Source organism: Candidatus Zixiibacteriota bacterium, from assembly GCA_017999435.1.
GTDB lineage: Bacteria > Zixibacteria > MSB-5A5 > GN15 > FEB-12 > JAGNLV01.
This window is the reverse complement of sequence record JAGNLV010000002.1, coordinates 1-461373: the sequence shown is the minus strand read 5'-3', so window position 1 is coordinate 461373 and position 461373 is coordinate 1. Positions and strand designations below refer to the sequence as shown.

The 461373-nt window shown below is 64.9% G+C and carries 370 protein-coding genes and 1 other RNA gene (1 of these 371 only partly in view); 194 read left to right on the top strand and 177 right to left on the bottom strand.

What is annotated here, in order from left to right; all coding sequences use genetic code 11:
• From KA261_07370 to KA261_07360, 3 genes are all read left to right on the top strand, one after another.
• On the top strand, positions 1 to 117 hold the 3' portion of the coding sequence (locus KA261_07370) for a hypothetical protein (GenBank protein MBP7697618.1). It extends 900 nt beyond the left edge of the window; 117 of the gene's 1017 nt are visible here — the last part of the coding sequence; the start codon falls outside the window, past its left edge; its stop codon occupies positions 115 to 117.
• Positions 118 to 265: 148 nt separating this feature from the next.
• The gene (locus tag KA261_07365) at positions 266 to 1732 is read left to right on the top strand and encodes a 4-hydroxyphenylacetate 3-hydroxylase (GenBank protein ID MBP7697617.1); all 1467 of its coding nucleotides are present in this window, start codon (positions 266 to 268) and stop codon (positions 1730 to 1732) included.
• A gap of 163 nt (positions 1733 to 1895) precedes the next feature.
• On the top strand, positions 1896 to 3419 hold the full coding sequence (locus tag KA261_07360) for a carboxypeptidase M32 (protein MBP7697616.1): 1524 nt from the start codon (positions 1896 to 1898) through the stop codon (positions 3417 to 3419).
• A gap of 73 nt (positions 3420 to 3492) precedes the next feature.
• Here KA261_07360 and KA261_07355 read toward each other — a convergent pair whose 3' ends face one another.
• Together KA261_07355 and KA261_07350 are read right to left on the bottom strand one after the other, a co-directional pair.
• On the bottom strand, positions 3493 to 4344 hold the full coding sequence (locus KA261_07355) for a DUF1768 domain-containing protein (protein MBP7697615.1): 852 nt from the start codon (positions 4342 to 4344) through the stop codon (positions 3493 to 3495).
• 636 nt (positions 4345 to 4980) lie between these two features.
• Positions 4981 to 5841 carry an FAD-dependent thymidylate synthase gene (locus KA261_07350; GenBank protein MBP7697614.1) on the bottom strand — a complete coding sequence of 287 codons (861 nt, stop codon included), beginning with the start codon at positions 5839 to 5841 and terminating at the stop codon, positions 4981 to 4983.
• Between the two features lie 165 nt (positions 5842 to 6006).
• On the opposite strand from KA261_07350, the gene KA261_07345 reads away from it, so the two are divergent.
• The 3 genes from KA261_07345 to KA261_07335 all read left to right on the top strand — a co-directional run bounded on the left by KA261_07345 (position 6007) and on the right by KA261_07335 (position 9445).
• Positions 6007 to 6882, top strand: a complete 876-nt coding sequence (locus KA261_07345) for a hypothetical protein (protein MBP7697613.1) — start codon at positions 6007 to 6009, stop codon at positions 6880 to 6882.
• The gene (locus tag KA261_07340) at positions 6879 to 7805 is read left to right on the top strand and encodes a DNA-protecting protein DprA (GenBank protein MBP7697612.1); all 927 of its coding nucleotides are present in this window, start codon (positions 6879 to 6881) and stop codon (positions 7803 to 7805) included. Before KA261_07345 ends, KA261_07340 begins: the two co-directional genes overlap by 4 nt.
• Before the next feature lie 128 nt (positions 7806 to 7933).
• Positions 7934 to 9445 carry a carboxypeptidase M32 gene (locus tag KA261_07335; protein MBP7697611.1) on the top strand — a complete coding sequence of 504 codons (1512 nt, stop codon included), beginning with the start codon at positions 7934 to 7936 and terminating at the stop codon, positions 9443 to 9445.
• A 73-nt stretch (positions 9446 to 9518) separates the two neighbouring features.
• Here the strand turns inward: KA261_07335 and KA261_07330 are convergent, their stop codons facing one another.
• The gene (locus KA261_07330) at positions 9519 to 9734 is read right to left on the bottom strand and encodes a hypothetical protein (GenBank protein ID MBP7697610.1); all 216 of its coding nucleotides are present in this window, start codon (positions 9732 to 9734) and stop codon (positions 9519 to 9521) included.
• A 147-nt stretch (positions 9735 to 9881) separates the two neighbouring features.
• On the opposite strand from KA261_07330, the gene trkA reads away from it, so the two are divergent.
• From trkA to KA261_07305, 5 genes are all read left to right on the top strand, one after another.
• Positions 9882 to 11237 carry a Trk system potassium transporter TrkA gene (gene trkA, locus KA261_07325; protein ID MBP7697609.1) on the top strand — a complete coding sequence of 452 codons (1356 nt, stop codon included), beginning with the start codon at positions 9882 to 9884 and terminating at the stop codon, positions 11235 to 11237.
• A gap of 22 nt (positions 11238 to 11259) precedes the next feature.
• On the top strand, positions 11260 to 12861 hold the full coding sequence (locus KA261_07320; GenBank protein MBP7697608.1) for a TrkH family potassium uptake protein: 1602 nt from the start codon (positions 11260 to 11262) through the stop codon (positions 12859 to 12861).
• Between the two features lie 108 nt (positions 12862 to 12969).
• A complete protein-coding gene (locus tag KA261_07315) occupies positions 12970 to 14163 on the top strand; it encodes a metallophosphoesterase (protein ID MBP7697607.1) in 1194 nt (397 codons plus the stop codon).
• A 255-nt stretch (positions 14164 to 14418) separates the two neighbouring features.
• The gene (locus tag KA261_07310) at positions 14419 to 15033 is read left to right on the top strand and encodes a hypothetical protein (protein MBP7697606.1); all 615 of its coding nucleotides are present in this window, start codon (positions 14419 to 14421) and stop codon (positions 15031 to 15033) included.
• A 179-nt stretch (positions 15034 to 15212) separates the two neighbouring features.
• The gene (locus KA261_07305) at positions 15213 to 17321 is read left to right on the top strand and encodes a S9 family peptidase (GenBank protein ID MBP7697605.1); all 2109 of its coding nucleotides are present in this window, start codon (positions 15213 to 15215) and stop codon (positions 17319 to 17321) included.
• A 166-nt stretch (positions 17322 to 17487) separates the two neighbouring features.
• Here KA261_07305 and msrB read toward each other — a convergent pair whose 3' ends face one another.
• A complete protein-coding gene (gene msrB, locus KA261_07300) occupies positions 17488 to 17934 on the bottom strand; it encodes a peptide-methionine (R)-S-oxide reductase MsrB (protein MBP7697604.1) in 447 nt (148 codons plus the stop codon).
• 313 nt (positions 17935 to 18247) lie between these two features.
• Here msrB and KA261_07295 point away from each other — a divergent pair, with 313 nt between their 5' ends.
• Positions 18248 to 18736 (top strand): DinB family protein, encoded by a 489-nt coding sequence (locus tag KA261_07295; protein MBP7697603.1) that lies wholly within the window; start codon positions 18248 to 18250, stop codon positions 18734 to 18736.
• Between the two features lie 312 nt (positions 18737 to 19048).
• Positions 19049 to 20224, top strand: coding sequence for a hypothetical protein (locus KA261_07290; GenBank protein MBP7697602.1), 1176 nt, complete (start codon positions 19049 to 19051; stop codon positions 20222 to 20224).
• Positions 20225 to 20346: 122 nt separating this feature from the next.
• Here the strand turns inward: KA261_07290 and KA261_07285 are convergent, their stop codons facing one another.
• From KA261_07285 to alr, 4 genes are all read right to left on the bottom strand, one after another.
• On the bottom strand, positions 20347 to 21522 hold the full coding sequence (locus KA261_07285; protein MBP7697601.1) for a hypothetical protein: 1176 nt from the start codon (positions 21520 to 21522) through the stop codon (positions 20347 to 20349).
• A 37-nt stretch (positions 21523 to 21559) separates the two neighbouring features.
• Entirely contained in the window at positions 21560 to 22954 is a 1395-nt protein-coding gene (locus KA261_07280) for a hypothetical protein (GenBank protein ID MBP7697600.1), read from the bottom strand.
• A gap of 188 nt (positions 22955 to 23142) precedes the next feature.
• Complete coding sequence (locus tag KA261_07275) at positions 23143 to 23817, bottom strand: redox-sensing transcriptional repressor Rex (GenBank protein MBP7697599.1); 675 nt, start codon at positions 23815 to 23817, stop codon at positions 23143 to 23145.
• Positions 23818 to 24022: 205 nt separating this feature from the next.
• Entirely contained in the window at positions 24023 to 25177 is a 1155-nt protein-coding gene (gene alr, locus KA261_07270) for an alanine racemase (protein ID MBP7697598.1), read from the bottom strand.
• Between the two features lie 158 nt (positions 25178 to 25335).
• On the opposite strand from alr, the gene KA261_07265 reads away from it, so the two are divergent.
• Positions 25336 to 26100: a type III pantothenate kinase gene (locus KA261_07265; protein MBP7697597.1), complete on the top strand. Its 765-nt coding sequence runs from the start codon at positions 25336 to 25338 to the stop codon at positions 26098 to 26100.
• Here KA261_07265 and KA261_07260 read toward each other — a convergent pair.
• From KA261_07260 to KA261_07250, 3 genes are all read right to left on the bottom strand, one after another.
• Positions 26081 to 26338, bottom strand: coding sequence for a hypothetical protein (locus tag KA261_07260; GenBank protein MBP7697596.1), 258 nt, complete (start codon positions 26336 to 26338; stop codon positions 26081 to 26083). The two genes, KA261_07265 and KA261_07260, sit on opposite strands and share 20 nt — an antisense overlap.
• Before the next feature lie 10 nt (positions 26339 to 26348).
• Positions 26349 to 27125 (bottom strand): HNH endonuclease, encoded by a 777-nt coding sequence (locus KA261_07255; protein MBP7697595.1) that lies wholly within the window; start codon positions 27123 to 27125, stop codon positions 26349 to 26351.
• A 71-nt stretch (positions 27126 to 27196) separates the two neighbouring features.
• On the bottom strand, positions 27197 to 27541 hold the full coding sequence (locus KA261_07250) for a DUF3795 domain-containing protein (GenBank protein MBP7697594.1): 345 nt from the start codon (positions 27539 to 27541) through the stop codon (positions 27197 to 27199).
• 726 nt (positions 27542 to 28267) lie between these two features.
• On the opposite strand from KA261_07250, the gene KA261_07245 reads away from it, so the two are divergent.
• Both KA261_07245 and KA261_07240 read left to right on the top strand, forming a co-directional pair.
• Entirely contained in the window at positions 28268 to 28819 is a 552-nt protein-coding gene (locus KA261_07245) for an RNA polymerase sigma factor (GenBank protein MBP7697593.1), read from the top strand.
• A complete protein-coding gene (locus KA261_07240; protein ID MBP7697592.1) occupies positions 28794 to 29510 on the top strand; it encodes a hypothetical protein in 717 nt (238 codons plus the stop codon). The genes KA261_07245 and KA261_07240 overlap by 26 nt, the downstream gene beginning before the upstream one ends.
• 399 nt (positions 29511 to 29909) lie before the next feature.
• Here the strand turns inward: KA261_07240 and KA261_07235 are convergent, their stop codons facing one another.
• Positions 29910 to 31340 carry an aminotransferase class V-fold PLP-dependent enzyme gene (locus KA261_07235; protein MBP7697591.1) on the bottom strand — a complete coding sequence of 477 codons (1431 nt, stop codon included), beginning with the start codon at positions 31338 to 31340 and terminating at the stop codon, positions 29910 to 29912.
• 87 nt (positions 31341 to 31427) lie between these two features.
• Positions 31428 to 32642, bottom strand: coding sequence for a glycosyltransferase family 4 protein (locus tag KA261_07230; protein ID MBP7697590.1), 1215 nt, complete (start codon positions 32640 to 32642; stop codon positions 31428 to 31430).
• Between the two features lie 267 nt (positions 32643 to 32909).
• On the opposite strand from KA261_07230, the gene KA261_07225 reads away from it, so the two are divergent.
• A complete protein-coding gene (locus KA261_07225; GenBank protein MBP7697589.1) occupies positions 32910 to 33434 on the top strand; it encodes a hypothetical protein in 525 nt (174 codons plus the stop codon).
• Between the two features lie 97 nt (positions 33435 to 33531).
• On the opposite strand, the gene KA261_07220 is transcribed toward KA261_07225, so the two are convergent.
• The 7 genes from KA261_07220 to KA261_07190 form a co-directional block, all read right to left on the bottom strand.
• Positions 33532 to 34086 carry a 2'-5' RNA ligase family protein gene (locus tag KA261_07220; protein MBP7697588.1) on the bottom strand — a complete coding sequence of 185 codons (555 nt, stop codon included), beginning with the start codon at positions 34084 to 34086 and terminating at the stop codon, positions 33532 to 33534.
• Positions 34087 to 34091: 5 nt separating this feature from the next.
• The gene (locus KA261_07215; GenBank protein MBP7697587.1) at positions 34092 to 35552 is read right to left on the bottom strand and encodes an OmpA family protein; all 1461 of its coding nucleotides are present in this window, start codon (positions 35550 to 35552) and stop codon (positions 34092 to 34094) included.
• Positions 35552 to 36835, bottom strand: a complete 1284-nt coding sequence (locus KA261_07210) for a SpoIID/LytB domain-containing protein (GenBank protein MBP7697586.1) — start codon at positions 36833 to 36835, stop codon at positions 35552 to 35554. The genes KA261_07215 and KA261_07210 overlap by 1 nt, the downstream gene beginning before the upstream one ends.
• 3 nt (positions 36836 to 36838) lie before the next feature.
• Positions 36839 to 38020 (bottom strand): anhydro-N-acetylmuramic acid kinase, encoded by a 1182-nt coding sequence (locus tag KA261_07205; GenBank protein MBP7697585.1) that lies wholly within the window; start codon positions 38018 to 38020, stop codon positions 36839 to 36841.
• A gap of 13 nt (positions 38021 to 38033) precedes the next feature.
• Positions 38034 to 39032, bottom strand: coding sequence for a hypothetical protein (locus KA261_07200; protein ID MBP7697584.1), 999 nt, complete (start codon positions 39030 to 39032; stop codon positions 38034 to 38036).
• A gap of 46 nt (positions 39033 to 39078) precedes the next feature.
• Entirely contained in the window at positions 39079 to 40638 is a 1560-nt protein-coding gene (locus KA261_07195; protein MBP7697583.1) for a GGDEF domain-containing protein, read from the bottom strand.
• A 65-nt stretch (positions 40639 to 40703) separates the two neighbouring features.
• Complete coding sequence (locus KA261_07190) at positions 40704 to 42455, bottom strand: carbon starvation protein A (GenBank protein ID MBP7697582.1); 1752 nt, start codon at positions 42453 to 42455, stop codon at positions 40704 to 40706.
• A 213-nt stretch (positions 42456 to 42668) separates the two neighbouring features.
• On the opposite strand from KA261_07190, the gene KA261_07185 reads away from it, so the two are divergent.
• A complete protein-coding gene (locus tag KA261_07185) occupies positions 42669 to 43997 on the top strand; it encodes a hypothetical protein (GenBank protein ID MBP7697581.1) in 1329 nt (442 codons plus the stop codon).
• A gap of 32 nt (positions 43998 to 44029) precedes the next feature.
• Here the strand turns inward: KA261_07185 and ggt are convergent, their stop codons facing one another.
• From ggt to KA261_07140, 9 genes are all read right to left on the bottom strand, one after another.
• Positions 44030 to 45733, bottom strand: a complete 1704-nt coding sequence (gene ggt / locus KA261_07180) for a gamma-glutamyltransferase (GenBank protein MBP7697580.1) — start codon at positions 45731 to 45733, stop codon at positions 44030 to 44032.
• 13 nt (positions 45734 to 45746) lie between these two features.
• The gene (locus KA261_07175; GenBank protein ID MBP7697579.1) at positions 45747 to 47936 is read right to left on the bottom strand and encodes a beta-galactosidase; all 2190 of its coding nucleotides are present in this window, start codon (positions 47934 to 47936) and stop codon (positions 45747 to 45749) included.
• A gap of 227 nt (positions 47937 to 48163) precedes the next feature.
• On the bottom strand, positions 48164 to 49003 hold the full coding sequence (locus KA261_07170) for a T9SS type A sorting domain-containing protein (protein MBP7697578.1): 840 nt from the start codon (positions 49001 to 49003) through the stop codon (positions 48164 to 48166).
• A gap of 289 nt (positions 49004 to 49292) precedes the next feature.
• The gene (locus tag KA261_07165; protein ID MBP7697577.1) at positions 49293 to 51665 is read right to left on the bottom strand and encodes a S8 family serine peptidase; all 2373 of its coding nucleotides are present in this window, start codon (positions 51663 to 51665) and stop codon (positions 49293 to 49295) included.
• Positions 51666 to 52020: 355 nt separating this feature from the next.
• Positions 52021 to 55323 (bottom strand): hypothetical protein, encoded by a 3303-nt coding sequence (locus KA261_07160; protein MBP7697576.1) that lies wholly within the window; start codon positions 55321 to 55323, stop codon positions 52021 to 52023.
• Positions 55324 to 55887: 564 nt separating this feature from the next.
• On the bottom strand, positions 55888 to 65295 hold the full coding sequence (locus KA261_07155) for a tandem-95 repeat protein (GenBank protein MBP7697575.1): 9408 nt from the start codon (positions 65293 to 65295) through the stop codon (positions 55888 to 55890).
• A 21-nt stretch (positions 65296 to 65316) separates the two neighbouring features.
• Entirely contained in the window at positions 65317 to 67932 is a 2616-nt protein-coding gene (locus KA261_07150) for a T9SS type A sorting domain-containing protein (protein ID MBP7697574.1), read from the bottom strand.
• 801 nt (positions 67933 to 68733) lie between these two features.
• Complete coding sequence (locus KA261_07145; GenBank protein MBP7697573.1) at positions 68734 to 71244, bottom strand: T9SS type A sorting domain-containing protein; 2511 nt, start codon at positions 71242 to 71244, stop codon at positions 68734 to 68736.
• Between the two features lie 501 nt (positions 71245 to 71745).
• Entirely contained in the window at positions 71746 to 72837 is a 1092-nt protein-coding gene (locus KA261_07140; GenBank protein ID MBP7697572.1) for a hypothetical protein, read from the bottom strand.
• Positions 72838 to 73735: 898 nt separating this feature from the next.
• Between KA261_07140 and KA261_07135 the strand changes: the two genes are divergently transcribed.
• Both KA261_07135 and KA261_07130 read left to right on the top strand, forming a co-directional pair.
• Positions 73736 to 74692: an alpha/beta hydrolase gene (locus tag KA261_07135; GenBank protein ID MBP7697571.1), complete on the top strand. Its 957-nt coding sequence runs from the start codon at positions 73736 to 73738 to the stop codon at positions 74690 to 74692.
• 149 nt (positions 74693 to 74841) lie between these two features.
• Positions 74842 to 76047, top strand: a complete 1206-nt coding sequence (locus tag KA261_07130) for an FprA family A-type flavoprotein (GenBank protein MBP7697570.1) — start codon at positions 74842 to 74844, stop codon at positions 76045 to 76047.
• A 74-nt stretch (positions 76048 to 76121) separates the two neighbouring features.
• On the opposite strand, the gene KA261_07125 is transcribed toward KA261_07130, so the two are convergent.
• Entirely contained in the window at positions 76122 to 77057 is a 936-nt protein-coding gene (locus KA261_07125; GenBank protein ID MBP7697569.1) for a hypothetical protein, read from the bottom strand.
• A 165-nt stretch (positions 77058 to 77222) separates the two neighbouring features.
• On the opposite strand from KA261_07125, the gene KA261_07120 reads away from it, so the two are divergent.
• The 4 genes from KA261_07120 to KA261_07105 all read left to right on the top strand — a co-directional run bounded on the left by KA261_07120 (position 77223) and on the right by KA261_07105 (position 80369).
• Positions 77223 to 77831, top strand: coding sequence for a DNA ligase (locus KA261_07120; protein ID MBP7697568.1), 609 nt, complete (start codon positions 77223 to 77225; stop codon positions 77829 to 77831).
• A gap of 155 nt (positions 77832 to 77986) precedes the next feature.
• Positions 77987 to 79099, top strand: a complete 1113-nt coding sequence (gene hflX / locus KA261_07115; GenBank protein ID MBP7697567.1) for a GTPase HflX — start codon at positions 77987 to 77989, stop codon at positions 79097 to 79099.
• Positions 79100 to 79151: 52 nt separating this feature from the next.
• Positions 79152 to 79505 carry a response regulator gene (locus KA261_07110; protein ID MBP7697566.1) on the top strand — a complete coding sequence of 118 codons (354 nt, stop codon included), beginning with the start codon at positions 79152 to 79154 and terminating at the stop codon, positions 79503 to 79505.
• A gap of 174 nt (positions 79506 to 79679) precedes the next feature.
• A complete protein-coding gene (locus tag KA261_07105) occupies positions 79680 to 80369 on the top strand; it encodes a Crp/Fnr family transcriptional regulator (protein ID MBP7697565.1) in 690 nt (229 codons plus the stop codon).
• Positions 80370 to 80390: 21 nt separating this feature from the next.
• On the opposite strand, the gene KA261_07100 is transcribed toward KA261_07105, so the two are convergent.
• From KA261_07100 to KA261_07090, 3 genes are read right to left on the bottom strand one after another with little or no spacing between them, the layout of a single operon-like run.
• Positions 80391 to 81332, bottom strand: coding sequence for a YihY/virulence factor BrkB family protein (locus tag KA261_07100; GenBank protein MBP7697564.1), 942 nt, complete (start codon positions 81330 to 81332; stop codon positions 80391 to 80393).
• Positions 81333 to 81391: 59 nt separating this feature from the next.
• On the bottom strand, positions 81392 to 82570 hold the full coding sequence (locus KA261_07095; GenBank protein ID MBP7697563.1) for a hypothetical protein: 1179 nt from the start codon (positions 82568 to 82570) through the stop codon (positions 81392 to 81394).
• The gene (locus KA261_07090) at positions 82567 to 83943 is read right to left on the bottom strand and encodes a metallophosphoesterase (protein ID MBP7697562.1); all 1377 of its coding nucleotides are present in this window, start codon (positions 83941 to 83943) and stop codon (positions 82567 to 82569) included. The genes KA261_07095 and KA261_07090 overlap by 4 nt, the downstream gene beginning before the upstream one ends.
• Before the next feature lie 269 nt (positions 83944 to 84212).
• Here KA261_07090 and KA261_07085 point away from each other — a divergent pair, with 269 nt between their 5' ends.
• Positions 84213 to 84986, top strand: a complete 774-nt coding sequence (locus KA261_07085) for a class I SAM-dependent methyltransferase (protein MBP7697561.1) — start codon at positions 84213 to 84215, stop codon at positions 84984 to 84986.
• A 19-nt stretch (positions 84987 to 85005) separates the two neighbouring features.
• Here KA261_07085 and KA261_07080 read toward each other — a convergent pair whose 3' ends face one another.
• Complete coding sequence (locus KA261_07080) at positions 85006 to 85287, bottom strand: hypothetical protein (protein MBP7697560.1); 282 nt, start codon at positions 85285 to 85287, stop codon at positions 85006 to 85008.
• Between the two features lie 148 nt (positions 85288 to 85435).
• Between KA261_07080 and KA261_07075 the strand changes: the two genes are divergently transcribed.
• The 5 genes from KA261_07075 (at position 85436) to KA261_07055 (ending at position 89913) form a co-directional block, all read left to right on the top strand.
• Entirely contained in the window at positions 85436 to 85975 is a 540-nt protein-coding gene (locus KA261_07075; protein ID MBP7697559.1) for a tetratricopeptide repeat protein, read from the top strand.
• 54 nt (positions 85976 to 86029) lie between these two features.
• Positions 86030 to 86707 carry a DUF116 domain-containing protein gene (locus KA261_07070; GenBank protein MBP7697558.1) on the top strand — a complete coding sequence of 226 codons (678 nt, stop codon included), beginning with the start codon at positions 86030 to 86032 and terminating at the stop codon, positions 86705 to 86707.
• Between the two features lie 84 nt (positions 86708 to 86791).
• On the top strand, positions 86792 to 87226 hold the full coding sequence (locus KA261_07065) for a GNAT family N-acetyltransferase (GenBank protein MBP7697557.1): 435 nt from the start codon (positions 86792 to 86794) through the stop codon (positions 87224 to 87226).
• A gap of 108 nt (positions 87227 to 87334) precedes the next feature.
• Positions 87335 to 88876: a cytochrome ubiquinol oxidase subunit I gene (locus KA261_07060; protein MBP7697556.1), complete on the top strand. Its 1542-nt coding sequence runs from the start codon at positions 87335 to 87337 to the stop codon at positions 88874 to 88876.
• Positions 88873 to 89913 (top strand): hypothetical protein, encoded by a 1041-nt coding sequence (locus tag KA261_07055; GenBank protein ID MBP7697555.1) that lies wholly within the window; start codon positions 88873 to 88875, stop codon positions 89911 to 89913. Before KA261_07060 ends, KA261_07055 begins: the two co-directional genes overlap by 4 nt.
• A gap of 138 nt (positions 89914 to 90051) precedes the next feature.
• Here the strand turns inward: KA261_07055 and KA261_07050 are convergent, their stop codons facing one another.
• The 4 genes from KA261_07050 to KA261_07035 all read right to left on the bottom strand — a co-directional run bounded on the left by KA261_07050 (position 90052) and on the right by KA261_07035 (position 94511).
• Positions 90052 to 90408 (bottom strand): HXXEE domain-containing protein, encoded by a 357-nt coding sequence (locus KA261_07050; protein ID MBP7697554.1) that lies wholly within the window; start codon positions 90406 to 90408, stop codon positions 90052 to 90054.
• Positions 90409 to 90542: 134 nt separating this feature from the next.
• A complete protein-coding gene (locus KA261_07045) occupies positions 90543 to 91385 on the bottom strand; it encodes a DUF58 domain-containing protein (GenBank protein MBP7697553.1) in 843 nt (280 codons plus the stop codon).
• A gap of 173 nt (positions 91386 to 91558) precedes the next feature.
• Entirely contained in the window at positions 91559 to 94231 is a 2673-nt protein-coding gene (locus KA261_07040; protein ID MBP7697552.1) for a hypothetical protein, read from the bottom strand.
• An 82-nt stretch (positions 94232 to 94313) separates the two neighbouring features.
• On the bottom strand, positions 94314 to 94511 hold the full coding sequence (locus KA261_07035; protein MBP7697551.1) for a (2Fe-2S)-binding protein: 198 nt from the start codon (positions 94509 to 94511) through the stop codon (positions 94314 to 94316).
• A 168-nt stretch (positions 94512 to 94679) separates the two neighbouring features.
• Here KA261_07035 and KA261_07030 point away from each other — a divergent pair, with 168 nt between their 5' ends.
• Positions 94680 to 95195, top strand: coding sequence for a hypothetical protein (locus KA261_07030; protein MBP7697550.1), 516 nt, complete (start codon positions 94680 to 94682; stop codon positions 95193 to 95195).
• 231 nt (positions 95196 to 95426) lie between these two features.
• Here the strand turns inward: KA261_07030 and KA261_07025 are convergent, their stop codons facing one another.
• A complete protein-coding gene (locus KA261_07025; protein ID MBP7697549.1) occupies positions 95427 to 97670 on the bottom strand; it encodes a hypothetical protein in 2244 nt (747 codons plus the stop codon).
• A 69-nt stretch (positions 97671 to 97739) separates the two neighbouring features.
• On the bottom strand, positions 97740 to 98294 hold the full coding sequence (locus KA261_07020; protein ID MBP7697548.1) for an AAA family ATPase: 555 nt from the start codon (positions 98292 to 98294) through the stop codon (positions 97740 to 97742).
• 144 nt (positions 98295 to 98438) lie between these two features.
• On the opposite strand from KA261_07020, the gene KA261_07015 reads away from it, so the two are divergent.
• Both KA261_07015 and KA261_07010 read left to right on the top strand, forming a co-directional pair.
• Positions 98439 to 99614, top strand: coding sequence for an aminopeptidase P family protein (locus tag KA261_07015; GenBank protein ID MBP7697547.1), 1176 nt, complete (start codon positions 98439 to 98441; stop codon positions 99612 to 99614).
• 38 nt (positions 99615 to 99652) lie between these two features.
• The gene (locus KA261_07010; GenBank protein ID MBP7697546.1) at positions 99653 to 100210 is read left to right on the top strand and encodes an NUDIX hydrolase; all 558 of its coding nucleotides are present in this window, start codon (positions 99653 to 99655) and stop codon (positions 100208 to 100210) included.
• Between the two features lie 12 nt (positions 100211 to 100222).
• Here KA261_07010 and KA261_07005 read toward each other — a convergent pair whose 3' ends face one another.
• Positions 100223 to 100786, bottom strand: a complete 564-nt coding sequence (locus KA261_07005; GenBank protein MBP7697545.1) for an ECF transporter S component — start codon at positions 100784 to 100786, stop codon at positions 100223 to 100225.
• A 7-nt stretch (positions 100787 to 100793) separates the two neighbouring features.
• Positions 100794 to 101399: a methyltransferase domain-containing protein gene (locus KA261_07000; protein ID MBP7697544.1), complete on the bottom strand. Its 606-nt coding sequence runs from the start codon at positions 101397 to 101399 to the stop codon at positions 100794 to 100796.
• A gap of 194 nt (positions 101400 to 101593) precedes the next feature.
• Here KA261_07000 and uvrA point away from each other — a divergent pair, with 194 nt between their 5' ends.
• Both uvrA and mutM read left to right on the top strand, forming a co-directional pair.
• Complete coding sequence (gene uvrA / locus KA261_06995; GenBank protein ID MBP7697543.1) at positions 101594 to 104494, top strand: excinuclease ABC subunit UvrA; 2901 nt, start codon at positions 101594 to 101596, stop codon at positions 104492 to 104494.
• Between the two features lie 35 nt (positions 104495 to 104529).
• The gene (gene mutM, locus KA261_06990) at positions 104530 to 105423 is read left to right on the top strand and encodes a DNA-formamidopyrimidine glycosylase (GenBank protein MBP7697542.1); all 894 of its coding nucleotides are present in this window, start codon (positions 104530 to 104532) and stop codon (positions 105421 to 105423) included.
• Between the two features lie 38 nt (positions 105424 to 105461).
• Here the strand turns inward: mutM and KA261_06985 are convergent, their stop codons facing one another.
• The 6 genes from KA261_06985 to KA261_06960 form a co-directional block, all read right to left on the bottom strand.
• On the bottom strand, positions 105462 to 109511 hold the full coding sequence (locus KA261_06985) for a choice-of-anchor J domain-containing protein (protein ID MBP7697541.1): 4050 nt from the start codon (positions 109509 to 109511) through the stop codon (positions 105462 to 105464).
• Positions 109512 to 110113: 602 nt separating this feature from the next.
• A complete protein-coding gene (locus tag KA261_06980; protein MBP7697540.1) occupies positions 110114 to 110902 on the bottom strand; it encodes a GNAT family N-acetyltransferase in 789 nt (262 codons plus the stop codon).
• A 27-nt stretch (positions 110903 to 110929) separates the two neighbouring features.
• Positions 110930 to 111133 (bottom strand): transcriptional coactivator p15/PC4 family protein, encoded by a 204-nt coding sequence (locus KA261_06975; GenBank protein MBP7697539.1) that lies wholly within the window; start codon positions 111131 to 111133, stop codon positions 110930 to 110932.
• 49 nt (positions 111134 to 111182) lie between these two features.
• The gene (locus KA261_06970; GenBank protein MBP7697538.1) at positions 111183 to 111680 is read right to left on the bottom strand and encodes an adenosine-specific kinase; all 498 of its coding nucleotides are present in this window, start codon (positions 111678 to 111680) and stop codon (positions 111183 to 111185) included.
• Entirely contained in the window at positions 111670 to 112482 is an 813-nt protein-coding gene (locus tag KA261_06965; protein MBP7697537.1) for a hypothetical protein, read from the bottom strand. Before KA261_06965 ends, KA261_06970 begins: the two co-directional genes overlap by 11 nt.
• Positions 112479 to 114461, bottom strand: a complete 1983-nt coding sequence (locus tag KA261_06960) for a peptidylprolyl isomerase (protein MBP7697536.1) — start codon at positions 114459 to 114461, stop codon at positions 112479 to 112481. The genes KA261_06965 and KA261_06960 overlap by 4 nt, the downstream gene beginning before the upstream one ends.
• Positions 114462 to 114624: 163 nt before the next feature.
• On the opposite strand from KA261_06960, the gene KA261_06955 reads away from it, so the two are divergent.
• Positions 114625 to 114990: an iron-sulfur cluster assembly scaffold protein gene (locus tag KA261_06955; GenBank protein MBP7697535.1), complete on the top strand. Its 366-nt coding sequence runs from the start codon at positions 114625 to 114627 to the stop codon at positions 114988 to 114990.
• Positions 114991 to 115010: 20 nt separating this feature from the next.
• On the opposite strand, the gene ilvC is transcribed toward KA261_06955, so the two are convergent.
• Positions 115011 to 115958, bottom strand: coding sequence for a ketol-acid reductoisomerase (ilvC, locus tag KA261_06950; GenBank protein MBP7697534.1), 948 nt, complete (start codon positions 115956 to 115958; stop codon positions 115011 to 115013).
• A gap of 63 nt (positions 115959 to 116021) precedes the next feature.
• Between ilvC and nadC the strand changes: the two genes are divergently transcribed.
• The 3 genes from nadC to KA261_06935 all read left to right on the top strand — a co-directional run bounded on the left by nadC (position 116022) and on the right by KA261_06935 (position 118714).
• Positions 116022 to 116924 (top strand): carboxylating nicotinate-nucleotide diphosphorylase, encoded by a 903-nt coding sequence (nadC, locus tag KA261_06945; protein ID MBP7697533.1) that lies wholly within the window; start codon positions 116022 to 116024, stop codon positions 116922 to 116924.
• Positions 116925 to 116988: 64 nt separating this feature from the next.
• Entirely contained in the window at positions 116989 to 117903 is a 915-nt protein-coding gene (locus KA261_06940) for a biotin--[acetyl-CoA-carboxylase] ligase (GenBank protein ID MBP7697532.1), read from the top strand.
• Between the two features lie 277 nt (positions 117904 to 118180).
• Positions 118181 to 118714, top strand: a complete 534-nt coding sequence (locus tag KA261_06935; protein MBP7697531.1) for a diheme cytochrome c-553 — start codon at positions 118181 to 118183, stop codon at positions 118712 to 118714.
• A gap of 138 nt (positions 118715 to 118852) precedes the next feature.
• On the opposite strand, the gene KA261_06930 is transcribed toward KA261_06935, so the two are convergent.
• Positions 118853 to 119107: a hypothetical protein gene (locus KA261_06930; GenBank protein MBP7697530.1), complete on the bottom strand. Its 255-nt coding sequence runs from the start codon at positions 119105 to 119107 to the stop codon at positions 118853 to 118855.
• 304 nt (positions 119108 to 119411) lie between these two features.
• Between KA261_06930 and KA261_06925 the strand changes: the two genes are divergently transcribed.
• On the top strand, positions 119412 to 120233 hold the full coding sequence (locus KA261_06925) for a hypothetical protein (protein ID MBP7697529.1): 822 nt from the start codon (positions 119412 to 119414) through the stop codon (positions 120231 to 120233).
• 86 nt (positions 120234 to 120319) lie between these two features.
• On the opposite strand, the gene KA261_06920 is transcribed toward KA261_06925, so the two are convergent.
• The 4 genes from KA261_06920 to KA261_06905 all read right to left on the bottom strand — a co-directional run bounded on the left by KA261_06920 (position 120320) and on the right by KA261_06905 (position 125599).
• Positions 120320 to 121450: a SpoIIE family protein phosphatase gene (locus tag KA261_06920; GenBank protein MBP7697528.1), complete on the bottom strand. Its 1131-nt coding sequence runs from the start codon at positions 121448 to 121450 to the stop codon at positions 120320 to 120322.
• Positions 121447 to 123138, bottom strand: a complete 1692-nt coding sequence (locus KA261_06915; protein MBP7697527.1) for a hypothetical protein — start codon at positions 123136 to 123138, stop codon at positions 121447 to 121449. The genes KA261_06920 and KA261_06915 overlap by 4 nt, the downstream gene beginning before the upstream one ends.
• 275 nt (positions 123139 to 123413) lie before the next feature.
• On the bottom strand, positions 123414 to 123839 hold the full coding sequence (locus tag KA261_06910) for a DUF1761 domain-containing protein (protein MBP7697526.1): 426 nt from the start codon (positions 123837 to 123839) through the stop codon (positions 123414 to 123416).
• Positions 123840 to 123937: 98 nt separating this feature from the next.
• Positions 123938 to 125599, bottom strand: a complete 1662-nt coding sequence (locus KA261_06905) for a transporter (protein ID MBP7697525.1) — start codon at positions 125597 to 125599, stop codon at positions 123938 to 123940.
• A 233-nt stretch (positions 125600 to 125832) separates the two neighbouring features.
• Here KA261_06905 and rpmH point away from each other — a divergent pair, with 233 nt between their 5' ends.
• From rpmH to KA261_06835, 14 genes are all read left to right on the top strand, one after another.
• Positions 125833 to 125985 (top strand): 50S ribosomal protein L34, encoded by a 153-nt coding sequence (rpmH, locus tag KA261_06900; GenBank protein MBP7697524.1) that lies wholly within the window; start codon positions 125833 to 125835, stop codon positions 125983 to 125985.
• Positions 125969 to 126334, top strand: coding sequence for a ribonuclease P protein component (locus KA261_06895; GenBank protein ID MBP7697523.1), 366 nt, complete (start codon positions 125969 to 125971; stop codon positions 126332 to 126334). The genes rpmH and KA261_06895 overlap by 17 nt, the downstream gene beginning before the upstream one ends.
• A complete protein-coding gene (gene yidD / locus KA261_06890; GenBank protein MBP7697522.1) occupies positions 126285 to 126581 on the top strand; it encodes a membrane protein insertion efficiency factor YidD in 297 nt (98 codons plus the stop codon). The genes KA261_06895 and yidD overlap by 50 nt, the downstream gene beginning before the upstream one ends.
• Before the next feature lie 41 nt (positions 126582 to 126622).
• Entirely contained in the window at positions 126623 to 128335 is a 1713-nt protein-coding gene (gene yidC / locus KA261_06885; GenBank protein ID MBP7697521.1) for a membrane protein insertase YidC, read from the top strand.
• A 60-nt stretch (positions 128336 to 128395) separates the two neighbouring features.
• Positions 128396 to 129742 carry a tRNA uridine-5-carboxymethylaminomethyl(34) synthesis GTPase MnmE gene (gene mnmE / locus KA261_06880; protein MBP7697520.1) on the top strand — a complete coding sequence of 449 codons (1347 nt, stop codon included), beginning with the start codon at positions 128396 to 128398 and terminating at the stop codon, positions 129740 to 129742.
• Positions 129743 to 129835: 93 nt separating this feature from the next.
• Positions 129836 to 131710: a tRNA uridine-5-carboxymethylaminomethyl(34) synthesis enzyme MnmG gene (gene mnmG / locus KA261_06875; protein ID MBP7697519.1), complete on the top strand. Its 1875-nt coding sequence runs from the start codon at positions 129836 to 129838 to the stop codon at positions 131708 to 131710.
• Positions 131707 to 132357, top strand: coding sequence for a class I SAM-dependent methyltransferase (locus KA261_06870; GenBank protein MBP7697518.1), 651 nt, complete (start codon positions 131707 to 131709; stop codon positions 132355 to 132357). Before mnmG ends, KA261_06870 begins: the two co-directional genes overlap by 4 nt.
• 87 nt (positions 132358 to 132444) lie before the next feature.
• The gene (locus KA261_06865) at positions 132445 to 133203 is read left to right on the top strand and encodes a ParA family protein (protein ID MBP7697517.1); all 759 of its coding nucleotides are present in this window, start codon (positions 132445 to 132447) and stop codon (positions 133201 to 133203) included.
• A gap of 74 nt (positions 133204 to 133277) precedes the next feature.
• Positions 133278 to 134051, top strand: a complete 774-nt coding sequence (locus KA261_06860; GenBank protein MBP7697516.1) for a ParB/RepB/Spo0J family partition protein — start codon at positions 133278 to 133280, stop codon at positions 134049 to 134051.
• 2 nt (positions 134052 to 134053) lie between these two features.
• Positions 134054 to 134839 carry a M23 family metallopeptidase gene (locus KA261_06855; GenBank protein MBP7697515.1) on the top strand — a complete coding sequence of 262 codons (786 nt, stop codon included), beginning with the start codon at positions 134054 to 134056 and terminating at the stop codon, positions 134837 to 134839.
• Positions 134840 to 134852: 13 nt separating this feature from the next.
• The gene (locus KA261_06850) at positions 134853 to 135260 is read left to right on the top strand and encodes a polymer-forming cytoskeletal protein (protein MBP7697514.1); all 408 of its coding nucleotides are present in this window, start codon (positions 134853 to 134855) and stop codon (positions 135258 to 135260) included.
• 387 nt (positions 135261 to 135647) lie between these two features.
• Complete coding sequence (locus KA261_06845) at positions 135648 to 136652, top strand: MoxR family ATPase (GenBank protein ID MBP7697513.1); 1005 nt, start codon at positions 135648 to 135650, stop codon at positions 136650 to 136652.
• A gap of 720 nt (positions 136653 to 137372) precedes the next feature.
• The gene (locus KA261_06840) at positions 137373 to 138149 is read left to right on the top strand and encodes a hypothetical protein (GenBank protein ID MBP7697512.1); all 777 of its coding nucleotides are present in this window, start codon (positions 137373 to 137375) and stop codon (positions 138147 to 138149) included.
• A 15-nt stretch (positions 138150 to 138164) separates the two neighbouring features.
• On the top strand, positions 138165 to 139136 hold the full coding sequence (locus KA261_06835; protein MBP7697511.1) for an isoaspartyl peptidase/L-asparaginase: 972 nt from the start codon (positions 138165 to 138167) through the stop codon (positions 139134 to 139136).
• A 70-nt stretch (positions 139137 to 139206) separates the two neighbouring features.
• On the opposite strand, the gene KA261_06830 is transcribed toward KA261_06835, so the two are convergent.
• The 3 genes from KA261_06830 to KA261_06820 form a co-directional block, all read right to left on the bottom strand.
• On the bottom strand, positions 139207 to 140115 hold the full coding sequence (locus KA261_06830; protein ID MBP7697510.1) for an alpha/beta fold hydrolase: 909 nt from the start codon (positions 140113 to 140115) through the stop codon (positions 139207 to 139209).
• A gap of 151 nt (positions 140116 to 140266) precedes the next feature.
• Positions 140267 to 141232: an HD-GYP domain-containing protein gene (locus KA261_06825; protein ID MBP7697509.1), complete on the bottom strand. Its 966-nt coding sequence runs from the start codon at positions 141230 to 141232 to the stop codon at positions 140267 to 140269.
• 147 nt (positions 141233 to 141379) lie between these two features.
• Positions 141380 to 142999, bottom strand: coding sequence for a hypothetical protein (locus KA261_06820; protein MBP7697508.1), 1620 nt, complete (start codon positions 142997 to 142999; stop codon positions 141380 to 141382).
• A gap of 419 nt (positions 143000 to 143418) precedes the next feature.
• On the opposite strand from KA261_06820, the gene KA261_06815 reads away from it, so the two are divergent.
• Both KA261_06815 and KA261_06810 read left to right on the top strand, forming a co-directional pair.
• Positions 143419 to 143778, top strand: a complete 360-nt coding sequence (locus KA261_06815; GenBank protein MBP7697507.1) for an RNA-binding protein — start codon at positions 143419 to 143421, stop codon at positions 143776 to 143778.
• A 99-nt stretch (positions 143779 to 143877) separates the two neighbouring features.
• Complete coding sequence (locus tag KA261_06810) at positions 143878 to 144282, top strand: hypothetical protein (protein MBP7697506.1); 405 nt, start codon at positions 143878 to 143880, stop codon at positions 144280 to 144282.
• A 180-nt stretch (positions 144283 to 144462) separates the two neighbouring features.
• Here KA261_06810 and KA261_06805 read toward each other — a convergent pair whose 3' ends face one another.
• Positions 144463 to 146382, bottom strand: coding sequence for a carboxypeptidase regulatory-like domain-containing protein (locus KA261_06805; protein ID MBP7697505.1), 1920 nt, complete (start codon positions 146380 to 146382; stop codon positions 144463 to 144465).
• Between the two features lie 243 nt (positions 146383 to 146625).
• On the opposite strand from KA261_06805, the gene KA261_06800 reads away from it, so the two are divergent.
• The 7 genes from KA261_06800 (at position 146626) to KA261_06770 (ending at position 156165) form a co-directional block, all read left to right on the top strand.
• Positions 146626 to 149823: an isoleucine--tRNA ligase gene (locus KA261_06800; protein ID MBP7697504.1), complete on the top strand. Its 3198-nt coding sequence runs from the start codon at positions 146626 to 146628 to the stop codon at positions 149821 to 149823.
• On the top strand, positions 149820 to 150200 hold the full coding sequence (locus KA261_06795; GenBank protein ID MBP7697503.1) for a TraR/DksA family transcriptional regulator: 381 nt from the start codon (positions 149820 to 149822) through the stop codon (positions 150198 to 150200). Before KA261_06800 ends, KA261_06795 begins: the two co-directional genes overlap by 4 nt.
• A complete protein-coding gene (gene lspA / locus KA261_06790) occupies positions 150184 to 150723 on the top strand; it encodes a signal peptidase II (protein MBP7697502.1) in 540 nt (179 codons plus the stop codon). Before KA261_06795 ends, lspA begins: the two co-directional genes overlap by 17 nt.
• 477 nt (positions 150724 to 151200) lie before the next feature.
• On the top strand, positions 151201 to 152571 hold the full coding sequence (gene dnaA, locus KA261_06785; protein MBP7697501.1) for a chromosomal replication initiator protein DnaA: 1371 nt from the start codon (positions 151201 to 151203) through the stop codon (positions 152569 to 152571).
• A 286-nt stretch (positions 152572 to 152857) separates the two neighbouring features.
• Positions 152858 to 153970 (top strand): DNA polymerase III subunit beta, encoded by a 1113-nt coding sequence (dnaN, locus tag KA261_06780; protein MBP7697500.1) that lies wholly within the window; start codon positions 152858 to 152860, stop codon positions 153968 to 153970.
• Positions 153971 to 154030: 60 nt separating this feature from the next.
• A complete protein-coding gene (locus tag KA261_06775; GenBank protein ID MBP7697499.1) occupies positions 154031 to 155119 on the top strand; it encodes a DNA replication/repair protein RecF in 1089 nt (362 codons plus the stop codon).
• On the top strand, positions 155119 to 156165 hold the full coding sequence (locus KA261_06770) for an ABC transporter ATP-binding protein (protein ID MBP7697498.1): 1047 nt from the start codon (positions 155119 to 155121) through the stop codon (positions 156163 to 156165). Before KA261_06775 ends, KA261_06770 begins: the two co-directional genes overlap by 1 nt.
• A 249-nt stretch (positions 156166 to 156414) precedes the next feature.
• Here KA261_06770 and pepF (KA261_06765) read toward each other — a convergent pair whose 3' ends face one another.
• The 10 genes from pepF (KA261_06765) to KA261_06720 form a co-directional block, all read right to left on the bottom strand.
• On the bottom strand, positions 156415 to 158241 hold the full coding sequence (gene pepF / locus KA261_06765; protein MBP7697497.1) for an oligoendopeptidase F: 1827 nt from the start codon (positions 158239 to 158241) through the stop codon (positions 156415 to 156417).
• Between the two features lie 158 nt (positions 158242 to 158399).
• On the bottom strand, positions 158400 to 160076 hold the full coding sequence (locus KA261_06760; protein ID MBP7697496.1) for a serine hydrolase: 1677 nt from the start codon (positions 160074 to 160076) through the stop codon (positions 158400 to 158402).
• Between the two features lie 114 nt (positions 160077 to 160190).
• A complete protein-coding gene (locus KA261_06755; GenBank protein ID MBP7697495.1) occupies positions 160191 to 161024 on the bottom strand; it encodes a purine-nucleoside phosphorylase in 834 nt (277 codons plus the stop codon).
• A gap of 216 nt (positions 161025 to 161240) precedes the next feature.
• Positions 161241 to 162518, bottom strand: a complete 1278-nt coding sequence (locus tag KA261_06750; GenBank protein MBP7697494.1) for a DivIVA domain-containing protein — start codon at positions 162516 to 162518, stop codon at positions 161241 to 161243.
• A 220-nt stretch (positions 162519 to 162738) separates the two neighbouring features.
• Positions 162739 to 163476, bottom strand: a complete 738-nt coding sequence (locus tag KA261_06745) for a YggS family pyridoxal phosphate-dependent enzyme (protein ID MBP7697493.1) — start codon at positions 163474 to 163476, stop codon at positions 162739 to 162741.
• Entirely contained in the window at positions 163473 to 164372 is a 900-nt protein-coding gene (locus KA261_06740; protein MBP7697492.1) for a hypothetical protein, read from the bottom strand. Before KA261_06740 ends, KA261_06745 begins: the two co-directional genes overlap by 4 nt.
• Positions 164373 to 164505: 133 nt before the next feature.
• A complete protein-coding gene (locus KA261_06735; GenBank protein MBP7697491.1) occupies positions 164506 to 165096 on the bottom strand; it encodes a TlpA family protein disulfide reductase in 591 nt (196 codons plus the stop codon).
• A gap of 106 nt (positions 165097 to 165202) precedes the next feature.
• The gene (locus KA261_06730) at positions 165203 to 165721 is read right to left on the bottom strand and encodes a thioredoxin fold domain-containing protein (protein ID MBP7697490.1); all 519 of its coding nucleotides are present in this window, start codon (positions 165719 to 165721) and stop codon (positions 165203 to 165205) included.
• A 25-nt stretch (positions 165722 to 165746) separates the two neighbouring features.
• Positions 165747 to 169190: a DNA polymerase III subunit alpha gene (locus tag KA261_06725; protein MBP7697489.1), complete on the bottom strand. Its 3444-nt coding sequence runs from the start codon at positions 169188 to 169190 to the stop codon at positions 165747 to 165749.
• 287 nt (positions 169191 to 169477) lie between these two features.
• Positions 169478 to 170101, bottom strand: a complete 624-nt coding sequence (locus KA261_06720; protein ID MBP7697488.1) for a PEP-CTERM sorting domain-containing protein — start codon at positions 170099 to 170101, stop codon at positions 169478 to 169480.
• A gap of 590 nt (positions 170102 to 170691) precedes the next feature.
• Here KA261_06720 and recA point away from each other — a divergent pair.
• The 9 genes from recA to KA261_06675 all read left to right on the top strand — a co-directional run bounded on the left by recA (position 170692) and on the right by KA261_06675 (position 189314).
• Entirely contained in the window at positions 170692 to 171768 is a 1077-nt protein-coding gene (recA, locus tag KA261_06715; GenBank protein MBP7697487.1) for a recombinase RecA, read from the top strand.
• 27 nt (positions 171769 to 171795) lie between these two features.
• The gene (locus tag KA261_06710) at positions 171796 to 172572 is read left to right on the top strand and encodes an HNH endonuclease (GenBank protein ID MBP7697486.1); all 777 of its coding nucleotides are present in this window, start codon (positions 171796 to 171798) and stop codon (positions 172570 to 172572) included.
• Entirely contained in the window at positions 172569 to 172841 is a 273-nt protein-coding gene (locus KA261_06705) for a hypothetical protein (GenBank protein ID MBP7697485.1), read from the top strand. Before KA261_06710 ends, KA261_06705 begins: the two co-directional genes overlap by 4 nt.
• A gap of 588 nt (positions 172842 to 173429) precedes the next feature.
• A complete protein-coding gene (locus tag KA261_06700) occupies positions 173430 to 173765 on the top strand; it encodes an STAS domain-containing protein (protein MBP7697484.1) in 336 nt (111 codons plus the stop codon).
• A gap of 137 nt (positions 173766 to 173902) precedes the next feature.
• Positions 173903 to 176179, top strand: a complete 2277-nt coding sequence (locus KA261_06695) for a carbohydrate binding family 9 domain-containing protein (protein MBP7697483.1) — start codon at positions 173903 to 173905, stop codon at positions 176177 to 176179.
• Between the two features lie 57 nt (positions 176180 to 176236).
• Complete coding sequence (locus KA261_06690) at positions 176237 to 177046, top strand: PhzF family phenazine biosynthesis protein (GenBank protein MBP7697482.1); 810 nt, start codon at positions 176237 to 176239, stop codon at positions 177044 to 177046.
• A 128-nt stretch (positions 177047 to 177174) separates the two neighbouring features.
• Positions 177175 to 178227 carry a class I fructose-bisphosphate aldolase gene (locus KA261_06685; GenBank protein ID MBP7697481.1) on the top strand — a complete coding sequence of 351 codons (1053 nt, stop codon included), beginning with the start codon at positions 177175 to 177177 and terminating at the stop codon, positions 178225 to 178227.
• Positions 178228 to 178347: 120 nt separating this feature from the next.
• Positions 178348 to 179676: a M48 family metallopeptidase gene (locus KA261_06680; GenBank protein MBP7697480.1), complete on the top strand. Its 1329-nt coding sequence runs from the start codon at positions 178348 to 178350 to the stop codon at positions 179674 to 179676.
• Between the two features lie 872 nt (positions 179677 to 180548).
• Positions 180549 to 189314, top strand: a complete 8766-nt coding sequence (locus tag KA261_06675) for a T9SS type A sorting domain-containing protein (GenBank protein ID MBP7697479.1) — start codon at positions 180549 to 180551, stop codon at positions 189312 to 189314.
• Positions 189315 to 189430: 116 nt separating this feature from the next.
• On the opposite strand, the gene KA261_06670 is transcribed toward KA261_06675, so the two are convergent.
• Positions 189431 to 189946 (bottom strand): DinB family protein, encoded by a 516-nt coding sequence (locus KA261_06670; GenBank protein MBP7697478.1) that lies wholly within the window; start codon positions 189944 to 189946, stop codon positions 189431 to 189433.
• 13 nt (positions 189947 to 189959) lie between these two features.
• Positions 189960 to 190244: a Smr/MutS family protein gene (locus KA261_06665; GenBank protein ID MBP7697477.1), complete on the bottom strand. Its 285-nt coding sequence runs from the start codon at positions 190242 to 190244 to the stop codon at positions 189960 to 189962.
• A 129-nt stretch (positions 190245 to 190373) separates the two neighbouring features.
• Between KA261_06665 and KA261_06660 the strand changes: the two genes are divergently transcribed.
• The 5 genes from KA261_06660 to KA261_06640 all read left to right on the top strand — a co-directional run bounded on the left by KA261_06660 (position 190374) and on the right by KA261_06640 (position 200454).
• The gene (locus tag KA261_06660; GenBank protein MBP7697476.1) at positions 190374 to 191846 is read left to right on the top strand and encodes an MFS transporter; all 1473 of its coding nucleotides are present in this window, start codon (positions 190374 to 190376) and stop codon (positions 191844 to 191846) included.
• A gap of 152 nt (positions 191847 to 191998) precedes the next feature.
• Positions 191999 to 194929, top strand: a complete 2931-nt coding sequence (locus KA261_06655) for a M28 family peptidase (GenBank protein ID MBP7697475.1) — start codon at positions 191999 to 192001, stop codon at positions 194927 to 194929.
• A 163-nt stretch (positions 194930 to 195092) separates the two neighbouring features.
• Positions 195093 to 196907, top strand: coding sequence for a M3 family oligoendopeptidase (locus KA261_06650; GenBank protein MBP7697474.1), 1815 nt, complete (start codon positions 195093 to 195095; stop codon positions 196905 to 196907).
• A gap of 142 nt (positions 196908 to 197049) precedes the next feature.
• Entirely contained in the window at positions 197050 to 197553 is a 504-nt protein-coding gene (locus KA261_06645; GenBank protein ID MBP7697473.1) for an inorganic diphosphatase, read from the top strand.
• 300 nt (positions 197554 to 197853) lie between these two features.
• Complete coding sequence (locus KA261_06640) at positions 197854 to 200454, top strand: S8 family serine peptidase (GenBank protein MBP7697472.1); 2601 nt, start codon at positions 197854 to 197856, stop codon at positions 200452 to 200454.
• A gap of 90 nt (positions 200455 to 200544) precedes the next feature.
• Here the strand turns inward: KA261_06640 and KA261_06635 are convergent, their stop codons facing one another.
• From KA261_06635 to KA261_06620, 4 genes are all read right to left on the bottom strand, one after another.
• The gene (locus KA261_06635) at positions 200545 to 202023 is read right to left on the bottom strand and encodes an RtcB family protein (GenBank protein ID MBP7697471.1); all 1479 of its coding nucleotides are present in this window, start codon (positions 202021 to 202023) and stop codon (positions 200545 to 200547) included.
• A gap of 53 nt (positions 202024 to 202076) precedes the next feature.
• Positions 202077 to 202499 (bottom strand): archease, encoded by a 423-nt coding sequence (locus KA261_06630; GenBank protein ID MBP7697470.1) that lies wholly within the window; start codon positions 202497 to 202499, stop codon positions 202077 to 202079.
• Positions 202500 to 202549: 50 nt separating this feature from the next.
• Positions 202550 to 203392 (bottom strand): histone deacetylase, encoded by an 843-nt coding sequence (locus tag KA261_06625; GenBank protein ID MBP7697469.1) that lies wholly within the window; start codon positions 203390 to 203392, stop codon positions 202550 to 202552.
• Between the two features lie 63 nt (positions 203393 to 203455).
• The gene (locus tag KA261_06620; protein MBP7697468.1) at positions 203456 to 204415 is read right to left on the bottom strand and encodes an aldo/keto reductase family protein; all 960 of its coding nucleotides are present in this window, start codon (positions 204413 to 204415) and stop codon (positions 203456 to 203458) included.
• Between the two features lie 139 nt (positions 204416 to 204554).
• Between KA261_06620 and ubiE the strand changes: the two genes are divergently transcribed.
• Genes ubiE through KA261_06580 form a run of 8 tightly spaced genes read left to right on the top strand, consistent with a single transcriptional unit; the run spans position 204555 to position 213650 of the window.
• Positions 204555 to 205295 carry a bifunctional demethylmenaquinone methyltransferase/2-methoxy-6-polyprenyl-1,4-benzoquinol methylase UbiE gene (gene ubiE / locus KA261_06615; protein ID MBP7697467.1) on the top strand — a complete coding sequence of 247 codons (741 nt, stop codon included), beginning with the start codon at positions 204555 to 204557 and terminating at the stop codon, positions 205293 to 205295.
• Between the two features lie 28 nt (positions 205296 to 205323).
• Positions 205324 to 206709, top strand: coding sequence for an isochorismate synthase (locus KA261_06610; protein MBP7697466.1), 1386 nt, complete (start codon positions 205324 to 205326; stop codon positions 206707 to 206709).
• Positions 206706 to 208466: a 2-succinyl-5-enolpyruvyl-6-hydroxy-3-cyclohexene-1-carboxylic-acid synthase gene (locus KA261_06605; GenBank protein ID MBP7697465.1), complete on the top strand. Its 1761-nt coding sequence runs from the start codon at positions 206706 to 206708 to the stop codon at positions 208464 to 208466. Before KA261_06610 ends, KA261_06605 begins: the two co-directional genes overlap by 4 nt.
• 4 nt (positions 208467 to 208470) lie before the next feature.
• On the top strand, positions 208471 to 209268 hold the full coding sequence (menH, locus tag KA261_06600; protein MBP7697464.1) for a 2-succinyl-6-hydroxy-2,4-cyclohexadiene-1-carboxylate synthase: 798 nt from the start codon (positions 208471 to 208473) through the stop codon (positions 209266 to 209268).
• Positions 209269 to 209278: 10 nt separating this feature from the next.
• Entirely contained in the window at positions 209279 to 210100 is an 822-nt protein-coding gene (menB, locus tag KA261_06595) for a 1,4-dihydroxy-2-naphthoyl-CoA synthase (protein ID MBP7697463.1), read from the top strand.
• The gene (locus KA261_06590) at positions 210045 to 211001 is read left to right on the top strand and encodes a 1,4-dihydroxy-2-naphthoate polyprenyltransferase (protein MBP7697462.1); all 957 of its coding nucleotides are present in this window, start codon (positions 210045 to 210047) and stop codon (positions 210999 to 211001) included. The genes menB and KA261_06590 overlap by 56 nt, the downstream gene beginning before the upstream one ends.
• A complete protein-coding gene (gene menC, locus KA261_06585) occupies positions 210998 to 212113 on the top strand; it encodes an o-succinylbenzoate synthase (protein MBP7697461.1) in 1116 nt (371 codons plus the stop codon). The genes KA261_06590 and menC overlap by 4 nt, the downstream gene beginning before the upstream one ends.
• Positions 212106 to 213650, top strand: coding sequence for an AMP-binding protein (locus KA261_06580; protein ID MBP7697460.1), 1545 nt, complete (start codon positions 212106 to 212108; stop codon positions 213648 to 213650). The genes menC and KA261_06580 overlap by 8 nt, the downstream gene beginning before the upstream one ends.
• 99 nt (positions 213651 to 213749) lie before the next feature.
• Here KA261_06580 and KA261_06575 read toward each other — a convergent pair whose 3' ends face one another.
• Complete coding sequence (locus KA261_06575) at positions 213750 to 214151, bottom strand: acyl-CoA thioesterase (protein MBP7697459.1); 402 nt, start codon at positions 214149 to 214151, stop codon at positions 213750 to 213752.
• A gap of 118 nt (positions 214152 to 214269) precedes the next feature.
• Between KA261_06575 and pepF (KA261_06570) the strand changes: the two genes are divergently transcribed.
• The 9 genes from pepF (KA261_06570) (at position 214270) to KA261_06530 (ending at position 223757) form a co-directional block, all read left to right on the top strand.
• Positions 214270 to 216159 (top strand): oligoendopeptidase F, encoded by a 1890-nt coding sequence (gene pepF / locus KA261_06570; GenBank protein MBP7697458.1) that lies wholly within the window; start codon positions 214270 to 214272, stop codon positions 216157 to 216159.
• Positions 216160 to 216226: 67 nt separating this feature from the next.
• Positions 216227 to 216571, top strand: a complete 345-nt coding sequence (locus KA261_06565) for a carboxymuconolactone decarboxylase family protein (GenBank protein MBP7697457.1) — start codon at positions 216227 to 216229, stop codon at positions 216569 to 216571.
• Positions 216568 to 217470 carry a hypothetical protein gene (locus tag KA261_06560; protein ID MBP7697456.1) on the top strand — a complete coding sequence of 301 codons (903 nt, stop codon included), beginning with the start codon at positions 216568 to 216570 and terminating at the stop codon, positions 217468 to 217470. Before KA261_06565 ends, KA261_06560 begins: the two co-directional genes overlap by 4 nt.
• Positions 217471 to 217555: 85 nt before the next feature.
• Positions 217556 to 218281 (top strand): endonuclease V, encoded by a 726-nt coding sequence (locus KA261_06555; GenBank protein ID MBP7697455.1) that lies wholly within the window; start codon positions 217556 to 217558, stop codon positions 218279 to 218281.
• A gap of 2 nt (positions 218282 to 218283) precedes the next feature.
• Positions 218284 to 219486 carry an amidohydrolase gene (locus KA261_06550; protein ID MBP7697454.1) on the top strand — a complete coding sequence of 401 codons (1203 nt, stop codon included), beginning with the start codon at positions 218284 to 218286 and terminating at the stop codon, positions 219484 to 219486.
• The gene (locus tag KA261_06545; protein ID MBP7697453.1) at positions 219483 to 220952 is read left to right on the top strand and encodes a hypothetical protein; all 1470 of its coding nucleotides are present in this window, start codon (positions 219483 to 219485) and stop codon (positions 220950 to 220952) included. The genes KA261_06550 and KA261_06545 overlap by 4 nt, the downstream gene beginning before the upstream one ends.
• Positions 220953 to 221053: 101 nt before the next feature.
• Entirely contained in the window at positions 221054 to 221980 is a 927-nt protein-coding gene (locus KA261_06540) for a hypothetical protein (GenBank protein MBP7697452.1), read from the top strand.
• Between the two features lie 6 nt (positions 221981 to 221986).
• Positions 221987 to 222988, top strand: a complete 1002-nt coding sequence (gene tsaD, locus KA261_06535) for a tRNA (adenosine(37)-N6)-threonylcarbamoyltransferase complex transferase subunit TsaD (protein ID MBP7697451.1) — start codon at positions 221987 to 221989, stop codon at positions 222986 to 222988.
• Positions 222989 to 223016: 28 nt separating this feature from the next.
• A complete protein-coding gene (locus tag KA261_06530; GenBank protein ID MBP7697450.1) occupies positions 223017 to 223757 on the top strand; it encodes a methyltransferase domain-containing protein in 741 nt (246 codons plus the stop codon).
• Here the strand turns inward: KA261_06530 and KA261_06525 are convergent.
• The 6 genes from KA261_06525 to KA261_06500 all read right to left on the bottom strand — a co-directional run bounded on the left by KA261_06525 (position 223721) and on the right by KA261_06500 (position 228382).
• Positions 223721 to 224257: a DUF1648 domain-containing protein gene (locus KA261_06525; GenBank protein ID MBP7697449.1), complete on the bottom strand. Its 537-nt coding sequence runs from the start codon at positions 224255 to 224257 to the stop codon at positions 223721 to 223723. The two genes, KA261_06530 and KA261_06525, sit on opposite strands and share 37 nt — an antisense overlap.
• Before the next feature lie 28 nt (positions 224258 to 224285).
• On the bottom strand, positions 224286 to 226346 hold the full coding sequence (locus KA261_06520; protein ID MBP7697448.1) for a tetratricopeptide repeat protein: 2061 nt from the start codon (positions 226344 to 226346) through the stop codon (positions 224286 to 224288).
• A gap of 76 nt (positions 226347 to 226422) precedes the next feature.
• Positions 226423 to 226608: a hypothetical protein gene (locus KA261_06515; GenBank protein MBP7697447.1), complete on the bottom strand. Its 186-nt coding sequence runs from the start codon at positions 226606 to 226608 to the stop codon at positions 226423 to 226425.
• The gene (locus KA261_06510) at positions 226583 to 226831 is read right to left on the bottom strand and encodes a hypothetical protein (protein ID MBP7697446.1); all 249 of its coding nucleotides are present in this window, start codon (positions 226829 to 226831) and stop codon (positions 226583 to 226585) included. Before KA261_06510 ends, KA261_06515 begins: the two co-directional genes overlap by 26 nt.
• Positions 226818 to 227519: a hypothetical protein gene (locus KA261_06505; protein ID MBP7697445.1), complete on the bottom strand. Its 702-nt coding sequence runs from the start codon at positions 227517 to 227519 to the stop codon at positions 226818 to 226820. The genes KA261_06510 and KA261_06505 overlap by 14 nt, the downstream gene beginning before the upstream one ends.
• Positions 227516 to 228382, bottom strand: a complete 867-nt coding sequence (locus KA261_06500) for a DUF4388 domain-containing protein (protein ID MBP7697444.1) — start codon at positions 228380 to 228382, stop codon at positions 227516 to 227518. The genes KA261_06505 and KA261_06500 overlap by 4 nt, the downstream gene beginning before the upstream one ends.
• Positions 228383 to 228728: 346 nt before the next feature.
• Here KA261_06500 and KA261_06495 point away from each other — a divergent pair, with 346 nt between their 5' ends.
• From KA261_06495 to KA261_06470, 6 genes are all read left to right on the top strand, one after another.
• The gene (locus KA261_06495; protein ID MBP7697443.1) at positions 228729 to 229379 is read left to right on the top strand and encodes a regulatory protein RecX; all 651 of its coding nucleotides are present in this window, start codon (positions 228729 to 228731) and stop codon (positions 229377 to 229379) included.
• Positions 229351 to 232005 carry an alanine--tRNA ligase gene (gene alaS, locus KA261_06490; protein ID MBP7697442.1) on the top strand — a complete coding sequence of 885 codons (2655 nt, stop codon included), beginning with the start codon at positions 229351 to 229353 and terminating at the stop codon, positions 232003 to 232005. Before KA261_06495 ends, alaS begins: the two co-directional genes overlap by 29 nt.
• 38 nt (positions 232006 to 232043) lie before the next feature.
• On the top strand, positions 232044 to 232811 hold the full coding sequence (locus KA261_06485) for a geranylgeranylglyceryl/heptaprenylglyceryl phosphate synthase (GenBank protein MBP7697441.1): 768 nt from the start codon (positions 232044 to 232046) through the stop codon (positions 232809 to 232811).
• 23 nt (positions 232812 to 232834) lie between these two features.
• The gene (locus tag KA261_06480) at positions 232835 to 233398 is read left to right on the top strand and encodes an SIS domain-containing protein (GenBank protein MBP7697440.1); all 564 of its coding nucleotides are present in this window, start codon (positions 232835 to 232837) and stop codon (positions 233396 to 233398) included.
• Positions 233395 to 234663, top strand: a complete 1269-nt coding sequence (locus KA261_06475; GenBank protein MBP7697439.1) for an O-antigen ligase family protein — start codon at positions 233395 to 233397, stop codon at positions 234661 to 234663. Before KA261_06480 ends, KA261_06475 begins: the two co-directional genes overlap by 4 nt.
• A 71-nt stretch (positions 234664 to 234734) precedes the next feature.
• Complete coding sequence (locus KA261_06470; protein MBP7697438.1) at positions 234735 to 234998, top strand: hypothetical protein; 264 nt, start codon at positions 234735 to 234737, stop codon at positions 234996 to 234998.
• Between the two features lie 96 nt (positions 234999 to 235094).
• Here the strand turns inward: KA261_06470 and KA261_06465 are convergent, their stop codons facing one another.
• The 7 genes from KA261_06465 to KA261_06435 form a co-directional block, all read right to left on the bottom strand.
• Positions 235095 to 237596: an NTP transferase domain-containing protein gene (locus tag KA261_06465; GenBank protein ID MBP7697437.1), complete on the bottom strand. Its 2502-nt coding sequence runs from the start codon at positions 237594 to 237596 to the stop codon at positions 235095 to 235097.
• A gap of 19 nt (positions 237597 to 237615) precedes the next feature.
• The gene (locus KA261_06460; GenBank protein ID MBP7697436.1) at positions 237616 to 238287 is read right to left on the bottom strand and encodes an MtnX-like HAD-IB family phosphatase; all 672 of its coding nucleotides are present in this window, start codon (positions 238285 to 238287) and stop codon (positions 237616 to 237618) included.
• Between the two features lie 2 nt (positions 238288 to 238289).
• Positions 238290 to 238583: a hypothetical protein gene (locus KA261_06455; GenBank protein MBP7697435.1), complete on the bottom strand. Its 294-nt coding sequence runs from the start codon at positions 238581 to 238583 to the stop codon at positions 238290 to 238292.
• Complete coding sequence (locus KA261_06450; protein MBP7697434.1) at positions 238580 to 239350, bottom strand: sulfite exporter TauE/SafE family protein; 771 nt, start codon at positions 239348 to 239350, stop codon at positions 238580 to 238582. Before KA261_06450 ends, KA261_06455 begins: the two co-directional genes overlap by 4 nt.
• Before the next feature lies 1 nt (position 239351).
• Complete coding sequence (locus KA261_06445) at positions 239352 to 240926, bottom strand: S41 family peptidase (GenBank protein ID MBP7697433.1); 1575 nt, start codon at positions 240924 to 240926, stop codon at positions 239352 to 239354.
• Positions 240904 to 241551: a dTMP kinase gene (gene tmk, locus KA261_06440; GenBank protein MBP7697432.1), complete on the bottom strand. Its 648-nt coding sequence runs from the start codon at positions 241549 to 241551 to the stop codon at positions 240904 to 240906. The genes KA261_06445 and tmk overlap by 23 nt, the downstream gene beginning before the upstream one ends.
• An 82-nt stretch (positions 241552 to 241633) precedes the next feature.
• Entirely contained in the window at positions 241634 to 242857 is a 1224-nt protein-coding gene (locus KA261_06435) for an inositol-3-phosphate synthase (protein ID MBP7697431.1), read from the bottom strand.
• A gap of 169 nt (positions 242858 to 243026) precedes the next feature.
• On the opposite strand from KA261_06435, the gene KA261_06430 reads away from it, so the two are divergent.
• Entirely contained in the window at positions 243027 to 243704 is a 678-nt protein-coding gene (locus KA261_06430; GenBank protein MBP7697430.1) for a TetR/AcrR family transcriptional regulator, read from the top strand.
• Here the strand turns inward: KA261_06430 and KA261_06425 are convergent.
• Genes KA261_06425 through KA261_06415 form a run of 3 tightly spaced genes read right to left on the bottom strand, consistent with a single transcriptional unit; the run spans position 243701 to position 245728 of the window.
• Positions 243701 to 244045 (bottom strand): tRNA-binding protein, encoded by a 345-nt coding sequence (locus KA261_06425; GenBank protein ID MBP7697429.1) that lies wholly within the window; start codon positions 244043 to 244045, stop codon positions 243701 to 243703. The two genes, KA261_06430 and KA261_06425, sit on opposite strands and share 4 nt — an antisense overlap.
• 60 nt (positions 244046 to 244105) lie before the next feature.
• Positions 244106 to 245041 carry a ribokinase gene (locus KA261_06420; protein MBP7697428.1) on the bottom strand — a complete coding sequence of 312 codons (936 nt, stop codon included), beginning with the start codon at positions 245039 to 245041 and terminating at the stop codon, positions 244106 to 244108.
• A 36-nt stretch (positions 245042 to 245077) separates the two neighbouring features.
• Positions 245078 to 245728: a CDP-alcohol phosphatidyltransferase family protein gene (locus KA261_06415; GenBank protein ID MBP7697427.1), complete on the bottom strand. Its 651-nt coding sequence runs from the start codon at positions 245726 to 245728 to the stop codon at positions 245078 to 245080.
• A 246-nt stretch (positions 245729 to 245974) separates the two neighbouring features.
• On the opposite strand from KA261_06415, the gene KA261_06410 reads away from it, so the two are divergent.
• Complete coding sequence (locus KA261_06410; GenBank protein ID MBP7697426.1) at positions 245975 to 248593, top strand: hypothetical protein; 2619 nt, start codon at positions 245975 to 245977, stop codon at positions 248591 to 248593.
• A 37-nt stretch (positions 248594 to 248630) separates the two neighbouring features.
• Here KA261_06410 and KA261_06405 read toward each other — a convergent pair whose 3' ends face one another.
• A complete protein-coding gene (locus KA261_06405) occupies positions 248631 to 251006 on the bottom strand; it encodes a right-handed parallel beta-helix repeat-containing protein (protein MBP7697425.1) in 2376 nt (791 codons plus the stop codon).
• Positions 251007 to 251138: 132 nt separating this feature from the next.
• On the opposite strand from KA261_06405, the gene obgE reads away from it, so the two are divergent.
• The 13 genes from obgE (at position 251139) to KA261_06340 (ending at position 265621) form a co-directional block, all read left to right on the top strand.
• Complete coding sequence (obgE, locus tag KA261_06400) at positions 251139 to 252125, top strand: GTPase ObgE (GenBank protein MBP7697424.1); 987 nt, start codon at positions 251139 to 251141, stop codon at positions 252123 to 252125.
• The gene (gene dprA / locus KA261_06395) at positions 252103 to 253218 is read left to right on the top strand and encodes a DNA-processing protein DprA (protein ID MBP7697423.1); all 1116 of its coding nucleotides are present in this window, start codon (positions 252103 to 252105) and stop codon (positions 253216 to 253218) included. The genes obgE and dprA overlap by 23 nt, the downstream gene beginning before the upstream one ends.
• A complete protein-coding gene (locus tag KA261_06390; GenBank protein MBP7697422.1) occupies positions 253215 to 253487 on the top strand; it encodes an HPr family phosphocarrier protein in 273 nt (90 codons plus the stop codon). The genes dprA and KA261_06390 overlap by 4 nt, the downstream gene beginning before the upstream one ends.
• A gap of 61 nt (positions 253488 to 253548) precedes the next feature.
• A complete protein-coding gene (gene ptsP, locus KA261_06385) occupies positions 253549 to 255324 on the top strand; it encodes a phosphoenolpyruvate--protein phosphotransferase (GenBank protein ID MBP7697421.1) in 1776 nt (591 codons plus the stop codon).
• A gap of 2 nt (positions 255325 to 255326) precedes the next feature.
• Positions 255327 to 256403: a bifunctional phosphoglucose/phosphomannose isomerase gene (locus KA261_06380; GenBank protein MBP7697420.1), complete on the top strand. Its 1077-nt coding sequence runs from the start codon at positions 255327 to 255329 to the stop codon at positions 256401 to 256403.
• Between the two features lie 190 nt (positions 256404 to 256593).
• On the top strand, positions 256594 to 256794 hold the full coding sequence (locus tag KA261_06375; GenBank protein ID MBP7697419.1) for a DUF1858 domain-containing protein: 201 nt from the start codon (positions 256594 to 256596) through the stop codon (positions 256792 to 256794).
• Between the two features lie 322 nt (positions 256795 to 257116).
• Complete coding sequence (locus KA261_06370; GenBank protein ID MBP7697418.1) at positions 257117 to 257491, top strand: hypothetical protein; 375 nt, start codon at positions 257117 to 257119, stop codon at positions 257489 to 257491.
• A 12-nt stretch (positions 257492 to 257503) separates the two neighbouring features.
• A complete protein-coding gene (locus tag KA261_06365; protein ID MBP7697417.1) occupies positions 257504 to 259747 on the top strand; it encodes a sigma 54-interacting transcriptional regulator in 2244 nt (747 codons plus the stop codon).
• Between the two features lie 608 nt (positions 259748 to 260355).
• Positions 260356 to 260523 (top strand): hypothetical protein, encoded by a 168-nt coding sequence (locus KA261_06360; GenBank protein MBP7697416.1) that lies wholly within the window; start codon positions 260356 to 260358, stop codon positions 260521 to 260523.
• 127 nt (positions 260524 to 260650) lie between these two features.
• A complete protein-coding gene (locus tag KA261_06355) occupies positions 260651 to 261379 on the top strand; it encodes an SDR family oxidoreductase (GenBank protein MBP7697415.1) in 729 nt (242 codons plus the stop codon).
• 283 nt (positions 261380 to 261662) lie between these two features.
• Entirely contained in the window at positions 261663 to 262601 is a 939-nt protein-coding gene (locus KA261_06350; protein ID MBP7697414.1) for a hypothetical protein, read from the top strand.
• Positions 262602 to 262628: 27 nt separating this feature from the next.
• The gene (locus tag KA261_06345) at positions 262629 to 263054 is read left to right on the top strand and encodes a hypothetical protein (GenBank protein MBP7697413.1); all 426 of its coding nucleotides are present in this window, start codon (positions 262629 to 262631) and stop codon (positions 263052 to 263054) included.
• Complete coding sequence (locus KA261_06340) at positions 263030 to 265621, top strand: hypothetical protein (protein MBP7697412.1); 2592 nt, start codon at positions 263030 to 263032, stop codon at positions 265619 to 265621. Before KA261_06345 ends, KA261_06340 begins: the two co-directional genes overlap by 25 nt.
• Here KA261_06340 and KA261_06335 read toward each other — a convergent pair.
• Positions 265579 to 266502 (bottom strand): hypothetical protein, encoded by a 924-nt coding sequence (locus tag KA261_06335; protein MBP7697411.1) that lies wholly within the window; start codon positions 266500 to 266502, stop codon positions 265579 to 265581. The genes KA261_06340 and KA261_06335 overlap by 43 nt on opposite strands.
• A 364-nt stretch (positions 266503 to 266866) precedes the next feature.
• Between KA261_06335 and ettA the strand changes: the two genes are divergently transcribed.
• The 10 genes from ettA to KA261_06285 all read left to right on the top strand — a co-directional run bounded on the left by ettA (position 266867) and on the right by KA261_06285 (position 275060).
• Positions 266867 to 268546, top strand: a complete 1680-nt coding sequence (ettA, locus tag KA261_06330) for an energy-dependent translational throttle protein EttA (GenBank protein ID MBP7697410.1) — start codon at positions 266867 to 266869, stop codon at positions 268544 to 268546.
• Positions 268547 to 268636: 90 nt separating this feature from the next.
• Entirely contained in the window at positions 268637 to 269446 is an 810-nt protein-coding gene (locus KA261_06325; GenBank protein ID MBP7697409.1) for a PASTA domain-containing protein, read from the top strand.
• 58 nt (positions 269447 to 269504) lie between these two features.
• A complete protein-coding gene (locus tag KA261_06320) occupies positions 269505 to 270365 on the top strand; it encodes a S9 family peptidase (GenBank protein MBP7697408.1) in 861 nt (286 codons plus the stop codon).
• A 317-nt stretch (positions 270366 to 270682) separates the two neighbouring features.
• The gene (gene ffh / locus KA261_06315; GenBank protein ID MBP7697407.1) at positions 270683 to 272008 is read left to right on the top strand and encodes a signal recognition particle protein; all 1326 of its coding nucleotides are present in this window, start codon (positions 270683 to 270685) and stop codon (positions 272006 to 272008) included.
• Between the two features lie 24 nt (positions 272009 to 272032).
• Complete coding sequence (gene rpsP / locus KA261_06310) at positions 272033 to 272443, top strand: 30S ribosomal protein S16 (protein ID MBP7697406.1); 411 nt, start codon at positions 272033 to 272035, stop codon at positions 272441 to 272443.
• Between the two features lie 93 nt (positions 272444 to 272536).
• Positions 272537 to 272767, top strand: a complete 231-nt coding sequence (locus tag KA261_06305; GenBank protein MBP7697405.1) for a KH domain-containing protein — start codon at positions 272537 to 272539, stop codon at positions 272765 to 272767.
• Positions 272768 to 272779: 12 nt separating this feature from the next.
• On the top strand, positions 272780 to 273322 hold the full coding sequence (rimM, locus tag KA261_06300; GenBank protein ID MBP7697404.1) for a 16S rRNA processing protein RimM: 543 nt from the start codon (positions 272780 to 272782) through the stop codon (positions 273320 to 273322).
• The gene (trmD, locus tag KA261_06295; protein MBP7697403.1) at positions 273312 to 274115 is read left to right on the top strand and encodes a tRNA (guanosine(37)-N1)-methyltransferase TrmD; all 804 of its coding nucleotides are present in this window, start codon (positions 273312 to 273314) and stop codon (positions 274113 to 274115) included. The genes rimM and trmD overlap by 11 nt, the downstream gene beginning before the upstream one ends.
• A 33-nt stretch (positions 274116 to 274148) precedes the next feature.
• On the top strand, positions 274149 to 274607 hold the full coding sequence (gene rplS / locus KA261_06290; GenBank protein MBP7697402.1) for a 50S ribosomal protein L19: 459 nt from the start codon (positions 274149 to 274151) through the stop codon (positions 274605 to 274607).
• Positions 274608 to 274679: 72 nt separating this feature from the next.
• The gene (locus KA261_06285; protein ID MBP7697401.1) at positions 274680 to 275060 is read left to right on the top strand and encodes a hypothetical protein; all 381 of its coding nucleotides are present in this window, start codon (positions 274680 to 274682) and stop codon (positions 275058 to 275060) included.
• A 54-nt stretch (positions 275061 to 275114) separates the two neighbouring features.
• Here the strand turns inward: KA261_06285 and KA261_06280 are convergent, their stop codons facing one another.
• A complete protein-coding gene (locus tag KA261_06280) occupies positions 275115 to 275693 on the bottom strand; it encodes an RsmD family RNA methyltransferase (protein MBP7697400.1) in 579 nt (192 codons plus the stop codon).
• 144 nt (positions 275694 to 275837) lie between these two features.
• On the opposite strand from KA261_06280, the gene KA261_06275 reads away from it, so the two are divergent.
• Positions 275838 to 276488: a ribonuclease HII gene (locus KA261_06275; protein ID MBP7697399.1), complete on the top strand. Its 651-nt coding sequence runs from the start codon at positions 275838 to 275840 to the stop codon at positions 276486 to 276488.
• Positions 276475 to 276858, top strand: a complete 384-nt coding sequence (locus KA261_06270; GenBank protein MBP7697398.1) for a YraN family protein — start codon at positions 276475 to 276477, stop codon at positions 276856 to 276858. Before KA261_06275 ends, KA261_06270 begins: the two co-directional genes overlap by 14 nt.
• Before the next feature lie 10 nt (positions 276859 to 276868).
• Here KA261_06270 and KA261_06265 read toward each other — a convergent pair whose 3' ends face one another.
• Positions 276869 to 277261, bottom strand: a complete 393-nt coding sequence (locus KA261_06265) for a hypothetical protein (GenBank protein ID MBP7697397.1) — start codon at positions 277259 to 277261, stop codon at positions 276869 to 276871.
• Between the two features lie 80 nt (positions 277262 to 277341).
• Between KA261_06265 and ispG the strand changes: the two genes are divergently transcribed.
• The gene (gene ispG, locus KA261_06260; GenBank protein ID MBP7697396.1) at positions 277342 to 278433 is read left to right on the top strand and encodes a flavodoxin-dependent (E)-4-hydroxy-3-methylbut-2-enyl-diphosphate synthase; all 1092 of its coding nucleotides are present in this window, start codon (positions 277342 to 277344) and stop codon (positions 278431 to 278433) included.
• 26 nt (positions 278434 to 278459) lie between these two features.
• Here ispG and KA261_06255 read toward each other — a convergent pair whose 3' ends face one another.
• Positions 278460 to 279593: a hypothetical protein gene (locus tag KA261_06255; protein MBP7697395.1), complete on the bottom strand. Its 1134-nt coding sequence runs from the start codon at positions 279591 to 279593 to the stop codon at positions 278460 to 278462.
• A gap of 288 nt (positions 279594 to 279881) precedes the next feature.
• Here KA261_06255 and KA261_06250 point away from each other — a divergent pair, with 288 nt between their 5' ends.
• A complete protein-coding gene (locus tag KA261_06250) occupies positions 279882 to 280901 on the top strand; it encodes an omptin family outer membrane protease (GenBank protein ID MBP7697394.1) in 1020 nt (339 codons plus the stop codon).
• Here the strand turns inward: KA261_06250 and KA261_06245 are convergent.
• A complete protein-coding gene (locus KA261_06245; GenBank protein ID MBP7697393.1) occupies positions 280898 to 282562 on the bottom strand; it encodes a DUF814 domain-containing protein in 1665 nt (554 codons plus the stop codon). The genes KA261_06250 and KA261_06245 overlap by 4 nt on opposite strands.
• Positions 282563 to 282628: 66 nt before the next feature.
• Positions 282629 to 283048 carry an NUDIX hydrolase gene (locus tag KA261_06240; GenBank protein ID MBP7697392.1) on the bottom strand — a complete coding sequence of 140 codons (420 nt, stop codon included), beginning with the start codon at positions 283046 to 283048 and terminating at the stop codon, positions 282629 to 282631.
• A gap of 325 nt (positions 283049 to 283373) precedes the next feature.
• On the opposite strand from KA261_06240, the gene KA261_06235 reads away from it, so the two are divergent.
• Entirely contained in the window at positions 283374 to 283586 is a 213-nt protein-coding gene (locus tag KA261_06235) for a TOBE domain-containing protein (protein MBP7697391.1), read from the top strand.
• A gap of 78 nt (positions 283587 to 283664) precedes the next feature.
• On the opposite strand, the gene fumC is transcribed toward KA261_06235, so the two are convergent.
• The 21 genes from fumC to KA261_06130 form a co-directional block, all read right to left on the bottom strand.
• On the bottom strand, positions 283665 to 285056 hold the full coding sequence (gene fumC / locus KA261_06230) for a class II fumarate hydratase (GenBank protein MBP7697390.1): 1392 nt from the start codon (positions 285054 to 285056) through the stop codon (positions 283665 to 283667).
• A gap of 184 nt (positions 285057 to 285240) precedes the next feature.
• Positions 285241 to 285552 carry an RNA-binding protein gene (locus KA261_06225; protein MBP7697389.1) on the bottom strand — a complete coding sequence of 104 codons (312 nt, stop codon included), beginning with the start codon at positions 285550 to 285552 and terminating at the stop codon, positions 285241 to 285243.
• A gap of 184 nt (positions 285553 to 285736) precedes the next feature.
• The gene (gene lysS / locus KA261_06220; protein MBP7697388.1) at positions 285737 to 287263 is read right to left on the bottom strand and encodes a lysine--tRNA ligase; all 1527 of its coding nucleotides are present in this window, start codon (positions 287261 to 287263) and stop codon (positions 285737 to 285739) included.
• 141 nt (positions 287264 to 287404) lie between these two features.
• Positions 287405 to 287848 carry a pantetheine-phosphate adenylyltransferase gene (gene coaD / locus KA261_06215; GenBank protein ID MBP7697387.1) on the bottom strand — a complete coding sequence of 148 codons (444 nt, stop codon included), beginning with the start codon at positions 287846 to 287848 and terminating at the stop codon, positions 287405 to 287407.
• Between the two features lie 141 nt (positions 287849 to 287989).
• The gene (locus tag KA261_06210) at positions 287990 to 288856 is read right to left on the bottom strand and encodes a hypothetical protein (protein ID MBP7697386.1); all 867 of its coding nucleotides are present in this window, start codon (positions 288854 to 288856) and stop codon (positions 287990 to 287992) included.
• On the bottom strand, positions 288853 to 289269 hold the full coding sequence (locus KA261_06205) for a helix-hairpin-helix domain-containing protein (GenBank protein MBP7697385.1): 417 nt from the start codon (positions 289267 to 289269) through the stop codon (positions 288853 to 288855). The genes KA261_06210 and KA261_06205 overlap by 4 nt, the downstream gene beginning before the upstream one ends.
• Positions 289270 to 289426: 157 nt before the next feature.
• On the bottom strand, positions 289427 to 290020 hold the full coding sequence (gene lptC / locus KA261_06200) for an LPS export ABC transporter periplasmic protein LptC (protein MBP7697384.1): 594 nt from the start codon (positions 290018 to 290020) through the stop codon (positions 289427 to 289429).
• Positions 290021 to 290103: 83 nt separating this feature from the next.
• Positions 290104 to 291021 carry a hypothetical protein gene (locus KA261_06195; protein ID MBP7697383.1) on the bottom strand — a complete coding sequence of 306 codons (918 nt, stop codon included), beginning with the start codon at positions 291019 to 291021 and terminating at the stop codon, positions 290104 to 290106.
• Positions 291022 to 291024: 3 nt separating this feature from the next.
• A complete protein-coding gene (locus KA261_06190; protein MBP7697382.1) occupies positions 291025 to 291993 on the bottom strand; it encodes a KpsF/GutQ family sugar-phosphate isomerase in 969 nt (322 codons plus the stop codon).
• Positions 291990 to 292526, bottom strand: a complete 537-nt coding sequence (locus KA261_06185) for an HAD hydrolase family protein (protein MBP7697381.1) — start codon at positions 292524 to 292526, stop codon at positions 291990 to 291992. Before KA261_06185 ends, KA261_06190 begins: the two co-directional genes overlap by 4 nt.
• A 3-nt stretch (positions 292527 to 292529) precedes the next feature.
• A complete protein-coding gene (gene kdsA / locus KA261_06180; GenBank protein ID MBP7697380.1) occupies positions 292530 to 293324 on the bottom strand; it encodes a 3-deoxy-8-phosphooctulonate synthase in 795 nt (264 codons plus the stop codon).
• A gap of 31 nt (positions 293325 to 293355) precedes the next feature.
• Positions 293356 to 293859, bottom strand: coding sequence for a ferritin family protein (locus KA261_06175; protein MBP7697379.1), 504 nt, complete (start codon positions 293857 to 293859; stop codon positions 293356 to 293358).
• 277 nt (positions 293860 to 294136) lie between these two features.
• The gene (locus KA261_06170) at positions 294137 to 294322 is read right to left on the bottom strand and encodes a zinc ribbon domain-containing protein (protein ID MBP7697378.1); all 186 of its coding nucleotides are present in this window, start codon (positions 294320 to 294322) and stop codon (positions 294137 to 294139) included.
• 231 nt (positions 294323 to 294553) lie between these two features.
• Entirely contained in the window at positions 294554 to 294967 is a 414-nt protein-coding gene (locus KA261_06165) for a DUF302 domain-containing protein (GenBank protein ID MBP7697377.1), read from the bottom strand.
• A 67-nt stretch (positions 294968 to 295034) separates the two neighbouring features.
• A complete protein-coding gene (locus tag KA261_06160) occupies positions 295035 to 295496 on the bottom strand; it encodes an OsmC family protein (protein MBP7697376.1) in 462 nt (153 codons plus the stop codon).
• Between the two features lie 180 nt (positions 295497 to 295676).
• Positions 295677 to 297728 (bottom strand): thioredoxin domain-containing protein, encoded by a 2052-nt coding sequence (locus tag KA261_06155; protein MBP7697375.1) that lies wholly within the window; start codon positions 297726 to 297728, stop codon positions 295677 to 295679.
• 119 nt (positions 297729 to 297847) lie between these two features.
• Entirely contained in the window at positions 297848 to 299908 is a 2061-nt protein-coding gene (locus tag KA261_06150) for a hypothetical protein (GenBank protein ID MBP7697374.1), read from the bottom strand.
• Positions 299909 to 299965: 57 nt separating this feature from the next.
• The gene (locus tag KA261_06145) at positions 299966 to 301426 is read right to left on the bottom strand and encodes a hypothetical protein (GenBank protein ID MBP7697373.1); all 1461 of its coding nucleotides are present in this window, start codon (positions 301424 to 301426) and stop codon (positions 299966 to 299968) included.
• A 2-nt stretch (positions 301427 to 301428) separates the two neighbouring features.
• The gene (locus KA261_06140) at positions 301429 to 302838 is read right to left on the bottom strand and encodes a sugar transferase (GenBank protein MBP7697372.1); all 1410 of its coding nucleotides are present in this window, start codon (positions 302836 to 302838) and stop codon (positions 301429 to 301431) included.
• Between the two features lie 188 nt (positions 302839 to 303026).
• Positions 303027 to 304058, bottom strand: coding sequence for an aminotransferase class I/II-fold pyridoxal phosphate-dependent enzyme (locus KA261_06135; protein ID MBP7697371.1), 1032 nt, complete (start codon positions 304056 to 304058; stop codon positions 303027 to 303029).
• A gap of 430 nt (positions 304059 to 304488) precedes the next feature.
• On the bottom strand, positions 304489 to 306834 hold the full coding sequence (locus KA261_06130) for an SLBB domain-containing protein (protein MBP7697370.1): 2346 nt from the start codon (positions 306832 to 306834) through the stop codon (positions 304489 to 304491).
• A 610-nt stretch (positions 306835 to 307444) separates the two neighbouring features.
• Between KA261_06130 and KA261_06125 the strand changes: the two genes are divergently transcribed.
• The 4 genes from KA261_06125 (at position 307445) to KA261_06110 (ending at position 315610) form a co-directional block, all read left to right on the top strand.
• Positions 307445 to 308956, top strand: a complete 1512-nt coding sequence (locus KA261_06125; GenBank protein ID MBP7697369.1) for an outer membrane protein transport protein — start codon at positions 307445 to 307447, stop codon at positions 308954 to 308956.
• Positions 308957 to 308976: 20 nt separating this feature from the next.
• Entirely contained in the window at positions 308977 to 310302 is a 1326-nt protein-coding gene (locus KA261_06120; protein ID MBP7697368.1) for a hypothetical protein, read from the top strand.
• Between the two features lie 73 nt (positions 310303 to 310375).
• The gene (locus tag KA261_06115; protein MBP7697367.1) at positions 310376 to 311098 is read left to right on the top strand and encodes a PIG-L family deacetylase; all 723 of its coding nucleotides are present in this window, start codon (positions 310376 to 310378) and stop codon (positions 311096 to 311098) included.
• A 135-nt stretch (positions 311099 to 311233) separates the two neighbouring features.
• The gene (locus KA261_06110) at positions 311234 to 315610 is read left to right on the top strand and encodes a hypothetical protein (GenBank protein MBP7697366.1); all 4377 of its coding nucleotides are present in this window, start codon (positions 311234 to 311236) and stop codon (positions 315608 to 315610) included.
• 87 nt (positions 315611 to 315697) lie between these two features.
• On the opposite strand, the gene KA261_06105 is transcribed toward KA261_06110, so the two are convergent.
• The 3 genes from KA261_06105 to KA261_06095 form a co-directional block, all read right to left on the bottom strand.
• Complete coding sequence (locus KA261_06105) at positions 315698 to 317215, bottom strand: redoxin domain-containing protein (GenBank protein ID MBP7697365.1); 1518 nt, start codon at positions 317213 to 317215, stop codon at positions 315698 to 315700.
• Between the two features lie 106 nt (positions 317216 to 317321).
• Positions 317322 to 318500: a PLP-dependent transferase gene (locus tag KA261_06100; protein MBP7697364.1), complete on the bottom strand. Its 1179-nt coding sequence runs from the start codon at positions 318498 to 318500 to the stop codon at positions 317322 to 317324.
• Between the two features lie 8 nt (positions 318501 to 318508).
• Positions 318509 to 319540, bottom strand: a complete 1032-nt coding sequence (locus tag KA261_06095) for a pyridoxal-phosphate dependent enzyme (GenBank protein ID MBP7697363.1) — start codon at positions 319538 to 319540, stop codon at positions 318509 to 318511.
• A gap of 617 nt (positions 319541 to 320157) precedes the next feature.
• Between KA261_06095 and KA261_06090 the strand changes: the two genes are divergently transcribed.
• The 5 genes from KA261_06090 (at position 320158) to KA261_06070 (ending at position 323888) form a co-directional block, all read left to right on the top strand.
• Positions 320158 to 320382, top strand: coding sequence for a hypothetical protein (locus KA261_06090; protein ID MBP7697362.1), 225 nt, complete (start codon positions 320158 to 320160; stop codon positions 320380 to 320382).
• 405 nt (positions 320383 to 320787) lie between these two features.
• On the top strand, positions 320788 to 321387 hold the full coding sequence (locus KA261_06085) for a hypothetical protein (protein ID MBP7697361.1): 600 nt from the start codon (positions 320788 to 320790) through the stop codon (positions 321385 to 321387).
• A gap of 104 nt (positions 321388 to 321491) precedes the next feature.
• Positions 321492 to 322562, top strand: coding sequence for a L,D-transpeptidase (locus KA261_06080; GenBank protein MBP7697360.1), 1071 nt, complete (start codon positions 321492 to 321494; stop codon positions 322560 to 322562).
• Entirely contained in the window at positions 322559 to 323194 is a 636-nt protein-coding gene (locus KA261_06075) for a L,D-transpeptidase (protein ID MBP7697359.1), read from the top strand. Before KA261_06080 ends, KA261_06075 begins: the two co-directional genes overlap by 4 nt.
• The gene (locus KA261_06070) at positions 323184 to 323888 is read left to right on the top strand and encodes a hypothetical protein (GenBank protein ID MBP7697358.1); all 705 of its coding nucleotides are present in this window, start codon (positions 323184 to 323186) and stop codon (positions 323886 to 323888) included. The genes KA261_06075 and KA261_06070 overlap by 11 nt, the downstream gene beginning before the upstream one ends.
• A gap of 105 nt (positions 323889 to 323993) precedes the next feature.
• Here the strand turns inward: KA261_06070 and KA261_06065 are convergent, their stop codons facing one another.
• Positions 323994 to 325316 carry a hypothetical protein gene (locus KA261_06065; protein MBP7697357.1) on the bottom strand — a complete coding sequence of 441 codons (1323 nt, stop codon included), beginning with the start codon at positions 325314 to 325316 and terminating at the stop codon, positions 323994 to 323996.
• 229 nt (positions 325317 to 325545) lie between these two features.
• On the opposite strand from KA261_06065, the gene KA261_06060 reads away from it, so the two are divergent.
• From KA261_06060 to KA261_06015, 10 genes are all read left to right on the top strand, one after another.
• A complete protein-coding gene (locus KA261_06060) occupies positions 325546 to 326838 on the top strand; it encodes a mechanosensitive ion channel family protein (GenBank protein MBP7697356.1) in 1293 nt (430 codons plus the stop codon).
• Between the two features lie 51 nt (positions 326839 to 326889).
• A complete protein-coding gene (locus KA261_06055) occupies positions 326890 to 328002 on the top strand; it encodes a DNA alkylation repair protein (protein ID MBP7697355.1) in 1113 nt (370 codons plus the stop codon).
• A gap of 282 nt (positions 328003 to 328284) precedes the next feature.
• Positions 328285 to 328869, top strand: a complete 585-nt coding sequence (locus KA261_06050) for a sigma-70 family RNA polymerase sigma factor (GenBank protein MBP7697354.1) — start codon at positions 328285 to 328287, stop codon at positions 328867 to 328869.
• On the top strand, positions 328862 to 329110 hold the full coding sequence (locus tag KA261_06045) for a zf-HC2 domain-containing protein (GenBank protein ID MBP7697353.1): 249 nt from the start codon (positions 328862 to 328864) through the stop codon (positions 329108 to 329110). The genes KA261_06050 and KA261_06045 overlap by 8 nt, the downstream gene beginning before the upstream one ends.
• Positions 329111 to 329270: 160 nt before the next feature.
• Entirely contained in the window at positions 329271 to 329513 is a 243-nt protein-coding gene (locus tag KA261_06040) for a DUF2892 domain-containing protein (protein ID MBP7697352.1), read from the top strand.
• Positions 329514 to 329612: 99 nt separating this feature from the next.
• Complete coding sequence (locus KA261_06035) at positions 329613 to 330410, top strand: hypothetical protein (protein ID MBP7697351.1); 798 nt, start codon at positions 329613 to 329615, stop codon at positions 330408 to 330410.
• 93 nt (positions 330411 to 330503) lie between these two features.
• Positions 330504 to 331430, top strand: coding sequence for an N-acetylmuramic acid 6-phosphate etherase (gene murQ / locus KA261_06030; GenBank protein ID MBP7697350.1), 927 nt, complete (start codon positions 330504 to 330506; stop codon positions 331428 to 331430).
• A gap of 17 nt (positions 331431 to 331447) precedes the next feature.
• Positions 331448 to 331984 carry a heme-binding domain-containing protein gene (locus KA261_06025; protein ID MBP7697349.1) on the top strand — a complete coding sequence of 179 codons (537 nt, stop codon included), beginning with the start codon at positions 331448 to 331450 and terminating at the stop codon, positions 331982 to 331984.
• Positions 331985 to 332204: 220 nt separating this feature from the next.
• The gene (locus tag KA261_06020; protein ID MBP7697348.1) at positions 332205 to 333437 is read left to right on the top strand and encodes a hypothetical protein; all 1233 of its coding nucleotides are present in this window, start codon (positions 332205 to 332207) and stop codon (positions 333435 to 333437) included.
• A 486-nt stretch (positions 333438 to 333923) separates the two neighbouring features.
• On the top strand, positions 333924 to 334904 hold the full coding sequence (locus KA261_06015) for an ROK family protein (GenBank protein MBP7697347.1): 981 nt from the start codon (positions 333924 to 333926) through the stop codon (positions 334902 to 334904).
• 18 nt (positions 334905 to 334922) lie between these two features.
• Here the strand turns inward: KA261_06015 and KA261_06010 are convergent, their stop codons facing one another.
• The 3 genes from KA261_06010 to KA261_06000 all read right to left on the bottom strand — a co-directional run bounded on the left by KA261_06010 (position 334923) and on the right by KA261_06000 (position 339894).
• The gene (locus KA261_06010) at positions 334923 to 337991 is read right to left on the bottom strand and encodes an efflux RND transporter permease subunit (GenBank protein ID MBP7697346.1); all 3069 of its coding nucleotides are present in this window, start codon (positions 337989 to 337991) and stop codon (positions 334923 to 334925) included.
• An 8-nt stretch (positions 337992 to 337999) separates the two neighbouring features.
• A complete protein-coding gene (locus KA261_06005) occupies positions 338000 to 339511 on the bottom strand; it encodes an efflux RND transporter periplasmic adaptor subunit (GenBank protein MBP7697345.1) in 1512 nt (503 codons plus the stop codon).
• Positions 339512 to 339642: 131 nt separating this feature from the next.
• Entirely contained in the window at positions 339643 to 339894 is a 252-nt protein-coding gene (locus tag KA261_06000) for a hypothetical protein (GenBank protein ID MBP7697344.1), read from the bottom strand.
• Positions 339895 to 340175: 281 nt separating this feature from the next.
• On the opposite strand from KA261_06000, the gene KA261_05995 reads away from it, so the two are divergent.
• The gene (locus tag KA261_05995; GenBank protein MBP7697343.1) at positions 340176 to 340919 is read left to right on the top strand and encodes a class I SAM-dependent methyltransferase; all 744 of its coding nucleotides are present in this window, start codon (positions 340176 to 340178) and stop codon (positions 340917 to 340919) included.
• Between the two features lie 27 nt (positions 340920 to 340946).
• Here the strand turns inward: KA261_05995 and KA261_05990 are convergent, their stop codons facing one another.
• Positions 340947 to 343568, bottom strand: a complete 2622-nt coding sequence (locus tag KA261_05990) for a carboxypeptidase regulatory-like domain-containing protein (GenBank protein ID MBP7697342.1) — start codon at positions 343566 to 343568, stop codon at positions 340947 to 340949.
• A gap of 217 nt (positions 343569 to 343785) precedes the next feature.
• On the opposite strand from KA261_05990, the gene KA261_05985 reads away from it, so the two are divergent.
• The gene (locus KA261_05985) at positions 343786 to 344256 is read left to right on the top strand and encodes a pyridoxamine 5'-phosphate oxidase family protein (GenBank protein ID MBP7697341.1); all 471 of its coding nucleotides are present in this window, start codon (positions 343786 to 343788) and stop codon (positions 344254 to 344256) included.
• Positions 344257 to 344337: 81 nt separating this feature from the next.
• Here the strand turns inward: KA261_05985 and KA261_05980 are convergent, their stop codons facing one another.
• From KA261_05980 to KA261_05935, 10 genes are all read right to left on the bottom strand, one after another.
• A complete protein-coding gene (locus KA261_05980; GenBank protein MBP7697340.1) occupies positions 344338 to 346290 on the bottom strand; it encodes an OPT/YSL family transporter in 1953 nt (650 codons plus the stop codon).
• A 236-nt stretch (positions 346291 to 346526) separates the two neighbouring features.
• The gene (locus KA261_05975) at positions 346527 to 348041 is read right to left on the bottom strand and encodes a beta-N-acetylhexosaminidase (protein MBP7697339.1); all 1515 of its coding nucleotides are present in this window, start codon (positions 348039 to 348041) and stop codon (positions 346527 to 346529) included.
• Positions 348038 to 349090 carry a hypothetical protein gene (locus KA261_05970; GenBank protein ID MBP7697338.1) on the bottom strand — a complete coding sequence of 351 codons (1053 nt, stop codon included), beginning with the start codon at positions 349088 to 349090 and terminating at the stop codon, positions 348038 to 348040. The genes KA261_05975 and KA261_05970 overlap by 4 nt, the downstream gene beginning before the upstream one ends.
• A complete protein-coding gene (locus KA261_05965) occupies positions 349074 to 352163 on the bottom strand; it encodes an alpha-mannosidase (GenBank protein ID MBP7697337.1) in 3090 nt (1029 codons plus the stop codon). The genes KA261_05970 and KA261_05965 overlap by 17 nt, the downstream gene beginning before the upstream one ends.
• Before the next feature lie 19 nt (positions 352164 to 352182).
• Positions 352183 to 354126: a sodium:solute symporter gene (locus KA261_05960; GenBank protein MBP7697336.1), complete on the bottom strand. Its 1944-nt coding sequence runs from the start codon at positions 354124 to 354126 to the stop codon at positions 352183 to 352185.
• 15 nt (positions 354127 to 354141) lie between these two features.
• Positions 354142 to 355314, bottom strand: coding sequence for a carbohydrate-binding family 9-like protein (locus KA261_05955; protein MBP7697335.1), 1173 nt, complete (start codon positions 355312 to 355314; stop codon positions 354142 to 354144).
• Positions 355304 to 356266 carry a glycoside hydrolase family 130 protein gene (locus KA261_05950; protein MBP7697334.1) on the bottom strand — a complete coding sequence of 321 codons (963 nt, stop codon included), beginning with the start codon at positions 356264 to 356266 and terminating at the stop codon, positions 355304 to 355306. The genes KA261_05955 and KA261_05950 overlap by 11 nt, the downstream gene beginning before the upstream one ends.
• Positions 356267 to 356639: 373 nt before the next feature.
• Positions 356640 to 357908 carry a hypothetical protein gene (locus KA261_05945; protein ID MBP7697333.1) on the bottom strand — a complete coding sequence of 423 codons (1269 nt, stop codon included), beginning with the start codon at positions 357906 to 357908 and terminating at the stop codon, positions 356640 to 356642.
• A gap of 11 nt (positions 357909 to 357919) precedes the next feature.
• Complete coding sequence (locus KA261_05940) at positions 357920 to 358990, bottom strand: cytochrome-c peroxidase (GenBank protein MBP7697332.1); 1071 nt, start codon at positions 358988 to 358990, stop codon at positions 357920 to 357922.
• 248 nt (positions 358991 to 359238) lie between these two features.
• Positions 359239 to 359916, bottom strand: a complete 678-nt coding sequence (locus KA261_05935) for a PorT family protein (GenBank protein MBP7697331.1) — start codon at positions 359914 to 359916, stop codon at positions 359239 to 359241.
• A gap of 613 nt (positions 359917 to 360529) precedes the next feature.
• Between KA261_05935 and KA261_05930 the strand changes: the two genes are divergently transcribed.
• The 5 genes from KA261_05930 to KA261_05910 all read left to right on the top strand — a co-directional run bounded on the left by KA261_05930 (position 360530) and on the right by KA261_05910 (position 365920).
• On the top strand, positions 360530 to 361339 hold the full coding sequence (locus tag KA261_05930) for a hypothetical protein (GenBank protein ID MBP7697330.1): 810 nt from the start codon (positions 360530 to 360532) through the stop codon (positions 361337 to 361339).
• Positions 361340 to 361372: 33 nt separating this feature from the next.
• Positions 361373 to 362542 carry an NAD(P) transhydrogenase subunit alpha gene (locus tag KA261_05925; GenBank protein MBP7697329.1) on the top strand — a complete coding sequence of 390 codons (1170 nt, stop codon included), beginning with the start codon at positions 361373 to 361375 and terminating at the stop codon, positions 362540 to 362542.
• Between the two features lie 23 nt (positions 362543 to 362565).
• Entirely contained in the window at positions 362566 to 362874 is a 309-nt protein-coding gene (locus KA261_05920; protein ID MBP7697328.1) for an NAD(P) transhydrogenase subunit alpha, read from the top strand.
• A gap of 152 nt (positions 362875 to 363026) precedes the next feature.
• Positions 363027 to 364463 carry an NAD(P)(+) transhydrogenase (Re/Si-specific) subunit beta gene (locus KA261_05915; GenBank protein MBP7697327.1) on the top strand — a complete coding sequence of 479 codons (1437 nt, stop codon included), beginning with the start codon at positions 363027 to 363029 and terminating at the stop codon, positions 364461 to 364463.
• Positions 364460 to 365920, top strand: a complete 1461-nt coding sequence (locus KA261_05910; protein MBP7697326.1) for an aminotransferase class I/II-fold pyridoxal phosphate-dependent enzyme — start codon at positions 364460 to 364462, stop codon at positions 365918 to 365920. The genes KA261_05915 and KA261_05910 overlap by 4 nt, the downstream gene beginning before the upstream one ends.
• A 60-nt stretch (positions 365921 to 365980) precedes the next feature.
• Here KA261_05910 and KA261_05905 read toward each other — a convergent pair whose 3' ends face one another.
• The 3 genes from KA261_05905 to KA261_05895 form a co-directional block, all read right to left on the bottom strand.
• On the bottom strand, positions 365981 to 366655 hold the full coding sequence (locus tag KA261_05905) for a response regulator transcription factor (GenBank protein MBP7697325.1): 675 nt from the start codon (positions 366653 to 366655) through the stop codon (positions 365981 to 365983).
• A gap of 13 nt (positions 366656 to 366668) precedes the next feature.
• Positions 366669 to 367793 (bottom strand): sensor histidine kinase, encoded by a 1125-nt coding sequence (locus KA261_05900; GenBank protein MBP7697324.1) that lies wholly within the window; start codon positions 367791 to 367793, stop codon positions 366669 to 366671.
• Between the two features lie 138 nt (positions 367794 to 367931).
• Positions 367932 to 368696 carry a N(G),N(G)-dimethylarginine dimethylaminohydrolase gene (locus tag KA261_05895; protein MBP7697323.1) on the bottom strand — a complete coding sequence of 255 codons (765 nt, stop codon included), beginning with the start codon at positions 368694 to 368696 and terminating at the stop codon, positions 367932 to 367934.
• Positions 368697 to 369151: 455 nt separating this feature from the next.
• On the opposite strand from KA261_05895, the gene KA261_05890 reads away from it, so the two are divergent.
• Positions 369152 to 369847: an outer membrane beta-barrel protein gene (locus tag KA261_05890; protein ID MBP7697322.1), complete on the top strand. Its 696-nt coding sequence runs from the start codon at positions 369152 to 369154 to the stop codon at positions 369845 to 369847.
• A 148-nt stretch (positions 369848 to 369995) separates the two neighbouring features.
• Here the strand turns inward: KA261_05890 and KA261_05885 are convergent, their stop codons facing one another.
• Positions 369996 to 373079, bottom strand: a complete 3084-nt coding sequence (locus tag KA261_05885) for a hypothetical protein (protein ID MBP7697321.1) — start codon at positions 373077 to 373079, stop codon at positions 369996 to 369998.
• A 1009-nt stretch (positions 373080 to 374088) separates the two neighbouring features.
• Here KA261_05885 and KA261_05880 point away from each other — a divergent pair.
• A complete protein-coding gene (locus tag KA261_05880; protein MBP7697320.1) occupies positions 374089 to 374919 on the top strand; it encodes an arylamine N-acetyltransferase in 831 nt (276 codons plus the stop codon).
• Positions 374920 to 375300: 381 nt separating this feature from the next.
• On the opposite strand, the gene KA261_05875 is transcribed toward KA261_05880, so the two are convergent.
• The 5 genes from KA261_05875 to KA261_05855 form a co-directional block, all read right to left on the bottom strand.
• Entirely contained in the window at positions 375301 to 377076 is a 1776-nt protein-coding gene (locus KA261_05875; protein MBP7697319.1) for a CocE/NonD family hydrolase, read from the bottom strand.
• A gap of 129 nt (positions 377077 to 377205) precedes the next feature.
• Positions 377206 to 378774 (bottom strand): hypothetical protein, encoded by a 1569-nt coding sequence (locus tag KA261_05870; protein MBP7697318.1) that lies wholly within the window; start codon positions 378772 to 378774, stop codon positions 377206 to 377208.
• Between the two features lie 441 nt (positions 378775 to 379215).
• Complete coding sequence (locus KA261_05865; GenBank protein ID MBP7697317.1) at positions 379216 to 380613, bottom strand: rubredoxin; 1398 nt, start codon at positions 380611 to 380613, stop codon at positions 379216 to 379218.
• Positions 380614 to 380624: 11 nt separating this feature from the next.
• On the bottom strand, positions 380625 to 381152 hold the full coding sequence (locus KA261_05860; protein ID MBP7697316.1) for a rubrerythrin family protein: 528 nt from the start codon (positions 381150 to 381152) through the stop codon (positions 380625 to 380627).
• A gap of 132 nt (positions 381153 to 381284) precedes the next feature.
• Positions 381285 to 384665, bottom strand: coding sequence for a T9SS type A sorting domain-containing protein (locus KA261_05855; GenBank protein ID MBP7697315.1), 3381 nt, complete (start codon positions 384663 to 384665; stop codon positions 381285 to 381287).
• Positions 384666 to 385996: 1331 nt separating this feature from the next.
• On the opposite strand from KA261_05855, the gene KA261_05850 reads away from it, so the two are divergent.
• Positions 385997 to 388012, top strand: coding sequence for a S9 family peptidase (locus KA261_05850; protein MBP7697314.1), 2016 nt, complete (start codon positions 385997 to 385999; stop codon positions 388010 to 388012).
• Positions 388013 to 388127: 115 nt separating this feature from the next.
• Here the strand turns inward: KA261_05850 and KA261_05845 are convergent, their stop codons facing one another.
• The 12 genes from KA261_05845 to KA261_05790 all read right to left on the bottom strand — a co-directional run bounded on the left by KA261_05845 (position 388128) and on the right by KA261_05790 (position 406143).
• Entirely contained in the window at positions 388128 to 388559 is a 432-nt protein-coding gene (locus KA261_05845; GenBank protein ID MBP7697313.1) for a hypothetical protein, read from the bottom strand.
• A gap of 44 nt (positions 388560 to 388603) precedes the next feature.
• Positions 388604 to 391216 (bottom strand): serine/threonine protein kinase, encoded by a 2613-nt coding sequence (locus tag KA261_05840; protein ID MBP7697312.1) that lies wholly within the window; start codon positions 391214 to 391216, stop codon positions 388604 to 388606.
• Between the two features lie 138 nt (positions 391217 to 391354).
• Entirely contained in the window at positions 391355 to 391732 is a 378-nt protein-coding gene (locus tag KA261_05835) for a hypothetical protein (protein MBP7697311.1), read from the bottom strand.
• 645 nt (positions 391733 to 392377) lie between these two features.
• The gene (locus tag KA261_05830; GenBank protein MBP7697310.1) at positions 392378 to 393325 is read right to left on the bottom strand and encodes a SpoIIE family protein phosphatase; all 948 of its coding nucleotides are present in this window, start codon (positions 393323 to 393325) and stop codon (positions 392378 to 392380) included.
• 901 nt (positions 393326 to 394226) lie between these two features.
• A complete protein-coding gene (locus KA261_05825) occupies positions 394227 to 396233 on the bottom strand; it encodes a hypothetical protein (protein MBP7697309.1) in 2007 nt (668 codons plus the stop codon).
• A gap of 352 nt (positions 396234 to 396585) precedes the next feature.
• Positions 396586 to 398460: a hypothetical protein gene (locus KA261_05820; GenBank protein ID MBP7697308.1), complete on the bottom strand. Its 1875-nt coding sequence runs from the start codon at positions 398458 to 398460 to the stop codon at positions 396586 to 396588.
• 14 nt (positions 398461 to 398474) lie between these two features.
• On the bottom strand, positions 398475 to 399080 hold the full coding sequence (locus tag KA261_05815; protein MBP7697307.1) for a serine/threonine protein kinase: 606 nt from the start codon (positions 399078 to 399080) through the stop codon (positions 398475 to 398477).
• Positions 399081 to 399513: 433 nt separating this feature from the next.
• Positions 399514 to 399879: a transfer-messenger RNA gene (ssrA, locus tag KA261_05810) on the bottom strand.
• Positions 399880 to 400278: 399 nt separating this feature from the next.
• Complete coding sequence (locus tag KA261_05805; GenBank protein ID MBP7697306.1) at positions 400279 to 403368, bottom strand: efflux RND transporter permease subunit; 3090 nt, start codon at positions 403366 to 403368, stop codon at positions 400279 to 400281.
• Positions 403365 to 404447, bottom strand: coding sequence for an efflux RND transporter periplasmic adaptor subunit (locus KA261_05800; GenBank protein MBP7697305.1), 1083 nt, complete (start codon positions 404445 to 404447; stop codon positions 403365 to 403367). Before KA261_05800 ends, KA261_05805 begins: the two co-directional genes overlap by 4 nt.
• A gap of 97 nt (positions 404448 to 404544) precedes the next feature.
• Positions 404545 to 404952, bottom strand: coding sequence for a hypothetical protein (locus KA261_05795; protein ID MBP7697304.1), 408 nt, complete (start codon positions 404950 to 404952; stop codon positions 404545 to 404547).
• A 114-nt stretch (positions 404953 to 405066) separates the two neighbouring features.
• Complete coding sequence (locus KA261_05790; GenBank protein ID MBP7697303.1) at positions 405067 to 406143, bottom strand: SDR family oxidoreductase; 1077 nt, start codon at positions 406141 to 406143, stop codon at positions 405067 to 405069.
• A gap of 107 nt (positions 406144 to 406250) precedes the next feature.
• Here KA261_05790 and KA261_05785 point away from each other — a divergent pair, with 107 nt between their 5' ends.
• The 4 genes from KA261_05785 to KA261_05770 are packed head-to-tail and all read left to right on the top strand — an operon-like array spanning position 406251 to position 409537.
• Positions 406251 to 406496, top strand: a complete 246-nt coding sequence (locus KA261_05785; GenBank protein MBP7697302.1) for a hypothetical protein — start codon at positions 406251 to 406253, stop codon at positions 406494 to 406496.
• A 1-nt stretch (position 406497) separates the two neighbouring features.
• Entirely contained in the window at positions 406498 to 408231 is a 1734-nt protein-coding gene (locus KA261_05780; protein MBP7697301.1) for a hypothetical protein, read from the top strand.
• Between the two features lie 45 nt (positions 408232 to 408276).
• Positions 408277 to 408438, top strand: a complete 162-nt coding sequence (locus KA261_05775; GenBank protein MBP7697300.1) for a hypothetical protein — start codon at positions 408277 to 408279, stop codon at positions 408436 to 408438.
• A gap of 58 nt (positions 408439 to 408496) precedes the next feature.
• Complete coding sequence (locus KA261_05770; GenBank protein ID MBP7697299.1) at positions 408497 to 409537, top strand: SGNH/GDSL hydrolase family protein; 1041 nt, start codon at positions 408497 to 408499, stop codon at positions 409535 to 409537.
• Here the strand turns inward: KA261_05770 and KA261_05765 are convergent, their stop codons facing one another.
• The 5 genes from KA261_05765 to KA261_05745 all read right to left on the bottom strand — a co-directional run bounded on the left by KA261_05765 (position 409538) and on the right by KA261_05745 (position 414512).
• Complete coding sequence (locus KA261_05765; protein MBP7697298.1) at positions 409538 to 410707, bottom strand: aminotransferase class V-fold PLP-dependent enzyme; 1170 nt, start codon at positions 410705 to 410707, stop codon at positions 409538 to 409540.
• Positions 410708 to 410714: 7 nt separating this feature from the next.
• Positions 410715 to 411134: a hypothetical protein gene (locus tag KA261_05760; GenBank protein MBP7697297.1), complete on the bottom strand. Its 420-nt coding sequence runs from the start codon at positions 411132 to 411134 to the stop codon at positions 410715 to 410717.
• On the bottom strand, positions 411131 to 412126 hold the full coding sequence (locus KA261_05755) for an NAD-dependent epimerase/dehydratase family protein (GenBank protein ID MBP7697296.1): 996 nt from the start codon (positions 412124 to 412126) through the stop codon (positions 411131 to 411133). The genes KA261_05760 and KA261_05755 overlap by 4 nt, the downstream gene beginning before the upstream one ends.
• Before the next feature lie 356 nt (positions 412127 to 412482).
• Positions 412483 to 413547 carry a hypothetical protein gene (locus KA261_05750; protein MBP7697295.1) on the bottom strand — a complete coding sequence of 355 codons (1065 nt, stop codon included), beginning with the start codon at positions 413545 to 413547 and terminating at the stop codon, positions 412483 to 412485.
• A complete protein-coding gene (locus KA261_05745; protein MBP7697294.1) occupies positions 413544 to 414512 on the bottom strand; it encodes a hypothetical protein in 969 nt (322 codons plus the stop codon). Before KA261_05745 ends, KA261_05750 begins: the two co-directional genes overlap by 4 nt.
• A 355-nt stretch (positions 414513 to 414867) precedes the next feature.
• On the opposite strand from KA261_05745, the gene KA261_05740 reads away from it, so the two are divergent.
• From KA261_05740 to KA261_05690, 11 genes are all read left to right on the top strand, one after another.
• The gene (locus KA261_05740) at positions 414868 to 416241 is read left to right on the top strand and encodes an MmgE/PrpD family protein (GenBank protein MBP7697293.1); all 1374 of its coding nucleotides are present in this window, start codon (positions 414868 to 414870) and stop codon (positions 416239 to 416241) included.
• Between the two features lie 61 nt (positions 416242 to 416302).
• Positions 416303 to 417127, top strand: a complete 825-nt coding sequence (locus KA261_05735; GenBank protein MBP7697292.1) for a glycerophosphodiester phosphodiesterase — start codon at positions 416303 to 416305, stop codon at positions 417125 to 417127.
• A complete protein-coding gene (locus KA261_05730; GenBank protein MBP7697291.1) occupies positions 417127 to 417486 on the top strand; it encodes a hypothetical protein in 360 nt (119 codons plus the stop codon). The genes KA261_05735 and KA261_05730 overlap by 1 nt, the downstream gene beginning before the upstream one ends.
• 255 nt (positions 417487 to 417741) lie before the next feature.
• The gene (locus KA261_05725) at positions 417742 to 418281 is read left to right on the top strand and encodes a TetR/AcrR family transcriptional regulator (GenBank protein MBP7697290.1); all 540 of its coding nucleotides are present in this window, start codon (positions 417742 to 417744) and stop codon (positions 418279 to 418281) included.
• Entirely contained in the window at positions 418278 to 419579 is a 1302-nt protein-coding gene (locus KA261_05720; protein ID MBP7697289.1) for a TolC family protein, read from the top strand. Before KA261_05725 ends, KA261_05720 begins: the two co-directional genes overlap by 4 nt.
• A 1-nt stretch (position 419580) precedes the next feature.
• Positions 419581 to 420462, top strand: a complete 882-nt coding sequence (locus KA261_05715; GenBank protein MBP7697288.1) for an efflux RND transporter periplasmic adaptor subunit — start codon at positions 419581 to 419583, stop codon at positions 420460 to 420462.
• Positions 420462 to 421376 (top strand): ABC transporter ATP-binding protein, encoded by a 915-nt coding sequence (locus KA261_05710; protein MBP7697287.1) that lies wholly within the window; start codon positions 420462 to 420464, stop codon positions 421374 to 421376. The genes KA261_05715 and KA261_05710 overlap by 1 nt, the downstream gene beginning before the upstream one ends.
• On the top strand, positions 421373 to 422116 hold the full coding sequence (locus tag KA261_05705; GenBank protein MBP7697286.1) for an ABC transporter ATP-binding protein: 744 nt from the start codon (positions 421373 to 421375) through the stop codon (positions 422114 to 422116). Before KA261_05710 ends, KA261_05705 begins: the two co-directional genes overlap by 4 nt.
• A complete protein-coding gene (locus KA261_05700) occupies positions 422109 to 423215 on the top strand; it encodes an ABC transporter permease (protein MBP7697285.1) in 1107 nt (368 codons plus the stop codon). Before KA261_05705 ends, KA261_05700 begins: the two co-directional genes overlap by 8 nt.
• Positions 423216 to 423217: 2 nt before the next feature.
• Positions 423218 to 424318, top strand: a complete 1101-nt coding sequence (locus KA261_05695; GenBank protein MBP7697284.1) for an ABC transporter permease — start codon at positions 423218 to 423220, stop codon at positions 424316 to 424318.
• Positions 424319 to 424439: 121 nt separating this feature from the next.
• Complete coding sequence (locus tag KA261_05690) at positions 424440 to 424652, top strand: zinc ribbon domain-containing protein (protein ID MBP7697283.1); 213 nt, start codon at positions 424440 to 424442, stop codon at positions 424650 to 424652.
• Here KA261_05690 and hemG read toward each other — a convergent pair.
• Genes hemG through hemA form a run of 7 tightly spaced genes read right to left on the bottom strand, consistent with a single transcriptional unit; the run spans position 424649 to position 432911 of the window.
• On the bottom strand, positions 424649 to 426040 hold the full coding sequence (gene hemG / locus KA261_05685) for a protoporphyrinogen oxidase (protein ID MBP7697282.1): 1392 nt from the start codon (positions 426038 to 426040) through the stop codon (positions 424649 to 424651). The two genes, KA261_05690 and hemG, sit on opposite strands and share 4 nt — an antisense overlap.
• Positions 426021 to 426980, bottom strand: coding sequence for a ferrochelatase (hemH, locus tag KA261_05680; GenBank protein MBP7697281.1), 960 nt, complete (start codon positions 426978 to 426980; stop codon positions 426021 to 426023). The genes hemG and hemH overlap by 20 nt, the downstream gene beginning before the upstream one ends.
• Entirely contained in the window at positions 426981 to 428381 is a 1401-nt protein-coding gene (hemN, locus tag KA261_05675; protein MBP7697280.1) for an oxygen-independent coproporphyrinogen III oxidase, read from the bottom strand.
• 5 nt (positions 428382 to 428386) lie between these two features.
• Complete coding sequence (hemE, locus tag KA261_05670) at positions 428387 to 429409, bottom strand: uroporphyrinogen decarboxylase (GenBank protein MBP7697279.1); 1023 nt, start codon at positions 429407 to 429409, stop codon at positions 428387 to 428389.
• The gene (locus KA261_05665) at positions 429400 to 430692 is read right to left on the bottom strand and encodes a glutamate-1-semialdehyde 2,1-aminomutase (protein ID MBP7697278.1); all 1293 of its coding nucleotides are present in this window, start codon (positions 430690 to 430692) and stop codon (positions 429400 to 429402) included. The genes hemE and KA261_05665 overlap by 10 nt, the downstream gene beginning before the upstream one ends.
• 33 nt (positions 430693 to 430725) lie before the next feature.
• Positions 430726 to 431643 (bottom strand): hydroxymethylbilane synthase, encoded by a 918-nt coding sequence (gene hemC / locus KA261_05660; GenBank protein ID MBP7697277.1) that lies wholly within the window; start codon positions 431641 to 431643, stop codon positions 430726 to 430728.
• The gene (hemA, locus tag KA261_05655; GenBank protein ID MBP7697276.1) at positions 431640 to 432911 is read right to left on the bottom strand and encodes a glutamyl-tRNA reductase; all 1272 of its coding nucleotides are present in this window, start codon (positions 432909 to 432911) and stop codon (positions 431640 to 431642) included. The genes hemC and hemA overlap by 4 nt, the downstream gene beginning before the upstream one ends.
• Before the next feature lie 246 nt (positions 432912 to 433157).
• Between hemA and KA261_05650 the strand changes: the two genes are divergently transcribed.
• From KA261_05650 to KA261_05615, 8 genes are all read left to right on the top strand, one after another.
• A complete protein-coding gene (locus KA261_05650; protein ID MBP7697275.1) occupies positions 433158 to 433478 on the top strand; it encodes a winged helix-turn-helix transcriptional regulator in 321 nt (106 codons plus the stop codon).
• 77 nt (positions 433479 to 433555) lie between these two features.
• Positions 433556 to 434854: a permease gene (locus KA261_05645; GenBank protein ID MBP7697274.1), complete on the top strand. Its 1299-nt coding sequence runs from the start codon at positions 433556 to 433558 to the stop codon at positions 434852 to 434854.
• 18 nt (positions 434855 to 434872) lie between these two features.
• The gene (locus tag KA261_05640) at positions 434873 to 435106 is read left to right on the top strand and encodes a TM0996/MTH895 family glutaredoxin-like protein (GenBank protein ID MBP7697273.1); all 234 of its coding nucleotides are present in this window, start codon (positions 434873 to 434875) and stop codon (positions 435104 to 435106) included.
• A 30-nt stretch (positions 435107 to 435136) separates the two neighbouring features.
• Positions 435137 to 435622: a hypothetical protein gene (locus KA261_05635; protein MBP7697272.1), complete on the top strand. Its 486-nt coding sequence runs from the start codon at positions 435137 to 435139 to the stop codon at positions 435620 to 435622.
• Positions 435622 to 436311, top strand: coding sequence for a sulfite exporter TauE/SafE family protein (locus tag KA261_05630; GenBank protein MBP7697271.1), 690 nt, complete (start codon positions 435622 to 435624; stop codon positions 436309 to 436311). Before KA261_05635 ends, KA261_05630 begins: the two co-directional genes overlap by 1 nt.
• A 175-nt stretch (positions 436312 to 436486) precedes the next feature.
• On the top strand, positions 436487 to 437089 hold the full coding sequence (locus KA261_05625) for a penicillin-binding protein activator LpoB (GenBank protein MBP7697270.1): 603 nt from the start codon (positions 436487 to 436489) through the stop codon (positions 437087 to 437089).
• On the top strand, positions 437086 to 438498 hold the full coding sequence (locus KA261_05620) for a hypothetical protein (protein MBP7697269.1): 1413 nt from the start codon (positions 437086 to 437088) through the stop codon (positions 438496 to 438498). The genes KA261_05625 and KA261_05620 overlap by 4 nt, the downstream gene beginning before the upstream one ends.
• A gap of 159 nt (positions 438499 to 438657) precedes the next feature.
• Positions 438658 to 439863: a hypothetical protein gene (locus tag KA261_05615; protein ID MBP7697268.1), complete on the top strand. Its 1206-nt coding sequence runs from the start codon at positions 438658 to 438660 to the stop codon at positions 439861 to 439863.
• 150 nt (positions 439864 to 440013) lie between these two features.
• On the opposite strand, the gene KA261_05610 is transcribed toward KA261_05615, so the two are convergent.
• The gene (locus KA261_05610) at positions 440014 to 440364 is read right to left on the bottom strand and encodes an Hsp20/alpha crystallin family protein (protein ID MBP7697267.1); all 351 of its coding nucleotides are present in this window, start codon (positions 440362 to 440364) and stop codon (positions 440014 to 440016) included.
• Between the two features lie 398 nt (positions 440365 to 440762).
• Between KA261_05610 and KA261_05605 the strand changes: the two genes are divergently transcribed.
• The 3 genes from KA261_05605 to amrB all read left to right on the top strand — a co-directional run bounded on the left by KA261_05605 (position 440763) and on the right by amrB (position 443699).
• On the top strand, positions 440763 to 441203 hold the full coding sequence (locus KA261_05605) for an NfeD family protein (protein MBP7697266.1): 441 nt from the start codon (positions 440763 to 440765) through the stop codon (positions 441201 to 441203).
• 5 nt (positions 441204 to 441208) lie between these two features.
• Complete coding sequence (locus KA261_05600; GenBank protein MBP7697265.1) at positions 441209 to 442183, top strand: SPFH/Band 7/PHB domain protein; 975 nt, start codon at positions 441209 to 441211, stop codon at positions 442181 to 442183.
• Positions 442184 to 442253: 70 nt separating this feature from the next.
• Complete coding sequence (gene amrB / locus KA261_05595) at positions 442254 to 443699, top strand: AmmeMemoRadiSam system protein B (protein ID MBP7697264.1); 1446 nt, start codon at positions 442254 to 442256, stop codon at positions 443697 to 443699.
• Positions 443700 to 443703: 4 nt separating this feature from the next.
• On the opposite strand, the gene KA261_05590 is transcribed toward amrB, so the two are convergent.
• The 4 genes from KA261_05590 to KA261_05575 all read right to left on the bottom strand — a co-directional run bounded on the left by KA261_05590 (position 443704) and on the right by KA261_05575 (position 448387).
• Positions 443704 to 444915 (bottom strand): anion transporter, encoded by a 1212-nt coding sequence (locus KA261_05590; protein MBP7697263.1) that lies wholly within the window; start codon positions 444913 to 444915, stop codon positions 443704 to 443706.
• 77 nt (positions 444916 to 444992) lie between these two features.
• Entirely contained in the window at positions 444993 to 445754 is a 762-nt protein-coding gene (locus KA261_05585; protein ID MBP7697262.1) for a hypothetical protein, read from the bottom strand.
• A 52-nt stretch (positions 445755 to 445806) separates the two neighbouring features.
• Positions 445807 to 447780, bottom strand: coding sequence for a homoaconitase (lysF, locus tag KA261_05580; protein ID MBP7697261.1), 1974 nt, complete (start codon positions 447778 to 447780; stop codon positions 445807 to 445809).
• A 73-nt stretch (positions 447781 to 447853) separates the two neighbouring features.
• Positions 447854 to 448387 (bottom strand): hypothetical protein, encoded by a 534-nt coding sequence (locus KA261_05575; GenBank protein MBP7697260.1) that lies wholly within the window; start codon positions 448385 to 448387, stop codon positions 447854 to 447856.
• A gap of 48 nt (positions 448388 to 448435) precedes the next feature.
• On the opposite strand from KA261_05575, the gene KA261_05570 reads away from it, so the two are divergent.
• From KA261_05570 to KA261_05540, 7 genes are all read left to right on the top strand, one after another.
• The gene (locus tag KA261_05570; GenBank protein MBP7697259.1) at positions 448436 to 448876 is read left to right on the top strand and encodes a hypothetical protein; all 441 of its coding nucleotides are present in this window, start codon (positions 448436 to 448438) and stop codon (positions 448874 to 448876) included.
• Positions 448864 to 449805 (top strand): DmsE family decaheme c-type cytochrome, encoded by a 942-nt coding sequence (locus tag KA261_05565; GenBank protein ID MBP7697258.1) that lies wholly within the window; start codon positions 448864 to 448866, stop codon positions 449803 to 449805. Before KA261_05570 ends, KA261_05565 begins: the two co-directional genes overlap by 13 nt.
• A 10-nt stretch (positions 449806 to 449815) precedes the next feature.
• Positions 449816 to 450316 (top strand): hypothetical protein, encoded by a 501-nt coding sequence (locus tag KA261_05560; GenBank protein ID MBP7697257.1) that lies wholly within the window; start codon positions 449816 to 449818, stop codon positions 450314 to 450316.
• Positions 450317 to 450486: 170 nt separating this feature from the next.
• A complete protein-coding gene (locus KA261_05555) occupies positions 450487 to 450939 on the top strand; it encodes a hypothetical protein (protein ID MBP7697256.1) in 453 nt (150 codons plus the stop codon).
• A 235-nt stretch (positions 450940 to 451174) separates the two neighbouring features.
• Complete coding sequence (locus KA261_05550; GenBank protein MBP7697255.1) at positions 451175 to 452662, top strand: NapC/NirT family cytochrome c; 1488 nt, start codon at positions 451175 to 451177, stop codon at positions 452660 to 452662.
• A 25-nt stretch (positions 452663 to 452687) separates the two neighbouring features.
• The gene (locus KA261_05545; GenBank protein ID MBP7697254.1) at positions 452688 to 455597 is read left to right on the top strand and encodes a cytochrome c3 family protein; all 2910 of its coding nucleotides are present in this window, start codon (positions 452688 to 452690) and stop codon (positions 455595 to 455597) included.
• Positions 455598 to 455682: 85 nt separating this feature from the next.
• Positions 455683 to 457674: a hypothetical protein gene (locus KA261_05540; GenBank protein ID MBP7697253.1), complete on the top strand. Its 1992-nt coding sequence runs from the start codon at positions 455683 to 455685 to the stop codon at positions 457672 to 457674.
• Positions 457675 to 457771: 97 nt separating this feature from the next.
• On the opposite strand, the gene KA261_05535 is transcribed toward KA261_05540, so the two are convergent.
• Entirely contained in the window at positions 457772 to 458872 is a 1101-nt protein-coding gene (locus KA261_05535; GenBank protein MBP7697252.1) for a PDZ domain-containing protein, read from the bottom strand.
• Between the two features lie 73 nt (positions 458873 to 458945).
• Positions 458946 to 459833, bottom strand: coding sequence for a hypothetical protein (locus tag KA261_05530; protein ID MBP7697251.1), 888 nt, complete (start codon positions 459831 to 459833; stop codon positions 458946 to 458948).
• Between the two features lie 126 nt (positions 459834 to 459959).
• Here KA261_05530 and KA261_05525 point away from each other — a divergent pair, with 126 nt between their 5' ends.
• The gene (locus tag KA261_05525; protein ID MBP7697250.1) at positions 459960 to 460316 is read left to right on the top strand and encodes a DUF4430 domain-containing protein; all 357 of its coding nucleotides are present in this window, start codon (positions 459960 to 459962) and stop codon (positions 460314 to 460316) included.
• A gap of 159 nt (positions 460317 to 460475) precedes the next feature.
• Positions 460476 to 460982, top strand: coding sequence for a DinB family protein (locus tag KA261_05520; protein MBP7697249.1), 507 nt, complete (start codon positions 460476 to 460478; stop codon positions 460980 to 460982).
• Positions 460983 to 461373 lie beyond the last annotated feature (391 nt).

The window sequence follows — 461373 nt, the reverse complement described above, 5'->3', positions numbered from 1 at the left end:
TCCACCCTCGATTCCGTTCAGGTCATGCTCGGCTTCTACGACAACCAGAATGACCTCGCCCTCGGCGGGAGCCACCGCTCCTTCAGCCAGCGCTTCTGGTTGGTCCTCCCCCATTAGCGCGGCCATTCGGAGTTTTGGACAAGGCCGGTTTTCGCTTTCGGAAACCGGCCTTCCTGTTGCTCCGCGCGCTTTCTTCTTGTGCTCTTTTTCACAATCTCCTATATTCGGATCAGCATTGATAACTTTAGCCTATTCTGGAGGAGCCATGGCCCTGAAGACCTACGAGCAGTACCTCGCATCCCTCCGCCGGATGCGCCCGAACATATACAAGTTTGACGAACTGATCAGCGACGTCACGGCCCACCCGGCCACCAAGCGGACAGTCGAGGGCCACGGCTGGACTTTCAAAGCCGCGGCCGACCCGGAACTCGCCCCGTTGGTCACCGCGACCTCGCATCTGACCGGCGAGCCCATCAGCCGCTATCTCTCGATCATCCAGACACCCGAGGACATGTGGGCAAATTCGGCCATGAAGCGCCTCATGTTCCAGCTCACCGGCACCTGCACGGGCGGCCGGTGCGCCGGCTGGTGCGCGCTCAACACTATGTTCATCACCACCTGGGAGATGGACCGCGACCTCGGCACGAATTACCACGCGCGCCTCCTCGCCTGGCTCAAAGACGCCCAGGCCCGCGACATCACCATTTCCGGCGCCCTGACCGATGCGAAGGGGGACCGCACCCTCAAACCGCACGAGCAGGATGACCCCGACGTGTTCCTGCGCGTCGTCGAGAAACGCCCCGACGGCATCGTCGTCCGCGGCGCCAAAGTCATGATCTGCGGCGTCGCCGCCGCCAACGAAATCTTCATCCTCCCCGGCTCCGCTTACAAGGAAGAAGATGCCGACTACTGCCTCTCGTTCGTCATCCCGCGCGACATCGCGGGCCTCACCATCGTGGAGACCCGCCATCCCTCCGACGGCCGCGATCTCGAAGAGGGCTGGGACAACCCGATCACCGAGGGCGGCATCACCCAGGCGTTCCTGCTGTTCGAGGATGTTTTCGTTCCCAGTGAGCGCGTCTTTATGCTCGGCGAACACCCGTACACGGGGAAGACGGTCGCCAACTTCATCATGCCTTACCGCTCGGCGATCGGCGGTTGCGTCGCCGGACAGGGGGACATCAAAATCGGATCGGCGATCCTCACCGCCCGCACCAACGGCCTCTCGGCCAAGGTGTTCAGCGACAAACTCGTCCAGATGCACATCAACAACGAGACCACCTACGGTCTCGGCATCGCCGCCGCCGCCCTGGGAAAGAAACACCCCTCCGGCGCCTGGCTGTGCGACCCGCTTCTGTCCAACGTCAACAAGGTCCACGTGGCGACCCTGCCCTATGAAACCTCCGTGCTCGCCCAGGATATCGCCGGCGGCATCGCGGAAACCGGCTGCATGCCGAGCTGGAAAGACTTCCAGTCGAAGAAGTACGGGCACCTGATCAAGAAGTACATGAAAGCGAAACACTCGGCCGAGGCCCGGGCCCGGGCGGCGCGCCTGGTCGAATGGTGCACCATCGGCGGCGGCGTCCCCGGCTGCATGCACGGCGGCGGTTCCCCCGACGGGGCCAAGCTCGTCATCCGCGCCTCGGCCGACCTCGAAAAGAAAGTCGAAATCGCCCGCCGCCTCGCCGGCATCGCCGAGGAAGTCCCCGACCCGGGCGCTAAAAAGAAGTAAGCCGAGAGCTCTCGGCCCCCCTGTGATCGCTCCGCAACGCGGGAGCCTCCCGGCTCCCGCCCTCCGGTCCCGTGCGCTCCACCGGACCGTCATTTCCATTGCCCCCGGCCCACGCCGCGCCTATCATTGAACACACGCGTTACCGTTGCAGAAGGAGTCTCCCATGACCGCCCGCGAAGCCTACACCCGGCTCAAAGCCCGCATGAAAGAGATCGCCGTCATTGAATCCACCGGCGGCGTGCTCTACTGGGATCGCAAATCGTACATGCCCCCGAAAGGGATTGCCCATCGCTCGGAACAGCTCGCCCAACTGACGCGGCTCAGCCATGACTGGTTCACCGCCCCGGAGGTCGGGGACTGGCTCGCCGCGGTGGAGCAGTCGGACCTCGTGCGCGATCCGGCATCGGAAGCGGCGGTCAATGTTCGCGAGTGGCGGCGTCTCCGCGATCGGGAGGAGAAACTGCCCGCCGCCTTTGTCGAGCAGTTCGCCCGGACGACGGCGCTGGCCGGCCAGGTGTGGGCGGAGGCGCGGAAAAAGTCGAATTTCGCGCTGTTCGAGCCGCACCTGGGCGGGATTGTCGAACTCGTCCGCCGCAAGGCGGACTACTACGGGTACACCGCCGAGAAATACGACGCGCTGCTGGAGGGCTACGAGCCGGGGGCGAGGACGGCCGAGGTCGAACGGGCGTTCGCCGGTCTTCGCACCGACCTCGTCGAACTGGTGGAGAAAATCGCCGACGCACCCCGGCGGCCGGACATCGGCGTGCTCAAACGCCCCTGGGATGTGGACAAGCAGCGCACTTTCTCCCGCATGCTCGCCGCTCAGATCGGCTACGATTTCGGAGCCGGGCGGATCGACGAAACCGTCCACCCCTGCTGCAACGACCTCGGCCCCCTCGACGTGCGGATCCTCACCCGGTTCTATGCCGAAGACCTCGCCGAAGGGCTCACCGGCACCATCCACGAGGCCGGACACGCTTTCTACACGCAGAGCCAGAGAGGTTCGGAACACTGGGGGACGCCGATGGGCATGACTCCCTCGCTGGCTATCCACGAGTCGCAGTCCCGAACCTGGGAGAACATCGTCGGCCGCTCGCGCCACTTCTGGACGTATTTCTTCCCCCAGCTCAGAGCGCTGTTCCCCGAAGAAACCCGGGATATCACGCTGGACGACTTCTACGCCGCGATGAACTACGTCGCCCCGTCGTACATCCGCGTCGAGGCCGACGAAGCCACCTACAACCTCCACATCATGCTGCGGTTCGAGCTGGAACGCGCGATCGTCGAGGGGGATCTGGCGGTCAAAGACATCCCCGGCGAGTGGAACAGCCGCTTCCGCCAGTACCTCGGCCTCGCTGTCGACACGGACGCCCACGGCTGCCTGCAGGATGTCCACTGGTCGGACGGCTCGTTCGGATATTTCCCGACCTACGCCCTCGGCAATCTCTACGCCGCGCAGTTCTGGTCGCGGGCGAAGGCCGATCTGCCCGGCCTCATGGAGGACTTCGCGGCCGGGCAATTCGACCGGCTCATGACCTGGCTCAGCGAGAACATCCACCGGCAGGGATTCAAGGTGTACCCGAACGAGCTGTGCCGCCGCCTCACCGGGTCGGATCTGTCCCACCGCCCGCTGCTGGATTACCTGTACGCCAAGTACGAGGAGATCTACGGGATCCGGCGGAACTGAGCGCCCCGGGCGCAATCCAAGTGCCGGCGCCGGGAGAGATCAGGGCCGCCGGCGGCCCCGACCTTTCCTCCGCTCAGAAGTCGTCTCCGTCGCAGTCGTCCTCCTCTTCGGCTTCCAGGCGGCGAGCGCGCGACTCGAGAACGTCGGCGGCAACGTCACGCCCCAGGGCGCGGTAGACGGTTGCGAGGAGGCGCAGGTCATCCTCATCCGCCTCGCCGCGGCGATTGACGAACCGCAGGTGTTCAAGCGCTTCGCCGAAGCGGTGCTGGTCCACCAGGGCGTAGGCGAGAGCGATCCGCGCCCGAGGATCCTGCGGGTCAAGATGAATCGCCCGGTAGGCGGTCGCCGACGCGCGCTCGGGCATCCGGTTCGCAAGATAAACGATCGTGAGCCTGAGGAAACCGCTCATATCGTCCGGGTTTCGACGCACCCATTCCTCACAGCCCTCGATGACCGCATTGTGGGGCTCCGGAACGCTCCGATCGACGCGCCCGCGGACGCGCATAAGGATCCGGCCGAACATGTTGTGCCCGGCTCCGCTGGCGCCAACCCCGTAGTACGAATCATCCGCATTTCCGTAGACCAGGGGATGGTCGCCCGTGCTGCGAAGAAGCGCCTCGAGGTCGAGGTGCTGCGAGAACTTCGCCCGGAGAACCCGTTCGAGGTAATCGTCGCGCACCACATCCCATTTCACCCGCTCGACAGCGCCCTCCGTCTGCACCAGTTTCACAGCCTCAGCGTATGACGCCGTCTGCCGCAGACGGAGAGGGTTCACGCCGGGGTACTTCATACCGAGCAGGTAGTGGCGGTCGGTCGGCCACGATACATCATCGATGCGGATGACGTAGGGGGCACCAAGGCAAAACGCGCCGTAGCGGCGGTGGTCCTCGGTGAACACGATCGTGTCTTCGCGCTTGCGATCCATCTGGTTCTCAACCTCCATGGTCCACGAACATCATACCGTGACTTGGGCACACGCGACCCTCTGCGGGCGAGAACAACCCGAACACACGGGTCGACCTCGGCCACTAGCGAGCCATGTCATTGTGCCGACGGTAACCTGTCGGGGCGGGGCTGAGAACTGCAGGCCTTCACGGGCATCCCCGTGCAGGCGCGAAGCGGATTCGAGCGGAAAAAAACCTCAGCCCGACCGTCAGGCCACCTTACCTAGCGGAATTCGCCAGGCTGGTCTATCAGTTGCGTGGAGACTCATGTGGCAACCTCTGGTCCCGGACCATGGGCCCGGTGAGTAAGAGTTTACGGTCATTCCCCCGGCACACGGCCGAGGGCAGGCTTTCCCCGCACAGAAAAGTAATGCTACGTGGTGAGCATAGTACGCTTCTCTGGTGGCGGAGTTTCCTATTTTATACGCGCGGCCGCGCGTGTCAAGCGAAATTTCCAGAAAAGTTGCGGTGCGGGATGGGTCGCCGGGAGCGGTCCTGCCGGTCGATTCTCCGCCGACGGACTGAAGGAGGTTCCGAAAGTGCTCGGCCCGGGACGCTCCCGGCGGCCCGACTGCAGGCGCATGATCCGAGGGTCCGCGGAGTGTGCGAAGGTGCGGTCACTCCCCCCGCACCTTCTCCAGTTTCTCCAGGAACTCCCGCGCCTCCCGTTTCGACAATCCCCCGGATGCCAACTCATCTTCGGACGGGCAGAAATCAGTCAGACGCGGGCGCAGGATCGCCAGCTCCGGCCCCGTGAAATGCACCGCCTGGAGCTGGTAATCCAGGAACGCCTCGTACGCCAGCGGGCAGACCGCCTGGACCATCTCCGCCATCACCGCCGCATACGCCCGGATTTCCTGCTGGGCATGCCGGTCGAGCCGCAGCCCGAGGAAATGAAACAGGTTGTGCAGGTCGATCTTCCAGTACCACTCGGTATACAGCGACAGCGGCAATCCGACCCGGGCCAGCTCCCGGGCCAGCCCCGCCTCGACCAACGCCGCATACTCGGCGTACGAATCCGCCTGGATCTTCCGGAGAAACTCGACAAAGCGCCGTTTCAGCTCCGGCGGCACTTCCTCCTCCGCCCGCCCCTGCTTGTTCACCGCCGACTGAAACCGGATCTCCTCTTCGGGCGGAATGTAGAACTCCTCTTTCATGACCGAGTACCGCCCCGAGTACTCGTTGACATTGGCGGTGCGGTGGCGGATCCACTGCCGGGCCACGAAAATCGGCAGTTTCACATGGAATTTGAACTCGACCATCTCGAACGGCGTCGTGTGGCGGTGCCGCAGGAGATAGCGGATCAGCCCCCGGTCCTCCGAGACTTTCTTGGTCCCCTTGCCGTAGGACACCCGCGCCGCCTGCACGATAGATTCATCCCCGCCCATGTAATCGATCAGCCGCACGAAGCCGTGGTCGAGCACCCGGAATTCCCTGTCGAGCAGGTCATCGGCGGCTTTGTTCTCGGTATGCGCCATGTGATTCTCCGGAGTTTGCCCCCGAATATAGCGCGGCCGCCGGGGCGGGGCAAACGGTTTGCACGAGGGCCCGGCAAAATGTGATTGCCCCCCGCCTCCCCGCCCGCTATCGTCAGCCCGGACGCACGACCAAGGCCCGACCACGAACTTGTCCCGGGGAGGAACATGATCGCACTTCGGCGCCCGCCTGAAGGCCGCACGAGGCTGGCCTGGCACGAACTCGAGCAGATACAGACCAACGAGTGGGTCCTCAAGCTCCGCCCCCCGTACTACGGCGCCGTGTTCGCCGACCGCGAGCCGGACCTGGCCGCCAAATCCCCCGCCGGATTCCATATCGCCCGGACGGGCGCGGTCGCCTGGGCGGTGTTTCGCGGGCTCACCCCGCGCGACCTCGCCCGCATCAACGACTTCGCCGGCGCCTACCGCCGGTTCGTCCTCCTTGGCGACAACCCGAACCTCAAGGGGCAGTTCTCCGATGAGCTCGACGGCTGCCTGGCCCTTGACTACAATTTCGCCGAAAGCCGCAGCCGCAGCTATACCGAGATCGGCGAACTCGTCTACCACGCCAAGTACCGCCGGTCGGTGGCCGCGGCCGAGGAACTCGGGCGGCGGCTGGCCGAGGCGGCCGGCCGCGTACCGACCATGAGGTGCGTCTCCCGCCCCTGCCTCTCGTACGTGCCGCCGGGACCGCACAAGCGGTTCGATCTCCCCCGGATTCTCGCCCGGCTGTTGGTCGATTACGGCTGGTGCACCATGCCTCTGCGTGAATTCGAGCCGCTCGTCCACCCCGAGCTGAGCCTGGCCAAGCCCGATTTCAAACGTCTGACCATCGACGAGAAAATCCGCGCCTGGACCCGGCTCCTTGCCCGCGGAGTGCGCCTCTCGGGCAATGTCGCCGGCGCCGCCGTCTATGTGATCGATGACCTCTACCAGTCGGGCGCGACCCTATGGTCATATGCCCGGTACCTCAAGGCGGCCGGGGCTGCCGCCGTCTTCGGGCTGGTCTGCGAGAAATCGCGAGGCGACCGGGATAACCGATGAACCGCGAAACCGCCCTCCTGCGCTTGCTCGCCGCCCCCGGCCTCGGGGCGCGCTCGGTCGCTCGCCTCCTGCTCCGGCTCGCGGCGGAACAGCTCCCGCTTGAGGATTTCGTCGCCCTCCCCGCCGACCACCTCGTGCGGGAGTATGCGCTTGCGCCGGCGTCGGCCGACGCCCTCGCGAGCGCCGGGGAGGAGGCGCGGGAACTGGCCGAGCATCTCCCGGCCCACCGGATCCGGATGGTGACGATCGTGGACGACGGCTACCCGGAGCTTTTGGCCCGCCGCCTCGGCCGCACCGCGCCGCCCGTGCTTTTCACCCGGGGCGACCTCGGCCTGCTGCGGGTGCCGATGGTCGCCTGTGCGGGCGCCCGCGAGTGCTCCGCGCCCGGCCTGGCCTTTGCCCGCGCGCTTGCCGCCGCGCTCGTCCGCCACGGCGCCAATATCGTCAGCGGCTACGCCCCGGGCATCGACACCGCCGCTCACGGCGGCGCCCTCGCCGCCGGTGGCGTCACCACCGCCGTCCTGGCCTCGGGAATTCTCCATTTCACCCCGCGGCCCGGCCTGGCGTCCCTCGGCGACGAGACCAACACCCTGGTCGTGTCGGAGTTTTTCCCGACCATGCCGTGGCGGAGCCACAGCGCAATGCAGCGCAACAGGACAATTTGCGCGATGGCCCATGCTATGGTGATTGTGGAATCGGGAGTTTCAGGGGGGACTTTCGCCGCCGGCCGGGCCGCGCTCGAAGTCGGCTGCCCCCTCTGCGTCGTCGACTGGCAAGATCCGCCGCCGAGCGCCGAAGGCAACCGCCTCCTCATCCGGCGCGGAGGAGTGCCGGTCGCCGACTTATCGGGCGCCCTGAGAGAGCTGACCCGCCGCCTTCACTCGGAAGGTCCCGGCCCGGTCACTCCCGAGTTGTTCGGCTAGCCGTCCGTGGGCGCGCTTTTCTCGCCGCCCCGGTTGCCTTGCCGGCCGATTCTCCGTATCTTGGGCCTTCAAATTGCGATGGAACCATGCCGCGCCGGCTGCGCCGGCTGCCCATGAAGGAGGATCTTATGTCCGCCCAGGCCGTTTACGACGAACTCACCAGAAAACTCAGGGAAATGGCGCTCTTGAGTTCTGCCGGAAGTGTCCTGCACTGGGACCAGCAGACCTACATGCCGCCCGAGGCCGCGCAGTTCCGCGCCGACCAGCTCGGTACGATCTCCGGGCTCGTCCACCGCATGTTCACCGACCCGAAAATCGGCGACATGATCGGGACGGTCGAGAACTCCGATCTCGCCAAGGGGGATACGCCCGAAGCCGCCAACATTCGCGAACTGCGCCATGACTACGACAAAATGACCAAGCTCCCCAACAGCCTGGTCGAGGAACTCACCCGCACCACCGCCATGGCCCAGCAGGTCTGGGCCGAGGCCCGGCGCAAATCCGATTTCGCCATGTTCCTCCCCCACCTCGAAAAGGTGCTCGCGCTCACCCGCCGGAAAGCGGACGCCTACGGCTGGAAGGACGAGCCCTACAACGCCCTCATTGATGATTACGAGCCGGGGGCGAACGTCCGTGAGGTCGGCGAGGTGTTCGAAAGCCTCCGCAAAGAACTCGTGGTCCTGAACGAGAAGATCCGCAATGCCCCGCGGAAGCCGGACCACACCATCGTGGAACGCGAGTACGAGGTCGAGCGGCAGAAAGTGTTCGGGGAGTCGGTGGCCACGGCCATGGGCTTCAACTTCCGCGCCGGGCGCCTCGATATCACCACGCATCCCTTCTGCACCGGTATCGGCTACGGCGACACCCGCATCCTCACCCGCTACAATCCCAACCGGCTCAACGATGCCCTTTTCGGGATCATGCACGAGGCCGGCCACGGCCTGTACGAGGCGGGACTCCTCAAGAGCGAGTACTACGGCACGCCGATGGCCGAGTCGGTGTCGCTCGGCATCCACGAATCCCAGTCGCGCATGTGGGAAAACCAGGTCGGCCGCTCCAAATCTTTCTGGAAGTACTTCTTCCCGCAGGCTCAGCGGCTGTTCCGGAAATCCCTCGGCGACGTCACCCTCGACCGGTTTTACGGGGCGATCAACTATGTGACCCCGTCGTACATCCGGGTCGAGGCCGACGAGGCGACCTACAACCTTCACATCCTGCTGCGCTTCGAAATCGAACGGGCCCTGCTCACCGGCGACATGAAACCGGCCGATGCCGCCTCTGAGTGGAACGCCCGCTTCGAGAAGTACTTCGGTCTGAAGGTCGATAAAGACGCTCACGGCGTCCTCCAGGATGTCCACTGGTCGGCCGGCCTGGTCGGCTACTTCCCGACCTACACGCTCGGGAACCTCTACTCGGCCATGTTCTTCGCCCAGGCCCGCAAGGAGATGCCCGACCTCGACCTCCAGTTCGAACGCGGCGAATTGCTCCCGCTCCGGGAGTGGCTGCGGGAGAAAATCCACCGCCACGGCCGCCGCTACCGGGCCAACGAGCTGTGCCGGAAGATCACGGGGAAATCCCTTGACTACAAGCCGCTCGTGGTGTATATGACAGAAAAGTATTCGGAAATTTACGGTTTCTAACCCAGCCAAAGAGACCGAACGAAAAGCCGGCAACCTCCGTGTCGCCGGCTTTCTTTTGCCCGCTCGCCTCGATTCAGTCGAATATCCCTTTGTACGCCAGGTAGGGAAAAACGATGTACAGGAGCGTGTCCCGGATCAGGTAGAAGAAGATGAAGGCGACGATCATCCGCCAGCCCAGCGCACGGACCTCCTTCCACGACCGGGGAAACCGCAGCAGGTTCCAGCGCGCTTTGCCGACCGCGGGCTTCGCCGGGCCCGCCGATTCCACCGCTCGTCCGTCGTCACTCATACGAGCGTATAACAGACCGCTCCCGGCCGGGTTCCGCGGCCTCGGCCGCCTGCGCATAAACTATTTGATTCCCCGCCCCTTCGCATGCATGTTGCGGGTGGCCCGGCGGGGTCGGCGGACCCCCCGAACACAAACAATGGAATCGTCATGCGAATTGTAATCATCGGCGGCGGGGTCGTCGGATTCAGCCTGGCCGAACACCTGCTCCGCGACGGCCACACTCTGTCGTTGGTCGAACTCGACCCGCACCTGTGCCGGATGATCGAGGAGAAACTCGACCTCCAGGTGGTCAGCGGATCGGGCGCCTCCCCCGTGACGCTCCGGGAGGCGGGGATTGAGGGTGCCGACATGATGCTCGCCGTGACCCCGAGCAACGAGGTCAACATCGTCGCCTGCTCCATCGCCGCTCTGCACGAGGTTCCCAGCCGGATCGCCCGCCTCCGCGGCCAGGAATTCTCGGCCCGCGGCGGCCTGGTCGATCTCACACGGATGGGGATCACCGCCCTCATCCAGCCCGAGCAGGCGGTGGCCGACCATATCCTGCAGTTCATGGAGACCCCCCACGCCGTCGAATCGGCCAATTTCGAGGGCGGCCGGATCCTCCTCCGCGGCTACGCCGTTAAAGACACCATGCCCCTGGCCGGAAAAACCCTCCGCGAAATCCGCGCCCACATCGACCCCGCGGTCGTCCTCTTCGCCGCTATCGTCCGGGCCGGGAAGGGGATGATCCCCGATGGCAACACCCGCATCGAACCCGGGGACATCGTCTACGCTCTCTTCCCCCGCGAATCGCTCGGCGTCTTCCTCGACCTCGTGGCGATCGAGCGCAAGGAGAGCCGCAAAGTGATCGTCACCGGCGACGCTTTCTTCACCCTCGAGCTGGCCGAGGCGCTCGAGCGGACACCGCACAAGGTGACCCTCGTCGACCCGTCGCGCGAGCATGCTGAGAAGGCCGCCGCGATGTTCAACCGCACCGAGGTGATCCATGGCGACTGCACCGAAACCGACCTCCTGCGCGAACTGAACGTCGCCGCCGCCTCCTTCTTCATCGCCGCATCCGACGAAGCCGACTATAACGTCTTCTCGTCGCTGCTGGCCAAGGCCGAGGGGGCCCGCGAGGTCATCGCCGTGTCCACCGAGTCGCGCCACGACCGGCTCTTCAATTCCATCGGGATCGACCACGTGGTCAACCCCCGCCTCATCACCGCCCGCGAGATCCTCGAGATCATATCCCGCGGCCACATCGGCGCCGTCGTGAAACTCTCCGACGTCGACATCGAGGCCGTCCGCTTTACCGTTGAAGAGCCCAGCGAAATTGCCGGCCAGCAGGTCAAGCGTATCGCCCGCCGCCTCAAGAAAGGCTCCATCATCGGCGTCATCATCCGGGGCAGTTCCATGATCCTTCCCGGCGGCGACACCGTCATCGAGGCGGGCGACCATGTCATCATGATCTCCAGCCACAAAAACCTGAAAATGCTCGACCGGCTCTTCTCGGGCCGGTGACCCTCATGCCGGAGCCGTCGCCATGAATGTCGCCGCCGTCCTCTACGCACTGGGCAAGCTGATGCAGGTGATGGGCGGCTTCCTGCTGGCCCCTCTGGCCATCGCGCTGTGGGACGGCCGCGTACAGGGGCTGCCCCGGCTGTTCGCGGCCGCCGATGCCTCCGGCCTCCTGGTCGCGGCCGTCTTCGGCCTCGCCGTCGGCACCCTCCTGGCCGCGCTCTTCCGGAGGGGCCGCGGGCGCCAGGGCCTCCGCGAGGGATACGCCATCGTCACCATCGGCTGGCTCACCCTCACCTTTGTCGCCGCCCTCCCCCTCTTCCTCTATTTCTGGCGCGTGGGCATGCCCGACGGCTCGGTGAGCGGGCTGCGGGCGTTCACCGACGCCTATTTCGAGATCATGTCCGGCTTCTCCACCACCGGCGCCACCATCCTCAGCAACATCGAGGCCGTCCCCCGCTCCCTCCTCTTCCTCCGCTCGCTCACGCACTGGCTGGGCGGCATGGGGATCATCACCCTGGCGATCGTCATCTTCCCCGCCATGGGGGTCAGCGCGTACAGCATGTACCGCGGGGAGGTCCCCGGCCCCTCGCACGACAAGCTCCGCCCCCGTCTCGCCCAGACCGCCCAGGTGCTCTGGGGAGTCTACGTGCTGCTCACCGCCCTGCAGACGGTGCTGCTGATCTTCGGGGGGATGACCTGGTTCGACGCCGTCAACCACTCCTTCGCCACCATGGCCACGGGCGGCTTCTCCACCCGCAACGCCTCGGTCGCCGCCTACAATTCCCCATACATCGAATGGGTCATCATCGTGTTCATGTACCTCGCCGGCGTCAACTTTCTCCTGCACTTCAAGGCCCTCCGGGGCGACCTCCGGTCGCTGACGCACAACAGCGAGTTCATCTTCTATTCCGCCGTCATCGCCCTCGCAGCCCTGGCGGCCACCATTGTGCTCTACCTTCAGGGACTGGAGCCGATGGCGGAGGCGGCGCGCAGCTTCCGCGCCCATCCGCCGACCGAGACCGCTTTCCTCGAGCGCTATCTCACGGAGCAGTCCAGACTCGAGGGCCTCGCCGACTGCTTCCGCGCCGCCCTGTTCCAGGTCGTCTCGGTCACCACCACCACCGGGTTCTCGACCGCCGATTTCGACATGTGGCCGGATTTCGTGCGCTTCCTCCTCATGGTGCTCATGTTTTTCGGGAGCATGGCCGGTTCCACCGGCGGCGGCATCAAGATGATCCGCGTCATGGTCGTCGCCAAGGCGGCCGCCAACGTCGTGCGCAAACTCACCCAGCCGCGCCTGGTCGCCCCCGTCAAAGTGGGCGGCCAGCCGCTGGACAACGACAAGATCATCAGCATCGCCGCCCTGTTCGTCTTCTTCACCGGGCTCTTCGTCCTGACCAGCATGCTCCTGATGCTCTTCATCCCCGACATGATCACCGCGGCCTCCGCCTCGATCGCCACCCTCGGCAACGTCGGCCCCGGCCTGGCCGGCGTCGGCGCGGTCGAAAACTACGGCTGGATTCCCGCCCCGGCCAAGTGGCTCCTGGTGCTCTCGATGCTGCTGGGACGGCTCGAAATCTTCACCGTCCTCATCGTCCTGCGCCCGGCTATCTGGCGCAAATGAGCGGAGGGAACCTCCGGCCGCGCGCATCGTTATGATCGAGGCAAGCTGTGCTGTCGGTGATCCCGGCGCGGCGCCCGCCGCCGGGAACCGGGCAACTCAAAGGATACTATGCGTTCGTTCTTTCCGCTCATCTTCGCCACCGCCGTGATCCTCGTCTTCGGCTCCGTCGAGATCCTCCTCCTGCGCCTCTTCAACCCTTCCTGGTGGCGCGTGCGGTGGATCCGGCGGACCGGGCTTCTGCTGCCGCTTGTCGGCACACTCTGCGCCGGGCTGTGGGGGCTGGGCGAGTACTACGCCGCCTCCTGGCTGGCCGCGCCGGGCGCCGCCGCCACCGCCCTCGCTTTCGTCCTGCTGGTCGCCCTCATGCTCTCGCTCCCCGTCTCCGGGATCGTCCACTTCCTCCGCTGGACGTTCGACAAGCTGCGCTCGCGCCGGGCAACCGCCCCCGACCTCCCCGATCACAACCGCCGCCTGGTTTTCAAAGCGGTCGCCGCCGCCATCCCCGCGGCGACCCTGGGGGCCGGCCTCGGCGGCGTGGCCCGCGCCTTCACCGGCGTCGCCGTGGCGCCCCGCGAATTCCCCCTCCCCGGCCTTCCCGCGCCGCTCGACGGCCTGCGCATCTTCCACCTCTCCGACCTGCATCTCCGCCACTATGTCACGCTCGACGATCTCGAGGAGGTGCTGCGGAAAGCGGAACCGCTCCGTCCCGACCTGGTCCTCGTGACCGGCGATGTGGCCGACGATCTCGCGCTGCTGTTCGATGCCCTGCGGATGATCGACGGCTTCCGGGCCCCGCTCGGCGCCTTCGCCTCCCTCGGCAACCACGAGTATTTCCGGGGCATCGAGGAGGTCCGCGCGATCTTCGACCGCTCGCCGGTCCCCCTGCTGGTCGACCGGGGCGTACCGCTCGCGGTCGGCGGCCGCCGCCTGTACGTCGCCGGCATCGACGATCCGCGCCGCATGGGCGCCAAGGAGCATGAGTTCTACCGGCGCACGATCGACGCCGCGCTCCAGGACGCCGCTTCCGACGATACCGTCGTCCTCATGAGCCATCGCCCCGATGCCTTCGACTACGCGGCGCAGACGGGAGTCTCGCTCACGCTCGCCGGCCACACGCACGGCGGGCAGATCGGACTCATGGGCCGCTCCGCCTTCGAACCCCTCTGGCCCGATCGCTACCTCTGGGGCGAATACGCTCTCAGTGAGAGTCGTCTCTACACCACCGCGGGCGTCGGACACTGGTTCCCATTCCGCCTCGGCTGTCCGCAGGAAGCTCCCGTGCTCGTGCTGCGGCGGGGATGAACGCGGCGCGCGCGGCTGCCGATGCGCCGATTCTCCTATGAAAACCGGCGCAAAAAAAAACCCGCGCGCAACCGGAAATGTGCACTTTTTCCTTGCAAAAAAATTTCAAACAAACGTATGTTAACCCGAATGCAACAGTGGCCCAGAGGAAGCAACGCCGTCGATGACCAGGAGTCCTTTAGAAAGAAAGCAACTCGCAACGCGCAATAGACCATTAGAGAACCACTCAAACCCTCCATGCTAAAGGAGCAACAGATGGCAGTAGCAAAGAAGAAAGCCACTGCGAAGAAGGCGGCCAAGAAGACCACGAAGAAGGCTGCCAAGAAGACCAAGAAGGCCGCCCCGAAGAAGAAGGTGGCGAAGAAGTCCGTGAAGAAGGCGCCCGCCGCCAAGAAGCCGCTCAAGAAGAAAGCCGCCCCCAAGAAGAAAAAAGCGGCCAAGAAGCCGGCCAAGAAGGCCGCGCCGAAGAAGAAAGCGGCGCCCAAGAGGAAGACGGCGAAGAAGGCGACCAAGAAGGCCGTCCGCAAGACGGCCAAGAAGGCGACGCCGAAGAAGAAGACGGCCAAGAAGACCGCCAAAAGGGCCACCAAGAAGGCGGCAAAGAAGAAAGCGTCTAAGCGAGCGCCGAACCCGGCATTCATGAAACCGCTCACCCCTTCGCCGGAACTCGCCGATGTCGTCGGCAGCAAGCCGATGCCCCGGACCGAGGTCACCAAGAAGCTCTGGGCGTACATCAAGAAGAACAACTTGCAGGATGCCAAGAACAAGCGCATGATCAACGCCGACGACAAGCTGAGAAAGGTCTTTGGCGGCAGAGGTCAGGTCTCGATGTTTGACATGACCAAGCACGTCTCCAAGCACCTCAAGTAGTCGTCGCCGATTCCGTAGCATGTTCCCGGGCCGGTCTCGCGCCGGCCCGTTTTCTTTGCCCGCGCCGCTCCGCCAAAACCATTGCCGCCCCCGCCCGCCGGCGATATATTCTTCCCAATCGTCGAACGCTCGCGACTATCGAGAGGAGACCCCGTATGCCTGCCCCGCTCACCGCCTCCATGCTGCGCCTCGCCGTTCTGATCGCCGCCGCCCTGGCGATCGCCGCCGCCCCGTCCGTTCCCGCCGCGCCCCCGCCCACCCCGGTGCACACCGTCATCGACACCCTCCACGGCGTCGCGCTGGCGGATCCGTACCGCTGGCTCGAAGGCGGCGACTCGGCCGCCATCGCCGGCTGGACCGAGGCCCAGTGGACCTACCTGCGCGAGTACGTGGACACCTACCCGGACCGCGCCAAACTCCACGACCGCATCGCCGCACTCATGTCGATGGGCAGTATCTCGACTCCCGAAGTGCGCGACAGCCTGTACTTCTTCAAACGGCGCGACGGCAGCCAGAACCAGCCCGTGCTCTACGTCCAGCGCGGCCTCGCCGGTCAGCCCGCGGTTCTGCTCGACCCCAACACCCTGTCGGCCGACGGCACCGCCGCCCTGGACTGGTCGCACCTGACCGATGACGGTTCGCTTCTGGCCTACGGCGTCTCCGCCTCCGGCTCCGAGCAATCCGTCCTCTACATCATGCGCACCGCCGACCGCACCCGCCTCCCCGACACGATTCCCTATACCACCTCGGTGAGCCTCGCCTGGTTGCCCGACAATAGTGGCTTCTACTACACCCGCTTCCCCGAGCCGGGGACGGTGCCGCCGGGGGACGAACGCTACCACCGCTGGGTCTACCTGCACCGCCTCGGCGACGACTGGCGTGCGGACTCCCTCATCTTCGGCTCCGAACTCGACAAGGCGGCCTGGCCGGGCGTGGGGCTGTCGCCGGACGGCCGCCGGCTCCTCGTCGCCGTCTACCGGGGATGGTCCGACATCGACACCTACGTCCGCGACCGCACCGATCCCGCCTCCTCCTTCACCCGGCTCTATGACGATGTGGAGGCGACCGTGAACGTCACGCCCCTCGACGACTGCTTCCTCGCCTTCACCAATCTCAACGCCCCGCGGTTTCGCCTGATGCGGGGGCAGTATGAGAAGCCCGGCATCGAGAACTGGGTGGAGATCATCCCCGAGCGCGAGGCCATCCTCGAGAGCGCGGCCCCGGTCGGCGGCCGCCTGGTCACCCGCTCGCTCCAGAACGCCTACTCGGTGGTGGAAGTGTTCACGATGGAGGGCCGCCTCTTGCGCACTCTGCCCACCCCGTCGCCGGGAACCGTCTACAGCGTCTCCGGCGAACTGGACGGCCGCGAGCTGTTCTACTACTTCAGCTCGTTTGACACGCCCTCGGCCATCTACCGCTACGACTTTGCCGCCGACACCGTCGCCCTGTGGGCGCAGCTCGACGCCGGGGTCGACCTCTCCAACCTGGTCGTCAAGCAGGTCTGGTACAAGTCGCACGACGGCACTCCGGTCTCTATGTTCCTCGTGCACCGCGAGGGGATCCCTCTCGACGGCTCCAACCCGGCTTTCCTCTATGGCTACGGCGGCTTCAACGTCACCATGACCCCGTATTTCTCGCGCACCCTGGCGGTCTGGTACGACCAGGGAGGCATCTACGCCCTTCCCAACATCCGGGGAGGCGGCGAATACGGGGAAGCGTGGCACGACGCCGGCAAGCTCGGGAACAAGCAGAACAGCTTCGACGACTTCATTGCCGCCGCCGAGTACCTCATCGCCGAGGGCTACACGAGTCCCGCCCGGCTGTGCATCTCCGGCGGCTCCAACGGCGGCCTGTTGACCGGCGCCGTGCTGGTCCAGCGGCCCGACCTCTTCCGCGCCGCCATCGTCGCCGTACCGCTCCTCGACATGATCCGCTACCACCGGTTCCTCGCCGCCCGCATCTGGGTGCCCGAGTACGGCTCGAGCGAGGATCCCGAGCAGTTCGCCTACCTGCTTGCCTACTCCCCTTACCACCATGTGACAGAGAGCGCGGACTACCCCGCCGTGCTGTTGACCGCCGGGCTGTCCGACAGCCGGGTCGATCCGATGCACGCCCGCAAAATGACGGCCCGGCTCCAGGCCGCCGACGCCACCCCCGAAACCCCCGTTCTCCTGCGCATCGAGCCGAAGGCGGGCCACGGCCAGGGCAAACCGATCAGCAAGCAGATTGAAGAACAGACCGACCAGTGGTCGTTCGTCTTCAGAGCCCTCAACGTGCGCATGAAATAGAATTTCCCCCGCGGGTCACCGGGGTCAGGCGCCTCCTGGCGCCTGACGGCGACCGGTTGGCGCAATGCGACCGGCGGCTCATACAGTCCCCCGGCGCGCCATCGCCTGTCAGCCGGAGCACGCCGCGCGGTCGGGCAACCGCCCGGAGCGCGGCCGGCAACCCGCCTCAGTCCCCTTTCGAGGAGTCCGCTGCGGCGTCGGCGCTGTCCGCAGCGGCCGTGTCTTTCGTGAAATCGAGCGCCACCGAGTTGATGCAGTAGCGCAGCCCGGTCGGCCGCGGCCCGTCGGGGAAAACATGCCCGAGGTGGGCCCCGCACTTTCCGCACACAACCTCTGTCCGCGCCATGCCGTGGCTCCGGTCGGTCTTCTGCTCAATCGCTTGCGGCGACGCCGGCTGCCAGAAACTCGGCCAGCCCGACCCGGATTCGTACTTGGTCCCCGAGGTGAACAGCGCATTGCCGCAGCCGATGCAGCGGTAGGTGCCGTCCTCGCGGTGGTAGTAGTACTTGCCGCTGAAGGGCGGTTCCGTGCCGCACTCCCGGGTGATCCGGTACTGCTCAGGCGTCAATTGTGCCCGCCACTCTTCGTCGGTCTTCTGTATCTTCTCGCCCATCGCGTTCCCCTTGGCTTTCGCCTGTCCGGCCTTGGCCGCTGTCTCCTTCGCCGGCGCGCCAGCCTGTGTGCCGGCAATCGCCGAGAAGAGGCCGAGCGCCGCCGCGCATGCGATCATTGCCAGTCCGGTTCTTGCCATCGGTTTTTCCTTGCCGCCGGCGGCTGCTGCGGCCGCCGCACTGCTGTAACACTCCCCGCTGCCGGCGGTTTCCGAAAACGCGCCCCATCTTCCCCCTTGCCCCCGCGCGGCCCCCGGCGTATCATACCCGCACGGACAGCACTCTCTGCGCCGCAACGACTGAAACGAGGACGCCATGACCAACAGCGAGAATCTGCTCTACATGATGCGCATAAACCAGCGCGCTCTCAAAGCTCTGCTCGACGATATCACCGAGGAGGAATCCATGGTCCGCGGACGCGACAGCCTCCTGCACATCCGCTGGCTCACCGGCCACCTCGTCTACAACGTCAACCACGTCCTGGCCATGATCGGCTCGCTGCCGGTGATGCTCCCGTCCTCCTACAAGCAGCTCTTTGACCGGGGCAGCGCCATCACCAATGATCCCAAAGCCTATCCGTCGCTGGCCGCCTTGCGCAGCGAACTGCTCGATCTGCACGACCGCCTGATCGACGTTCTCCCCGGCGTGTCCGATGACGACCTCGACGAGCCGCTGCCGAAAGACGCCGGTTTCAACGCTGTTCGCCTGAACGCCGCCTCCTTCATGTGCATGCACACGTTCTACCACTGCGGCCAGATCGCCATGATCCGCCGCGTCCTCGGGCGCGAGCGGTCTTTCGGATGAGGGTCGCGGCCGCGGGCCGCCCCCGCTCCCGCCCCGCCCGCCGCGAGCACCCTCGGCCGCGCTGTGCAAATCCCGGCCGCTTTCTGCCGCACCGGCGCCGGGTGTGCGCATGACTGCGCACCGCGATGCAGGAGATCGGACGCCCGGGGTGAAGTCCGGTTCTCTGTGCAATCTCTGATCTCGCCTCCAACCAACCTGCGGTCAACCACTTGGCCCCCCTGGCCCCTCCCTTTCCGACTTGGCACCGCGTTTGCCCTCATGGCCCCCACGTAGGCCATAGCTCAACCGCAGTGAAAGGGAGTTTGAGAAATGATGAACCGCACGCAAAGCAACAGTCAGAGAGGCAGCGCACTCTTAATCGCGCTGGTGCTCACCGGGATGCTCTCGCTGATCGCCCTGATGGCGATCGACAACTCGCAGACCGAGATCGACCTGTCCTTCAACAAGATCAATTCCGACCGCTCCTTCTATATTGCGGAAGCAGGCGTGCAGCACGCCCACACCGTGATCAACGCCACCCCCGGCTGGAATGCCGGGCTGGCCGGCGTCGCCTTCGCCGGCGGCGCGTACTCGGTGTCGGTCCGCGACAGCCTGAGCGAACCCGCCCTGGCCGACAGCGTCGTCCTGCTCTCCCAGGGGGAGGTCAACGGCGCCCGCTCCACCATCGAAGCCACCCTCGCCCCCGAGCCGTTCTACCCGTTCCGCTATGGCCTCTTTGCCGACAGCGGCGTGGCGATCGGCAACAGCGTCAGCACCGACTCCTGGAACTCCGATTCGGCCAGCTACGCCGGTTCGGCGGTCAACGCCTACGGATCGGTCGGATCCAACGGCCCCATTGTGATCGAGAATAACCCGACCATCAGCGGCGATGTCTACACGGCCCAGGCCGGCGCCATCACCATCACCGGCACCGGCCGCGTGCTCGGCGACACCTCCTCCCAGGCGCCGGAACTTGATTTCAGCAAGCTCATCAGCCCGACCCAGTTCGCCGACGCCGAAGCCGTCAACCGCGCCCCCCTCGGCATGTCGGGCAGCTTCACCTACAACAACGGCAGCCGCGACCTCCGCATCGGCGCCGGCCAGACCATGGTCCTCGAGAGCGGCACCTACGTCCTTGATGACATTCTGCTGGAGCAGTCGGCCAAGCTGGTGCTCGCCCCGGGCGCGCAGGTTGAGCTCTACGTGACCGGCAACATCGACCTGCGCAACAAAGCCACCGTCAACTCGGGCGGCAAGCCGGGCAACTTCCGCGTCTACTCCAGGGGCACCCGTTTCACGATGGGCCAGAGCTCGGAATTCACGGGCGCCGTCATCGCCCCCAACGTCAACTTCAACCTCGCCCAGTACACCGACTTCTACGGCTCGCTCATGTCGAACCGGATCGACCTCAGCAACAACCCCCGCTTCCACTACGACCGCAGCCTCGGCCTGATTATCAACGGCACCACCGGCCGCATGATTCAGGTCGCCTGGCGGGAGCTGGAGTAAAATATGCCCTTCTTCCTCTAAAAGGGAACTTCCTGTAAGCGGTTCAGCAACGACCCTTCAACGCGGCGAAGCCGGGCGGACCACCCGCCCGGCTTCTCATTTCTCTCCCTTACCCCCGCCCGCTAGAACGCGCTCACGAATCCCGCCAAAAGCGAGTTCTCCTCGGCCTCCAGATCGTAGCTGTTCTCCAGTGTCAGGCGCAGATTCGTCTGCAGGAGGTAGCCGACGTGCCCGGTGACGACCCGGTACATTTTCTGCGCGAACGGCTCCATGCTCAGCCCCGATTCCACATAGTTGAACATCGCCGCCCCGTACCACCTCGACCGGTCGCCCTTCGGCCAGACGATCAGTTCGGCGAATCCGCCGCGCGTCTCGACCTCGTTGGCATCCGCCGGCAGCGAGAACCCGGGATTGTCGTCCCGCCGCTCCACATACTGAAGGTTGAGCTCGGCCGGACCCCACCCGACCGTCGCGTCCCCGCCCGCCATCCAGACCTCGTTGCGGCGGTCGTACTCGTCCGCCTCCTTGCCGTAGAATCCGAATATGCCGGCGCGCAGGTACTCGTTGAGATTCTGCGACACCCGCGCGAGCAGGTTCTTGTACTTGTCGCGGTCGTACACGTGCCGGTTCCCCTCGCCTTCCGCCAGCCCGCTCCCGTTGACCAGCTCGACCGCGACGTCGGTGCCGGTCGGCGCCCCGTAGGTGACCATTAGCCCCCGGTCGTATTTCAGGTTGATGCCCGAAGCGCCGGGGCTGGCGACGTACACCGCGTAATCGTCGAACGTCAACCGCAGCTCGCGCTTGAAGAGCGGATCCGAGATCTGGAACTGCCCGACATAGAGATCGAGATCCTGCCCGAACAGGTCGTTGAACATCAGGTAGGCGTCTTCCACCCCCGCGACCTCGCCCCGTTCGCTGAGCAGGAAGTAGAAATAGTAGGCGAGGTGGTCCCCGAGCGCCCCCCCGGACATCAGCTTCACGTTGTACGGCGTCGAGAAGTCGGTTTCGCGCCGCGTGCCGGTCTCATGCCGCGCCCACCCCTCAATGCGGGCCGAGAGCGGAAAATCCCGGATGAGTGACAGGTTCGGATCCCCGGTCTCGACGAAATACCCCGGCGCCTCTTTGTCGGCCAGCCGGAACCCGTTGCCGGCGAAGTCGTCGCCGTACGCCTTCAGCCGCGCGAACGGCTGGTGGCAGGTCGTGCAGGACATCCGGTACTTCCGGGCGAACGCCGGGATCGCCGCCGCCTCGCCGGCGGGAAACAGCGCCGCCAGCGCCAGCGCCCCGGCAGCGCCGATTAACAGGACGGGAAGCAGCCGTCGCATGGCGCTCTCCTTACGGTATCACCGTGATGTGGGTTGAGTATTCGCTGACCACGATCGGCTCGGCCTCCTCCGCCGGAACCTCCAGAAAATCTGCCACCGGCTTCACCAGCCGCTGGTAGTACAGAGTTGCCGTGACCGTCAGCTCTCCCTCCGCCGCCTCGTACGGCACAGTGAACGTGAAGGTCTCGATCTTCGTCTCGCGCGGGCCGATCCGGTAGTCCACGCCCAGCGAGGCGGTGTTCCACTGCTGAATCGTCATCCGCCCCTGCGGATCGAAATAGGGCATGCGGAAAATCCGGTCGCCCGCCGGGACCCCGTCCCGCGCCACGCCCGGAAAATCCGGCTGCCCGAGCGCAATGCCCATGTCCTGATAGGCGCGCACGTCCGCCCCGATCGTGTACTCCTCCCCGGCGAACCCTTTCTCGTCGACCGGAAGATGGTACGCCGTGCCCGCCGCATCGACCGCCTCCACGTGCAGCCAGACAATCCGGTCCTCGACCGAGCCGCTCGGGAATTTGTGTCCCGTCTTCTGGTTGAACAGCGCCACTTTGAACTCCACCGGGTCGCCCATCACCGCCTCGCGCACGCTCGGGAAGACGGTGAGCTCGATCGTCCCCTTCACCTTGGCCGGCACGTGCGCGCCGGCAAACAGGTGCTGCGCAACATTCGAGTGCTCGTTGCCCATTGCGGCGGCCTGCCCCGGCGCGTAGGTCATGTGGCAGTCCTGGCAGCGCACTCCCTGCGCGGCGTACGGGCCCGCCGCCCACTCCAGGTGGGTCGACTTCACCCACACCCCATACGGGCTCATCTCGTTGTGGCAGGTTCCGCAGAACTCCGCGGTGCGGATGAATTCCGACGGCGCCATCTTGTGCGCCGGCGACTCCGCCACCTGGTCGGCCGGCCGCGGACCGTATTTGCGGTCGCCCGGGTCGGTGATCCAGTTGAAGTTGTAGGGCGTGTCCCCGGCATAACCGCGAATCGAATGGCACACCTCACAGGAGACCGCCTCGTTCGCCCGGCTGCCTGCCTCCGGCCGGGGCGGCGGCACGTCGCCCGCCAGAAACGCCAGCGGCGCATGGCAGCCGTTGCACCCCGCCTTCACCCCCGCCACCTTCGCATCCTTCTCCGCGTGCGGCACCGCCAGCTTGAAATACTCGATTTCGTCCCAGTGGTGCACATACGCCTGCGCCATCATCGCCTGCTCCCACTGGCGATAGAAGTCGACGTGGCAGGAAGTGCCGCAGTAGTCCGGTGTCGCGTAGTCATCGTAGCTCCGCGTCCCCAGCGCGTGGTCCCCCCACACCGCCGACTCCTGGCTCCACCCGCCCGTCGCCGACACCAGGGCGCCGAGCACGATTCCCGGCGGCAGGGCCGTCCGTAGCAGCCGACGTAACGATCGCCTCATGTAGCCTCCTTTTCCTCCCCGCTTCGGGTGATGAGTATCGGTATTGTTGGTGGTCCCGCCTGATTTTTCAGTTCCGGGCCGGCCGATCCCTGTGATCAGTGAATCCGCGCGAACCGCGTGCGGCGCAGAGAGCGGGGGAAAGTGACAACCGCTGCGTGGCCGGCGAACATCCCCGCTGCCCCCCGGAATCAGCCCTGCTTGCTCGCCTTCTTCGGCGGGTTGTTCACCAGCGCAAACGAGAGGTACTCCAGTTCCATCGACATGTTCTCGTTGCGCAGGTAGACATCCGGCGGCACCCGCAGATTGACCGGGGCGAAATTCAAGACCGCCCGCACCCCCGCCCGCACCACGTCGTCCACAATGTACTGCGCCACCGTCGCCGGCACCGCCAGCACCACGATCTCGATGCCCGCCTCTTTCAGCTCTTTCTCGAGATTGGCGATATCCGAAACGATGATTCCCTTGTGGTTCGAACCGATCTTCCGCTGGTCGTTGTCGAACAGTTTGACTATGTGGAATCCCTGCCTCATGAACTCCTTGTAACTGACCAGCGCCGACCCGATATTCCCCACCCCGACCAGGGCCACCCGCCAGACCCGGTCAATCCCCAGAATCGATGCAATCCGCTGCTTCAGCTCATTCACCGGATACCCGAGCCCCCGCGTCCCGAACGACCCGAAGAACGACAGGTCCTTGCGCACTTGCGCCGGCGTCAGCTTCTCCCGCTTCGCCAGCTCCTTGGACGAAACGGTCTCGTAGTTCTCCTTCTCCAGGAGGCTCAGCGCCCGGCAGTAGAGCGACAGCCGATGGATTGTTGATTCCGAAATCTTCTTCTTGAGACCGGTCTTGCTGGAGACATTCATCTGTGCACTCGCCGCTGTAAGTTACAGTCGTTCACAATCTATGTGAAATGAATCACAAGAGATTATAGCATCGGCCCAATCGGCTGTCAACACTTTTCTCTGGCCCGCACCGCAGATTTAACCGTGTATCTTACAACTTGGTAATAGGTTTCGTTATCACAAAGACCCCCAGCAATGCCCCCGGTCCTGAAGGCGGCTCACCCGCCTAATCCACTATGAGACGTGGAGTAGACAGTGACAGGCGCGCCAGAACCTCGTAATTGATCGTCCCCGCCCAGTCTCCGATCTGTTCGGCCGACACCCGCTCCTCGCCCGCCCGACCGATCAGCACGACCTCGTCGTGCAGCCGCACCCCGCTTATATCCGTGACATCCACCATCATCAGGTTCATGCAGATGCGCCCCCGCACCGGCGCCCGCCGCCCGTGCACCAGCACGTACGCCCGGTTCGACAGGCTCCGATCATATCCGTCGTAGTACCCAATCGGCAGCACCGCCAGCCGCGTCGGCGCCGTCGTCCGATAGGTGCAGCCGTATCCGACAAAGCTGTCCGCCGCCACCTTCTTCAACTGCGTGATCCGCGTCTTCCAGGTGAGGACCGGCTCGAAGAGACGGTTCCCGCCCCCCTGGAGGCGGTAGGAGAGGTAGGTTTCCTTCGATGGCCAGTGGCCGTAGACCGATATCCCCGGTCGTACCAGGTCGTAGCGGGTTTTCTCAAAGAGGATGGTTGCCGCCGACGAGGCCGTGTGCCGGAGGCGCGGGCTGATCCCGAGCCGCCGCAACCGCGCCAGCAGATCGCGGTAGGCGCGCAACTGCTGCTCCGCGTACTCGTGCACCGTGGTGTCTTCGATGTTGGCGAAGTGCATCGACGCCCCGTGGGGGCGCCCGAGCGAGCGAAAACGTTTGTACAGCCCGGCCACGGCGGGGAGATCCTGGGCTGCAAACCCCTGGCGGTTCGTCCCCGTCTCGAGCTTGAGGTGCGTCCGGATCGCCGCCCCCTTCCGGTCCCCCAGCTTGCCGAGTTCCCGCAGCGTCACCAGATCGAAAACCGCCGGCTCCAGATCCTGCTCGATCACCTGGCCGTACTCCCCCGGCGGGAGCGGGCCGAGCACCATGATCCCCTCCGTCCACCCCGCCCGGCGGCAGGTGAGCGCCTCCTCCAGTGAGTGCACGGTCACATATTCGCACCCGCCGCTGCGGCGAAGCATGGTGATGATTTCGGTCAGCCCGTGCCCGTAGGCGTTGCTCTTGACCGACGGCGCCACCATGCGCGCCCCCGCCAGCCGCCGCAGCGACTCGATGTTCCGTCTCAGCGCGCTCTGCGACAGCTCGATCCAACTCAGCAGTTTCGGGGCGGTCATAGGGATAGTTTATACAGACGCCGCGCCGGGCGCGACAACAAAAAGTTTCCCCTCCCCCGCCCGCCGACCGACTCCCGCGGCCCCGTTTTCCGCCCGCGATGATCCCCCCGTTCTCCTTCGCCGTTGCCCCCCGCCGGCCTTTCCGTTATATTCGCCCCATGCTGCTCGCCATCGACATCGGCAACACCAACGTGGTTTTCGGCCTCTTCCGCGGCGCCGACCTGGTCGGCGACTACCGCATCGCCACCCCGCCCCGCAGCACGCCCGATGAGGCCGGCCTGTCGATCACCCATTTCCTCATGCGCCACCGCATCGAGCCCGCCAGGGTGGAGAAAGTCGTGATCGCCTCGGTCGTCCCGCACCTGACCCCCGTGTTCGAGCGCACCAGCCGCCGCTACCTCAGCCGCGAGCCGCTCACCGTCTCCTGCCGCCTGAAACTGCCCATCGCGATCCGCATCGAGTCCCCCGACCAGGTCGGCGCCGACCGCATCGCCAACGCTGTCGCCGCCCTCGCCCGCTGGGGCGGCCCCGCCATCGTCGTCGACCTGGGAACCGCGACCACCTTCGACGTCCTCGACGCCGCCCAGGCCTACATCGGCGGCGTCATCATCGCCGGTCCGGAGGCGGCGATGGCGGAGCTGGCGCGCCGCGCCGCCCGCCTCTTCGAGGTCCGCATCGAGAAGCCCGACACGGTCGTGGGGAAATCGACCGCCGGCGCGCTCAAATCCGGCGCCTTCTACGGCCTGATCGGCCAGGTCGATTTTATCATCGACCGCATCATCGAGGAGTGCGGCTTCGACCGCTGCAAGGTGGCCGCGACCGGCGGCCTGGCCTTCGAGATCGAGGGCCACTCCCGCCACATCACCGAGGTGGTCCCCTCGCTCACGCTCGAGGGCTTGCGAATCATCGGCGAGGGGAACTAGGCGCCCGCTGTTCGTCGATCTGCCCTTCCAGAGCCGTGATGATTCCGGCGTAGTGCCGATGGATTTCTGCAGCCTCCCACTCATCCCCGCAATCAGCCACGCAGCCTTCGTCCGAATCGAGGTAGTCTTCTCGCAGATATCGAGCGGTTCGCTCCCACAACTCCTCCTGCATCCGAAGAGCGTCCAGCACCCGCCGTGCATCAGCCTCCAGAAGCGTTAACCTGAACGTCCGGTACATCTTTTCCCTCCTATCCGCCGGTGAAAATGTTCTCTCGGTGGTACTCCAGCGCCGCTTCATCCGGCGCGAATCTCGACGGCGCTGCGGCCCGAGCGCCGGCTAGTTCGATCAAGCCAACTCTGTGCATAGCGACCCGCGACTTCGTCGGCACTTCTCTCGATACCACGATGCGCCTATCGCCGTCGAGGGTGATCAACCCTCTGTCGAACGCCCGATCGTGAAACGCGCACATGGCAATGCCGTTGGTCGGGTCGGCCCGCCGTTGTTTGTCAACCCGCCACGGAATGATGTGGCTTGCATTCAGCATCTGCTGAATGGACAATCTACAACAGGCGCATCGGTACTCATAAGCCGCAAGAACCGTTCGTCGGAAAAACCCCTGCACCACCCGTACCCGGGTGGACATGACCTTCTCGGTCACTCCCTCCGGCGCTTCCCACTCTTCACCTTCCCGCCCGTGATCCTGCCCGGTCAGCAGCGCTCGCCAGGCTGTCTCGCTCTCATACGCAAGCGCCTCCCAGTTTCCCGAAAACTCCCGCCACATATCCCGATCGGCCCGGCTGACGTTGTTCAGTCCCCGGACCCCGCGTGCTACATGCTGCGGATCAAGACTTGCGAAGTTGACCAGTTTCATCGCAAGCGCGTCGGGGGACCGACCGATCAATTCGGCGGCGCGTATCACATCCGGGTGTCTGCTGTGAAGCCGCCCGAACGGCAGGCGGCAGTAAAGATTAAACGCAATCAACAGCTGATCTCTGGACCAGCGTTCCCGCTTTGATGTCGGCACACCCGTCCTCCTCCCCGGGCAGATTGCATCTTTAAGCGTGCTCCGCCCTCTTGATGGAACAGAAGCCCCCCCTACTCCCCGCCCCCCTCGTCCGCCTCCGCGACTCCCTCCGCGGGCAACCCGTGTTTCGCCCGCTGCACCGCCAGCCAGTCCGCCGTCCCCACGATCGCCCGGCACCGCAGGTTCTCGATGTGGTACCCGCGCGGATGTCCCGGCCGGTCATCCGGCACAAACGCCGACAGTCTCGTGCACGGAAACTCCGCGCACACCCCGCAGTGCACCGCTTGGTGCTGCCGGCAGCAGGCGATGAACGGACACTCCTCTTTGTACTTCGGATCGCAGCCCGAGCAGGTCTTCAGGTACTGCTCGCAGCCGCCGCAGAAATCGCCGCAGTACGCGGCTTCGTGGTACTTCATGTGGCCTCCGGCGTTGGAGACCGGACACCCCTCGATCCGGTGGCCCCGGTCTGCCGTAAGATAGCACGCCCTCGCCCGTTGCGCCACCGCAAACATGCGCGGCCGTCGCCGCTGTCCGCCGCGTCGCCCCCCGCCGCTTTCCCTTGCCCGGCGCGGCGAGGGAGGCGCTTCCCACGGAAAAACTCGGTTTTCCAATTGTCGAAAACGCCCCCGGCCGACCCGCGCGGCGCTTTCGCCCGGCGCCGCCGCCCTCCGCGGCCCCCGCGCCTGCCTTCCCGGCCGCCTCGAATAATGGATTGAATTGATCTGTTCTTAATCCGGCCCCGGCCGCGAGCCCGCGTCCCGCAGCGGTTTGAGCGCCCTCCCGTCCGAAAACCGGCGCTTTCGAATTTTCGAAAGCGCGCCCTTCGCCCCGCCGCCCGCGCGCCCCCCGCCCGGCGCCCCGCGGCCGGCCACCCGCGGCTCGTGGACTTGCTGAGTCTTCAACCTTTTCGCAAATGTCGGCCGCCCGTTTGCCCGCGCCGCACAAGGGAAAACAGCCCCCGTCGAAAATCAATTCGCGTTTTCTAATTTTCGAAAACGGCCCTGCTGTGCAAACGTTGAACAGCCCGGCCGGCGCGCCCCGACCCCGTTTTCGAATATTCGAAACCCGCTCTTCGCCAAAACCGTGTATATTTCCGCCGTATGCAACCGAACCGCGCCGAGCGGTGTCGTAACGGCAGAACCATGGAACACGAACGCTTCTGGCAGCTGCTGGAACCGGAACACGCCAAAGCCCAGCGCTTTTGCCGACGGTTGACCGGCTCGATTGACGACGGCGACGACCTGTACCAGGACGGCCTCCTGGCCGCCCTGCGCCGGTTCGATTCGCTGCGCGACCCCGGCGCCTTCCGAGCTTGGCTGTACCGGATCCTGGTCAACCGCTACCGCAACCGCCACCGCTGGCGGCGGCGGCAGCGGACCGAGGCGCTCGATGACGAGGTCATGACCGGGCCCGCACACGATCCCGCCGGCGAACTCGCCGCGCGGCGCTGGCTGGATCGCGCGCTGGCCGCCCTCCGACCCGAGGAACGCGCCCTTGTCGTGCTCTTCGAGCTCGAGGGCTGGACCATCACTGAACTCGCGGCGAACCTGGGCCGACCCGAAGGTACCATCAAGGCCCGGCTCGCCCGTGCGCGGCGGAAGATGCGCCGGCGAATCCAGACGTACCTCCCGCCGAAAACGACCAACCCGTTACCAGGAAAGGCCGGATATGCGTTATCGCAAGACCAGGATTGACGCCGACTCTGCCGAGCGAATCCTCGACCGGGCGCTCGCCGCCCGGCGGGAGGCGCCCGACGGTTTGCCGACGCCGCTCGCTTTTGTGCGGACACGGGTCGAGGCGCGTCTGGCCGATTCCCGCAAGGAGACACTCATGGCTCGGACTCTGCATACCCTCGGCGCTCACCCGAGACTCAGTTTCGGCGTCGCGGTTGGGCTTGCTTTCATCCTCTTCGGCGCCCTTGTCCCGCTGCCCTACAGCAGCGTGATCGGCTACTCCGTCCGCATCACCGCGCCTGCGGACATCAACCTCGCCCCGCAGGCCTACGCCGACGCTCTGCATGCCGCCGGCATCGCGAATCCCTCAGTGAACGTCACCATCGACGACGCTGCGGCAAAATACACGATCGCCGGCCTCTCGTCGGAAAGCGACGCCCGGGCCGCCGCCCGCACCTACACGGAGCTGACCGGCGCCGACCCCGACTACGCCGTCATCCCCATCGTCCAGCGCACGTCGGGCACGCTCTATGCCCAGGCGATCCAGAGGCTCTTCCGGGTCGAGGTGGCTGCCGACGGCAAGTCCGATGAGGAGATCGCCGCTGAAATCGCGGCCCAGATCGCCGCCCAGGGAGGCGAGGTCAAACAGGTAACCATCAACCGCGGTCCCGACGGCCGCATCGACATCAGCATCGACATCGATACCCAGTAGGTCAAGCACCGCCGCCGAGAGTTCGACAGCGCCGTCCGCGCAGCAGAACGGGGCGGACTTCGAGGTCCGCCCTGTCCCGAAAACCTCATTTTCGAAAAAGCGAAAGACGCCCCTGCACGCTCCCCATCGACCCGAGGATTCGTCGTGAGAGTTTTCGCCGAAGAGAATGCCCCCTCAGCCGCCCGCCGCGCTGCTGGACCGAACGGGCGATGTCGAACAACCGCCCCGCGTTTCGCCGCGCGGCTCTAGGCGAAACGGATCATCGACCGCGCCAACCCCCGTTTTCCAATTTTCGAAAAACACCCCCGCCGCTTTCGAATTTTCGAAAACGCCCTTTCCCGCCAAAGCCGGTTTTCGAAATTTCGAAAACCGGCCCTCGCGCCGCCCCGCACCGTCGGCTCACAAATCGAAATAGCGCGCGAACTCCGGCGCCAGGTCCGGATGCGCGTACTCCCCCTTCTCCCGGTTGAGCACGTACCCCGCGGCGTACTCCCCCCGCGCGATCCGCGCCACCGCCTCCGCCAGCCGGTCCACCTCGGCGGTCGTGTTGTACAGCCCGAACGACACCCGCACCGCCCCCGGCAGCTGCGACCGGTCCCGCGCCAGGATCTGGTACTCCAGCTCCCGGGCCGCCTCCGGCGACACGTGGAGGAGCTCCTTGACATACGTGTGCGCGCAGAAGCACCCGGAGCGCACCCCGATCCCCGCCTCCGAACCGAGAATGGCCGCGGTCAGCGCGTGGGGGACGCCCTGCACGTTGAACGACACCACCCCGAGCCGCGCCCGCGCCCGCTCCGGCTCCCGGTCGCCGTAGAGCACCACTCCCGGAATCGCCCCGAGCCGGCGCAGGGCATGGGCCGTCAGCTCGGCCTCGTGCGCAATGATCGCTTCCCACCCCAGCGCCTCGTACATCCGGATCGCTTTCGCCAGCGCCACCACGCCAACGATGTTCGGCGTCCCCGCCTCCTCCTTTTCCGGAAGGTCAGTCCAGTAGGCCTCCTCGAGTGTCACGATGTCGACCATGCCGCCGCCGACCGTGTCGGGGTCGCCGCGCTCGAACACGTCGCGGTGCCCCACCAGCACTCCGATCCCGAACGGCGCATACATCTTGTGCGCCGAAAACACCGCGTAGTCCAGCGCGCACGCCGGATCGCCTGGCTTCATGTCGAGCGGGCGGTGCGGGGCGAGCTGCGCGGCATCGACCAAAATCGAGGCCCCCGCCCGGTGCGTCTCGCGCGCAAAGAAATCCAGGTCGTTGATGTACCCCGTCACGTTCGACGCCCCGCTGATCGCCACGATCCGCACCCGGTCGCCGAACTGCCCCAGCTTGGCCAGGAAATCCTCCCGGCTGATCGTCCCGTCGGCGTTCAGCCCCACATGCACTACCGTCCCCACCCGCCGCCACGGCAGCTCGTTGGAGTGGTGCTCCATGAGGGTGGTGAGGATGACGTCGTGCTTGCTCGTCGACAGCCGTCGGGCCAGTTTGTTGATCGCCTCGGTCGTGTTCTTGGTGAAAATGACCACCTGCCGCTGCAGGTCGGCCCGGATGAAGCCTGCGATGATGTCCCGCGCTTCCTCGAACGCCCAGCTCGCCAATTGCGATTTGAACCCCGTGCCCCGGTGCACGTTGGCGTACCACTGCAGAAACTCCATCACCGCCTCGGCCACCGGCCGAAACGTCGGCGTTGAGGCCGCGTTGTCGAAATTGACATACCGCTGCGGCCCCCGCAAAGTCGGCGCGACCGTCTCCCCCCCGATCAACAGCCCGGGAAGGTCGGCGACCGTCAGCCGTTGCGCCGGCGCGGCCGCCGGACGGGAACTAAGCCCCATGGTGTGCATCCTCTGATAAAAATAGGTCCGATTAGTTCATTATACCGCGACGGAACGGGGAGAGAATTCGCTACCGGACGGGAAATGTCAGGAGAGACTGCGGATCACCTCAAGGTAGCGGTCCGCCCACACCTCGCGGCGGTGATACCGGTCGACATGGGCCTGGTAGGCCGCCCCGAGCCGGCCGCCGTCGATCTCCCCCCCCTTGATCTGGAGGATCAACTCGGACAACCGCTCCGGACGATCCGTGGAGAACCAGAGCGCCCCGCCCGCCTTCTCCAGCTCCGACACCGCCTCCCCCCCGCTCGAGCCGAAAATGATCGGGCGGCCCGACGCCATGTATTCGAACAGCTTGCACGGGAACGTCCCCTTCGTGATCGGCACCTCCTTGAGGCTCTCCACGAGCACGTCCGAGGCCCGCAGGAAATAGGGGATCGTCTCCAGCGACTGCAAACCGATAAAGGTCACGTTCTTCAAGCCGTAGTCCCGCACCATCCCCTCGAGCGCCTGCCGCTTCTGCCCCTCCCCGGCGAACACGAAATGAATGTCGGGCTGGTCGACCAGGTGCCGGGCCGCCTCGATCACCGTCTCCAGCGAATGCGCCCAGCCCAGCGTCCCCGCGTAGAGCACAAGAAACTTCTCATCCCACCCGAACTTCCGCCGGATACCGTTCGAGTCGCTGCTCAGGAACTCGCGCCCAACCCCCGACTTGATCGTGGTCACCCGCTCTTTGGCAAAACCCAGCCCGGTCAGGTAGTTGGCAATCCCGTCCGTGGCCGTCACCACATGGTCCGCCCGACGGTAGAGCATATGCATGAACTTCTTGAGCATCCGCGTGAAGAGCGACGGCCGCAGATTGCCGAACTCCTCGCTCGACTCCGGCTGCAGGTCCCGGATCTCGATGATCAGTTTCGCCCGCCGCACCCGCGAGAGCACCCACCCGATCACCGGCGTGGTCACAGGCGGCGTCGAGGCCAGGATCAGGTCGAAATTCCCCTTGATCCGGAAGCTGTTGATCAGGGCGGTGATGAGGAAAATGACAAATCCCACCATCCGCCGGCCCGGAAACCGGTTTGAGGCCGGCATCACGTAGCTCCGGTAGACCTTGACCCCGTCGACGGTCTCCCGGTAGAAAAACTTCCCCCGGTACTTCTCGGGGACGATGCCGTCCGGATAATTCGGGACGGCCGTGAGCACGGACACGTCCATCCCCGCCTTGACAAACTGCCGGGCAAACTCCGCCAACCGTCGCACAGCCCCGCGTTCGGGCGGATAGTGTTGTGTGACAATCAGGACTTTCATAGACTAACCCGGCGCAGTCTACAGCTTTTTGGAGAACCTGGCAAGTTTTTTTTCTCCACCAGCTTGGCCCTTCGGCACAGGAACCCCCCTCCAACCCCGGCCGCCGCCCCCGTCATGTATCGGAAATTCCCCGACCAAATTCATCCGAAAAACTTGACAGCATGACATTCACATGATATTTTCGCCCATGTGACAAAAATCACGATCCGAATAGTATTGATTGGTGTATAAACTGGGAAACGGAACCCAACCAAGGGAGAAGCACAAATGCGTAAGGTCTCTGTTAGCGCTCTGATCCTGGTGTCTTTCATGATGCTCGCCTTCCTGGCCTATGCCCAGGAAACCGCCGAAAAGAAAGCCTTCGAGTACATCGGCCCGGCCAAGTGCAAGATGTGCCACAAGGACGTCCACGCCGCCTGGGAAACGACCGCCCACGCCAAAGCCTTTGCCTCCCTCTCCGCTGAGGAGCAGAAGAAGGCCGAGTGCAACGTCTGCCACATGACCGGCGCCAACGCCAAGGGCGAGGCGATCGAAAACGTCACCTGCGAGTCCTGCCACGGCCCGGGCTCGGCCTACTCCAAACCGACCATCATGACCAAGAAGTGGAGCGAGGACCCGGCCACCTATAAGGCCAAGGCGATCGAAGCCGGCCTCGTCTACCCGGACTCCGCCCTCTGCGCCACCAAGTGTCACAAGAAGGAAGGCAACCCGAACTTCAAGCCGTTCAGCTGGGATAAGATGTCCAAGCTGGTTCACCCGGTGGCCGCCACGCCGGCTGAAGAGAAGAAGTAATCCGCTTCCGATCGGCTGTTGAGTTAACGATGAAGGCGACTCGCCCCCCGGCGAGTCGCCTTCTCATTGCCTTTCTCCCGGGCCTCGCCCCGGCGCCTCACGCCCCGGCCAGCGGAAAAGTCCGCACCGAGACCCACCGGTTCCCCGGCAGCGGCGTCACCAGCTCGATACTCCGGGCGACGAACTGCTCCTCCGACAGGTACGGCACGATCTTCTCCTTCACCAGCATCACCCGGTGATCCGAGATTTCCCGCGCCACCGTCACGTGCGGCTGATACTCTTTGAACGGAATCGGCATCCCCAGCCGCGCGTACATGCGGTAGTAAATGCCGGTGAGCTGCTCGTTCTTCTGGATCTTCCAGCAGATCACCGGATACCGCGGGTAGAAATCGTGGATCGTCCCCAGCCGGATCGGAATCACCGGCTCGTGCGCCAGCTCCTCCTGGATCAAGCCGGTCAGTCCGTCCAGCGAGTGGCGCGACTCGAACGGAAAGACGATCGTCGCGTGCGCGGGGATCAGGCTCCACAGCGGATCGTACCGCTCCCGCAGCGGGGCGAGATGGTCGTCCAGCTCCGGGGGGAGGAACACGACCAGGGCGAACCGCGCGCTGCGTCGGTCTTCGATGTTCTGCTCAAGGTAATGATCGTACATACCGTCTACTTGTAGAAGACAATCTCAATTCTCCGGTTCAACGCCCGCCCCTCGGCCGTCTCGTTCGAGGCGACAAAGCCGGTCTCCCCCCGGCCGTTGACGCTCATGCGACTCTCCGCCACCCCCTGGGCCGCGAGAAAATCCCGCACCCGGTTGGCCCGCTTCTCCGACAGGCTCCGGTTCGCCTCGTCGGTTCCGATGTTGTCCGTGTACCCGTTGATCTCCAGCCGGACATTCGGCGCCACCAGGAGTGCCCGGGCGAGGCTCCGCAGCCGCTCCTGGCTCGAAGGATCGATCTCAAACGACCCCGAGGGATAATCGATATTCAACACCATCGGCTCATCGAACAGCGCCAGGTCGAGACAGCCGAATTTGTCCACCGGTACTCCGTAGAGCGTGTGCGGGCAGTCGTCGAGGCCGTTCGGCACTCCGTCCCCGTCATCATCCACCGGACACCCCCGGCGGTCGACCTCCGCCCCCACCCGGTTGCCGGGGCATTCGTCCAGGAAGTCCGCCACCCCGTCAAAATCCGCATCGACCGCGCAGCCGTGGATATCCACCCGCCCCCGGGCCCGCGCCTCGGTGCCGGGACAGTCATCCTCGCTGTCCACCACCCCATCCCCGTCGGTGTCCAGCGGACAGCCGTACGGATCCACCGCCACCTTTGCCGGCGTGCCCGCGCAGCGGTCTTCCCGGTCGGGAATTCCGTCGCCATCGCTGTCGAGATCCCGGGGCGGTGCGGGCGCCGCCGCCGCGGACCACGGCTCGTGCGACGCCCATGCCTTGCGTTCTCCCCCGAACGTCAGCCGCAGGCTCGCCCCGACTCCCCCCAGCCAGCGGTCCCGGCGCGCGTTCACCGCATCGGCGAAATCCGTTCCCGCCCCGGTCAGGTAGTCGACATGCGCCGTGATCGCCGTCGACAGATGGGCCGCCAGCTGCACTTCGATCCCCAGCCGCCCCGATACGAAGATTTCGGTCGAGGCGAAATCGATCGTCTCGCCCCGCCCGCCGACCGCCTTCAAAACGGTGTCGCCGTCCGGATCGCGCATCTTCCAGATGAGCAGGCCCCCACCGGGGCCGCCCCGGACGCTCAGCCAGGAGGCGGGCGCGAACAGGGTCGCCACCGCATCCACGCCCAGCCGCGTGCCCGAGAACCGCGCTGTCGCAGCCTCCCGGTCGCCGTTCAGGGTTACGCTCCCCGCGATCGTCGTGTCGTTGTAGAGGTCGTAGCGGCTGAGACTTGCCTCCAGCGACCAGCGCGGCGACAGGTCCAGGCCCGCCTCGAGGCCGTACGCCCCGCGCACGTAGAAGTGCGGCGCGTGTCCGCCTGTGAGCGTCGCCAGCTCCCCCCGGGCCCCGATGAAATACGGCCGCGCCGCCCCGGCTGCCGGCAGCGCCAGCAAAAGCATCGTCACCAGCCACCGCGTTCGCCGCGGCCGCGCCCTCTGGTCAAGTCCGCTCGTCATCAGTACAACTGCTTGAGTTCACAACCGGCATAGTAGCGCTTGAGAATCTGTTCGTACGTATACCCTGTGCGGGACATGCCGATCGCCCCGCATTGGCACATGCCGACCCCATGGCCGTAGCCGCTGCCCTCGAAATTGATCCGGCTGATTCGGCCCTCCCCGGTCCGCTCGAGTATAACGTCGAAGCGATCCGACGGCAAGATCAAATCGGGATTCGAGGTGCGCCCGATCACCCAGCGGATCCGGTCCTTGTGGAAACGGTACGTGTCCATCTCCGTCTCGATCACCAGGGTCGAGACCCGCCCCCCCGGTGTCCGCTCCGCCACCGCCACGTTCCGGATTTCTCCGACCCGAAGGTCCCGGCCGCGGTCCCCCGAGAGGTACTGCTCCACCCGGCCGCGCAGTTGCCCCTCCGTGTACACCTCGCGCCACCGGTAGTACTTCGACCACCCGCACGCCCCGCTGTCGGCCACCGCCCGCAGGTAGGGAATGCTCGGGCGGTCCCAGATGTGGGCGATGTCGTCGGTCATTCCGCCGCACGTCGAATGGTAGTAGGCGTTGATCATCTTGCCCTCGAAAGTGGCCACGACACCCGCCGTCGCGTCGACCGCCCGGTTCACCAGCCGGTTCTCCACGCCGTAGCCCTCGTACACCTGGTCATAGACGCTGGCTTTCAGATCGTACGGCTCCCCGCCGTACTGCTCGAGGTGGGACATGGCGTAGGTCCGGGCCGCCACCGCCTGCGCTTTCACCGCCTCGATCTCCCCGTCCGCCCGCTCTCCCAGCTCCGGCGGCACCACCCCCCGGAGGTAGTCCTCGACGTACACGATGTTGATGATGCGCAGGTTGTTGGCGTAGGGGAGTAGGTGGATGATTCCCCGGTACGGCCGACCGTCGACCATCGTCCGATTCCCCGTCCCGCGCGGAATGATGTTCACTTCCCCCGCGCGGTCCTGGATTATCTGCCCGTCCCGCGTCAGCACCCGCACCTCGCGGCCCAGGCTCTGTATCCTCACCGGACGCGAGGAGTAAAAGACATGCTGCTCCCCGGCCGTGAGGCACTCGATAGCGAAAGCGTGGTCCGCCGAAACCGTTGCCTCCGGGCGGTCCTCCCCCAGCAGCACCCGGACAAAGGGAACGCGGATAAATGAGCCCGGCTCCTCATCCTTGAGCCCCGGCACCCGTCCGCAGCTCCACACGAGCACCATGAGGCAGAGAGCGGTCCCGACGCGGGCCGTGAGGCGGATGAGTCTTTTGATCCTGAGGTTGTCCCGGTCAATCATTCGTCACCCCGCCGGCGGCTGCACGATGCGCCCCGCGATTGCCCGAGCGACACCGAATGTCCTCGCTCCGGAGAGAGGCTCCCCGCGTACGCACGCCGCCGCCATCACCGCATAGGCCGCCGCCTCCACCAAGTCGCCGTCCACTCCCAACTGATCTATCGCCTCAACTGACCACCCGGGGAGATGCTCCCCCAGGCGTTCGACCATGAACTGGTTGTGCCGTCCCCCGCCCATGAGATACACCCGCCGCGGCGGCGGATCGGAGGCGGGAAGGCGGTGCAGGGCGCGGGCGATCCCGAGGGCCGTCAACTCCCCCGCCGTGGCCAGCAGATCCTCCGGCCGAAGCCGGCGCCGCCGCCCCAGCCGGACCACCTCATCGGCGAGATCCGCCCCGAAGAGCTCTCTCCCGGTCGACCGGCGGCGCCGTGCAAACCCCAGACTTTCCATCAGCGCCGCCAGCAGGCGCGGGTCGATCCGCCCCCGCCTGGCCATGCGCCCGTCCCGGTCGAACTGCCGCCCGAACGACCGCGCCATGAGCGCATCGGAGAGGCTGTTGCCCGGACCGCAGTCGCGCGCCGTGGGCGCCTCGCCCGACGCCGTCGGCGGGAGATAGAAATAATTGGCTATCCCCCCGATGTTCACGATCAGGCGCGGCTCGCGCGGCGATGCGAAGAGCCAGTGCATCGCCCCCGTGGTGATCGGCGCCCCTTCGCCGCCGAGCGCGACCTCCGCCTGGCGGAAGTCCCCCACCGTCACGCACCCGGTCGCCGCCGCCACCTGGTCGGGCGATCCGATCTGCAGCGTCCCGCGCACCGCCATTCCCCCCATGCGCACCGGCTCCGGGACATGCCGCACCGTCTGCCCGTGCGAACCGATCAGATCGACCGCGATCCCCCGGCGCGAAAGCGTCTTCAGAAACCCGGCGGCCGCTCTCCCCATGACCTGTCCCAGGTAGTTGTCCAAGCGAACCAGCTCGGCCGGTTCCACCGTGCGGCTGTCGGCGGTCGCCAGGATCGCGGCCCGCAGCGGCCGCGGGAACCGCACGGCCCCGCCGCCCCGCATGAGGATCTTCTCCCGGCCGCGGCCCACCTGCACCACCGCCAGATCCAGTCCGTCGGCCGAGGTGCCCGAGTTCAATCCGAGCACGGTCAGCCGCGCTCGCGATATGAGGCGCCGCAGCGACATCCCTTCAAGAAAGTCACGGCTGCACCCAGGTGTCCAGTTTGAACTTCACGCCGGCAACCCGGCCGAGCGCCGAGTGCACCCGCTCATTCGCGATCTCCCCGCGCCGGTAGGCGTCGACAAACCGCTCGTAGGCCCCCATGGCCGCCTCGTAGTCCCGCCCGAACAGGAGCAGATCGTGGCCGGCGTTGAAGGCCGCTGTCGCCCGCTCGCCCGCCTCGCCGAGCTCCGCCGCCCCGGCCATCAGCAGGTCGTCCGTGATCACCGGTCCGTCGAACCCCAGCCGCTTCCGCAGCAGATCCTCCACCACCCGCGACGACCCCGTCGCGATCGTCTCATCGGCCCCTCTCAGCCGCACATGGGTGGTCATGACCATGTCCGCCCCCGCGGCCACGCCGGCGGCGAAGGGGAGACGTTCCCGCTGCTCCCACACGACCTCGTCCCACGCGATCACCGGCGTCTTGCGGTGCGGATCCGCGGCCGTCGCCCCGAGGCCGGGGAAGTGTTTCAGACAACTGAGCAGACCCGCCCCCCGGGCCGTCAGCACCGCCGTCTCGACAAACGGCACCACCTCCTGGGGCGTCCGCCCGAAGCAGCGCCCGGCCAGGCACGCGTTGTTCGGATCAAGGAAGAGATCGCACACCGGGGCGAGGTTGAGATTGATCCCGAGCGATTCCATGAACACCACCGATCGGCGGTACTCTTCGGCGAACCGCTCCACCGACCTCTCGCGGCCGTACTCGGCGGCGGCCCGGAACTCCGCCGGCGCGCCGCGGAGGCGGCTGACCCGGCCGCCTTCCTGGTCGATCGCCACGAACGGCGACCTTCCGCCGCAGGCCTCGCGGATGCGGTGAATCGCATCGCGCGCCACGCTGTGCACGGGACAGTTCTCCTCGAACAGGATCACCCCCCCGATCCGCTCTGTCGCGAGAAAGCTCATGAACGGGCGGGGCGGCTCCGGCCCGGGGTATCCGATCACGAACAACTGGCCCAACTGCTTTGACAAATCCGCCATGGCTCATCCCTGCTATCGGTCATTGGTTCCTTGTTTCCGTTTCCTCTCACAACACGCACACCTGGTTGCGCCCTTCCCCTTTCGCCCGGTAGAGCGCCTGGTCGGCTACCGACACCAATTCTTCCTGCGACCGCCCGTTCTCGGGATACGAACTCACCCCGACCGAGACGGTGATCTGCACCTCTCCCCAGTTGCCGGCATCCATCCCGGTCTTCTCGACCCGTTCCCGGATGCGCTCCCCGAGCACCAGCGCCTCGCTCCGCGTGGTTTGCGGCAGAATGATGGCGAACTCCTCGCCGCCGTACCGTGCGAAAATATCGACATCGCGGATGCACCCCGCAATGACTTTCGCCAGCGTCGCCAGCACCCGGTTCCCCGCCTCGTGCCCGTAGGTGTCGTTCAGCCGCTTGAACCAGTCGATATCGACCATGATCAGCGACAGCGGCAGATCGTACCGGCTCGCCCGCCGCTTCTCCTCCTGCAGCTTCTGCACGAAGTACCGGTAGTTGTACGCGCCCGTCAGCCCGTCAATGATCGTCAGCTCCTCAGTCCGCTTGTGCAGCTCAGCGTTCTCCAGCGCCAGCGCCGCCGAGCGCGCCACGATCGACGCCATCTGGAGGTCCCGCTCCTGGAACTGGTCGGCCTGCGACGCCTCCACCGTGAGCGCCCCGTTCACCCACCCGTGCGAATTCATCGGCACCACCATCACCGACCGCGTGCCGGCCGACAGCGGCTCGAACGTGTGCCGACCCCGGATATCCTTCACCCGGATCGGCTCGTCGAGATCGCACACTTTCTTGACCAGCGGCATGCGCTCCGCGTCGATCGCCAGCGGCTGGAATACCACCTGCCCGGCCACCGACCGCGCCCGGTAGACGTACTGGTCCTTGCGGTCCCGCAGGATGATGCCGTAGCTGGAATAACCCATGACCGTGCCGAGGATCCGCACCACCTCTTTCACCACCCCGTCCCGGTCGAGAATCGAGGCCAGGTTGCGGGAGTTCTCGTAGATCATCTCCAGCTGCGCCTGCGACTTCTCCAGCTCCGACGTCCGCATGTTGAGGGTGTCGAACAGGCTGAGCAGGCGCCTCTCCGAACGCCGCATGTGCTGCGACACGTAGGAGAGCGCCAGGTAGTACACGACGAAGAACCCGATCCGGATCACCACGTCGTGGAGCGACTGCAGCGTGAGATCCCCCCGGATCGCCGCCAGATACAGAAGGCTCACCAGGGCGACCACCGTGGCGGCGATCCAGAACCGAAGCATGTACGCGGCTACCGAAATCGTCAGGAAAAACAGAAGATAGAAGCTGCTCTGCAGCCCGCCGGTGTACAGGATGACGATCGGAATGACGAGGAGATCATAAGCGATCGACGAGAGGTAGCCGAGCTTCAGATCCAGCCGTCCCCGGATTCCCCCGTAGAACACCGCCAGGTGCGCGACATATGTGCCGAGGACCCCCCACGCCAGCAGCGTGTCGGTGTGGAAGAAATGCTCGGTCCACCCGAACCAGCCGACCGCCAGCATCACGCCCAGTCGGGTGGCCAGGTAGAAAGCATCCAGCCGCGGCAGAATGGTTTTGTTCTGGTAGAGGAATACGCGCATTTATTTCCATCCGCTTCTTCCGTTATATCGGCTGAATCGGATGAACGTTAATGCGCCCGAACAGCTTATGACGGCGCCGCGCGGCCGGCGGCGGCCAATCGCTCCCGTGCGAATTCGCGAAGCGACAGCCCCAGCACGCCCAGCGCCAAAAGCAGCAAAACGATATCGGTCCCCGCGAGCACCACGTTCCCCGTCGGAAGGTAGGTGGTCACCAGGTAGTAACTTAACGAAGCTATTGTTGTGCAGATCATTACAGCCGCCGGGATGAGCGTGTACCAACTGCTCCGACCGGCCCGATGTAACCAGACCGTGACCGCAATCAAGGTCAAAGCGGCCAGAAGCTGGTTCGTCGACCCGAACAAAGGCCATATCAGCTTGTATCCATTGGACATAGCAAGCGCAAGCATCAGCACCACGGCCACCGCCGAGTTGAACCAAAATTCTGTTAAGAGCTTGGGAGGATTGGGAATAACCGTGCGCCAAAACTCCTCCAACAGGTACCGGTTCAACCTCACCGCCACATCCAGCGTCGTGATCAGGAACCCCTCCACCGTCAGAATCCCGAACACCACCCCGTAGGCCAAGGGAATCCCGAACGCCCCCTCCAGAAGATGCCCCATCGACAACGAGAAGGCCAGGATCGGATTGCCCGCCCCGACCTCGGGCCACGTTACCCGCATGTATTCGGGAAACGACAGCGATGAGCCGATCGTGATGAGCACGAGGACCGCAAGCAATCCCTCCAGCAGCATCCCGCCGTAGCCGATGGTCCGCACCTGACCCTCGCGGGCGATCTGTTTCGACGAGGTCCCGCCGCAGACGAGCGCGTGAAAACCCGAGATCGCCCCGCAGGCGATCGTGATGAAAAGGAACGGCCATACCGGCCCGAGCTTCGCGCTCCCCTCCGCGAGGTTGAGCGCCGGTGCGCTCACCGCGAGACCCTGCAGTCCCATGACCAGCACCCCCAGCATCATCGCCCCCATCCCCGCGTAGAGGATCTGCACGTTGACGAAATCCCTCGGCTGTAGGATCAGCCACACCGGCAGACCGCAGGCGAAAAGCGTGTAGACTGCGATCACGTACATCCACGTGGTCGGCGCGAAACCGACCGGGATGCGGAACCCCACCCAGACCGAGAGCGCCCCCACCGCCAGCGCGATCAGGTAGGCCAGCCAGGTCGCGATCTGCTTCCGGGTCACCAGGTAACCGAGCACCGGCGCTGCGAGGGTGATCACGATCACGGAGGTCGACGCAATCCCCCCGATCACGCCCATCGCCACCCCGTTCTCATGCCGCACCCGCAGCAGCGTCTGGCTCTCATCGAGCCCGAGGCTATCCAGCGGCCAGAGCGACGTCAGAGACACCGCCGTCAGCGAGAGGAAAGCCGAGGTGACCAGGACGATCAAGACGACGGTGAACAGAATGAACAGCAGAAATCCGGTCGGCCCCAGCGCCCTCCGGGCGATCTCCGCCATCGACGATCCCCGCTCGCGAATGGAGGCGAACAGCGACGCGAAATCATGGACCGCTCCGAAGAATATGGCCCCGAGCACCACCCACAGCCACACCGGGCCGACCCCGTACAGGATGCCGAGGGTCGGGCCGATGATCGGCCCCGCCCCGGCGATCGCCGAGTAGTGGTGGGCGAACAGCACCGAGGGCCGGGTCGGCACGAAATCCCGGCCGTCGTTGAACTCCACCGCGGGCGTCGGCCGCTCCGGCTGCAGCCCCACCTGCCGCCCAAGGTACCGCCCGTAGTATCGAAACGCCAGCATGTAGAGAAGGATTGCCCCGAACAGATAGACCAGTACGTTCATGTACGCTCCCTCGCGCCGCCCCCGGCGCGCGGGTCGGGCCGGGCAGCGGCTCTGACCGCAATATGCCGGTTTTTTCCTCTCCCGCAAGGCCTCATTTTTCGGCGCCGAGCACTCGCGCCCCTGCCCATTGGCCGCTTTTTTTGCTTTTATTGCCCCCCGCCGTTTCCTATACATTCAGCAACTTACGCCGCCTCCCGGCGTAGACACAGTGGTATGCCGAGAACCGCCCACCATACACCCGGCCGGGCGACGCGCCTCCTGCTGCGTGCCGTCTTCACTATCGTCCTCCTGACCGTGTCCCTGGCCGGCGCCGCCTCCGGCATGGTCTTCCTCCGCCAGGAAAACCTCCACATCTCCAACCTGCACCGCATCGAGGAAGACGTCTACGCCTACTCCCAGAACATGACGGTCGACGGGTTCGTCGACGGCGAGCTGACCGCGTTCGTCTACAGCCTCCAGATCAACGGCGATGTGACCGGGTCGGCCAACGTCCTGGCCTACCAACTGACCCACCGCGGACACATCGAGCGGAGCCTCCGCGGGTTCGCCAGCACCGTCATCATCGACGGCTCCGTAGGCCGGTCGCTGCTGCTCGCCGCTAACGAAGTGACTATCAACCGCGCGGCGGTGGTCGGGCGCGACGCCCGCATCTACGGCAACAATGTGCGCCTCTACGGCACCATCACCGGCAACACCTACGTCTCCGGGTCGTCCCTCATCATCGAAGGGACGATCGAGGGGGATCTCGATCTGCGCGCCGCCAAACGCGCCGAGATCGCCTCCACCGCCGTCATCACCGGCAATCTCACCTACCGGTCTCCCTCCGAGGGGGATCTCGTCATTGCCGACGGGGCGACTGTCGCCGGCACCGTGACCTGGGTGCCGCCGGCGGAAGAGGCGAAAGACGGAGAGCCGTCGCCGTGGACCGCCGGGCCGATTCTCTGCGTCGCGAAACTGCTCGCCGCGTTCCTCTTCGGCATCATCCTCGTCGCCGTCTTCCGGCGCCATGCCGAGGAGTCGCTCAACCAGCTGCGCGCGCGCCTGGTCGTCTCCATCGCCGTCGGCTTCCTCGTGCTCATCGGCTTTACCCTGGCCGCTCTGACATTCATCATCGCCCTGGTCCTCGTCATCACCGGCCTGATCCTGGTCTCGGGCCAGGGAGTCGTCCTCGGCGCTTTTTTGGTGATTTTCTCCACGCTCGCCCTGCCCATCGCCAGCTTCGCCTCCGTCTCTGCCGCCATCATGCTCTATTCCGGCAAGATCGTGGTCGCATACCTGGCGGGGGCGCTGCTGCTGAAACGGGCGCGCCCGGCTCTCCTGAGCTGGTGGAACCTCCTGCTGGGATTGGTGCTGTTGTTCGTGATCTTCGAGGTGCCCTACCTGGGGAATCTCGTGTACCTGCTGGTCGGCGTGACCGGCGCCGGCGCCATCGCCCTGGGCGTGCGCAACTGCCGCCGCCCGGTCGAATCGCCCGCCCCCGCGGCCCCGTCGTATCCGCCTCCGCCGACCCCTCCGCCGCCGCCGCCGAGTTATCCCGCCTGATTCGCGCCGGCCCGCTGTCGGTGTGCCGCTGCTTAAAGCCCCCCGGCTGTTCCCCGGCCCCGCGGGTCGGACGCCCCGCTCATATATCCGCGGTCGTCGATAAATATCGCCTGCACGTCGCCGAACGCCTCCCGCTCCTTCACGGCGTGCCCGTAACCGGCCAGCGCCCGCACCGTGGCCGCATCATACCCTCCCGTTTCCACATATAGCGTGTCCGGCAGCCACTGGTGGTGAAACCGCGCCTGCGCCAACGCCTCCGTCAGGGGGAACTTGAACCGAGTGAAGTTGAGAAGCGTCTGCGCCACGGTCGTGATGATCCGCGAGCCGCCCGGCGACCCGAGAATGAGAAACGGCCGCCCATCGACAAGCACGAGCAGCGGGGCCATCGACGACAGCATCCGCTTCCCCGGCTCGATCCGGTTGGCCGCCCCCCCGACCAGCCCGTAGGTGTTCGGCACGCCCGGGGCGATCGCGAAATCATCCATCTCGTTGTTCAGCAGAAACCCCGCCCCGCCCACCACCAGCGCCGAACCGTACGACGTGTTGATCGTGTAGGTGACCGCCACCATGTTCCCCTCGGCATCGCAGACGCTGTAGTGCGTCGTCTGGTCCGACTCCGGGGCCGGCGCCAGGCCGGGGGAGACCGACTCCGAGGGCGTCGCGTGGAGTGTGTCGATCTGCAGCCGCCGCTGCGCCAGATAGCCCGGGTCGAGCAGATTCCCCGGCGCCTTGGTAAACGCCGGATCGCCGAGATACTCCGCCCGGTCGGCGTAGGCCAGCCGGGCCGCCTCAGCGAACAGGTGCATGTAGGCCGGCGAGTCCGGCCTCCAACCGGAAAATGAGTGCGGCTCCAGAAGCTTCAGAATCTGCCCGACCATCAGCCCGCCCGAGGAGGGCGGAGCCATCGAATAGCAGTCCAGCGAGTCGAAACGAAAGTACACCGGGTCCCGCCACGCCGCCCGGTACTCCGCGAGATCCTCGCGCGTGATCAGGCCGCCGTACTTCTGCATCGTCGCCGCGATGCTGTCCGCCACCTGTCCCGCGTAGAAACCTTCCGGCCCCTGGGCCGCGATGAGGTAGAGGGTCTGGGCGAGATCCGGCTGGACCAGCGTGTCGCCGGCCGCCGGGAGCCGCCCGTCGGAGAAGAACACCTCCCGCGTCTCGTCGAACCGGGACAACTGGTGTTCGTAGGCGCGCAGCGAATTCGCCAGAAACGCATCGACCGGGAACCCCTTGTCCGCCAGCAGGGCCGCCGGCCGCACGAGCTCTTCCCAGGGCATCGAGCCGTAGGCCTGCCACAGCGCGTAGAGCCCGGCGACCGTGCCGGGCACGCCCGCGGCGAGCGCCCCGACGGTCGACGCTTCCGCGATCACCGTCACGCTGTCGGCCAGGTACATGCCGCCGGTGGCCGCCCGGGGCGCCGTCTCGCGAAAATCAAGCGTCCGCACCGTATCCGCCTGCGCCGACCGGATCACGGCAAAACCGCCGCCGCCGAGATTCCCCGCCTGTGGGTGGACGACCGCGAGAGCGAACCCGATCGCTACCGCCGCGTCGAACGCATTCCCCCCCCGGCGGAAAATCTCCTCCCCCACCTGCGTCGCCAGAGGCGCCGCGGTCACGGCCGCCCCCTCCTGATACAGGCGGGTCACCCGGATACCGTCGCAGGCCGGACCGACAACCCCGAAGAGCAGCACCGCCGCGAGCCCGAGCCGGCGCCGCATTCCACCTCGCCGCATGAGTGATTCCCCGCTATCGTTTCTCGACCAGGAACACCAGCCCGTCCGGAAAACTGAGGCGGAGCGGCAGTCCCTCCTGCAGTTCCTTGGCCGACGACTTCAGAACCGTCGGATTCTCCGGATCGCCGAACAGGTCGGTGAGCTTGACTTTCACCGCACCGAACCCCAGCCCCTTCAGGTCCGCCCGGATTATGACCTCCTTCGTCTTCGCCTCAAACCCGTCCGACAGCTCCCCGGCCGGCGGCGCCACCACGTACAGCAGCGACTTCTTCGACCCCAGGTGGAACGCCACGTCGACCGAGGGATCGGAGCAGTACAGGTGCGACACCTGCTTTTCCGACTCGAGCACCGCCTCGATAAAGGCCAGCTTCTTGTGGTTGCCGCCCGAGGCGATGTCGAAAGCGAAGAAGATGAAGTTCCCTTTCGACCGGGCCGAGGTCACCCCCACGACCTTCGCCCCGCACTTGGCCGTCTTGCGCGTCTTGGCGTCGTCCCCGGCCGCGATGCTCCCGTAGAGGTACGCCGGGAACTCCGCGCCGTCTTTGCAGGTGATCGTCCCGATCCGCGTGTCCACGGTCGTCTTGATTCGGAAATGATTCGACAAGATTTTGCAGTCCCGGAAATGCTCGTCGTACTTCGGCATCAGCCCGCACATGATGACCGTCTGGCCGTTTTTCACCAGCTCGACAATCGCTTCCTGGTCCCGCTGCGCCATGACCTCGGCCGAGGGAATGAAGAGTACCTTATAGTCCCTCATCGTCGACCAGTCTCTGTTTTCGCGCACGCCGAAATTCAGCTTCAGCCGGGTCAGGTCCCGGCAAAAACCAACCGTCGACTCGTTGAGCAGGCGGGGGAGATAGGCGAACGATTTCGACGTATCGGTCAGTTGCAGCCAGGAATACAGGCGGTTGCCGACGACCGCGATCTGGGGCCGGGATTCCATTTCCTCCAGACCGATCTCGGTGATCGCCGTGTTGAACCGCTGGATCACCCGGTATCCGTCCGAGACCGTGCCGTCGTGGTGGAGCGGCGCGCCGTACCAGTGTTCGCGGTCCACGAACATGTAGTGGTTCATGCCCTTGAACCCGGCTGCGAACCCGGCCGCGAGGTAGAACCGCCGTTCGTTGTTGCACACCGGGGCGATGCGCTGCTCCCGCTCCGGATCGGCCGCCGCCCGCCCCGAGACGAACGACGAGGCGAATGCGAAACCGTACTCCTCTTTCAGAAAACGCGCCTTGATCACCAGATCGAAGTAGTTCCCCTCGGGAAAAACATTGCTCCCCAGAAACGGCGCCATCTCCTCGGGCACGAGATTGTAGGCGGGGAGGAGATCCCCCGGCCGGATATAGAGCGAACGGAAAATCAGCGGCTCGACCGTGTACGCCGTGAACAAGTCCTCCACCGTCTGCAAATACGTCCGCAGGATGTACTCCCGGAACCGGAGCCAGTCGAGCACCGGCGGGTAGTCCTTCATCTCCAGCTCGGCGAACTTCCGCGGCGGCTCGACCGCCTCGAACTCCGCGTACTTCGTCCGGTACTGGGCGTTGAGCTTCTTGATGTCGTCCTGATACAGCTCCCGCAGAAACCGGGGGTAGTGGGCCGCCAGCACATCCGGATTGTAGTCGGCGCTCGCCGGGTCCAGCAGGCGGCCGAACGAGGTTTCGTAATCAAGCTCCACCATGAACACCGGCCCGCGCGGGTGGACATAGTTTTTCGTCGTCTCGATCAGGGCCTTGAAATACGTCTTCAGATGAAACTGAAAATTCGGGTGCAGGTAGCTCGGGAGATAACCCGCCTTGACCCCGTGGTCGGCCGGCAACTCCCGCTCCTGCCCCTGTGCGTCACGCGCAAACACTTTCAGATCATTGAACAGGTGCTTGGGCAGACCGCCATAGGGCAACTGGCCCGCCACCCACGGCCCCGGTCGAAGAATCACCTTGAACCCAAACTCCCGGGCCAGCTCCAGGAAAACGATCAGATCCTTCCGCGGATCCGTCATCCCCGCAAAATCAAACGCCTTGGTCTGGTCCTGGTGGATATTCCAGGGCACGGCGGTTGCGATAATGCGGAATCCCGCCCGCTTGATCCGCTCAAAACAGATGGACCAGTGTCGCTTGTCAATTCGGAAATAATGGAGCTCGGCCGAGAACGGCGGATAAGTTTCTTTACCAATTGAGAAACGATTCCCGATTACTCCTAACATTGTAACGCCTTATATATCAACAGCTTAACGTGAATTTTCCAGCTACCGCAAAAAAGCAAAATATCACATGCCTGAGACAAAGTCAACATGAAAGATTTAACTGATTGCACAACAATAACTTAAACGAGAGGTGGCAAAAACTGACAGGTCGGGCCATTTTGCCAAGAAAAAGCCCCCGTCGAAACGGGGGCTTCAAGTAGCCTTGTGAAGCTATGGACCGTCAGAGGTCACTTCAGCAGCAACATCTTACGGGTCTCGGTGAAACTGCCCGCCTCGAGCCGATAGAAATACACCCCCGAGGCCTGCTTTGAGGCATCCCAGCTCACCGAATGCTGATCAGCATCCATCTCCCGGTCGATCAGGGTTATCACCTCCTGACCGAGGACGTTGTACACCGTCAACCGGACATTCGATTTGCTCGGCAAATCAAACGAAATCGTCGTCGCCGGGTTGAACGGGTTAGGGTAGTTCTGCTTCAGCGCGAACGACACCGGTAGGTTTTCCTGGACCGTGCCCGTCACATCCGTGAGCGCTCCCAGGAACGCCGGGTAAAACTCAGTATTGAGGTCGAATTCCACGAAGGAGTAATCGGTACCGAGCCCCCAGGCCGTTTCATCAAACGTGACCGCATCGACATCGGTCCAGCCCGTGGTGTTGAAGTAGTACGTCGCCCACAGGCGGCGCCCCGAGCCGTCTCCGGCCAGTGGTGACGTGAAGGCCAGACCGCCGAAAAGGAAGCGCAGATTCGTGTTCGTCAGGGTGATGTTGGCCTGCTCATAGAAGAACGTCCCGAGCGTGAACGCCCCGCTTGTCAGCGCCGACGCCTTGGCGCTGTCCATTTGCACCTTCGGGTTGTTCCAGACGAAACCGATCGTGACCCCGGAGAGACCTTCATCCGAGTACACCCACAGCTCCACTTGGAAATGACCGGATGCCGGGTCGCCTTGCGGCACCAGGATCACCGTGTCCATTAAGCCAAACGGATCCTGCGGGTCCGGGCGCGCCCACGCCGAACCGGCGACCAACATCCCGATCAGCAGGGAAAGAATCAGTAATCTCGCCTTCATATATCAGCCTCCATGCGTAGCTGCTGTTGTCGAAACTCTCAACTTATCGCTATCTAGGACAATATCCGTCGTTATCGATTCCTCTTAGATCGCACACCTCCTGGAGCATGAACTCCTGTTTCTCCACGCTTCGCTTTTCGCTACACGTATTTCGCCTTTCTCACTGTCCGACAAGATAGGCCCCGGCCGAAGGGGCGTCAATAAAAAATGTCGATCCGTCAAGATTTGCCCAAAAGAAAGCGGCGGGCGCTCAAGGCCGCCCGCCGCATACAGTTGCAGTCGTCCCAGGTCAGTCCTCGATCGGCGGCGGACCCCCTCGGAACAGGTAGTTCACGAGGTAGGTGACATCGGCGATCGCGATCGTCCCGTCCCCGTTCACATCCCCGCCCCGCGGATCGGGTTCGGGCCCTCCCTGGAAGAGGTACGCAATAATAACGGTCAGGTCCGAAATCTTGATCTGGCCGTCGCAGTTGGCGTCCCCGCGCAGACACGCCCGGACCGCCACTTTCCCGACCGTAAGGACCGGCCAGTAGTTGCCGTAGGGGGTCACGATCACCGGCGAGTGGCCGGCGGCGGTCGCCGTGTCGATCGTCACCAACTGGTTGGGGGTCGCCGTGGTGTGCACGGTGAGATACAGCTTCACGATCGCCCCGGTGTCCGGCGGAAGATAGTCGGGCGTGCCCACCAGCGTCGGCCGCAACGAGATGGCGAACTGCTGGGTGTTCCGGTTTTCACCCACCAGGCTCTTGTAGGCGAAATAGGAGGTGCGCAGCCCGGCCACCGAGAACGAATCGTACTCCACCTTCCGCTCGTCGTGATTCTCCAACTGGAAAGCGAACTTGATGTCGCTGATGTAGCCGGTGTTGTGCAGGTAAACCGGGATCACGACCTGTTCGCCCAGGCCGACCTGCACCGAATCCATCTTCAGGCTGTCGGCCCGCGCCCAGATGTACTTGCGAAGGTGTTCCTCGCCCGGCCCTATCGATGAGGAGTCGTCGACAATGAGCGACACGTCGTAGAATCCCGGGGCGGTGTACTCATAGGCCGGGTTCTGCTCGGTCGACTGGTCGCCGGTGCCGAATTTCCACAGCCACGAGGTCGGCGAGTAGGGGGACAAATCGGTGAACTGCACGGTGAAGGGCACGTTGGCGCTGGTCACGTCGGCGGTGAACTTCGCGCTTGCCAAGCCGCGGAGCGCCTTCCACGCGTTGATCCGCCCCGATCCGAGCTTGAAGTGGTACTGGGGCTGGTTGGCGTACTCCACCGGGTCGGCGGTGCCGATGATCAGCGAGTCCACCTGCGCCTTGCTCAGCGACGGCATGGCCGACCGAATCAGCAGCGCCTGACCCGCCACCATCGGCGAGGCCATCGAGGTCCCCCACAGGTAAGCGGTTGTCGCGGTGTACTCGTCCGAATAGGTGGAGAGGATCTGCTCGCCCGGAGCGCAGACGTCGATCCAGTACCCATAGTTGGAGCTGGACGCCTTAATGTCCGAACTCGGCCCGACGTTGGCCACCGAAAGCACTCCCGTCTGATAATCGATTTCGTCCGGGTTGTCCAAACCGTCGTTGCCGGCCGCGTGGCAGAACGTCACCCCGGCCGCGATCGCATTCGCCGCCGCCGTCGCGGTGATGCTGGCGCCGCCCCAGCTGGCGTTGATCACATCGGCCCCCATCATCACGGCGTAGTCAATGGCGGCTGCGCAGTCGTTGGAATTCACGTACCCGTTGCCGTCGGTAGAAGTGTACCCGGCCCGGAGGCACATGATCCGGGCGCCCCGGAAGGCGCGATTGCCGCCGAACCAGCCGCCGGCCGCCCCGGTTACGGCGATGCCGTTATTGTTGGCGGCCGCCGCGATGCCCGCCACGTGCGTCCCGTGCCCGGTGAAATCGTTCGGGTTGGGATCCCGGACCGAGCCGTCCTCTCCCGCCGGGACTGATCCGGCGTAGGTGAGGAAGTCGTATCCGATCAGGTCGTCGACAATCCCGTTGCCGTCGTCGTCCACCCCGTTGAGGTCATCCGCGTCGTACACCGCCTCGTCGCCGTCCAGATCCTCGCCCGGATTCACCCAGATGTTCGGCGCCAGGTCGGTATGGGTGTAGTTCACGCCGGAATCGACACACCCGAAAAGCACCGAATCGGACCCGGTCTCGATATCCCAGGCGGTGTAGAAATTCGGATCAGGGGGGCCCGGTTCCATGGCCCACTGGTTGGACCACATCGGATCGTTGGGGGTCGCCCGCAGCGGCATGTCCCAGACCGGGTAGGCTGTGCGGACATTCGGGTTCTGCAGCAGGGCCGCGACCACATCGCGAACGTCGACATTCTCCGGGAAGAAGAACTCGTAGAATCGGGTGAGGTCGTGCATACCGGAATTGACCGGCGGTTTTTCCGTCCGCCACGGGAAAATCGCGCGGTAATCGCTCACGCGCAGGTCGGCCAGGACAGCATCGAGGCTCGGGATGCCGAACGACACGCGGCCGAACGACTTGGCCGCCGCCGTCACCGCCACGTTGTCCTCGAACTGCACCGTGACCCGGCCCGGCACGAGCAGCGGTTTCGGGGGCTCGCCGCCCGGTACCGTTACCGCCGGCGCCGTAACCGTAAGCGCGCCAACCGAAATCAGCACCAGCAGCGGAAGCAGACTTACCTTTCGCATCATCTTACAGGACTCCCATCACTCTATGTTAGAACTTCAAGCATAATCCGGAACACAGCCCGGCCGCCGCGCCTGCCCGCCCGTCGACCGGCAGCCGCCGGCGGCGCGAACCGAACTCGTTGCCACGCTATCTCTATCGACCATCTGGATCGCCTGCCCCAGTACGGTTCCATCGGGCATCGGTGAGGATATTTGCGGTCACAGTACTGGTATGACTCGAATCTCCGGCGGACACATATCGCCACCTACAATATACGGCATCCTCCCGTTCTGACAAGACAAAAAAGGCCGCCCCGCACAGGCGGGGCGGCCTCATATGGTCAGTAGATGCGTTGCTCTACTGCTGTTCCCTCAGGCCTTAGCAGGCCGCCGGCGCAGGACCGCCGCGGAACAGGTAGTTGATCAGGAGCGTCAGGTCGGCCACCTTGATCGTCCCGTCACCATTCGTGTCGCCGTGGGCGAGACAGCTCGGGGCCGCGCCGCCACGGAACAGGTAGTTGATCAGGGCCGTCAGGTCAGCCACCTTCACCGCACCGTCATTGTTGAAGTCGCCGCGCAGCTTGCAGCAACCCATCGGGATCATCACGTGGCCTTCCGCCCACTTCTGCGCCTTGTTGGCGACAGTGGTGAGGTTGGCCAGCGTCCCGTTCTGGACCGTCATGTACGCCGTGTAGATGTACAGGGCGCCGGTCGCGGCCAGATCGTAGTCGTCGTCGAACGTCATGGCCATGTGGAGGTCGGTATACAGCGACTCAGGAGCCGTCGACGTGTACTTCGACCAACCGCCGGCCTTCATGTTCTCCCACAACTGGCTCTTGTTGAACCCGTAGGTGTTGCCGTACACGTAGGTCGGATTGTCCTTCGTGTAGGCGCCGAACGGGGCCGTCGAGTTGAGCACGGTGGTGGTCGGGCCGTTCACGTACGCCATGCCGAGGAACTTCATCGCGCCGAACCGCGCGTCGTTGTTCTGGCACTCCAGCGTATCGTTGTACTCCGCACCCTGCTGCCAGATCAGCTTCAACGTCGAGTTGAAGTCGGAGGCGTTCCGCGAGCCGGTATCGGACGGGATATCCCAGTCCACCGCCTCGCCGATCAGCAGGTCATTGTGAGCCAGGCCGTCATTCGAGTAGATTTTCAGGCGCTGGACCACAAAGTTGCAGCTGTCGGCAACCTGCGGCGCAAACCACGTCTTCTCGATGGCGATCGAGGAGTCGCGGACGAGGAACGTGCTCGTGAACACCTGGCCGGAGTCGCCGGCGGCATGTGCGGCGACATGGCTGACCGGGTAGAAACCGAACGGCGTGACATAGTCGTTGTCAAACGCGGTCCAGTTGGCCACCGTGTCGGAGCCATCCAGCCACATGACGACCGGCGAGCCGCTGTAAATGTACGGACCGGCAGTCGTGTCGCAGTCCACCCCGTAGTAGTCCAGGCCCATGCCCTTGTACCACTGGATATTCTCATCCGAACCGCCGAAGAGACCGTCGCTGCGAACCATCAGCGCCAGCGGCGTGCAGGCCGTCGCGATCGTATCAAACACCGGCGGCACAACCGTGTCGGCCACGATGAAGTCGATCTCGTAGTCCCGGTTGCCGATCTGGGCATTGACGAACCGCAGACGCCCGGTCAGATGGTAGATCTGGCCGGCCACCGCCCCGGTCGGGGTGACAATCACCGTACCGGTGGTCGTGTTGTTCAGACCGGAGTTCACCGGGCTGGTGAAACCGGTGTAGCTCAACCAGCCGGAGAGCGGACCAGCATCCATGATGGGGGTGATGGTGAAGGAGTATGCGGTGTTACCAATGTTCGTGAGGGTCACGACCGAATCAAAGATCACACCAGCCTTCGTCCAGGCCGGGAAGCCGATTTCAGGCGGGCTCCAGACCGGGTTCGGGGCCACCACCGGGTCGATACACTGCATCCGGAACCACTTCACGTCGGAGTTCTGCCAGGTACCTTCGTCCTGGACAATACCGCCCGCGGAGTGGTCGTTGATGTACTGCACATCGAGGTAGAAGCCGGAACCGCCCGAGGCGCCGGCCGGGAGAACCACCGGCACGCCCGCGCCGGCATTGTGGGTGTCGCCGAAGCGAGCCATGGTCGCCCACATGTCGTTGTCGCACGGACCGCCCGCGCCGTTCGCCGAGTCACAGCCCGGCGTGCGCGAGTTGGTCAGGTTGCGGGCACGGTCCCAAGTCAGACCGCTGTCGTTCGAAATGCTGACGTACAGATCGGCGTTCGCCGCGCCGTCCGGATAACCCGGGTTCGACTCGGTGGCGCAGTCCGTCAACACGCCGTTCGGCCGGTCGTTAAACTGGCTGAACAGCACATAGAACTTGTTGCGGCACTCGGAGATCGACATCTTCGCAACCGTCAGGTTCCACACGCCCGGGAAGCAGTCGCCCGGCTCCCAGGTCGCATCGACCACCGTCCGAATGTACGGCACGTCCTGCGACCAGTGGAGAATGGCGCTGCGGCTGAACACGTACAGCGTCGAACCGGTCGGCCAGTAGGCCGCGCCCCAGATGATGTGGAGGTCGCCCTGGGTGTCCAGCAGAATCCCGAGGTCGGTGTACGGCTGGAAGTGCGGGATGTCGGCGGCCTGGGCGATCCGGCTCTTGGTCACGTTCACCCGCGGCTGCCAAGTGACGCCGTAGTCCAGCGAGATCTGATAATAGAGGTCGTTGTTCCACTGGGTCGCCCCGGCGATTTCATCGCAGGAGGCGGTGTCCGGATCGGCGTCGGTGCAGGGTACGTTCGCAATCCACACCAGAGCCGTCTTCCCAGCGTCATTCCCGTCGACCGTCTGCGCGATGTCATGCACCGTGTCGACCACCTTCGGCGGGAAGTCCCAGGTCGCGGCCGGGTCGTCCATCGCGCCCACGCGACGGAAGTAGTAGATCGCCTGGGGGTCGCCGGCTTCCGGCAGCGAAGCCTGGCCGAACACATGGGTCACGGTGTCGCCCGGGGTCGGGCCTTCCACATACGCCATCGAGGGCCAGTTCACTTCGTTGTAGTCCGTGCCGACCTGCGGCTGCTTCGCATACTGCGAGAGCGCCGCCGGGACGGAGTCGCGGTACCCGAAGGTCACGAACCCTTCCATGAAGTCCCAGTAGACTTCGATGTCGTAGTGAGCGTCGACCGCTTCCTGGTTGTGGCAGGTCACGACCGCCCGGTTGTCATTGGTCACATCCAGGTTGACGTAGCCGGCATAGTCGCCCGTCGCCTGCAGCGTCGCAAACGGCGAGTACAACTGCTGCGTCGAGAAGTCGTACTGCGTGTACGCCGCCGCCCGGTCAACGAGGGCCGCGCTCGGCAGGAACATCCACGAGAAGTGAGCAATGGTCTTACCGCCCGTCCGGGTCTCGTTCATACGACCGACGCGGCCGTTGTGCTGGTAGTCGTAGAACGTGTTACCCACGGCCAAGCCCGGGGACGCGGTCGGAGAGGCAATCCCCAGCTGCTGGCCGGGTTGTACCCGCACCGAACCCGGAATCGACTGCTCGTCCGGATACGGGAAGGCATACTGCATCGAGGCATTGATCTGTTTGTCCACCGTCCGCTTCGTCTGTTGCGGCGCGCTGGCGGCAAACACCGTTACCCCGAGAAACGCAACCAGAAGCAAGGAGAGGATTGCTACTGAGGTAATCTTCCTTGTCATCGCAACTCCTTTCGAGAGTTTGAGAGTGTTCCCAACTTATTCCTCTACGTCACCAAATACATGGTTAACCACTCAGGACCCGAAGACGCGGGCCGGAGCGAGACCCCGGGCGTGCGCCTCCGGTTGCAAGCGCAAAAGCTATTGACTCTCTGTGTGGATCCACCTCCCTTCCTGTGCACCCGGGCAACTGCCCCGCAAGCAGACATCGCCCGCAGCGCTCACCAAAGGTTCATTCGTCCCACGAAATTCTGAAGCAAGCGTACGTCTACGGCAAAGTTCTACGTATCCAAGCAGCATGGCGAATCAAAAACTGAACTGAAAGTCTGTTAGCCTTCGAGAATAACGGCAATGCGTCAAGAGAGAATTCAGCAAGACCTTCCTGTTTTGCCAACCATACCACTTCCGCGAAAGCTATCACATATATAAGGTTATAATAGGTTCCTGTCAAGCGTTTTTCCCGCTTCACATACTAAAATCACCCCCCCTTCGCAAGCATAAAAACGACAACAAAAAGCCGCCCGAGAGGGCGGCTCTTTGTGGCAAAAGTCGCTGCCGACAACGCAGTTATTGCGGCGGACGCGGTCCCGACTTGTACAGGAAATTGATCATGTACACCAGATCGGCCACCTCAATCCGCCCGTTCATGTCAACGTCACCCGACTCCAACGGCGCCGGCGCCTGGCCGCCCCGGAAGAGGTAATTCGCCAGGAAGACCACGTCGTTCAGCGAGTACTGGCTGTTCGCATCCGCGTCTCCGCGGAGGAACGACAGCACTCTGTATGTTATTTGCATCTCGTCGGTTAGCCCGCCGGAATCGGTCACCGTGAATGTCACCGTCGACACCGTCCCGACCTGCAGTGCATCGGCCAGGATAATGTACCGGCCCGTCCCGTTGTTGTCGTCCACGAAGTTGGCCCCGGCAATCAGCGGCCCCGCCGTCAGCACCAGCGGCAACCCGTCCGGGTCAACCGCCGTCACCGTCGTCGTATGCTGAATATCCGGGTACACGTCGACCGTCGCCGGATACGTCCCGCTCCAGTACGGCGCCTGGTTGCCCATGTCCACCACCGTGATCGTCACGATCTCGGTGTCGGACAGCCGCGGGACCGCCGCCGTCGCATCGTCGGCGATGATCCGCACCTCGTAGGTGCCGGCCTGGGCGTAATTGGGCCGGAAGGTGAAGCGGAGGCTGTTGGGCGGCGACACCACGACCGTGGCATTCACCGGCACATTCTCCGCCCGCATCACCGGTTGGAGACCGTCCGGATCCATCGACAGCACCGAGAAGCGCACCGAATCCCCTTCGTTGACCGTGAATGGCCCCGTACTCGGCGTGAACGACATGACCGGAGGCTGGGGCACGTTGAAGACCCGGAATGTCTGGGTTGCCGACTCCACCTGGAGCGCCGGATTGTCCGCATCCGTGGCCCGGAACACGAAGTAGTAGAAACTCGGGTTGCTGTTGCCCTGGGCGTAGTCGGGCGTGAAGAAGATCGCCCCGTGCCCGTTGCCCGAGTCGACGAAGGTCATGTTGCGCGCCAGCGTGTCCGCGCCGCTCAGATGCGCCGACAAAACCGGTGTGGTCCCGTCGGGATCGGTCGCCTGGAACCAGCGCGTGATCAACAGCCCCTCGTTCACGTCCGTGGGCGCCGCCGGCTGAACCAGCGTCAGCGGCACCCGGTTCGTGTCGGCCACCGTGATCGTCACCTTCTGCGAATCGATGTCGTCCGGGTACGCCGGATTCCCGTCGGCCGCATAGAACGTGATCTCGTAGACCCCGGCGTCCTGGTCCGACGGCAGCCAGCGGAACCCCCCCTTGCCGTTGAGGCTGTCGACAAAGGTTGCCGCGCCCGGGAGCGGACTGGTGGACAGGATCGGGATATCGCCGTCGATGTCCCCGCCCTGGACCGAGAACGTCAGCAGCCGCAGTTCGGTCGTAAACTGGTTCTGGATGAAGGCGAGCGCCGGGGGATGGTTCCCGAACTCGATCACCTCGATCAGGAGGTCGGTCGTGTCGGCCCGCTCGTTGGCTGTCGCCACCACCTGGATCACGTGGATCCCGGACTGGGTGAAGTCCGGTGCGAAGGTGTAGGTGCCGAGTCCGCCGCCCACGTTCGTGAACGTGAAGTGCGCCGGCGTGGTGCCCTCGACCACGCTCAGCGTCACCGGGTCGAGATCCGGATCAGTCGCCCGAATCGAGTCGGTCAGCGTCTCCCCTTCGACCACGCTCGGCGTCGGCACATAGGTGAAGTAGGGGGCCTGATCGCCCGCTTCCGTCACCTGGATGAGCACGACTTCCTTGTCGAACGACTGGCCGTCGGAGGCGCGGAACTCGACATAATACAGCCCGGCCTGAGTGAAGCTCGGCGTGAACGTCCAGGACGCCGTGCCGTCCCCGTGATCGACCAGGGCCGAGTTCGGGGGCGCATTCTTGACCGAGAAGGCCGGCACCGCCCCTTCCGGATCGGTCGCGGCGAGATCGATGATGAGCGTGCCGCCCTCGGCCACCTTCCGGGTGCCGATCGGGCTGAGCACCGGCGCCTGGTTCACCTGGCGCACCGTCACCACCACGCTCAGGTAGCCGGTCTGCGCCGGCACGTCGTCATCGACCCCGATGAAGTGGATGGTATCGACCCCGACCTGGGCCAGCGTCGGGGCAAACCAGAACCGTCCGGTGTTGTTGCCGTTGTCCGTGAAGCGGGCGTTTGCGGGCAGGTCGACCACCGAGAGGAAGATCCGCCCGTCCTGGGCGTCGGTCGAATCGTAGGCCGTGATCGTGAACTGGAGCGTGTCGAGCGCGTCGACCGCGTACGGGCCGGCCGGGAGGAACTGCGGCGGCTGGTTCCGATCGAGCGTCGTCACCGCCACCCGCATCACGCTCGAGAGCGGCGGCGCCGCATTGTCGGTCGCGATGAACCGGATTGAATCCAGCCCGGCGTCGAGATAGTCCGGCGTGTAGGTAAGCACGCCGGTCCCGTCGCCGTTGTCGACAAACGTGTAGTTGGCCGCGTCCAGCGTCGCGCTGACCGTCAGCGCGATGAGGTTCCCTTCGAAGTCGGCCGCACTCACCGTGAGCACCAGCGTCGCACCTTCCGCGACCGTGGTGTCGTTGATCTCCGTCCACTGCGGGGGCTGATTCCCCGCCTCGCCCACTATGATCGTCACCACCTCGGAGTCCACTTCCGCCGGGTAGAACGCATCGGTCGCGTAGAACGTCACCGTGTAGGTCCCGGCGTCGGCGAACGTGGTCGCCCACAGGAAGAGCGCCGTGCCGTTGCCGTTATCCGTAAACGCCGCCGTGCCGGGCAGCACCGAAGTGGTCAGCAGGGGGAAAGCCCCGTCGGGATCGGCCGCCGTGACCAGGAACGACAAGGTCGAACCCTCGGCAATCGCCCGCGTCCCTATCGGCTGAAGCACCGGCGGGCGGTTGACGTTGAGAACGTTGATGGTCACCATTTCCGAATCCACCGCCGTCGAGAGCAGGGCGTCGGTCGCGTAGAACGTCACCGTGTACACGCCCGCCTGCACGTACGTCGGCGTCCAGGTCAGCGCCCCCGTGCCGTCGCCGTTGTCCGCGAACACGGCTCCGGTCGGAAGCACGCTCGTGGAGAGGAGGGGGAAATCCCCGTCAGGGTCGCTTGCCGACACCGGCAGGTTAAGGATCACTCCCTCGTTGACGGTGTGCGCCCCGATCGGACTGAGAACCGGCGGCTGGTTGACGGCGAAGACCGTGATGGCCACCGCCTCGCTGTCGATTGCCGCTCCGTCGGAGGCGTAGAACGTCACCGCGTAGGATCCGGCGGCGGTCGGCCCGGGCGTCCAGTCGAACGTCCCCGTCCCGTCGCCGTGGTCCGTAAACAGCGCTCCCCCCGGCAGCGCCGAGCTCGTCAGCGTCGGGATTGTCCCGTCCGCGTCGCTCGCCGTCACCGCAAAGAGCAGCTGGATCCCCTCCTGCGTATCCTGCGGGCCGATGGGGGCCAGGATCGGCGCCTGGTTGCCCGCGTCGGCGATCGTTATCGTCACTATCTCGTCGTCCGTCAGCGAACCGTCGGACGCGGTGAATACCACGTTGTAGATGCCGGCCTGGGCAAACGTCGGCGTCCAACTGAACGTCCCCGTCCCGTTGGCGTGGTCGGTGAACACCGCTCCCGTCGGGAGGCTCCCGGCCAGCAGCGACGGCGTGGTGCCGTCCGGATCGCTCGCGGACACCGCAAACGTCAGGAGGACCGCCTCCGTCCCGGCCTGCGCCCCGATCGGGTCGAGCACCGGCGCCTGGTTGCCCGACTCCACCACCGTGATCGCGACAACTTCGCTGTCCACCACGAGACCGTCAATCGCCCGGAACGTGACGCTGTACGCGCCCGCGTCCGCAAATCCCGGCGTCCAGTCGAATGTCCCGGTACCGTCCCCGTGGTCCGTGAACGTCGCCCCCGTCGGCAGGTCCGACGTCGTCAGAGTCGGGGTTGTGCCGTCCGGATCGGAGGCGCTCACCGCGAACAGCAGTTGGACCCCCTCCGTGGTCGCTTTCGGCCCGATCGCCGCCAGCACCGGCGGCTGGTTGCCGGCCTCGAGGACCGTGATCGCGACGACCTCCTCATCGGTCAGCGAACCGTCGGACGCCGTAAACGTCACGTTGTAGGCCCCCGCCTGCGTGTACGTGGGCGTCCAGTCAAACGTTCCGGTCCCGTCCCCGTTGTCGGTGAATACCGCGCCGCTCGGCAGGCCGGTCGCGGTCAGGGCGGGTGTCGTCCCATCCGGGTCGCCGGCCGACACTGTGAACTGCAGCAGCACATTCTCGGTCGTGCTCTTCGATCCGATCGCGGCCAGCACCGGGCTCTGATTCCCGGCGTCGAGCACCGTGATCGCCACCGTCTCGCTGTCGGTCGCCACCCCGTCGGTCGCCCGGAACGTCACGTTGTAAACGCCCGCCTGGGTATAATCCGGCGTCCAGTCGAACGACCCCGTCCCGTCGCCGTTGTCGATAAAGGTCGCCCCCGCCGGCAGCGTCGAGGTCGTGAATGTCGGTGTCGTGCCGTCGGCGTCGGCCGCGCTCACGTCAAAGAGCAGCGGCACCGCTTCGGTCGTGCTCTTGGGGCCGATCGCCGCCAGCACCGGCGCCTGGTTGCCCGCGTCGACAACCGTAATCTCCACGATCTCCTCATCGGTCAGCAGACCGTCGGACGCGGTGAATGTCACGTTGTAGATGCCGGCCTGGGCAAACGTCGGCGTCCAGGTGAACGTCCCCGTGCCGTTGCCGTTATCCGTGAAATTCGCCCCGCTTGGGAGATCCGTCGCCGACAGGGCGGGCGTCGTGCCGTCCGCATCCGTCGCCGACACCCCGAACGTCAGGAGCGCTTCTTCGGCCGTCGCTTTCGGCCCGATCTCCGCCAGCACCGGCGGCTGGTTCCCCGCCTCGTTCACGGTGATCGCGACGATCTCCTCATCGGTCAGCGAACCGTCGGACGCCGTAAACGTCACGTTGTACGATCCGGCCTCGGTGAACGTCGGCGTCCAACTGAATGTGCCGGTCCCGTTGCCGTTGTCGGTGAAGCTCGCGCCGGCGGGGAGATTGGTCGCCGACAGGACAGGGGTCGTCCCGTCCGGGTCGCTCGCGCTCACCCCGAACGTGAGCAGGACATTCTCGGTCGTGCTCTGCGGACCGATCGCCGCCAAAATCGGGGCCTGGTTGCCGGCCTCATTGACCGTTATCGCGACCTCCTCCTGGTCGACCAGAACACCGTCCGACGCCGTGAATGTCACGTTGTAGACTCCGGCCTGGGCGAACGAGGGCGTCCAGGTAAACGTTCCCGTCCCGTTCCCGTTGTCGGTGAAGCTCGCCCCGGTGGGGAGTCCGGTCGCCGAGAGGGCGGGGGTTGTCCCGTCCGGATCGCTCGCGTTGACCGCGAACGTGAGGAGGATATTTTCAGTAGTGCTCTGCGGCCCGATCGCCGCCAGCACCGGCGCCTGGTTGCCGGATTCGTTCACCGTGATGGTCACGATCTCCTGGTCGGTCAGCGAGCCGTCGGAGGCCGTGAATGTCACGTTGTAGACCCCGGCCTGGGCGAACGTCGGCGTCCAGGTGAACGTCCCGGTCCCGTCCCCGTTGTCGGTGAAGCTCGCCCCGGCGGGGAGATTGGTTGCCGACAGCGAAGGCGTCGTCTCGTCCGGGTCGCTCGCGCTTACCCCGAACGTCAAGAGGACATCTTCAGTGGTGCTCTTTGGACCGATCGCCGCCAGCACCGGTGCCTGGTTGCCCGCGTCATTGACCGTTATGGCTACAACCTCGTCATCGGTCAGCGAACCGTCGGACGCCGTGAACGTCACGTTGTAGGCCCCCGCCTGCGTGTACGTCGGCGTCCAGTCGAACGTCCCGGTCCCGTTCCCGTTGTCGGTGAATGTCGCGCCGCTCGGCAGTCCGGTGGCCGTCAGGGTCGGGGTCGTCAGATCCGGGTCGGAGGCCGACACCACAAACAGCAGCCGCACCTGCTCGGTCGTCGTCTGCGGACCGATCGCCGCCAGAATCGGGGCCTGGTTGCCCGATTCGCTGACCGTGATGCTCACGATCTCCTGGTCGGTCAGCGAGCCGTCGGAGGCCGCAAACGTCACGCTGTAAACCCCGGCCTGGGTGAAAGAGGGCGTCCAGGAGAACGTTCCCGTCCCGTCCCCGTTGTCGGTGAAGCTCGCCCCGGTGGGGAGACCAGTCGCCGTGAGGGCGGGGGTCGTCCCGTCGGGATCGCTTGCGCTTACCCCGAACGTCAGGAGGACATCTTCAGTGGTGCTCTTCGGACCGATCGCCGCCAGCACCGGCGCCTGGTTGCCCGCCTCGGTGACCGTGATGTTCACGATCTCCTGATCGGTCAGCGAGCCGTCGGAGGCGGTGAACGTCACGTCGTAGGCGCCGGCCTGGGCGAACGTCGGCGTCCAGGTGAACGTCCCGGTCCCGTCCCCGTTATCGGTGAAGCTCGCCCCGGTGGGGAGATTGGCCGCCGAGAGGGCAGGCGTCGTCTCGTCCGGGTCGCTCGCGCTCACCCCGAACGTGAGAAGGATATTTTCAGTTGTGCTTTTCGGGCCGATCGCCGCCAGCACCGGCGCCTGGTTGCCTGCGTCGATGACTGTAATCGCCACCACCTCGCTGTCCAGCAGCGCACCGTCGGCAGCGTAGAAAGTCACGTTGTGGGCACCCGCCTGGGTAAACGTCGGCGTCCAGCTAAACGTCCCGGTCCCGTTCCCGTTGTCGACAAACGTCGCCCCGGTGGGGAGCGTCGAGGTCGTCAGTACCGGCGTTTGGCCGTCCGGATCGCCGGCGCTCACACCGAACGTCAGCAGGATATTCTCCGTCGTGCTCTTCGGACCGATCGCCGCCAGCACCGGGGCCTGGTTGCCCGATTCGAGCACCGTGATCGCCACCACCTCGTCGTCGATCAGCGTCCCGTCCGAGGCCCGGAACGTCACGTTGTAGACTCCCGCATCGGTGAATCCCGGCGTCCAGTCAAACGTCCCGGTTCCGTCGCCGTGGTTCGTAAACGTCGCCCCGGTCGGAAGGCCCGTCGCCGTGAGATTCGGAGTGGTTCCGTCGGGATCGCTCGCGCTCACGGCGAAATTCAGATTAACGTCCTCTGTTGTCGTCTTCGGACCGATCGCCGCCAGCACCGGCGCCTGATTTCCGGCCTCGAGGACGAAAACCTGTACCAGCTCGCTGTCCACCGCGAGAGAATCATCACGCGCGTAGAACATCACAAGGTAGGTGCCCGACTGCGTATAACCCGGCGTCCAGCTGAACGCCCCGGTGCCGTTGCCGTTGTCCGTGAACGCAGCCCCGGTCGGCAACAACGACGTTGTCAGCACCGGCGTGCTCTCCGCGTCGGTCGCCGAGACTCCGAAATTCAGCGGAATCCCTTCCGTGATGCTCTTGTTGCCGATCGCCGCCAGCACCGGCTGCTGGTTGCCGACCTCATTGACCGTGATCGCGACGATTTCGCTGTCGATCGCGGTCCCATCCGAGGCCCGGAATGTCACGTTGTACACGCCGGACTGAGTGTAATCCGGCGTCCAGTCAAACGTCCCGGTCCCGTTGCCGTTATCGGTAAACGTCGCTCCCAAAGGCAGCGTGGACGTTGTCAGAGTCAGCGCCTGGCCATCGGCATCGCTGGCCGACACCCCGAAATTCAGGTTCGCGTTCTCGGCTACGCTTCTTGGCCCGATCGCCGCCAGCACCGGCTCCTGGTTGACATTCGTGACCGTGATCGCCACGATCTCGCTGTCGATCGCGGTCCCATCCGAGGCCCGGAATGTCACGTTGTACACGCCGGACTGAGTGTAATCGGGCGTCCAGTCAAACGTCCCGGTACCGTTGCCGTTATCGGTGAACGTCGCTCCGCTCGGAAGAGCCGAGGTGGTCAGAGTCAGCGCCTGGCCATCGGCATCGCTGGCCGACACCCCGAAATTCAGGTTCGCGTTCTCGGCCACACTTCTTGGCCCGATCGCCGCCAACACCGGCTCCTGGTTGACATCTGTGACCGTGATCGCCACAATCTCGCTGTCGATCGCGGTGCCGTCCGAGGCCCGGAATGTCACGTTATGCACGCCGGACTGAGTGAAATCGGGCGTCCAGTCAAACGTCCCGGTCCCGTTGCCGTTGTCGGTGAATGTGGCTCCGCTCGGAAGAGCCGAGGTGGTCAGAGTTAGCGCCTGCCCATCGGCGTCGCTGGCCGACACCCCGAAATTCAGGTTCGCGTTCTCGGCCACACTTCTTGGCCCGATCGCCGCCAGCACCGGCTCCTGGTTGACATTCGTGACCGTGATCGCCACGATCTCGCTGTCGATCGCGGTCCCATCCGAGGCCCGGAATGTCACGTTATGCACGCCGGACTGAGTGAAATCCGGCGTCCAGTCAAGCGTCCCGGTCCCGTTGCCGTTATCGGTAAACGTCGCTCCGAGAGGCAGAGTGGACGTAGTCAGAGTCAGCGCCTGGCCATCGGCATCGCTGGCCGACACCCCGAAATTGAGGTTCGCGTTCTCGGCTACGCTCTTGGGCCCGATCGCCGCCAGCACCGGCTCCTGGTTGACATTCGTGACCGTGATCGCCACGATCTCGCTGTCGATCGCGGTCCCATCCGAGGCCCGGAATGTCACGTTGTACACGCCGGACTGAGTGTAGTCGGGCGTCCAGTCAAACGTCCCCGTCCCGTTGCCGTTATCGGTAAACGTCGCTCCGAGAGGCAGAGTGGACGTAGTCAGAGTCAGCGCCTGCCCATCGGCGTCGCTGGCCGACACCCCGAAATTCAGGTTCGCGTTCTCGGCCACACCTCTTGGCCCGATCGCCGCCAGCACCGGCTCCTGGTTGACATTCGTGACCGTGATCGCCACTATCTCGCTGTCGATCGCGGTGCCATCCGAGGCCCGGAATGTCACGTTATGCACGCCGGACTGAGTGAAATCCGGCGTCCAGTCAAGCGTCCCGGTCCCGTTGCCGTTATCGGTAAACGTCGCTCCGAGAGGCAGAGTGGACGTAGTCAGAGTCAGCGCCTGGCCATCGGCATCACTGGCCGACACCCCGAAATTCAGGTTCGCATTCTCGGCCACACTTCTTGGCCCGATCGCCGCCAGCACCGGCTCCTGGTTGACATTGTTGACAGTAATTGACACGATCTCCGAGTCGATATCGGCGGTGACCGCATCGGCCGCATAGAACGTCACGGAGTATTCGCTGGCCTGCGTGAAATCCGGGGTCCACGCGAAACTCCCGGTGCCGTCGAGGTTGTCCGTGAAGGTTGCCCCCGTCGGAAGCGCCGAAGTGCTCAGGACGGGGATAGTGGCATCGGCATCGCTCGCGGAGACGCCGAAATTCAGACTCACGTTCTCGTTGACCGACTGGGCGCCGATCGGATCGAGCACCGGCGGCGCCGTCTGGGCCGCCGCGCCGGCGGCCAGCAGGAGAACTCCCGTGAGGATCAGTGCATGTATTCTGGACATCTACCTTCTTCCTCCCTGATGCTACTTCAGCAGGAGCATTTTCTTTGTATCCGATTGGTCGCCCACCTGCAAACGATAGAGGTAGACGCCCGTAGCTACTTTACTTCCATTATCGGTTGTGGCATCCCAGACCACACTGTGTTCTCCGGGCGCCACCGTCTCGTCCAGCAGCCGGCGAACCTGCTGGCCGAGGACGTTGAAGACATCCAGCTGCACCCGCCGGCTGGTCCCGGACAACTCGAACCGGATTGTCGTCATCGGGTTGAACGGGTTCGGGTAGTTCTGGTAGAGGGTGAACGCCGCCGGCAGTGTCGGGCCGAACCCCTTGACTTCCAAAGCCTTAGCGGTCGGCGTCGCCAGTTTCACCGACGTCAGTTTCAACTGGGCGGGGTTGCCGTACTCGACGTCATTCTGCGCCGTGATCGGGATCTGCACCAGATCCGCCAGACCGCGCTGAATGAGCTGCTGCTGATCCCCCGGCCGCGTGAAATGCATCAGCACAAGCATTTCGCCGGGTCCGGTATTCTTGTACAGGAGTTTCAGGCCCGAGGCGTCGTCGGCCGCCTTCGGCTGCCCGAGCACCACCGCCGCGGGATCGTAGGTGATGTTCAACTGGACTCCGGCAATCTCTTCCGGAAGCTCGGAGCTGACCACCAGCTCGTCGATCGAGCCCGCGAACATGTCGTGGTACTCCAGGCTGACTGTCGCAAACAGCTCGCCTCCGCTCGGCGCGACCGGCTGCGGCTGCTCGACCGGCAGCCCGAACGCTGTGTTGATCACGCCGACCAGGTCGAACACATCGACCGTGCCGTCGATCACGATATCAGCCACGTCGAACTGGCGTTCCACCAGGGTGATATTCCCGAGGATGGCCGCCACGATATTCACCGCGTCGGCGACGTCGATCCGCTTGTCCAGGTTGACATCGCCGCGCCGGTCGACCTGAATGATCGCCGAATCGGTGACCAGCTGCAGCGAGGGGTAGGCCGGATCGGGATTGTTCGACTCCCACCCGTTCTCCAGATAGATCGGGTAGTCTCCCCAGGTCGCCGAGGAGTCGATCGACATGGCAATGAAGAGAATGGTCGTGCTGTTCGTCGAATCGATCGCCAGCGGGTTCGTCTCCATTCCGAACGTCATGATCCGGATCTCGCCCGCGGGAGTGCCCGGCTGGCCGATGTTGTCGTAAATCACCCAGCCCTCGGTCCGGGTCGTCGTGAATATCGAATCGATCTCGAAAAACATGTCGTCATAGAAGAAATCGAACTGGACGCCATAGACATCCTGCGAGGTGACCAGGTCGATGGGGAAGAGGATCGAGCGCTTCCCCGGCAGTCCGCCGACCGGCGATCCGCCCTCCCGCGATTTCGAGAAGAGGATGTCGAACTGGATCTTCTCCACCGTGATGCTCACGTTCACCACGGTCGAGGCCCCGCCCCGGTCGTCAGTCGCCCGAAAACCGACCACGAAAGTCCCCTCCTGCGTCGTGTTCGGCGTGAAACTGAAATTCCCCGTCGCCGTCCCCGTCCCCGTCACCTGGCCGCCTGTCCCGAAAGTCGCGTTGGCGGGGAGATTCTGCGCGGACAGGGTGATGAAGTCGTCGTCCACGTCGGTCGCGGTCACCGAGAACGACACGTTCTCCCCCTGCGTGATCGTGTAGCTCGAGGGGGAGATCGGACTCACCACCGGGTTGTTGTTGCTCACCGTCCCCTCCACCGTCACCGTCGCCTGCGCAGTGGGCCGCTGCGAGCTGGCAATCTTCGCCGCCGTCAGCGTATACGTGGTCGTGGAACTGAGGCCGACCAGCACCGATCCGGAGAGGGCCGCGGATCCGCTCCGGGTGATGTTTCCGGGGCTGATATAGATCGTGTCGGCGTTGGTCACCGTCCACGACAGGGTCGTCGATCCGCCGCCCGACGGCAGCGAGGTCGGATTGGCCGCGAACGAGTTGATGACCGGCCCCTGGACCGCCGCCGTGTCCACCCGCACCGCCCCCGAGATCGTCGCCAACTTGCCCGTGTAGGTCCCGGTGTCGTTGGTGTAGTTCGAATACTGGCACCCGTAGATGATGGTCGGGTTGATCGGGTCGACGATGTCGGCATAGTACCAGGTCAGCGACGTCTGCGTGTTGTGGGGCGTTCCCTCCGTGATCACCATCGGCATGCTGATGATCGACCCGCGCCCGGAGTCAATGGCCGCCCGGATCCCCGTCGACTTGGGCAGCCCGAGGATTTTCAGGCGGAGATGATCGGCGATCGAGGGATAGTCCTTTTCGTTGTTGGCCGTGAACCGGTCAAGGGCGGTCGTGTCCACCCGGCCCGTCGGGAGGATTTTGTACTCGTACGCATCCTCGATCGGGTCGTACTGGTTCAGAATCGGCTTCAGCCAGGTCGTATCCACATCGAGATAGAGCGCCCAGGCGGCCGCCTTCTTGGTGTTCCGCATGCCGATCTGCACGTTGATCGTATCCCCGGGCCGTCCGGTTGCCGGAAGCACCCGGATGCTGTCGGGGAACAGGTTCATGTTGGCCAGCTGATTGGCGCAACTCAGCGGACTGCTCTGGGCGTTCGCCTGATCGGCCGCACCGATCAGCACCAGGCCACAGACCGCCGCCAGTACCGTCAAGAGCCTTGTCATATACGATCCTCCACGGGACTCAAACGATTATCTTTCCGTATCAGGTACGCACCGGGCCGCCGGGCGGGCTGCCGCCCGCGGGTTTTCCCGGGATCTCTGAGACCAGCAGAAACACCCTGGCCCCGACATGGATTCGGTTCGCGGTCGCCAACCGTACCCAGATCGAGAACATGGCGTCGATCGGACCGGCACTCCATCGCCCACCGGATCACCCCAATATACATCACAATCCCGAAAAGTGCGCGTGAACCACAATTAATATATGTAGCGAGACGGAACATACCGCTCCTCACTAAGCAAACTCCGGACCGAACAGCGGCCCGACCTGCCGGCGCACCGGGTCTGTCCCTGACGGTGGCGGACCTGATGAAGACGTTTTGGGGGGTCCTTCTTAACTCCCTGTAAGAACCCACACCTCAAGTACTTAACATCAAATCTCGGCGTTCTGCCGGGTCTTAGTATCTAATCTCCGATGGAGCCCCCTGTAATTCTCCGGGCGAGTTTTCGGGCGAGGGAAAGTCGCAGTTCCACGTTGGCGGTTGAATGAGCGTGCACTCCCGCAACCTCGTGCACATCATCCTTTCGGGTAGGACCTGTCAGCCCTGGACAAAAAAAGATGACCGATGTTGGAGATCCCCCATTGCTAAGGCACCACATACGCGCGGTCATCTCGTCTCTTTCCTTCGGCTCCCTGTCACTGCTGCTTCGCTATCAAGTGCGCTGTGGCGTCTCCTTTCGGGTAAAAGGCCCCGGGAAGGCTTGAACCTTCCCGGGGACATGTGATCCAAGCTAATGCTCAGATTACTTAATCAGGACCATCTTCTTGGTGGCGCTGTTGTCACCGGCGGCCACGTTGTAGAAGTAGATCCCCGAGCTCAGTTTGCTCGCATCGAACGTCCAGTCGATCTGGCCCTGGCCGTTGCCGCTGTGGCTGGCCACCACCTGGCCCGTCACGTTGTACACCGTGATGGTGTAGTCCGACGTCGTGGGCAGCGTGAAGCTGATCGTCGTCGTCGGGTTGAACGGGTTCGGGTAGTTCTGGAGCAGCTCGAAGGTGGACGGCAGCTTCGCAGTGACCGGCGCACCGTAGTACGTGGCCATCTCGATGCTGCGGACGGTGCCGTTGACCTGGAGGAAGTCGCCCTGGAAGGCCGCGCCCTGCGCCATGCCGACAACCAGCACGCGCGTGACGTTCTCGGTCGCATCGTAGGCATACTTCATGTCAACGCCCGAAGCCAACAGGGTCGGGTTCGCCTGGCCCTCAACCACGACATAGGCCGCGCCCATGCTCTGGTCGACGGACAGCACGCCGCCCACGTTGCTGATCTGCGCCGTCACCGGCGACAGCTTCGCATACGGCAGCGCATCACCCACGACCACACGGATCAGGTACACCAGGTCGGCCACGCTCAGCGCAATACCATCGGCATTGACGTCGGTCGCGGCAATCTGGCCCTGCACGTTGACCGTGAACACGCCCAGACCATACACGAAGTAGTTGCTGAAGAGCACTGCGTCGGCAATGGTGTTCGCCTGGCCGTCGAGGTTGATGTCGCCGCGCGCGTCGATCGAGTCAGCGCAGGCGATGTCGATACCGCCGTTGTAGAAGTCCACAAAGCGGATCGGCGCCGGCTTGTCCGGATTGTAAATGTCGTCGCACTCGTCGATCGCGCCGCCCCACGACGGGAACGTCAGCGCCATCGGAATCAACATACCGTTCGCCGGAACGAAATTGCCGGCCGCATCGAACGCATTGTCATAGACAAAGCGGCTGATGCCGAGGACCTGGCTATAGGGCTCCGGAGCCGCAATCTCGTGGTACGACAGGGCGTTGTCGCCGCAGTCGAGCCAGAAGAAGCGGATCGGCGCATACTGGCACTCGTAGGTCCGGTTGTCCGAAACCAGGAAGTCCAGCGTGAACAGCGAGTACGGATACGCCATACCGAAGCAGGTCGGGTGGTTGGCGCCGTTGTTGGTCTCGGCAAAACCGACCACGCGCAGCAGCCCGCTCGGGCAGGCATTCCCGCAGTTACCATTCGCACCGTAACGGTACGTGAAGTACTCCCAGCCGCACTCCTCGTAGATGTCGCCCGGAATCGCCGCCTGGAACGACAGCACCGAGGCGTCGTACGCGATCAGCAGGTCAAAGCCCCAGAGCTGCTCGGAACCCTGGAACATCGACACGTCGACAAACTCGTGCTGACCCTGGAACGACATGTGCGTCTTCTCGATGTAGATGCCGAACGGCTCGGTCTGCAGAACTTCGATCTGCTGCGTGCAGGTCGCCGTCTCCAAACCGTCGCTGTAACCGACCACGATGTCATACAGGATGCCGCCATCGGTGATGTCGGTCACGAACGTCAACAGACCCGTGTTCGGATCAATCGAAACCGCGCCCACCGGAGCCGGCGTCACGCTCACGATCGAGAACGTGCCCGGATCGCAGTCGACATTGTTCTTCGTGATCTGAACCGTGATCGTGTTGCCCTTCCCAACCTGCTTCAGACCCTGGCAGGTCACGGTCGGGGCCGCATTCGTGAAGACCACGTCGAACGACACGATCGGGCAGTCGCCCACATTGTGGAAACCGTCGATCGCCGTCACTTCGACCGTGAACACCGTGCCGACATCAGCAATCGTCGGCGAGTACGACCACACGCCCGAGACCGGGTCGATGTTGCCGATGCCGCTCACCTTGTGGAAGGTGATCGCATCCGCTTCCGGATCGGTCGCGTTGAAGTCGTAGCTGATCGCCGTGCAGTGGCTGCCGCCCAGCTGCACCGCCGGCGGATTCGTGATCGTCGGGCACAGGTTCGGGATCTTCTCGATCGTGTAGCAGTACGGACCGCCCCACGCCGGCACCCGGTCGACCGGGTCAGCCGCGTCGGCCCACAGCCAGTAACCACCCGGCGGGTAGAAGGCCGAGTCGATACAGAGCTGTCCGCCCGCCCACGCCTCGTCCATCGGGCTGGTCGTGATGGTCACGTAAGGATTCACCGAGAAACCTTCCGGAAGACCATCCTTGAAGAAGCTGAAGCCCGCCACACCGACCATCTCAGGGCTCGTGCCATCGAGGAACGGGGTAATCGGCTGACCGCCGTCCCACAGCGCGCTCAGATCAGCCACCGCGGTCGTCAGGGTCAGCGCGCCGCCCGCGCCCGGACCGGTCATATAGACCGTCCAGCCGTTCGTGGCGCCCATGATGTTGTCCGGATTCGCCGCATCGACGGCCAGCCGGATGTTGAACACGATCGGAACGCCTGTGTTGACCTTTGTGCCGCCGTCCCAGGAACCGGCCGGCGGAGCCGCCAAGTCACAGACATCCTGAGCACTAGCGAGCCCAAATGAAAGGATCATCAACGCAGCGGTAAACAAAGCGATGCGTTTCATGTTTTACTCCTACTTACTTCGTTAACAGTTGTTGATGATAAGAACGTACGTGCACTCCACGCGTCTCCCGGAACCCCCTCAATGACCGTAATGGAACCGGCCGCAGGTGAGAGCCACCAAACCCGCAATCCGTTCTCTCCGGCAAGCGCGGGGAAACGGTCGAGCGTCCCGTTCATTCTATTCATTTGAGCGCGTGTCATAACGTAACCTCTTTACGTGCGTCCTCCTTCCCATCTATTTTCGGGTTGTTGGTTGCGCCGCGCCCGCCGAAGCAGACCCGGCAGTTCTCTCCTAATCAACGTTCAGTTCTTGTGTTCTACGCCAATTCTGCAAGTAACCGGTAAGTACATCTCTTCGTCTTCGGCGTCCTGTCTCAATCGGCGGGGCCGCGAGCGGCCCCGCCGCGTTGTTGTCCCAACCGCGCTATTTGCTGCACAGCGGTCCCTGGCACGGCAACGGACCGCCCCGGAACAGCGCCGAAACCATGTAGGTGAGGTCCGCCACGTTCGGCTGCGGATTGGCCGAGCAGTCGACGTTGCCCACCCACAGCGGAACCGGCGCCGGACCGCCCCGGAACAGGAACTGGATCATGTACGTCAGGTCCGAAATCCGCACCACCGGGTTCCCGTCCCCGTTCGCATCCCCGCAGATCCCCTCCAGAACATGCAACGACCCGCCGGTAATAAACACCTTCGAATAGTCGATCACCACGGTCGTGTCGTAGACGACAGAGAAGGAATCGGCCGGCGGGAGACTCACCCGCTGCCAGTTCAGACAGACATCCCCCGCCCACGCTGTGCAAATGTACCAATTCGTATCCTGGACCACCGTGTCTTTCAGCCCGATCGCCGACCCGTCGGGCCGCGAGAAGCTGAAGTGGTCGATGAACTGATGCTGCACGAGAATATTCACGTCCCGGTTCGTCCCCGTCGCCGTGTCCGGAATCTGCAGCACATCGGCCAGCACCTTGATCAGCAACCCTTCCGACTGCGGCGGGATCCCGGGGGTCACCCCGCCCGTGTAGTAGTCGGCCAGACCGACGATGTTCAGGTCCGTGCCGACGGAGGAGAGGGACCGCGCCTGCACCGCCTCCCACCCCGAAATCAGGGTGCCGCTGGTGTCGAAATTCCCGGTCTCCACTATGTACGAATCGAGCGTAACCCACTCCCAATTCAGCGTGTCAACCACCGAGTCGATGCAGTCCGAACCGCTGTACTGCGTGCACCGCCAGTGGAGTGTGTCCACCACCGTATCCGTGTTGGTCTGGAAAATCATGATATCGGGGCGGTCGAGCTGCAGCCAGATGTTAAATCCCGCCACCGTATCATTATAGTTGCTCAAAAAGACCGGGATAACCGTGTTCATCGCCCCGGGCGAGGCCGTCGTGTCCCCGACATCTATCACCAAATCGGGCAATTGCGCCGAGGCCGACGGACACAGAGCCGCCCCGGCCACAATGACGCCACATGCGAGCACCCAACCAAAGTTCCCCGGGGACTTCGCGCCGAAGGTCATACCTTCCTCCTTAATCCAGGTTCGATGTTACGACCGTAGCAAAGCAACCCTTAGCCTAGATCCGATAAGGCATTCCCCAGACCACTAAGTGTTACGTGTCGCGCGTCTCCCGATCATGTACTTCTCGGAAATCCGCTTCAACTCGTCTTACCTTTGCTGTTCGCTTGCAGCAGCGTTCTGCAATAGTAACCTGTCAGTGTTCCCGTAAGACGGCTCCCTCACCGTCCAGGGAAGGAAGTATCAGACGTTCTGCTCGGAAGGACGGACTCTTCGAAAGTCTCGCTGTGTAATCTTCATGTGGAGAACTTACCCATCATCCGAGGCTAATATAGGGCTAAGGGCGAATCTTGTCAACAGGAAATCGCAAACAAAATCGCCGCCGGGGTAACCGGCCAAGGTGCGCTCGTGACCGGCCTCCGGCCGCTGCACGCCCGAGGCCGCCGCGAATTTCCTGTACCGATGTTTTCACTCCTCATTATGTGCGCCATGTGCGCCCGACCCGGCGGTCAGGCCGAGTTCGAGACTTCTTTCGCACCTGCAAGCTCAGCAATTCGTGTGCCGCCCCCCATGAGTCGCGGCCCCCGACGCGGGTCGAACGACGGACTCGTAAGTCATTGTAAATTAGTCAGTTAAGTTTCTTTCGGACGTGCCCTCGAAGGCTCTCGTGAAATTCCGTTCAGCCTCGGCCGCCCGCTATGCAACGACATGCACCGGCGGCGGTCGACGGCCACGCCGAGGCGAACTGCCGCGCCCGCCTGCGCGGCCGCGCCGCCGCGGGACCGCATAGTGGACAGCGTGGTCCTCGCTTCCTCCCACAGGCAACTTTCCCGTTGACTATCCTGGGCCCCCCGACGATCTTTCGCGATTGAAAAGCTGTTACCGGATGAGGACGCACTCCGTGGCGAAAAAAAAGAAAAAAATATCCCAGACCACGAGGGAGGTCATTAAGACCGCAGCCGTCCTGATTGTCGTCGGCATTCTTGTGGTCGTCTACGCCATCTACCCGCTCACTCGGGCCAAGGCGGTGATGGGCCGGCCGAACCCGGACGCGTTCCGAAATCTCGATTCCCTTCCGGTTAACGACCCCGCGGCCTGCCTCGGCGCCGACCTTGTCTGTGATACGTTTCGCGTCGAAGTCGACGCGCTGACCAACCTGGCCGGGTTGTTTGTCGAGGTGTCGTCCGACACGGCCGCGCCGGTCGCCGGCACGGTGATCCTGCTGCACGAGGAGAGCGCCGACCGCACCGCCCTGCTTCCCTGGGCGCGGCAGTTCGTCGCCCGCGGCTACAACGTCGTGCTCTATGATCAGCGCGCCTCGGGCCTCTCCAGCGGGCAGTACCACGGGGAAGGCCGTCTCGAGGCCGATGATCTCGAAGAGGTGCTCGCCTGGCTGCACATCCGCGACCGCCTCCGTCCCCCGGTCGCGGTCGTCGGCCGCGGCCTCGGCGCCGAGGCTGCCTACCTCGCGGCGCTCGAGGAGGCGCGCCTCGACGGCATCGTGGCGATCGAACCGTACCTCTCGACCGACCGCCTGTGGGACGTCAAACGGCACGCCCGCGGCCTCTGGAACTTCCCCTTCTTCAAGACCACGATGTGGTGGTGGTACAAGATTCGCTCCGGTTACGCCTCCCCGCGCCGCGGCCTGGACAACCTCGAGGCGGTTCCGATCCCCGCGCTCGTCTTCCTGCCCGCGGACGCAGTCGACTGCCCGGAAATCGCCGCCCTCCGCGAGCTGTCCGAACCGAATCTGCTCACGGTGCGGCCGACTCCCCCGGAAGGGCAGCTGCTGGAATCGGTCCTGGCTTTTGTCGACGGGCTGAGAGCGGCCGCGGCCGAGAGCTCGCCGGCGCGCTGACGGCCGCCGTCATTCGGTGCGGCCGTCGCCGTAGTCCTTGCCTTCGCCCGGCCGCCGCCTATATTACCGCCGGAATCCAACCCCGAACGGAACCGTCCCCCTCGGCGAAGGCGGAGGCGACGGCCGCGTTCTAACAGCGAGACACAAGCATGCAGCCACCGCAAATTTCCGACAACGTCTGGTGGGTCGGCGTCCGCGACCGCGACCTGCGCATTTTTGACATTATTATGGCCACCCAGCACGGGACCACCTACAACGCCTACCTGGTGAAGGGGACCGAGCGCGTCGCACTCATCGACACGGTCAAGGCCGCCTTCACCGAGGAGTACTTCGCCAACATCGCCGCGGTCGTCCCGCTCGACCGCGTCAACCTGCTGGTCGTCAACCATACCGAACCCGATCACTCCGGCGCCATGCACGCGCTGCTCGACCGCCTGCCCAACCTGGAGATCGTCTGCGCCACCGCCGCTCTGCCCTTTGTGAAGAACGTCCTCAACCGCGAGGCCAAGATCACTCCGGTCAAGGACAACTCCGAAATCGACCTCGGCGGCAAGCGGCTCATTTTCAAGCTGACCCCCTACATGCACTGGCCCGATACCATGATGGAGTTCCTCGCGGAGGACGGGATTCTCTTTTCGTGCGACGGGTTCGCCGCCCACATCGCGTTCGATGATCTCTGGGCGGACCAGAGCGCGGTCGATTTCGACTCCGAGATGCACTACTACTACGACGCCATCATGCGCCCGTTCGCGCCCTATATCCGCAAGAACCTCCCCAAGCTGGCCGACTTCGCCATCCGCATGATCGCCCCGTCCCACGGCCCCCTCATCCGGCGGGACGTCGCCGCCCACCTCGACAAGTACCGGCGGTGGTCGGCCGACAAGACCGAGGGCAAAAACCAGGTCGCCATCGTCTACGTCAGTTCGTACGGAAACACCGCCCGCATCGCCGGCGCCGTCGAGGCCAACCTGCGGGGGAGAGGCTACACGACGGTGATGGTCAACGCCGCCGATTGCCGGCCCGGCGACCTCCGCGATACCCTCGAGGCTTCCCGCGCCGTCGCCTTCGGCACCCCGACCTTCGCCGGCGACGCTGTCCGGCCGACCTGGGACGCCGTCAACCTGCTCTCCACCGTCCCGACCCGCGGCCTGAAAGCGGCCGTTTTCGGCTCCTACGGCTGGGGCGGGGAAGGGGTCAAACTCGTGCAGCAGCGCCTTGAGGGCATGAAGATCAAGACCCTCGACGAGATCTTCAAAGCCCGTCTCGTGCCGTCGTCCGAAGACATGGCCAGTCTCGACGAGTGGGTGGGCAAGTTCGCCGCGCTGATCGAAGAGAAGGCGGCCGGCGGCGAGTGACCGCGGAACTCTCGAACCGGCCCGGCCGGCGGATGCCCGCCCGCCGGGGCCGAACCCGGTCGGGGTAGCGGCGCTCAGCGGAACGGTTCGCCGTAGTGCCGGCTCGGCTTGAGGTACAGCACGCCGTGCGCCAGGTCGAATATCACGTTGAACCGCATCACCAGGCCGCAGCCCAGGATCCCGTCCGCCTTCTTCTGCTTTGATCGCACCTCGGCCGGCGCGAACACCGCCGCCACGTCCGACAGCTCATACGGCCCGATGCGCAGCTTGGCCACCCGACCCCGATAGCCGGAGATGTCGCCGCTGAGACCGGTCCCGAGGTAGGAGGATTCCGCGCTGTCCGGCATCGTCCACCGCTGGCCCGGCCGCATCAGCAGCTCGAGCGCATCCCTCGACGCGAGATCCACATAGACCGTGACCGGAACGACCTCCCCCGGGACGGTCTCGATCTCCCCCTGCAGAAAGGGAAGTTCATTCGAGGCGGTGACCGGCACGGCGTACCACGAACTGTCGGCCGCGGCGACCGCTGTGTCGTGGAGGATGATGACCTCGCGGTCGAAATCAACCTCGAGCGTGTGGCGGCCGAACAGGCTCCGGCCGATCACTCCGTCCGAACCGAACCCCTGCGTGTGCGCGCTGCGCGACACGATGATTCGCTGGCCGGTGACCGTGTACCCGCCGCAGGCGATCACCCCGTCCTCGACCATCAGCGCGGTCGAGGCTTCTCCCGCGCCCGCGCCCGGAACCCGGACCACCGCCGCCCGAGCGGTGTCGATCTCCGAGACAAATTCCTCGTGGAACAGGTACGCCCCCTCGATCGGCATCCCGGTATCGAGGATCAGCGCCAGCGGGCGAGAACCGTTGACGCTCGAGGGAATGATGATCCGGGAATGCTCGAGCCGGAAGGGAATGGTCAGGGAATCCCCGCCGCCGTCGGGCGCAGCCTCGGCCGCCGGTTCCCCCAGGAGGAGCGCAGCCGCGAGAACGATCGCGCCGGATGTCGTGTTCATATCACCGCCTTCGTTTGGACCGTCTGGACTTTCTCCGGGACGTTCGGGATCCTCTCAATGTGCAGCGCCGCCGCGCCCCGAACCACCGTAATCTTTCCCGCGGAAACTTTCCCCGGGCCCCCCGGTTCACTATAATACTGAGCGGCGCCGCAAGCCGGAGGACCTGTGACCGACGACAAACTCAAAGCCTACCGCGAGAAACGCGATTTTCGCAAGACCGCCGAACCATCGGGCGGCCCGGCCGCCGGCCGCGGCCAACCCCTTTTCGTCATCCAGAAACACCGCGCCTCCCACCTCCATTTTGACTTCCGCCTCGAGATCGACGGCGTCCTGAAATCGTGGGCGGTGCCGAAAGGCCCCTCGGCCAACCCGTCCGACAAGCGCCTCGCCGTCGAAACCGAGGACCACCCGATCGAGTACGCCGACTTCGAAGGGACCATCCCCGAGGGGGAGTATGGCGGCGGCACGGTCATGATCTGGGACGCCGGCCGGTACGCCAATCTTACGCAGGACCGGGAGGGCGGTGAAATTCCCCTCGCCGAGGCCTACGCGCGGGGCGCGATCGAGATCGAACTCCACGGCGCCCGGCTCCGGGGCGGCTACGCCCTGCGCCGCTTCAAGAAGGAGCGCGACCGCGGGCAGTGGCTCCTGATCAAGATGAGGGACGCGCACGCCGACCCCGACCGCGACCCCGTCGCCGAACATGCCACCTCGGTCAAGACCGGCCGCACGATGGAGGAAATCGAGCACGCCGAGGGCGGGGGAGAGGGATGACCGTCCCGCACGCCGCCGCCACGAGTCGCGGAGGGGCCAGGGGGGGGACGAGCGCTGCTCCCACCCGCTTTCTCTGTTGCCAAATCCGCCGTTGCGCATATAATTGATAAAGGACGAAATCAGTCAACAACGCCCGGAGACCGTAACAACCCTTAGTGGCATTCGACGTCGCAAAGAATAATTCCGAGAAGGCGGTCCTCGTCGGGGTCGCCGCCACCTCCCGCGACCGGGTGGCGGTTGAGGAATCGCTCGATGAGCTCGCCGCCTTGACGGTCTCCGCGGGCGCCCGGGTTGTCGGACGGCGCATTCAGGTCCGTCCCGCCCCCGATCCCGCCACCTACATCGGTAAAGGCCTTGTCGAGGAGCTCAAGAACCTCCTTACCGACCTCGGCGGCAATTGCCTGATTTTCGATGAACCTCTCTCGCCGGCGCAGCAGCGCAACCTCGAGGAGCGCCTGGAGGCGAAAGTCATCGACCGGCCCATCCTCATCCTCGACCTGTTTGCTACCCGCGCCCGCACGGCGGCCGCGCGCCTCCAGGTCGAACTCGCCCAGTTGGAATACACCCTCCCGCGTCTCACCGGCGCCTGGGTGCACTTCTCGCGCCAGTACGGCGGGATCGGCGCCAAGGGCCCCGGCGAGACCCAGCTCGAGATCGACCGCCGCCAGATCCGGACCAAGATCGCCCACCTCAAACAGCGCCTCGAGAAACTCGGCACCCAGCGCGCCGAACAGCGCAAGGGCCGCCGCGAGCTCTTCAAAGTGGCTCTGGTCGGCTATACCAACGCCGGCAAATCGACTCTCTTCAACCGGCTGACCAAGGCCGATGTCCGCACCGCCGACATGCTCTTCACCACTCTCGACTCCACCACCCGCGTCATGTCCGCCGGTTATCCCTGCCGCATCGTCTTCTCCGACACCGTCGGCTTCATCAAGAAACTTCCGCATCAGCTCGTGGCCTCGTTCAAGTCGACGCTAGAGGAGGTGGCCACCGCCGACCTCCTGCTGCACGTGGTCGACGTGGCCGACCCCCACGTGGACGAGCACATTGAGCACACCCGGCGGGTGCTGGCCGAGATCGGCGCCGAAAAGATTCCTTACCTTATGGTATACAACAAGATAGACGCAAAGCCCGACAGCTGTGCCGCCAACGGCAACCATGATCGGACCTTTTTTATCTCCGCTCTGGAAGGCCGCGGGCTGGCCGCCCTGCAGGCCGAACTCATCGCCCGCTCCTCCGGCCGCCCCCGCGAATCTTCGACAGATTAGGTCAAGGCTTACATAACTCCTGCCGATACTGTGCCTAAGGAGTAGGCACCGTATGGCAAAACCAATTCTCATTGTCGATGACAACCCGAATATGTCATCGCTCCTGTCGGACATGCTCGAAGTCTTCGACTATCCCTCGGAGCGCGCCGGCGATGGGCAAGAGGCGCTGGACAAGCTCACCGCCCAGCCGTTTTCCATGGTCATCACCGACATGCGCATGCCGAACATGACCGGACTCGAACTTGTCGGGCGGATCAAACAGATGTATCCGAAACTTCCGGTTGTGCTGATTTCGGGCTATGCGATGAGCGAGCTCGACCATTTGGACGGTCCCAGGCCGGACGGGTTTCTGGCCAAACCGTTCATGATGTCGGATGTCGAGCGGCTCATCAATTCCCTGCTTTAGATCCACGCGATTCTGGATACCATCCGCCACTAGTAATCCCGGGCCCCGCACCACTCGGTGTGGGGTTTTTATTGGCCGCACGGGGTCCGCCCGGCCCCGCCCTTTTCGGTTTACAGACACCCCTGCACTAGCTACCTTGCTTGCGCCCCTTCATGTGGAGAATTGGAGCCGCCCGTGCGTGCGTTACTGAAAATGTCCCAGCTCTTTGCCGGTCTCGACGACGCCTCGCTGGCCGAGGTCGAGACCGCCACCTCCCTCCGCCGCGCCGTCAAGGGGGAAATACTCTTCAGCGAGGGGGATCCGGCCGCCTCGTTTTTCGTGGTGGGGGAAGGCAAGGTCAAGGTGTTCAAGCTCTCGCCCGACGGCAAGGAGCAGATCCTCATGATCGCCAAGCCCGGGGATACCTTTGCCGAGGCGGCCATCTTCAACGACGGCCGCTACCCGGCCGACGCCGAGGCGATCGAGGACACCGAGCTGCTGGTGGTCAACCGCGACCGCTTCATCGCGCTGCTCGGCCGCAACCCGAACCTCGCGTTCAGTCTCATCGCCCGCCTGTGCGCCCTGCTCCGGAAAATGGCCACCCTGGTTGAGGGCCTTGCCCTGACCGACGTCACCACCCGGATCGCCCACTACCTCGCCCGTCAGGCCGACCGCGTCCTGAAAAAACAGCCCGACCGCGCGGGCGCCAACGCCGTCACCGTCACCCTCCCCGAAAAGAAGGCCGTCCTCGCCGCCCAGCTCGGGACCATCCCCGAGACGCTCTCCCGATCGCTGGCCAAGCTCACGCGCGAGGGCATAATCGAGGTCGACGGGCCGCGCATCCACATCAAGGACCTCTCGCGCCTCCGCGGGACGTTCGAGTAGGCTGCGCCCCCGCCCGCCCCGTCACCCGGTCCCCGTCTTCGCCTCCCGCCGCTCCCGGTAGAGCTGCCCGATTTCCGCTCCCAGGATGAACACAATTGAGGAGTAGTAAATCCAGAAGGCGGCGACGATGATGAACAGGTAGGTCCCGTAAATGACCGGGAGCGTCGCCGCGTTGCTCAAATACACCGAGAACGCCTGTTTCGCCACCTCCCACAGGAGCGCCGCCCAGAACGCGCTCACCGCCACCACCCGCCGCTCCATCCGCGCGTACGGGATGAAGTGGTAGAGGCTCCAGAAAGCCACATAGATCACCGCAAACGACAGCACCGTCACCAGCACCTGATCCAGCGTGCTCAGGTTCAGCGACTTCAGCATGCCGATACCGCTCGCCTCCCGGGCCAGCACGTCCAGAATCGGCAGGGTGAGCATCGACAAGAGAAAATAGCCGATCACCAGCACGATCATCCCGAGGTCCCGCAGCTTGCCGATCAGCACGTGCTTGGACACCGACGTGTGGAAGATCTGGTTGAGCACCGTGCGCATCGAAGAGAACAGCCCGCTCGCCGCAAACAGCAGCCCCAGCGCGCCCACCACCCCCGCCACCTTCCGATACGCCCGGAACTCGTCGAGCCGCGAAAAGATGAACTGCTTCGGCTCCTCCGTATACTTCTCGTATGGAATCACGCGGTCGATCCAGGCCGCCAGCTCCCGCTCCACCTGCTTCCGCTCGAGCACAGTCCCCAGCACGTAGAACAGAATCAGCACCATCGGCACCACGCAGACGAAGAGCGAGAAGGCCAGCCCGCTCGCGTTAAGGAAGAGGTGGTGGCTGTCGCTGCGATCGTACAACCCCCCGAAATAGTGGCGCAGCCACTGCCACACCGACCGGCCGCTCGGCAGCCACGGGGGACGGTGGAAGAGGCCGCGGCGGGGGGTCGGCGGTCTGTCTGTATCGGTCGCCATCAGCCGGTAATTAGCCGCCTCGCCGCCCCGCTGTCAACAACCCCCGCGCGCGGCGCCGGTCAGATCAGGCGCGCGAAGTTCTCCCCGAACACCCGCGCCTCCGGAAAGAACCGCCTCAGCACCCGGTAGTTGACGCCGCTGGCGTTCCCCGCCGGAACCACCGCTTTCGCGAAATCCCCCTTGAGCACCCCCCGGAACCCCTCCCACACCGCCCCGGGATCGGCCCCGAGGTCAAATACCGGCGTCGGCGCGTCGCTCCCGAACAGCAGATACTCCTGCGGGAGCCGCGCCGCCTGGGCGAAGTACCCCTGCCGAAAGGGCGTGCAGAACGCCGCGAGGTCGGCGTATGCTTTCCCCCTGCGCCCGGGCGCGCCGTTCTCCGCGAGATAGCCCTTCACGGTTTCGAACTCCGACTTTTCGAACCACCGCTGCGCGAACTTCGGCGACCAGTAGGGGAGACCGCAGTGGGCGAAAATGATCACCGCCCCCGCGTCGAGCGCCCGCGCCAGATGCCGGCGGATCTTCGCCCCGTCCCGGTCGCGCCAGCGCGGCCGCACTCCCAGCCGGCTCAGCACCCGGTTCCAGAAGCGGTCGCCCGCCGTCCAGGTGAGGAAGTCATACGACGTCCCCGCGGGATCGGCCGGGGGGATCGCATACTCGGGCCCGACGTGCAAAAGAAGCGGCAGCGGCTTGCCGTTGGGCTTGCGAAACGCCGCGAGGAACTCCAGCCGCTCCGCCACCGTCTCGCTCGCCAGGTCGATATCCTGCGCCGACGGCACCCACTTCAGGAGCACCGCTCCCTTGTCGGCGCACTCCCGCACCCGCTCGGCGAAATCGGTGCGGTAGGGATGCACGGAGGCCCCGAACAGCACTTTTCCCGGCTGTCCCCGCCGCGCCACCTCCGCGCGCAGGTACAGGATGTAGTCGTTGTGGACCCACAGGTGGGAACGCTCCGGCTTGGGCCGTCCGTCGCGCTCGTACACATGGTCGAGCGCCAGCATCACTACGCTTCGCACCGGCGCGCTCAGGGCGTAGTCGATCGCCGCCGCCACGAGCCGCTCGTCGGTGATCGCCTCCCCCGCCAATCCCGCATAGAGCGCAAAGATCCGAAAGGTCAGGTTCGCCTCCGAGGCGTAGGCGGCCGACATCCGCCCCCACCCGTTCCAGCCGTCGCGCAGGCCGACGTGCACGTGGGCGTCGATGACGCCGTCGCCGTCCGGCACTCTGTTCGCGCTCACGATCCCTCCGGCCCGTCCGAAGCGCCGGGACCGTCCGCAATCATCTCCGGCCCCGGCCCCGCCTCCGCCTCGATCGCCACCGAGGTCATCCCGCCGGGAATGTCCGAGTCGTACAGGAACACCTCCGCCCCCGAGAACACCTGCCCGCGGCCCTCCCGCTCCCGGTTGATCCACGCTCCGGCGTTGAACAGCCGGACCGTCCGGCCCCGATAGGGGTAGTCATAGTCCGCGTTCGGCACGCGCGTCGGCTCCCACCGCAGGGGCCGGTGGGTGTGGCCGAAAATCACGGCGCCCGGCGACTCCGGCAGCGCGCACGCGTGCCGCTCGTTGAGGGCCGCAATCTCCCTGGCGCCGGCCGCGAAATACGCCCCGAACCGCTCCCGCGTCCCCTTGTTGCGGAGAAAGGGGACGCGGTGGCGCGCCGCTTCGTACGCCCGCAGCTTCCGCATCAGTCGCGCCTTGATCGCCTCCATCACCCGCTCGTCGAGATCGAGCCGGTCGAACAGGTCGCCGCCGATCCGCGTATACGCATCGACATAGGCGATGGCGTTGTCCAGGTAGCGGCTAGTCGCCGCCAGCGACCGGTGGCGGCTCTCCACTTTGACCTCCGCCACCACTTCATTGATCACCCGGCTCAGCAGCCCCGCCTGCCCGATCCCCGAGCACGACAACTGGCAGGCGGTCGAGTTCACCGCCACCATCTGCTCCAGCGTCGGGTCCGCCGGTTCCGCCTCCCCGGCGCCCGGCGGATGCCCGGCGACAATCCCCGTGACCGCCTCATAGAGGGCGCTCCAGTACCACTCGAAATAGTGCCCGTGGGTCATCATGATGAGTTCCCCGTCCGCGGTCGCCAGGTAGGCATTGGGGTAGGCGAAAATGAACCGGCTTCGTCCGCCGCCGCCCGTTCCCAGCGCGTCGAGGAACAGCCCGCCGTAGGGCGGACCCTCCGGACTCGGGTCCACCGTCGGCAACACCTGGCGGTCGCGCCGCCCGGGCCGGTCGTCGAACACCGCCGGCACCGTCCACCGAAACGGCCGCACCGGCTTCCCGCGGTCGAGCCGATTGATGATGTTCACCTGGTACTCGACCGTCGTCCAGACGTCGAAGTCGTGGTTGCCCGGCACGTAGACGAAGTACTCCGCCGTCCCGGCCAGGGCGCCGAAAAACACCTCCGCCGCCTCGTAGACTTCTTCGTAGGTCGCGAGCGAAAAATCCAGGATGTCGCCGATCAGGACGAGATAGGTGAGGCCCGGCGCGAGCGCCGCCTGCAATTGCTCGAGCCGCGGCCCCGGCCGGCAGCGCCCCCCCTCCCTGACCACCACCTGGCACATCGGGTCGCCCAGGTGGACATCGGAAATGACCGCGAGGCGCATCCCACACCTCCATCCGTCATGTTTGCGGCGGCGGAACCGACGGAAAAACCGGCGGCCCCCCGCGCGAACGCATCCCCGTGAATTCTCCCCCCACAATAACTCCGCTTCTCCGGATGCGTCAATACCATGTTTCTCCCGGCGGGCGGCGGGCGGAAGATTGTGATTTTTGTCGGCGGTCGCCCGCCCTCTGGGGCGCGCCTTTCCGCTTGGCGGTGCGACTCCGGCGCGCTATCATGCGCTGATATGATCGCTGTACGAGAGAGCCGTCAGTGACGCCCGGGGCCCCCTATGCCGGCCTGGCCGCCGTCTGGGATCTGATGGGTCAGGACCGCCACTCCGCCCGCATGGTCGACTACACCCTGGCGCTCATGAAACGCCATCGCATCCGGGCCGTCACCGGTCTCGACCTCTGTTGCGGCACCGGCACCGCTCTCGCCCGCTTCCTCGACCGGGGGTTCATCATGGCCGGGCTTGACGGCTCTCCCGAGATGATCGCCCAGGCGGCCCGCAAACTCCGCGGCCGGGGTGTCCGTCTCTACCAGAAAACTCTCCCCGCTTTCCGCCTCATCCCCGATGACCGCCCGCGCGGCACGGTTCGCGTCGACTTCATCACCTGCTTCTACGATTCGCTCAACCACCTGTTGACCGAACGCGACCTCGGCGCGGCATTTCGGTCGGTCCACGACCACCTCAACGACCGCGGCTGGTTCATCTTCGACATGAACACGGCTGCCGCCCTGTCCGACATCTGGAGCGGCCACGTCTTCGCCGATGCCCGCGAAGAACTTGCCTGGGTGTGGAAAAGCGAGTACCAGGCCCGGTCCCGCACGGCCTGCCTCACCGCCGCCACCTTCGTCAAACGCGGCGACCGCTGGGACCGTTTCGACGAGATCCACTACGAACGCGCCTACAGCAACACCCGGATTCGACAGCTCCTGCGTTCCGCGGGTTTCACCGTCCGCGGCTTCTACGATTGCTACCGATTCACGCCCGCCGACCGGTCGACCCTGCGCGTGTGTGTCGTGGCCCGGAGGCGGACCTGACCGCCTCGGGCGGGGGCCCTCAGTACCCGGCCGGCCCGCTTCCCTGACGGCTCGCCAGCTCCCGGTTGAGTTTCTCGGCCGAGGAATACGCGTCGTACATTCCCCAGATCCACAGAACCGGGGTGGTGAGAAAGCCGATCAGGATCAGCATCATGAGCACCGACACCGCGTACAGGACGATGAAAAACACGCCCTTGGCGATCTGGCCGTTGTAGATCTGCCCCAGCCCCATCCAGAAGAACGACAGCACCGCCGCCAGCCCCGGATTCTTGTAGAACACGGGTGTTGTTCCGTTCGCCATACCTGTCCTCTCTTTGATCAGCCGCTCGGATTCCTGCCCATATTATCTACAATCCAGCGGTTTATTCAACCCTTTTTCCCGCCCCCGCTCAGGCGTCACGCCGGCCGCGCCGATATTTCGACCTATGCTCCCCAGGAGGACAAAGTCAATGCGCCAGCCTGCCCTCACCCGCTTGTACGCCGCCGCGACTCTCGTGTTGGTCCTGGGCGGCTGCAGCGGCGGCATGGTCACGACCAAGGCCGTCCGCGTCGACGGCCCGCCGACCGCCGCCGATTCCGCCGATTCCGCCGCCGTCCTCCCGGCCGATACCGACGAGCAGTTTCGGTCGCTCGTCAGCGACGGTTTCATGCTCTACCGCCAGCAGCGCTACCCGGAGGCGGTGGCGGTCCTCCGCCGGGCGGTGGCCCGGCATCCCGACCACTGGGAACCGTTCTACGCTCTCGGTCTGATCCGCTGCGCGGCCGAGGACTACGCCACGGCCGAGGCGTTTCTGTCCGAGAGCCTCGACCTGGCGCCCCCCGACAGCCGCATCCGCAGCCAGATACACCTTGCGCGGGCGCGCAATTTCGAAGCCCAGGCCCGCTACGGCCGCGCCGAACAGAGCTACCGGGCCGCGCTGGCGCTGCACCCGGAGTCGTCGGATGCCCGCGACGGTCTCCGCCGGCTGACGGAGCGCCCGGCCCGCTAGGCCCCCCTCATATTTCTCGCGCCCGGCCGCCGTCAGTCCGTATATTGACTGGCGATGACGCGCCGTTACCCAACCTACCGCCTCGGGCCGGACTTCCGAAAAAGACTGGCCCTCTTTCGCCGCCGCATTGTCGACCAAGGTTTCGCCGAATTCGCCGCCGAGTTCGCCGGCCTCGACGAATTCATCTGCCGCGCCTGGGCGGAGGACTCTCCCGAAAAGGACCTCCGCCGCACGCCCAAGGAGAAGTACCTCCTCGAGGCTCTCGCCTTCTCGTTCTACGACGACCTCAACCGTGAAGCCTTCAACCGGACCGGCGACACGCTCATCATCGTGCCCGACTGTCTCTCGCTGAACAACCCCGACTGCCGGAAGGTCGAGGGGGAGTACGGCGACACGTGCCAGCAGTGCGAGCCGGCCTGCCAGTCGTACTGGGTGATGGAGCTGGCCGGGGAGTACGGCGCCCGGGTGGCGTTCTCGAAACGCAAGCTCTCGAACCAGATCGAACACTACGCCGAGCGGCTGAGCAACGTCGGCGTCGTCGGCGTCGCCTGCATGATCATGCTCACCTCCGGCCTGCGCACCTGCGCCGAACTCGATATCCCCGCCCGCGGCGTCCTCCTCAGCTTCACCGGCTGCGAACACTGGAACGACGTCCCCTTCGGCTCCCGTTTTCCCATGTCCTGGCTGAGAGAGATCCTCGAGGAAAAGCGGGCCGCCCGGCTGTCGCCGTAACCGCCCCCGGCCGCATTCTCACTTTCGCCTTCCCGCCCTCGGGCCTATCTTGCTCCGGTTGACCTGTCACGATGGAGAAGTCTCATGACCCGTCACCTGGTGAAACTGACGATCGCCGATTACGACGCCCTCATCAACCTGTGGGGGGATGCCGGCCTGCCCTACCGGCCTCTCGGCCGCGACTCCCGCGAAAGAATCGAAATCGAGATGCGCCGCCCCGACACCGCGTTTTTCGGCGTTTTCGACCGCGACCGGCTGGTCGCCGCCGGGCTGGCCACGTTCGACGGCCGCAAGGGCTGGATCAACCGGCTGGCGGTCCACCCCGACTTCCGGCGCCAGGGTCTGGCCGCCCGGATCGTCCGCGCCTGCGAAGAATTCCTGCACGAGCGCGGAGCCGAGATCATCGCCTGCCTGATCGAAGACTGGAACGAACCTTCCATGGAGCTCGTGGCCCGTCTCGGCTATGACCACGCCCCCGATATCGAGTATTTTTCGAAACGGAAATCGGCCGACACCTAGCCGCGGGGAGCTGCCCTGGCCGGGCCTTGCGGGAAATATAGTTGATTCTTCCGGTCCGTTTTGTTATTTATTTCACAAGATTGTCCGGTGCCCTTGCGGAGGTAACGCATGAATTATCCCTTCTGGGATACGACCCTGGGTTACGGCGTGCTCATGGCCGTGATCGCGGTCGTCCACGTCTTCGTCTCTCACTTCGCCATCGGCGGCGGCTTGTACCTGGTCGTGGCCGAGCGTGCGGCCCGCCGCCGCGGCGACGATGACCACCTCGGATTCCTGCGGCGGCTGAGCCGGTTCTTCGTCCTCACCACGGTGGTCTTCGGCGCCCTCACCGGGGTCGGCATCTGGTTCATCATCGGTCTGCTCAACCCGGCCGCCACCGCGGTCCTCATCCGCAATTTCGTCTGGGGCTGGGCCGCCGAGTGGTGCTTCTTCATCATCGAGATCCTCGCCGCCCTGCTCTACTACTACGGCTGGGACTGCCTCACCCCGCGCCGCCACCTGATCATTGGGTGGATCTATTTCGGCGCCGCCTGGCTCTCCCTGGTCATCATCAACGGCATCGTGACCTTCATGCTCACCCCGGGCGACTGGCTGGCCACCGGCCGATTCTGGGACGGTTTCTTCAACCCGACCTACTGGTCCTCGCTCGTGCTGCGCACGGGGATCTGCATCATGCTCGCCGGCCTCTGCGCCCTCGCGGTGGCCGCCCGCCTTCCCGCGCCCGGCGCGCGAGTGCGCCTGGTGCGCTACAATGCGGTCTGGGGCCTCGTCGGGCTCGCGGTCGTCATCCCCTCCCTCTTCTGGTATGTCGGCGACATCCCCGCCGATCTCATGGCGGCCGCCCGCCAGACGATGAACATCCCGTTTGCCGCCCTCGATCTCCTCTATCTTCTGACCGCCGCGATCGCGGCCCTGCTGGCCATCCTCGGACTCCTCGCTCCCCGGGCCTGGCGCACAGAAGTCGCGGCGGTTGCTCTGGCCCTCGGGTTGGTCTGGTTCGGCTCGTACGAATGGTTCCGCGAAGCCCTCCGCAAGCCCTACGTGATCACCGGCTACATGTACGCGAGCGGGGTAGAGGTCGCCCGGGCGGCCGACTATCGCGCCGACGGCATGCTCGCGCACATGGCTTATCGCACCGGCGACGAAGGCGCCGATCTTTTCCGCCGCGCCTGCCGGAGCTGCCACTCGCTGGAGAACTACAACGCGCTGAAGCCGTTTTTCGACGGCGCCGATGAGGAGTTCATCACCGCCATGGTGCAGGGGATCGGCGCCATGCGCGGCAACATGCCACCCTGGACGGGCACGCCCGAGGAGGCCCGGCTGCTGGCCGCCCACCTCGCCGCCCGCACCGACCGCCGGCCCTTCGCCGAGGTCTGCGGGCTCTCCGGCGTCGACCTCGGCCGCCGCGTCTACGAGGTCCGCTGCGGTTCCTGTCACGTCCTCGGCGGCTTCAACGACAAGACTCAGTCGCTGGCCGGTCTGAGCGAAGAGGAGTATCGGACACTCCTGGACATGTCCGATGATCTCGGCGAGGAAATGCCCCCCTTCACCGGCGGCGAACCCGAGCGCGTCGCGCTCATTCAGTTTCTGCAGACACTGAGCGCGCCCGCCGGCACGCCGGCGGCCGCAACGCGAGGAGGCGCCCGATGAACCCGCTGCCCGATCCCAATTTTCTCCCGGCCCCGCTGTGGCTGGTCACTGTCCTGCACCTCCTCACCCTCACCCTCCACTTCGCCGCCATGAACTTCCTGGTCGGCGGTCTCCTCATCGTCGTTTTCGGCCGCCTCGCCGACAAGTGGCGCCACCCCGTCGTCGCGCAGTTCGTCAAACTGTTTCCCACCGCCATGGCCGCCACCGTCACCCTCGGCGTCGCTCCCCTGCTGTTCGTGCAGTTGGTGTACCCCGTGCCCGTGTACAGCGCCGCGATCGTGACCGCCTGGTTCTTCCTCGGCATCGTCGGCGCCGTCATGGTTGCCTACTATCTCCTCTACGCGGCGGCCTTCGGGGCGCCCGGCTCCCCCCGGCGTCCCGCCTTTCTGACCGCCGCGCTCCTCTTGCTCGCGTATGTGGCGTTTGCCTACAGCAACCTCTTCTCGATCGCCGAGCGTCCCGGCCTCGCCGCCGTCCTTTACGCCGGCGACCCTTCCGGTCTCCGGGTCAACCCGCACCTCGGCCAGTGGCTCTGGCGCTGGCTCCACATGCTCCTCGGCGCCGTCACCATCGGCGGATTCTTCATCGGTCTCCTCGGGCGGCGGCACGAGGATGCTTTCGCGCTCGGCCGAAACTTCTTCCTCTGGGGCATGGTGGGGGCGATGGCGGTCGGGCTCGTCTACCTGTTGTCGCTCGCGGACATCCTCAAGCCTTTCATGCACACGCCGGCGATCTGGTGGCTCTCCGCATCGATCATTCTCTCGCTCGGGTCGCTCCATTTCTTCTTCACGAGGAAATTCTTCGGCGCCGGGGCGATGCTGTTTGTGTCGCTGCTCGGGATGGTCGTGGTCCGCCACAATGTCCGCCTCCTCCAGCTTGAGGGGCATTTCGACCCCGCGGCCTGGCCCATCCGGCCGCAGTGGGATGTATTCCTCGTTTTCCTGGTCTGTTTCGTGCTGGCGCTGGGCTTGGTGTGGTATATGCTGCGCCTCTTCTTCGCCCGGCCGTCCCCCGGCGCCTCCGCACGGGACGCCTGAAGCGCTTGCGCGCCCGAATTGGCCTGCTGCGCCCTGCCCCGATCGCCCAGAACGCCGTGCGCTCAGCCAGGTCTGTGGTGTCCGGAGTGCTCATCCGCAGCGGCGGGGTCTGTCTGCGTCGCCGATCCCCCCTGCCTCCTACCCCCGCGCCAGCGCCGCCATCAATCCCGCCGCCGCCGCCAGCACCAAGCCCGCCGTAATCCCGCCGGGAAAATACTCCTTCCGGTAAATCATCACGCCGATATGCACGATGCCGTTGAGTGCCATCGCAACCGCCAGAACCCATGCCATAAGCGTTCCCGCCGGACGTGCAAGCAGCACGAGGGTAAAGGTCGCGGCGCAAAACCCGTACACGGCGACATTGCCCATTACAAAGACCCACATCGGCATCTCACCAAGCGGAAATTTCCGGCGGAATCCCGTTGCCGCTTCCTCCACCAGGTGCCCGATAAGCACCGCCGCCAGAATGAGCACCGACCAGGCCGCCGTACTCATACAGCCGTCACTTTTTCGTCCCCGCCGTTGAAAGGATGATCAAGCTCCTATCTTCCCCGCGCATTTTCAGCAACCCTGATCACGGTCTCCTTGCGCCCGATCCTGGTTCCCCACCCGCTCCCCTCGCCGTGCGCTCAGTACAGCCGTTCCCGCTTGCTCAAGAACGCATAGAGCGCCTTGTCGAACGGCATCGCCGTGTCGATCGGGTGATAGTCGATCGCGGCCTGGCGGCAGGCGGAGGCGATTTCGGACGAAAACGCCGCCACCGCCTTCGCATAATCCTTCTTGATCTGGTAGGGCAGCGTCGTCAGTTCCTCGCCCGTCTCCATATCCTTGAACACCGCCTCGCGCGGGAACGCAAAATCCCGCTCGCGGGGATCGAGAATGTGGAAGACGATCACCTCGTGGTTGTTGTAGCGAAAATGCTTGAGTCCCGAGATGAGCTTGTCCGCCTCGTCGATCAGGTCGGACAGAATGATCACCAGCCCGCGCCGCTTGATCCGATCCGCCATCTCGTGCAGCGTCGAACTGATATCGGTGGTATCCGAGGGCGCCTGCGCGGCGATTTCGTTCAGGAGCACGTGCAGATGGCCCGACCGCGACCGCGGCGGAATGTACCGCCGGATTTTCCGGTCGTACGTCACCAGCCCGACCGCGTCCCGCTGGCGCAGCATCAGGTACGACAGCGCCCCGCACAGCAACCCCGCGTAGTCGAGCTTGCGGATCCGCTCCCCCGAATGGTAGGCCATCGAGGCCGAGCAGTCCAGCAGCAGGTACGCCTTGAGGTTGGTCTCCTCCTCGTACTGCTTGATATAGAACCGGTCGCTCTTGGCGTACACCTTCCAGTCGATAGCCCGAATGTTGTCCCCCGGCATGTACTGCCGGTGCTCGGCGAATTCCACCGAGAACCCGTGGTAGGGGGACTTGTGCAGCCCCGCGATAAACCCCTCCACCACCATCCGGGCCCGCATCTCCATCCCCTTCAGTTTGGAGACCGTCTCGGGGTCAAGGTACTTTCGATAGTCCGTCGTCACGTGATTCTCCTCGCTCGGCCCGGCGTCACGACCCGGCTCGCTGGCCCGTTCAAGATAGCCGGGTCCCGCCGCTTATACAAGCCGGCCTGTCCGATGGTTGGTCCCCGCGGACGCGGTTACCGGAGGACGGCGAGCTTCCCCATCTGCACCTTGCCGTCCGGCGTCTCCACCGTCCAGTAATACAACCCGGTCTCCACCAACTGCTGGTTCTTGTTGATCAGCCCCCACTTGGCCCGTTTCCCCTCCGGATCGTCCCCCGCGTATTCATGCCTCAGCTCGCGCACCAGGTCGCCATCGAGCGTAAACACTTTGATCACGCAGACCGGCGGCAGGTTCGCAAACCACACCGCCCGCACCCGCTCATCCCACCGGTCGTTCTGGTTCCGCCCCTCCAGTCCCTGCTCCCGATAGCCCGCATCGGTCCGGTACGGATTCGGGTACACATACACTTTGCCGTTCTGCCCGAGCGGGCTATCCCAGACAGTGGTCGGGTAGACGATCTTCAGCCCCGCCGTCTTGTCGGACTCCAGCGGGTAGACCCCCGCGCCGGGACTCCCGACATCGTACGCCGTCACATTCACCCAGTACGCCACGGTCGGCAGCAAGTGTTCGATCGTGAACTCGTACTCGTAAAACTTGAAATACCCCTCGGCCGTGAACATCTCCGGAGTGATCGAATCCACCGGCAACGTCCGCGGATCGGGCATCTCCGGATACACTTTCCGCACGGCAGTGCAGAGCGTGTCGCTCCCGCAGGTAGTGTCGAACTCCGAGGCGTTGTAGCCGTGGGGCTCAAACCGGAAAATGGAATCGTTGGGGAAGAGCGGGTGGCGGTAATTCGACAGGATTGTGTAGTCCTCGGGGTGGAAACTCGTGTCGTGACAGGGGTCGGGGCCGAAGGCGTAGAGGCAGCGGAGTTCCTCCTGCGAGTACGGCATCCCCTCGAGGTCCCAGATGTGTCCCCCCCAGCCATCAGGCTTCTTCACCCACTTGTCGTAGTTGCGCCGGTCGAACGAGCCGACCACGGTGAGCGCTTCCGCTCGCTCGTCGCGGCCGAGGTAGATGCGATAGCCCTCGAAATCCGGCGCCTGCAGGAGCGGATCGACCTGGGTCTCGGACACCTGGCCGTTGAACCGGACATGGACGCCGCCCGGGACGGGGGTGAGCCAGAACGGGGGGGGCGGAGGCGGGTAGGCGACCCGGAAATCCGGGATGCCGTCCCCCTTATACCACTGGGTGTCGGCTTTCTGGGCGACCCACTGGCCGCCCACCAGGGCGGAATCCTGGACACAGACGCGGAATTCGCCGGCATACCCGTCGCCATCCGTGTCGAAACCGGGGTTGTCGAACACGCGCTGGGCCCAGCGGGCGTTCGCGATCAGGTCCGAGAAATCCAGCCGTTGTTCGTACTCGGCCGGCCGCCGCGGGATGTAGGCGAGGATCCACGGATCCTTGTGGATCAGTTCTCCGCCGACCACGGCAAACGAGAGCGTCACCTTGTGCCCGGCCGCCAGCGTCAGCGGTCCCCACGAGACCAGGTAGTCGGGCGTCGTGTTCGAGGCGATCGCATTCGCCTCGGTCAGCGGCACCGGATTCCAGGGGGGCGTCAGGGCGCGCGCAATCTCCCCCGTCCAGTAGTTCGGGTGGTCCTGTTCGTGCGTGGAGAGCCGCCGGTACTCCGACTCGAGCGAATAGAACCAGTCCTGATTGTACCACCAGCTTCCCCGGCCGAATGACCTCACCGACGGATCGGCGGAGGGCTCCATGAAGATCGGCCCGAGACTGGGCGCCCACCGGCTCGTCCACCAGTTGTAGTAGACGCCCCCGCGGTCCACCGGCCCGCGGAGGGGGACTATCCCCAGACCGCTGCGCACCGAGGCCAGCATGCACATGGTGTCGGCGATATCCACCTGTGTTCCCACCGGCCTGTCATAGAACACCCCCCCGTAGGCGTTGCCGTCGCGGTCGGCGTGCCAGGCTAGGTTGAGCGTGTCCCGGAAACCGCAGCCGATCGGCGCCTCGTACGTCTCAAAAAACCCCACCACCTCGCCCGAGTCATTGCACGGCCGCGTGTTGTTGTAGCGCGCGGTCGGGATCACGTGCAGACCGATGTATACCTCCCGAAGCCCGTCGCGGCCGATATTCTCGACCCGCAGGTTGAAAAAGACCACGTCCCGCACCGATTCGTAGGTCCAGGCGTACGACTCCTGCGTCACCTTGACATTCAGCGGCTCGGGGTTGCGCACGATATCCTCGTCCCCGCCGGCCCCCTCCCGGTACATCAGCGTGTCGGTGTACTCGCAGATGAAATCCTCCTCCGAGACTGCGTCCGGATGCGGGCCTCCGTGCCGGTCAGTGGTCGAGCGGGCGATAATCTCCCCCGGGGGGTTGGAGGGAAGGAAAACGCCGGCCTGCGATCCCCCCGACAGCCGCAACCCGTAACGCGTCCGCCCCCCGATCCACAACTCCAGGCCCTCGAGGTAAATGCGCCACGATTGGGCGGGGAACTCACAACTTGTGCGGATATCCCAACCGGTGAATGCGTCCCGGGGAGGTTCGTTGTTGTATTCGACCGCCCCGATAAACCCCCGGTTGGTGACCGCCAGGGCCAGGTTGTTGTCGCGGTGGACGGCGGTCAGGTAGATCCGGTTGACAGCGGCGGTCTGTCTTGGCCCCCGCGGTCGAACCTGCCGGGTCGTGTCGCTCTGCCCGTGCGCTGTTGCGATCGTCAAAACGATGCCGAGGGCCGCCAGGGCCCGCCGGCAAAGCAAGCGGTGTCCATCCGTCACGAAGCATCTCCTCGGCCGCAATAACGCACCCCCCGCCGGATCGTGCAACAGGAAAACGTCTGCGGGCAGACCGCGCGCCGCGTCAGTCCTCCCCGGCGATCACCTCAAACGCCGTGCGACCCGTCGCCAACATCAGCTTCACATACGGATGGCACCGCCGGCAGTTCAGCCCGAACCGAACGTGTTGCTGGAGCTCCTCGATCGTTCGCGCGCGGCGGCGGCGCGCAATCCGCTTGAGGCGGGTAAAGGGCTGATTGAAGCAGGCGCAGCGGGTAACCATGGTGTCGCTGTAACAGCAACGCCGCGCGCGGGTTCCGCGGAAACCGGAGACGCCGATCACGCCCCCGCCGCCCGGGGACCGCGATTGACTTAAGTCATATCGCCCTCCGCCGCTGCCCCCTTTCTTTATCTTATGAATGATCCCACAACACCGGATGGAGACCTGACCATGTCACAACCCTCGCCCACTTGCCCGGGCAGCGCCCCGCAGCGGTTCACCCCGGCCGCGGACCGGCCGCAGGCGGTCCTGCCGAAAGTTGACAACAACACCACGCTCGGCGCCCGCCCCGAACCGCAATCGCACCTCGGCCAGTGGCCGGTGCAGCTCATGCTCGTGCCCACCCACGCCGGCTATTTCACCGGGGCCGACCTGGCGCTCACCGCCGACTGCGTCCCCTTTGCCTTCGCCGACTTCCACGAGCGTTTCCTCAAAGGCCGGCCGCTGGCGGTGGGCTGCCCGAAGCTCGACAACGCCCATGTTTACATCGACAAGCTCGCCGAGATTTTCGCCCTGCATAATCTCAAGTCAATGGAAGTCATCGTGATGGAAGTGCCGTGTTGCAGCGGCCTGGTGCAGATTGCGCTGGCCGCCCGCGACCAGGCCGGCGTGCGGACCCCGATCCGGGTCACGACAATCGGCATTCGCGGCGAACAACTGGGCACCGAGGAGATCGCCGGCCGCTAGCCGCCGCGACAGCGGGGCGGCCGCCCCGCCCGGTCAGGATCTTCGATCCACGATCGCGCCGTTGCCGGAACTTTCGGCGGCGTGGAGTGTCTAAGACAACGGAAGACAGAATGACCTGAAAGCTATACTTTCCTCCCTTTGCGTTCGTGCAAGAAAGAGCGCCGGGCCGCATGACCCGGCGCTTTTCTTTTGCGCCCAATCTTACCCGCCCCGGCCGGAGCCGGGCCCGCCTTACTTCCGGGACACCGTCTCCCACCCGAGCGTGGAGAGAAACTCGTTGAACACGAAATCCCTCGGTTCCTGGCTGAACGGCCCGAGTTCGAACTCCGCCGACGGGGCGGTGATCACCGGCCGCGAGAACGCGTCCCGGCCGTCCCCTTCCACCACCCGTACGATCACCGGCATTTGGAATGACGGAGGAACCTTCCCGGTCTGCACTGTCACCGCGACGTACCACGACCCGTCGCGCTGCACTTTTGTCCAGGTCGCGTTGTACTCCGGCAGGTACGCCCCGTAGAGCCACTGCCGGAAAAACCAGTCGAGCGGCGCGCCGTAGTGTTTCTCCGCGAGGCGGACGAAATCGGCGTTGCTGAACGTGCGGTTGGTGATCTGCAGGAACAGCTCGCGCGAGAAACCGGCGAACTTGGCGTCCGACCCGGCCTCGTAGTCATACATCAGGAACCGCAGCATGTGGAGCAGCCAGACCCCTTTGTTGTTCAGGATCGTCCGGTAGAAGTCGAACTTCCCGTTGGCGTCCCAGTAATCATTGACCCGGTAGCCGGCCGACAGCGGGATCTCGTGGCCCATCTGGATCTGGGTGTAGAGGGAGTCGCGGCGGGTCAGCAGATTGGAGAAATACGGCGCGGAGGAGCGGTGGGATTCGATGAAGCGCAGCCCCTGGTAGGCCGGGAGCGCCCAGGAGAGCCAATCCTCGCGCCCGGACTGCGGACGCATGAGCGGCCCGAACCACTGGTGGGCGACGCTGTTCCCGACCGGACCGTCGAACCCCCCCACCACCTGCCAGGGATCGCTCGTCACGCAGGCCACCTGCGGCACCTTGATCATCCCCGGCGCGCTCTGGAAACCGGTCGATATCACATACTCCGCAAACGTCTGCGGCGGCGGACCAAAATTCTTCGACAGGTAGTTGAACGCCGCCGTCACCGCCTCCTGATACTGATCGCGCGGGATGTAGCAGGGATCCCGCCGGAGATCCCGGTCGGCGATGACGAAATTGAGCGCGACCCCCACGTCCGATATCACCTGCACCGTGTCTTCCACGCCGGTCGGGAAACAGTGGAAGTACAGCTCGCCCAGCGGCGCCGGAAGAGCCGAGGTGAACTCCTGCCGCCCGCCCCCGACGTCCACCGGCTCGCTCATCCCCGCCGTGTAGTAGTTGTAGCCCTTGGGGACGTTGAACGTCACCTCTGTCGGGCTCGGAACGGGATTGCTCAGGTAGGGCAGGAAGTGGTCGAAGTTCGTGCCGCGGTACCACACCGTCAGGCTGAGCGTATCCCCCTGGTGGTAGTAGCGGGGGAGGATAATGCCCGTGTAGTCGAACGTCTTCCGCCGCACATAGTCGATGCGCTCGTCCCCGACCAGCACGGAATCCACGTCGAGTGAGTATTTGAGGAACAACCAGGTGAAGCGGAGGCTGTCGGCGTTGACCGCCAGGTCGAGCGTCGCTTTCGCCTGCTCGATGCGGCGGCCGTCGGTCCCCGACAGCCGCACCTCGGCCGTGCGGCGGAGCGCCGTCGTCTGGTACGCGATCTGCGACAGCAGCGAGTCGTCGTACCGGCCCGCCTCCCGGCGCTGGAAGCTCGCCCCCACGGTCGACACCTGGTCGCCCCCCTCCACCTCGTACCCGATCTGCACCTGCTCCGGCCAGTTGGGGTCAAAGGTGAACGTGTAGCGGTTGAAATCGGCATAGAAGAACCCGTCGGGGCCCCGTTCATAGATCGATGCGGCGAGGCGGAAATAATTGTCGTAGGTGTGCATGATCACCGGTTTGAAGAAGAACTCGCCCTGGCCAAGCTTGTTCACGACGCGGAAATCAATGACCGCCGGCTCAAACTGGAATCTCTCCCGCAGCCGCAGATCGAGATCATCCGCCATCCGGATCGCCACCACCTCGACCGGCTGGTCCACCGTGCTGTCCTTGGTCACGGCCCACAGCCCCTGTCGTTCCGAATGCACCGGAACGTCGATCGTGACGCGTCCCTGGCCCACAAACACGGCCGTGGTCGGGCGGTCTTTCACATACCGCTGGAGATACACCGTCCCTTTCTCGAATGTGAACGTGGCGACGTCTTTCTGATAGACGAAATTGCTGACCTCGGCCTTCTCGCCGGCGTTATTGAGCAGCTCCACGTGGAGGAGGTCGTAGGTGGATTCGAACTCCTTGAAGAACTCCCGGTCGGCGGCGGGCGCGCCGGACCACAGCAGCAGAGCGGCCATCACGAGCGGTAATCTCATAGCTCCCTCGACATTTTAGTCCCTGTCTTTCAGTATCTTATAAACGCCAGGATCCCCCCCGCTGTCAAATTAAACCGGTGTTTTTCCGGCCAGCCGGCACACGATCTCCACGAAAACCGCGTATTTTTCGTCCACCGATTCCCGCGCCGGGACAAATTGGTAACCCGGGTGCCGCTCCCAGACCGACCGGATCTGCCGCTCGAGAGCCAGCACCGCCGCGATCGGCTCGATGCGGACTTCGTCCGCCTGGTAGTACTCCGGCCCCAGCGCGGCGGCCGTGCCGAGCTGGATGACCCCGGTGTACCGCCGGTACTCGGCGGCCGGCGTCGTGCCGACCTCCGCAGCCGTCTCCGGGTGGAAGGCGAAGGCGTCGGCCGTGCCGCGGTCGGTGATGAACGACCGTCTCGGCGCGGCGTCCTCGCGGGCCCGCTGGCGGCGATAGATCTCGCGGTGGAAATCGGCCGGGCGTTCGCGGTAGCCGGCATCCTCGACCAGCAGTCGCCGGGCGAGCTCCTCGAAAAAGAGGAAATCGCTCAGCGAGGGGTGCCCGCGCAGCCGCTCGAAAAACTTGGTCTTGCCGGAGGCCGGCGCCCCGGTGATGACGATCCGCACTGGTTCGGACATACGTGACAGCCCCCGCTGTCACCGGCAAGGTAGATCGCTCGGCCCGACGCGTCAAGAGCGGCGGCCAAATAACGGTCGACAACCCCACCCCCCATGCATTATACTGGCACCCAACAACCGCTCACGCTGCGAAAGGTCTGACCCATGGACATCGAGGCTATTCAAACCTACCTCGGCAACCACGAACTCGATGGATGGCTCCTGGCCGACTTCCACGGCCGCAACACCATCGCGATTGAGATGCTCGGCCTGAAGGGGATGATTACGCGCCGCTCCTTCTACTTCATCCCCGCCATCGGAGAACCGACGGCGCTCGTCCACGCCATCGAACAGGATCGCTTCGCCGCCCTCCCCGGCCGCAAGATCGTCTTCTCCGGCTACAAGGCGCTGGAGAAAGAACTCGCCCGCGTGCTCTCCAGCGTCTCCCGGGTCGCCATGGAGTATGCTCCCAAAGGGCGGCTGCCGTATATCGGCCTGGTCGACGCCGGTACCGTCGAATTGGTGCGCGACCTGGGGATCGAGGTGCTCTCGTCGGCCAACCTGGTGGCCCATTTCCAGGCCGCCCTCGGCGTCGAGCAGATCGCCACCCACCGCATGGCCGCCCGCAACCTGCTGGAGATCAAGGAAAAGACGCTCGCTCACATCCGCGCGAGCCTGGCCGAGGGAACGCCCCTGACCGAATACGACGTCGTCCAGTTCATGCTCCGGCAGTTCCGCGCCTATGATATGACCACCGACAGCTCCCCGATTTGCGCCGTCCACGCCAACGCGGGCAACCCCCACTACGAGCCGACCCCGGAGCACTGCGCCCCCGTCCGGAAAGGACAGCTGATCCTCCTTGATCTCTGGGCGAAGTTGAACCGGGAGGATGGCGTGTACGGCGACATCACCTGGATGGCCTTTGCGGGAACGGCCGCCGAGATTCCGCAGACCTACCGCGACATGTTCGCGGTGCTGGCGGAGGCCCGGGACGCCGCCGTCGACTACGTTCGGCGCAACATCGAAACCAAGCCGGTCCGCGGCGCGGATGTCGACGATGTCTGCCGGGGGGTCATCGACAAGGCCGGCTACGGCCAGTATTTCACCCACCGCACCGGCCACTCGATCACCTCGTCCGAGCACGGCCCGGGACCGAATATCGACAATCTCGAAACCGAGGACAGCCGCAAGCTCCGCAAGGGACACCTCTTCTCGATCGAGCCGGGAATCTACACCGACGCCTGCGGCCTGCGCACCGAAATCGATGTACTCATCGGCCATGAGGGAGCCGAGGTCACGACGCTGCCGCTGCAGAAGGAGATTATCCCTCTGTTTTCGTAGCCGGCGAGCCGCAAGGAACTCGCCGACCGGACAACCGCATGTACGTCACCCCCGCGATGGTCGAGGCCATGGCCGCCCGCTACGGGCGGCCCGGCGAAACCGCGTTCACCTTTCCCGTGTCCGCCCGCGAGCACGCCTTCATCCGCTCCTCCCAGCGGTTCCAGCGCGAGCACGATGCGACGATGTACATCGTCAAAGACGGGCGGATCGTGGTGATCGCCAAACACCACTACCCGCCCGGTTTGTACCGCGCCCCCTCCGGCGGCCTGCACCCCGGCGAGTCGTTCGAAGAGGGGATCGCCCGCGAGGCGATGGAGGAGACCGGCGCGGCTCTCGCGCTGGAACGCTTCCTCCTCATATCGCGCGTCACCTTCACCCACACCGATGGCGACATTCCCTGGCGGTCGTACGTGTTCCAGGCCCGCTTCGAAAGCGGCGATTTCCGGTTCACCGACACCCGCGAAATTCGGGAGGTCCGCCTGGCGCAACCGGCGGAATTTGAAACCTTCGGCCGCATCATGCGCTCGCTGGAGGTCGGTGGCCTGCACTACCGGGCGGCCCTGCACGAGGCGGTCGCCCCGCTGCTCATTCTCTGAAAGTGCGCGGCCCTACGGCTTGTCCGGCGCGGCCGCGGCTTCTCCGGGCGCCGGGCGGGTGCGCTCCCGCCGCACCGCGGCCACGATCAGCGGAATCAGCAGTATCTGGACGGCCATCCCCGGCAGACCCGTGACGATCGCCCCGCCGGCGGAGAAGAACTGGGCCGCGTTGTAGGGGAGATTCATGAACAGACCGAGCACGAGCAACCCCAGCCCGAACATCAGCCGCCCCACGATCATCGCCGCAACGAGCGCGATGTAGATATTCAGGTGAAGCCGGCGGTAGGCAATCCCCGCCGCCAGACCGTACATGGGCAGTTCCAGCGACATGAGCGGCACCGCGTAGGTCGGCGGCATGCCGGTGAGCAGGTGCGACAACCCCGGCGCCAGCAGCCCCACCACCACGCCGGCCGCCGGCCCGGCCAGAAACCCGGCCAGCAGAATGGGAAAGTGCATCGGCAGGAAAATCCGCCCGGCCACCCCCAGCGCGTGGAACCCGATCGGCAAAAGCACCGCCAGCGCAAGGTAGAGCGCCGAGTGCGCCACGAATCGGGTCCTGGCGGTAGTTGGTGACACCGATAGACTACTTCAGATTCATCGCCGTCGCGAGGTACAGGCCCGGATGGTCCTCGATGGTCACCTCGACAAACTTGCTCGTGCTGAACATCTCCCGCAACCGCTCCCCCGGCGGAATCAGGTCGGACGCCACCGCCCCGCCGATCCGCTGGTGGAGCTGGTTCAAATCCCGGGAGGACTCCAGGTGAATAATGTAGAAACGGGCTCTCGGCTTGAGCACCCGATGGGTCTCCAGGAGCGCTTTCTGCTGGTCGGAGAAATGCGGAAAGGCCGAAAACGCGACGGCCATGTCGAAGGCACTGTCCCGAAACGGCAGCATCTGCGCGTCGGCATCAACCACCGCGACATTGGGAAAGGGGAAATTAAGGTTCGCCCGCTGAGCCATCTGAAACGAAAAATCCACCCCTGTGACAGATCCGGTCTCGCCCACCCGACGCCGCAGCATGTCGAACAATACTCCGGTGCCGCAACCGAGATCCAGGATGTCCCAGCCCTGCCTAATATCAAGCTGGTCAACAATATGCTGGAGGAACTCAAGATCCACCGCGGTGAACATGAGGTCCCATTCCGCCGCCAGCCGGTCGAAGAATTCCTGATGCTTATCGTGCGACATGACCCGAATTTAGCACACCGCCCGCGCCCGGTCAAGGAGCTTTCCTCCCCTCGCTCCGGCGTCCTTGCGCTTGGCCGGGCCAGGCGGGCTCTGGTAGCGGCGGCCCGCATAATGTGATGGCGAAATCGAAGTCGCCGTTGGCGGCGGGGAACCGGTGTAGTATATTACGGGTTGACACAAAATCGGAGATGCCGATGGCGACCAGCGTGAAACCCGACAACCGCACCCGGATCAACAACAAGGCCCGTAACAAGCGCAACCAGGAATACCTGCATGTCAAAGGGGCGCGCGAACATAACCTCCAGAATATCGACGTCAAAATCCCCCGCAACACCCTGACCGTCATTACCGGGCTCTCCGGATCCGGCAAATCCTCCCTCGCCTTCGACACCATCTACGCCGAGGGGCAGCGGCGCTATGTCGAGTCCCTCTCCGCCTACGCCCGCCAGTTCCTCGGCCTGATGGAGAAGCCGGACGTCGATTTCATCGAGGGACTCTCCCCGGCCATTTCGATCGAACAGCGCAGCGCGGCCAAGAACCCCCGCTCCACCGTCGGCACCGTCACCGAAATCTACGACTACCTCCGTCTGCTCTTCGCGCGCGTCGGCGTTCCCCACTGCGTCTCCTGCGGCCAGCCGATTTCGCAGCAGACGGTCGAGCAAATCGTCGACAGCGTCCTCGGTTTCGAGGAGGGGACGCGCCTGATGGTGCTCGCGCCGCTGGTCCGCGGCAAGAAGGGGGAGCACAAGGACGTGATCGACGAGGCCCGGGGCGAGGGTTTTGTCCGCCTGCGCATCAACGGCGAGATCGTCGAATCCGAGGCCGACATCAGCCTGGACAAAAACAAGAAGCATACGATCGAGGCGGTGGTCGACCGCCTGGTCGTGAAAGAAAGCTCGCGCACCCGGTTGGCCGATTCGGTGGAGACGGCCCTCAAGGTGGGGCAGGGAACCGTCCTCATCAACATCAAGGGACAGGACCTCCTCTATTCCGAGCAGTTCGCCTGCCTCAACTGCAACATCAGCTACGAGGAGCCCACCCCCCGGCTGTTCTCGTTCAATTCCCCGTTCGGCGCCTGCCCGGTGTGCGACGGTCTGGGGCAGAAGATGGAGATCGACCCGCGGTTGGTGATCCCCGACCCTTCGCTTTCGATTTCCGACGGCGCGATCCGCCCCTGGGGCGGGCACGATCTCGCCAACTGGTACCGCTACATGCTCAAGGGGCTCGCCCGCCACTTCGATTTCAAACTCTCCACCCCGTTCCAGAAGCTGCCCGAGAAAGTCCGGAAAGTGGTGCTCTACGGCTCCGGGCGCGAGGAAATCGAATTCTCGTACGAGCACATGACGGGCCGCGGGCACGGCGGCGGCATCTACCGGGCGCCCTTCGAAGGCGTCATTCCGCACCTCGAACGCCGCTACCGCCAGACCGAATCGAACAACGTCCGGATGTGGATCGAGAATTTCATGTCGGTGAGCGACTGCCCGGCCTGCCGCGGCGCCCGCCTCAAGCCGGAGGCGCTCGCCGTCATCCTCGACCGCGAGACGATCGACAGCATCACGTCCATGTCGATCAAGCAGGCGGCCGCCTTCTTCCGCCGCATCACCCTGACCAAGCGCCAGGAGACGATCGCCCGCCAGATCCTCAAAGAGATCCGCGAGCGGCTCCAGTTCCTGTGCGACGTGGGCCTCGATTACCTGACTTTGAACCGGGCGGCCCAGACGCTCTCGGGCGGCGAGGCCCAGCGCATCCGGCTCGCCACCCAGATCGGCTCGCGCCTGGTCGGCGTGCTCTACATCCTCGACGAGCCCTCGATCGGCCTGCACCAGCGCGACAACCGCAAACTCCTCGCCACCCTGACCGAGCTGCGCGACATCGGCAACACCGTCCTGGTGGTCGAGCACGACCGCGAGACCATCGAGGCCGCCGACCACATCATCGACCTCGGCCCCCGCGCCGGCATTCACGGCGGGCAGGTGGTCGCCCAGGGTACCCTCCGCGACATCACGCGGTCGCGCGAGTCGCTCACCGGCCAGTACCTCAAGGGAGAACGGAAGATTGAAATCCCCGGCCAGCGCCGCCGCCCCAACGGGAAAACCATCGCCCTCACCGGCTGCCGCGGCAACAACCTGAAAGCGGCCGACGTCGAGTTCCCCCTCGGCCTCTTCATCGCCGTCACCGGCGTCTCCGGCTCCGGCAAATCAACCCTGGTGAACGAGACGCTCTACCCGATCCTCGCCCGGCACTTTTTCGGCTCTCGGCGCCCGCCCCTGCCGTACGGCGCCATCGCCGGGCTCGAACACATCGATAAAGTCATCGACATCGACCAGTCCCCGATCGGCCGCACCCCCCGCTCCAACCCGGCCACCTACACCGGCGTGTTCACCCACATCCGCGACCTCTTCGCCGCCATCCCCGAGTCCAAGGCCCGCGGGTATCAGCCCGGACGGTTCTCGTTCAACGTCAAGGGGGGCCGGTGCGAGGCCTGCGAGGGGGACGGCATCATCAAGATCGAAATGCACTTCCTCCCCGACGTCTACGTCCCCTGCGAGGTCTGCAAGGGAAAGCGGTACAACCGCGAGACGCTCGAAATCGCCTGGAAAGGGCGCAACATCGCCGAGATCCTCGACATGACCGTCGACGAGGCCCTCGCCTTCTTCGAAAATATCCCCCGCATCAAGAACAAGCTCCTCACGCTCCGCGAGGTCGGCCTCGGCTACATCCACCTCGGCCAGCAGGCGACCACTCTCTCCGGCGGCGAAGCCCAGCGGGTCAAACTGGCCGCCGAACTGTCCAAGGTCGCCACCGGCCGCACCCTCTACATCCTCGACGAACCCACCACCGGGCTCCACTTCGAGGACATCCGCATGCTCCTGGGCGTCCTCAACGAGCTGGTCGACCGCGGCAACACGGTGATCGTGATCGAGCACAACCTCGACGTCATCAAGACGGCCGACTGGATCATCGACATCGGACCGGAGGGGGGCGACGAGGGCGGACGGATCATCAGCGTCGGCCCCCCCGAGGTCGTCGCCCGCGACAAGCACTCCTATACCGGCGTCTTCCTCAACGCCGTCCTGAACGGGAAAGCGCTGTAAGTCGGACGGCCTCCGGCGCCGCCCCGAGGTGAACCATGCCCGAACTCCCCGAGGTTGAAGTCGTCTGCCGCGGCCTGCGCCGCGTCGTGGTCGGCCGCACCATCGGCCGGGTGACCGTCCGCGCGCCTAAATCCTCCGTCACCGTCAGCCCCTCGCTCGGCGCGCGGTTTCTGGACGAGGCCCTGAGAGGCCGGCGGATCGAGTCCGTCGACCGGCGCGGCAAGAACATCCTCATCCGCCTCGCCGGCCGCCGCACCCTCTGGGTCCACCTGAAAATGACCGGCCGCTTCCTCTGGCTGCCCCGGACCGAACCGATCGCCGCGCACGACCTCGTTATCGTCGACTTCCTCCCCGAAGCCGGCGCCGACGACGGACACCACCTGCGCTTCAACGACTACCGCCGGTTCGGCCGGTGGCGGCTGTACCCCGACGACGAGCTCGACCTCCAGGAGGGACTGCGCGCGCTCGGCCCCGAGCCGTCGGCGCTGTCGGCGGACGACTTCGCCGCCCTCTGCCGCCGCCGCCCCCGCCGGATCAAAGCCGCCCTCCTCGACCAGTCGTTCCTCGCCGGGATCGGCAACATCTACGCCGACGAGGCGCTCTACGCCGCCCGCCTCCACCCGCTCCGCCTGACCACCGCCGTGTCGCGGCGCAAACTGCGCGAGCTTCACACCCACATCGTGCGGCTCCTGCGCCGCGCCATCCACCTCATGGGTACCTCGGTGGACAGCTACTCCGGGGTGAACGGCCGGCCCGGCCGCTTCCAGAGCCGCCTCCAGGTCTACGGGCGCGAGGGGAAACCGTGCGGGCGGTGCGGGGCGGCGATTGTGCGGCGGAAGATCGGCGCCCGGTCGGCCCACTTCTGCCCGCGGTGCCAGCGGGCGGGTGAGGCCGCCCCGGGGCTGCCAAGAAAAAACCCGCCGGCCTGACGCCGGCGGGTTGTGACTCGCGCTTTACGCGACAAGTCTTACTGGTGCTTCAACATCGGACCGCCGCGGAACATGTAGCCGATCATGTAGGTCAGATCAGCCACGTTCGGGGTCTGATTCGGTGAAGCATCGACGTTCGCCACGGCCGGCTCCAGCGGAGCGTCGCCGCCGCGGAACAGGTACGAAACGAACATCGTCAGGTCAGTCACATTGACGTTGCCGTCGAGATTCAGGTCGCCCGACCGGTGTCCCCGCACAACAACCTGCAGGTTCAACGTTCCCGGCACCCCGTCGATCTCGTAGAACACGTCAAAGAACGAGTCGATGTCGTCCCAGATCAGGCCGCCCTGGCGCGCCTCCTCGCAGAGGACATACTCCTTCAGCGAGAACTTCACGTCCATGACGTCGCCCGGGATTTCGCCGACACCGCCCGGAATAACCTGCGTCACGCCAACCGTGACCGGGCAGCCGCCGAGCGCCACGGTGATGTTCTCCATGGCGGCCGCGGCGCCGTCCGGAAGCGCACCGTCGCCGATGTACACGTCGCCCCAGGTCGGGTTCAACGCGAATTTCTCGAGCACGAGAATCGGGTCTGGCGCCACCATGAATGTCGGCGCAGCGCCGCCGACGTTCAGCGTGTAGTCCTCGACCTCGCCATAGCTCGTCGTCCCACACGGCGCGAGCGTCCCGGTGTACATGATGCGGACACGCATCGTCACACCGCCCTCAACGGCCCCTTCCGGAACCACCACCGTGCCGGTGTACGGACCGACGCCGGTGGAAACATCCAGAGTGACCATCTCGGAGGCGTCAAAGACCACGTCGTCGTTCCAGTCGATCCAGACGCCGCACTGGTCGGACGAGTACCCGCTGCCGTTGGTGACGGTGATCGCGTAGCTGCCGCCCACTTCGACGTCGGTCGAGATGGCGGTGTAGTCGCCGTACTCGGTGCAATCGGACGAATTGTCGATCGTCCCGATCTGCACCTGCGAGATGTACTCATCGCATCCGCCGCTGGCCGCGCACGGAGTCGGCTCGGCCGGCACGGAGGTCGCCGTCAGCGCGTACTCCCACGGACCCATCGAGCACGGGAAGCCGGTGTACGTCTGGCCGGAGACGAAGATGAGGTAATCGCCGGGGGCGAGCGTGAGCGGCTCAAGAGCGCTCGGCTCGCAATCGCCCACCGCGAGGTACGGCGCAATGTACCCGGTGATGTTGTCGCACGAGGCAATGCCCGGCGTGATCTGCTCGATCCAGCCGAACACCGCATCGAAGTTCGTCTCGATGCTCAGCGTCACGCTGTACCAGTCATCCAGCGACAGGATGTACCAGTCGGTGTCGCGGTACTGCGCCGACCCGTCGGGCGTGTACGTGCTGAACGTGCCGCAGATCTTCTCGTTCGGACCGATCGATCCGAACACCGGCACATCCATATTGCACCCGCCGTTGGTTACATCGTCGGCGTAGTCCTCAATGCAGTCCTCACCTTCCGGCGTGCCGCCCGTGCAGGTGAATTCGCAGGGCGGAGCCAGCGTGATGTTCAGAATGCCGTTGCCGACATTCGTCGAATAACCGCCGACCTCGACGTAGTAGGTCATGGCCGGATCCACCGGTATGTCGTAGAGGACCGACTGCAGACCCGGATCGCAAGCATCGTCGTCGCATCCGATCTGTGTCAGCGCACCGCACGTGCCGGTGTAGACCCCCAGCCTCGTGTCGTATTCCGACCCGCAGAGGCTGATCGTGGCAAGACCGGCCGCCGACGGCTTGTAGGCGAACCAGATGTTCGGCGACGTCATACAGCCCGTCGGACCATCGTGCGATGTCCCCACGGTCGAGAACGGCAGGTCGGTCACCTCGCCCACCTCGGTGGCATCCTCGCACAGGTCATTCTCGATCGCCGCGCACGTCGTGTCGGTGATTGTCAGAATGAACGACGGGATACAGTTGGGCGACGGCCAGGTGTCGACGATCAGGTAGTACGTCGAACCCGCCGTCAGATTGACGCAGGTCAGGCGCTTGACCGTCGTGGCCGAACCGGTGACGAACCCGATGCAGGTCGTGAACGCGCAGTCGCCCGCCAGGGCGAAACCGGTGTAGGTCGTGCCCTGCGGATCCATCGCGATGTTCACCGTGACATCAGCCAGCGCGGTGATCTCATAGATGATGTCCTCACCGCCGTCATACGACCCGAGGCAGGTGTTGGCGTAGTCGTTGATGCGGCCGCAGGTGGTGTTGGTGTCCACAAACGGCAGAACCGGGATATCAACCTTCACCGGGTTTGCGCAGTTGTCGCCCGGATTGGGCGGCGGCGCTTCCTCGAAGATGATGTCGAGTTCGGGGATACAGTCGGGGGTCGGCCAGGTGTCGACCATGATGTAGTAGCTGCCCGGATCCAGCTGGACGTTGTAGATCGTCTTCGCCGTTCCGCCGCCCGTGCCCACAAACCCCAGGCAGGTCGCAAAGGTGCAATCCTGCGAAATGCCCATGCCCGACCACGTCGTCCCCTTCGGATCCAGCGTGATGTTCACGAACATGGCGTCGGCCACGTCGACCCGAACGATCAGGTCTTCGCCGCCGTCGTAGTAGCCCATGCACACGGTCGCATCGTAATCATTGATGCGGCCGCACGTGTACTGGCCTGCGACGGTGTACGGCAGGTCCGCCGAACTCAGCGCGACCACGAACGGGTCTTCGCAGTTGTCGCCGGGGGTGACCGGCGGACAGGCTTCGGCCGTCACGTCGACGACGTAGTCGCCGATCGCGCCGTTCGTCGGATCAAGCATGATCGGGTAGTAATAGGTGCCGGCCGCCAGGTGACTGAAGTAGATGTTGGCATTGCCGTTAGGGCAGCCGAAGTCATAGGTCGCGCCGCTGATCAGCGAGCCCTCCGGACAGGCACAGTCGGTGACCAGGTTCAGCCAGCCGTTGAGCCAACCCGAGGCCGTGTTGCAGTAGCTGATCGTGATATCCGAGCATTCCGTGATCGTGAACGCGATCCAGACGTTCGGGTAGTCGCCGAAATACTGGCAGTAGTCGTCGAACGTCGCCGCCTCGTTGTTGCCCATGAACGTATACGGCAGCGTCATCGGCGTGACTTCCGCGCAGTTGTCGTTCGGGCCGGCCACCGGGCACGGATTGTCCGTGCAGTTCAAACCGGCGCTCCAGTTGCCGCCTAACGCCGTGCACTCGACTTCGGTGACATCCTGGCAGTTCGGAGCTGTCGGCTCCCCGTAGCAGCACCGACCGGCCGGCGGAGCATCGTCCGTCACGACCACATTGTCCAGACCGAACAGGTCCGCATCCATCCCGTAATACTGGAATCCCAGCCAAATCGGGGCGCCGCCGGCGTAAGCCGACAGATCCACCGTCACGCCGTACCACGTGAAGGTCGGGTACGCAACGTCGTAGGAATCCCAGATTTCGGTGAACGCCGTGCCGTCGAACGACACGTAGACCTTGAAGTCGTGCGGGTAGTCATACCCCTTCAACATGTCGAATTCCAGCCGCAGCAGGCTGCCGGCGCCCGACACGTCCATCATCGGCGTGATCAACCACTCGTCCTGCTGGTAGCCGGCGGCATGCCAGGTCACCAGCGCGCACTGCGTACCTCCGCCTGAGTACGTCCCGAGAAACCAGCCGTATCCGGGATCCGTGTTGATGGAATCCCAGCCGGTCGGCGGGAAGATCTCGGTTTCAAAGTCTTCCTGCAGGAAGATGGTGCGCGGCTCGTAATTGACCGCGGGCCGCAGGATCGTGTTCGGGCCCGCCATCCGGTTACGATCGGACTCGCGCGACGGTCTCGTCGGACGGACCGGCTCTTCGCCCTTCGCCTGGTCCATCGCCGCGCTCTCAGCCGCTTCCCGAGCCGTCAGGTCGGCTTCCATCTGGGCCTTCTCGACCTCAAACGGATCGAGCGCCGCCGGCCGGGCCGCGTTGATTGCCGCTTTCAGATTGACCGGATCCGCCGCCCGCCGCTCTTTGTCGAGATCACGTGGATTACCAATCCCGGAGAGGGCCACCGCCCCAAGGACGAGAACGGCGACGAGGGCGACGAAAACAGGGCTATACTTTCCCCATTTGATCATAGCTATACCTCTTGATTGCTGGACGGTTAATGTGTGATGCCTCGGCTAGCACGAGCACCACAACGGTTCCAGAGGCCGGAAAGTGTTACTGATAGACACCACCTCCTGAATAGGGGTTGACGGTTGCGGACTGAATCGTCTCTTTTATCCCAGACAGACAGCTATGTTCTTCTCGTGCGAACATAACACCGGACAAGTACTATATATACCCCGCTTGCCATATGGGCGAGTAACCCTGAGAAGATAGTGGGCCGCTCTCACCGGTCGGCGGAATGTATCGTGGTTGCTGTTAACAAATTAGCCCCTGATCCCCGCTAAGTCAAGACTTTTTTCCCGCAAACTTCCCATTCACTCCCGGTCAGAGATACGTAGACCCGCTTACCGATAAACCTCCCCGTCGCTCCACTGCCGATGGCAGCTGCGCCCGCCGCCGTGAGCAATCCCCCGGCCCGCCCGAATCGGAGTCCGAAGCTCCGCAAGTCCGCTGCACTTTCCGCCAATTGTGTATGCAATGTGTTGCAGGTAGAGGTCGCCAGAATAACCGGCGCCCGTCTCCCTTTTGCGACCCGAGTCCCCAATCGATCTCCCCCATTTACGCCGTATCACGCAGTGCGGGCGAATGTAAAGCGCGCTTCTTCATACTCGAAAGCGGTCTCGAAACCGAGCTTCTCATAACATCGGCGCGCCGGCAGGTTGTCGACCATCACGTTCAGGCACACCAGAAGCTGCTCGTCTGCCAGTTCCTGTGCCAGTCTGGCTGTGAGGCGGGAGGCAATGCCCTGGTTGCGCTCACTGGGGTCGGTGGCGACGTTGCCGATCACCGCGACCCCGTGGTCGGGACAATAGACGTGCACGCCGGCCGCGCCCACCAGCCGACCGTCGACGCTCCACCCGAAATACTTGCCCGTCGCGACCATCGTCTCGTCGAACCGGCAATCGGGATACGCCTCGCGGTAGAACCGTTGCAGATCGGCTGCATCGGCGGCGCCCAGCCGACGGATCGAGTGCTCGTCCCCCGACGGCCCGCTCCGCAGCGCCGTCAGACGCATCCGGATTCCCCTCCCCACCGGCTCCTCGTCGTACCGGCGGGCGAACACCGGCCGGCAGGAGGACGCGAAGTGCGCGGTGAAACGCGGCGGCAGCAGGTCGAGCGCTTCCGCCAGGAGCTGCTCCAGCCGCTCGCTCAGTCCGAACGCCAGCACGGTCGGGCCGGACGGGGCGCGGTAGATCAGGATGCACTCGTCGATGCGCGTGCTCTTGTGGTGGCTCACCGCCCACTGGCAGCGCGAAAACAGCGCGTCGTCCAGATCGCCCAGGTGGTAGGCAAAACGCACCGGGTCGCGGCGGAAGTGCTCCGCGAGGCGCAGCTTGTCGTGCGTGAACAGCAGCATCGGCGGACGGCGACGGGCGGCGCCGCATCAGCCCCCGGCTTTGATCTTCTGCAGCGCGTCGATCACCTCGTCGAGTTGATCGCGGCGGAAAGAAACTCCCTTCTTGGTCGGCAGCCACTGGCTGTCGTCGGCCAGGAAGTAAATACGGAGCTGCACCAGGTGGTGTCCCTTGTACTCGCTGTCTTCGATCACCACCCGTTCGGTCGCATTCTTATCGAGCTCGAATCGCATGTTTGTCGTCCTGTCCGCCCGCCCGCCGTGGCCCGGAACGGGGCCGCCGTTACCGTTTGTAGCCGATCCGGCGGAGAAACTCCCGCCGCTCAGCCCTGTCTGCTTCCGTTTCGATCCCCAGCGGGGGCTGCCCGTCGATCACCCCGAGCACGCCGCGCCCGAGATCGGTCTCGGCCACCAGCACTTCGAGCGGGTTGGCGGTCGCACAGAAGACCCGGCACACTTCGCTGGTGCTCTTCACCCGGTTGAGCACGTTGACCGGGAAACCGTCCTTGAGGTAAATGAAAAAGGTGTGGCCGCAGCCGACGTCGAACGCCGCCTTCGCCGCCCGCTCGATCAGGTCCCCCGCGTTCCCCTCGGTCCGGATCGCCCGCTTCTGGGACGCCTCGCAGAAGGCCACCCCGAATTTGATCGTGGGCGAGGCCTCGATCAGCGCTTCGTAGAGATCCTCGGCTGTCTTGATGAAGTGCGCCATCCCGAAAATCACGTTGAGTCCCTCCGGGATCTCGACCTTCACCACGTGGGTCTTGAACTTCTCACTCGCCATTGTCCGCGTCCTCCGATTTGAACAGCGTGTCGGACTGGCCGACGTTGATCTGGGGATTCCGGTAGTATTCAGTGCCGGCGAAATTGACTCCGAAAAACAGGGCCGCTTTGCCCCGCCCCGCCACGTCGAACTGCTTCGGCAGCCAGAATCCCTCCGGCGCCGGACCATAGACGATCGACATGTCCAGACGATCCAGCTTGAACATCGCTTTCTTCACCAGCCGGGCCGGGGAGAAATCCACCCGCACCAGGTGAAACCCGTCGGTCTCGAAATAGTAGTCCCCGGCGATGTGCTCGTCCGTCTTGACCTTCGGCGTCACCCGAAAATGGTAGCAGGTCGTGTCCTCGACTTCGTCGAGGCCGACATAAGCGATCTCGTAATCCTTCCGGTTCTCGGGCCGGAACGGGCGGAGCATCGGATAGGCGATGTTGCGGGCGTTGCGCTTGCGGTTCTTCTCCAACCGGTCGCGCGCCTGCTTGGCGGTCTCCTCCGGCGACTGCTGCACCCCGTCCCGGTAGTACTCGCGGTACTCCTCGCGGTACAGGGCGGTGTCCTTCGCGAACTTGATGAAGACTCGCTTGAGGAAACGGGCCTCCGCCTGGAACTCCCCCTCGCTGATCCGGCCCTCGTAGTACTCCGCATCCAGCACGAGATCGTGAAGCTGGGCCCGCTGGCGGCCGTCGACCGCCAGGAACTGCTCAATCAGAGCCTCCTTATCGATCAGCGGCGATTCCGGCGGAGCCGCCGAGAGGCCGGCCGCGGTCACCAACAGTGCGAGCAGCGCGCCACGCGTGGCGTTCATGGTGCGTCCTTTACGATTCGTACAGTCCTGAGCGTATCGCCGATCGTTATCCGATCGGCCGTCTCCATCCCCTCCCGCACCCGGCCGAAGAGCGTGTAGCGCCCCTCGAGGTGCGGCTGCGGCGAGAGCGTGATGAAAAACTGCGAGCCCCCGGTGTCCTTGCCCGAGGTCGCGATGCCGACCGCCCCGCGCTCAAAGGTTTCCGCGGAGTACTCGTCCCGGATATAGTACCCGGGACCGCCCCAGCCGTCACCCCGCGGGTCGCCGCCCTGGACGACGAAATTCGGCACCACGCGGTGGAAGATCAGGCCGTCGTAAAACCCCGCCTCCGCCAGTTCAATGAAATTCATCACCGTCAACGGCGCGACGTCAAAGCGCAGCTCGATCGCCAGGTTCCCCCGGCTGGTGCTGATCAGGGCCCGCGGATTGGCCGCGTATCCGGCGAGCGCCCGCGCGATCGCCCGTTCGCTCAGCCTTGTGTCGGCCAGCAGCGACACCGCCGGCTTCGGCGCCGTCACGAGCGAGTCCCACACCTGCGAAGCATCCCGCCGGACAGCCGCCTCCGCATCGCGAAGGGCGAGCCGCAGGAGTTCCCGGGCCGCCGAATCCGCCCGGGAGGACAAAAACGGCGGGAGCGCGCCGACCACCGACCGCCGCACGTCCGCCGCGGTCCCCGCCGCCGGCTCCATCAGCGTGCGGAACAGAGGCAGGTACTGCGGATCTCCCCGCTTCCCCGCGGCCTCGACGCCGAGCGCCTGCAGGACGAAATCGCTGTCGTGGAGCGCCTGGTCGATATAGAAATCGCCGTTGGCGCTGTCGGTCTCCATGAGCATTCCGAACGCGGCCGCCCGGACCTGCGGCGACCGATCCGCCAGCAGCGTGGTCAGGCGCGGCAGCACTGTCCGCTCGCGGATCAGCCCCAGCGCTTCGGCCGCCGCGGCCCGCTCGAACGGACTGTCGCCGCGCAGCAGCGAATCGATCAGGTCCATCGCCCGCCCCCCGCGCGCGGCGGCGGCGTACTTCACCGTCGCGGCCGCGATCGACGGCGTCGCGTAGGCCGCCAGCGCCTCCTCCGCCGTCGCGATTCCCTCGCTGCTGCCCAGCCGGCGGAGAGCCTCGATGAGTTCGACGATGAGCTTGGGATCCTCCTCCACCGCGAGCTTCTTCTGGAGCAGGCGACTGACCCGGTCGGGGTCGCGCCCGGCCAGTTCGGCGATCGCCTGCGCCACCACCCGGTCCGTATTGTCGTTCAGGGCGATGCTCACGTAGCGCTCGGCCTCTTCGCCGGCGACCGCGCCCATCCCGCGCACCGCCAGCCCCCGCAGGTTCGGGTCGGGGTCGGCGAGGTAGGACGCGAAGATCTCCTTGCCGGCGGCAATGTCGAAGCGGGCCAGGAAGTACAGGCAGGCTTGCCGCACCGGCTCGTCGAAATCTTCCCCATACAGGCCGATCACCTCGGCCGCAGCCGACCGGGCCCCCGCCCGAAAGAGCCCCCGCACGGCCCGCTCCCGGACCTCGGGCGCGGGATGCGACAGGTAGGCCAGCAGCGCATCGATCACCTCCGCCTTGCCGGTGTCGGCCAGCCGCCCGGCCGACTCGACCGCCCGGGCTGTGATCCGCGGGGGCAAGTTGTCGGCCGTTTCCAACAGGCGAAGAGCGAACTCCGGCTGTCCGCAGAATCCGATCGCGGTGGCCGCCGCCCCCGCCACCTCCCAACTGCTGTCGGCCAGCAGGTCCAGGAGCGGCTCCGCCGATCCCGGCCCGCCGATGCGGCCGACCGCCAGGGCCGCCCGCGCGCGCACCGCCGGGTCGCTGTCGCCCAAGTAGCTCTTCAGCCGCCCCGACAGCTCGCGGCGGTCTTCCAGGTGGATGATCTGCGCCAATTTGTCGATGCGGGTGGGCGGGGTGAGCCGGTCGTAGGCGTAGTACCCGGCCACCGCCAGCAGCACGGCGATCGCCCCCAGCCGGAGCCTCTTCACATTGTCGTTCATAGAGGGAGAAGGTACGGCCGGGCTTCCCCCCCGTCAATCGTTTAGACACCAGCCACGTGTGCCGCCCGGCAGCGCGGCCGCGGTTCGCCGGCGTTCCGCCCTCCCGCGCTTGTCCCCTTGCCCGCAGCGCCCCCCGGCCGTATTATGCAGCATGTACAACCCGACGGTCATGGACCACTTCCAGAATCCCCGCAACACCGGCGACCTCGACCGCCCCGACGGCATCGGGCAGGTCGGCAACCCGGCGTGCGGCGACGTCATGCGCATCTTCATCAGAGTCGAGGCCGGCCGCATCGCCGACATCCGCTCCCAGACGTTCGGCTGCGCCGCGGCGATCGCCTGCAGCTCGATGGCGTCCGAGATGGTGCTTGGGAAAACGCTCGACGAGGCCTTCGCGCTGACGCGCGACGACGTCGCCCAGGCGCTCGGCGGGCTGCCGGAAAAGAAAATGGCGTGCAGCAACCTCGCCCCCGATGCGATCCGGGCGGCCATTGAGGACTACCGCGCGCGGCGGTGAGCGCGCCGCCCCGCCCCCGGCTACCCCTTGAACTTCCGCGCCGCCTGCTCCAGCTTCTCATCCGTGAGCCGGGCCAGGTCGGCGCCGAGCTCGTCGATCTGCGCCTCGCTGAGCCGGGTGAGCCGCGAGACGAATTCGCCGGAGGCAATACGGTCGTACACCTGCTGCATGCGGGCCTTCACCACCTCGTCGATCAGAAACGGACCGGTCTCGAGCGAGCCGTAGCGGGCGGTCAGCGAGATGCGCTCGAACATCCCCCTGATCCCGTGCTTCTTGATGAGCGCGACAATCAGATCGAGCTGGTAGGCCACTTCGAGGTAGGCGGCGTCGGGCGGAATGCCGTTTTTCACCAGCACCTCGAATCCGCCGGTGATCAGCGCGGCCAGCCCCCCGCACAGGACCGCCTGCTCGCCGAACATGTCGCCGACCGCCTCGGCCTCGAACGTCGTCGGTACCAGGCGGGTCAGGTCAAACCCCATCCCCGCCGCCAACCCGAACATAGTGGGGCCGGCCTGGCCGGAACTGTCCCGGTGGACCGAGACGAAAGCCGACATGCTGCGGTCGCCGGCGAGGTAGTTCGCCCGCACCGCCACTCCCGGCCCGTGCGGGGCGATCAGGATCACGTCGGCGTCCTCCGGCGGTTCCACCAGACCGAAATGCACCGAGAGGCCGTGGAGAAAGACCAGGGCCGCGCCGGGGCGCAGGCGGTCGCGGATCTCGCGGCGATACACGACGCCGTGGCGGTGGTCGGGAAAGGCGAAAACCACGCCCCCCGCTTGCCCGACCGCCGCCCCGATCCCGTCGATCCGGGGCATCCCGTCGCGGCGTGCATCCGCGCGCCGGGGGGAGTCGGGGCGGAGACCCACAATGACGTCAAAGCCGGAGTCGCGAAGGTTCTGGGCCACCGCGTGACCCTGAGATCCATAGCCGATGACGGCCACCGGGCCGCCGGTCGAAAGATCCTTCATGGCGCCAATATAGCCCGCCGTTTGATCGTTGACAATTGCCCGCCGCCATATTGTTTTCCCAGTATGCGCGATCAATCGCTCTGGCTCGTCGAACTGGTGAAAGCGGCCCTGGGCGAGGATGTCGGGCCGGGGGACCTCACCTCCATGGGGTGCCTCGAGCCCAATCCTGCCAAGGCCAGGATCGTCGCCAAGCAGGACGGCGTCCTGTCGGGGCTCCGCCCCATGCTCCTGGTCTTCGGCATCGTCGACTCCGCCAACACGGTCCGCGTGTTCAAAAACGACGGCGACCGGTTTGCCAAGGGGGAGACGCTGGTCGAAATCGAGGGCTTCAACCAATCCATGCTCGCCGGCGAACGGGTGGCCCTCAACTTTCTGTCGCACCTGAGCGGGATCGCGACCCTGACCGCCAAATTCGTCGCCGCCGTCGCGGGTACGGGCGCCCGTATTCTGGACACGCGCAAGACCACGCCGGGGATGCGGGTCCTGGAAAAGCAGGCGGTGGCGCACGGCGGCGGCTGCAACCACCGCATGGGCCTCCATGACATGGTCCTCATCAAGGACAACCACATCGCCTCGGCCGGCTCGATCACGGCGGCGGTCAACCGCATGCGCGACTTCCTCCTCAGCCCCGACTTCCGGGCCCAGTTCCGACGCCCGGCCCGCGAAATCGAGCTCGAGGTCGAAGTCGTCAACGAGAGACAGGTGGCCGAAGCGATCGGGCTGGGGGTCAAACGCCTCCTGTTGGATAACCAGTCGGTCGACTCGCTGAGAGCGCTGGTGGCGAAAGCCCGGGCGATGGACCCCGAGGTCAAACTGGAAGCCTCGGGCAACGTCGCGCTCGACACCGTGCGGGCCATCGCCGAAACCGGCGTGGATTACATCTCCATCGGCCAGCTCACCCACTCGGCCCCGGTCGCCGACCTGAGCATGCAAATTGTCGAGCAGCCTCTCGATGAACCGGCGTGAGGTGGAGCGGCTGGCCGACCGGCTGCTTCTGCTCATCCGCAGGCGGCCGGGGGGGACAGTCGGGATGGCGCAGCTAACCGAGGAGTTAGGAGCGCCCCGGACCGAACTGGAGGCGGCCATCGCCCAACTCGAAACCTGGGGCTACACCTTCAAGACCGCCAGGAATCGTCTGCACCTGACCGCAACGCCGGACAGCCTCACCGCCACCGAACTAAAGTGGGGGTTGAACACCGGGTTCATCGGACAACGGTTGTTGGCGTACAACAAGGTCAAGTCCACTAATGACATAGTATCGCGAGAAGGGGCCGCGGGGGGGGTCGAAGGGACCGTCGCGGTGGCCGAGCAACAGACCGGGGGGCGGGGGCGTCTGGGGCGGGGATGGCACTCACCCAAACGCAAAGGCATCTACCTCTCAATCTTGTTGCGGCCAGAATTTCTGCCTGAGCACGCTCCGGGGCTTTCGCTTATGACGGCGCTGGCGCTCGCGAAGACGATCGAAGCGACAGAAAAGATACGAATCAAGATAAAATGGCCCAACGACTTAATATTGAACGACCGAAAGGTTGCGGGAATCCTCACAGAACTCGCGGCAGAACGTCGCAGAATTAATTATGTTGTTATCGGCGTGGGCATTAACGCCAATCAAGACGAGCAGGATTTCCCCGAAGAGCTGAGACAATCCGCAACCTCGATCCGGATGGCGGTCGGACACGAAATCTCCCGCGTCCGGCTGGTGCAGAACTTCTTCCGCGAATTTGAGCGGGAATACCAACTCTACTGTCGGGAATTCCTCGCGCCATCGCTGCCGCGCTTGCGCCGGTATTCGACCCTCCTGGGCGAAAAAGTGCGGTTGGCGTCGGGACTCCAGATACTCGAAGGAGTGGCTGTGGACATCGAGCCGGGCGGGGGGCTGGTGATCGAGCGGGGGGGAAAGCGCCACGTGGTCACGGCCGGGGATGTGACGGTGGTAAAGGAGTAGGGGGGAGGCGACGCCCGTCGGGACCGCGGCCGGCGGGGAGATGATGGTGGGGAGGGGGGTCGGGGATGGGTTCCCCGGGCCGGCGGAGGGGAGATCCCCAATCGACTTGACGGACCGATTTAGTCTATTATTTCGCTTGACGGCGGCGCCCGGCGTGTTATATTTCCGCCCGTTCCACCACTGCGGACTTACCGGAAACACTGCTAACAGAGGAGCAACCTTGAATCAGCGAGCAATTCTCGTGGGCCGCGGCCGGTTGGTGGCCGCGGGCGTGGTCATGGTGCTGGCGATGCCCCTCGCCTGGCTGTGGGCCCAGGGCGCGCCGACCTACACGGCCGAGCAGGTCAAGCGGGGGGAGTATCTCGTGGTGATCGGCGGGTGTCATGACTGCCACACGCCGAAGAAGATGACGGAGCGCGGTCCCGAGCCCGATTTCGCCCGGTCGCTGAGCGGCCACCCGGCCCAGGAGAAACTGCCGGCGGTGCCGGCGGGCGCGATCACGCCGACCGGCTGGATGGCGCTGACGAACGGGAACCTCACCGCCTGGGCGGGGCCGTGGGGGGTCAGTTTCGCCCTCAACCTCACGCCCGACGTGAAGACGGGGATCGGCGGGTGGACCGAGGAGATGTTCATCCAGGCGCTGCGGACCGGCAAGCACCTGGGCATGGGCCGGCCGATTCTCCCGCCCATGCCCTGGCAGAACCTCTCCCACGCCACCACCGAGGACCTGCGGGCGATCTTCGCCTACCTGAAATCGCTCCCGGTGATCGAGAACCGGGTCCCCGATCCGATTCCGCCGGCCGTGCATTGAGATATCCCGGAGCGGACCACCGCGCCGGAAAGCCCAAATCGACGGCGGGAGCCGATGCTCCCGCCGTTTCCTTTGCTCGAGCTCCTCAAGCGACAACGGCGGGTGCTCCGACTTGCAGGCCAGCACGCCGTCGGGGATCTACGCCCCCCGGAAAAAGCGCCGGGACCGCCGCCCGTAGATCGCCTCGAGAAGGGGGAACTGGAGAGTGACCTCGAGGCCCGCCGGGATGGAGGCGCCGCCCCCGCGCGCCAGGATTCGTCCCCGGGCGCGCGCTTTTTCCCCCGCCGATCTCAGGCCGCAGCCGGAGAGCACCGCGCCGCCGGCCACCAGCAACAGGCCGAGGAGCCGCCGCCGGCCCAGAGAACTCAACAAGTTGCGGGAACCGTGCGTCATGCGTCCTTCCTCCGTGTGGGGATGTGCGGGACCGGGCCGGCAAAGGCGCGGGAAGGCCGCCCGCCCGCCGCCCGGTCGGACCAACCGGTTTTTTTGCGGCTCTTGACGAAAGTCAATTTCCGCCGAACCCTGTCCTGCGTACTGTCCGGGGCGGTTCTCCGCGCCCGGAGCGGCGGCGGGAACCGCCGTGCCGACGTTTGCAGCGGGAATAACTCATTTTCTACCAGACCAACTCGCGGTCGGCCGCAATGGGGCGGCCGCCGCAAACGTGATGTGAGAGGAGTAACGTATGAGGAGGTTGGTTATGACGGGACTTTCAGCGGTGGCGCTGGCGGTGGCGGGAATGGCCGCCATTGCCGGGACCGAGGCGGCGCCGCCGGGGGCCGCGCTTCTGCCGCCGTCGCTGAACAAGCTCTATCCCCCGGAGGCCCCCGCGCCGGTGTACCTGATCGAGATGCACGCGCTGGCGGCGCCGCTGTCGGGGATGATGTCCGACCTGATGGAAGGGGATCACGCGAACGCGATGGCCAATTTCGAGGCCTTCCGCGCCCAGTATGCAAAGGTGGCCGAGCTCGTCCCGGAGTGGCGGCACGAGTTCCCGACGGGGCCGGTGGAGACGCTGGCGACAGCGCTCCGCAGCGGCGACCAGGGAGCGGTGATGCGGGCCGGTGACGCGGTCGGCCGCGCCTGCCACGGCTGCCACCTCCAGACTATGGTGCCCGCCCAGCACCGCTTCCACTGGGGAGACTTCGGCGCGATCTCGGTCACCGATCCGGTGATCGGTCAGGATATGCCGTTCGCCCAGTTCATGCATATGCTCGACGGGGATCTCGCGGGGATCGGCAATGATCTGAAGCAGGGGCAGCCGGAGAACGCCCGTCGGCATGCCGAGGGACTGGCCGCCCGGTATGCCACGCTCGAAGAAGTGTGCGGCGTGTGCCACGACACCGATCGGAAGTACTACGTCGACGAGAAGGTGATGCAGATGATTGCGGACCTCCCCGCGGCCCTCGAGAACGGCAAACCTGAGAACCTGGGCGCGCTGCTGCAGGGAATCGGGCAGGAAAGCTGCCAGAAGTGCCACCTCGTACACATCCCGGCGGCGTACGCCCGGGCGGCGCACTGAGGCGACACGGTTCGGCCGGGTGGCGCGGCCGCTCCCCGCGGGGAAGCCATCCGGCCGAGACCGAAATTCGACTCAAGCGGCGAAAGTCAGCGGGCCGACGCCGGCCAAGCCGCAAGAAAAGTGATGTCGTCCGTCTGGCTCCGGTCCCCGAGGAACCGGCGGACACCGTCCTGAAGGTGCTGCGGCAGCGCGTCGCGACACGCCCACCCCGTTCGGGCGAGCGCGTACAGCCGCTCCAGGCCGAACATCTCATCGTCGCTCCAGGCCTCCGCGGCACCATCGGTGAACAACAGCAGCAGCGAATCGGCGGGCAACGGGATCGTCGCCGTCCGCAGAGCCGACGGGGGTACCACCGGTGAAATCAGCGGAGACGTCACCTCGAGCGGGAGTAGGGTCTCGTCGCCGCCGACGATGAGGCCGCCGGAATGACCGGCGTTGACATACTCGATCGTCCGTCCGGACCGGGAGAGCCGGGCGCACAGCAGGGTCACGTATTGATCCGATTCGAACGCGGAGAGGTCGTCCAGGAGGATCCGCGCCACCCGCAGAGGCGCATAGCCGCGGTCCGCGGCGCGGTGGAAAGCGGATTTCACCAGCGCCGTGAACATGGCCGCCGACGCGCCGTGCCCGACCACATCGGCCACCAGGAGAGTGACAAGATCCCCCCCGGTGACGGCGTAGTCATAGTAGTCGCCGGCGACCTGGTCGCAGGGGTAGTAGCCGGCGCGCAGCTCAACGCCGTTGAGGTGGGCCGAAGCGGGCGGGAGCATGGTCCTCTGGAAGGCGCCGGCCGCGAGCAACTGCCGCCGCAGGTGATCGGCATACGCCCGGTTGCTCAGTTCGAGCCGCTTGAGTTCAAGGCAACGGTCCACCAGCGCCAGGAGCGCATCCCGATCGAACGGCTTGGTGATGTAGTAGAAGGCCCGGTTGCGCACCGCCCGAACGAGCTTCTCGTCCGTGTCGTCCATGCTGCCGGTCATCAGGATGACCTCGAGATCGGGGTCGTCCTCCTTGAGCTGAGTCATCAGGTCGAAACCGTCGAGGTGGGGCATGCGAATGTCGATCAGGGCCAGGTGCGGACGGCTGCGGCGGGCGAGATCCCGGGCGGCCGGCGAGGAATCGCACAGAGTCAGGTCGTGGGCGCTCCCGAGAACCCGCTGCACCGCCCGCAGCACCCCCGGCTCGTCATCGACCACCAGGATCCGCCAGCGTTTCATGGGAGGCGCTCCTGGCGGCGGGACGACTGGGTGGGGAGCCGCAGGGTTACACAGGTCCCCTGACCGACGGTGCTGTCGATGCGGAGTTCGCCCCCGATGTTCCACAGAATCCCCCTGCAGACCGCCAGGCCGAGGCCGTGCCCGGACTCCTTGGTCGTGATGAAGGCGTCCGCGACCCGGTCGAGGAGGTCGGGCGGGATGCCGCCGCCGCTATCCTCCACGCGCGCCTCGATCTCGGGACCCTTTTCGACAGCGCTGACGGCGAGCCGCCCCCCGTGCGGCATGGCCTCAATGCTGTTGGCGAACAAGTTGAGGAACACCTGGGTGATGTGCCCCTGGTTGGCGCCGATGGCCGAGAGCTCCGGGGGGATGTTCAGTTCGACGGCGATGCTGTGGCGATCGAGGCGGCTGCGCACGACGTTGAGGGCGCCGTCGACCGCGCGGCGGAGATTCGCCTCCCCGATCGTGCGGTCGCCGGAGCGGGCCACCGAGAGCAGCCCCGCGAAAATGCGCCGGCAGGCGAGCATGCCCGATTCGATCACATCGAGATCGGCGAGCAGCTCGCGCTGATCGAGTTCGCCGCGGGCGATGTCGGCGCGGATCTGCTGGGCCAGCGGCAGCACCGAGCCGATGGCATTGTTGACGTCGTGCGCGATCCCCCTCGACAGGTCCGCCAGCGCGCTCTTGCGCTCCGCCTGTACCACCTGCTCGGTGAGTACCTCGGTGCGGTGGTGGAACTGAAGGGCGAGCGACAGCAGCGGCGTGAAGTTCTCCACCAGCTCGATCTCATACGCGCCGGGAATATCGGCCCGCTGAAAAGCAATCTTGAGAATCCCCAGCGAACCGTCGGGAGCCGGGATCACGGCGCAGAGCACCGCGTTCTCTTCGGGCGCGCTCGCGCCCCGCGGACAGGTGCAGCAGAGCGCGGGGATCAGCCCCGGCGTCCGGACGGCGCCGAACACCGGCTGCCAGCCGTGGCCCCCCTGGCGGTGGAGGTGGATGCCGCCGCGGCTTAGCTCGTCGCGGAGCTCTGCCGCCAGCGGTACCGTCAGCCCGATGCGGCGGCTCTTTGCTTTCGTCCAGGCAATCTGTTCGGCGATGATCTGGAGCGGACCGTCGGGACCGTTGGTGGCCAGGAACGTGGCCGAGTGGTCGTAGCGGGTCAGCGAGCGGATGCCGTGGAGGATGAGGTAGATGATGTCTTTGGGTTCCCGGCGGTTGACGACTTTCTGTTCGAGGCGATGGCGCAGGCGGCGGATCTGCCGGTCGTCATACTGCGCGATCCCTTCCCGGACCGCCTCGGCGATGAGACCGAGCGCGCGGAGGTGGAAGGCCTCCTTGGGATGGGGCAGGCGCACGGCGATAGCGCCCCAGGTCGCCGCCCGCCGCTCGACCCGGGCCAGCACCACGTCGTCCGGAATGCGCGGCTCCCGCCGCTTGATGAAATCGTTGAGCAGGCCGACGTTCCATTCGGTCGAGGTGCGCGTGGTGAAGAGCAGGTCGGCCGTGTGGGCGGACGCGCTCAACGTCGCCACCGCCCCGGCGTCGGCCGCGAGAAACTCCACCGCCCGGCGCATGCCGTAGATGAGCATCTTGCGGGGCTCGCCGTAATCGCGTAGCGTGCCGCGGAGATCGAAAAGTACCTTGTACAGGTCGGCGTGCGTCTTGTCGATAGTGCCGTCGAACATGACAACTCCTGCGTGCGCGGTGCGGCCCCCGCTCGCCGGCGGAGGCATAACACGTGGGCGCCCTGCCAAGCGCGGTCGACCCCATGGAGTCGGCGGCTGGTCGCAGTATACGGAACGGGGACCGAAGTGTCAACGGTTTCGGGGAAGCGGGGCGGCGAAAAGCCGCCCAAACGAGAGCCGGGCGCCGGATCCGCCGGGACGCACCCCGCGCGCGGCGAGGCGCGGCCCGGCGGCCGAGCCGTGGTCCGGTTACGCCCGCAGGCGAGCGGGGCGGCTCAGCGCCACGCCCCGACGATCAGCCCCATCAGGAGAAAACCCACGATCGAGTAGAGAGCGTTCACCACAGTCAGCGAACAGGGGCGCTTCTCCATGACGTGGTGCATGGCGACCGTCGCGGCCGCAAAACAGACCCCGGCCAAAAACCCGACCAGAAGACCGTCGCCCGCCGACGTCCCGCCGCTCCACTGCACGAGTCTAGCAACCCCGTAGGCGGCGACGAACGAGAAGATGAACGTCCAGACCAGGTTCCAGGGGGAGAAATCCGCCTTCACCTGTTCGTCGGTCTTGCCGATGCCGGTCCGCCAGACCTTGCCGAACACGGGCGGAGCGTACCAGAGCGCGCCGAGGACAAAATAGGCGGCCGCGGCGACCAGGATGGCCCAGTAGTTCAGGGCCTGGGGGACCAGAACTTGCGCTTCCACGCAGCACCTCGCTTGTAACTAGTGTGAGGGTCGATGGACCGCCCTACGTTGGCCGAACGTGCGGGACCGGCGCAAGTTAAAAATGGAGTGCGGCGGTCCTACCGGAACAGCAGCGTGGTCACGATGATCTGGGCCAGCAGGATCTTGGCGATCATCGAGGCGGGCTGCACCGTGGCGTACCAGAGGTTGACCAGCTCATTCTGGGCCTGCTGATTCGCATAGGCGAGCACGGCCGGCTGGGTCTGGATCCCCGCTACCAGTCCGAAGGTCGCCGACATGGGCAGCTTCAGGTAGCGGTAGAAGGCTATGATGGTGGCGGCGGCGACGAACGAAACGATGAGCGCGGCGGAGACAATCATCCCCAGCGCCCCGGTCTCCACGGTGGCGGTCAGCCCCACGCCGGCCTTGGTGCCGATCGCGGCGAGGAAGAAGACCAGCCCGATCTGCCGCAGCGCGAGGTTGGCATTGAACGGGAGGCTCCAGTGGATCGGTCCGGTGCGGCCGAGGCGGCCGAGAACCAGGCCGGCCACCAGCGGCCCGCCCGCAAAGCCGAGCTTGAACGCCGTCCCATTGGGCAGCGGAATCGGAATCATGCCGAGAAACACCCCCAGGACGATCCCCGCCGAGAGCGACAGGTAATCGGTCTCGGAGAGCGCTTTGACGGAATCGCCGAAATAGCCGGCGATGCGGTCGACCTCGAGGCGCGGCGACACGACCAGCACGCGGTCGCCCATCTCCAGCGTTGTGGTCGGGGACGGGACAAACTCGACGTCGCCCCGGCGCAGGCGCGTGACCGTCCCGACATAGGCGCGCTGGCGCCTGAGCTCGCTGATCGACCGGCCCACCGCCAAGGGATTCGAGACGAAGAACCACTTGTACGCCGTCTCATCCCGCCGTTCCGCCAGCGTCTCGTTCGATTCGCTGCCGAGCAGGAGGTGGGCAGTGCGAAGGGCTTTCGAGGGGCCGACGGCGACGATGAGGTCGTTGGCCTCGAGCACGGTCTCCGGGCTCACCACTTGCACCAGGTCCCCCTTCTTGATGCGGCTGAAAACAAACTGCGGCTGTTCGAAAGCGGCGAAGAACTGCTCGACGGTCTGTCCCTGGACGGCGGGATTGGTGACCCGGAACGTCCGGCTCGCGATCGCTTCCGCATCCGCCTCGCGCTTGACTTCCTCGGTCTCGCGCGAGAAATCCACGCGGTAAATCTTCGCAAACGCGAACATCCAGAGAATCATCCCGGCAACGCCGATAGGGTAGGCCAGACCGTAGGTCACGACCGGGCTGTTGAGGTAGAACTGGACTTTGTCCGGGGGAAGGGCTTTGGCCATGTTGGCGGTGGCTTCGACGGCCGCGGCGAGAGCCGGGGTGTTGGTGAGCGCCCCGCAGTAGAGGCCGGCAATGCTTGTGGCCGGGAGATTGAGAAAATGGCCGATCACCCCGGCGACCACGGCGCCGGCCGTCAGGATGACGATGGCGATGGCGCTGATGCGCAGCCCCCTCCGGTGGAACGAGGTGAAAAATCCCGGGCCGGCCTGCAGGCCGATCGCATAGACGAACAGAACGAGCCCGACGATGTAAATCTGCTCGGGAAGGATGAGGCGTTTGTCGAGGGCGGAGAAGGCAATACCAACGAACAGCACGGCGGCCACCCCCAGTTTGAAACCGAGGATGCGGATGTTCCCGATCAGGTAGCCCAGCCCGATAATCACGAAGAGCAGGAGGAGGTCGTTCTGGGCAAGCAGGTTCAGAATCGACGCCATTACTTCAGCCTTTCACACCGCCGCACGGCCTGTGTTTCACGAGATACCCACCGCCGTGCCGGGGCGCAACTAAAAAGCGGACAGGCACCTGACGCGCCGCCGGCCGGACCATACGACGTGCCCGCCGGGGCGCAGCCCGCGGCCGCCGGGGCCCCCGCGAGCACATTAATCCCTTGACGAGTCGGGGGGATTGGTTATATTCGAAAGTTTAACCGACTTGAGGTAAGGAAGAAATGAAACGGACATTCCAGCCGTCGAACCGGAAGAAACTTAACGACCATGGCTTCCGCAAGCGCATGGCCTCCAAGGGAGGGCGCCTCGTCCTCTCGCGCCGTCGCGCCAAGGGAAGAAAGCGTCTGACTGTCAAGGTTGCCCGCAAGAAGTAACCAGTCGTCCCGCTGTCTGCCTCGCTGCCTGAGTCTCAAGCAGCGCCGGGCGATCGAGGATGTGGTGCAGCGCGGGCGCACGCTGCGCGGCGCGGCGGCGACATTCCGCTGGCAGCCGGCCGACCGTTTCGGATATGTCGTCGTCGTCGGACGCCGCCACGGCCATGCCGCCCGGCGTAACCGGATCAAGCGCCTCCTGCGCGAGGCGCTCAGACTGAATCGCCACCGTCTCACTCGGGAGGTCCGAATCGCGGTGCTGCCCCGGCTTTATGGAGACGCCCTGCGGTTTGACATTTTGCATGCGGAATTCGGTCGTATATTCGAGGCGATCAATCGCCACGCCGACTAACCCCCGGCCATCTGTGGCCGCCCGTCTTCTGATTTTGCTCGTTCGCATATACCAGGCGACGCTCTCCGGGCTTTTTGCCGGAAGTTGCCGCTTCTATCCCAGTTGCTCGCACTACTCAGTCGAGGCGCTTCGTTCACACGGAGCTCTCAGCGGATTGTATCTCTCTGTCAGGCGATTACTTAGATGTCATCCGTGGCACCCGGGAGGCTACGATCCGGTGCCGTCGGCGAAAGAAACCCGTGAATAAGCCGGCCGGCTCCGGGATAAAGACTGAAACCAAGGGTCACCGTGGACAAAAAAACCATCATCATCGTCGTCATTCTTGGCGCGATTATCATTTTCTACTATCCGATTCTTCAGTTTCTCGGGTTGTACGAGCCGCCGCGACCGTCGTCCCCCGGGACAGCACCGGATTCTACCGCGGCGGTTGACTCTTCCGCCCCTGTTCCCGTGATAAAACCGGAAGCGGTGCAGGAAGTTACTGTGAAACCGCAGCCGGTGGCGGAGATCCCGGCGGACACCGTCGGGGCGGATACGATCGCGGTAGAAACGGAGTTCTACCGGATTCTTCTATCGACGCGCGGGGGTGGCCCGGTGTCGATTCAGTTGAAGGAGTACACGTACATCGGCGGCGCGAATGTGGAAATGCTCCCGGAGTGCGAAGCCGCCACCCCGAACGCGGTTTTCGCCGGCGGGACATTCTCGACAGCGGCCCTTCCGTTTCAGGCGAGTCTCGCGCCGGGCCGGTACAGCGTCGCGCGCGAGACGCTGCCGATATCGTTCACTTACACGAACCCCGGGGGCGGGATTATCCGGAAGACCTATTTCTTCTATCCGGACCAGTACCACTACGACCTGACGCTCACGGTGGAGGACACACGGGCGCTCGGTTTCGAGCGGAGCTACACGCTGTGGTGGAACACGCCGCTGGGGATCACCGAGAGTCAGGCCCGGGCGGACTACAGCGCGATGCAGGCCGTGACCATGCAGGGGGGATCGCGGGCGACTCTCGATGAGTTTCACGACAACCAGCTCGCGCAGAGTCTCGACGGTTACACCGAGTGGGTGGGAGTGCGCAACAAGTTCTTTTCGGCGATCCTCATTCCCCGGAGCCGGGAGGCGCAGGCGGCCGTCGCCGAGGGATCCAAGCAGATGCTGGCGACGCCGGAGGGGCGGATTGAGCAGCGCCGGATCACCGCCGGCGCGGTGATGACGTTCGCGGGGGTCGAGACGATCAGCGACAGCTTCACCGTCTACGCCGGCCCGTTGGATTACCTGCGCATGGATGACTACGGCGTCGACCTGGAGGACATGCTCGACATCGGCACGATGCCCTTTTTCGGCGCGATCCTCAAGCCGTTCGCGATCGCCGTGATGTGGCTCTTGCCCAAGCTGCACGACATCGTCCCCAACTACGGCCTCGTGATCATCCTCTTCGCCGTGCTGGTGAAGATCATCACGCTGCCGCTGTCGCTCAAGCAGTTCAAGTCGATGCAGGCGATGCGGGATCTCGCCCCCAAACTCGAGGATCTCAAGAAGCGGTACAAGGATGACAACCAGGGGCTCCAGCGGGAGACGATGAAGCTCTACAAGGAACACGGGGTGAACCCGATGTCAGGGTGCCTCGTGATGCTGCCGCAGATGCCGCTCATGATTGCGATGTTCCGGGTCTTCCAGGCGACAATCCTCCTCCGCCATGAACCGCTGTTCTGGTTTGTCACCGATCTGTCGCGAGGCGCCTCGGGGCTGACCGACCCCTATATCATCCTGGTTGTCCTCATGGTCGTCACGCAAATGCTGTCATCGCTGCTGACCATGTCGGGAGGCGGACAGCAGCAGAAGATGCTCACCTACATATTCCCCATCATGCTGGGCTTTTTCCTGTACAGCCTGCCCTCGGGCCTGATCATCTACTGGACGGCTTTCTCCGTGCTGGCGGTGGTCGATTGGCTGGTGTTCCGGCGGAACAGGGCGAAAAATCCGCAGATCAAGACGGCGTAATATGGGCGGAGCACCTAAAAAAAAAGTCCTGATCACAGCGGGATCGACACGATCGCGGCGGTGATCACACCGCCGGGAGAGGGGGGAATCGCAGCCTTGCGGCTGGCCGGGCCGGCCAGCCTGGCCATTTTGTCCCGACATTTCCGACCGACTCAGGTGAAGTCGCCGGCTTCGCCGTGGCTCTTGCGGCACGGCCTTTTCACCGACCGTGAAGGGGCCTCAATCGATGAAGTTACCGCAGTGTATATGCCGGAGGGGCAATCATATACGGGACTTGAACAGGTCGAGATATTCTGCCACGGCGGGCACCTGGTGGTGCGGCAGATCCTGCACGAGCTTCTGACCGCGGGCGCCCGAGCCGCCGAGCCGGGAGAGTTCACCCGCTTGGCTTTCCTCTCCGGACGGATCGACCTCGCCCGGGCCGAAGCAGTCGCGGAAGTGATCGCCGCCAATACCGAGGTGTCGCTGGCGACTGCCCGAAATCACCTGCTGGGCGCCTACACCGAACGGCTCGAGCAAATGCGGCAGGAGATTGTCGCGGTGATGGCCGAGGTGGAAGCGTCAATAGATTTCCCCGAAGAAGAGATCGAGCCGGCGATGGCCGCCGGGCAACGGGAGAGCATCGATCAGGTTCGGGGAAAGATCCTCCAGCTGGCGGCGACTTATCGCGGCGGGCGGATTATTCGGGAGGGGTACCGGGTAACGATCGGGGGGCGGCCGAATGCCGGGAAATCATCGCTTTTTAACCGGCTGCTTCGACAGGAACGCGCAATCGTCGCTGCCACGCCGGGAACGACGCGGGACTATCTCTCCGAATGGATCGACCTCCACGGGTACGCCGTGAATCTCGTTGACACGGCCGGTATTCGCAGAGGGGGCGGCGCGGTGGAGCAGGCCGGACAGACTTCCGCACGCAAGATTATGGAAGAGGCCGACCTGGTAGTCTGGCTCGTCGATCTCTCGGCCAAGGACTGGCAAAAGCAACTGGGGGAGGATCTCGCGAGCATCGGCGGGCTGCCCGTGGTGATCGGGGCCAACAAGATTGACCTGGTCGGGGCCGCACCGGCGATATCGGAAACTCCGGCTGAGATCGAGACGATCTACCTGTCGTGCAAGACCGGCGAAGGGATCGACAACTTGGTTGGACATCTGGTGGCGCACATCAACGAGGGGATGCCCGATTTTACCTCCGGGATGATCGTGACTTCGGCGCGACACCGGCAAAAGCTCGAAACGGCTGAGACGGCCTTGCGGTCGGCCTCGGAAAAGATTAGCTTGAAAGAATCTCCGGAGCTGGTCGCGTTCGATTTGCGACAGGCGGCGGGGGCGCTGGAAGAGATCACCGGGCGGATTTATAATGAGGATATTCTCGATCAGATTTTCTCGAAGTTCTGCATTGGGAAGTAGTGTTGTTTCACGTGAAACATCCCGACATTTGATCAAAGCGCAAACCGGGACAAAAAAGCGATCCGCCCGACCTAAGCGGAGCGTTCCCTCAAGATGATGGTGAACCGGGATTTCGACATCGTAGTGGTAGGAGGCGGGCACGCCGGGGTTGAAGCAGCTCTGGCTGCGGCCCGGATGGGTAAGAGCGCGGCCTTCGTGACCATGGACCCGCACCGACTGGCCCTGATGTCCTGCAACCCGGCGATCGGTGGGATCGGCAAGTCACACATCGTGAAAGAGGTCGATGCTCTCGGCGGCGTTATGGGGATCGCGATTGACGCCACCGGAATCCAGTTCCGCCGGCTCAACCTCTCGCGGGGACCGGCGGTCTGGTCGACCCGCGCGCAGGCAGATAGAATCGGGTACAATCGATTCATCGTCGAGCTGGTGCGAAATTGCCCGAAAGTCTCGGTAATCCCGGGTCTGGCCGGAGAAATTCTCACCGAGCGCGAGACCGTAGTCGGAATCCGCCTGGAATCAGGCGACGAGATCTCATGCCGGGCCGCAGTGATCGCCACCGGGACTTTCCTGGGTGGCCTGATCCACATCGGCCGGAAACAGATTCCCTCCGGCCGAATCGGTGAACCGGCCGCCTACCGGCTGTCGGAGTCATTCCGGTCGCTCGGTTTCGAGATCGGGAGGATGAAAACCGGGACACCGCCCCGACTCGACGGCGACACTATCGACTGGGGTGCCTGCCAGGTTCAGCCGGGGGATGAGCCGGTGCCGTTTTTCTCCCCCCGCTCGCCTCGCCGGGTGTTCCAACAGGTTTGCTGCCACCTGACGTACACGACCTCGGCGACTAAGGCAATAATCGGCGAAAACTTCCACCTGTCTCCCATGTTTTCCGGCCAGATCAAATCGCGCGGACCGCGCTACTGCCCGTCGATTGAGGATAAATTCTTCCGCTTCGCCGACAAGGAGCGCCATCAGCTTTTCCTCGAGCCGGAGGGGAACGGGACCAATGAAGTATATCCGAACGGCTTTTCCACTGCGCTCCCCGAAGAGGTGCAGGTGAAGGCGATCCGGACGGTCGCCGGGCTTGAGAATGTCCGGGTGACCCGTCCGGGGTACGCGGTCGAGTATGACTACTGCCCGGCTCACCAGATCAAGCCGTCGCTGGAGACCAGGCGGATCAACGGGCTGTTCCTCGCCGGACAAATCAACGGGACATCGGGATACGAAGAAGCTGCGGGACAGGGGATTATGGCCGGCATCAACGCCGTTCTCCGGATCGAACAGGAAGCGCCGTTTGTACTTGACCGCTCCGAGGCGTACATCGGGGTGATGATCGACGACCTGACAACGCGGTCGACTACCGAGCCTTACCGGATGTTCACCTCGCGGGCTGAGTACCGGCTCACGCTCCGCGAAGACAACGCCCGCGACCGGCTCCAGTCCTACGCCCGGCGGTTCGGTCTCATTCCGGAAACGGTACTCGCCGGTTTCGATGATCTGCAGCGCCGAACCGATGCGGTGGTGGCGATGATCCCGAAGATCCGCGTGCGGGTGGATGAACTCGGTGAAGCAGGAGCCCGGTTCACGCGAGTGGAGACGATTAGCCTCGACAACCTCCTCCGTCAGCCGACGCTCTCTATTAATGAGGCGGTGGCGTGGCTGCGGAAGTTCCCCGGCCGGTTCCCGGATGACCAGGAGGCGCTCGAGAGGGCAGCCATCGTGGTTCGTTACAGCGGGTACGTGGACAAGCAGCAACGGGAAATCGACAAATTCCGGCGCATGGAGCGGGAGACAATTCCCGATGATTTCGATTTCGCGGGCGTGAGCGGGCTTAAGAAGGAAGCTGGGGAGAAACTGGCGCGGTTTCGGCCGACCTCGCTGGGCCAGGCGGGGCGGATCGAGGGGATCACTCCGGGGGATGTAGCGGTGCTTTCGGTCTACCTTCAGAGGCACAAGGCGCTGTCGGCATGAACGGGACAAGCGAGGGGATCAGGCTTGACGTGGCGGCGTTTCTGCGCGAACGGGATCCTAATAACAGGCTCACCCCGTATTTCGAGCTCCTCGCGCGGGAGAACAGCCGGGTCAACATTGTTTCACGTGAAACATTGCCCCCGACCGCCCCGTCGGGGCGCGATCGGTTCGAGGGACTGCGGCGGCTCACGGCGGAATCGATCTACCCGATCACCGAACTCCACCGAGCGCAGACGAGGAGTTATCTCGACATCGGCAGCGGTGGAGGATTCCCGGCGATCCCCATTGTGCTCACCGCAACGATCAGCGACACCCTCCTGGTGGAACGGACACGGAAGAAAGCCGCCGCGCTGCGCCGGATACTGATGGAGCTGCAGCTTCGGGCGGAGATTTGCACTGAATCGTTCGAGTCGCTCGTCCTTAAGGAAGGATCATGCGATCTGATCACGCTTCGGTTGGTGCGGCTCACCGACCGACTGGCCGCGCGAATCCTTCCGCTGTTGGCGCCGGGCGGAGATTTCGTCTACTATGCACTGGCCGATATCTCGGCTGATTCCTCCAGATTTCTGACCAGACAACTGCGATTCACCGCCGGCGGGGGGCGGGATTTCCACACGGCCACGATAGTTACGAGAAAACCTGAGTGACTCTTTCACATTTTAGTTGATTCTGAGGGTCTCTGCGCATAGTATTCGGTTTTCGAGTGTGTGGATATCGTCAACAAGGATTGTTGCTTGGCCAGAATTATCGCGATCGCGAATCAAAAGGGCGGCGTGGGCAAAACGACCACGGCGGTGAATCTCAGTTCCTGCCTGGCCGCGGCCGAATTGAAAACCTGCCTGATCGACATGGACCCGCAGGCAAACTCCACCAGCGGGTTCGGATTCGACAAACGAACAATCGAGACATCAATCTACGACGTCCTGCTCGGCTCGGCGACGCTGCGCGAGGTGCTGCGGGAGACGGAGCTCTCGTACCTCCACCTGGCGCCTTCATCGATCGCCCTGGTGGGGGCGGAGGTCGAGCTGGTGTCGGTGATGTCGCGGGAGACGCGCCTGCGCGCGGCGCTGGCCCCGGTGCTCGATGATTACGCCTACATCCTCGTCGACTGCCCGCCGTCGCTCGGGCTGCTCACCGTGAATGCGCTGACGGCGGCGCACAGCGTGATCATCCCCGTCCAGTGCGAGTACTACGCCCTCGAGGGACTCGGCCAGCTGATGAACACGATCCGCCTCGTGCAGGAGCATCTGAACCCGACGCTGCAGATCGAGGGGGCGCTGATGACGATGTACGACGGGCGGCTCAACCTGTCGCGGCAGGTGCTCGACGAGGTGAAGAAGCATTTCGGAGGAAAGGTGTACGATACCGTGATCACGCGGAACGTGCGGCTGTCAGAGGCGCCGTCGTTCGGCAAGCCGATCATTTTGTACGACATCCTGTCAACGGGCGCCGAGAACTACATGGCGCTCACCCGGGAGGTACTGGCACGGTGAAGAAGATTGTGTTGGGGAAGGGGCTCGACGCGCTCATCCCGGTCGAGAGCGGCGAGGCGGGCGGGGAGCGGCGGATGCGCCAGGTGGCGGTTGACCTGATCGCGCCCAACCCGCTCCAGCCTCGGCGGGAGTTCGACGAGGCGGGGCTGCTCGAGCTGGCCGAGTCGCTCGAGCGCAACGGGATGATGCAGCCGCTGGTAGTTCGGCAAGATGGGTCGACCTATACGATAATCGCCGGCGAGCGCCGCTACCGGGCGGCCCGCCTGGCCGGGCTGAGCCAGGTCCCAGTGATAGTGCGCGACGAGAGCGACGACGCGCGGATGCTCGAACTCGCGCTCGCCGAAAACCTCCAGCGCGAAGATCTCAACCCGATGGAAGCGGCCGAGGCCTACCGGACGCTCATGGAGCGGGGAGGATACACGCAGCAGGCGCTGGCCGATGCGATCGGCAAGAGCCGGGCGGCGGTGGCCAATGCGCTGCGGCTGCTCACGCTGCCGGAACCGGTGCGGCAGATGATCCGCGCCGGGCGGATCACCGAGGGACACGCGCGCGCGATCCTGCAGATTGAGGACGAGCAGGGACAGATCGAGATGGCCGAGCGGATCGCCGAGCAGTCGCTCACGGTGCGGGCGGTCGAGGAGGAAACACGCCGGCCCGCGCGGGCGAAAGGCCGCCCCGCCGGACGGCGCCTGCCCCCGGCCATGGCCGAGGCCGAGACTTTCCTTAAGCAGACGCTGGGAACCGCGGTGCATATCCACCACGGCCCGAAGCGCGGCCGCATCGAGATCGAATACTACGGCGTGGACGACCTCACCCGGATTCTCGAACTGCTCGCCAAACTGTCGTGATCATGGCGCAGTCGCGGTATATCACGGTGCTGTTTGTTCCCGACGGAAACCGGCCGCAGCGCGGGTTCCGGGTGCGCACCTGGGTGGTGCAGGCGGGCGGGGTGGCGCTCACGATGGCGCTGCTGGCGATAATAATTTTCTTCGCCACCTATTCGAAGATAATGGTTCGGGCGACCATGACCGATAGACTGAAAGAGGAAAACGAACAACTGCTGAAATACCAGTACAAGGTGCGCATACTCGAGGATAACATCGCGGAGATGCGGCAGGTGGTCGCACGGCTGACCTCGCTGGCCGGGATCGACTACCAGTTCCCGGAGATTCCGAGCGACTCGGAGCTGTTTGCGGCGATCGATGAGGCGCCGGCGGCGGCCATCAACCGTCCCGCCACCGATTTCACGATGCCGGCCGGACTGCCGATCCGCGGATTCATCACGCAGAATTTCGAGGTCAAGAACGATGCCCGCTACCACTCGGGAGTCGACATTGCCTGTCCGGTCGGCACGCCGGTGCTGGCGACGGCGGCCGGGCTGGTGATTTTCGCCGATGTCGATTCCACGTACGGCAACATGATCGTGCTGCGCCACAACGACACGGTGGTGAGCGTGTACGGCCACCTGGACAGGATTCTCGCGCGGGCCGGCGAGGAGGTCCCGGCCGGGAGCCGGATCGGGCTCTCGGGGAACACGGGCATTTCGACCGCCCCGCATTTGCATTATGAAGTCCGTATAAACGATGAACCCATAAATCCTCTGGAAAATCCCTATGATCAAGAGAAACGACAGTGAAGCGGAAGGACTCATGAACACCTTAATCGGCAAAGACACAGTGATCACCGGAACGGTGGATGTCAAGGGCGCCCTCCGGGTCGACGGCACGGTGAAGGGCAAAGTGATTTGCTCGGACTGTGTAACGGTCGGTACTACGGGCTTGGTCGAGGCGGAAATCGAGTCCAAGGAAGCGATCGTCGCCGGCCACATGCACGGCAACATCAACGCAACCGAAAAAATCGAACTCCAGGCCAACTGCGAAATGGACGGAGACCTGCGCACCAAGTCGCTCGTCATCGAGCAGGGCGCCGTCTTCTGCGGCAACTGCAACATGAAGGGGACTACCGCCTCGCGCAAAGAGTTCGGGTTCCTTCCCCCCGAGCAGAATCGGGAAACGGTCGCGAACGTGATCGGCGACAAAAAGGAAGTCAAGAAGTAACAATTCGCCGCCAGCTGTGGAGAAATACCCGAATTTGTGGATAAACGATCAAGTTTTTGTCGGCGAAGGACATAGTGTCGAGAAATTCACCGGGAAAGACACCCGTTATCCACAACGGTATTGCCTCTTAATGTCCTGAAAGAAAAAGACTTATACCTTGTTGCGTCAAGTGGCCGATTACGACCGGATAGGCTAGCGGCTGATACAAAAAGCCTTGCGCTATCCGGTCTTTTCATGTTTCTCCTGGTGATAGTTCGGAGTCGCCGGCCGGAGTTTCGGTCGCAAGCGAAACCGAAAGAAAAGCACGGACTATAAGAGAAATATGGTGATCCGCACCCGACCCGCGGGTGCGCGGCGTACCGGCTACCTGGATGATCCGGAGGATGAATGGCAATCTCGGGAACGCAGGCTGACCTGACAGCGGTTGAGAACCTCAACAGCGCCTATCGGCGCATCAAGGCGGAGATCGGCAAAGTCATTATCGGCCAGGAGAGAGTGATCGACCAACTCCTGATCTCCCTGCTCGCCTCCGGTCACTGCCTGCTCGTGGGCGTGCCGGGGTTGGCCAAGACGCTGTTGATTTCGACCCTGGCGCGGGTGTTGGATCTCAGATTCAATCGCATTCAGTTCACGCCCGACCTGATGCCCTCGGATATCACCGGAACAGAGATCATCGAGGAGGACCAGGCGACCGGGCGACGGCGGTTCCGGTTCGTCAAGGGACCGGTGTTCGCGCACATCATCCTGGCGGATGAGATCAACCGGACGCCGCCAAAGACGCAGGCGGCGCTGCTGCAGGCGATGCAGGAGCATGAGGTGACGGCGGCGGGCGAGACGTATAAACTCGACGAACCGTTCTTCGTGCTGGCCACCCAGAACCCTATCGAGCAGGAGGGAACCTACCCCCTGCCGGAGGCGCAGCTCGACCGGTTCATGTTCAACGTGTTCGTCGATTACCCCTCGGAGCGGGAGGAGCGGGAGATTGTGCGATCGACGACGGCGGTGCTGGACTACCAGTTGAACAAGATCCTGTCGCCGCAGGAGATTATCGGCTTCCAGCAGCTCGTGCGGCGGGTGCCGGTCTCGGACCACCTGGTCGAGTACGCGGTGAAGCTGGCGCGCAAGACGCGCCCGCACGAGCCGGACGCCCCCGACTTCGTGCGGAACTGGGTGAACTGGGGGGCGGGACCGCGGGCGTCGCAGTATCTCATCCTGGCCGCCAAGACGCGCGCGATCCTCGACGGACGTCCGACGCCGGGGCCGGAGGATGTGCGCTTTGCCGCCTACCCGGTGCTGCGGCACCGGATCGTGACCTCGTTCAACGCCGAGGCCGACGGGGTGGATACGATGGAGATTATCAAGCGCCTCCTGGAGACGGTGAAAGAGCAGTAGCAACGAGTCGCGGTGAAAGCGAGGGCCCCGGCTGCGTGTGGCAGCCGGGGTCTTTTTTTTGGCCGGTCGGCGAACTTGTTTTCGCCTCTGGACAAACTCACGCAAACATCTACACTCAAGCCATCAGATTACGCAGAGTCCAGCGCAGGTAACCTTGTTGTCGGCGAGAAAGCATGACCACGAGTGACGACAGCCGTGACCGGACGCAGACCCACATCCAGTTGACGGTTGATCTGATGGTCGGGCGCTACCGCTTGACCGGCTTCTCGGGAGCGGGCGGGATGCGTTAAGTCCACCAAGCGGAGGACACCACGCCCGGACGGGCGGTGGCCCTGAAGTTTCTCCCGCTTCACTTGGCGGCGGATGCCGGGGGCAGAAAGCGCTCTCAGGGGGAGGCGCAGGCAGTGGCGAGACTCAGTCATCCGAACATTGTCACCATCCACGAGGTCGGGGGGTTTCAAGGCCGGCCGTCGGGCGTCCGCAAGCAACGAGGTCAGGCGGGTTCGCGTCGGCAGCGACGGTCTCGACACGGTCGGCACACTGCCTGAAGGGGCGTCAAACGTCAAACTCCTCCCAGGCGAGAAGTCCGTCGTTTACTCGGTCATGCACTCCCGCTCGGACATCCGGATAGTCGAGAATTTTGGCCCCGAGGTGCGGCGCTAGGCCGCCCTCTCCCCTTCCCGAAAAGGGTTTGCATCCCTGTACCGATTGTATCATCGTATGCCCGTGATCGAGAAAATTCGGATATCCGACCTGCCGCCCTACGGAAAGACCTTCGTCGGCATCTTCGCCGGGCTGGCGGTCTGCATGCTCTTGTGGGTGGCGCTCATCTACACGGTCGATCGGGGAATCGTGCACTCCGACCGGCTGCCGGCCTACCTGAACGCCGACCGGGCCGGGCAGGGGGCGCCCACCACGGAAGATTCGGCACGGAACGAGCGGCTCGAACAGGAGGAGATCGCCGAAGAGGCCGAGGAGGTGGCGGTGGATTCCGAAGCGGTGCTGGCGCCGATCTGGGACAGCGATCTGGCGGGACGGGAAGTACACGCCGACAGCGCTTCCGCCGCGGCGCGGTTCGGGAAAGTCGATTCGACGATCGAGGCCGAGATCGCCAGACACGGGGTGGGGCCGGGTACCGGCTATGACTACAACCCGGACCGGGAGGATTTCGATGTCGATGAGTTCGAGCAGCCCAACCTGCGGCGCAATGCCGGGCTGGCGCACACGCACATCAACGGCCAGACGCTGATTTACTTCACGCTCGGGCTGGTCTTCCTGTTCACCTCGGCGGCGCCCAAGATCAAGACGACGGTGTACTGGCTGCTCGGAAGCGCGGTTGCGGCACACGCGGTGGGGCTGTCGGGAGCGGGGTTCCACTGGTTTTTCGATGACCTCCTGGCGATCAGCGGCCTGGTGATCGTGGGGACAGCCGGCTATATGCTGTTCTGGATATTTGCGGATCTGGGAAAGAAGCGGGCAACGCCGGCGGGGGAGTAAAAGAGAGAGACGCGCATGCCACAGGCGATGAATGCCCACCCCCCGTTCGCAATCGCAATCCACGGCGGGGCGGGGACAATACTGAAAGAGAAACTGACGCCCGCGCTGGAGGCGGAGTACCTCGACGGGTTGCGGCGGTCGCTGGCGGCCGGCTACCAGGTGCTTGACCGGGGCGGGCGGGCCCTCGATGCAGTCCAGGCGGCGGTCAATGTGATGGAGGACTCCCACCTGTTCAATGCGGGCAAGGGGGCGGTGTTCACCCACGAGGGGTTCCACGAGCAGGACGCGTGCATCATGGACGGAGCGGGGCGGGCGGTCGGGGCGGCGGCCATGCTCCGGCGGGTCCGCAATCCCATCAACCTCGCCCGGGCGATCCTCGAATACTCGCCGCACGTGCTGCTCGCGGGCGAGGGGGCGGAAAAGTTCGCGCAGGAACACGGCGTGCGACTGGTCGAACCGGAGTATTTCTACACCGAGCAGCGCTGGCAGCAACTTCAGCAGGCGCTGGCGAAAGAGCGGCAGGAGGGGGGCGACCAGACGCGACTCGATCATTCCGACGACCGGGACAAAACCGGGACGGTCGGGGCGGTGGCGCTGGACCGGGCCGGAAATCTCGCCGCGGCCACCTCGACCGGCGGGATGACCAACAAGCGGTTCGGGCGGATCGGGGACAGCCCCATTATCGGAGCGGGGATCTGGGCGGATAACGCCACCTGCGCCGTGAGTGCAACCGGCGTGGGGGAATACATCATGCGGGCGGTCGCGGCCTACGACATCGCGGCCCTCATGGCTTACCGGGGACTCAGCCTGGCCGAGGCGGCCGACGAGGTGGTGACGGGAAAGCTCACCGCGCTGGGAGGCCAGGGCGGGGTGGTCGCGGTCGATCGGGCCGGGACGATCGCCATGCCGTTCAACAGCCCCGGCATGTACCGCGGGTATCGGTATCCGGGCCGCGATCCGGTCGTCAAAATCTTCCGCGACGAATAGCCCTCTCCCCAAGAGCAGACCGAGCGGGGACGCTTTCGACGCCCGCCCCGCAAATCGCTGTGCACCAGGCTTACGGCGCGGCGCCGCCGGCGCGGAGCTCCGCCAGGGTCTGGCCCAGGAGACGATTGAATTCCTCGGGGCGCTCAAGGAAGAGGAAGTGCCCGACGCCGCTCATGAGTCTGACGTCGAAAGTCGGCTCGATTTCGCGGTTGGCCGCGAGGTTGGTCGGGTACGAGTCGCTGCTGACCGCGCGAATCGGTTTGCCGGCTTCCCGCAGCACCGGGAGGGCGTCGTAGACCAGGAGGTTCCCGAGAGTGGCCAGGCCGACCGCGGGATCATCGGCCTGGAAAGAGCGGATGATGCGGTAGGCAATGGCGGTGTCGACATTCTCCGGCAGCATGACGCTGGCGAACCAGGCGACGGTGGAGTCGTAGTTCCGGCGGAACGGCGCGAGGAACTGCTCGGCCTGGTCCGGGGTCCAGCGTTCGCGAAAATCCTGGTAGGTGTCGGCGCCGATCAGGGCGATGACCCGGTCCGGGGCAAGACGGGCGGCCTCGGCGATGATGACGCCGCCCATGCTGTGGCCGACCAGGAATGCGTGCGCGATCCCGGCCGCGTCAAGGACCGCGACGACATCGGCGCCATACGCATGCGGAGTCCACGCGGCCCGGTTCTTCCCCGAACGGCCGTGGCCGGCCAGATCGAGGGTGACGACCGTGTAGGAGTCGCTGAAAGCCGGAATCTGTTTCTCCCAGAAGCTGCCGTCAATGCCCCAGCCATGGACAAAGACCAGCGCGGTGTCGCCGCTGCCGTGGACCTCGAAGTAGATCGGGACACTGTCGGTGGACAGGGCGGAATCGACGCGGAGCGCGGCGGAGGCATCCGCCGGCCCCCCTTCTCCCCCGCCCCGGCAGGCGAACGCGAGCACCACGAGCAGCACTGCAGCAGCCCCGGTGCGAGGCCAAATCGAATGCAGCATATGTTTCCTCTCTTCCGGTGGCCGGCGCGGCGCGGGCGGCCGGACGCACCGCCGGCGCGGCGCACGATCACGGCGGGCCGCCGGACCGCGTTCGCGGAAATCTACGGAGTCCGGAAAGGGGGTCAAGGGGTATTTTGTCGTTGGCGGCCGATCACATGCTGGGTTCCATCTGCACCGCGCGGTCCCATTCGACGGCGAAATACTCCCGGATGAACCGGCGGATGACCTCTTCGAGCCGCCGGGTGGCCGCCCGGTGTCCCTCGGCGTAGAGATCCTCGGCACGGGCGGCGAAGACGCGGACGACGTCCGGGTCGAACTGGCTGCCGGCGCCGGCGACGACCATATCGCGGGCCTGATCGAAATTGTACGACAGCTTGTAGGGCCTTCGGCTCGTGAGCGCATCGAAGACGTCGGCCACGGCGAATATGCGGGCGGTGAGGGGAATCTCGACCCCGCAGAGCCCGGCCAGGTAGCCGGTGCCGTCCCAACGCTCGTGGTGGTAGCGGATGACGTCAATCGCATCGGCAAGCCAGGTGACCACTTCGATGATGCCGGCGCCCCGGGACACGTGGGACTTGATAATCTCGCGTTCCGGGGGCGTGAGTTCGCCGGGCTTGATGAGGACGGCGTCGGGAATGCCGATCTTGCCGATGTCGTGAAGGAAAGCCCCCTTGATGAGGGAGCGGATCGTCTGGCGGGGCAAACCCATCGCCTCGGCGATCCGGACGGCGAAGATGGTGACGCGGTAGCTGTGGTCGTTGGTGCCGGTGTCGCGCTCGGCGATGGCGCCGCCGAGCGCCCGGATCATGTGGAGGTGGCTGCGCAGAAGGTCGCGTTCGAGGGTCAGCAGGAGTCCCTGGAGAATGCGGTCGTAGTCAAGGAGCTGGCCGCGGTCGAGCGGACCGACCAGCCGATCCGGCTCGCACGAGGCGAGCAGCCGGGCGCGCAGGAGCTCAAGCAGGGAGATCGAGACGAGGTGGAAGTACTCATCGGGAGAAAGTCCCGGAGGCTTCTCGCTCAGGAGAGAGTGGCAGATCCTCTCGGCCATAGTTCCGATTATTCCCGATTCCTCGAGCCGGGTTTTCACCGACTCCTTCAGTTCTTCGGATTCAATCATACAACCCTCCACGAGAACCAGGGGTCAGGACCGACAGAGCCGAGGTGAGAGCCGACGATGCGACCTGTACAATCTATATAATAGCGCCGGGGGACGAAAAGTTCGGGCGGTCGGGGCCCCGGCGGCCCCCGACACGGTCGTGATGAGCTACTCCGACGGGCGGAGGTCGAGCCGGACACCTTTGGGAAGAGTGGGTGCGAAGCGGGTCAGGAGGATGCGAGCGGAGTCGGCGGCGGCGCGATCGAGCGCATAGAAAGTCACTTTTCTGTCGGCCGCGCTCGTGCGGCGGTGACCGAGGAAGAGATCGGCCACCGGAATCCAGGAATCCGGAATGTGCGCGAACCAGGATTCGTAGATGATCGCCAGACGGGCGCCTCCCGCAGCCGCCGCTTCGGTCATCCACTGACCGCTGGAGGCCTCCTTCCGGCGCCCCACGTTGCGGCTGTCCGCCAGGCCGACCAGGTCGACCACAGTCTCGTCATTCTGGAAAGCCACCCAGCCGATATCGTTGGCGGCCACGGGGCCATGGTAGTATTCGGTGATGAAGCGGTGCATCTGGTACTGCTGCTGGTAAATGTTGCTCGCGGCGATTTGCAGGTCGCTGAGGCGGTGAAGTTGCGGAAAAGCGACGAGGGCGACGGCTGCGACGGCGAGGACCGCCGCTCGCACCCCCCCGGCCCGCTGCAGGAACCGTCCCAGGGGAGCCGAGGCCAGGAACACGGTCAGTAGGAGCGTACTCAGCAGGATGTACATGTCGTAGCGGGCGTGAAACCAGCCCCCCAGCCGTCCGACCGACAGGTGCAAGACAATGCCGGCGGCCCCGGCGGCGGCGAGCAGGCGGTGTTCTCGGCGGCGGGAGCGGTCCAGCGCGACGGCGGCCAAGGGGATGAAGACGACAGCCAGGAGGGTCCCCTCCCCACTCAGCAGGTTGCCGCGGAAATGGTCCGTGATGGCGGCTATCGACCAGCCGGAGCAAACGACGTCGGAGCGCATCGCCACCGAGGTCGGCAGCGCCCCGAGCCCGAGGGCGGCCAGGTACCCGGAGTACCCGGCGGCCAGCCCGAGGGCGGTCAAAGCGGAGACGAGCGCCACCCGGCGATGCCCGCTGAGGTAGAGGCACACGGCGGCCGGCAGAGTCAACGCGAACATTTCGTACCGGACAAGCGGGGCGGCGATCAGGGCGGCCGGCAGCCACCGGGGAACGCGCTGACACGACAGAGCGCACACCAGACCATGCACGACCGCGGCGGCGAGCAGCAACTGCAGGGAGTGCTCCATGCCGGAGAAGATGAGGCCGATGAGGTTGGTCACCGGAACGAGCGCCGCGGCGACCCAGGCGGCATATTTGACCGGGTTCGCAAGACCGGCGGCGCTGAAACCATGCGCCATCGTCCGGACCATGAGCAGGACGGTGGCGGCGGCGCACGCGAGATTGACGACGAAGGGGACGACGGCCCCGAAGGAAAGGAGCATGAAGGGGGCCAGCAGGAAGGGCCAGAGGATGCTCGACGACGGCGCGCAGACTTCGCCGGGATTAATGCCGAAATGGCCGTGGGCGATGCCCTCGGCGAGCGCCATGTGGATGTACGCATCATCAAGCGTGTACGTCAGATGGCCGTCGTTAATGCCCAGATTGAGAGCAAGGTGGACAGCGGCGATGACCAGGAGGAGGGCCAGCGGCAGACGGACCCAGGCCCGGTCGCGGCCGGGGCCGGCGGGCGCCAGCGGGGGCGAATCGGTCACGGCGGTCGCAGGGGATTTCTGCATCACCTGGCTCCTCACAGTGCAGTCATTGGGGTAGTGGCCTGCGCGGCAAGATGGCATGCGGAGGGCGGCGGTGTCAATGGTTTTCCCCGCACGGCGGTTTCGCCCAGGGCGGATTCCCGGGGGGGCGAGCCATGCGGACAGTGCGACAACCCGTTGGCAAACAAACAATAAGCGCGGACCGGCGGCGGGGAGGCGAAAATGGACAGGAGACCGCTAAATTTGGTGGACTTTCGGCCGATCCTAGCGTATAGTAGTTAACAATAGCGGTTGCCGTATTCGCTTTTCGAAGTGTTCTCAATACCGTTGAATCTCCGAAAAAGCTCGACCCCGGGACCGATGCGCAATAGTGCGCTTGAATGTGTTTTCTCCGGTGATGGCCGCAACGGCCGCCATCGGGGCGAACGCGAGTGGAGAGTGGAATGAATATCTACGTCGGCAATCTGTCGTTCGACACGACAGAGGAGCAGTTGCGCCAGGCTTTCTCTAGCCATGGCGAGGTCACGTCCGTGAACATCATTAGCGACAAGTACAGCGGGCAGTCCCGCGGATTCGCTTTTGTGGAGATGCCCACGAAGAGCGAGGCGATCGCGGCGATCAGCGCTCTGAACGGACAGGAGATGAACGGCCGGGCGATCAGCGTCAACGAGGCGCGCCCGCGCGAAGAGCGCGGGGGCGGCGGCGGCGGACGCGGCGGATTCGGCGGCGGCGGACGCGGAGGCCACGGCGGCGGACGCGGAGGCCGGAGCGGCGGACGGGGGGGCGATCGGGGCGGTTGGTAAAGCCACCGGACAATGCGAAGCAAGAAGGGGCCGAGATTCGGTCCCTTTTTGCATAGACTGGGGCCGACGGGGAGCCTCAGAACCCCGCGGGCGAGGAGGGTGACCATGGCCGGACAACGAAAGTCTTTCCCCTGCGGACATGCCGGTAAAGGAAAATACTGCCATCGCTGTGCGGCGGCCGAGGCCGAGCGACAGAAAGTCGCGCAAATCAAGGGCGACTGGCAGTCGCGGCTGCGCGCCTCCCCGATTCCGCTGGATCATCTGCCGAAAGGTGTCGCGGAGAACGTCCTGCGGGTAATAGAGGACCTGAAAAGCGGAAAACCGTATGAGGACTTGAAGGGCAAGCGGTTGATCACCATGGGCCAGCGCGACGTGATCTCGATACCGATACAACGACGATACCGGCTCATTTGCCGCGACCGGGAGGGCAAAATCGAGCCTATCGAAGCGATAACGCACGAGGTGTACAACAGCCGGCTGTCCTCGGGCGGCTGGCCGAAGTGAGGCCGACGGCGAAGTCGGGATGTTGCGCGGAGTACGGCCCGGGGCGGGAGGGCTACTACGCTGCTCCCGCGCGGAGGATGCCGGATGCGGCGCAGCGCCAGTGAGAAGGCAAGAGCCCGGAGGCTCTTGCCATCTCGCTACCGCCCGGGTCGGGATCCCCAGGGACTCCCTCGCTGCGGGCTAGTACTCGCCCACCGTGAAGAATGTGGAATCGGCGTATTTCAGATGCGGCCCGGCGACGCTGGCGGCGCTCGTGTCGACATGGAAGACGTAGGCCTGTCCCACCACGGGACTTGCCGTCGGATTGAAACTCACCCGCTTATCACCATCCGACCACTGGAACACCCCGTTGACCGGGGTCCCGGTCATTGTGGTGAAGCGGATGGCGCTTTCCGTACTCGTCCGCTCCATTGGCGCGTTGAACCGGAAATACGGATCATCGTACCAGTAGAAAGTCCGCGTTCCCGGTGCAGGATAGACGCCGGCTACCGCTACCGGAGCTACACCAAACGCGAACACCTTGTCCTCGCCCAAGGCGGCACTGCCGATTAACGGCGCATCCCCGTCGATGGTAATGGTAAAGGATTGCTCCGGAAAGAGCTGTACCGGCTGTGTCGGGAAGAAGTCATAATATCCGACGTCATAGTAGCTTTCAGCGAAATACCAGAAGCCGGGAAGGGGGGGATCTATCGTGACGGCGTCGTTCAGGGCATTTTCGTCCACTTCGGCATTGAACCGAATCCGTGCGTAGAAAGCTCCAAACGGGCTGAGCGTCGTTTGTGTCTCGTAAAACCCCGATCCGTTACTGACGGCAATTTGCGTCACAGTCAGCGGTTGGATCTTGAGAACGACCATTTCATCGGCTTCCGTCGTCCCGCCGTGAGAAGATGCCAGGGTAGAATCGATGGTCACGGTATATGTCTCGCCCGGCGTCGGTTGAGAGAGTATGCTCACCCGCAGTTCCCTAGTGTCACTGTAGTAATCGGAGCTTACCTCCACCTGAAGCTCCAGAGGAGGGTCAACGGAGACGGCGTCCTCGGCGGTCTCAGGATCCAGGTCGGAATTGTAATCGAACTCGAACAGCGTCTGCGGCCTGGGCGGGAGCGCATTGGGAGAGTAGTTGTATGACCTATACACTACCCGAAGCGGTTCCGTATGGAACCCGATGGTGTCCGGGGTGGCACGTCCGGCACCCGCAAGGCAATGGAGTGCGGTATCGACAATGATCGAGTAGTCGGCGCCGCACGCGAAGTCGCCTTCGACCTCGATGCGCACCGTGTAGAGGTTCGACTGGGAGAGGCTGGCCGTGAAGGGGACATCGGGTTCGATTCTTACGGCGGTCAGGAGAGTGGACTCATCTACATAGGCGTTGAACCGAAGATCACAGAGCCATCCGGAGTGACCGGGTGAGAGATCCGCGAGATCATAGGAGGAGTTGATTTCGGTGAGAGCCATCGGGGCGGTGCGGAAGGAGAAACTCAGCGTATCACCCCACGGCCCGCCGTCCGCCAGCGCCAACTGCTCCGTTATGTGTACATGATAGTTCTCGTCCGGGAGCAGGCCGGACGTAGGCTCGAGAGCGTAAATGTACGATCTGCCCGAATAGTCATAGCCTCGCGACCACGAGTCGCTGACGGGTGGCGTGATGACCACGGCATCATCGAGTGAGGACAGGTCAAGTTCGACTTCCGATCTCAGCTCGAGAGAAGTAGCCGCCGGGACAACCGTGTCGCCATCGGCGGGATAGAACGAAACGATCGGCCACGAACTGGCGAGAATGATGCTTCCGAGGTTGATGAACCCGGCCCCTTCGATCGCGATTCCGCCCAGCACCTTTTCCCGATCATCCGAGGCGGCAAAGCGGACTTCGTACAAACCCGGGGGCAGGTTCTCAAGGGTAAAGTAACCTTCGGCATCGGTCGCCGTCGACGCGATTTGCTCGGATTGCCAGGCGCTGACAAGGACGCCGGCTTCCGGCGGGGAGACGCGGCCGAAAACTCCGCCGGCGGCAGTGTCGGTGTTGTAGATGTTATTAGTCGTTTCGTCGCCGCAGCCGCCGACAAGCAGCAGGAGGATGGCCACAAACGCGATGGTACGCATACATGACTCCTTGCGGAAAAGCTCGGATTTCGAAACCCTGCAGTCCGGCCAACCGGGGCGGCAGCGACGCCACCCCCGGAGGCCAGCACCTTCGGGATGTAGTCAACGGCCCGGGAGGAGCCGGCGCAAGCACTTTCGACCGGAACGCGGAGTTGCCGAAAAACGCGCTTGCCGCAGGGGACTGCTTTCCGTATACTATCAAGCTATCGGAAAACCGCTTAGCCGGCGCGTGTGTAACTGATTATGAAATTCGACAGTCTCAAAGATAACTTCACGATCCCGGCCGCCGAGGAGAAGATCCTCCGCTTCTGGGACGAGAACGACGTTTTCCACAAGGCCCAGAAAGCCCACCACGACCGGCCCCACTTCGTGTTCTACGAGGGGCCGCCGACAGCCAACGGACGGCCGGGGATCCACCACGTTATCGCCCGCACCGTCAAAGACCTGGTCTGCCGCTACAAACACATGCAGGGGTTCCGGGTCGACCGCAAGGCGGGCTGGGACACCCACGGGCTCCCGGTCGAAATCGAAGTCGAAAAACAGCTCCGGCTGGAGACCAAATCCCAGGTGCTCGAATACGGCATCGGGAATTTCAACGCCAAATGCCGGGAGTCGGTGTTCACCTTTCTCGACCAGTGGAACGAAATCACACGGCGGATCGGGTACTGGATCGATCTCGACGACGCCTATGTCACGCTCACCAACGAGTATATTGAGACGGTCTGGTGGATCCTCAAGACGTTCTACGACCGCGACCTGCTGTACAAGGGGTACAAGACGGTGCCGTTCTGTCCCCGGTGCGGGACGGGGCTGTCCTCGCACGAGGTGGCCCAGGGGTACCAACTGGTCAAGGATCCCTCGATTTATGTCAAAGTCCCGGCGGCCGACGAGGATTTCAAGTACCTGGTGTGGACGACGACCCCCTGGACGCTGCCGTCGAACGCCGCGCTCTGCCTGCACCCGGAGGCGACCTATGTGCTGGTGGAGCACGAGGGGGAGAAGCTGGTGCTGGCCGAGGCCCTGGTGCCGCGGGTGTTCGGGGAGGACAAGCCGGCGCTCAAGAAATGGCGGGGGAGCGAATTCCTCGGACGCCGCTACCGGCCGCTCTTTGATTTCTATACCGACCAGGCGGACACGGCTTTTGTCGTGATCACGGGCGGGTTTGTCACGCTCGAGGACGGCACCGGGATCGTCCACATCGCCCCGGGATTCGGGCAGGACGACTACGAAGTCGGCCTCCAGCACGGCCTCCCCGTGTTCCAGGCGATCGAGCCCAACGGGATATTCAAAGCGGTGGCGGGGAAATACGCCGGGAAGTTCATCAAGGACGCCGATCCCGAGATCATCCGCGACCTCAAGGCAACCGGGGCCCTCTATAAGAAAGAGCAGTACGAGCACAACTACCCTTTCTGTTGGCGGTGCGACAGCGCGCTGATCTACATCGCGCGCCAGTCGTGGTATATCCGGACGACGCAGTTCAAGGAGCAGTTGATCCGCAACAGCAACGCGATCAACTGGCAGCCGGACGAAATCCGCACCGGACGGATGCTCAACTGGCTGGAGAACAACGTCGACTGGGCGCTCTCGCGCGAGCGCTTCTGGGGGACGCCGCTGCCGATCTGGGTGTGCGACGACGAGAAGTGCGGGCGTATCACGGCGGTCGGGTCGATCGCCCAGCTCCGGCAGGAGGGGATCGACGTACCGGCCGAGGTCGACCTGCACAAGCCGATGATGGACGAGGTGAAGCTCCGGTGTGCCTGCGGCCAAACCATGACCCGGGTGCCGGAGGTGATCGACGTCTGGTTCGACTCGGGGGCGATGCCCTACGCCCAGTGGCACTACCCCTTCGAGAACCGGGAGGAGTTCGCGATCAAGTTTCCCGCGGAGTTCATCTCCGAGGCGGTCGACCAGACGCGCGGGTGGTTCTACTCGCTTTTGGCGATCGGGACCATGCTCTTCGACCAGTCGGCCTTCAAAAACGTCCTCGTGCTCGAGATGGTGCTGGACAAGGACGGGAAGAAGATGTCCAAGCACAAGGGGAACGTGGTCGATCCGTTTGTCACGGTGGCCGAGTACGGAGCCGACCCGGTGCGCTGGTACATGGTGTCGACCTCCAACCCCTGGCTGGCGACCAAGTTCGACCTCGGGGCGCTGCAGGAGGTGGTTCGGAAGTATTTCGACACCCTGCGCAACACCTACTCGTTCTTCGCCCTGTACGCCAACATCGACGACGTCCTGGCGCGGGCGGCCGCGGCCGGGCAGACGGTCGAGGCCTTTCTGGCGGACAAGGCCGGGGAGCCGACCCCGTTCGACCGCTGGATCACCTCGCGCTACCACAGTCTCGCGGGCGAGGTGGCCGCCGGCTTCGATCGGTACGACATCACGCCGGCGGTGCGCAAGATCCAGAATTTCGTGATCGAGGAGCTCTCCAACTGGTACGTGCGGAACAACCGGCGGCGGTTCTGGGCGAAGGGGGACGAGCCGTCGAAAATGCGCGCCTACCTGACCCTCTACCGGGTGCTCGAGGGGGTGTGCCGGCTGACGGCGCCGGTTGCCCCGTTCCTCTCCGAGCTGATCTGGACCGAGCTCATGGGGCCCCAGCGGGAGAAATTCGGGATCCCGCTGTCGGTGCACATGACCGAGTTTCCCAAGGCCGACGCGGCGGCGGTCGATGCCGAGCTCGAGGCCGTGATGGGGCTGGTGGAGCGGATCGTGTCGCTCGGACGGGCGGCGCGGGCGCGCAAGAATCTCAAAGTGCGCCAACCGCTGGCGCACATGATGGTCCAGGCGCCGCCCCAGATTCCCTGGGAACGGGTGGCCGAGTATGCGCCGATCATGAGGGACGAACTCAATGTCAAGGATGTGACGCCGGCGGAGAATATCGACCGGTTCGTCTCGTACGCGGCCAAGCTGAATTTCAAGGCGGCCGGTCCGAAGCTCGGCCCGGCGGTGAAAGCGGCGGCGGCCGCGGTCGCGGCGCTGGCCTCCGCTGACGTCCGGCGGCTGGCCGAGACCGGCAGGATCGAGCTGGCGATCGAGGGGCGGCGGGTCGAACTGGGCGCGGAGGAGGTCGAGGTGATCCGGAGCGAGGAGGCCGGATGGGCGGTCGAAAGCGAGGGGGGGACGACGGTGGCGCTGGCCACCGAGCTGACGGAGGATCTGATCGCCGAGGGGTTCGCGCGCGAACTCGTCAACAAGATCCAGAACATGCGCAAGTCCTCGGGGTTTGAAGTAACCGACCGGATCGCCGTCCGGGTGGCGTCGACGACGCGCCTGGCGGAAGCGGTCCGGCGGTTCGGCGAGTTCATCCGGCGCGAGACGCTCGCCGAGGAACTCGAGTTCACGGTCGACGGGCACCCGGCGGAGGGTACCGAGTGGAACATCAACGGCGAACCGAGCCGGATCGCTGTGCGGAAACTGAAAACCGGGACGACGGCATGAAGAAAACCGAGAAGGAGAAGCTGCGGAAGCTGCTGCTGGCGAAGCGGAAGAAGCTGGTCGAGGAGATGAAGGACACGCTGGAGAGCAATTTCTCGACGACGATGACGGATTCGGACGGCGACATTTCCTCCTACTCGTTCCACATGGCGGACCAGGCGACCGACGCCATGGAGCGCGAGATGGCGTTCATGCAGGCGTCGAAGTCGGGGCGCTTCCTCTACCATCTCGACGAGGCGCTGCGGCGGCTGGACAGCAAAGATTTCGGCAAGTGCATCAAGTGCGGGAAGGATATCGGGATGGCGCGCCTGGAGGCCGTCCCCCACGCCCGTCTCTGCATTGCCTGCAAAGAAGCCGAGGAACATGGCCGCCGGAAGTAGCCGCCGGCTGACCGCCCCCGCCCTGGTGATCCTCCTGGTCGCGGCCGCCGATCAGGCGACGAAATTCTGGGCGGTCCAGACGCTGCCGCTGCGGGAGCCGGTCGCCGTGCTCGGCAGTTTCGTTCAGTTCACCCTCGTGTACAACGAAGGGGGGGCGCTGGGGACGCGGCTGGCGTCCTCCAGCTACTACCTCATCACCTCGCTGATCATTCTTGGGATCGTGCTGTACTACCTCTTCGCCAACCGCGGCGCCGCGCGGGTGTGCTATCCGCTGGCGTTTATCGCCGGCGGGGCGCTTGGCAACATCATCGACAGGATCCGCATCGGCCAGGTCATCGACTTCATCGATATCGATTTCTTCGACATCCACCTCGCCGGCTACGAGCTGGAGCGGTGGTGGACATTCAACATTGCCGATGCTGCGATCAGCGTCTCCATCGTGTACCTGTTGGCAAGTGTCTTTCTCCACCAACCGGCGCGCGATCCTCGCCGGCTGACGGAAAGCGGCAGCGAATCGGCTTGAGGAGCGCGCCGTGGCGGGGACGGATCTGTGCCACGGAATTGTCGTGATAACCGTATGTGAAGTGTGCGGTTTGTCGGGGGCCGGTTATAGAAAATCTCATTCGGCCGTTGCGCGGCGCGGGGCGGCCGATTTTTCATGAGCGGTAAGAGACACTAATGTAATTACTTCCGGAAGCGCGGAAATTAATCCACATCGGGCTTGACGAGCCGCAGGAGCTAGTCTATCAATGCTCATGAATAGACGCAGACACCCGATTGTTGACAGTGTGTGGACGGTTTTTCCCGGGGGTGAGGGAAGCTGTTCTCTGATAGATCGTTACAAGCCCCCCCGACAACGCATCATGTGAATAACTCTGTGGATAGATATGCACGATCGCTAAGTTTCCAGCGCTATCCCACCTAACGACAACAGGGTGTTCTGTGGACAACTATACATCATACAAACGAGGGGACGAGTGTCTTGACTCTGCCACAAGTCATTCCGAATTCACCGCAGTGGAAGGATTGTCTGCGGTATATCGCTCAGCGCGTCAATGAACAGTCCTTTAACACGTGGTTCAAGCCGACGCGGGGCGGCATCAACGGCGACGGCCAGTTCTACCTGGCGGTGCCGAACCAGTTCGTGGCCGACTGGATCAAGGGCCACTTCGGGGAGGTTATCGATGAAGCGTTCCGGGAGGTGCTGGGGTCGAGTTATCAGTTGGAGTTTGTGATCGCGCAGATACCGGAGGTGCCGGAGCAGAACGCGCTCAACCTGGAACTGCCCCTGCCCGAGCGGCCGGAGCCGCTGCCGGTTCCGCAAACGCAGCCCCTTGGGCGGCGGCACGATCACAATCTGAACCGGAAGTACACGTTTGACTCGCTCGTGGTCGGTGATTTCAACCAGTTCGCGTTCGCAGCCGCCCAGGCGGTCGCCGAGGCGCCCGGTCTGAACAAGTACAACCCGCTGTTCATTTACGGCGGCACCGGCTTGGGGAAAACCCACATTGTCCAGGCCATCGGGAATGCGATCCTCGAAGCTTTCCCCAACAAGCGGATCTTCTACGCCACCAGCGAGAAATTCACTTCCGATTTCATCGCCTCCATCTCCGACCGCACGATCGCCGATTTCACTAAGGTCTACCGCGACGTGGACGTCCTCATCATCGACGACATCCAGTTCTTCTCCGGCAAAGAGTCCACGCAGGAGCAGTTCTTCCACACTTTCAACAGCCTCCACCACCTGGGGAAGATGATTGTGCTCACTGCCGACCGTCCGCCGCGCGAGATCAAGGGTCTGGAGGAGCGCCTGCTGTCGCGCTTCCAGTGGGGCCTGGTGGCCGACCTCCAGGCGCCCGACCTGGAAAACCGCACCGCCATCCTCTACAAGAAGCTGGAGACGGAAGGGATCACGCTCCCCGACAACATCGTGCGCTATATCGCCGACCAGGTGCAGACCAACATCCGCGAGCTCGAGGGGGCGCTCATCCGCCTGCTCGCGTATGCTTCCCTGCGGCAGGAGGAGGTCGACCTGAAACTGGCGGAGAAAGTCCTCGGTGGCGGCAACTCGGTGAAATGCAAAGTAATCGAGATCGAGGCGATCCAGCGAAAAGCCGCCGAGTACTTCAAGGTGGAGCCGCACATGATGCAGGCCAAGAAGAAAACCGCCGATGTAGTCCTCGCCCGCCAGGTGGCCATGTACCTCTGCCGCTCGCTCACGAGCAACTCGCTCAAAGTGATCGGGGCGGCCTTCGGCGGCCGGGACCACTCCACCGTCATCCACGCCTGCGACCTGATCTCGCGCCGCATGGCCCGGGAGCCGGATCTCCGGCACAAAATCGACCAAATCTCGGCCTCGTTGCTGTACTAACAAGATGTGGAGTGAAGTTGTGGAAGATGTGCGCACAGGTCGGCTTGGACGCGAACTGTGGAAGAAGTCGGAAAGGGAGAGGTTGTTGTGGGGATAACGCTGGGATAAAAAAAGGATGGGGATTTGTTTTAAATTGTTGCCATGCAAAGTGTACGGGTGACATATTAGTGGAAGGCGAGGGGTTGTACACAACCCCACAGCCCTTATTAATGTTACTCGTGAGATAAGTAGAAGGATATTGTAAGAGACAACGTGGGGATAGGCTACGTTGCAGGAGAGCACGGAGATGAAATTCACCTTACCGAAGTCACGACTGGGGCAGTACCTCCAACATATCCTCCAAGTAGTGCCCGCAAAGTCGACCCTTCCGATTTTGTCGAATATTCTGCTCGAAGCGCTGGAGAACAAACTGAAAGTCTCCGCCACGGATCTCGATATCTCGATTACCGCCTCCCTCGATGCGACCGTCACGAAAAAAGGGGCGGCCGTTGTTCCTGCGCGTATTCTCTTCGAGATCATCAAGGAACTTCCGGAGTCGGAGATCACGGTCGAGACCGTAGGGTCACGGGTGGAACTGAAAGTCCCGAACGGCTCGTACAAGATCGGTTCGGTAACGCCGGAGGACTTTCCCAAGCTGCCGGCCGTCAACACGAAAAAGGAAATACGCATCGTGGCGGGCAGCCTCGTCAACATGATCCGTAAAACCACGTTCGCCTGTTCGGATGATGAGACGCGGCCGGCCCTCAACGGAGTGCTCTGGCAAACGAAGGGGGAGAAAATGCAGATGGTGGCCACCGATGGCCACCGCTTGGCCAAGATGGCCACGGAGAACAGACAGCTGAAGGGGATGTACGAGGATGTTATCATTCCACCGAAGGTGCTGAATCTCATTCCCAAGTTTATCGCAGGCGATGATCAGGAGATCGGGATCATCTTCGGGGAGAACAACATCATCTTCAACCTCAGCGACATTATTCTCACTTCCCGTCTCCTTGAGGGGCCCTACCCGAATTTCGAGCAGGTAATCCCGCAGGACAATGACAAGCGGCTTACGATTCACAAGGACGACCTTGCCGGGGCGGTACGCCGGGTGGCGATTCTCTCCAATGCTCTGACACACCAGGTAAAGTTCTCCCTGAAAGACAACACGCTGGTGCTCTCGACAACCAACGCCGATGTCAGCGGCGAGGGGAAAGAGACGCTGGAGTGCGACTACAAGGGGGATGCGATCGAGCTCGGCTACAACGCGAACTACATCACGGAGATCCTCTCGAAAATTGACGGTGACGAGGTGATATTCGAGCTGGCCACCTCGGTCTCGGCCGGCATCGTGTACAGCCCGGATGTAGCAAAAGAGGATTTCCTGTGCCTCGTAATGCCGCTGCGGCTGGCTGACTGACGATGAAAGGCGGATTCTGAATAATGGCAGATGGCAGCGTCTGCCATTTTTCATTTTGGTATGATACTCCGCTCCCTTCACCTTCAGGGTTTTCGCAACTTCGCCCCGCTGGCGATCGAATTCGGCGAGCGGGTCAACATTCTGTACGGCGACAACGGCTCGGGGAAGACCAACCTCATCGAGGCGATCTTCGTGCTCTGCCTGGGCCGTTCCCACCGGGGAGTGCCCGACAGCGTGATGCTGCAGCAGGGGACCGAGACTTTCCGTCTTGAGGGGCGGCTCAGCCGCAACGGGGAAACGGAGGCGGTCGCGGTGGCCTACCAGACCGGCGGCCGGAAGAAGATCACGGTCGAGGGAGTGCCGATTCGGCCGGCCGAGCTGTACGACCGGTTCTGCGCGGTCACGGCCGGGCCGGAGGACACGGAACTTCTCGCGGGGTCTCCCGCGGCGCGGCGGGTGTTTCTCGATATTTATCTCGCGCAGTACTCCCCGAGGTACATCGCGCAGCTAAGCGATTACAGCCGGGCGCTGGCGCAGAAGAATGCGGCGCTGCGCATGAACGCGGCGCCGGAGGCGTTCAACGCCGTGCTCGTGCCTTTGGGGGCGGCCATCACGGCGGCGCGGGCGCGCTTTCTGGAGCAACTCGTGCCCCTGGCGGCCGGCCACTATGAGCGGATTTCCCACGGCTCTAAGATGACGATTGCCTACCGGGCTTCTGCCGCGAGTGTCACCGACAGCAACGGGGCGGAGGGGATGGCCGCGCAGTACGAGCGCAAGCTTGCTTCCTACACGGAGCGGGAGCGGGCCATGCAGGTGTCGCTCGTGGGGCCGCACCGGGATGATCTGGCGATCGAGATCGGAGGCTACCCGGCGCGGACGCACGCCTCGCAGGGAGAGATGCGGACGGCGGCGATCGCGCTCAAGCTGGCCGTGTACCAACTGCTGGCGGCCCGACGGGGGGCGCTCCCGCTGTTGCTCCTGGACGAAATATTCGCCGAGCTCGACGACAGGCGGATCGGGGCCCTCCTGGCCGAGCTGGCGGAATTCCAGCAGCTTTTTCTCACGACGGCCGGGCAGCCGCCTTCGGCCCTGCAGGCGCAGAGCCGACGGTTTGAGATCAGCGGCGGACGAATCGCGGGGGTGCAGTAATGCCGGAACTGGTGCTGCGGGAGATCCGGAAGGAGTTCGACGGGCGGTCGGTCCTGGAGGATGTGTCGCTCGAACTGGCCGCGGGGGAACTGCTTGTCCTGCTGGGTCCGTCGGGGTGCGGCAAATCGACCCTGCTCCGGCTGATCGCCGGCCTGGAGGAACTCGACCGGGGGGAGATCCTCCTGGGGGAGCGGCGGATCGACCGGCTCCCGCCGAAAGACCGCAACGTCGCCATGGTGTTTCAGAACTACTCGCTCTACCCGCACATGACAGTGGAGCAGAACCTGGCCTTTCCGCTGAAAGTGGCGAAGGTGTCGCGGGCGGAGCGCATGCTTTTGGTGGCGCGGACGGCGGCGCTGCTGGGGCTGGAAGACCGGTTGAAACTTCGGCCGGGCCAGCTCTCGGGCGGCCAGCGCCAGCGGGTGGCGCTCGGGCGCGCCATCATCCGCGAGCCGGCCCTTTTCCTACTGGATGAGCCGCTGTCGAATCTCGACGCCGATCTCCGGGCGCGCATGCGGGTGGAGATTGTGGGTCTCCAGAAGCGGCTGGGGACGACGATGATCCACGTGACCCACGACCAGGCCGAGGCGCTCACCATGGCCGACCGGATCGGGCTGCTCCACGAAGGGCGGCTGGTCCAGCTCGGGACCCCGGAGCAGCTCTACAACGAGCCGGCGACGCTGTTCGCCGCCCAGTTCGTCGGGTCGCCGCGGATCAACGCGGTGCCGGTGACGGCCGACGGCGAGGGGATCTCGGTGTTCGGGTTTGCACGGAGCGAGCTGGGGGCGGCGCCGCCGGCGGGAGAACTCACCGCGGCGGTGCGGCCGGAGAAAATCCGGATCGAACCGGAGGGGCGCTTTGCCGCGAGCGTCATCGGCTGCGAGTACCTCGGCGATCAGTATGTCGTGACGCTGAAGTTCGGGGAGACGGTGCTCACGGTGGCGGGCGTGACCCGGGAAATGCGCGCGGGCGAGCCGGCGCGGTTCGCCATTGCGCCCCGGGACCTCCTGTTTTTCGATCGGGCGAGCGGGCGGCGCGTCGGGTAAAGCGGGGGGCCACGGCCGCGCTTTCCGGGGGAAGCCGGCCGATCCGGCAGCCAGGGTTGCACAGTCTACCGGAACAGGGAGCGGGACGGCAGGTCAAGAAGGGCCCGGAAGGAGTAGACCCCCAGAGCCGCGCCGAGCGGGAAGTTGAACAGGTGGAGGACGGCGGCCGCGGCGGGGAGGTTGAACACGAAGATGACTATGTTCAGAATACCACGGCTTTCACGTGCTTTTCCCTCGGGCGGCGCGCTCCTATTCTTGCGAGAGGCGGTCAAGCTCCGCGACCTGGTCGGCGAAACGGGTGAGAGTGGACTCGATCGCCGCGGGGCGGCTCATGTCGACACTGGCGCGGCGCAGGAGCTCAATCGGGTAGTCGCTCCCGCCGGCGGCCAGCAGGTCGAGGTAGCGGTTGATCGAGTCAGGGCCGCCGGCCAGGACGTTATCCAGAATCGACTCGGAGGCGGCGTAGGAGGTGGCGTACTGGTAGACGTAGAAGGTCATGTAGAAGTGCGGGATGCGGCACCACTTGAGGCCGAAGTAGGGATCGTCGCCCAGGTCCGGGCCGTAGTATTTTCGGGTGAGGTCGGCCCACAGCGCCGTGAGCCACTCGGGCGACAGGGCTCCCCCGCCCTCAACCTGTGCGTGGATGGCCAGCTCGAAGTGGGCGTAGAGAACCTGGTTGAAGAAGGTCCCCATGGTGTTGTCGATGTACCGGTTGAGCAGGTAGAGCCGGGTGGTCTTGTCCTGGGCCTTCGACAGCAGGTGCTGCAGGAGAAGACCTTCGTTCAGAGTGGAGGCGACTTCGGCGACGAAGATTGAGTACTGGGCTTTCGGGTAGGGCTGGTGCGTATTGGAGAGGTGGGAGTGCAGGGCATGGCCCATCTCGTGGGCGAGCGTAAACATGTTGTCGACCGTGGCGTTGTAGTTCATGAGCACGAACGGGTGCACGCCGTAGCTCCCCCAGCTGAACGCGCCGGAGGCTTTGCCGGCGGTTTCGAAGACATCCACCCAGCGCGAGGCGAACCCCCGGCGGAGAACGTCGAGGTAAGTCGGGCCGAGCGGCCGGAGGGCGTCGAGAATCTCCGCGATCGCATCGTCGTAGGCGACCTCGTAGTCGGCCTCGGGAAAGAGCGGGCAGGCGAGATCCCAGGTGTGGAGCTGCTCCACTTTGAGGAGACGCTGCCGGACGCGCAGGTAGTGGTGCATCCCCTCGAGATGGGCCTCGGTGGTCTCGATGAGGTTGCGGTAGACGGAGACGGGGATGTTGTCTCCGAAGAGGGCGGCCGCCAGGCAGCTGTCGAACCGGCGGGCGCGGGCGTAGAACACGTCGGCGTTGACCGCGGCGGCGAGCGACGCCCCGAGCGTGTTGAGGTGCTCCCGGTAGGGGCGGTAGAACGCATGGTAGGCATCGTGCCGCACCCGGCGGTCGGACGATTCCATCAGCTTGGCGTAGCGCTGCTTGGTGAGCTGGACATCCCGGCCGGACTCGTCCTGGACAGTCGGGTAGGAGAGGTCGGCGTCGTCCAGCATGGTAAAAATTGTCTCCGGGCCGCGAGTGACCTGGGCCGAGAGGGCGAGGAGTTCCTCCACCTCCTGGGTGCGGACGTGGGCGCGGGTGCGGATGAGCTCGTTGATGTAGAAGTCGTATTCGTCGGTGTGCGGGAAGCGCGCGGCCATCGCGCGGAGCGCCTGCTCATCGATCGCCAGCAGTTCGGGTTCGACAAAGGCGAAAGCGGCGCGGCCGCGGGCAGAAAGGGCCGCGGCGCGGTCGGTCATGGCCTGATATTTCGAGACCCGGTTGTCGATATCCTGGCTCAACTTCGCATATTGGTAGAGACGGAACATGGCCAGCCCGAGGTCGGAGCGGCTCTTCAGACACCGGTAGAGCGTGTCCGGCGACTCGTGGAGGCGCCCGGCGAACCCGGCGGCGTTCCGGATGAGTTCCTCGACGCGGCGGGCGTCGTCATCCCAGGCCTCGTCGGACAGATAGAGGTCGGCGAGGTTCCATTGGTAGCGTTCCTCGACCTGGTCGCGGGTGGGGATTGTTTTCTGGTCATCGGTGCCGGTCGCGCAGGACATGGGGGGCCTTTCGTTTGGTTGGTTCGCCATCGGGCGCAATATCGCAGGTAAGAGCGGCGGGCGCAAGGGCGGCGGGCGGGATTTTGCCGGCCGCGGGCGAGCCGGGCTGCTCGTCCGCTTTCGGCGAACGCGGAACCCGACCCACCCGCGGCTTAGGGTCACTTGATCTTCTTGGCCGGCATGTCGCGACCTCCCTGGTGGAGGATCAGGCCGGTGGCGCGGCCGGTCGCCGGGTCGAGCTGGAATGTGATCTGCGCGTCGACAACACGCAGGAAGTATTCGGTTTCGCCGGCGGGGAAGATTTCGAATTCCTGCTGGCCGGTGGCCTGCGAGAAGAAGCGGCCGTCGCGGGCGCGAAACGTGAGGACAAACCCCGGCGCGAGTTCGTAGTCGCCGACCAGACGCGCGAAGACCGCCGGGTCGATCGGGACCACCGCCCGCTCCGCCATGAGGCTGTCCGCGAGCGGTCCGGTGACCCGGTCGCAGCGGGTGTCGACGCCCGACTGGTGGATCAGGTGGGCCACCACCGCGCCCGCCTGGTCGCGGATGAAAACGAGTGTCGTCGAATTGTCGTTCTCGAAGAAGAATTTGTCGGGGGCCTCGGGGAAGACCTGGAAGACCGGGCCGCCGGTCCGCTGCGAGTAGAGGTTGTCGCCGTCGCGGCGAATCACCCGGTACGAGTTGTCGCCGACCCGGTAGACGCCGACGAGGGCATCGAACGAGGCGGGGTCGGCCGCCGCCGGTGTTTTCCGGACCGGCCGGTCATAGGGCTGGTCGAACATGATCGCGGCGAGCGTGGAGCCGAGGCCGGCGGCATTGGCCGACATGTTGTTGCACAGGACGATGATGGTCAGCCGGTCGTCGGGGTAGCGGGCGATGACGCTGGTGAAACCATCGATGCCGCCGCCGTGGGAAATCTCGCGCCGGCCGAACCGTTCCGCCACCATCCAGCCGTACCCGTAGTTCTCCAGGGCGGGGGTGTACATCTGCTTCCGGGAGTCTTCCGAGAGAACCCGGTCGCCGTAGAGCGCCTGGTCCCAGATGAGCAGGTCGCCGACCGTGGAGGCGAGGGCGCCCGCGGCATACGGGAGGGTCATCGAGATCGGATCGGCCGGGACGAGTGTATCTTCCGGAGCCACGTAGCCGACCGCACGGTTGGGGGTCCGCTCGTTCGGGGGGTAGGTCGTGTGCGTCATGCCGAGGGGGCGAAAGATGTGCTCCGCCAGGTAATCGGCGTAGGTCTGCCCCGAGACAGCTTCGATAATCAGCCCGAGGAGGAAGTAGCCGGAGTTGCAGTAGCGGTACATCGCCCCCGGCTCGAACTGCAGCGGCAGATCTTTGAAGGAAGCGACAATTTCGCGGGCCGTCATGTCCAAGCCGCGGCGAGCCATGAGGCTGTCGATGTCGGTGTAGCTGACTAGGCCGGAGGTGTGGGTGAGAAGGTGGTGGACCGTGATTCGGTCGCCGGTGGCTTTCGGGAAGTCGGGGAGGAATTTCGAGATCGGGTCGTGGACGCTGAGTGTCCCCTGCTCCTGGAGCTGCAGGATGGCGGCCGCGGTGAACTGCTTGGTGACCGAGCCGATGAGGAACTCGGTCTCGGGGGTGTTGGGCTGGCCGTGGGCGACGTCGGCCATGCCGTAGCCTTTGACGAAAACGGGAACGCCGTCGTCGGCCACAAGCACGGCTCCCTGGAACCGGAGGACATCGCAGGCGGCGCTGAGATAGGCATCGAGTTCGGCCGTTTTGTCGGCGGCCGGCACGGTGGCCGCCAGCAGGAGCGCAGCGGCGAACACCAGCACGCCGGCGGTTGTACGGAGCAGGAACGATTTGCGCATACCGTACCTTTCACAGCAGGATAGAGCGGGTTCGATTTGTCCTATCAGACGAATCCACGGGCGTAATGTTGCCGTCAAATGTACTGCGCCCGTGGGGGGCGAAGCGAGCGCCTGCTACTCCATCTTCTCCACGCAGCCGGCGATCAGGTCGCGCAGGATCGGCTCGGTCGCACTCGCGGCCCCGATCACATCGGCCAGCGAGCAGGGATGCATGTTGTCCGGCAGACCCATGTCGGTGATGATCGAGAACGCGAGGATCTTCGTGCGCTGGTGGTGGGCGGTGAGCACCTCCGGCACCGTCGACATGCCGACCGCATCGGCGCCGAACCCGCGCAGCATGCGGTACTCAGCGGCGGTCTCCAGGCACGGACCGGTGAGACCGACATACACGCCTTCCTGGAGGCGGATCTTCAGCTCAAGAGCAACCTGCCGGGCGAGAGCCTGGTACCGCCGGTGGTATACCTCGTACATGTCGGGGAAACGGTCGCCGAGGGTGTCGTCGTTGGGGCCGATGAGCGGGTTGCCGGGGAAGAAGTTGATGTGGTCTTTGATGAGCATGATATCCCCCGGCGCGAAATTCGGGTTGAGACCGCCGGCGGCGTTGGAGACAATGAGGGTGTGGATACCGAGCGCTTTGAGGGTGCGCACGGGAAAAGCGATCTGTGGAAACGAGTACCCCTCGTAGTAGTGGAACCGTCCCTGCATGCAGACCACCGGTTTGCCGCGCAGGCGGCCGAAGAGGAGGCGGCCGGCGTGCGACTCGACGGTGGAGACGGGGAAATGCGGGATCTTCTCGTAGCTGACCGTGCCGACCATGTCGATGCCGTCGACCAGCTTCCCCAAACCGGTGCCGAGGATGATGCCGATCCGGGGGGTGAAGGCGATCTGCGAGGTGATATAGCCGACCGCGTCGTTCAGCATGGCGCGGAATTCCTCTATTGTCTGCATGGGTACGCTCCTTCAGCTGCGGAAACCTTCCGTTTACTGAGGCGAATATAGCAAACGGGGGGCGGGAGTCACGCGGGAAATTGGGTCGGAACCGAAGGGCCCGGGCGGCGCGGACAAGGCGGCCAAGAGGGCAAAGGAAAGGACCGGTCGCGGGAGGGAAGGTGCGGCCGGTCCTTTAACTGCGCGTGGGGTGATTTTCGCGTCGTTGCGCCGCCGCTAGGAGCGGGCGGCTTTGTCCATCTCCTCCTCGAAGCGCGCGGCGACTTCGTCGAGTTCACGTGCGATGTCCTCGGGCACGGCGGCGGCGCTCTTGCGCGGGGCGGCCGGGCGGGCGGCCGGGGCCGCATCGCCGATCGGCTGGTCGATGTCGATCAGGTTGTGCTCGGTCGAGGCGTCCGCTTCCTCCGGCGTCTCGGGAGCCGGGATCCGGCCGGTGCGGTTGCGCTCATCGAAATCGTTGAGGGTCGCGCGCATCGATTCATCCCGTTCCGACGCCGCGGCGGCCGTCGGGCCGGCGGCGGGCGCCGCTGTCCGCCGCGACAGCTCAGGGGCGGTGGCGTGGGACATCTGGTAGCTTTCCAGGGCGGCGGCCAGTTCCGGGTCGATCGCCGGCTGCGGGGGCGGCGGCGCCGTCGGAGCGGGACCGACCGCGACAATCTGTTCGGCGGCGTTGGCCTCTTCGGTGTGCGCCGGTTCGGCCGGTTCCGGCTCCGTGCTGAAAGTCTCGAGCTTTTTGCGCGTCACCTCGGTGACTTCTTCGACCTCAAGGCCGTTGGTCGGCTTGAACGGTCTCAGGGTGGGCGGCACGACGGCGGGGATGTTGGCCTCGCGCGCCTGCCGGATCCAATCCGCCTCCGGAGCGGTCGTCGCCGTCCTGAGATCGCGGCGGAAATCGCCGGCGGCCCGGGCGGGCTCCGTCTCCGAGGCGGCCGGGGTCGCCGGAATGCTCGTGATGGTCGGAGTCTTCGCGGTATCGTCGGCCGACGGCTCGGCGGCGGCGGTCGGGCGCGCCGGCTGCATCCGCGGCACCTCCGGCTCCTTCACCCGCTGGAGTTCGTCGATCAACTCGAGGTGCGACTCGATGAGATTCTTGAGCTTGGTCTGGTACGAGACCTTGACCATGCGCAGGCGGGTGATCTGCTCGTCGAGGACACGGGCTTCGTCGGCGCGGGAGCCGACGATGGTCTCGGCCTCGGCGCGGGCTTTGTTGAGGATCTCCCCCACTTCGCGCTTGGCGTTGGCCACGAGAGTGTCGGCGTTGCGGCGGGCGTCGATAGCCGCGCTCTTGATCGTGTCCTCGAACTGCTTGAGAGCCTCGAGCTGAGTGCGGACCGTGTCCCGCTCGATCGCGATCTTGAGGTTCTCCTGCTTGAGATCCTCCAGGGCCGCGGCCACCTGCTGCAGGAGCTCGCGCACTTCATCCTTATCGTATCCCCGCATCTGGTTCGGGAACTCGTAATTGCGGATATCGTTCGGCGACAGGGCCGTACTCATGGGTCAGCTCCTTCAGTTTCCCTTTTCCAGTCCACCGGCGCCGGGAACGGAAAGATGCCTTTCCGGCAGCCACCGGGCCGGTACGGTCTGTATCTGTATTAGTTATCGGGAGACGGGGGATGAAAATTGAGAACGGAATGGGACTTGAGAAGGCGGGACGGCCGCCTGCCGCAGAGTCGGAGCAGGTTGTATGCGCAAGCAGGACAGAGAGATAGACAGCTCAGTCGGACGGCTTGTCGGACTCCCGGTCCTCCGTGTACGAAAATTCATCGGTCGGACGCTGCCCGAACAGAAGGCTGCCGATGCGCAGCATGGTCGAGCCCTCGGCGATCGCCAGCGGAAAATCGCCCGACATACCCATCGAGAGCGTGTCGAATTCGTCGCCGAACAGATCCTGTCCCTGCCGGAACAACTCGCGGCAGCGCCGGAATGCGGCGCGCACGCTGTCCTCGTCGTCCGCGAGCGGGCCGATCGTCATGAGGCCGGAGAGGACGATGTTCTCCAGATTTCGGATCTGCCGGCAGAGGTCGAGACAGGCGTCCGGCGAAACGCCGTATTTCTGGTCTTCCCCGGAGCAGTTGACCTGAACGAGGCATTCGATTTCGAGTTCGGCTTTGCCGGCCTGGCGGTTGATCTCATCGGCCAGTTTCAGCGTGTCGACCGACTGGATGACGTCGAAAAGTTCGACAGCCCTTTTGACTTTGTTGGTCTGGAGATGGCCGACCATGTGGAAACGGGCGATCTGGCCGAGGGCGGCGATTTTCGCGTCGGCCTCCTGGACCCGGCTCTCGCCGATATTGTGCAGGCCGGCGGCGACCGCGGTGCGGATGACGGACGGAGGGTGGGTTTTGGTGATGGCGACCACGGTGATGTCGTCGGCATCGCGGTCGTATTGTTCGCAGGCCTCGACGATTCGTCCGCGCAGCTCAACGATATTTCGGCCAATGTCCGCTTTCATGGTACCGGCGCCAAGATGAAGGGAAAGGGGGATTCAGGCAAGCAAAAAGCGCGGCGGGAGTCCGGGGACTCCCGCGCCGCGGAAAGGCGGGGCTCGCGGATGATGGCGAGTTTGCCGATCTGAGCCGGTTGGCCGGGAACCTCGACCACCCAGTAGTAGAGCCCGCTCTCGACTTTCTGGAAGTTCCGGTTGATGAGATCCCACGCGTGGCGGGTGTGGAGCGGATCGGCGGGATTCGTGTCGTGGTCGAGGGTGCGCACCCGGTCGCCATTGAGGGTGTAGATGTGGATGGTGCACTGCGGGGGGAGGTTGGCAAACCAGATCGCGCGGACGCGCTCGTCCCAGCGGTCCTCCTGCGCCCGTCCCTCGAACCCCTGGACGCGGTAGCCGGCGTCGGTGCGGTAGGGGTTGGGGTAGATGTAGACCTGATTGCTCCCGGAGAGGGGGGCGTCGAAAGCGTGGAGGGGGAAGCCGCTCACAGCGGTTTCGGCGATGGCCGACTCCAGAGGGCGGACGCATGATTCGGGGGAGCCGAAGTCGAAAGCGGTGACAGCGACCCAGTAGGGGACACTGGGGAGGAGGCCGGGGATATCACCGGCGTACTCGTAGAACTTGAGGTAGCCGTCCTCGGTGTACATGTCGGAGGTGAGGGAGTCGGGCGGGAGGGTGCGGGGATCGGGGAGGTCGGGATAGGTTTTCCGGATGCGGGTGAGGGAAGAAGAGGGAGGCTCGGTCGAGTCGCGCAGGGGGACGGCGTTGAAGCCGTGGGGGGTGAAGTAGCAGGAGGAGTCGGGGTAGAGAGGGTACTGAAAGTAGCGGCCCGGGCCGGGGCAATCAGCCGGGTGAAAGCTCGTGTCTGCACAGGGGTCGGGAGCTCTTTGTGTCCTCGCCGTCAAGCTACGCCCGCCCGGGGCGTTTGTCAGGAGAATGAGTTGATGTGAGGGGTAACCCACAGCAGAGCTGTGGGCGACCAGCCGGGAATGATCGCGCCGGGCGGGGCCTGTGATACGACCAGCGGCGGAGGGCGCCTCAGGAGCCGGCGGGAGAGGAATTGATGATCGACTCGATGGCGCGTTTGAAGGTTTTGTAGTCGCGGGGGCCGACGTAGTGGTTGACGATTGTGCCGTTGTAGTCCTCGACCTGGAACAAGTTACCCTTCGCGTCGAAGAAGAAAGTGGTCGGGATGCCGCGGATGCCGAAATCCACCGCGACCGTCTGATCCCCCATGAGCATCTGCCAGGTCATGCCCTGCTGGGCGGAGAAGCGTTTGACTTTGTCGGGGGTGTCGTTGAGGGCGATGCCGAGGATTTCGATGCGGTCGCTGTATTCGCGGTAGATTTTCACCATGTCGGGGATTTCGCGGCGGCACGGGCCGCACCAGGTGCCCCAGAAATTGATGACGACCGGTTTCCTGCCGAGCCATTCGTCGGCGGTGCGGATGTTGCCGTCGGTGTCGCGCAGAGTGAAGGCGACCTGGCCGGGCGGCTGGGTCCGGGCAGGCGGCTGCGCGGCGGCCGTTTGGGGTGTCCTTTCGGCCCGCGGCCGGGTGTCGGCGCTGTTGTCCCCGCAGCCGGCGAGGAGCAGGCCGAAAGCGAGCAGGGGGGCGAGAAATCGGATCATGGCGTCGTCTCCCTTGTTGTCCGGACATGCCGGTTGGGCGGTCTGCCCGCGCCCCGGCGCGGGGCGACGGAGCGGGCCTCCTCCGGCAGTATCGGCGCGGCGGGGGCTAGTCGTTACTCTTGGGAGTCTCCGTCTTGGTAGTGTCGTACTGCTCGTCCTTCACGTACGAGAGGGCTTCCATCATGACGTCGGGGGGACGGTATCCGGTGATCTGGCCAAGCTTGCTGCCGTCGGACTTGAGAAACCAGAACGTGGGGTAGCCGCGGACGCCGAATTCTTTCTTGGCGAGGTTGGCTTCGGTGATCTTGTAGCCGTTGACGTTGAGTTCCTTCTGGGAGTCGCCGTCGACTTTCACCGGGATGAAGTTGGCGTTGATCATTTCGACGACTTCGGGTTTGGCGAAAGTTTCGCGGTCCATCTTCTTGCAGAAGCCGCACCACTTGGCGGTGAAGTCGACGAGGACGTGCTTTTTCTCGGCGGCGGCGCGCTGGAGGCCGACGTCGTAGGCGACCCACTGGATTTCGGCCGGGGCGGCGGTTTTGCCGGACTCGTCGTCGGCGAACACAAACGCGCCGGCGGCGAGGACGAGCACAAGCGGGAGCATGATGGGCGTGATGGCTTTCATGAGGCACCTTGTTGCGGTATGGATGTTAACTTTCTTTGCGCTGCAGGGGGCGCAGGTACGCGCCGCTTTCGCCGAGGATGGCTTTCAGGGAGTTCAGCAGGGCGAAATCGGGGTTGACGGCGTACTTGCGCGACCGGATGTACACCTCCGAGCCGTTTTCGCGGGCCGCCACGAGCACCGGGGTACTTCCCCGGCTGGCGTCCAGCGTGCGGAGCGTCTGATCGAGTACGGTATCGGGGCAATCCACATCGATCTTTATAACCAACTGGCAGGAGAAGCGTTCCGTCAGCTTCTCCAGCGGCAGAACCTCGCCGCCGATGATCTTCGGAGCCTCCCCCTCGCGCGTCGACACCCGCCCGGTCACCAGCACCATCCGGTCGGCCGCGATGATCTCCTTGTTCTCGTCGTAACATTTCGAGAAGAGAATCAGTTCGGTCGAACCGGTGTAGTCTTCGAGGGTGGCGAACGCCATCATGTTCCCTTTCTTGTCGACCATTTTCTTGACGGCGGTGAGGATGCCCCCGACCGTCACCTCGCGGCCGTCGGCCGCCTGCCGGAGACCGTCGGCGGTGAAGGTCGTGAACGACTTCAACTCGTCGCGGTAGGCGTCGAGGGGATGGCCGGAGATCCAGAAGCCGAGCATGGTCTTTTCCTGGTTGAGGCGTTCGGCGCGCGGCCATTCCTCGAGGGGCGGCAGAGCGGGGGGGACCCGCCGCGCGCCGGCGCTGTCGGCGAACAGGTCGTGGGAAGCGGCGGCTTCCTGGACTTTATGGGCGAACTCGAGCACGGCCTCGACGGCCGCGTACTTCTGCGCCCGGTTGCCGGGGAGGGAATCGGCCGCCCCGGCGGCGACGAGGGATTCCAGGACGCGGCGGTTGAGCGTCTTGGCCGGCACCCGGGTCACCAGGTCGGCCAGGTCGCTGTAGAGGCCGTCCCGCCGGCGTTCCTCGACAATCGCCAGCGCCGGCGAGCCGCCCACGTTCTTCACCGCCTGGAGGCCGAACCGGATCTTCCCCTCGGCTACGGAAAAATCGACCTGGGAATGGTTGACGTCGGGCGGGAGCACGTCGATGTTCGCGCGGCGGCACTCTTCGAGGAAGGCGTAGATGCGGTCGGAGTCGTTGATTTCCGAGGTCATGAGGGCCGCCATGAACTCTTTCGGGTAGTACTGCTTGAGCCAGGCGGTCTGGTAGGCGACGTAGGCGTAGCAGGTGGAGTGGGCCTTGTTGAAGCCGTAGCGGGCGAAGGTCTCGATCTGGTGAAAGACCTCCTCGGAGACGCTGCGCGGGACGCCCAGGCGGTCGGCCCCCTCGAGGAACTCCTGTTTCTGGGCGGCCATGAGAGCGGCGTCCTTCTTCCCCATCGCCTTGCGCAGCAGGTCGGCGCGCCCGAGCGGGTAGCCGGCGAGGACGTTGGCGATCTTGAGCACCTGCTCCTGGAAAACGATCACGCCGTAGGTATCGCCGAGAATTTCCTCGAGCGACGGGTGGACGAATTCGATCCTCTGCCGGCCGTGCTTGCGGTCGATGTAGATGTCGATCATGCCCGAGTCGAGCGGACCGGGGCGGTAGAGGGCGTTCATCACGACCAGGTCGGTAAACTTCGACGGGTTGAGCTTGCGGAGGTAGTCGCGCATACCGGGGGACTCGAACTGGAAGATGCCGACCGTGTCACCGCGGGCGAAGAGGCGGAACACCTCGGGGTCGTCGAGCGAGAGGTTGTCGAGATCGAGGGCCGCGCCGGGGTCGTTTTCCCGAATCATGCGCACGGCGTCGTCGATGACGGTCAGGGTGCGCAGGCCGAGAAAGTCCATCTTCAGCAGGCCGATCTTCTCGACCATCTTCATGTCGTACTGGGTTGTGATCTCGTCCTTGCCGGACTTGAAGAGGGGGACGTAGCTGGTGAGGGCGGAGGGGGCGATGACGACCCCGGCGGCATGGGTGGAGCAGTGGCGGGCCAGGCCGTGGAGGGTGACCGCGTAGGAGAGGATGCGGTCGACGCGCTCGTCTTTCTTGCGCAGCTCGGCCAGCTCGGGGACTTTCTTCAGCGCCAGCTCGATCGTCTGCCCGGGGCCCTCCGGGACGAGCTTGGCGATTCTGTCGACCTCGCCGTAGGGCATGCCGAGGACGCGGCCGATGTCGCGGATGACGCCGCGGGCGGCGAGGGTGCCGAAAGTGATGATCTGGCAGACGTTGTCCTCGCCGTACTTGTCGATGACGTACTTGATGATCTTGTCGCGGCCGCGGTCGGCGAAGTCGATGTCGATGTCGGGCATGGACACGCGCTCGGGGTTGAGGAAGCGTTCGAAGAGAAGGCCGAAAGCGAGCGGGTCGATGTTGGTGATGCGGAGAGCGTAGGAGACGAGCGACCCGGCGGCCGAGCCGCGGCCGGGACCGACCGGGATCCCCTCGCGGCGGGCGTAGTCGCAGAAATCCTTGACGATGAGAAAGTAGCCGGCATAGCCCATCTGCCGGATCACCCCCAGCTCGTAGCGGAGACGCCCCTCGATCTCGTCGCTCAGCCGGCCGTAGCGCTCCCGGCAGCCCTCCCGGCAGAGGTGCTCCAGGCAGTCGTCGGGGTTGGAGAAGGCGGCGGGAATCGGAAAGACCGGCAGGAGGAGGCGGTCCATCTCGAGTTCGAGGTTGCAGGCCTCGGCGATGCGGATGGTGTTGCGGAGGGCCTCCTTGAAATCGCCGAACGAGGCCTCCATCTCCTCGGCCGACTTGAAATAGAGCTGGTCGGTGCGGTAGCGCATGCGCTGGGTGTCCTCGACCATCTTTCCGGTCTGAATGCACAGGAGCGCGTCGTGCGCCTCGGCGTCCTCGCGGCGGAGGTAGTGGCAGTCGTTGGTGGCGACGAGCGGGATTCCGGTTTCGCGTGAGATCGCCTCCATGCGGGGAATGTTCTGCAGCTCCTGCTCGAGACCGTGGTTCTGGATTTCGAGGAAGAAGTTCCCTTCGCCGAAAATATCCTGCAGCTCGCGGGCGGCGGCGACCGCTTCATCGGTCCGCCCCTGGAGGAGGTGCCAGGCGACCTCCCCTTTGAGGCAGGCGCTGGTGGCGATCAGCCCTTCGCTGTGGCGACGGAGGAGTTCCTTGTCGATGCGGGGGCGGTGGTAGAAGCCTTCGAGGAAGGCGGCCGAAGCGAGTTTGACGAGGTTCTGGTAGCCGGTGAGGTTTCTCACGAGGAGGACCAGGTGGAAACCGCCGTCGGGCCAGCGGCTGGAAGGTTTCTTGTCGAGGCGGCTGCCGCCGGCGACGTAGGCTTCGCAGCCGATGATCGGTTTGAGGCCGGCGCGGCGGGCCTTGGTGTAGAATTCGATCGCCCCGAACATGTTGCCGTGGTCGGTAATAGCGAGCGCCGGCATGCGCTGCTCGCGGGCCAGCGCGATCACATCGTCAAGACGGCACGCCCCGTCCAGCAGCGAGTACTGGCTGTGCGTGTGGAGATGGACAAAATTCGCAAACATAGGCTCAGGCCAATCAACCCTCCCCTCTTCCCTGCTTGTACGGCGGCCGGTGTCTTCGGATCGCGGAAAGGTGACGGCCGGGCGGTACGGGTCGGGTATGACAAGGGCGGTCCCCGCCGGGGCGGTCGCCGCCGTCCACAGATACAAAAAAACAGGCGCTGCGGGGTTTCGTCAAACGATTTGTGAAGGGCGGGCGGCGGGCGGGCGGCGGGAGGGCGCGGGGCCGGACGACGAAAGGCGGTCCGGTCGGACCGCCTTTCGGATTTGGGGAGATGTTACTCTCGTGCCTAGGTGCGGCGCCACCGGCGCACGACACCCGCGCCGGCCAGGCCGATGCCCATGAGCAGCATTGTCCCCGGCTCCGGCACCACCGTGGTGGAGGTGTCGGGACGGAGGATTTTGTTGCCGATGGAGCCGTTGCCGGGCATGGCGGTGGGATCGGGGGCGCCGAACCCGGCATTGTATGCCTCGTTCAGCCCCAGACCGCCGGCCCGTCCGTCTTTGGCGTAGAAGTCGCCCCAGACGGGAGCGCGGTTGGAGTAGAACTTGTAGTGAGTGGCCGTGAAGTCAAGCTTCATGGCGCTGCTCATGCCGTTCAGATCGCCGAACTCAACGGCGCCGGAATAGCCCCAGAAATCGGACGCCGTAGCATCGGGAGAAATCTCCAGCGTGAAATGGCTGACAGCCGCAACCTCCCAGGGATTCCCCTGGGCGTCGGTCAGCCAGTACTGGTAAAACCAGGAACCATCGGGCTGGTCTTCGATCATCCACTCAATCTTGAAGCCCTGCTGCGCCCAATAGCCCGAGGCAGTGACGCCGGCGGGGGACGCAAGGGAGCCGGAGAATGAGAGGGCGCTTGCCAGAGGCGACAGCAACAAGACCAGCGCCAGTGCAAGCACAACGTGTTTCATCGGCAACTCCTCATGCAGTATAGGGTTAATGGGTGTTCGGTATTCCTGCCGGCGGTCTGTGCGGATCAATGCACATCTCACCGGTTGTTTGCCCTGCCGTTTGGTCTGAGGGTCTCCACAACAGCGCGATTGTCTCCCAGCGGGGCCGCGACGACAAGCGCTAAACTGTTGTTTTCATTTCCAGTCAATTCACGGGTTCGCAGTCGTCCGGTTCCTTCGCCCGACCGAGGGTCGGGCCGACAGAGCCCGGGTGGTGGTCATGCCGGGGGATTAGAGCAACAAGTATGCCCCGGCGGGGGAAATCGAAAGCAGGCGCCCTCTTGTATTTTATTGTCCGACAACAGGTTGAATGGTGCGGAAGGAGTGCTGTCGGAAAGTTCCGGGCGGGGTGTGAAGCAGGGCATGCAAACTTCCGCAGAACGACCGATCGCCCCCTGGACCGGACCGGTGAAACCGCTGCGGTGGAGACGGCCAGGGGCGGACAATTCGGTTTCCGGAGAGTGAAAGATGTGATATATTTCCGAAAACGTTCGTTCTATAATGGCGGGAGAAGCGCACATTTAGGCAGGCAGAGAAGGAGCCGGATGGTAATGAAAGGCAAAGACAAGGCGGCGGGATCGCAGGCGCCGGACCGTAAGAAAGCGCTCGAGGCGGCGTTGATTCAGATTGAACGGTCGTTCGGCAAAGGGGCGATCATGCGGCTGGGGGACGAGTCGGTGCAGAAGGTGCAGGTGATCTCGACCGGCTCGATCGGGGTCGATCATGCGCTGGGGGTCGGGGGGATCCCGCGCGGCCGGGTGGTCGAGATATTCGGCCCGGAGGCGTCGGGAAAGACGACCATGGCGCTGCACATGATCGCCGAGGCGCAGAAAGCGGGCGGGGTGGCGGCTTTTGTCGATGCCGAGCACGCGCTCGATGCCACGTACGCGCGCAATCTCGGGGTGGATACCGACAACCTGCTGGTCTCGCAGCCGGACACGGGCGAGCAGGCGCTCGACATCACCGAGACGCTCGTGCGGTCGGGCGCCGTGGATATCATCGTGGTCGATTCGGTGGCCGCGCTCACGCCGCGCTCGGAGATCGAGGGGGAGATGGGGGATGCGCACATGGGGCTGCAGGCGCGGCTCATGTCGCAGGCGCTGCGCAAACTCACCGCGATCATCAGCAAATCCAAAACGAGCGTCGTCTTCATCAACCAGATCCGCATGAAAATCGGGGTCATGTTCGGCAATCCCGAGACGACGACGGGCGGGAACGCGCTGAAATTCTACGCCTCGGTGCGGCTCGACATCCGGCGGATCGCCTCGATCAAGGAGAACCAGGAGGTGATCGGGTCGCGCACGCGCGTGCGGGTAGTCAAGAACAAGGTGGCGCCGCCGTTCCGCGAGGCGGAGTTCGACATCATTTACGGCAAGGGGGTGTCGCGCGAAGGGGAGCTGCTCGATATCGCGGCCGCCAAAGGAATCATCGAGAAATCCGGCGCCTGGTTCTCCTACGGCGGCGACCGGCTCGGCCAGGGAAGGGAAAACGCGAAGCAGTTTTTGGCGGACAACCCGGCGCTGTTCGACGAGGTCTATAAGAAGGTGCAGGTGGAGCTGGGCATTTCGGGCGGGATCGGGAGTTCCTCGGGGGCGGCGGAGGAGGAGCCGGCGGAAGTAGAGGGCTGAGGGGGAAACGCCGGAGCGGGCACAGGCATGGGAGAGGACCAGAGACCTCCACGGTATGGGGCTCCCTGGGACCGGGAGGAGTTGATTCTTGCTTTCGATCTCTATTGCCGCATCCCGTTTGCGAACACGAAAGCGGGCAATCCCCTCGTCGTTGAATTAGCGCGGTTGCTGGGGCGGTCACCGGCCGGCGTCGCCCGGAAACTGGGGAATTTTGGATCGCTTGACCCGGCCCTTCGGAAACGCCAGATCGGGGGCCTGCCGCACACCGGGGATTTGGATCGAGCGGTCTGGCGAGAGTTCCACTCCAATTGGAGTGAACTCGTCCTGCAGGCAAGTCAACTCCGCGAGCGACGGATCCAAGAGGTGGGGCAGAGCGCGGAAACATTGCGCAGCGGGCCGACAGAGACTCTGGCCTCCAGAAAGGTGAGGGTCGGCCAGGACTTTTTCCGCGAGGCCGTCCTGAGCGCCTATGATGAGCGGTGCTGCGTTACCGGACTGAGAATTCGGGAGTGTCTAATCGCGAGCCACATAGTTCCGTGGAGTCTCGCTGAAGAGGGACGTGCCGATCCCCACAACGGGCTCTGTCTCAGCGCGACCTTTGACAGGCTCTTTGACCGGGGCTTCATGACTGTCGACACTGATCTCCGCGTCGTTCTTGCCGCAAGCCTCCGGGAGGGGCTCGATCGCCGAGGGCGGCAGCTCGTCGGGGTTTATCACGGCCGCCCAATCGCCCCGCCGCGGAGATTTGCCCCGTCACCGGTGCGATTGGAGTGGCATCGCCAGAAAGTGTTCCGAGGACAGTGAGGAGGAGAGCAATGGGGTTTGATGCCGACGTAGCCGGTCTGGTGGGAGAGTACGCGGGCATTCCGGGAGGGAACCATCGAGCCGGTCCGGGCTCGCCTGCGTCTGAGCTTGCCGCACTCGCCGATTGGCTGGTGGAGCACCATGCATGGACACCTTCGGCCGCGCGCCATCTCGTCGAACTCGTCGCCCGGAACGGCACGTTCGTCCTTCGCAACGCTCTGGCGCTCTCGATCGTCCTGGGTGTTGAGGACGGCGAGTTGGGCCTCTAGCCGGAAAGGCGCAAGCATAAAGCAGGCCGCTCCGGATCCTTCGGAGCGGCCTTTGCGTTGCGTTCCCGACCGGGCTCAGCGGCCGGGAATTTTCCTCCATCGCCGTCCCGACCTCGCCCCGAATGCCGCACGGGCTCGCGGGCCGGCGACCGGATGTCGGCGGGTCAACCGGAACGGTCGGGCTTGCGCGGCCGCGGCGAAACACCGCTCGGCGGCCGGGCGACAGCGCCGGGATTACGGCGGGAGCGTAACGGACGCATAAGCTATTCCCCGTCGACGTTCAGAACCGCACGTGACAGTCCGTTAGCGAAAGATCGAAAGGACCTCGTGGCGTAGAGTGATGCTGCCATTTACAATCGCCTTAGTATAACCTGCCCGGCCCGTTTGCGCAAGCGGAAAACGAGCGGGCGGGCGGCGCCCAAAAACCGCTTGCGTTTGGTTGGGCGGCCGGTATTTTGATCGGACCGGGGATGCAGTTCCGGCAGGGTGATCGCGTGCCTCTCTCCGACCTGCCCCAGGACCCGGACGAGAGCGGCCGATAGGTGACGGACGACAGCAAACCACTATATACAGACTGAGGATCGGGCTATGAAGTTTACCGACACGCTCGAAGGGGATCTGGTCATCATCGAAATTTCCGGCAAAATCATGGGCGGGGAAGAGACGACCATGTTCCACGGGAGAATCCACGAGTACATCAAGCTGAACAAGAAGAATTTCCTGATTAACCTGAAGAAGGTCGAGTGGATGAACTCGGTGGGCCTGGGGATGCTGATTTCGGCGTTGACGACGGTCCGGAACGCGGGCGGGCGGCTGGTGCTGGCGAACATCGATAAGATCGAATCGATCCTGACGATCACCCGGCTGATCTCGGTGTTCGACCACTACGACAGCGTGGCCGAGGCCAGGAAATCATTTGCCTGAGAGCGCCGGCGCCATGGTCGACGGTGGAGAGGGCCTTGCCGTGCGAGGCCCTTTTGTTGTCCGGTGCTCCGTGAGCGACCGGCGGGCCGGCAACCGGCGCCCCCCGGCCGCCGTATACGGAAGGTAACGGCGACGGTATGATCCACGGTCGCCGCGAGGAGTCGCCGAGGTTCAGCATGCGAATGTGCGCGCTCTGCTTCTGGATGTGTCTGGCCGCGATGGCGGCGGCCGCGCCGGAGGCGCCCCCGCGGCCGACCCTGGCGATCGCGCGCGCCGCGGGGCCGATCGTAATCGACGGCGACCTGTCCGAGGGAGCGTGGCGGACGGCCGCGAACGCCACCGATTTTACCCAGTTCCTGCCGATCGACCGGGTGCGGCCGAAATCCGCCACCTCGGCGTATGTCACCTACGACGACCGGATGCTGTACGTGGGTTTCGTGTGCGACGACGATCCGGCGCAGGTGCGGGCCACCCTGACCGACCGCGACCGGATGTACAGCGACGATTTCGTGGGGATCATCCTCGATACCTACGGGGATGCGGCGTGGGCCTACGAGTTCTACGTCAACCCGCTCGGCGTGCAGGGGGATATGCGCTGGCTGGCCTCGGGCGAGGAGGACACCCGCTTCGACGTCGTCTATTACAGCGCCGCCCGCGTCACCGATTCCGGCTGGCAGGCGGAGATCGCGATCCCGTTCAGCTCGCTGCGTTTTCCCGACCGACCCGAGCAGAACTGGCGGGCGACATTCTGGCGCAGCCATCCGCGGCAGAGCACGTTCAAATACTCCTGGGCAGCCATCACGCAGGACATGCCGTGCGTGCTGTGCGAGCTGGGCTACTGGACGGGGATCAGGGATGTCAAGCCGGGCAGCCGCCTCGAACTTTTGCCGGCGCTGATCGCCTACCAGAGCGGCGGCCGCGACGAGGACGACCTCACGACGGTGTTTGAGAGTGGCGACGCCGAGGCGGAGGGGGAGCTCAACGTGCGCTACCGCCTGACTCCCGGGCTGACGGCCGAGGCGACGGTGAACCCGGATTTCAGCCAGGTGGAGTCGGATGCGGCCGAGATCGACGTCAACACCACCTACGCCCTGTCCTATCCGGAGCGGCGGCCGTTCTTTCAAGAGGGGAGCGATCTGTACGGCACGGCGATCCCGGCGATCTACACGCGCGCGGTCAACGACCCGAGCATCGCGCTGAAACTGACCGGGCGGCAGGGGCGAACAAGTTTCTTCTTCCTCGCGGCGGTCGACGACACCTCGCTGCAGCTTATTCCGCTCGAGGAGGAGACCGAGTATGCGGCGCGCGGCAAATCGTACGCCGCCATCGGCCGGGTGCGGCGCACCTTTGCCGATGACTCCTACCTCGGTGCGCTTTTCACCGACCGGCGGCTCGACGCCGGGGACGGTTCGGGGACGGTGTTCGGGATCGACGGCGCCCTGCGCGTCCGTGAAAAATACCTCCTCTCGACCCAGATGCTGGGAAGCTACCATCGGGAATCGGGGGCGCCGGGAGACGCGGGGGCGGGCGGGGAACCGGGGCCGGCGTTTGACGACGAGGGGCACACGGTGTCGCCGGACGGGGAAGCCTACAGCGGCATGGCCTCCTACACCCAGTTCCAGCGCTACTCCCGGCGGTGGGAGTTGGAGATCAGCCACACGGCGACCAGCCCGACTTTCCGGGCGGACAACGGGTTTATCCAGCGCGCCGGCATCCAGGAGGCGGATGTCGAGGGCAGTCTGTCGTTTCGCCCCAACGGGAAACTGGTGACGACAGTCACCACGGCCCTCCACGTGGGCCGCCTGTGGGCGTGGGACGGCGGGCGGAAGGATGAGTGGATCATGCCGGAGATTGCCTTCGAGTTGCCCTGCCAGACCGAGCTGTACGGATCGCTGGTGCTCAGCCGCGAGCAGTTCCGGGGAGTGTGGTTCAAGGACATCCGGCGGGTGGAGGGGGAAGTGAGCACGCGCGTGCTGCACAGTTTCCGCGCCGGCGCGGCGGTGACGTACGGCAATTCGATCGCCCGGATGGACAACCCGGTGATGGGGCGGGAGCTGTCGGCCGGATTCGAGGCGATCATCAAGCCGCTGCAGCAGTTCACGATCGAACCGACCTGGGAATACTACCGGATCCGGGACCGCGAGACGGGCGAGCGCCTCGAGGAGGGGTATATCACGCGGACGCGCTTCAATTACCAGTTCACGCGCGAGTTGTTCGCGCGGCTGGTCGTGCAGTACGACGATTTTGACGACCGGCTGAATTTCGAACCGCTCCTGACCTACAAGCTCAACCCCTTCACCATCTTCTACATCGGGGCGGCGTTCCGCCACGGGTGGGACGACGAGCGGGGGATCGACGGGCGCCTCATCCAGCGGCAGTTCTTCGTCAAGTTCCAGTACCTCCTCCGGGCGTAGCGGCCGCGGGGGAGTTCGCCCTTGACCGCGGCGGCCAACGGGCTATACCTTGCCTGTATGCCCCAGCACATCGTACAGGTGGACAGCTTCACGAGCACGCCGTTTCGCGGCAACCCGGCCGCGGTGTGCGTGATGGCGGGCCCGCGGGAGCCGGAGTGGATGCAGGCGGTGGCGGCCGAGATGAACCTCTCGGAGACGGCCTTCGTGCACCCGCTCGACGGCGGGTATGCGCTGCGCTGGTTCACGCCCACGACCGAGGTGCCGCTGTGCGGCCATGCGACGCTGGCGGCCGCCCACGTGCTGTGGAGCGAGCACCACCTCAATCCCGACCGGCAGATCCGGTTTCACACCAAGAGCGGCTTGCTCGTGGTCACCCGGCAGGGGGAGCTGATCAGCATGGATTTCCCGGCGCTGCCGGTGGAGGCGTGCGCGCCGCCGCCGGGGCTGCGCGAGGCCCTGGGGCTCGAGGCGCGCTTTGTCGGCCGCGACAAGTTCCATTTCCTGATTGAGACGGCCGATGAGCAAGCGGTGCGCGCCTGTGCGCCCGACTTCACCGCCCTGGCGCGGGCAGCGCGGGAAGGGGTGACGGTGACCGCCGCGGCCGGCGGGGAGTACGACTTCGTCTCGCGGTTTTTCGCGCCGGCCCTGGGGATCAACGAGGATCCGGTGACCGGGACGGCGCACTGCGCACTCGGTCCCTACTGGGCGGGGAAACTGGGCAAACCGACGCTGGCGGGTTACCAGGCCTCGCGGCGTGGGGGGGCGGTGCAGGTGACGGTGCGCGGCGAGCGCGTGCTCCTGGCGGGGCGGGCGGTGACCGTGCTGCGCGGGGAACTGGCGGCCGCCGAATCGCCGCGGCACGGGTGACCGACCGTCGCCGGCGCGGCCGCCGAGCTTTTAACTTGGAGAAACAGCGGGTGTGACAGTAGTTTTGAGCGGTACGTACAGATTCGTCAACGCCGTACCCGCGGCTGTTAACATAGGAGAGTGGTATCATGATAGGCAAAATCGAGCAGCTTCTGGGCGACCAGAAGAATCTGTTGAAGCACGAGTGCAAGACGATCCCGAAGTCGAAACTGCACCTGCCCGGCCCTGATTTTATCGATCGGGTCCTGGTTTCGTCGGACCGCAGTCCGGCCACCCTGCGCAATCTCGCGGCCATGTTCAACCACGGGCGGCTGGCCGGCACCGGGTACCTCTCGATCCTTCCGGTCGACCAGGGGATCGAACACTCCGGCGCGGCCTCGTTCGCCCCCAACCCGGATTTCTTCGACCCCGAGAATATTGTGAAGCTGGCGGTGGAGGGGGGGTGCAACGCGGTGGCCTCCACGCTCGGCGTCCTCGGAGCGGTGTCGCGCAAGTACGCGCACAAGATCCCGTTTATCGTCAAGATCAACCACAGCGAGATGCTGACCTACCCCAACAAGTTCGACCAGGTGATGTATGCCGATGTCGAGCAGGCCTTCGATCTGGGGGCGGTGGCGGTCGGGGCGACCATCTATTTCGGGGCCGAGGAAGGGATGCGCCAGCTCCAGGAGGTGACGGCGGCGTTCAAGTACGCCCACGAGCTCGGGATGTTCACCGTGCTCTGGTGCTACCTGCGCAATCCCGCGTTCAAGAAAGACGGCGTCGACTACCACACGGCGGCTGATCTCACCGGCCAGGCGAACCACCTCGGGGTGACGATCGAGGCGGACATCGTCAAACAGAAGTCGCCGGAGACCAACGCCGGCTACAAGGCGATCGGGTTCGGGAAGACCAGTGAGAAAGTCTACACCGAACTGACGACCGACAACCCGATCGATCTGACCCGGTACCAGGTGGTCAACTGCTACATGGGGCGGGTCGGCCTGATCAACTCCGGCGGCGAGTCGAAGGGGAAGGGGGATCTCGCGGCCGCAGTGCGCACGGCGGTGATCAACAAGCGCGCCGGCGGGACCGGCATGATCTCCGGCCGGAAAGCGTTCCAGCGGCCCATAAAGGAAGGGATCGAGCTGCTCAATGCGATCCAGGACGTCTACCTGGAGAAGGACGTGACGGTGGCGTAGGCCGCCCGGCGGCGAATACCGGGAGGCGGGTCGTGGATGCCCGCCTCTTTTTTTTTGCACCCCGGCCGCCGTTGTCCCGTATACTCCTGCATTACGATTCTCACCCGGAGGTAAACGACAATGCGTCTGTGCTATCTGGTTCTCCTCACTGCGTTCTTGGCGATTCCGGCGGCGGCTCTGGCGGCCGAGCCGGCGACCGGCGGGTCGGCCGACACGCTCGGCCCGACGACGGTCGAGACAGCGGCGCCGGCGCTCGACACGGCCGCGGCGGCGGGCGCGGCGACGCCGGAGTATCCCATGGATCCCGAGCGGAAAGCGAAGCTGATTTCGTACTCGCGCTTTGTCAACATCTGGCGCTTTGCCGACCTCATCATCACCTGCGGGATTCTGGCGCTGATCCTGTTCACCGGCCTGTCGGCCCGGATGCGCACGCTGGCGCAGAGGATTTTTCGGCGGCGGGGGCTCGCGGTCGCCGGATTCGTCGTCCTGTTCATGGCGGTCGATTTCCTGCTCAATCTCCCCTTCAGCATCTACCGCAATTACATGGTCGAGTCGGATTATGGATTTGTGAACCAGTCGTTCGGCGGGTGGTTCGGGGAGGCGGTCCTGAGCCTGGTGGTCGCGTGCGTCATCGCAATTATCGCCGTGTCGTTTCTCTACTGGGTGATCAACCGGTTCCGGCGGTGGTGGCTGGTCTTCATGATCGGGGCAATCCCGTTCACGATCTTTTTCATCGTGATCGCGCCGGTCCTGATCAGCCCGCTGTTCAATGACTTCGTGCCGATCCAGAACCAGGGGCTGGGGACCAAGCTGGTGAACCTCGCGGAGAGCGTGGGGATTCACGACCCCGATGTCTTCCAGATCAATGCCTCCAAGCAGTCGTCGAAAATCAACGCCTATGTGACCGGGCTGTTCGGCACCAAGCGGATTGTGCTCTATGACACGCTGATCGACAATTTTACGGATGACGAGATCCTGTTCGTCATGGGGCATGAGATGGGGCACTATGTGAAGCACCACATCTGGTGGGGGCTGGCGGTGGCCCTGGTGTACATCGGGTTTCTCGTCTGGCTGATCAGTCGGATCGCGCCTGCGCTGATTCGCCGTTTTCAGAGGCGGTTCGGGTTCAGCACGGTGGGGGATGTCGCCTCGCTGCCGCTGCTGATCCTCCTGCTGACCGTGCTGGAGTTCGGTTTCCAGCCAATCACCAACACTTACTCGCGCATGCAGGAGCACGTGTGCGACAAGTACGGGGTGGACGTGACCGGGGTGGATGGCGAGACGGCGGCGCGGGCGTTCGACAAGCTGGCGGTGTACAACTTGTCCGATCCTTCGCCGAGCCCGTTGGTCGAGTTCTGGTTCTATGACCATCCCGCGCTCGAGGGCCGGATGGCGTTCGTCCGCGAGTACGCGGCTCAGACGGTGAAGCAACCGGCTGTGCGACAGTAACCTTCGAGTAATCCGGCCGACCACGAATCTCCCGGGCCCCGCACCCGGGCCGGGAATATGTAAGCCCCAGACGGCGCTACAAAGGAGCTCGCCGAGAGCCCGTGTTTGGAAAAGTTATGTTATTGTAAAGTAATACGATAACATTTCCTGCCCGAGTGGATGGTGAGCCTGAATCCCCCAGAGTGGGCCTCTCTTCAGCAGCTATCTTCCCGGCGTCGCAGGGGGGGCTGGGGCAGTGGTCTCGCCTGAACACACACAAGAAGAGGCCCATCCCTCACGCCTTGAAGCAGGAGACACCAGAGAGGATTGCGGGAACAGGCGTGCGAGGGGGCTGAAGTATGGGAACCCTTCCTCGTGAACCTCCCCGGAAAGTGCGGTTCCCGGTGTCGCGGATCCAGCCGGCCGGCGGCTGTTTCCGGAGAAAGCGGACAAATGAGATCCTGTACGCGTCGTTCGATGACATGGGGGGGTGAGAAAACGCCTGTGGGACAGGCGAAAACAGGCTTTTTCGCTTGACTGATAACAGATTAATTCTTAGCTTATATCAGTCTGGCTCCCCAGGTATTGGCATCATAAGGACGAAACGGCCCTCAGGGCCCGGTGCAAATTAGGTAATCGGGAGTAACACGATGATCGGTTGGTATATTTTCCCTTCCTGACATCGCCCACGCAATTTACCTCCCGACAACGGGGACACGGAGGCGGCATGCCGTCTCCGAGGCGCAGGGTTTGAAGAAACGAACAGATCGAAATATAGCAGGCAGCTTGAAAGAGAATGCTGAACTGCCGGTGCACAATTGAAAATGATGCGTCGCTGAACCCGTGTTCCGCCGAACGACGCGGGATATATTCTAGGTGCAGAGGGAGAATCTATGCGCGGTATTAAGACAGGTCGGGCCTGGCGTGCGGGAGCCTCGGGTGGGGCGATCCGGCAGGTGATGGTTCTGGCAGCGCTGTTGACGCTGGCATCAGCAGCTCATGCCACCAACACTAATCTGCTTATTACAACTTACGTGCCGGACAGCGCCTGCCCGGGACAGCCGTTCGAGATTTGCGCCCAGCTCACGGAGGCCTGCGGCGGCGGCGTGAGTGCGCCGTTGCCCAACCGGCCGGTGTATTTCTTTCTGAATGCAGGCAGTTGCGGGGTCGGCAGTTCGCTGATTCCCACCGACTCGGCTTTCACCGATTCGAACGGGGTGGCCTGCACGACGATCCCTATACCCATGGCGAACGGTCTGTACTCGCTCCGCGTGAAGTTCAATGGGGAGCCGAAACCGGCCAACAACCAGCCTCCCAACAGCGCCTGTGATCCGAGCAAGCGGATTCAATTGTCCAACTCCAATGATTGCCGGAATCTCGTGGTCAGCGACAGCGCCTGCCAGTACCCGCCGGACGCAACCTGTCCCGGCGATACGACGCTCTTGCTCTGCGCGTCGGGTGAGATCTGCCTGACCGGATTTTACTGCTCCGACCCGGACGATAATCTGATGGCGTGCTCCGTCTCCCTCGGCACGCTCACGGATTCGACGGTCTGCTTCACGCCGACCGGGGCCGGCGTCTACGACCTCGTGCTCACGGCCATGGATTCCTACCTCAACATGTCGTCCTGCACCACCAGTGTGACGGTCGTGCTGAATGCGGCGCCGGTAGTGGACCTTCCGGCGGACACCTCGGTTTTCCTCTGCGGCACGACTCAGTTCTGTTTCCCGGCGGCGATCACCGATGCGGACTGCAACGTGGTCTCGGTGACCAGCAACTACGGGTCGTATGCCGGCACGGCGGCCGGGTTCGACCAGATTGCCCGCCTGAATGAGATGGGGGCGACGGTTACGCAGGTGGGCGGCGGGGCGCCGGGGACAGTTCTCTACGGGTCGGGCGATTTTGTGGCCCCGGTCAACACCCAGTCGGGCGTCGCGGTGAGCCTGCCCAATTTCGGCTTCGCCGACTACGTGGCCGACTACGGGTCTTTCCCGTCAGGACTGACTCCCGCCAACTCGGCCGACCACCTTCTGGGTGGGCCGACAGATCTGACCTTCACCACCCCAGGGATCGGGGGACCGGACGGCGGGGACGGGGACGGTTCAGTGGCCTTTGCGAGCGGCAATTACTGTGTGCTTGGGCTCTACACACCCGTGACAACCTGCAACGGATCGGCCACGGACTTCTTCCTGTTCACCAACACAAGCAGCGGCGGCACGATTGAGCTGCAATTTCTCCTGGGCGGGAGCCCGGTGCACACGGTCTCCCAGGCCATCGCCGCGGCCGCCAACGGCAGCGGTTTCGGCGGCGTGACCTTCGACCTTCCCGACGGCCTCACATACGACCGGGTGCGGATCGCCTGTCTGAGCGGCGCGCCCGAGATCGACGGGGTGGCCGCCCGCACCGCGCCCTCGCCGACGAGCACCGACGTCTGTTTCACCGCGACCGCGAGCGGCACCTACGATGTGATCGTGTCGGCTACCGACGCCTGCGGGCTGGTCGGGGCGGATACGATGACGGTCAACGTGCTGGTAAACCAGCCGCCCGTCGCCAACGCGGGGAGCGACCAGACGATTTTCCTGTGCGAGCCGACGGAGATCTGTTTCGGCGTGTCGTTCAGCGATCCCGACAACAATCTGGCGCTGACGGAGAAAGTCTCCGGTCCCGGCACGCTCGCGGGCAACGAAATCTGCTTCACGCCCTCGGGGGCCGGCACCTACACCTTCATCATCCGGGCGGTCGACGCTTGCGGCGACCAGGACTACGACACGGTGGCCGTGACGGTCGAGGGGAACCACCGGCCGACGGCGGACGAGCCGGACGACGTCGTGATTTTCCTCTGCGATCCGATTCAACTCTGCCATACCTTCACGGCGTCCGACCCGGACGGCGACGATCTCACGTGGACGAAGCTGGCGGGCGTCGGGACGGTGCAGTCGGACGGGCAGTTCTGTTTCACGCCGACCACCTCGGGCATCTACGCGGTGGCGGCGGTGGTGAGCGATTCGTGCGGCCTGGCCGACACGACCTCGATCAAGTACACGGTGACCCTGAATTCGGCGCCGGTGGCGGCCGATCCGGGCCCGGCGGCCGATCTCTTCCAGTGCGACCCGGCCCAGGTGTGCTACACGTTCGCGGCCACCGATGTCAACGGGGGGACGCTCACCTGGACGAAGCTGAGCGGGGCGGGGACGGTGAGTGCGGCGGGGCAGTGGTGTTTCACGCCGACCGGCGCCGGCGCCTACGCGGTGACGGCCCAGGTGGCGGATTCCTGCGGGGATGCCGACACGGTGAGCCACACCTACAACATCACGATCAACCAGCCGCCGACGATCGCGCTGGGTGCGGACACGGCCCTGGCGCTGTGCGCGCCGCAGCCGATCTGCCTGAGCTACGCGGCGGGCGATCCTGACGCGGGCGACCTGGTGACCGAGACAATGGTGTCCGGGTACGGCGCGATCGACACGGCCGCCAATCAAATCTGTTTCACGCCGACGAGCGGCGGTCTCTACCAGTTCATCGTGCAAGCGACTGACAATTGCGGCGACAGCGACCTCGACACGGCCCTGGTGCTGGTGAGTTTCGGCGACGTCGCGGCGATCGACTGCCCGACCGGGCCGATCAACGTGTCGCTCTGCGCGGCCGACGAAGTCTGCCAGATGCTCGCGGTGACGCCGCCCACGGCGGCGGTGACGGCCTCGTTCGGGACGTGGGCGGCCGGCCAGCTCTGTTTCCAGGCGGATACGAGCGGGACCTACCACATTCAGGTGGTGGCCTCGGAGGACTGCGGCGCCGACACCTGCCTGCTCACTTTCAACGTCGTCATCGGCGCGGCGGCTTCGATCACCTGCCCTGAGCCGCAGACGGAGTCGCTGTGCGCGGCCGACACGGTCTGCGTGCCGGTCAGCATCAACGGGGGCAACCTCTCGGTCACGGTCACGCCGACCGGCTGGTACTCGGCCGGCAACGTCTGTTTCGTCGCCGACACGAGCGGCCACTACGCGCTGACGGTGATCGCCAACACGCTGTGCGGGGCCGACACCTGTGCGTTCACGGTGGACGTGACGATCAACACGCCGCCGACGGCGGCCGATCCGTCCTCGCCGGTCGACACCTTCATGTGCGCGGCGGCGCAGGTGTGCTACCAGTTCGCGGCGGCCGACGCCGAGGGCGATCCGCTCACCTGGAGCCGTCTTTCGGGGAGCGGAACCGTGAGTTCCTCGGGTCTGTGGTGTTTCACCGCGGCGGCCGGCAGCCACAGCGTCACGGCGGTGGCGGCCGATCCGTGCGGGGCGAAGGACACGGTCAGCCTCACCTACGAGGTGGCGATCAACAGCGCGCCGGTCATGGCGCTGGGCAACGATACGACGGTCTTCCAGTGCGCGGCGACGGCGATGTGCCTGCCGTACGCGGCGACCGATGCGGACGGCAACATTACACTGATAGAGATTCTCGCCGGCGCGCCGGGGGCGGTGCTCGACCAGCCCAACAGCCGGTTCTGCTTCACGCCCGCCGGGGCCGGTTCGTACACGTTTATCCTGCGGGTCACGGACGCCTGCGGGCAGAGCGACCGCGACACGATGGTGGTCACGGTCGGGCTCAACAGCTCGCCGGCGGTGAGTCTGGGAGCCGACCAGACGCTGTTTGCATGCGCACCGGCGCAGATCTGTCTGCCGGTGGCGAGCAGCGATCCGGACAACAACCTCAGCGCGGTGACCCTGGTCAGCGGCCCCGGCACCCTGGTCGGCAACCAGGTGTGCTTTACGCCGACGGGCACGGGGACGTACCAGTTCATCGTGCGGGCAACCGATGCGTGCGGGGCGGTTGACGAGGACACGGCGCTCGTGTACTACACGCTCAACAGCGCCCCGACGGCCGATGCGGGAGCGGACCAGACGCTCTTCCTCTGCGCGCCCGCGCCGATCTGCTGGCCGGCCGCGGGGAGCGACCCCGACGGGAACCTGGCGAGCGTGACGCTCACGCAGGGCCCGGGGACGTTCAACGGCTCGCAAATCTGCTTCACGCCGTCCGCCGACGGATCGTACCTGTTCGTGCTGCGGGCGACCGACGCCTGCGGGGCGGCGGATTACGATTCGGCGACGATAACGGTGGCGCTCAATGAGGCCCCGGTCTGCGTGGCGCCGAGCGACACGAGCATCGCCCAGTGCGCGGCGCAGGAGGTCTGTCTGCCGGCTTACGCGACCGACGCCAACGGCAACCTGCACATGTGCCAGATTATTTCCGGTCCGGGCTCGCTGGTGAACGGCCAGTGGTGCTACACGCCGGCCAGCGACCAGACGGTGACAGTGGTGATGCGCTGCACCGATTCCTGCGGGGCCTACTGCGAATCGCAGTTCACGGTCGATTTTGACGTCAACGGTCCCCCGCAGATCGCCTTCGGCGCGGACATCAACACGTTCCAGTGCCAGCTCGCCGAAATCTGTCTGCCCTACACCGCCTCCGATCCGGAGGGGCTGGGGACGACGACCATCACGCTCGTGTCCGGGCCGGGAACGCTTGACCAGGCGAACTCCCGGGTTTGCTACACGCCGGCGGCCCCGGGCACCGCGACTTTCATCATCGGCATCGCCGACCACTGCAACCGGGCTGATTACGACACGATCAACGTGACCGTCGGGCTCAACGTGCCGCCGGCGGTGAACGCCGGCAGCGACCAGGATCTCTTCCTCTGCCAGACGGGTGCGGAGATCTGCTGGCCGGCGTCGGTGACCGACGCCAACAACAACCTGACGAGCGTGAATCTGATCGGCCCGGGGACGTTCGACGGGGACGAGATCTGTTTCAACCCGACGACCTCGGGCGACTACGATTTTATTCTCGAGGCAACCGATGCCTGCGGGGTGTACCGGGCGGACACGGTAACGATCACAGTAACGAACAACGAGCCGCCGACAGTGCAGCTGCCGGGCGACTCGAGCCTCTTCCTGTGCGCGCCGCAGGAGGTCTGCTTTGACTACGCGGCCGACGATCCGAACGGGGGGCGGCTCACCGAGACCATGCTCTCGGGTTTCGGCACGATCGACACGGCGGCCAACCGGATCTGTTTCACGCCGGCCGCCGCCGGGAGCTACGAGTTCGTCGTGCGGGTGACGGATTCGTGCGGTGCGAGCGACCGGGATACGATGGTGGTGACGGTGGCGTTCGGGACTTTCGTCTCGATTGACTGCCCGAGCACGCCGATCGCCGTCTCGCTCTGCGGACCGGATGAGGTCTGCTACCTGCTCGGCATCACGCCCGGCAGCGCGACGGTGAGCACGTCCCACGGCACGTACAGCGGCGGGCAGCTCTGCTTCCCGGCGGACACGACCGGGACTTACGCGATCGAGGTCATTGCCTCGACCGACTGCAACGCCGACACCTGCATCCTTGAGTTCACGGTCGACATCGGCGCGGCCGCGCAGATCAGCTGCCCCGGGCCGCAAACGTTCGACATCTGCACGCCCGACACGGTGTGTGTGCCCGTGACGGTCCTGATGCGGAGCGACACGGTGACGGTCAGCCCGATCGGGTGGTACGCGGGCGGCAACGTCTGCTTCTTCGCCGACACCAGCGGCCACTACGAACTGACGGTGATTGCGGCGACCACCTGCGGGGCGGACACCTGCACGGTGATCGCCGACGTGTCGATCAACACGGCGCCGGCGGCCGACCTGCCCGATCCGGTCGACAGTTTCCTCTGCGCCTCGGGCCAGATCTGCTTTGCGTTCGCGGCCGCGGATGCAGACGGCGATCCGCTGACCTGGACGCGCCTGAGCGGGCCGGGGACGGTGACGCCGGCCGGGGTATGGTGTTTCACGCCGACCGAGAGCGGCGCGTACCCGGTCACGGTCATTGTGGCCGATCCGTGCGGCGCGGCCGATACGGCGACGATGACCTATAATCTGACATTCAATACGCCGCCCGTGGTCGACCTCGGCGGCGGCAAGGTCAACAAGCTCACGCTCTTCCAGTGCGATCCCAGCGAGCAGTGCCTGCCGTACACGGTGACCGACCCGGACAACAACGTCGTCCGCGAGGAGTTGGTCAGCGGGACGGCGACCCTGGACACGGCGGCCAACGAGCTGTGCTTCACGGCCCCCGCCTCAGGCACCTACCGGTTCATCGTGCGGGTCGAGGATGCCTGCGGCGCATTCGACCTGGATACGCTCGACGTGACGGTGCAGATCAACTACGCGCCGACGGCGAACGCCGGGGCGGACCAGCAGTTGTTCCTGTGCGCGAGCACGCCGCTCTGCTGGCCGGCGGGCTGCACGGACCCGGACAACAACCTCGACAGCTGCTACCTGATCACGCCCGCGGGGACGTACAGCGGCGGGCAGATCTGTTTCACGCCCGACACGGCCGGCATCTACGGGTTCATCCTGCGGACGGTTGACGTGTGCGGGGAGGCCGACGAGGACACCGCGTTCGTGGCGGTCGAGATCAACAGCGCGCCGGTGTGCCACCTGCCGAACGACACGACCATCGCGCAGTGTCTGCCGGCGCAGGTCCAGCTTCCGGTGAGCGCGACCGACGTCGACGGCAACCTCGACCGGTGCGAGATCATCACTGGCCCCGGCTCCATCCAGAGCGGCGCCTGGGTCTACACGCCCACGGCCGACCAGACGGTGACGGTGCAGGTGCTGTGCATCGACTCGTGCGGAACGGTGTGCACGGGGGACTTCACGGTCGCTTTCCAGGTGAACGAGCCGCCGGCGGTGAACCTCGGACCCGACACGACGCTGTTCCTCTGCCAGCCCCAGCAGGTGTGCCGCCCGGTGGCGGTGACCGATGACGAGAACAACCTGCAGAGCACGACGGTCATTTCGCCGGCCGGGGCGACGCTCAACGGCGACCAGGTCTGTTTTGCGACCGCGCTCGGCCAGCCGACTTACCCGGTCATTGTCGAGGCGGTCGATGCCTGCGGCCGCTCGCGGCGCGACACCAGCATTGTCACGGTCAACTTCAACCGCCCGCCGGCGCTCACCGTGACGCCGAGTTTCACGATCTACCTCGACTTCTCGGGCGAAGTGTGCTTCAGCGTCGCGGCGACCGACCCGGACAACAATCTCACCGGGGTCGGGGTGACGGCGCCGGCGGCGCTGGCGGGGAACGAAGCCTGCTTCTGGGCTGATACTTCGGGCGTGTACTGCTTTGTCGTGACGGCGCACGATGCCTGCAACGTTGCCGCCGTCGACACAATCTGCGTGACGGTGGCGATCGACGAGTGCATCCACCTCCGGGTGGAGAAGACCCACAACAGCTTCCAGGGCAACCACGAGTTCGTCGACATCTTCCAGCAGGGATCGGGCAAGGAGATCGGCGGGTTCGACCTGCTGCTGCAGTATGATCCCACGGCTCTCCTGTTCAACAACGCCGTGCCCGGAGACCTGCTCGAGCAGTGCGGCTGGGAGTACTTCACCTACCGCCAGGGTCCGGCGGGCAACTGCTCCGGCTGTCCCAACGGCCTGGTGCGGATTGTGGCGATCGCCGAGTACAACAACGGCGCCAACCACCCCGGCTGTTTCCTGCAGGATCTGACCGGTTCGCTGGCGACGCTCGACTTCGTCGTGTCCAACGACCGCAACCTCGAGTGCCAGTATGCGCCGATCCGGTTCTTCTGGGTGGATTGCGGCGACAACGCGGTGTCGTCGCGCACCGGCGACACGCTCTTTATCTCGCGCAAGGTGTTCGATTTCGAGCTCAACGAGATGACCTCGTACACCGGGACGCTGCCGGGGTTCACGGGGGCGCCGGACGTCTGCATCACGAGCGGCGGTCCCGGCAAGCCCTCGACCGTGCGCTGCGTGGACTTCACCAACGGCGGCGTGGACATCGTGTGCGCCGACTCGATCGACGCCCGCGGCGACATCAACCTCGACGGCCAGATGAATACGATCGCCGACGCCGTGCTCCTGAGCAACTATTTCGTCTACGGCCTGGGCGTGTTCACGATCAACGTGGAGGGGCAGATCGCGGCCACGGACGTGAACGCCGACGGGCTGGCGCTGTCGGTGGCCGATTTGGTCTACCTTATCCGGGTAGTGGTCGGCGACGCGCTCCCGTATCCGAAACTCGATCCCAACAAGTCGGCTGAGGTGCAGTTGGCGCTGATTGACGGCGTGCTGGAGATCCAGAGGACCGACTACGAGATCGGCGCCATCGCCCTGATCCTCGAAGGCGAGGCCGTGCCGGAACTGCACCCGGAGGCAAAGGGGATGGAGTTGCGGTACAGCTTCGACGGGACCGACACCCGCGTGCTCGTCTACAACAGCCAGGCGGCGGCCGCGCTCTCCGGCGGGAAGGTCCTGCGGATCGGGGGGGCGGCGAGGATTAAGACGATCGACCTCGGGGCCTTCAACGGCCTCGCGCTGACGGCCAAGGTGAGCAGCCTGCCGTCGCGTTACGCGCTCTCGCAGAACTTCCCGAACCCGTTCAACCCGGCGACGACAATCGAATTCGCCCTGCCCAAGACGACCGATTGGGAACTCAAGATCTTCAACGTGCTCGGCCAGACGGTCGAGACGTTCACGGGGACCCAGGACGTCGGGTACATGAAGATTGTGTGGGATGCCGGACGATACGCCTCAGGGGTGTATCTCTATCGTCTGACGGCTGGTGAGTTCACCGCCACGAAGAAGATGGTTCTGCTGAAGTAGCGGCAGGGCCACCGACCCGGAGGGTAACCCGAGAGGGGGACCCTTCATAAACGACAAACCCCGCGCCTACTGCCCGCGGGGTTTGTCGTTGGCGGCGGCCGGGACGCAGGCGGCGCTCACCGGCTGAGCGGCCGCCGGGTGATCCCGACCCAGTGCGGAGCCGAGCCGGTTGCCTCGCGCAGGAGGCGGTTCATTTGGGCCGCGTGGTGCTGCACGTGGCGCATCGTGTACAGCAGCAGTTCCACGTATGCGACCTCGCCCCAGCGAAAGACGCAGGGGCGGCGCGCCGATTGATCGGTCAGCCCGGCGACGGCGGCGCGGCACTTCTCGCGGCCGTGCGCCAGGTAGGCCAGCAGTTGGTCTTGCGTGTAGGCCCGCTCCGGAAGCCGTCCAGCCGGATCGAGCTCCTCGAGCCCGAACGGGGCCGGCGGCGCGAACCCCTCCGCCGCACCATCGAGATAGAGATCAAGCCAGAACAGGGTGTGGTAGGCGAGGTACCAGCAGTCCCCGGCCTTGGCGGGCCCGTCCGGCGCCGCCCAGACCTCGTCCGGGCAGGCGGCGATGGCATTCTCGAGCATGTCAATGGCGGCTCCGCACTGGCGCCAGAGAATCTCCCTCAGATACGGTTCCACAGCCTCCACCTTGTCAATCCGGCTTCAGGTCGACCACCGTGGCGCCCCATGATCCCCCGGAACCCTCCTCGTGGCGGAAGCGGACAACGTTGGGGTGGCGGGCGAGGAGGGCGTGGACGATGCGGCGTTTGACCCCGCTCCCCTTGCCGTGCACAATCCGCAGAGCGTAGATCCGCTTTTCCAGGCAGGCGCGAAGGTACTCCTCGACTACCGCGCGGGTGTCCTCGGGGGCGAATTGATGGAGGTCGAGGGTGCCGTCGATCGGGTACTCGACCGGGTCGGGGGCGTGGTCGGTCACAGGTTCTTCTCCCGGTGGCGGGTTGCGGCCGCGGCGCGGAAGCTGCCGGGGCGCATGAATCAATTGCCTTGCGCCCCGCCGGCATGTTAATTGGCGCAGCGGTCTGGAAAATATACATCAGGAGGTACCATGACGTCAACCGCGCCGGCAGCCGGTGCCGCGGGCGGGGCCGCCAACCCCGGCCTTTTCCGCCAACTCGCTTCCCTTCCGCGCCCCTTCTGGATGGCCAACGTCATCGAGATGTTCGAGCGCCTGGCCTACTACGGAGTGCGGGTCGTGATTCCCATTTACATCGCCCAGGCCGACGAGCCGGGCGGGCTGCATTTCACCCAGGCCGACAAGGGACTCATCTTCATGATCTGGGCGATCGTGCAGTCGCTGGTGCCGATGGTCTCGGGGGGCTTCGCCGACCGCTACGGCTACAAGAAGACGATGGCCTTCGCGTTCACGGTCAAGATTATCGGGTACCTCACGATGGCCACGCAGCGGGAGTTCTGGCCCTTCCTCGGCGGCGTGTGCCTGCTGGCGTTCGGGACGGCGGTGTTCAAGCCGGGGGTGCAGGGGACGCTGGTGCGGACGCTGAACAACAAGAATTCGTCGATCGGGTGGGGGACGTTCTACATGCTGGTGAATATCGGGGGGTTCCTCGGCCCGCCGCTGGCGCACTTCTTCTACGGTATCTCCTGGCCGGCGGTGTTTTTCGGCTGCGCCGGGATCATCTCGCTCAACTACATCATGCTCTTCACCTACAAGGAAGTGCATGCGGGGGGGGAGCAGAAGGGGGGGCCGCTGCACATCCTGGCGATCACCGCCCGCAATTTCCTCAACGGCAAACTGGTCGTGTTCATCCTCATCATGTCGGGGTTCTGGCTCATGTTCATGCAGCTGTTCGACATGCTGCCCAATTTCATTGTCGACTGGGTCAATTCCGCGTCGCTGGTGAAAACGCTCGGGCTGCCCGACTGGATGCTGCAGCTCAATTCCGACCGGGCGCCCCAGTTGTCGCAGGAGTGGATGATCAACGCCAATTCGGGGCTGATCATCCTGCTCGTCGTGCCGCTGTCGTGGATGGTCTCGCGGCTCCGGCGGGTGCACTCGATCACCATCGGCGTCATCATTTCCTCGGTCGGCCTCGTGCTGGCCGGATTCACGACCGCCGGCGTGTTCTGCATTCTCGGCATCATGGTCTTCTCGGTGGGCGAGATGCTCGCTTCGCCGAAAATGAACGAGTACCTCGGCGTGATCGCGCCCGAGGGGCAGAAGGGGCTCTACATGGGGTACGCCAACGTGCCGCTCGCGGTCGGCTGGGGGTACGGCTCGCTCTACGGCGGACAGGTGTACGGCACCATGGGTGAGAAAGCCAAGCTGGCCGCCGACTACCTCGCCGCCAAGTACCAGGTGCTCGATGTCGCCCGTACCGAGGCGTTCGCGAAACTGCAGGAGGTTTCAGGAATGAACGCCCAGGAGGCGACCGATGCCCTGTGGCACGCCTACCACCCCTACAAGCTCTGGTACCAGTTCGCCGCGGTCGGCCTGTTGTCGGCGGCGGCGATGGTGTGGTACAGTTGGTGGGTGAAAAGGGACGAGAAGGCCAACGCGTAGGGGAGAACAGGGCACCGCCGGGGAGTGGATCCTCCGCCCGCCCGGACAGGGCTTGACGAAACAGGGAGTGCGCAGTATACTATAGGTAGTCATCGCCGTAGAAGTTCAACCGAATGCAAGCCGAGCCGGGCCGCCCGGCGAGAGGTGCGAGTATGGCCGGCACGCTGTCAGGACGGCGCGGCAGCAGGGGTGCCCTGGCCCTCCGCCGCCTGTCGTTTATCGCGGCGCTCATTCTCTGCGCGGCCGCCCCTGCGGGGGGGAAAGATCTCTATCACGTTACCTTGACCGGTCCGACGGACGCGGAAGCGCTCCGGGGTCTGGGCCTCGATGCGGTGGCCCGGGTCGCCGACGGCTACCTGGTGCTCATCGACCCGCCGCAGGCGGCCGCTCTGGAGACGAGCGCGCTCCGGTCGCGGCTGGTTCGGGCCAACATCGCCCGGAGCGATCTGGCGCGCGACTTGCGAACGGATCCGGGGGACCGCGCCCGCTATCCGGTAGTCTTCGAGAGCGGGGGGTTGCGTCTCGTCGACGTGCGCGGGGGGATTGTGCCGGACGAAAACGGCTGGCTGGGTCTGGCGCCGCTGCCATCGACCAGTCTGCCGATTGTCTGCCGCACGGCCCGGCCGATCGGCCGCGCGCGGCCGGAGCGCGCGCTCGATCTCGACTCGCTGATCAGTCTGATCAATGAGGATTCCTGCCGTTCCTATGTGGAGCGGCTGCAGGCTTTCGGGACGCGCAAGGTGGGCACGAGCCAGAATGCCGCCTCGCGCGACTGGCTTGTCGACAAGTTCCGGTCGTTCGGTTATGACTCGGTGATCACAGACAGCTTCGCCGCCTACGAGAACTGGGGAGACGGTCCGGCGGTGGCCGCATTCAATGTTATCGCCGTCAAGCCGGGGACGCTGTATCCCGATTTTCACATTCTGATCGGCGCCCACCGCGATTCCTCTCCGCGGCAGTCGCCGGGAGCCGACGACGATGCGAGCGGCATCGCCGGCGTGCTCGAAATCGCGCGCGTGGCGGCCGCTCTGGAGACCCCGGTGTCGCTCGTGTTCGCGGCTTTCGACGCTGAAGAGTGCGGGTTGTGGGGCTCTGATTACTACGCCGCGGAGGCGGCGCGGCGGGAGGACAGCATCGCGCTTGTGCTCAACATGGACATGATCGGCTACCACGAGAACGACTCGGCCGTCTGGGTCTATCACACCGTGCCCGGTTCGTACGGAGCGCTCTGGGGAGCCTTGGCCGATTCGCTGGCGGGGGTCGACCTCTCGGCGCACCTGGCGGCCGGCGCGGCGTGGGATGCCGAGCCGTTCGAGCAGCGGGGATACGAGGCCCTCACCCTCCACGAGTATGTCCGTATGCCGTTTGTTCACACCGCGCGCGACAGCGCCGTGTACATCAATTTCGACTACCTCGCGCGCGTTGTGCGGGGGACGCTGGCGACGACGTTGGTGGCCGCCGAGACCTTTGCGCCGGGGCTGCTCCGATTCGCGCTGCCGGGGCCGCTGGCCGACCCACTCCCGGCCGGCCGTCCGATCGAACTCGAGGTGTATCTGCGGGCCGCCGGCTCCGGCTGTCCGGCGGCCGGGGGCGCCCGGCTGCACTACTCGTTCGGCGAGGGGGCGTGGGACTCGCTCTCGATGGCCGAGAGCGGCGCCGATCGCTACCGCGCCGAGCTGCCGCCCGTGTACGAGATGACGCCGCTGCACTTCTACTTCACGGCCACCGACACCTCGGGGTCGGTGTTCGCCTATCATGACCGCGAGGCGCCCTTCCTGGCGGTGGTTGCCGCCCGGTCCGAGGTCGTCTTTCGCGATGACTTCAATCAAGATTGCGGGTGGCAGGTAATGGGCGGGGCGACCGAAGGGGTGTGGGAACGGGTTCTGCCGCAGTCGGCAGCCTTCTGGGGGGCGCCCGGACGCGACTATGATAACTCCGGGTACTGTTTCCTGACCGGTAACGCCACGGTTGAAGACGTGGACGGCGGCACGACGATGCTGGTGTCTCCCTGGATTGCGGTCGGCGCGGGCGAGGCGCGGATTCGGTACGCCCGCTGGTTTGCCGACTACTATCCGGAAGGCGAGCCGTACAGCGATACCTTCCGCGTCTATGTCCGGCCCAGCCCCAGCCAGTCATTTCGGCTCGTGGAGACGGTCGGCCCGGTGGTGCAGGCGGACGGCGGGTGGTACGCGCGTGAGTTCATGGCCGGGGAGATCGTCGCGACGACCGGTGCTCTGCAGCTCCGGTTCGACGCCTCCGATGCCGGCGCGGACTCCCACGTCGAGGCGGCGGTGGACGACATCACCGTATGGCGCTACACCTGCGATCCCGCCGTGCTGACCGCATCCCTGCCTGATTGGACCGCGGGTGTCCCCTATTCCTGCTCGCTGGCGGCGGCGGCCTGCTGCAGCCTGCTGGTGTGGACGGACAAGAACGACGCGCTGGCCGGCAGCGGGCTGGTCCTGGAGCCCTCGGGCGCGCTCTCGGGAGTGCCGCTCGCGGCGCAAGCGATCAATCTGACGGCGCAGGCGGTCGATGACAGCGGGCGGGTCGGGGAGCGCACGTTCCCGTTCACGATCAACCCTGTCCTTGAGGTTGCGACCGATTGGCTGCCGCGCGGCATGGTCGGCGCGGCCTACAGCCGCCGGCTCGAAGCGGAGGGCGGAACCGGGGGGCGGGTGTGGCGCGACCGGGATCTTGATTTGGCCGGCAGCGGCCTGGCCCTGGACTCGTCGGGGCTGCTGAGCGGGACGCCGGTCGCCGCCGGCGGGTATTCGTTCGTGGCGGAAGTGGTTGATCAGGTCGGGGCCCGCGCTGTCAGAGAACTCGCCGTGGCGGTCGACGAGTCCTACGTCTGCGGCGATGTCAGCGGCGACGGCGTCGGACCGAACATACAGGATCTCTCGTTTCTTGTGTCGTTTCTCTTCCGCGGGGGGCCCCCGCCGCCGGTTCCGGCGGCGGCGAATGTTGACGGCGCCGGCGCGCCAGGGGCCGACATTACGGTCGCCGACCTGACCTATCTTGTGGCCTACATGTTTCGGAGCGGTTCCGCGCCGATTTGTGCGGGACCCTCGGCGCGGTGAGAGGGCGGCATTGGGGAGCGGCGCAGGGTCGCCCGACGGGTGAGTCCGGCCGGCGCAATGCGGCCGGGTGCGGGCAGCGGCGCCTTGCCTTTCCCCTGCTTTTTTCTTACCTTCACCATACTTGGAAAAATGCTCTAACCCCCACGAATCGGAGACCGCGAATATGTCCCACACCGCCACCCACATCCCCGCCGCGCCCACCTGGGATCTGGACTCGATCTTCCCGGGAGGCAGCGCCTCCGCCGAGTACAAAGCGTTCCGCGAGAAAGTGAAGAAAGATCTCGCCGGGGCCGCGACCGCGGTCGACCGGCTCCCCGCCGCCATCACCCCGGAGAACCGCCCCCAGTGGGCGGCGGCTATTTCCACCCTCCAGTCCATCCTCGCCGACCTCGAGTTGCTGCTGGCGTTCGCATCGTGTCTGAAAGCCCAGAATGTCAGCGACACGCTTGCCCACGCCGCCGATGCCGAAGGAGAGGAGGATGTCGCCCAGTGGAAGAAGCTCATGACCCGGATCGAGGCGATGTCTCTGCAGCAGTCGGATGCGGCCTGGCAGCTGCTCACGGCGGCCCCGGAACTGCGCGGGACGGAGTTTTTCCTCAACGAGGTGCGCGAGACCGCCCGCCGGAAAATGCCGGTGGAAAAAGAGGAGCTGGCGCTGGATCTGGCGGTCAACGGCTATCACACCTGGAACCAGTTGTATGACAAGATGGCCGGCGACCTTCGGGAACCGTTCGAGGAAGGCGGCCAGACGAAGCTGCTCTCGATGGGGCAGATTGCGACCAAAATGTCCAGCCCCGACCGGGAGGTGCGGCGGCGGGCGTTTGAGGCGATGACCAACGGGTGGAAGCGCCGTCAGGATCTGGCGGCGATGGCGCTCAACGCCCAGGCGGGATTCCGCCTGTCGCTCTACAAGTACCGCGGCTGGGATCTCATGTACGAACCGCTGCGCAACGCCCGCCTGCAGGAGGCGACGCTCGACACCATGTGGCGGGTGATTGCGGAGGAGAAAAAGCGGCTCCGCGCCTATGTCGACGCGAAGAAGAGACTGCTGGGGATCGACCGGTTCCGCTGGTACGACGAATTCGCGCCGGCCGGCCGGTCCGATCGGCAGTACAGCTTCGCGGAGGCCGGCGATTTCGTCGTGGCCCAGGTGCGGTCGTTCTCCGATGACATGGCGGATTTTTACCGCCGGGCGATCGACAGCCGCTGGGTGGAGGCCGAGGACCGCGCCGGCAAAGCGGGCGGAGCCTTCTGCACCGGGTTCGGACCGGTCCGCCAGTCGCGGGTGTTCATGACCTACGGCGGGTCGTTCGAGAACCTTCTCACGCTCGCCCACGAACTCGGCCACGCCTACCACCAGCAGGTCATCACCGAGAAACCGTATTTCGCGCAACAGTACCCCATGCCGCTGGCCGAGACGGCTTCGATTTTCTCCGAAACGCTGGTGACCGATGCGGCCCTGGGCCAGGCGGCCGACGCCGGGGAACGGCTCATGCTGCTGGACCAGAAACTCCAGTCGGCCTATGTGATGTTTACCGACCTGCACTGCCGGTACATTTTCGACCGAGCCTTTTACGCGGAACGCCGGAACGGGATGGTCCCGGCGGAACGGCTGTCGGAGATGATGGTGACGGCGCAGAAGGAGGCGTTTGCGGGAATGCTGGACGATTCGGGGTGCCACCCGCTCTTCTGGGCATCCAAACTGCACTTCTACATGACCTCGGCGCCCTTCTACAATTTCCCCTACGTGTTCGGGTTCCTCTTTGCCGGCGGCGTCTACGATCGGGCCAAGCGGGAGGGGAAGAAGTTCGCGAAGGACTACCGCGCGCTCCTGGCGGACACCGGCAGCATGACCTGCGAAGAGCTCGCCCGGACTCACCTGGGGGTGGATCTGGCCGACGAGGGTTTCTGGCGCAGCGCGGTCGACCGGGCGCTGGCCGAGGTCGAGGCGTATGTGAAGTTGGCGAAGTCGATGTAGGAGGCGTCGGCGCGGATTGGCGCCGACCGGGTCCGGGGGGGCCGGTCGGTTCCGTGCGGCGCGCGATGTGTGCGGAATACGAATAGAGCGGCGCCTGCCCGCCGGAGGCTGAGAGCGGAGGGCTCTCTCGGAGAACCGTATGATGGAAAATGACTTCACTGTCGAAGTGCTGGTCGAGATCCCCAAGGGGAGCCGGAACAAGTACGAGTACGACAAGGCGCGCGGGCTGTTCCGTCTCGATCGCATGCTGTTTTCGGCGGTGCACTACCCGAGCGATTACGGTTTCATCCTCAATTCGCTGGGGGGCGACCGCGACCCGCTCGATGCTCTCGTGCTCACCTGGGAGCCGACTTTCCCGGGATGCCTGATCGATGCCCGTCCGGTAGGGCTGTTCCGCATGCAGGACGAAAAGGGCCCGGATGAGAAGATTTTGTGCGTGCCGATCCACGACCCGATGTGGAACAGGATCCGGGCGCTGGAGGAGGTCCCGCCGCACCTGGTGAAAGAGATCGAGCATTTCTTCCAGGTATACAAGGAGTTGGAGGAGAAGAAGACGGCGGTCGAGGGGTGGGAGGACCGGGCGGCCGCGGAGCGCGTGGTGCGCGAGGCGCAGGAGCGCTGGCGCAAAGCCGGCGAGCACGACTAGGCCCGCCGCGCGGGGGGAACCTGGAAAAGGGGGTCCGCTTTTTTTTATTGACTCGGGCGCGCCCGCCCTGTATTTTTTCAGTAATCACAACGACTATAGGCTGAGTCAGCCCTTTGTTTTCGCGTATGGTGCGGATCATCATGCAATCTGCCCGTGGACTCTCATTGCATGTGAGGAGGTGGTGCGCCCGACAGACACTATTCCCTTGTTCGCAACCGTCACTTGATTAAACCCGGCTGCCCGGAGCAAAGGGTCTCCTTTGCGGGCAGCGTTCCTCCCAATCGAAGAAGGAGTCAAACCATGAGAGCAGTGTTCGTGCTGGTGATGCTGACTGTCCTTTGCGGTTTCGTCTTCGCCGAGGACTTTCGGGTCGGGCAGTCATGCGTCCCGCCGTCCGGAGATGAGTACGTTCCGGACGAGATAGTTGTGAAGTTCAAGGACGGCGTGGGCCGCCAGGCGGTCAGTGCCGCGCTCGCCGACCTCGGGGCCACCACGATCTCAACCAACCGCCAGATCGGTTTCCACCAGCTTCGGATCCCGGCGGGGACGACGGTTGAGGAGATGGTGGCGGCTTTCGGCGCCCGTCCCGATGTCGAGTATGCCGAGCCAAACTATATCGCCCACGCCTTCATGACGCCGAACGATCCCTACTACACGTACCAGTGGCACATGCCGCTGATCAAGATGCCGGCGGCGTGGGACCAGACCACCGGCTCGCCCAGCGTGATCGTGGCGGTGGTCGACTGCGGGGTCGCCTACGAGACCTACGGCAGCTTCACGCAGGCCCCGGACCTGGCCGGGACGAGCTTCGTGCCCGGCTATGATTTCATCAACAACGACAGCCACCCCAACGACGACTGCGCCCACGGCACGCACGTGGCCGGCACGGTCGCCCAGACCACCAACAACAACCTCGGCGTGACGGGCGTGGCCTTCAACTGCAGCATCATGCCGGTGAAAGTGCTCGATGCCTCCGGCAGCGGTTCGTACACGGCGATCGCCAACGGGGTCACGTTCGCCGCCGACAACGGCGCCCACGTGATCAACATGAGCCTGGGCGGATCCTACAACTCGTCCACCCTCCAGAACGCGGTCGTCTACGCCTACAACAAGGGCGTGACGATCGTCTGCGCCGCGGGCAACGCCGGCACCTCCACGCCCCAGTATCCGGCCGCCTACTCCCAGTGCATCTCCGTCTCGGCCGTCCGCTACAACAAGACGTACACGTCGTACACGAGCTACGGCTCGACCATCGACATCTGTGCGCCCGGCGGCGACGTGAGCGTCGACCAGAACGGCGACGGCTATGTTGACGGCGTGCTGCAGCAGACGCATGACGGGACCAACTACGGGACGTTCGGGTACTACTTCTACGAGGGGACGTCGATGGCGTCGCCGCACGTGGCCGGTGTGGCCGCCCTGCTGATCGCCAAGAACGGCGGCTCGATGGCCCCGGCCGATGTGCGGGCGGCCCTGCAGAACACGGCCGAGGATCTCGGCGCCGCCGGGTGGGACCAGTACTACGGCTACGGCTTGGTGGACGCCAACGCCGCCCTGCTGTCGATCTCGACCAACAACCCGCCAGTGGCGGCTTTCTCCGGCACGCCGACCTCGGGCACGGCGCCGCTGACGGTCGTGTTCACCGACGCCTCGACCAACAATCCCACGAGCTGGTCGTGGAATTTCGGCGATGGCGGCACGTCGACTGCCCAGAACCCGACCCACACCTACGCCTCGGCGGGAACGTACACGGTGACGCTGACGGCGACCAACGCGTACGGTTCGGACTCCGAGACCAAGACCGGCTACATCACGGTGTCGGCGCCGCCGACCTACCCGCCGGTGGCGGCCTTCTCCGGCACGCCGACTTCGGGGACGGCGCCGCTGACGGTCGTGTTCACCGACGCCTCGACCAACACTCCCACGAGCTGGTCGTGGAATTTCGGCGACGGCGGCACGTCAACCGCCCAGAACCCGACCCACACCTACACATCGGCGGGGACGTACACGGTGACGCTGACGGCGACCAATGCGTACGGTTCGGACTCGGAGACGAAGACCAACTACATTACGGTCACGACCGAGACCGCGCAGTGCGACGACTTTAACGACGGCAACTACACCGGGTGGAGCAACAAGCTCGGGACCTGGTCGGCCGCGAACTACTACCTGAAGGGGAACTCGACGACCTCGAATGCCCGGCTGACCTCGCCCTTCGGGACGTTCTCGACGGCGACGATTACGTGCAAGGTGCGCATGAACACCGGGCGCACGCAGCGCAACACCCGCATCATCTTCGCCTACACCAACAGCTCGAACTACCGCTACGTGCAGTTCGACGATTACTACAACCGGGTGTACGTCGGCGAGATCCTCAGCGGGCGCCAGTACACGCGGGCGTATGCGAGCTACACTTTCAGCACCGGGGTCTGGTATGACGTGACCGTGTCCGTGGCTGCGAGCGGGACGGTCTCGATGATGGTCGGGTCGACGTCGATCGGCTCCTACACCTTCTCGGCCCGGGCCGGCCTGGTGGGAGTAGGCTACACCAAGTCCAACAGCGACTTCGACGACTTCTGCGTCAACGCCGCGGCGTCCTGGGCGGAGGCCCCGGCGGCGCCGGCGGAGCTCGTCCCGGCCGGGTTTGAACTCGCCCAGAACTACCCCAACCCGTTCAACCCGACGACGACGATCAGCTTCACGCTCCCGACCCCGGGCGACGTGACGCTCGAAGTGTTCAACGTGCTCGGTCAGCGGGTGGCGGTGCTGGCGAGCGGGCCGTACGGGGCCGGCACGCACCACGTCGAGTGGAACGCCTCCGGCGTGTCCAGCGGCGTGTATCTGTATCGGCTCTCGGCCGGCGAGTTCACGGAAACCCGGAAGATGCTGCTGGTGAAGTAGCATCGTCCGGACAGGAATTCGGCAGACGCCATGCGGGCGGGTCGGTCGACCCGCCCGCTTTATATTGGGCGGAGCGCGTCCGCGCCGGGTCTATCCCTTGACGACCCCGACCGGAGTCAGGCGGGCGACTTTGCGGGTGATGCCGGCGTGGTGGGAGATGGCGACGACCTCGTCGACGCTCTTGTAGGCGCCGGGCGCTTCCTCGGCGACGACCCGCTTGCTCTTGGCCCGGAGGTAGATTCCCCCCTCGCGGAGTTTGCGGATCACGTCCTCGGCTCGGTGCTCCTTGATCGAGGCGGTGCGCGACAGCCGCCGCCCGGCGCCGTGGCAGGAGGAGCCGAAAGTCTCCCGCATGGCCTGGGCCGTGCCGACCAGGAGGTAGCTGGCGGTGCCCATGTCGCCGGGGATGATCACGGGCTGGCCGACCGCCCGGTATTTCTCCGGGACATCCCTGTGCCCCGGGCCGAAGGCCCGGGTGGCCCCTTTGCGGTGGACATACACCCAGCGCTTCTTCCCGCCGATGTCGTGCTGCTCGCGTTTGGCCATGTTGTGGGCGATGTCGTACACGAGGCGAAGGCCGAGCCGATCGGCCGGCTGTCCGAAAACCGCCTCGAACGATTCCCGCACCCAGTGCATGATCACCTGGCGGTTGCACCAGGCGAAGTTGGCCGCCGCGTTCATCGCCAGAAAATACTGCCGGGCCTCGGGGGAATCGACCGGTGCACACATGAGCTGCTGGTCGGGCAGCGCGATGCCGTATTTCCTTGAGGCCCGGCGCATGCTCTCCAGATAGTCGGTGCAAATCTGGTGTCCGCAGCCGCGCGACCCGGTGTGGATCATGACCGCGATCTGCCCCACTTCCTCCAGGCCGAACACCCGCGCGGCGTCCGGTTCGTAGATGGCGTCGACGCGCTGGATTTCGAGAAAGTGATTCCCGGCGCCGAGAGTGCCGAGTTGGTCGTGGCCGCGCGCCTTGGCGTTCTTCGAGATCACCGACGGGTCGCTCTCCTCCAGACACCCCCCTTCCTCCATCGCTTCGAGATCCTCAGCGAGGCCGTACTCGCGGCTGACCGCCCACCGGGCGCCGGTGGCCAGCACCTCATCGACCTCGCGCTCCGACAGGCTGATTCTTCCGGAGGAACCCACGCCGGAGGGGACGTTGGCGAACATCGTGTCGACCAGCGTCTCGATCCGCGGGAGGACGTCGCCAAGATGGAGGTCGGTGCGCATGAGGCGCACGCCGCAGTTGATGTCGTACCCGACCCCGCCCGGGGAGATCACCCCGGCCGCGCCGTCGAACGCCGCGACCGCCCCGATGGCGAACCCGTAACCGTGGTGGATGTCGGGCATGGCGATCGACTTCTCGACGATGCCCGGGAGGGTGGCGACGTTGGCGACCTGGAAGAGCGAGTCGTCGCGGCGGATCGCCTCGAGCATCGCCTCATCGGTGAAAATCAGCCCCGGCACGCGCATCCGCAGCCCCTTCTCCCTGATCACGGGGCTGGCGAACGACGACGGGATCTGGTAACGCCACGCATCGATTTTGTCCAGCGGACCCTGCCATGCCATAGCACACTCCGATTTCCGGCGGCGCCGGGCGCATTTCCCGGCCGCGGGGATCCTCACACGTCGAGGACGACCCGCACCCGGGCCGGCCGGCCCGGGCCGCCCGCGACGACTTCGATCATATGGTACGACACCGCCTTCACGTGCATCCCGCACTCGTGGCGGCGCTCGTCGAACTTCTCCCCCCGCCCGCGCGCGGCGAGGCGGGTGTCCCCCTCCAACACGACCGCGAAATCCTTCGCCACAATCCGGTCGACCTCGTGCCGGATGATGAGCTCGCTGAGGAAAGCCACCAGCAGCCCCTCGCGATCGATCGCCTCGACCGCGACGTCGAGGTCGAGTGTCGGTGCGATCCGGTCGAGATCGGTGATCACCGCGAACAATCCGTCGGCCGCGGCGGCGAATGCCTCCGCGAGCGTGTCGCCGTGGCCTTGGAGGATGACGTCGGCGGTGTGGTCGAGAAATTCGAACCGCTTCATACCGTATAGTATGCCGGGCGGCGGCGGCCGCAAGGACAATTGCGGCCGGTTTACCCGGCCAGCCCTTCAAGATAAGCGGCGGCGCACCGGCCGAGGCCGTCGGAGTAGCCCCCCTCCAGGACGCTGAACACCGGTCGGCCGAGCGCGCCGATACGCTCCCCGGCGGCCCGGAACGCTTCGTGCGACAGCGGGATAAACGAAAACGGATCGAGCTTGTAGAGGTCAAACCCGGCCGACACCGCGATCAGGTCGGGGCCGAAAGCCCGCACTTTCGCCAGGCCGTCATCCAGCGCCCGCAGCCACATCTCCTCGTCGGCGCCCATCCGGAGCGGATAGTTGAAGCAGTTCCGCTCGGAAAACAGCCCGGTGCCGGGGTAGAACGGGCTCTGGTGGAGGGAGAGGTACACGACCCGGTCGCGGCCGAGAAAAATGTCCTGCGTGCCGTTGCCGTGGTGGCAGTCAAAATCGACGATGGCGACGCGGTCCACCTGTTCGAGGGCCCGGGCGGCGGCGATGGCGATGTTGTTGAAATAGCAGAACCCGGCGACCGAGTCCGGGCCGGCGTGGTGGCCGGGCGGACGGAGGAGGGAGATCGCCGCGACCCCGTCGAGCGCAAGCCGCATCGCTGTCAGGGCGCCGCCCGCCGCGAGCAGGGCATGGTCGAAGATGAACGGGAGGGCGGGCGTGTCCCAGTCGAGAAATTGCCCGGTCCGCACCATCTCCAGGTGGCGGGGCGTGTGGACGGTCAAAATATCCTCGTCGCCGGCCGGTTCCGGCGGCACCGTCTCGTACTGCCGGGACAGGTGCTCCCAGGCGAGCCGCACGCGCCGGGGCGTTTCGGGATGCCCCGGCAGGTGGTAGGTCAGACAGGTCGGATGGAATATCAGCCGCATCTGTGCCAATCCGTTCGCGGCCGCGCGCCCGGACCCCGCACCCTCTCGGACCGGAGGGGGATGTTACGCCTGGGTGCGGGCCGCCGGGTCGTTGCCGAGGATCTGTTCAATCGCCGCGAGGGTCTCGGCCGACAAGACGGTGTCGGCCGCTTTCACATTCTCATCGACCTGTTCCGGCGCGGTGGCGCCGATAATGGCGCAACTGATTTCCGGCCGGCGCAGAACCCAGGCGAGGGCGAGCCGGGCCACGGTGATGTCCAGCGACGCGGCGAGTTCGCTGAGCCGCCGGACGGCGGCGATGTTGGCCTCGGTCAGGCTCGGCTTGAGCCACATGCTCGTGGCGCCGCGGCTTCCGTCCGGTATCCCCGCGTTGTACTTGCCGGTGAGCAGCCCCTGGGCGAGGGGGGACCACACGGTCAGGCCCATGCCGTTGTGGGCGCACACCGGCATGATCTCCGGCTCGATGTGACGGTCGAGCAGATGGTAGCGGGGCTGTTCCACGATCGGCGCGTAGGCGCGGTAGTCGCGGGCCAGACCGACCGCCCGCTCGATCTGGGCCGCCTCCCACACCGAGGTTCCCCAGTAGATGATCTTCCCCTGCCGCACCAGGTCATCCATGGCGCGGACGGTTTCCTCGACCTCCGTCTCCGGATCGAAGCGGTGGCAGAAGTAGATGTCGAGGTAGTCGGTGCCGAGACGGCGGAGCGTTCCCTCGATGGATTCCCTGATGTGTTTGCGCGAGAGGCCCCGGTCGTTGGGGTTGTCGGACATCGGCCAGAAGAGCTTGCTGGACAGGACCAGGTCGGCGCGGCGGAATTCCTTGAGAATACGGCCGAGGGTTTCTTCGGCCGCGCCCCGGGCGTAGATGTCGGCGAGGTCGATGAAATTGACGCCGTGGGCGATCGCCCGGCGGACGATGGGCGCAGTCTGTGAGGCGGAGACCGGCCCGCCGTAAGTCAACCAGGCCCCAAGAGCGATCTCCGAGACTTTCAGCCCGCTGCGGCCGACTCGACGATACTTCATGAACGCTGATCCTTTCGCGTTGCGGCAGCCTTTTGGGCAAGGTACGAAAAAGGACCGCGCGAGGCAATCGGGTTTGAGGGAGCGGAGGGATTGCGTATATTGCGGCGGTCGGAACGGATCGGCCGGAAAGCGGATAGAAATGGCGGCGGAAGATCACGCGGACAAGACGGCGGACCCGATCCCCGAAAAGGGGGAGTCGCCCCAGATGTTTGACCGGATCGCGCACCGGTACGACCTGGTCAACCGCGTGCTGACACTCCGCCTGGATGTCCGCTGGCGGAAGAAGCTGGCGGCGATGTTTCCCGACCGGGACAATCTTGCCGTGCTCGACGTCGCCTGCGGCACCGGGGATGTACTGACGATCGGGCTGAAGCAGCGGAAGAATGTGAGCCTGGGGGTGGGGCTCGATCCGGCGGCGCGCATGATGGCCCGCGGCCGGGACAAAGCGCGGGAATGCGGGCTGGCCGAGCGGATCGCATTCGTGCGGGGCGATGCCCTGCGCCTGCCGTTTGCCGACGGAAGTTTTGACGTCGTGACGATCAGTTTCGGGATTCGCAATGTGACCGACGTGCCGCGGGCACTGGCCGAGATGCACCGGGTGCTGGCCCCCGGCGGGCGCGTGCTGGTGCTCGAGTTTTCCTTCCCCGACAACCGCGCCCTCCGGGCGGCCTACCTGGTCTACCTCCGGCACATCCTCCCGCGCATCGGCGCGGCGATCAGCGGGGATGCGGCGGCCTACCGCTACCTCGACCGGACAGTGGAGTCGTTTCCCTACGGCGAGGCGTTCTGCGACCTCCTTCGCCGGGCCGGGTTCGCGGCGGTCCGGCCGCGGCCGCTGACGTTCGGAGTGGCCACTGTTTACAGCGGGGAGAAAAAGTGATATAGTGCGGAACCAACGGTGCAGGCCCATGATGCCCTCAGTATTCAAAGACAGCGACACGCACACGCCCGCCGGGGCGGCGGCCCATCTGGCCGAAGAGATCGCCCGGCGGGCGGCGCATCCGCGGGCGGGCAGCCCGCACGTGGAGCGGTGCGAGGTCCCTCTCGCCGCGATGGAACCGGCGGCCTGGCTCGCGGCGCAGCGGCAGAGCGAGCGGATCTTCTGGAGCGACCGCGAGGACCGCTCGGCCGTCGCCGGGGTGGGCGCCGCGGCGGTGGAATTCCGCGCGGTCTGCGCCGATCCGCATGACCTGATGGGGCGGATCCGGGAACTGATCGGCGACGCCGAGGGCGTGCGGTGCTACGGCGGAATACGGTTCGACAGCGACCGGGAGCAGGCCGATCACTGGCGGCAGTTCGGCGGAGCGCGGTTTGTGCTCCCCCGCTTCGAGCTCGCCGCCCGCGGCGGGGCGGCCGTGCTGGCAGTCAATCTGCGGTTCCCCGAGGACCGCGGGCAGGTTTCCCGCATCATCGAAGACCTGGCGCAGTTGCGCTTCGCGCCGGCGGACCCCGGTATCCCGCCGGCCGGCGTGCGCCGGCGGGTCGATACGCCGGGCCGAGAGGATTGGCTGGACATTGTCGGAGCGGCGGTGGACGAAATCAACGCCGGGCGGATGGACAAGATCGTGCTCGCGCGCGAAAGCCGCTGTGAGCTGGGCAGTCCGGCGGATCCGTTCCGCCTGACGGCCCGGCTGGCGGCCTCGGCGCCGGGCTGTTTCGTCTTCGCCTTCAAGCCGCCGGACGGCGCCGCCTTCCTGGGAGCGACGCCGGAGCGGCTGTACCGCCGGGAGGGGCGGCGGATCACGAGCGAGGCTCTGGCCGGAACCCGGCGGCGCGGGGAGACGCCGGCGGAGGACGCCCTCTTGGGCGAGAAACTCCTGACCAGCCGGAAAGAAGCGCAGGAACACGCCTGCGTCGCCGACGCGGTGCGCGGGGCGCTCGCGGCGCTGTGCCGGGAGGCAGCCGAGGAGAAGGGACGGGAACTGGTCAAACTGGCGCGCGTGCAGCACCTCGCGACCCGTTTCGCGGGCGTTCTCAGAGACGGCGTCGGGGACGCGGATATTCTGGCGCGCCTCCACCCGACGCCGGCGGTCGGGGGGGCGCCGACCGCAACCGCCCGGCAGCGGATTCGCGAACTCGAGGCTTTCGACCGGGGCTGGTATGCCGGACCGGTCGGTTGGATCGGGGCAGACAGCGCGGAATTCGCGGTCGCGATCCGCTCGGCGCTGGCGGCCGGAGACACGCTGCGGCTCTATTCGGGAGCCGGGATTGTCGGCGGTTCGCATCCCGACAGAGAATGGGACGAGATCGAAAATAAGATCGATAACTACCTGAAGCTGCTGGCGGGGCCATGAACAGCCGATTTCCGAATCTGAACAGCCTCTGGGCGGAGGCCGCGGTCGAAGAACTGGTGCGCTGCGGGGTGAGGTTGTTCTGCCTCTGCCCCGGCTCGCGGTCGACGCCGCTGACGGCGGCGGCGGCGCGGCACGAGGCGGCTAGGAAGATCGTCCATTTCGACGAGCGCGGGGCGGCCTTCTGCGCGCTCGGCTACGCGCGGGCGACGGAAAAACCGGCGGCCGTGGTCGTGACCTCGGGAACCGCGGCAGCCAACCTCTACCCGGCGGTGATCGAGGCGGCGATGGACGGCGTGCCGCTGCTGGTCCTCACGGCGGACCGCCCGCCCGAGCTGCGGGCAAGCGGCGCGAATCAGACGATCGACCAGACGAAGCTCTACGCCGATTATCCCCGGTGGTTTTTCGATCTCCCCTGCCCCAGCCGGGAGACACCGCCGGAGTTTGTGCTCACGACGATCGACCAGGCGGTCTACCGGGCGCAGCACGGACCGGCCGGTCCGGTGCACCTCAACTGGATGTTCCGGGAACCGCTCGCCCCGGTCGGCGCGGAGGAAGATTTCGGCGACTACCTGCGGTCGGTCGGGTGCTGGCGAACGGGCGAGAGCCCGTGGACAATCTATCGCTCGCCGGTGAAAGTGTGCGAACCGGCGCGGATGGAAGCGGCGACCGGGCTGCTGAACCGGGCGCGCCGCGGTGTGATCGTGGTCGGGCGTCTTCGGCGCGAGGCCGAGCGGGTCGCGATCGCGAAAGTGGCCGAGGCGCTCGGGTGGCCGGTCATAGCCGATATCGGGTCGGGCCTGCGGCTCGGGGCGGCGGGACACGTGATCGCACCGGCCGAGTACATGCTCGCCGCGGAATCGTTTGCCGACGCTCTCGCGCCGGACACGGTGCTCCACTTCGGTCCGATCGTAACCTCGAAGCGGGTCGCCCAATGGCTGAAACGGTCGCAACCGGCGGCCTATATCCACGCAGCCGCCGCCCCCGAACGCCACGACCCGCACCATCAGGTCACCCACCGGTTCGAAGCGGACATCGACATGTTCTGCAGTTTTCTCCTGCCGTTCCTGAGGGAGAAAGCCAAAGAGACCGGCCTTGCGGCCTGGCGGGCGGGTGCGGACAAGGCGGAAGCGGCGATCGCCCGAGTGCTTGCGGAGGATGCGACGCTGTCGGAGCCGCTGACGGCGCGGCTGGTGGCGGAGAATATCTCAGCCGCGGGCGCGCTCTTTGTCGCCTCGAGCATGCCGATCCGGGACCTGGATGCCCTGGCCGCCGGCGACGGCCCGGCGGCGCCGGTTGCAGCCAACCGGGGCGCGAGTGGAATCGACGGCACGGTCGCCTCGGCGGCCGGGTTCGGGCTCGGGTGGGAGCGGCCGGTGACCCTGCTGACCGGGGATCTGGCGCTGTTGCACGACCTCAACTCCCTGGCGCTCGTGCGGCGCTTGGCGCAGCCCATGACTATCGTCGTGCTGAACAACAACGGCGGCGGAATATTCCATTTCCTCCCGATCGCCGAGCGCGCCGATTTGTTTGAGCCGTACTGGGGAACGCCCCACGGGATCACGTTCAAGCAAGCGGCGCAGATGTTCGGGCTTTCGTACGCCCATCCCACGAGCGCCGAAGAGTTCGCGCGCATCTACCGGGAGGCCCAGGCCGGGCCGGGCGGGGGGACGCTCATCGAGGTGCGAACAGACCGGCGGCGCAACCGGCAACTGCACGCCCGGCTCACCGAGGCGGTGGTCCGCGCGCTCGAGGGGTAAGCGCATGGCGGGGGATTTCCGGTTTCACCTCGAGACGGCGGGGTCGCCGCGCAATCCGGCGGTGGTGGCGCTCCACGGTTTCATGGGAACGGGCGCGGACTGGAGCACCGTCATGGCGGCCCTGGCCGGAGAACGGTATGGCCTCGCTCCCGATCTCCCGGGGCACGGAAAGACCCGGGGTCCGGAGGGCGCGGGATCGTGGCGCATGGAGCAGGTCGCCGCCGCGCTCGCCCTCGAGCTGGCGCGCCGGGGGATCGCGCAGACGGATCTGATCGGCTACTCGATGGGGGGGCGGTTGGGGCTGCACCTCGCGCTGCACTGCCGCGCGCGCGTGCGGCGGCTCGTGCTCGAGTCGGCCTCGCCGGGACTGAGCGACGGAGACGAGCGGATCGCGCGGCGGCGGCAGGACGATACACTCGCGCGGCGGCTGGAGACCGAGCCCCTCGAGCGCTTTCTCCGCGACTGGTATGATCAGCCGATGTTCGCGGGACTTAAGCGGGTTCCGGAGGAATTCGCCGGGATGTTGGAACGCCGCCGCGCCCAGGACGGCGGAGCTCTGGCCCGGGCGCTGCGTGAGATGGGGACCGGGGCGCAGGAACCGCAGTGGGACCGCCTGGCCGACGCGCCGCCGACGCTGTTGATTGTCGGCGCCGAAGATGCTAAATTCCGGGAGATCGCGGCGCGGATGGCCGAGCGGATGCCGGGGGCGCGGGTCGCGACGGTGGCGGGGGCGGGGCACGCGGTCCACGTCGAACAACCGGCCCGGTTTGTCGAGCTGGTACAGGAGTTCCTGAGCGGATAGAAAGGGTGCCATGGCGAGGATCATCTGGACAGAAGCGGGCGCATACAGCGATATCACGTATCACAAGGCGGAGGGGATCGCCAAGATCACGATCAACCGCCCCGAGGTCCGCAACGCGTTTCGGCCGCTGACGGTGCAGGAGATGATGGCGGCGCTGGCCGACGCGCGGGAGGACCCGCAGATCGGCGTCATCATTCTCACCGGCGCGGGCGACCAGGCGTTCTGTTCGGGGGGGGATCAGAGGATTCGGGGGGACTCCGGCTACACCGATACCAGCGGGGTCAACCGCCTGAACGTGCTGGAGTTTCAGCGGCAAATCCGGACCTGCCCCAAGCCGGTGGTCGCCATGGTGGCCGGCTACGCGATCGGCGGCGGGCACGTGCTCCACGTGCTGTGCGACCTCACGATCGCGGCCGACAATGCCGTCTTCGGACAGACCGGGCCGAAAGTGGGGTCGTTCGACGGCGGCTATGGATCATCCTACCTCGCCCGCCTGGTCGGCCAGAAGAAGGCGCGGGAGATCTGGTTCCTCTGCCGCCGGTACGACGCCCGGCAGGCGCTGGAGATGGGGCTCGTCAACGCCGTGGTCCCGCTCGCCCGGCTGGAGGAGGAGACGGTCCAGTGGTGCCGGGAGATTCTCGCCAACTCGCCCACCGCGATCCGCTGTCTGAAAGCGGCGCTCAACGCCGACTGCGACGGGCAGGCGGGGCTGCAGGAGTTGGCCGGCAACGCGACGATGCTGTTCTACATGACGGCGGAGGCGCAGGAAGGACGCGATGCTTTCAAGGAGAAGCGCAAACCGGATTTCGGCAAGTTTCCCCGGCAGCCCTGACACAGTCGCGGCGGGCGCGCCGATCGGCCGCCCGCAGGTGTGGCTGCTCGCGGCCCGGCCCAAGACGCTCTTTGCCTCCGCGGCGCCGGTGGTGATGGGTACGGCGATGGCGGCGGAGGCGGGCGCCTTTCACCTCTGGTCGGCGCTCGCGGCGCTGGCCGGGGCGCTGCTCATCCAGATCGGGACCAATTTCGCCAACGATTATTCCGATTTCAAATCGGGGGCCGATGCGATCGCCCGGGTCGGTCCCATCCGGGTGACTCAGGCGGGTCTGGTCACACCGGGCGCGATGAAGGCGGCCACGGCGCTGGTGTTCGGGCTGGCCGTGCTCTGCGGCGCCTACCTCGTATATCGCGGTGGCTGGCCGGTGACCGTCATCGGACTCAGCTCCGTCCTCTGGGGGATTCTCTACACGGCCGGCCCGTACCCGCTCGGCTATATCGGTCTGGCCGACCTCTTTGTGTTCGTCTACTTCGGACCCGTGGCGGTCGGCGGGACCTATTACGTGCAGACGCTGGCCATCACTCCCCCGGTGCTGGTCGCCGGGGCGGGGACCGGGTTGTTCTCCGTGGCGATCCTGACGGTCAACAATCTCCGCGACATCGAGAGCGACCGTCGGGCCGGCAAGCGCACGCTCGCCGCGCGGTTCGGGCGAACCTTCGCCCAGTGGGAGTATGTCCTCGCCGTCGCAATCGCCGCGGGCATTCCCGCTGCGCTCGCGCTGTTGACCGAGGGGCACTCGTCGGCGATTATTGCATCGCTCACGATACTTCCGGCGCTGGCGGCGTTCCGTACGATCCGCCGCGCCACCGACGGACCGACGCTCAACAGGCTGCTGGCCACGACGGGGAAACTGCTCTTGCTGTACAGCCTGCTGTTTTCGATAGGATGGTGGTGGTGAGAATCGCGCAGGTTCAGCTCTACCGCTATGTACTGCCGTTCCGGCGGCCGCCGGTCATTCGGGGCGAGGAACTGCGCTCCCGCGAGGGCATGCTTGTGAAAGTGACGCTCGAGGACGGCGCCACGGCCTGGGGGGAGGCGGCGCCGCTTCCGGGACACAGCCGGGAATCGCTGGCCGATGCCGAGCGGGAACTGCGGGAACTCCGGGCCGGTGTGCAGGGGGCGCAAATCCCCGCCGGTCTCGAGCGGCTCGATGGCGGTTTCGGCAACTGGCTGGGCCACAGCTGGTTGACAGCCTCGGTGTCGGTCGCGATGGAGACCGCCGTGCTCCAACTGGTGGCACACCGCCAGGGGAAATCGCTGCACCGCCTGCTCTGTCCCAATCCCCGGGAGAGGATCACCGTCAACGCCCTTCTGAGCGGATCGGCGGATGAGGCGTTCGGGCAGGCAGAGCGCCGCAAGGGCGAAGGTTTCGGGGCGTTCAAGCTCAAAGTGGGGCGGCGGCCGTTCGACGAGGACATAGAGGCGGTGCGCCGGGTGCGCGAGACGATCGGCCCGCGCGCCAAGCTCCGGCTCGATGCCAACCGGGCGTTCGATATCCCCACCGCGATCCGGTTCGGGCAGGCGGCCGCGCCGTACGACATCGAGTACATCGAGGAGCCGGTGCGCAGTTTTCTCGAGCTGCTCGAACTGACTCACCGCGGCGGATTCCGCCTTCCTGTCGCGCTCGACGAGAGCCTGCGCACGATCTCGCCGAAAGCGCTGTCGCAAGTCCGCGGGGTGCGGGCGATCGTGCTCAAGCCGACCCTGCTGGGATTCGAGTGGGCGATGTGGTTTGCCCGGCGGGCGCGCCGGGCGGGGATGCTGGCGGTGATCAGCTCGGCCTACGAATCGAGCCTCACACTGGCGATGCTGGCCGAAATCGGCGCCTGCCTCAACGACGGCGAGGCCGGCGAGAATGTCGCCATGGGACTGGACACGCAGGACGCGCTCGCCGAGGATCTGACCGTGGAACCGCTCCGCATCGCGCAGGGGCAAATCGACCTGTCCGCCCTTCCCGCGGGGACTTTCGAAGTGCGTCCGGACCGCCTCGGAGAACCGGCGCATGACTGATATCCCCTGTCCGCTGGGGGAGGCGGCGCGCCGGCGGCCCGCGGCGCCCTTTCTCGTGACGCCGGCGCGGGAGTACAGCTACGCCGAGGCCAACCGCGCCGTGAATCGCCGCGCGGCGGCGCTGGCCCGCTTGGAAACGCGGCTCGGACCGCTGCGGCGGCTCGCTCTGCTTGTCCCGAAAGCCGGGGACGAGCCCTCCCTTGACGTCATCATCACGTTCCTGGCCGCGGGAAGAGCCGGGGCGACCGCGCTGGTGGTCGACGGCGCTCTGCCGGCGCCGCTGGTGCGGGCGGCGCTGCCGGCGGAGCAGGGAATTGTCGCGGTCGTCGCTCAGGACCGCCGGGAGCATATCCCCTTCGCCGCCGCCACCTGGGAGGAGGTTGCCGAAATTGAGGCGCAGATTCTCCTCTCGCCGGCGGAAGCGGACCGGACGGATTTCCGCCGCAACCTCCGTTTGGAGGCGACCGGCGTGCTCACCTCGGGGTCCACCGGGACGCCGAAGTTGTGTCTGCACACGGTCGGGAACCACTACTACAGCGCGCTCGGATCAAACGAGAACCTCCCGCTGGCGGAGGGCGACCGGTGGCTGTTGTCGCTGCCGCTGCACCACGTGGGCGGGATCGCGATCCTGTACCGGGCGATGCTCGCCGGCGCGGCGGTCGTGCCGGGGCGCCGACCGGCGAATCCGGCGGAGTCGATCGAGACGCTCGGCGTCACCCACTGCTCGATGGTGCCGACGCAACTGCGGCGGTACCTCGCCGAGGGAGGCCACCGGGCCGGGTTGAAGGCTGTCCTGATCGGGGGAGCGGCGGCGCCGCGCGGCCTGATCGAAGCGGCCGCCGCGCGGGGTCTGCCGCTGTTCACCTCCTACGGTCTGACGGAAATGTGCTCTCAGGTGACCACGACGGCCCCGGACGATCCCCTCCGGCGGCTGTTCGGGTCGGGCAGACTCCTGCCCTTCCGGGAACTTCGAATCGATGAGTCGGGCGAGATCCTCGTGCGGGGGCCTGTGCTCTCGCCGGGGTACCTGGAATCGAATGGCCTGCGGACGATCGCCGACGCCGAGGGATGGTTCCACACGGGCGACCGGGGGGAGCTGGAGCCCGACGGGTATCTTCGCGTGACCGGCCGAAAGGACCACATGCTCATCTCCGGCGGCGAGAACGTGCAGCCGGAGCTGGTGGAAAAGATGCTTCTGGAGTTGCCGGATGTCGCCGAGGCGGTGGTGGTCGCGGTCGAGGACGCGCAGTACGGGCAGCGGCCGTTCGCTTTCGTCTCTTTCGTGCGGAAAGATCCGCGCACGTACGACGGCACGACGCGGCTCCTGCGGGATTATGTCCTTCTCGCCGGCGGGCGGGCGGATACTCCCGCGCAGGTGCGGGAGATGTTCAGGGAGAGGCTCCCGGCCTACGCGGTGCCGGTGCGGGTGGCGTTGATCCCCGAGGAGGCGCGGGCGGGATTGAAACCGGACCGAAAGTATCTCGAGCGGGTGGCGCAAGCACTCTACGGGCAGGCAGGAGAGAAGACCGCGGGGTAGACGGCGAGCGTTCCCTTTTACGGGAGAGAGGGCCGCGAAAAGAACGCTCCTCCGGAAGCTTCAGGATCTCCCCGAAGGGTTGCCGGCGCCCCGCCCCCCTTACTGCAGCTTCTCCAGTTCCGTTTTCAGTCCGGCCGGGAGAGGGACGGAGTTGAGATCCGGCTTGCCCACGCAGGCATGCACGGTGGCGCCCTGGGCGACGACGCGGTCGTCGTCGTCCACAACAGTGTAGGCGAGCGTGAAGGAGGAGCGGCCGATGCCGGAAGCGGTCATCCGCACGGTCACACCGTCGCCCACGCGGAGCGGGCGCCTGAAATCGCACTCGGCGCGGACGATGAGCACGAGATAGTCGGCCTCGTGGATCAGGTGGAAGAAGTCGAACCCGACGGCGGACATCCAGGCCTCATAGGCCTCGTGGGCGAGCCGGAAATAATTGGCGAAAAAGAGCACTCCGGCGGCGTCGGTATCGTGGAGCTTGACCGCAGTCCGATAGGTGTACATGGCGGTGACCTTCAAGAAAAGTTCGTGCGCGACGCGCGGGCGGCGCGTATATTTGCAGCCTATGGTAACGCCGAAAGCAAGCGTGGAACAAGTGAAATACTCATCCCGGAGACCTCCTATGTGGCTCACATCGCGTGTCCTTTCCCCCGTCCTCCTCGCGGTCGGGCTGTTTCTCGCAGCCGCGTCCGCCGTCATTTCCGCCGACAGCGCCATTCCCCAGCGGGCGGATATCGCCGACCAATACAAGTGGCGGGTCGCCGACATCTTCCCGACCGACAGCGCCTGGGAGGCCGCCTTCGCCGGTCTCCAGGGAAGCATCGGGCTGTTCGACCAATACCGCGGCCGTCTGGGCGAGGGACCGGCGACCCTCCTGGCCTGTCTGGCCACCCGCGACAGCATCGAGCTGATCGCCGACAACCTGTATGTCTACGCCTACCTGATACTCGATGAGGACAACCGGGTGAGCACCTACCAGGAGATGGGAGGGCGCATCCGGCAGTTGTGGTCCCGGATTTCCGAGGGGACCTCCTTCATCGAACCGGAGATCATCGCCGCCGGCAAGGACAAGATCGTCGGATTCGCCGGGCAGGACCCGAAGCTGGCGGTGTACCGCCACTACCTGGACGATCTCTTCCGCAAGCAGGCGCACGTGCTGTCGGACAAGGAGGAGGCTCTCCTGGCGCTGGCCGGGCCTGCGGTGAGCGCATCCGGAGAAATCTTCAACATGGTCGACAACGCCGATATCGACTACGGCACGGTGGCCGATGAGAACGGCGCGGAGGTGGCGCTCACGAAAGAGCGCGTATACAAGATGCTCGAGTCCACCGACCGCGAACTCCGCCGACGGGTGAGCGACCGGTACAACGCCGCCTACCTCGACTATGAGAACACGCTGGCGGCGACGTTGGCGGCCTCGGTCAAGAGCGACTACTTCCAGGCCCAGGCGCGCGGCTACGCGACCTGCCTGGAGTCCTCGCTCGACCGCTACAACATCCCGGTCGCGGTCTTCCACAGCCTCATCGCGGCGGTCAACGAGAACCTCGCCCCGCTGCACAAGTGGGCCTCGCTGCGCAAACGCATCCTCGGGGTCGACACGCTCTTCACGTTTGACCTCTCCGTGCCGCTCATGCCGGAGGGGCGGAAGGAGTATACCTACGAGCAGGCCCAGGAGATCCTCCGCCGCGGCTTGCAGCCGCTGGGGCCGCAGTTCCTTACTGACCTCGAGAAAGGGTTCACGTCGGGCTGGATCGACGTCTACGAGACGGAGGGGAAGGGGTCGGGGGCGTACTCGTGGGGAACTTACAGCTCGCACCCCTACGTGCTGCTGAATTACAACGGGACGCTGGCCTCGGTGTTCACGCTCGCCCACGAAATGGGCCACGCCATGCACAGCTACTACACCAACCGGCACGAACCGTACATCAGCCACAACCATTCGCTCTTCGCGGCCGAGGTGGCCTCCACGGGGAACGAAGCGGTTCTCATGAAGTACCTCCTGGACAACACGACCGACCGGGGCGACAAGATGGAGCTGCTCAACTACTACATCGAGCAGATCATCGGGTCGTTCTTCACCCAGGTCATGTTCAGCGAATTCGAGCTGACGATCCACGAGCGGATCGAGAGCGGGCAGGCGCTGTCGGCCGAATTCATGCGCAAGACCTACCGCGACATCTACCAGAAGTACTGGGGGCCGGACCTGACGATCGGGGCGGTCAACGACCTGGGGTGCCTGCGCATCGGGCATTTCTACAGCCAGTACTACGTCTACCAGTACGCCACCTCCTACGCGGCGGCGCAGGCGATGTCCCAGAAGGTGCTCGAGGATCCGAAATATCTCGATACCTACATGCAGTTCCTGGCGGTCGGCAATTCCGACTACCCGGTGGAGATCCTGAAGAAGGCGGGGGTCGACCTGACCTCGCCCGAACCGGTCCAGCGGACGATGAAGCTGTTCGCCGACCTGGTGGACCAGATGGAGGCGCTGCTGGCCGAGAGCGGCAAATAAGGGGCGGCGGTCCCCGGGGCGGCGGCAACGGCCGCCCCGGCGGCGCGGAAAAATATCGGAGAAATCGATGTCGGATCGGGTACAACAGTTCAGGCAGGAGCGGGAGAAGCTGAACGAGATTGTCCTCGAGCGGGACAACCTCGATATCAAGCGCTTCTTCGCTCTGGACGGCGCCGTGTACCGGGACGGTGCGCTGGACGCCAAAACCAAGGAGCTGCTCGGACTGGCGGCCTCGCTGGTGCTCCGCTGCGACGACTGCATCGCCTACCACGTCATCCGCGCCCGGGAGAACCGCGTGACCGACGCGGAGTTCGACGAGGTGATGGCGATCGCGCTGGTGGTCGGCGGCTCCATCACCATTCCCCACCTGCGCCGGGCGGCCCGGCTGTGGAAGGAGATGAAAGAGGAATGACGCGCTGCGTCGCTGCGCTGCTTGCGATTCTGGCGGCGGCCGTCCCGCTCCGGGACAGCCGCGGGGCGGATCCGGCCCCGCCGGCCCCCTTTGATTCCCTGCTGGCCTGGTACCGCCAGACCTACTCCTTCATCAGCATGGACGACACGATCTACACGTTCGAGACGGAGTTCCGTCTCCCCGAGGGGTTCCACCGGCCGGATTCGGCCGCCCTGACCGGATACCAGTACTGGGTCTCCCACCTGCCGCTGTGGAACCAGTGGAAGCCGGTCGGGGTGTGGAAGGGCGGGAAAGCGTACGAGTACGGCGAGGTCTCGCGCGTCGTGCACATGCCCTGGCGGGGGACGATGTACACCGATATCGGGTTTCCGCTGCGCGTGTTCGCGGAGTACTGCCGGTACGCCGGCCGCGAGTCGGCCATGCACATCGTGACGCGGGCGGACGGCGACACGCTCGCCTACGCCGCCTGGCTCCAGAGCAAAGTGAGCTACACGCCGCTCGGCGGGCCGCGGCTGGTGCCGGCCACGCCGCGCGAGGCCAGCGAGATGGAATTCTACCGGTTCCTGACGGTGGCGATGGAGCAGCAGACGTACCAGACGCTGGCGGCCAACTGCGATTCCCTCCCCCCTGAGGAGGTGCGACCCGGAGACCTCGTCATCGGGCACGACGACCGCCTGTTGGTCGGAAAGGTCTACATTGTGGTCAACATGCTGGTCAACGACGAGGGGGAGCGGATGTATACGGTGGCGACCGGCTGCCCCAAACCGAACGCCTGCGACCTGCACATTCCGCTGCTGACGCCGGACCGCCACTCCCCCTGGATCACGCCGGGGCACCTCGCGGCACTTGTCGACGATCTCCCGCAGTGGGGGTTCTTCCGCCTGCGGGGTTCGCAGTGACGGTCCCGCGCCTTGACGGGACGGGAGGTTCTTCGTATCGTTTCGCAGAATTCAGAACCGCAGCCCGCGGTGTTCACAGGCAGGCGTGCAGTATCGGCAGATTGAGAAGTGGCCGGTGACGCGGGCCGAGGCGGCGGCGCTCCAGACGGCCCTTGCCCGCGAGATCCGGATTGCCCCCGCGGCCTCCGAGCCCCGCCTGATCGCGGCGGTCGACACCGCCTATGGCCGCGACGGCAAGCGGATTTACGCCGCCGCCGTCGTCGTCCGGTATCCCGGCCTGGAGCCGGTGGATCGGGCCGAGGGGTGTGCCCCCGCGATTTTTCCCTATGTGCCGGGGCTGCTGTTTTTCCGCGAGGGACCGGCGGTCATCGCAGCGCTCCACCGCCTGGCGACCGAGCCGGACATGCTCATGATCCATGGCCACGGCTTGGCCCACCCGGCCCGCTGCGGCATGGCCGGCCTGCTCGGCGTCCTGTTCAACCGGCCCTCGACCGGGTGCAGCCGCAAGCTCCTCGCGGGAACTCATCGGCCGGTAGCCGATGCGAAAGGGAGTTGGGAGCCGATCCGCATTGAGGGAGCCGAAGTCGGGTGCGCCTACCGTTCGAAAGACCGGGTGAAACCGATCTTTGTCTCCCCCGGACACGGTTGCGATCTGGCCGGCGCCCGGGAACTGGTGGTCCGCTGTCTGCGGGACTACCGGTTGCCGGAACCTTTGCGGCTGGCGCATGTGTTTGCCAATAAGTACAAGCGCTATCAGGAAAACGGAACAGCCGGCCGTAAGGCCGGATCACCCCCACCGGAGCGAACCTGAACGTGCCCCACTCCCCTGACCGACCAGACCGGATTCTCGCCGCGGCGAAGCGGATCGCTGCCCGCCAGGCGGCGCTGCGCCGCCACCTCCATCAGTATCCCGAACTTTCCGCGAGGGAGTTTCGGACGAGCGAGTACTTGGCCGCCGCGCTGCGGCGGCTGGGCCTGCGGTTGCTTGCGACCACGACCGACACCGGTGTGCTGGCGGAGTTGCAGGGGGTTGCGGGGGGGCGGACGGTGGTCGTGCGCAGCGACATCGACGCGCTGCCGATTACGGAGCGCACCGGCCTGCCGTTCGCATCGAAAAACCCGGGCTGCATGCACGCCTGCGGCCACGATATGCACATGGCGGTAGTCTGGGGAGTGGCAGCCGTGCTGAGCGGTCTGCGCGGCCAAATCGCCGGAACCGTCCGGTTCATCTTCCAACCCTCCGAAGAAATGCCCCCCGGCGGGGCGCGGCCGATGATCGAGTCGGGCGCCCTGACAGACGCCTCCGCGGTGTTCGGTCTCCATGTCGACCCGCACGTGCGGACGGGGAAAATCGGCCTGCGGGACGGTCCGACGATGGCGGCGGTGACCGATTTCGATCTCATTGTGCGCGGCCGGAGCGCCCATGCCGCCCGGCCCCACCTGGGAGTGGATGCGATCACAACCGCCGCCGAGGTGATCGAGGCGGTGCAGAAAGTGGTCGCGCGCGAGATCGACCCGGTCGAGCCGGCCGTGATCACGTTCGGGCAGATCGAGGGCGGGGTGGCGCGCAACGTGGTCGCCGACGAGGTGCGGGTGGCCGGGACGGCGCGGACGCTGTCGCCGCGGGCCGAGAAGGCGGTGCCGCGCCTGATCCGCCGGGTGGCCGAAAACATCGGCCGGGCCCGCGGCGCCCGGGTCGAGCTGCGCCTGATCGCCGACTATCCGGTGCTCAGCAACGACCCGCGCGCCAACCGTGTGCTGGCCCGCAACATGGAACGGCTCTACGGACGCGGTAAAATCGAAACGACCGAGGTGATGCTCGGCGGCGAGGATTTCGCCTGCTACCTCAAGCAGGCGCCGGGGGCGATGGTGCGGTTGGGTGTGGGGAACAGGAAAATCAAGGCCGACCAACCCTGGCACTCGCCGGCGTTCATAGCCGACGAAGCGGCCCTGCCGGTCGGCACCGCGCTGCTGGCGGCGGCGGTCCTGGACGTCCTCTCAGGCGGGCTCGCATGAAGGCGCGCACGACGATCGCGGGGATCCTCGCGGGACTCCTGCTGGCCGTTGCGGCCCACGCCGGCTATCCCGAGGGGCAGGCCGTGACCTTCTCGGATTTCTCCCGAACCAGGAGCATCGCCGTGACCGTCGTCCGCGTATATTTCGCCACCGCCCAGGGGATCATCTGCTACAACCAGGGGGAGGACCGCTGGGAGGAGCCCCTGCCGGCGATCCCGGGAGTCGATCCGGAAGATATCAGCCGGATCTGGGCCGACCAGTTCGGGCGCACGCTCTATGCGGCGACGCCGGACGGGAGGTACGTTTACGACCAGACGCTGGCGATGTGGTTCCTCACCAGCGAGACGCCCGAGGGGGACGGGGCGGCGCGCGAGGTGCCCCCGCCGGCCATCATGCACGCTCCGCCCGGTTTCAACTATTTCGCCGGCGGACAGCTCATCGACCCCTACGGGCGGACCTGGCAGATCAACGAGATGGTCGACGACGGGAGCGGGATGTACTGGATGGCCATCTGGGGATACGGCCCGGCGAAAGCGCGGACCACCAACCTCATCATCGACCTGCTCCCGTTCGGACTGGTCCAGCGGCGCGTCAACGCCCTCGATCAGGAGGGCGGCCGGCTGTGGGTGTCCGGGGCGGTGTACGACGACCTGCGCACCGGGATTACAGGATTCGAGCCGGCGATGATGACTTTCCGCCACCTCGAGTCCGGGGTGCGGCCGGAGTTTCCCGCCGACGACATCAATTGTCTCCGCTCCGATTCCGCCCACTTGTACATCGGGACCGCGCGCGGGCTGCTCGTGATGGACCTGGAGAGCGAAATGATCATACGGACGGTCGGGGAGCGGCAGGGACTGGCCGGCGAGAATGTCCTGAGCATCGCGGTGACCGGCGATTCGGTGTTTATCGGGACCGACGAGGGGCTGAACCTGGTGATCGGGGCCTCCGATTCGGCCGCCCTGATCCTCCCCACGACGTTTGAGGGCCAGTACATCTGGGACATCGAGGAAGTCGGCGACTACGTTTGGGTCGCCGCGGAGAGCGGCGCCTACCGGCTGACGAAGGGCGCGGAGCGACTCCAGCGGTATCGCGATCCGGAGAACGTGCTGTTCAGCCACGTCTACGACATCGAGCGGTGGGCGGACAAGCTCTGGTTTGTGTCCGACGGCGGGCTGGCGGAGCTGGATCTGCAGACGGCGGAGTCGCGGTCGTTCCACGACATGACCCAGCAGCTGCTCCCGCGGGCGCTGGCGGTCAACGAGACGATCGCGGCGGTGGCCTCGGACAAGGGGCTGACGATCCTCTTTCACACCGCGGACAAACCGTTCAAGCGGGATTTCACGGTCGACGACGGGCTGGCCTCGAACAACGTCTACGCACTGGCGGTGGATGGGGACTACCTGTGGGTGGGGACCGACCGGGGGCTGACCCGGTTTCTCTGGAACAATCCCGACCGCGTGGACTAGTTCCGGCCGGATTTCCGCAATTGTTGGTTGTTTGCGGCCGGGACGTGTGTTACCATATCGGCGGCCGGTCGCCCGCCGCCCGGCCGTGGGAACCGTGACATATGAAATCCCTGCTCGAGAACTTCTGGCTGAAGATCGTGGCCCTGATCATGGGGCTCCTCCTGTGGTTCCATGTCGCGACCGAGAAAATCTACAACTACGAGGTGCGGGTGCCGATATCGGAGATCGCGCTGGATGACTCCCTGACGCTGGCCAACCGGCCGCCCGATTCGATCACGGTCGTGGTGGCGGCGAAGGGGAAACAGCTCCTCCGGCAGACCTGGCGGGACTACGGCGTGCGCATCCTGGCGACCGCTTACGGCCCGGGGCGGCACGTTGTGCCGCTGTCGGCGGCGAACACGACGCTGATCGCAGGCGGCAACCGGGTGGCGATTGACGGCGTGGTGTCGCCGACTTCGATCAACCTGCACGTCGACGAGATCGTGCGGGCCACGGTGGACGTGGTGCTCGATCTCGACATCAAGACCGACGAGGGTTTTGCGGTGAGCCGGATTTCGGACCCGCTGCCGCCCCAGGTGGTGGTGCGGGGGGCCGAGCTGGTGGTCGACCGCCTGAGCGCGGTGTCGACCATCCCCCGCCAGATCACCGGCGTGCGCAACAATCTCTCCCTCCTCTTGCCGCTCCGGCGGCCGGAGGGATACCGCATCGGGCTCGATCCCGATTCGGTGCTGGTGGAGGTCGAGGTTCTCGCGATCAAGACCCGGGTCTTCGAGAACATCCCGGTGGTCGTCTACAACGTGCCGGCCGACCGCCAGGTGTCGATTCAGCCCCGCGTGATCAATGTGGAGCTGACCGGTCCGCCGGAGGATATCGACCTGCTCAACCCGAACGCGCTCGTGGCCTCGGTCGACTACCGCCGGCGCGACTCGCTCAACGCGGCGCCGATCAAGGTCGACGCGCCCTCGAATTTCCGGGTCAAGAAAACCTCGGCCGAGTCGGTCCAGTTCACGACTCGCCGCCCGCAGTGACCGGCCATGCTCGCGCTGGGTATTGAGACATCGTGCGACGAAACCGCGGCGGCCGTGATCGCCGACGGCTCGCGGGTGCTCGCCAACGTCATCCTCTCGCAGGCCGACCACGCCCGCTTCGGCGGCGTGGTGCCGGAAATCGCCAGCCGGGAACACCTGAAAACGATCGTGCCGATCTACCGGCAGGCGATGGAGACGGCGGGGGTGGGGATCGGCGACCTCGGACTGATCGCCGCCACCATGGGGCCGGGGCTGGTCGGGCCGCTCCTGGTGGGGCTGACCTTCGCCAAAGGACTGGCCTTCGCGGCGCGCCTGCCGTTCGTGCCGGTGAACCACCTCGAGGGACACCTCGCGGCAAACCTGCTGGCCTACGCCGACCTCTCCCCCCACCACCTCACGCTGGTGGTTTCGGGAGGGCACACGATGCTCATCGAGGTGAATGGGTTCGGCGTCTACCGGGTGCTCGGCCGGACGCAGGATGACGCCGCCGGGGAAGCGTTCGACAAGGTGGCCAAGCTGATGGATCTCGGCTACCCGGGGGGCGCGCGGTTGGACAAACTCGCGCAGCAGGGAAACCCCGGCTACGTGCGGTTTCCGCGGGCGATGCTCGACCGGGAGGACTACCACTTCTCGTTCTCTGGGCTGAAAACCGCGGTGGCGCTGCACCTGAAGAAGCTATCGCCCGGGGAGCTCGCGCGGCACAAGGCGGATATCGCCGCGTCGTTCCAGGAAGCGGTGGCCGAGGTGCTGGCGGAGAAGACGCTCCGGGCGGCCCGCGACCTCCAGATACACGACGTCACCGTCTCCGGCGGCGTGGCCGCCAACAGCCGGCTCCGCGCCCTCCTGGGCGAGCGGCTGACGCCGGAGGGGCGGCGGCTGTTCTCTCCGCCGCCGGAACTGTGCACCGACAACGCGGCGATGATCGCGGCGGCGGGGTACTTTCGCTACCGCAAAGAAGGCGCGGGGGAAATGTCGGCGAACGCCGTGCCGTACCTGCGACTTACGTAAAACTCCACCTGAAGCAGGGAGCGGGATCATGCTGAAGCCGGAAGAGGACGCGTTCGGACGGGGGATGTGCGATCATCTGCACGGGCGGTACACCTCCCTCATTGTGGAGCGCGACGACGGGTTCATCGATGCCAGTCATGTCGGACACCGGTTGTGCCTGGAGCGTTACGCCAGGTGGTGGAAAGTCGAGCGGCAAGCGATTCGCTATGCCCGCGGCCGGGTGCTTGATGTCGGATGCGGGGCCGGACGGGTCGCGCTGCATCTGCAGGAGAAGGGGCACCCGGTAGTGGCGATCGACTACTCGCCTCTGCTCGTGCACGTGTGCCGGGAGCGGGGAGTGCGGGATGTCCGGCTGATGCGGTTCGCCGATGTCTCCGCCGACATGGGAGTGTTCGACGCCGTCGTGCTGTTCGGGGGGAATTTCGGACTTCTCGAAACGCTCCAAAAGGGGCGGAGAATGCTGAGGCGGCTTCACGGGATGACATCGGACCGCGGCCGCATCATCGCCTCGGTGCGACATCCGTACAAGGTTTCGGACGTGCAGCACCTGGAATACCACGAGTGCAATCGCCGACGGGGGCGTAGGGGAGGCCAGCTCCGGCTGAGGGTCCGGTACGAGAAGCTCGCGACTCCCTGGTTCGATTACCTTTTGGTGTCGCCGGAGGAATTGCGGGAGATCGTTGCCGGGACGGGCTGGCAGGTCTCTCGATTGTTCGAGGACGAATCGGCTTTCTACTCGATGGTTCTCACGAAGGAGGCTGCGGTCTGAAGTCGGCGGGCGGGCGGCTGAGAGTCACCAAGCCCCCACACCACGGCTCCGAGGGTGAGCAGGGTTTCGGCAACGACGGCATACCCGATCCAACTTCCGCTCGAACCGCGGCCGCCGGTGTTGTAGGCGGCCGTGTAGTGGAACGTGACGAGCAACATCACATTGGCCCCCAGCATGATGCCTGAGAGCATGGCGGCCACGATCGCGATCAGGCGGGTGCGGCGCTCCTGCGTCGCCAGCCAGTAGTCTTTCCTCGGGGTGTTGATCAGGCCCGGCGGGAGTTTGCGGATGAGCGGGCCGATAATCGCCGGCCAGATGTTGACCAGGAGCACCACGGCCAGCCACACGGCTATGAAAGAGGCGCGGGAGGAGTAGCCGTTCGGTACGCCGGAGGCATCGAAGTGCGAGGCCAGGCGCTCGGGCAGGCGCGGCCAGTAGTAGGCCGCTTGAAAGAGCAGCGCGGCGACACTCAGCAGCCAGAGACGGGGCAACCACTCCATCGGCGCATCCTCATCCTGCAGACCGGGGCTACGGAAACCCCGGGACGAAAGATTTCAGTCGGGGGCGGGCGGCCACTATCTGCCGTGCCAGCGCGGTATCCAGCCCGGCCTGCACCGCCCGCCGGAATACCTCCCCGGCCTCGGGAAGCCGGCCGGCCTCAGCATACATATCGGCAAGTTTCGCCAGCCCCTCCGGCGGCGCGTCCGGCTGGTCGGCGAGACGTTCGAGAGCGGCCAGGAGCTTGTCGGGAAGCCGGCGGATCTGGTAGAGGCGGCAGAGCTCCACGAGCGTGGGAGTTTGCGTGGTATCGAGGCGGTACGCCTTCTGCCAAAGCTGTTCGGCTTTCCGCCAGTCGCCGGTGCGATCGTAGCAGAGCGCGAGATTGTGGAGGATCCTCGGGCTGTACGGATTCAGTCCGCCGGCCATCTGAAGGCAGCTCAGGGCGCTGTCGTAGCGCTGCATCCGGATCAAAGCGGCGCCCAACTCGGCGTAGCCCGACCAGTGCGCGGCGTTGATCTCGATCGCCCGTCGGGCGAGGGCGGCTGCTTCCGCATACTGGCCCATCTCGATCAGGTCGACCGCCCGGGAGGTCAGCTCCGCCTCGGGGTTGTGCTTCCGCCACTCGGCCTCGACCGAATCGGCCGCCAGGGCATCGCCCCGGGCGGCGTAGTATTCGCGGAGGATGTGAAACACCGGCGACATGCGGGCGGGGTCGAGGGCGATGTAGTGGGCGATCGGGCGCAGCGACACCTGCTCATCCCGCAGGGTGGCCACCCGGCCGCCCAGCGCCGCCGCGCCGAGCAGGATCCCCAGGGCGGCGACTTCCACTGTCGGCCGCCTTTCCCTGCGCCCATTGAGCACGAGGTAGTAGAAGCCGACCACGAGAGGGACGCCGGCGAAAGCGAACAGATCCCAGTCGCGCGGCATGCCGAGTTCGGGTTCGAAAATGAAGGCCGCGCCGAGCGTCGAAAGCACCGCCACAACCAGAAAAGCGAACGGCCGGGTCACCGGCCGGCGGGATTTCACGAAACCGACAAGCGCCAGCGCCAACAGCCCTGCCGCCGGCAGGAGCAAAGGAATGAGGTTGAGGAAGTCGCCCAAGTGGGCGGGCGAGAGGACCGTGTAGCCGTTGGTCAGCCGACCGTCGTAGAGCGGCAGCACAGCCAGACGGAAAAACACGGACGTATGGCGGAAGTATGCCACGGCGGAGAATCCCGCCGCGCCGACGAGCACCGCCAGCGCCGCCCAGGTCCGGGGCGGCCAGCCGCGCGCCCGCTGGCCCAGCCGGGTGGGGGCCAGGAGCAGGTAGACCGCGCCGGGGATGAGCGTCACCCCCATGATGTGGAAGAAGATCGCCGCCCCCAGCGGGACCAGGAGCCACCCGCGCCAAAGCCGCCCCTGAGCGACCAGCAAACCGACCAGCACGAAGGCGCACACGGAGGTTACGAAGAGCGAGTAGTTCTCGACATAACCGAAATACAGGAGCATGTAACCGCCGGTGAGCACGCCCGCGGAAAAGAGAACCCGGCTCCGCCTGTCCTGAAAGAGCCGGGCGGCCGCCCAGGCGACGACGCCGACGCACACGGTCCCCGAGAGAATCGAAAGGAACCGGAAACTGAACAGGGCCCCCTGCTGCCCCTCAAGCCCGGAGAGGTCCTTGACCCACACGTGCAGCAGCGCCTCCCCGAGTTGGCGGGTCTTGAGAAACGGGCGATCGGCGGCGAGCAGACTGAGCAGCGTGTAGCCGTCGCCGAGGAAATGGGTCCGGGTTCGCGCCCACCAGAACAGCGCGACCGCGCCTGTGAGCGCCACCGGGAGCAGCCAGGGGCGGCGGCGGACCGACAGCGGGGCGTCCGATGGGCCGGCGGCCGCCGGAGCGCGCCGCAAGAACACGTGCAGGGCGACTGCGGCGAGAACGGCCAGGCCGAGGACGACCAGGGCCGGCAGGCGCGGCAGCCAGGCCCAGATGGCCAGTCCCCAGGTGCGCCCGCCGGGAAACAGAGCCACAAGCATCCAGACGGCCAGCGTGAGCAGGGTCGCCAGCAGAAACGAAATTCCGGGACCGGGAGTATCGCCTGGGCGGTTCATGGCGGTTGGGCGGAACGACTAACAGAAAACCCTCCGCCGGGCGGCGGAGGGTTTGCGCATTCGGTTCAGGCGCCGCTCAGGCGTAGATTTCTTTCTCGTTGCACTTGCAGACGCCCACGCTCACCGCGCGGAACTTCCATCCCGCCCCGTTCTTCTCGGCCTTCACGTGCTTGACGTACTGCACCGGGGATTCGCAGACAGGGCAGATCACCTGGTGGGACTTCTTGCTGGCCTTGTCAGCGAAGCTCTGTCTCTTGGCCATGGGTCACGGTCTCCTTCGTATCGATAGTGTCCTTGTTCTCCAGTTCCGCCAATTTATCTTTGACGGCCAGAAGCAGGCGGGTGGCTTCGCGGTACAGGCTGAACTCCCGGTTGTCGGAAAACCCGGGAGCCGCGGCATCGAAAAACCGCAGCGCCGCCCGATAGTCTTTCTGCCGGAGAGCCAGCAACGCCTGGCAATAGGCTTTCTCGTCAGGCCTCAGCATGGCTTTGGCCTCCCTTCACCAGCTCCTCGGCATGTTTGAGCCGTTTAACAAACGGCTCGACTTTATAGTTGCCTAGCTTCAGGTAATATATGATGAACGCGGACAAAATCAAAGCATCTTTGTTCTGCCGCAAGGTGGCGGCCGACAGGAGGTCGTCGAGGACCGACAGGAGGTGTTTTTTGTTGCCGGCGGTATCGGCATACAGCGCCTGGGCATGGGTGAGGAAGTCGCCGAAGCGGGCGATCGAGTCGCCCGGGTCGGTCACCGGGGGGTGGGGGGACGGGGCGGGCGGGGAACTCCTCTCCGGGCCCCGGGCGAGCGTAATGCGGGGCGGGACCGCGGTCGGGGCGCCGGAGCGCCAGCGCTCAATCTCCGAGGAGATCTTGTGGGCCGCCGGCGGCGAATCCCCGCCAAGGTCAAGGCGGCTGCGGATTTCCGCCAAAATGCCGCCGATCCGGTTGAGGTCGGCGGTGCGAAGCTGCTTCTGGTCCAGAAGGCGGTTGTGGGCCGCAAACCACTCCCCCACCTGCTCGGTGAAATCGGTCCCGGGATCCGGCGTCCGGGCGAGATCATCGAGCCGGTTGATCCCCTCGAGCACCTGCAGGCGGGGCTGTTTGTACGCGACCACCCGTTCCAGGAAAGTCTCGAGCACCTGCTCGAGCGACTTGAGGGTGTGAATCTGGCTCAATCGACCTGCTCCAGGAGGCTTTGGGTGATTCTTCGCTCGGCCGGCCGGGGGGCGGCCTTCTCGGTCATGTAGCTCTCCAGCAGACCGGCCAGACGGCCGACCATTTTCTCCAGATCGGCGGCGGGCGCGGGCGGCTCAATCGGCCGGTCGGTCTTCGTGATCAGCCCGGCCAGTTTCAGTTGCGCGAGTTTCCGCAGCGTCTCGTCGCGCCCCAGCGGCGAGAGCCGGCAGACCTCGTTGAGCGTCCGGTGCCCGTCGACCAGCGCCATGATGTTCCACTCGTCGGCGTGCAGGGCGACGTTGCGGGCGCGCCCCCCCTGGGCGGCCGAGATCGTGTAGACGGCCTCGAGGTTCGGCAGCGTCTCCCGGATCAGGTTCATCTCGTCGATCCGCCGCAGTCCTTCGAGAATGACATTCTCGACCGACAGGTCCACCGTGATCTCCTCCTCGGTCGGGAACTGATCCTCGTAGAACTTGAACGATCCGCTGGTCCACGAGAGGAGCGAATAGAGGAGACTCTCGACCTGGCGGCGGACCACATCCTGGAGATCGGCGCGGTCGATGAAGCCGCGGGTGATGAGGATTTCCCCGAGGCGGCGGCTGTTATCGGTGACCGCCTGCATGCGCACCGCTTCCTCGAGCTGCTCGGCCGTGATGAGTCCCCGTTCCTTGAGCAACTGCCCCAGGTGGTAGGTTTCGCGCGGGCCGTAGCCGTAAATGATGTTGCCCTCCCGGAAATAGACCATGACGATCGAGTCAGCCTTCTGGATCCCGAGAGTCCCGGACTTGCGGCCCGAGGCGATTAATTGAAGGATTTCCGGAAGAGTGAACCGCTCGATATTTCCCTGCAGGTCAAGATCCATTGATGCTCCCCGATATGTTTGGGCTGTCCACCGGCTCCGTCCTCGGTGAGCGCGGACGAAGCCTCAGTCATTACTTTATGAACAGCAAAATTTTAAGGTTCAAACAAATTTTGTTCGCGGAAACCTGCTTGCTTATAAAAGGTTACACGCGATCATTCAGAACAACTCACAATAATCGTTCTGTCGACACCTGTCAACAATGAAGTACAAATGTCTGTGAGAAAATGCACTATAAAAACACGGATGCTGGCGGATTTTTCCGCAGCCTGCGGCCCGCCCAGCGCTTTTTTTCTTTACCCGCCGAAGAAATCGCTATTAATGAAGGCTTGATCCGGGGTTGGCAACAATGGACGAGAGAATCTCTCTGATAGACATCCGCCTGGTCGGGAGCCGGGCCGAAATTCATCTGTCCACGCACGAGCGGCCGCTGGTGCTGTCGCCGGAGACCGTGCACCGCTACCGGTTGGTCAAAGGAACCGTTCTGACCCGATCGCAAGCCGCGCAGTTGGAGACCGAGGCGGCGCGGTTCGCGGTCGCCAGCGAGGCGACCCGCCTTCTGGCGCGGCGCCCCCATTCGGCCGGAGAGCTTCGCCAGAAGCTGCTGAGGCAATTCGATGCGGAGCTGGTCGGCGCGGCGATTCGCGATTTCACCGCGCGCGGCGTGCTCGACGATGCGCAGTACGCGCACCAGCTGGCCGACAGCCTCGTGCGCCGAAAACCCTGCGGGCGCGGTTACGTGATCGCGTTCCTCGAGAGCCGGCGGATCGAGCGCGCGCTGGCGGCCGAGGCCGCGGACGCCGTGCTTTCGGAGCACTCGCCGGAAGAGCTGGCCGAGCGCGCGCTGCGGGCGAAGTGGCGGGAGTTCGGGCAGTTTGACCTTGAAACGGCCCGCCGCAGAGCATATAATTACCTGGCCCGGCGCGGCTTCCCTTTCGACATCGCCCGCGCCGCCGTGCAGACGCTCGCGCGTGAATCAACGGACGGAGGCAACGATTAAGACATCAGATATTCGCCGATCTTTCCTTGACTTTTTCGCCCGCCACGACCATCGGGTGGTCCCGTCATCTCCGGTTATTCCCTTCGACGATCCGACGCTCCTGTTCACCAACGCCGGGATGAACCAGTTCAAGGATGTGTTCACCGGGCAGCGCACCCTGCCCTATGCCCGGGCGACCAGCTCGCAAAAGTGCATTCGGGCGGGCGGCAAACACAACGACCTCGACAACGTCGGATTCACCGCCCGGCACCTCACCTTTTTCGAGATGCTCGGCAACTTCTCCTTCGGCGACTACTTCAAGGAGGAGGCCATCGCGTTCGCCTGGGAGTGGGTAACGAAGGATCTCGGGCTCGACCCGCAGCGGCTCTCCGCGACGGTGTACGAGACTGACGACGAGGCGTTCGCGCTGTGGGCGAAGATCGCGCCGGCGCTGAAGGACGGGCGCATTCTCCGCTTCGGCAAGAAAGACAACTACTGGTCGATGGGCGACGTCGGGCCGAACGGACCGTGCAGCGAAATCCACTACGACCGCGGGGCGAAGTACGGCACGGGGCCGGAGGACCGGGTCAACGGCGAGTCCGACCGGTTTGTCGAAATCTGGAATCTCGTCTTCATGCAGTATGAGACGCTGGCCGACGGCGCGGTCGTGGCGCTGCCGAAACCCTCGGTCGACACCGGCGCCGGGCTCGAGCGGATCGCCGCGGTGATCGCGGGGGCGAACTCGGTTTTCGAGATCGACCTCTTCCGGCGCATCATCGAGGCCATCGCCGACCTGACCGGGGCCGGCCCCCGGGCCCGCTCCGCCTCGCACAACGTCATCGCCGACCACCTGCGCGCCCTCTGTTTCGCCATCGCCGACGGCGCGGGGATATCGAACGAAGGCCAGGGGTACGTCCTGCGGCGCATCCTCCGGCGAGCGGCCCGGCACGGACGCAATCTCGGCATGCACCGACCCTTCATCCACCGGCTCGTCCCGGTGCTGGCGGCCGAGATGGGGGACGCTTACCCGGAAATCCGCGAAAAGCAGCCGCACCTCGAAAACGTCATCCGGACCGAAGAGGAGTCGTTCGGCCGCACGCTCGAGACGGGGCTGGAGCTGTTCGAGCGGGTCGCGCGCAAAGTCGCGGGGGAGGGGAGCGCGGTGGTGCCGGGCGAGGAAGTGTTCCGCCTGTACGACACCTACGGGTTCCCGTACGACCTGACCGAGATCATCGCCGCCGAGCGCGGCCTGCGGCTGGACCGGGAAGGGTTCGACCGGGCGATGGAGCGGCAGCGCACGCAGTCGAAGGCGGGGGCGCGCTTCGCCGCGCAAGTGTCGTCGCTCAACGAGGTTCTCGACGCCGCCGGTCTGCGCGCGGCGCCGACTGTGTTCGCGCGCGACCGGTTCGAGGCGGCCGCCTCCATCCAGCACGTCTTCCCCTGGCCGGGCGGCGATCCCCGGCGGGTCGGGATCATCCTCGACACCACGCCGTTCTACACCGAGGCCGGCGGCCAGGTGGACGATACCGGCGTGATCGTCGGCCCGGGCGCGGCCGTGCGGGTCGAGGCCGTGCACGGCTACCGGGACTGGTCGGTGCACGAAGGGGTGGTGACCGAGGGCTCGCCGGCCGACCTGCGGGCCGGAGACGGGGTTACGGCGAAAATCGACGCCGAGCGGCGCTGGGCCATCATGCGCAACCACACCGTCACCCACCTCACCCACGCCGCGCTGCGGACGGTGCTCGGCCCGCACATCAAACAGTCGGGATCGTACGTCGGACCGGACCGCATGCGCTTTGACTTCTCCCACCACCGGCCGATGACGCCGGAAGAGATCCGCGAGGTCGAACGGCTGGTCAACGAGCAGATCCTTCGCGGCACGGCGGTGCAGACCGAGATCATGGATATCGACGCGGCCCGGCGGACGGGAGCGATGGCGCTGTTCGGAGAGAAATACGGCGACCGGGTCCGGGTGGTGTCGGTCCCGGGATTCTCCAAGGAGCTGTGCGGCGGCACCCACGTGCAGAACGTCGCCCAGATCGGACCGTTCTTCATCACCCTGGAGACGGGCATTGCCTCGGGCGTGCGGCGCCTCGAAGCGATCACCGGCACGGCCGCGATCGGCTACATGCTCGATGCCAAGCAGTTCCGCAGCGAGGCGGCCCAGGCGGTCGGGCGGAGCGAAAAAGACGCCCTCGAGGGCGTGCGGCAGCTTCGCGAAAACTGCGCCGAACTGCAGCGCGAACTGAAGCGGGTGAAGGCGGAGATGTTCTCCGGCTCGCCGCGCGCGGTGGGCGCGGAGGAGCAGATCGGCGCCGTGACGCTGGCCACCCACGATTTCGGCGACACCGACCGCGACATCATGGCCGGGTGGATCGACCGTCAGAAAGACCGGCCCGATCCGGTGGTCGCGGTGGCGCTGGGGAAAGTCGACGGCAAGCAGGTGTACGTGGCGTCGGCCTCGAGCGAGGCGGTCAGCCGGCACCGGGTGAACATCGGGGCGCTCTCCAAAGAGATCCTGCCGCAGTTCGGAGGCCGGGGCGGCGGCAAACCGACTTTCGCCCAGGGGAGCGTGGCCGACGAAGCCGAGGCGGCCCGGGTGTTCGCGGCGGTGCGGGCGAGCCTCACCGCGGCGCAGCGCCGGTAGCGGCCCTCACCGCGGGCGCGCCGGCTTAGGGACACGAGATGGTTGAAGGCAAAGTATACCGCAGGCTTATGGAGATCCGGGCCGACCGCGGCGGGGTGTTTCTCCTGCTGATCGACCCGGACCGCACCTCGGCGCGGCACAACCGCCGGCTCTGCGAGGCGGCCGCCGAGTGCGGCGTCGACGCCCTGCTGGTGGGGACCTCGTTCATGCTCGACACCCATTTCGCCGAGGCGGTCCGCGAGGTCAAACAGGCGGCCGCGCTCCCGGTGATCATTTTCCCCGGGTCGTTTGCGCAACTGACGCCCGATGCGGACGCGGTGCTGTTCACCTCGCTCATCTCCGGCCGCAACCCGGAGTATCTGATCGGGGAGCAGGCGCGCGGGGCGCCGCTGGTCAAGCGCTTCGGCCTCGAGGCCATCCCCACCGGCTACCTGCTCATCGAATCGAACAACCTGACCTCGGTGCAGTACATCTCGGGGACGCTGCCGATCCCGGCCGCCAAGGCCGATATCGCGTGCGCGCACGCGCTGGCGGCCCAGTACCTCGGCATGCGGCTGGTCTATCTCGACGCCGGGAGCGGGGCGCACGAGGCGGTGCCGTGCGCGATGGTCCGCGAGGTGAGCGCCTATGTCGAGATCCCGGTGATCGCGGGGGGCGGGCTGTGCCGGCCGGAGGACTGCGCGGCGCGGATCGAGGCGGGCGCGGCAATGGTGGTGGTGGGAAATTCGATTGAAACCGACCCGTCGTTCGGGCGCCTGCGGGAGATGGCGGCGGCGGTGCATGCGAAGGAGTCCGTGCGATCATGAAACGGGAAAATCGTCTGGCCGAACTGCGCGACCTGGCCGCCCAGACCGCGCGGCTCCGCCTTGAGGTCGTCGAACAACTCGGCCCCCTCCTGCTCGACCTGGCCGCCCGCGTCGCCGGCGTGATCGGCGCGGGGGGCAAGCTGCTGATCGCCGGGAACGGCGGCTCGGCGGCCGATGCCGCGCACTTCGCGGCCGAGATGGTGGTCCGATTGACGGCGGCCCGGAGCCGCCAGGCCCTGCCGGCGCTCGCGCTCACCGCGGACACATCGGTCCTGACGGCCGCGGGGAACGATTTCGGCTTCGAGAACGTGTTCGCCCGCCAGGTGGAAGGGCTAGGCCACAAGGGAGACATGCTCCTGGTGATCTCGACCTCGGGCAATTCGGAGAATCTCGTGCGGGCAGTCGGCGCTGCGCGCCAACGGAGAATGCTGACCGCGGGGCTGCTCGGCGGCCAGGGGGGACGGCTGGCCGGACTGGTGGACCCTGCCCTGATCGTGCCGAGCGCGTCGACCCAGCGGATCCAGGAGGAGCATATCTTCCTCATCCACCTGCTCGTCGAGTACATAGAAAGCGACCTGTTCGGATGAGCGCGCCGGCGACCACACTCGCCGACCGCGTGCTCTTCGGCTTGTTCGCGCTCTTCCTTCTGAGTTCAAGTTTCTCGATCGCGCTGGCCCAGAGCAGCCTCGGCCTGGCGCTGGCCGTCTATATCGGCATCCTCGCCGTGCGCCGGGAAAATCCGTTCGGCGGCGCGCTCCGGCCGGTCTACCTGGCGATCGGGCTGTATGTTCTCTGGGTGCTGATCTCGGCGCTGGCGGGACCGACCCCCGGCCGGTCGGTGCTGCGGGAGCGGGAGGACTGGCTCTTCCTCATCATTCCGATCGCCGTCCACCTCGTGCGCATCGAGCCGTTCCGCCGGCGGCTGGTGCGGACGCTCGCCATCGCCGTGCTGCTGATGGGCGCGTACGGCGTCGTGCAGCACTTCACCGGGCTCAACTGGCCGCACGCGACGCCGCCGCTCAAAGCGCTCGAGGGAGGGTACATCGTGCAGGGGTCATTTGCGCACCGCCTCACCTACGGCAACTATTTCGCGGTGGCCTCAATCTTCGTGCTGGCCTGCGGAATACTGGCCGCCGGGCGGGAGACCGGGGTGTGGCGGCGATTTCTTTTCCTCGCGGCCTTCGTGGGCCTGGCGGCGACCGTGCTCTCCTATGCGCGGATGGCGCTTGCCGGGCTGCCGCTCGCCCTGCTGTTCCTCGCGGCCCTCAAAGGGCGGCGGTGGCTGGCGGCGGCCGCGGGCGCAGTGGCGATCGGCGCCGTCGCCGTGTACCTCTGGGTGCCCGGGGTGGCCGGGGGGTTCCGGGCGGCGCTGGATCGGGACCTGACCGGCGAGAACCAGGCGTCGCGCACGTACATCTGGGAGAAATCGCTCGCGATCGTAGCGGAGAACCCGATCACCGGGGTCGGCCTGGGCAACTTCTACGAGGCCTATGCGCGGCAGAACGATTCTTTGCGCGGTGAGAATCGGGTGTGGCCGCATGCGCACAACGACGTCCTCAACGTCGCGGCCGTGGCCGGAATTCCCGGCGCCCTCCTTTTTGTCGCCATGTGGGTCATCGTGTTTTGGTATCTCCGGCGCGGCTGGCAGCGGTTCCGGGGCGATCCCGCTTACCGCGCGCTGATCGGCGCGGCGATGGCGGCGTCGGTCATGTTTGCCCTCTGCTCGCTGTCGGAGGCGGCGTTTGCCGATGAGGAGCCCCGCCAGTTGCTGATGGGCGTCTGGGGGATGGGACTGGGCTGGGTCAACCGGCCGTCCGAGGAGACGCCGACGGCGGCGGGTTCGGCGGAGTGAGCGGGCGGGGCCGCCCCGGAAAACCGCTTGACAGGAACAGGTCCGGCGATCTTATTGGAAGTCGACAGGTTATGGCAAAACAAGCAAAAACAACGGCATCGCAGCCGGCGACGACCGAGACCCGTTGGCCGTTCGGCAAGCGCAACTACATCATGCTGGCGGTGGCCCTGGCCGTGATCATCATCGGCTACATCGCTCTCGGCATGGGCTCGATCACGCTGGCGCCCCTGCTACTCGTTGTCGGCTACTGCGTCCTGATCCCGGTCGCGCTGATCATTAAGGATCCGTCGCGGACCCGCGCGGCCGGCAGCGACGACACTCCGCCGGCGCCCTGAGCAGCGGCGGTCTCCGCGGTCGGCGGGCCGGGCCGCGCCGAGAGGCGGCGCTCCTGCCCGGGTCGGCGCCGCACATGCCTGATGGCGTGTTTCCCCCTATTCGGTCTGCCACTCCTCCACCAGGCTCCGGTAGCGGTTGACGAGCGCCTGGGTGGCCTCGCGCGAACGCGTTTCCGCCATGATGTTGAACGACGCCGTCTCGCGGTCGGGGATGAGCAGGACCCAGCCCCCGTTTTCTCTGATTCGCACGCCGTCGACCAACTGCCGCTCGCGCGTCTGGGAGTTTACAATCAGGTGGCGCATAACCGTGCCCTTCTTCGACCACGGGCAGGGGACGGAGATGGTTTCGCGCTGGAGGTCCTCGAATTGTCGGCGGAGGGCGCCGAAGCGGCTGCGGGTCGCAGCCATCATCTCAAGGATCTTGCAGGTGGCGAACATCGCATCGGCCCCGCTCTGGAAGCCGGGGAAGATGAAGCCGCCGCGGGTGCCGCCGACAAAGTCCGCCTCTCCGCGCCGCATCACCTCCATCATCGAGAGGTGGTCGTTGGCGACGCGGATGACCTCGGCGCCGCGGTCGCGGGCGATTTCCTCGACGCCCATCGAGGCCGCCACCGGGACCGCCACCCGCCGCACTTTGTTCAACTGCAGGAACAGATCGAGGACGATGAGCAGGAGCAGCTGCGGGTCGACCGGCTGCCCGAGTTCATCGACCACGGTGAGTTTCTCGGCCGCCGGGTTGAGCAGGAAGCCGATGTCGGCCTTGAGGGAGGAGACGATGGCGGAGAGCTGCACCATGGCCTGGGCCATCTCCTCGGGCGAGGTCGAGAACTTGCGCGGGTTGAGGTTCGCGTTCAGTTCGACGGCTGAGACGCCGAGCTCGGAGGACAGGGTCGGGAAGATCTGGCTCGAGGAGCCGTTGGAGTGGTCGATGACGACTTTGAATCCGGCCTTGCGGATCAGGTCGATGTCGAGCGATTTGAGGAAATCCTCGCGGTAGTCCTCGAGCACGTGCTGGGGCTGGTCGAGGTGGCCGATGTCGCCGAGCGAGGCGCGTTCGAAATCCTCGCCGAAATACATGCGCTCCACCTTCTTCAGCTTGGCCGTCGGCATGTCCAGCCCGGAGCCGTCGAAGAAGATCGCGTCAATCAAGCGGAAATCGGCCGGGGAGTGGCGCACGTAGATCCCGGCGGCGTAACTCCCCCGCGTCAGACCGTAGCGCACCACGGGAATGGGCTGGGTTTCGAGGTCGGCAACGTTGACGCCCGCGGCCAGGAGGCCCGACATGAGCCCGCGTTTGAGCAGACGCGACCCGTCCGAGGCGTCGCGGCTGGTCAACACGGCCGCGCCCTTGCCGAGGAAAGCGCCGAAGGCGGCGCCGACTTTGACCGTCATCTCGGGCGTGATTTCGGTCAGCGCCAGGCCGGTGATTTTCGAGTTGGTGAACAACTCCCGGTTCCAGCGGTCGCCCCAGACGATTGAGGTGGAGACGATGGCGCCGGAATCGACCGTCTTGCCCGGCCAGATTTTGCAGTTGGCTTTGACCGTCGCGCGGTCGCCGATCACCGTGTCGTCGGCGACGATGACGTCGTCCATGAACTGCACGTTGCGGCCGAGCCGTGCGGAGTTGCAGATCACGCTCTCGGCCACCAGGCTCTCGGCGCCGATGTTGGCGTCGTGCCACACCACCGTGTTGCTGAGCTTGGCGCCCGGGCCGATCCGCGTGCGGTCGCCGATGACGCAATTGTGGAGCCTGGCCCCCGCCTCGATCTTCGCATCATGGCCGAGGACGACACGCCCGGAGAGCTGGACGTTGTCGGCGATACGGACATTCTCCCCGGCGTAGAGCTCGCCCGAGGGGAGCGGTTGCACCGGCCGCTTGAGATCGAGGTTGAGCGTGCCGTTGAAGAAGTCGGCGTGCACTCTCCGGTACTCCCCCACGTTGCCGACGTCTTTCCAGTAGCCGGCCATGATCTTACCGAACAGCCCCATCTGCCGCGAGAGCATGAGGGGGAAGAGATTCTGCGAGAAGTCGAAATTGACCCGGGGCGGGATCATCTCGATGGCCGCGGGCTCGAGAATGTAGATGCCGGTGTTGATGGTATCGGAGAAGGCCTCGCCCCACGAGGGTTTCTCCAGGAAGCGCACGATCCGACCGTCGTCGTCGGTGATCACGATTCCGTAGGCGAGTGGATTCTCCATGCGGGTGAGCAGGAGCGTCGCCTGCGAGCGCCGGGCGGCGTGCCAGGCGATAGCCTCGGTGAGATCGAAATCGGTGATCAGGTCGCCCGAGATCACGAGCACCGGTTCCGTGGCCGTGGTGAGAGCGTAGCGGACCGCCCCCGCCGTGCCGTAATCGTCATCCGGCTGCGCGTACTCCATGTTCACCCCGAACGCCGCGCCGTTCTTAAAATGATTGCGGATCTTCTCCGGCTGGAAGTACAGCAGCGCGGTCACGTCGGTGATGCCGTGCCTGACCAGGAGGGACACCACGTGTTCCATCATGGGCAGGTTGCCGATCGGGGCCATGGGTTTGGGTATGTTAATGGTCAAAGGGCGCAGTCGGGTTCCGAAACCGCCCGCCATGACGATCGCCTTCATGTCGACTTCTCCCTTAAGTCTAAACGTCGTTACGACTTAACAATTCGCGTCGCTCCAGTTCGCGAGCAACGTCGAAGAAATCCTGATACGGCACGAATGGAATATTGTGCATGCGGCAGTAGCGTTCAAGGTCTTTTTTCGCAAAGAGAAGGTCGGCCTCGTGCGCCGCACAGGCGTCGGAAAATCCGTCGCCGACAAAGACCGCCGGCCCGGCCCCCGGGTGGCTTAAGCGGTACTCGCGAATCCGCTCCCCTTTGCAGCTGCCGCACCTGGCGCAGTCCCGGTTGTCAAAGGGGAATTCGATTTCGATGTGCCCGTCGCGCACATAGCCGTGATTGGCGATCAGCGGAAGGTGCGACAGGCGGTTGCGGGCCAAGAGCAGGTTGATGTACAAATCGAGGCCGTCGGACACGACCACCAGATCGATCTCCTGCCGATGGCAGCGGTCGGCGAAGGCGGCGAAACCGGGGTCGAGTGTGAAATCCTCGAGAAACTCAAGCAGTTCGCTCTCGGTCACCGGCGCCATCGCGGCCTCGCGGCGGAGGATCTCCCGGCTCGACATGCGCCCCGCTTTCCAGTCGGGGAGGAGAGCCAGATTCCGGCCGCCGGAGAAGCGGTGGAAAATGCTGTAGCCGACATCGCGAACGGCGATGGTGCCGTCGAAGTCGCAGAAAACGGCCGGTCGCGTCATGGTCATCCGGTAACATACAACTTGAGCGCAATGGTCGAAAGGAGAATCACCAGGAGCAGGTACGACAGCAGCGCGTAGCGGTAGAGTCGGGCGCGCCGGAACAGCTCCGCCATCAGGACGATGATGAAGGCGACGATGAGGAAGACCACGTTGATCCCCCAGGTCGTGACCCATCGGGCGCGGCCCGCATCGACCGCCCACAGCGCGGTCGCGGCGCCGAACAGCAGCACGATTGTCCACCAGAACCAGCGCTGGAGGCGGACGACGATGTCGGTGCGGAAGTAGTGTTCTCTCACCAGAGGCCCTCCAGCGCGCGGGCGGAGAGCCGCCACGCGAGGTACATCATCACCGCGAAGAAGAGCGCGCGGACGACCGCCGGGCGGGCGCTGGCGCCGAAATAGGCGCCGGCCCGGCCGCCGAGGAGAATGCCGAAGACGACCGGCGCCGCCACCGGCAGCGCGACCGCGCCGCGCAGGAAATAGACCGCCGACGCGGCGGCCGCGGAAAAGACCACGATGAGGGTGGTCGTCCCCCGGGCTGTCGCCAGCGGGCAGCCGATCACGAGGTACATCAGGGGGATCAGCAGGACGCCTCCGCCGACGCCGATCAGCCCGGCGAGAACGCCGATGAGAAAGGCGAGCACGACGACCAGGCCCATGAAGCGGCGGCGGTTGTCGGCAAACACCAGCCGCTCGGCCGGGCGGCGGCCCCTAAGCAGGGTCACCGCCGTATAGACCAATACCCCCGTCAGGAGAACCCGCACCAGCTCCTCGGACACCGCGGCGCTCACCGTGCTGCCGGCGATGTTGCCCATGACCATGAAGGTGGCGATGATGATGGCCAGTTCCAGATCAACCATGCCCCGCTTGAGGTACTCGGCCGACGACGAGAGCGCGTTCACTGTGACGGCGACCAGCGAGACCGGGGCCGCGGTCTTGACGTCAAGCCCGAGGACGACGGTGAGGAAGGGGACAACGATTTCCCCTCCGCCGAGGCCGAGGTAGCCGCCGAGCAGTCCGGCGGTCATCCCGCAAACGATGTACCAGACGAGTTCGGGTGGCATGTCATGACCGCCGGGCGAGGAGGATCTCTTCGGCCAGTCGGATGTCGCCGCGGGAGCGGAGGATCACTTCGCGGTAGGTTCGCGCCGCGCCGTGCGCCCGTTCCCAGGCGATCTGCCGGAGGCGCTGGGCGATGTAGCCGGCGTAGGAGAACACCAGGGCGCGATCCTGCTGCTCCGCCAGGCGGAGCGCCTCCGCGGCGGCTTTCCCCGCCGGGGGCGCCGCGGCTTCTTCCTCCGTTCGCCGGAGCAGTTCGCGGGCGGCCGCGGTAGTGGCGCTGGTGAACGCGAATCCGCGCGCGGCGGCGAAGCGGCCGAACGCGGACAGCAGCGGTCCTGCCGGGTCGAGGTCATCCTCCGCCGCCAGCTCCTCCAGGTGCGCATAGGCAAATTCCTGCAGGAGCAGCGAATTCTCCAGTTTCTGCACGAAGGGGTCGAGTTCGGGGTAGGCGTAGTAGTAGTCCGGAACCAGGCCGGTGCCGGAATCGGCGAGGCTCCCGTCCAGCCGGTTCAGGTAGACCCCGTTGTCGAAGTAGTATCGTGACATGGTGAGCCGAAGCCCGTCGCCATCCGGAAAACTGATGAACCCCTGGACGAGTCCTTTGCCGAAGGTGGTGTCGCCGACCAGCACCGCCCGCCCCGCCTGCTGGAACGCCCCGGCGACAATCTCGGCCGACGAGGCGGAGCCGCGGTTGACCAACACCGCCATCGGCAGACCGTCGGTGACGTCGCGGTACATCGCCCGGTGGACCTCCTCGTTCCAGCGGGAGCGGGCGTCGGTGCCGACGATAAAGGCGCCAGGTTTGAGGAAGATGTTGGCCGTCCGGTAGCCCTCGCTGAACAGGCCGCCGGGGTTGTTGCGCAGGTCGAGGATGAGCCCCGCCGGCCGGTTCTCGGCGCGCTCCAGGAGGGAATCGACGGCGGCGCGGATATCGTCGGCGGCCCCGGCATCGAAATCGAGCACGCGGATGTAGATTATGTTGCGGTCGGTGAGGCCGGCGAAGGGCACGTGGACGAGCGGGATACGTTGGCGGGTGAGAGCGACCGTGATCGTGTCGCCGGCCACCGGCCGGTAGACCCGGACGCGCACGTCGGTGCCGGGCCGACCCCGGAGCAGGGCGCTGGCCTCGGCCGGGGTGAGCCGGGCGAAGGGCACGGAATCGGTGCCGACCAGGATGTCGCCGGTGAGCAGCCCGACGCGGCCCGCCGGTCCGTCCTCGCGCACCGACATGATCAGCAGTCCGCCGTCGTGGGGGACGATGGTCACGCCGATGCCGCCGTAGGCACCGGAGAGTTCCTCGCGCATGCGGTCGAAGTCGGTGCGGTCGACGTAGCCCGAGTAGCGGTCGAGCAGGTCGAACATGGCGCGGCGGCCGGCCTCGGTCAGGCGCGCGCCGTCGACCGGCTCCACCCAGCGTGAGCGGATCACCTCGGCGGCCCGCACCAGGGGCGCGGCGGCGCGCAGGCCCGGGTCGGACACGACGTACACGCCCATGCCGCCGGCGAGCGCGACCAGCAGCACGATGACGACCATCGAGATCAACAGGTCGACCCGGTCAGGGGCGGCGCTCGGCATCATGATTTCTCAGTTTGCGCACGAGGTGTTTCTTGACGTCGGCGAACACGGTCTCCACCGGCTGGGCGGCGTCGATCACTTTGACGCGGCGGCGCTCCTTGCGCGCGATTTCGAGGAACCCCTTGCGAACCCGCTCGAAGAAGGCGCGCGATTCGGCCTCGAGCCGGTCGGGGTCGCCCGCCCGGCGGCCCATGGCGGTGCGAATGTCGCAGTCGAACACCAGCGTCAGGTCGGGTTCGAGATCGTCCACCGCCACCCGGTGAAGGGCCCGCACCATGGCGACATCCAGCCGCCGGCCGAAACCCTGGTAGGCGGTGGTGCTGTCGTAGAAGCGGTCGCACAAGACCACCAGGCCGCGCGCGAGCGCCGGGGCGATCTCCCGGGCTGCCAGATCGGCCCGCGCCGCCTCGTAGAGCAGCAGCTCGGTGCGCTCGTCGATGGCCAGGCGGCGGTCAAGGAGGAGGGCGCGGATCCGCTCGGCCGCCTCGGTCGACCCGGGCTCGCGCACCAGCTTGACCTGGCGCCCCTGCGCGATCAGGTATTTGTAGACGAGCATCACCTGGGTGGTCTTGCCGCACCCGTCGATGCCCTCGAAAGAGATGAACAATCCGCGTCGGTTCTTGCTCACACGGCTACCCTGACGGCCACAAAAACATACCGGCGGTGGAACCCACCGCCGGTAAAGTAGCCTGCGCAAAGAGGGCGGGAAACTACTTTTTCTTGCGGATGATGCGCTTGGGCGCGGCCGCCGCCGGTTTCTTTCCGCCCCCAGCCGGGCGGGCGCCGGTCGCGGGGCGGGCCGTCTTGCGATCCTTGGCGGCGGCGCGGACGCCCGGCCGGACCGCCGTCGTCTTCTGCTTCCAGCCGTACTCGGCGATGAACTGCTCGACCATCTGCCGGGCCACGTCGTCGGGGTACTGCACCGGCGGGGATTTCTTGAAGTAGGCCGAGGGGGCGATGAGGGCGCCCGAGAGGCCGTTGTCCAGGCCGAGCTTACAGCAGCGGATCGCATCGATCACGACCCCCGCCGAGTTCGGGCTGTCCCAGACCTCGAGTTTCATTTCGACGTTGAGCGGGACATTGCCGAACGTCGTGCCCTCCAGCCGGATGTGCGCCCACTTCCGGTCGTCGAGCCACTCCACGTAGTCGGAGGGGCCGATGTAGACGTTTTTCGCGCCGATGTCGTAGTCGAGCATGCTGGTGACGGCGCTGGTCTTGGAGATCTTCTTGGACTGCAGGCGCGACCGCTCGAGCATGTTGAGGAAGTCGGTGTTGCCGCCGACGTTGAGCTGGCTGGTGCGCTCGAGCTTGACGCCGCGGTCCATGAACAGCCGGGTCATGATGCGGTGGATGATGGTGGCGCCGACCTGCGACTTGATGTCGTCGCCGATCACCGGCAGCCCCTTCTCCTTGAACCGCTTCTGCCAGTACTGCTCCTTGGCGATGAAGACCGGGATGCAGTTGATGAAGCCGCAGCCGGCCAGGAGGATCTGCTCGACGTACCACTTGGTGGCCTCCTCCGAGCCGACCGGGAGGTAGTTCACGACGACGTCGGTCTTGGTGTCTTTCAGGAGTTTGACAATGTCGACGGTGTCGCCGGGGGCCTTCTCGATGATCTGCGACAGGTAGAACCCCAGTCCGTCGTGCGTCATGCCGCGCTGGACGATGATGCCCGTTTTCGGCACCTTGCAAAACTGGTAGGTGTTGTTCGGCCAGGTATAGATCGCCTCGGCGAGATCCTTGCCGACCTTGTTCTTGTCGATGTCGATGGCGGCCACGAACTCGATATCGCTGATGTGGTAGCCGCCGAGGTTGACGTGCATGAGCCCCGGGACCTTCTCGTCCTCGCGGGCCTTCTTGTAGAACTCAACGCCCTGGATGAGCGATGAGGCGCAGTTGCCGACGCCGATGACCGCAACTCTGATTTTTCCCATACCATTCTTCCTTCCTGCTCTGGCGGGCCGGTGCGGCCCGTTTGCCTTTTTCGCCGCGAATATAGAGATCGGCCGCCGCCCCTGTCAAATTGAAAGAAACCGCTTGCCGTCATTATAGAACAATAGTATATCACAGGCGACCAAACAGTCATATCCTGTGGAGGGCCGTATGACCGAGCGACAGCGGCCGGCGCCCGACCGGCTCGACGAAAATGAAGTCCTCCGGCTGGTGCGGCGCGGCGCCGCCACCGATACTTTCCGCCGCCTGCCGGCCGAGAAGAAGGCGTTCATTTACCGGACCGCGCTCCGGCTGTTCGGGGAGTTCGGTTACGACGGTCTTGCGGTGGACCGGTTCTGCCGCGAGGCGGGAATCAGCAAAGGCTCGTTCTTCCAGTACTTCCCCTCCAAGAGCCACCTCCTGGAGTTCTGCGTGCTGCTCTTCGACCGTTCGCTGGGGGAGTGGCTCGCGGACATCCGGCGAACCGACGGGGGCGGGCTGGCCCGGCAGCGGCTGCTGCACCTCTACCGGGCGGCGGCGGTTACCTCGCGGCTGCACCCGACCGAGGAACGGTTCTACCTGTTCGTTACGCGGGCGCTCAATCACGCGGCCGTGGCGCTGGAGGGAATCGACTGCGAGCGGCACTTCAGCGACTACGTGGCTGAGATCATCGCGCGGGGAGAGCAGACGGGGGAAATTCGGCGGGATTTCGAGAGCGCGCTGACGGGGCGGCTGGTGGCGCTCATTCTCGGGGCGCTGGTCGAGCGGGCATTCGCGGGGCGGGCCCTGCCGCCGCGGGAGGCGGAGCGCTGCGTCATTTCGCTGCTCTTCGACGGCCTCAAGGCCTAGTGGAGCCGCCCGCCGAGCGCCGCGTCATCGGCCGGGCGGACGATCGCGAGCCCGTTGCCGTCAGCCCGCGGCACTCCCAGGACGAGCACCTCCGACATGAAGCCGGCGATGTTGCGCGGCGGGAAGTTGACCACCGCGAGACACTGCGTCCCGCGCAGCGCTTCGGGCGCATAATTCTGCTTGAATTGGGCGGAGGACTGCCGGATCCCGATTTCCGGGCCGAAGTCGATGCGGAGTTTGTAGGAGGGGTTGCGGGCGCGCGAGAAGTCGGCCACCTCGATAATGCGGCCGACGCGGATGTCGACCCGGGCAAAATCCTCGAACGTAATCGTGGGTTCCATGCTGTCTCTCCGTTGCTGCGCGCGCGGGAGCGCGCCGCGACACGGCGCGCCCGCCCTGGGCTAGCGGTTGACGGCCACCCGCACGCGGTAGTCGGCCAGGGCCAGCAGCTCCTCCTGGCGGGCGCGGACGGCGCGCTCGGCGAGCGGGAAATCGGGGCCGGTGTGCTCGATCATAAAAGAGGAGACGCACGAGGCAAAACAGCCGGCCCGCCGAAGGTCCCGCGTACGCAGGTACTCGAACGTGAAGCCGGCCATGTAGGTGTCGCCGGCGCCGGTGGAATCGAGCAGGGCGATGTCCGTGTAAGGGGGGATGTCGATGAACTCCCGGCCGTCGTAAATGACCGAGCCGAGTTCGGCGAGCGTGACGATCACCACCCGCGGCCCCGCCTTCTGGATGAGCCGGGCCGCCCGGTAGGGATCCTCGCGGCAGTCGACGCCGGTGAGAACGCGCGCCTCGAGCTCATTGGGCTTGACGACGTCGAAGAGGCCGAGGATGTCGTCGATGCCGGGGGCTTTCTCGTGATAGATGCGCCCGCCGGCATCGGCGCCGCGGAGCAGGCCCTGCGGGTCACAGAAGAAGAACCCGTCGTAGAGGCGGCGGATGCGCCGGATATTATCGAGCGAAATCTCGCCGAGGATGGGACCGACCAGCACCGCCTCGGCATCGGCAAACCAGGCCGGGTCGATCGGGTCGATCGGCGCGGCCCGGCCGATCAGGTCGAGCGTCCGGTTCCCGTGGTCGTCGTAGTAATTCAGGGCGAAACCGCCGCTCTCCGCTGACGGGATGATGACGTGGTCGATCCCGTGGCGTGCGAGGTCGGCGGCCAGCTGCGGACGGAAATCCTCGCCGACGGCGCCGACGAGGCGGACGCGCTCGCCCAGCTTCGCCAACGCGAGCGCGGCGTTGGTCGAGCAGCCGGAGAGCACGCGGCCGGTGGGCCGGACCTTCCGGGTCGTGATGAGGTCGTAGACCGGGTTGCCGAGCGCGGTGATCATGGGGGAAAAATCCTTTCCGGGCTCCCGCGGCGGCGTCTACACCTCGCGCTTGTCGCCCAGCACCTTGTAGGTGTACACCATCCGTTGGACGGAGGTAATGTACGAGGTCGCGCCGACCACGATCAGCGCCAGCTCCAGCCAGCCGCTGCGCGGGAAAGCGCCCACGGGGAGAAAATACTCCAGCAGCGAGCCGATGATGATGAGGATGAATTTCTCGAGCCGCCCCATGATGCCGACGGCGCAATTCTCAATCTTGCCCATCGACTCGGCCGCGGCCCGCGTGTACGAGGCGATGATCATGCCGAAAAGGGCGAACAGACCCCACCCCGGGGCCACCCGGCCGGAGAGTGTGATGCCGGCGAGAATGAAGAACTCGCCGTAGCGGTCGGAGACGTGGTCGAGGATGCCGCCGAAGACAGTGCCCATTTTCCCGGCGCGGGCCGTCGAGCCGTCAAGCATGTCGGTGAACGACGTGATGACCATCCACACCACCCCCCACAACCACTGCCCCCGCCAGAAAAAGACGCCGGAGATGATCGCGCAGAGGAGGCTGACGGCGGTGATGTAGTTGGGTTTGAAGCCGAGCCGGACGCACACCCGCCCGAGCGAGAGCGACCACTCTTCGTAAAACTGCCGTTTGCGCTGGTTGAGTCCCGGCGCCGCTTTCGTCCCTTCGATGCTTTTCATCCCGGCGAGTAATATATGCGCTTTTTGGGGGAGGTCAACGAGTCAACCCGGCGCGCGCGGCGGTTTTTTTGGGCCCGTGTCCGCCCCGCGGGGTGCTCCCCGCCCGCAAAAACCATCTTGCCCGGCAAGGGCTTAGCGCGGCCGCGGAAAACCGCTTGGCCAGGCGGCGTTGAACTGTTTTCGTTGGAGTAGACGGCCGGCGGCGGTCGCATACGTATTCCGCCCGCCGCCGCGCGGCGTAGTTCCATGAAACGACTGGGAGTCCTGATCGTGGGCGTGCTCGCCTGCTGGATCGGCCCGGATCCGGCGCGGGCCCGCATGACGGAAGCCGCGGACGGCCTCCGCGGGTACCGCCGTCCGCTTGCGGCCGTCTCGCCAGCCCACATGCTCGCCGCCCACCGGGCCGGCCGCATCGAACTGGCCGTCGCCAACAACGGCACCTTCGGCAAGGAGTACCATCCCGGCGAAGCCTCCGACGCTTTCACCGGCGAGGCCATCCCGCTCTCCTGCCAGTACCCCAAAGGTTCGCTGGTCGCCTACCTCTTCGGCGGCGCCTTCTGGATCGGCGCCGTGGTCGGACGCGATACCCTCGTGTCGGTGGGCGCCGACGGCTGGCAGCAGGTGTACGAGTTCTTCCCCGACCCCGCCCCCTTCGGCAACATGGTCCGCCGCTCCATCCGCGATCCCGAAGACTCCCTGGCCGTCTCCGAGGAAGACTACATCTCGGTTTACACCGATACCTTCCCGGAACTGGTCAACCCCGATCCGTTCGCCGCCGTCCACACCCCACTTTGCGTGCAGGTGACGCAGGCGTCGTACGCCTGGTCGTACGAGTACACCGAGGATTTCGTCCTCTTCGACTACCGCATCAAGAACATCGGCCGCGAGACGCTGCGCCAGGTGTACATGGGCATCTACGTCGACGACATGATCTGCTACGACTGCTTCGGCAGCAACCTGGGGTACACCGACGACCACAGCGGATTTCTCCACACCTACCCGGTGCGGTACGGCCGCTGCGAGTATCTCGACACCGTCTTCCTCGCCTGGCAGGCGGACAACGACGGCGACCTGGAGACGATATTCTCGGATGGCCGGCGGCATCCCTGCCCGGACGTGATCGCGACCCGCATCATTCGGACGCCGGCGGAGGATCTCGATGTGAGTTTCAACTGGTGGATCGGGAACAGCAACGCGCAGCTTGATTTCGGTCCGCGCGAGCGGGAGTTCGTGGGGCGCTGGAAGGAGCCGGTGCGGGATTTCGGCACGGGCGGACTGGGGACGCCCGAGGGGGACCGGAACAAGTACTACGTGCTGCGCAACCAGGAGTTCGACTACGACCAGATCTTCACGGCGACCATTTCAAGCTCCGACAGCCGCTGGCTCTACCCGGACCCGAGCCTGGCGGCCGATTACGCCGATGGCTATGACACCCGCTACCTGCTCTCGTTCGGGCCGTTTGATATCCAGCCCGGCCGCTCGCTCCCGGTCTCGTTCGCCTACATGGCCGGCGAACACCTCCACCGCTCCCCCGACAACGCCGCCCATCTCCCCGCGCGGCCCGACCTCTACTACGCCAACCTTGATTTCTCCGATCTCGCCCTCAACGCCGGCTGGGCCTCCCGCGTCTACGACAACCCCGGCGTGGACACCGACGGCGACGGGTACCGCGGGAGATTTCGCCTGATGAAAACGCGGGCCGACGGCACCGTGGAGTGCCTGCCCGACGGGATCTACATCGGGCCGCCGGGCGACAGTCTGCAGGGGGGCGAGCCGAGGCTGGATACGGTGTGGTATCAGGGCGACGGGGTGCCGGATTTCCGGGGGGCCGCCCCCCCTCCGCCCCCCGAATTCCGCCTCGCCTCTCCCTCGGCCGGCACGATCCTGGTCCGCTTCAACGGCCTGCTGTCCGAGACCGCCCAGGATCAATTCTCCGGGCTGTACGATTTCGAGGGATACCGGGTGTACCTGGGGCGCGATGACCGGGAGGCCAGTTTCAGCCTCGCAGCCTCGTACGACCGTGAGGACTTCAACAAGCTCGTCTGGGATGCCGACGCGTCCGAGTGGCGGCTGTTCGATCCCCCCTACACGCTGGCCGAGCTGCGCTGTCTGTACGCCGATTCGTGCGGCGATGCGACGTTTGACCCGTTGCGCTACACCCGGGTCAACCGCTTCGTCCACCCGCGCTACCCGGACTCCCTCTTCTGCTTCGAGAAGCAGGATTACAATGCCGCCGGGTCGGGCGATCTCGGCGCCATCGTCAAGAGCTATCCCGACCAGCCGTATCCCTCAAGCCCCGATCCCGCGCTGGTCCGGCCGGACGAACTGACGGCCGAGGGGCGACTGAAATACTTCGAATACGAATTCACCATCACCGGCCTGCTCCCCTCCGTGCCCTACTGGGTGAACGTGACCGCGTTCGATTTCGGTTCGCCGAGCACGGGGCTGCCCGCCCTGGAGTCCTCGGTCACGGTCGGCGCGCAGTCGATCTACACGGTGCTCGGCGGAACGGAGGCGGGCGAGAGGCTGCGGGTGATCGCCTATCCGAATCCCTACCGGGCCGACGGCGGGTACCGGGGGAACGGGTTCGAGGGCCGGCTGGCCCCGGACCGGCCGGAGGACCGGGTGCGGGCCGTGCATTTCGCCAATCTCCCCGCCCGCTGCACGATCAGGATCTTGACGCTCGACGGCGACCTTGTCCGGGAAATCGTCCACGATCAGCCGCCGGGATCGGCGCGCGCCAATCACGACCAGTGGGATCTCATCACCCGCAACACGCAGACGGTGGTCAGCGGGCTGTACTACTGGACGGTGGAAGACGGGCAGGGCAACGTGCAGCTCGGCAAGCTGGCGATCATCATGTAATGCCGGGCGGCCCGCGTCGGACCACCGCCACGCCCGGTCACGGGCACACGGGCCAGGGGGCGCCGCGAAACATCGCCGCCACCAGCAGGGTGAGGTCGACGACAGTGAGTTGCGCGTCGCGGTTGAAATCGACCTCCTCAAAACACAACGGGGCGGGACCGCCGCGGAAGAGATGGGCGACGAAAGCGGTCAGGTCGGCGATAGTGACGGCGCCGTTGTGCTGGAAATCGCCCATGTGCGCGCAGCAGCCGCCTTCGCAGCCGAGGCCGCGGGCGCCGATGACCGCCCCGCAGGCGTTGTTCTCCGGCAGGCAGACGGAGCCGGCCGCCACCCGGTAGTCGCCGGCGGCCGTGTCGCAGAAGAGCGGGTCGACCGAGTTGTTGTTGGCGCTGTCGATGGGGTCGTCGGTGAAGATCACCACGTCCGCCGCGCCGTTGCCGAACCAGTCGTTGCAGGTGACAAAGTACGGGCAGGGCGCGGAGCCGTGCAGACCGTCGCCGTGGTTGAAGGCGAAGACGTTGCCGATTATCCGCGACAGGCCCGAGTCCAGCACGGCCGGGGCCGGAGCGCCGTCCTTCGGAAAATCCCAGTCGTACCAGAGCCCGGTCCCATTATCCGCGAAAGTGCAGTTGGTGACATAGAGACCGCGCGGCACCATTTCGTACCAGGCGAAAATTCCGCGCTGGGCGTTGCCGACAAAAAGCGAGCGATCGGCCCGGAGCACCGTCCCCCAGCCAACCTGTATGCCGTCCGCGCTGTTGTCCAAGAAACTCGTCGAGTCGACCGCTATCACGCCGCTCGTCCCGCCGCCGATCCCCTCCCAGGAGTTGCGGCTGATGTCGCAGCCGATCACCCGCAAAGTGTCTCCCAGCTCGGCTGAGAACATGATGCCCGAGCCCGCGTTGTCGACAATGCGGCAGTTGCGGAAAGTCGGCCCCGTGCCTTCGCACTTGATGACGCCCGATTGGGAATAGGGGCGGATGAAGCCGAGACCGTTGGTGATGGTGAACCCGACCACCTCCGTCGTCGGCCCCTCGTCGTTGCGGAAAGTGAACGCGTGGCGCTGGAGGCCGGCGTCGCCCCCGAGATTAAGGATTGTGGAGTCCGGGCCGGACGGGGCATAGAGGACGACCTGTTTGCCGAGGAAGTTGAGGTCGCGGTTGAACGGGCCGGTGTACGTGCCGGCGGCCACGGCGATCGTGTCGCCGTCGGCGGCGGCGAAAATGGCTTCCTGAATCGTGGGAAGGTCGGCCGGCACGGCGATTTTCCGATGGGGGGCGATCTGCACCGCGAAAAGCCCTTCCCGCCAGGAACCCCAGCCCTCGGCGTTCTGCAGGCGGAGGCGGTAGTAGTACAACCCCCGGTCGGCCAGCGGCCCGCCCCCGTACGCGGCTGCCGGGATGCCGGACGGTACCGGCCCGGATGCCCACAGCTCGGCCGCCGTCCAGTCGCGGTCGCGGCCGATCTCGATTTCGTACCCGGTCTGCGTCAGTCCGCTCGTATCTGCGTACTGCCAGGCGATGGTCGGAACGAGAGTCCCGGAGTCGACGGCGATCTGCCAGGCGGCGGGCGGCGCACCGGCCACCGAGAAAGCGCCGAGATCGGTCGGCGTGCCGTCCGGATCCCGGTAATCCGGATGCCCGGCGTCAATCAGCGGCGAACCGATCCACAGGCGCAGGTCGCCCGCAGCCGAATCGCACCACAGCGGGTCCGCGAGCAGATCGTGTTCGGCGTACGGGAGACAGCAGTATATGTCGTAGAGGACGAGGTTGTAGTCGATCCGGGCGAGCGAGGTGATGAGCGCCCGGTGCTGGCAGTCGATGATGATGTTGTTGAGGATGGCGGCGCTGTCGTGCGAGGCCGATATCCCTATATAACGGGAGTCGTAAATGGTGTTGTTGTAGATCCAGATCGGCCCCGCCGCCTTGATCTGATAATAACCGTCGTTGCGAAGAAACAAGTTGTGATGGATCGCGGGGGCGCTCGCCGAATCGGCCGAGAGAACCGCCGGCGTGTTGCTGAGATTCGGGCAGCGGGTGATCCGGTTGAAACAGATCGTGGGGGAACTCCCCTCGATCACCAGGGCGCTCGACATCCCGCTCTCTTCGAAACTGAACCCCCGCACCACGGCGGCGCGGGTCTCTCCCTGGTGGATGCGGACAAGCGGGAGGCCGCCGTCGGCGGGTTTCAGGATCGTGGAATCCATGCCCGCTCCGAGAAGGACGATGTCGATCCCGGCGAGGCTGATGTTTTCCAGATAGGTTCCGGGCGCCACCTGCACGGTGTCGCCGGCCGCGGCGGCGGCGATGCCCGCCTGGATGGTTGCGTGGTCGCCGGGAACATGGATTACGGACGCGGCCGCGGCACCCGCGAGGAGCGCCGGGAACAGACCGCAAACAATTGAGTATTTCATGGCAGCCTTCTTTGGGATGAGCGCGGTACCGATGAACGCGTTCCTGCTTTCTCCCAAGATAGCGCGGATCGGGGGTTCTGTCAATACACGTGTGGTTTGACATTGTCGGCGGCGGGGCCCATATTGTCACCCATGTTTGTCGACTACGCCGAGATCGAGGTCACCGCCGGCAAAGGCGGACACGGAGTAGTCTCCTTCCACCGGGAGAAGTTCATCCCGAAAGGGGGTCCGGACGGCGGGGACGGCGGCCACGGCGGGAGTGTCGCCGCGGTGGCCGACCCCCAACTGACCACCCTGCTCGATTACCGGTACAAGAAGCACTACCGGGCGGAGAACGGACAGCCCGGCCAGGGGTCGCTCAAGACCGGGCGTTCGGGGCACGATATCGAATTGCGGCTCCCGGTGGGGACGATCGTCACCGACCTCGACACCGGCGAGCAGCTTGCCGATCTCGACTCGCCGGGGGCGAGAGTGATCCTCGCCCGCGGGGGCAAAGGGGGACTCGGCAACAATCACTTCAAGACCTCGACCAATCAGACGCCGCGCAAGGCGACGACGGGGTATCCCGGCGAGCACCGCCGGCTGGCGCTGGAGTTGAAGTTGCTGGCCGACGTCGGCCTGGTGGGCAAGCCGAACGCGGGGAAATCGACTATCCTGGCCACGTTCTCGGCCGCCCGCCCCAAGATCGCCGACTACCCGTTCACGACGCTGATCCCGAATCTGGGGATCGTCCGACTGCGCGAGCACAAGTCCTGCGTTATGGCCGACATCCCCGGACTCATCGAGGGGGCGGCCGAGGGGAAAGGACTGGGGCTGCAGTTTCTCCGGCACATCCAGCGGACCGTCGTGCTCGTGTATGTCGTCGATATCAACGACGGGGATATCGAAGGGACGCTCCGGCTGCTGCGGCGCGAGCTGGCCCGGTACGACGAGTCGTTGGCTCGGCGGCCCTCGCTGGTGGCGGTGACGAAGATCGACACGGTGAGCGAAAGTGATCTGAAAGCGGTTTCCGAAAAGTTGTCCGACGGCTATATTTACCTGTCCGCGGTGGCCGGCCTGGGGGCCGGGAGCTTCCTTGAGGCGATAGAGCGAATCCTTGACCAGCAGCGAGCGACATAGACGATTAGTCGACACGATCGGGCTGCTGCAGGTGCCCGGCATCGGCGGCGGCCGATTCGACCGACTTGTCCGCGCCTTCGGTTCGGCCGGCGCGGCGTCCGCGGCCTCGATCGCCGAGCTGGCGGCTGTCCCGGGCATTTCCCGCGCCCTGGCGACTGCTATCCATGAGCAGTATGACGAGGCGTCGGCGGAAGCGACCGCCGGCCAGATTGCGCAGCTGGGCTGGGCCGTGATTTTTCCCGACGATGCGGACTACCCGCCGATGTTGAGCGCACTCGAGCCGCCACCCCCTCTTTTGTTCCGGGTCGGAGAGCCGGCGCACGCCTCGGATCGCATGATCGCGATCGTGGGCACGCGCCACCCGACCGAACGCGGGCGGATGTTCGCGCACGGCCTGGCGCGGGCGCTGGCCGAGTCGGGCATCGCGGTCGTGTCGGGCATGGCCGAGGGGATCGACACCGCCGCCCACACGGGAGCGCTCGACGGGGGCGGCCGCACGGTCGCCGTCTGGGGCAGCTCGCTCGATCAAGTTTACCCCCCGACCAACCGGGGCCTGGCCGACCGGATCAGGGAACGGGGGGCGATCTACTCGGAGTACCTCCCCGGCACGTTCCCCGACCGCCCGCATTTCCCCGAGCGCAACCGCATCATCTCCGGCATGGCCTGGGGAGTGGTGGTGGTCGAGGCGGGAGACCGGTCGGGGGCGCTGATTACGGCGGAACACGCCCTGCGGCAGAACCGCACGGTGTTCGCCGTCCCCGGCCCCCCGGGTGCGACCGCCAGCCTCGGCTGCAATGAACTTCTCAAGCAGGGGGCCGGGCTGGTGACCTCGGTCGAGGACATTTTTCGCGAGTTGCCCACCCTGAGAGGCGAGGTCAAGGTGCAGCGGGCGGCCGAGCGCCCGGACCTGACGCCGACCGAGCGGGAAATCGTGGCCCTCTTCACGGCCGGACCGGTGCAGCTCGATGACCTCGCGCGCCGCCTGAACAAACCGGTCGCCGAACTCACCCAGTTCCTGCTGGCGCTGGAGCTCAAGGGGGTCGTCCTCGAACTGGCCGGCAAACGCTTCACGCTGAGCGACGAATTCGCATGATCACGGCCACCGCGACGATCGTCAACAAACTGGGTCTCCACGCCCGTCCCTCGGCCATGCTGGTCACCACCGCATCGCGCTTCGAGTCCGAGGTCTGGGTCACCAAAGACGGTTTGCGGGTGAACGGGAAATCGATCATGGGGGTAATGATGCTGGCGGCCGAGCGCGGCTCACAACTGCTCATCGAGGTGAACGGACCCGACGAGCAGGAGGCCCTCCAGGCAGTCCTCCGCGTGATCGAGGGGGGGTTCGGGGAACGGCCCGACTGATATTCCGCTTGCCTTTAGTCTGCGGGGCTTCCTATAATGTATGGTTACCCCGGAAAGGGGTATGATCGGCATGGATGGCAAGGAATACACCATAGACGGGGTGCCGATCTCCAGCGGGATTGTTCTCGGAACCGCCCGGGTGATGCTGCCGGGCGAGGCGCAGGTATCGGAAATGCCGATCCCGGCGTCCCGGGTGCCCCGGGAGATCGACGCCCTGCAGAAGGCGGTCGACGAGACCCTCGACGAGCTTCGCGAGGTCCACCAGGCGGCCATCCGCAAGATTGGCGGTCCGGTGGCGAAGATATTCGAAGCTCAGGTCATGATCGCCAGCGACACCGAGTTCCTCAAGCGGGTGCGGGCCGCCATCGAGGAGCAGCGGCTCGGCGCCGCCTATGTCTACCAGAAGCTGGTGCAGGAGACGGTCGACCCGCTGCAAAACTCCCCCGACCGTTACATGCGGCAGGTAGCGCTCGATATCGAGGCGGTTGCGGCCCGGGTGGTGGCCCGGCTATCGGGGCGGATCCCCCAGCAGAAGCGGTTCGCCCCCAACACCATCATGGTGGGGAAATCGTTTTCCCCCAACGACGTGGTCTCGTACCGGGAGCGCAAAGCCACCGGCTTCGTCATCAGCGAAGGGGGCGCCGATTCTCACATGGCGCTCATCGCCCGCGCTCTTTTGCTGCCGGTCGTGCTGGCCGAGGAGGCATGGCAGAAAATCCCCAACAACACCCGGATTATCGCCGATGCCGTGTCCGGCCGGGTCATCGTCAACCCCAGCCAGGCGACTTGGGAAGATTACCAGCGGCGCCGGCGACGGCTCGGGCCGACCGTGCTCAGCCGCATCAAGAAGCTCGGCCGCATCCCGCCGGTCACGGCCGATGGCGTTGAGGTGGCGATCGGGGCCAACCTGACGCTGCCCGGCCCGGCCGATGAAATCCTCGCCCACCAGCGCGTCCAGGTCGGTCTCTACCGCACCGAGTTCTTGTACCTCGCGAACGGGGCGTTTCCCTCGGAGGAGGCCCAGTACGATTACTACCGGCGGATCGCCCGGACTTTCGGCCCGACGCCGGTGGTGCTGCGGACTTTCGACCTCGGGGGCGACAAGGTGTTCAACGGCGGCGGCTTCCCGGTCGAGGACAACCCCGCCTTGGGACTGCGGGGAATCCGCACTATGCTGGCGATGCGGGAAGAATTCCGCACCCAGATCCGGGCGATCCTCCGCGCGTCCGCCCACGGCAATCTGCGGATCCTGCTGCCGATGGTCACCGAGCTGGAGGAAATTGAGCGGGCCCGGAAGATCATTTCGCAGGAGAAGCAGAAACTTCGGCGGGAAGCTATCCCCTTTGGCGAAGACGTTCCCCTGGGGATCATGATCGAAGTCCCATCGGCCGCCCTCACGGCCGACACGTTGAGTCGGCGTGTGGACTTCGTGTCGATCGGGACGAACGATCTGACGCAGTATACGCTGGCCGCGGACCGGATGAACAGCCACGTGGCGCACCTGTACAACGCCCTGCACCCGGCCGTGCTGAACCTGGTCTGGCATACGGTCAAGACCTGCCGGGCCAACGGCGTGCCGGTGACCGTGTGCGGCGAGCTGGCCGGCCAGCGGCTGGCCCTGCCCCTGCTGATCGGTATGGGCGTGGACGTGCTGTCGATGGCGCCGGCGCGCCTGGTCGAGGTCTGCCGTTTAATCCGCAAAATCAACTCCACCCGGGCGCGGGACCTGGTCGGGCCGGTGCTCGCCGGCGGCACGCTGCAGGCGGTGGTGGACCGCCTGCGTGACTATAGAGAGACCCTGGAACACGTGGACCCCAGAATGAGAGAGGACAGCTGATTTTGAATATACTCGACGACATTGAGAAGATCCGCGCCCACGATCCGGAAAACATGTACAACCGAATCTTCGATTTTCCCGAGCAGTTGGCGGATGCGGTGAAACTCGGCAAACTCTGGAAGTTCGATGCGAGCGCGTTCCCGGGCATCAAGAATATCGTTACCGTGGGCATGGGCGGGTCCGGAATCGCCGGCGACCTCATGCGCAGCTACCTCCGCACCAAACTGCTCGTGCCGGTCGACATCTGCCGCTCCTACGCGCTGCCCGAGTATGTCGACGACGAGACCCTGGTGGTCGCCGCCTCCTACAGCGGCAACACCGAGGAGACGCTCGCGGCGGTGGACGACGCGCTCAACCGCAAGGCCATGCTCGCCGCGATCGCCACCGGCGGTCTGCTTGAGGAAGTGGCCCAGCTCAACGACATCCCGCTGGCCAAACTGCCCGGCGGTCTCCAGCCCCGCGCCGCCCTCGGCTACCTCTTCGTGATGACCATGATGTTTCTCGAACAGGTCGGCCACGCCAAGGGGTTCTCCAAGGAGCTCGAGAAGGTCATCCCGCAGCTGCAGAAGCACCGGGAGAAGTATATCGAAGACAATTCGACGACCATCAACCCGGCCAAGAACCTCGCCCAGAAACTGCACAAGAAGATCGTGATCGTCTATAGCGGACCGACCCTGACCGATGCGGTCGGGCGGCGCTGGAAAGCTCAGTTGTGCGAGAACGCCAAGACCCTCGCCTTCGCCAACCAGTTCCCGGAATTCAATCACAACGAGCTGGTCGGCTGGTCGCCGTCGATCGAGGAACTCGCCTCGCACCTGGCCGTCGTGATCCTGCGCGACCTTGGCGACCACCCGCAGGTGCGCCAGCGCATGAACATCGTCGGCGAACTGATCCGCTCGCGCGGGGTGGAGGCGATCGACGTTCACTCGCGCGGGGAGACCGAGCTCGAGCGGATGCTCTCGCTGGTCCAGTTCGGCGACTTCGTCTCCTATTACCTCGCGATTCTCAACGAGGTCGACCCGACGCCGGTGAAGATCATCGACGCCCTGAAGAAGGCGCTCGCGGAGGCCAAAAAATAGCGCCGGGGGACCGACGGCAATTGGGCGGGGCCGCCAGACCGGCCCCGCCTTTTTTTCTCCCGCGCGCGGCCCGGCGCGCCAAACCCTCCCCCGCGTCTTCCACGGCACTCTGTCGGGCTCCGGGCGTTTAACAGTTTGAGGCGGCGCGCCGCACGGCGCGACCGCGATCGGTCCCGAGCGGAGCAGGAAGATGATTACGCCGGAAACCAGAGTCGACGAAATGGTGGAGCGCTATCCGGACGCGGTGCGCTTTCTCATGAGCCGGGGACTGCCGTGCGTCGTGTGCGGGGAGCCGTTCTGGGGAAGCCTGGAGGAGTTGTGCCGGCAGAAGGGTTGGCCGACGGTCCGCCTTGCGGAACTCGTGGACGAGTTCAATCGGCTGCACTCGTGAAGGGGGAGCGGCCGGTGCGGCGGTCGCAGAGACTGTGTTGCGGGGCCCGGCCGGCGAACAGACGACGGGCGGGGCGGCCACGCCGGCGCGCGCCTTTCGCATGGTACGTCATCCTACCGGAGACGACAGGAAAGCAGCGCGGAATCTGCTCCGCGGCGGGTGAGTTCAAAAATCCCATTGACAACCGGTGCGCTCCACATTATAGTAGAAGGGGCAGGGACTTGACCGGAGGTATGCTCATGTCTCTGCACAATCCCCTCTCTCGCCCGCCGGCCCTGTGTCTTTGGCAAAACTTGTGTCACTATAAACCAAGGAGTGTGTCATGAAACGTCTTCTCACTGTTTCGGTTGTCCTGGTGCTGTTGTTGGCCACCGCCGTCAGCAGTGTCAGTGCTCGCCGGAACCCGATTGCTGTCCCGTATCCGCGGCCGTCCAGCGAGGACCATCCGTGGGGCGGGGAGCAGAACTATTTCCCTGATTCTCGCCTGTCCCAGCCCGGCACTTCGTCGGGAGTGGCGCCCGGAATTGTCGGCATTGAGACCAGCCTGTTGTGGCGGCTGGTGATGCCGCTCTGGTTCGAACGGCTGACCGGCCACACCATCGTGACACTGCCGCAGCCGTCGACTGACGGCAACGCAATTGTGGGAGAGAACAACCCGGGTGCGACGGCCCCGGCAAACAACGGTCGAGGAAACTGAGGGAACGAAGGTATGAGAGTGATTACCGACACTGCCGACGGACTGCTTGCGGCAGCGGCTCACTACCTGGAGGAATTGCTCGCCGCGCGGGATTTTTCGGGCGCGGTCAAGTACTACGAGGCGAATCGCCGCCAGCTTGAGACGGCGGGAAGCGCGCTCGCGGGACGAATTCTCCGGTTGGTGGCCCGGGCTCACCTTGCGCTCGCTTCGTACCCCACGGCGCTCCGCCTGGCCCGCATGGCGCAGGCCATCCACTCCGAGCACGGCGACACGCTCGAGTTGGCGGAGACTTTCCTCACGGTGGCCGAAGTTCTTCGGGACAGCGGCGAACTGAAGCAAGCGGAGAAAGCATTCCGAGACGCCGAATCAATCTTTCGGCGCAACGATTGTGCGGAAGGGCAGAGCAGGGCGCTGAACCTGCTGGCCGGCCTCTACTTCCGCCAAAACGACTATCGCAATTCGCTGACGGTGCTGATGGAGGCCATCGGCCTCGCCAAGCGCCTGGACGACCGCAAGAAACTTGCGTACATGATGGGCAACATCGGCCGTATCCAGACATTCCTCGGCGAATTCGCAGAGGCCAAGAAACATCTCGAAATCAACCTCACCCTGTCCGAGGAACTGGGACAGACTCTCGAGGCGGCGCGGGCGGCGCTGTCCCTCGGCTACGTGCAGATGCAGGAAGGGGACTTTGCCGGGGCCGAGACGACGTTCCAGAAAGCGGCGGCCGGTTTGCGCCGGGTCGAAAGCCCGCGCGATCAGGTAATCCTCCGCACCTACCTGGGCGAGCTGTACTACCGGAGCGAGCGGGCGGCGGAAGCGGCCGAGATGCTCGAGAGCGCGCTGGCGGCCGCCGAGGCTATCGGTCGGGAGACGACCCTGACCGGCCGCGTGCTGCGCCACCTGGCCGAGGCCTCGCTGCGTGTCGGCCACGACCGGGTTGCCGCGCGCTATGCGGCCCGGGCGCTGGCGATTCTGGCCAAAACCGGCGAGATGGTCGAGCAGGGAGCCGTGCTGAAAGTGCAGGCCATCCTCGCCGAACGCGGCGGTCGCATCGCCGAAGCCCGCGAGCTGTTCGTGAAAGCGCTCGACACGCTCCACCAGTCGGGCGTTCGGTTTGAGAAGGCCGAGGCGCTGGTGGCGGCCGGCCAGTCGGCCGCTTTCGACCCGCGCAAACGCCTGACCTGCCTGTTCCGCGCCGAAGAGTATTTCCGCCGCGGGGGGATGCAGCGGCGTCTGGAGGAGATTGACCGCCTGCTGGCCGGCACGGACCGCCTGCGGCCGGGCGACGCCCCCGGCGCGGCCGCGAGGACCTCCGAGGTGGAATTCCTGACCGCCAACGAGCAGATCAAGCGGTTCAAACAGCAACTGAGCTACGTCGCCAAGTCCGATCTCCCCGTCCTGCTGACCGGCGAGACGGGTGTCGGCAAGGACCACATGGCCCGGTACTTCCACGCGATCTGCCGGCCCGATGGTCCTTTTGTGGCGGTCAATTGCGCCTCGATTCCCGAGACCCTTCTGGAGTCGGAGCTGTTCGGATACGCCAAGGGGGCTTTCACCGGAGCCGACCGCGACAAAGAAGGACTTTTCGTGACCGCCAACGGCGGCGTGCTCTACCTCGACGAGATCGGGGACATGCCGCCGACTCTCCAGGCCAAACTGCTCGGCGTTCTGGAAAGCCGCCGGGTGGTGCCGGTCGGATCGACGAAAGAGGTGCCGCTCGACATCCGGCTCGTCGTGGCGACCAACCGCGATCTCCAGGCGATGGTGGAGCGCGGATTGTTCCGCCGCGATCTCTACTACCGCATCAGCGGCATTACGTTCCACCTCCCCCCGCTGCGCGACCGGAAAGAGGATATCCCGCTCCTGCTGCGGCACTTCCTCCAAAACTGCCGCCGCCTGGCGGAGAGCCCGCTGCCGGCCGACGTTATCCACCGCTTTGTCGAGTATGCCTGGCCGGGCAACGTGCGCGAGCTGAACAACAAAGTCAAACGGCTCGAGGTGATGGCGGAACTGGCCGCCGAGGGAGATCTCTCCGAATTGGCCCATGCCGTGTTCGGCGACCCCGGTCGGGATCAACGCTCCTCGCTCTTCGAGCAGGTTGAGCGGTTCGAGCGGCAGATGCTGATCGAGGCCCTGCTGGCCACCGGCGGCAACAAGTCGGAGGCGGCGCGCATCCTCGGAATCCACGAGGCCACCGTCCGCACGAAACTCAAGCGCTACGGCATCAGCCTGGAAGGAGGTGCGCTCAACTAGGCTGAAACCGACACGAGCCGGATTTCCTCGCCCCGCTCCGTGTGATCGTCGCGACCGAGCGTGTGAGATGGCGCTTGGAGGCATCGGTACCGGAACCGGGCGGGTGGAATCGTAGCGGCTTACGAACAGACACAGTTACTCCTTGGTTGCGGTAAGCGTTTGATTGACAGGCGCTTACCGCTTTTTTTCGGGACCGGACTCGTATGATCGTACGAAATTCCACGAACGAATGTGGAACAGGGAACCGTAGCACAGAGCTAATATGCTGTGATGCAAACGACTACGGCGTCGTCAGGCAATGCGACACCATGCGGCACGAAGCTTGCTGTTCCAATAACTGTCATCTTAACTCCCTGAGCGTTGCAGTAATTGTTACGCTTATCTTTTCTCTTTGGCGGATCGCCACCCGTGCTTGAGGGGAGCACGGGTGGTATTTTTTTGGCCGATCACTTTAAGAACGAACCGCCGGAGAGCGGGCGCTTCAGCTCTGGGCGGATATCGCCGCTTGTGCGCGTAATGGGATTGCGTTTTTTCGGGGGCGGCGTTATTTGGATGTGGGAAGGGAAGGCCGATGATTTCAACGGGACCGCCAGGAACGGAGGTATGCAGTGAGTACATTTGAAATGGTCAGACAGCGGATCCGGTGGTATCACGTGGCCGGGCTCGCGGTGCTGGTGGTGGTGACCGCGGGGCTGGTCTGGTTCTGGTTGGAGCGCCGCCGGACCGCAGCGCTCCGGGCTGAAGATAAGACGGATCTGGCCGGCGGGGCGGAGTGAGAACACTTCCCGGGGGCATCCGCGGGTCCGCGGTATCTCCCGGGCTGAACGGCCGGCTTGCGCGCCTGCCGGAGGCGACGGAGACTCTCCGCCGGGTGAACCGCGCTCGTCGGGTCGATCTGTAGCCATGGCATTACTCACGGACAAAGTGGCGGTCGTCACCGGGGCCTCCCGAGGGGTCGGGGCGGCGACCGCCCGGCTTCTGGCAGCCGAAGGGGCCCGGGTCGTGCTCTGCGCGAGGCGGCGGGAGGGGCTCGAGCAGGCCGCCCACACGCTCGATCCGGACGGCTCGCGCTGTCTCATCGCCCCGGCGGACGTCGGGACGCTTGACGGTATGAAGGGACTGGTCGACGCGGCGCTCGGCCGGTTCGGGCGAATCGACCTGTTCATCAACAATGCCGGGGCGGGAGTCCGCAAGCCGATCGAAGAAACGACCGAGGGGGAATGGGATCTCATGTTCGCCGTCAACGTCAAAGCGGTCTTCCGTTCCCTGCGCGAACTGATCCCGGTCATGCGGCGGCAAGGGGGCGGGCACATCATCAACGTGTCGTCCATGGCCTCCACCGCCGGGCAGCCGACCCTGGGCCCCTACGCCGCTTCGAAAGCCGCGCTCAACCTGCTCACCGAATCGGCCGGGGAAGAGCTGCGCAACGACAACATCAAGGTGTCGCTCGTCATGCCGGGGTCAATCGCGACCAATTTCCTCGCGCGGGTCGCCGCCGATCGCAATCCCTCGCCCGCCGCCAAGCCGCGCCTGACGCCGGAGCAGGTGGCGGCGATGATCGTCGCAATCGCCGCGCAGGATGCGGGCGTGTGGACCTCGCGGGTCCACATACGGCCGCTGCGCACCAAGTAGGCAATCCCCTCTGCGCCATCGCCACGGGGCGGGCATGCCCCGGTAAATTCCGCCAATTCCCGCACCATCGGCGCCTGCGTAGGGAGTGCGTAGGGCCGGGGGACAGACTGTGTCGCGAGCGGCCGCGCAGCCGTGACAAAGTTGCGGGACGGCGAAAATAATATTTGACAATATACATCGTTTTACTCTATGTTGATCCTACAGTAACGCTGCCGGCGGCGGTTCCGGCCGCCGGCGACCATACCCTACAACGTTCTATACCATAGCGAGGCAAGGAGACTTTATGGGAAGTATCCTGCGGACCGCCGTGTATCGGCGGTTTGGGGCGGGAGTGCTTGCCGCCGTTTTCCTGTGCTGTCCGGTCGCGCCGGCACTGGCGCAAACGGGGTCGATTTCCGGGATAGCCTTCGAGGACATCGACTGCGACGGATCCCGTGACGCCCACGAGGCGGCCTTGGGGAGCATCAAGATTTACCTGCGGGGCCAGGCGGGCGGGCAGCCGCCGACGCTGGACTCGACGACCACGAATGCCGACGGGGCATACTCGTTTGCGGGGTTGAGCAGCGGCGACTATGACCTGTCGTGCGCGGTCCCGGACGGGTATGTGCAGCGGGGGCCGGTGTCGGTCGACTACCGTTTCGCCCATGGCGGAAGCGGGACCATGGGCGGGATGGATTTCACGTTCCGGGCGGAGGCGGGCTGCGACACGGTTCCGACGTACTGCCCGGCCGGGGTGGCGGACAATTTCGATCCGGCCAACGGCTCGGAACCGTCCTCGCCCAGCGCCGACCTGGCCGCGCAGATGGCGACGTGCGGGTCGTCCCTCCCGTTTTTCGATCAGCCGGCCTCGGGGGCGTGTTTCGGGCACACCTTCAGCGGCTGCTGGGATCCGTGCGACATCGTACGCGGCGAGCTGCGCCTGGGCCTGCGGGCCTCGGCGGCCGGCAGCCAGGATGACGAACTCCTCCTGGGGGACTGGCCCTCGCCCGGACGCATCTGGGGCGCCTCGCTGAGCCACCTGCTGGAGATCAAGACGGGCGGGGCCGATCCGAGCTGGGATCCGGGCGACACGATGACGCTCGTGCTCGATCTCGGGCGGCTCCCGCTGGCCGACCGCGGCCTGACCAACGTGCTCGCCGCCGTGCAGGATGGCGACCTGGATGTCTTCATCGGCAGCGAGACGGAGATCGATTACCTCACGGGAAAGATGGACGGCGGCTGACCCTTGCCGGAAGCTGAACTTCACGGTGTGAAGTATGACGACAAGAACTGCAACGGCACTTTCGACGCAGGGGACGTTCCCCTTCCCAATTGGATTATCGAGCTCAACACGATCTGGTGGGGTTACCAGTACGACACCACCGATGCGCTCGGGCAGTACGCTTTCTACAATCTGAACGCCGGCTACCACGTGCTCAACGAGATTCAGCAGCCGGGGTGGGTGCAGACGGCGCCGTCGAGCGTCAACTACCAGTTGTTTATCCCGAGTTTCAACGCGGTCATCAACAACCTGGACTTCGGCAACCTCGACCCGCAGTTGTGCGACACGACGATGGCCGATACCTGCATGGCCGGGGCGAAGGATGATTTCCTGGGGGGGACCCCGAGATTCCCACGCCGGCGCCCTACCTCCAGTCGATCCTGCTGGAGATGTGCGCGGGGTCGCCGGTGCTGAATTTCGACGAGTTTGCGCGCGACCGCTGTTTCGGCCACACCTTCAGCAACTGTTTCGACACGGCCTGCTGTGTGGTCGGGGCGCAGTTGTGTTTCAAGGTGCGCGCCACCGACCCGGGGGCGACCGATGACTTCATCCGGCTCGGCGAGGGAGCCAATTCCAACTTCCTCTACCAGATCAGCCTGAGCCAACTGCTGGCGATTCACACGGCCGGGGCCGACACGGTCTGGAATTTCGGCGACACCATGACGGTCTGCCTCGATCTCGGCAACCTGCCCTACGCCGGGCCTTACAACGTCTCGAGCATGATCGCGGCGCTCCAGGACGGCACGCTCGACTTCATGATGATCGACGACACGCAGATCGACTACCTGGAGCTGATTGTGCAGCGGTGCTGCCCGTCGCAGCAGTACTGCAGCATCAGCGGCGCCAAGTTCAACGATCTCGATCACGACGGCAAGCAGGATCCGGGCGAACCGGGGCTGCCGGGCTGGACGATCAACCTGTTCTACCAGGGCGGGCCGCTCTACGCGTCCGCCGTCACCGACGCCAACGGCAACTACACCTTCGCCAACATCCCCTGCTCGACCTACACGGTCAGCGAGGTGAACCAGCCGGGATGGGTGCAGACGACACTGCCGACCGCCTACACGGTGACGACGGCGCCGGGCCTGCCGGCGGTGAATATCAGTTTCGGCAACTGGATGTGCGGGGGCGGCAACAGCGGCGTTCCCGACACGTGCTGCGTGAAGCCGCCGGCGAAGATGCTGGCCTGGTACCCGCTCGATGAGGCGGCGCCGGCGACCGCGCTCGACCTGGCCGGCCACGACAACAACGGCACGCAGCTCGGGAGTTTCGGTTTCGCGCCGGGCATGGTCGGCGGGGCGTATGAGTTCGGGCCGAATGTCCCCAATCTCGACATCGTGCGGGTCTACAATGATCCGTTCGTAACGATCGGGCCGGGTGATTTCAGCGCCGATGCCTGGATCCACCCGCGGAGCTTCGGCGCCAACTGCGCGGTGTTCAATCAGAATGTCGGCAACCAACCCTGCGTCGACCCCATCTTTGACAACCGCCAGTGGTTCTTCGGCGGCTCGGGTCTCGACGGCGTCTGCTTCTTTGTCGAGGACGATGGCCAAGGGACGGGGACGGCTTTCCTCGGCCTCATCATGAGCAGTTTTCCGGCGCCGCAGACGGTGTTCTACAGCCCGCCCGGAACCGTGCAGCTCAACCAGTGGCAGCACGTGGCGGTGACGGTGTCGCGGACAACCGGCGGCGGGACGCTCTACCTCAACGGCGCGCCGGTGGCGACCTTCACGCCGCTCACCGGGCCGCTCTACAGCACCAACAGCGGGCCGATCCTGGATATCGGGCACGGCACGTTCCTGAACACCGGCGGCTGCTATTTCACGAACCGGTACTTCGACGGTTTCCTCGATGAAATCGAGATTTTCAACCGGGCGCTCACTCCGGCCGAGGTCCAGGGTCTATATGAGGCGGGAGCCACGGGCAAATGCAAAGTGCGCTGCCGCGTGCCCACCGTGGTCTTCTGCAAGAACCAGACCACCCGGCCGCTGGCGTTCACGGTGTGCAACGACGGCGCCGCGAGCGCGGCTCTGAACTGGTCGCTGGCCGGGATGGCGTCGGGGTCGGGCTGCAATTTCAACGGCGCCGGCCTGGTGTTCACGCCCGCGAGCGGGCTCACCGCGCCGCTTGCCCCGGGCGCCTGCACGACGATCACGGTGACGGTGACCCGGCCGGCCGGATTCAACCCCGGCGCCGTGGCCTGCTACAGCCTGAGCGTGCTCAACCCGATGAACGGCTCGTCCTCGACCTGCGAAGGGCAGATCAAGGCCGGGTTCGGCAAATGGTGCGCCACCATCATCGGCCTCCCGATCGACCCGATCGGCATCGGCCTCGGCGGGGGAAGCGGCACTGCCCGCGTCATGGTGACCAACGACGATGACCCGACCGGATCGCTCTCCTACGGTCTCCAGGTGCTCGATCACGACGGCGCGCCGTCGCAGGCCGTCAGCCTCAACGGTCTGCAGCCGGGCGAACCGGTCCTGGGCAACCGGATGATTCCGCTCGGGACGACGCAGGAATTCGAGGTCCAGCTCACGGCCCTCCTTTGGCCGGGCCCGGGTCCCGAAAACCTCGTGCTGAGCATTGATGAGGACGGCGACGGAGTACTGGATCGGACAGCCGACGTCGGGGTGGAAGTGATCTCGTTCGCCGACTGCAACGGCAACGGCGCGGATGACGCTCAGGATATTCTGAGCGGTGTCTCCACCGACGCCAACGGCAACGGCGTTCCCGACGAGTGCGAGGCCGTGTGCACGGAGGCGTACTGCCGCTGCCCGGTGTGCGGCGACGTGAACGGCGACGGGCAGGTGAAGGTGTCCGACCTGACCCTGTTCGTGTCGTATCTGTTCCGCGGCGGATCCGCGCCGGTTCCGCTCGCGGTGGCCGACGTGAACGGTGACGGGCAGGTGAAGGTATCTGACCTGACCCTGTTCGTGTCCTACCTCTTCCGCGGCGGTCCGCCGCCGACCTGCGGTTTCTGATCCCCCGGTGGGATAGAATTGACGCCTTGGGGCAAAAAGCCGCGTCCGGTGATCCGGGCGCGGCTTTGCCTTGGTCGACGCCGGGCGCGGCAGCCGGGGCGCGCCTGGCGGCAGGGCTGCCGCGGCGCGCCGCCGCGGTATACGAAACCAAGGAGGGCGGTGAGATCGGCCACGTCGAGGCCGCCGGAAGCATCGATGTCGGCCTCGGCCGCGCACGCCGGCGGCCGGCCGCCGGCGAACATGTACGCGATGAATTGGGCGAGGTCGTTGACGGTGATGCACTCCGGCAAACACCGACCGTCGATATCGCCGCGCCGCTCGTCGCCCCCGCAGCATCCGGCCGTCGGCACCGAGTACGGCCACCGGTCGCCGCCGTCCTCGTAGACGCCGGGGGCGGTCCGGTGTTTCCACGTCAGCATCGCCGTCGGACCGTCGAGCTCCACCAGCACGTAGCCATACTCCTTCTCGTGGTGCACGAGCATCGGAGTCCAGATCCCGTTGGCGCCGTCGTACGCCCCGCCGGCGTAGAGCGGCGCTCCGGCGGTGCCGACTACATACTGGTGAAGGTCGTCGGCGGAATCGGAGTCGCTGTCGGCCAGACGGGCGTGATCGTAGAAGTGGTCGTGGCCGCAGAAATAGACGCGCGCCCCGGCGGCCGCCAGGCTGTTCCAGAACGTATCGCGCTCGCCTGGGTAGTCATCCAGGCAATCGTCGTGATCAACCTTGAAGGCAGGCATGTGACCGAACACGAAGATGTGCTCCGCCGCGGTTGTGTCCAACTGCGCCTGCAGCCAGGGCAGGTTGATCCGGTTCCGAATGAGCACCTGGTCCAGGCCGATGACCAGGGCATTGCGTTGGGTGAAGGCGAAGGTGAGATTCACCTCGTTCTCCGGTCCGTTGGCGGGCAGCGCATAGGGACCGGGGAACACAGTGTGCGAGGGAGCAAGGCTGGCCCGTCGTGGTTTCCCCGGCACGGGAACACCCCGATGCCGGCATCGTAGAGAGGCTGGGTCAGAGCGCGCCAGAGGAGGGCGAAGGCTCCGAGCGCAACGGTTCTGCTGACGAATGACATCTTGCTGCTCCTGCCGAAAGAGGGCTGTCTGTTGGGATCTCCGCCGCCATGTGCCGGATTTGCTGCGGGGAGTCAACAACCCTCTCGCCCGCCCGTTTAGGCTCTTGCGCCGCCTGCAACGGTGTGTTACCATGGCACTTGCCACACTGTCGATGGGAACGGAGAAGAATCGTATGGCCGAGAAATACATCTTCCACATGTACGGCGTCAACAAGTTCTACGGGCAGAAGCAGGTGCTCCGCGACATCAACCTCAGCTTCTACCCGGGGGCCAAGATCGGGATCGTCGGCGAGAACGGCGCCGGAAAAACCACCGTACTGAACATCATGGCCGGCCGCGACACCGAGTTCATCGGGCACGCTTTTATCACACCCGGCTACCGGGCCGGGATGGTCGAGCAGGAGCCGCAGCTCGATCCCCAACTGACTGTCCGCCAGACCATCGAGTCGGCCTTCGGGGAGACCAAGGCTCTCCTGGACGAGTACAACCGGCTGGCCGACAGCATGGCGGCGCCGGCCGACGACGCGGCGATGCAGAAGGCGATGGACCGGATGGGCGTGCTGCAGGACAAAATCGAGGCCGTCGACGCCTGGAATCTCGACCAGCGGCTCAAGGTGGCGGCCGATGCGCTGTGTCTGCCCGAGGACGACCGGATTGTCGGCACGCTGTCGGGCGGCGAACGGCGGCGGGTGGCGCTGTGCAAGGTGCTCCTGGAAAAACCCGACCTGCTGCTGCTCGACGAGCCGACCAACCACCTCGACGCCGAGACGATCAACTGGCTGGAGGAGCAACTGCGGGAATACCCGGGAACCGTGATCATCGTGACGCACGACCGGTACTTTCTCGACAACGTGACCCGGTGGATTCTCGAGTTGGACGGCGGGCACGGGATCCCGTGGGAGGGGAACTACAGTTCCTGGCTGGAGCAGAAACTTGCGGCGCTGGCCGAATCGGAGAAGAAGAATTCGCCGCGGGCCCGGGCGCTGGAGCGGGAGTTGTCGTGGATTCGGATGAGCCGGGGGGACCGCACCGAGCTGACCCGCGCGCGCATGCGCGAGTATGAGCAACTGGTGGCGCGCGAAACGGCGGCCGCCAAAGGGGCCGAGGCGGTCATCCGCATCGCCCCCGGCCCCGAACTGGGAAGCCAGGTGATCGAGTTCCGCGAGGTCGGCATGGGATACGACAGCCGGCGCCTTTTTGAGAACCTCTCGTTCGCCGTCCCCCGCAGCGCCGTGGTCGGGCTGGTCGGACCGAACGGCGCCGGCAAAACGACGCTGCTGAAGATGGTCACCGGTGACGTGGCGCCGTCGGAAGGACAGGTGGTGATCGGCTCGACGGTCCGGTTGGCGTATGTCGATCAGGAGCGTGAGGCGCTCGCGGGCGGCCGGAGCCTGATCGAGGAAATCGGCGGCGGGGCCGAGGAGATCATGATCGGCAAGCGGGCGGTGCCGATTCGGCAGTACCTCGCCCAGTTCGGATTCAAGGGCGCCGCCCAGCAGAAGATGGCGAGCGAGCTGTCCGGCGGCGAGCGCAACCGTTGCCTCCTGGCGAAAGTGCTCAAATCCGGCGGCAACGTCCTGCTGTTGGACGAGCCGACCAACGATCTGGACGTCAACACCCTTCGCATGCTCGAGGAGGCGATCCTCGATTTCTCCGGCTGCGTGCTCGTCATCAGCCACGACCGGTTCTTCCTCGACCGCATCGGCACCCACCTCCTCGTGTTCGAGGGCGAAGGGAAGGTGCGCTGGTTCGAGGGGACTTTCTCCGAGTACGAGGAGTGGCGAATCCGGGAGATGGGCGACCGCCTGTTCGAGAACCGGCGGAACCGGTACCGGACAATCGTGCGGGCCTGAGTGCGGGCCGCGGTGCGGGCGGCGTTTTAACCTTGCGCCCGGCATGAGAATTCCCCACCCTGCCGGAGTATAAGGAATCGGAAAAAGAGTATGCCGCAGATTCGCGCCACCCGACTGGAGAAGGGAGAAGGCCGGGCCGAGACCTGGCTGAGCCGGTATCTCCCGTACGGCACCCGCCGGCGGAAGATCGCTCTCTGGGCGGGTCTCCCGCTGGCCATCCTCCTGGTGCTCTATTTCATCATGGACAATATCGTGATGATGCAGGTGACCCGCCACGGCGAGGAATTCACGCTGCCCAATTTCGAGGGGCAGACCATGATCGAGGCCTCGGTCACGCTGGACAACCTCGGTCTCAGCGGCGAGGTGGCCTCCTACGAGTTTGCGCCGGGGACCCCCAAGGGGGTGATCATCAACCAGTTCCCGCGGGCCGCGACCAAGGTCAAGGACGGCCGGCGGATCAAGTTTGTCGTCTCGGCCGGCCAGAAGATGATCACCATCCCGTCGCTCGCGGGCGAGTCGGTGCGGCAGGCGATGCTGGATCTGGAGACGGCGGGGCTGAAGCTGGGCGAAATCGCCTGGGCCTTCTCCGACACCCTGCCGGAGCGCGTCGTCGTGTTTTCGTACCCGGCGGCCGGGACCGAAATCCCGCTCGGCGCGCCCGTGAACCTGATGGTCAACCGGGGGCGGGCCTCCAGTTTCACCTATGTGCCGCACGTGGTCGGGCTGACGCTCGCCGAGGCACAGAAGCGGATCGAGGACAAGAACCTCCGGGTCGGGGTGGTCACGTACAAGAAGGACGACGCCTATCTTCCGGAGACCGTGCTGGAGCAATCGGACCCGCCGGGGGCGGAACTGGACATTCACACCGAGATCGATTTGGTGGTGAGCAAGACGGACTGAGGGGCGGGGACCCGCCGCCATCTCGACCGCAGATCTCACGATTCTCACGGCACCCGCGATGCCCGATAGGCTTCTCATCTCCTCCGCCCCGGTGTCGCTGACTCGCCCGATGCAGGCGATGGTCGCGAAACTGTATTCCCCCGCGTTGCTCCCCGCGGTCGCGCTCGAACGAATCACCTATCTCTCCGACAGTCTGAAAGTCAGCGGCTACCTCGCGCGGCCGGCGGCGGAGGGGCGGTACCCGGTCGTGATCTGGAACCGCGGCGGCTACCGGGAGCACGGGGCGCTCGATGATTTTCGCGCCATGCTCATCCTCGGCTCGACCGCCCAGTGGGGGTATGTCGTGCTGGCGACGCAGTACCGGGGGAACGCCGGTTCGGAGGGGACCGAGAGCTGGGGGGATAAGGATGTCGACGACGCGCTCAATCTGATTCCGCTGGCCGAGACGCTCCCCTTCTGCGACCCGCGCCGGATCGCTATCGAAGGTGCGAGCCGCGGCGGGATGACGACCTATCGGGCGCTCGCGCGCGAATCCCGCTTTCGCTGCGCGATCGTGCACGCCGGACTGGCGGATCTCTTTGCGCTGGCCGAACTCCGGGGGCAGATGCGCTCGTGGCTGGACGAGCTGTTCGGTGACCTCTCCCCGGCCGAGAAAGAGCGCGAACTGGGGCGGCGGTCGGCGGTGTATTTTGCGGACCGGTTTCCCGACCACGTGCCGCTGCTCATGCTTCACGGCAGCGCGGACACGCGCGTGCCGCTGTCGCAGTCGGAGGCGCTGGCCGCCGAACTGGCGCGGTTCGGCAAGCCGCACCGGCTGGTGGTGATCCCCGGCGGAGGGCATGTGGCGCTCAAGGACGGCTCCTATCGGGAGGTGGATCGCCATCGGAAAGCGTGGTTGGCGCAGCACCTGGTCGGGTAGGGATCGGGCGACGGGGCCCCGGCCCGCCGCCGTAAACTTACGGAACCTAAATCCTCTTGGTGCAGCGATAGTTACGGGTGCAGCAGGAGAGCCTCCCCGAAGCCGCCATTCGTATAAACTTCTTGCGGTACAAACGGTTTTGGTTATATTGTTGAGCTTTGCGCCGACCGGCGGTTGAATGTGGACCAGTCGGTCGGACCGAAGTGGTGTGTCTTTTTCCGCCCGGCCGCGGCGTTGTTGTCGACGGTTGGAGGAAGACGGCATGGAGACTCTGGTGCAGCTCGCGTGCGGAGCGGGCGTTTTGATGTTTCGGTAGTATGTTTAGCGCGTTAAGCGACAAGCTCGAAGACGTCTTCAAGAAACTTCGCGGCGCCGGCCGGTTGTCGGAGAAGAACATTCGCGACGCCATGCGCGAGGTGCGCCAGGCGCTGCTCGAGGCGGACGTCAACTACAAGGTCGCCAAGCGCTTTGTCGCCGCCGTCGAGGCCAAGGCGGTCGGCGAGGAAGTTCTCCGGTCGATCGAACCGGGCCAGCAGGTGATCAAGATCGTCCACGACGAGCTGGTCCTCCTGCTCGGCGGCAAGGCGGAACCGCTCGCGCCGCTCGACCGCGCGCCCACGATCTTCATGGTGTGCGGGCTCCAGGGCTCGGGAAAGACGACGCTCTGCGGGAAGATCGCTCTCTGGGCGAAGCGGAAGAACAAGAAGCCGCTCGTGGTGGCGGCCGACATCTACCGCCCGGCCGCGGTCAAGCAGCTGCGCGTGCTGGCCGAGTCGATTCAGGTGCCGCACTTTTCGCTCGATGGCGCGGCGCCGCCGGAAATCTGCCGCGAGGCGCTCCGCCATGCCGAGCGCAGTTTTATCGACCTCGTCATCCTCGACACCGCCGGCCGTCTGCACGTCGACGAGGAGATGATGGTCGAGCTGCAGCAGATCAAGGAGCAGGTGCGCCCGCACGAGATTCTCCTTGTGGCCGACGCGATGACGGGGCAGGACGCGGTCAATGTCGCCCGCGAGTTCCACGACCGGCTGGCGATCACCGGGGTGGTGCTGTCGAAGCTCGACGGCGATGCGCGGGGCGGGGCGGCCCTGTCGATCCGCGAGGTGACCGGCACGCCCATCAAGCTCGCCTCGGTCGGCGAAAAACTCGGCGACCTCGAGCCCTTCCATCCCGACCGGCTCGCCTCCCGCATCCTCGGCATGGGCGACATCGTCACCCTCGTCGAACGGGCGCAGGAGCACATCGACCAGGCGCAGGCCGAGAAGATGCAGCAGAAGCTGCTCCGGGCCAAATTCGATTTCGAGGATTTCCTCGAGCAGATGGAGCAGATCAAGAAGATGGGGCCGCTCGACTCGCTCCTGCAGATGATCCCCGGGGTGGGAAAAGCGCTCAAGGGGGTGTCGGTTGAGCCGAAGGAGATGGAGCGGATGGCGGCGATCATCAAGTCGATGACGATCGAGGAGCGGCGCAACCCGGGGATGATCGACGGGTCGCGCAAGAAGCGGATCGCCGCCGGCTCGGGGAATTCGGTGCAGACGATCAACCAGCTGCTCAAGCAGTTTACGGCGATGCAGAAGATGTTTCACAATATGAATAAAGGAAATCTGAAAGGGATCCCGAAGGGGATGCTTCCTTTCGGATAAGGCCGTGAGAAGGAGGAAGGATTTTTGGCCGTTCACATTAGACTGCTTCGGATGGGCAAGAAGAAACAGCCCTTCTATCGGATCGTCGCGGCGGATTCCCGCCGGGCGCGCGGCGGGCGCTTTCTGGAAGTGCTCGGCACCTACAACCCGATCAAGAAGCCGGCCGCGGTGAGTCTGCTCGAGGACCGGGTCACCAAGTGGCTGGACGACGGCGCCGTTCCCTCGGATACGGTGCGCTCGTTGTTGACCCAGACGGGGATGATGGAGAAGTACGCCAGGGCGAAAGCCGGCCAGGACGTCAGCGCGATCCAGATCCGCCCGACCATCACCGAGCGCCGCAAGCGCACTCGGCGGATGAAGAAGGCGACCGTCGCGGCGGCGGCCGACGCGCCCAAAGCCGAGGCCGCTCCGCCCGCGGGAGAGAAAACCGAATAGCGCGACCGTCCGGCGCGGACCAGCCAACGGAACTTAGCCTGAACCGCTTACGCGAACTGCGATTTCGGAGACGGAAAAAGGAAGGACCCAGCCATGAAGGAATTCGTCGAGTACATCGTCAAGTCGGTGGTGGACAATCCGGATGACGTGGAAGTCAGCGAGGTCCAGGGAAGCCGCACCACGGTCTACGAACTTCGGGTGGCCCAGGCGGATCTGGGGAAAGTGATCGGCAAGGCCGGGCAGACGGCCAAGGCGATTCGCACGCTCCTGGCGGCCGCCGCCGCGCGGCGGGGCAAACGGGCGGTGCTGGAAATCCTCGAGTAGCCGGAGTCCGCAGTGGAGTACGTGCGCGTTGGCTGGCTGGGCCGCACCCGCGGCGTCGGCGGCGATGTCTGGGTGACCCCCGACACCGATTTTCCCGAGCGGTTTCTCGGCCTGAAAGAGATTTTCGTCCGGAACCGCGACCAGTGGGAACGCCTCGCCATCGCCCACGCCCTCCTCATCGGCGGCCGGCCCGTCCTCCGCTTCGCGGGGATCTCCTCGCCCGAGGAGGCGCGCCGGCTGACCAACCGGGAACTGGCGGTCGCCCGCGACCGGGTGTGCGAGCTGCCGGCGGGCAGCCACTACATCTTCGAGTTGGTCGGCTGCGCGGTGTACGACGAGGCCGCGGTGCTCATCGGCGAGCTGGTGGACGTGGAGTCGTACCCGGCCAACGACGTGTACGTGATCCGGACTCCGGAGGGCGGCCGCAAATGCCTGCCGGCGGCGCGGCCGTTCGTAAAGGATATTGACACGGCCGGCAAGCGGATCGTGATCGACCCCGCCGGCCTGTTCGACGCGGCCGGCGCGGCGCCGCGCGACACCGGCAATGAAATTTGAACTGATCACGCTCTTCCCGGACTACTTCCGCCTGGCCCTCGGGCAGTCGCTTCTGGGAAAAGCGCGCGAGCGGCGGCTCTTTGACATCGAGGTGATCAACCTGCGCGACTTCGCCACCGACCGGCACCGCACTGTCGACGACACCCCCTTCGGCGGGGGCGGCGGCATGCTCCTGAAAGTCGAGCCGCTCGACCGGTGCCTGGCCTCGCTCGGTTACCGCCGGCGCGGGCAGGACGGTCCGCCCCATGAGCGGGAGCGGATCATCCTGACCTCGGCGGCGGGTGCGACCTTTCGCCAGGACGCGGCCGTGCGCTACTCGCTGTGCGAGCGGGTCACGATCATCTGCGGGCACTACCTCGGCGTGGACGAGCGGATCCTGCAGTTGTACGAAGTGGACGAGGTGTCGATCGGCGACTATGTGCTGACCGGCGGCGAACCGGCCGCGGCGGTGCTGGTCGATGCGGTCGCCCGGCTGATCCCGAAAGTGCTGGGGAACTTCGAGTCGGCGCTCGAAGACTCCTACATGAACCAGTTGCTCGGCACCCCGAGCTACACCCGGCCCGCCGTGTACGAAGGCCTGGCCGTGCCGGAGCCGCTGTTGTCGGGCAACCACGCCGAGATCCGGGACTACCGCCGCCGCCGCGCGCTTGAGCGGGCGCTCGAACGCCGGCCCGACCTGCTGGCGGCGGCCGAACTGACCGATGAGGAGCGCGCCTGGATCGCCCGGCGGCGGAGAGAACAGGGCGCGCCGCCGGCCGACAGCGCCGGCGCCGCCGATGAAAACGAGATGTAGCGATTACATATTGAACCTGAAAGGGATACTACGATGAAACGCATTGCCCAACTCGAAAAAAGCATGAAGCGGGAGGATGTCCCCGCGTTCGGCTCGGGCGATACGCTGCGGGTCCACGTGAAAATCAAAGAAGGGGACAAGGAGCGTATACAGGTGTTCCAGGGAACGGTGATCGGCCGCCGCGGCGGCGGCGTCGGCGAAACGTTCACCGTCCGCAAAATCTCCGGCGGCGTCGGCGTCGAACGCGTCTTTCCCCTCCACTCGCCCAACGTGGCCAGAATCGAGAAAGTGCGCAGCGGCAAGGTCCGCCGCGCCAAGCTCTACTACCTGCGCGAGCTCACCGGGAAGTCGGCCCGTATCCGCGAGCAACTCACGGAGTCGTCCGACGACCTGACGGCGGACGCAGCCGAGCGGGACGCCGCCGGCGAACCGACCGGGCCCAAGACGCCCTCCGGTTCGGCGGCCGAGAGCACGGACGAGCCGACGGCGTAAGGCCGCAGCCCGTGTGACGCGGCAGGCGCCCGGCCTCTGGGCGCTTCCCGCCGACCTTTGCCGTTCCCGGCCATGGCCAGCGAGGTCATCAAAGTCTGCCCCTGCTGCGGTGAGCCCTTCACCCTCCAGGACATCGTCTTCCGCCGCGACATCCTGCCGATCGGGATGTTGCTGGAGGACGACGATCTCCGGCACAACTTCTACTATTTCAACCACCTCGCGCCATCCTGCGGAACCACTTTCACCATCCCCGTCGAACTCCTGCGGGCGCAGATCGTCGGGGAGATTCCGTCGGAGCGGCTGAGCGGGACAGCCCGGTGCGGCCGGCACTGTTTGGATCTGGCCGACACCGGTCCGTGCGACCGGGAATGCGCCTACGCACCCTACCGGCGGCTGCTGCAGTATCTGAAAGACGTGCGGCGGGCCGACCGCGCGTCCACACCGCGAATTTAGACGGCCCTCGCCGAGCTGTGCCGCGGGGTCATTGCCGCCGCGGCAATCTCCCGATCACGCCTCCACGACAGTGAACGTGGTGTTGCCGTAGGCGCGGCGCTGCTGAATCGAAAAATCAAGAAAGTCGATGCGGCCGGTCTCGGAACTGTCGTGCTGGCAGATGAGGAGGCCGCCGGGGGCGGAGAGCGGGTGTTCGCGGAGCGCGGCCAGCGTGCGGTCGATCATCCCCCGGTACTGCGGGGGCGCGAGCATGATTACGGGCCAGCGGCGGGAGTCGTCGGACAGGTGCGCGATTGTCCGGAAGACGTCGTCGCGCAGGCAGCGGAGGCGGTCGGCGACGCCGAGCGCAGCCGCCTGGCGGTTGATGGCATCGGCTAGCAGCCGCTCCTGCTCCACCCCCAGGGCGAACGCCGCGCCCCGCGAAACCGCCTCGAACAGGTACGAGCCGGTGCCGCTGAACAAATCGAGGTAGGCGGCGCCCTCGAGGTGGGGGGTGAGGAAGTCGAAGATCGCCTTGCGCACGCGGGAGAGGGGCGGGCGGGTCGAGCCGAGATCCGGGGCCGTGATGCGCCGCCCCTTGAGATCGCCCGCCACGATAGTGAATTCGAACTGCCGCTGCTTCCGTCGCCTCATGCTTTCCACTCGCTTCCCCGCCCGCAATATACCCCCCGGCGGCCGCTAAACACACGGCTTTTCCGCGCCGATAGAATGGGGGAGAGCCGGATTTTTGTTGCCGGGACGGTCCCGGCGCGGCCTAGTTGCGATATGGCGGACCTCATGACGACCCACATGCGAAAAACGGCTTCCCTGCCGATCGACGACGTCGCGGGGATGCTGGCGAACCTCGGATTCCGCACCATGTGCGGCGTCGACGAGGCCGGGCGGGGACCGCTCGCCGGACCGGTGGTGGCGGCCGCCGTCATTGTGCCGCACGGGTTCGCTCTCGACGGACTCACTGATTCCAAGCTCATGACGCCCGCGCAGCGCGACGAGGTGTTCGCCCGGATCGCCGAAGCGGGCTTTCCCTGCGCGGTCGGCATCATCGACCACGAGACCATCGACCGGGTCAACATTCTGAAAGCCTCGCTTCTGGCGATGCGCCGGGCGGTGATGGAACTGCCCGCCCCTCCCGAGTGCGTGATTGTCGACGGCAACCACACGATTCCTAACCTGGCCTTCCCCCAGTACGCGCTCGTCCACGGCGACCGGCTCTGCCCGGCGGTCTCGGCGGCCTCGGTGATCGCGAAAGTGACCCGCGACCGGATCATGGATCGCATGGAACGCCTCTACCCGCAGTTCCGGTTCTCCCAGCACAAGGGGTACTGCACGCCCGCCCACCTCGAGGAACTCCGCGCCCACGGGCCGTGCGAGATTCACCGCAAGTCTTTCGGCCCCGTCGCCGAACTGCTCCAGTATGCCCTCGTCTAAGCGCCCCCGCGGCAAGGGGACCGGCCGGGTGGCCGCCGGCCGCCGCTACGAACGGCTGGCCGCCGATTTCTTCCGCGCCAACGGTTTCGAAGTGAGAGCGCAAAACTTCCGCGCCGGAGCGCGCGAGATCGATCTCATCGTGCAACGCGACCGCCTCGTCGTGTTCGTCGAGGTGAAAGCCGCGCGCGACGAGAGCTTCGGGCACCCGGCCGAACGGGTCGACGGACGCAAGCGGGAACACCTCGTGGCCGCCGCCCGGCGCTACATGGGCGAAAACGACCTGAGCGGCTGCGATCTGCGCTTCGACTGCATTACCTTTGTCGGGGGACAAATCGAGCACTATCCCAACGCGTTCCTGGTCGAGGAGTAGGCGCCGGCCGCTACTCGCGGCGCACCCGCACCCCGGGGGGCGGCGCCGAACCGGCCGAGGTTTCCGCGGGCGCCGTCCGGATCCGCACCAGCGAATCCACGAACCGGCTGACCTGGCGGAAGTAGTCCCCGGAGGCCGACGGATCGGCGCGCAGGCGGTCGACCCGGACGCGGAGCGAGTCGGCGGTGAGGTTCTCGGCGGCCAGCAGAGAGTCGCGCCAGGCCAGGAAGACGGCCGGGCGGTCGCGGTACTCGGCTGTGCCGACCCAGATCCGGGCGGTCAGCAGGGCGAGGTGTGCGCGCTCCGCCTGTGCGGCCGCGCGGCGGTGCTGCCGGACGTATGCGTACCCGCCGACTGCAAGGAGGACGAGCGCGAGGGCCAAAAGCCGCCTGAACCAGACCACGATGCCACCAACTTTCGGTTGACGCGACGCGTAAAACTCTGTAAACTACCGGGCTTTTCACCCGAGGTCAAGGCTGAACAATGGAACTGACTTACCCCATCCGGCGCCGCAAGAGCAAGGCGGTCAAGATCGGCAGCGTGATCATCGGGGGCGGGTTCCCCGTCGCGATCCAGTCGATGACCACGGCCGATACACGCAACGTCGAGGCCACGGTCGCGCAGACGCTTGACCTGTTCGCGGCCGGCTGCGACATCGTCCGCCTCTCCGTGCTCAACCATGAGGCCGCCGACTGCCTGCCCGAGATCCGCCGCCGCGTGCCCGACCGCCCCCTCGTCGCCGACATCCACTTCCAGTACAAACTGGCGCTCAAAGCGATCGCGGCCGGGTTCGATAAGATCCGCATCAACCCGGGCAACATCGGGGCGGAGTGGAAAGTCCGCGAGGTGACCCGGGCGGCCCGCGACGCCGGCGTGCCGATCCGCATCGGGGTCAATTCCGGATCGCTGCCCAAGGATCTGCTCGAGACCTACGGCCACGACGATCCCCGCGCCTTCACCGAGGCGGCCCTGCGGGAAATCGCGGTGCTCCAGGACATGGGGTGCGCCGACATCGTGATTTCGGTCAAATCGACCAACGCCGAAACGGCCTTCTGGGCCTACCACATGCTCGCGGCCCAGACCGAGTACCCGCTCCACGTCGGGATCACTGAGGCGGGGACGCTCGAGACCGGGAGCCTCAAGTCGGCGGTCGGAATCGGGGCGATCCTCATGACCGGGATCGGCGACACGATCCGGGTGTCGCTCTCGGCCGATCCCATCCACGAACCGCGGGTGGCCCGGCAGATTCTCACCGCCTGCAACCTGAAAAACGAGGGGGTGCAGGTGATCGCCTGCCCGACCTGCGGCCGCTGCCAGATCGACATGATCCCCCTGGCGGAGTCGGTCGAACGGAAGACGCGCCACATCAAAACGCCGCTCAAAGTGGCGGTCATGGGCTGCGCCGTGAACGGGCCGGGGGAAGCCGCGGCCGCCGATGTCGGAATCGCGGGCGGCGACGGGATGGGGATGATCATCCGCAAAGGGCAAATCATCAAGCGCTTCCCCGAGGCCGAACTGGAGCAGCGGCTCCTGGACGAGATCGAAGAGCTGACCGGAGAAAAGATCCCGCGCTAGGCGGCGCCCCCGCTCCGGACGCCGCCTCAGTCCTCGTACATGTCGAAGAAAACCCTCAGGACCTCCTGCCAGCGTCGCAGACGGTCCCGGAACTCCGCGAATTCGGAATCCGACGCCAGCCAGGCCTTCTTCACATCGTAGCCTTCGGCTCTCCCTTCCAGCTCCAGCAGGACGTTCACCAACTGGCTGTCGGGACCGAGCCGGTACCGGCCCCCGAGCATGACTTCCTTCCAGAGATTGAGGTCGAGGGGTTTGGAGTAATTTCCTTTGCCGATGGGGAGGGCGAATTCGGCGGTCTGGGCCAGGTCGAGGTAGGCCGGCAGGGCGGCGGGGTCGAGCAGCAGCCCGGATGCCCTGAACCCATAGGAGCCCATGCCATCCTGCACGTATTGAGGGGGCCAGACAAATCGCAGGAAGATGCGATAGGGAAGCGCCGGACAGCTGTAGGGCGTCTCCCCGCAATAGGCATCGAGGAAGTTCTTGATGTGAGAGTCACGCAGCGCCGGGACCGCGGGAATCAAGGCGGAGTCCGAGGGCAGCCGGCTCAGGATCAACCGCAGTGCATCTTTGACGCCGGGTACGATTTCGACATCTTCCGTCTGCCATCGTGATTCACCGGTCCACACGGGTTGCTGACGGGGAGGCGCGAGGGCCAGCTCGATCGTGTGTACGAAGCCGGTCGTGGTTTCAATCGCGACGGCGGCGCTGGAGCTGGTGCGCGTCAACCTCTGCACCACGGCGGAGGCGACCGCGACGCCCAGGCCGACATCGCTCACTGAAGCAGAACGGAAGCGCATGCCGACTGATGATGCCGTTTCCGCCGTCACGGATGCGGAAGCTGCAGCCGCGAATTCCTCCACCCGCTCGGTCCGGTACCTGAGCGTGAGCATAAGATCCGGATTCGACTCCACGATCTGATACCCCCGCCTGGCGAGAAGTTCTCCTGCGATGGAGGCGAGTTGATCCTGGAGCAATTCCTCGTGGCCCGGCATCGGATCGGTGGTCCCCTCCACCCGGATCTGAATCGACTGCCCGATCGGGACCGCCTGCCCCTCGCCGAGCACCCGCGTCCACGGCCGCCATACCTCATAGCGCGGGACGGTGGCGCCGCAGCCGAGGATCACCAGCGGCAGCAGCCCGAAGACTACAAAGTGTCTCACCTGTTCTCCTCCCGGTGACCGTTGTGTTGGCGATCAGGGTTCGCACCCGACCCGCATGCGCCGACGGCTGCGATACCCCCGTGTTCTAATTGTGCCTTTCGCTCCCGTATTCTATGGCGGCCGCCGCGGCCCGTCAACTCTAGACGTTGCCCCCGGCTGTTCCGGCCGCCCCCCGCCGCGGGATTTGCCGGGACCGCGAAACTGCTTGCGTCGGGAACGGCCGCTGTGTTCAATGGGGGATCCGAAACCGACTGTCCGGCAGCTTGTTTCGAAACGGAGACCCGCCCCATGAATCGCATCTTGATCGCCCTGCTGTTGTGCCTCGCCGCCACGCCGCCCTCACCGACCGCGAACGTCAAACCGCGAGTCAGCCTCCAGCCTTCCCTCCGGTACGGGTTCGGGGAGACCGAGTACGTGCTCGACGCCCGATGGTACGACGACGAGGGGGTGCTCCAGCATCTGAAAAGCCAGCTTGAGTTCCCGCTGGACGGCCTCTATGCGGGGCTGGAGGGGAGGGTGCGCTGGAACCCGGCCTCGACCAAACCCTGGGACTCGAAACTGAGCGTGTCCACCAACCTCAGCGACCCGGCCGGCGACATGACCGACCGCGACTGGTCGACCTTCTGGGAGAGCGGGAGCGAGACGTTCTACCTCCCGTCGTTCACGGAGCTCTCCAGCACCGTGTCCAGCGCCGAGTCGCGGTCCTGGGTGGTTGCGGCCGAGGTGGGCAAGGTACTCGCGGCCGGGCCCAAGGGGAGCATCCGGCTGTTTGCGGGCTACCGCTACCAGCATATCGCGCAGAAGGCGATCGGGATCTCGGGGTGGCAGATGGTGAATGTCGGGGGGGAACTCGTCAAGGGCTACTTTGACGGCTCCCGCGACGGGACGACCTTTATCGATTACGAGGTCACATTCCACAGCCCGCAGGCGGGCCTCGGGCTTTCCCTCGCCGTCACCGACCGTGCGGCGGTGGCCGCCCGGGCGGCCTACGCGCCGGTGTTTGCCTCCGACCGCGACGACCACGTGGTGCGGAATTTTCTCTCGGAGGCCTCGATCAACGGCCACGGCGTCATCGGCGAAGCGGAGGTCGAGTGGGAGTTGGGCCGGGGGGATAGCTGGGGGTTGTTTCTCTCGGCCGGCGGCGAATTCCTCTATTTCTCCGCCTCCGGCACCGGCACGCAGTTTTACTACGGCGACGACCCCGGCACGCGCAACGAAGATGAGACCGGGCAATACGCGGCCGGCGTGCCGCACGAGATCCACACCACCCAGGGGCGCGTCGGGCTGGGCCTGGCGCTGCGCTTCTAGTCGGCCGGCTTGGCCGGCGTGACCATCACCGATTTCTCACGCTCCACCGTCACCAGCCCCGGCTTGGCCTTGCGGGGCTTGCGGACATAGCGGCGCTCGGTGTAGATCACCGGGACGAGCGTGTCGTTGCGGGCTTTCGAGAACCAGGCCGCGATCGCCGCCGCCTCGGCAATCTCCTGCTTCGACGGCACGAACGACTTGTTCGGGTGTTTGATCACCACGTGCGAGCCGGGACACTGCTGCGCGTGCAGCCAGATCTCGTGCGGCTTGGCGTACTCGAAGGTGGTGCGGTCGTTGTCGGAACCGTCCTTCCCCACCCAGATCGTCAGCCCCGTGGAGAGCGTGTAGGCGCGGAAGGGGAGGCGCGGCGCGGCATCCTCGCGGGTCCCCTCTTTCGGCAGAAGCGCCTCGAGGTCGGCGCGGTAGCGCTCGCGCGCGGATTCGAACTGCCGGCCGAGTTCCGCCTGCATCCGCCGGAGTTCCTCGAGTTCCTGGCGGCTGATGTCGAGCCGCCGCTGCAGCAGCTCCAGCCCCTCCCGCCCCTTGCGGTATCTTCGGAAATAGACCTCGGCGTTCTCGGCCGGCCCGAGCGCCGGATCGAGCGGGATCGTGAGCGGCGTATGCGGGTCGGCGTAGACGTCGTCAACCGTGATCGCCTCCATGCCCCGCGCGAGAGCGTCGAAATTAATCTGCAGGAGCTCCCCGAATTTCCGAAACTTCTCGAAATCGGCCGCCTCGGCCAGATCGGATTCGATGTTCCGGATGCGCCGCTCGAGCCGCGCGATCGCCCGCCCGACCGCCGCGAGCACGGTCTTCTCCTCATCCTCCTGCTCGACCGTCGTCTGGCGCCGGGAGGCCATCTGCATGACCGCCAGCGAGAGGGACTTGAATTTCTCCGGCGGTTCGGCGACCGAGGCCAGTTTGAAGGGGTAGGCCTCGAGGCGGCCGCCGACTGTGTAGAGGCAGCCGGTCTCAGGGGTGCGGAACCGCTCCGCCAGGTCGCGCACCGCTCCCGCGACCGCGGCCAGAGCCTCCGGCGAGCGGTCGCCGGGCTCAGTGCGGCTGCGGTGGACCGCCTCGACCGCGAGGGTCCGGTTGAATCCGGTGACGTGTCTCTGGAGCAGGGCGGCGGCGCTCATCCCGGGAGCTTCGTCCAAATGCGCGGCGAGCGCCTCGGCGGCGGCCGCAAACGGATCCAGTCCGGCGAACGGTTCGGGGGGGGCGTAGATCCCGCCGGGGGTGAACTCGCGCTTGCGCAGGGTGCCGCGGAGGCGGCCGTCGGCATCGAGCAGCCAGAGGTTGCCGTTGGCCCCCATGGCCTCGCACACGACGCGGGATTCGGTGTCCCCGGCGCGAAAGTGAAGCGCAAACAGGCGGTCCAGGCCGAACGGCTCGACGCCGGCGACCAGCGCCCCGTCGAGGTCGAAAATCGGCCACGGTTTCTCTTTCGTCTCGATCGTCACTTTCGAGGCCGGCACGACGAAGACCCCGGCCCCGTGCGGGTGGTACAGGAAGCCGAAGGCGACGCGCGTGTGGGGGCCCTTGACGAACAGGTACGCCGCGCGCTCCTTCTTGTAGAACTCGGTCGAGGCCACCCGACCGCCGACCATCTCGCGGCGGATCTCGTCGATCAGGCTCAGGATGTGAAGGGCGGTCTGCATGGCGGAATATAGGAATCGGGGCGGGGATCGCAAGCGTTCGGGAGCGGGCGCCCGGTCGCCGCGCCACTAGGCTTCCGGCGTACCGTCCGCCCGGCGGTCCCCGAATGCGTCGCGGAGGATCCGGGCGTGGTCGAACGCCAGCGGCCGGCCGAGGTAGGCGCGGGTGCGGACAGCGCGGGCGGCGTCATCCCCGCCGGCCAACACCCCGCCGATCGGCTCCGCATGGTACACGACCGAGACCGTGTGCCCGCGCGGGTCGCGCGCGGGGTCGGAGTAGACACCGACCAGCCGATCGAGGCGAATCTCCAGACCGGTTTCCTCTCTGGCCTCGCGGACGGCCGCCTCCTCGACCCGCTCGCCGTACTCGACGAAGCCGCCGGGGAGGGCGAGCCGTCCCTTGTACGGTTCATGGCCGCGCTCGATCAGGACAATGGAACCGTCGGGGAACTCGATGATCACGTCGACCGTCAAGGCGGGGGATCTCATGGCTGTTCTCCCATTTGTCGTCATTCCTTCCGCAATATGAGCGGCCCGGGCGGTTCGGCGCAAACCCTTTCGCCCGGGCGGAAACGGATCGCCGGCCAACGGGTATAAGGCGGTGAAGGGCCGGGAAATCCGGCCGGGTTTTTCGCCCGAAAAACCTGTCGTGTCCATCGTGCTTAGGGCGGAGCAGCTCCCTGCTCCGCTTTTTTGTGCGACACCCGCCCGCCGCGGCCGCCGCGCAGGCGGCCTCCGCGCCGTTGACAGGAAGCGCCTCGCGGTCGTATTCTCTCTTGTGCAGGAAATCCCAACCCGTGGCAAGGAGCGAGCGATGAAGTACGGTGCGCGCAATCAGATCCGGGCGAAAGTCACGTCCGTGAAGAAGGGGGACGTCATGTCGCTGGTCAAGTTCCAGATCACCCCTCCGGCCCAGGCGGCCTCGGTGCTGACCACCGAGTCCCTCAGCGACCTCAAGCTGAAGAAGGGGGATGAGGTCATCCTGGTCATCAAGGCGATTCACGTGCTGCCGGTGAAAGACGCCTGAGAACACCCGCTGGGGCGGCGCGATAACAAGGCGGGAGCCCGGGGCTCCCGCCTTGTTCATGGCCGCCGGTGCGGCCGGTTATCTGCGGGGGCCGATCATCTCCTCGGGGCGCACCACTTCGTCGAACTTCTCCGGCGTCAGAAGCCCGAGCGCCACCGCCGCTTCCTTGAGCGTCGTCCCCTCGGCGTGGGCCTTCTTGGCGATCTTGGCCGCGTTGTCGTACCCGACGTGCGGGTTGAGTGCGGTCACGAGCATGAGCGAGTTCCGCAGGTGGGCGGCGAGGCGGTCCTTGTCGGCCCGCAGGCCGACCGCGCAGTGCTCGTTGAACATCTCGCAGGCGTCGGCGAGCAGCCGGATCGACTGGAGGACATTGTAGATGATCACCGGTTTGAAGACGTTCAGTTCGAAATTGCCGGACATTCCGCCGATGTTGACTGTGACGTCGTTGCCCATCACCTGCGCGCACACCATGGTCATCGCTTCCGGCTGGGTCGGGTTGACCTTGCCGGGCATGATCGAGGACCCGGGTTCGTTTTCGGGGAGGATCAGTTCGCCGATGCCGCACCGGGGCCCGGAGCCGAGCCAGCGGATGTCGTTGGCGATTTTGAACAGGGAGGCCGCCAGCGTCTTGAGCGCGCCGTGGAACTCCACCAGCGCGTCGTGGCTCGCGAGCGCCTCGAATTTGTTCGGCGCCGACACAAAGGGCAGGCCGGTCAGGCGGGCGATCGTTTTCGCCGACCGTTCGGCGAATTCCGGATGGGTGTTCAGACCCGTGCCGACCGCCGTGCCGCCCAGGGCGAGCGGGTAGACCCGCACGAGGGCGCCGCGGACCCGGTCAAGGCCGAGGGCCAGCTGGGCGGTCCAGCCCGAAATCTCCTGGCCCAGCGTGAGCGGCGTGGCGTCCATCAAGTGCGTGCGCCCGATCTTGATGATGTCCCGGTACTCCTCGGACTTCTGCCGCAGCGTGTCGTGCAGTTGCGCCACCATCGGGATCAGCCGGCGGTGGGTCTCCTCGGCGGCGGCGATGTGCATGGCGGTCGGAAACGTGTCGTTGGAGGACTGGGCCTTGTTGACGTCGTCGTTCGGGTGAATCGGCTTCTTGCTGCCGAGAACACCGCCGGCCAGTTCGATCGCCCGGTTGGAGATCACCTCGTTGGCGTTCATGTTGGTCTGGGTGCCGGAGCCCGTCTGCCAGATCACCAGCGGGAAGTGCTCGTCGAGCTTCCCCTCGATTACCTCATCCGCGGCCCGGACGATCAGCTCCCCTTTGTCTTTGGGCAGCGTGCCGAGCTCCATGTTGACCAGGGCGGCGGCTTTCTTGAGGATCCCCATGGCGCGGATCAGTTCGCGCGGCATGCGCTCGCCGCCGATGCGGAAGTTGTGCAGGGACCGGGCGGTCTGGCAGCCGTAGTAGCGGTCGGCCGGCACCTTCATCTCGCCCATCGTATCGGTTTCGATGCGGTATTCCATAGAGCCTCCCAAAGGCGCCCGCGGGCGCAGGGTTGTGATGTGATTCGCAGTGTCCGGAGGAAGTATACGCAATTCGCGCCGCGGGGCAAGCGGGGGGCCGGGTGCGGGGCTTCTCCGGCCGGGGGCGCCAAAGAGAAGGGCCGGGTCACTTGCGTAACCCGGCCCGAACCTTTAAGCGCCCGCTCTACCAGCGTTCGCGGTCGCCGCGATCGCGGTCGCGTCCGCCCCCGCGCCCGCCGCCGCCCCCGCCGCCTTCGCGCGGACGGGCTTCGCTGACCGTCAGGGCGCGGCCGCCGTAGTCGCTCCCCTGGAGGCCGTCAATCGCCGCCTGGGCCTCTTCGTCATTCGGCATTTCGACAAACGCAAACCCGCGGGACCGACCGCTCACCCGGTCCATGATGATCTTGGCCGAGGTCACGGTGCCGTACGCCTCAAACTTCGCCTTCAGCTCCTCTTCATCAGTGCTGAACGGAAGATTGCCAACGTAGATATTCATCGCATCAAACTCCAAAAAAAGACTAGTTGCCGGTTTTCATGTTCCCCCGCTGCGCGCACATCAGGTCATAGGGCACTCCTCCCAAGCGACACCGTTAACCGTTGATCGGGTCTGCAGCGGGGACAGGCGACGTGCGGAGGCGGACTGCAGACCGGGGCCACCATGTATCTCACCTTTTGCACGGTCACGGGGTCTCCTTGTCGGCGCCGATGATCCGGGCCAGGATGCGCGACACCGGCACCGCGCCGTCCGCCAGCTCCCGCTTCATCTGCGGGAACAGGAGCACCTCGCGGATCGTGTGCTGGTTGGTCAAGAGCATGACGAAGCGGTCGACGCCCAGGCCGAGCCCGGCCGTCGGCGGCATGCCGTAGGTGAGGGCGGTGATGAAATCGTCATCGAGCGGCTGCGCCTCTTCGTCGCCGGCGGCCAGCGCTTTTCCCTGCTCGATGAACCGCCGGAGCTGGTCGACCGGGTCGTTGAGTTCGGAGAAGGCGTTGGCGGTCTCCTGGCCGGCGATGAACAACTCGAACCGTTCGGCCAAACGGGGATTCTCCCGGTGGACCTTGGCCAGCGGCGAAATCTCCCGCGGGAAATCGGCGATGAAGGTCGGCTGCACGAGCGTCGGTTCCACTTTTGCTTCCCAGATCGCCTCCACGCACTTCCCCCAGTTGGTCAGGTCCTCGTCGGGAAGGTGCATCTTCTTCGCCTCGGCTCTCGCCTGCTCATAAGACAGGGCCATCAGGTCGAGGCCGGCCGCCTCCCGGATCGAATCCACCATCGACACCCACCGGAACGGCGGGGCGACGTCGATCTCCCGCTCGCCGTAGGTGAAGCGGTAGGCGCCGTGGACGGCAAAGGCCACGTGGCGCACCAGCTCTTCGACCAGGCGGGCCATGTCGCGGTAGTCCGCATACGCCCAGTAGGCCTCGACCATCGAGAACTCCGGGTTGTGCAGCCGGTCCATCCCTTCGTTGCGGAAGTCCTTGCAGTACTCCCAGACTTTCTCGAATCCGCCGACAATGAGGCGCTTGAGGTAGAGTTCGTCGGCGATCCGGAGGTACATGTCCTCGTCGAGCTTGTGGTGGTGCGTCTTGAACGGCCGGGCGCTGGCGCCTCCGTAAATCGGCTGAAGGATGGGGGTCTCGACCTCGAGGAAGCCGCGGCGGTTGAAGAAGTCGCGGATGGCCTGGACGATGGCGGTGCGCTTGAGAAAGGTCGCGCGCACCTCCGGGTTGGCGATCAGGTCGGCGTAGCGGCGCCGGTAGCGCATTTCGACGTCGGTCAGGCCCGCCCGCTTGTCCGGAAGGGGGTGGAGCGCCTTGGTCAGCAGTTCGAACCGGCGCACGTTGAGCGTCCGCTCGCCCGTGCGGGTCACGAACAGCGTCCCCTCGCAACCCACGATGTCGCCGAGGTCGACCGCGTCGAACAGGCGGAACTGGTCCTCGCCGACGGTGTCGATCTTGAGGTAGATCTGGATGCGGTCGGACTGATCGCGGAGATCGGCGAAAAACACCTTGCCCATCTTGCGGATGAGCATGACGCGGCCGGCGATCCGCACCGCCGTCTGGCGCTCCGCGAGCGTGTCGAAATCGGCGAGCAGGGCGGCGATCTCATGGTCGCGGTCGTAGCGGTACGGGTAGGGGTTGATCCCCCGGGCCTGAAGGTCGCAGGCCTTCTGGTACCGGATGCGAATCAGGTCGGCCAGCGGGATCTGGGCGTCGGACGGCTCCGACTGCGGGTGCGGCTCCGGGGCCGGATGGGAGTTCCTATCAGTCAAAGCGGTTCCCTGTCCTGGGTGGTATGGTTGTCATCACGAACATAGCGGATTTCCGGCGGCGCCCGTCGGGTTCGCTCACGAACGGAGCTTGTTCCTTCGCCGCAGCGCGGCGCGGACCGGCGGCGGCACGAGGCCGTTGACGTCGCCGCCGTGAACCGCCACGTCTTTCACAATGGTCGACGAGAGATAGACCCAGGAGAGGGCCGGCATGAGGAACACGGTTTCGATCTCCCGGGCGAGCTTACGGTTCATGAGCGCCATTTGGAATTCGTACTCAAAGTCGGACACCGCCCGCAGGCCGCGGATAATCGCGCGGGCCTTGACGTCGGTCGCTACGTCGGCCAGAAGACCGTCGAAACCGACGACTTTCACTTGAGGGGAAAAATCTCTCGCGCGAACGGATTGCTCGACCAGCTGAATGCGTTCCTCAAACTCAAAAAAAGGATTTTTCCCGGCGTTCAGGGCCACCGCGACGATCACTTCGTCGAACAGGCTGCAGGCGCGTTCGATCAACGACATGTGGCCGTTGGTGATAGGATCAAACGTACCGGGATAAACAGCTCTGCTTTTGGTCTTCGTCTTCGTCACTGTCCTCAGAGCGTCCTTTCCCGGTCACGCCGGATGAACGCCGCTCCGGCTAGTATACGCCCGCGGAGCGGGTTACGCAAGGAAATTAGCGCCCAGCCCCATCGCCGCCAGATACCGTTCCGGCTGCTCCAATTCCCCGCGCAAAGGTCCCGCCAAAAACCCGGCGTTCACCCCGGGCCTCTCGATCGGAACCGTAAACTGCTTCTGCAAAGCCGCTTGGAGAGCCTCTTCGGCCGCTCCGCCGGAAACCACCAGGGCCGAGGGGGGAAGAGTCAGGCCGTAGTCGAACAGGGCCGCCAGACGGAAACTGACCACCGTCTTGATCTCCACCGCGTACCGCTCGCGGTCGGCCGCCGCCGACAGGTCGAGATGCCCGGTCGGCACGTGGGCGAGCGCAACCACCCGGTTGCGATACAGGACGGCCGCCGAACCGTGCCCTCCGTCCTGGTCAATCATGACCAGCACGCCTCCCCGCGAGGGGCGGCAGAAGGCGAGATAGCCGTGCGCGAGCGCCAGGCCCCGGACCTCGGCCCGGATCGGCGTGCGGCCGGTCATGCCCGCCAGCGGATCAAGAAGCTCCTGCCGGAGCACGCTCCGCCGCACCGCCATCCCCAGCATCAATCCCGCCAAACCGGTCGGTGCGGCATCGAGCCAATAATCCGTGGGGCTCCCGGTCAGTGACTGCGCCAGCTCGAACAGCGCTCGCGCGCAGGGGTCCGAGCCTCCATCCGTGAGGGGGATGTTCTTGGCGATCGCATACTGGCCGGGGACCGCGGCGACCAGCGCGGCTTCTGCAAAAAACTCTTCCGGGGCCGGCCGGCCGGGAGTGATCTCAGCCACCGCGGCCACCTCCGGTCGCGGCGTGTCCACACGCATCCGGACCGCCCGGCAGGAGTCGGGCTGCAGATCGAGGCCGACAAGGAACGACGGGGTGTTCATGGGGCGGGTGTTTCCGGGCCGGCGATCTTGATGAACGGCCGCACCTTCTGGAGCGTCTTCGGCCCGATGCCGTCCACCCTGAGCAGATCGTCGGGCCCGGCGAACGGCAACGTGTCGCGAGCGGCGATCATGGCCGCCGCTTTGGTCGGCCCGATCCCCGGCAGCAACTCCAACGAGTCGGAGGGGGCTGTGTTCGGGTCGAGCACGAAACTGCCGATCGCCATCCCCCCGATCGATAAGGCCGGGAGGGCGGGGTCGGCGAAGGTCCCGGCGGTCAGGGGCAGGCCCGCCGGTTCCGGCGCCGAGAAGTCCAGACGCGCCAGCGCGGCATAACTGCCCAGAGCCGCCGCCGAGGTACAGAGCACGGCGAGAACATACAACTGACGTCTGGAGAACTCGAAATACCGGTTCATGAACAGTCCCCGACTCGCGTTTGTCCCGAAGTATACCACGGCGCGGGGGAGTGCGCAAGAGGCGGGCACGCTTGCGCCCCCCACGGCTCGGAAGGCCGAACAAAAACGGGGCCGGCGACCGCCGACCCCAATATCTGCGCGCTGTAGAACCGTTGCACTACTCGCCCGATCCCCCCGGGCCGACCTCCTGCTCCAGTCGGGAGGCGTCTTCGATCTCGGCCGACACCTGATGGAGAATCTTGTAGCGGCGTACGCGTTGGTCCGCCTCCAGACCCCATCCGCGGATCGTCTCCTGCGGAGTGGTGATCGTCACATAAGCGTCGGTGTAGATCCGGTCGCTCTGGGAGTTCCAGTGGAGATACTCAGTCTCGAGGCGGCGCTGGTCGGGTGTGATGACCACGACGTTACCGAAGACCGTGAAAAATCCCTCATCCTGCCGAATAATCGCGGAATCTCCCGTAACCTCGGTACCGACCGTCCCGGCCGAATCATAAGAGTCGATATCCAGGGCGTACGCCATCGTCGAATCCTTGGAGGAAAACTGCACGATCTTGGCTGCGTGAATCTCGGCCGTCACCTGGCCGCGATCAAACAGGTGGATGACGGCGCCGCTGGTTTCGGTGTCCGGATGTATCGCGCTGTCCACGGTGGCGGTGCGCCCGTTGGAGGGCAGGTCGTCCCGCCCGCAACCGCTCAGGGCGATCGCGAGAAGGAGGGTGAGGATCAGCGCAAGAACCTTGGGTTGGTGCATACTATTAATAATGAGCATTCTTATGTTCTACTTCCTCAGTTCTCCTAATGTCGGCAGGTAAAGACGATATAATCGGGGATTTGTCAAGGGGATTCTGAGGTGGTCGGCGGGCGGGTCCGCCAGCGGTCGTGCAGCCAGATCCACTGATCGCGGTGGCTGTCAATAATTGTCTGTAGCTCGCGGACACAAGCTTCGGTGATTCTGCGGGCGTCAGTCTCGGCGTCACCCGTCTCTTCGACTCTAACCTGTTGTTTTATAATGATATGATATCCGTCGTCGGGACGCCGGAGACAGGCCATCGGGACAAAAGCCGACCCGGCGCGCAGACCCAGCAGCGCCTGCCCGATCGGGGTCCGGGCCGGACGGCCAAACCAATCGATAAATTCGCTGCGGACACGGAACGAGTCGGTGTCGATCAGCGCGCCCACCGCCCCGTTTCGCTTGAGCCACTCGAGCAGCACGCGGGGGGAATCGGTGGTGAGGACATTCTTCAGGCCGACCGACTCGCGGGCCTGCACCAGCAACCGGTTCAGGCGGGGATCGTACAGCTCGCGCGCGATCACGGCGACCGGGTGGGGTTCCATGGCCAGACGCGCCGCGAGGATCTCGAAATGACCGATGTGGCCGGTCACGCCGAACACCCCGCCCCCTCCGGCGAACGCGCCAAGGTAGTGCTCCAGGCCTTCGATCGTGACGCGGGGGGCGATCTCCTCCCGAAAATGATCGCGGAATCGCACAAAGTCCGCCAGGTTCTTGCCGCTATTTACGAAGAATCTCCGGGCGATCGCGGCCGCTTCTTTCCGGCTTAGGCGGTCGCCGTACACGAGATTGAGGGTGGCGATACTGCGGTGGCGGTGCCGCGGGAGAAGGCCCCAGGCGGCCAGACCGAACCAGGCCCCGATCGCCAGGGCGGCCCGGCGCGGAATGCGGTTGAGCACCGCCAGAGCGGCGGTGGCCAGGCGGTGCACCGCCCCGCGCCGTATCCGTTGGGACAGCCGCATGACTCAGATGAGCTTGGACTTGAGAATGTCGTGGAGATGGATCACGCCCGCCAGCTTCCCGTCGGCGTCCACCGTCGGCAACTGGGTGATCGCATAGCGCTCCATGAGGGCGAGCGCGGCATCGATGAGCGCGTCGGCCGCAATCCGCTTGGGATTCTTGATCATCGCCGAACGGGCCGTCACCTCGTAGAGATTGCTCCCCTGTTCTGCCAGCCGCCGCAGGTCGCCGTCGGTAAATATCCCCGCCACCTGTCCCGTTTCGTCGGTCATGAGCACGCACCCGAGCCGCTTGCCGGTCATCTCGAGGATCATCTCCTTCATCGTCGCCTCCGGCCCGACCAGGGGGAGCTCGGCGCCGGTGTGATGCAGTTCGCTCACTCGTTTGAGCAGGCGCAGGCCGATAAACCCGCCCGGATGGAGGGCGGCGAAATCCTCGGCCGTGAAGTGGCGGGCTTTCAGGAGCGCCACCGCGAGCGCGTCCCCCATCACCAGCGCCGCGGTCGACGAGGAAGTGGGCACGAGGTTGTTGGGGCAGGCCTCTTTGTCCACGCTGCAGTCGAGTACGATATCGGCGCGTCGGGCCATCTCCGAATCGAGCGTGCCGGCCAGGTAGATGATCGGCAGTCCCTTGCGCTTGGCGACCGACAGCACCAGCTCCGACTCGCCGACCATCCCCGACTTGGAGATGATCATCAGCAGATCGTCCGCCTGCATGAGCCCGAGGTCGCCGTGCATGGCCTCGGCCGGGTGGAGGAAGATGGAGGCGATGCCGGTGGAGTTGAAGGTCGCGGCGATCTTCTTGCCGACCAGGCCGGATTTTCCCATGCCGGAGACGATGACGCGGCCGCGGCAGTCCAGAATGGCCTCCACCGCCCGGCTGAAATTGTCGTCGAGGTGCTCGGCCATGGCCGCTACCGCCTCAGCCTCCATCCTGATCACCTGGGCGGCATAGGCGCGCAGGTCGTTGGTCATACCAGGTACCTCCGGGGCTCCTGCCCGATCGCTTCGAAGTAAGCCTCCAGAATCTCCCGCACCGCCCCCGCCCCCCCGCGGGCGGCGGTCACGTAGTCGACCACCTCGACCAGATGCGGGGAGGCGTCGGCGACCGCGAGCGCGAGACCGGCGCGTTCGGCCAGCGTGATGTCCAGAATTTCGTTGCCGACAAAAGCGATATCCGCAAACGAGAGCTGCAGCGCGGCCAGCAGGGGAGTGATCTGCGCCACTTTGTCCTTCATCCCCTGCAGGACGTGCGGGATGCCGAGGTCGCGCATCCGCGTCTCGGTTGCCGCCGAGTAGCGCCCCGAGACCACCGCAAGCTGCAGACCGGCCCGCATCGCCAGTACCATCATGAGCCCGTCCGAAATGTGAAACCGCTTCATCTCGAAGCCGTCGGGGCCGAAGTACAGCGTGTCATCCGTCAGGACGCCGTCGACATCCATCGCCAGCAGCTTTACGTTCTTGAAGCGTCCGACCAGTTGTGTGCGGGTGAGTTTGGGCTTGGGCATGGCTTATCCTGCGGCATTCCGGATGCGAAGGACCTGATCCAGGAGATCGGGGATGCGGTCGAGGGGGAGCATGGCGCCGGCGTCGGACCGGGCCCGGGCCGGATCGGGGTGGGTCTCCACAAACAGGCCGTTGACGCCGATTGCGACCGCAGCTTTCGCCATCGGGATCACCATGTCCGGCCGCCCGCCCGACACCCCGCTGGCGGCGCTCGGCAACTGCAGCGAGTGCGTGGCGTCAAACACCGTCCGGCCATACTCCCGCATGATCAAGAGCGAGCGGAAATCAACCACGAGGTTGTGGTAGCCGAAGGTTGTCCCCCGCTCGGTGAGCATCACTTTGTCGGAACCGGTCTTCTGCACCGCATAGGCCATGTCGTCGGGGGCAAGAAACTGCCCCTTCTTGATATTCACCCACTTGCCGGTGGCCCCGGCCGCGGCGAGAAGGTCGGTCTGCCGGGAGAGAAACGCCGGGATCTGCAGGATATCGACGACTGCGGCCACGGCGGCGACCTCGGAGGTCTCGTGGACATCGGTCAGCACCGGCAGTTTCATACGCTCGCGGACGGCTGCGAGGGCGGCCAGCCCCTCCGCGATTCCCGGACCGGTGTAGGAACCCGGCGCGGTGCGGTTGGCCTTCTTGAAAGAGGCCTTGAAAATGTAGGGGACACGGCGGCGGGCGCACAACTCCGCCACGCGCTCCGCGATTTCGAGGCAGAGCGCGTGTGATTCAACGACGCAGGGACCGGCGATCAGGAAAAACTCGCCGGCGGCGACCCGGGAGAGTGCGGCCTCGATCATGGCAGGCAATATAAGCCGTCCGGCCGTCCGGTCACAAGTACTTCTCCATCATCCCCTTGACCTTCCGGACATGCCCTTCCTCGAACGACACCAGGCGCTCGAACACTTTCCGGCCCTCTTCGCTCTGCACGAAAGTCAACGCCCGGGCATAGATATCGCGGGCCTGCTCCTCAAGCCGCAGCGCGATGGCGAGAATTTCCCGCAGCGATGCGGCTTGGGCCACCTCGCCCATGAGCGCCGTGTGTGTCCGGCTCATCTCCTCCGGGACCTCCGGCAGCCCCTCCTGTTTCATGAGATCCGCGGTGCTGATCCATTTCTCACTGCGGACGAGGGAGTCGTATTGGCGTTCGAGCACGTGAAAATGGCGCTTCTCTTCCAGCGCGAGTTCTTCAAGAATCGTTCTGATCTGCGTAACCTGTTGCTTCTTGAGGGCTTCGCGGTAAAACACGTAACTGGCGACCTCCGCCTGTATGCCGGAGGTCAGCGCCTGAAGCGTTTCCTGGTTGACCGGGGTCATGCGATCGCGTCCTTTCACCAATTCGGAACACCACCATTTGGCCGCAAAATCACCTATTTGGTCATCGTTGTCAAGGCGGGGCTCAACACGCAGCGACAGGCCGGGCGGGCTGTGCGCGGACCCCCTAAAACGAAACACGGGGCTGGTGAAAGCGCCCGGCCGTGCGGGCGTGAGAGGACGAGGGGGATTATTTTCGGCGCAGCCTCGCGGCGGGATCGCCGCCGGATCCGCATCGTACTTTCAGCGCGTTAAGTTGCGCTTTCCCGTTCCACGACCGTGGAACGCGTGATCACCCTCACCGGAAGCCGCTGCCGGACGGGGTGGCGCACGAGGCGGCGACGCTGCCCCAGGCAAACGTGGAGAGTCTACGGGAGGCTTCCTGCGAACCGCACGCCGGACAGGACACTTCCTCCTGGTCGGCGCTCACGAGTTCTTCGAAGTCCTTTCCGCAGTCAAGGCATTTGTATTCGTACAACGGCATATGCGTTACCTCATTCCATTACCGACATGACCGCCCCGGTCACCGCACCCGCTGTCGTCGTGACATACGGGTTGCACATGAGGGGTCAGGTCGAGCCGAGGCCGGCGTAGAGCAGGTAGACGGCGAAGCCGACGGCGCCGCCGGCGAGCGTCCAGAGCGCCGGTTTCACTTTCAGAAGGCGTTGCCATTTCATCATTATACTCCGTGACCCGCCGCGCGGAATGTGCCCGGCTAAAGCGACTCCTCCACCACGGCTGTCAGCGTCTGCTCGATCCCCCTGGCCAGTTCGGTCAGGCCGGCGTGCGGCATCAGGTCCGCGATCATTGACGGCCGCGCGAGGGTCACGACGGTCGTGCCCCCCTCGGTGTGAACCACGAAACGGCAGGGCATGAAGAGGGCGACGTTTATATCCTTGCCGAGCGCCTGATGGGCGAAACCGGCGTTGCACACCTCAATGATCTTGAGTGGTCCGCGCGCGAGTCCCCTCTCCGCCAGCGTCGCCTGCACATCGTGCACGTGCAGAACCCGGAAATTGTGCTCCGCCGTCCGGCGCTCGAGGTTGCCGACTACCTCGGCAAACGGTTTAGTCGATTCCCGGCGCAGCGCGAAGGCGGTGGCGGTCGGCGGCGAGGTATGGTGCGGCATAGAATACTCCTGTTCGTCTTCAGACTCGTCTTCTTTTCCGGTTAGATGGGCGAGCCGCGGAAACGATTCAGGAATTGCCGTCGGCGGCCGCCGCCTCCGGCTGGGACGCGATGATTTCGATGTGGGAGGTGATGGCGGTCTCGCGGCGAATGGTCTGGCCTACCGAGCAGTATTTGGATTCCGACAGCTCGACCGCCTGGCGGAGCTTTTTCGGGTCGAGGTTCCGGCCCCGGAAAATGTAGCGTATCTGTATATTTTGAAACGGCTTGGGGTAATCATCGGGCTGCTCGGCGGTGATCTCGATCTCCAGACCGGCCAGTTCCTGGCGCTGTTTTTGGAGGATGCGCACAACGTCGACCCCGGTGCAGGCCGCCATCCCCCAGAACAACAGCTCGGTCGGTTTGTAGCCGCCTTCCTGTCCGCCGCCGGCCAGGGAGATGTCGGTGGTGATGGCGTGGCCGAACTGGCCGGTGGCCCCGAACTGCATCCCGCCTTTCCAGTGCATCCGGGTGGTCATGGTCGATGGCATGGCGCGTCTCCTTTGCCGGCAATTATGTCTCTGTTCAGTATATCATATCTTGGATGATCCACAAAGCGGAATGATTCCTGCGAGTCGCGGGGAGAAGCGGGCGGACGGGATCGCTCGGGCAGAATCGCCCCGTCACCGACCGGGCCCGCGGCCGGTTGAGAGCGGCCGCGGGAAAGGGGGCTAGAGGGCGGCAAGCTGCGCGGCCAGATCCGCCGCCGTCGTGACCGGGAGGCGGCAGACGGAATTGCGGCAGAGATACGCGCGGGTCTCGCCGTTAGCCACGCCCCGCCCCTCGAACAGGGGGAGCGGTTCGGCGCCGGTGTCGCTGAGGGCGACCACCCGGTTGGGGAGGAAGTGGTCGTAGACCGCCCGCAGCATGTCGTCGCGCGTGCGGCCCCGGCCGACAATGACAATCTCAATCTTGTCGCCGGCGTAATACTGCAGCGCGATCGCCGCCGCGGCCATCCCGGAGGGATATTTGTCGAGGAGCCCGCTCACCGCCCGCAACGCCTGCTGGGCGGTCTGCAGATACGCGCGGTTGCCGGTCAGCCGGTTCAGCTTGAGAAGGGCGTGCATGAGTATCGAGCCGGGCGCCGGGAGGGAGGCGTCGGTCTCCTCGCGGGGGCGCAGAATCAGGCCGCCGGCATCGGCCGGGCGGAGAAAGAACCGTCCCTGGTCGTCGCCGAACAGTCCGATGGCGCGCCCCGCGAGTCGGTCGGCGAATTCAAGCCAGCCGCGGGCGCCCGCCGTGTCGGTCTCGGATAGGTCGAGCAGGCCGTGGACAAGGTACGCATAGTCTTCGAGGAACTCCCCCTCGCTGCGCCGGCCGTCGCGGTACGCGTGCGCGAGCGAGCCGCGGTGGAACAGCTCGTCGCGGATAAACGCCGCGGCTTGGACCGCCGCCGCGAGAAACCGGACTTCTTCCGTGATTTGGTAGCCGTGACACAGAGCGCTGATCATCAGGCCGTTCCACGAGGTGAGGATCTTGTCATCGACCTGCGGCCGGGGGCGGCGGCTGCGGACCTCACTCAGGTCGCGCCGGCAGCCGGCGAGGAAGGCCTCGAATTCCCCCCCGCTCTCCCGGCGCACTCCCTCGGATTCGGCGGAGAGGTGGAGGATATTCTTCCCCTCGAAATTCCCCGCAGCCGTGACATTGTAGTAGCGGCAGAAAAGCTCCGCGCGGTCCCCCAGGACACGGTCGATTTCTTCTTTGGTCCATAGGTAGAATTTCCCCTCCTCCCCCTCGCTGTCGGCGTCGACGGCCGAGTAGAACCCTCCGCAGGGGGCGGTCATTTCGCGCAGGACCCAGTCGAGCGTCTCGACTACGACCGTGCGGCAGCGACGGTCGCGGGTGATCCGGTAGGCCTCGCTGTAGACGGGGACGAGGAGGGCGTTGTCGTAGAGCATTCTCTCAAAATGGGGCACCAGCCAGCGTTCGTCGGTGGAGTAGCGGGCGAACCCGCCGCCGAGGTGGTCGTAGATGCCCCCCTCGGCCATGGCGCCCAGCGTCTTCTCGACCGCGGCGCGGAGACTCAGGTCGCCCGTGGCCTTGTACTGGCGCAGCAGGAATGACAGTTCCACGCCGTGGGGGAATTTCGGGGCGTGTCCGAAGCCGCCGAAACGGCTGTCGTACGCCCCCATGAGCGTGCGGGCTACTTTGTGGACCAGCTCCGGCGTCAGGAGCGTCGGCTCGGGCGATGACCTGAGGTAGCCCGCGATCTGGCCGAAAATCGCCTCCGAGGACTCCAGCAGCTGCGCCTTGCTCTCGCGGTAGGCGGCGGCGATTTCCCGGAGGACATGTTTGAACCCGGGCCGCCCCTGAGTGTCCTCCGGCGGAAAATACGTGCCCGCGAAAAAAGGCTTGAGATCGGGCGTCAAAAAAACCGACATCGGCCACCCCCCGCCGCCCGTCATCGCCATCGTGAACGACATGTAGATCTGGTCGATATCCGGGCGCTGCTCCCGGTCAACCTTGATGCTCACGAAATGGTCGTTGAGCAGCCGGGCGGTCTCCTCGTCCTCGAACGACTCGCGTTCCATGACGTGGCACCAGTGGCAGGCGGCGTAGCCGACCGAGAGGAAAATCGGCTTGTCCTCCGCTTTCGCCCTGGCCAGAGCCTCCTCCCCCCAGGGGTGCCAGTCGACCGGGTTGTGCGCGTGCTGCAGCAGGTAAGGGGAATTCTCCTCGATCAGGCGGTTGGTGTGCCGGCGGGGTTGGGGGCGGTCAGTCACGGACGTTCTACCTTTCTCCGACAGGTCGGCCGAGGAGCGTTCACCACCGCGCGGCGCCCTGTGCGCGCCGGCGGTACTGGCTCAACAGCCGCAGTCCCCCGGCTGTTCCGCCGTGCGCCTCAGCGATCTGGGGCCAGGCCGCCGTAGGCGGACACAATCTGCGCGTACTCCGGCCGCTGCCGGCCGTGTTCGCGATAGGTCAGGAAGTGCCGGCGGGCGGTGGCCTCGTCGCCCGACCGCACCGCGGCCAGCATGCGGATCAGATGTCCGCCGGGGGAGCGGCTCTCCATCGCCAGCAGAGTGTCGGCCACGGCGGCCGCGGAGTCAAGATAATTGAGACGAAGGTAGGCGGCGCCGAGATCCTCGAGGATGGCGGCGGCTCCGGGATCGAGGCGGCGGGCCTGCCGGAGCAGCCGACAGGCTTCGCCGAAAGACCCGGACCGCATGCGCGACTGCGCCAGACTGCGCAGCGCCGGGGCGTAGTCCGGCCGTTTGCGGATCGCCTCGCGGAACCGCTGCTCGGCGGCGGCCAGGTTCCCATCGGCCGCGAGCGATTCGCCGAGCAGATGTATGTGCTCCGCCCGGTCGGGATCGGCACTGACGAGATGCTCGGCGATCCGGCGGGCTTCGGCCGCCTGCCCCGACTGGAGGTTCCGCCAGCCATCGGCCAGCAGAGCCTGGTGCGGGAACACGCGCCGGATTTCCTCGCCCACCTGCGCTGCCTCCTCGGCCCGGCCGGCCTCGACCAAGTAGGTCTCGAACGCCTTCCAGCCGCTGTAATCCTTGCCGCCGTACCACCGCAGCAGCGAGAGAAAGCGCTCCTCGGAGGCCTCCACCCGGAGGTTGGCGGCCCAGTACGTCACTCCCGTCATCATCGCCAGCACCCCCAGCTCCACTCCGACCCGGCGGGTCAGCGGCGGTCCGACGCGTTCCAACCGGTGGAAGAGCCAGAGGACGGCCGGCAGGCCGGCGAGCGAGAGCAGGTCCCAGTCCCGGCCCATTCCGATGACCGGGTTCAGGCACAGGGCGAAGCACAGTCCGCCCAGCGAGGCGGCGGCAAGAAAGACCGCGATCGGCTCGGCGGCGAGTCCAGCGGGACGCAGCCGCGCCGCCGCCAGAACCACCGCCCCCGGGAACAACACCAGCGCCAGATTGAACAGATCGCCCAGATGTTTGAGGGAGAAGACCGCATACTCCGGCGCCTCGATGCGGCCCGACCACGGTGGGAGAACGATCCAGTTGCGGTCGGTCGGGCCGAAGAGGAACCAGAGATAGGCGGCCAGCGCCCCGAGCCCGAGCGTTGCGAGAAGCAGCCGCGACCGCCGCCGAGAAAGTTCTCCGGTGCGCGCGGCCACGACTCCGGGCACGAGGGCCGCCGCGGCGCCCGCCAGCCAGACCGCCTGCACGTGGATACAAAGCGCCGCCGCGTAAACCAGCAGCGCTCCCGCGAGCGCCCCCGCCCGGTGCTCCTGCAACCACACCAGCGCCAACCGGAAAAACCACACCGCCGCCGCCCAGAGCAGGGGATAGAACTCCACGTAGCCGAAATACAGCAGCCCCGCCCCGGAGAAGAGCAGGGTGGCAAGGGCCGCGACCCGATGCACCGGATGTTTTACCAGGAGTGCGACCAGGGGGAACAGGCCGAGCAGGGCCGCGATACCGGCGGCGATCGAGATCGCCCGGAACGCCGCCTCCGCCGTCCCGCGCGTGTACCCGCCGAGCAACCCCTGGAGCGTGCGCACGAGCGGGATGGAACCGAACTCGGCCCACTTGCGGACATGCCCGGCTGCCTGCGAGAAATTGGCCGTCCAGGTGAGACCGTCGCCGAGAAAATGCGTCTCGGCCTGGAAGAACCAGAAGGCGGCGCCGGCGAGCGCGGCCAGCCCTAATCGCCATTGCCAGGCGAGCCGGCCGAAGAACAACTCGTGCCCCCAGGCGGCGATCAGGGCCGGGACCGGCGCGTACCGGGGATGCAGACAGAGCAGGTGGAAGATCAGGCCGAGCCAGGCGAGAGCTTCAAAAGCCGGCGGCAGGTACCGGAGATGGTTCAGTCCCCACAGGCCGAGGCCGCCGGCGCGGCCGGCGGCAATGAACGCGAGGGCGAATATAATGATCAGGACGGCGGTAGCGGTATCCGTAAACGCAAAACGCGACTGACAGCGGTGCGGCCGGGTGCTCACGGCGGTTCACTCCCCAAAAGATGAAAGGCTGTTGTTCGGAGAAAGTATAGGCGGCGTTTAATCGATGTCAAGAGCCTGGGAGGCAAATGTGATCAGCTTGATGGCCGCAAAGGAGATCGTCCGGCGGTCGCCGCGCACGTGGCCGAAATCGGCCACCCGGTCCGCCCCGAAAGAAGCATCGACGAAGATGTGCCCGAAAAGCAGTCCCCGCAGCTGCAGCGCCGCCGTGAATGTCTTCTCCACCACGCCGGTTGGGAACGGCTCGCGGTAATCCCCTTCAACCTCAAGCCACGGGGTGTCCCAGGCGGCGTTGACGCGGCCTTCCCCCTGGCGGCGGTAGGCCAGCCGCACGCCGGCAGCCAGATCCTCCCCGCACCAGCGCCGGATGAGCAGATCGAGAAGATCGTAGTCATTCCCCAGCGCCGCCCCGAGCAGTTCGCTCTCGAACGTGTACCGGTTGCGGGGGTGGCTCTGGTTGAAGGTGCGGTTGGTGACGCGCGTGTACTCCGCCCGCAGGTCGAGTCGGGGCAGGAACTCGGCGACATACGCGCCCGCCAACAGGCCGATCTCGTTCGGTTCCTGGTCGCTCTGCGAGGCCCGGTCGACCTGGTAGTCATCGACCAGCAGTTGCCCGTAGAGCTGCACTCCGCGGCCGGGTTCGTAGGCGAAGTCGACACCGAGGAAGGTGTTGTCGTCCACGCCGTCGTTGAGCTGCGAGGCGTGATAGAACAGAATCGGGTTGAGGTAGTACAATTCCACCTGCCGTCCGGCGCCCCCGAACACCGCCGTTTCGAAGAATCCGATCCGCAGGCGGCGGCTCAGGTGGATGTCGAGCCGATGCCCCGCGAAATAGCGGTTCTCGACCGGCACAGCGCTGTCGGCGTCCGGATCAAGGCTGTCGAGCCGGGCGAGCCGGTAGGAGAGCACCAGCCGTCCCCAGCGGTAGGCGTACCCGAAACCATCGAGCGCCGCGTGCGGGGCCAGCACGAGCGACCGGCGCGGCCCCCAGAACGAGGCGTACCGCCCGAGCGCGGCGGTGAAGGCCCCGGCGCTCAGGTGAACGAAGGCCTCGTCGATGTCGCCCGCCAGACCGCGCCACTTCTTGCCGGTGTACGCCGGATCATCCGCAAGCGCCTCGTCGAGGCGGAAGCTGCCGTAGACAAAAATCCTGTCGTGCGGGCGCGCGGCCAGAGCGCCGGAGAACGACTCATAGCCGACTGTCGGGTGACCCTTCGCGCTCCGGAAATCCTCACCGAGGCGGCCTTCCACGCGCAGGTCCGAGCGGTCGAGCCGGTCCAGCCAGGCGAACGGACCGAGCGCCTCGCGGGCAAGGGCGAGCGGGTATGGACCAAGCTGGCGGTCGGCCGTGTCGAGCGTGAGGGCATCGGCGCGTTCGAGGCGGTCATAGAGAAATTCGAACTCCGGGCTGCCCAGCGGGAGCACGCCGGCGGCCTTGATCGCCCAGGGCAGCAGCAGCAACACCGCCAGCAGCGCGAGTATGCGGAAAAGCGCCTTCATCGTCAAACCGCGCCGTCGCCTTTGAGGACCGTGGGGACGGTGCGGGCGAGGATCTTGGCGTCCAGCCAGAGCGACCAGTTGTCGATGTACTGGAGATCCAGCTTCATCCAGTCCTCGAAATCGATTTTGTTGCGGCCGCTCACCTGCCAGATGCAGGTGAGGCCGGGTTTGACCGAGAGCTTGCGGCGCTGCCAGGGTTCAAAGCGGGCCACCTCGGAGGGGAGCGGCGGCCGCGGGCCGACCAGCGACATGTCGCCGCGCAGCACGTTGTAGAACTGCGGGATCTCGTCGATCGAGAACCGGCGCAGGAACCGCCCCACCCGCGTCAGGCGCGGATCGTTGCGGATTTTGAAGACCGGCCCGGACATCTCGTTCAGCCCCCGTAGCGACTCCTTGTGCTTCTCGGCATCGGCTCGCATCGTGCGGAACTTGTAGAGCGAAAAGGGCCGGCCGTTGGCGCCGGCGCGCCGCTGCGCGAAAAACACCGGCCCGGGGGACTCCAGCTTGATGGCGAGCGCGGTCACCAGCATGAGCGGCAGCGTGAGGATGAGGCCGACCAGACCGCCCAGGCGGTCGAGCGCGTTCTTGACGAACAGGGCGGCCGGACTCTCCGGCACGCGCCGCCAGACCACCGCCGGCGAACCGTTGAGCGTCGCCGGCACCATGCGCGCGATCGTCGTCGGGTACACATCGGGCAGCAGCGCCACCGCCACCCCGAGCTGTTCGGCCGCCGTCAGCAGCGGCGCCGTACGGGAGAGGTCCTCCGGTTCCACGGCGAGAATGACGGCGTCGACCTGGACCCGCGCGGCCAGCGGCGTGAGCAGGTCCGGGTGGCCCAGCAGGGGAATGTCGCGGTAGCGCCAGAAGCCGGTGCGGCGGTAGTCGAGGAATCCGTCGATCGCCGCATCAAGCTCGGGGGCGTTGAGAATCATGTCGGCCAGCGCCTGGGCGCGCGCCCCGGTGCCGACCACGAGGAGGCGGTTTCGGGCGCGGCGGAGGCGGTCGGGCAGCGGCGAGCGGGCCAGCCGCCGGAGAATCAGCCGCGCCCCGACCAACAGACCAAGCTGGGTCACGAAATTCAGTCCCAGAAAGACCGGCACCGCCAGGCGGGGCAGCGGCCAGTCCAGCAGGTAGGCCGCCGCCAGCACGAGCACGGCAAAGCGCGCCTCGGCGGCGAGCGCCGCGCCGGCGTATTTCCGCACCGGCGGAGCGTCGAGCACCGGACGCGGGTGCGGGTGGACGAACGCGAGCAGCCGCGCTAGGGTGATCGCGGCGGCGATTTCGACCAGCAGCCCCAGCGACGACCCGGCCGCCATGAGTGTCGCGCAGAGCGCGGCGACAGCCCCGGCATGGGACCCCGGAGACCCGGCCAGGCGGAGGAGGAACTGACGGCGACGGTGGGTGAGGTGCATACGATCAGGCTCTCCAATGATGATCTTCCCGCGCACCGCGCGTCGGTCGCCTCTCGTCTCGGCCGTCCTCCCGGCGGGTCCGCAGGGAGTCGCGCGAGGATCCCGACCGAAGCGACGGGCGCTTCGGTCGGTGTTCCGGAGGTGCAGCTATGAACAGCCGAAGTTTTTTCATACGGCGACTGAGCGGTTCACTCGGTGTCGCGCAGGGCGGCCATGAGGAGGTTGCCGCTGCGGCCCGCGCCCTTGCGGGCCGCCTGGGCGCTCAGGCGCATCGTCATCACCCGCCCGTCGATCGTCTTCATGCGGAACGACTCCGGGGGCATCGCTTGGAAGGCCTGCAGCAGGCGGTCGTTGGACAACGGCGACTGCACCCGGTAGCGCAGGTAGTGCTGCATCGCCGGGTAGCCGTCGAGATTGTCGATCGCGATCCGCGCGCGGCTCAGGTGATTACCGACCCGCGCCGGGTCGGCGACGCGGAGGAGGATGAAATCGGTGGCGCTGAGGCGGCACTGCACGCCGAGGCGGGTGAGTCCCTCGGCCAGGCGGAGCGATTCCTGATGCCCCTCGCGCAGGCGCGCGGCCAGCGCTTCTCCTCCGGGCCACCGGTCGATCAGCAGACGGGCCTCGGCGGCCGGCAGCACGCTCTCGGGGAGAGCGGCGCGAAGGCGGGCGATCGTGCGGGGGCAGGCGAGGGCGTATCCGGGCTCGTCGCCGCCGAGTGCGCCCCCGGGCGCAAACGAGCGGAGAATGATCACATTGGGACAGTCGCTCAGCAGCGGGAGCGCCGTGATGCCGAAGTAATCGTGGTAGTGCTCATCGACCAGCACGGCCCCCTCCGGGACCGTCTCCGCCATCCGCTGCACATCGGCCAGCGAGTAGTTCGCGCCGGTGACGCGGTTCGGGTTGGCCGCGCAGAGGATGTCGTGGGGGAGCACCGTCCCCTGCAGAGCGGTCTGCAGGCTGCCGGAGAAGGGCGATGGGCCGATGTGTTCGATCACCTCGACCTCGGCCCGGTCGGCGGCCAGCTCGACCTCCGGGGTCACATGGCCGATCGCCTGGAGGCGGCAGCCCGGCCGATAGAGCGCCCCCAGCAAGCCGGCGAGAAACGGGCCGGCCGCCGCGAACGGATGCACCATCGAGGGACTGGTCATGGTTCTCTGGGCGATCGCCTCGAGCAGGTCGGAGCGATCGGTGGTGGGCGTGTCCTGGAGAGTGTTCATACGCTTACCTCATATTCCGGCGGCGCTGCCGCCCGCGTCTGTGTCGGGGAGAGAGGGCGACCGCCGCGGTGGGACCGGCCGACTGCCAGTCGCCGCCGGGTCGCGGGGGTCGCTGTGAGTGAGTGGTTGCCATCGGCACAACATTCCTTGTCGCTGCCAGATTTCCTTTGCGGGCAGGAATTGCAAGCCCTGTGCCGAATGGCGCGGGAACCGCCAGCGGAGGCGGAACTCGTTGTGGCGACGGCGGTAAGGCGTGCGTGTGAGAGTCCCGGGCGGCGGCGTGCGACCACCCCCGGCGGGGGCGCGAGGCAGGAATTTCCCTCGGCTAGCGAAAACAATTCCGCCCGACAAAAAAACGCCGCCGGTGCTGTCGTCACAGCGCCGGCGGCTACAGGAAGGTAAAGGAAATAAATGCAGGAATCTTGGACCGCTAGAGTTTGCTCACCAGGTAGGCCGACGTCACCAGTCCGGCCGTGGCTGTGACCACCGTGGTGACCGTCTTGAGCCAGTCGCGGTCGTGCTTGATCTGGCTGGGTACGACGATGATGTCGCCGAGCCGGACAGCTTTGCCCATGACGTCGCCGCCGGCGAACACTTCGCCGCCCGCGCGAATGAGCCGCGTCTCTTTCTTGTCGGCGCGCCGGGTGAAATTGCCCGCCCGCTCGATGTAATCTTTCACTCTGCGGCCCTCCACGTACTTCAGCGTGCCGTTGGCCCCCACCGCGCCGAGGACGGAGATGCCGGAGGGAGTCGGCGGGATGAACACCCGGTCGCCCGGTTCCATCACCACGTCCCCTTCCGAACCGCCCGTGGCCAGGATGCGCTCCATGTCGATGATGATCCGGTCCATCGACTCATCGCGGTAGCTGAAAAAGCTGTCGGTGGTGGGGACGCCGTTGGAGTCGAGCACGATGGGCTGCGACTGCTCCAGGAGCGCGGGGACATTGGCGCGCTGGAGGTTGTCGCGGATCGAGCGCCGCTGGAAGATGATGCCGGTCGGGAAAGCGTTGGCGGTGAACCCGCCGGCCCGGCCGAGCAGATGGTGCAGCCCCTCGTGCCGCCCCTCCAGGAAGTACGTCCCCGGATACATCACTTCGCCGCTGACGACGACGCTCCGGTTGGCGTCCCACTCGGGAATGCGGCGGATGAAGAGGTGGTCGTCTTCGCACAGCAGCCGGCGGTAGCCGCCGGAGTCGCTCAGGCTCACCGGCAGAATAGCCACGTTGCCGAGCGAGTCGAGGCGGGCGAGTTCGGCCTCGCCGGCGTCGGCGCCGCGCAGGAACGAGCCGGCCAGGAAGATCAGGTCGCCGACCGTCATCCCGTCGTAGAGCGGGTACTTGCCCGGTTTATGCACCTCACCTTCAATGTACACGAACTGCTCGCGGCGCACGTCGTCGATGCCGTACACGTGGAGCGAATCGCGGTCGGCCAGCACGATGTCGGAGGCCGGGTCGCCGGCCAGCGCCCGGGTGAGATCGATCGGAATCACCTCGACCCGCCGGTCGGGGTAGCGGCGAAACACATCGGCCCGCTCGAAATAGACGTCGAGCGGCTGCAGCTGGCCGCGGGCGATCAGGTCCGAGACCCGCGTGGAGTCGGTGCGTTCGTAGCAGCCGGGGTGTTTGACCCGGCCGCCGACCGCCACCATGTTGGTGCGCAGGTCGTAGATGGAGTACACGGTGACCCGGTCGCCGTCGGCCAGCGCGATCGTGTCGCACGGCTGGGCCGGCCCGCAGTTGAGATTGAGGTCGCGTACGAGCCACTCGCCGGCCGGCGAGATCCGCTCGAGCATGACGCGGTCGAGGTACGCCGCCGCCGTCGGCCCCCCGGCCAGCCGCAGCAGGTCGGATACGTTCTCCCCGCCCGACAACTCATAGATCGCCGGCCGCCGGATCTCCCCCCGCACCGCCACCCGCGGCCCGGTCACCGGGACAAACACGACATCGCCCGTCTGCAGCCGGATGTCCGAGGCGTTGTGCCCCTTGAGGAGCAGATCGTAAAGGTCGATGGCGGCGGCCGCCGCGCCCCCGCGCGTGACCGCAATGGCGCGCATCGTGCCGCGCTCGTTCGGCCCGCCGGCCGTGAACACCGCGTTGAGCACCGACGTGAGCGACGACACCGTGTAGGCGCCGGGACGGCGGACTTCCCCGGTCACGTAGATGCGGATCGAGCGGATCTTCCCGAGCGAGGCGGTGAGTTCGAAATCGGAGTAGATCGCCGCGAGGCGCTCTTTCATCCGCTGGCGCATTTGCTCCAGGGTGAGCCCCCAGGCGATAAGGTCGCCGACTTTCGGAATGAACACTTTCCCTTCCCGGTCGAGCGTGAGGTTGTACTCGTGTTCGACCCGGCCCCACAGGTGGACGATCACGTTGTCGCCCGGTCCCAGCACGTAGTCGTCGCTCGACACGAGGTCGGCCGGCGGGTTGGTCTCGCCGGCGTTCTCAAAGAGTTCCATGCCGAAGGGGCGCAGGTCCTCGAACGGTTCGAGCGTCCGGTCGCGCTCAAAACCGGTGCGCACCGGGGCCGGCGGCGACGGCGCCGCGACGGGCGCCGCCGGCGGGCCCGGCGACGCCGTGTCCTCCTCAAAGATCCGGGGGCTCTCGTAGTAGCCCGGCTCGGGCTGGGGGGCCGGCGCTGACTTCTGCTCGTACTGGCGGCGCAGGCGCGCGATGTCCTCGGTGCTGAGCGAGCCAAGATCCTGCGCCATTGCCCGGCGGAACCAGTTGATCGAGACGAGCACGATCACCAGGAGAATGAAGATGATGAGCTTGCGCATGGACGATACCTTCCTGTAATGCAACTTCCTTTTGCCTGACGACCGCCTCCGGCGGCCGTTGCCGCAGGCAAAAGCACCCCGTGTGCCGGAGATCGGGGCGATGCGGCAAGCGCTTGTGCGCGTTGCGCCTCAGGCTGGCAGGCGGCCGCCGCGACCCGCCGCAGCAGGTTATGCGTGGGCAAAGTTGTCCCCTGTGGCGGGAAGTTTTTTCCGGAGCCGGAGACGACAATCTGGGGGCGGGGAGGGGGAGTGTGCGGCGGGGCTTTCATAAGAGCAAAGCGGGCAACGTCTTTCAACTTGTCCAATTTTCTCCGGCGCGCCGTATGGACTGCACGCCGGCGCCCCGTCGCACGTCTGTGTGTCGAATGCTAACGTGCGTGATGGCATATGCTTAATCAGGCGCGCAGACTTACATTATCAGGTGGAAGTCCTTGACAAGTCCCTGCGGCCGCCTTAATATGGTTGCCTGTTTGTTGACCGAAGCCGTGGAGGAGATACTGTCGGCCCCTGGTGGTTTCTCTCCGACTCGTTCCTGTCGGCCCCCATCCGTGCTTCGATCACTGACCACGAGAGAGACGCATTTGAGATGATATCAAACACGGAGATCAGGATGGGAATTGCGAAATTCTCTGCCACGGTAGCGACCGTTCTGGTTTTGTTGTCCTCCGGGATCAGCGCCAGCGGCTTCGAAAACTCGGGCGTCGGGATGAAAGCCCGGGGCATGGGGGGCGCGTTCCGGGCGATTGCGGATGACTGGACCGCCGCCTACTACAACCCGGCCGGCTATGCCTACATCCTGGACAACCAGCTGGGATCGGCCTGGGCCTTTGTGCACCACCGCGACGAGTTCGTGCCGAACACCCGCTGGGGCGGCACCTTCGACCGCGGTGTGTTCGACGGTCGCACCAACTACAACAACCATGAGATCCTCACCAATCCCTCCGCCGGCATCCTCCTCCGCCTCCCGGTGGCCGGCGAAACCGTGTTCGGCCTGAGCGCCTACCAGCGGTTCGACCGGAACATCACGTGGAAACTCTACGAGCCCCTGCGCGCCTACAGCGACAGCGCGAATTTTCCCGACGATCAGTTCGGCATGAACCTTGACGTCGTCTCATTCCAGCTGACGGCGGCGAAGGAGTTTGCCTGGGGCGAGCGCAGCGCCGCCCTCGGGATCGGTCTGCAGTTGCAGCGCGCCGACCTCATTTACACCAACGTCTTTTTCCGCCGGAACCCGATCACGAATTCGCCCGATGAACCCCTCTACGACGTGATGCAGGATTATCCCTGGGACGTGATCACCCAGTGGAGCCGCAGCGACGGCGAGGGGTGGGGATTCGGGGTCAACCTCGGGGCGATGGTGCAGTTGAGCGAGCGCACGCAGGCGGGGGTGACGTTCAACCTGCCGTTCCCGATCACGATCAGCGGCACCTCGCAGAGCCAGTTCTACATGCCGGACGGCGCGACCATGGTGACCAACCCGCCGCTGCCCGGGATCATCCCCGGCACCATCAGCCACCTGTTCGTCTCGGGGGCCGTGGTGCGGCCGATCTCCGATTTCGAGGTGGGTCTCGATCTGCCGCCGAGCCTGGGCGCCGGCGTGTCCTACCAGGCGACCGACCGGCTGGTGCTGGCGCTCGACGGCGAGTACACGTTCTGGTCGCGCTTTGACGGACTCGACTTCGCGTTCTCGAACGCCGTGGGCCTGGCCGGTCCGGCCGACACGGTGCCGCTGGCCCGCGAGTTCTTCACCGCCGACCTCAGCGCACCGGTCGACTGGGACAATTCGGTGAAGCTGATGCTCGGAGCCTCATATGACTTTCCGGAATTCCTGGCGCCCGAGGTGGGGTTGACGCTGGTGGGCGGGCTGTCGTGGGATCAGTCGCCCGCGCGCAACGAGTGGCGCCTGACCCCGCAACTGCTCGACACCGGCAATAAGTTCGGCTTCTCCGGCGGCGGCATCGTGCACCTCGACCGCTGGGATCTCGGCCTCGTCACCTCGTACACACGTCTGCAGCACCAGCGGGCCTGGGACCTTGACATGGACGAAGCTTTCACCAGCTTCCCCGGCTACTACCAGCCGCAGACTTTTGAAACCATCCTCTCGTTCAACTACCGGTTCTAGGGAGGTCGGAGATGCAAGCAATGACGAGATACCTACTGGCTGCTTTGATTCTGGTGCTCACGCTGGCGACGGGCTGCTCCGACCGGGGTGACAACACCGGACCTGTATATGACGGCGAGAGCGGCGTGCTGACCGCCGATCACATGTTCTTCCAGGAACTGTCCACCCAGATCCGCAACCAGGGTCGTTGGATGCTCTACCTGAAAGCCTGGGTGCCGAAGTACAATGAGTGGGGCCCGCCGCCGAACTACCACCCGGACCACCCGCTTCCCCTCCTGGTGCTCCTGCCGCCGGAAGACGCCGACGAGTGGTACTATTTCCACCACGGCCTCTCGCAGGTGGCCAATGAGTTGATGGCGGAAGGGCTCCTTGAGCCGATGGCCATCTTCGTCCCCCAGAACGACCCGGTTCTGGGCGGCTACTGGTGGGCGGGATCGGGCGGCGGCTGCGGCAATTATGACACTCTGGTCGGCGGCACGCTGATCGACCACATCCGGGAGAATGCGCTCGGCCCCGGCGCTTTCGACACGGCGCAGTGCATGACCGCCATCGGCGGGATCGGCACCGGCGCCTATGGCGCCGTCCGCGCCGCCCTCAAACACCCCGGACGCTTCGGATCCATCAGCGTCATCAACGGCCCGATGGATTTCGACGGCCTCGACGGCCAGGGCGGCCTGATCCCCCTGTTCGCAAAGGCCATCGCCGAACAGTCCGGCGTACCCTTCGCCACTAAGTGGGACACCTCCAGCTACAACGAGATCAGCCGTCTCCTCACCGGCGGCGCTATGGCTTTTTCCCCGCACGACACCCTCGTGTACCCGGTGATCACGTACACCCAGACTGGGCCCAGAGTCGCCTGTCCCGACTCCGCGAAGATCACGGGGACCGATACGTGGGTGCGCACCCGCTACAAAATTGCAGGTACGGAGACGCTCCTGCCCGATCTCATCAGCGCCGCCGATTTCTCGTTTCAGGTCCACCTCCCGTTTGATCGGTTCGGCCGGCCCTACAGCGCGCCCAACGAACCGATCTGGGACCTGTGGCTGCGCAACAGCCCGGACTCGATGATCTACAACGCCGAAAGCCAGGGGCGGGCCTTTCCCAACACCCACTTCTGGGTGGCCTACTCCCGGGAGGACGACCCCCTCGGGTACAATGTCATGACCCGGGACTTCGCCAAGCTGCTGCAGAAGTACCGGTATGATCCCGAGATTTACTACTTCGGAGGCTACGAGGGCAACCCGGGGTGGGGCGACGAGTACCTCACCCACCTGCTGCGCGAAGTGCTCATCTTCCACTCGAACTGCTTCCGTCAGGCCCGCCAGAACCAGCAGGGCGGGAACTGACCCGATTTGACCGGCACATGCGCCCGGAGAACTCGTTTCTCCGGGCTTTTTTGTAGAAGGAAAGGACAGGCGGATGGCTGAGACAACCCCCTACGATCTGCTTTCCGTGGGAGCACACCCCGACGACGTCGAGGTGGGGACCGGCGGCGTGCTGATCGACGCCGCCCGGCGGGGCTACAAAGTCGCCGTCGCCATTCTCACCGAGGGGGAACTGGGCACCGGCGGCACCGCCGAGATCCGGCGGCGGGAGGTGGAGGAGGCGGCCGGGATCCTGGGCGCCGAGGTCGTCGCCCGCTTTGACTGGGGGGACACCCGGCTGGAGGACACCTATGAACACCGGCGGGCCCTGGCGGAGGTTCTGCGGCGCACCCGTCCCCGCATCGTCCTGGCCCCGTACCCGCACGTCGGCCACGGCCGGCGCCAGTCGCACCCGGATCATGTCGCCGCCGGCATCATCGCCATCAACGCCGCCAACCTCGCGGCGCTGAAGAAAGCCGACGTCCCCGGCGAACCCCACCTGGTCACGCGCATCTTCCACTACTTCCTGCCCCCCGGCGTTTCCCCCAACTTCGTCGTCGACATCACGCCGCACTTCGACCGCTGGATCCAGGCCCTCTCGGCCCACCGCTCGCAGTTTTTGAACCCCGAGAAGTCGCGCGACTACCTCGAGGGGATTGCCGCCACCAGCCGCTCGTTCGGGCTCCTGACGCGTGTGAAGTACGGCCAGGGGTTCCATGCCGTCGAGCCAATCCTGGTCAAGGACATCATGACGCTCGCGGAGAGCTGGGAGGGCTAGGCGGCGAGGGGCGCGGCGGCCGCGGAGGGGAACATGGAGAGATTGGCCTTGCTTTCGGTGCGCCGGTCGTGTTTCTTGGCGCAAAACCGGTCCAACCGCTGAATCGGCCGCAGGGCCCCCAAGGAGGTCTCTCCCATGACATGCCGCGCATCCGCGTCGACGGTGCTGGTTGCCGTCGTGCTCCTGGCGATATCGGTCGTCGCCCGCAGTCCGCTGCCGCCCGTCGAGTCCGACCCGGGGCGGCCCGCACTCCCGCCCCTGGCGCTTTCTCCCGATTCCGTCTGCGATCCCGGTGTGGTCTGGCCGACGGCCTACGGCGTCCAGCAGACAGGGGAGATCAATGCCGCGTTCACGGCCGCCGGTAAGTTCGGCCTTAGGTTCTTCTATGGTCCGTGGGTGGATTCATGGCCGTCCCAGGGATTCGAAACGCCCGCCTACAGCGGAGTCGATTACCTGTTCACCGGGGGCCTCTGGGTTGGCGGTGTCGTCGGCAACGACACCCTCGTGTCGGTTACATACGACGGTTGGGTAAACGTGGAGGAGTTTTTCCCCCCTCGGCTCGTGCCGGAGGTTGATCGTTTTCCCGCCGTGTCGGATTTCGGCCTGCGGACGTCGTTCACCGATACGTGCGCATCGTGCCCGAGCGAGGATCCGATCGACAGCACTCACCGGCCGCTGGACGTGAAAGTCGCGTTGCGCAGCCACGCCTGGCGCACCCCGCCCCTGGACAAACACATCTTCTATGACGCAGTCATCACCAACATCGGCAGCGAACTGATCGAGGCGGGTTATGTCGGGCTGTACGTGGACGGCGACGTCGTTTGGGTCGGAAGCACGGGTGAGGGGTGGACTGACGATCTCGCCGGAGCGGTGCGGGAGGTCGGCACGGCGTACATCATCGATAACAACGGGGATTTCGGGTCGGGTGAGCCGGAGAAGTTGCGGGCGCTTGCGGCCCGCTTCCTGAACGCCTCCCAGTCCCCGTCCGACACAAACTGCAACTGGTGGATCTCCAACGGGTATGCCGAACTCGATTTCGGGCCCCGGCTGCGCGGCGCCCCGGATGACCCTTTCCGTGATTTCGGCACCGGCGGTCTCGGCACGCCGACCGGCGACGCCAACAAGTATTACGTGCTGCGCCATCGGGAATGGGACTACGACCAGTTCGCCACGGCGGCGATCGACTCGGCCGATCCGCTGTGGCTGACGCCGCCGGCCGCGCTGGCAGTCGATCTGTGCAATGGCTATGACGCGCGCTTCCTCCTCTCCCTCGGCCCGTTCACCCTCGCTCCCGATTCCAGCTTCCGCGTGATCTTCTCCATGTTCACGGCGGACTCCATCCACACTGTCCCCGGGAACCTGGCCCATCTTCCCGCTGACCCGGCCGCGTACCGTGACAACCTGGGTCTCGAGCGGCTCGCAGCCGGCGCGGCCGCCGGCGAGACGGCGCTGCCGCTCCTGCTGGATCCGCTGCAGGCGCCCGCCTGGCTGGAAGTCGCCCCGGGGTACGGGCACTCCGACCTCTCGTTGGAGTGGGATCCGTGGGTGTACGACGAAGTGACCGGGTACAACATCTATGTCACGCCGCTCGATCCGGGGCTTCTCCCGCACCCGGGCGCTGTGCCCCCCTGGCTCATTCCCGAATCGCCGGTTCTCGCCGGCACCGCCGGCCGGACGTACAAGGCTGTCCTGCCGTGCGACCCCGGCGTGTTCGCCGCCGTCAATATCGCCCACGTCTCCGCCGCCGGCGCGGGGGCCTTGAGCACGTCGGAGTTCATCCACGTCCCGAGCCCCAGTGCGCCGGATGTCAGGTCCATGTGGTTTGTGCCGGGGGAGGAGGAGGCGGTTGTTCACTGGCCCGCCCAGGCGGGCGTCGACCGCTACCATGTGTACCGGGGCACCCGGTACTTCGCGCCCTTCTACAGCGAAGGCCGGCTGGCCGCTTCGTCCTACGGCGAGCCGTTCGACAGCGTGACGGCGGACGGCAGGTGGTACTACTACTACCGCATGGCGCCGTACTTGGAGGTGCCGGCGCTCGAATCGTCGTTTACAGAAACCGTCGCCGACAGCGCCGATTTCCTCATCACGGCGGTCAACGCCTACGGGTTCGAGTCGGCCCCGCGGCCGGTCAAGGTGCTGCGGGTGCCGGTGCGGGACAAGAGCCTCATGGTGCTGACGAAGACGGCGTCGGGGCCGGGCGGAATCTTCTCCCCGACCGCCTTCTGCGAGCAGTTCTATCAGGCGGCGTTCCGCTACGAGATTTTTGATTACATCAACGCCGCTGACCCGCAGTGGCTTCAGCTCATGCCGTACGACATGGTGATCATCGACGGCCCGTTCCACGACGGCTTCCCGAGCCCCACCGGCGGATTTCCGGTCGCTCTCGAGCGGTACCTGAAGTCCGGAGGGAAACTCGTCTGCTTCTCGAACCTGGGGGCGTACTACGGGATGGGCTACCTGACGGGGCCCGGGACGCGGGCGCTGCCATCGTCCGTTCGCTCCTGGTTCGGCGTCGACTCCGCCACCTGCACGGGCTACGGCTACTATTACACCAACGGCATCCCCCACGTCGACAGCATCTTCGCCTTCCATACGGCGGAGCCGATCGGCGGCGGTTTCCCGTCGCTCTCCTGCGACACCGCCGCCTTCCCGCTCGCTGCGAACTGGACCACGTTCTGGCCGGAAACCAGTCCCCCCTCGGTGGCGACCTTTACGCTTTCGTCGGATCCCTCGGCCGATGCCGTCGCCACGCACGTCTTTCGGTCGCTCGCGCCGGCCACCTCCCTGCAGGAGGGAGGGATCGTCGGCGTCAAGAGTCGGGTGGCTTTCTTCGATGACACGTCCGACGTGCACCTCTTCGGTTTCCATTTGTACCACATGGACACGCTCGATGCCCGGGCACTGCTGGCGGCCCTGCGGACGCCCAATTCGGCCCCGGCCCTCGCCCTGACCGGCGAGCCCGGCTACGAGCGGAAAGGCGTGGTCCCGCAGTGGGGGAATCCCGGCACCGCCTTCGAGTTCCGCGTCGAGTTCAGCGATCCCGACGGCGACCTGCCGCTGCCCGGCTACCCGCGGGTGCACCTTTACAGCGCCCTCACCGGGGGACCGGCGGTCGGAAGTCCGTTCCCGATGACGGCGGTGTCGGGCGCGCGCTCGGCGGGCCAAGTGTACGCGGCGGTGGTGCAAGACCTCCCGCCCGATCCCTCGTACACGTACTGGTTCGAGGCGCGCGATGAGCACGGCGCGGCCGCCGCCGGCGCCGTCACCGCGGCCCACCGGTTTTACGGTCCGGTCGTCACGGATCCGGGCGGAGCGGTCCGGTGGGTGGCCGTAACCGGCAACGACACCACCGGCACGGGCGACGAGGGCGCGCCGCTGGCCTCCGTCCAGCGCGCCGCCGATCTCGCCAACAACGGCGACACCATCCGCATCGGCGACGGCGTCTATCCCGGCGCCTTCCTCAGTTTCTGGGGAAAACAGCTGGTGATCGAGTCGGTTCACGGCGCCGCGGCGACCGTCATCGACGGCGGGCTGTCACCCAATGTGATCGCCTCGACCAAGATCGGAGTGCCGCTGGCGGGTTTTGAGGACAGCACGTTTGTGCTGCGCGATCTGACTCTGCGCAACTTCGGAAATGATACGCTCGACGGCCGGGTGCTGGACCTGAACGGGAGCAGTCCGTCGATCCGCGACTGCCGGTTTGAGGCGACGCGGGGGCGGTCCGCCGGGGCGGTGGTCTGTCGGGGCGGGAGTCCCGTCTTCGAAGGCTGTGCCTTTATCGCCAACCGGGCCGACTCGGCCGGAGGGGCGGTGTGGCTCGACTCGTGTGAGATCCGGTTTGTCGGCTGCACGTTTGCCGGCAACGCCGCCCCGCTGGGTTCGGCGGTGTGGGCTTCCGCGTCGCACGTCACGCTCGAGCGCTGCATCCTCGCCTATGGCCAGGGGAGCCCGCCGGTGGCCTTCGACCCGGCGCACCCCGGCGCCGTAACGGTCTCCTGCACCGATCTCTTCGGCAACGCGGGGGGCGACTGGAGCGGCTGCCTCGCCGGGCTGGGAACAGGCGACAACCTGACCCGCAACCCGCAGTTCTGCGACACGACCGGCGGCGACTACCACCTCTTCGTGCACTCCCCCTGCCGGGCGGAAATGAACAACTGCGCCGCGCTGATCGGGGCTTATGCGGTCGATGAGGCCTGCGCCGGATGCTGCGCGCTGCGGGGGGATCTCACCGGCGAGGGTTCGGTGACGGTCGCCGACATCACCGCCCTCATCCGCCAGGTCTTCCGCGGCGGGGCGGAGCCGGGTTGCCCGGAGCACTCCAACGTCAACGGAGGCCTGGGGGTCAGCCTGATCGGCCCCGTGAGTGTGGTAGATATCACGTACCTGGTCAACTATGTCTTCCGAGGCGGATCGGCGCCTCCCGCCTGCGGTTTCCCGGGCGCGCCCGAAGAAGTCGTTCCTGATTTTGGGGCGGTCGGCGGCGCCGCTCCGGTTCCCTCGCCGCGGCCGTAGCTCAAGCGGTGAAGATGTCATAAGAGAAGGCGGCCTCCGCGCGGGGGCCGCCTTCGTGCTCTGCGGACCGGTCACACGCAAGCCGGGCTACATCTGCATTGCCAGCGCTTTCTGAATGAGCGTATCGAGCGCCGGGCCGCGGCAGGTGTCATGCATGGCGATCAGCGTCCCGTCCTTGCCGATCAAAAAAGGCGAGGGGATCGAGCCGACCGCGAAGGCCTGGGTGATGCCGCCGGTCCAGTTCTGTTCGTCGTAGACGTGGCGCCAGGGCATCCCGGCCTCGGTGATCCACGCCCGGTAGGCATCCTGGGTCGTCTGGTTGGGATAGTCGAGCGAGATCGACAGGATGTCGAATCCCTGGGATCTGTATTTCTCGTATGCGGCTTTCAGGTAGGGCAGTTCCGCGCGGCACGGGCCGCACCAGGTGGCCCAGAAATCCAGCAGGAGCACTTTGCCCCTGTAGTCCTCGAGCGACACCGGCTTGCCGTCGATATCGGTGGCCGTCAGCGGGATCGGCCAGCTCGCCTTCACCATGTCGGCGGGAAAGAGCGTCTTGGCGACCGCCATCGCATTCTCATCGGCGGCGTTGCGGGCGGCGAAATCTTTGATCTGCGGATAGAGCGTCTCGCGCGCCTCCCCGGCGGCGCCGAGGCGGGCCGCCAGGATCCACCCCTCCGCCCCGCCATAGCGGCGGTAGGACGAGTCCATCCGGCCGTAGTAGCTCTCCGCTTTGGCCAGCGCCGCCTGCCCCTCGGGCGTGCCGGTCGCGGCGGGACCGTGCTCCATGATGGCCGCCGCCACCCCGCGGTAGCAGGCCTCCGAGGCCGATTCTGCGTTCGGCGAGGTCGCCAGGTAAGCGTCGACTTCCTTCATGATAGTCTGCGAGACCGCCCCCCACTTCTCGTCGTAGGGGGAGTTCATGCGGCCCAGCGAGATGATGCGCTCGAGGTCGTAGTCGAAACGGTCGCCCAGGAGCGCCTCGGTAGCGGCCAGCCGCTTCGCCTCGAGGTCAAGGTTGGCCGCAGCGGTCTGCCAGGGGTGCCAGACCTGGCTGTTGACGCGGAGAATCTCCTGCTGCCCGTCAAACCACGCCACCAGCGCCGCGGAGTCGGTGATTCCCTGCGGCGGCGTCACGTCGCGCGGCAGGCCCGCCGCCAGCATCCCCATCTTCTCCGTATCGAGCTGGCGGGCCTTGTCCAGGATCGCGGCGAAGCGCGGGTCGTCCCGCAGCGGAGCGAGGTCCGGGTCGTTTTCGAGATGATCGACTACGGTCCAGCCGCGGGTGACGGCCGTGTCGAGATAGGCCAGCGCCGCGTCGGCGTTCCCCATCCGGCTGTAGGCGCAGGCGAGGTTGTACAGCCCCCACCGTCCCTCGGGAATCACCTCCGCCTGTTTCCGGAACGCCGCCAGCGCGGAATCCTGTTGGCCCCGCTCGAGGGCGCCGTACCCCTCGTTGCTCAACTGGATGTACTGGGTGATGAGAGCCTGGTCGTAGGCAGTCGGGAGCGTCAGGCGCGGCGAATCGTCCGACCCGCCTGAGCAGCCGAGAACAAGCAGCGCCAGTCCGCCGAGAACGAGCGCGGCGACGGTCGTTTTGTGAGGCACGGGGCAACTCCTTTCGGTGGTATGAGTTCGTCGGAGATAATAAGATGATCCCCGGCCGCCGAGGCAAGCGCAGATATTGGGCGCGCCGCCGGCCCGCCCGGGCCGCTCAGGCCCGGGCCGACTGCGTCAGCGCGTCGAACGCCGACCGCAGGTCGATCAGCAGATCATCGATATGTTCGATCCCGACCGACAGCCGCACCAGGCCGTCGGTGATCCCCCGCGGCTCGCGGATTTCCCTGGGAATCGAGGAATGGGTCATCGCCGCCGGGTGGTTCACCAGCGACTCCACCCCGCCGAGCGACTCGGCCAGCACGAACACCCGCAGCGCCATCACGAACCGCTTGACCGCCTCGAAATCGAACTGCGGCGCGATCGTGAACGCCACCATGCCGCCCGGAAGGCGCATGCGGTTCGGCACCGGCCGGCCGTCGAGCCCCGGAAAATACACCTTCTCCACCGCCTCGACCGTCTCGAGGTACTCCGCGATCTTCATGGCGTTGACCGAGTGCCGCTCCATGCGCAGCGCGAGCGTTTTCAGCCCCCGCAGCACGAGCCAGGATTCCCACGGTCCCAAGTGCGCCCCGCCGGCGTACTGGTTGAACCAGAGCTGCTCACCGAGCGAGGAATCCTTCACAATGAGCGCGCCGGCCACGAGGTCGCAGTGGCCGCCGAGGTACTTGGTCATCGAGTGGAGGACGATGTCGGCGCCGAGTTCGAGGGGCTGCTGGAGGTAGGGCGTGGCGAAAGTGTTGTCGACCCCGACCAGGATCCCGCGCTCCTTCGCGACCGCCGCGACTTTCTCGATGTCCACGAGGTGCATGAGCGGGTTCGTCGGGGTCTCGAGCCAGAAGAGCCGGGTGTTCGGGCGGATGGCGCTCTCGAGATTCTTCGGGTCGCGCCCGTCAACATAGGTGAAATCCAGCCCGAAGCGCCGTCCGATCCGCTCGAACTGGCGCATCGTGCCGCCGTAGAGATCGTCGACCGCCACCACGTGGTCGCCGGTTTTGAGTAGTTTGAGCACCGCGTCGAGCGCGGCCAGCCCGGAGGCGAACGCCGCCGCCTTCGTCCCCCGCTCGAGTTTCGCCAGCGTCTCCTCGAGCGCCAGCCGCGTCGGGTTTTTCCAGCGGGCGTACACGTAGCCCGACTCATCCCCCGGATAGTCGACACGGTAGGTCGAGCTGGGGTAGATCGGGGTGGTCACCGAGCGCGTGCCGTCCTCCGGCACGCGGCCGGAGTGGATCGCGGTGGTTTCGAACTGCCAGTTCTTGCTGCGGTCGTGAGCCATAAGCGCCTCTACTCGATGAATCCTTTCTCGCGCATCCACTCGTCGTTGAAAATTTTGCTGATATACTTGTTCCCGTGGTCGGGGAGAATCGCCACGAGCAGTTTGTCCTCGGCCAGATCGGCTTCCTGCGCGTAGCGGAGCGCCGCCAGCACGATCCCGCCGGAGGAACCGCCGCCGCAGATGCCCTCTTTGCGCGTGAGATCGCGGGCCATGAGGAAACAGTCCCGGTCGCTCACCTGGCAGATGTCGTCGATCACCGTCAGATCAAGCGTCGGGCAGAGGAAGTCATCGCCGATCCCCTCCACCAGGTAGGGGTGCGCCTCGGGGAGAGCGCCGGTTTTGAAGTAGTGGTAGAAGACCGAACCCTCGGGGTCGGCGGCGATCACGGCGACTTTCGGGTTCTGCTCCTTGAGGTAGCGGGCGGTGCCGGAGACGGTGCCGCCGGTGCCGATGCCGCCGACGAGGACATCGATCTTCCCCTTGGTCTGGCGCCAGATTTCCGGGCCGGTCGTGCGGTAGTGGGCCTCGATGTTGTCGGTGTTGAAATACTGCCCGACGAAGTACGAGTGCGGCGTCTCGCGGGCGATCCGTTTGGCGGTCTCGTAGTAGGAGCGGGGATCCTCCGGTGCAACCGCGGTCGGGCAGACATGGACCTGGGCCCCGAACGCCCGGAGCGCGTTGATCTTCTCCGCCGACATCTTGTCGGGGATAGTCAGGATGGCGCGGTAACCGTGGGCGGCGGCGAACATGGCCACCGCCGCGCCGGTGTTCCCGGAGGTCGCCTCGACAATCGTCCCCCCCGGCGACAGCTCCCCTTTGCGCTCCGCCTGCCGCAGCAGGTAGATCGCCATGCGGTCTTTCACCGAGCCGGTCGGGTTGAGAAACTCCGGTTTGACCAGGATCGTCGCCTTGATCCCCCATTCCCGGGGCAGCACGCGGAGCCGGACGAGCGGGGTGTTGCCGGCTGTCTCGGTCATATCCTCGGCGTAGGCAATGTCCCGGAGGCGGGCCGGGAGAGGTGTGGGGTTGTGGCTGTTCATGGACAAATAATCTCTCTCTTGTCTGGGTCGTTGTTTTCGGGCGTTCGCACGGTCCAGAACACCGGAGGGCCGGGAAAGTTCGACGCCGGCCCGTAGTATAGCGGGCGCGGAGAACCTGTGTCAAGGCCATGGCGGCGGGCCGCACCCGCGGGAGCGCGCGAGACAGCCGATGCATCGTGCGCGATCCGGCCGCGCGCGCCTTTTCCCCGCAACCGCCCGCCCGGCTGCCCGTATATTCAATCACGAACACCGGCGGACCGCCCGTCCACGAAACCGACCGAACTGAGAGGTGTCGCCATGATCGCCGACCGTGTTCTCTCCGAGCAGCTCGCGCTGTTCTTCTATGCCGACCCCATTATGAGCCGCTAGCCAACCGCGGCTCCGTCAATAAACTTCCTCAGGGTCCCGTTTCCCGGCCAAGGACGCGGGACCCTTCATATTTTGTTATATCATTGTCAATCAATATAGTACGATGGTGCTTGTTGATCCGGGACCGGTGTGTGTGCGAACTCTTTCCTCATTTCATCGGTGTAAAAAAAAGTTTGCTTCTCGGAAACCGGAGCACATAATTAGCCGGTTTCCGCTAGCACCTTGAACTTGTTCTGAGGGAGTCGAAAATGCGTTGCGCCGAGTGTGGCGACAAAATCACGGGCAAGCCGATCAAGCGCGGGAACCGGGTGTTCTGCTCGATCGATTGCGCCGAGTCCGCTGCCCAGGACCGGTACGATGACGAGGAAGACCAGGAACTCGACGATGAATTCGACACGCTCGATGAGGAAGAGGTCGACTTTGAGGAGGATTCCGAGGACCGTTTTTTGGGAGGAGAGGACGACGAGCGGTAGCCGGCGGAGGGCGCCGGCGGTCGTTGCGCGGGGCATCTCCCGGGCCGATTTTTCCGGGCGCTGTTCCTGCATGGGCTGCGCCCCGGATCATCGCGCCGGCGGGTATCGGTCATGAGGGCGAGCGGGGGCGAAAATTATATCCTTGACAAACCGGATTGGCGCGATAAATTACCGGGCTGGAAACTCGGACCAGTTAGGACAGATTTGAAGGTGAGCGACCGCGCGCCGGATACCGACGCGACAACCGCAAAAGAGAGACAACCAAGGAGTGCCGGCTGGATCTGGGATGCGCGGCACGTTAAGGATCACTGCTAACGCAACCAGACGTGTGCAAGTTCGCCGGGGACTTGAGCATGTCTTTTTTTTCATGCAAACCAACAACTCCCGGCAGTGAGGTAGTGTGATATGTTCAAGCGTGTGTCGCTGGCTCTAGTGGCGCTCGCGATGCTTCTGGCGGCGGCCGGTTGCTCGAAAGCCCCGGAAGCGGAAATGCAGGCCAGTGAAGCCGCTATGCAGGCGGCAGTCGCGGCCGAAGCCGAGCAGTACGCGCCCGAAGCGTTCCAGGCTGCACTGGACACGCTGAATTCCGCCAAGGCCCTCAAGGCCGAGCAGGACGGCAAGTTTTCGCTGTTCCGCCGCTACGGGAAAGCGGCCGAGATGTTCGTCCGCGCCCAGACCCTCTCTGAGCAGGCCGCTACCGCTGCCGCTGAAGAGAAGGAGCGCGTGCGGGTGCTGGTGGCCGGTCTGTTGACGCAGGCCGACAGCGTGTTGACCCAGGCCACGCAGCTTGTCGACAAGGCCCCCCGCGGCAAGGGGAACAAGGCTGAGATCGAGCTCATGCGGGGCGAGTTGTCCTCGGCGACCACCGCGCTCGCCGATGCCCGGGCCGACTTCGACCGCGGTCAGTTCCTGGTCGCCAAGACCAAAGTCGAGGCCGTCAGCCAGCGCCTCAACAGCCTGATCAACGAAGTCAATACCGCCTTCTCGCGCACGGGCCAGCGCTGACCGCTGCCCCCGCGACAACATACGGCCCCGGGGACCCTTGCACAGAATCGGTCTCCGGGGTGTTCTTGTAGGAGAACTCCTTCGATGACGGGGCACGACGGCAGGTGCGACGGACGCTGCGCAGACTGACTTTCGCCGCCGTTCTGATCGGCGGCCTGGGCGGGTGCGAGGATGCCCCCGAGGGGCTGTACCGGCAGGCCGATTCGGCTGTGCGCCGGGTGCGCACGCAGACGACCGGCGCCTACGCCGATTCGCTGCTGCGCCAGGCCGACAGCCTGCTCCTATCGGGCCGTCTGGAAATGGCCCGACAGAACGGCCGGATCGGGCCGTTCCGGGATTTTGCCGCCGCCGAGTCGCTGCTCACCCGGGCGCTCCAAACCGCCGTGGCCGCCTCCGATTCGGCCAAGGTCCGGCACGACCGCGCCCGCGATGCCGCGCTCGCCCGGCGCGACGAGCTGCTGACCGAGCTTAAGACCTGGCGGGAGGCGCTCAATGGGTTCCTCCGCCTCCACGGCGCGGAAAAACGGCTGACCAACGCCGAACTCGGCCTCCAGATCGGCCGCCGCCTGATCGACTCCGGCAAGTACGCCGAGGCCATGGAGGTGATGGATGACGTGCGGGATTCGCTCGGACGGATTCGCGACATTGTCGACGAGTACATGCGCGATGAGTCCCGCCACATCAGCACCTGGCGGCGCTGGGTGAACGAAACGATCCAGGAATCCCGGGCCACCGGGACGTCGGCCCTCATTGTCGACAAAGCGGCGCACCGGGCCTACCTGGTGTCCAGCGGGCGGCTCGTGAAATCCTGGCCGGCCGACCTCGGCCACAACCCCTCGCGCCAGAAGCTGTTCGCGGGCGACGGTGCGACGCCGGAGGGGATGTACCGGGTGACCGAAGTGCGGCGCCGCGGCAGCAAGTACTACCGCGCCCTCATGCTGAATTACCCGAACGAACTGGACCGCCGGCGGTTTATGGAGAATAAGAAAGCCGGGGTCATTTCCTCGGGCGCCAAAATCGGCGGCCTGATCGAAGTTCACGGCGAGGGCGGTCAGAACCGCGATTGGACCGATGGCTGTGTGGCCCTGTCCAACGAGGACATCGACGAACTGTTCCAGCACGTGCAGAAAGGGATGCCCGTGACGATTGTCCGGCGCTCCGACAAGTGGCCATGAGATATGTCGTGATTGTGCTCATCGTCGCGCTGACGGTCACCTTCGCCGCCATCTACCTGTCGCCTCCGGACGAGGCCGACGGGTCGCGCGCGGCGCAGGTGGTCGGCGACACCGCCGCCCGGCTGCCCGAGGGCCGCTCGCTGCGCAGCCAGCTCGCGCTTTTGCAGCGCGACCTCAAGCGGGTCGCCCCCCGGGAGCCGTATATCGTGATCAACACCCACGCGAGCAAGCTGTCGCTGCGCACCGCCGACAGCGTGCTGTTCGAAGCGGTCTGCTCGGCCGGTTCGGGGGCCGAACTGACCGACTCCACCACCGGGCGGCGCTGGGTGTTCGACACCCCGCGCGGAATGTACAAAGTCACGAGCAAGATCAAGGATCCGTGGTGGCGCAAGCCTGACTGGGCGTTTGTCGAAGAAAACGAACCGGTCCCCGAGGACGAAAACGAGCGGCTCGATCCGCGCATGATGGGCGAGTACGCCATCGGTTTCGGCGACGGCTATTTCATCCACGGCACCATCTACGAGCGCCTCCTCGGCGTCAACGTCACCCACGGCTGTGTCCGCCTCGGCGCGGAGGATCTGCGCTACCTCTACAAGAAAGTGCCGATCGGCACGAGGATCTATGTCTTTTAGCCGCCCTCGGCTGCGCGCCCTGATCGCCCTCGGCGTCCTCGCCGCCGCCGCTATCGCCTCCTGCGAACAGCAGCAGGCGGCCTCCCAGACCACCGGCGCGGCCGACCCCGGGGAAGCCCGCCTCGAGCGCGAGTACATGCGCGCCCTGGCTGAGATGGAACTGGCCCGCGGCGACCGCACCTACCTCGTCATCGACCCTGGCAGGCGGGCCCTGCTGCTGAAGCTCAAAGGCGCCGTCGTTTTCTCCGTCCCCATCACCGTCGTCGACGACGACACCGCGCTCTCGGCCGGCGAGGTGACCGACCGGCTGCGCGAGTTCGGCCTGGACCTGCTCGGCGACGACGTCGAGGTCTCGTTCCTCCGCGACCGTTACATGTTCAGCAGAGCCGGCGTCATCCCCGATTCGATCCTCCAGATCATCTGCGACGCCGTCAACGCCGACCCCGCGCTGGTCCAGCGCTTCCTCCCCGAGCGCTTTGTCCTGGAATGGGAGGGGGGCGCCGTGCTCGACGTGCGCACCACCGTCAAGGGGCAGGCGACCTCGGCGTTCGGCAACATCATGGCCGGTCTCAAGCAGATCATCAAGCGTCCCTTCACCACCCAGTTGCGCGTGCAGATGGACGCCGAGGCGGCTCTCACCCTGTACTCGGTGTGCGAGCCGGGCACGCCGACCATCCTCACCGCGATGCAGTAACCTCCCCGCCGGGCCGCGCAAAAAAAGCCGGAACCGCGAGAGTCATGACCATGGCGCCGTCCGCCTGTCCCCCGGCCGTTCCCGTTAAGCCGGCGGCCTTCCCGCTCATTGTTCGGGGAACATGGCCTCGTAGATCTCCTGCATCTTTCCGGACCGAATCTCGCGGGTCAGTTGGTCGGTTTCGCGGTTGACCCAGGCGTGCATCGGGTCGTTGGCCAGGAGGCTGTCGATATACGCGTTCACCGCCGCGTTGCCGTAGGCCCGCGCCTCCGGAAGCAGCCCGAAGTAGAAGTGCTTGGCGACCTCGTAGAGACCGTGCCACCAGGTGTAGTCGGGCCCCATCATCGCGGCGCCGTGGCGGGCGCGGCGGCCCTCGTGGTGCCAGATCTCCCAGTAGGTCCACTCGATCTCGTTGCCGAACGAGGCCGGGCGCTCCAGCAGCCCCTGGGCGCGCACGCGGGCGAGAATCTCCCCGGCCGGCCGGGCGAACTTCTCGTTGTACAGGGCCACGACCGCGTCATACTGGTAGTAGTGGCCGTCGACGAACCCGCCGCCGTGGCAGTTGGCGCAGACGCGCTTCATCGCCGCCCGCTTTTCCTGCCAGTTCTCCTTGTGCACCGACACTGCCGGCCGCAGCGTCCAACTGATCCGCTCCCCGACGTCGTGGGTGCCTGGGGATGCGGGGGTGGCGCCTATGTGGCAGGTGGCGCAGGTCGGGGCCGCGGCGTAGTCGCGCCCGACCACCCAACTGTCGCCGGCGAGCTTCATCTTGTCGACGTTGGTGTAGAACGCGTTACCGTGCTTCGACTCGTCGTAGATCTCGCGCTGCGGGTGATCCGGACCGAGGTGGCACTTGCCGCACGCCTCGGGCCGGCGGGCCTGCGCCGCCGAAAACGTGTGGCGGGTGTGGCAAGCGGTGCACGAGCCCTTGCTGCCGTCCGGGTTGATCCTTCCGATTCCGGCATTCGGCCAGGACTGCCGGGCCAGCCGGTTGGGCCGGTTCGGGTCGATCTGCACCTTCGCGCCGTGGCAGTTCTCGCACCCGGCGATCGCCGCGGGCGCGCCCCCCGCCACATGGGCGAGATAGGCGTCGTTGGACTCCAGAATCTGCCCCGCCGTCGCATGGTACGAACGCTCCACCTCCGTCGCCTCCTTCTCGTGGCAGGCGCGGCAATCGGCCGGCGTGACCAGGGTGGCGATCAGGGCCCCGTTGTGCGCAAAGGCGTCCGGGTCGCCCTCGGCCGCCGCGTGGCAGTCCCGGCAGCCCACCCCGTACTGGCCGTGGAGCGACTCCTGCCACTGCCGGTGGAGCCCCGCGGTCTGCTTCTGATGACAGTCCTCGCAGGCGTCGGCGGACGCGGCCGTCTGAGCCGCCGCGCCGGACGCGGCTACCGCCCACAGCAGGATGACGATGTTGAGAAACCTCATGCGATCCTCCTCTCCGGCGGTTCCCGCCCCGAAAGACCGACCGGGGAGGAGACCGCCTCGGTGATTTGCCCCCAACATACTCGCGAAGGCGCCGGGCGCAACAGATTTTGGCGCCGGTCGGGGCCCGGGCCGGGGCCCGGCGCCGGGGGCGCACCGCCGCATTTATTGTTTGCCTTGGCCGCACGTTTTCGCTAACCCTAAGGGGGAACCGACTGGGAGCAGAGGACGTATGCGGACACTGGTGCAGAACTGGCTCATCAATCACCGGGTGAACGTCGCGGCGGCCGAGTGGCTGTCGTGGCTGATCGTCGGCGTCGCCGTGGCCGGCGCCATGGTGATCGCCAAGACCGCCGCCCAGGTCATCGTGCTCCGCATCGTGCGCTACTTCGTCATGCGCACGCAGACCACATGGGACGACGCGCTGCTCCACCGGCGCTTCTTCAACCGCCTCGCCCACCTCGCCCCCGGTCTCGTACTCTACTTCTGCGCCGGGCTGTTCCCCTCGATCCGCGAGGGCATCGAGCGGGCGGCCATGGTCTACATGATCATGACCGGCCTGTTCGCCTTCTCGGCCTTCCTGTCCGCGGTGGACGACGTCTACCAGACGTTCTCGATCTCCCGCCAGCGGCCGATTCGCGGCTACATCCAGGTCGCCCGCATCATCCTGTTCGTCTTTGTCGGCATCGTCGCCATCGCCACTCTCATGAACCGCTCGCCGTGGCTCCTGCTCTCCGGGCTCGGCGCCATGACGGCCGTCCTGCTGCTCATCTTCCGCGACTCCATCCTCGGCCTCGTCGCGAGCGTCCAGCTGTCGTCCAACGACATGGTCCGGATCGGCGACTGGATCGAGATGCCCAAGTACGGGGCCGACGGCGAGGTGGTCGATGTCACGCTGCACGTCGTGAAGGTGCGCAACTGGGACAACACGATCACGAACATTCCCTCGTACCACCTCATCGCCGATTCCTTCAAGAACTGGCGGGGGATGCAGGAGTCGGGGGGGCGCCGAATCATGCGCGCGGTCTGCATCGACGTGTCGAGCATCAGGTTCTGCACGCCCGAGATGCTCGATCGTTTCGAGCAGTTCCAGCTCATTACCGAGTACGTCCGGCAGCGCCGCGGCGAAATCGAGGAGTGGAACCGCGCCCACGGAATCGACCGACGGCACCCGGTCAACGGCCGCAACATGACCAACCTTGGCACGTTCCGCGCCTACGTCTCCGCCTACCTGCGCCGCCACCCGCTCATCAACCCCGACCTGCCCCTCCTCGTCCGCCACCGCGAGCCGACCGAGAAAGGTCTGCCGCTGCAAATCTACGCCTTCAGCCGCGACAAGATCTGGACCAACTACGAGGCCCTCCAGGCCGACCTCTTCGACCACATCCTCGCTGCCGTGCCGCTGTTCGACCTGCGCATATTCCAGCTCCCCGGCGGTCACGATGTCCGGGGACTCGCGGCGCTTCTTCCGCAAGATCACCGGCCGGCGCCGCCGGCTGCGGCCGGGGGAGCGCCCTCGCCCTAACCGCGGGGACACCCATGCGCCAACGGCTGTCCCAAGGAGGTTTTCGCTTCTATGCCCCGAATCACCCGGCCCGAACCCGAACGGGATCTTTTCAAGAACCGCTACAGCCGCGCCTCGGTCACGGCGATGGGGCGGGCAATCAAGGCGGTCTGTCCGACCTTCGACCTTCCCGGCTTCGTCGCTTCCGTCATCACCGATGATTTTCCGCGCCTCGAGTTCAAAGACCGGGGGCGCGCCATTGCCCGCGCCCTGGCCGAATACCTGCCGGGCGATTACGGCCGGGCGGTCGACGTGCTGATCGCCGTCGCTCCCCGCCTCGATGGATTTCACAACTGGGCGGCCATGACATTCATCGAGCTGCAGGGCCTCGCGCATTTCGAGGATTCGGTGCGCGGCATGAAGGCGCTCACCCGCTACAGCACGGCAGAATCGGCGATTAGGCCCTTCCTGAACAGCTTCCCCGACCGCCTGCTGCCGATCCTCCACGAGTGGGCCGCCGATCCCGACGAGCACGTCCGGCGGCTGGCGGCCGAAGGCTCGCGGCCGAGGGGCGTCTGGGTTGCGCACATCGGGGCGTACAAGAAAGACCCGCGCCCCGTCCTCGCCCTGCTGGAGAAGCTGAAAGCCGATCCCTCGAAATATGTCCGCACCGCGGTCGCCAACAACCTCAACGACATCTCCAAAGACCACCCCGACCTCGTCATCACCGCCGCCCTCCGCTGGCTCAAAGACGGGGATGCCGGCACGACCTGGATTGTCCGCCACGCCTGCCGGAGCCTCATCAAAAAGGGCGACCCGCGGGTATTTCCCATCTTCGGCTTCACCGCCAACCCCAAAATCTCCGTCACCGGCCCGCGCCCCCCGCGCCGGGCGGTGGCGATCGGCGCGGACGCCGCCTTCCCGTTCACCGTCACCTCGCGCGCACAGAGCCGCCAGAAGCTGGCGATCGACTACCGCGTCCACTATGTCAAGAAGAACGGGAAGACGTCGCCAAAAGTGTTCAAGCTGGCCGAGAAGACGATTGCGCCGGGGGAGACGCTTGCGCTGCAGGTGAGACAGTCGTTCGCCGATGTGTCGGTGAGGAAACATGTCCCCGGACGGCATCGTCTCGAAATCATCGTGAACGGCAGGACAGTCGCGGCCGCGGACTTCACGCTCGCGTGAGACCGGGGCCGGCGCACATAAAAAGAGCTCCGTGCCGGGGGAGGGGTGACGACACGGAGCGGTGATGGCCGGTGTCAAACGAGTTGTCAATCCGGGCCATCGAGTCTGGTCATTTTGCCACTCTCCATAACCTATCGGCAGGCGCGGGAGTTTCCCGCCTCCGGAAGATTTCGAAAAAGAAGGCCCTGGAAGTCCACAACGCCGGGCCGGACAAAGACTGTCAGCCGCCCCCGCGCCTTCCCGCTTGTTTTTCTGCATCCTTTCCGGGTATATACCAATCCTATGGACGAGAAAGAACAACAGCTGGTGCGGCGGGCCCAGGCCGGCGATTTCGACGCTTTCACCGAACTGATCGCCGCCCACCGGACCAGGCTGTACAACCTGGCTCTCAAAATGACAGGCAGCCAACTCGATGCCGAGGACATCGTGCAGGATACGTTCCTCAAGGCGATCGACAGGATCGACCAGTTCCGCGGCGAAGCCGCGTTCGGCACCTGGCTGTATGCGATCACTCTGAACGAGACCCGCATGGCGCTGGCCCGCGAAAAACGCGCCGACCTCCGGCCGATCGAAGATTACCTCCCTGCCCACGACCGGGATCACGGCGGGCCGACGGTGTACGACTGGCGGGACCCCCACCGGCTTTTGGAGCAGGGAGAATTGCGCACCGCGATCGATCGCGCGATCGGCGAGCTCCCCCTGCCGTACCGCGAAGCATTCGTCCTGCGCTATATCGATGAACTCCCAATAAAAGAGGTAGCCGAACTGCTCGGCGAGTCGGTCGCCGCGACCAAGTCCCGGGTGCTCCGGGCGCGGCTGGCGGTCCGGGACCGCCTCGCGAAACAGTTCGAGGGCCACAATGGGTAAGAAATGCGCTGAATACGTCACCGACCTGAACGACTACCTCGATGGCGAAATCTCGCCGGAGCTCTGCGAGGAACTCGAGCGGCATATCGGCCGGTGCGAAAACTGCCGGATCATGGTCGATACCCTCCGCAAGACTGTGATCCTCTGCCGGGAGGGCCGCCAAGAGAAGCTCCCGGAATCGCTGCAACAGAAACTGACCGATCTGCTCCGGCAGGAGTGGCGGAAGAAGTTCGGTAAGTAGCTGGGCTGTTGAATTTTACGTCGCACCTGATGGGGCCGGAAGCCCCCGGACCGGCCGCTATCGGAATTCCCCCGAAAATTGGAATCTTTTTTGCCTTGTTTTGCATCTAACGGGTACGACGGAAATGACTTTCGATCGCCAAGCTAAAAGGTGGTGGACAATGACTCTGGAAAACGCCGTTCGCCTCTGGGCCGGTTTCGTGGTTCTGCTATCGCTGGCCCTCTACTTGTGGGTCTCCCCGTGGTGGCTGCTCCTGACAGCCTTTGCCGGGTTCAACATGGTGCAGTCCTCCTTTACCGGTCTGTGCCCGGCCCAGTGGATGCTCAAAAAGCTCTTCTTCAAGGACCAGGCCGAGGCGGCCGCTCCCGCGGGGCGGCGCTCGGCCCAGTCCTCGCGGGCGTAGCCCCTTTGCGGTAAGTGTCCAGGCAGGCGGATCACGGGTCGATCCGCCTCCTCTTTTTTAGGCTTAACCGTTCGGCCGTCGGTGACGATACTAGATACTATGATGAAACGACATATGCGGTTTCTCCCGATAATGGCGTCGGCTCTCGGGCTGGCGCTCGTGTGGGCGTTCGGCTGCAGCAGCCCGACCAAGGATGTCTTCGCGCCGGACGAAAAGACATACCAGGTCGCGGGCGCGCTCATCAAGGAGCCCAACAGCAACATCGCCTCGGCCCTGATGCAGGTCTTCAAGAACGGCGACACCGCCGAGACCATGACGATCCTGGTCGGCGACGACACCCTCCTTTACAACGGCCCGACTTTCGACCAGGGGGTCTACGGACGGGTGCTGGGTCCGGCAGACAGCCTCCTGCTCGGCTCCGCGCCGGTCTACCTCGCGGACAGCACCGTGTTCGCCGATACCCTCTTCGCCGTCGTCCCGGGCAAACCGGTCATCACCGACATCTCTCCGCAACTGAAGGGGACGTCGGATCCGGTGCGGGTGACGTGGAACGCGGCCGTCAATGCGGAAGGCTACATTGTGGCCGCCGTCAAGCAGGATTCGGTTTTCGACGGGATCGGCTGGACGCAGTTTGTGGACCAGGCGCTGACCCTGGTCACGATCAATGACTCGGCTTTCACCCGCTTCAACCTGCAGGGGGGCGAGCCCAACCCCGGTCTCTACTACATCTTCGTCTATGCCTACACCGGCGCTCCCGACAGCGCCCTCTCGGCGCTGCGGCTCCCGGTGCCGCTGCCGGCGCAGTTGGACGACAACCTTGACGGCGGGGAACTCGCCGGGCGTGTCGGCACGGTCGTGGTGAGCAACTACGGCGTCGTCGAGGTGCTGGCCAACTAAAGCGGGCGGGCGCGCGATCGAATTGCGATGGGGCCGCTTGGAGCGGCCCCTTTTTTATTGAATTTCCGCCGCGCCCCGTTCTACTTTGCCCGCATGGACGATCGCCGCGCTCTCATCGAGGAACTCGCCCGTCTCGGCACCGAGCAGGTGAACGAAAACACGGTCGACATCGACCGCCTGCCGGCCCTGGAAATTGTCCGGATCATCAACGCGGAGGACAGGAAAGTGGCGGCCGTGGTCGAGCGGGCGCTGCCGGAGATCGCGCGGGCCGCGGAAATCTATGCGGCCGTCCTGCGCGCCGGTGGCCGCGTCTTCTCCATCGGCGCCGGCACCTCCGGCCGCCTCGGCGTGCTCGACGCCGCCGAGTGCCCGCCCACTTTCGGCACCGACCCGGCCCGTATAATCGGCGTCATATCCGGCGGGTACGACACCCTGGTGCTGTCGCAGGAGGGCGTCGAGGACCGCGCCGACGCTGCGGCGGCCGATCTGCAGCGCCACGGGCTCGGGCCGGGGGATTTTGTCATCGGCCTCGCCGCCTCCGTGCGCACCCCGTACACCCGGGCGGGGCTGGAGTATGCCCGCAGCCTGGGCGCGAAAACGGCCTTCCTCATCTGCAACGATCCGGTCAATCTGCCGCCCGGTCTCGATGTCGTCATTGCGCTGCCGGTGGGGCCGGAAGTGATCGCGGGTTCGACGCGCATGAAATCCGGCACGGCGCAGAAGATGGCGCTCAACATGATCTCGACCGCGGCCATGGTGCTGCTGGGAAAAACGTACGGCAACCTCATGGTCGATCTGCAGGCCCGCTCGGAGAAGCTCGCAGCCCGGTCGCGCAAGATCCTGATCGATCTGCTCCGGCTCGAGTATGAGGAGGCCGACCGGCTCCTCGAGGCGGCCGGCGGATCGGTCAAAACGGCCATCGTGATGCAGAAGTTGAAATGTACGGCAGCCGAGGCGCGCGCCCTGCTGGCCCGCCACGGCGGCTTCGTGAGAAACGTCCTGCAACAGGAGAATCCCTAAACCGAGGATGCAGAGCCGTGTCCACGATACGCCAATTCCGGATCGGCTTCGCTCTCGCCGCGGCGGCGGCCGTGCTCATGACCTACGCCGCCATGGTCGCCGGCAGTGACGCCGGGGAGCCGGCCGACCCGCGTGACACCCGCCGCGCGCGCAGCGACGCCTCCGGCAGCATTCCGGATCCGGTGATCAACCGGGTAAACGAACAGTTCCGCACCGTCGAACCGATCCTCCGCGCTTCCTGCTATGACTGCCACAGCGCCTACACGGAATACCCCTGGTACCACCGCCTCCCGGTGATCTCGGGCATGATCGACGACCACATCAAGGAGGGGCGGGAGCACCTCGACTTCACCGACGGTTTCCCCTTTGCGGGCGATGCCGACCAGGTGCCGTTGCTGCAGAAGATGCGCAAGGAGATCGACCGGGGAGACATGCCCCCCCTGAGCTACCGGCTGATGCACTGGGGGGCCAAGATCGACGGGGCGGAGCGCGACTCTGTGTTTGCGTGGATCGATCGCACAGTCCTGTTTCTGGAACAGAGCCGCGGCCAGTGACGCACACGGTTGCGGATCGCTCCGTCCTGTACCGAATCGGCCGGGGAGTGTGCCGTTCGTACCGTACGGTACACTCTGCCGCGTCCCGGGGTTCTTGCCCGGCCGCCCTAAGCCGCTGTTTTTCCGGAAATTAGCCTCGCCCCGCCGCCGTTGGCACGGTTGTTGATCCTATCTGTGGATGACCGAAGGAACCCGGAAGGAGAAGGAAGGAGAACCGACCATGCCTCGCACAGCGCTCACGCTGGTCCCCCTCATGATCCTCGCCCTTCTGGTTTTCGGCTGTTCCGACAACCCCGCCGACACCGCCGCCACCAATTCCGCCGATCTGAATGACTTCTTCGGCGGTTACACTGCGACTCCGGAACCGCCGGGGTTCGGAGATCCTTCGCTGCTGGCCGGGGCGGGCAGCGAGGTGAGTTACGACGATCCGATCCTGGCTTCCCCGGCGGCCGACTCCATCGTCGGCGATCCCGAGGCGGGGTTCTTCTCTCTCCGCGTCGTGTGGGGGCGGCTCCGCTACGACTCGACAGTCACGACGCCCACCGATTGGACCGGGTCGCTGGCGGTCACGCGGGGCGTCGAGATCGTCCGCCGCGTCATCGCTTTCGAGCCCGCACAGGACTACGTTCTCGAACGGACCGACCCGAAACTCGTCGCGTGGGTGAGCCGGACAACGGTGCATCACGACGGCGTGGCTATCGACATCTTTGTCCCCCGGCCGCACGCCGTGGTCGACACCGTCGAGATTCCGATCGTCGACACGCTCGGCGACACCACCTGGCAGACGGTCATTGATACTTTCCCGAGCGAGCCGGTTGAGGTAACGTTTGCGACCGGTCCCTACACGCGCACCTTCACGCTCGGTGAGCTGGTGGCCCTGGACACGATCGTCTACCTCGACGACTCCAACGCTGTCGCATTCCACGCTTTCCGGATGGACCGCGTCCCCTGCGCGCGCGGTTTCCTCGCCGGCTTCTGGGGCGTCGATGAAGAAGGGAACAACGAATTTCGCGGGATGTGGATGTCCCGCTTTGGCTACCTCGAGGGCTGGCTGCAGGGGACGTATGGCCGCAACGACGCCGGCGAAAACGTATTTGTCGGCAAATGGGTCGACGACCGGGGGAACTTCGAAGGGTTCCTCCGCGGGACCTGGATGCCGCATCCCGACCGCCATGCCTCGGATCAGGCCCGCCGCCATGCGGGCGGGTGGTTTGCCGGACGCATCTACGATGCCGACCGGAACGAGATCGGCCTTCTCCGCGGGAAGTTTGCCTCCGACTTTCGTCCGGCCAAGCCCGGGTATTTCCAGGGCATGTGGCGTCTTCACTGCGGCCGGACCTACGGCCAGGCGTGGGATGACGACGACGATAACGACGGATGGTCGGATCACCCCGGCCCCGGCGATGATGATAACTTCGATCCGTGGCGCAATGGGGAAGGGGATGGCCACTAATGACTGATCGGTTGGGAAAAGCCCCGCTTGCAAAGACGCTGCCGGTCCGGCTCGGCCGGGCCGGCAGCGGTCTTACTTCCGGTGTTCGCCAGATTCTGTCAGGGGGCCCGAACGAGGATTGCGATTGTGCAGACAGAATTTGTCAGGGCGAGGCGAGAAAAACGGCATTTTTGTCCAAGAAATTGTGTTTTTTACGAATTTTTTGCTTGCTTTGCGAACCAGTGAGCATGTATTGTTGTTAAAGTTTTTGAAAAGCTTCTGAAAAGCCCCCCTCTGTCTCTTACCGAGACAGCCCTGCGTTGGGCAGGATTCTCGCAATCCTGCCCTTTATTTTTGCCTTCCAATTTCCTCGGCGCCTACTGCTGAAATTGCTCTCGCCCCGGCGCCCGCTTTTTCTCCCTTGCGCCGTTTCTCTCCGCCCGACACATTGCCCGAAAATGTCCCGGCCACACATACAGGACACTTCTTCGAGTTGAGAGATTGGAAATGACAGGCAGTCCGGCGATCGGTATCGACCTCGGTGGAACGAAGATCCGCGCGGCGCTGCTGGCGGAGGACGGCTCGCCCCTGCACGTCCGGCACGAGGGCACGCGCAAGGACGGCCCGCCCAAGATCCTCATTGCCCAGCTTGCGGACATTATCCGGGAGCTTCAGTCTCAGTGTCCCGAGCGGGCGGCGATTCCGGTCGGTATCGGTGTGGCGGGGCAAATCGACGCCGCCTCGGGAGCTATCACTTTCGCCCCCAACCTGAGCGGCTGGCGCGAGGTTCCGCTGGGGCGGCTGCTGGCGGAGGCGCTGGGCCGGGCGGTGTTTGTGACCAACGACGTACGCGCGGCGGCGGCGGGCGAGTGGAATTTCGGCGCCGGGCGGGGGTGCGCCGATGTGGTCGTTCTCTTTGTCGGGACCGGCATCGGGGGCGCCGTCATCAGCGGCGGGCGGATCCTCACCGGCCACCGCAACAGCGCCGGCGAGCTGGGGCACACGACGGTTCAACTCGACGGCCCGCCATGCCACTGCCTGAACCGCGGGTGCCTTGAAGCGCTGGCGGGTGGCTGGGCGATCGCCCGGCGCGCCCGGGAGCTGGCGCTGGCTTCGCCGCGCGACGGCGCCCTGCTCCTCAGTCTGGTCGATGGCGACCCGGAGCGCCTCTCGGCCCAGGCGGCGGCCGAGGCTTTCCGCCGCGGCGATCCGCTCGCCCAACGGATCATCGGCGAAGCGGTCGCGGCCCTGGTCGGCGGGTGCACCTCGTTCGTGAACGCTTTCAATCCGCGCCGGCTCATCCTGGGGGGCGGAGTCATCGAGGGCTGCCCCGAGTTGATCGGCCTGGTCGCCGAGGGCGTTCGGCAGCGGGCCCTGCCGGCCGCCGCCGGCGATCTCGAAATCGTCAAGGCGCATCTCGGCGCCGACGCGGGGCCGGTCGGCGCCGCCCATCTGGCGCGGGATGCCGACAGTGCGGCGCACCGGTGAGCCGGCGCGCCCCAATCCTCAGACCTCCGATTCCGTCTTCTGGCCGAAAGTCAGGTAGAGGGCGGGCAGCACAATCAGGGTGAGCGCGGTCGAGGTGAGGATGCCGCCGACCACGACGGTTGCCAGCGGCCGCTGAACCTCGGCCCCCACGCCGGTGGAAATCGCCATCGGGACGAATCCGAGCGCCGCCACGAGTGCGGTCATGAACACCGGCCGCAGCCGCACCAGGGCGCTCTCGCGCACCGCCTCGGTGATCTCGCGCCCCTCCGCACGGAGGTGCTTGATGGTCGACACGAGCACCAGTCCGTTGAGCACGGCAATCCCCGAGAGCGCGATAAATCCGACCCCGGCCGATATCGAAAACGGCATCCCCCGCACGGCCAGCATGGCCGCGCCCCCCAGGGCCGCCAGCGGCACGCCGGAGAAGATCAAGAGGGCGTCGCGCGTCGATCGGTAGGTCCAGTAGAGCAGGCCAAAGATGAGCAGGAGCGCCGCCGGGACAACTATCGCGAGCCGCACCCGGGCCCGTTCGAGATGCTCGAACTGGCCGCCAAGGCGGAGGAAATAGCCGGTCGGCAGTGTGATGTCCGAGGCCAGCCGCTCGCGGATCTCGCGCACCAGCGACCCCAGGTCGCGGCCGCGGGCATTGCACTGGATTACGATCCGCCGCTTGCTCCATTCGCGTGTGATCACCGCCGGGCCCTCGTCGAGTGTCGCCGTCGTCACCCGGTCCAGTCCCACCAGGCTCCCGGCGGCCGACTGCACCAGCAACGCCCCGATATCCTCCGGCCCGCTGACCAGCGTCGTGTCCACCCGCACCGTAAGCGCAAAGCGCTGCTGTCCCTCGTAGACGTCGCCCACGCGGAGCCCGCCGAGGCTCTCGATCGCGGTGAGGACATCGCGGGCCGACAGCCCGAAGCGGGCGAGCCGCTGGCGGTCGACCGCGAGGCGCAGCTGCGGCTGGCCGGTGAGTTGCTCGATGGTCACGTCGGCCGCGCCGGGAATCGCTCCGAGCAGCGCGGCGATTTCCTCGGCCTTCTCTTCCAGCACCGCCAGATCGTCGCCGAACAGCTTGACGCCGATGTCGCCGCGGATCCCGGCCACCATCTCGTTCACCCGCATTTCGATCGGCTGGGTGAAGATACGGTTCTGACCCGGCAGGTCGGCCAGCGCGGCATCGATCGCCGCCACCAGTTCCTCCTGGGTCGACGCTTTCGTCCACTGCCGCCGCGGTGTGAGGGAAATAAACATATCCGACTGCTCCAGCCCCATCGGATCGGTCGAGAGTTCCGCCGTGCCAGTGCGCGTCCAGATGTGGTCGATCTCATCAGGGAAAGCGGCCAGCAGGTTCTTCTCCACGCGCGAGTTGTAAGCCACCGCTTCGTCGACCGAAATCCCGGCCAGCCGCACGAGGTTGATTACGACCGTTCCCTCCGACAGGCGCGGGACAAACTCGGCGCCGAGCCGGAGAAAGAGCAACACCCCTCCGGCGACCAGCACGGCCGCCGCCAGCAGCACGGCCCGGCGGTACCGCAGGGCCGCCTCGAGCGCCGGCGCATAGAGCCGCCGCAGCCAGCCGACGAAGATCGGCTCGCGCGCGCGGACCCCTTTGTGCAGCAGCGTTCCGATGAGCGCCGGGAGGACCGTGAACGACAGGATGAGCGAGCCGGTCAGCATGAACACTACCGTCAGCGCCATCGGCCGGAACAACTTCCCCTCGACCCCCTCGAGGGTGAGAATGGGGAGGTAGACGATGATGATGATGATCTCGCCGAAGAGCGTCGGCTTGCGCACCTCGAGGATGGCGTCGCGGATCACGTGCAGGCGCGAGGCTGAACCGCCGGCCTGCGACAGCCTCCGGATCGAGTTCTCGACCTGGATCACGCCGTTGTCGACGGCGAGGCCGAAGTCGATGGCCCCGAGGCTCATCAGGCTTCCCGTGATCCCCGCGCGCGACATGAGATCAAACGCGAACAGCATCGCCAGCGGGATGGCGGAGGCGACGATGAGGCCCGCGCGGAGATTGCCGAGAAACGCCAGCAGCACCGCCACCACCAGCACGGCGCCGTAGAAGAGATTATGCTCTACAGTCGAGAGCACTTCGCCAACCATTTTCGTGCGCTCATAGACCGGGACCGCCCGCACGCCCGCCGGCAGCCCCCCGGCCGCTTCCCCCAGCCGGCGGGCCAGCCGTTCGGTGACCTCGGCCGGATTCTCGCCGGTGACCATGAACCCGAGTCCAAGCACCGCCTCGCCGCGCCCGTTGTAGGTCGTCGCGCCCCGGCGCAGTTCGTGCCCGATCACGACCTCGGCGACATCGCGCACCGCGATCGGCGTTCCCTCGACCACGGCGACCACGATGTTCTCGATCTGGCCGACATTTTCCACCTGGCCGATCCCCCGCACGAGAGTCATCTCGCCTCCCCGGATGATCTGCCCGCCGGGCACGTTGCCGAGCTGCTCGCGAATCGCCGCCGCCATATCGTCGAGCGGCAGGTTGTACCGCGCGAGGCGGGTCGGGTCAAAGAGAATGAGATACTCCTTGACGAACCCGCCCCAGCTGTTGATTTCTGCTGTCCCCGGCACCGCCAGCAACTGCGGCTTGATCAGCCAGTCCTGCACCGTGCGGGGGTCGGTGACGTCCCCGGAGTCGGCAACCACGATGTAGTGGAAGATTTCCCCCAGGCCGGTGGAGACCGGCCCCAGTTCGGGCGCCCCGATCCCGTCGGGCAGGGCGATGCCGGGCAGCCGTTCGCTCACCTGCTGGCGGGCCAGGTAGAGATCGACGCCGTCGTCGAAAATCGTAGTGACCTGGCACAGCCCGTAGCGGGTGACCGAGCGCACTTCCGCCAGCCCGGTCAGCCCCGTGAGCGCCTGCTCGACCGGGTATGCCACGAGCCGTTCAAGATCCTCCGGCGCCCAGCCCGGGGCGGCGACGTTCACCTGCACCAGGACCGGCGTGGTGTCCGGGAAAGCGTCGAAGGGGAGATGCCAGAGGGCCGCCAGGCCGAACAGGCAGAGGACGGCGGTGGCCGCGAGCACGGCGTATCGCCGGCGCAGCATGAAGTCGACTATGTATCCCAGCATACTCCCCCTCAGCCGACCGGGTCGAGGCCGCAGCAGCCAGCGCCGATGCTGGCCTTTTTCAGTTCGGTCTTCAGGAGGAAGGCGCCATCGACTACCACCTCTTCGCCGGGTTCGAGTCCGCGCAGCACCTGGTAGTACGGACCGGCGCCGTCGGTGAACTCGACTTTGCGCGGGCGGTAGCGGTCGGCCGCTTCTCTCACGAACACCACGTTGCAACAGCCCTCCCACTGCACGGCGTCGCGCGGCACGAGCGCGACCCGGCGGTGGCCGGTCCGGGCAATCGTGACACGCCCGAACTCCCCGGCCTGGAGCGTATGCCGGTGATCGACCACCTGCGCCCGCACCGTCCCGGTGCGCGAGTGGGGGTCGAGAAACCGCGCGACCCAGATGATTTTCCCGCCGACCCGGCTCAACCCGCGGCCATCCGAGGCAAACGTCAGCGGCTCCCCGACCGCCACCTGGCGAAGTTGTTCCTCGGTGAGGCGGGCCTCGATCCACATCACCGCGGGATCGGCCAGTCGGGCCAAGGCGCTGCCTGCCTCCTGAAGTTCTCCCGGCAGCGCCCGGCGCTCGACGAGGAGTCCGGCGGTCGGCGCGCGCAGCGCAAAGGTGCTGGAAATGCGGCCCTCGGCGATGATCTCATCGAGGTCATCCTCGCTCAAGCCGGCGGCCCGGAGCAGCCCCCGGCCGGCGACATAGGCCGCCTTGGCCTGCGCAAAGAGCGCCCGCTGGCGTTCCAGCTCGGCGTCGCTGATCAGGTCGCGGCCGCGCAGCTCCTCCTGCCGGGCCAGCTCGTTGGTGTGCACGAGAAGATCGGCGTGGGCGGAGAGCAGTTGCGATTCCAGCGCGGCCACCTCCGGCGACTGCAGGATCGCGAGCACCTGGTCCTCGCGCACCGTTTCCCCCGGCGCGGCCACCCAGCGCGCGACGAGCGCCGCCACGGTGGTGGCGACCGCGGTCGTCCTGGTCTCGTCGAACACGACCTCCGCCGGCGCCTCGATCGTCGTCTCGAGTTCAGCCGCCCGCACCTGCTGCACCGTCAGTCCGGCGCGCTCCGCCGTCCGGGCTGTGGCAAGCTGGATCAGCGCGTCATTGGTCGCGCAGACCAGGGCATTGGGGCGGAAGAAGAGGGAGACCCGGATTTCCTCGGCGGCGATATCCGCCGCCGAACTCGCCGGCTCCTCCTGGGGAAAGCCCAGCCCCGGGTTGCAGAGCCGGCAGTGCGACTCGGGGAGACCGTGCTCCTCGCACCAGTCGCCGGCCGCTATGAACGCGGCGATCAGGGCGGGGTCGCAAGCCGTGCACTGCGATTCCGGCACCCGGTGTTCGGCGCACCAGTCGTCGGCCTGCGCCGCCGGCGGCTCGATGGGGGCCGCCTCCGCGTGCCCGCCCGGTCCGTGAGCGTGCCCCGCGTGGGCATCGGCCTCCCCGGCCGGCTGTTCTGCGCCGCCGCATCCGAACACCACCAGGGCGCACAGCGCCGCCAAGAGCCCTGACTTCAGTCTCAACGCGTAACTCATGTGTGCAGATCTCCATTTCTCGTTCAGGTGTGAGGCCGCGCCGCCGGCCGCACCTGGGTTCGGCAATTCGTTTTGGGGAAGACAAGGACGCGCGGACGCCGCCGGGACCGGGCTTGGCCCCGCGGACGCGCTCAGCAGGAGATCCGGGGAGGATGGTCGATCGCGTGGATCCAGAGTTGCTCGGGAACGGCGGTTCCGCGAGAGCACAGGGGGAAGTGCGTTCCCTGGTCCGCGGGCGCGACCGGAAACGACTCGTCCGCCAGCCGGGGGGAATTGGCGCAATGGGCGCAGGTGCAGATTTCGTGGTTCTCATCGGCGCAGTGCTCGTCGCACCCCTCAAAAAACGACTCGCCGAGCACGAAAAGCGCAAAGGATGCCGCCACCAACGCCACCACCGGGATCAGTATCCCGGCACAAGAGAGATCTGGTCGGCGGCGTCTCATGATAGCCTGTAACCGGGCCGGCCCCGGTTGGTTCTCTTGAAGTTAGGCTATAGTATACGTAATTGCTCCGCTTTCGGCAAGAGAAAAGCTTGCTACCGGCCGGGGGTTCGGAAGGTGGGACTTGTACTTGACTGGCCCGACCCTTCTGCCTTGCTTTCCCCGTCGGCATTCACGCAGAGTTCTGAATCGGCGCCTTGTCCAGCAGTGAAAAGGGAGACGGTATGGCGAGAGAGAAGAAGTGGTGGGAGACATTTTTCGAGGACTTTCGACCGGCTTTTCGACGCGAACCGCCCGGAGAAACCCTCAAGCAGGCGCGCGCCATCTTTCGGAAGCTTGAAATGAAGAAGGGTATGAGATTTCTGGACTGCCCCTGCGGGTTCGGGAGAATCGGCCTGCCGCTGGCCAGGATGGGTCTCAAAGTCACCGGCGTCGATCTCACGCGGTCGTATCTTGACGAGTTTGCAGCGAGCGCGCGCAGATCCGGCGTGAGAGTCGAGCTGGTGCACGAGGACATGCGCCGGATAACCTTCGACGCTCAATTTCACGCGGCCGCGAATTTGTACACGTCGTTCGGGTACTTCCCGTCGGATTCGCAGAATGTGCTGGTCCTCCGCCGGATCTTTCGGGCGCTTCGCCCCGGCGGCCGGTTTCTGATGTCCATAATCAATCGGGACTGGATTCTCGTGAACTTCACACCGAGCGACTGGTCGGAAGTCGGGGGCGTGAGGATTCTCCAGACGCGCCGGTTCGACTATGCGCGGTCAGTCATGCACGATACCTGGCACTTCCTCAAAGACGGGACCGAGAAGGTACACCGGACCACGCTGCGGCTCTATTCGTTCCACGAACTCCGGGCCCTGTTCGAGCGGGTCGGGTTCATAGACATCGAGGGCTGCGGTTCTCTCGATGGCCGCCCGACCGGACGCACCAACCGCGACATATTCGTCCTGGCGCGCAAGCCGTGAGCGGGCGGTGCGGGGTCGCCCGGCCCACTAGTCGCGGGCGGGCGGCAGCGCGATTTGCCGGGCCCCAAGCGGTCGGAACGTGACCAAGTAGTCCGATCCGACCGGCAGGCGGAAATCGAGCTGGATCCGCGCCTGCGAGCAGTCCACCTCCCACGTGTCGATGATGCCGTCGCTGTCGGTGTCGCTGCCGGCGCACTCGCAGGTGTTCCATCCGGCCAGGTCGATATTGAACCCGCCGGCGACCACCTCGCCCAACTCCGTGCTCCACTCGGTCAGGTAGATGTCGCCCGGCTGAACGATCGAGCAGTTGCAGCCCCTCGATTCGGGGTCATCGAGGAAGGTGTACGACATCGGGTACGAGGCCGATTCGGGGATCGTGCACCTGGCCCGGGTGGTGACGAACGCGGCGGCGGCCGCCGCGCTCAGCCCGCTGCAGCCGTAGGCATCGATGCCGCCGATGCGGTAGGCTCCCGCTTCGGGGACGGCTTCCAGGCGGATCGCAAACTCAACCGCGTCGTAATCGCTCTCCGAGGTGCCCCTCACGGCGGCTGCCGACATAACGTCGGCGGGACTCCCGCCGAGCGGACACTCGTACTCATAGGGCGCCGGTGCGCTCATCCCGATTTGGCCGAACAGCGGGATAAAATCGATCTCGTAGCCGCCGGTGTTGTCGGTGTTGATGTAGATGCGGCCCGTCATCGTCGGATGCGGTTTGAGGATCAGATCGCGCGGCAACGACACGGAACCGTCGGCGGGCACCGTGACCAGCACCGAATCCGGATCGTAGTCGTCGTGGCGCGCCACCACCCACCACGTCCCCTGCGTGAGGCTGAAACTCAGCGTCCCCTCCAGCGCCCAAGTGTCGTAGGTGTCCTGGTCGCCGCCGGTCTGCCGGCAGTGGATGTTCACGTCGTCGCGGAACAGGGTCGAGGGCTGGCTGTGGTGGATGAGGATGTCGTTGCGCACGTAGCCGGCGACAGCGGCGCCGGTGCGCTCGAGCTCGAGGTCGGCGGTGACGGTTGAATTCTTGACCACCGTCACTCCCACCGAGGCCGTGCGGTACCCCGCCTTCGCCGCCGTGACGGTGCGCTCGCCGACCCCGATGTTCTCGAATCGATAGTGCCCGTCCGCGTCGGTCGCCAGTTCGTGCGGCGGGTTCATCGGGTTGTTGGCGTCCCCGCCGATTGTCACCGTCGCCCCGGCAATCCCCGTCCCGTGGGTCTTGTCCGCCACCATCCCCTCGATGTTGCCGAACTCGGCGTTCTCCTTCCACACTTTGAACGTCGTCTTGTAGCGGGCCGAACTCAGCGCGAGGGCGGTTTTGAAAGCCGACGATATCGAGTTGAACGTCAGCGTCACCTTGGCCGGGATTGCCAGCCACGACGCGAGCGTGCTGATCATCCCGTCGGTGAGCGTGATCCCGGTGATGATGCAGAACGCCTCCCGGTAGCCCGGCGAGGTGACGATCTTCTTGATCACTTCCTTGGTCAGAAACCATGAGCAGCCCCAGGGGTCGTTGGCCTCCATGTAGGCGGCGACCCGCTGGTAAACCCGGCCATCGGTGAAAATCGGCTTGAGAATCGACTCGTTGATCCGCTCGGCGATGGCGTCTTTCCCGGCCACCCGGGCGGTGTTGCACACCGTCCCGAGAACGTGCGAGCACAACTCCAGCGTCACCGTCACAAACCCGCCGTAGTGGGCGCAGAGCTGCTCGGCCGGCGTCAGATCCTCCCAGCGGTTGTCGGCGACCCCGAGGCAGCCGTAGCCGTAGATGTTGACGACAGTGGTCTCCGCCACGCTCACCGGCAGCGTCAGCCGCCGGCGCGAGGGGGGCCAGGGCTGCCCCTTGCGCACCCAGTCGAGGAAGTCGCCGTTGGGGAAGACATAGAAAGAGTCGGTCGGCGTGCAGCAATAGGCCCACCGCCCGAAGCTGTTCGATATCTCGAAGCTGGTTCCCCCGAGCCAGGTGAGGCGGTGGCCGCTGCGCTCGTAATCCGGCTGAATAGTCGGCGGCGCCTCGGAGGGGCTGGTCGGCGCGGCCGGAGTCGGCGCAAGGGACGCGGAGCGGACCCCCTCGGCGACGAACGAATTGACATACTCCGCCACTACTTCGGTCAGCAGGCTGTCGATCTCCGGATCGTCCACCGTCAGCGCCAGCCCATCGGCCTCCAGCTTGCGGCCGATCAGGGCGGCGAAATCGGCGAAAGCCACCTGGGCCTCGAGGGCGTCGAGGATGCTGTCGGCCTCAGCGGCGTCTGCCATGCACACGAACGGATTGAGAAACACAAGCGCCAGCGCCGTCGAACGGGCGTCGAGGAGAACGGGACCCTTCGCTGTCGGATCGGTGACGATTCCCATCAGCACGGGGTTGTGGTCGGTATCGACCGCCAGGAGCGCGGCCGCCGAATGCTCCCACACGGGCGCGGTAAAGCGGCCGGAGGAGTCGACGGCGCCCTGACCGCCGCCGCAGAGCACGGTCAGATCTTCCGGCGCCAGCGGCGATTCGGGGGGAAGGTCGATCGCCCCGGTGACGATCACCGGCCGGGGCGGCTCGGGCTCGGTGACCGTGTCGTCGTTGCCGCAATAGAGAAACAGCACCGCGCTGAAGAGCACTGCGGGGAACACCCACAGGCGGGAGTAGCGAAACATGGCGGCCTCCTCTGAGGCCTCCCGGGCACAGCCCAGTCCCAAACGCATGGCGGCCTATCTGGCGGCAATATAACAACTTCCCGCACTCTGTCAAGGAATAATGGACGAATCGCGCGCTGTTGAGCGGTCCCCGCCGACGCGCCTCAGGGCCCGCCGGAAATCCCCGCCGCGAGCGGTTGCGTTTTGGGGCCGCACCCCTATTATTTCCGCCGGGACTATGGAATACGCCGACCACCGCCCGCCCGCGGAGCACCGCATCCGCCGCCTTCTGGCCGACCAGTTCTACGGAGTCCTCTGCACGCGGGGAGATGGCCAGCCGTACGGTTCGATGGTGGCATTCGCCTGTTCCGATGATCTGCGCTACCTCGTGTTCGCCACCCCCAGGGGCACGACCAAGTACCGCTACCTGTGCGCCGGCCCCCGGGTTGCGGTGTTGGTCAACGACCTGAATCGCCATCCCGAGGACTTCATGAAAGTCGAAGCCGTGACCGCCACCGGCCAGGCGTCCGAGCTCCCCCCGGCCGAGTCGCCGCCGTGGCGCCGGCTGCTTCTGCAGCGGCACCCCTACCTCGAGCGGTTCCGGTCATCGCCGGCCACGGCGCTGTTTGCCGTGCGCATCGCGCGGTATCACTTCGTGAGTTCTTTCGATGATCTGATGGCGTGGGAGCCAGCGGACGCTGGGGGGTAGCACGTTCTCCCCGGGCACCGCCGGGTAAAAAAAAGCCCCGCCCGGACAGCGGCTGCCGGGCGGGGTCTTGCCTGGTGATTATCAGCTAAAAATCTGTTTGATGATCTCGGCGCCGTTCTCCCAGAACACCAGGACGACGCCCATGAGCGCACCGCCGGCCACCACGCCGGAGGCCACCGGGAACAAATACTCCTCGCAGTTCTTCGCGTTCTTCTTCTGCCAGGCCCAGCCGATCACCGCGCCGAGGAAGAAGAGCAGGCCGTAGAACCATTGGAAGACCCAGGCCAGGCCGACGCCCGCGGCCGAGGGAATCCACTTCTGGTGTTTCGGGAACACGCGGGAGAGGATGGGCAGGATGATCCCGACGAGGCCGCCGATTACGATGCACCAGATTTTGACCGGGTGCATCGTGCTCAGCCCTTTCGCCATGGCCTCGGCCACCCCCCGCCAGGTCTGGGCGGCCGGCGCGGGGAACTGGTCGGTGCCGAGCACGCCGGCGTTGGGGACGAGCATTCGGAACGCCGCCACGGTCACGAGCGTGCCGATGAAGATTCCGGCAAACTGGGCGAGGAACTGTCTGCGCGGGTGGGCCCCGAGGAGGTATCCGCTCTTCAGGTCGGTGAGCAGGTCGGCGGACGAGGTGGCGGCGCCGGCGGTGATGTTCGCCGACATGAGGTTCACATCCATGTTGCCCGGCGAGAGCGCGCCGAAGGTCAACTGGGTGATCTTGCCCATGGCCCCGACCGGGGTGGTGTCCGTCTCACCGGTCACGCGGCAGGCTACCAGCGCGAGAGCGAAACTCAGCAATACCGCGATGAAGCTCTGCCAGTAGGGCATCCCGAACGTCTTGTGCGCCAGCAGGGCGAGCGCCACCAGCGCGACCGCCTGCCCGATCAGGAACCACGAGCCGGGGGTCTCGATCGCCGCGACCGCATCGAGCGCCTGCCCGCTCCGTTTCGCGAGCATCCCCCCGAGCCCGCGGAACGCCCGCAGGGCCGCGCGCCATTCGAACAGGACCGACAAAATCCCGGAAGTGACCATGCAGGCGGTGCCGGCCCACAGCGACCACTGGACCAGGTCGCGGAAGCCGGTCAAACCGGCCGCCTCGGTGACGTTCCCCTGCAGCCACGGCACGAAAATCATCCAGCACGTGATCGACCCGATGAGCATGCTGGCCGCCACCCGCATCCCCACGAACATCCCGGCGGCGATGAAGATCGGATCCCAGGTGAAGGTCACCGTCCGACCGATCCACGTCTCGCCCAGCGTCGCCGAGCTGAACCGCCCCACGAGCGCCGAGATCTGGAGCGATTCCAGGCGGGCGCTGATCAGCCGAAGTCCGTCGGTGAGAAAGGCGCTGACGATCGCCAGCAGCCCGGCGATGCCCAGGGCGCGGGCCGCCCGCATCCCTTTCTGGCCGGTGGCGTGGAGCGCCCGCAGCGTCTCGGCCGCCGCAATCCCGCTCGGGAACCGCAACTGCTCGACATTGATCATCTGCCGTTTCATCGGCACCGCCATCGTAACCCCCAGAACGGCGATGAAGAACACCCAGAGAATCATGAGCGAAAACGACAGCGTCTCGTTGTGGATCAGGATGTACGCGGCGAAGGCCGACACCAGCGTCCCCCCGGTCGAGTAGCCCGCCGCGCTGGCCGTCGACTGCATGCAGTTGTTCTCCAGAATCGTCATCTGCGTCCGCGCCAGCTTCAGCTTGTAGAAGGTGGTCCAGATGGCGTAGGAGAGAATGCAGGCGGTAATCGCCACCCCGAACCCCCAGCCGGCTTTGAGGCCGATGTAGATGTTGGTCAGGGAGAGCACCGCCCCCAGCACCGAACCCATAATCACCGCCCGCCACGTCAACTGCTTGATCGCGTCGCCGCGGCCGACATAACATCGCTCGTACCACTGGCGCTCAATCTCTTCCGCCGTCCCCTTGAACCCTTCAATCGGGAGCTCATAGTTCTCGTAGGCGTCGCGCGATGCATCCGCCCCGCCAAGCTCCGAGGAACGCTTTGGCTGCTGGTCCATCGACATACCCTTGTTCTCCTTGCGAGTTAGTCGGCCTGGAACGATAGCCGTCAACTTACACCATCTTTCGAGCCAAGGCAACGCGATTCTGCCGCCCGCGTCGTCTCCGGCGCGGCGTTCCGCTCGGACCGCAAACCGCCCAGGCAGCGGAGGCCGCAGGTCATCCGACCGGCAACGCGCCGGCTCGGCGGCAGCCGCGGCGAGCAGTCTCAACCTAACGCAGACGGTATTGGTTTTGTATGCTAATCGTCCAGCGGGCGGTAGTTGACGCCCCAGGTGTCCAACCGGCGAAGGTGACTGCGGAGCCGCATGAGGAAATCCGGAAACGTGCGGGCGGCCGGCGGCGTCCAGAGCACCTCCGCCAGCGCGCACAGGCGGGGGAAGGCCATGTACTCGACCTGGTTCTCGGTCGCCATGTACTCGGTCCAGACATTTCCCTGGGCGCCAAGCACCCGGCGGAGCAGGTCGGGAGGGAGATCGGGCGGCGTCGGTTCGAACGCGTGCACCGCCTCCAGCGGCGTGAAGCCGCCGATCGCTTGCGGTTCGCTGGAGGTTCCCTGGTAGTGGTCGAAGTAGCAGTTCGACATCGGGCACATGACGACGTCGTGTCCCGCGCGCGCCGCGGCGCTTCCTTTGGCGACATTCTGCCAGGCCATGATCACCGCCCCTTCGGGCGCCCCGCCATCGAGAATCTCATCCCAGCCCACCACCCGCTTCCCCTGTGCCCGCAGGAACCGGGCGACCCGGCCGACGAAGTAGGCCTGGAGCGCATCTTCATCGGCCAGCCCGAGAGCGTCTTTTCGCCGCCGGCAGAGATCGTGACTCTGCCAGCGTGCCTTCGGGCATTCGTCTCCTCCGATGTGCAGGTAGGGGGAGGGGAACAGATCCGCGACCTCGCTGAGAACGTCCTCCAAAAATGTGAAGGCGGCGTCGTTGCCCGCGCAGTAGACATCATCGAACACGCCCCACTGGTTCGATACCTGGAACGGCCCGCCGGTGCACGAATACTCCGGGTAGGCCGCCAGGGCCGCCGTGGCATGCCCGGGCAGTTCGATCTCCGGCACCACGGTCACCTGCCGCGCGGCCGCGTAGCGGACGATCTCCCGGATTTCAGCCTGCGTGTAGAACCCGCCGTAGCGCCGCCCATCCGGCTCCGTCCGCCAGGCCCCGATTTCGGTCAGCCGCGGGTAGCGCCCGATTTCGATCCGCCACCCCTGGTCGTCCGTCAGATGCCAGTGGAAAATGTTGAGCTTGTGGAAGGCGAGCAGGTCGATGTACCTCTTGATGAACGCGGGCGGGAAGAAGTGGCGGCTCACATCCAGGTGCATCCCCCGCCAGCCGAACCGGGGGGCGTCGCGGATTTCCATCCCCGGCAGCACGATTTCCCGTTCCCCCGTCTCCGCCGGCCAGAGAAGCTGCCGCAGCGTCTGCAGGCCGTAGAAGAGACCGGACGGCGAGGCGGCGTTGACCCGGACTCCGCGTTCGCCGACCAGCAGCCGATATGACTCGGCGACCGGCTCCGGCCCTTGCTCCATGAGCAGATGAATTCCGGGTGGGTCTGCCTTCATCTGGTCCGCCTCCACCGGCCGCCACAGGGCCTCGCCTCCCGGCCAGGCGTCGCTGCCGACGGCAATGACCCGGCTGATCCGCGCATCGTTCGGTGCGAAATGGACCGGGATCGGCGCTCTCAGCCGCACCCCGCCGCCGGTCGGGAGAATCTCGGCCGGGCGCGGGATTACGTGTATCGGGAAAGTCACCGCGGCTGTCTCCAGCCCAGGAGCTGCCCGGAGACCCGCCAGTAGCCGTAATTGCCCCGCTCGTCCTTCGGGCGAATGTCCTCGATGACGAATCGGAGCGTGTGGCGGCCGGCGGTGAGGTGGTCGGTCAGATCCAGCTCGAGAGGCGCCGCCCGGTCTCCCGGGCACCAGCCGCTGCGGCTGTAATCGCACGACCAGGAACCGTCGGTCCAGCGGCGGCAGTACGGGTTGATCGCCCGGAAACGGCGGCAGTCATCCCGCCACGGCGGGTAGCGATACACCACCGCGCCGTCGACCGAGATGACGTTGTCCTTGCTGACGAATTCGTCGGCATCGGTGCCGTCGGTGCAGTGGCCGCTGACATAGTAGTGCAAGAGCACGCGCTCCATCCCCTCGGGCACTTCGATCACCGCTGCTCTCCCGGCCGCTCCCGGATCGTCGCGCGTGAACGCCTCCTCGTAGAGCAGCCCGGCCGCCCAGTCGGCGTTGAGCGCCTGTGAATCCGGCGCGTAGGTCAGCGAAAAATCCATGCGCCAACCCGGTGTGACCCACGTGTCGACGAATCCCTTGATCACGCGGGGGCCGGCCAGCAGCGGCGCCAGGGGAGACAGGTCGACCTCGAATTCGGTCGGCCCCCCATGGGCAGTCACGAACTTGATCAGTTCCACATCCGGGCCGCCGGCGACCTCCAGCCGCACATTTCCGGCGCGGTCCCAGCGGTCGTACATCTCGAGCTCGTCTTTCGGGATCGGCCTGAGGGCGAGGCGCCCGGTGATCCGTACCGGGCCGGCGAACGGAGGGAGCTCGACCCGGGCGGCGATCACGCGCCCCTTGTCCCGGACGGTCACGCCGCCGCTCTCGTACTTCGCAGAGTCGTCGGGCGCGAAATGAATCGTGTGGTCTCGGAAGACGACGATGGTCCGGGCATCCGCCGTTTCGAAGGCGCGCGGAGCGCCCGCCCCCGGGTTCAAAAGCGCCAGCGCGGCGAGTACCCCCACGGTGAATAGCTCCGTCTTGCTCGCCGTTGGTCGTCTATTGCGCTGTGTCATAGGTTAACCTCAAAGTGCGTATCTCAAACGGCGCCATCCGGAGCACCGCCGCCGGCGCCGCCTCAAGCCGTCGGCCGACCGCCCGCTCCATCAAATCGGTTTCTTCGAGAGTGAAATTCGGGAAGTCAATCTCCAGCCGCCCGGTCGAGTGTCGGCCGTGGGTCTCCGCCACGCGGAGAATCAGGCCGGCGTCCTTCTCCGCTTTCTTTACTGTCTCCAGGACCACGCCCTCGCCGGAGAGCCGCACCGGGAGGCGGGTGTTCGTCGCGCGCACGCCCTTCGCCGCCAGAAGCCCCTGGTTCAGCCGCGCCGCCTCGGCCATGACCTCGGAGGCGGCCAGATCACCGGGGTGAGGGAGGAGGCTGTAGGTGAACCGGTGTTCCCCCTGGTCGGCGTCCGGATCGGGGTAATTGGGGGCGCGCAGCAGGTTGAGATCCAACAGGCCGTTCTCGACCCGGTAGCCGTACTTGCAGTCGTTGAGGAGCGCCACCCCGTGGTCGCGGTCGGACAGATCGGCGTAGCGGTGCCCCACGACTTCAAACCGGGCCTGCTCCCACGAGGTGTTGCGGTGGGTGGCGCGCCGGAGATAGCCGTACTGGATGTCGAACGCGGCGTAGTCCGAGCGGACCGTGACCGGGAACGCCACGCGAAGCATCCGGTGCTTCTCGCGCCAGTCGACCGCCGTTTCGAAATCGAGCCGCCGCGACATCCGCCCCAGCCGCACCGTCTGCACAATGTGCGACCGGCCGATCCGGTAGCGGAAGCGAACCCCCCGGCGCACGTCCCCGGCCGGCAGCGGTTCGGCCGCGGCCGCCCGCGCCGTGGCCAGCGGCGTCTCGCGATAGAAGGCATCGATATCCCAGGCGTCCCAGTCGTTCGGCCGATCCTCGTACAGTGTGAGAATATTCCCCGGCGCCTCGGGGACCACCAGTTCGAGGCCGAGCGCCTTGTCGAAACAGCGCAGCAGCGCACCGCTCTCCGCCAACTCGTACCGCACCAGGTCATTTTCCAGCACCAGACTCTGGCCGGGCGGCGCCGCCGGGGCTGTTGTTTCTGCCGTCCGGCGGAGCGTCAGCGCAGCGTACGGAGGAATGCTCACGTGCACCGCCACGCCGTCCGGTTCCCGCTGGCACGGAGGCGTCGGCCCGCCGCCATCGATTTCGCAGCCCGCCCAGCCCGCCGGGAGTGTGACCGCCCCCTCGTAGGGATAGTGCAGGGTATTGACCAGAGTGAGGCAGTTCCCGTCGGCCGGATACAGCTCCGCGGCCACCGCGGCGGCCAGCCGTTCGCACCCGGCGAGGGCCTCCCGGTACTCCGTGTGCGCCACCCGGTAGACGCGGCCGATGCTGGAGCCGGGGATGATGTCGTGGAATTGGTTGAGGAGCACCGTCTTCCAGACCGCGTCCAGCTCCTGCTGCGGGTAGCGGTCGAGCGGGAGCTTGGCCGCGAGCATCTCCAGCGCCCGGAGCTTGTGCTCCAGGCGGCGATTGGCCCACTTGGCATACGCCTGCGTCGTCAAGGTCCCGCGGTGGAGTTCCAGGTACAGCTCTCCCGTCCAGGTCGGCAGCCGGTCCCGTTCGGCGGCGAGGCGGCGGAAAAACTCGCGGGCGGGGCCAAACCGCACGCGCGGTGCTCCCTCCAGATCGGCCTGCCGCCGGCCCATTTCGATGTGCTCCTCTTTCGGGCCGCCCCCGCCGTCGCCGACGCCAAAGAGACAGAGGAATTCGTCGAGATAGTCGTTTTCCCGGAAACGCTCCTCGGCCGCGGCGAGCGATTCGGGGTGCAGTTGGCTGTTGTACGTGTTTTCCGGCGGGAAATGGGTCAGCACCTCGCTGCCGTCGATCCCCTGCCACCGGAACGTGTGGTGGGGAAATTCATTCGTCTGGTTCCACGACAGCTTCTGGGTGAGGAAGTAGTCGATGCCGCTCTTGCGGAGCAGTTGCGGCAGGGCCGCCGAGTATCCGAAGACGTCGGGCAGCCAGAGGTTGTCGACCTCGACGCCGAATTCGTCGCGGAAGAAGTTCTTGCCGTGGAGGATCTGCCGCACGAGGGATTCGCCTCCGGTCACGTTGCAGTCCGCCTCCACCCACATTCCCCCCTGCGGCTCCCAGCGGCCGGCTTTCACCGCCGCCCTGACCTGTGCGTACAGCTCGGGGTAGTGTTCTTTGACGAAGGCATAGTGCTGCGGCTGGGAGGCGCCGAACACGTAGTCGGGGTACCGCGCGAGCAGGTCCAGTTGGGTGGCGAAGGTCCGGGCGCACTTGCGGATGGTCTCACGCACCGGCCAGAGCCACGCCGTGTCGATGTGGGCGTGCCCGACCGCGGTCACCGCCAGGCTCGAGGCCGCGGCCGGTTTTTTCAGTTCGCGCGCGAGTATCTCCCGGAATGCCCGGGCGCTTTCGCCGCTCGTCGCATACGCATTCAGCCCGTCGACCGCCGCGCGGACGATTCGCGCACGGCGCACGCTCCTCTCCGGAAGGCTCCTCACCAGCCCGAGGAGCACGCGCAGGTCGAGCGTGAGGTGCCACAGCTCGGTGTCGAAGACGGCGAGGCGGAGGGTGTTGACGCGCGCGTCGTACCGGCCGTCGCGGTTGGCCGCGTCCGGGCCGGGGTCGAGATCGCAGAACATGCCAAACAGGCCGTTGGCGGCCGCCTCCACCCAGAGCTCGACCGGTTCCCCGCCCGCGCAGGGATCGAAGAGGCGGACAACATCCCGCCCAAATTCGGAGTCGAACACCGAGCCGTTCGTGATCCCCTGGAGCATCCGGCCGTCGGGCCGGTACACCAATCCCTCGCCGCCCAGGTCGATGTGCGCCACGACTGTCCGCCCGCGGTACGTCTCCGGCACGCGGCCGACCAGATGAAACCAGCCGCTCTCCCAGTTCCGGCCCCAGACATCTCCGACCGCCACCGGCTCGCAGGCGAGCCCGTGTCTCTGCGCGAACGGCACCGGCTCGGCCGAGCGCGCACAGGTCGCCGCGAGCGCCGCCGGCTCGCGGAGGATTCCCCCCACGGCCCGGCGATAGAACTGCTCGAGCCTTCGGATCGCGATGAGCGTGTCTTTCGTGTTCACTGTCTGTCTCCGTTCGGCTTTACGTGCGGGGGGCCGGCCCCGATTCGGACACGAACCCGTCGTCGCGATGGTCGCGGTCGGCCACCTTCAGGCGGCGGTTCATTCGCCGGAGGTCCCGGAAACCGCCGATCACAAACCAGATGATGATGGCCGACGAGACCGCCACGTGGATGGCGAGGTAGGTGCGCCAGAACGACAGCCAGGCGCCGTCGCTCACCTCATGGGTCAGATTGTAGATTGTGCCGACGATAAACACGAGCAGCCACGCGCCGGTCCAGACGTAGTTGAGGATGTAGATGATCTTGTCGCCGCGCGTGAACTCCCGTCCCATCCCGAGCATCTTCCACCCCCGGGCGGGGGTCGCGTTGACGACCGTGCGTTCTCCCTGGATCGCGTATCGCCCGCGGTGGAGCAGCCGGTCGATGTTGAACGGTTCGCGGCGGTTCAGAAGCGAGACCGCGATGTAGACGAGCGAGGCGCCCAGCATGCTGATCCCCCAGAACCACTGGCCGTTGATGAAGAAATCGGGGATGATCTGGTGGATGATGATCCCGGCTACGGCGATCCCGGAGCCGGTAATCATGGCGGCCCAGGCGGCTGCCGCCGTCCCCCGCTTCCAGTACAGCCCGCCGATAATGACCGCCCCCGAGCCGCCGGCGAAGATGGCGCCGGTGATGGCAAAGAACAGGAAGATGTACTCGGCCTGCGTGAAGATGAGGCTGAAGAAGAAGGCGAACGCGCCGACCGCGACAATCGCCCAGCGCAGCACGCGGAGATGCTGTGCCGGCGCGAACGGCTTTTTCCGCAGGGGCATGATGACGTCCTGCACGATGATGCTCCCCCACGAGTGCATGTAGGCGTCGAGCGTGCTGATGCTCGCCGCGAGCATCATGGCGGCGAAAGCCCCGATCAGCCCGCGCGGCAGCAGGTGGGTGAGCACGAGCGGCACTTTCACCTGGCTCTGCACCGCCTTGCCCTCGATCCCCGACAGGGTGTCGGACACCGCCGCTGCAATCGACGCAAAATCGGGGTGGTTGAGAACCGTGTAGGCGACGATCGGCACGAACAGGAACATGATCGACATCGGAAGGTTGCGCAGCGACGAGAGCACGCTTGCCATCTTCGCCTCGTGCGCGCTCCGGGCCGACGAATTGTAGGCCTGCGTCCCCTGCCACGACATCGTCCCGTAGATCACGCCGATGATGCCCACGAGGAAGTACCAGAAATTGAAATCTTCCACCTGGCTCGTCTTGAACGGGTTGATCAGCGAGGCATCCCGCGGCGCCGCCGCCAGCGCCTGCTCGATGTGCCCCCAGTCGAACGAGACGAAGAAGTACACAACGAGGGCGATGAACACGCCGTAGACGAGCACGCCCTGGAAGAAGTCGGCGTAGATGACCGATACTTGTCCGCCGCCGAGGACGAAGTAGAGCGAGACGCCCAGCAGGAAGAGCATCATGAGCGGGAAGAGGGGGACCTCGAACCCGAGCAGGGAGACCGATTCCGGCAGACCGCAGAAGTAGATGAAGAACCGGGCTTCGACGGCCGGGAAGATTCCGAAATTGACGATGCCGGAGAGGAAGGCGATGAAGCCGGTGAAGATGCGGAACTCCCGGCTGTAGCGGGCCTCGAAATACTGCGCCAGAGTCAGCGAGCGCGTCTCGCGAAACCGGTAGATCACCCATCCCGACACGGTGATCAAGAGTACCACGAGCGCCGTCGTCATCCCCCACCAGGTGAGCGAGAAGCCGGCGATGAGGTTCATCTCGAGGTTGCCGACGACCGTGATTGCGCCGATGCCGGCGGCGCCGCTGGCCACGCACAGGACATACCGCCCGGCGGAGCGCCCGGCCGAGAGGAAATCGGCCACGCTCCGCATCACCCGCCGCCCGCCCTCCACCGAGGCGATCATGAGCCCGAGCGACACGATGACGATGGCCCAGTCGAGAAGGCTGAGATTCATGGGTGTCCGCCTTGCCTAGCCGCCCGCCTGCCCGGTCGGCGCCGTGCGGCCGTCTTCTGTAATCCGGAGCGCCCCGCCGCCGTCGCGGCGGACAACCTCCGCTTCAAAACGATCTTCCGTTGCCCGGAGCGCCGGCGGCCAGGTGAAACCGCGCGGTGCGGCGGTCTCGAGCGCGAGATCCGAGTGGGCCGCGGTGAAGCGGCCGTGCGCGGCCTGGTAGTTGCGCTCGGCGTAGTACACCTGGCGGAGCGCCCAGCGGGCGGAATCCGCCGGGTCGGCGACCAGGGCCGCCTCGGGCGACCCGGGCGGCGCCGCCGAAAACTGCACCAGCCCCCACATCTCCGGGTAGTGCATCGCGATCAGTCCCTGCGGCGACCAGACCCAGTTGTCCTCCGGCAGCGGCCGGCCGGTCGCCGGATCGGTCACCTTCGCATACACGCCGTCGCGCGCCTCTACCTGCCATTCGACGCGGGAGAAATTGACTTTCCACCGGTCCCCCTCGCGCGGCGGGCTCGGCCGGTGCGCGCACTCCGCCAGGACCGCCCAGGGAATGGCGATCTCCACCCGCCACCCCGAGTCGACGTCCGACGGATCGTTGAGCGTCCCCTCCACCGCCACCGCCGTCTGCAAACCCGCGATGTCCCAGGCGTTGACCGCCGGTCCCCCGTCCCGGTAGGGCTTCAGCAGGAGCAGGTCCCACACGGTGTTGAGCGCGTTCACCTCGAGTTCGTAGTACTCGTGCGTGTCCGCGTCGGGATCGATGAACACCTCGAAATCATTGTCGTGGTAGATGACCGCGTCGCGCCGGGTGAGGGTCGCCCACACGTGCGGCTCGGCCAGTTCGGCCCCGATGTAGAAGCAGGTTGAGTCCCACAGCATTTTGGCGCGCGTGCGGAAACGCGGAGCCGGTTTCCGGTCCCCCTCGATATCCGTGAACAGCTCGGTCCACCGGGCCTGCCGCCACGCGGCCTCCTCCAGGCGGCCGTCGACCGTGAGGCCCTCGGCCGTCCGGCAGCACACGTAGCCGCGCGGTGCGTAGGGGATCGCCGGGACCGGCAGAGTGTCGCCCGACGATCCGGCCGAGGCCCCTCGCCCCGGCTCCGGTCGGCATCCGGAGACGACGGCCAGCAGCAGCACAAACAGGGCGATCCGGGCCGCCGGGACGCCTTCGCACCGATCACACTTCATCGCACGCCTCGAGCAACTCGCCGACAGTCGCGGTCGCCAGTCCCACGCACGTGTCGGCCGCCCCGTAGTAGAGCAGGAGCTCGGCGTCGTCCTCGACCGCGCCGTCGCCGCCGTCGCGGGCCGGGATCAGCCCGGTCGGAAAGACCACGTTCGGCACCTGGCCGGTCAGCTCGTAGAGTTCCCGCGGTTCCAGGATATTGGCGCGGCTGCGCGCGATCACCCGGCCGGGGTGGTCGGCGGCCAGCAGTACGACCCCGGCCTGGTAGATGTTGCTCGCCGCGAAGTGGGTGGCCACCCCGTGGTACACGTGGAGCCAGCCGTGGCGGGTCCGGAGCGGGGGCGGCCCCGACCCGATCAACTCGTCCCAGTAGTGCGGCCGCCCGGCCATCACCGGCCCGCGGGGCGACCAGTCCTGCAGATTCTCCGACACCGCCCACTCGATCGCATCGCCGCTGGCCACCCCGCCCTCCAGCCGCGTCCGGTTCGGCCGATACAGCATCGCGTACGCCCCGCCGATCCGCTCCGGGAAGATCACCGCGTTGCGCGCCTCATCATGCAGGATCTCGCCGAGGAATTCGAACGCGCGAAAATCCGTGGTCCGGGCCAGGCCGACCCGGCAGCCGGCATCGGTATCCATCGCCAGCGTGACATAACACACGTCGCCGATCCGGGTCAGCCGCGGGTCGTAGATATGGTGGAGGCGGTGCGGGAAGCGCTCGAGGCCGGAGAAGGTGATCGGGCGGCGGTCGATCCGGAACTGAATGCCGTTGTCGCTGAACGCCGTCAGGAGGAAAGTCTCGCGGCCCCGGTTCTGGACCCGGAGGATCAGCACCACCTGGCCGCGCCACCGCACCGCGCCGGGATTGAACACCGACGACACATCCACCAGCGACGGTTTGATGCAGGGAATATCAGTGCGGCTGATCAGCGGGTTCCCGGAGTAGCGCTTCATCGAGTCGTGTCGTTGCAGACCTTTTCCCCAAGGATAGGTGAATGAGTCTCGGGGGACAAGAGGTTTCCTGCGCCGGGGGTGCGGACCGGGCGGCCGGAAGCTGCATTCGCTCGGAGGAAAGCCCGGAGAGCGCCGGATGCGTGTGTCGAAGAAATGTGCGGTGCGGGGCAAACACTTACGGGCTGAAGCGGGAAATCCCGGCGGTCGGCCGCAGTTCCCCTGCGTATCCGAAGAACCCCAGGGCAACCGAGGTCTTATCAGTTGGGGCAGCGATCGGCGGCGCCCCGGGTCGTTCGCCGCATTCGTACGCCAAAATGCGACGAGCGGGAGGTGTGCTCCCGCTCGTCGGCGAACCCGATATCGCCAGACCGGCTTACAGGCCGACATCGACCAACAACCCGAGTTGGTCAGTCTTGATCTTATCGGCCTTGCCTTCTTCGCGATGGGTGTATTCGGCGTGCAGCGCCACGTTGACGGCCGTCCAGTCGCCGAGGTAATAACGCACCAGGAGGGAGAACGCGCTAATGGTGCATTCCTCGTCGAAGTCGGGAGGGGTGACCCAGTTGTAGGCGGCCGATCCGACCAGCCGGTTGTTCATCAGCCCGGCGTAGTCGAGCTGTACGAAACCGCCGGTGAAGTCGTAATCCGCGGTGTCGGCGGGCACAGCGGGGAGGTTAATGGCCTGGTCATCGGATCCCTGCAGGAACATGCCGTGCAGGTTGAACGTCTGCCAGTTCAGGCTGAGGTCGGCGCCGATGCGGTGGAACTGCGCATGCGCCCGGCCATTCCCCTGCCCGGCCGCATCGGGAGAGGGATCGCCCGTGATGGTCGGACACCACCCGAAATACCCGAACAGACCGATTCGCTGGCCGGCGTTCTGTCCTTCGCCGCGCCCGAACACCTGCGAGGCCCGCACATACACGTCTTTCGCGCGGCTGTTGTCGGGGTTGGCCCCGCTGCCGTTGACCACCCCGAGGGCATAGAACAACCCGCGGCGGAAGTGCCCGGTCACCTCCACTCCCAACTGGTTGTCGTCGAACACGAAGCCGTTCGACGGCGTGGTGAACGCGTAAATCTCGTACGGCTGGAGCAGGTAGTACGACCGCTTGCTGCTGAACGGATGGTAGGCGGGCTCGAACCGTCCGACCCGCACGTTGACGGCATCCGGCACCAGATTGCTGAAAACCAGGTTGGCCGATTCGAGCCCCCCGAGCTGGCTGGGAGCGGACCCGTCGGCCGGCCCGGTGTAGTCGGCCGCCGGTTCGTCGATCCGCGGCGTATAGACGATGAGGTACGAGATGTTCTTGTGGAGCACTCCGGCCGAGAACACATCCAGTCCGTGGATGGCGAACCCGGCGGTGTTGGCATTGGGCCGGTGGCTGGCGAACAGGCCGACACTGGTGCGCACCGCCAGCGGCGGCGCCGTCTCAAACACCGTTCTCTCCAACCCCTCCTGTCCCGGAATCTGGTAGCCGCTGTTCCGGTAGAGCTGGCCGAAATCGTTGAGCTTGGTGAACCCCGTGTGGCACATATTGCAGTTGAAACCGTACTTCCGCGCGAATGCCGGCACCCCCTGGCTCACCTGAGGTACCATCAGGAGGATACCGATCGCGAGCGCGCCGCGTCTCATCATTCTGCTCATGATAACCTCCTTCACTTGGGCATTTTCTCCGGCGCGACCGGCTGTTCGTTCGCCACCGAGGGGTTGCTGCTGACCATGGCGCGCTCCATGAAAGCCACCAGGGCGTCGATCTCCGCGCGCGACAGCCCCAGCGGGAGCATGAGGGGGTCGAGATTCGCATCGTCCGTTCCCCCGCCGCGGTTGTACAGCGTCACGACGTCGTGCAGCGTCTTCTCGGTCCCGTTGTGCATGTAGGGTGGGCGTTTCGCGGCGTCCCGCACCGTCGGCGTCTTGAACTTCGCCGCGTCGGCGGGGTCTTTCGTGACCGCCTGGCGGCCCTCGTCGTAGGCGGCGCCGGGAGCCGGGGCGACCCCGAGATTATGGAACCGGCCGTCGGAGAAATACCCCCCCCAGTGGCACAGCGTGCAGTGCCCCTTGCCGTTGAATATCTCCAGCCCCTGCTTCTCCTGCCGGGTGAGGGCCGACTGATCGCCGCGCACGAAGCGATCGAACGGCGAGTCGGTGGTCACAATCGTTCGCTCATAGGCGGCAATCGCCTGGGCGACCAGGTCGAGCGTGATCGGGACCTCCCCGAAAACCCGCTTGAACTCTTCCACGTACTCCGGGAAGCCGTCGACCGTCCGGAGCATCGCGTCGTGGGTGTTGCCCATTTCGATCGGGTTCGCGATCGGCCCTTTCGCCTGCTCTTCGAGCGACGGCGCCCGGCCGTCCCAGAACTGCAGCGGGCTGTAGGCCGCGTTCGAGACCGGCGGCGCACGTCGTCCGCCGCGCTGGCTGTTGATCCCCGCACTCGTCGGCCCCGCGTCCGACCAACCCATGGCCGGATTGTGGCACGTCGCACAACTGATCGTGTTGTCCTTGGACAGGCGGGTGTCGAAATAGAGCTGTTTGCCCAGCAGGACTTTCGTGTCGGTCTGGGGGTTGTCGACCGGCACGATGACCGGCGGCAGATTCCCCAAGCGCTCAGGGCCCAATGAGTGGGCGCTGACAGCCGTGAGCGGAACACCGGCGTCGTCGGCGGCCGCCGGCCCCGGGCCGAACAGGGCCGCCGCCGCCAGAAGTAAAGCAGCACCGAATCTCATGTCATCGCCTCCTTTCCCAGGGCGCTGTGGGCCCTGGCGCGAAGAATCATCCGACCGCTTCGTGATTTTCCGTGGGCCAATATCCGCCGCTCCCAATGCACCGTCAACAGCAGTCTTGGAGTGCGGCATCGATATCGGGCGCCGGACCGGCCGGGCCGGGGACTCGCGTCAGAATGTGACAGCCGCGGCCGCATCCGAGCCGGCGTCTCCCCGGCTCGCCCGCCTCCGCCCCGCCCGCCGGCGCCGTCTCAGAACCTCACCCCGACCATGAACGATAGGTTCGTGTTCGTGATCTTCACCGAGAGGTCGCCGTCGAGATAGTAACTGTCGCCCGGTTCCGCTCCCGTCGCCTCGTTGACCGCGGCGGCGAAATCATCGAAGCCATCGACCATGCCGATCAATCCCACCGTGTACCGCGCGTCGAAAGTGAAGTACCCGTAGTCGATGCCGCCGCCGAAGACGAGCCCCACGTCCACCGACTGGGTGTAATCGGAGAGGTCGATTCGATAGTCGCTGACCCGGAACTCCGAACCAAGGAGGAAATCCAGCGCCGGCCCGGCGAAGAGGTTTGGATGAGCCGGCCCCGCAGGCATGAGGTCGAACTTCAGCAGCACCGGGATTTCCAGGTATTCCGTAGCCCATTCGGGCGTGTAGAAGAAGAAATCCTTCTCCGCTCCCTTGGCGACGTACAGGATCTCCGGCTGCACCGCGAATTGGCGGCTGACACGGTAGGTCAGAAACGCACCGGCCGTGAAACCCACCCGGCTGTCCAGAAAATCATCCAGTTCATCGTACTCGGTGTTGATTCGGGAAAAGTCGAGACCGAGTTTGACACCCTTGCCGGTCACCCCGGCAGGCGACTCCTGCGCGCTGGCGGCGATGCCCAGCATCAATAGTGCTCCCGCCATCAGGATTAGCTGCTTCATAGGACCTCCTCATCACGCCGGTCGTTGATAACGCCGTCATTTTGTGGCGGCAATATGGCGGGGGGCTGATCGCCCCGCCAAGATAAAAGCGGCCTCCCGCCATGATGATCGCGGTGAAAAAACCCTTACGGATAGCGCCCGAAATCGCCGCACCACGGCCGCCGCCGCGATATCCGCCGCCGAGCGCGGACCTCGGTCACAACGATCGTCTCGGCTGACGTATGATGACGGGGACGGCTGCGATTTCCGGCCCGCCGGCTCAGGAATTCCCTGAGCTCCACCGCTCCTTTTGGCGAAGCAGGCGTTCGCCCGCGCGATGGAAATCGTGGCCGGAATCGTTGCGTCGGCTCAGGATTCTGTTCCCGCGCGGCTCGCCTTTATGACCGCTCCGACTCCGATTTGGCAACCCCCACATTCCGGCGGCGCCCGATTGTCGCAATTTCTTGTCTGCCGTTATTTCTCAACAGAGAAAACAAACGGGTCGAAAGGGCCGACGCTGACGGCAGCGCGCCGGCCGGTTGGGCGGACAAGCGGCGCCGAACCGGCTTCACTTCGACCCGCCCGTTGCGAAGAGACCAGCCGCTGACTCATAACCCAATGGAGGTAGGTCGCCATGAACCGCAGATACGTCGAGACGAAGGTTCTCGCCCAGCATGGCCCGTCCACCCACCTGCTGATCAAAGCCGGCGACACGGTCGTGCAGGCGAACTACGCCGAAGTGGCGCCGTGCGCCTTTCCCGTGTGGACCGGAGCCCCCGTCTATGTCGAGATTCCCGCGCATGGAGTGAAGAACAGCGTTCCCGGGTCGTTCTCCCGGGCCCCAGAGCCCCAAGACGCCTCCGGCGAACTGCCCAACATCATCAAGTTCCCGGTGTACACGCACCAGGAGGAGACCGCGCTTCAGGAGTTTGAAGACCTCGCCGGTCCGTCGGGGCGCAGCAACGGCGCCACCGGCCCGGGCTCGCGCCTTCCCGTCGTCGCCATCGCCGCCGCGGCCGGCGCATTGATGAATGACGACCGCCGCATCGAGACCCACCGCGTCCTGCCGGTGTGGAACGACGGCACCGCCGTGCTGGTGTCGCTCGACTGGTGCGAGGGCGAGCCGGCCGAGGGCACACCCAATCCGGAGTGGCACCTGCGCGCGTCGAACGGCCTGCCCCTTGACCTCGGACTGCGCCATCTCGCCGAGTCCGCCCAGCTGCCGGCCCAGGCCGCCGACAGCCGCTACTGTCTCACCGTTTCGCCGTGGAAGCTCGGCGCCGCCGTTCTCGGCAGCCCGGGCCACGAAACGGCGCACAAAATCTGGCAGCGCGAATGGCGCTATGACGACCTCGAGGAGTTCCGCAGCGCTCTCGGGCGGCTGCGCGATGCCCTCCTCGGTCTGACCGCCGACCTGCCGTCGATGGCCGAACAACGTGCGTGATCTACAAATGAAACCTGTTTACCGGAGGATACCATGCGTATCGTAATCCCCAAAGAAATACTCCACGCCGAGAAGCGTGTGGCCGCCATACCTGAAACGGTCGCGAAATTCCGTCAGAAAGGCTTCGAGGTGGCGGTCGAAGCCGGGGCCGGCGAAGGCATCTTCGTGTCCGACAGCGACTACGAGAAGGCCGGAGCCGCCATCGTCCGCGATGTCGAAGAACTCTTCGGCCAGGCCGACCTGATCCTGAAAGTCAAACAGCCGATCTTCAACGAGGCCCGGGAGAAGCATGAAGTCGACATGATGCCCTCCCGCGCCCTGCTCGTGACCTTCCTCCACCCGGCCTCTCCCGACAGCCACGACATCGTGCGCAAGCTGGCGGCGCGGAGGATCACCTCCCTGACGATGGACGGCATCCCGCGCATCTCGCGCGCGCAGCGCATGGACGCCCTGACGTCCATGAGCACGGTCGCCGGCTACCGGGCCGTGCTTGACGCCGCCGAGTACCTTCCGCGGTTTCTCCCCATGGTCGGCACCGCGATCGGGGCTATCAAGCCGGCCACCGTCCTCGTCGTCGGCGCCGGCGTGGCCGGGCTCCAGTCGATCGCGACCGCCAAGCGCCTTGGCGCGGTCGTGAAAGCCTGGGATATCCGCGAGTCCGCGCGCCAGGAAGCCGCCAGCCTCGGCGCCAAAGTCGAGGGTTTCGACGTGCCGGCTGACCTGGCTATCGCGCCCGGCGGATACGCCCGGCAGCTGCCGGAGGAATGGCTGCGCAAGGAGCAGGCCGCGATCGGCGCTATCGCCGCGCAGGCCGACATCATCATCCTCTCCGCGCTCGTGCCGGGCTCCCTGGCCCCCACGATCATCACTGAGGAGATCGTCGCCCGCATGCGGCCCGGCTCGGTCATCATCGATATCTCCATCGACCAGGGCGGCAACTGCGCCCTCACCAAGCCCGGCCAGGACGTCTGGGCCCACAGCGTGCGGATCTGCGGCGTTCAGAACCTCCCCGGCCGCATGCCCATGCAGTCATCCTGGCTCTATGCGAACAACATGTACTACTACATCGAGAACCTGTTCAAGAACGGACCGGGGACGCCGGATTTCGAGGACGAAATCGTGCGCGCGTCGCTGGTCACAACCGACGGTCGGATCGTCTACGAACCCGCCCTGGAGGCCATGGGCGAGCGCGTGACCGTCTGAACCGCCGCCCGGAGGATGAAGTCATGACGGATCTGATACTCATGCTGCTGGTGTTTGCCCTGTCGTTCGGCGCCGGCTACCTGCTCATCTCGCGGGTGCCGCCGCTGCTCCACACGCCCCTCATGTCCATGACCAATGCCGTGTCGGCGGTGACCATTCTCGGGGCCATCCTGCTGTTCGCTGTCCCGTCCGGCGCGGGCGAGAGGGTGATCGGCGCGCTCGCGCTGATCACCGCCGCCTTCAACCTCGTCGGCGGCTTCGTGATCACCGACCGGATGACGCGGCTGTTCAAGACGCAGCACGATCCGGCCAACCGAACGGACGGTGCCTGAATGAGTGTGGCGGCCGCGCCCATCGGCTAAGGTCCGCGCCGAACGGTTCGGGCGACGCGGAAGGACGGACGCCGGCCTTCGGGCCGGCGGCCCGAACCGCCGCACCGGACCCCGCTCCGACGCGGCGCGGCTGCCTCTACACGGAATGGAGTATGGATATGAATAGTCTCACTGCACTTTTGCTGGACCTCTCGATCATCGCGCTGCTGATCGTCGGCATCACCCTCTTTCGGACGCCGCGCGGCGCCCGTTTCGGCAACCTGACGGCCGCCGCCGCTCTGCTGGCCGCGATTGTGCTGGTCCTCTCGCGCAACGCCATCTTTGACCCGGCCTGGCTGGTGGTGGCCCTGCTCATCGGCAGCGCCGTCGGCGCCCTCGTCGCCATGCGCGTCACCATGATCCAGATCCCGGCCATGGTGGCCTTCCAGCACGGCGCGGGCGGCGTGGCCGCCTGCACCATCGCCCTGGTCGAATTGACCCGCACCGGCGTCGTCCTCACCCCGGTCGGCGAGCTCTCTGGCTACCTCGGGCTGGTCATCGGCGCCGCTACCTTCAGCGGCAGCATGCTGGCCAGCGCCAAGCTGGCCGCCAAACTTCGGCAGACGCCCACCCTCCTGCCCCGCCACAACCTCCTGCTGCTCGCGCTGCTGGCGGTGATTGCGGGCCTGTGCGCGGCGGCTGCCGGCGCCGTCGGATCCTCACTCATGGCTCTTCTGCTCGGCCTCCTCGTCGCCTCGGTCGGGCTCGGCCTCCTCTTTGCGATCCGCATCGGCGGCGCCGATATGCCCGTGCTGATCTCGTTCTTGAACGCCACGGCCGGGTTGGCGGCCGCCTTCTGCGGCGTCGTCATCCAGAACCGCCTCCTCATCGCCGCTGGCGCCACGGTCGCCGCGTCCGGCTCCATTCTGACCGCGGTCATGTGCAAGGCGATGAACCGGAGCTTCGTGAAGGTGCTCTCGGGGGCGAAGCAGAAATCGGCGGGGAGCGCCGTCGCGGAGGCGCCCGCACGGCAGCCCGTGACGCGGCGGACGCAGACGTATACGGAAGCGATGGCCGAGGCCATCCAGGTCCTCAACCGGGCTGACCGCATCATCATCATTCCGGGCTACGGGATGGCCTTGGCCAAGGCCCAGTTCCAGGTGGCCACCCTCGCCCGCACGCTCATCGAGCTCGGCAAACGCGTCAGCTTCGCCATCCACCCCGTCGCCGGCCGCATGCCCGGCCACATGAACGTGCTGCTGGCCGAGGCCGACGTCGACTACGAGCTGCTGCGCGAGATGGACGAGGTCAACCCGGAGTTCGCCGAGACCGACGTGGTGCTGATCATCGGCGCCTGCGACGTTGTCAACCCCGCTGCCATCAGCCGAGCCGATACCCCGATCTCGGGCATGCCCATTCTCAACGCCCACGAGGCGCGCCACGTCCTGGTGCTCAATCTCGACGAGCGGCCCGGATACTCGGGCGTGCCCAACCCGCTGTACGACGAGCCGACGACCCTGCTGCTGTTCGGCGACGCCAACAAGTCGGTCACCGATCTTCTGCTCAGCGTGCAGGCGGAACCCGCCCGGCAGCAAGGAGTGGCAGTGTGATGCTCGCCCTCAAACACCTCAACGAGAGATTGCTGCGCGCCGAGTACGCCGTGCGCGGACCGATCGTGCAGCGGGCTCAGGAACTCGAGGCCGCCGGGCGCAGGATTATCTACTGCAACATCGGCAACCCCCAGGCGCTCAAACAGCGCCCCCTCACTTACCTGCGCCAGATCCTCTGCCTGATCGAGTACCCCGAGCTGCTCGAGAATGCCGATGTCACCCGCCACTTCCCCAAGGACGTGGTGGAGCGGGCCCGGTCCATTCTCGTCCGGCATCCCCACGGCACCGGCGCCTACAGCCAGAGCGCCGGCATTCCCTTCATCCGCAAGGCGGTCGCCGACTTTGTCGCCCGCCGGGACGGCATCCCCGCCAGCCCGGAGCACGTGATTCTCACCGACGGCGCGAGCAAGGGGGCCCAGGCTGTCCTCACCGCCCTCCTCCGCCGCCGCAACGACGGCTTCATGATCCCCATCCCGCAGTACCCGCTCTACAGCGCCAGCCTCGAGCTCTTCGGCGGCAGACAGATCGGGTACCTGCTGGATGACGACGACCACTGGCAGCTCAACGAGGCGGTGCTCGAAGACAGTCTCGCGGCCGCCCGCGCGGACGGGATCAACCCGGTCGGCATTGTCGTCATCAACCCCGGCAACCCGACCGGCGCCGTCCTCACGGTCGACAACATCAAGATGATCATCGCCTTCGCGGAGCGCCACCGCCTCGCCATCATCGCCGATGAGGTCTACCAGGAGAACGTCTACGCCCCCGGCTGCCGCTTCCACTCGTTCGCCAAGGTGATGCACACGCTGGGGGTCGTCTCTGTCCCCCTGTTCAGCCTGCACTCGGTCTCGAAGGGGTTTCTCGGGGAGTGCGGGCACCGCGGCGGCTATCTCGAGATCCGCAACGTCTCCGAGGAAGTGCTCGCGCAGTTCATCAAGCTCCAGTCGATCAGTCTCTGCGCCAACATCCCCGGGCAAATCGCCACCTACCTCATGGTGTCGCCGCCGCAGCCGGGCGAACGGAGCTACGACGCCTACGTGCAGGAACGGGACGCCATCCTCGACGACCTCAAGGCGAAGGCGGAAATCCTGGGGGAGGGAATCAATCAAATCCCCGGCATGTCCGTCGACATCCCCCAGGGCGCCATGTACGCTTTTGTCCGGTTCCGCCTGCCCGAGGAGAAGGGCGCGGATTTGACGCGCCTGACGCCCGAGCAGTTGTCGGCCTACGTCGCTAAGCGCGACACCGACTACTGCCTGGCGCTGCTGGAGCAAACGGGGATTTGCGTCGTGCCGGGATCGGGATTCGGCCAGAAACCGGGAACCTTCCATTTCCGCATGACCTTCCTCCCGCCGCGCGACGAGATCGAGGCGCTGGTGGAGAAACTCGGCGCCTTCCACCGCTCCTACGCGGCTTCGCACGTGGCAGAGGACGGCGTAGCCGCCATGTCCCGCTGCTGAGTGCATGCACGGGTGTCCGGCTGCGGCGGCCCAGGGCTGCCGCGGCCGCCCCCGGACCGCTCACTCGGTCTCGTCCCCTTTCCGGGTGGAAATGTCCAGCGACGTGAGCCCCTCCCGGATCGCGAACTTGGTCAGCTCGGCCACGTTCCGCAGCTCCAGCTTGGCCATCATGTTCTTCCGGTGGGTCTCCACGGTTTTGCGGCTCACGTGCAGCCGTTCGGCGATCGCGGCCGTCGAGTGCCCCTCGGCGATCATCTGCAGCACCTCCCGTTCCCGCACCGAGAGTTTCTCCAGCGCCGAACCCAGCGCGGGGGAGAGCCGCTGGGCGTAGTCCTCGACAACGATGTCGACGATGCTGGGGCTGAGATACCGTCCGCCCCGCGTGACGATCCGGATGGCCTCGTTCAATTCGGTGAAGGCGCCGTCTTTGAGGACGTAGCCGGAGGCGCCCGCCGAGAGCATCCCGGCGACATATTGCCGGTCGTCATGCATCGACACCGCGATCACTTTGACCTCCGGCATTTCCGCCCGGATCTGCCGGGTCGCCTCGATGCCGTTGAGCTCGGGCATGCCGACGTCCATGACCACCAGGTCCGGCGTCAGTTCATGGCACAGCCGCACCGCCATCCGGCCGTTATTGGCCTCGCCGACGATCTCCATGTGCGGCTGCTTTTCCAGCAGCAGGCGAAGACCCTCGCAGAAGAGCTTGTGGTTGTCGGCGATCAATATTCGCATGTTCGGCTCCTGTTCATCGCGGGGCGGCCGGGCTGTCGGTGACCGGCACCCACAGGTGGACCCTTGTCCCGCCGCCCACTTTCGGATCGACCGTCATCCGCCCCCCGAGGTGCGTGAGGCGCTCCCGGATGCTGAACAACCCGAAGCCGCCGTTGGCCGAGGGGTACCGGCCCTGGTGCTCGAGGTCGAACCCGACGCCGTCGTCGGCCACGCACACATGCGCCTCGTTCCCCTGCCGCTCGACCTCGATCCGCACGGCCGCCGCCCCGGCGTGCTTCACCACGTTGGCCAGCAGCTCCTGGATCGAGCGGAACAGCAGCACGCGCACGCCCTCGCTCAGCGCCACGTCCTCCTCCGGCCAGTGCACCTCGACCTGCAGTCCCGATTGTTTTCTCACGTGGTCTCCCAGCCAGACCAGCGCCTGGTCGAAGCGGAGCTCGTACAGAATGGGCGGGCTGATGTCGGCGGTGATGGTGCGGGTGTCGGCGATGATCTGCTGGATGAGCGCGAGGATATCGTCGATGCGCTCCCCATGCCCCTCCGGCAGCAGGTGGCGGAGGGTCTCGAGTTTCAGTTTCGCCACGGCGAGCCCCTGCCCGATGTTGTCGTGCAGGTGCAGCGCAAGCTGCCGCCGTTCCCGCTCCTCGGCCAGCGTCAACTCCATGGCCAGTGACCGCAGGTGCTGCTGGTAGGTGGAGAGCTGGCGCTGGGCCTCTTTGAGCGAGTAGGCCTCCCCCAGCCGGTGGGCGACCGTCTCCAGAAGGTCCGCTTCCTCGGGAAGGAACTGGGGCGGGGTTCCCCCGGGCAGGACCTCGAGATACCCCACCTCGATGACCCCGACGCGCTCGCCGCCGGCGGTGATGTCCGCCTGCTGCCGCCAGGGCGTCTCCCTGTAGTTGTGGCTCTGGTACTGGCGGCTTTTCATTGTGATCCGCGCACACGCGATTTCCGGGTACTGCCAGGCCCCGGGGAGGAGTTCCACGATTCTCTGGAAAATCTCGCTCAGCTCGATGTGCCGGTTCTCGAACAGATCCGACACCGAGTGCAGACATTCGAGCTCTTTCATGCGCTCGGCGAGAGCGTGCGAGCGCGCCCGCAGTTCCTCGTCGAGGTTCTTCCGGCCCAAAGTGTCGGTCACCGTCAACTCCTTGCCCGCTCCTCGCGTGGCCGCGGGCCTCTCACTAACCAATAGAGCACTGCAGCCGCGCGAAGTCAATGCCTTTTTCGCCGCCTGCGGAGGACCGTCGCCCTCGCCGGCGCCTTTAGACGCGCGAACTCAGAACCGCAACGACAGGCAACTCAACCCGCCGTCGAGCTTGCGGAACTCCGACATTTCGAGCACGATCGTTTCGTACCCCGCCGCGCGTACGGCCCGCTCGGTTTTCGGATAGCCGGCCGCGACCAGCACCGTCCCGTTCAGCCACAGCGCGTTGGCCGCATAGCGCTCGTCGTCGTCAACCGGAATCAGATCGTACGCCCGGAACTCGGGCCGCTCTTTGAATTCCCCGGCCGCCAGCATGGTGTTGTTCTCCAGGTAGACAACGCCCGATTTCAGATGGAGAACCCGGTCGAGCGGCACCGGGGAGCCGGTCATTCCGTACGCCTCGAGCAGCGCGATAATCTGGGCCGCCCCCTCCCGGTTCGTGCGTTGCGACAGGCCGATGAAGTAGTGGTCTCCGACCATCATGATATCCCCCGCGTCGGCTGTTCCCGGCGGCTCGACCCGCTCCACGGCGTCGAACAATCCGGCCACCACCGGTTCTATGGCGGCCGCCTCGCCCCGCCGCGCGGGGGCGCCCGGCCGCATGATGATGGCGCAGTGCGGCGTCAGCAGCGCCGTGTCCTCGACAAAGGTCGAGTCCGGGAACTCGTCGTCCGCGGGCAAGCAGGTGACCGCCAGCCCGCAGGCGCGCAGCGCCTCGACGTAGGCGCGGTGCTGCGCGACCGCGAGCCGGTGGACCGGCGCGCCGAGGCCGGCGGAGGTAATGCCGTCAACCATCGTCGGTCCCGGCGCTCGGACAAGGGCTCGCGAGAATCTCATAAACGATCCGTTTCCTTTCCGTGCCCGTCCGGCAGTTCCCCGGCCGCCGCGTTCGCCGGAAGGTGCTCACCCCTCAGGGAGATGCCGAGCAGGGGCGCGCTGCGAAAGGCAATATCGGAAATGACCGCCCGCCCGCCAAAGACTATGTCACCGTGACTGGCGGCGACCGCGTGGCGGCATCCAGTCGGCCGGCGAATACGTCCTCACCTGGGACGCCGGCCATCTGCCGTCGGGCGTCTATGTGATCCGCATTGCCACAGCCGAGGCCGGCACCCCGGACCAAATGGCCACGGTTGAGGGATCGTACCCGTCGATGCGGCGATGTGGATTCTGCGCCCGCGGGGAATCACATCCCGCTTGCGGAGCTGTTGTGGACTAAATATACTGCAGCGCAAACAGCCGCAGGTTAAACCTGTTCACATTGATAGACGGTCCGTAAACCAGTGAGGTTCGCTATGTCGCACCGCAGACGGAGTCTTTCCAGCTTGGTGAGCGCGGTCGCCATTCTTCTCGCCGTTTCCCAGGCGGCGGCGGGTGAAGCAGTCGACCGGACAGGGTTCTATGTCGGCGCTTTCGGTGGCTATGTCTCCGGAAGCCTCAATTCGAATGACCCATCGCACAAGGAATCGACCGGTGACTATGACGACGACAGTCCGCTGGCGGGTATCAGCGGCGGATATCAGCGCCAGTACAGCAACAACTGGGTTGCCGGCCTCGAGATCATGATCCCGCTCTACATTCAGAAAGGAACGGCGGTCGACAAGAAGTACTTCCCGGACACGGTGACCTACGAGGCAGACTTCCGCTACGGCCTGCTGCTGGCCGCCAAGTTCGGGCGCGCCTACGGCAACGCTCTGCCCTACCTGTTTGGAGCCGCCGGATTCACCAATGTGGACGGAAAGACGCTCAATGTCGATCTCAGTGAGAACTACTCGCCCGGGTTTGAGCAGAGCGCTGCGGCGACCCACTTCCTGTGGCAGCTGGGCGGCGGCTTCGATTACCAGGTCAGCCCGGTGATGTTTGTCGGCACGCGCGTGGCCGCGTTCATTGGCGCGCGCGCCGACCATACCATGCCTTGGAATGAGCCGGGCCCCAATGAATTCGGGTACAACGCCGTGCTCGTGCAGATCCAGGGGGGGTACCACTTCTAGGGAATTTCGGGACAGCCCGGCGCAGGCAGGGTTGTCAAGCCGCGGGGCCGCCCGATCGGCATTTCCTCCCCCGGATAGCCCCAAAGACACAAGGCCCGCGGCCGGAGCCGCGGGCCTTGGGCGATGTCGTCGCCAGGTTCGAGAGGGCTCAGCACGCCGCCGGCGCCGGACCTCCGCGGAAGAGGTAGTTGACCAGCAGGGTCAGGTCGGACACCTTGATCGAGCCGTCGGCGTTCGTGTCGCCGTGGTCGGGGCAGCCGGGGGCCGCGCCGCCGCGGAAGAGGTAGTTGATGAGCCCGGTCAAATCCGACACTTTCACGGCGCCGTCGCCGTTGAAATCGCCGCGCACGACGCAGCAGGGCTCCAGGTCGACAGTCCAGCCGTTGAAGAGTACCGACGGCACCTTCGCTCCCGACAGGATGACCTTGGTGAGGAACCCGGTCGGCGGCGACTGCATCTCCGGAATGAACCGCACCGAATCGGCCAACACGTGCAGCGCGTCCTTTCCGTGGCCGAGGTGCACTTCCGTTGGCGCCGCCCAGACACCGGTGCAGCCGATACTGCTCGGGGCTTTGCCCGAACCGCGCGTACTCCAGTGCCAGCCGCTCGGGGGTGAGGAGGCCGCTCCCGCCGGACCGGTGTGTTGCTGAAGTGTCGCTACTATCAGGTTGTCGCGAAACAGCTGCACGCTCTGGGTAACCGGCCCGAGCGGCGAGAAGTCGACCTCAAGCTCCCACTCTCCGGTAAGCTCCCGTGTGACCTTTCCGGTCCCGACCGCCCGCTCCAGCGCCCCCGGCGCCTTCTGGTAGGCCTTGAACTGCAGGAACGTCCCCGGTGACAACAGGGCTCCCGGCTGCTCGAGATCCTGCCACCGAGCGCCCCATCCCCTGGTGGTGGTGTCGTGCAAAACGAACGCCACACCGATCGGGCCCGGGTCAAAGGGTCCTATTACCACAACGGTGTCGTACGTCAGCGTATCGACATCGATCGGCGGCCACCAGACCACGACAATGATGACCGTGTCCACATCGGGCCAGACCAGGGTATCCTGGGGGCACGGACTCGGCGGCGGGAGGCACTTTGTGCTGTCGCCCTGGTACGAGCCCTCGAGGCAGTTGCTGTGGACATACTGATAACATGTGTCGATCGTGCAGCAGGCCCCGGTAATCGTGTTGGGGTGGCAGCAGGTCGCTACCGGATACCCGCCATAGGGCGTAAAGCAGGAAGGCCCGTTGGCCAGGTAGCACTCCAGAAGATCGATATCTTCCTGATCCACCGCGCAGTCGCCGTTGAGATCGGCATGGCACATGGAATCGAGCGGAGGGACCCACCCGTAGACGATGCCGATCAGGATCTCCAGGTCGATATCGGTCAACGGCGAGCCGTTACCGTCGATATCGCCGGTCGCCAGACACGCGCAGGTGTCGCAGGCGGCCGAATCGCATGTCGAGAGGTCGCCGAGGTAGATCCCGCCCATGAGGTCGCAGGGAACTTGCCCCATCGTCAGGACACACCCGCCCTGGTCGCCGGGAGTGCCCGTGCCGGTGGGCAGACAGCACGCCCCCAGGGGAGCGCAGACAACGCGGTCGCAGGAGGTGCCGATTCCCTGGAACAGCCCGCCGAGGACATTGATGCAGGTGTCCTGGGTGATGCTGTCGGCGCAGGAACCGTCGGGCAGGCAGCACGCACCCCGGGCGAACTGATCGCATGCCCCCGAGTCGCAGGTGGTGCTGTCGCCGAGGTAGAATCCGCCCAGCGCATCACACTCGGTCTGCCCGAGCGCCAGGATGCAGCTCTTGTCGGGAAGGCAGCACGCGCCCACGATCGCGTCGGTCGGGCACTTGCCAAGCGTGTCGGCAAGCACCAGAGACATCACCTCGGCATGCGTCAGCGCCCGGTCGAACATCTCGACCTCGTCGAGCAGCCCGGCATACCGGTTCGCCCCGGAGGCGCTCCGCGCCCCAAACACGAGCGTGCTCGCGGTGGTGAGCGAGCCCGGATGCAGCGTCGGATTGCCCGTGGCCGCCGGGACACCGTCGACATAGAATTTGATGCCGTTGGCCAGGGTGCGATCGACCGAGACAGCCGCCAGGTGCCAATTGTTGTCCGCGACAAAACTCCCCGACAGGTAGGTGGTCGAGGTGCCGTCGGCCAGCTCGAGGCCAAGGATGCCGTTCTGCAGGATGAGCGCGTAGCCGGTGGTTGTTCCGGCGTCGATTTTGTCCACCAGCGCCGCCGTGCCGGCCGCGGCCGACGTCCGGATCCAGGCGTCGATAGTGAAATCGCCGGAGGCGAAATTCACCTCGGTCGCATCGGCAATATCAACCTGGTCGTCCAAGCCGTCGAATTGCAGGGCCCCCTGGACCTTCCCGGCGGTCGGGGTCGGCCCGCCGACATGGGTGCCGTTGTCGGCCGTGCCCCTGATGTCGGCCGCCGTCGGCCCGGAGGCTTCGCCCAGCGGCCACCAGTTGACAACGTCCGCCGGTGCGTTGACGCAGGTCGTCGAGGTGAGTCCCGTCCCCCGGGCAAGAATGTACGGCTGTCCGGTCGCGCCGTCGGTCGCCACGTACGTCCCGAAATTCCGGCCGATCGCCAGCACCACGAAGTTGCTGGGCCAGGTGTCGAACACTTCATGGGTCGAGCAGTACCAGTACGAGAGGATCGAATCGGTCACGGCGGTCAGGGACGGGTGCGACACGACCTTGTGCACGAGGTTGTGGCACTGCGAGCCGTAGACGCTGAACGTCCCGTACGGGCTGAGCGAATCCAGCATTGTGACCTGCGTCGGCGTGCTGAAAATGCCGTAGTAGCAGCTCAACATGACGAAGGCGCCCGTCTCGCCGCTGCCCGCGTTGGCCGTCACAAAGTCGAGCCCGTACTTGATCAGGCTGTCCCCGCCCGCCGTGCTGTGGTAGGCGGCGTCGGTCCCGATCAGAATCACATTCCCGTCCACCGCCGCATTCCAGACCGCCTGGTTCTGAATGGCCGCCAGGATCGGGGTGGTGTCCCCCGCACAGGAGGGATCTCCCAGTACAATCGCCTCGTACGATGAGAACTGACCGGTGGTCATCGAGGCCCACTGGGCGCCGTTGACCACCACCGGGGTGAAACCGAGTTGCTGCACCCAGTAGTATTCGCGGCTCGAACTGGGCGGATTGGCCACCGTGGACTGGAGAATGAGGACCTCGTTGGGAGCGGCCAGCGCGGGCCCAACGCCGAGGGTTATCAGCACTAATGCCGACAGGATACCGGCACTCGATCCTTTTGACTGCATGGGGATCCTTTCGAAATGAGGATACTGCTGTCGAGAAAACACTGGTTTTCGTCTGCGCGGCGCTTTGTCCGGCGAAACCGGCCACACGAACCCGCGGAATAAAGTTCTACGATTCAGTTAACCAAGGCAAAAGTCCTGCACGGGATCGGGGAACGCCGTATAATGCACTATATGGCCCGATTTTGTCAATGATTATTTTCGCGCGGGGCTGAAAAGAGCCAAGAAACACAGAGGGCGCGGGGGCGCGGCCGGAGTCAACCGCTCCGCGCACGGGATAGCCGGAGCGGCCGGCATCGCAAAGCCGATCGGGTGCAGGACCTTACCGGCGAGACGGGGAGGGGCGGGGAGGGAAGGAGGGAAGGCAGGAAGGAGTGCAAGGGCGACGGCTCAGGCTCACCGGGGAGGTGGCGCAGGAGCTGCCGCAGTGCTTCAGCGGGTGTTCGAGAACCGAGACGATCTTTGGGGGGGCGGGCTATTCGGTTTAACAGCAGTCGCTTCGGTCGAGTTGCAGGCGGGCCGGGGGACCCCCCTGTGCCCCTGCAACAGAGGGGGAGCCTGCAGCATATGTAGTGGAAATGGGGGACGGAACCCCAGTGTCGTATTGCGGCACAAGAACTTACGTGATGTAGTGCCCATATCGTGGCGCATATTTCCATGGCCAATTCGGAAGTTGCCTTGTGAGTCCAGCCTGGTCCGTGGCACCGTACTGACCACCGCAGCCAGTCCTCAGGAGACCGTGCCGGGGCTCACACCCGGCAGATAATCCGATATCTGAATCGGTGAACGAGCGGACAACCCGTGCGGGACAGAAATGACACGAGTGGTGCCAATCGGCCCTCTCCCGTCCGGCAGTTATCCCGGTTTCGGTGTCTTTTTAGTGACAACATTGGGGACAAAAAATACCGTATTAGCTATATATTCTGTAATCGGGTGTAATGTCCCATATCTGGCACAGGAGAATCGAGGTATGGAGGTTTATTCGGAGGCGGCTTTTGACCGTTATCTCGAATGCATCGGTGTGAGGAGAACCGCGCCGAGTTGGGAAGCTCTGGCTGAACTGACGTCAGCGCATCTGAGGCGAGTACCGTTCGAAAACGTGTCGAAAATATATCGGGCGCATTTCCTGGGAATCAGAAAGATTCCGCGATTGGACGAGTTTCTCGATGGCATTGAACGCTGTAATTTTGGGGGCACCTGCTACACCAACAACTACTACATGCACCTGCTATTGGTTCATCTCGGCTACCGAGCCCGTCTCTGCAGCGCCGACATAGCTGTCAACGGAGCCCCTCCCGACGGACATATGGTCAATGTCGTCTCCTTCGGCGCAAAGGAAGCCATTGTTGATGTCGGATATGGCGAGCCATTCTGGAAGCCGATTCCCCGAAACAAGGCCGATGATATCGTGCTGGAGTTGGGGTCGGAGCGCTACGTTCTGAAACCGCAGGATCAGCAAGGGCGCAGCCGGCTGGAGGTATATAGAAGCAACCAATTGGCTCATGGTTACTTGTTGAAACCGGCTTCCAAAACCATACATGATTTTGCGGAGGTAGTAGACCGCTCTTACGAGGACAAGGCGCCGTTTCTCAATCGACTCGTGGTGACACGTTTTTTCGAGGATTGGGCACTGGTTCTGCGCAACCACACACTGACCGAGATTCGCCCATCGGCACCGGTCAGGCGACAGATGGAAACGCTGGATGCTGTCGTCGAGACTATAGTGGACAGGTTTGGCATGCCCGAGGGCATCGCTTGCGCCGCCGTGGGGCTTGTCGGGAGTAAAATCTTCGGCAGCTGATGAGCAGGCGGTTCTTGTTGTCGTAGGGTCAGTAATAACAACCGATTAGTCCTCTATTTCTGTCTTGGAACTCTCTTCTTGTCTGAGTGAGAGGGACAATCTGACGTTGGCCGTCGAAAGTCATTGCGGTTTGCCTTGGCGTTTTTCGGACTTCAAGGTCAGAGGAGAATGCGCGAAATCCACCGGTTTACGTTGAAATTCAAGGAATTCTGCTTCCAGGAGAAATGGTGGAGGTGGGGGGAATCGAACCCCCGACTCGCGTTGTGGCACAAGGACTTACGGGTCATTGTGACCAAATTGTGACGCTTTCTTACAGTCTAGAAGTGGTTAACATGGCCTTGTCAAGTACGCACGGTTCACGAACCACCGTCCCACGTCTGCTCACTTTCCGACTGGCAACTCGAGATAACTTCGGTGTGTAGCGTCGTGGTACACCTTGATATGTGCTGTCCGCGCGTCATTGCCCGTCTCCTCGACCACATTTTTCCCACTGTTGTAGTTCTTCTGTAGATAGATCGAATTGGGACAAGCAATCACCAGACGAAGTCGGCTCCCCTTGGCGACATAGCGTGAAAACCAATTGAAGCCAGTGAATTCGTATTTCAGGACTTCTCCAGGCTTGATTAGTCTCTCCTCCCGGAGAGATTCGCGAAAGCGAGCCCGCAAACGGTCGCGAGCCAGGAGAATACTCTTCCCATCCGGCATGATTTCGTACAGAGTTGCCTGGAAGTCGGCATCCGGCACATCCATGGAAATCCAGAGGACAAGCTTCGAGTTGCCGCTAACCTCGGTGCTCTCGGCAAAGGCTTCTGTGTGATATACCAAACCATTGCCAAAGAGGTTCAGCGCATAACGCTCATCCGTCAAGTAGTTCTCAATCTCCGCTGTTTCCAACTCGGCCGGCCGCGTGTCGAGTGGATCGTATACGAAGCTGTCTGAAGCGAATTCCGTCGCTCGTGCTTCCGTCAGATATCCGGAATGGAAGACATCGTTTGCATTACTGCCATTGGAACCGAGGTAAAGCACGCGTTTGTCGGCACCAATGGCTTCGAGTGAATCGGCATACTTCCACACGTCCTTGCCGACAACATAGTAGGCAACACGAGCCTCTAAAAACCCGGGCTTCTGACCCGATTTGAGAACCCAGTCGTACCACTCCTTGTGGAGTTGGTTCATGTCGAGCACGCGTGCATCTCCGAACAGCAGGCCGCCGACTTCCTTGGTCGGAGAATCTGTCCCACCATGATCCCATGGCCCAATGACTATATAATGGCGCGCTCGTGCTTCTCGAGAACCAAACATCATGTGCCGTCGGTAGAATTCCATCGCACCGGGCTGATCATCGTCGTAATAGCCCGTGATCGTCAAGATAGGCATATCGATTCGAGCGAATTGCTCGGCAGCGGGATTGCAGGCATCCCAGTAGGAATCCGGGCAGGGGTGCGCGAGCCACTCCTGAAAAAGAGCGGAGGGATTGCCAGTAATCGTATCGAGTTCCCTGAAGGCTCGATGCTCCATGTACAATTCACGGTACTTCTGTATCCAAAAGTGCGATTCCGCGAAGAGCTTCTTGTTGGCTGTCACACCGCTCGTCAGAGTGATCCACTGTACATCAAAAGGATCCCAAATATTCTTCCAAAACGGGATATCGATCGAAGGCATCGCCGCCGCCGTGGGCACGATGGTCTTCAAGTTCGGGGGAAATTCTTTGGCGGTGGCCCACTGGTCGTAACCGTCATAAGAACTACCGTACATAGCAATCCGACCGTCGCACCACGATTGCCTGGCTATCCAGCCTACAGCATCAAAGCCATCATTGGCCTCTTGGCGCAAGGCATTGAACGTACCCTGTGAATTACCGCGCCCGCGAACGTCTACCATGACGAAAACGTAGCCATTCTGTGCAAAGTAGAAGGCCTCGTTATGGTACGTATCGGCAATATACGGCGTCAGCGTCAGGATGACCGGCAGAGGCCCGGCCCCTTTCGGCTTGTATACGGTCGCATTGAGTTGAATGCCATCCCGCATGGGGATCTTAACTCCCCATAGAAGATCAATCGATGCAGACAACGACGTGTCGGTGACCTGCGCGGATAGACTGGCGACAAAGAGCACGCTCCACGCAACCAAAGTCAAAGTGGTCTTGACAATGTTCATTACCAATTTCCTCTTTTTCGACTTTGCTGCCGCATTCCTGTGCCCGACTCCTGAGAGCCCTAGATCTTCAAAGCGCATTAGCGGTTGACTCACTGCCTGCCGTGGATGCACGAACATAAGAGGCCGTAATCACGGCTTTTTCGTTTGGTCGAAAAAGGCTGCGACATCCGACTTTAGCTTCTTCAAGGACGGTTCATGAGTGTACATCTCATGGCCTGCCTCATAGTATTCTATGCGAATATGAGAACGCAAATCATCCTGCAGATCTAAATGGGAAATCATGTACTCAGTTGCAAGAAATACACTACCAAGATCAAAGGTGCCCTGCAAGACCAAAACTCGCAAGTTCGGATTGAATCCCATCGCGTGCGCAAGATCAATACCGGTGTTTGCCAGCGGCTGGGGCAGTTCATAATTCCCAGCCTTATGCCTGTAATCCCAAGTTGCAAAAACGTTCGCATCAAATACATATGTTCTATCGGGGCTGAATTTCAAATCACGTTGAAGATAATCCAGAAATGAGGCGACGAACGCTGATGTCGTCGCGGCATCCATGGGATCGTACTCCGCACTCTTCCCCAGTGGGTTAAAATTCACACCGAGGAACCGGCCATCGAGCATTCCGACTGTCTTACCATGTTCGCGCATTAATTGGTTCGCAAATTGTGCTGACGTCACTCGCATATTAGCCTTATCGAGATAATCAATCGAGAGTCCAGTGTAGCGGTGGAGTTTTTCTATGATGGCTTTCCGCGTGGGAACAGGCAGAGCGTTTCCCTGCGCGAGCGCATTCGAGTATTCCCCAAGGGCAAAAGTGCGCACCTCTTTGAGAAGCAGATCGATATCGGCGGGGGGATCGGGCAGCATTTTATGGTACCACGCAATCGCGGTGTATGTTGGAAGCGAGAACACAGAAGGCCAATGATACCCCGGCATATCGTCAAAAAGCAGTTCGAGGTCTGTGGCCATGGAGATAAGAATCAAGCCATTGAAGGACATGTATTCCCTGCTTTGAAGATAATCGACAACACCGGCTGATCTGGTTGTCCCGTAACTTTCACCCAGGAGGTACTTCGGTGAATTCCATCGGCCGTTATCCGTAATATACTGCTTGATAAACCTCGCAAACGATTCGATATCGGGGTCGACACTCCAAAAATCTTTGTCTTTCGCCTCGCCAACGGCATGACTGAAACCGGTACCGATCGCGTCAATCATGATAATATCAGTTTTATCCAATATGCTGAATTCATTATCGACCAGCTTGTAAGGCGCCGGCGGAATGAAAGAGGTATCGCCCGTGACAATTCGCTTGCCGCCCAAAGCTCCCATATGGAGCCACACCGAGCATGATCCGGGGCCGCCATTATATGCAAAAGTAATTGGCCGGTGGCTGATATCGGTTACATTGCTCCTGACATATGCGATGTAACCCATGCTAGCGTAGGGAAGATCCTTGTCATTACGAATAATCAGAGTTCCCGCCGTAGCGGTAAAAGGGATGGACTCACCGCCAATAGTGAGTTTATGCGTAGTGACTGACTTCTCTGCCTTGGGTGCCGTCGCCGAATTGACGGTGGTAGTGTCTTTGTCCTTTTCCGACAGGTTGCCGGAATCCGCCGCCACAGCACGGCTGCAGAACGCAAACAGGAACAACTGAACAACACTAATTGCTAGAAAGAGATGCTTCGCACGCATGAACCTACTCCTTTCGGGGGCCTCGATGTAGTGCCGTAGGGTAGGCGAAGATGCAGGTGCCGAAAGCTCCGCCCATCCGGTGCTGAGAGCGCCGTCACATATCTGAACAAAGCTGGCAAGTTGTTGAGGGAGTGTCAAGTAGTTATGCGAATAGGGTCGGTCGTCAGACCATTTGGGCACCGCGATCTTCCGATTTATGGCGCCGTTCGAGTGATGCCAATGGCCGTTCGAAGGGAAGTGAACTATACGTCTTCCGAGAGAATAGGTGAGGAGTATATACTCGAAATCACATGATCAAGAGTGTTTGTCGTGTCTAACCATAGCTATCATAGACCCATTATGGTGGAGGTGGGGGGAATCGAACCCCCGACTCGCTATGTGGGACAAGGACTTACGTGTCATTGTGACCAAATTGTGACCGTTTTTTTCAGCTTACTGCACTCAGACATGATCAATCTCTGTGTGATTCGAAATCTCACTGTTTGTCGTGCAAATATCGGCTAGTGATAGCTTGTGCACGTTGTCATTGCCGGTGAGACGGGCGAAATCCTTTAGCTCCGAAGTGCAAACTCTGACAAAACTCGCCAAGTTGGATGACGATCTTTCAATATCGAGCCGGCTTCGCAAGTTAGGGTCCTGAGTGGCAATCCCCATGGGACATATTCCGGTATGACACACCCGGTATTGCTGGCAACCGCAGGCAATGAGGGCAGCCGTCGCGATTGCGATTGCGTCCGCACCAAGCGCCAGGGCCTTGGCAAAATCTGAGGAAACTCGAAGTCCTCCAGTGATGACCAAAGAGACATCCCTCGCACCACAAGAATCCAGACATTTCCGGGCCCGATATAGAGCGAAGATAGTTGGCACCGACGTCGCTGCCTTAATGTACTTGGACGATGCGCCGGTGGCTCCTGGCCGGCCGTCAATAGTGATGAAATCCGGCCCCGCCTTGAGTATAAACTCCAAATCGTCTTCGACGCGGCCTGCCGCGATCTTTACGCCAATCGGCTTCCCGCTGGAGGCCTCACGCAACCAATCAATCTTCTTTCGCAGATCTGCGGGAGTCGTGATATCCTTGAATCGAGATAGACTAATGATATCTTTCCCGACTGGCATACCTCTCACCGCGGCAATCTCCTCAGTTACTTTAGCACCGGGAAGATGGCCCCCCATACCAGGCTTCGAAGATTGACCGATCTTGATCTCAATGGCGTCAACTTTCCGCAGATTCTCTTCAGTCACGCTATACTGATTGGGAACGTATTCGAAGATGTACTTGTAAGAGCTTTCCAGAGACTCAGGAAGAATGCCCCCTTCTCCAGAGCACATGGCGGTCTTTGCCAGCGCACTCCCCTTCGCAAGCGCAATCTTAGCTTCCTTTGACAAGGCGCCGAAAGACATATGCGAGACATAAATTGGAGTCTGGATCACCAGCGGCTGTTTAGCTTTCGGCCCAATGATCGTCTCAGTACTGACCGCTTCGCTATCGTTGAGAGGCAGCCGGGCAAGCTGTGCACCCCGAATAAGGAGGTCGTCCCAGGATACGACCGACTTTCTCGTCCGCATCGGTTCCAGGATGGACATGCCCGTTTCGGCCATACTATGGATGTCGGCCATCTGTTCCTCAAGGTCATCTGATGAGCGACGGTATTTTTCGGCTTGATCTAACTTGACGGGAAGTTGCGCTTTAGCCGCGATAGCAACCTCTGCGGCCTTGAAATACGCCTTGGTCGATCCACAGACAGGGCATACCCAGTCGTCGGGCAGGTCAGCCCACCTCACCCCTTCGTTCTCTTCATCATAGTGATAGTCACAGACGTCGCACTTGTAAACGGCCACGGTCAACTCCTTTAGATATCACTCTCCAAGTCGGCCGGCTCGAAATACTCTCGTGCGTGCCCACAGCATGGACACTTACCGGGCGGTTCGTTTCCCTCGTGGACGTAGCCGCAGACACTGCACTTCCACGTGATTGGCTGTTCACGTTTGTAGACGGTACCGTTCTTTACTCGATCCAACAATTTCTGATACCTCTTGCGATGATGCTCTTCGACCTTCGCGATCATACGAAAAAGAGCCGCCGCCTTCATGTTCCCTTCGGCTTCGGCGTCCTTGGCAAATTCGGGGTACATGGTTACGGTCTCGTGCTGTTCCCCTTCGATGGCGGCAACAAGATTCGCGGCGGTATCTCCAATCCCGTTGAGCAGGGCAAACTCGTCCTTGGCATGACGGCGCTCATTCTCGGCGGTCTCTTCGAATATCCTCGCAATGTAATGGTAGCCTTCTTTGCGAGCCACTTGAGCAAAGTACGTATACTTGTTTCGAGCTTGTGATTCGCCCGCAAATGCCGCTCTTAGATGTTCTTCGGTCTTACCCATCGGTAATCCTTTCCAATAGTCATAATGCAACTTGTCACTTCATTGGTTCTGTCGCTTCCACACACGCCGGCGACCTCATCCCATATACGCATCGAGTAATGTAACCTTACGTGGACACTTCATAGGCGGTCACTATTTGATCAGCAGCATCTTCTTCGTCTGCACGACATCGCCGGCCTGGAAACGATAGAGATAGACACCGGTCGAAACAGAGTTGCCAGCTTTATCAGAGCCATTCCACTCTACTCGATATGATCCTGCCGATTGCGGCTCATTCACCAGCGTCCGTACCTGCTGACCAAGCACGTTGAAGATCTCGATCGTCACCTGCGATCGGACTGGCACGCTGTACTCGATCGTCGTTGTCGGGTTAAAGGGGTTCGGATAGTTCTGGCTCACTTCAAACCGGTACGGCAGTGGGCTTTCCAGCTCGTCCTCAACGCCCACCGGTGACTTGGTCGTGAACAGGGCGAACGTACCGAGCGTGCTGATTTCAGCGGTGACGTTGTTGCCGCTCGTATCGACCAGGCCGCCGACATACTGCCAGATGTTGAGACCTTCGTGCCACCGATACATTTTCAGTTGCGACTCATCGCCAAGCACACTATCTCCGGCCATCAAGTCCTCATCCTCGTACGCAATTGTCAGCTGGTTAATGCCGGTCAAAGCAACAGTCGGCGCGACACTCACGGCGTACGCATCTCCCGCCTGCACCGCGTCGGCCTCCAACCCAGTCATGATCGGCGGATACGATGAGGCAGCTATCAGTGTCTTCGTGATGGTGCTGTTCTGTGGCGATAGACTCAGGATCGCACGGTTCCCCGGGCCGAGCTGTTTCTCCAATTGCGTCGAATCAGTAATGACAAAGGTTACATACGAGAACGGCACGAAGAATGACTGGCCGACAGCGTCAACTGCATCCAAACGAACCTGCCCCTCCGCCGCAATTGAGTCCGCTGGCCGCATGTTATAATTGTCAGTCAGCTGGGTCACGGTTGGCATAAGTGGTTGGCCGGACTGACTCAGGAACTGCACGCTCGGCAATTGCGTGAACGGCTCCGCAAATTCCAAGCGCCACCGCTGAGGCGCAATGGCGACATCGGCGGTCAGCACCAGTGGATAATCTCCTTCGATTGGCAGCAGACTGAGACTGACGCTGTCTCCGATCACCGTGCTCAAGTCCAGGGACGCCGTCAACCATTGGCGACGCACCCGTGAGGCTGCCGCTGCCGATGGCTCGTTGATGATGTCATAAACATAGCCGCGGGCGTTAATACGATCGGCGGCGGACGCCCCCAGCACCCAGAGCATGCCGTCATCGGTGGTAGACCCTTGCTCTATCATGCGCTTTCTGTCGCCGGGCAGGGACTTCTCCAGCGTCACTTCAACCGGTGCCGCCGGCACCGCCACTAAGGCGAGGTTCAGCGACCGATTGCCCGGATCAGGCGGCTGAATCGGACTGGCAAAGTAGATCTGCGCACCGACATCATAATCCGGCACCGCCAGATTGTCGTTCGGCCCGAGGATGTAGTCCAGCCCGGGCGGCGTCAGGTGCTCCAGTGTATCTTCGGTATCGGGGCGACGGATCGGTACGTAAATGCCATCGAATGTCCCCTCCGCCCACTCCTCAAACTGGTCCCAGCACGACGTGTCGTTCTTGATCAGTTGCTGGGTATTACGGCAATAGTCGGACACGTAGCGGTAGCGGCTGGACATCTCGGAGGATCGCACGCCGCCCAGGGCTCCTTCATACTGCCAGTCCATGAAACCGTAGTTACCGGCCGGATAGGGCTGGCAATGCAGATCGGGCTCTTCTGCGCATTTGCCCGCCTGATCACAGAAGAAGTACTCATCGTAAAACGCCAGAGCGTAGTGCCCGAACTCATGCCCCTTGGTACGATAGTCCATGGCCAGCGCTTCCCCCAGCGGATGATGGTCATAACTGTACGCGCGGCTCCCGTCACCGTACCACTTCCGCGGCATGGTAATGGGACCCCAGCCGGGGTGACCAATGGCGTTGACCGCCGCATCAGGTCGGTGGGTGTTGCTCGCCCGGATGTGCACATCGGCCTCCTCCCACAACTCGCCGTCATCCACAATGCCTATGGTATCCAAACGCAACTGGCCATCGGTCACATCGTACAGATAGTTGGACATCTGCTGGAAATCTTCTTGCAGTCCCTGCTGATACGCCTCCACCGCATCCCACTCCACCGATACCAGCAGATTGTAACGATATTCAGTGTGATTCATTACCACGTCAAGGCCGGAATTCTTCAGAACATCGAAATACATCTGCCCGTTATCGTCAAAGTGAGCATTGTCCAGATGAACCGAATACATTGTTCCGACAATTCCCGGATGCCTGACCGAAGGCACACTCTGCAGCAGCTTGGCGATCTTCAAACTGTCCCCGACCACGAGTTTATTCGTGCCGGTGTTCAAGTCCACTGAAAATGTGTCCTTGGCAATCGCGGTCATAGCCAGGCGTCCCTGACTGTCGGTAGTGAACGACCCCAACGTGTCCTCGGTGAAGAACGGTGGATCGTTCATCGCCTTGATGAGATTGAACTCCACGTTGGGGATAGAATTGTCGTTGACATCCTTGACAGTGATGGTTGGCGCAGGGGTAAGCAGGCAAAACCGGGAATAACCGGAAATGCTGGCTAAACAGAGGATTTCGCCCCGATTGTTAATGTCGACTGCATAGCTGAGGATTACGTTTGAACCCTTTGCAACTAAGGTATTCAAGTCTATCTGCTGCCCATCTAGAAAGATAACTGGGTTACCACTTAGGCTCTGTCCTACTGCAACACCACTATCGTTGATGGCGTAGGCTATGGCACTTGTACCCAATATGGTGGGTTGAGGATTTCCGATTTCCCACAGCACGGCATTGCAGTTTCCTCCACCATAGATCGTCTCGTAACCAACGACCATACCGAGATTGTTGATGCCCCGCGCCGAACTCACATTGTACTCGGCGCCGGACGTGTTTAGACGCACGAGAGTATTGTTGTGATAGACAAAGGCCCAGTGACTCACCTCGCCTGCCATCGTCACCTGACCAACAAGATCGCCTCTGTCATTGATGCCAAAACTCCCGTAATTGTCTAGTACGCCTCCAAAATTCAAGACCTGGTAGCTCCCTGCACTCGCCGAATAGATAACGGGGACAAGCTGACTGCTACCCGACGACATGTACCACCCCCCAATGTCGCCATTAGAATTGATACACTCGGCGCCTCCACTTACAGAAAAGTCCGGCCCGCTGCCGCCGAGGAATACCTCCTCTCCGTTTATCCAACACACCGGTCGGCTACAATCTTCTCCGACAACCACTCCGCTGCTACTGATGTCAATCGCGTACGCATAGCAGCCACTGTATCGCGGCAACGTGGTCACAATTCCATCTTTCCATTGGGTAGCCTGGCCATTAGTCGCCTCATGTCCAACTACAACAGCATTGTCATTAATTGCCCCCCAATGACCTTTATATTGCAGGGGAAACATCTGGACTTCCCTGATGGAGTAATTCGCCTGTGATAGCACCACGGAAGGACCGTTCAATGTCAGTATAAGCGTAAGAATTGTAACGAGTGATGACCGCATAGAACAACTCTCCTTTCATCCGCCCGGAGTGGCGGAGAGATGGTCAGCGAGCTGCTTACAAGATACCGTGTGAAGGGAATGAATGCGCGCGAAAAATACCGTCACCCTTCGGCACTGATTGCAGGCAGGTTCATCTGCAGCAAAGGATTTTTTGGCTCTTGATCAGGTGCATTGTTTGCGGGATCACCTGAAACACAGTGTGCCAAAACGTGATCATTCCCGTTTCAAGATATTCTATTTTATCGCAGGATATAGGGGGGAGGACGGGGGTTCAGGGAATTCGTCCAGCCCCTGTCGTCATTGTACTTGCTTGATTGACAATGAATTACAACGAATGGAGGTGGGGGAATCGAACCCCCGACTCGCGTTGTGGCACAAGGACTTACGTGGTAGTGTGACCAAATTGTGACCACTTTCCACTTAGTCCCGATAGGGAAGATGGGGCAATTTGAGTACCGCGACTCCGCACCTCACCATCCATAACAGGGCAGGAGAATGGGCTGAATGACAGGACTCTCTTGATCACCGTTACTGTTTGACTCTAGGTCTCTCGGGTTCTTGTCATCTCTCAAATAGACCTACTTCGCAAATAACCAGATGCTCCAACACTCCTCCCGGAGTCATTCGCGTAGAGTTGGTCAGCTGTTAACAGGCCAAACATAAGACTATCATTGCGAAATTCCGCCCGGAAGCCTAACTTCCCCAAAACGCATTGGAACGATCACGCGTGCAGGAATAGCTCAAGTAATGAGAAAGGGGTAAGACTATGTCACTCAGGGTCTGTCCTAGATGTGAGAATACAGTCAGTTTTGGTCAATACCTGATTAAGTTCGCCCCGGGTCAGTATCAGTGCGTGAGCTGCAATACCAAGTTGACGTTCTCCTGGAAGTACCGGGGTCTGCCATATGTACTCTTCATGTTCATCATCATCTACTTGATGACTAGATTTCGTTTTCCATTCGCCCAAGTAAACGATGAGATACTCAGAGTGGTTCTCGCTCTTATCATATTTGCTATCTTGTATGTCATCGTCATCGCGTTACAGTACTGTTTGGGGTCCTGGAGCATTGATGACAAGAAAACGAGCTAGTGTCATGTGTCAAATCTCATGACTAGATACCGGTGCCGCTTCGGCGGACTCCGTCACACTCAGTTCGGCCATTCTCCGAGCTAGCCGGCGAGGATTCGATTGTATTACTGGACCAATCACTGCCCAAGAGAAGGAAACACATATGCCCCCTGTCTCCTTCAAGCATAAGCGACGTTCGATAACTGACAGGGATCTGTTTCGAATTAAACTCATCAGCACCGTTTCAATGTCTCCGTCGGAGCGGCACATCGCCTACACGGTTGAGCGAATCGAACCGCAAGAAAACCGCTACGTTGCGAACGTATTTGTATACGACTCTGCCGAAGACAGGTCGACTCAGTATACATTCGGCCCGCACTATGATAGCCGGATCGCGTGGTCTCCTGATGCTTCGACAATTGCGTTCGTCTCAACTAGAAACCGAAAGACCGGCATCTACATCATCCCGGTGAAAGGTGGCGCAGAGCGGAGTGTTTTTGAAGCCGAGGCGACAATTGGAGAGCTACTGTGGACACCCGATGGAAAGCATCTCGTTTTCGACCTTCGTTATCACGACAGCCATTTTGTCAACGACGAGCAGAAGAAGAACGATGAGCCAGTCTGCCGACACATTACGCGGCTTTACTATCGAATGGAGGGAGTAGGGTTCAGGCCAAAGGACCCGTGGCAGATTTATCGGTTGGATGTGGCTTCCGGTAAACTCCAGAAGATCACTACTGGTAACCGGGATTGCCAGTGTCCAACCCTTTCACCGGACGGAAGGTGGGTTGCTTTTCTCTCGAATTGCTCGAAGGACCCTGACCTAGAGTGTTTTCGGCAGGATTTGTTCGTTATCTCGCTGCAGGGCGGTCGACCGCACTTAATCGCTGCGCCGCCCGGCCCCAAGGCTAGCCTCAAGTTTTCTCCGAACGGAAAGCTTATTGCCTATATCGGCCATGACAATCTGCACGACCCTTGCGGCGCGATCAATCAGCACATCTGGGTAGCTGAGATAGGCGGAAAGCCCAAGGCCCACGATGTAATGCCTTCCTTCGACCGTTCAGCTCGCGATCTCTCCCTGACTGACCTGGCGAACGTACAATTGCGTAGTCCGCTATTCTGGTCTGCCGATGGCAGGCGGCTATACTACCTTTGCTCCAACACCGGCGTTACCAACCTCTATTCTATGTCTATCTTGGACGGCAAGCCCGTCAAGATTTTCGCGGGCAAGTGCCATATCAAGGACTTCTCTGTCAGTGGCAAGTGTCGTATGGTTGCCTTGATCTATGCCGACTTGGCAACCCCATCGGAACTCCTGCTCTGTCCGACGAAGTTCGGCGGAGAGAGAGAGGCCAAGAAGCTGACCGATGTGAATGCCTTTTTGCGCACTGACATCAAGATTGGACGTACACGAGACGTTACGTTTCACTCGTCTGACGGCACCAAGATTCAAGGGTTCCTACTTACTCCACCGAACTTCAGCCCGCGTCGCAACTACCCGGCCATCTTGGAAATTCACGGCGGTCCCCGCCTGCAGTATGCCTATACGTTCTTTCATGAGATGCAGTTCCTGGCAGCACAAGGGTATGTGGTGTTCTATTCCAACCCGCGCGGCAGCGCAGGTCGCGGCTTCACGTGGGCCGACACAATCAGCAGTTGCTGGGCGGACTTCGCATATCAGGATTTGATGGCTGCCGCCGACTATCTGGAGAAGCAACGATTTATCGATGGCAAACGAATCGGCGTGACCGGAGGTTTATATGGCGGCTACATGACGAATTGGATTATCGGACATACCGATCGCTTCCGAGCGGCCGTGACTCAGCGCGGAATTGTTGATTTTGCGTCCATGGTCGGCACTTCTGATGTCGGTTACATCTGGGCCGACGTCCTCGGCGGTTATCCGTGGGACATGCCGGAGGAGTACGCCAAATGGTCTCCGATTACCTATTTCAGAAACGTCAAAACACCGGTACTCATACTCCATAACGAGCAGGACTTCAGTTCACGCATCGATGGTGCTGAGCGCATGTATGTGATGCTGAAGATCTTGGGCAAGACTGTCGAGTTTGTGCGCTTCCCTGGAGAGTCCCATGGCCTGTCACGCCATGGTCGGCCGGATCGCCGCATCGCACGGCTGAATTGGATTCTGAAGTGGTTCGATAAGTACCTGAAATAGCAGCGCATCGGTGCGGAGTCAACGCGGGGCGCTCTGCCGGCTACTTCGGCTTGAAATAGCCACTCGCAATACTCTCCTAAGTCTGGGGCACCCAGCTCCTTGAGTCCGCACTAATCTACACTTCTTCTGACTCGTCTGGAGTCGCATAAGCCAGAAAAAGGCTGGCCAAAATCACTGCAAGCACTGCTACCGAGACCAGCAGGTGCAAGACCGAAATGATCACATACTGCTGACCCCAGTGTTTAATGGCAACAAATGCAGGCATTATTACCGCCAGAATTCCGAGCGCTCGCAACGCAGGCGCTACTGGCTTACCTTGCTTGACTAACAGGTAGACCCCTCCAAGAAACACTAAGACGAAGACTAGTGCATAACCGGCTAGATCCAAGTACGTGCGAGCAGGAAACATCCCGAAAACGCGAGTTGGGTCGTCAGTTAAGGTGCTTGCAGGCGGCTGAACAAGCCAAGTTACGACTGCCACAAACATCGTAACAGCAATGACTGCCAGAACGAACGCCTTGAATGAGCTAATGGGGAGTTTGTTCATGGGACTCTCCTAACACTTATTGAATCACTGAGCACCTCACGAGCTTAGGTTCTTCCGCCTTCCGGACGGATCGCCTCCTCCGACTTAGCTTCAGCACCCATTCTGCCCACCACATAGTATACGGAGAAAGTCGCGATCAAGAGCCATAGTACTATCCAAAACCAACCCAGCGTTTGGTAGTATGACGTTCCGAAGGATTTGTAATATAACCCGTGACGTAGAATGTCATAGCCGATCGCTCCCATGATACCCGCAAGAAGACTATATCTCACCACCAGAAACAGCACCATGGTGACAAAGAGAATATTCGAGAGGTTTACCCAATTCGATGTTGCCTCCATTGCGAAGAAGCCACTAGTAAGTCCGAACCAGGCCATAGCTGTTATCAACCAGGCTAACCTTCCAAAGCGCAACTGATCCTCGAGTACGATCGTCGAAGCAATGATCAACGGTATGACCCCCAGATACCCGACTAGGTCGCTGACCTCGTCTACAAGCATAGGCAGGCGGACGCCGAATGAGTCCGACGAGACAAGAGAGTCGAGCAGGTTCTTTCCCAGTACGATAAGCAACGTATGGATATACAGACCGCGCACTACGACCACAAGGGCTGCACTGACTAAGCCAACTGCAGACGATATTGCGAGAGTTCTCATCCCAATGTATCCACTTGGTGCCAATGACAGTCCCGACAAATATGTCGGCTTCGTCAACCGCAGCAAACCAAACGCCGCCATGAAGGTCAAGCATACGACACCGGCACCAATCACTGACACTAGAATGCTGAAAAGCGCAACAAGCGTTGGCGGCAAAATCCGAAAAACCTCGGACGTCGACTCCGACTCAATCATAACCCGACCGGCCCATGGAAAGAGAATAATACCAGCCAACACGATCGGACAGGCAACTACGGCAACGGCTCGCCAAGATGGAAGACTCCATACTTTGCGAACAATGGCTGTAACATACACCAACCCGGCGGCCAAGACTGTTAGCAACACTGCCATGAATCCTGCCACCACCGGGGATTCTGCCGCCGTTCTGCTCAGCACCTCTGGGAACAGCGCCTGTAACCCGATACTTCTCAACTCCGCGCCGGCGAACGAGACTCGAAGTTCGCCTTGGGCGGATCCTGGAAGCGAATCAGCGGAGACCCATTGGAACTCTGTCACCATTTGTCCCGCTACCATCGACTGAGAGGGCCGCATTGCTGAGAGTGTCGCGATATTCACGCCGAGGAGTCTCTCAGCGGCACGTTCAGCACGATAGCGTAGAGAGTCGAGCGCGAGTGTATCGGATATCATATCAGGCCGAAAGGTATGTGCGTACGAGAAGATCTTCCCGCGTCGCGTGGTCAGAACGGTGTACTTCTCAAGCTTGTCTGCGCTCACGGCAACGGTCTTGTACCAGGACGTTGGCCCCCAGGATTGAAAGTTCTCCAGAGGCTTGCCCGACACACCCATCTGATCCAGAATACTGTGCGCCTTCCTGTCGGACTGAGCAAAAGTGTAAATCTCAAAGCCAAGGGTACTTACCTTTTCTCGACGCAGAAGATCAAGTGCCCCAACCTCTGCCTCAGTCGGGCTGATCGTGATCGCCTTCTCGCCATCATATTGACGAAGAGGGAGACTCAATAGCAGCACAAGCGCGATTACTGCGATTACGAAGGCAACCAGGAGAACGGACTTCTTTGGGAGTGGCGGATGCGCGGGAATTTGCGAGAACTCTGCGCTTTCGGTAACCGCTTGGCCCTTTGTTTCTGTGCCGGTAACCCACTGCCCTCCTGAAGTCAGAGTGGGTTGCTGGCACATTCGCTGAAAGTGACGAAGATCATCCAGTGTCTGGCCGATATCCTGATATCGATCAACCGGATTCTTCTCTAAGCACCGCCCAATAATGCGCAGAAGCTCCACCGGAGCATCCTGTTTCACCGAATCGATCGCCGACGGCGGCTCAGACACGATTTTATGAGCGACTTCGGCGGCATACTCACCACGAAACGGGCGCCGACCCAGTATCAGTTCGTAGAGAACCACACCGAACGAGAAGACATCGGAGCGTTTGTCGATTGCCGACCCCTTGACTTGCTCAGGTGACATGTACGCAAATGTACCGACAGTAGTTCCGGTTCGCCTGATATCCTCGTCGCTCTCTCGTCGGGCAAGGCCGAAATCGAGTATCTTCGCCATTCCGTCCCTGGACACAAGTATGTTGGCAGGTTTGATGTCGCGATGAACAATATCTGCGTTATGAGCGGCCTTGAGACCGGCAGCGATTTCAGTCGCCAACTGACATTTCTGTTCAAGGGTAAGGTCTTGCACTCTGTCCAACGGCTGGCCATCAACATACTCCATGGCAATAAATGACCGCTGCTCAAACTGAAACACCTCGTAGATGGCCACTACATTGGGATGGTTCAGATTCGCCAGCGTTTTGGCTTCACGACGGAATCGGGCCTGGAACTGCTCGTCTGCAGCGAGTTCTGGCGACAGGCATTTGAGGGCGACCCTACGATCGAGCTCCGTATCCTTAGCGAGAAAGACAGTCCCCATTCCGCCGGCACCAAGGGGCTTCTCTATGGTGAAATGGCCGACAGACTTTCCCGCAGCTATGTTGGTAAACGTCTGCGTCTTATCGTCCTGATCATTCTCACCCATTTGTGCCGTTCCTGATCACACGTGAAAGGTTCTCGTTCAAGCGACTCTCAGTGGAGATTATACACTTCTCTATTGTTACCAAGCAAGCCGATTGATCAGGCAATACCGCGTTCGGGTGGCGCTATATGAGACCAATTCTTACTTCACCGCATCCCATTTTGGAGACACGATCAGCGCGAAAACTCCGCTAATTGAAGCGACCGTACACACCGCCACCCAGTCAGTCCCCGAACCATGACCTCGGGGGTGTGCAAACCCGTTATAAGCGTTCAATAGGAACGCCAGTCCCGCGATTATCCTAAAAGCTGTAAAGGTCCCAGCGCGGGCCCGAAGTCGACCAGCCATGGACAGCAAAAACAGCAGGATTGCTACTAGGAATACATCCTCCATCAAGAAGAAGCTCAGTGCCTGTCCGCCAGATCTGATAAGAGCCAGATGTATAACTCCCATGATGATAACAATGATCATAAGCATCAGCGCCGTCCATCGGTACGCCTTCATAGTCAGTTGAATCATTACTCATACTCCTTTCGTTCGCGCAAGGCTCCAAGCATTCCCTGACGCCTAATTTCTTTCACCGTCAAATGCGCCGATCTTCTCGATTGTCCGGAGATGCCCGATTATGCTGCCGTGTGCGAGTTGCACATGCGATCGGGTAATGTCGTTTGAGTCGCTGTCTGGCACGATCGACAGACTCCGGTTCTGGCGGTCTTTGAGCCGCCGGTTGTCAAACGCGTTCTCCAAAATAGCTGTTTTGGATAATAAGGGCAACAAGTCAAAAAGACTGGCGCGGGACAACGACCCGTGAACAGCTGGAACCAAAGCGATGATGGGAGACACTAGGCAGAGTGGAGCGAAGTGAACCGGATTCAGTGTGTGACTCCATCGACTTCGAATGACAATCCTAGACATCATCAACTATGAGATTCCAGTCCCTGTGACCAAAACGTGACGCCTTTTCGGTTTCGACCCTCATACTTTGGTCTGACCGACTCCGCGCAAAACGAATTCGACCGCCCAACATCATTAGGCCGGTTCGAGGTCTATCCAACCGCTTCCCGCGCTCTCGTGTAATCTCTGGCAAAGTCAAACTGCGGACAGCACCTCTGTAGGCACTGTCCTTTACGAGCACAGCAAGTGAGACGCTCGCGAGGTGCCTATCTACAGCCTCTTGATTGCCATCATGGTTGTGTCGTCGTCCCTGACTCCATCGCCCGCAAACTTCTGAACTTCCTCATTCACGAGCCTGATGGTTCGCTCCGGCGATTCGTCTCGGGCGGCCGAGAGCGCAGAGACAAGTCGCTCCTCGCCAAACAATTCTCCTCCACGGCTGGTCTCGATCAATCCATCGGTAAAAAGGAATAGCAAATCCCCCCGGTTAAGTCTGACAACGTCTTCGTTCCACTGCAGACCATCCAGTATGCCAGCAGGAGTGCCGGTCGCATTCAACCGTTCTGTTAAGCCGTCTGAGCGTACTATGATTGGAGAGTTGTGGCCGGCATTTGCATATCGCAGCCGACCGCTTCCACCTTCCAAGACAGCGATCAAAGCGGTAATAAAATGTGAGGGATCAGTGTATTGGTACAGCAGCTGAGATATGACCGCAATCGCCTTGCCCGGTTCGAAGTCCCCCAGGTAGCACTGAGTACGATAGGAGGCGAGTACATAAGCCATCAACACTGAGGCGCCGATGCCATGGCCGACAGCATCACCTATCATGATGGCTGTGTCCCCACTGGCCAGTTGAGTTACATCGTACATGTCACCGCCAACCATACTACATTGATCCAAATAGGATGACAACAGATAGCCCTCGGGGCAAACTGGTGACCTGGTAATCAGTTTCCTTTCAATTCGCGACGCCCGATCGATGTCTTCTTGAAAATCGAGCATGGTGTGCGAGATGGCATCTGACACATTGTCGTCAACAAAGAGGAGCTTAACGTTAGCGACACCGAGAAGGCTGCCAAGCGGCAGACTAGCAGGGGAGCAAATCCTTCTCCCGTTCAGATAGGTGCCGTTAGAGCTTCCCAGGTCAGTGACCGTCGCTCCACCGTCGGAGGACACTTCGATTGAGGCATGGATTCGGGAAACAGTTGAATCCGACAACTAGAGATCACAATCATCCCGTCGTCCAATTGCATATGTGCCGGCTTTGAGAGCCCAGCGGAGACGATCTCCTCGCTCCCTTCCGATTAATGCATACATGGTAGGGTCACATCCTCGCTGACGAATATTCCTCGCCCATGCCCCCTGCCCCGGTCTGACTCAGCACCGTGAAATGGCGGTCGTCCGGCCAGCCGCTAGACGGATCATGCTCTTGGTAACGTCGTCATCAAGATTATCACTCATGGACGCTCCTACTTACCAATACAGTCAGTATTTGGGTACGATCACTACGCCATCTGTTGCGCGAAAATGTACGCTGAGGCAAGATCCGGGTCAATCAATATCACGTTGAAACCGCGACTCCAACCACCAACACGGTACGCTTCAGCGCCTGCCACAATCCGACGGCAGTTCTTCAAGTGCGCGACATTATCAAGGCTCCTTAGCTACGATTCACTGGATGGCTGCTTTCTGCCCATTTCATGACAATCAACTGAGCCAGGTTCGTTGAGACTTCGTAAAAGACAATCGTGATGTAGCACCATTGTTCCGTATACCAGACACGAGATCAAAGGCGACGACTCAGAAAACGAGCAATTCCGATACCGCGCCGAGCTTCTATCGTCACCAGTCTGACTGCAGGAGTTGCAGATTGTGAGTGTCAGATCACGGTTGAATGCTGTTGTGGACGGCAGCGCTATTTGATCAGCGCCTTGCTTTGCAGTCTTCATGTCACCTTCCCTTATCCCCTTCTGACTGCGATAGACAACATTCAACTCCTGACCGCAATGACCGCTGTGGCAATTCACACAGGATCGAGTTCGGTCCTGCCGACTGTGACTTCAAGCTCAGCGATGACTCGATCCTGCTTACGGGAAACCGATTCAAGGAGTTCAATCTGTCATTCGCCAAAGAGCTGCATAAGATCCTGAAAGGCCTCGTACTGCCTTTTCCTCGCGTCCACATACTTGATAAACTTGTCTGCCCGATCTTCAGCCGCATGGTGAACCTGTTGTTCCGACCATGTGCTCGCATCAGGACCCAAATAGCACTTCCCTTCGTCCTCGTAGAAATCAACTAGTCTCGCTCGATCTGCATCTCCGTTCATTGACGCAAGGAACGCGTCGCCAGCATCGTATAACGAGGAACCGGCGTGCAAGACTTCGCCAAGGGAAGCTGCAGAGGCGATTGCTCCCCCGGTTACAGAGGTGACGAAGGCTCCCAGCGCATGACCTGTCAATACGTCCAAACCGGCGTTCATGAATTGACTCTCAAGATAGTGTCCCGCTTCCTCGTCACTGATGTAGAGTCTGTCCGCCGCATACTCCTCATCCCTAAGATCTGTGTATCGAGTGAGATACTCTTCGGGATCAATACCCGCCGGTATAGCTGGCATAGGTTCGCTATGGACGACCCCACCAGAAATTCCATGATCTGAACGAAAACCGGATTGACCGTCGATACCTATCTCTCCCGACGCACTCATTGAATTATCGTCAATTGGGACGTAGTTCCACCCATTCTCGGTTTCCTGAATTATGGCATCGTTTGGGCCGAATGTGCCGTCTCCATTTAGGTCAACTGGAGTTCCACGGGCATCGGATCCTTCAACCCACGCAATAGCTCCCGGGATTGCTTTGTCGTAGAAGTGGGACACATGACCATAGTCCTTCGGAGTGACAGCTGAAGAGATGTCCGTCGAGGCGTGTGGATTCTCTACCGGTGAAACAGCTGGATTGTCTTCAGGGTATGAGTATTGTTCCTTACCACTCGGAGATACTTCAGAGACTAAGTCAGGTCGACCGTCACCGTCAGTGTCACTCTCGAATCTCGCACTGCCATCGTCATTGTACTTCGCGGCAAAGTCAACCCTGCCATTCTTATCTGTATCATGATACTCCTTGAGCCCCTCGTCAGTGTCAAACCGGAGGAATGGATGGCCGTCTACATCAAGCATCGCGATACCTCCCTCAAGATCACTCATCCGAGTCGTGCTCGGCCACACTCGCTGAGTCTGGCTAGCTTGATCCGACGGTGTACTTGGTGAAGAACTGGCGCGCCCTGATTCGGTGCTCGAGCTTGTTGGGCTGGAGCCGCTCGCCGGAACAGTATTTCTTTGACTGCTCTGAGCACTCGCCTTCCTGTTTGCCTCCCAGTCTCTACGAAGATTGTTCATTTCCTGTCTCAACCATTCACTGAATTCCTGCTGATCTCTCTTCTGGTTACTAAGAGAATTCTTGTAGGCTTCCGCGTCAGATAGATACCGCTGTATCTCACTGCGAAAGTCATCCAAATCCCTAGCGTCCTCGCCAGACATAGTCGCAACGTTCACGCCATTCCTCGTTAGTATGATGGTTGGAGCACCTGCTTCGCCGAGAGGCTCGGCCAAATCGAGTTTCACATTGCACGGCAACGAGGATACCGCCTTGACCAAACCAGCCATTGCCATGACATTGGACGCCTTTGTGTCTGTTAGGGAAGACGAAGCGAACAACATCCCACAGAAGAAATGCTCAGGATCTTCGCTTGCACCCGATTCACTTGCCTCGTGACCGCCGAAACCAATGCCAGAACCAGCATCGCGGCCAGATAGGCCGACGCGATCTCCGTTTTCGTCTAATTCTCCTATTTCACCCTCGGGGCGCGGGTCGTAGTCAACTTCCGTCCAGCTCGTCTGATTGCCGTTTCCTGACTCCCCGACGTAGTAATGCGTACCCCCGCTTTCGTCCACATGAACTCTGTACGGGGTTCGAACTCTGCCAGAGTTCGATGACTCCAGATCAGGACTGTAACCCTCAGAATTCTCGTTGAGTTCAGTATTGTTGGCTGCTTTCGAATTCAAGAGATGAATCATCGCCAAGACATCAGGGTGATTTGCGAGAGAATCTTGAAAAAGGGGGTCATCCAAGCACTCCTGAATCTTGCTGAAAGGGAAATCATTTAAGGCGTCTTGGAAAGCCTGTCGCGCCACCTGCTCATTGTGCGATCGATATTGGCAATCAGCCGAACAAAATCCGCAGAGGCCCAAGAAAGCAAGGACTAAGGGCCAGATAGACGTTACATTGAGCTTTCGATCTTCTCGGCGCATACAAACCTCCCGCATTGGCCGCCGTATTCTTACTTTTCGCAAGAAATCTCAGCGTCATGAATAGTCATAGCCAACACCTGGCAAAAGTAATCGTTTGTTTCGCCCTCAGTCGAGATTGACGAAACAACATACAAGACGCACTTTCGTGCAGGCAACCTGACACCGACTCATTCTACCTGCGCTTCCAGATCGTAGTCGACGAAACACCATTGTACTTTCCTGTTACCTGTAAATCGCCGCTCTCGGTGAGGTGAATATCCGTTATCGTGAAGTGTGGACCTTCACGACGATCAGTACTTGCGGGCACATTCTTTCTTGTCGTCTTATCTCCCGATACTTCCTCCCAGATGTGAGCCTCCGTATCGGTAGTTGTGACCCAAGTGACATCCGCGACCCCGTTCACAAGTCGACCCGTGCCCATTTCAAGTATTCTTGATGTGAAGGCCGTGTTGCTGACCTTTATTACTTGTCCAAACGCCGAGGAATTGAGCATAGGTCCTCCGGGCCAATACATGGTAGTGGACTTGCTAAATCTGATTTCCGTTCCGTCTACTGTCAATGTCGTCGCTGTCCTATTCACTTGCCCAACTCCCATGTTTACATAGGATGTATCAACCCCGTACTGATACGTGCCAGAAATGCTATTACCGGAACTCACCTCGATTACTCTTAGGCGACCACCGATTTCATAAGCATGCTGACTCGGAGCTGGTGTCGTCTTGAACTCCTGTTCCATTGCCGACGCTTCTGGGCTTTCAGGCATGTCTTGAGGTAGCACTTCCACCGTCTCGTATCCTGCCTCACTCATCAATGAATCCACCCTTGGCCGCAATTGCTTCCCCGATATCTCTGAAACCAGATACGACACTATTCCCGCGACTATGCGATTTCGTAGCTCAGCGTCGTCCGTTAACGGTGACGACTGCCAGTAGCAAAGGTAACTGAGGGCCGACTGTATCTCAGAATCATTCCCTCCAGCCAATGTCACTCCGCCTGCCACGGCTACAGCAGCGACCAGGTGCTCCAGATATCCCCATTCCGGACGGTCAGTGGAATATTCCTGAGCAGACTCCGGGAACACCGACTGCACAATATTACTCTCAGGATTGCCCTTCGGAACGACCTGCCCTGAAGCAACCTGTTCGGAGACTCCCTTGTTAGCTGAAGATGCTTTTCCCTTCGTCGCCGCCTGTTCCAGGAATTCGCATGTGGCCAAATGGAGCTTCGCCTCGCGGCGGCGCTTATCGCTAATCCCCACTTGAGCGGAGTCCCCGGCGATCCACCGATAATGAGTGAGAGCCTCCCGATACCTACCTTGGTATTCCAGGAGATTTGCAATCTTCCAGCGGCTGTCTGAATCGTCGGGGTGGGCTGCGACAGCCGCAGCCAATTCGTCGAGTTGTCCTCCAGCCCCGCTGATCTTGACTTCGCCAGATTGTGCCCCTCCGAAAATCGACGTAAGTGGCTGCTGCTTGGTTGAACTTGTGTCAGAATGAACAAGGGGTCCACCGAACGGAGCCCCAAGAAGCGGGCTACCCAACTGCTTGATACCCTTCGACGTCTGTGCGACCTCATCCACGCTGTACGGATGTCGAGTGAGCTTCTTCCTGGTTTCTTTGTTAAGAAGGCTCCAATCCTCTACTGCCGACGCTGTCCAGTACAGCTGATCTCGAGTTAACGGTCCCACGTATGGCCCGCAGACCTCACCCGATATTGCTATCATCACTACTGCAGGTAGCTCTATTGATTTGAATTGTTCAGGCAGAGGAAAACGCTTTATATCCTCCGGAGAGACCTGGAGTGAGCCAATGATCTCGTACTGCGACATCTTCAGCGCTTTGGCCGTCACCCACCGATCAGAAAGCAGGTCTTCGCCAAGGATGACTTCAGATTCATACTGAGGGCACTCTGGACAGCCTTCACCTCCTATGAATAGGAACAGAGGCCTCCCCTCGGCTTTGGCTAGTCTGAGGCCTTCATCAAAAGAGAGCCAATTGACCGTCTGCGCTTCCTGTCCCCTTCCAAGCCCAGAAAGGGTACTCAGCAAGAACAATAGAACTACTAACTGTGAGGCACGATTACGGGACATCTGGTTAGCTCTCCTCTCAAATCGTCATGTAGATACAACAGCTGTTCTTTGTGATCCAGTCCAAGTACAGACGCCAGACCAAAATCGACGATTCGCGCTCTGCCGTGCGAATCGATCAGGATGTTCGACGGCTTGATGTCACGGTGGGTGATCCCCTTTTCGTGCGCCGCCTGAAGACCGTCACACACTTGAATCCCAATTTCGAGAACGCGATCGATAGGAACTGACCTGTCAGAAATCACTTCCTTGAGCGACTGCCCCTCGATGTGCTGCATGGAGAAGAACGGCCGACCTTGGTACTCGCCGACCTCATGAACCGCAACGATGTTAGGGTGATCGAGCCTCGCCGCCGCCTGCGTTTCGCTCTTGAACCGGGCGCGACAGTCCGCATCCTGACAGAGATGGGGAGGAAGGAACTTGAGTGCGACTTTTCGATTCAGCTCCGTATCCTCAGCCAGATACACTTCCCCCATGCCACCAGCGCCGATGCGCTCGATGATGCGATAATGCCCGATCTGGATGTCCTTCTGAAGCTGAGTGCACGATCGGGTCTTGTCGTCTGAATCGCTTTCCGGCACGATCGACAATCTCCCGGTAGTGGCGGACTGACTCCGCCGGTTGCCTAAGGCCTGCTATAATATAGAAGTTATTGACAATCCGGGCAACAAGTTAACAGGTGATATCCGGGATGCCGTACCGTCGAAATGGTAACTGAGATGAATGACTTCAATTGACTCTGGCCCTATCGGATCACATTGTTCAAGCATGTTAGCATGGATCCGGGTCCGAAGAGTGATGCTCATAACTGGGGAGACGTAAGGCAAGCGCGACTTGTATGCATGGCGGCGATATATAGACCAATATTAACTATGATCTGGTTTGGTCGAGTGTGACGAAATCGTGACCAACGTCATCGCAAGTCGTTGATAATTCGTTGGGGGATAAGAGGGGTGGGGGGAATAGGCAAATCATCCCACCCCTTGTGTCATAGTAACTTAGTGTGGGACAATGATTTGGAGGTGGGGGGAATCGAACCCCCGTCCGAATCTAACGCCAAGCCGCCGAACTACGTGCGTAGTCGATCTACCATTCTCGCTCCGACCGCTGCCGATCGACAGGCCACCGCCGAAGCCAGCCTCTGAGCTTTAAGCCCGCTTTAGAGACATCAGCCGACCGAGCCTTCCGTCATCGACGCCGCGGCTCCCGACCCGAAAGACAAAATCGGGCGCGACGGGCTGAACCTAAGATTCTCTCTTAGGCAGCCATAGCGAAATTAGCTTCGCCATTTATCGGTTTGCCTGAATTGGTAACGGGGCTCCAGACATCCCCGGCACGCCGACAACTCCTCGCTAAACCCGTCGAAACCTGGTCACCCCCATATCGTGACAAGCGTTTCTGCAGGCTCAAGAGAAGCCGCCGCCTCTTGAGCTGTCAAAGAACACTGCGGGTCATCGCCGAACCCCAATATACGCTATCGACCGGAATACGCAATGCCCGCACTGTTGTAACGAAAATCCCCCGCCGATGTTCCACTCCGCCCCGCCGATCCGGAGCCGCAGGCCCACGATCAGGTCGGACGGCCAAGCCGTCGGCCCGCAATCCAACAGTCCCGCCGGATCGCCAGCGCGCAGTCAACCGGTGCTGTCAAACCGTCGGTTCGCGATCCCGCCGGCTCGCCGGGCGGCCGCCGTCCGGGATCCTCTTGCAGCCCTTGCGCTGCAAGCGGCTCCACCGGACTGACGCACGATCCCGCCGTGCCGGCCGCGTCCCCGCCCCCTACACGGCCTCCGCCACCGCCGCGGCGTCGGTCGCTTCGACCTCGTGCCGCCGCCGCGAGGACAGGTAGGTGTACAGCGCAGGGATGACGAAGAGCGTCAGCACCAGCGAAAACAGAAGTCCGCCAATAATCACGATACCCATCGAGGCCCGGCTCTTGGAGGCCGCCCCGAGGGCCAGCGCGATCGGCAGCACCCCGAACACGGTCGCCAGACTCGTCATCAGGATCGGCCGGAACCGCTGCGCCGCCGCGTCGATCACCGCCTCCCGAATCCCCAGTCCCTGGGCACGCCGCTGGTTGGCGAATTCGACGATCAAAATCCCGTTCTTGGTCACGATCCCGACCAGCGCGATGATGCCGATCTGGCTGAATATGTTGAAGGTCTGCCCGAACAGCCACAGCGAGAGGATCGCCCCGGCCAGCGCCAGCGGCACCGTGAACATGATGATCAGGGGATCGCGAAAACTCTCAAACTGGGCCGACAGAATCAGGTACACCAGGACGAGGGCGAGCACAAAAGCGAAGTACAGCGTGTTCGAGCTCTCGGCGTACTCCTTGGCCGTCCCGGCCAGACTGGTGGAAAACGACTCGTCCAGCACGCTGTCGGCGATCCCCTGCATTTCGTCGATAGCCGTCCCGAGCGCTACGCCGGGCGCCGGGGCTGCGCTCACGGTGGCCGCGACATACCGGTTGTACCGGTACAACTGCGGCGGGCTGCTCCGGTAGGAGAGCGTCACCACGTTGTCCAGTTGGATCAGTTCCCCCCGGTTGTTGCGGATGTAGATGGAGCTGAGGTCCAGGGGTTCATCGCGGTTGGGCCGGTCGGCCTGCGCGATCACCGGGTACTGCTTGCCGTTCATGATGAAGTAGCCGTAGCGCTGGCCGCTGAAATACAGCTGGAGGGTCTCGGCGATGTCGCGCACCGTAATCCCGAGGGCCCGGGCGCGGTCACGGTCGATCCCGACGGTCAGCTCCGGCTTGTTGAAGCGGAGGTTGAGATCGACCACCTGGAAAACGGAATCGGTCTGCGCCCGCTCCATGAACGGCGGGATCGCCGCCTTGAGCTTCTCCAGCGTCGGCGCCTGGATGACCAGTTGCACGGGCAGTCCCGGGCCGCGGCCGCTGCCGATGGTCTGCTCCTGCGTGACGAACGCCCGGGCGAACGTCTCCGCGCGGAGCCGCGCGCCGATCGCATCGGCAATTTCCTGCTGGGTGCGCGCGCGCCGGTCGGGCGGCGTGAGGTTGACCCGCACGAAGCCGCTGTTGGCCGAGCCTCCCCCGCCCCATCCGGGGGCCGTCATCGCCATGATCACATCCCGCTCCGGGAGCGTGTCGACGATGCCGATCAGGCGGTCGATATACGCGCTCATGGCGTCGAACGATGTTCCTTCGGGGGCGGTGGCGTTGATCACCAAGCGGCTCCGGTCCTCCATGGGCGCGAGTTCCGAGGGGATTGTGGCGCCGATGCCGAAAATGAGCGCCAGGGCGGCGGCCATGATCACCGGGGCGAGCAGTCGCCGCTCAATGAACCGTCCCAGCAGCCGCCGGTAGCCCGCCGCCAGCGCGGCGAACCGCCGCTCGCTCCAGAGGAAGAGCCGGTTTTCATGCTCGCTCTTGTGCAGCAGGTGCGCGCTCATCGTCGGCGTCAGCGTCAGCGACACAAACGCCGAAATGAGCACCGCCCCGGCCACCACGATTCCGAATTCCCGGAACAGCCGCCCCGTCAGCCCCTGCAGGAAAATGATCGGCAGGAACACCGAAGCCAGCGTGATCGTGGTCGACAGGATGGCGAAGAATATCTCCCGCGACCCGCGGTGGCCCGCCTCGACCGGCGGCATGCCCCGCTCGATCTTGCTGTAGATGTTCTCCAGCACCACGATCGCATCGTCGACCACGATCCCCGTCGACAGCACGACCCCGAGGAGAGTAAGGATGTTGATCGAGAAGTGAGCCGCGTACATGATGAAGAAGGTGCCGATCAGCGAGATGGGGATTGCGAGCATCGGGATAATCGTCGTCCGCCAGTGCCGCAGGAACACGAAGATCACCAGCAGGACGAGCAGGATCGCGATCAGGATCGTCTCGCCCACCTCGGTGATGGCGCGGCGGATGCTCGCGGTCGTGTCCATCGCGATATTGAGCGTGAGATCGTCCGGAAGTTCCCGGGCGATCTGCTCCACCCGCCGGTAGACTTCATCGACGATGGCGATGTGGTTGGACCCCGGCTGGGGTGTGATGGCCACCGCGACCATCGGAATGCCCCCGTTGCCGCGCAGACTCGTGCGCTCGTTTTCCGGCGCGAGGATCGCTTCGCCGACGTCCCGCAGGCGCACCACCGAGCCGGCCGTTTCCCGGATAATCAGGTCGTTGAACTCCGCCGGCGTCGATATCCGTCCGAACGTGCGGATCGACAGCTCCGTCGCGTACCCTTCGATCATCCCCGAGGGCAGTTCCACGTTTTCCCGGTTGAGGGCATCGCGCACGTCGAGCGGGGTGAGGCCGTGGGCCGCCAGCCGCCCCGGATCGATCAGCAGCCGCATGGCGTAACGTTTCTCGCCCCAGATTCCGACCTCGCTGATCCCCGGAATCGTCTGCAGCCGCTCCTTAAACTCGTCGTTCGCGATCGCCGACAGTTCCAGGAGCGACCGCCGGTCGCTCTGGAGCGTCATCGAGAGGATCGGCGTCGCGTCGGCGTCCGCCTTCGACACGATCGGCGGGTCCACATCTTTGGGCAGGCTCCCCAGGGCGCGCGACACGCGGTCCCGGACGTCGTTGGCCGCCGCCTCCATGTCCACCCCGAGCTCGAACTCGACCCGGATCGAGCTCCGCCCGTCGCGGCTCGTCGACGTCAGCGACCGGATCCCGGAAATCCCGTTGATCTCCTCCTCGAGCGGCTCGGTGATCTGCGATTCGATCACGTCGGCGTTGGCCCCGGTGTACGCGGTCGAGACCGAGATGATGGGCGGGTCGACATTCGGATACTCCCGCACGCCGAGGAAGAAAAAGCCGATCCCCCCGAACAGCACGATCAGGATCGAGAGCACGGTGGCGAGCACCGGCCGGCTGATGCACAGGGAGGAAATGTTCATAGTCCGGTCCGGCTGCGGTCGGCCGGCTCGGGCCGCGCCGCCACCTTCTTCCCGTCGTTCAACTGCAGCAGCCCGGTGGTGATGACGGTGTCGCCGGGGGCAAGTCCCTGGATGATCTGGGCGGTGCGCTCTCCCCGAAGGCCGACCGTCACCGGCGTCGCCCGGGCCGCGCCCTCGCGGCACACATAGACGAGGTCGCCGCCGAGCTGCGGGACAATCGCCTGGGCCGGCACAATCAGGGCGTCGGGGAGATGCTCCAGCGTAATTTCCACTTTGGCGAACGACCCGGGGATCAGCCGCCCATCCGGGTTCGGCACGGTCGCCCGCGCTTTCAGCGTCCGCGTCGCCGGGTCCACTTTGGCCTCGACCGCGTACACCGTCCCCTCGTGGCGCTCCGGCGCGTCGCCGACCTGCACCAGCACCGGCGTCTTCACCGCGAGCTTCCCGGCGTGCTTCTCCGGAATCGAGAACTCCACCTTGACGGGGTCGGTGTCCTGCATCGTGGCCACCAGCGTGCTCGGCGTCACCACGCCCCCGGCGCTGATGTAGCGCAGCCCGACCGTCCCGTCGAACGGCGCGAGGATCTCCGTCTCCGCGAGCTGCGCCTCGATCACCTCGCGCTCCGCCTGAATCATCCGGAGCTTGTTCAGCGTGCGGTCGTAGTCCTCCTGGCTGATCCCCTTGATATCGAGGAGGGCATTCGCCCGCCGCTCTTCTTCAGCCGCCAGCGCCTCCTCGTGCTGCTTGCGCCTCAATTGCGCCTCCAGCTCGCGGTCGTTGAGTTTCACCAGCAGGTCCCCCTTTTTCACGGCCTTCCCCTCCTCGATATACAGGCCGACCACCCGCCCGGAAATCTCCGGGCGCAGGGCGACCTCTTCGTTGGCCAGCAGGGTGCCGGTTGTGAAGATTTTGTTGTCCAGGGGCTGGGGTTGCACGACGATCACGTTCACGGGCATCGCCGCGCCGCCCGGGTTTCCGCCGGATCGGCCGGCGTCGTCGCCCGGGCTGTCGCCGCACCCGGCCGCCGCGGCGACAGCCGCCCAAAGCAGACACCAATTGCTCGTCTTTCTGATACTCATACTTTTGTCATACACTCACCGGTTTTGAATCGCACCAATATATGCGCGCCCGAGACCCTCAGAAAGGCGAAAACACTCCCGGCCGGCCCGCACCCGATCAGAACGCCAGCCGCACCCCGAACTGGTTCACCGCCTCGGCTTCAAAGGTCGACAACACCCGCTGGTAGTTCAGCGAGACCAGCCCGGTCACCGGCTTGACCAACGACAGCTCGACATAGTGGTCCCGGTTCTGCCCCGGCGTGTAGTCGAAATTGTAGTCGGCGGTGAACTCTAACTTGAAGGTCGTGAACACCTTAAGCGAATTGATCAAGACCAGTTGCAGCGTCCACCCCCGGTCGCCGCCGGCATCGTCGACGCTCCTGAGCATTGTCACCTCGTTGGACAGAGGCATGAACCCGAGCTTCCCGGTGCGGCTCTCCCATGAGGGAATAACCCCTGCGGCGGGACGGGAGGGCCCGCCGGTCAGGGAGGCAACCACGACAACAAACAGCACAAGCTTGCGCATGGCCTGCTCCTTCGGCTTGAGATGGTACGGCGGCGCCTCGTCTGATACGAAGCCCGCCGGCGTACGGATGTCAGGGAGGCAATATAAACAAACGGCGGCTTCCCCGCCAAGGCCTCACGAGGGCGTCTTCTCCGCCGCCTCGGATTTCCCCTCCGTCGCCGGCCGCAGGTAGGTCCCGAGAAACCGGTTGTGGAGCAGATCGTCCAGCGTCACCCACACCGAGCGCGAGGTGTACCCGAGCTCGCGCCGCGCTTTGAGCGAGGAGTACGCCCAGTCGTAATCCAGGAGTTTGACCAGATCGGGATAGAACGCGAGCTTGCCCCGTCCGGTGAGCTTCACCCAGATTCCCCACAGCCGGGCCGCCACCTCGATCACCCCGCGCGGCACGTGCATGACATGGGGCACCCGGCCGAGCGCCTGCGAAATGCTCAGCACCAGTTCGCGGGCCGTGATGTTGTCCCCGGCCAGGATATACCGCTCGTTCGGCCGCCCGCGCTCCAAAGCGGCGATGATCGCCGGTGCGACATCCCGAATGTCCACGAGGTTGAGCCGGTTCGGAAACCCCGGCATCACCAGCCGGGGAAACCGCTTCAGCGCTTTCGCCCGGTCGTCGCCCGTCGACGACGGCGCGACGATGATGGCCGGATTCACGATCACCAGCTGGGTCGCCCCCCCCGCCGCCAGCTTCAGCAACTCCTCCTCGGCCGCCCGCTTCGTCATGAAGTACGGGATGCGCAGGTGCCCGAGATTGAACGGCGTCTCTTCCGTCACCCGCACTCGCGGTCCTCCCGGACGGCCGTCCTCCCCGTTTTTCCGCGGAATTGCCGCCGTCGCCGCGATCGTCGACACGTGGACAAACCGTTCCACCCCCGCTTTCTGCGCCGCCTGGAAGACGTGCACGGCTCCGAAGGTGTTCACGCCCGCGAACTGGGTGAGCCGGTCCTGGCGGAAATTGACCCAGGCCGCGGTGTGGATGATCCCGTCGACGTCCCGCACCAGCGCCTCGATCTGCCCCTCGTTGCCGAGGTCGGCAACCCGTTTTTCCAGGCCGAGCGAATCGATGTACGAGGTGTCGGAGTCGGGCCGCACGTGGGCGATCGGCCGGCATCCCCGGCGCGTGAACTCATAGAGCAACTGCCGGCCGAGCGAGCCGGAAGCACCGGTGACCAGTATGCGCTTGTGCGTTGCCATCTGCTTCGTGAGCTAATTGGGGGCCGCGGCGTCGGCCGCCGGACCCCCGGAAATACGCAAAGAATCTCGACTCTCACAACAGCTTTTATTAGATTAACGCGCGGAAAATGAAGAAAGTCGCATCGTATCTTTGGGGCCGGTGGAGGCGCGCCGCCCGCGTGCTCGGCCGGGCACAGACGCTGGCGCTGCTGGCCGTCCTCTACGCCCTTCTCCTGTCGCCGCTCGGCCTGCTCATGCGTCTGGGCGGATGGGATCCCCTCGATGTTTCCGCGCGGAAAGCCGCCCGCACCACCAATTGGAAACCGGTCGCCCGCCCTGCGCCCGACCGCGAGGCGCTCCGACGGCAGAGCTGACATGAATATCCTCGGCCTATCCTGCTTCTACCACGACGCCGCGGCAGCGCTGGCGGTCGACGGCCGTCTCGTGGCCGCCGCCCAGGAGGAGCGTTTCAGCCGCCTCAAGCATGATCCCGAGCTGCCGGTCCGCGCCGTGCGCTGGGCCCTCGACCGGACCGGTCTGTCGACAGCCGATCTCGACGCCGTGGCCTTCTACGACAAACCGATTCTCAAATTCGACCGCATCCTGACCGGCTGTCTCGCCGCCCCTTTCCGCTCCTGGCGCCCGTTCCTGACCGCCCTGCCGGTCTGGCTCGGCCGCAAGCTCTGGACCGACCACATCATCCGCAAGGAACTGGGATTTGACGGCGAGGTGCTCTATCTCCCGCACCACCTCTCGCACGCCGCCGGCGCTTTTTTCACCTCCCCGTTCAGCGATGCCGCAGTGCTCACGGTCGACGGCGTCGGGGAGTGGGCCACGGCCTCCTACGGCGTGGGCGAGGGCAACCGGGTCCGGCTGATCGCCGAGATGCACTACCCGCACTCCCTCGGTCTGCTCTATTCGGCCCTCACCTACTACCTCGGCTTTCGCGTCAACTCGGCGGAGTACAAAGTGATGGGTCTCGCCCCGTACGGCAAGCCGCGCTATGCCGACCTGATCGAGGACAGGCTCGTCACCGTCCATGCCGACGGCTCGCTCCACCTCCGAATGAAATACTTCACTTTTCACCGCAGCCTGACCATGACCGGACGGGCCATCGAACGTCTTTTCGGCTGTCCGCGCCGCGCGCCCGGCGCGCCGCTGGAGCAGTTCCATGCCGACGTGGCGGCCTCGCTCCAGGCGGTGACGGAGAAGATCGTCCTGGCGATGGCGCGGCATGTGCGCGAGACGACGGGCAAGTCCCGGCTGTGCCTGGCGGGGGGGGTCGCTCTCAACTGCGCCGCCAACGGCGCCCTGCTGCGCTCGGGGCTTTTCGAGGACGTCGCCATCCAGCCGGCCGCCGGCGATGCCGGGGGGGCGGTCGGCGCGGCCCTGTACGCCCACTTCTGTCTCACGGGCGCCGCTCGCCAACCGCAACCCTTTTTCGGGATCGGCCCGAATTTCGACCATGCGATCGCCCCCTTTTTGGCCGCCCACCGCATCCCGCACACGGCGGGCGATCGGGCCGCCCAGTTGCGGCGCGTCGCCGCCGCGCTCGCCTCGGGCCGCATCGTCGGGTTCTATCACGGCGGCGCCGAGTTCGGACCGCGCGCCCTCGGCTTCCGTTCTATCCTGGCCGATCCCCGCGACCCCCGCATGAAGGAGAAGATCAACGCGGCCGTGAAATTCCGCGAACCGTTCCGCCCCTTCGCCCCGGCGGTCATGTGCGAGCACGCCGCCGACTACTTCGAATGCGACCGCCCTGCCCCCCACATGCTCGTCAACTTCACCGTCCGCGCCGACAAGCGCAGCCTGATTCCCGCGGTCACCCATGTCGACAACTCCACCCGCATCCAGACGGTGGCCGAGGCCGACAACCCGCCCCTGTACCGCCTCCTGGCCGAATTCAAATCCCTCACGGGAATTCCGGTCCTGCTCAACACCTCGTTCAACCTGCGCGGCCACCCGATTGTCAACACCCCCGAGGAAGCGTTTGCGACCTTCTGCTCGGGCGGTCTTGACATTCTCCTTCTGGGTGACTATCTAGTGAAGAAAGAGGAGATTCCCGAAGCGCTGCGGCAGCGTTTCCGTTTGGTGCAGGCGGAGGACTGAAGTGTCTGCGCGCCGCAGGAGTAATCTCCCGTGAGGCAATCGGTTATGGCCGGACGAGTCAAAATCCTCGCCGAGTTCTGGTACTTCCTCCGGACCTCCCGAAAGTGGTGGCTCGGGCCGATCCTGGTATTGCTCGTGCTGGTGTCGGCCCTGATCCTCTTCACCGAATCCTCCGCTCTCGCCCCCTTTATCTACTCGCTCTTCTGACCGCGGGGCCGGCTGCTCTCCCCCTGACAAACATCCCCGCGCGGCATATATTGGTTTCATGCCGCCGCGAGACACTTATCCGGTGCTCTTCCGGACCGCCGCCGTGCTCCTGTCGCTGGCGCTCTTTGTCGCGCTCGCGGAGGGCGTCGTCCGCCTCGCTGGTCTCGATCCCTATTTCCAGAACCGCTTCTTCACTGTCAACCGGGCGCTCGATTATCCCGAGATTTTCGACAAGGACCACGAACTCTTCTGGCGCTTCCGCCCCGATCAGAGCGTGACCTCCCGCTTCTTCATCGGGCGCACCCACCGCATCAACAGCGCCGGTCTCCACGGCCCCGAGATCACGCCGGCCGAGGGGCGCACCCGTGTCATCACGCTGGGCAACTCGTGCACTTTCGGATGGGGCGTCGCGACCGAGCACGGCTACCCCCGGCTGCTGGATTCCCTCCTCGGCGACTCTTTCCAGGTCATCAACGCCGGTATCCCCGGCTACACCTCGCTGCAGGGCAAGCGTTTTTACCGATCCGATCTGTCCCGCCTTCGCCCCGCCATCGTCACCATCCTCTTCGCTTTCAACGACCACTGGGCGGCCGCCGGCGACCGGGCCGACAAGGACCAGCGTATGCCCCCGCAGTGGCTGCTCGACATTCAAAACGCGCTCGGCCGCCTCCACACCTATCGCCTTCTAAAGAAAGCGATCCTCTCGGCGGTCGAACCGCCCATGGATTCCCTGTTCGACCGCCGCACGCCGATCTACCGGGTCGGGCTGGAGGATTTCCGGGCGAACCTCGAGGATCTCTGCCGGATGATTGTCGCCGACAGCGCGCGGCCGATCCTGCTCACATCGCCCATCCCCGACCTGCCGACCTATTACCCGAAGGGGTATCAGTCGAACCTCCACAAATACCACGAGCGGTACAACGCGGCGATCCGCGAGATGGCCGCCGCCCGCGGTTATGATGTGGTGGATCTGGCGGAGGGCTTTGCCGGCCGGCCGGGGTTGTTCGATGATCCCCTGGTGGATCCGGCCCACTTCAACGACTTCGGCCACCGCCTCGCGGCCGCGATGATCGCAGCCTGCATCAGGGACAGCCTCTAGCTACGGCGCGCTTTCCGCGAACCGGTCCAGCACCGCGATCAGTTTGTCGATGTCGTCTTCGTTGTTGAAGAAATGCACCGAAATCCGGATCGAACCCTCCCGGTGCACGCACGTGATTTTCCGCCGGTAGAGCTCCTTGTGCAGGTCCCGGAACCGGTCGCAGGTGAAAGTGAAAATCGAGGACCGGTGTTTCGGCTCCATCGACGAGGTGATCCGGTAGAACTTGTGTCCCCTGATGTAATCGGCCAGCCGGTCGATCAGGGCGCGGGTGTGGCGCTGGATGTTGCGCGTGCCCAACTCGCGGAACATCGCCGCCGATTCCCGCATTCCCGCCAGATTCAACTCGACGTAGTAGCCCAGCTCGAACCGCGCGGCCGTGGCGAGAAACTCCCGGTCGTACCGGAACAGGTCGCCGAACTTCTGATGCCACTCCACGCCCAGCCAGCTGGCCGAGGGGGGCTGGAGGCGGTCCCGGATGCGATCGGCGATATAGAAAAACCCGCTCCCCTGCGGCGCGAGCAGCCACTTCTGGCACCCGGTCGAGAAGATGTCGATCCCCAGCTTCCGCACATCCAGCGGCTGCATCCCCGTTCCCTGGATCCCGTCGACCACGAAGAACAGCCCATGGTCCCGGCAGAACTCTCCGAGCGCGGCGAGGTCGTTCCGGTATCCGTCGAAAAACTGCACCCACGAGATAGCGAGCACTTTCGACCGCTTGGTGACGGCGCGGCTGAGCTGCTCCACATCGACCCGCCGGTCTCGCGTCTTCACGAACCTCAGGGTAATCCCGCGCGTCTGGGCCGCCCCACGGAATGCGTAGACGAGCGCCGGAAACTCGACATCGGTCAGCAGCACCTCGTCCCCCTTTTTCAGCGGCAGCCCGTAGGCGGCCACGTTCAGTCCGAACGTGGTGTTGAGCCCGATCCCAATCTGGGACGGTCGGGCGCCGATGAGCGCGCCGTAGTCCCGGCGGAGCGCCTCCCGCATGGCGAAGATGCTCGCCGTGCTGTCCTCCGCCGACCGCACCCGCGCCGCAATCGTCTCGGCCAGCGCCCTCTGCACCCGGGTCGAGTACGGCCCGTATGACGCCGAGTTGAAATAGACCAGCTCGCGCGTGTGGGGGAACTCGCCGCGAACCGCCCGGAACTGTTCCGCTGTCGATGTCGTCATCCCGTCCTCACAGACTGTACAGGTAGCCGATGATGGCCAGGCAGCCGCCCAGTTTGAGCAGCAGGCCGAGCAGGAAGTACAATAAATGCGGCATCCAGAGTCTCACGCGCAGCGACAAGCCCATGATCGCGGGGACTCCGCCGAGCACGAACCCGGTTAGGGCCAGGGCGAGCCCCGTGCGGATCCCCGCCAGCGGCAGCACCGCCGTGAAAAATGAGTACGCCAGAGTCGGGATGGCGACAAAAAATAACCCTTCCATGACATACCCGACCACGAACGCCGCCGGCCCCCAGGCCTCGCGCTGGGCCGGCGGAATGCCCTTGGCCATGTCCAGCTTCCGTCCCAGCCACTCGTGCGCCAGCGTCACGACCAGCAGGTACACCCCGCCCGCAATGAGACAATAGGCCATCAGCGTCATGTTGATCACGTGAGCCATCCTTCCCGGCGATACCAGGCAAACGTCTCCCGCGCCCCGTCCGCAAAACCTATCTGGGCCTGAAATCCGAATTCCGCCCGCGCTTTCGCCGTCGAGACTTCCCACGAGGCCAGTAGTTCGCGGCACTTTTCCCGCGTCAACATCGGCGTCGCCCCGGCCAGCCGGAACAATCCCTCCGACACGGCCGCGATCGCGCGAAAAACCCCGCCCGGCAGGCGCAGGCCGATCCCCTTGCGCCCGCCCGCCGCCGCCACCAGATCCACCAGCCGCCCCATCGCGTAAGCCTCCTCTTCGGCGATGAAATACGCCTCCCCGGCGCGCGTTCCCCCCGTCAGCGCCATCACCACCGCCCGGCTGAGATCGTCGGCGTGCACCAGTTGCAGTTTGCGCCTGGGATCTCCGATCACCGGCCGAAGCCCGCGGTGGGCGGCGGCAAAGAACGTCAGCAGCTCGCGGTCCCCCGGTCCGTAGACGGCGGCCGGCCGAAGCGATATCACGTGAAAGCGGTCGGCGAACGACAAGACGGCGCGCTCTCCGGCCAGCTTCGAGCGACCGTAGGTCGTGATCGGCTGCGGCTCGTCCGCTTCGGTCACCGGGCGGCCGTCGGTCGAGGGTCCGGCGGCGGCGAGCGACGAAATGTAGACCAATTTCCGGACCGGCGCCTGCTCCGCAATCACCGCCTCGCACACCCGCCGCGCCCCGGCCTCGTTCACCTCGAAATAGGTCGCGGCGCGTTTGGCTTTGACCGCTCCGGCGTTGTGCACCACATAGTCCGTTCCGGCCACCATGGGCCGAAGCCCCTCGACGGTCGAGAGATCGCCGAAGCGGTATTCAACCGGGACATCTTTCAGAAGGGAAACATCGGCCGTTTTCCGAACACCGGCGATCACCCGGTAACCGGCCGCCTGCAAGGCGCGACACAGCCTCGAGCCCACAAAACCGTTGGCCCCCGTCACCAGAACCGTTGCCTTTGTCTCGCTCACCCCGCCAATGTAGACAAATTGACACCCGCGGACAACATCCGTTTGGCGAAAGGCCCGCCCGGTTTTCTGTCGGAGTCAAATACGTGATGCCCAGGATTCCATAGGTGATTGGTCGGAGGTTGCCGACCGCTCATTCTTTGAGCGCGGGGGAGAGCCCGCCGCAAAGCACCGTATCCGGCACCGGGGAGAACGCCGCCGCGCCGACCGGCTGATCGACCGGTCCTGCTTCGCCGGGCGCTGCGAACCCGGCCGTGGAACAGACTAAGCGGGATTCCGCGTTCTCTTGCCTCCCTTCATGCGAAAGCCGGGCCGATCACTCGGCCCGGCCGCTCGCATTGCACTGACCTCACAGTGGGCTAATTTGGTCTCACGGTGACGCAGATGTCGATCCCGTGGCCGTAGGGATTCGGCTTGATCCGCTCAATCCGAATCGTCGCATCGGCGGCCAGTTCCCGCTCCACGACAAACTCCGGCTGGTTCCAGACATCCCACAGGTACTCCGCGCCCCCGATCGTGATCTTCACCACGTTCGACGGGTGTTCGCGTTCGGCCAGCCCGCGGAACTCCAGCCGGTACGGCCCCGCCTCGTTGCTCAGCAGCCAGATAATCTCTTTCTGGCCGGCCCCGAGGTTGGCGCAGTGCGACGTGAGGATCGTATCCGGCACCACAACGTATACCGTGTCGACAATCGTCAGCGTGTCCGTCTGGATGATGGTGTCAGTCACGATCACCGTGTCCGTCTGGATCACCGTGTCCACCTGAATGATCGTGTCGGCCACCACGAGCGTGTCCACCAGTTCCAGCGTGTCCACGGTCGTGACCGTGTCGACATGGACGAGCGTGTCGGTGACAATCACCGTGTCGACCGCCAGCAGGGTGTCCGTCTGCACGAGCGTGTCGACCACCAGGAGGGTGTCGTACTCGGTCAGCGTATCGACCCAGGTCACCGTGTCCACCTCGATGAGGGTGTCGACGATGAAGGTGGTGTCGTAGTTGTTGAGCGTGTCGACCTGGATAATCGTATCCACCGTGGCGATCGTGTCGAGCACGATCACCGTGTCGTACTGAATGGTCGTGTCGACCAGCGTGATCGTGTCCCAGAACTCGGTCGTGTCGACCTGAATGACCGTGTCGTAGAGCGTGGTCGTGTCGACGAGGAAGGTCGTATCATACCAGTGCACGGTGTCGATCAGAGTCACGGTGTCGAACTCCAGCAGGGTGTCCACCCGGAAGAGCGTCTCGACCGCCGCGCTGTCGATCACGATGATCGTGTCCCAGAGGAAGATCGTGTCGGGCGGTTCCGGCTCCGGCCGCGGCGGGTTCCCGTTGTCGAGAGTTTCCAGCGGGCTGGAGCAGTTCAGGAGCGCCTGGGCGGCCAGGAATAGGAGCGCCACCGCCGACAGAAAAACGACTCGTTTCATCGGGCGCCTCCTATTTCGACAAAGGCGGTGAGGGTCAGCATGAACTGCCCGTTCTTCGCCATCGATTTCAGGTCCTCGGTGATGCGGTGGCGGGCGGGGTTGTAGGCGCCGGTGATGGCGAGGTGGTCGAACGGCACCGCCCGCACCCCGACCATCGGCCCCTCCGACAGCCGCACGTATTTGTAGTAGTACTCGGAGATCTCTTCAAACCGCATCCAGCCGCCCACCGCGCCGACCGGGATATTTTTCAGCGGGAAGACCACCACCTGTCCGCCGGCCAGCCGCCGCTTGGTTTTGAGCAGTTGGTCCTCAAACTGGAACTCGCTGTTCCACAGCGTGTACCCGAACACCCCTTCGAGGTACACCGTCCTCTTCCATGACAGCGCCCCGGTGACAATGGGGAGGCCGCCGAACGGGGAGGTGGAGACGCCGGCCCCGAACTGCAGACCGAGGAAATCGTCAAGTGCGGGGGCCTCCCCCGGCACTTCTCTCACCGTCTCGGTGAAGTGCTTTTCCACGGGCGGCCGCTCCTCGAGCGCGCTCACGCGGCCCCCGAGATCCGACAGCTCCCGCACGACCCGCACGCTCGCGAAGCGGTGCGCCTCGCCGGCCGCGAGGACGTCGACCGACTGGATGATGATCCGGTGCGGGTCGATCTTGAATTTGTCCACCAGCAGGTTGCGCAGGACATGGGCGCGCCCGATCGCCAGGCCGGGATTCTTCGCGTCGTGGTGCTCGCGGTACTCCAGCCCGTCCGCCCCGCCCGTCACCACCGCCAGCATCAGCGGGTACTGCGCCAGCGTATCGGCCAGCGCCTGCAGGTCGGCGTAGTACGGCTGGAAAAACTCCTCGCCGATGCTGCCGCCGACCGCCTCCGGGAAGCCCGGGATGACGACTTCCTGCGCCCCGGCTGTCGCGCCGAGGACGAGCCCAAGCGCGACCATCGTTAGGAAAGCTCTCTTCATAGAAGACCTCTGTTTACGTCGGGAGCGCCGCCTGTCGGCCGTGGTCAGCGGCTGCACAGTTTTCGGCCCGCGCCGCCGGCCCCCGGTCCGGGACCGGCCCGCCCGGCCGTCTATTCCGCAATGCGCTGCAGGTTGCATGCTCCCGGTTTGGTCATTGTTTCTTCTCGCCATTGGCGGCGGTCGGCGGAAGACTGCTGGCCTTGCCCGATTCGCCGCTTCTGACGTAGCCTGACAGCAAACGCCGTTCCTGCCGCCCGGCACCTCCCGCTTGTCCCGCCGGCCCCAGTCGGTTATACTGTACCCGGACTCTGTGAGAACGACCGACAGACCGGTAACCGAGGAGAGAGGCCCGACCATGACCAACGAGAAATCAATCTCTCAGAAGATGGCCGAGTTCGCCGTCGAACTCCGCTATGACGACCTCCCCGAAGACGTCGTCCATGAAGTAAAACGCTACCTCTACGATTCGGTCGGCTGCGCCTACGGCAGCTACCATACCAAGGACGTCAACATCATCCGCGACCTCTGTCGCGAGATGGGGGGCCGCCCGGAGGCCACGGTCATCGGCTTCGGCGACCGCCTCCCCGCGGTCAACGCCACCCTCGTCAATTCGCTCATGATCCGGGCGCTCGATTTCAACGACATCTACTGGCGGGAGGACCCTTCCCACCCCTCCGACCTGATCCCCGCCGCGCTGTCGGTCGGCGAGCTGGTCGATGCCCCCATGCGCGACGTCATCGTGGCCATCGTCCTCGCCTACGAGTTCGAGCAGCGCCTCTGCGAATTCGCCGTCCCCGGCGTCCGCGAACGCAAGTGGCACCATGCCACCCTCACCCAATTCGTCTCGCCGATCGTCGCGGGCAAAGTGCTCGGGCTGACAGCCGCGCAGATGGCCAACGCCATCGGCATCAACGGCTGCCACAACCACACCATCGGCTGCCCGACCGCCGGCAAGCTGACCATGATGAAGAACACGGTCGACCCGATGGCCGTGCAGGCGGGCGTCTTCGCCGCCCTCATGGCCGGGAAGGGGTACACCGGCACGACCGCCGTGTTCGACGGCAAAGAGGGACTCATGGATGTGTTCGGCCCCGAGTGGGACCTCCACCGCCTCCTCGGGCACCTCGGCGAGAAGTACAAAATCCTCGAGTGCGGCATGAAGGCGTTTCCCACCGAAGCGCTCACCCACACCCACCTGACCTGCCTGCTCAAAGTAGTCACCGAGAACAACATCACCTACGACCAGGTGGAGGAGGTCATAGTCACCACCATCGCCCGCGCCTGCGACATCCTCTTCGACCCCCACAAGTACCGTCCCGACTCGCGCGAGACGGCCGACCACTCCCTCCCCTACTGCCTCGCCGCCGCCCTCGTCGATCACGAAATCTCCGTCCAGTCGTTCAGCGAGAAGAAGCTCAAGGACGAACGCATCTGGCAGGTCATCGACAAAATCAAGGGCGAGGCGTCGACCGAGTTCGAGGCCATGTTCCCGGCCAAACAGCCCTCGCGCGTGGTCGTGCGGACCAGGGACGGCCGGTCGTACTCCGCCTACCTCGAGTACCCCAAGGGGGATCCGCGGGAACCGATGACCATGCACGACCTCGAGGTGAAGTTTAAGGGGAACAGCGCGGCCCTGCTGGCTCCCGAGCGGCAGACGGCGGTCCGCGACGCCATCTTCGCCTGCGAGAAATTGTCCTGCCGGGACCTGATGGCCAAACTCGTGGTGTGAGACCGCGGCCCGGGGTGGGCCGCCGCAAAGGTCAAAACTCCTGCGGTATTGACGGCGAGCCATGATAGCCGACCACCGACATTCGCTTCGGCGTCCGCGCGGCGTGTTCGACTTTGCCGCACTTGCCGAACGCCCGGTCCCGGCGATTTTCGCTCACCGGGGGGCCTCGCGCCTCCACCGCGAGAACACCCTCCGGGCATTCACCGCGGCGATCGCCCTGGGGGCCGATGGCATCGAGGTCGACGTGCGCCGCACGCGCGACGGCGTCCTGGTCGTGCACCACAACGCCCGCCCCCTCGGATCATCGCGCCGGATCGCGAGCCTCGACTACGACGCCCTCCTTGAGCTGGCCCGTCGCCGCGCCTACCATGTCCCCACGCTCGAGGAGACGCTCGACCTGTGCGCGGGGCGGGCCGCCCTCGACCTCGAACTGAAAGAGTCTGGTTATGAAGCGGAGGTGGTCCGGCTGGTGCGCCGCCGCTACGATTTGCGCCACGTCGCTTTCACCTCGTTCCGCGGCCCGGTGGTCGCGGCCCTTCGGAAAGCCGCTCCCCGCGCCGCCCTCGGCCTGCTGGTCGGCCCGGCGGCGCCCGGCACGTTGCGCCTGGCCCTCCGGCGCAGCGCTCTGGCGCGGAAAATAGACCGCGTCGGCGCCGACTTCATCGCCCCCCACCGCCGCCTCGTCACCCGCGCTTTCAGCGCCCGCATGGAGGAACTCGGCGTGCCTGTCGCCGTCTGGACGGTCAACACCCTCCCCGCCGCGCAGCGGCTCACGCGCCGCGGTGTGGCGATCCTCATCACCGATCTTCCCGGCACCATCGGGCCGGCGGTGCGAAGCCTCGGGGAGAAAGGCGCGCGAGGCGAGCCGCCGCGCGAGGATTTGTGATGAAACCGCACTACCTGCTGATCCTGCTCGCCCTGGCCATGCTCGCCGGCGGAGCTGTCGGCCTCGCCCGCACCGGGTCGCCCATCCCCCTTCTCATCAACAGCGCCCTGGCCCTGCTCACCCTTATCCTGGCGCTGGTCGTTTCCCGGGACTCGCGCCGGGTACTGCTCGCCGCTACCGTCTGGGTCGCGCTGTGCGTCCTCCTTTACACCTATATGACGATCATTCCGCCAGCCGCCCACAACCCTTCGCGTCCCGGCTCAAAGTACCTCTTCGGGTCAATGGCTCTGGTCGCCTTGATCGTCCTGGTCGGCCTGAGCGGGGGGCTTCGCCGTCGCCGATCTCAACGCCGACTATGAGAGCTATCTCAGTGATCGCCGATTCAAGTCGTTATTGCATAAGTTCTTAATATGCAATATAGGGCACCGGCAAAAAAACCGGCACAAACTATCAGGAAATGTGGTATATATGACTAACAGGTTAGTTAAATCAACTGGTTAGTTATGGATAGAGAAGAAACTGCATTATCCCCCGGCCCTCCTGAGCCGGCGGATTCGACCTCCACGCGGAATCGTATTCTGGAAGCTGCTTTAATGGAGTTTGCGGAGCGTGGCGTGGCCGGGGCCCGTGTCGATAGGATCGCGGCCCGTGCCGGCGTCAACAAGGCCCTTATCTACTACTACTACACTTCCAAGCAGCGTCTGTATGAGGAGTCCATTTCAAGTTACATGCGGGCTCTCCTCGACAGTGTGCGGCTCAGCCTGGACGAGGCGTCCAACCTCGAGGAGGCCTTGCACGGAGTGGCCGAGCGCTACTCCTCGATCTTTCTGACGCGCCCGGAAATTCCGCGGCTAATGATGCGCGAGCTGGCCAATCCCGGCAGCACGCTGGTGTCTCAGTGGGCGGAGCGTATCACCGCCTCGGGCGTTCCGGCGACCATCCGGCGGCGCTTGGAGGCCGGGCGCGAGGCGGGGGAGGTCCGGCCCATCGACTTGCGGCAGGCGTTCGTCTCGTTCCTCACGATGCAGATCGGCTACTTTCTCATGTCGCCGCTGGTCGACCGCGTGCTCCACCTTGAGGACCGCGAGGCGTTCGTCGTCGCCCGCCGGGACGCGGTCGTGGACCTGTTCCTGAACGGAGTGAAAGCACGATGAGGCGCACTTTGCTTGCGGGCCTTCTGGCTGTGCTGGCGGCCGGACCGTCGCCGGCGGCCCGCCAATTGACCCTGCGCGAAGCGCTGACGCTGGCGCGGGAGCATTCATTCGAGATCCGACGGGCGCTTGCCGAGGAGCAAGCGGCCGGGGAGGCGCTGGGCGCCGCCCGCGCGGCCCGTCTCCCGACCCTTGACGCGTCGGCGATCGCCTTCTACAACACCGAGGTTGCTTCCCTCGACCTCGCTACCTCGCTGGGACGGCTGTCGCGGGAGATCGGCACAAAAGAGAATGTCCAGACCGATCTCCGCCTGGCGTTCCCGCTGTACACCGGCGGCCGCATCGCCGGCGGCGTCGACGCGGCGCAGGCCTCGGCCCGCCGGCAGGCGGCGCTCACCGAGGCGGCGGTCGACGACCTGCTCTACCGGACGCGGGTCGCTTACCTGACCGTGCACCGGAGCGACCGTCAGATCGAAGCGGCCCGGTCGGCGCTCCGGCGGGCCCAGATCACCCGCGCCCAGGTGGCCTCGTTGCTCTCGGCCGGGGCGGCCGATTCGGTGGCTGTGCTCGAGGCGCAGCTGGCGGTGAGCGAGACCGAGCTGCGTCTGCAGCAGGCGCTGCACGACCGCCGGGAGGCCGTCATCCAATTCGCCCAGTTGGTCGGCCTGTCGGCAAGCGACTCACTCGATCTAGCTACTCCGCTTGCGCCCCCCGCCGCCCCCGGCGATCCCGACACCGGGTTTGTCCGCCCCGAACTGGCCGCCGCGCAGGCGGCGGTTGAGATCGGCCGCGCGGGCGTCGCCCGGGCGGCGGCGGACTGGTTCCCCACCCTGGCGGCTTTCGGCGGCTACTCCTATGGCAAGCCGAACCTCGACCGGTTCGGCAACACCTGGAACGACTACTGGCAGGTCGGCGCGCGGCTGGATTGGTCGTTCAACCTCGGGCGGGGCACGCGGCGCGAAGTCAACCGCGCGAAATTCACCGTCAGCGCCGCCGAAAACCAACGGAACCGCCTCGCCGAACAGCTCCGCGAGCAGCACCTGCTCGCCTGGGAGCGCCTCCGGCTGGCGTACGAGCAGTATCTGACCGCGCTCGACCGCGCCGCCCTCACCCGCCGCAACTATGAACTGGCAACGAGCCGGCACAGCGAGGGAGTGCTGTCGTCCAATCGCCTGATGGAAATCGAAGCCACCCTGAACGAGGCCGAGGCGGGTCTCGCCGCCGCCGAGGCGGGATACTACATCGCGCGCTCGGCCTACCTGTACGCCTCCGGCGCCGACCTGATGACGGAAGGATTTTGATATGAGATTGCTGCTTTTCACTACTGCGCTGTTGGGACTGCTGTTGGCGGCCGGCTGCCGCAACGAGGATGCGGCGCTGTCCGGCTCGGGCATGATCGAAGCGACTGAGGTCACGGTCTCAGCCCAGGTCGGGGGCCAGGTCGAGAAGCTGTATTTCGACGAGGGGACGGTTATCGCCCCCGGCGACACTCTCCTTGTTGTCGACACCACCGCTCTGGGGCTCGAACTGGCTTCGGCGCGCGCCGGCCGCGCGCTCGCCCGGACCCGCCTCCAGGCCGCGCAGCTCCGGCTGAACGACGCTCTCGTGACCGAGGCCTACCTTGCCAACGAGGTGAAACGCATCGAGACGCTCGTGGCCGCCAACACCGCCACCCGGCGCCAGCTCGACGAGCTTCAGTACCGCCACACCCAGGCCGGAATTGCGGTCGGCAGCGCCCGCTCGGCGATCGCCTCGGCCGAGGCGGAAATCGCCAAGATCGACGCCGACATCGCCCGCCTTTTGGACCAATGGGACGATGCTTTTCCGGTCGCCCCGATCGCCGGGACGGTGACGGAGAAGTATGTCGATGCGGGGGAACTGCTCGCCCCCGGACGGCCGATCGCGCGCATCGCCCGGCTCGACACCGTGTGGGTCAAGATCTATCTGCCGGCGCGGGAGTTCGCCGCCGTGACTATCGGCGCCGCCGCCACCGTCGATACCGAAGCGGGGGAATCCTCTCCCGGCCGGGTCACGTGGGTGGCCGACCAGGCGGAGTTCACGCCCAAGAATGTGCAGACCAAAAAGGCCCGGGCCGATCTGGTGTACGCCGTTGAGATCACGGTCGCCAACCCGGCCCACAAACTGAAAATCGGCCAGCCGGTGTTTGTGACGGTGGGGGAGTGATGGCTTTCCTCGAGGTCCAGGGTCTGGCCCGGTCGTACCGCGGCGTGCGGGCGGTCGAGGACTTCTCCTTCGCCATGGAGCGCGGCGAGATCTACGCCCTTGTCGGGCCGGACGGCGCCGGCAAGACGACCGTCATCCGCGCCATCGCCAATCTCATCACGCCCGACCGCGGCCGCATCCTGCTTGACGGGACCGACATCCGCGACCGGTTCGATCGGGTCAAATCCCGCCTCGGGTACATGCCCCAGGTATTTTCGCTCTACCCCGACCTGAGCGTGGAGGAGAACCTCATTTTCTACGCGGGGGTCTACGGCGTGACCGGCCGGGCGTATGAAGAGCGGCGCGACCGGATGTACGATTTTTCGAACCTCCGCCCCTTCGCCGGCCGCCGGGCGGCGGCCCTCTCCGGCGGCATGAAGCAGAAACTGGCGCTCTCCTGCGCCCTCATGCACGACCCCGAGCTGTTGCTGCTCGATGAGCCCACCACCGGCGTCGACCCGCTCTCCCGCCGCCAGTTCTGGGACATTCTTCTGCAGCTCAAGCGGGACGGGGCCGCCGTGCTCGTCACCACCCCCTATATGGATGAAGTGGCCCGCGCCGACCGCGGGAGTTTCGTCTTCGGCGGGCGGAAACTCGCCGAGGGGTCGCCGCGCGAGTTGACCGAGTCGTTTTCGGGCGAGGTCTATTTCGTCGGCGCGGCCGCCGACCTCGAGCTTGTCCGCCGGCTCAACGAGCTGCCCGAGGTGAGCGCCCAGCGCTTCGGCGCCGGCCTGCACCTGTATCTGCCGCGGGGCGGCCGCCTCGAGCCCCACTTGCCCGCTCTGGCGGCGTGCGGCATTCGGCCGGAGCAGATCCGGAAGATCCGTCCCGACCTCGAAGACGCCTTCATCCAGCTGATGGAGCGATCGGCATGAGCGAACCGGCGGTCGCGATCGAGCACCTGACCCGGCGTTTCGGGGAGTTCACGGCGGTCGACGACGTCTCCCTCACCGTGCCGCGCGGCGAGACGTTCGGTTTTCTCGGCGCCAACGGCGCGGGGAAGACGACCACGATCCGCATGCTGACCGGCCTGCTCCTGCCGACCGCGGGCGCCGGCACGGTCGCCGGCTGGGATATTTTCACCCAGTCCGAGCAGATCAAGCGCTCCATCGGGTACATGTCGCAACGGTTCTCCCTCTACCCGGACCTGACCGGGCGGGAGAACCTCCGGTTTTACGGGGCGGCCTACGGGCTCGCGCCGGGCCGGGTGAACCGCCGCCTCGGGGAGCTGACCGAGCGCCTCGGGCTGGGCGAATTCATCGACCGCCAGAGCGGCGCGCTGCCGACCGGCTGGCGCCAGCGCCTCGCGCTCGGCGCCGCGCTGCTGCACGAACCGAGCATCCTGTTCCTCGACGAGCCGACCAGTGGCGTCGACCCCGTCTTCCGCCGCCGGTTCTGGGAGATCCTCTACGAACTGGCCGCCGAGGGCGTCACCGTCTTCGTCACCACCCACTACATGGACGAGGCCGCCTACTGCGACCGGATTTCGATCATGCACCGCGGGAGGATCATCGAGGTGGGCAAACCGTTCGACATCGTCGCCGCCCACGGCCGCGAGACCCTCGAGGACGCCTTCGTCCACCTCATCGCCGCACAGGAGGGCGCCGGTGCATAAGATCCGCTTCATCGCCCGCAAGGAGCTCTACCACATACTCCGGGACCCGCGCTCGCTCATCATCGTCCTCGCCATGCCCATCCTCATGACATTCCTCTACGGCTATGCGATCAACCTCGACATCGAGCACATCACTCTGGCGGTGCTCGACTACGATCGGACGGCGGGCTCGCGGGATTTGATCGAGGCCTTCTACGGCTCGAGCTATTTTTCGCCCCCCGAGACGCCGGTTCGGCCGGAGGATCCGGAGGCGGTCCTCAAGTCGGCCGAGGCCCACGCGGTGCTGGTGATCCGGCCCGGTTTCGCCGAAGCCCTCCGGACCGGGCAGTCCTTCGATCTCGGGCTGTACATCGACGGTTCCGACAACAACATGGCGGCGGCCGTGCAGAACTACGCCGAGGCGCTCCTGTTGGCCGGGCCGTACGCCGGCCGCGCCGACGGTCGGGCTCCCGGCGGGATCACCCTCTCCCGCCAGGTGCTCTACAATCCCGATCTCAAGTCGGCCCAGTTCTTCGTGCCGGGATTGATCGCCCTCATCCTCGTGATGATTTCGGCGCTCCTGACCTCGATCACGATCGCCCGCGAGAAAGAGACCGGAACCATGGAGCAGTTGTTGACCGCGCCGGTGACGCCGGTGCAGATCCTGGTCGGCAAGATCGTGCCGTACATCTTCATCGCCCTGCTCGACGCCGCCGCCATCATCGTCATCGCCCGCACCGTATTCGGCGTCCCCTTTGCCGGCTCGCGACTGCTCATGCTCGGCTACGCCCTCGTCTACATCGGGGTGTCGCTCTCCCTGGGGATACTCATCTCGTCGCTGGCCAAGACGCAGCAGGTCGCCATGATCTTCGCCGTCACGACCACGATGCTGCCGTCGGTGATGCTGTCGGGTTTCATCTTCCCGATCAAGAACATGCCGGTCGTTCTCCAGGGGCTGAGCTACATCATCCCGGCCCGCTACTTCGTGCGGATCATCCGCGCGGTCATGCACAAGGGGGCGGGGATGGAGGCGCTCGTGCTCGAGGGGCTGGCGCTAGCCGTGCTCATGGTCGTGCTCATGGCCGTCGCCGCGAGAAAATTCCGAATGAAAGTGGCGTGATCATGGATACCCGCGCCCTCCGAGGACTGGTTCGAAAAGAGTTCATCCAGGTGTTCCGCGACCGGAACATGCTCCTCATCATCTTCGCCATGCCCGTCGTCCAGCTCATCATTTTCGGCTACGTTGCCAACACCGAGGTGAGGGAGGTCGCCCTCGACGTCTACGACTTCGACCGCACGGCCGTGTCCCGCCAGTACGCCACGGCGCTGGGGGCGGGGAACTACTTTACCGTGCAGTCGCCGGAGGCGCCCCTGCTCGAGGTTGAGGAGCGTTTCCGCCGGAGCGACGCCGAGATGGCGCTGGTGATTCCGCCCAATTTCACCCGCGATCTCACCTCGGGCGGCCGTCCCGTCGTGGGGATTGTCGCCGACGGCGCCAACTCCAACACCGCCGCCATCGGCATGGGCTACCTCGCCCGCATTTCCGCCCAGTATGCCCGCGGGGTTACGGAGGTGTCCGCGCCGGTGCGGTTGCGCTTCCAGGTCCTGTACAATCCCGAAATGGAGTCGGTCTACTTCATGGTCCCCGGCATCGTCGCGGCCCTTCTGACTATGGTCACCGTCATGCTCACCTCCATGGCTGTCGTCCGCGAGCGGGAGCGGGGAACTCTCGAGCAGCTACTGGTCACGCCGATTTCGACGGTCACCCTGCTTCTGGGCAAACTCCTGCCCTTCGCCGTGCTGGGGATCGTGGAGATGATTCTGGCTCTGACGATCGGGGTGCTTTGGTTCGGGATACCTTTCGCCGGGTCGGTGCCGCTGCTGTTTGCGCTGTCGGGGCTCTACTTGTTTTCGACGCTGGGGATCGGTTTGTTCTTTTCGACGATCACCTCGACCCAGCAGCAGGCTATGTTTTTCGCCTGGTTTTTCTCGGTTTTCGCGCTTTTGACCAGCGGCCTGTTCACCCCGATTTCCAATATGCCGCAATCGGTTCAGTACCTGACGTACGTGAACCCGATGCGCTACTTCATGGACATCGCGCGCGGGATCATGATGCGCGGCGCGGGCGTGGGCGAACTGGCCGGCGACATCTGGCCGCTGGCTGTCTTCGGCGCCGTCGTCCTGTCTGTCTCCATCATGCGTTTCTCCAAGCGCACCGCCTGACCGGGGCCGGGGCGCCCCCGGGGCGGTCGGCTGCATTCTCCTGCTGGACACGTCGCCTCCGCCGCGTATATTACCGGAGGAGCCCCGCAACCGGCTCCCGCCGATGAAAGGACCGGCAGCCATGCCGATATACGAATTCAAGTGCGGCCGCTGCGCCGCGACGTTTGAGGAACTGGTGAGCAGCGGCACCGACGCGGTGCCGTGCCCGAAGTGCGGTTCGGCCGATGTTTACCGGCTGATCTCGCTGGTTTCGTCGAAGGGGATGTCGGCCGGAAGTTGCGCCGGCTGCGCTCCCTCTCCCGCCAAGTGCCGCGGGTGCTCCGGCGGCCACTAGAGCCGTTCGGGCAGTTCTCCCACAGCGCGAAACGACTGTTTCACGCAGTCGTTCAGCCCGATCCCGTAGTAGGCATTGCCGGTCACGGCGATATTGCCCAGCCGCGCGAGTTCGGCCTCAATGAGCGCCAGCCGTGCAAGGTGCCCGATCGTGAACTGGGGGATGCCGCGCTCCCAGCGGTAGATGCGGATCACTTCCGGCCCGCCGCGGAGGGCCATGACCGCGCTGAGGTCCCGGTGCACGGTCTCCTGCAATTCCTCGTCGGTGAGGTTCATCACCTCCCGGTCGCCGTCCCCGCCGACCATCGTGCGGAACTGCACTTTTCCCGCCGGAGCGCGGTCGGCGAAAATCGACGAGGTCCAGATCGAGCCGAGGATCCGGCGTCCCTCGACGCGCGGGACGAGGAACCCGAACCCGTCCACCGCGCGCCCCACCGCCGCGCCGTCGTAGCCGGAGCAGACGACCGCGATCGGGGCGTACTCGATGGCCGCGAGGGCCTCGCTCAGCTTTGCCGAGAGCGGCCGCACGAGCGCGGCCGCCTCATAGGAGGGCGTCGCAAGGATGACCCGCGGCGCCCGCACCTCCCGGCCGTCGGCGAGCCCCACCCGGTAGCCCCGGCCGTCCCGCTCGATGCACACGGCGCCGGCGCCCGTGGCGATGTCGTCGCCGTAGCGTTCGCGGGCGCGCGCGATCACGGCGTCGAGACCGCCGCGAAACGAGGTGAGCCAGCCGCCGGGACCGGCCGGGCCGCCCGCGGCGCGCCCGGACCGCTTCGTCGCCCGCATCTTCGCCACCATCGCCCGCAGGAGCGAACCGTACTCCGCCTCCATTTCCGCCATGAGGCGGAAGGTCGCCCGCAGACTCAGCCGGTCGGCCATCCCCCCGTACACGCCCGAGACCATCGGCTGCACGAGGTAGTCGGCCGCTTCCCGGCCGATCCGGCGGCGGGCGAAATCGTAGACCGACTCGTCGATTCCCTCCGGCCGCTTGCGCCCGAACGGTTCCATGGCCACGCGCAGCCGGCCCCTCAGGCTGAGGATGTCGGACCGCAGAAACGCCGGGGGGGACATCGGCACCTCGCGGAGCCGCCCGCCCCGGAGGATGAACCGCTTCTGCACCGCCGCGCTGGCCCGCTCCAGCCGGTCTTCCAACCCCAGCTCCCCCGCCAGCCGGAGCGTGAGCGGCTCCCGGTCAAGGAAACCGTTGGGGCCCCAGTCGAAGCTGTACCCCGCGACCCGGTCGGTCCCGACTGTCCCGCCCAGCCGCGCCTCCTTCTCGTAGAGCGCGGCTGCCAGCGCCGGCCGCAGGGTGCGCGCGAAGTGCAGCGCGGCCAGGCCGGAGATGCCCCCGCCGATGATCGCGAGATCCTTAGAGATGCTGCTCGACATTGCGCCGCGCGTCGATGATGCGCGCGAGCGTCCGCGCCAACCGGGGATCGTCGTTGAACATCGGCATCCGGCGGATCCGCTCGCCCGCGTTGAGGAGCTGTTTCAGTTCGATATCTATTTCGTAGAGCGTCTCGATGTGGTCGCAGACAAAGCTGATCGGCACGACAAACAGCCGCCGCCCCGCGCCCAGCAGCCGGCGCGCCTCGGCCACCGTGTCCGGCCCCACCCACGCCACCGGGCCCGTCCGGCTCTGAAACGACAGGAAATATTCGCGGTCGCCCGCCGCCAGCGAGGCGGTGGCTCTCACCTGGTCCACGTACGGGTCGCCGTCGTCCACAAACGACTGCGGAATGGCGTGCGCCGAAAACAGGATCGTCTCGTCCTCGCGCATGTGGTTGCCGATATACTCCCGCAGCAGGAAGAGGTAACCCTGGTTATTGTGGAAGTCGTCGATGAACACCGGGTGCACGTCGTCGTACCGTTCGAGGGCCCGGCGGGCCTCGGCGAACGACGATCCAGTGGTGGCGCGGCAGTACTGCGGGTACATCGGGAGGAAAAACATCGTCCGGCAGCCGTCCTCGTACGCCTGGCGCACGGCCTCGCCGGTCATCGGCGGCGCGTAGCGCATCCCGATATAGCAGCGCAGCGGGCGGGTCACCGCCCCTTCGGCAAACGACCGCTCGAGGTGCGCCTTCTGCGCCTCGGTCCAGTGCAGCAGGGGAGAGCCGCCGCCGATCAAATCGTAGTGCCGCTTCACCTTCTCCGCCCGCCGGGCCGCGATCAGTTTCGCCAGCGGTTTCTGCAGCAGCGGCCCGCCCGGCAGGCGGATGATGCGGCGGTCGGAGAAGATGTTGTACAGGTAGGCCGGCACTTCGGCCGTCGTCCGCGGGCCGCCCATGGCCAGCAGGATCACGCAGGCAGGTGTTTCCGAAAACGCCATTCAAATCGTCCGTGAAAATTGCGGCCGTTCGCCCGACGGCTGGGCGCCGAGGTAGGCGTCGAACGTCATCGCGATGTTGCGCACGAAAGTGCGTCCGAGCGGCGTCACGCGCAGCTCGCCCTCGCCTTCTTCCACCAGACCGTCGTCGAAAAACTCCCGCAGCCGGGAGTGCTCCGCGCCGAAATACTCGGCATAGTCCGCGCCGAACCGGTCGCGCAGCGCCCGGTAGCCGAGCCGGAAATTGCACATGAGACCGGCGATGACATACTGCCGGATGAGATCGTCGCGCGAGAGCACCAGGCCCCGGTAGACCGCGAATGCCTCCCCGTCCATGGCCGCGTGGTAGGCCGCCAGTGTGCTGTGGTTCTGGAAGAAGCTGTCGTTGAGGTAGCCGATCGAGGACATCCCCAGGCCGATCATGTCGGGCGAGGTTTTGACCGTGTACCCCATGAAATTGCGGTGCAGCTTGCCGTCGGCCTGCGCCCGCGCCAGCTCGTCCTCGGGGAGCGCGAAATGGTCCATCCCGATCTGGCGGTAGCCGGCCCCCGTGAACATCTCCACCGCCGTCGCAAAGAGGCCGTACTTGACCTCGGTGTCGGGGAGGTCATCCGGCTTGATCGCGCGCTGGTTGGCCATGCGCTGCGGAAGGTAGGCGAAGCTGTACACCGCGACCCGGTCGGGCCGGAGCGAGAGAGCCAGGCGGATCGTCTCGGCAAACGACGCCACCGTCTGTTTTGGAAGGCCGTAAATGAGGTCGAAATTCAGCCCCTTGAACTCGAGCGCACGGCAGTGCGCGACCGTCTCGGCCACCAGGCGGTACGGCTGTATGCGCCCCACCGCCGTCTGCACCGCCTCGTTGAAATCCTGCACGCCGAGCGACACCCGGTTGAACCCCTGCCCGGCGAGAAAACTCAACTGCTCCGGCGTCGTGACCCGCGGATCGATCTCGATCGACTTCTCGCAGTCGTCGGCGTACCGGAACACGCTCCCCAGCGAGCCGAGCACGTTCCCCAGCTCGTCAACCGTCAGATAGGTCGGCGTGCCGCCGCCGAAGTGGAGCTGGTTGACCGTCCGCCGCCCGCCGAGGTGGGCCCCGACCCGCTCGGTCTCCCGGCCAAGCGCAGCGAGGTAAGCGCCTACCGCCTCGCGTTCGTTCAGAATGCAGGTGTTGCAGCCGCAGTAAAAACACCGCTTGCGACAGAACGGGATGTGGCAGTAGACCGACAACGGCGTGTCGGTCTGCGCGCCCGCCGCCTCCAGCGCCTTCACATACGCCTCCCGGCCGACCGCCTCCGACCACTCCGGCGCCGTCGGGTAGCTCGTGTACCTCGGGCCGGGGCGGTCGTACTTCCGGAGCAGTTCAATCGGGACATGGGTGGCGCTGTGGGCGTGGTCAGCCATCGTCGTTACCTGTAGTCGTGCACCGTCTGCACGAGCGTCTCCACCGCCTCGACCGGGGTCTCCGGCCGGATACCGTGGCCGAGATTGAAAATGAGCCGCCGCGGGTCTTCGATTTTGTCCAGGATCGACCGGACGCGGGCGATGATCGTCTCGCGCGTCCCGAACAGCACGGCCGGTTCCAGGTTCCCCTGCACCGCTTTGCCGGGGAGGGCCGCCGCCGCCGCCTGCAGGTCCATGCGGTAGTCGACACCGACCACCTCGCAGTCGAGCGCGCTCACCATGTCGATGTAGGGGGCGAGGTTGTTGACAAACAGTATGCGGGGCGCCGTGCGCGGCGCCAGCCGGGTGAAAATCTCCTCTGTCCAGCGGAGCGACCAGTCGCGGTAGTCCTCGCGCGAGAGAATCCCCCCCCAGCTGTCGAACAACTGGACCGCGTCGCAGCCGGCCGCCAGTTGGGCCTCGAGGTAGCGGACGGTCACGTCCGTGACCAGCGCCATCAGGCGCTCCGCCGCCTCCGGGTGCCGGTGAATGAACTGCTTGACGGTCTCGAAATGCCTGGAGCCTTTCCCCTCGATGAGGTAGCAGGCGATTGTGAAGGGCGACCCGGCAAAACCTATCAGGGGCGTTTCGGGCAAGAGCCGCTTAATCTCGCGGATGCCGTCGCAGACGAAGGCCAGCTCGGCCGCCACGTCGAAATCGTGCAGCCGCTCCGCGTCCTCGGGTCGCGCGATCGGCCGGGCCAGTTCCGGCCCGCCCTCGGCGAACGAAACTGCGGCCCCCATCGGGTCCAGCACGATGAGGATGTCGGAGAACAGTATGGCGGCGTCGAGCCCGAACCGCCGGACCGGCTGGCGGACAACCTCGGCGATCAGCTTCGGGTCGCGGCAGAGCTGCTCGAACGTCGCCTGCCGCCGCACCGCCCGGTAGTCGGGGAGGTAGCGCCCCGCCTGGCGCATGATCCAGACCGGTATCCGGCCGTCGTTGCGGCCGCTGCAGGCTTGGAGAAACGGGCTGTTCGCTAGGTCCACGTGTGCGCTTCCTCTTTGATCAGTTCGGCCAGCGTCTCCGCCGCCCCGTCGAGCAGGGCGTCGTCGTGGGCTGCGGAGATGAAGCAAACCTCGTAACCCGAGGGCGGCAGGTAGAGACCGGCGTCGAGAACTTTTCCATGGAACCGGTTGTAGTGGGCGATCCCGTCGGGGTCGATCGCCCGGGCGGCGCGGGGAATGTGCTCCTGGAACACGATCCAGAAGATCGAGGCGACCCCGACCACGTTCACCCGGTTGCCCCGCACGCGCGCCGTGATCGCGCTCACGAAGCGGCGGTTGCGGGCCTCGAGGTCGGCGTAGATGCGCCCGTCGGCCAGCTTCTCCAGCGTCGCCAGCCCGGCCGTCATCGCCACCGGATTCCCCGAGAGCGTCCCCGCCTGGTACACCGGGCCGTCGGGCGACAGGAGGTCCATGATCTCGGCCCGCCCGCCGAACGCCCCGACCGGCATCCCCCCGCCGATCACCTTGCCGAAGGTCACCAGGTCCGGGTGGATGCCGTAGTACTGCAGGGCGCCTCCCAGGCCGAGGCGGAACCCGGTGATCACTTCGTCGAGCACCAGCAGCGCCCCGTGTTTTTCCGTCAGCGCGCGGAGCAGGCGCATGTACTCGTGGCGCTGGATGAGCAGGCCATTGTTGGCCGGGATCCCTTCGATCACCGCCGCCGCCAGCCGATCGCCGTTCTGGCGGAAAAACCGCTCGAGCGCGTCTTCGTCGTCGAGCGGCAGCACCGCCGTCAGGCTCGCGACCGCCTCCGGGACGCCGGCGGAGGAGGGAGTGCCGAAGGTCGCCAGCCCGCTGCCCGCCTGCACGAGGAGCGGGTCCGCGTGCCCGTGGTAGCAGCCGTCGAACATGAGGATGAGGTCGCGCTTGGTGAATCCCCGTGCGACCCGGATCGCCGACATGACCGCCTCGGTGCCCGAGGAGACGAAACGGATCTTCTCGATCGCCGGGATGTGCCGCACGATGAAATCCGCCAGTCTGAATTCGATCTCGGTGGCGGTTCCGTACGTCATCCCCCGCCGGACCTGCTCAACTACCGCAGCGACCGCCTCCGGGTCGGCGTGGCCGAGAATGAGCGGTCCCCAGGATCCGCCGAAATCGAGGTACCGGTTGTCGTCGGCGTCCCATATATACGCGCCTTCCCCTCTGGCGATGACGCGGGGCACGCCGCCCACCGACTTGAACGCCCGCACCGGCGAATTGACTCCGCCGGGGATCACCCTCCGGGCCCGTTCCATGATCTGTTTTGATTTGTCCGTCTTCATGTCTATCCGATACGGGATGTCCGCCGCTCGCGCTCACTCCTTCAGCTTCGTATATGCGGCCTCGACAATTTGTTCCGGATCGTTGGCCGGTCCGGCCGCCTCCGCCCGTTTCAGACCGGTCCAGGCGCCGTCCCGCTGCGTCCCGAGCACCGCCAGCAGCCGAAACGCGTCTCCCTGCCGCTCGGAGTACACGCCCAGCGGCAGCGAGCACCCCAGTCCGAACCGCTGGAGCAGGCCGCGTTCCACCCGGGCCGTGAGCATCATCTCCGGAGAGCCGAGCCGGCCCGCCGCCGCTTCCACCCGCGGGTCGTGCGTGCGGATCTGGATGCCGAGAATTCCTTGGGCGGGTGCGGGAAGGAACTGCCGGGGATCCAGGGGCAGCGCGACCAGGCCGGAGAGATCGAGGCGGAGGCGCTCGACCCCGGCGAGCGCGAGCACGATCGCATCGTACTGCCCGTCCCGCAGCTTGGCGATCCGGGTCGGCACATTTCCGCGAAGATCCTTGATGCGCGCCGAGGGGCGGTGGAACGCGATCTGGCACTTGCGCCGGGCCGATGAGGTTCCGATCACGCTCCCCTCCCGAACCGGGATGAGACCGTCGCCGTGGTGCGCCGCCGGGCGGATCAGGAGAAGTTCGCGGCGATCGGCGCGGTACCCGGCGGCGGCGAGCTTGAGCCCCGCGGGCTGGGTCGTCATGAGGTCTTTGAGGGAGTGCACGGCCAGATCGATGTCGCCGGCCAGGAGCGCCTCTTCGATCTCCTTGGTGAAAAACCCCTTCCCCTCCATCTTGTCAAAGGACAGGTCCTGAATACGGTCGCCGGCGGTTTTGATGATCTTGATCTCCACCGTCTGACCCAACTCGCGGGCGAGGATATCGGAAATGAAATGGGCCTGCCAGAGAGCCAGGTCCGAGCCGCGCGATCCTATGATGAGAGGCCTTGCGTCGGTCAAACCGCTTCCTTACGACTTTCCCCCAACATATCAAACAGGAACTGATCCTGCAAGTCGACAAGATGGTTTGACAGGAGACGCGCGGGGCCGAAAGACGAGTGGCCGATGAGTTTTATTACAAGAGTGCGAAGGTGTTCTTTCTGTTCGCGGGAGAGTTCGCAAAGCTTCTTCTCAAAGAAATCATCGAGTGCCCGGTTGGCCAGTTCGAGCGACTGTTCGTAGCTGTCGCGGAGAATCGGCTTCATCGATACCTCCAGCCGATTTCGCAGAAACGCCTGCACCGCCTCACCGACAATCTCATTGGCCCGGCTCGACTCGACAAACTTGCGGCGCAGGTTGCGCTGCTCGCGGGTTTTAAGCGCGGGGATGTCCACCAGCACCGCGCGGGGATCGCGGCCGAACTCGGGGGAGAAATCCTGCGGGATCGCCAGGTCGATACAGAGCACCGGCGGCCGGCCCGCGGAGAGCTTCTCCAGGTGCTCGTGGGTGAACACGAATGCGGGGGAAGCGGTCGCGGAGAGGATCGCGTCGACGGGCGGGGGAGTGGTGAGGAACTCCGCCAGTCCCATCCCCCGGCCGCCGAACTCGCGCGCCAGACTCGCCGCCTTGTCCGCCGTCCGGTTGACAAAGACCAGCTCCGCCAGGCCGGCCTTGGCGATGTAACGGGCCATCTTCGATGTCATCGCGCCCGCCCCGACCAGCGCCACGGTCGGTCGCTCCCTCCGGTCGCCCAACGCCGCTTCCAGTTCGGAGTACGCCAGCGAAGCCATCGACACGGCGCCGTCGCCGAGACTGGTCTCAGTCCGTACCCGCTTGGCGACCGCGAGTGCCTCTTTCGTCAACACGTCGAGCATCGTTCCCGACAACCCCGCCTCGGTCGCTTCTCGGGCGGCCTCTTTGAACTGACCGGTGATCTGGGTTTCTCCCACGACGAGCGAGTCAAGGGAGGCCACGGTGCGGAACAAGTGACGGACCGCATCACGGCCGGAGTACTGATAAAAGTCGTTGGGAAAAAAGGAGATGTCCCGACCGCCGGCAAAGAAGAAGTCTATCAGGCGGTGCAGGACCCGGGCGGTCGAGCCGTTCTCACGCGAGGCAAAAATGAACTCCACCCGGTTGCAGGTCGACAGGTAAATCAATTCGTCGACCCCGAGCGCCGCTTTCAGTTGCACCAGACGGTCAAGTTTGCCCTCACGGTCGATCGTCAACGTCTCCAACAGCCGCATGTTCTGCTGCCAGATTGAGGTCCCGATGATGCCGAGTTCCATGTCCGTCCTTAGGCTTGAGTTCCGCCGGCGTCCATTTCCATTGTGGGCAAAGGTATCATCCCGCCGAATTGTTTTGTCATCCGACTGTCATAGTTGTGAAAAAAGGTACAAGAAGTGGGAATTAACTCTCCACGAGAACATACTCAAGAGTGTGGATTTTCCCGCACCCGCCGCCCAAAAATCCCTTGCCTCGCCCAACTATTTGGCTATTTTGCCAAATAAAGGAATACTCGTCAAAGGCACTGTGTGGATTCTGCGACCAGACAACTTTTCGCCTCTCGCGCCCGGGTCATCAAAGCGCTCGCCCATCCTACTCGGCTGTTCATTGTCGATGAGCTCTCGCGCGGCGAACGGTGCGTGTGCGCCCTGCGCGACCTGGTCGGGGCCGACATCTCGACCGTCTCCAAGCACCTCGCCGTGCTGAAAGCGGCCGGTATTGTCGACGACGACAAGCGGGGTCTGCAGGTGTGGTACCGCCTGCGCGTCCCATGCATCCTGAACTTTTTCGGGTGTGTCGAGGAGGTTCTCCGCACCCATCGCCGGGGAGTGGCCTCCGGCCATGAGTGAGCGTCTCTCCGGGGGTCGTTCGGCCGGCGGGTCGGTCGCCGGGCGGGGATCCATCATTGGGGCGGGTGGGTGAGCCGATGGACTGGAGGCGCGAATGGCGGCCGCTGGCGGTTCTCACCGCCGTCTTCCTCGGTCTGTATTTCCTCCCCTTGACCGGCCCCCGGGCGGCCTCGGCCTGGTCTGAGGCGCTTGCGCTCACCCAGTGGTATGCCCGCGAGCATGTGATCCTGTGCCTTCTGCCGGCGTTCTTTATCGCCGGGGCGATCGGCGTGTTCGTCGGGAAAGCATCGGTGATGAAATACCTCGGCGCAGGGGCCGACCAGCGGCTCGCCTACGGCGTCGCGTCGGTTTCGGGTTCGGTGCTGGCGGTGTGCTCGTGCACCGTGCTGCCGCTGTTCGCCGGGATATACCGCATGGGCGCCGGGCTCGGTCCGGCCGCCGCCTTCCTCTACGCCGGCCCCGCGATTAACGTGCTCGCCGTCATTCTGACCGCGCGCGTGCTCGGCCTGTCGCTGGGGGTCGCGCGGGCGGTCGGGGCGGTTCTGTTCAGCATCGTCATCGGCCTGCTCATGCACTTCTTCTTCCGCCGCGAGGCGCGGGAGCGGGAGGCCGCGGCCGCCGTGTTGCCGGCCGATGAACCAGTCCGACCGCTGGGCCAGACGGCGCTCTTTTTCGGTCTGATGATCGCCGTGCTGGTGTTCGCCACTTGGGGCCGCCCGGCCCAGCCGGTCGGGTTTTGGTCGGCCGTGTACGCGATCAAGTGGTGGCTGACCGGCGCCGCCGCGCTCGCGCTGGGGGCGCTGTTGTGGCGACGATTCGGTCTTGCCTGGTGGAAAGTGGCCGCGCCGGCGGCCGTGACCCTCGCGCTCGCCTGGCTCTTCCCCGATCGGCCGCAACTCGTGTTTGCCGTCGGCGTAATCGGGCTCTCGGTCGTCCTCGCGGCGTCGCCGGGCGAACCGGGGGAGTGGTTCGCCCAGACTTGGGGGTTCGCCAAACAGATTCTGCCGCTGCTCGTTATCGGCGTGCTCGCCGCGGGAGCGCTTCTCGGCCGGCCGGGAGAGGAGGGGCTGATCCCGCAAACCTGGGTGGCCGCGGCTGTGGGCGGCAACTCCCTTCAGGCGAACCTCCTCGCCTCGGTCATCGGCGCTTTCATGTACTTTGCGACGCTCACCGAGATCCCGATCCTGCAGGGGCTGATCGGCTCGGGGATGGGACCGGGGCCGGCGCTCGCCCTGCTTCTGTCCGGCCCGGCCGTTTCGCTGCCGAGCATGCTCGTGATCCGCTCGGTGATTGGGACCAAAAAAACCGTGGTGTACGTCCTGCTGGTGGTCGGGATGGCGACCCTCAGCGGACTGATCTATGGCGCATTACTCTAAGGCAAAGGGCGATACAACATGAAGAAGATCCAGGTTTTTGGGCCGGGCTGCGCGAAATGCGAGGAACTCGCCCGGCTGGCCGCAGCCGCGGTGGCCGAACTCGGCCTCGCCTGTGAGGTGGAAAAAGTGTCCGACATCCGGGCGATCATGGAGGCCGGCGTTATGATCACACCGGCGCTGGCGGTCGACGGCCGGGTGTTGGTCGCGGGCAAAGTCCCGTCCCTGGCCAAACTGAAAGAAATCCTCGCCTGACTCTCAGGCGGAACCAGAAGGGAGAACCGCATGAACCCGGTCGCATTCACCATGCTTCTGTTCGGGTGCCTGCTCGGCGCCGCGCTTCCCGCCTCCGCCGCCGAGGAACCCGCGGCCCCGGCGGCCGACACGGCCGCGATCGACTCCGTCGAACCGGCCCCGGCCGAAGCGCCGGTCCAGGTCATCGCCACGTACTTCCACGGCAACCGCCGGTGCGCCACCTGCCGGAAGCTCGAGGCTTATGCGCAGGAGGCGGTAACCGGGGGATTCCCCGATGAAATCGCCGCCGGCGTCCTCCAGTGGCGCGTCGTCAACTTCGATGAAGATGCCAACGCGCACTTCCTCGAGGACTACGAGCTGTTCAGCCAGGCGGTTATCCTCTCGCGCCTCGAGGGCGGGAAGGAGACAGTCTGGAAAAACCTCGACCGGATCTGGACGCTGGTCGGCGATCAGGAGGCCTACCTTGCCTACGTCCGCAGTGAGCTGCGGACCTTTCTCGCCGCCGGGGCCGACTGATGGATTCGTTCGCGGTTGCCGCCGCCACGGCTTTCTGGCTGGGTTTGCTGACCTCCGTGTCCCCGTGCCCGCTGGCGACCAACATCGCCGCCATGAGCTATGTGGGGCGGCGGATTGAACGCCCCCGCCTGGTGCTCCTGTCCGGTGTGCTGTACACGGTGGGGCGGCTGGCGGCCTACGCGGCGCTGGCCGCGCTCATCGTCAGCAGCCTCACCGCCGTCCCCGAGCTGGCCCGCTGGCTCCAGCGCTGGATGAACGTCGTGCTCGGGCCGATTCTGATTCTCGCCGGGCTGTTCCTCATCGACCTGATCCCGCTCCGCCTTCCCGGAATCGGCGTTGGCCGCCGCCTCGAGCAGCGGGTTGACCGGCTGGGGATCTGGGGGGGCGGGCTGCTCGGGGTGATGTTCGCCCTGTCGTTCTGCCCGGTCTCAGCGGCCCTCTTTTTCGGCAGCTTGATTCCGCTCGCTCTCGAACAGCGGTCCGGTTTTCTCATGCCCGTGCTCTACGGGCTGGGGACGGCCCTGCCGGTGGTGGTCTTTGCCGCGCTCATCGCTTTCGGCGCCCGCTTCATCGGCTCCGTCTTCCACCGCGTGAACGCCTTCTCCCGCTGGGCGCGCCGCCTCACCGGAGTCGTCTTCATCGCCGTCGGCGCCTACTACGCCGTCCTCTACATCTTCGGCTCCCGGTAGCCGGGCGGGCGGCCCGGCATGCCGTGGGGCGGACCGGCCACAAAAAAACTTGTTTCCGGCAAGCCCGTCCCGGAATATGAAACGATGTTCCGGGGAAGCCGGGTCGGCTTCCTGCCGGACCGCGAGTGCCGGTAACCCTTACTACCAGATAGGCCGCAACGTGGCGGCAGAGGAGATGACTATGAGATACCTGTTAGTTGTGCTGGCGCTGGCGGCGCTGGCGATCGGCTGCGGCGGCGGCCAGACTGTGACCCGCCTCGATCCGGGCGGCACCACCGACCTCAGCGGCAAGTGGAACGAGACCGATGCGCGCCTCGTGGCCGAGGAGATGATCGCCGATGCGCTCGCCCGCCCCTGGCTGATGAATTTCGTCGAGAAAAACGGCGAAAAGCCGGTCGTCACTGTCGGCACCATCCGCAACAAAACCAACGAGCACATCGACACCGAGGTGTTCACCGCCGACTTCGAACGCGAACTGATCAACTCCGGCAACGTGCGCTTCGTGGGCAGCCACGATGAGCGCTACGAGGTTCGCGAGGAGCGGCAGGACCAGGCGGAGTTCGCCTCCGAGGAGACCCGCAAACTCCTCCACGATGAGCTCGGCGCCGACTTCATCCTGCTCGGCGCGATCAAGACCATCACCGATGCGGTCGAGGGCCGGAGCACCGTCTTCTACCAGACCGACCTCGAACTCATCAACATTGAGACCAACGAGAAAGTCTGGATCGGGACGAAGAAGATCAAGAAGGGGATTGCCCAGTCCGGCACGAAATGGTGAGCCTGCCGCGATCGGCGGGGCGGGGGATCCTGGGTCCGGGCGCGCTTTTGCTGGTGCTCGCGGCCGGCTGCTCCTCCGGCCTCAACCGGGAGAAGTTCTACGCGCCGCTCGAGGCCGATCTGCGCTCGGGCAACTACGCCGCCGCCGTCGCCACCGTTGAGGAGGCCCGATCGAAAGGGGCCTACAAGGAGAAGGACCGCTTCCTGTACTACCTCGATGCCGGTCTGGCCTACCACTACGCCTCCCAGTTTGACTCCTCCAACCTTCGCCTCGCGGTCGCCGAGCGGGCCGCCGAGGAACTCTTCACCAAGAGTATCTCCAAGGGGGTGCTCGCCAACACTCTGCTCAACGACAACGTCCTGGAGTACCCCGGCGAGGACTATGAAGTTCTCTACACGAACCTCCTCATGGCCCTCAACTACCTTGCCCTGGGGAAGCACGACGATGCGTTCGTGGAAATCCGCCGCGCCCACGACAAGCTCAACCTGCTGGAACAGAAGTACGCGGATGCGGCCGCGGCAATCGCGGCCGACGCCGCCCGCGACACGACCGGCGCCTGCGTCGCTTTCGCGGGCACGGATGTGCGTTTCAACAGCTCCGCTTTCGCCCGCTACCTGTCGATGCACATGTACGCCGCCGAGGGGCTCGACGACGACGCGCGGATCGACTCGCAGGCGCTGGCCGATGCCTTCGCGCGCCAGCCCAACATCTACGCGTTCCCTCCGCCTCCGGTCGCCTACGCTGCGGACAGCGGCGGCGTGCTCAGCGTGGTCGGGCTGGTGGGTCTCGCGCCGGTGAAGCAGCCGCTCAATTTGCGCGTCCGCACCGATGAGAACCTGCACCTGCTGACGGTGATCTACGACGACGCCCGCCCGGAGCACACGGTGTTCGCCAACTACCCGCTGCCCGAGGGGATCGGCGACTTCTACGCGAAACTGTCGCTCCCCCAACTGGTCCCGAGACCGTCGGAAATCGCGGCTGTCCGGGTCTCCTCGGGCGGCCGGGTGCTCGGCGAGCTGCAGTTGCTCGAGGATGTCGCGGCGGTCGCGGCCGCCTCTTTCGAAGCCCGCCAGTCGATCATTCTCTGGCGCACCGTCGTGCGGGTCGTGCTCAAAACCCTCTCCGCCTCCAGACTGAAAAACGCCGTCGACAACGGCGGGATCGCCGGGTGGCTGGGCAAACTGGCCGCCGACGTCGCCTACGACGTTTCCGAACAGGCGGATCTCCGCTCGGCCGTACTCCTGCCCGGCCGCATCTTCGTCGGCGACTTTGTCGTCCCCCCCGGGGCGTACGATCTGACGGTTGAGTACCTGGACGCCGAGGGAGCGGTCGTCGAAAGCCGCCACTACCCCGGCGTGTCGGTCCGCGAGCGCGCATTCAACCTCGTGCGCACTTTCTGCCTGCGCTGATCCGGCCGCCCCGGGCGGCCGCGTGGGCGCCCATCTCCCTTTCAGGCCGTGGGTCCCGGTGCGGATTTCGCCGTGGGCGGCCGACCTGATCAACGTTGACACGTCCCGCACGCCGGCCGATCTTTCCCCCCGTCGGCCCCATCACGCCGGAGCTGTGAAGTGTCAGTACCGCGATGGTCCTACAGGAAGTCCCTGGCGTCTCTGCTGGCGTGCCTGATTCTCCTTCAGGCGGCGGCGGTGATCGTCGCCGGTCCCGACCGGCCGCCCTGGGGGGACGAGAGCCACTTCGTCGACACGGTCCGCCTCTTCGCCTCCCGTCCCAGTCTCGAAACGCTGCGCACCTATCCCGAGATGTCCGGGCCGCTGCCCTTCGCCCTCTATGCGGCCTGGGGGCATCTCGCCGGCCTCGGTCTATGGAACCTCCGTCTGCTGTCGCTCGTGATTGCCCTCGGTTCCTACTTGGTGTTTCACCGGCTGCTGTGGCGGATGTGCGGGGATGGCCGCCTCGCCTTTCTGTTCGCGCTCCTGTTCGCCCTGCAGCCGTACATGATCGGTTTTTCGATTTTCGTCTTCACCGATGGCGCGGCCATCCTGTTTCTGCTGGCGGCCCTGTGGGGAGCGGTCGCCGGCCGGGCGGTGCTGATCCTGCTCGGCCTCGCGGGAGCTCTGCTGTGCCGTCAGTATGCGGTATTTGCGGTGATGGCGGTTGCGGCCTGGGCGCTGCTGCTCAGGAATTCTCCGGAGCGAAGGGAATTTGCCGGGCGGGCGCTCGGCGCGGCCGCGGCGGCGGCCGTTCCGCTGCTCACGCTGTTCCTGCTGTGGGGGCATGTCAGCCCCGACAACCGTCTGCGCGGGCTCTACCTCGGCGGAGGCCTCGCCTTTCACCCTTCCGCGCTGGTGCTCTACATCAGCCTGCTCTTCTGGTACCTGCTTCCGGCGGCAGCCTATGCCGGGCGGCGGGTCTACACGCGCGGGCGGCTGATTGCGGCGGCGGCTCTCAGCCCCCTTTACTGGCTGTTTCCGGTCGAAGCTTCGCCCGCCGCCAAGGCGATCGGCGTCCAGACGGTCGGTCTCCTGCACAAGGCGGTCGAAAACTTTCCGGCCGCTCCGTGGCTGCCGCACGCGTTCTTTTTTGCCGGATTCCTCTTCGGGTTGCCGATCGTGCTGCACATCGCCCAGAGCGCAGTCGCCCGGATCCGCGCCCGGACGGGTGATGTCGTACTCCTGCTCGACAGCGGCGTGATCGCTTTCCTGCTCGTCATGCCCTTTTCGTATCTGGCGTGGGAGAAATACATGATGCCGCTGGCGCCGCTGGTTCTGGCGCGTCTCGCCGCTCTGCGCGTCCCGGGAGACCCTGCGTCCTGACGCGAAAACACGCGGCCGGCCCATCGGGCCGGCCGGGTCACACAGTGCAGAGCGAGGAGACCGCATCGTCACGGGACTTTCACGTCAATCTGCTTCGGCTTCGCTTCCTCCCGCTTGGCCTGCGTCAGCCGCAGGAAGCCGTTCTTGTACTCAGCCTTGACCGAGTGCTGGTCGATAGCCGACGGGAGCGTATACTGGCGCTTGAATGTCCCGGTCGCGATCTCGCGGCGGACCCCACCCCTCATCGGAGTCATCGGCCTCGAGGCGCCGCTCGCCCGACACCGTCAAGCGGTTGTTCCCGACCTGCACTTCGAGATCCTCCTTGCGCATGCCCGGGGCCTCGAACAGGAGGGTGGCGTCCTCGCTCGTCTCCCGGACATCGACCCGCGGCCAGTGATGCGGCTCCCACGGCGCCGGCGGCCAGTGGAAGAAGTCCTCGAAGAACGGGCTGGGCAGGCGATTCCGCATGCCGTTAGTTTCACGTCTCGCCACGTTCGTCATTTCGCAACACCTCCTTGCGTTTGCCTCAGCTAGGTCATCTATGGCTGTTGTTGTTTTCACTCTGCACGTAATCAAAGCATGTACCCATTCGGTCGCACGCGCTCGGCCAAGCACCTGCTCTCGCGGTGGGAGAGCGGCCTGCCGCAGGTCTCCCATCGTGGCAACTGCGGCTGTCGATTCTGCTTCCCGATGCGGTCAATCCGGCAGAGAGCGAGCGTACCCCCCCGGTCCCGCCGGGCCGGGGCGCGCGACGGCGGCTCCCGCCGGCTGCGTTTACGCCCTCCGGGGCGACCGGCGAACCGGAGTTTTTGTTGAATCCCGGGCCGCCTCGTGGCTAGCTTTGACCAGTTGCGGCCGGGCGACAGCGGCCGCGCCGACACTCGCGCAAAGGAGCTTCTATGGCGACCATGTTCTGGATCTGGATGGCCGCGGCAGTCATTTTTCTGATCATCGAAATCACCAGCCCGTCGTTTCTCGCGATCTGCTTCGCCATCGCGGCGGCCGCGGCCGGCGTCTTCGCCCAGTTCAATCCCGAAAGCTACTACTGGCAGGTGGGGTTGTTCATCATCGCCTCGCTCGTGCTCCTGCCGCTGATGCGCCCCCTGGCGCGGCGCATCACCAAACCCTCGCCGGTGCAATCCAACATCGACCGCCTGATCGGACAGATCGGCATCGTGACCAAACCGATCGATCGCGAGAGCCCCGGGCAGATCGTGGTCGACGGCGAGACGTGGCGGGCCGTCGCCGCCGGAACCTTCGCCCCCGCCGAGCGCGTGCGGGTCGCCTCCGTCCAGGGGAACCGCCTGCGCGTTGAAAGAGCCGAGGAAAGTGAGGAGTGAGCCCCATGGATACCGGAATCCTGATATTTCTGCTCGCGGCGATCGCCTTCGCCGTGGTCATCGTCTCGTTCTCGGTCAAAGTGGTCGGTCCCTACGAACGGGGCGTGGTCGTGCGCCTCGGCAAATACCAACGCGTCCTCGCGCCCGGCCTCAACGTCATTTTCCCGCTCCTCGACGATGTCCGGAAGATCGACATGCGCGAGCAGGTGCTCGATGTTCCCCCGCAGCAGGTCATTACCAAGGACAACGTCGTGGTCGAGGTCGACGCCGTCATCTGGGCGCAGGTGACCGATCCGGTGCGGGCGACTTTCGAAATCTCCAACTACTTCGACGCCGCCTCCAAGCTGGCCCAGACCAACCTGCGCAACGTGATGGGGGAGATGGACCTCGATACCTGCCTCTCGTCCCGCGACAAGATCAACGGCCAGTTGCGCGATGTCCTCGACGACGCCACCGACAAGTGGGGCGTCCGCATCAACCGCGTCGAACTCCAGCGCATCGACCCCCCCCGCGACATCACCGAAGCGATGAGCCGCCAGATGAAAGCGGAGCGCGACAAGCGGGCCGCTATCCTCGAGGCCGAGGCCCGGCGCCAGGCAGCCATCCTGCTGGCCGAGGGCAACGGCAAGGCCGCCGTCCTCGAAGCCGAGGGATTCGCCGAGGCCGTCCGTATGAAAGCCGATGCCGAGCGCTACCGCCAGATCACGGTGGCCGAGGGAGAGGCGCTCGCCATCAATAACGTCTTCGGCGCCATCCACGCCAGCCGGCCCGACGACAAGCTGATCATGCTGAAATACCTCGAGATGCTGCCGAAACTGGCCGAGAACCAGGCGAACAAGATCTTCCTGCCGTACGAAGCGAGCGGGATGATTGGGGCGCTGGCGGCGCTCATCGAAGGGGCGCGGCCCAACGGCGGCGGCAAAACGGCGTCGCCCCGGCCCGCGATCGCCCCGGTCGATACCGAAGAGGTCGCCGGCTGAGCCGATTTAATTGGACCGGCTCGCCCCCCTCCATTTGACACACCCGCCTTCCCCGGCGTATACTATCGCCATGGAAACCGACCGTGCGACCATACGCAAGCCCGCCGTCGCGGGCGCCTTCTACCCGCGCGACCCGGGCGAGCTGGCCACCGCCATCGCCCGACTCTATGCCCAGGCGGGCAAACGCATAATCACCGGCCACCCGGTAGTGGTCGTCGCCCCCCACGCCGGCTACCCGTACTCGGGCCTGACTGCGGCCAAAGCCTACAAGCAGCTCGAGGGGGAGCAGTTCGACACGGTCGTGGTCATCTCGCCGTCACACACGGTCTTCTTCAAAGGCTCATCGGTCTTCGCCGGCGCCGGCTACGAGACGCCGCTCGGCGTGGTCGAGACCGACCGCCCGCTGGCCGACCGAATCGCCGCCATCAACCCGTCCAACGTTTACTACTCCAACATGGGCCACGCGACCGGCTCGACCCGCGGCGAACACGCTCTCGAGGTGCAGTTGCCGTTTCTCCAGGTCATGCTCGGCCGCTTCAAGCTCGTCGCGATCGTGATGGGCGACCAGGAGGAGGAGTCGGTCCGCATCCTCGGCGAAACCCTCGCCGCCGCGCTCAAAGGGGCCAACGCGCTCATGGTCGCTTCCAGCGATTTGTCCCATTTCCACAACGCGAAAGTCGCCTCCCGTCTCGACGGCACCGTCCGGCAGGCAGTCGAGCAGTTCGACGAGGCGTTCCTGCTGGAGACGCTCGAGACGGGGAAGGGCGAGGCCTGCGGGGGCGGGCCCATCGCCGCGGCCATTATCGCCGGGCGGCGCCTCGGCGCCACCCGGGCCCAGGTGATCGACTACTCCCACTCCGGCCAGACGACCGGCGATTTCAACGAGGTGGTTGGCTACCTCTCGGCCGTCTTTCTGTCCGAGCGGAAAGCGGCCGCCCGCGAGGTCATCGGCGCCCGGGCCGCCGGCGAACCGCGAAAAAGGGAGGAGCGCATCGCCGATGACGACCGGCGGCTGCTGGCGGCGGTCGCCCGCGACGCGATCCGCGCGCGCCTGGAGGGCCGAGAGTACGCCCCGCCCGCTCCCGAGTCGCTGGCCATGCAGAAAGGCGCGTTCGTCACCCTCCACCTCCAGGGACAGCTCCGCGGCTGTATCGGGCGGCTCCGCTCCGATGAGCCGCTGCCCCGGACGATTGCCGACATGGCGGTGGCGGCGGCGTTCGAGGACCCCCGGTTCCCCGAACTGCACGAACGCGAGCTTGACCGTATCGATATCGAGATCTCGATCCTCTCGCCGCTCGCGCGGGTGCGCGACATCGAAGAGATCCAGGTCGGCCGCGACGGCCTCATGATCAAACTCGACTGGCACTCCGGGCTGCTCCTCCCGCAGGTCGCCGCGGAAAACGGCTGGGACCGGATGGAATTCCTCGGGCAAACGTGCCTGAAAGCCGGGCTGCCGAAAAGCAGCTGGAAAGACAAGAACGCCGAGATCTATCGTTTCAGCGCCGAGGTGTTCTGAGAGACTACGCCCGCAGCCACAGCCATACCCCCGCCGCCAGCAGCGTCGCCGCCGTCACCGGCACTCCCGTCCGGGCGTGCCTCCGCCATGAAATGCGCACTCCCAACCGCTCCGCCTGGTCGAGCACGATGATGTTCGCGATCGAGCCGACCACGAGCAAATTCCCCGCCAGCGTCGATGACAGCGCGAGCACCGCTCCGCCCAGGGGATGGGTCGCCGAGGGCAACAGGAGCATGGTTGCGGGCACATTGCTCACCAGGTTGCTCAGCACGACGCTCGCCGCGAAGAGCCACCCCGGGTGGTCCAGGGGAATGCCGGCCGCGTCCAGTCCGACCATGACGCCGGCCATGTAGCCGCCGCTGTTGACCGCGTAGTTGACCACGAAGAGCGCGAGAAACAGCACCAGGAGCGGCCAGTCGATCAGCCCGAGCATCTCGCGCGACTGCATCCGCCGCGACAGCAGGAGCACTCCCGCCGCGCCGAGCGCCGCCAGGTCGCGCGGCCAACTGCCGGCCAGGAAAATCACCAGCAGCGCCGCCAGCACGAGCGTCCCCTTGGCCGTCTGCCACCGGCTGAACAGCGGGGCCGCGACCGGCGGCGCCACCGTCTCCGCTCCCAGCCGGCCCCGGTACTGCCAGGCGAGAATGAGCCACAGCAATACGAGCCCGAACACCACCGGAATCAGGCTCTCGAGCAGGTACCCCGAAAACGACAGGCGGAGGACCTCCCCGATGAGGATGTTCTGCGGGTTGCCGATCAGGGTCGCGGCCGAGCCGATGTTCGCTGCCGCCGCCAGCCCCAGCAGGTACGGGACCGGGTTCAGGCGGCGGTGGGCGCAGGCCTCGATCACCACCGGCGTCGCCGCCAGACAGACAATGTCGTTGACCAGCACGGCCGACAGCAGCGCCGTCACCCCGATCACCACCGCCAGCAGCGCCGCCGGCGACACCGCCAGCTCCCCCGCTCGCCGCACCAGGAAGGAGTAGGCCCCGGCCAGCCGAAACTGCGATGACACCACCATGAGCGCAAACAGCAGCGCGATCGTCGACATGTCCACGGCCGCCGGCAGATCGGCCGTCGTCACCCGCCCGAACCCCAGCAGACAGAGCGCCCCCAAAAGCGCCACCCCGGTCCGGTCAAGGGCCAGACCGGGAATCCGCCCAAGGATCATCCCGAGGTACACGACGCCGAACACGAGTATGATGAGCCAGTCCATCGCCTTGCCTTTCGGGCCGCTGCCCGCGCCGGCTGAAAGCTATCGTCCCGGCGCCGGGGAATCGGCCCCGGGGAGCCTCACGGGGAGTAGGAAATGAACTCGAACCCCTCGTCCGGATGCTCGTACGCCTGATCAAAGCTCGCGCCGCGCACCGGACCGTAGCCCGGGGCGATCCACGCCTCGTAGTAGCGCGTCCCGATATGCCCCGGCACGTCGATGAACGGTATTCGGATCAGGAATACCTCCGGGTAGGCATTCCCGCGCACGACGGCGTTCGTAATCCGTCGACAGGTTGCGTTGAGCGTATCGGCGACCGACCGGTTGCACTGGTCGATGTCGGTCTCCGCATGGCCGATTGTCTGCCACTTCAATCCGCTCGCCAGCGGGTATGGGGCGATCCTGCCGGGCGAGGGCAGGGGAAGGTCCAGTCCGCAGTACGAGCCGCCGTGCCAGTACAGGCCGCTGGAGTCGGCGCTGAAGTAGAGCGTGAAAGCGTAATCCGGGTCGGAATAGTTACTCGGGATGGGCGCGGCGGACACCGGGTAGGCCAGCCGACCGTTGCAGATCGTCGGCAGACCTATGACCGGGGTGAAGGACCAGGCGTCGACCGGGCTGTTCGGCACAAACTGGCGGAGACTGTCGCCGACATAGTTCACGTACCCGGCTGTTATGGTTCGGCCCGGAACCAGGCCGAAATACTCGGCCGGGTTGAGGGCATGGTCCGGCCCGCCGCCGCCGAAGGGGTTGCCGTCATCGGAACCGCACGCGAGGAACAGGGGGCCGGCGGCAATAAGCGCGGCCAGCGCCGACGCGACTGAGCTGTGATACTTGAGCGCCATGTCTATTCCTCCGCGTGGGGGTTGGCCAATGCCGTCTCTCGGCCGTTCTCTCCTACAGCCGCTGCCGCACCCATCCTTCCAGCCCGCCGCTGAGCACCAGCTCCTGCGCCGCCGCGCCGATCGGATCGACCTCGTAGGTCTTGCCTGCGAACACCAGCGACGCGGCCGCAAAATCGACCGTCGCCTCGCTGTCGGAAACCGCCGTCAGCCGGTTCGGGTCGCACGCGGCTTTCAGATCGTTCACCAGGTCGGGGCATTCGATCGCGAGAAAACCGTTGTTCAGGGCGTTCCGCTTGTAGGTCTCGGAGAACGAGCCGGCGACCACCAGCGCGATCCCGCGGTGCTGCAGCGCCGTCGCCGCCTGTTCCCGGGAGGAGCCGGTGCCGAAATTGAACCCGCCGACCAGAATATCCCCCTTGCGCACGAGCTTGCCGAATTCGGGATCGTAGTTCTCCATCACCACCGCCGCCATCTGCTCGGGCGTCATGTCGTCGATATAGGTGTACTTGCCGGGGTAGATCCCGTCGGTGTTGAGGTTGTCCTGGCGGCAGAAAGCCAGCCGCCCGGACAGCCGGGTGGGGAAGCCGTCGATCACCCGCGCCGCCTTGGTTACTCCGGCGGGTTTTCGGTTCACCCGCATCTCGCCGGTGGTCGGCCGTGCCGTCGCCTCGGCCGGTCCGGTGATGTAGCCGGCGATTGCGCTGGCGGCCACCACCGCCGGCGAGGCCAGGTAGGCCTCCGCCTCGCGCGCGCCCATGCGGCCTTTGAAATTCCGGTTGGTCGCGGAGATCCCGACTTCGCCCTCGCCCAACAGCCCCCGGCCCAGACCGATACACGGTCCGCAGCCGGCCGGGAGCGGGATCGCCCCGGCCGCGAGCAGAGCCGCCCAGTCACCCCGCTTCTCGCTCTCCGCCTGCACCTCGGACGAGGCTGCGGCGATGTAGAACTCGACCCCTGCGGCCACCCGCTTTCCGCGCACCACCGCAGCCGCGGCCGCGAGATCCTCCACCCGGCTGTTCACGCAGGACACGAGATAGGCCTTGTGGATGCGCTTCTTCTGACGCGCCAGGTCGGCCACCGAGGTCATGACCTTGACATGGTTCGGCCCGGAGACGTGCGGGGTGACCGTGGCGAGGTCGAGCATGAGCTCCCTGGCATAGAACGCCCCCGGATCGGCGGCCGGGATGTGGCGTTGGAGGTCCTCCAGCCGCGCCGTGCGGAGCCGGGGGTGCTCCCCGCCGCCGTCGGCGTCCGAGGGCACGCCGGCGAGCCCGCGCCGCCGCACAAACTCGATCCGCCGGCGGAGCCAGTCCAGGGTGACGTCGTCGATGGGGAAGAGGCCGACCAGCGCCCCCCATTCGGTCGTCATGTTGGCGATCGCCAGCCGCTCATCGACCGACAGCGAGCGGAGCCCGTCGCCGGCAAATTCGACCGCGTGGTTGAGCACCTCGTCCTTGTTGAAATAGCCGCAGAGCGTGATGATCACATCCTTGCCGGTCGCACCCGGCGGAAGTTGTCCCTTGAGTTGACAGCGGGCGACCGGCGGCACCTGCCACCAGGTGCGACCGGTGGCCCAGATAGCGGCCGCGTCGGTGCGGACGATCGGCGTGCCGAGACACCCCAGCCCGCCGTACATGTTCGAGTGCGAATCGGACGCCACCACCATGGTCCCCGGCCAGGCGTATCCTTCCTCGCACATGATCTGGTGGCCGATCCCCCGTCCCGCCGGGTAGAAATCGATCCCGTGCGCCGCTGCGAACGACTCGATCTTGCGGTACTTGGCGAGGTTCGATTCGGTAGTGTCCTGCACGTTGTGGTCGAGCGTGAACACCGGCTGGCGCGGGTTGGCCACCCGGGCCGCGCCGATCGACTGGAATTTCGGTATCACGGCGCCCGTGTTGTCGTGCGTCATGACGTGGGCCGGCCTTATCGAGAGGTAGTCGCCCGCGCGGACCGCGTGACCGGGCTCGAGCCCGACCGCGTAGCGCTGGGCGATCTTCTCAACGAGAGTCTGCGAATGGGACATGGGGCGATCCTTTATGACGTGGGCCTTCGTTTTCCCGTTCGGCAGGCGGGAGCCCCGCGGCTCCCCCCCACGCTTATTTCACCAGGTCAAAATCGATAAAATCACAATGGTGGAAAATGATGCTCTCCGGCAGCCGCTTTTCACCCTCCCCCTCCTTGCTGTGCGTCGCGATGACGTGCATCACTTCCGAGGGCAGCCCGTGCCGAAAGGCCAGTCCGACCCCGGAGAAGGGGTGCCGGAGGTGCTTGCCGTAGTCGCTCTTCACCGGCTTGCCGTCGACAATCTCGTACTCCATCAGCTTGCCCACGTCCGCCAGGAGCGCCCCCGCGATGAGGTAATCGCGGTTAACCCTGGTGCGGTTGGCCCCGTGCACTTCGGTCAGCACGTCGTCGCAGGCCAGACACATGCGGCAGACCGCCCGGACATGGTCGACAAAGGTGATTTTGACATTCTGCGCCAGCAGCGTGAACGGGATGTTCCGCAGGAGGTGTTCGGTCCAGCCGCGGAATGCGATCGCATCCGCCCAGCAGGCGATCGTCTTCTCCCGCAGTGTCGGGTCGGTGATCTCGTTGACTTCGGGCAACAGGCGCGCAACCAGGTCGTGCATGGCGTACCTCATTCTCTGTCAGCGTTTCTTTTCAGGCGGCTCGTCTCCGTGGCCGCATTATACGGCGAGCGGCGGCGGGTTGCCAAGCGCTTTGCGCCGGGGGAGCGCCGCCGCGGCTGCCCATCCAAGATAACCGCCGCGCCCGGCGTTTTCGTGAAAAAAGTCACAACAAGATGGGCCGTACGGTACTTTTTCACTTGGCCCGTCCGCTCTCCGCGGCTCGTGATTACTGACAAATTCGCGGGGATTGGTGACTCGGCGGTGACGGACCGAAAAGCGGATATTCCCGACGAAGCCGTCAACCTCTTCGTCCGACTCGGTGGTGGCGGCAAGACGACGAAACCGCTCGCCTGCGGCATCAGCACGCCCCCTCTCCGTCGCCGTCCCCAGGAGCGTCCGCAGACCGGCAGGGAAACACGCAAAGCAAAAATAAACTGCCAAGGGGTTTCACAGCACGAACAAACAGAGGAGGTTTCATGGGTTGTCTGATTTCAGGAGGACTGCGGATACCCCGGGCCGCGCTGGCGGCGGCCGGGCTGGCGCTCGCCTTGCTCCTGGTCGGCCCGGCCGTGGCGGAAGTCCCGGACAGCGCGTGCGCCGGCTGCCACGACATCGTTGACATGTTCCACAAGTCCCCCCACGGCGCATATTTCGCCGGCGATCCCGCGCTCGCCGCGGGCACTTGTGAAGCATGTCACGGATCGGCGGTCGACCACGTCGCATCCGGCGACCCGGCGGACATCATCAATCCGGCCAGGGCCGATCAGTTCGGCGCCGCGGCGCTGTGCCTGAACTGCCACAAGAACCACCAGTTCGATGACTGGGCGTTCAGCGCACACTACGCCGCCGGCGTCACCTGCGCATCCTGCCACCGCATCCATGCCGAGTACACCGACGACCGGCTCCGCGACCCCGCCTTGTGCTACTCCTGCCACGCGGAGGTGCGGGCCGCCGCCTACATGCCGTCCCACCACCCTATCGCCGAAGGCAAGATGCGGTGTCTCGACTGCCACAGCGTCCACGGCGGCGGGACAATGTTCGTGAAGGACATGACCAACGGGGAACTGTGCTTCTCCTGCCACGCCGAGAAGGAGGGGCCCTTCATCTACGAGCACTCCCCGGTTCAGGAAAACTGCATGATTTGCCACTCCCCGCACGGCACGGTGGCCAACAGTCTGCTCAAACAGAACGAGCCGGCTCTGTGCCTCGACTGCCACCCCATGCACTTCCACGCCGCCGTCCCCGGCATCGGCGGAACCTTCCAGCCCCCCGCGGCCCCGGAACGGCGCACCGTCTCGACCCGCGAGTCGCGGAGGATCGGCATGCTGACCAAGTGCACGCAGTGCCACACCCAGATTCACGGCAGCGACCTTCCCTCACAATCCATGTCCGCCCGCGGCGCGGGCCTGACCAGGTAGGAGGTGAAAGATGCGACCCTCTGCGATAACATCTGTTCTTTGCCTCGCCCTGCTCGCCGTCGCCGCCCCGCGTGCCGCCCAGGAGGAGGCCGAGTCGTACGACGAATACTCGACCTGGCTGGGCGGACACTACTCGGAGTTCCTTAACGACGGCAAGAAGGCCGGGGAATACCGCATAATCGAGGACGACGGCTGGGCCGAGGTCCGGCTCAGGCTCCTCTCCCGCCGTGGGAACAGTCTCCTGACAGCGAACGGGCATTTCTTTGATAAGGACAACCTGCAGGCCAGGATGAGTCTGGTCAATGGCCGCACTCTCGATCTCGACTTCGGCTGCCGGACACTCATCCACCAGCTCGGCCAGGACCGCCTGCTCGACTTCGCCGCCCGCGAGTGGGCGGCCGGGGCGGACACCCTCGGCGGGAAAATGCTCACCCACACGATCCTCGACTCGCTCGTCGATTGCCACGTCAGCCGCCGCGAAATGCTCACCCGGATCGACCTCCAGCTCTGAACAGCCCCGACGTGAGCCGGTTCGCGATTGCCCCGAATTTGAACGTCATCCGCACGCCGGACGACCGCTTCTCGGCGACTATCGGGTACACGTTCAATCATTACCGTTCCACGGGGCCGGTGTCGGTCGCCCTGTAGGACGGGTGAGCAGGCCACCTCTTTACAGACACCGTGCGTGTCTCCGAAGAATCGGCCGACTCCGTCATCGCGCCCTTCCACTACGGCACGACGTACGAGATGGCCGGCTACACGACCAATGCTCACACGTTCTACCTGAGCGCCGCCTACCAGCCGATCGCGAAAATGCGGCTGACCTCCACCCTCACCTACAACCTGTCGAAAGCCGGGTTCGAGGAGGGGATTATGCCCGACGGTCGCGCTTTCTACGACGGCGATCGGGTGCTCGAACACATGGACTTCTCGTTTGCCGAGATGGATGCGTACTCCGACCTCGACTTCGAAATCCTCCGTTTCGCGGCCGGGGTGGAGTACCAATTCACGCCGACTTTCACCTTCACGCTCGACGGGGACGTCGCCCATGTGGTCGACTACCAGGGCTGGGTCTGGGGGGACGAGACCGGCCGCTACTATATGGTCCGGTCGGGAGTGCTGGTGAACTTCTGATCTGGCGCGGGTGCGGACCGACCGGACAAACCGGTCGGTCCGCCACCCCGACCAGGCGGGGCGTATCGGGCGGACTGGGCGGTCCGCTTTCGGGAAAGTGCTGATTGCGGCGAAATATGAGCCTGCATGTCTTGATTCGCCGGCCGTTTTGCCGTATGTTGGCGCCGATCGGAGTCGCAAACGATAACGAGGTAATCGACTAATGACTACGAATGGCCATCCCAGACGAACACTCTTGCGCCATCCCCTGGCGGCGCTCGGCGGCGCGCTCGTGCTTGCCGGCGGCGCCCTCTTTATCATTCTCGTCCTGATCGACTTGTCCGCCGCCCACGAGAACATGTACCGGTCGCTGGTGACGTTCATCCTGGCGCCGGCGGTGATTCTCCTCGGCGTGCTGCTGTTTCTGATTTCGGTGCGGCTGCAGATCGGCCGGGCCCGGCGCGCCGGCGAGGACGTCCGCTTCACCCTCTCCATCGATCCGGCCGACCCGAAATACATCCGCAACCTCTGGCTGTTCCTCGCTTTCACCGCAGTGCTCGTGCTCGTGGTCGTGTACGCCGGCACCGAGGCGTACGACGCCACCGAATCGGTGGTTTTTTGCGGCGAAACCTGCCACCGGGTGATGGAGCCGCAGTACGTGACGTACCACAACTCGCCCCATGCCCGGGTGGCCTGCGCCGAATGCCACATCGGACCGGGCGCCTCGTTCTGGGTGAAGTCGAAAGTGGACGGTCTGCGGCAGGTGTGGGCGACCGCCCTCAACACCTACCCCGAACCCATTCCCACGCCCATCGTGAACCTGCGCCCGGCCCGGGAAACCTGCGAGCAGTGCCACTGGCCGGAGCAGTTCTACGGCGACAAGCTCCTCGTCCGCACCTACTACCGGACCGATGAGCAGAATTCGCCGTGGACCGTGGCCCTCCGCGTCAAAATCGGCGGCGGCACGCCGCGGGCTACCGGCCAGGCCGGCGGCATCCACTACCATATGCTGACCGAACGAAGGCTCGAATACATCCCCGCCGATGAGAAGCGCAGCGTGATCGCCTGGGTCCGCTCGATCGGGCCGGAGGGCGACACGACCGTGTGGGTGAACGCCGATGCCGAGCAGCCGGCGGTCGCCGACTCCGCCGATGCGATCCGGGCGTTCGACTGCATGGATTGCCACAACCGCCCCTCCCACCGGTTCAACCCGCCCGCCACCGCCGTCAACCGCGCCCTGAACAGGCATGAGCTCTCCGCGGAGCTGCCCTCCATCCGCAAGCTTGCCGTCGACCTCCTGAATGCGGAATACAAGACCAAGCCGCAGGCGCTGGAGGCGATTGCCCAAGGCCTCCGCGAGTACTACCGAACCAACTACCCCGACCGGGTCGAGGCGCAGAAGGATGACATCGAGCGGGCGGCCGCCGTCCTCCAGGAAATCTATACCCTCAATTTCTTCCCGGAGATGAAGACCGATTACCGCGTCCGGGAAAACCACCTCTCGCACTTCGTGAGCGACGGCTGTTTCCGGTGCCACACGCCGAGCATGACCAACGCCGCCGGCGAGCCGATGAAAAACGACTGCCGGACCTGCCACCTCATTGTCGCCCAGGGACCCTCGACCGCCATCGACAGCCTGGAAATGAATCTGGCCGGACTGGAATTCCGCCACCCGGAAGATATCGATGAGGCTTGGAGAGAGGTGAATTGCACGGCCTGCCACACCGCGGATCAGGGGTATTGACCGCGGGCCGGACCGCGATGCCGTTATGAGACGACTGCTGCCGTTGGTGTTGCTCGCGCTGCTCCCGGCGCTCCCTGCTCTGGCGCAGGACAACGAAACCTGTCTGTCCTGCCATGCCGACGAGGATCTGGCCGGGACGCTGCACGGGCGGGAAATTTCGATGCACGTGGGGGAGGATGCCCTCGCCGGATCGGTCCACGCCGAGCTGGAGTGCATCATGTGCCACACCGACCTCGCCGGGGTCGAGGACTGGCCCCACGCCGAGGATCTCGCGCCGGCCGCCTGCGGCGACTGCCACGACGCCGGCGCTCTCCGCACGAGCGCGCACGGGACCGCCGCCCAGTGCTGGGATTGCCACGGCAGCCACCGGATTCTCTCGCCGGCGGACTCCGACCCGGAAACCGGCGGCGTGCGCTGCGGCGTCTGCCACGAAACCACCGCGAAAATCTACTACCAGTCGCTCCACGGCCGGCTCGTCCACGAAGGCGCGGAGCTCGCCCCGCGCTGCTGGGACTGCCACGGCGGCCACAACATCCTCCCGCGCACCGACCCGAACTCCCAGGTCGCCAAGTTCAACATCCCCTTCGTCTGCGGGGAGTGCCACAAGGAAGGCTCGCCCGTCCATCAGCGCTACGACATCCCGCAGGACAGCATCATGCAGCACTACTCCGAGTCGATCCACGGCATCGGGCTGTTCAAGCAGGGACTCACCGTCACCGCCGTCTGCTCGGATTGCCACACCGCCCACAACGTCCGCGACCACGCCGATCCCCAGTCGAGCATCCACCGGAACAACATCGCGGCCACTTGCCGGCAGTGCCACGGCCGGATTGAACAGGTCCACCAACAGGTCATCCGGGGCGAGCTGTGGGAGAAGGAACCGGGGAAAGTCCCCGCCTGCGTCGATTGCCATTCCCCCCACCAGATCCGCCGCGTCTTCTACCAGGAAGGGATGTCAGACCGGGAGTGTTTGGCCTGCCACGGCCGGCCGAACCTGACCATGGTGCGCGGGGGAAAGACCGTCTCGATCTCGGTCGACAGCCTCGAAACCCATAGCTCGGTCCACCGGGGCGTCACCTGCGCCCAGTGCCACACCGGCGTGACCCCCCGGCACAACGAGCGCCCCTGCGCCACGGTCGTGAACAGGGTCGACTGCTCCATCTGCCACGCCGAGGTTGTTGCCACCTACCGGGAGAGCACCCACGGCCAGTTGGTCGACCGGGGTGATCCCGACGCCCCCGAGTGTATCGACTGCCACGGGGTCCACGGCGTGCTCGGGCGGAAAGACCCGCAGGCGCGGACTTTCCCGACCAACGTGCCGCGCCTGTGCGCCGAATGCCACCGGGCGGGCGCGCGCGCGGCCGCGCGCATCAACGAGGGGCATGACCGGGTCGAGGAGTACATCGAGAGCATCCACGGCAAGGGGCTGCTGCAGAGCGGCCTGGTGGTCACCGCCATGTGCACCGACTGCCACACCGCCCACCACGTGCTGCCGCAGACGGACGCCCGCTCGAGCGTCCACCGCGCGAACATCCCCAAAACCTGCGCCCGCTGCCACAACGGCATCTACGAGCAGTACGCGAAGAGCATTCACTCGGCGACCGCCAACCCGGACGCCAAAGACCCGCTGCCGATCTGCAACGACTGCCACCACTCCCACACCATTACCCGCGCCGACCTGGCCGATTTCCGCCTCACCGTGCGCAAGCAGTGCGGCGCGTGCCACGCCGACGTCACCGAGTCCTATTTCGAGACCGTCCACGGCAAAGTGTCGCAGCTCGGCGGCACGGCCGCGGCCCAGTGCTACGACTGCCACGGCGCCCATGACACTCTGCCCCCGAGCGATCCCGGCTCGCACCTCTCCCGCGCCCACATCGTCGAAACCTGCGGCCAGTGCCACAAGGGGTCCCACCGCCAGTTCGCCGGCTACCTGACCCACGCCACCCACCACGACCGCACGAAGTACCCCATCCTCTTCTACGCCTTCTGGTTCATGACCACCCTGCTGGTCGGCACGCTCATCGTCGCCGGCGCCCATACCATCCTCTGGCTGCCGAAATCGTGGCAGATGATGCGCGAACACAAACAGGTCCGCACGCAGTACCGGGGCAGTCTCGAGTACCGTCGCTTCAAGCCCCTCCACAGCCGGCTCCACATCATGGTCGTGACCAGCTTCATCGCCCTGGCGATCACCGGCATGACGCTGAAATTCTCCTACCTCGGCTGGGCCCGGTGGATCAGCGAACTGCTCGGCGGGTTCGAGTCGACCAGCTACATCCACCGCGTCGCCGCCGTCGTCACCTTCGCCTACTTCGGCATCCACCTCTGGGATCTCATCAGCGAGAAACGCCGGCAGCGGAAATCATGGCGGGAATACCTGTTCACGAAAAACTCGATGCTCCCGAACCGCGATGACCTCCGCGAGGCAATCGCCACCATCAAGTGGTTCCTCGGCCGGGGACCGCGCCCCCGCTACGGGCGCTGGACCTACTGGGAGAAATTCGACTATTTCGCCGTCTTCTGGGGCGTCGCCATCATCGGCACCACCGGCCTCATGCTCTGGTTCCCCGAATTCTTCACCCGCTTCCTGCCCGGCTGGATCATCAACGTGGCCCAGATCGTGCACTCCGACGAGGCCCTCCTCGCCGTCGCCTTCATCTTCACCGTCCACTTCTTCAACACCCACTTCCGGCCCGACAAATTCCCGATGGACACCGTGATCTTCACCGGCCGCGTCCCCGTCGAGGAACTCAAGAACGACCGCCCCCGCGAGTACGAGGAGCTGATCCAGTCCCGCAAGATCAAAGACCATCTCGTACCGCCGCTTCCGCCGGTGATGGTGCGCACGGCGAAGGTTTTCGGCGCGGTCGCCCTGACCATCGGGTTAATCCTAATCCTGTTAATCATTTATGCCGAAATCTTCGGCTACCGTTAATTCTCTTGAAAATTGATCGACACATCCGTATATTTCTTCGTGAAATATATCACAAAAAGGACCTGACTAGTCGAAGAGGTCAAACATGAACGCACGCTGCTCCCGCCGGTATCGCCTTTCCCTGCTCCTGCTGGTCACGCTGCTTCTGTGCCTGCCCGCGGCGGTATCGGCTCAGGATGACAACGAAACCTGCCTGAGCTGTCACTCCGATAATGAACTCACCGGCCTGAACCGGAAAGGGGCCGAGATCTCAATGTTCGTGGCCCCGGGCTCGCTCGACTCCTCGGTCCACGCCGGCATGAGCTGTATCGACTGCCACACCGATCTTGCGGGCAACGCCGACTATCCCCACGCGGAGGAATTGCAGCCGGTCGATTGCGGCACCTGCCACAGCGACGTCGCCGAGTTGTACGCCACCTCCGCCCATGCCACCAGCAATCCGAACGCCCCCACCTGCGCCTCCTGCCACAGCCACCACAACATTCTGTCCGACACCAACCCGGAAGCACCGACCTCGGCGGGGAAACTCCCCTATACGTGCAGCAGTTGCCATAGCAAGCAGACGCTCACGCGGGATCCGGATGTCCGCATCGCCGACTCCTTTGACCGTTACATGCGCGGCATTCACGCCCGCGGCATCCAGAAAGGCATCGGGTCGGCCGCCTCCTGCAACGACTGTCACGGGATGCACAGTCTCAAGCGCGCCTCGGACCCGCAGTCGCTGGTGCACAAGATGAACATCCCGAAAACCTGCGCCAAGTGCCACAACGACATCTACATCCAGTACGCCCGCGGCATCCACGGCAAGGCCCTCGCCCAGGGCATCCTCGACTCCCCCAACTGCTCCGACTGTCACGGCGAACACGAAATTCTCGAGGTCGACCGGGAGGGCTCGCCGGTCAACCACGCCAACCTGGCCGATTATGTCTGCGGGAAGTGCCACACCGACCCGCAGATGGTCGAGAAATACGGCTTGAGCAACAACCAGTTCACGTCCTACCAGGACTCCTACCATGGCCTGGCGGTGCGCGGCGGGTCGCTCAAAGCCGCCACCTGCGTGTCGTGCCACGAAGCCCACGCCATCCTCCCGCAGGCCAACCCGGCCTCCTCCATCCACCCCGACAACGTCACGGCCACCTGCCAGCAGTGCCACCCCAAGGCCAACGCCAAGTTCGCCCAAAGCTACACGCACCAGGCCTTCATCGCCGGCGACAACCGGATCGACGACGTCGTGGAGACCATCTACGTCTGGCTGATCGTCATCACTATCGGCGCCATGCTCGTCCACAACCTCATCATCGTCGGGCGCTACGTCGTCGAGAAACACCGCAAGATGAAAGGCCAGCCCACCGTCCAGCGTTTCACTGGGGCCATGATCTACCAGCACATGGTTGTCACCATCGCCTTCATCACCCTCGTCCTGACCGGCTTCGCCCTGCGCTACCCGGACGCCTGGTGGGTTCACATCCTCAATTTCCTGCACCTCAACGAGGGGTCGCGCTCGGTGATCCACCGCATCGCCGCTGTCCTCCTCATGTACATCGCCGTCCACCACGGCCTCTATCTCTTCCTGGCGCGCAAAGGCCGGAAAGAACTCCGTGCCATCTGGCTCAGCACCCAGGATCTCAAACACCTGGTCCAGAACGTCAGGTACCACCTCGGCATGACCAGGGAGAAACCCCGCTTCGGACGTTTCGACTACACCGAGAAGGCCGAGTACTGGGCGCTCGTCTGGGGCACCGTCGTCATGGCCCTCACCGGCTTCATCCTCTGGTTCCCCACTTTCTTCACCGGCTTCCTCCCCGCCTGGATCGTGAAAGTCGCCGAGACCATCCACCTCTACGAGGCTTGGCTCGCCACCCTCGCCATCGTCGTGTTCCACTTCTTCTTCGTGATCTTCCACCCGGAGCAGTACCCGATGTCGTTTACCTGGCTGACGGGCAGGATGACGGTCAAGGAGTGCGAGGAGCATCACCCGGAGTGGTACGAGTGCATCGCCTCCGGGGAGCACCGCGAGCACGTCGGGGCGGGTCCCGACCCGGGCCGCTCCGGCGACCGCCCGGCCAAACAAGATTGAGGACCCGTGCGCGGATACGATTGTCGGTAGAGGGAGCTAGGACCGGGCGCCGTCGGGCGCCCGGTTTTTGATTCTGCGCCGCGCACCGGCGGGCTTTCTAGTCGGCGTCCCCGTTCCCCGGCCGCTCCGCCGCCGTCACCGGCCGCACCACGACCGCTTTCGCGCCGCCTTCCCGCACCAGTTGCAGCGTCGCCCCCCGCCTCGTCATCGTCTTGAGAATCTGCTCCACCAGTTCCCGGTGATTCTTGACCCGCCGGCCGTCCACGGTCCGGATGAGATCCCCCTCCCGCAGCCCCGACGCATACGCGGCCCGCTGGGGATCGAGCGCATCCACTCGCAGCAGCCCGTTGTCGGCGACGCTGATCGCCATCCCCAGCTCGCCGCTCAGCGGCAGTCCCTCGACGGAAGTTCGTTTCCCCGTGCTCTCCGGCCGCGGCGCCGGGTTGGTCGCCGCCATCAGCGCCGAGGTCGGCGGTTCGGCCAGCACCCGGGTGACGAGCGGGTCCTGCGGGGACAGCGCCCAGTCGCCGCCCGCGAAATAGCTCTCGTAAATCTCGATCCCCGGAAAATGATTCCGCCAAAACGCCGAGCGGATAGCCCCCTGGGCCGAGTCGCGCCCGAGCACACCCTCCGCCGCCGCCCCGGCGAGCACCAGCGCGAGGATATCCCGGCGGTACGGCCCCGGACGCAGGAGCGGGTGGTCCGCCAGCCCCGAATGGCCGGCGGACTCGCTCGCCTGGTCGAGCAGCCGCCGCGCGAGCTGGTAGATGACGTTCAGCTTCATGACCTTCCCGGCCGGTGCCGCCTCGATCGCCTCCCCGCGCCGTATCCCCCCGGTCGGGATGATGAGCGGCTCCGGCGCGCCCGTCGAGAGGAAGTACCGCAGCACGAACAGATCGAATGCCGACTCCGTCCAGGCAATTCCGGACAAGGCCGCCAGCAGGGAGAGGATCGAATCCCCCTGGGCCGCCCAGAAACTCTCCAACCCGGCATTGTGTTCCTGCGCCCAGCGCAGGTCGGCGCGCGCGCTGCTGGCGCCGTAGTGGACCGGGTACAGCGCCCGCTGGAGCTCGACGGCGCCGTAGTTCAGACGTACCTGCGGAATCGGGCCCGCCGGCGGTGACGCCGGGACCGCTTGCTCCTGGGCCTGGGCCGGCAGCACGGCCGCCACCAACATAATGAGGAAAAGCGCCTTCATGACGCCAAATAAACCGCACCGACCGGCGATCGCAAGATGAAACTCTCGGTCCGACCGAGCCCCCCGGCTCCCGCTACGCCGTCGCCGGCGCTCCCGCCGGGATCGGCTCGAGCAGGCGAAAGTAAAACAGCGTATACATCGTCTCGAACACCGCCCCGAGAAACCCGCCCGCCGGCAGCGACACCAACCAGAACAGGGGAATCCCGATCGCGAGCGCCGCGATCAGGCCGGCCGATGAGGACATCGCCAAGAGCACAAACGGGATCGCCATCACGACGATCGCCCCCGCCGCAATCATCGCGGTGACAATATACAGCCCTACATGGAGCAGAAAGAGGATTGCACACGGGCCGGGATACCGCCCCAGCAAACCGAGACCCTCGCGGAGCGCCGCCGCGATCGGAATGTCCCGCACCACCATCGCGCGGTAGGCCAGCTGGAACACCGTCTCCGCCGCAAAGACAAACAACATCAGGAGCGGGATCCCGGTCAGCACAGCCGCGACCAACAGCAGCGGGTGTACGAGAAGGGCGAGCGCGCCGAGCGGCACCGTGATGGCGAAGAAAGCGATGTAGACCAGAAAGTGCAGGATCAGCACGCCGAGCGCCCGCCCGAGGAAACGAAACCCGGCTGCGAACGACGCGCCCAGCGAGTACCTCCCGCCGCGTGATAACCGGTTGACGGCGTCGATAATCGCGGGTGTGCACAGAGCCGTCAAAAACACCGCCGTCGCCGCCATCAGCAGAACGACCAGAAGAGCGGCGGCTAAAAGCCACCCGCCGAGTGAGAAGTCGTACCCGCCCAGCCCCGACAGGTCGATCCACGGGTGCTCCGAGTCCAGATCAAAAGTCGACTGAAACGAGTACAGTCCGTAGCCCGATGAAAACAGCCCCAGTAGCCAGAGCGATTTGTTCTGCCAAGCGAGACGGAAGGAACTGCTGATGATCTCGCTGTAGTTCATAGCCATTCTCCTGACATGGATATTACTCACGGAAACCGCGCAGTATTCACCCGATCTGCGAAGGACAACCGGAATTGCCTCGCCAAAGGACTTGTCCGGTCGGGAAAAGCATGGTTACTTCACCGTATGTTCAGGCCGGTCATATTGTCGTGCCGGGCGGCCGCTGTCCTGTCGCTGGCCTTGGCCGGCGGGGGTTGCGGGGAGCCCGGCACTCCGGGCGCGACCGCCGCGGCCGACAGCGCCGTGGTGCTTGTGGTTGCCGATGACTCCGCCACCGTGCTGGAGCTCACCCGCCGGCAACATCGGGTCGAATGCCGCAACACCGCGATGGGTGCGTTCGTAACCGGCATTGACACCCTGCGGGCCGGCGGCCAGGCCTACTGGGTCTACTCCGTCAATGGCACGACACCCGACCGCGCCGCCGACAAATTCCTGGCCGCTCCCGGCGACACCATCCGCTGGCGTCTCCGGAAAGTGCAATGACCGGTGCGATCGCCGGCTGACCGCAGTGCGCTCCGGGCGGTCGCGCCGCCGCCGACGCGGCGGGAGTGCCCGGGCGCCTGCCGCAGGACCCCAGTCGCGTGCAACTCAAGCGCGGCTGACATGAAGCGAACTGATCCATAGACCGGAAAGGAGTCTCCCGTGTACCACTCCCTGAAAGAATCTCTTGAGTCCTGGAAAGGGGAGTCCGAAAGGACGCAGCAGGTTCTTGATGCTCTCACCGATGCCTCCCTGGCCCAGTCCATTGCGGCCGGCCACCGGACGCTTGGCCGGATCGCCTGGCACATCGTGACCACCATTCCCGAGATGATGACCTACACCGGCCTGAAACTCGAGAATCTCCTCAACCCCGATAAACCGGTTCCCGCAGCCGCGGCGGAGATCGCCGAAGCCTATCGGGCCCTTTCCGCCGCCCTTGTGGACCAGGTCAGCGGTACGTGGAATGACCGGTCGCTCGATATTGAAGACGATCTCTATGGCCAGAAATGGCCGCGGCGGATCACCCTGATGGTGCTGATCCAGCACCAGATTCACCACCGGGGGCAGATGACCGTCCTGATGCGCCAGGCGGGACTGAAAGTGCCTTCGATTTATGGGCCGTCGCTCGAGGCCTGGCAGGAACACGGCATGAATGCCCCGGAGGTCTGATCGCCGCCTCGGCCCGTCTGTCGGGCTCCCGAATGACTAAAGCCTGCCGTCACCGCCAGTCGGTGGCGGCGGGCGAACCGTCACTCTGAATCGCCGCCGCCGTCCGTCCCCCCGCCAACGCGACAGAGCGCTCGCCACATGTGATCTGTGATTTGTAATTCCCCCTCCGCCTGGTTCTCCGGCGGGAGGTTCAATCCGCATCGCTCAAGAACCCGAGTCAGGGGAGAGGCTGTGGGCGCTCTCCTGTCGCCTGGGTTTTGCCGAACAGGCGCGCCGGCGCGGTGGCGGTGGCGGGGGTTTGTGGTAATAGCCGAAGCCCCGCCGGGGAGGCGGGGCTTCGGGGATGAGCTATGGTAAGCAGGCGGGAGTTACTTCAGCAGGACCATTTTCT

Bases quoted from the DNA above. Each gene is read 5' to 3' on its own strand.
- KA261_06690 (MBP7697482.1), top strand. From the start codon at position 176,237: ATGCCCCAGCACATCGTACAGGTGGACAGCTTCACGAGCACGCCGTTT.
- KA261_05770 (MBP7697299.1), top strand. From the start codon at position 408,497: ATGCCGCCGCGAGACACTTATCCGGTGCTCTTCCGGACCGCCGCCGTG.
- KA261_05710 (MBP7697287.1), top strand. From the start codon at position 420,462: ATGGCTTTCCTCGAGGTCCAGGGTCTGGCCCGGTCGTACCGCGGCGTG.
- uvrA (MBP7697543.1), top strand. From the start codon at position 101,594: ATGGCGACCAGCGTGAAACCCGACAACCGCACCCGGATCAACAACAAG.
- KA261_07200 (MBP7697584.1), bottom strand. From the start codon at position 39,032: ATGGCGGATTTGTCAAAGCAGTTGGGCCAGTTGTTCGTGATCGGATAC.
- KA261_06755 (MBP7697495.1), bottom strand. From the start codon at position 161,024: ATGCAGACAATAGAGGAATTCCGCGCCATGCTGAACGACGCGGTCGGC.
- KA261_06680 (MBP7697480.1), top strand. From the start codon at position 178,348: ATGCGTCTGTGCTATCTGGTTCTCCTCACTGCGTTCTTGGCGATTCCG.
- KA261_07315 (MBP7697607.1), top strand. From the start codon at position 12,970: ATGCGTTCGTTCTTTCCGCTCATCTTCGCCACCGCCGTGATCCTCGTC.
- KA261_06205 (MBP7697385.1), bottom strand. From the start codon at position 289,269: ATGAACCGGTATTTCGAGTTCTCCAGACGTCAGTTGTATGTTCTCGCC.
- KA261_06920 (MBP7697528.1), bottom strand. From the start codon at position 121,450: ATGAAACGCTGGCGGATCCTGGTGGTCGATGACGAGCCGGGGGTGCTG.
- hemH (MBP7697281.1), bottom strand. From the start codon at position 426,980: ATGGCGTTTTCGGAAACACCTGCCTGCGTGATCCTGCTGGCCATGGGC.
- KA261_06435 (MBP7697431.1), bottom strand. From the start codon at position 242,857: ATGGGAAAAATCAGAGTTGCGGTCATCGGCGTCGGCAACTGCGCCTCA.
- KA261_05895 (MBP7697323.1), bottom strand. From the start codon at position 368,696: ATGAGATTCTCGCGAGCCCTTGTCCGAGCGCCGGGACCGACGATGGTT.
- KA261_06405 (MBP7697425.1), bottom strand. From the start codon at position 251,006: ATGAAATACTCAATTGTTTGCGGTCTGTTCCCGGCGCTCCTCGCGGGT.
- KA261_05805 (MBP7697306.1), bottom strand. From the start codon at position 403,368: ATGAACATTTCCTCCCTGTGCATCAGCCGGCCGGTGCTCGCCACCGTG.
- KA261_06720 (MBP7697488.1), bottom strand. From the start codon at position 170,101: ATGAAACACGTTGTGCTTGCACTGGCGCTGGTCTTGTTGCTGTCGCCT.
- KA261_06710 (MBP7697486.1), top strand. From the start codon at position 171,796: ATGGGAGAGGACCAGAGACCTCCACGGTATGGGGCTCCCTGGGACCGG.
- amrB (MBP7697264.1), top strand. From the start codon at position 442,254: ATGGAAACCGACCGTGCGACCATACGCAAGCCCGCCGTCGCGGGCGCC.
- KA261_06070 (MBP7697358.1), top strand. From the start codon at position 323,184: ATGTCTTTTAGCCGCCCTCGGCTGCGCGCCCTGATCGCCCTCGGCGTC.
- KA261_06115 (MBP7697367.1), top strand. From the start codon at position 310,376: ATGGCTGAGACAACCCCCTACGATCTGCTTTCCGTGGGAGCACACCCC.
- KA261_06040 (MBP7697352.1), top strand. From the start codon at position 329,271: ATGACTCTGGAAAACGCCGTTCGCCTCTGGGCCGGTTTCGTGGTTCTG.
- coaD (MBP7697387.1), bottom strand. From the start codon at position 287,848: ATGTCGTTGATCGAACGCGCCTGCAGCCTGTTCGACGAAGTGATCGTC.
- KA261_06165 (MBP7697377.1), bottom strand. From the start codon at position 294,967: ATGCCGCACCATACCTCGCCGCCGACCGCCACCGCCTTCGCGCTGCGC.
- KA261_06365 (MBP7697417.1), top strand. From the start codon at position 257,504: ATGAGAGTGATTACCGACACTGCCGACGGACTGCTTGCGGCAGCGGCT.
- KA261_06005 (MBP7697345.1), bottom strand. From the start codon at position 339,511: ATGAGTTACGCGTTGAGACTGAAGTCAGGGCTCTTGGCGGCGCTGTGC.
- KA261_06805 (MBP7697505.1), bottom strand. From the start codon at position 146,382: ATGCGTACCATCGCGTTTGTGGCCATCCTCCTGCTGCTTGTCGGCGGC.
- rplS (MBP7697402.1), top strand. From the start codon at position 274,149: ATGAAACGCATTGCCCAACTCGAAAAAAGCATGAAGCGGGAGGATGTC.
- KA261_06065 (MBP7697357.1), bottom strand. From the start codon at position 325,316: ATGAGGTTTCTCAACATCGTCATCCTGCTGTGGGCGGTAGCCGCGTCC.
- KA261_06530 (MBP7697450.1), top strand. From the start codon at position 223,017: ATGCTGAAGCCGGAAGAGGACGCGTTCGGACGGGGGATGTGCGATCAT.
- KA261_07155 (MBP7697575.1), bottom strand. From the start codon at position 65,295: ATGTCCAGAATACATGCACTGATCCTCACGGGAGTTCTCCTGCTGGCC.
- KA261_06750 (MBP7697494.1), bottom strand. From the start codon at position 162,518: ATGAGTACGGCCCTGTCGCCGAACGATATCCGCAATTACGAGTTCCCG.
- ggt (MBP7697580.1), bottom strand. From the start codon at position 45,733: ATGCGGCGAGGTGGAATGCGGCGCCGGCTCGGGCTCGCGGCGGTGCTG.
- KA261_06185 (MBP7697381.1), bottom strand. From the start codon at position 292,526: ATGCCCAAGCCCAAACTCACCCGCACACAACTGGTCGGACGCTTCAAG.
- KA261_07195 (MBP7697583.1), bottom strand. From the start codon at position 40,638: ATGCGCGTATTCCTCTACCAGAACAAAACCATTCTGCCGCGGCTGGAT.
- KA261_07305 (MBP7697605.1), top strand. From the start codon at position 15,213: ATGCTGCGCCTCGCCGTTCTGATCGCCGCCGCCCTGGCGATCGCCGCC.
- KA261_05745 (MBP7697294.1), bottom strand. From the start codon at position 414,512: ATGAAGAGAGCTTTCCTAACGATGGTCGCGCTTGGGCTCGTCCTCGGC.
- KA261_06775 (MBP7697499.1), top strand. From the start codon at position 154,031: ATGATACTCCGCTCCCTTCACCTTCAGGGTTTTCGCAACTTCGCCCCG.
- KA261_06160 (MBP7697376.1), bottom strand. From the start codon at position 295,496: ATGCCATCGACCATGACCACCCGGATGCACTGGAAAGGCGGGATGCAG.
- KA261_05860 (MBP7697316.1), bottom strand. From the start codon at position 381,152: ATGGGTAAGACCGAAGAACATCTAAGAGCGGCATTTGCGGGCGAATCA.
- kdsA (MBP7697380.1), bottom strand. From the start codon at position 293,324: ATGATCGAGGCCGCACTCTCCCGGGTCGCCGCCGGCGAGTTTTTCCTG.
- nadC (MBP7697533.1), top strand. From the start codon at position 116,022: ATGCGCGATCAATCGCTCTGGCTCGTCGAACTGGTGAAAGCGGCCCTG.
- KA261_07310 (MBP7697606.1), top strand. From the start codon at position 14,419: ATGGCAGTAGCAAAGAAGAAAGCCACTGCGAAGAAGGCGGCCAAGAAG.
- KA261_06850 (MBP7697514.1), top strand. From the start codon at position 134,853: ATGAACACCTTAATCGGCAAAGACACAGTGATCACCGGAACGGTGGAT.
- KA261_05610 (MBP7697267.1), bottom strand. From the start codon at position 440,364: ATGACGAACGTGGCGAGACGTGAAACTAACGGCATGCGGAATCGCCTG.
- KA261_07050 (MBP7697554.1), bottom strand. From the start codon at position 90,408: ATGAGTACGGCGGCCTGGTCGGTGCTCATTCTGGCGGCGGTGCTTATC.
- KA261_07185 (MBP7697581.1), top strand. From the start codon at position 42,669: ATGCCGAGAACCGCCCACCATACACCCGGCCGGGCGACGCGCCTCCTG.
- hemG (MBP7697282.1), bottom strand. From the start codon at position 426,040: ATGTCGAGCAGCATCTCTAAGGATCTCGCGATCATCGGCGGGGGCATC.
- KA261_07130 (MBP7697570.1), top strand. From the start codon at position 74,842: ATGCAGCCACCGCAAATTTCCGACAACGTCTGGTGGGTCGGCGTCCGC.
- KA261_05630 (MBP7697271.1), top strand. From the start codon at position 435,622: ATGGATTCGTTCGCGGTTGCCGCCGCCACGGCTTTCTGGCTGGGTTTG.
- KA261_06245 (MBP7697393.1), bottom strand. From the start codon at position 282,562: ATGCAGACCGCCCTTCACATCCTGAGCCTGATCGACGAGATCCGCCGC.
- KA261_05705 (MBP7697286.1), top strand. From the start codon at position 421,373: ATGAGCGAACCGGCGGTCGCGATCGAGCACCTGACCCGGCGTTTCGGG.
- KA261_05945 (MBP7697333.1), bottom strand. From the start codon at position 357,908: ATGAGCAGAATGATGAGACGCGGCGCGCTCGCGATCGGTATCCTCCTG.
- KA261_06020 (MBP7697348.1), top strand. From the start codon at position 332,205: ATGCCTCGCACAGCGCTCACGCTGGTCCCCCTCATGATCCTCGCCCTT.
- KA261_07125 (MBP7697569.1), bottom strand. From the start codon at position 77,057: ATGAACACGACATCCGGCGCGATCGTTCTCGCGGCTGCGCTCCTCCTG.
- KA261_06520 (MBP7697448.1), bottom strand. From the start codon at position 226,346: ATGAACCGCCCAGGCGATACTCCCGGTCCCGGAATTTCGTTTCTGCTG.
- KA261_06830 (MBP7697510.1), bottom strand. From the start codon at position 140,115: ATGCTGCATTCGATTTGGCCTCGCACCGGGGCTGCTGCAGTGCTGCTC.
- KA261_05905 (MBP7697325.1), bottom strand. From the start codon at position 366,655: ATGCGAATATTGATCGCCGACAACCACAAGCTCTTCTGCGAGGGTCTT.
- KA261_06725 (MBP7697489.1), bottom strand. From the start codon at position 169,190: ATGTTTGCGAATTTTGTCCATCTCCACACGCACAGCCAGTACTCGCTG.
- KA261_06925 (MBP7697529.1), top strand. From the start codon at position 119,412: ATGACGGGACTTTCAGCGGTGGCGCTGGCGGTGGCGGGAATGGCCGCC.
- KA261_05605 (MBP7697266.1), top strand. From the start codon at position 440,763: ATGGCGACCATGTTCTGGATCTGGATGGCCGCGGCAGTCATTTTTCTG.
- KA261_06820 (MBP7697508.1), bottom strand. From the start codon at position 142,999: ATGCAGAAATCCCCTGCGACCGCCGTGACCGATTCGCCCCCGCTGGCG.
- KA261_06770 (MBP7697498.1), top strand. From the start codon at position 155,119: ATGCCGGAACTGGTGCTGCGGGAGATCCGGAAGGAGTTCGACGGGCGG.
- KA261_06795 (MBP7697503.1), top strand. From the start codon at position 149,820: ATGAAGAAAACCGAGAAGGAGAAGCTGCGGAAGCTGCTGCTGGCGAAG.
- KA261_05720 (MBP7697289.1), top strand. From the start codon at position 418,278: ATGAGGCGCACTTTGCTTGCGGGCCTTCTGGCTGTGCTGGCGGCCGGA.
- KA261_06410 (MBP7697426.1), top strand. From the start codon at position 245,975: ATGAAACGACTGGGAGTCCTGATCGTGGGCGTGCTCGCCTGCTGGATC.
- KA261_06590 (MBP7697462.1), top strand. From the start codon at position 210,045: ATGCTTTCAAGGAGAAGCGCAAACCGGATTTCGGCAAGTTTCCCCGGC.
- KA261_06485 (MBP7697441.1), top strand. From the start codon at position 232,044: ATGGTTGAAGGCAAAGTATACCGCAGGCTTATGGAGATCCGGGCCGAC.
- KA261_06645 (MBP7697473.1), top strand. From the start codon at position 197,050: ATGGAAAATGACTTCACTGTCGAAGTGCTGGTCGAGATCCCCAAGGGG.
- KA261_06280 (MBP7697400.1), bottom strand. From the start codon at position 275,693: ATGAGGCGACGGAAGCAGCGGCAGTTCGAATTCACTATCGTGGCGGGC.
- KA261_07265 (MBP7697597.1), top strand. From the start codon at position 25,336: ATGCTGCTCGCCATCGACATCGGCAACACCAACGTGGTTTTCGGCCTC.
- KA261_06425 (MBP7697429.1), bottom strand. From the start codon at position 244,045: ATGGAACCCACGATTACGTTCGAGGATTTTGCCCGGGTCGACATCCGC.
- KA261_06745 (MBP7697493.1), bottom strand. From the start codon at position 163,476: ATGAAAGCGGACATTGGCCGAAATATCGTTGAGCTGCGCGGACGAATC.
- KA261_06130 (MBP7697370.1), bottom strand. From the start codon at position 306,834: ATGCGCAAGCTCATCATCTTCATTCTCCTGGTGATCGTGCTCGTCTCG.
- KA261_05695 (MBP7697284.1), top strand. From the start codon at position 423,218: ATGGATACCCGCGCCCTCCGAGGACTGGTTCGAAAAGAGTTCATCCAG.
- KA261_07150 (MBP7697574.1), bottom strand. From the start codon at position 67,932: ATGACAAGGCTCTTGACGGTACTGGCGGCGGTCTGTGGCCTGGTGCTG.
- KA261_06355 (MBP7697415.1), top strand. From the start codon at position 260,651: ATGGCATTACTCACGGACAAAGTGGCGGTCGTCACCGGGGCCTCCCGA.
- murQ (MBP7697350.1), top strand. From the start codon at position 330,504: ATGGACGATCGCCGCGCTCTCATCGAGGAACTCGCCCGTCTCGGCACC.
- KA261_05665 (MBP7697278.1), bottom strand. From the start codon at position 430,692: ATGAAGACGGACAAATCAAAACAGATCATGGAACGGGCCCGGAGGGTG.
- yidD (MBP7697522.1), top strand. From the start codon at position 126,285: ATGCGGAATTCGGTCGTATATTCGAGGCGATCAATCGCCACGCCGACT.
- KA261_05870 (MBP7697318.1), bottom strand. From the start codon at position 378,774: ATGCGTGCGAAGCATCTCTTTCTAGCAATTAGTGTTGTTCAGTTGTTC.
- KA261_06800 (MBP7697504.1), top strand. From the start codon at position 146,626: ATGAAATTCGACAGTCTCAAAGATAACTTCACGATCCCGGCCGCCGAG.
- KA261_06445 (MBP7697433.1), bottom strand. From the start codon at position 240,926: ATGATGCCGAGCGCCGCCCCTGACCGGGTCGACCTGTTGATCTCGATG.
- KA261_05985 (MBP7697341.1), top strand. From the start codon at position 343,786: ATGGAATACGCCGACCACCGCCCGCCCGCGGAGCACCGCATCCGCCGC.
- KA261_07190 (MBP7697582.1), bottom strand. From the start codon at position 42,455: ATGAACGTACTGGTCTATCTGTTCGGGGCAATCCTTCTCTACATGCTG.
- KA261_05960 (MBP7697336.1), bottom strand. From the start codon at position 354,126: ATGAATCTCAGCCTTCTCGACTGGGCCATCGTCATCGTGTCGCTCGGG.
- KA261_06625 (MBP7697469.1), bottom strand. From the start codon at position 203,392: ATGCGGCTGATATTCCATCCGACCTGTCTGACCTACCACCTGCCGGGG.
- KA261_06915 (MBP7697527.1), bottom strand. From the start codon at position 123,138: ATGTTCGACGGCACTATCGACAAGACGCACGCCGACCTGTACAAGGTA.
- KA261_07030 (MBP7697550.1), top strand. From the start codon at position 94,680: ATGTCACAACCCTCGCCCACTTGCCCGGGCAGCGCCCCGCAGCGGTTC.
- KA261_06980 (MBP7697540.1), bottom strand. From the start codon at position 110,902: ATGCTGCTGTTCACGCACGACAAGCTGCGCCTCGCGGAGCACTTCCGC.
- KA261_06015 (MBP7697347.1), top strand. From the start codon at position 333,924: ATGACAGGCAGTCCGGCGATCGGTATCGACCTCGGTGGAACGAAGATC.
- ffh (MBP7697407.1), top strand. From the start codon at position 270,683: ATGTTTAGCGCGTTAAGCGACAAGCTCGAAGACGTCTTCAAGAAACTT.
- KA261_05750 (MBP7697295.1), bottom strand. From the start codon at position 413,547: ATGAAACGAGTCGTTTTTCTGTCGGCGGTGGCGCTCCTATTCCTGGCC.
- lysF (MBP7697261.1), bottom strand. From the start codon at position 447,780: ATGTCCCATTCGCAGACTCTCGTTGAGAAGATCGCCCAGCGCTACGCG.
- menB (MBP7697463.1), top strand. From the start codon at position 209,279: ATGGCGAGGATCATCTGGACAGAAGCGGGCGCATACAGCGATATCACG.
- KA261_05935 (MBP7697331.1), bottom strand. From the start codon at position 359,916: ATGAAGCAGCTAATCCTGATGGCGGGAGCACTATTGATGCTGGGCATC.
- KA261_05735 (MBP7697292.1), top strand. From the start codon at position 416,303: ATGATAGCCGACCACCGACATTCGCTTCGGCGTCCGCGCGGCGTGTTC.
- KA261_05540 (MBP7697253.1), top strand. From the start codon at position 455,683: ATGAACGCACGCTGCTCCCGCCGGTATCGCCTTTCCCTGCTCCTGCTG.
- recA (MBP7697487.1), top strand. From the start codon at position 170,692: ATGAAAGGCAAAGACAAGGCGGCGGGATCGCAGGCGCCGGACCGTAAG.
- KA261_07230 (MBP7697590.1), bottom strand. From the start codon at position 32,642: ATGAAAGTCCTGATTGTCACACAACACTATCCGCCCGAACGCGGGGCT.
- KA261_06250 (MBP7697394.1), top strand. From the start codon at position 279,882: ATGAATCGCATCTTGATCGCCCTGCTGTTGTGCCTCGCCGCCACGCCG.
- KA261_05530 (MBP7697251.1), bottom strand. From the start codon at position 459,833: ATGAACTACAGCGAGATCATCAGCAGTTCCTTCCGTCTCGCTTGGCAG.
- KA261_06095 (MBP7697363.1), bottom strand. From the start codon at position 319,540: ATGAACAGCCACAACCCCACACCTCTCCCGGCCCGCCTCCGGGACATT.
- KA261_05585 (MBP7697262.1), bottom strand. From the start codon at position 445,754: ATGGCGCTCAAGTATCACAGCTCAGTCGCGTCGGCGCTGGCCGCGCTT.
- alr (MBP7697598.1), bottom strand. From the start codon at position 25,177: ATGACCGCCCCGAAACTGCTGAGTTGGATCGAGCTGTCGCAGAGCGCG.
- KA261_06275 (MBP7697399.1), top strand. From the start codon at position 275,838: ATGACGACCCACATGCGAAAAACGGCTTCCCTGCCGATCGACGACGTC.
- KA261_06510 (MBP7697446.1), bottom strand. From the start codon at position 226,831: ATGCTGAGGCCTGACGAGAAAGCCTATTGCCAGGCGTTGCTGGCTCTC.
- KA261_06935 (MBP7697531.1), top strand. From the start codon at position 118,181: ATGGTGCTGGCGATGCCCCTCGCCTGGCTGTGGGCCCAGGGCGCGCCG.
- KA261_06085 (MBP7697361.1), top strand. From the start codon at position 320,788: ATGTTCAAGCGTGTGTCGCTGGCTCTAGTGGCGCTCGCGATGCTTCTG.
- KA261_06370 (MBP7697418.1), top strand. From the start codon at position 257,117: ATGAAACGTCTTCTCACTGTTTCGGTTGTCCTGGTGCTGTTGTTGGCC.
- KA261_06190 (MBP7697382.1), bottom strand. From the start codon at position 291,993: ATGACCAACGACCTGCGCGCCTATGCCGCCCAGGTGATCAGGATGGAG.
- KA261_06210 (MBP7697386.1), bottom strand. From the start codon at position 288,856: ATGAACACCCCGTCGTTCCTTGTCGGCCTCGATCTGCAGCCCGACTCC.
- KA261_07160 (MBP7697576.1), bottom strand. From the start codon at position 55,323: ATGACAAGGAAGATTACCTCAGTAGCAATCCTCTCCTTGCTTCTGGTT.
- KA261_06815 (MBP7697507.1), top strand. From the start codon at position 143,419: ATGAATATCTACGTCGGCAATCTGTCGTTCGACACGACAGAGGAGCAG.
- KA261_06110 (MBP7697366.1), top strand. From the start codon at position 311,234: ATGACATGCCGCGCATCCGCGTCGACGGTGCTGGTTGCCGTCGTGCTC.
- KA261_06475 (MBP7697439.1), top strand. From the start codon at position 233,395: ATGAGCGCGCCGGCGACCACACTCGCCGACCGCGTGCTCTTCGGCTTG.
- KA261_06955 (MBP7697535.1), top strand. From the start codon at position 114,625: ATGTACAACCCGACGGTCATGGACCACTTCCAGAATCCCCGCAACACC.
- ubiE (MBP7697467.1), top strand. From the start codon at position 204,555: ATGGCGGCGGAAGATCACGCGGACAAGACGGCGGACCCGATCCCCGAA.
- KA261_06375 (MBP7697419.1), top strand. From the start codon at position 256,594: ATGATTACGCCGGAAACCAGAGTCGACGAAATGGTGGAGCGCTATCCG.
- KA261_07245 (MBP7697593.1), top strand. From the start codon at position 28,268: ATGGAACACGAACGCTTCTGGCAGCTGCTGGAACCGGAACACGCCAAA.
- KA261_06855 (MBP7697515.1), top strand. From the start codon at position 134,054: ATGGCGCAGTCGCGGTATATCACGGTGCTGTTTGTTCCCGACGGAAAC.
- KA261_07110 (MBP7697566.1), top strand. From the start codon at position 79,152: ATGGCAAAACCAATTCTCATTGTCGATGACAACCCGAATATGTCATCG.
- KA261_06970 (MBP7697538.1), bottom strand. From the start codon at position 111,680: ATGGCGAGTGAGAAGTTCAAGACCCACGTGGTGAAGGTCGAGATCCCG.
- KA261_06860 (MBP7697516.1), top strand. From the start codon at position 133,278: ATGCGCCAGGTGGCGGTTGACCTGATCGCGCCCAACCCGCTCCAGCCT.
- KA261_06320 (MBP7697408.1), top strand. From the start codon at position 269,505: ATGCCCGATAGGCTTCTCATCTCCTCCGCCCCGGTGTCGCTGACTCGC.
- KA261_07020 (MBP7697548.1), bottom strand. From the start codon at position 98,294: ATGTCCGAACCAGTGCGGATCGTCATCACCGGGGCGCCGGCCTCCGGC.
- KA261_05740 (MBP7697293.1), top strand. From the start codon at position 414,868: ATGACCAACGAGAAATCAATCTCTCAGAAGATGGCCGAGTTCGCCGTC.
- KA261_07065 (MBP7697557.1), top strand. From the start codon at position 86,792: ATGACCCGTCACCTGGTGAAACTGACGATCGCCGATTACGACGCCCTC.
- KA261_06090 (MBP7697362.1), top strand. From the start codon at position 320,158: ATGCGTTGCGCCGAGTGTGGCGACAAAATCACGGGCAAGCCGATCAAG.
- KA261_07070 (MBP7697558.1), top strand. From the start codon at position 86,030: ATGACGCGCCGTTACCCAACCTACCGCCTCGGGCCGGACTTCCGAAAA.
- mutM (MBP7697542.1), top strand. From the start codon at position 104,530: ATGCCCGAACTCCCCGAGGTTGAAGTCGTCTGCCGCGGCCTGCGCCGC.
- KA261_07210 (MBP7697586.1), bottom strand. From the start codon at position 36,835: ATGATTGACCGGGACAACCTCAGGATCAAAAGACTCATCCGCCTCACG.
- KA261_07220 (MBP7697588.1), bottom strand. From the start codon at position 34,086: ATGTACGATCATTACCTTGAGCAGAACATCGAAGACCGACGCAGCGCG.
- KA261_06305 (MBP7697405.1), top strand. From the start codon at position 272,537: ATGAAGGAATTCGTCGAGTACATCGTCAAGTCGGTGGTGGACAATCCG.
- KA261_07060 (MBP7697556.1), top strand. From the start codon at position 87,335: ATGAATTATCCCTTCTGGGATACGACCCTGGGTTACGGCGTGCTCATG.
- KA261_06700 (MBP7697484.1), top strand. From the start codon at position 173,430: ATGAAGTTTACCGACACGCTCGAAGGGGATCTGGTCATCATCGAAATT.
- KA261_07365 (MBP7697617.1), top strand. From the start codon at position 266: ATGGCCCTGAAGACCTACGAGCAGTACCTCGCATCCCTCCGCCGGATG.
- KA261_06575 (MBP7697459.1), bottom strand. From the start codon at position 214,151: ATGTACACCTATCGGACTGCGGTCAAGCTCCACGATACCGACGCCGCC.
- KA261_06620 (MBP7697468.1), bottom strand. From the start codon at position 204,415: ATGAAGTATCGTCGAGTCGGCCGCAGCGGGCTGAAAGTCTCGGAGATC.
- KA261_05535 (MBP7697252.1), bottom strand. From the start codon at position 458,872: ATGAAGGCGCTTTTCCTCATTATGTTGGTGGCGGCCGTGCTGCCGGCC.
- KA261_06565 (MBP7697457.1), top strand. From the start codon at position 216,227: ATGTCGGATCGGGTACAACAGTTCAGGCAGGAGCGGGAGAAGCTGAAC.
- ettA (MBP7697410.1), top strand. From the start codon at position 266,867: ATGGCCGAGAAATACATCTTCCACATGTACGGCGTCAACAAGTTCTAC.
- rpmH (MBP7697524.1), top strand. From the start codon at position 125,833: ATGAAACGGACATTCCAGCCGTCGAACCGGAAGAAACTTAACGACCAT.
- KA261_05780 (MBP7697301.1), top strand. From the start codon at position 406,498: ATGAATATCCTCGGCCTATCCTGCTTCTACCACGACGCCGCGGCAGCG.
- dnaN (MBP7697500.1), top strand. From the start codon at position 152,858: ATGAAATTCACCTTACCGAAGTCACGACTGGGGCAGTACCTCCAACAT.
- lptC (MBP7697384.1), bottom strand. From the start codon at position 290,020: ATGCACCAACCCAAGGTTCTTGCGCTGATCCTCACCCTCCTTCTCGCG.
- pepF (MBP7697497.1), bottom strand. From the start codon at position 158,241: ATGTCCTGCGCGACCGGCACCGATGACCAGAAAACAATCCCCACCCGC.
- KA261_05920 (MBP7697328.1), top strand. From the start codon at position 362,566: ATGACGGATCTGATACTCATGCTGCTGGTGTTTGCCCTGTCGTTCGGC.
- KA261_06045 (MBP7697353.1), top strand. From the start codon at position 328,862: ATGGGTAAGAAATGCGCTGAATACGTCACCGACCTGAACGACTACCTC.
- KA261_07055 (MBP7697555.1), top strand. From the start codon at position 88,873: ATGAACCCGCTGCCCGATCCCAATTTTCTCCCGGCCCCGCTGTGGCTG.
- KA261_05835 (MBP7697311.1), bottom strand. From the start codon at position 391,732: ATGATTCAACTGACTATGAAGGCGTACCGATGGACGGCGCTGATGCTT.
- lspA (MBP7697502.1), top strand. From the start codon at position 150,184: ATGGCCGCCGGAAGTAGCCGCCGGCTGACCGCCCCCGCCCTGGTGATC.
- KA261_06415 (MBP7697427.1), bottom strand. From the start codon at position 245,728: ATGAAAAGCATCGAAGGGACGAAAGCGGCGCCGGGACTCAACCAGCGC.
- KA261_06340 (MBP7697412.1), top strand. From the start codon at position 263,030: ATGTGCGCGGGGTCGCCGGTGCTGAATTTCGACGAGTTTGCGCGCGAC.
- KA261_07250 (MBP7697594.1), bottom strand. From the start codon at position 27,541: ATGAAGTACCACGAAGCCGCGTACTGCGGCGATTTCTGCGGCGGCTGC.
- KA261_06660 (MBP7697476.1), top strand. From the start codon at position 190,374: ATGACGTCAACCGCGCCGGCAGCCGGTGCCGCGGGCGGGGCCGCCAAC.
- KA261_06350 (MBP7697414.1), top strand. From the start codon at position 261,663: ATGGGAAGTATCCTGCGGACCGCCGTGTATCGGCGGTTTGGGGCGGGA.
- KA261_06730 (MBP7697490.1), bottom strand. From the start codon at position 165,721: ATGAAAGCCATCACGCCCATCATGCTCCCGCTTGTGCTCGTCCTCGCC.
- KA261_05625 (MBP7697270.1), top strand. From the start codon at position 436,487: ATGACTATGAGATACCTGTTAGTTGTGCTGGCGCTGGCGGCGCTGGCG.
- pepF (MBP7697458.1), top strand. From the start codon at position 214,270: ATGTGGCTCACATCGCGTGTCCTTTCCCCCGTCCTCCTCGCGGTCGGG.
- KA261_06515 (MBP7697447.1), bottom strand. From the start codon at position 226,608: ATGGCCAAGAGACAGAGCTTCGCTGACAAGGCCAGCAAGAAGTCCCAC.
- KA261_05565 (MBP7697258.1), top strand. From the start codon at position 448,864: ATGGGTTGTCTGATTTCAGGAGGACTGCGGATACCCCGGGCCGCGCTG.
- KA261_06390 (MBP7697422.1), top strand. From the start codon at position 253,215: ATGATCACGGCCACCGCGACGATCGTCAACAAACTGGGTCTCCACGCC.
- KA261_07100 (MBP7697564.1), bottom strand. From the start codon at position 81,332: ATGGCGACCGATACAGACAGACCGCCGACCCCCCGCCGCGGCCTCTTC.
- KA261_06650 (MBP7697474.1), top strand. From the start codon at position 195,093: ATGTCCCACACCGCCACCCACATCCCCGCCGCGCCCACCTGGGATCTG.
- KA261_06840 (MBP7697512.1), top strand. From the start codon at position 137,373: ATGCCCGTGATCGAGAAAATTCGGATATCCGACCTGCCGCCCTACGGA.
- KA261_05795 (MBP7697304.1), bottom strand. From the start codon at position 404,952: ATGCGCAAGCTTGTGCTGTTTGTTGTCGTGGTTGCCTCCCTGACCGGC.
- KA261_06940 (MBP7697532.1), top strand. From the start codon at position 116,989: ATGGCGCAGCTAACCGAGGAGTTAGGAGCGCCCCGGACCGAACTGGAG.
- KA261_05995 (MBP7697343.1), top strand. From the start codon at position 340,176: ATGGCGAGAGAGAAGAAGTGGTGGGAGACATTTTTCGAGGACTTTCGA.
- KA261_06845 (MBP7697513.1), top strand. From the start codon at position 135,648: ATGGCAATCTCGGGAACGCAGGCTGACCTGACAGCGGTTGAGAACCTC.
- KA261_05640 (MBP7697273.1), top strand. From the start codon at position 434,873: ATGAAGAAGATCCAGGTTTTTGGGCCGGGCTGCGCGAAATGCGAGGAA.
- KA261_06495 (MBP7697443.1), top strand. From the start codon at position 228,729: ATGGACGAGAGAATCTCTCTGATAGACATCCGCCTGGTCGGGAGCCGG.
- KA261_06035 (MBP7697351.1), top strand. From the start codon at position 329,613: ATGATGAAACGACATATGCGGTTTCTCCCGATAATGGCGTCGGCTCTC.
- KA261_07350 (MBP7697614.1), bottom strand. From the start codon at position 5,841: ATGGCGCATACCGAGAACAAAGCCGCCGATGACCTGCTCGACAGGGAA.
- KA261_06630 (MBP7697470.1), bottom strand. From the start codon at position 202,499: ATGAAGCGGTTCGAATTTCTCGACCACACCGCCGACGTCATCCTCCAA.
- KA261_07335 (MBP7697611.1), top strand. From the start codon at position 7,934: ATGTCCGCCCAGGCCGTTTACGACGAACTCACCAGAAAACTCAGGGAA.
- KA261_06685 (MBP7697481.1), top strand. From the start codon at position 177,175: ATGATAGGCAAAATCGAGCAGCTTCTGGGCGACCAGAAGAATCTGTTG.
- KA261_05875 (MBP7697319.1), bottom strand. From the start codon at position 377,076: ATGAACATTGTCAAGACCACTTTGACTTTGGTTGCGTGGAGCGTGCTC.
- KA261_06930 (MBP7697530.1), bottom strand. From the start codon at position 119,107: ATGACGCACGGTTCCCGCAACTTGTTGAGTTCTCTGGGCCGGCGGCGG.
- KA261_06605 (MBP7697465.1), top strand. From the start codon at position 206,706: ATGAACAGCCGATTTCCGAATCTGAACAGCCTCTGGGCGGAGGCCGCG.
- KA261_06965 (MBP7697537.1), bottom strand. From the start codon at position 112,482: ATGAACGCCACGCGTGGCGCGCTGCTCGCACTGTTGGTGACCGCGGCC.
- KA261_05590 (MBP7697263.1), bottom strand. From the start codon at position 444,915: ATGGACTGGCTCATCATACTCGTGTTCGGCGTCGTGTACCTCGGGATG.
- ispG (MBP7697396.1), top strand. From the start codon at position 277,342: ATGGAACTGACTTACCCCATCCGGCGCCGCAAGAGCAAGGCGGTCAAG.
- KA261_06450 (MBP7697434.1), bottom strand. From the start codon at position 239,350: ATGCCACCCGAACTCGTCTGGTACATCGTTTGCGGGATGACCGCCGGA.
- KA261_06195 (MBP7697383.1), bottom strand. From the start codon at position 291,021: ATGCGGCTGTCCCAACGGATACGGCGCGGGGCGGTGCACCGCCTGGCC.
- hemN (MBP7697280.1), bottom strand. From the start codon at position 428,381: ATGGCTGACCACGCCCACAGCGCCACCCATGTCCCGATTGAACTGCTC.
- KA261_06470 (MBP7697438.1), top strand. From the start codon at position 234,735: ATGGCAAAACAAGCAAAAACAACGGCATCGCAGCCGGCGACGACCGAG.
- KA261_05775 (MBP7697300.1), top strand. From the start codon at position 408,277: ATGGCCGGACGAGTCAAAATCCTCGCCGAGTTCTGGTACTTCCTCCGG.
- KA261_06735 (MBP7697491.1), bottom strand. From the start codon at position 165,096: ATGATCCGATTTCTCGCCCCCCTGCTCGCTTTCGGCCTGCTCCTCGCC.
- KA261_05635 (MBP7697272.1), top strand. From the start codon at position 435,137: ATGAACCCGGTCGCATTCACCATGCTTCTGTTCGGGTGCCTGCTCGGC.
- KA261_06170 (MBP7697378.1), bottom strand. From the start codon at position 294,322: ATGCCGTTGTACGAATACAAATGCCTTGACTGCGGAAAGGACTTCGAA.
- KA261_07090 (MBP7697562.1), bottom strand. From the start codon at position 83,943: ATGCGCCTCGCGGTCATTTCCGATGTCCACCTGGGCGACCCGATGTGC.
- hemA (MBP7697276.1), bottom strand. From the start codon at position 432,911: ATGGAACTCGGCATCATCGGGACCTCAATCTGGCAGCAGAACATGCGG.
- trmD (MBP7697403.1), top strand. From the start codon at position 273,312: ATGAAATTTGAACTGATCACGCTCTTCCCGGACTACTTCCGCCTGGCC.
- KA261_06055 (MBP7697355.1), top strand. From the start codon at position 326,890: ATGCCCCGAATCACCCGGCCCGAACCCGAACGGGATCTTTTCAAGAAC.
- KA261_06135 (MBP7697371.1), bottom strand. From the start codon at position 304,058: ATGAACACTCTCCAGGACACGCCCACCACCGATCGCTCCGACCTGCTC.
- KA261_05800 (MBP7697305.1), bottom strand. From the start codon at position 404,447: ATGAGTATCAGAAAGACGAGCAATTGGTGTCTGCTTTGGGCGGCTGTC.
- KA261_05560 (MBP7697257.1), top strand. From the start codon at position 449,816: ATGCGACCCTCTGCGATAACATCTGTTCTTTGCCTCGCCCTGCTCGCC.
- KA261_06655 (MBP7697475.1), top strand. From the start codon at position 191,999: ATGGCCGGCACGCTGTCAGGACGGCGCGGCAGCAGGGGTGCCCTGGCC.
- KA261_06420 (MBP7697428.1), bottom strand. From the start codon at position 245,041: ATGATCACCGCGCTCGGCAACCCGGTCTACGACCTCATCACGACCCGG.
- KA261_05765 (MBP7697298.1), bottom strand. From the start codon at position 410,707: ATGACGACATCGACAGCGGAACAGTTCCGGGCGGTTCGCGGCGAGTTC.
- ptsP (MBP7697421.1), top strand. From the start codon at position 253,549: ATGATCGGCATGGATGGCAAGGAATACACCATAGACGGGGTGCCGATC.
- KA261_06270 (MBP7697398.1), top strand. From the start codon at position 276,475: ATGCCCTCGTCTAAGCGCCCCCGCGGCAAGGGGACCGGCCGGGTGGCC.
- KA261_06460 (MBP7697436.1), bottom strand. From the start codon at position 238,287: ATGACGCGACCGGCCGTTTTCTGCGACTTCGACGGCACCATCGCCGTT.
- KA261_07330 (MBP7697610.1), bottom strand. From the start codon at position 9,734: ATGAGTGACGACGGACGAGCGGTGGAATCGGCGGGCCCGGCGAAGCCC.
- KA261_06695 (MBP7697483.1), top strand. From the start codon at position 173,903: ATGATCCACGGTCGCCGCGAGGAGTCGCCGAGGTTCAGCATGCGAATG.
- KA261_07295 (MBP7697603.1), top strand. From the start codon at position 18,248: ATGACCAACAGCGAGAATCTGCTCTACATGATGCGCATAAACCAGCGC.
- KA261_06145 (MBP7697373.1), bottom strand. From the start codon at position 301,426: ATGAAGGCGCTTTTCCGCATACTCGCGCTGCTGGCGGTGTTGCTGCTG.
- KA261_05790 (MBP7697303.1), bottom strand. From the start codon at position 406,143: ATGGCAACGCACAAGCGCATACTGGTCACCGGTGCTTCCGGCTCGCTC.
- KA261_06050 (MBP7697354.1), top strand. From the start codon at position 328,285: ATGGACGAGAAAGAACAACAGCTGGTGCGGCGGGCCCAGGCCGGCGAT.
- tsaD (MBP7697451.1), top strand. From the start codon at position 221,987: ATGCTCGCGCTGGGTATTGAGACATCGTGCGACGAAACCGCGGCGGCC.
- KA261_05645 (MBP7697274.1), top strand. From the start codon at position 433,556: ATGGACTGGAGGCGCGAATGGCGGCCGCTGGCGGTTCTCACCGCCGTC.
- mnmG (MBP7697519.1), top strand. From the start codon at position 129,836: ATGATGGTGAACCGGGATTTCGACATCGTAGTGGTAGGAGGCGGGCAC.
- KA261_05990 (MBP7697342.1), bottom strand. From the start codon at position 343,568: ATGTTTCGCTACTCCCGCCTGTGGGTGTTCCCCGCAGTGCTCTTCAGC.
- KA261_07010 (MBP7697546.1), top strand. From the start codon at position 99,653: ATGTACGTCACCCCCGCGATGGTCGAGGCCATGGCCGCCCGCTACGGG.
- KA261_06545 (MBP7697453.1), top strand. From the start codon at position 219,483: ATGAAGGCGCGCACGACGATCGCGGGGATCCTCGCGGGACTCCTGCTG.
- KA261_07075 (MBP7697559.1), top strand. From the start codon at position 85,436: ATGCGCCAGCCTGCCCTCACCCGCTTGTACGCCGCCGCGACTCTCGTG.
- KA261_05930 (MBP7697330.1), top strand. From the start codon at position 360,530: ATGAACCGCAGATACGTCGAGACGAAGGTTCTCGCCCAGCATGGCCCG.
- KA261_07275 (MBP7697599.1), bottom strand. From the start codon at position 23,817: ATGAATGTCTCCAGCAAGACCGGTCTCAAGAAGAAGATTTCGGAATCA.
- KA261_06560 (MBP7697456.1), top strand. From the start codon at position 216,568: ATGACGCGCTGCGTCGCTGCGCTGCTTGCGATTCTGGCGGCGGCCGTC.
- KA261_06285 (MBP7697401.1), top strand. From the start codon at position 274,680: ATGGCCAGCGAGGTCATCAAAGTCTGCCCCTGCTGCGGTGAGCCCTTC.
- KA261_05880 (MBP7697320.1), top strand. From the start codon at position 374,089: ATGGAGGTTTATTCGGAGGCGGCTTTTGACCGTTATCTCGAATGCATC.
- KA261_06610 (MBP7697466.1), top strand. From the start codon at position 205,324: ATGATGCCCTCAGTATTCAAAGACAGCGACACGCACACGCCCGCCGGG.
- KA261_05545 (MBP7697254.1), top strand. From the start codon at position 452,688: ATGAGACGACTGCTGCCGTTGGTGTTGCTCGCGCTGCTCCCGGCGCTC.
- KA261_07045 (MBP7697553.1), bottom strand. From the start codon at position 91,385: ATGGAGATGCGGGCCCGGATGGTGGTGGAGGGGTTTATCGCGGGGCTG.
- KA261_05690 (MBP7697283.1), top strand. From the start codon at position 424,440: ATGCCGATATACGAATTCAAGTGCGGCCGCTGCGCCGCGACGTTTGAG.
- KA261_05955 (MBP7697335.1), bottom strand. From the start codon at position 355,314: ATGAAGTGTGATCGGTGCGAAGGCGTCCCGGCGGCCCGGATCGCCCTG.
- KA261_06120 (MBP7697368.1), top strand. From the start codon at position 308,977: ATGACGAGATACCTACTGGCTGCTTTGATTCTGGTGCTCACGCTGGCG.
- KA261_06760 (MBP7697496.1), bottom strand. From the start codon at position 160,076: ATGCGCAAATCGTTCCTGCTCCGTACAACCGCCGGCGTGCTGGTGTTC.
- KA261_07340 (MBP7697612.1), top strand. From the start codon at position 6,879: ATGAACCGCGAAACCGCCCTCCTGCGCTTGCTCGCCGCCCCCGGCCTC.
- KA261_06525 (MBP7697449.1), bottom strand. From the start codon at position 224,257: ATGGAGTGGTTGCCCCGTCTCTGGCTGCTGAGTGTCGCCGCGCTGCTC.
- KA261_06825 (MBP7697509.1), bottom strand. From the start codon at position 141,232: ATGATTGAATCCGAAGAACTGAAGGAGTCGGTGAAAACCCGGCTCGAG.
- KA261_07205 (MBP7697585.1), bottom strand. From the start codon at position 38,020: ATGTCGCTGCGGCGCCTCATATCGCGAGCGCGGCTGACCGTGCTCGGA.
- KA261_07345 (MBP7697613.1), top strand. From the start codon at position 6,007: ATGATCGCACTTCGGCGCCCGCCTGAAGGCCGCACGAGGCTGGCCTGG.
- KA261_06235 (MBP7697391.1), top strand. From the start codon at position 283,374: ATGAAGTACGGTGCGCGCAATCAGATCCGGGCGAAAGTCACGTCCGTG.
- KA261_05525 (MBP7697250.1), top strand. From the start codon at position 459,960: ATGTTCAGGCCGGTCATATTGTCGTGCCGGGCGGCCGCTGTCCTGTCG.
- KA261_07355 (MBP7697615.1), bottom strand. From the start codon at position 4,344: ATGGATCGCAAGCGCGAAGACACGATCGTGTTCACCGAGGACCACCGC.
- KA261_06580 (MBP7697460.1), top strand. From the start codon at position 212,106: ATGACTGATATCCCCTGTCCGCTGGGGGAGGCGGCGCGCCGGCGGCCC.
- KA261_06905 (MBP7697525.1), bottom strand. From the start codon at position 125,599: ATGGCGTCGATTCTGAACCTGCTTGCCCAGAACGACCTCCTCCTGCTC.
- KA261_07215 (MBP7697587.1), bottom strand. From the start codon at position 35,552: ATGACGAGCGGACTTGACCAGAGGGCGCGGCCGCGGCGAACGCGGTGG.
- KA261_05715 (MBP7697288.1), top strand. From the start codon at position 419,581: ATGAGATTGCTGCTTTTCACTACTGCGCTGTTGGGACTGCTGTTGGCG.
- KA261_06540 (MBP7697452.1), top strand. From the start codon at position 221,054: ATGAAATCCCTGCTCGAGAACTTCTGGCTGAAGATCGTGGCCCTGATC.
- KA261_06975 (MBP7697539.1), bottom strand. From the start codon at position 111,133: ATGCGATTCGAGCTCGATAAGAATGCGACCGAACGGGTGGTGATCGAA.
- KA261_06140 (MBP7697372.1), bottom strand. From the start codon at position 302,838: ATGCACCTCACCCACCGTCGCCGTCAGTTCCTCCTCCGCCTGGCCGGG.
- KA261_05915 (MBP7697327.1), top strand. From the start codon at position 363,027: ATGGATATGAATAGTCTCACTGCACTTTTGCTGGACCTCTCGATCATC.
- KA261_06465 (MBP7697437.1), bottom strand. From the start codon at position 237,596: ATGAAGGCGATCGTCATGGCGGGCGGTTTCGGAACCCGACTGCGCCCT.
- KA261_07025 (MBP7697549.1), bottom strand. From the start codon at position 97,670: ATGAGATTACCGCTCGTGATGGCCGCTCTGCTGCTGTGGTCCGGCGCG.
- KA261_05850 (MBP7697314.1), top strand. From the start codon at position 385,997: ATGCCCCCTGTCTCCTTCAAGCATAAGCGACGTTCGATAACTGACAGG.
- KA261_07280 (MBP7697600.1), bottom strand. From the start codon at position 22,954: ATGAGGCGATCGTTACGTCGGCTGCTACGGACGGCCCTGCCGCCGGGA.
- KA261_07175 (MBP7697579.1), bottom strand. From the start codon at position 47,936: ATGTTAGGAGTAATCGGGAATCGTTTCTCAATTGGTAAAGAAACTTAT.
- KA261_07360 (MBP7697616.1), top strand. From the start codon at position 1,896: ATGACCGCCCGCGAAGCCTACACCCGGCTCAAAGCCCGCATGAAAGAG.
- KA261_07165 (MBP7697577.1), bottom strand. From the start codon at position 51,665: ATGATGCGAAAGGTAAGTCTGCTTCCGCTGCTGGTGCTGATTTCGGTT.
- KA261_07000 (MBP7697544.1), bottom strand. From the start codon at position 101,399: ATGTCGCACGATAAGCATCAGGAATTCTTCGACCGGCTGGCGGCGGAA.
- KA261_05845 (MBP7697313.1), bottom strand. From the start codon at position 388,559: ATGAACAAACTCCCCATTAGCTCATTCAAGGCGTTCGTTCTGGCAGTC.
- KA261_07170 (MBP7697578.1), bottom strand. From the start codon at position 49,003: ATGAAGGCGAGATTACTGATTCTTTCCCTGCTGATCGGGATGTTGGTC.
- KA261_05785 (MBP7697302.1), top strand. From the start codon at position 406,251: ATGAAGAAAGTCGCATCGTATCTTTGGGGCCGGTGGAGGCGCGCCGCC.
- KA261_07260 (MBP7697596.1), bottom strand. From the start codon at position 26,338: ATGTACCGGACGTTCAGGTTAACGCTTCTGGAGGCTGATGCACGGCGG.
- KA261_07140 (MBP7697572.1), bottom strand. From the start codon at position 72,837: ATGACCTTCGGCGCGAAGTCCCCGGGGAACTTTGGTTGGGTGCTCGCA.
- KA261_07320 (MBP7697608.1), top strand. From the start codon at position 11,260: ATGAATGTCGCCGCCGTCCTCTACGCACTGGGCAAGCTGATGCAGGTG.
- KA261_05940 (MBP7697332.1), bottom strand. From the start codon at position 358,990: ATGAGATTCGGTGCTGCTTTACTTCTGGCGGCGGCGGCCCTGTTCGGC.
- KA261_06075 (MBP7697359.1), top strand. From the start codon at position 322,559: ATGAGATATGTCGTGATTGTGCTCATCGTCGCGCTGACGGTCACCTTC.
- KA261_05840 (MBP7697312.1), bottom strand. From the start codon at position 391,216: ATGGGTGAGAATGATCAGGACGATAAGACGCAGACGTTTACCAACATA.
- KA261_07240 (MBP7697592.1), top strand. From the start codon at position 28,794: ATGCGTTATCGCAAGACCAGGATTGACGCCGACTCTGCCGAGCGAATC.
- KA261_06635 (MBP7697471.1), bottom strand. From the start codon at position 202,023: ATGGCATGGCAGGGTCCGCTGGACAAAATCGATGCGTGGCGTTACCAG.
- KA261_06240 (MBP7697392.1), bottom strand. From the start codon at position 283,048: ATGAGATCCCCCGCCTTGACGGTCGACGTGATCATCGAGTTCCCCGAC.
- KA261_05890 (MBP7697322.1), top strand. From the start codon at position 369,152: ATGTCGCACCGCAGACGGAGTCTTTCCAGCTTGGTGAGCGCGGTCGCC.
- KA261_07235 (MBP7697591.1), bottom strand. From the start codon at position 31,340: ATGGGGCTTAGTTCCCGTCCGGCGGCCGCGCCGGCGCAACGGCTGACG.
- KA261_06500 (MBP7697444.1), bottom strand. From the start codon at position 228,382: ATGGATCTTGACCTGCAGGGAAATATCGAGCGGTTCACTCTTCCGGAA.
- KA261_06010 (MBP7697346.1), bottom strand. From the start codon at position 337,991: ATGCTGGGATACATAGTCGACTTCATGCTGCGCCGGCGATACGCCGTG.
- KA261_07035 (MBP7697551.1), bottom strand. From the start codon at position 94,511: ATGGTTACCCGCTGCGCCTGCTTCAATCAGCCCTTTACCCGCCTCAAG.
- KA261_05575 (MBP7697260.1), bottom strand. From the start codon at position 448,387: ATGCACGACCTGGTTGCGCGCCTGTTGCCCGAAGTCAACGAGATCACC.
- KA261_06640 (MBP7697472.1), top strand. From the start codon at position 197,854: ATGAGAGCAGTGTTCGTGCTGGTGATGCTGACTGTCCTTTGCGGTTTC.
- KA261_06985 (MBP7697541.1), bottom strand. From the start codon at position 109,511: ATGATCAAATGGGGAAAGTATAGCCCTGTTTTCGTCGCCCTCGTCGCC.
- KA261_07290 (MBP7697602.1), top strand. From the start codon at position 19,049: ATGAACCGCACGCAAAGCAACAGTCAGAGAGGCAGCGCACTCTTAATC.
- menH (MBP7697464.1), top strand. From the start codon at position 208,471: ATGGCGGGGGATTTCCGGTTTCACCTCGAGACGGCGGGGTCGCCGCGC.
- obgE (MBP7697424.1), top strand. From the start codon at position 251,139: ATGTTTGTCGACTACGCCGAGATCGAGGTCACCGCCGGCAAAGGCGGA.
- KA261_06835 (MBP7697511.1), top strand. From the start codon at position 138,165: ATGCCACAGGCGATGAATGCCCACCCCCCGTTCGCAATCGCAATCCAC.
- KA261_07225 (MBP7697589.1), top strand. From the start codon at position 32,910: ATGCGTAAGGTCTCTGTTAGCGCTCTGATCCTGGTGTCTTTCATGATG.
- fumC (MBP7697390.1), bottom strand. From the start codon at position 285,056: ATGGAATACCGCATCGAAACCGATACGATGGGCGAGATGAAGGTGCCG.
- KA261_05730 (MBP7697291.1), top strand. From the start codon at position 417,127: ATGAAACCGCACTACCTGCTGATCCTGCTCGCCCTGGCCATGCTCGCC.
- KA261_07015 (MBP7697547.1), top strand. From the start codon at position 98,439: ATGGACATCGAGGCTATTCAAACCTACCTCGGCAACCACGAACTCGAT.
- KA261_07080 (MBP7697560.1), bottom strand. From the start codon at position 85,287: ATGGCGAACGGAACAACACCCGTGTTCTACAAGAATCCGGGGCTGGCG.
- KA261_06060 (MBP7697356.1), top strand. From the start codon at position 325,546: ATGCGGACACTGGTGCAGAACTGGCTCATCAATCACCGGGTGAACGTC.
- KA261_05950 (MBP7697334.1), bottom strand. From the start codon at position 356,266: ATGAAGCGCTACTCCGGGAACCCGCTGATCAGCCGCACTGATATTCCC.
- msrB (MBP7697604.1), bottom strand. From the start codon at position 17,934: ATGGGCGAGAAGATACAGAAGACCGACGAAGAGTGGCGGGCACAATTG.
- KA261_05925 (MBP7697329.1), top strand. From the start codon at position 361,373: ATGCGTATCGTAATCCCCAAAGAAATACTCCACGCCGAGAAGCGTGTG.
- KA261_05600 (MBP7697265.1), top strand. From the start codon at position 441,209: ATGGATACCGGAATCCTGATATTTCTGCTCGCGGCGATCGCCTTCGCC.
- KA261_06675 (MBP7697479.1), top strand. From the start codon at position 180,549: ATGCGCGGTATTAAGACAGGTCGGGCCTGGCGTGCGGGAGCCTCGGGT.
- KA261_06100 (MBP7697364.1), bottom strand. From the start codon at position 318,500: ATGGCTCACGACCGCAGCAAGAACTGGCAGTTCGAAACCACCGCGATC.
- KA261_06325 (MBP7697409.1), top strand. From the start codon at position 268,637: ATGCCGCAGATTCGCGCCACCCGACTGGAGAAGGGAGAAGGCCGGGCC.
- trkA (MBP7697609.1), top strand. From the start codon at position 9,882: ATGCGAATTGTAATCATCGGCGGCGGGGTCGTCGGATTCAGCCTGGCC.
- KA261_06870 (MBP7697518.1), top strand. From the start codon at position 131,707: ATGAACGGGACAAGCGAGGGGATCAGGCTTGACGTGGCGGCGTTTCTG.
- ilvC (MBP7697534.1), bottom strand. From the start codon at position 115,958: ATGAAGGATCTTTCGACCGGCGGCCCGGTGGCCGTCATCGGCTATGGA.
- KA261_06125 (MBP7697369.1), top strand. From the start codon at position 307,445: ATGGGAATTGCGAAATTCTCTGCCACGGTAGCGACCGTTCTGGTTTTG.
- KA261_05980 (MBP7697340.1), bottom strand. From the start codon at position 346,290: ATGTCGATGGACCAGCAGCCAAAGCGTTCCTCGGAGCTTGGCGGGGCG.
- KA261_06430 (MBP7697430.1), top strand. From the start codon at position 243,027: ATGACCGAGCGACAGCGGCCGGCGCCCGACCGGCTCGACGAAAATGAA.
- KA261_05970 (MBP7697338.1), bottom strand. From the start codon at position 349,090: ATGACACAGCGCAATAGACGACCAACGGCGAGCAAGACGGAGCTATTC.
- KA261_06225 (MBP7697389.1), bottom strand. From the start codon at position 285,552: ATGAATATCTACGTTGGCAATCTTCCGTTCAGCACTGATGAAGAGGAG.
- KA261_05855 (MBP7697315.1), bottom strand. From the start codon at position 384,665: ATGTTTCCCCTGCAATATAAAGGTCATTGGGGGGCAATTAATGACAAT.